Here is a 372991-nt window from a genome sequence, read left to right on the forward strand (position 1 = left end):
CGATCGATCAGGCGCGGGTTGAGGAGGGCCTGAGCGACTTCCGCACGGCCGCTGCCATACTTGATGCCGAGCTTTCTGAGCGAGAATGGCTGGTCGGCGCTTCGGTTTCCTATGCCGACTTTCGAATGGCGACGTTTCTGCCCTTCAACGATGTCGCCCGATTGCCGCTCGATGACTATCCCTCTGTCAGTCGCTGGTATCTTGAACTCGAAGAAATCGACGCCTGGCGCGATCCCTTCGAAGGGCTCAATGCGCCTGAATTGACACCGGTCCCGGGCCAGGCCAAGTCCGTGTAAATCTCGATCATTTGCACAAGCGGATCGAGTTCGACCCTAATCCAGCGTCCGGCGGAACCGCACCAGCGCAATACCGGCGAACAGCGCCACGAACACCACCAGCCAGCCGATTTCCGTTGCCACCGCCGGCAGCTCGGCGCCCTTCAGCATCACCGCGCGGATGATGCGCAGGAAATGCGTCAGCGGCAGCACCTCGCCGAAAATCTGCGCCCAGTCCGGCATGCCGCGATAGGGAAACATGAAGCCGGACAGCATGATCGACGGCAAGAAGAAGAAGAAAGTGAGCTGCAGGGCCTGCATTTGCGTGCGGGCGATCGTCGAGATCGTGTAGCCGAGCAGCACCAGCGCCAAGACGAAGATAAGGACCGCCGTCAACAGCAGCGACATCGACCCGGTGAAGGGGATGGCAAACAGAAGCTTCGAGGCTGCCAGCACCACCAGCACCTGCACGGCGCCGACCGCCAGATAGGGCAGCACCTTGCCCAGCATTATCTCGAGCGGGCTGGACGGCATCGCCAGAAGGTTCTCCATCGTGCCGCGCTCGGTCTCGCGCGTCAGCGCGATCGAGGTCATCATCACCATCGTCATCTGCAGGATGACGCCGAGCAGGCCGGGCACGATGTTGTATTGTGAGACGGCTTCCGGATTGTAGCGCCGGTGCACCACCACCTGGAGCTGGCCCCGGGCAGCTTCGGCCGCCGTCTCCTGCATACCGCGTGCCCTGAGCAGCGCCTGATTGGCGACGGTGCCGAGCGTCGAGATGGCGCCGCTGGCGACGGCCGGGTCGGTCGCATCCGCCTCGATCAGAATCTGCGGGCTGTCGCCGCGCTCGACCCGTCGGGCAAAATCGGCGGGAATGGTGACGACGAAGGCGACGTCGCCGCGCGCCATCAGGAATTCGGCTTCGGCGGCACTTTGCGCAACATGGTCGAAGCGGTAATAGCCGGTGGTCTGCAGCGCCGAAACCATGGCCCGCGTGTAAGGATCGCTGCTCATCGTCACCAGCGCTGCCGGCAGGCTCTTCGGATCGTTGTTGATGGCATAGCCGAACAGCACCAGCTGCATCAACGGCACGCCGAGCATCATGGCGAAGGTGATGCGGTCGCGCCGCATCTGGATGAACTCCTTGATCAGCAGCGCGCCTAGTCTGGCGAACGAAAAGATGCTGTTTATCCCATTTTTCATCCCATGTTGTCCTTCGAACCGGACATGAACTGGATGAACACATCCTCCAGGCTGGTCTCGCCGGGCGTCACCGTAACGCCCTCGTGCTCTTTCTCGACATCGGCGAGCGCTGCCTGAAGTGCCGTCCTGTCGGAGCCGACGACATGCAGCGTCGCGCCGAACGGCGCCACCTGGTCGACGCCGGGGCGGCCATGAAGTGCGGCAGCGACCTGATCGAGCCGCGGCCCTTGCAGGACGAAGGTGGTCAGCCCGGCATTCCTCACCACGTCCTCGACCGTGCCGGTGGCCAGCATCTTGCCGTAGGAGATGTAGCTGATGCGATGGCAGCGCTCGGCCTCATCCATGTAATGGGTGGAGACCAGCACGGTCAGGCCGCCGCTCGCCAGCCGGTGGATCTCGTCCCAGAATTCGCGTCGCGCTTTCGGGTCGACGCCTGCCGTCGGTTCATCGAGCAGCAGCAGTTTCGGCTTGTGCATGATGCAGGCGGCCAGCGCCAGCCGCTGCTTCCAGCCGCCGGACAGGGTACCGGCCAACTGGTTCCTGCGCGATGTCAGGCCGAGCTCCTCAAGCGTCTTAGCCACATGCTCGTCAAGCGGCTTCAGCCGGTAAAGCCGTGCCACGAATTCGAGATTCTCGCCGATCGTGAGGTCTTCGTAGAACGAGAATCTCTGTGTCATGTAGCCGACTTCGCGTTTGATCCGCAGGCTGTCGGTGCGGATGTCGAAGCCCAGAACGGTGCCTTCGCCCTCATCCGGCGTCAGCAAGCCGCACATGATGCGGATGGTCGTCGTCTTGCCCGAGCCGTTCGGCCCGAGGAAGCCGACGATCTCGCCCTCGGCCACAGCCATGGTCACATGATCGACGACGGTCTTGTCGCCGAAGCGCTTGACCAGGCCGTGCACGTCGATGACGTTCATTTTCCGATGTCCGCCAGATCGACGTCGACGATCTGGCCGGGCTGCAATGCGCTGGCGTCGCCCTCCGGCCGCGCTTCGACCAGATAGACCAGCTTTTGCCGGGTCTCGAGCGAGTAGATCACCGGCGGCGTGAATTCCGGATCCGGCGACACGTAGCTGACGCGAGCCTTCACGCCCGATCCGCAACCGTCGCAATGGACGTTGAGCAGCGTGCCGACATCGACCGAGGAGAACGCGCTTTCCGGCACATAGACGCTGAGCTTCACCGCGCCATCCGGCAGTATCGAGATGACCGGCGCGGTCGGCCCGGCCGTGTCGCCGGGATAGCGGATGACATCGTTGACCCGGCCGGGCGAGGGCGCCGTCAGCACGCGCTTCGACAGCCGCCATTGCGCTTGCTCCAGCGCCGACTGCGCCTGCCTGACCTGATTGTCGGCGGCCTTGATCGTCTCCGGCCGTGCCGGCAGGCCACCGACGGCGAGATTGGCCTCCGCCTGGCCGACCTGTGCGTTGGCCGTCTCCAGCGTCGCGGAAGCCGTGTCGTAGTCGGCCTGTGTGCCGGTGCCGCGTTTGAACAGATCGCTGGCGCGGATGTAACGGCGTTTGGCGTCGGCGGCTTGCGCCTTGGCCATGTCGAGCTGCGCCTTGAGCACCGCAATCTCTTCCGGCCGCTTGCCGACCTGCAGGTCGGCAAGTTGCGCCTGGGCCTGCGCAAGCGCCGCCTCGGCTTGTGCGATGGCGATCTTGGCGTCGGCGTTTTCCAGCGTCACCACCGGCGTGCCGGGCGCGACGCGGTCGCCGCGCTTGACCGCAATCGTCTCGACCTGCGCCACCTCGATCGGCGCCAGCAGGACATAATCGCCCTCGACGTAGCCGACGGCGAGCGGTGCTGCCGGCGCGCAGGCGCTGAAAAGCTGGGCGGCAAGCGGCAAAGAACAGAGCAGGCTCATGATCCACGATCCTTTCGGGCAGCCAAATCGCGCCGAGCCAAAATCGCGCTGAGATTATCCGTCACCACCGCCGCGATCTTTCCGGCCTCGTCATTGCCGATCTCGCGCCAGCCCATCCGGCGCATAACCGCCTCGCGGCCGATGCGGAAATAGACGACCTGGCCAATCAGCGTGAACACAGTGAGTTTTGTGCGCTCGCTCTCGGCCGGCTCGCCCGTCGCCTGTTCCCAGATCAGGCAGAGTCGGTGATGCGCCGGTTCGAACACGCCATCATAGATACGGTCGAGCGCGGCGGTTGGATGCGACAGCTCACGCAGGACGAACTGTACAATCTCGCCGGCTTCCGGCCTTGCCGCGATGAAGGCGACCATCCGCTCCAGTGCGACGGCCAAATGTGCCCGCGCGGCCTCGGTGTCCGCCAATGCCGCGGCCGGCGCTTGCAGATTGCCGATCGCCTGGCCGGCAACGGTCTGGATGGTGTCGACGATGTAGTCGGCCGCCGCGTTGCGGAGCCCTTCCTTGCCGCCAAAATGATAGGCGATCGAGCCGATATTGGCCTTGGCCTCAGCCGCGATCTGGCGCGTTGACGTGCCGTCGAAACCCTGGCGTCCGAACAGCTTCAGCGCCGCGCGCACGAGTGCCGTCCGCGTCATATCGGCGGCGGGCTTGGGCGCCTCATGAGGAAGGCCGCTGGCGCTGGGCGATTTGATCATGGCCAACAATTTAATCAATCGAATGATTAAAGTCAAGTGCGGTCAAGCGGCTTGCCAACTCTGGCCGTGCGCGCTTTAGTGCCTGGCCATGGGCAAGGAAATCGAGCGTAAATTCCTGGTCTCAGGTGAGGAATGGCGGGCAATGGTCGAGGCGGACATTCATATCCGTCAATTCTATCTTGTCGCCGAACCCAGCCGTACGGTTCGTGTTCGCATCAGCAACGATGCGGCCGCCAAGCTGACGCTCAAGTTCGGCAGCCAGGCACGCGAGCGCGATGAATTCGAATATCCGGTACCTTTGGCGGAGGCGCAGGAGATGCAGGCCTTTGCCATCGGACATGTCATCGAGAAGACACGCCACCATGTTAAACATCGCGGCTATCGCTACGAAGTCGATGTCTTCGGCGGGACGCTTGCGGGGTTGGTGATCGCCGAGCTCGAGACGCCGGATGATATACAGGACGAAATGCTGCCAGATTGGCTCGGCCGTGAAATCACCGGCGAGCCGAGATTTTACAACGCGTCGCTCGCCCTTGGGGGGATTCCGGAGATCGTCGCATGAGCTTTCGTATCGATCCGCGCATGTCGCTGACCGGAGAGGTCAGGCGCATCCTCGCCGAGGAGATCGGCAAGGTGATCGACCATCTGAACGCGGCGCGTGACAGGCCCGAACCGGGGCTGCACAAATGCCGCAAACGGCTGAAGAACGTCCGCGCCTTGCTGCGTCTTGTCCGTTCCGGAAACGAAACATTCTGCGTGACGGAGAATCAGTGCTACCGGCAGGTGGCGGCCCTGCTTGCCGGCCCGCGCGAGGCGACCGCGCTGGTGGAAACAATCGACCGGCTGGCGGCAAGCTTTCCCGAGCAAAGTGCCGGCGATGGCCTCGGTGCCGTGCGTGACAGGCTCGTCGCGCGCCAGCATGAACTGCATGGCGGAGCAGGCCTCGATGCTGCGATAGGCGCGGCGATTTCCGCTTGCGAGGAAGGTGTCGCCCGGATCGACAAGCTCGCTCTGCCCGACCAGCCGGAGCAGGCTGCCGACGTGCTCGCCGAAGGCGCGCGCACCACTTTGCGCCGCGCCAGGAAAGCGCTGGACAGGGCGGCTTCGCGCGGCGAAGCCGATGACTTTCACGACCTGCGCAAGGCGGCCAAGACGCATGGCATGCACCTGTCGCTGCTCGGCCGGCTGTGGCCGACGCCGATCAAAACGCGGCGCAAGGCCGTCGACGAATTGGGCGAGCGGCTCGGCGAGCTGCACGATGTGTTCGTCATGCGCGCGCTTCTCGATGCCGAGGACCAGCCACTCGGTCCTGCTGAAGAGACGCGGTTGCTTGCCAAGCTGCTGAAGCGTTCGGAAAAGAGCCTGAAAAAGACCTGCCTCGCCGAGGCGGCCGAGCTTTTCGGCGACAGCCCGAAGCGCTCGACGAGGAAGTTCGCCCGTAAGGCGCGCGAAGATCTCACAGTTGCGCACGAAGACGCCGGCACGCCTGGCGTGGGCTGATCATGGTCTAACTTGCCGCCCTGTGGTAATCGCCGTCTGGCATGACCGAGCCCGGCGACACGCTTCTGGACCGACTTGGCCGCTGGCTTGCCGGCCGGCTGCAGGAGGAATCGTCCGGCTACGAGCCTTACACGCCGTCGGACGCCGAAACGTTGCGCCGCACGCTCGAGCCCGGCGACATCCTGCTCATCGAAGGCAACCAGAAGATCTCGGCGGCGATCAAATACCTCACCCAGTCGACCTGGTCGCATGCCGCCTTCTATATCGGCGATGCATTACCGGAGCCGGAGGACGGATCGGAGCGGCGGCGCCTGATCGAGGTCACGCTCGGCGATGGCTGCATCGCCGTGCCGCTGTCGCGCTATCGCAGCTACAACACCCGCATCTGCCGGGCGAGTGGCCTGGCTCCGGACGATCGCGAAGCGGTCGTCGCGTTCATGATCGGCAGGCTCGGTCTCAGATACGATCTCAGGAACATATTCGACATGCTGCGCTACTTCTTGCCGACGCCGCCGGTGCCGGTGCGCTGGCGCCGCCGCATGCTGGCTTTCGGTTCCGGCGACCCGACGCGCGCCATCTGCTCGTCGCTGATCGCCGAGGCGTATGGCCTGATCCGCTACCCGATCCTGCCGGAGATTACCCGGGCGCCTGGCCGTGCCTCGGCCCAGTCGAGCTATTCGCGCAGGGAAATCCTGCACATCCGCCATCACTCGCTCTACACGCCGCGCGATTTCGACCTGTCGCCCTATTTCCGTATTGTCAAGCCGACGCTGGAATACGGCTTCGACTACCGGCAGATGGTCTGGGATGACAAGGTGGCGAACAAGACCGCCGAATAGCCGCTCGATCTTGTGTTTGAGCAGGGGACCCTCTGAGAACCGGTTTGCGGCCGATACTCAGGGGGTAAGAAGCTCAGTCAGACTGGCTGCCGCCAACAGCCCGGACTCGGTCGTTCTGCATTTTGACCTAGGCCGGCAGACGTCGTCCGTTTGCGGCAGCCGCAACTCGATCGTCGGTCCGTGCGCCTGCGTCGCGCGGATGCGGCCCGATCGGCATGATCACCGGGAACGGCGTTGCGCCGAACGCAAACGTCCATTTGTAGCCGACCAGTCTGTCTTCAGGCGTCGTGTGCTGGTCGTGATGAGCAAGCAATTTGGCGCGCTCCGCCAATTCCTCCGCCTCGCGCCTGACCATTTCCGCCGTTTCCGGCCGCATCCGCCTGGAGAAGCTGACGAACGTCGACTCGCGCTCAAGATGGGTGACGGCCCAGCCGATGAAATTCTTGTTGGTCGTCTCGAACAGCGGCCGCAATGGCCCCTCGAAATTCCACTGGATCGGCGCCTCGATCAGCAGCCTTGCCGACAGGCCGCGACCGAGCGCGACCAGGCCGAGTTCCTCGAGCTCGCGCAGATAGAGGAACATCGAAGCCTCGCTCAGCCCTTGTGAGCGCATGATGCCTTCGGGCGTGAATTTCTCGGAAAGCATGACAAAGACGAACAGCAGTGCCGGCCGTCCGGCGAGCTTGCGCTCGATCTCCGGCGCGATCTGGTTGGCGGGTCCTGGTCCTCTGTTCATAGAGCCGAGCACGTTCTCCAACTCTACGCCGGCGGCAGTGCAGATCTCCATCAGCCGGTCGAGCTTGCAGTTGCGCTCGTGGAAGATGCGCTTCACCGTCGGCTCGGAAACACCCATCCGCTCGGCAAGGACGCGATAGGTGATGCCCTTTGCCTTAAGCGTCCGCTTCAGCGCTTCGAAGATCAGGCCGTTCATGGGATGCACCTCTTTTGCACGATTTGGTATCAGCCTTCGGTACTAGTCCTTATAGCTCTTCCCGAAAAGTATCGAAAAGCCTAGCTCTCCGCCAGTCCATTACAGGAGACTAGCCATGAAGAGCCTCTTCACCTCGATACTTCTCGCCCTGGTCGGCATCGCCGCCGCGCCGGCAGTTCAGGCCGCTGAACTGTGGCGCACCGGCGGCCTCGAGCAGCCTGAATCGGCGCTGTTCGACGCCGCCGGCCAGCGCGTTATCGTCTCGAACATCGTCGGCAATCCCGGCGAAGCCGACGGCAACGGCTATCTGTCGATCCTGTCGATGGACGGCAAGCTCGTCACGCAACACTGGACCGACGGCATGGACGCGCCCAAGGGCATGGCGATTGTCGGCGGCAAACTCTACGTCGCCGACCTCACCCATGTGCGCGTCGTCGACCTCGCAAGCGGCAAGCTAACATCGACGATCGACGTGCCGAACGCGGTCTTTCTCAACGACATGACCGCTGATGCATCCGGCAATGTCTACGTCACGGATATGCTTGCCGATACGATCTATCGCATCGACCGCGACCGGCCCGAACTGTTCGTCAGGGATGCGGCGCTTGCTTCGCCGAATGGCATCTTCGCCGATGGCGGCCGGCTGATCGTCGCTTCCTGGGGCAAGGGCATCAAGCCCGACTTCAGCACCGCGGAGCCGGGCGGCCTGCTCTCGGTCGATCTTGCTACCAAGGCCGTTTCGCCACTGGCTGGCGCGGAAAAGTTTGCCAACCTCGATGGCGTCGTTGCCATCGGCGGCAGCATCTACGCCACCGCGTATATGACCGGCACGCTCTACCGCTACAAAGCCGGCGGCACGCCGCAAGCGGTTGCGACGTTCAAGCCGGGCAGCGCCGACATCGGCACCGACGGCAGGTCGACAATCTTCGTGCCGCTGATGAACGAGGGCGAGGTCTCAGCGTTAGGCCTCGACTAAGCCGGCGTTGCCAGCTCAGGCGACGGGCGCGGCTCTCCTCAGCTGCGCCCGCGCATCCGTGGTCGAGGCGCGTAAGTCACCAGCGGCCGCTTGACGCCGTGGTTGATCAGCATGCGGCGTATCCTGGGCTGAAGCGCCTGATATAATGAAGCGAACGCCGGCGCGGCTCGCTTGTGGGCCGCGCCCCCGATGACATTGGCTGCCGTCGAATCGAAGATCGGCACCGCCGAACAGTCGAGGATGAAGTTCCTGCGCTGGCGTGGTCGGCGACGTCTTCCTGTACCAAGGATTGATGGTCTGCCTCCAAACATGCAGCACTCTTTGCCAGCCGATGCGCTGTCATGCTACAAACCTCGGCATCGTTTGGCGGGACATCCACTGCGATCCCGATTGCACAGGCACGACTTCAAAAGGATGAGCGGGTGAAGATATTCAAAGCGTTGGCGACCTCGACAGCCTTGCTGTCGATGGTTTTCCTGCTGGCAGGCTGCGGTCATGGCCTGATCAACAGGCTGATTTGAGTCAGGTGCCGTCGGCCCGCCCAAGCCATCGCTGCAGGAACCGTGCCGCAAGCCAGCACAGCATCGCCCAGGCAAAGCCGGCGCACCAGCCGGCCAATACGTCGGACGGCCAGTGGACGCCGAGATAGATGCGGCTGATGCCGACCACCACCGTCGTCAGCACCGCCAGCCCGAGTACATAGATCTTCGTTGTGCGCCCGGGCAAAACCCGCGCCGCCATGCTGCCCAGCGTCAAATACGTCACCGCCGACAGCATGGCGTGGCCGCTCGGAAACGAAAGCGATGCCACATCGGCGAGATGCGAGACCAGATCGGGGCGCGGCCGGTCGATGTCGAATTTCAGCACGCTTGACAGGAGCTGGCCGCCCGCTACCGCGACGAACATGAGAAGCGCCGCGCCTGGCCTGCGGATAAGAAGCAGATAGACGATCATTGCTGCCGTGATCAGCAGCAGTACGCTGGCGCTGCCGAGGCTGGTGATGTCGCGCATCGCTCCTTCCAGCCACGCCGGTCCGATCGGATTGTCGGGCTGGCCGGCCTTGCGGAAGGCAAGCAGGATTTCGGTGTCGAAGGCATGCGGCGTGGTGGCCCGCGCCAGCTCCATCAGCTCCTCGAACCCCCACAGCCCGCCGGCAATGACCAGCCCGGCCAGCAGAACCGGGAACTCCAGCCAGTTGGGCAGTCTGCTTGCAATCTTCTTCATCGGCCCGATCGCAGTTACAGCCTTTGCAGATAGGGCCCGAGCGTGATCAGCGCCACAGCTGCGATGGCAAGCACGATGCCGGTTGCCTGCAAGGCATTGACGCGCTCGCCGAAGAAGACCAGCGCCACCACATTCACCGACACCAGCTGGATCACCGCCGACAGGCTGAACGACACCGACATGCCGAATTCACGGATCAGCCTCAGCATGATCAGATTGCCCAGCGAGTAGAGCGCCAACGTCAGCACGATCTTGCCGAGGCTCGGCGCCAGCCCCCACTGTTTTGCGGCCATCGCCGCCAGCAGGAAGATCACCGTCGAGACGCAGAGCTGCCCAAGTCCCCAGAAACTCACTTTTGTTCCTCCCGATGCGGTCCCTACCGCCTGCCGCAGCTCTTGTTTCCGAAGCGCCGGTCGCGGTCAAGCGGGGCCGATGTTGGATACGAAATCGCAGGTGGCAATTTAGCCGGCATGTCATCAAACTGTGACCTGCCGGTAATACCGGATTGGCCAGGCAACACGCTCCAGCAATCCATCCAGCCAGAGGCAGGCCCTATGACCGAACATCGCACCCCTGACGCCCATTTCCGCACCAGCCTGCTCGAGGAAAACGATGGGCCAGGAGCCAATCCCACCGGCAACCGCACCATGGGTGAGATCATCGCCGCGCGGTTCTCACGCCGCGGCTTCCTCAAGGGTTCGCTTGCCGTCTCGGCCATAGCCGCTACCGTCAGCCCGCTGGCGCTGATCACCTCCGACAACGCCCGCGCCGCCGAAGGCTCCGCCTTCGCTTTCGACGAGCTCGAGGCCGGCATCGACGACAAGCATCACGTCGCACCTGGCTATGACGCCGACGTGCTGCTGCGCTGGGGCGATCCGCTGTTCGCCGATTCGCCGGGATTCGATCCGACAAAACAGTCGGCGGAAGCCCAAGCCAGACAATTCGGCTACAACAACGACTATGTCGGTTATATCCCGATCGACGGCTCGGCCGAGCACGGCCTGCTGGTCGTCAATCACGAATACACCAATCCGCACCTGATGTTTCCGGGCCTCGTCACCATCGTCGATGGCAAAGCCAAGCAGGCGCCCCTCAGCAAGGAGCAAGTCGATGTCGAGATGGCCGCGCATGGCGGCACTATCGTCGAGATACGCAAGGTATCAGGCAAATGGCAGGTCGTTCGCGACGGCAAGCTCAACCGCCGCATCACCTCCAACACCGAGATCGCGCTCTCCGGCCCGGTCGCCGGCCACGACCGCGTCAAGACCAGCGCCGATCCGACCGGCACGAAGGTCATCGGCACCATCAACAATTGCGCCGGCGGCGTCACGCCGTGGGGCACCTATGTCATGGCCGAGGAGAACATCCACGGCTATTTCTCGGGCGAGCTGCCGCAGGGCCACAAGGAGGCGGCCAATTACAAGCGCCTCGGCATTCCCGGAGGTGCCTATGAATGGGCAGCGCATTACGACCGTTTCGACATCGGCAAGGAGCCTAACGAGCCGAACCGCTTCGGCTGGATCGTCGAGGTCGACGTCCAGGATCCGACTTCGGTGCCGAGGAAGCGCACCGCCATGGGCCGCTTCAAGCATGAGGGCGCCGAATCGATCGTCGCCCAGGATGGCCGTGTCGTCTTCTATCTCGGCGACGACGAGCGCTTCGACTATGTCTATAAGTTCGTCACCACAGGCAAGTTCGATCCGGACAACCGCGCCGCCAACATGGATTTGCTGGACGACGGCACCTTGCATGTCGCCAAGTTTGCCGACGACGGTTCGGTCGAATGGCTGCCGATCGTCTTCGGCCAAGGGCCGCTGACGGCGGAGAACGGCTTTGCCAGCCAGGCCGACGTGCTGATCGAGACGCGCCGCGCCGCCGACCTGCTCGGCGCCACCAAGATGGACCGCCCGGAAGACATCCAGCCCAATGCCGCCAACGGCAAGGTCTATGTCATGCTGACCAACAATTCGAAGCGCAAGGCCGACCAGGTCGACGCTGCCAACCCGCGTGCCGAAAATGCCTTTGGCCACATCATCGAGATCGTCGAGGACGGCGGTGATTTCACCGCGACAAAGGGCAGGTGGGAAATCCTGCTGAAATGCGGCGATCCCGCTGTGGCCGACGTCGGCGCCACCTTCTCGACCGCAACCACCGCCAATGGCTGGTTCGGCATGCCGGACAATTGCACGGTAGATTCGGCTGGCCGCCTCTGGGTCGCCACCGACGGCCAAGGCCCGAAAGCCACCGGCCGCACCGACGGTCTGTGGGCTGTCGATACGGAGGGGACGGCACGGGCGACATCAAAGCTGTTCTTCCGCGTGCCGATCGGCGCCGAAATGTGCGGTCCCCTGTTTGCGCCGGACGACCAGACCGCCTTCGTTGCCGTCCAGCATCCGGGCGACGGCGGCGAGGACTGGGAGGCTTTCGGCCGTCCGTCCTACTATGAGGATTTGTCGACGCGCTGGCCCGACTTCAAGCCGGACATGCCGGTGCGCCCGGCGGTCGTTGCCATCACCAGGCAAGGCGGCGGCAAGATCGCGGTCTGACACGCAGCAAGGTCTTGCAGTCTCAAGGAAGGATTTCGGCGGTACGAAATCCTTCCTTCCGATACCGGATGCATCCATGCTGCGCATCATGCGCCGACTAATCATTCGGTGCGCTGAACCACGGCCACATTCATTGTGCTTCGCAACCTGAAGCCGATGGACTCGTATAACGCTATGGCCGCGGCGTTGCTGGCATAGGCGTGGAGATAGGGAACTTCGCCGCGCGCAACTATCCGGTTTGCCACGAATAGGGACAGCAGCTTTCCTAGGCCACCGCCGCGAAATTCCGGATGTGAGCACACCCCGCTGAGTTCGGTATAGCCAGGTTGCTTCATGCGCTCGCCGGCCATTGCCGCGAGCCTGCCCTCGATTTTCACACCCCAAAAATCGCCCAGGCTCAAGGCTTCGAGCGTGAATGGGCCAGGCTTGGTGAGCAATGCCAGGGCGAGCATCTCAGCAGCATCGTCTCGGGTCAGACGATGCACGCGCGGGTCGGAGACGATCTGCAATGGCTGCTCGGCGATCATCTGAACCCCGGCTGCGGTCGAAGTCGCGGAAAGCCCCGTGGGCAGAGCAATCGCGTCCGCTTGAAGCAGGATCACACTCTCGCCCGGGGAGACAAGCTTTTCGAGCGCCCGCAGGCTTTCCGGGTCGTCCGCGCCAGTGGCGGCGAAAGGGACGATCGACGGCCGATATCGCATGGCGAGGTTGTCACCCTCCGCGAAGGCCCGATGTCGCGTCTGAAGCCCGCTCCAGATAGGGCGGTCGAGCAGATGTCTCATTGCGCGGCACCCTCAGGCTTATTTACACGACGGTCGAGAGGGGCAGCGGCGAGGCCGTCCTCGATGGCAGCCAGCTGCTCAAGAAGCGGCCCCGAAAAACCTGCGCACAAATCCGCGACCACGTTCTCGATGCAAGGCCAGACGTCGCGCTTTGCGACATCGACCAGCCGCCGGCCGTCCCGAGTAAGCGAGACGATCCTGCGCCGCTGGTCATCGGTCGACGGACTGACTTCGAGCAGTCCCAATTCGGCCAGAAGCGAGACGCTTCGCGTTACGCCTGGCTGCGCGATGCCAAGGGATTGCGCCAGTTCCCCGACCGACAGCGGACCCAGCCTGTCGAGCGCGGCCAGCAGCGGGTATTGGCTCGCCTGAACCGGGACATCCAGCCTGTCGAGCAGGCGCTGCGCCTCCGCTTGCAGTTGCTCGCCTATACGCTTCAGCCTGCTGCCCAGGCACAGAAAGCCAAGCGATCGTATGACGTCTTCCATAGGCCAATTCATCCCCATGAACATCGATAACATGATATATAACAATGCATGAAAAGCAAGATCGAGGCATTCAAGCGCGGGCTCCAGGCATCGGGCGCAGGCCTATCGCCTTCGGCAAGGAAAGGTCGATCGATCAGGCTGCTTCGCCTGGACGAGGCCCGTTCGATCAGTTGCGCAGCCGGTAGCCGGTCCTGAAGATCCAGGCGACGATCGTTATGCAGATGAGCAGGAAGACCACCGTCATGCCGAGGCTGACGCCGACCGAAACGTCGGACTTGCCGTAGAAGCTCCAGCGGAACCCACTGACCAGGTAGACCACCGGGTTGAACAGCGTCACCGTGCGCCAGATGCCGGGCAGCATGTTGATCGAATAGAAGCTGCCGCCGAGGAAGGTCAGCGGCGTGATGATCAGCAGCGGCACTAGCTGCAGCTGCTCGAAGCTCTTCGCCCAGATGCCGATGATAAAGCCGAACAGGCTGAAGGTCACCGCCGTCAGCACCAGGAAGGCGAGCATCCAGAACGGATGCTCGATCGTCAGCGGCACGAACAGCGAGGCCGTCGCCAGGATGATCAGGCCAAGCACGATCGACTTTGTCGCCGCGCCCCCGACATAGGCGATGACGATCTCCAGATAGGACACCGGCGCGGACAGCAATTCGTAGATCGAGCCGACGAATTTCGGAAAATAGATGGCGAAAGAGGCGTTGGAGATCGATTGCGTCAGCAGCGACAGCATGATCAGCCCCGGTACGATGAAGGCGCCGTAGCTGATGCCGTCGATCTCGGTGATGCGCGAGCCGATGGCCGAACCGAAGACGACGAAATAGAGCGACGTCGAAATCACCGGCGAAACGATGCTCTGCAGCACAGTGCGAAGGGCGCGCGCCATCTCCACCCGATAGATCGCCCATACCGCATGAAGATTCATGGCCGCGCGCGGGTTCATGCCGGTTTCCTCACCAGGTTGACGAAGATCTCCTCGAGCGAGCTGTTTTCCGTATCGATGTCGCGGAACTGGATGCCGGCCGCCTCGAGCTCGCGGATCAGCGAGGCGACGCCCGGCCGTTCGCTCTGGTTGTCATAAGTATAGGTCAGCTGTCCGCCATCCGGCGAAAGCTCCAGCGCGTAGTGCGAAAAAGCATCGGGAACGGTGGCCAGGGGACTGCGCAGTTCCAGCACAAGCCGTTTGCGGCCAAGCTTGCGCATCAGCTCGGCCTTGTCCTCCACCAGCACGATCTCGCCGCGGTTGATGACGCCGACGCGGTCGGCCATCGCCTCGGCTTCTTCGATGTAATGCGTGGTCAGGATGATGGTGACGCCGTCTTCGCGCAGCCGGCGCACCATCGCCCACATGTCCTGGCGCAGCTCGACGTCGACGCCTGCCGTCGGTTCGTCGAGGAACAGGATGCGCGGTTCGTGCGACAGCGCCTTGGCAATCATCAGCCGGCGCTTCATGCCGCCGGACAGCGTGATCGCCTTGGCGTCCTTCTTGTCCCAGAGCGACAGGTCGCGCAGCACCTTTTCGACGAACGCCTTGTCCGCCGGCTTGCCGAACAGGCCGCGGCTGTAGTTAACCGTCGCCCACACGCTCTCGAAGGCGTCGATGGTCAGTTCCTGCGGCACCAGCCCGATCAGACTGCGCGCGGCGCGGTAGTCGCGGTTGATGTCATGGCCGTCGACGGTGACGGAACCCGACGAGCGGTTGACGATGCCGCAGACGATCGAGATCAGCGTTGTCTTGCCGGCGCCATTCGGCCCGAGCAGCGCAAAGATCTCGCCGCGCACGATGTCGAGATTGATCTCCTTCAGCGCCTTGAAGCCGGTGGCGTAGGTCTTGGAGACCCCGGAAATCGAGATGATAGGCTGCATGGCTGAAAACGACTGCTTGAAACAGAGTTGTTGGTTTAATCCGCTGAATGTCGGTTCGCAAATCCGGATGTCAATGGCGCTTCTGACAGTTCTGGACATCGAGGTTCGCCGGAATAGGCAACACCTGCCCGGTCGTCCAGCCAAATTCCACGCAACAGCAGACTAACCGCACTGCGGCGTTCCGCCTCGCGGCGGGACGCCGCTTTGACCGTCCGGTGCATCAAGCCTATCCTTCAACAAACAAGCAGCAGCCGGAGCCGCCATGGACCCGCTCATCCTGTCGCGCATACAGTTCGGCGCGAACATCTCGTTCCACATCCTGTTCCCGGCGATCACCATCGCGCTCGGCTGGGTGCTGCTGTTCTTCAAGCTCCGCTACAACGCGACAAACGATTCCGCCTGGATGCGCGCTTATTTCACCTGGGTTAAGGTATTCGCGCTGTCCTTCGCCATGGGCGTAGTTTCCGGCGTCACCATGAGTTTTCAGTTCGGCACCAACTGGCCGGGCTATATGGAGACGGTCGGCAACATTGCCGGCCCGCTGCTGGCCTACGAAATCCTGACCGCCTTCTTCCTCGAGGCGGCGTTCCTCGGCATCATGCTGTTCGGCTTCCGCCGCGTCTCGAACCGTGTCCATACGCTGGCGACGGTGCTGGTGGCCGGCGGCACCACCTTGTCCGCCTTCTGGATCATCGCGCTCAATTCGTGGATGCAGACACCGGCCGGTTTCGAGATGCGCGATGGTGTTGCGCACGCCACCGACTGGTGGGCCGTTGTCTTCAATCCGTCCATGCCCTACCGGCTCGTCCATATGCTGCTTGCTTCGGGGCTGACCGTCTCATTCCTGATCGCCGGCCTGTCGGCGCTGCGCTATCTCTACGGCGATCGCTCGGAATCGATGTGGAAGGCCTTGCGCACCGGCGTCTTCACCGCCGCTATCCTGATTCCCATCCAGATCTTTGCCGGCGACCAGCACGGCCTCAACACGCTGGAACACCAGCCGCAGAAGATCGCCGCCATGGAAGCCAACTGGAACACCGGTCCCAACGTGCCGTTGGTGCTGTTTGCTCTTCCCGATGAAGCGGCCAAGGAGAACAGGTTCGAGCTCACCATTCCCGACGGCGCCAGCCTCATCCTCAGGCACAGCGCCAGCGGCATCGTGCCGGGTCTGAACGATTATGCCGGCAACCATCCGCCGGTATTTCCGGTGTTCTGGGGCTTTCGCATCATGGTCGGCACCGGCCTCCTGATGCTCGCCGTCTCCTGGTCGGCGGCCTTCTTCCTCAAGCGCCGCCACGGCCTGCCCAAGCCGCTGGCGCTCGTCATGGTGCCGATGGCGCTGTCCGGCTGGCTGGCGACGCTGGCCGGCTGGTACACCACCGAGATCGGCCGCCAGCCCTGGCTGGTCACCGGCGTGCTGCGTACCGCCGATGCTGTCGGGCCGGTCGCCGGCAGCCATGTCGCGCTGTCGCTCGCGGTCTATCTCATCCTCTACGTGCTGCTCTTGATCGCCTATCTCGGCGTGTTGGTGCATCTGGCATTGAAGGCGGCGAAGGATGGTGACACCTCGCCGCTGCCGGGCGTCATGAACAGGCCGCTGTCGCAGCCGGTTGCGCAACCAGGAGAAACATCATGAGCGTCGACTGGCCGACCCTGCTGCCTCTGATCTTCGCCGGGCTGATGGGCCTCGCTATCCTGATCTACGTCATCCTCGACGGCTTCGATCTCGGCATCGGCATCCTGTTCGCCGCAGCCGAAGACACCGAACAGGATACGATGATCGCCGCCATCGGCCCGTTCTGGGACGCTAACGAGACCTGGCTGGTGCTGGCGGTCGGCCTGCTGCTGGTCGCCTTTCCATTGGCGCATGGCACCATTCTGACGGCGCTCTACATTCCGGTCTTCGTGCTGCTGGTCGGCTTGATCCTGCGCGGCGTCGCCTTCGATTTCCGCGCCAAGGTGCCGGCCGGCAGGAAGCACCGCTGGAACCGCATCTTTTTCCTCGGCTCGGTCGTCGCGTCGCTGGCGCAAGGTTATATGCTCGGCGTCTATGTGCTCGGCCTCGACGTCGGCCCTGGCGGCGTCGCTTTCGGCGCGCTGGTGGCGCTCTGCCTTGCCGCGGCCTACGCGGCGATGGGAGCGGCCTGGGTCATCTATAAGACCGAAGGCGATCTGCAGAAGAAGGCGGTGCTGTGGCTGCGGACGGCGCTGGTGCTGACCGCGCTCGGCATGGTCGCGGTATCGCTGGCCACGCCCTTTGCCAGCGCGCGCATCTTCGACAAATGGTTCGTCTGGCCGGCCATGCTCTATTTGTCGCCGCTGCCGATCCTGTCGGCAGTGCTGTTCCTGTGGCTGTGGCGCCAGACCTTCCATCTGCCGAAACCCGGCGACCGCCACGCGCTGCTCCCGTTCCTGACATTGGCCGCGATCTTCACGCTCGGCTTTGCCGGCCTCGCCTGGTCGTTCTACCCCTTCGTGGTGCCCGACCGGCTGACCATCTGGCAGGCTGCTTCGGCACCCGAAAGCCTGGCCGTCATCCTGGTCGGGACGGTCGTCGTGCTGCCGATCATCATCTTCTATTCGTTCTTTGCCTACCGGGTGTTCGCCGGCAAGGCGACGGATCTGACCTATGACTGACCGGCATAGCAGTCGCAGCCTGAAACAGAATATTCATCTTCAAGCGGAATAACCTTCTCTGGCCGGACCAGCAGAATCGCCGGCAAGAAGAAGGGCAACAGAATGAACCCCTTTTTTGCGGCAGGACAGGATCGGCTGCTGCTTTTGCTGATCCGGACGGTCGCGCTGATCGGCGCACTCGCGCTTGCCGGCCTGCTGCCGGCCATGCCGCAGGCGCATGCCCAGGACGCGGCCAACTGGACGGGCGTGTGGGACACGAAGTGGCGCGGCGGCGGCGCCCAGATCAAGTTCGAGCAGACCGGCACTGACGTAAAGGGCGTGTACCCGCTTTATAACGGCCGTATCGAGGCCAAGGCCGAAGGCGACAAGCTTGTCGGCCACTGGTTCGAAGGCGACCGCCAAGGCGCCTTCACCTTCGTCCAATCGCCTGACGGCGGCAGCTTCATGGGCCGCTTCGATGCCGCCACCGCCGAATGGTGGACAGGTGTGCGCGTCAGCGCCGTCGAGGACGTCCGTGTCGACCAGTCGAGCCCGATGAGCACCATGCGCTCGTTCCTGCAGACGATGAACGAGAGCGGCGCCGACAATGTGCCGCGCGCCGCCGGCGGCGGCATGGGTCTTGCCGGTCTGGCAGCGGGTCTCGTCGACGTCACCGAGGCCGACCGCGGCGGCCTCAACATGCCCGATTACACCAAGCTTCTGTTCACCGTCATCGACAACGCGACGTTCCGCCTGTGGAGCCTGCCGCATGATGCGATTTCCGGAGACGAGGTGACGGCGACGCTGCCGCAATACGGCACCAGGGTCTCCTTCGCCGTCACTTTTCGCCGCAAGAATGGCGACTGGTTCATCGTCGGGCCGCCACTTGGCCAGCTCCAGGCAAAGCTGGCCGAATTCCAGGAAGCGCGTGGCGAAGCCGTCGACATGGTCGACGATCCGAGCAGGCTCGCCTCGCCGCGCGACACGTTCAAGGTACTGTTGAGCGGCCTCACCGAAGCCGGCGACCCGGCCCAGGCGGCGCTCGACCTGCGCAACTACAGTCAGGCGGTGCGTGGCGACGAGGCGTTCCTGCTCGAGCGCTATCTCAAAAAGGTCATCGACCGCATCGGCTACGTCTATTGGCAGGAGATCCCCGACGATCCGAAGAGCAACACCCCCTCGTCTATTTCGAGCATCCCGCCGGCAACATCGTCATCGGCCCGGTCGAGACTGAGAAGGGCAAGATCTGGCAGTTCACGCCCGAGACGCTCGCCCACATCCGCGCGCTCTACGCCGATGTCGAAGACATGCCGGTGGCGCCGGAATTCGCCGCCTTCGCCAGCACCGACCCGTTCTTCATCGCCCGTGGCCTCGCCCGCGAGATCAGCCCCGGCCTGCTCACCCGCGCCGGCCCGATGGAGCGCTGGCAATGGTCGATGCTCGGCCTTGCCGCACTGGCCGGCATCGTCTTCGGTTTCATCGCCAATGCGCTGATTTCCTTGTTTGTGCGAAGGACGGACAGCCCTGCCTTCTTCCGCATCGTCGAATGGGCGGTGCGCTCGATCGTGCTTGGCTTCTTCCTGCTGTTGACGCTGCGCCCGCTCGGTCTGCCGCAAGTGGTCGCCGCCCCGGTCAAGGCAATCGCCTGGAGCCTGGTCGTGATTGGCGCCGTGCCGGTGGTCTGGCACCTGATCGGCAAGGTCGCCGACCATTACCGTGGACTGTGGCAGGTGCCCGGCTATCACGACACGCTGATTTCGCTGTCCACCGGCGTGGCGCGCGTCGCCGTGCTGGTCGTCGCCTTCCTGCTGCTGGCCGAAGTGCTCGCCATCCCCTACGAAGGCGTCATTGCCGGTCTCGGCATCGGCGGTTTGGCGGTGGCGCTGGCCGCGCAGCCGACGCTGCAGAACTTCCTCTCCGGCCTGACGCTCTATGCCGATCGGCCGGTCAGCGTCGGCGACTTCTGCAAGTTTGGCGACCAGTCCGGGACGATCGAGCATATCGGCATGCGCTCCACCCGCATCCGGTCGCTCGACCGCACGATCATCTCGGTGCCGAACTCGGATTTCGCCGGCATGCAGATCGAGAACTACGCGCATCGCGACCGCACCAGGTTCGCAACGACGCTGCAGCTGCGCTACGAAACGACGCCCGATCAGCTACGTTACGTCCTGGCCGAGCTGCGCAAGCTGCTGATTGCCCATCCGCGCGTCATCGATGAGCCGTGCCGCGTGCGCTTTGCCGGCTTCGGCGCCTATTCGCTCGATATCGACGTGTTCACTTATGTCAAAACCGCCGACGTGGCCGATTTTCAAGCCATACGCGAGGACATCCTGTTGTCCATGATCAACATCATGGATGATGCCGGCGCGCAGTTCGCCTTCCCTTCGTCACTGGAATACAGAGCCACCGACCTTCCGGTCGACGACGAAAAACGCATCGCCGCGGAGAAAAGGGTCAGCGCTTGGCGCGAGGCGCAAAACCTGCCTTTCCCCGACTTCAGCCAGATCGACAAATTCGCCCTCAACAACACACTTGCCTACCCGCCTGAGGGCTCGGCGCATTATCGCGAGACAGAACCCGACCCGGACTCGGCCGAGGCAAAGGCGACGCTGGAGAAGGTGCGCTGGAGCCTGCCCTGGAAAAAGGGGGAGTAGTGCGAAGCGCGGGGCCTGCTGATCTCCCCTCTTGAGGGGGAGATGTCGCTGAAAGCGACAGAGGGGGTCGCCGCGCGTGGAGTGCCAACTTCGTCTTCCTCGATATGCCGGACCGCGTCGCGCCAACCGAACCGACCCCCTCTGGCCTGCCGGCCATCTCCCCCTCAAGAGGGGAGATCAGCAGGCCCCCCGCAAAAGCTCAGCTCTTGTTGGCGGCCAGCACCAGCACCGGCTTTTCGCTGTAGAGGTTGGGGAACAGCCGCTTCAGATTCTCGACCTTGGGCAGATCATTGTAGACGATATAGGGATAGGTCGGGTTGAGCGTCAGAAAGTCCTGGTGATAGTCCTCGGCCGGATAGAAGGTCTTGCCGGTCTCCAGCGTCGTCACGATCGGCTTGGGAAACACCTTGGCCTTGTCGAGCTGGGCGATGTAGCTTTCGGCGATCTTTTTCTGTGCGTCGTTTTCGGCAAAGATCGTCGAACGGTACTGGGTGCCGCTGTCCGGGCCCTGGTAGTTCAGTTGCGTCGGGTTGTGCGCGACCGAGAAATATACCTGCAGCAGCTGGCCGTAGGTCACCTTGGACGGCTCGTAGGTGATCTCGACGGATTCGGCATGGCCCGTCCGGCTGGTGCCGACCATTTCATAAACGGCCGTGTCCTGGTCGCCGCCGGCATAGCCGGAAACGGCGCTGGTGACGCCCTTGATGTGCTGGAACACGCCTTGCACACCCCAGAAGCAGCCGCCGGCGAAGACCGCCTTTTCGGTGCCGGCGGTGGCCTTCTCGTCCATTGCCGGCGGCGGGATCACCACCGCGTCTTCGGCCGAGACTGCCGGCGTCTGCCAGAATACGGCCGCGGCGGCCGTGAGGATGAGCGCGGCAAGTGCTGCTTTTGCGAAAATCGACGATCGTTTCACGGCTCCGGTCATGTCTGATCTCCCATGATGCTGGTTTGGATTATACGACGGATAGGTCCGCCGGGCTCTCACATTGCTGTGCGCATCGCCTATTTGGTCGGAGCCATGGCATCGCAGGCCTTGGTCGCTTCGGCTTTCTTCATGGCGTCCGTCTCGGCGGCGGCCTTGTTCATGCAGTCGGCCTTCATCGGATCGCCCGCCCTCATCGCGGTCGTGGCCATCGCGTCAGCGGCCATGGCGCCGGCCGGCTTCATGGCATCCGTTGCCGGCTTCATGGCGTTTGTCGCCATCGCCGGCTTCATCGCATCTTCGGCCCGCGCCGCGCCTCCTGCGAACAGCGCCGTCGAGCAAAGTGCGAAGGCGAGTGCCGCCAGGGTCGGGCGATTGGTCAAACGATTGGTCATGATGATCTCCTAGGGTTCTGGCAGGGTTGATCGCATGCGGCGGCGCCGCTGCGCGTTGTGAAAATTTCGGCAGGGTTTCTAGTTCGTAGCGGCAGCAAGGATCGGCCCGCCGCCCGGCACCTGCACCAGCACCGCTGTGCTGAGGCCGCCCGTCGCCGCCGGCAGCGGCAGTGCGGTGGCGTCGCCGGTCCAACTGCCCAGCCTGGTCAGCGAATGCACGACGTTGGCGTGCGGCAGCGTGCGGCCGGTGTTTTCGCCGCGCGCCACCGGCACGTCGACGATGCCCTTGCCGTAACGCACCAGCCAGACGTCGGCCTTGCCGCCGGGCACCGGACCGGCGCCGATGCTGACCTTTCCGCCGGCGAGCGACAGCGAAGGTCCGTCACCGTGGCCGCCGCTCGAAATCAGCTGCTCGATCTCGCCCGGCCTGGCGCCGACCGCATCGGCCCTGCCGTTGACCACCACTTGCGGCGTGAACGGGCCGGAACGGCCGAGCGACGGTTCATAGCGGACCTGGCGCTGCGTGAATTCTTCTTTGCCGAATGTGTCCTTCCAGCCGAGATAGTCCCAGTAGGTGACGTTGAAGGACAGCGCCAGCACGCCGGGCCGGTCCTTGACCTTGATCAGATTGGCGTTGGCCGGCGGACAGGACGAGCAGCCCTGGCTGGTGAACAGCTCTACGACCGTCAGCGTCTGTCCGGCGGCCGCGCTGGTTGCCGACAGCACAGTCGCGGAAAACAGTGCCGCGGCGAGCCCCATCAGGGCTGTGCGTCGTTTCGCTGTCGATCCGGGCATCGCATTTCTCCTGCGCAGACATCGTTTCATGTCAACACTTCGCCGCCGACGCACGCTTCGTTACAGCATCACCGCTTCGTGATTGAGGAGAAGTCCGAGTTCCTAGAGCATTAGCGAAAGCCGAGGCGATGTCCGATCTCCCCCCTTGAGGACCACAAGGGGGAGATCGGCACTCAAGTCGCCCCTATTGTGTGAGCACGGTTTCCGAAGGCCGCTTGTTGAACGCGCACTTGCCGGTCACAAAATAGGAAAAATCGGCATCATCTATGGTGTTGTTGGTAAGTGATCCGCCATCTTCCCACGCTTGACTGCTGGTGATGCCGCACGGCACGGCCTCAAAGATGTCGACAGTCGTATTGGCCAGCGTCTTGACCTTGTCGATGAACAATCGGTCGGACGTGGCCGGATCGTCCGATCGCAGGGTGTCTTTCGTGCCCGACGCCAGATAGCCGCCGCCAAGACCAGGATTGGGATTCGGAATCTTCATCTCCAGAGACAGGTTATCCATGTCCTTCACGTCGATCACCGCACCGGCGCCGGTCGCGGGATACATCGTGTTGACGCAGGTGGTTGCGTATTTCCTGGTGCCGCTGATCTGAGTGATTGTGCCGGTGGGCAAGCCATAGAAGCTGGTCACCGTGACGGTCGTGCATACTTGTTTCTGGACCAGCGTCTCCGTCGTTCCGTTGATCGTGTAAACAGAGGACGTCCCGTAGCCTTTGGGATCGCCAAACCTGTTGTACGCGTAGGAGATCCTCATCAGCTTGTTGGCCACCGTGTCCCCGAATTTGGTGCCGTAGAGCGTCACCGTCTTGTCCCACCAGCCAGAGATCTTGTCGACCTTGAACGTGGCCTCCACCAATGCCGGCCGCTTTGTCACTGCCGACGCAACGCCGACCTGCACCGTGTTGATCCTGGCGATCTGCATGAAATTCGTCGGCATGGCAAAGCCGGCCGAAGCCTTGATGCTGGCGGCGCCGTCGGTGGCGACGACGAAGCTGTCGAGCTTGGCCGTGCCTTGCCCGCCATTGGCCAGATATGAGTCCTGCAGGCTTACCTGGCGGTCCGCCAACGTCGTGGTCGTCGCAAGCGTCGTGATCGACAGCGACGCTGCATCGAGGGCGTTCTGCATCGATGCCCTGGTTGAAACCGCGGAGGTATAGTCGGTGGAAAAACCCAATGCGGCAACCATCGGGATAAGCAAGATGGCGAGCAATGGCGCGAACGAGCCGCTCACCGATCTGAGAAGTTTGCGTGCTGACAGCGGCATTCCGATCCCCCGAAACGGCGATAGACCGGTGGGTTATCACGCCGGGCGCAAACTATGCTCTAATCTCATGGATCAAAGTTTAACGACTTTGCCGCCCCGCCGCCGCACCCGCGTCCCGCCGCTTGCCGATGTAGCGTGCCCCTGCTAAAGCGCGCCGCATGACCACGCCGATCAAGAACATCCGCAACTTCTCCATCGTTGCCCATATCGACCATGGCAAATCCACGCTTGCCGACCGGCTGATCCAGTCGACCGGCGGGCTGGAGCTGCGCGACATGAAGGAGCAGGTGCTGGACTCGATGGACATCGAGCGCGAGCGCGGCATCACCATCAAGGCGCAGACGGTGCGGCTGAAATACCGCGCCAACAATGGACAGGATTATGTCCTCAACCTGATCGACACGCCCGGCCATGTCGACTTCGCCTATGAAGTGTCGCGCTCGCTCGCCGCCTGCGAAGGTTCGCTGCTCGTCGTCGACGCCTCGCAGGGAGTCGAGGCGCAGACGCTGGCCAATGTCTATCAGGCCATCGACAACAACCACGAGATCGTCGTGGTGCTGAACAAGGTCGACCTGCCCGCCGCCGAGCCCGAGCGCATCCGCGAACAGGTCGAGGAGGTGATCGGCATCGACGCCTCCAACGCCGTGCTGATCTCGGCCAAGACCGGGCTTGGCATCCCCGACGTGCTGGAAGCGATCGTCAACGATCTGCCGCCGCCGCGCGAGGGCGACATCGCGGCCCCGCTGAAGGCGATGCTGGTCGACAGCTGGTACGACGCCTATCTCGGCGTCATCGTGCTGGTCCGCATCATCGACGGCGTCTTGAAGAAGGGCCAGACCATCCGCATGATGGGTACCGGCGCCAGGTACCTGGTCGAGCGCACCGGCGTCTTTACGCCGGCCCGCATCAATGTCGACGAGCTCGGCCCCGGCGAGTTCGGTTTCTTCACCGGCTCGATCAAGGAGGTTGCCGACACCCGCGTCGGCGACACCATCACCGAGGACAAGCGGCCGACGGCACAGGCCCTGCCCGGCTTCAAGCCGGCACAGCCGGTGGTGTTCTGCGGCCTGTTCCCGGTCGACGCCGCCGATTTCGAGGATCTGCGCGCCGCTGTCGGCAAGCTGCGCCTCAATGACGCGTCCTTTTCGTTTGAAATGGAAACCAGCGCGGCACTCGGCTTCGGCTATCGCTGCGGCTTCCTCGGCCTGCTGCATCTCGAAATCATCCAGGAGCGGCTGGAGCGCGAGTTCAATCTCGACCTCATCGCCACCGCGCCTAGCGTCGTCTACCGCCTGCTTTTGAACGACGGCTCGGTCAAGGAACTGCACAACCCGGCCGACATGCCCGACGTCGTCAAGATTGCGGCCATCGAGGAGCCGTGGATCCGCGCCACCATCCTCACCCCCGACGACTATCTCGGCGGCATCCTGAAGCTCTGCCAGGACCGGCGCGGCATCCAGGCCGACCTGTCCTATGTCGGCAAGCGCGCCATGCTGATCTACGATCTGCCGCTCAACGAGGTGGTCTTCGACTTCTACGACCGGCTGAAGTCGATCTCCAAGGGCTACGCCTCCTTCGACTATCACCTCACCGACTACAAGGAAGGCGACCTGGTCAAGATGTCGATCCTGGTCAACGAAGAGCCGGTCGATGCGCTGTCGATGCTGGTCCACCGGACGGCGGCGGAAAAGCGCGGCCGCCAGATGTGCGAGAAGCTGAAGGAGCTGATCCCGCATCATCTGTTCAAGATCCCGATCCAGGCGGCGATCGGCGGCAAGGTCATCGCCCGCGAGACCATCTCGGCGCTGCGCAAGGACGTCACCGCCAAATGCTACGGCGGCGACGTCTCGCGCAAGCGCAAGCTGCTCGACAAGCAGAAAGAGGGCAAGAAGCGGATGCGGCAGTTTGGGAAAGTGGACATCCCGCAGGAGGCGTTTATCCAGGCGCTGAAGATGGGGGATTGAGAAGCCGGTTGGCGCGCACAGCGCGCCAAGCCATCGATCCAGTGAATCGATGGCAGGCTTCGAAAGCGGGGGAGCTGCCGGAGGCAGCGGGCCCCCGCCAGCGCAGCGCTGAAGCTGCATGGTGGAGATTATTCTCCGGGAGGCGGCGCTGGACGATCTTCGGGGGGAGGCGGAGGTTCCCCTAAAGCGGCAGCGATCTCTCGAAAAATCCCGTCTATATTTGCGAAAATCAGCCGGCCTAGATCTGCAACCTCCGGTGCGTCGCCAAGACGAATGAGGCGCATCGTTCTTACGCACAAGACACCGATGTCGTCAGGCCCATTGTCCGCTATTTGATAAGCAGGCCGGATTGAAGAGAGGATCGCTCGGACCAGTCTTGGTTCCAGTCGTGGCGCCGCAGTATTCCAAACATGAATGGCGACAGACTGGTCCCCAACCCGGAGGCCAAAGTTCGGCTTAAAGGTAACCGAAAATGTTCCTCCAGAGCTTCGCACCGTAATCGCTGGACACTCCAAAATTGCGCCTGGATTTAGAGTTCTCCAGGCATCCAGTCGCTGGAGGCCAAGTTGGGCAGATCGTCTCTCTGGCGCTTGTGCGATTGTTGAAGTCGCGGTCAACAAACTCTCTAACGACTCTCCAGCCATCAACCGGTGGCAGAGTCTGCGGAGGCTGCTATGAAAATCGTAGCCGCCTTCTCGCGGCCTAGATCTCCGGTGCAGTTCAGTTCGTTGCGGGTGGACGTTCATATGAACGATTCGCAAGAAAGCAGAAATTCCAAAGTTCGGCATGGAGCGCTCAACCTCGCGACTTCACGATCCACTACTTAGCTCATCTAGCATACAATTGTAACTACATACAAATTGGCATGATTATCAGATCCATAGCGCCTATCGAGCCATGGGGCTGTAAAAATAAACCATTTCTTTTATACCCTCCAGAATTTGACCGATTAGTCGAGCGGGTCAGCGGCATAGCTCCTGTGTACACGGCCCTATTACGCATTGACTTTTGCAGCGCAGAAAACTTCTATGTCAGCGGCTTGGGAGTGTTGCGTGGACGATTCTGGCGAAGAAGCACAGATTGCGGAGCGTTGGTGCAAAGCCAAGGGCCTCGGTTGGTCAGTTAGCGGCATCGCGGGCGTAGGTGGAACCGCATCCACGTTCTCCTTGATATCGCCAGAAGGCGCGCGCGCCTTGAAGATAATCAACAACGAATTTTCTACAGGGCGGCGAGAAAAGGAAACCGCAAATCGAATCTCAAAGCAGGTCTCGCTAGGTGAGCACGATTGTCCTTACTTGATCCAAACTTACGACGGCGGAAAATTCGAAAGCAGATATTTCCTGTTAATGAATCGGGCGCCTGGTCACGAGCTTTCCACGAAACTTGATTCGGTCCCAAGAAGTGAAATAAGGGGTATTGTATCTCAGGTAGCCACTGCCTGCGCATTTTTGAGATCGCGAAACGTTGCACACCGAGATATAAAGTCCGCGAATTTATTTATATCCGAGGATTATAAAACTACGACGTTATTGGACTTGTCGGTATTAAGAGATATATACGATCCGGTTGGGCTCGGAACAGATCACGATGGTCAGCTTCCGGTGGTTGCGACCTCTAGGTATTCTCCGCCTGAATATCTCTTTCGGTTGGAACCTCCGAGCGCCGAACTGTGGCATGCTTTAGATATCTACCAACTCGGTGGAGTTCTGCACGACCTAGTGATGTGCGAGCAGATGTTTCATCAAGAGTATTCGTCCTCAAGTGAGAACCGCTATCGCTTCGCTTGGCTCGTTGCGACTCGGGAGCCCGTCGTAAACGCCTTGGATGTTGACCCAGACTTGTTACTTCTGGCGCGGCGCGCATTAGACAAAGATTGGCGTCGGCGAGCTCAACTATCACTTGATGATTTTCAGATGGAGAATCGAACTCTTAGCTCGATCACTCTTCAGTTGTTGGGGTCGAAAGTCGGGACGCAAAAACCCGCAGAGACACCCAAATCTGCGCTAAGGACCCGTCTGTCGTCGATCGTTCTGGACTTGGAAGCACAGCTGGCCTTTCGGCTCTCGGCAATGGAAATTCAGGCGACGCACAGAGTGGAAGACGTTGCAGAGCTGCAGAAATCCATCGTTCTTCGATGGGAACGCCCTTCTGGCGACGGACTAGAGGCTGCATCATTTTCACTGAGGATTGATGTCGAGGTGTTGCACCCCCCTATCGCGATAAAAATCTCAGTTGTCTTTGAGATGGTGGAGGGTAGCGATGCCATAGCAAAGAACGTTTCGCTGCCCGACTATGCCGATGCGGATGGGATAGAGTCGAGAATAGAGCAGGATTTGGTGCAGTCATTTGTCGAAATGGCAAGCAGGCTTACGCGAGAGCAGTCAAAATGAGTTTGTGGTGGACTGGCAAAGATCAACTAGATGATACGCAACGAGCACTGATCGAGGATTTGCCGCTGCGAGAAAACCACATGATTCTTGGTCCTCCTGGCTGCGGTAAGACGAACGTTTTACTTAGAAGAGCTCAGTTTCTACGCAGTCAGAGTATGCCAGGAGTTATGGTTCTGAGTTTCACACGGCCTTTGGTAGAGTTTGTTAAGACTGGATGCTACGACGGCAGGCGCGAAATATTTCCGCCCTCGCTTATCATGACGGTCGAAGGTTGGATACGTAGCCTTTATCGGTCGCACAAAGTTGCCCTGCCTGTGAGGGGACCCAATGACAGCCTGGCGCTGTGGAAGCGAACGCTTGCTGGTGGCGCTTTGGGGTTTTCAACAAACTCGCTGGTCCCAAAATTTGACGCCATTCTTGTTGATGAGGGCCAGGACTTATATCTGGAGGAACTTCAGCTGGTAAAAGAATGGGCGGATGTTGTCTTCTTCGTGGGGGACAGTCGTCAGAAGATCTACCGAGATTCCGATGGTTTGGGCGCTGTCGAGGCGACGTTTCCTGGAATGACGGTAAAGACACTTAAGTTTCATTACCGTCTCGCCCCAGAGCTTTGTCGGGTCGCCGATAGGATTCTTAACTCGCAGTCCGGGGAAACGCTGTCTTCGACTTCATTGTACAAGGGTCCGAAGCCTGGGCATGCCGAGACACATGGGCCTCTAGGTAAAGGGTCGCAAATAGCTGCGGTCATCGATAAACTCAAAACGCAGACAAGAGTCTATTCGACTCTTATCGAGCAGGGGGACAAGTTGGGTGTGATTGTACCAAGAGGGCAGGATCGGCAGGCCGTTTTCGACGCCTTTGAGGCAGACGCCGAATTAAGTGGATTGTCTCAGATCATTCGCGCGCGTTCCATCGATTTATCCGATTCTAACTTCGACCCTTCGTTCGACCCAGATCGACCCATTTCAATCGTGACCGAGGCTGGTAGCAAGGGCTTAGAATTCAGAGCCGTGCATTGGCTTTTTTGTGACGATCTACGCCATATACGTCAAACCGAGACCTACTACACGGTGATTACAAGACCTAAAACTAGTATGGATGCATACTTTGATGGCACTCTCCCTCAGTCGCTCGCGGCATCATGCGCACCGAGCGACAAGGAACTGTGGTAATGGCCCGAGATTCGGATTTTACATACTTCCAAGCTACCGAAGACGAGGTGAATAAGCTCGTTGTAGGAGAAGGTGCTCGGGGTGGTTACGCTTGGCGTCCACAGCTCCCGAAACCAGCATACCGCCAAGGATCGATCGGGGTTTTGGTCGAAAATCCTCGGGATGAATACCTGCTTGGGCGTCCGGTCGCATTGGTCATAGACGAGGATGACAGCAGGCGACTATATGGGCGATTTGCAACCCTACGATCTGATTTTTCACCTCTTTCAGCCTGGTGCCATATCCTACCCAGAAGGCTATTCGACAGCCTAGACGACTCAGAGCGGGAAGCAGATTTAGGCGGTCTCGAGGCCGCTTGGATTGGGCTTATTGTTGCTGAAGCCTGTATCTTAGCGAACCGACCCGTTAGCCGAGTTTCAATTGCGTCATGTACGGCTACGCAGTCGTTCACGCTTGCCCGGTCAGGCGCTTTGTGGCCATTTGTTGCCATGCCCGATGTGATCGATCGGTATGATTCAGCACAGCGACTAATTCGTTCTTCGCCTCCGAAAGTTGACGAACTTCGCGAGAAGTTGCTCCCTGTTTGGCTAACCTTGTTCGGAATCTACGGCAAAGACAACGGTGCATCAAATCCCTATTTGGTCTTATCGGAACTTCTTCGTGAACTCATACAGCTCAGGCGAATGGGTAGGAAAGACGAGATCGTTTATATTGAACGGGCCGTCTCATCCGCGCTGCCTCCCGGATATAGATTATCTAACATTGAAGAATTGAAGCCTGAAGACCGCGTCAATTTATTTGATTTGATTATTAAAGCTATTGATGGCGGAAATAGTGATCAGAGAAGCGTTAGCATCCTGTGCTTTCTGGCTGGATATATAGTGACAATAGCAGCAGGGGGCACACCTAGCCTAGGCCTTGCGGAAAAAGTCTCTGGCAAGTGGCCGCAGATATTGGCATGGGCGTTCTTGATCGGCTCTCTGGGTGAGAGAGTGCTGTGGAACTCGGGGTTCGACGGCCTTGGGCGGCTAGTGACCAAGGAGCTACTGAAAAGCTTTCGCTTAACAGACTATCCGAGCTGCGATATCTTTTTGGACGAAGGCGAAGTTCTTGTTGACAAGAAGCTTTCTGACCCGCTGATTCATTTGAAGATTAAGCAGCAACGCATCATAAGTGTTGGGATACTTCCCGGTGTTGCATTAACGGTCCCGATCGACGAGCAGGTTGCCACCCCGCAACGTCCTCCGGTCGCATATGAGAAGGTAGTCGCGGGGGGGCAACGCGCCCTTTTTGGGCGAGATATCAACGATATCGTTGATCTCCTTTGGCCGAGATTCCGTGATAAAATCCGAGCCGAGTTCTCACCGGAAAGCGAGGTAACCGGTCGAGGTCGATCAAAGAAAAAGGAGCCATCGCAGGAGCGGCTTCCTTTCAAGAAGTAGCGAGCACCCGCTCAAATTCGGGCCATGATTTGGGTGGCCGCCGCGTGCGGGCCGGTTTTCCGGCTCTCGCCGTCGGTTTTCTTGGCTGGTCGACCTGGATACTTCTGAAGCTCGACCGATGAGACGATGGGGAGCCACAAGAGCGGCCGGAGGGAGTCTTCCTTAGCAGCGCTCGTCATGCCATGCTCTCCCGCGCGCCAGACAGGCCGTGTCGTTCCGGGGGGAAATCATCATGTCGTCCTACGCTTTCGTGCGCCGCGTCGCCGCGTCGCTGTTCATTGTCACGCTGTTTGCGCCCGTCGCGCATGCCGGCGATGTCACCTTCGAGATCAAGAACAGCCATCCGAACGCCATGCGCGTCGAGCTCTACAGCCAGGACCGCGATCATGTCTGGCCGGGCAACAATCAGGATTACTATCTCAACGATGGCGAGACCAAGTCGATCCCGCTGTCCTGCAGTGACGGCGAATCGATCTGCTACGGCGCCTGGGTCGACGGCGACGAGAATACCTATTGGGGCGTCGGCCCCGGCAATACGGAAAAGTGCGACGATTGCTGCTACACCTGCAGTGGCGGCGAGACCGAGGAAATCGATCTGGTTCCGTGACGTGGCAGATCTCCCCCCTTGAGGGGGAGATGTCGCCAAAGGCGACAGAGGGGGTCGCCGCGCATAGAGCGCCAACCTGTTCTGCAGCAGTAGGCCGAGTCCGGTCGTGCCGACCCCCTCTGGCCGCTGCGCGGCCATCTCCCCCTCGAGGGGGGAGAGGGCCGTCCCGCGAGTGCAGGCCGGCACCGGAATTCAAAGCTGAAACAAAAAACCCGCCTCGGCAGGCGGGTCGTTGGAGCCAATTGGCACCATATGTAAATTAGTAGCATAGCTGCCGGCACAAAGCAAGAACAAATGTGGTGCTGCGAGCAAAAAATGGGAATTCCCTTAGCGCCGCGCCCGAGGTCGGCCCTCACGAGGGGGAGAATGCTGCCTTGACGTCGTCCTGACTGTCGCCATAGCGTAGTCCGACAGGAGACCCACCCATGGCAGTGGTCGAAGGCGAGAAGATCGACATCGGCTTTTCGGGAAAACGCTGCATCCATTCGCGCAACTGCGTGCTTGGCGATCCGCATGTTTTCGTGCCCAACGCGCCCGGCCAGTGGATCCATCCGGATGCGGCCAGCGTCGAGAAGATCGTGGCGCTCGCCGAAGCCTGCCCGTCCGGCGCCATCACCTATGTCCGCAAGGATGGCGGGCCGCAGGAACAGCCGCCGGTGGTCAACATTGTGCGCATAAGGGAAAACGGTCCGCTTGCCGTCCATGCCGAGATTGTGTTGGGCGGCGAAACGTTTTACCGCGCCACGCTCTGCCGCTGCGGCGCCTCGGAAAACAAGCCGTTCTGCGACGGCAGCCACGCCAAGGCTGGCTTCACCGCCACCGGCGAGCCGGCGCTGAAGGACACGCCGGCGCTGGAGGTGCGGAATGGCCCGCTGACCGTCACGCCGACGACCAACGGCCCGCTCAAGCTCGAAGGCAATGTCGAAATCGTCACCGGCACCGGCCACACGGTCGACCGTACGCAACGCACCTTCCTCTGCCGCTGCGGCCACTCCGCCAACAAGCCGTTCTGCGATGGCTCGCACAAGCGCGTGGGGTTTGTGGGGTAGCCTAGCGATCTCCCCCCTTGAGGGGGAGATGTCGCCGAAGGCGACAGAGGGGGTCGGTACATCCTGACGCCAACGCCATCGCGGCCAGAGAATGCCGGCGCTCCACGCGAGACGCCCCCCTCTGGCCTGCCGGCCATCTCCCCCTCGAGGGTCCCTCGAGGGGGAGATTACGCTGCCTTGGCCCAGCGCTCGTGCCTTTATCGGCCCGTTCATATCCGCTAAGGGGCGGAGACGAATTCTCCGGACCCAAATATGACCGCCAAGCCCAAACCCTCACCCCTGTTCCTCGGCATCGACACCGGCGGCACCTATACCGACGCCGTGCTGTGGTCGGAGGCCGGCGGGCCAAGCGGCAAGGTGCTGGCCAAGGCCAAGGCGCTGACCACGCGGCATGATCTGGCGGTCGGCATCTCCGGCGCGGTCGATGCGGTGCTCGAAATGGCCGGCACCGACCCGGCAGCGATCAAACTGGTATCTATGTCGACGACGCTAGCCACCAACGCGCTGGTCGAGGGCCAGGGCGGCCGCGTGGCGCTGGTGATGATCGGCTTTGCCGAGGGCGACCTTGCCCGCGACGGGCTGAAGGCGGCGCTTGGCACCGACCCGGTGGTGTTCTGCCCCGGCGGCCACGATGTCCACGGCAATGCGGCAAAGCTCGATCTGTCCGGGCTGGAGGCAGCTTTGCCGGAACTGGAAAAGTCGGTGTCCGGCTTTGCCGTCTGCGCCTATTTCGCCACCCGCAACCCGGCGCATGAGCTAAGCGCGCGGAACCTGATCCGCGACAGGACCGGCCTGCCGGTCACTGCCAGCCACGAGCTCTCGGCCAAGCTCGGCGGCCCGCGCCGGGCGCTGACGACCCTGCTCAACGCCAGGCTGATCTCGATGATCGACCGGCTGGTCGCGGCGACCGAAGGCTTTCTCGCCGCCCGCGGCATTGCCGCCCCGCTGATGGTGGTGCGCGGCGACGGCGCTTTGGTCTCGGCCGCCTTCGCCCGCCAGCGGCCGATCGAGACTATCCTGTCCGGCCCGGCCGCCAGCCTGGTCGGCGCCCGCCACATGACCGGCCTCGACGATGCCGTGGTGTCCGACATCGGCGGCACCACCACCGACGTCGCCGTGCTCGACGGGGGCCGTCCCAGGCTCGATCCGGAAGGCGCCACCGTCGGTGGTTTCCGCACCATGGTCGAGGCCGTCGCCATGCGCACTTTTGGGCTCGGCGGCGATTCCGAAGTGGCGCTGGAGGACGGCGTGCTCAGCCCAAAAATCCTGCTCGGGCCGCGCCGCCTGGTGCCGCTGGCGCTGGCCGGCATGATGCATGGCGAGGCCGTCACGGCGGAGCTCGAACGCCAGCTGCGCGCACCCAATCCCGGCCGCATGGATGGCCGCCTGGCGGTCCGGACCGGCGTGCCGGAGCGGCTCGCCGCTGGGCTGACCGGCGCCGAAGCCAAGCTCTACGAGCTGATCGGTGCCGTGCCGCAGGCTCTCGACAGATTGCTGACCTCGAATGCCCAGAACGCCACCTTGAACCGGCTGGTGTCGCGCGGGCTGGTGCATATTGCCGGCTTCACGCCGTCGGATGCGGCGCATGTGCTGAGCAAGCAGGCCAATTGGGATGCGGCCGCGGCGCGTCTGGGTGCCGAGCTGTTCGCCCGCAAGCGCGACGGCCGCGGCCAGTTCATCGCCGCCTCGCCGGAGGCGATTTCCGAACGCGTGCTGACCGCGCTGACCCGTTTGTCGGCCGAAGTCATCCTCGAAACCGCCTTTGCCGAGGATGGGCTGGATGGCGCCGCGACCGTCGCCCACGCCTTGGTCCAGCGCGCCGTCGACGCGCATCCCGGCATCGCCCGCTTGAGCGTCGCGCTCGACCGTCCGGTGATCGGCCTCGGCGCCTCGGCGCCGCTGCATTATGCCGGTCTGGCCGAGCTGGTCGGCAATCGATGCGTGGTGCCGCAGGATACCGATGTCGCCAACGCGCTCGGCGCCGTCGTCGGCCAGGTCCGGGTATCGGCCGAGGCGCGGGTCAGCCAGCCCAAGGAAGGGCTGTTCCGCGTCGCCTCAGGCGAAAGCGTGCGCGATTTCAACGACGAAGCAGCGGCAATCGCCGCGGCGGAGAAAGATGTGCGGGCGATTGCCGCTGGACGGGCGAAGGACGCCGGCACCGACAGCGCCGAGATCGAAATCGCCAGCGAATACCGCGTCTCCACAGTAGAGGGCCAGCGCATGTTCATCGAGGCGCATGTCGTGGCGGTGGCGTCGGGACGGCCAAGGATTGCGGTGTGAGCGCGTAATCTCCCCCCTTGAGGGGGAGATGTCGCCGAAGGCGACCGAGGGGGTCGCCTCGCATGAAGCGCGACGCGATTTGGTGCAAAGAAGAGGTTGCACTTCCACGCGAGGCGACCCCCTCTGGCCTGCCGGCCATCTCCCCCACAAGGGGCCCTCAAGGGGGAGATCGGCAGCGAAAACGCCCTACCTTCACCCTGAGCTGAATTGACCCTGCCACCGTGACATGCCAAAGGCCCGGCCTAGCCTTTCGTCTGGAGAAGCCCTGATGACCGATCGCGTCGAGATCGCCGGATTGCGGATTGCCCGCGAGCTTCATGATTTCGTCGTGAACGAAGCGATGCCGGGCACCGGCATCGAGGCGGAGGCATTCTGGAACGGTTTTTCGGCGATCGTCCATGATCTCTCGCCAAAAAACCGGGCGCTGCTCGAAAAGCGCGATGCCATGCAGGACAAACTCGACCGCTGGTATCGCGACAATGGCGCGCCCGTCGACATGGAGGCCTACAAGACGTTCCTCCGCGAGATCGGCTATCTGCTGCCCGAGGGGCCGGCGTTCAGCGTGACCACCGAAAATGTCGACCCGGAAATCGCTTTGGTTGCCGGGCCGCAGCTGGTGGTGCCGGTGATGAACGCGCGTTATGCGCTGAATGCCGCCAATGCGCGCTGGGGCTCGCTGTACGATGCGCTCTACGGCACCGACGCTATCCCGGAGACGGCCGGCGCCGAGCGAGGCAACAAATTCAATCCGGCGCGCGGCGCCAAGGTCGTCGCCTGGGTGAAAAGCTTCTTCGACGAGGCGGTGCCGCTCACCACAGGCAAATGGGCCGGCGTCAACGGGCTTTCGGTCGCCAACGGCATATTGCGGCTCGGCGAGGGTGCCGGCGCCACCACGCTTGCCGACCTCAGACAGTTTGCCGGCTATCGCGGCGATGCCGCCGACCCCGAAGCCGTGCTGCTCACCAAGAACGGCCTGCACATCGAAATCGTCATCGACCGCAACAACCAGATCGGCCGCACCGATCCGGCCGGCATTGCCGATGTCGTGCTGGAATCGGCACTGACCACCATCCAGGACTGCGAGGATTCGATCGCCGCAGTGGATGCGCAGGACAAGGTGCTGGTCTACCGCAACTGGCTCGGCCTGATGAAGGGCGACTTGGCGGAGGAGATCACCAAGGCCGGCAAGAACTTTGTCCGCAGGCTCAACCCCGACCGCACCTATACCGCGCCCGATGGCGGCACGCTGACCTTGCCCGGCCGCTCGCTGATGCTGGTCAGGAATGTCGGCCACCTTATGACCAATCCGGCGATATCAGACCGCGACGGCAACGAGGTGCCGGAAGGCATTATGGATGCGGCGCTGACGGCGCTGATCGCGCTGCATGACGTTGGCGTGAACGGGCGCCGCGCCAATTCTCGCGCCGGCTCGATGTACATCGTAAAGCCCAAGATGCACGGGCCCGACGAAGTTGCCTTCGCCGTCGAGATTTTCGACCGCGTCGAAGCGCTGCTCGGCGTGCCCAAAAACACCATCAAGATGGGCATCATGGACGAGGAGCGGCGCACCACCGTCAACCTCAAGGAGGCGATCCGCGCCGCGAAAGAACGCGTCGTCTTCATCAACACCGGCTTCCTCGATCGCACCGGCGACGAGATACACACCTCGATGGAAGCCGGCCCGATGATCCGCAAGGGCGACATGAAGCAGGCCGCCTGGATTGCCGCCTACGAAGCCTGGAACGTCGACACCGGGCTGGAATGCGGGTTGGCCGGCCACGCCCAGATAGGCAAGGGCATGTGGGCGATGCCCGACCTGATGGCGGCGATGCTGGCCGAGAAAATCGTGCATCCCAAGGCCGGCGCCAACACCGCCTGGGTGCCATCGCCGACGGCGGCGACGCTGCACGCCACCCATTATCACAAGGTCGACGTCCATGCCGTGCAAGCGGCGCTGAAGAGCCGGCCCAAGGCAAAACTCGACGACATCCTGTCCGTGCCCGTCGCTGTGCGGCCGAACTGGTCTCAGGCGGACATCCAGAAGGAACTCGACAACAACGCGCAGGGAATTCTGGGCTATGTCGTGCGCTGGATCGACCAGGGCGTCGGCTGTTCGAAAGTGCCTGATATAAACGACATCGGTCTGATGGAGGACCGCGCCACGCTGCGCATCTCCTCGCAGCACATCGCCAACTGGCTCCATCACCGCGTCTGCACGCCCGAGCAGGTCATGGAGACGATGAAACGCATGGCGGCGATCGTCGACCGCCAGAACCAAGGCGATCCGCTCTACCGGTCGATGGCGCCGGATTTCGACAAGTCCATCGCCTTCCTCGCCGCCTGCGACCTGGTCTTCAAAGGCCGCATCCAGCCCAACGGCTACACCGAGCCGGTGCTGCACGCGCGGCGGCTGGAGCTGAAGGCGCGGGATAACGGCTGAACCGAAAGCACGATGCACGCCGGCCAAGGGTAGGCGCCGGCGTCCCCCTCCCCCTTGAGGGGAGGGTGGGCCGAAGGGCCGGGTGGGGTCGCCAATGCAGTGCGCCAACCCAATTCTGACGGTGCGCCTTAGGAGGAGCATCGCAACGCTCCGCACCTCGGTCGGTTTCGAAATGCGACAGGCCGAGCGTCTCACCGGCGACCCCACCCGGCCGCTTCGCGGCCACCCTCCCCTCAAGGGGGAGGGGAACGTCACGCCGCCTGCGCCATCCGTTCCGAGCTCATGCGGTAGGAAATCGCTTCGGCCAGATGGATGCGGCCGACCGTCTCGCTGGTCTCGAGATCGGCCAGGGTCCGCGCCACCTTCAAGACGCGGTGATAGGCTCGTGCGGAAAAGCCGAGCTTTTCGCTGGCATCCCTCAGCAGCGACAGGCCGGCGGCGTCGGGCATGGCGATCTCCTCGATGACTGACGGCGAGCAATGGGCGTTGGTGGTGGCGGTCGCGCCGAGCCGCTCGAAGCGCTCGCGCTGGATCGTACGGGCGCGGGCAACACGTAGTGCGACGGCGGCACTTTTCTCGGCCCGGTCCGGCCGGATCAGATCGCTGGCCGAGACCGCCGGCACCTCGATCCTGAGATCGATGCGATCGAGCAGCGGGCCGGAAATGCGCGCCTGGTAGTCGGTGCGGCAGCGATCGCCGCGCAGGCAGCGATAGCCCGGCTCGCCGGCCATGCCGCAACGGCACGGGTTCATCGCCGCGACCAGCTGGATACGCGCCGGATAGGTGACGCGATGATTGGCGCGCGCAATCATGCAGTCGCCGGTCTCGAGCGGCTGGCGCAGTGCATCGAGCGCCTGCGGCGAGAATTCGGGAAATTCGTCGAGGAACAGCACGCCGTGATGGGCAAGCGAAGCCTCGCCCGGCCGCACGCGCAACCCGCCGCCGACCATCGCCGCCATCGAGGCCGAATGATGCGGCGCGCGGAACGGCCGCCGGTCGGTGAGTTTTCCTTCGCCGAGTTCGCCGGCCACCGAGGCGATCATCGAGACTTCGAGCAATTCCCTGGGCGCCAGCGGCGGTAGGATCGACGGCAGCCGCTGCGCCAGCATCGACTTTCCCGACCCCGGCGGTCCGACCATCAAAAGATTGTGGCCGCCGGCGGCCGCCACCTCCAGCGCCCGCTTGGCGGTCTCCTGGCCCTTGATGTCGGCAAGGTCGGGCAGGTCGCGCGCCGCGGCATGGATGCCGGCTTCCGGCCGTGACAGAACCTGCGTGCCGCGAAAATGATTGGCGATGGCGATCAGGCTGCGCGGCGCCAATATGTCGAAGTCCTTGCCGGCCCAGGCCGCTTCCGGCCCGCAGGCGAACGGGCAGATCAAGCCCTTGCCTTCGGCATTGGCGCCGATCGCCGCCGGCAGCGCGCCCGCCACCGCGGCAATGGTGCCGTCGAGCGACAATTCGCCAAGCACGACATAGCCGGCCAGCATGTCGCCCGGAATGGCGCCGAGCGCCGCCATCAAACCGAGCGCGATCGGCAGATCGTAATGGCTGCCCTCCTTGGGCAGGTCGGCGGGCGCCAGATTGACGGTGACCTTCTTCGACGGCATCGACAGGCCGGATGCATGAAGTGCTGCCTGCACCCGCTCGCGGCTTTCGGCTACAGCCTTGTCGGCAAGGCCGACGATGTGCATGTTGACCTTGCCCGGCGCGATCATCACCTGCACGTCGACCGGCACGGCCTCGATGCCCTGGAAAGCAACCGTGCGAACCCGCGCCACCATGTCTTCACCCCGGATGCAGGCTTTGCCCCAAGCCTTTGCGATCATGCCGCGAACGGCGTCACCGGAGACAACCACAGATTTCCGGCGAAGGCAAGAACATTTGGGGAACAGCTGAGCGCAACGGCGGCAATGGTTTGCAACGCGGCCGCTCGCGAAGCGAGGCTAGTTGCGCTTCTCCTCCACGGCATCCCAGAACAGGCTGGCGATGTCGGCGCCGCCGAAGCGCTGCACTTCGCGTATGCCGGTCGGTGAGGTCACGTTGATCTCGGTCATGTAGTCGCCGATGACGTCGATGCCGACGAGGATGAAGCCGCGCTCTTTCAGCGCGGGGCCGATGCGGGCGCAGATCTCGCGTTCGCGTTCCGTCAATTCGGTCTTTTCGGCGCGGCCGCCGACATGCATGTTGGAGCGCGAATCATGCTCGGCCGGCACGCGGTTGATGGCGCCGACAGGCTCGCCGTCAATCAGGATGATGCGCTTGTCGCCACCCCGCACCTCCTTGAGGTAGCGCTGCACGATGTAGGGTTCGCGGAACAACTGGCCGAACATTTCGAGCAGCGAGGCGAGGTTGCGGTCGGCCTCGTGCAGGTGAAAGATGCCGGCGCCGCCATTGCCGTAGAGCGGCTTGACGATGATATCGCCGAACTCCTTGCGAAAGGCGGCGACCTCGAGCGGGTCCTTGGTGATCAGCGTGTCCGGCATCAGGTCGGGAAATTCGGTGACGAAGATCTTTTCCGGGCTGTTGCGCACCCAGGCCGGGTCGTTGACCACCAGCGTCTTCGGATGGATGCGCTCGAGGATATGCGTGGTGGTGATGTAGTTCATGTCGAAGGGCGGATCCTGCCGCAAAAGGATGACGTCCATCTCCGCAAGATCGGTGCGCACCTTCTCGCCCAGCGAATAATGGTTGCCCTTCTCGTCGCGGACCTGCATCGCCTCGATACGGGCAAACACCTTGCCTTCGCGCAGCGACAGCCGGTCGGGCGTGTAGTGGAACAGCTGGTGCCCGCGCCGCTGCGCTTCCAGCGACAGCGCAAACGACGTGTCGCCGGCAATCGACACGGTAGAGATGTGGTCCATCTGGACGGCGACTTTCAGGGGCATGGGTGCTCTCCGGCGCAGTTGCAACGAACGTGCGTCCACCCGGACGCACATACGCTCCAACACTTTGAATCCATGCATCGCGCTTTCCGAAAATCGATTCCGATTTTTCGGGCCGATGCATCGACGAGAGCGATATAAGGAAATCGGCGGCCTCTGCCAATCGGCCAAGGTCATGATGAGGCTGCGCTTCTGGCGCAGACCCCAATGCGATGTGCGTTCAGCGGTCGAAGACCAGCTTGGAATAGCCGAGGAAGGACAGCGCCATGGCAACCAGCGAGGCGACCGCAAGGGCGACGAGCGGCGGCACCATCGGCAGCGCGAACAGCATGGCGCAATAGACGAGATAATTGACGAGGCTGGTGGCGATGCCGACGCCGCCATAGCGTGCGCCCTCTTGCGCGACGCCGCGGCTGGAAGGCGAGAAGGTCAGATGGCGATTGATCAGCCAGGTGACGGACAAGGCAAAACCGATCGAGATGATTCGGGCTGCGAAGGGGCCAAGCGGCGCTATCGCCAACACCAGCCAAAGCGCCGCCGCGTCGGCGACGAAGCCGATACCGCCGGCGACAATGAAGCGGGCGAGGCGTCCCATTTAGGGCTCTAAGCCGCCCGCGGGGTCTTGCGCGGTCCGGTCTTCAAAGTCGCGAGCGCACTTGCGCGTTCGCGTTCGACGCGGCCGGAAGGCATCGACAGATAGAAGATGCGCTTCTGCTCGGCCCGGCCGCGCGACACCGAATCGAGGATTACCCCGGTCACCGCCGCCAGCATCGACAGCAGCAGCAGCCCGACCGACAGCACCCACGTCGGCATGCGCGGCACAAGCCCGGTTTCGGCGAACTCGATCAGCACCGGCGCCATCAGAAACAGGCTTGATGCCAGGAAGAACACCGAAAAAGCGCCGAAGAAACGCAGTGGCTGCGTCTCCTTCATCAGCATGGCGAACATCCACAGGATCTTCGCGCCGTCGCGAAAGGTCGACAGCTTCGACGAGGAGCCTTCCGGCCGGCGGCCATAGTCGAGGCCGATCTCGCTGACCGGCAATTTGAGCTGCGAGGCGTGCACCGACATTTCGGTCTCGATCTCGAAACCGCCGGAAACGGCGGGAAAACTCTTGACGAAGCGCCTGGTGAAGGCGCGGTAACCCGAGAAGATATCGGTAAAGTCCGAGCCAAATAAACGTTTGTAGAGGCTGTTGAAGATGCGGTTGCCGAAGGCGTGGCCTGTCCTGCCGGCGTCGTTGGCGACACCGCGCCTGGTGCCCACCACCATGTCGGAGCGCTCGGTCAGCAGCGTGTTGATCAGTTGCGGCGCGTCCTCCGGCGCATAGGTGCCGTCGCCGTCGGCCATCAGGTAGACGTCGGCCTCGATGTCGGCGAACATGCGGCGCACGACATTGCCTTTGCCTTGGCGCGGCTCGCGCACCACGATGGCGCCGGCGGCGCGGGCTCGGAGCGCCGTCAGGTCGCGCGAATTGTTGTCGTAGACATAGATCGCTGCGGCAGGCAGCGTTTCGCGAAAGCGCCGCACCACTTCTCCGATCGTCAGCTCCTCATTGTAGCAAGGCAGGAGCACGGCGATGCTTGGCTCATGGCGCACTTCTTGTGGCATTTTCGTCTCCGGATGCCCTGTGAGGCCCCTGACCGCTCAAACGCCGGCCTCGCTCGGGCGGCTTTACTATTTATTGAAGCTGTTAAGGCTAGGTTTAAACCGCCCCGTATTCCTTCCAAAGGTCCCGATATGAGCACAGCCGACGATGGCGCCTCCATTTGGAGGTCCGATATCGCGCTGGCGCTGCTCGCCACGGCGCTGGCGCTTGCCGTCAATGCCTTTGCCGGCTTCCCGGCACTGACCAATGCCGGCGGCGACAACGACAATCTGCTGCGCCTCGTCGAAGTTCGCGACATGCTGGCCGGCCAAAGGTGGTTCGATCTCCACCAGTACAGGATGGGCCTGGAAGGCGGTTTCGTCATGCATTGGTCGCGGCTGGTCGATGCGCCGATCGCCGCCATCATCATCGCCGTATCGGCCCTGACCGGCAGCGCGGCCTTTGCCGAGAATGTTGCGCAAGTGCTGTGGCCGGCGCTGCTCTTCTGCCTGACCGTATTTTTCACGGCTCGCGCCGCGCGCAGCTTTGCCGGTGACAGCGCCGTGCTGCCCGCTGTCGTGATCGGCGCTGCCGCACTGTATTTCCTCGGCATTTTTTCGCCTGGCGCGCTCGATCACCACAATGTCCAGCTGATGCTGAGCATGGCCAGCCTGAGCCTGTTGCTTGAAGCGCCAACGCGCAGGCCGGCGGCATTGCTCTCCGGCCTGTGCACCGGATTGATGCTGGCCGTCGGCATGGAGGTCGCGCCTTATGTGGCCACCATCGGCGCCTCTGTTGCCATGCTGTTCGCCCTCGGCGCCAATGGCGAGAGGCTGATCGCCAGGGATTTCGGCCTCGGCTTTGCCGGCGTCTCCGCTCTCGTCTTTGTCGCCACCATTGCGCCGTCGGCCTGGGGTCAGGCGCAATGCGACGCCTTCTCGACCGTGCAGTTCGTCGTCGGGTCGATTGCCGGAACCGGCCTTGCGGCGATAGCGTCGATCGAGCCGGCCGGCCGCACGCGCCGATGGCGGTTCGCCTCGCTTGGCCTGCTTGCCCTGGTATTGGCCGCTGTCATCGTCTTTTTGTTCCCACAATGCCTGGCAGCGCCCTATGCCAACCTCGATCCGCGCCTCAAGGAGCTATGGCTTGATCACATCGACGAGGCGCAATCGCTGTTCAAGCTGCTCGCTGAAGATCCGGCCGGGGTGGTGGCGCGCTATGCCACGCCGCTCATCGCGCTCGTGCTGATGGCGCTTCGCCTTGGCCGTGGCGGCTGGCGGCGGCAGGACAGCCTTGTCGGCGCGCTGCTTGTCGTGGCCTTCATCGTCAGTGCCTGGCAGGTGCGCGGTTCGACATTCTCGATCGCCTTCGCCGTCATCCCGCTTGCCGCCTGGATTGCCAAATGGCGTCAACGGGCAGAGGTCAGCCCGTCGCGCGGCGTGGCGCTGCGCATGGCCGCCGTCTGGCTGGTTTCAGTGAATGCCGTCTGGACTGGGGCTGCCGCGGCAACCTCGGTCGCCTTCGAGGACAGCAATACCGCCGCCGATAATGGCGACGGCGCCGATGTCGCTTGCCAGCGCATGGCCTCCTTTGCGGCACTCGGCCGCCTGCCCGGCACCACCGTGCTGGCAATTTCCAATCTCGGATCGCCTATCCTGGCCTATTCCGGACATCGCGTCTTCGCCGGGCCTTATCATCGCAATGTCGCCGGCAACCTGCTGGCGCTCGATGCCTTCCTTGGGTCCGATGCCGATGCCAGGACGGTCGTGGCGGATCATCACGTCGGCCTCGTCGCGCTGTGCCCCGGCAGCGCCGAAACCAAGCTCCTCGCCGCCAAGGCGCCGGCAGGCTTTCTTGCCGGGCTGATGCGCGGCAGCGTGCCGGAATGGCTTGAGCCGGTTGCCGGGACCAGCGGAGCCGCAGTCGAATTGTACCGCGTCCGGCTGGGCAGCTGATCGATCGGCGGCCCGTGCGGCCTTTTGTCGGACATAAGTCCTGACAATCCACTCTTTCGCCCTTGCCCGCCCGACACGGCTGGATAGGATGCGCGCCGGCCGACCGAGATCATTGGACCGGGAGAGAATTTCATGATGCCATCGGCACGCTTTGCCGACCTCGAAGGCGCTTCGGTGCTGATCACCGGCGGCGGCTCCGGCATTGGTGCTGCCTTGACCGAAGGTTTTGTCCGCCAGGGGGCAAACGTCGCCTTCATCGATATTGCCGACCGTGCGAGCCTGGCGCTGGCCGATCGGTTAGACAAGGAACTGGGCCGGCGGCCGCTCTATCTCAAGACCGACATACGCGACATCGAGGCGTTGCGTCTATCGGCGGGCAAAGCTGCAGAGGCGCATGGCGACGTGACCGTGCTGGTCAACAATGCCGCGCAGGATGACCGTCATGCCGTCGAAGACGTCACGGTGGAGTTCTGGGACAACAACCATGCCATCAACCTGCGCCCGCATTTCTTCAGCGCACAGGCGGTGGCGCCGGGCATGAAGCGGGCCGGCGGCGGCTCGATCATCAACTTCACCTCGACGTCGTTTCTCATCAACCATCCCGATATGCCGGCCTACACCGCCGCCAAGGCCGGCATCGTCGGTCTCACCAAGGGTCTTGCCGGCAAGCTCGGCGTCGACGGCATCCGTGTCAACGCGATCGCGCCCGGCTGGGTGGTCACCGAGCGGCAGAGAAAGCTCTGGGTCACCGAAGAAGCGCTCGCCGCTCATGTCGCCAAACAGTGCATCAAAGAGGTGATGCAGCCGGAAGACATTGTCGGCACTGTGCTGTTCCTGGCGTCGGATGCCTCACGCATGCTGACCGCGCAGATGCTGATCGTCGATGGGGGGTTCCTGTGATCTCATCGAGCAAGGCAGCTTCCGTCGCGGCCGTCGACTGGGGCACCACCCGCATGAGGGTCTGGCTGCTCGACGGCGCCGGCAAGGTTCTCGCCGAGCGGCGCGGCGATGACGGGCTGATCACCGCCCAGGCTAAAGGATTTTCGTCCATTCTCGAAGGGCATCTGGCTGCCTTGGGCGCAGCCGAGGCGCTGCCGGTCATCATTTGCGGCATGGCCGGTTCGCGCCAGGGCTGGCTGGAGGCACCCTATGTCAGCGTGCCGGCGCCGATCGGCGCTATTCTCGCCGGCGCTGCCCGCATTCCCGGCCAGCGCCGCGACATCCGCATCGTGCCCGGCCTTGCCCAGCGTCTGGCCGACGCCCCGGATGTCATGCGCGGCGAGGAGACGCAGCTTGCCGGCGCCGGTTTGCCGGCAAAGGGACGCCATCTCGTCTGCATGCCTGGCACCCATTCGAAATGGGTGCTGGTCGAGGACGGCTCTGTTGCCGGTTTCGGCACCTGGCCGACCGGCGAGCTGTTTTCGGTGCTGGCCGCGCACTCGATCCTGCGCCATTCGCTGGGCGAGCCGCCGAAGCCGGTTGCCGCCGAAAATCCATTTTTCCGGGAGTGGTGCCTGAAGGCGTTGGCCGAAGGCGGTGACATCGGTTCAAGACTGTTCTCGATCCGCGCCGCCAGCCTGCTGCAGGATCTGAAGCCCGAGGATGCCGCCGCCTGCCTGTCCGGCCTGCTGATCGGCGGCGAGATCGCTTCGGCAAATCGCCGTTATGGGGCGAGTGCCGTGCCCGTCGTGCTGATCGCGTCGGGCGCACTCGGCAAGCTCTATGCCGACGCCCTCGGTCTTGCCCGGCTCGCGGTCAGGGTGGTCGACGCCGACGAGGCGGTGCGTGCCGGTCTTGCCGAAGCCGCGCGCGAAAATGGCATGATCGCCGGAAATGGAGTTGCCGCATGACCGAGACCGCACCTTTTCCAAAGCTCGAGCGGGGTCTGGTCGCCATCCTGCGTGGCCTCAAGCCAAGCGAGGCGGTGGCGATCTGCCAGGCGATCTTCGGCGCCGGTGTCGAAGCGATCGAGGTGCCGCTCAACTCTCCCGATCCTTACGCCTCCATCGCCAGCATTGTCGGAGCGCTTCCTCCAACAGCCTTGGTCGGTGCCGGCACGGTGCTCAGCGCCGCCGATGTCGACGGCCTGCACAAGGCCGGCGGGCGGCTGCTGGTCAGCCCCAATATCGATGCCGAGGTCATGGGCCGGGCCATGCACTACGGCATGGTGACGATGCCCGGCGTGTTCACGCCGACCGAGGCATTTCAAGCAATCCGGCTCGGCGCCTCGGCATTGAAATTCTTCCCGGCGAGCGTGCTTGGCGCGGCAGGCATTTCGGCGATGCGCGCGGTGCTGCCGGCCAGTGTGCTGGTCGGCGCGGTCGGCGGCGTTTCAGATAAGGATTTTGCCGGCTACAAGGCAGCCGGCGTCAGCGTCTTCGGTCTTGGCTCCAGCCTCTTCAAGCCGGGCATGAGCGTCGACGAAGTGGCAGCGCGAGCGAAAGCCGCAGTTCAGGCCTGGGACGCGGCGTTTGGAGCGGCATGATGAGCGAGACCATTGTTTCGGTTTTTTCCGACCATGTCTGCCAACTCGGCGAGGGACCAAGCTATGACCCTGCCACCGACACGCTCTACTGGTTCGACATCGTCAACGGCCAGCTCCTCGAACAGCGCCTGTCGGGCGGTGCTGTCAAAATCCACGAGCTCGGTCAGATGGCCAGCGCCATCTGCATCATCGACGACCAACGCCAGCTGATCGCCACCGAGACCGGTCTGCATGTCCGCGACGTCGCGACCGGCAAGCTGACGCTGCACACGCCGATCGAGGCCGACAATACGGTCACCCGCTCGAACGATTCACGCGTTCACCCTTGCGGCGCGCTGTGGGTCGGCACCATGGGCAAGGGCGAGGAGAAGGGTGCCGGTTCGATCTACTGGTTCTTCAAGGGCGAGCTGCGCCGGCTCTATGCCGACGTCACGGTGCCCAATTCGATCTGCTTTTCCGAGGATGGGACGATCGCCTATTACACCGACACCAGCACCGGGCTGTTGATGCGCGTCGGCTGCGATCCGGTGACCGGACTGCCGGTTGGCGAACCGAAGGTCTTCGTCGACCACCGTTCGGCCAAGGGCTATATCGATGGTTCGGTGCTCGACCGTGACGGCATATTGTGGAACGCCTGCTGGGGCGGCAGCGTCGTCGAAGCCTATGGACCCGACGGCAAGCTCGTCCGTTCGGTGGCGATGCCGGCGACGCAGCCTTCCTGTCCGGCTTTCGTCGGCAGGAATGCCGACCGGCTGGCGGTCACCTCCGCCTGGTCGGGCAAAAGCGAGAAGCAGCGCCTGCTCGACCCGCAAGCCGGCATGACATTCATGCTCGACATTCCAGTCAATGGTCGCTTCGAGCCACGCGTGCTGATTGGCTAGACCATGATCCCGAAAAGTGGGAACCGGTTTTCGGAAAAGATCATGGTCAACCAGGAAGATGGCGCCGTTGCTGTCGTGCAGGCGTCCGGCTGACGTCGGTTCCGCGAAAGCCGAATGCATTCGCCGTGCGATGCTAGAACGGTTCATCGTTTCGCGGGAACGCTGAAACGCTCTATCTCTTTGTTTTGACGCAATTCCGGACGGAAAACCGTTTCACACTTTTCCTGGAATTGCTTTAGGCAATCGTGCTGCCGGGAAATCGTTTCGATCATGTCAAGCCGCGAGCCGAAGCTGATCCTTGTCTACGAGCCAGAAAAGGCTTGCTTCGATCGGCTGGTCGCCGATAACCACGTGCCGGAGCGTGCCGCCGAAATCGCCTCCTATCTGGCGCAATCGACCGACTTCGCTGCTGAATTCGACGCACTTGCCGCCGCTTGCCAGAAGCGCGGCTTGTCATTTGCCCCGCTGGCGCTCGACGACGCCGCAAGCCTTCTCGGCGGCGAGGACCCGAAGACCACGCTTGTCTGGACGCTGACCGACGGCGTCGCCTATTTCCGCGGCGGCGCGGCACCGGCTCTGGCACGGCTGAATGGCCTCAAGGCGATCGGCGCCGACGATGCGCTGTTCGCGCTCTGTCAGGACAAGTTCCGGTCCGGCGCCGTGCTCGGCGCGCTTGGCCTGCCGGTGCCGCAGGCGGGCCTTGCCCGTGACGGCGCCTGGCTGGTCGCGCCACCGGCCTCGCCCGCCGGCTGGTTCGTCAAGCCGAACCGGCTCGGCGCCAAAATCGGCATCTGGCCGGATTCGCGCTGCCACGATCTCGGCCATGCGCTGGAGCTTAGCCGGCGCGTCTTCGCCGCCTATCGCGACGATGTCGTCGTCCAGCCCTATGTCGCCGGCCGCAACGCGCGCGCCAGTTTTCTCGGATTGAGGCCGGATACCGGCGTCGAGGCGCTGGGCATCGCCTTTGTCGATTCGGACGGCGATTTCCAGACCATGCAGGACAGCCTGGCGCTTTACGGCGATACCGGCGCAGCGGCGAAAGCTGCGGGAAAATATACCGAGCCGGTGCTGCTGCCGGTCGCCGGCAGCCAGCCTGAAGCCGATGCAAGAATCCGTCGCATCGCCGAACGCCTGATGGTCGGGCTTGGCCTGCGGGATGTGTTTTCCATCGATTTCCGGGTCGAAGCCGACGACAGCGTCCACCTCATCGAGTTCGAGGTCTGCCCCGGCCTGCCCTGCTTCGATTTCCGCGATTACTGTCGCCAGCAATGGGGCTTGAGCCTCGCCGACGCGATGGCGGAGGCAGCGGCGAACCGGCTTCTCGCCTAAATCCCCTCGACCAGCACGATTTCACCATCGGCCACCTTCTGGCGGATCGCGACGGCGCGCTGGTATTCGGGCGAGTGGTAGCAGTCATGCGCCGCCGCAAGCGACGGAAACTCGATGATCACGTTGCGGTCGCGGCCCGGCCCCTCGGCCTTCTCATGTGCGCCGCCGCGCGCCAGGAACTTGGCGCCGAAGCGATCGAAGGCCGGTTTGGCGGCGGCGACATAGTCTTTGTAGCCTTCCGCATCGCGCACGTCGACGCGAGCGATCCAGTATCCCTTGGGCATGGTATTTCTCCTGGTTTTTGGCCGTGCGCGGACCGATGTTGAAAGTCGCTCCGGTGAGATAGCTGGGGGTGTTTTCGAGAACCGGAGCGGAGCGTACTTAAAGTACGTGAGCACCGGAAGCGGAGAAAACGCCGTCAGACGGCCGCCGGAGCAAGTTTCGGAATTGGTCCTCAGGCCGAGCGCATTTCATCGAGGATCGCTTCCGCCGCCGCCCGCCTGTCGGCCGCACCGACGATCGGCCGGCCGACGACGAGGTGGCTGGAGCCGTTGCGGATCGCCTGCGCCGGCGTCACCACGCGTTTCTGGTCGCCATGGTCGCTGCCCTTCGGCCGGATTCCCGGCGTCACGACCGCCAGGTCGGGGCCGACGATGCGGCGCACCGCCTCGGCTTCCTCGGCCGAGCAGACGATGCCGCCCATGCCGGCATGCAGCGCCTGCTCGGAGCGCCTCAGCACCAGTGTATGCGGATCATATTCATAGCCGGCGTCGATCACGTCCTGCTCGTCCATCGAGGTCAGCACGGTAACCCCGAGCAGGCAAAGGTCGCTGCCCCTCGCGGCCTCGACCGCCGCCTTCATCGTCTTCGGATAGGCGTGGATGGTCAGCATGCTCATGCCCATCCTGGCGATGTTTTCGACGCCCTTGGCCACCGTGTTGTCGATGTCGAGCAGCTTCATGTCGAGAAAGATCCTGGTGCCGCCGCTGGCCAGCTCGCGGGCGAAGTCGAGCCCGCCGGCAAAGGCGAGCTGGTAACCGATCTTGTAGAAGGAGACGATCCCGTCGAGCTCGCGCACCGCTTTCTCGGCTTCCTTCAGCGTCGGCAGGTCGAGGCCGACGATCAGCCGTTCCTGCATCGTGTCGGCATGCGCGGCGTCCGGGATCATGCCTCGATCCGCGTCGACAGCATGCGCGAGGTTTCGATCAGCGTTCGGCATAGGTGCTCCATCGATTGGCGTAGTCTCTCGTCCCTGAACTTGCCCTCGTCGTCGAAGGCGTTGCCGCCCTCCGGCACCGAGCATTCCGGTGTCACCACCTCCATCCGGCAGCGCACCAGAACGGCGCGCAAATGGTTGATGCAGCGTATCCCGCCGAAGGGTCCGTTGGAAGACGAGCAGAGGCCGGCGACCTTGCCGGCAAGCGGTCTGAACGCCCGGCCGCCATCCTTGCGCAGCTGGCTCACCCAGTCGATGCTGTTCTTGAGCAGCGGCGGAATGGAGCCGTTATATTCGGGCGTCGCGATCAGCAGCCCGTCATGGGCGGCGATCATCCGGCCGAGCTTGACGGCGTTTTCGGGAATGCCTTCGTCCTTTTCCAAATCCTGGTCGAGGATCGGCAGCGGATAGTCGGCGAGCGAGATGCGGGTCACCTCGGCGCCCTGCATGGCAAGTTCCTTCTGTGCCACGTCGGCGGTCCTGCCGCTATAGGCGCCGCTGCGCACCGAACCGGCGACGACGAGAATTTTCGGGATCACAGCCATGGGTCTGCCTTGTCACCCGATGGGTATAAGACAAGTGCTATTCAAACCCAACGTTTCAATTCATGCGGCCCCGCGTCGGTAGATCCAAAGCTGCGTCGGCGGAATGTTGCGGATGACGAAATGGAAATGCTCGACGGTATAGTCGCCGCGGCCCGGCGGGATCGGCGACAGCGGCCCGTAAGTCAGCTGCACGATCGGCCGGCCCGCCGGGATACGGTCGAGCAGGCTCTCGACATAGGCGATGCGCTGGGCGACAGGGAAATTGAGCAGCGGCACGCCCGATATCACAGAATCGAAGATCAGGTCGCGCTTGTCGCCGAGCGTCGCGTCGAGATTGAAGGCGTCGCCCTCGATGACGTTGACGCCTGGATAAAGCTGGCGCAGATGGCGCACGAAATCAGTGGAATATTCGACCGCGTAGAGATTCTCAGGCTTAATGCCCTGGGCGAGGATGGCGCGTGTGATGACGCCTGTACCGGGTCCGACCTCGAGCACCGGCAGGCCGGATGTCGGATCGACGATCGAGGCCATCTTGCCAGCGGTGATGGAACTGGTCGGGACGATCGAACCGACCGCCTTCGGCTTGTCGATCCAGCCCTTGAAGAACTTCAGCTCGTCGTCGAACTTTTCCGCCAGCGTCTTTCGCAGTCCGGGACTACGCGTCATTGAAAGTCCTCCTCAACGCTCCCTCGCATGCTACTTAGCAGTTACGAGGTGCAAGACAAGGCGAATCCCCGGATAAGGTGTTGATGACGCTCGGGAAGCGTTTTCCAGGGATCAGCTTCAGTGCTCGCCGAACGTTTCGAAAAAGTCTTTCATGCGGGCGAAAAATCCGCTCGACTGAGGCGAATTGTCCTTTGAGGAAAGCTGCTCGAATTCCTCCAGCAATTCGCGCTGACGGCGCGAAAGGTTCTGCGGCGTCTCAACCACGGTCTGGATGTAGAGGTCGCCGATATTGGGCTGGCGCAGCACAGGCATGCCCTTGCCCTTGAGGCGGAACTGGCGACCGTTCTGGGTGCCCTCCGGCACCTTCACCTTCGTCTGGGTACCGTCCAGTGTCGTCACCTCGAACGAGCCGCCAAGCGCTGCCGTCGTCATCGAGATCGGCACCTTGCAATAAAGATCGGCCCCGTCGCGCTGGAAGAATTCGTGCGGCTTGACCGCGAGGAAGATGTAGAGATCGCCCGACGGGCCGCCGCGCAGGCCGGCCTCGCCCTCATTGGCCAGCCGGATGCGGGTGCCATCCTCGATGCCGGCAGGGATGTTTACCGACAGCGAGCGCTCCTCGGTGACACGGCCCTGGCCGGCGCATTTCGGGCACGGATCCTTGATGGTCTGGCCGCGCCCCTGGCATTGCGGGCAGGTGCGCTCGATCGAGAAGAAGCCTTGCGTGGCGCGCACCTTGCCGTGGCCGTTGCACATCGAGCAGGTGACGGGCTGGGTGCCAGGCTTGGCGCCGCTGCCCGAGCATTCCGAGCAGGAAATCGAGGCTGGCACCCGAATCTGCGCGGTCTTGCCGGAAAATGCCTCTTCCAGCGTAATTTCCATATTGTAGCGCAGGTCGGCGCCGCGCTCGCGGCCGCCGGACGAGCGGCGCTGGCGCCCGCCCATCATGTCGCCGAAAATGTCTTCGAAAATGTCGGCGAAGCCGCCGGCGCCAAAGCCTTGCGCCCCGCCATTCATACCGCCGTGCTCGAAGGCGGCGTGGCCGAAGCGATCATAGGCGGCGCGCTTCTGCGGGTCCTTCAGTGTCTCGTAGGCTTCGTTGATTTCCTTGAACTTGTGCTCGCAGGCATGGTCGCCTGGGTTGCGGTCGGGATGGAACTGCATGGCGAGCTTGCGAAAAGCGCTCTTGAGCTCCTTCTCGTCGGCGCCCTTTTGCACGCCTAGCGTTTCGTAAAAATCAGCTTTCATGTTTTCCCGCAGTCCGGATAGTCAACGTCTTGAAGCATCGTTGCGTCGTTTGCCGGCACGCTGTTCCGATTTAGGTGTGATGGAGGCGCGATGCCAGTGTCTACGAGGCTTTGTCCGCATTTTTTCGGGCAGCGCAGCGTTTTTCCGGCAAAGGGTTGCAAAAAAGCCCGGCTGTGCGCCGGGCTTTTTCCCTTACCTGTACCGTCAGGCGGTTCAGGCCGACTTCTTCTTCTCGTCGTCTTCGTCGATTTCCTCGAAGTCGGCATCGACGACGTCACTGTCCTTGGCGGCATCAGCCTTGGCGTCGGCCTCGGCGGCTTCCTTCTGTGAAGCCTCGTACATGGCCTGGCCGAGCTTCATCGAGACTTCGGCGAGCGTCTGCGTCTTGGCCTCGATCTCGGTCACATCGTCGCCTTCGGCAGCGGTCTTCAGCGCCGCGATCGCATCGGCAATCGCCGTGCGGTCGGCCTCGGAAACCTTCTCGCCGTATTCCTTCAGAGACTTCTCCGAGGAATGCACCAGCGCCTCGGCCTGGTTGCGGGCCTCGACCAGCGCGCGCCGCCTCTTGTCGGCTTCGGCATTGGCCTCGGCGTCCTTGACCATCTTCTCGATGTCGGCGTCCGAAAGGCCGCCGGACGCCTGGATGCGGATCTGGTGCTCCTTGCCGGTGCCCTTGTCCTTGGCCGAGACGTTGACGATGCCGTTGGCGTCGATGTCGAAGGTGACCTCGATCTGCGGCACGCCGCGCGGCGCAGGCGGGATGCCGACCAGATCGAACTGGCCGAGCGCCTTGTTGTCGGCGGCCATTTCACGCTCGCCCTGGAAGACGCGGATGGTCACCGCCGACTGCGAATCCTCGGCCGTGGAGAACACCTGGCTCTTCTTTGTCGGAATCGTCGTGTTGCGTTCGATCAGCCGCGTGAATACGCCGCCCAGCGTCTCGATGCCGAGCGACAACGGCGTCACGTCGAGCAGCAGCACGTCCTTGACGTCGCCCTGCAGCACGCCGGCCTGGATAGCGGCGCCCAACGCGACGACCTCATCCGGGTTGACGCCCTTGTGCGGCTCCTTGCCGAAGAACTGCTTCACGATCTCCTGGATCTTGGGCATACGGGTCATGCCGCCGACCAGGACGACTTCGTCGATTTCGCCGGCCTTCAGGCCGGCATCCTTGAGCGCCGCCTTGCAAGGATCGATCGTGCGCTGGACGAGATCCTCGACCAGGCTCTCGAACTTCGCCCGCGTCAGCTTCAGCGTCAGGTGCTTGGGGCCGGTGGCATCGGCGGTGATGAAGGGCAGGTTGATCTCGGTCTGCGTGGTGGACGACAGCTCGATCTTGGCCTTTTCAGCCGCTTCCTTGAGGCGCTGAAGGGCGAGCTTGTCGTTCCGCAGGTCGATGCCCTGTTCCTTCTTGAACTCGGCCGCCAGATATTCGACCAGACGCATGTCGAAATCCTCGCCCCCGAGGAAGGTGTCGCCATTGGTCGACTTCACCTCGAACACGCCGTCGCCGATTTCGAGCACCGAAATATCGAACGTGCCGCCGCCAAGGTCATAGACGGCAATCGTCTTGCCTTCCTTCTTGTCCAGTCCATAGGCAAGTGCTGCCGCCGTCGGCTCGTTGATGATGCGCAGCACTTCGAGGCCGGCGATCTTGCCGGCATCCTTGGTCGCCTGGCGCTGGGCGTCGTTGAAATAGGCCGGAACGGTGATGACTGCCTTCTCGACCTTCTCGCCGAGATAGGCCTCCGCCGTTTCCTTCATCTTCTGCAGGATCATCGCCGAGATCTGGCTAGGCGACTGCTTCTTGCCGCCGGCCTCGACCCAGGCGTCGCCATTGTCGCCCTTGACGATCTTGTAGGGGACAAGCTTCTTGTCCTTCTCCGTCACCGGATCGTCGTAGCGGCGGCCGATCAGGCGCTTGACCGCGAAAATGGTGTTCTCAGGATTGGTAACCGCCTGGCGCTTGGCCGGCTGGCCGACGAGGCGCTCGCCGTCGCTGTTGATGGCGACGATGGAAGGGGTCGTGCGGGCGCCTTCCGCATTCTCGATCACCTTGGATTCCTTGCCGTCCATGATGGCGACACAGGAGTTGGTTGTTCCCAGATCGATACCGATTACTTTTGCCATTTCTCTAATCTCTCCGCTAAGCAGGCTCTCAGGACCCGTACAGGCGTTCCGACGAAAGCCCCTGTTCACAAGAAATTCCGCTCCGGCAACCGGCATTCGGCGCTGGACGGCTTGGCGCGTATATAAGAACAGGCTGCGTGGCGCGCAAGCATTCTGCGCAAGGCGTTCACCATTCATCGCGGTTGATCGGATTCGGGACCGGCAGGCCCGTATTTTCCGACGGTGATCCAGCCGGCCCGGCCCCGGCCCATGAACCTTTCCGCCTCGCCCCGCGACTGACGCTCAGGTGCCGCGTGGTGCGGCCCCGGAAAGGAAAGCCCCATGACCACAGATCCAGAGGCTCCATGGTCTCCGGGAACAGCAGGAGCTCAGCGCGACCATCGCCTTCGGGACCGGGTCGATGCGCTGGGCTTTTCGCCGGTTCCGTTGACCCTGCGCGGACCCAGGCGTATCGTGACGTTGAGGAAAGCAGACAATTCGATCAGGGATGAACGTGCCGGAACGCCGCGCCTTGCCCTGATTTGCGCGCCGGGACCGGATGTTTCTCCCATGACCTGTGGGGGGAGATCCATGTCTTGCGACCACGGCGCGTTCGTGCGCTCTCGTGCCGGCCGTTTGCGCCGCGCCATCGAGGCTGCCAGCGGATTGTCGATCCTGGCGCTCGCCGCTGGGCTCTGGCTCGGTGGCTCGGCACAGGCTCAGGAAACCCGGATCATCTATCCCGGCTCGATGGCAGTGACCGGATTCTCCGGCACCATCATTCCCAATTTCGAGGAAGGCCTGCCGCCGGGCGTCGATCCCGTCGACGAAACCTTCATCGACACGGCGCGCGCGACCTTGCGCATCTTCGACGTCTCAAGGCTGGGCGGGCCGGCGTCTGGCCAATTGGTCTTCACCCCGCCACCGTTCGAGGTCACAGCCGGGCAAATCGGCCAGGTGTTCGGCATCACCTACGACGACGGCGTGCGCGACGGCGTTCCATCGGCCATTCCAAACCTCTATGCCGGCGCCACGTCGCTGCACGGCATCCGCATAGTCACGCCAGACGGCGACGCCGACGGCCGGCCGGAGCGGCAGCGCCGCGGCACGGCTGACGCTGTCTTCATGGACGGCCAGTTCGGCACCGAAAACGGCGGCGGCCCCGGAACGATCTGGAAGATCGACGGCATCACCGGCGCCGTCTCGAAATTCGCCGATATCGACGCCAATAGCGGTCCCGGCATCGGCGACGTCACTTTCGACAATATCCACCGCCAGTTCTTCGCCAGCGATCTCGACACCGGCCTCATCCACCGCATCGACGCCAATGGCGCGCTGCTCGACACGTTCGACCACGGCATAGCCGGCCGCCCGGCGCACGGGCTTGCCGCCGTTGCCGACGACGGCTCGGTGATTGACATCCAGGGTGCTGCCTTCGACAGCGAGGACCCCGACAGCTGGGGCTACACGCAGGACGAGCGCCGCGTCTGGTCGGTCGCCTATCGTGGCGGCCGGCTCTATTATTCGGTCGGTGATAAGGCGGAGATCTGGTCGGTGGGCGTTGCCGGCGACGGCAGTTTCGCCGGCGACCTGCGCTGGGAACTGACGGTCAAGGCCGACAAGGATTACGCGGTCACCGACATCGCCTTCGACAACGAAGGCTTCATGTACCTGGCCCAGCGCGGCCCGGTGGAGAACCGCTACGACTACAGCCAGTTCGCCGATTCCGGCAAGGGTCAGGTCATCCGCTACTGGCGCGAAAATCCGGACGATCCGGCGACGGAATCGGCCTGGGTGGAAGTGCCGCAGGAATATGCGGTCGGCTTCCCGCAAGACAACCGACAGTCGGCCGGCGGCCTCGACCTGCAATATGGCTACGATGCCGAAGGCAATCTCGATACCGGCGTCTGCACCGACACGCTGGTCGATACCGGCGACAAGTTGCGCGACAACCCGGAGCTTGCCGAACAACTCGCAGCCGGCGGGCCACTCGCCGTGCACGGCGTGCAAATCACGCCGACGGCACTGGTCAAGCCGGCCAACATGCCGCCTTTCGGCTCGTGGTTCGTCGACTTCGACAATTATTTCGAAGACCCGGAAGTCGAAGGCCATGTCGGCGACGTCGAGGTCTGGCGCCCCTGCGAGGGCCGTGCCGGCTATTATGAGCAGGTGCCGGGCGGCTATCTGCCGCCGTTCTATCCGCCGGACTTTCCGCCCCCCGGCAATCTGCCTCCTTGCCTCGATGTCGAGGATGTCAGGTATTTCTGCACACCCTCCGGCCTCGAGGCCGATCTCTATCTCCATGACCATGCCGGCTTTGGCGGCGATTCGATCAAGGCTCTGTCCAGGACGCCTGGCGTTGGGGTGACTTCACCTCTGTCGCATGCGCCCGGCGCGCCATACACGATCGGCATCACCGGCCATTACCCTGGCGATACGGTCGACGTCGGGCTCTGCTTCTACAGGCAGTCCGATAGCGACAAGGGTGGCTACTACCCTTGCTGCAAGATGACCTTGCCGCTCAGAACCCCAGCCGTCAGCTGCGAACCGTGAGGAGGGGAAGATGAGCAATCTCGCATTTTTCCCGCCTGCGACGAGCAGCCAATCAACCGGCAAACAATCATTCGTCATCGAGACCATCATGAAACCCCTGTCACTCGCCAGGCGCGGTGTGCGCTGGCTGATGGCGGCCGGTATCGCGGTCGCCATGCTGAGTCCGCTGCAAGGCTTCGCTGAAGACCTTGCTCCGGCCAAGACCAAGCCTGCCGATGCGGGCATCTACACTGCCGTTACAGATCCCAGGCTCGATTTCGACAATCCTCGCATCGTCAATCCGGAGCCGGGCCGGATCGTGCCCTTGTTCACCAAGAAAGGCACCCAGAGAGGCTGCGACTATGTCGTATACTCGCTGAGCTTTGGCTTGCGCGGCAATCCGCAGGGTTTTGCCAGCCCGGACCTCGCCGCCATGCTGAAAAAGGTCAGGCTCGATTTCAGGGACCAACTCCCGCACGGCCTGCGTATCGTCGGCGTGCATGTGACCGGCGACGGCACCGATGCGTCCGACGGACCGCTGCCTGGTGCTGCGATCAGCAGTTCGGCTGGCCCGGACGATACCGCGACGGTGTCCGATTTCCGGATTTCCGCCAGCGATCTCGACGGCATCGGCGCTGCGAACGAGCGCGTCGTCACCTTCCAGATCACCGCCAAGATTGACCATGCGGCGTTTCCGTCGCCGACGACCGTTCACAACCAGAGCGTGCTTAAGGTGAGCCGCGAACGCGGCGCCGGCGTCGAAATCCCGTCGCAGGATCCGGGCAAGCCGGACGACGGCAATTATCTCACGGGTGCAAAGACGTCGATCAAGATCGACGTCACCAGGTGCAACCCGCCGCCTCCACCTCCCGGCAAGGAATGCTTCAAGGTGGAGCGCGGCACGGTCGATTGCGTGCCCGGCGGCGGCGCCTTCATCTACCACATGCCGGTCGGCCCAGAGATGGCTGGCAAATGGGTGCAGCTTTCGACGACGACACCCGGCATCACCATCATTCCCGACACGCAATTGGTGCCGGCCGGCGGCGGTGTGCTCAATTGGAAGATCGTCGGCGCTTCACCCGGCGACGTCATCCACATCATCGTCACCGGTGTCGAAACCTATGCCGGCCCGAGGGAGGGCTGGGGCCTGTGCTGTACGCAGACTGTCGATATCGTCATCCCGCGTGATCAGCGCTGCCCACCGAAGGACAAGGAACCGGATCTGAAAGTCGAAAAGCGCGCCGACGTGCAACGTTGCACGGTGGGTGGCGGCTGCGACTTCATCATCAGGGTCACCAATGTCGGCGATGCACCCTACCACGGCAAGATCGTGCTCAACGAAGTCACCCTGCCGGCCGGCTCCACCTTCCATTCAGGGCCGAACCCGCCTTGGGTCTGCGCGCCTGGAACCACCCCGATGATTTGCACTCATCCGGTGACCACGCTCAATCCGGGTGCCTCTGTCGACCTCAAGCTCGGCTTCAAGCCGGCCGCAGGCTGGCGAGGCAGCGCCTTGCGCAACTGCGCCACTTACAATTACGGCGCCAGCGGCAAGCCGCTTTTCGGCAGCCAGCAAAACGATCGCGGCTGTGCTTCGATCCCGGTCTGCCGGCGTGGCGATCGTGACCGCGACTGCCGGCCGCCGGTGGAGAAGAAGGTCGACCTGATCCTGAAGAAGCGCGCCCGCACCGAATTCTGTTCGGCCGATGGCGTCTGCACCTTCGTGGTCGACATAATCAACAATGGCAGCGTCCCCTATAATGGGCCGCTGACGGTCGTCGATACCTATCCGGGCGGCGTGCCGGCATCCTCGACCTTCGGCCCGACGCCGCCATGGACATGCGGACCGAACGGCCCCGGCCAGTTCCGCTGCGACAATGCCGGCATCGTGCTGTTGCCTGGCGCCTCGACGCCGATCTTCGTCAGGGCGGTGATGCCGGCCAACTACCGGCCCGACAGTGTCGAGAACTGCGCCGAGGTGAAAGCTATTCCCGGTGAGAACGACATCACCAACAACAGGGCCTGCGCCAAGGAACGCATCCGTCATCCGAATGCCGGCCAGCCGGCCCTGCGCATCACCAAGGTTTGCAATGGTTCGCTGGCCGGTGCTGCGGTCGTTTCCTGCCGCATTACCGTCATCAGTCTCGGCACCACTGCCCCGACCGGTCCGGTACGGGTCAACGATGCCGCGACGCTGATAGCCGGCGGAGCGCCGGTCCAGATCCAGACCGTCACCCCAGACGGCGCGGAATGGGCTTGCGGACCGGTTCCGGCCAATGCGCTGTCGTGCCAGATTCCCGGCGCCGTCATGACGCCTGGAACCAGCCGCCATTTCGACGTGACGGTTGCCGCGAACGGCGAATTCGAGAACTGCGCACGCGGCTCCTACGGCCCGGCTCCGGGAGACGACATCGTCTATCCGATCGGCCAGGCTTGCGCCAAGGGCAGCGGCGCCTCGACCATCCGCGTCGAGAAGACCGGTGATGCCGAGTGCAAGCCCGGCCAGCCCTGCTCGTTCGAGATCACCATCACGAACGATGGCGCGAGCGCCTTCTCCGGTCCGGTTCGCCTCGGCGATGCGATCGGCGTCGAAGGCCTCGGCCGGCTGGAAGGCGTTGCGATCACCTCGATCGATCCGCCCTTCGGCTGCTCGCCGGAGCCGGCAATCTTGCCTCTGTCCTGCATCGCCCAACTCACGCTCGGCGCCGGGGAAAGCCACGTGCACACGGTGACCGTGATCATTCCGGACGATGGCCGTCTGGCCAATCTGCAGGGCACTGTCAACGGCCAGAACTGTGTCGGCGTGCTGTCCCCGAACACGCCGGTGCAAGGCGGTGGCGACGTGCTGTCCCGCGGTGCGGCCGACGTGCAGGGTGATCGCGGCAAGGCCTATGCCTGCCATCCCTTCACCATCAGGAATGAGGTGAAGAAGGAATGCTCGCAAGGCTTCGTCATGAACGACGCCGGCAACTGCGTCTGCCCGCCCGGCACGACCTTCCGCAATGGCCAATGCTCGTCCGGGGGCGGCACAGTCATCGTGCCGAAGCCAAAACCTTGCGTTCTGCTCAAAGGCCAGATCCGTACCGAAGACGGACGCTGCGTCTGTCCGCGCGGAACCGAGCTGGAGAACGGCGCTTGCGTGGGCAGCAAGCCGCAGCCCGAGCAGTGCACCATCCGTGGCCAGATCCACGACGCTGCCGGCGATTGCGTCTGCCCGCGGGGCACCGAAGTCAAAGGCAATGCCTGCCGGCCAATCCAGCCGAAACCCGAGCAGTGCACCATTCGGGGCCAGATCCATAACGCCGCTGGCGATTGCGTCTGCCCGCGGGGTATGGAAGTCAGGGGCAATGCCTGCCGGCCAATCCAGCCGAAGCCGGAGCAGTGCACCATCCGCGGGCAGATCCACGACGCCGGAGGCGATTGCGTCTGCCCGAAAGGCACGGAAGTGCAAGGCAATGCCTGCAGGCGCAAGAAGCCTGTTGTGGTGGAGTGCTCGATACCTGGTCAGATCCACAACAAGCGTGGCGTCTGCGTCTGCCCGCGTGGGACAGAGCTGCGCGACGGCGCCTGCCGCAAACCGCGGCTGGAGTGCGCACCGGGCGCGCGGCCGATTAATGGCCAGTGCCAGCCGATCCGCAAACCGAGCCTGCTGCTGAATCCAGATGTTCTTCAGCAGCTGCCAAGGCGCAAGCCGCAGCTCGAGCAATAGGATCGCACGCGAACTTCAAAACGGTGATCATTCGATCAAGAAAACCCCGCCGGAGCGATCCGGCGGGTTTTTCTTTGGCTGGCAGATGAAAGAGCAGCGAAAACCTGAAGCCGTGGCATCAGCGGAAGGACAAACCGGCTTCCACTTTCCGGACTCGACTCATGGTCTAGGCAGGCGATACAGAGGGGCCGTAAACCGAGGCGTTCGGGGAGACCGCGTCATGAGCAAAAAAACCCTGATCGCGCCATCGGTGCTGGCTTCCGATTTCTCGAAGCTCGGCGACGAGGTCGAGGCGGTGGCGGCCGCCGGCGCCGACTGGATCCATCTCGACGTCATGGACGGGCATTTCGTCCCCAACATCACCTTCGGGCCGCCGGTGATCAAGGCGATCCGCAACCGCACCAAGGCTTTCTTCGACTGCCATCTGATGATCGCCCCCGCCGACCCCTATCTGGCCGCCTTCGCTGAGGCCGGGTGCGACGGCATCACGGTGCACGCCGAAGCCGGGCCACATCTCGACCGGTCGCTGCAAACGGTCAAAAACCTTGGCAAGAAGGCCGGCGTGTCACTCAACCCCGCGACACCGGAGACGATGATCGAATACGTGCTCGACCGGCTCGATCTTATCCTGATCATGACGGTCAATCCGGGCTTCGGCGGCCAGGCCTTCATTCCGGCGATCGTAGACAAGGTGAAGCGGGTGAAGGCGCTGATCGGTGACAGGCCGATCCGGATCGAGATCGACGGCGGCATTTCGCCGGAAACTGCGCCCCTGGTCACCGCCGCCGGCGCCAGCGTGCTGGTCGCCGGTGCGGCCATTTTCAAGGGCGGCAGCGTCGCAGCCTATCGGGCAAACATCGAGGCAATCAGGGCAGCGGCGGACAAGGCGGCCGGCTGACCGCCGCCGTTCGGCCGGAGACAGCCGCTCGGGGGGACTTATGAGCAACCATCTGTTCGATGCTTTCCGTGCCCGGATGCCCACGCCCGGACGCCTTTTGATGGAAGCAGAGGACGGGCGCTCGATCAGCTATGGCGAAATGCTGGCGCGCTCCGCTCAACTGGCACATGTGCTGTCGCAGCTGGGCGTCGAAGCCGGCGACCGCGTCGCCGTTCAGGTCGAGAAGAGCCCGGAGGCCATTTTCCTCTATCTCGCCTGTCTGCGTGCCGGCGCGATCTTCCTGCCGCTCAACACCGCCTATACGCTGACCGAGCTCGAGTATTTCTTCAGGGATGCCGAGCCGCGACTGGTCGTCTGCGACCCGGCGCGAGTGACCGAGATCGGCGCTTTGGCGCAGGCCTCGGGCGCTGCGGTCGCGATACTCGGCAGCAAGGGCGAGGGTTCGTTGACCGATCGGGCCTCTGAGGCGGCCATGGACTTCCACGACGTGGCGCGCGGACCGGACGACCTTGCTGCGATCCTCTACACATCCGGCACCACCGGCCGTTCGAAAGGCGCCATGCTCAGCCACGAAAACCTCGCCTCGAATGCGCGGGTGCTGGTCGACCTCTGGCGCTTCACTGCCGCAGACGTGCTGATTCACGCGCTGCCGGTTTTCCACACGCATGGCCTTTTCGTCGCCACCAATGTCGTCCTGATGGCCGGCGCCTCGATGCTGTTCGAAACCAAATTCGACCCGGCCCGCATCGTCTCGCTGCTGCCGCGCGCCACCGTGCTGATGGGCGTGCCGACATTCTACGTCCGCCTGCTGCAGCAGGACGGTTTGAACCGGCAAGCGGCGAAAAACATCCGCCTGTTCATTTCCGGCTCGGCGCCGCTTTTGGCCGAGACGCACAGAGCCTGGCGAGAGCGCACCGGCCACGCCATCCTCGAGCGCTACGGCATGACCGAGACCAACATGAACACGTCGAATCCTTATGATGGCGAGAGGCGTGCCGGCACGGTCGGGTTTCCCCTGACCGGCGTTTCCCTGCGCATCACCGACCCCGAGAGCGGCGAAACACTTGCCAAGGGCGATGTCGGCATGATCGAGGTGAGGGGTCCCAACGTCTTTCGCGGCTACTGGCGCATGCCGGAAAAGACCAAAGCGGAGTTCCGTGACGACGGTTTCTTCATCACCGGCGATCTCGGGCTGATCGATGCCGACGGCTATGTCCACATCGTCGGCCGCGGCAAGGACCTGATCATTTCCGGGGGCTACAATATCTATCCAAAGGAAGTCGAGAGCGAGATCGACGCGCTGCCTGGCGTCGCCGAAAGCGCTGTCATCGGCGTTGCCCATCCGGATTTCGGCGAAGGCGTCACCGCTGTCGTGGTGAGGGCGCCGGGCTCGACCATCAGCGCCGCAGGGATCGTCGAGGCCATCGCCGGGCACCTCGCCAGGTACAAGCATCCGAAACGGGTGATCTTCGTCGACGAACTGCCGCGCAACACGATGGGCAAGGTGCAGAAGAACCTGCTGCGCGAAGCCTACAAGGACCTCTATACGTCCAAAGCCGGCTAACCCTAACGAGCAGGGCTGCCTGCAAAAACCCTGGCACCATCGATCCAGACGCTTTTAATGTCCAGATCGTCCGACAGCGAAACGATGTTGGCCGCGGTACCGTTGGCGAAGCGCCCGAGCCGGTGCGACTGGCCGATCGCCTGCGCCGGATAGAGCGAGGCCATGCGCAAGGTTTCGTCGAGGTCGAGGCCGACGACGCGGTGCATGAAGCGCACTGCGGAAATCATGTCGAGGTCCGCGCCCGCCAGCGTGCCGTCGGCAAGTGTCAGCCTGCCATCCTTGCGGTGGATGGTGCGGCCGTTCAGCGTGAACGAGGTCATGTCGGTGCCGATCGTCGCCATGGCATCGGTAACGAGCAGGATCTTGCCCGGCCCCTGCTTGGCGCGCAAGGCGATGGCCATGGTGGCCGGATCGACATGGATACCGTCGGCGATGATGCCGGCATAGAATGTGCCTGTATCGATTGCGGCGCCCGCCAGCCCCGGCTCGCGATTGCCGATCTGGCTCATCGCATTGAACAGATGGGTGACCACCGTTGCGCCGGCCTCGGCTAAGGCGCGAGCCGTGGCATAGCCGGTATCGGAATGGCCGATGCTGACGACAATGCCGGCCTTGCTAAGCGCCGACACCTGGCTGGCCTCGACGGATTCGGGCGCCACCGTCGTCAGCAGCACGGGCAGGTCTTTCCGTGCGGCGATCAGCATCGTCTGGTCGGAGTCTAGCATCGGCCGGATCAAAGCCGGGTCATGTGCGCCCTTGCGGGCGATCGACAGATGCGGCCCTTCGAGGTGCAGGCCCAGGAACCCCGGCACCTTCCTCCGTGCCGCTTCGGCTCCGGCCGCAACCGCCGCGGCGGTGATCTCGGACGTGTCGGTGATCAGCGTCGGCAACAGCGCCGCCGTGCCGAAGGGTGCATGCGCCCGGCAGATGGTCTCGATCGAGGCGACGTCCGGATGGTCGTTGAGCATGACGCCGCCGCCGCCATTGACCTGCAGATCGACGAAGCCAGGCGCCAGCATGCCGCCGCCGGTCTCGATACGCGCAACATCGGATGGAATGGCACCGGCGGCAACAATGGCCTCGACGAGGCCGTCGCGCACGACAAGCGCCGCATTGTCGTGCCAGTCGTCGCCATCGAAAATCCGGGCGCCAGTCAGGGCAAAACGGTCGCTCATAGGGTTTCCGTTACCTTGCGCAGATTGGGCGGCGTGTCGGGGTCGAGGCCGCGATGGCGGGCAAAAGCCTCGACGAAACCATAGAACGACACGATCAGCGTCAGCGGGTCGGTCAGCGGATGACCGGTTGCGACATGCGGCAGGCGCTGAGCGCTCTTTGCCTTGTTCGACGTCACAAAGACGGCAGCGCCCTTGCCGGCCAGGCTGTCGGCGGCATCGGCCACCGATGGCTCGGACGCATCGCGAGCAGCCAGAGCCAGCACCGGGAAACCGGGACCGACCAGCGCCAGCGGGCCGTGCATGACCTCGGCGGCACTATAGGCTTCCGCATGCATGGCGCAGGTTTCCTTGAATTTCAGCGCCGCCTCGTTGGCGATCGCCGCCGACGGGCCACGGCCGAGAATGAACAGCGATTTCGGCGTCTCGAGTGCCCCAGCCAGCGCCATCCAGTCGCAGGCGATCGCCTTGCGAAAATGCTCCGGCAAGCGCGCGAGCGCCACCAGGAGTTTCTCGTCGCCGGTGCAATGCGCCATCAAGGCGAGTCCTGCGACGGCTGAATTGACGAAGGTCTTCGTCGCCGCGACGCTGCGCTCCGGTCCGGCCAGGATGTCGATCGCGTAGTCCGAAGCCCGCGCCAGCGGCGAATCGGCGGTGTTGGTGATGGCGACGGTCAGCGAACCGCCGGTCCTCGCCGCTTGCGCCATTGCAACGATGTCCGGGCTCTTGCCGGACTGCGAGATCGCCAGGCAGGCCGAGCCGCCCAGCTTCAGCTTGGCGCCATAAATCGAGGCGATCGACGGGCCGACCGATGCAACCGCCAACCCGGCGGTCAACTCCACGGCATATTTCATGAAGGTCGCGGCATGGTCGGACGAGCCGCGCGCCACGGTGACGACGAAATTCGGGTCGCGCTCGCGAATGCCGCGTCCAGCTTCCGTCAGCACTGCGGCCGAGCCATCGAGCAGACGGGCGGTGGCCTCCGGGATCTCCTCGATCTCGCGCCGCATATGGGTCGTTGTCGCGGTCATGGCCGGCCCTCTTCGCCCGGCCCGCTCAGCCGGAGTTCGGCGACAAAATCATAGGCGTCGCCCCTGTAGATGGAGCGGGTAAACTCGATCACCTTGCCGCTCGCCAGATAGGAGATACGCTCGATGTGCAGGCCGGCAATGCCCGGCGGTACTTCCAGCAGATGTGCGTCGCCATCGCCGAGGTTGGTGGCGGAAATGCGCTGCACCGCCCGCACCGGCCTGTTGCCGGTCTTTTCCAACGCGGCGTAGAGCGACGAACCAATCGCCGCCGGATCGGGCAGCACGCTTGTCGATAGCGAGGCGCGCTCGATCGCCAGCGGCGTGTCGTTGGCGATACGAAGGCGCGCCACGCGCGCCACCAATTCGTTCGACGCCAGGCCGAGCACCATCATCTCGTCGGGCGACGGCGGATAGAGGCCGCGGTCGAGCCAAGCCGAACGCACCGCCATGCCGCGCCGTGCCATGTCCTCGGTAAACGAGGTCAGCATCGACAGCGACTGCTCGACGCGCTCCATACGTGGCGCAACGAAGGTACCGGAACCATGGCGCTGGACGAGGATGCCGCCCTTGACCAGGTCCTGCACCGCCTTGCGCACGGTGACGCGCGAAATGTCGGCCTTGCTAGCGATGTCGCGCTCGGAAGGCAGCGCATCGCCAGGTCCGATCAGCCCGCGTTTGACCGCATCCTCGATACTCTTCCTGAGCTGCAGATAGAGCGGCGCGCCACTCTGCGACGATTGTTTCAGCGCCGCGAATATCTGGTCGGCGGCCTCACTCATCGAGCTGCCTCCGCCGTGTTTGCGAAAATCCGAGCCGCCATCTGAACCGCGCCGCCCAGCGCGTCGTCGAGCGGCGGTTTCAGCAGCGCCCGGTAGCGGGCCGACAGGCGCGGCGCGTAAAGCGGCGCCAACCCGCCGAGCAGGCAGAGCGGATCGCCGCCGCCCAGGTCGAGCACGCCAAGCGCTGCTTCGACATCGGCGACCGCCTTGTCGAGGATCCAGATAGCGACGACGTCGCCTTTTTCGGCATGTTCGAACACCTTGGGCGCGAAGCCGCCGAAATCGCCGGGCTTGGCGTTGGTGGTGAATTCGACCAGATCCTCGGGATTGTTACGGAAGATGGCGAGCATGGTCTCCGTCAGCGGCGATCCCTGGCGGATGCCGTCATAGGCGAGCAGCGTCTGCTCGAGCAGGTCGCGGCCGATACGGGCGCCGCTGCCCTGGTCGCCGACCTGGAACCCCCAGCCGCCGATGGCGCGCGACTTGCCTTGTTTGCGTGCCATATAGGCGGTGCCCGTGCCGAGTATGGCCATGGCGCCGTCGCCGGAGCCAACCGCGCCTTCCAGCGCGATCTCGGCGTCGGTCTCGACACGGCTGATGCGAAACGGCAGGATCGCTTCGAGCTGCTGCCGGTAGGTGCCGACATTGGCGCCTGCAAGACCGAGAACGGCCGGAGTTTGCGGGATCAGTGCGGGATCCTTGCCCGCGGCGACAAAGGCCTGCTGCGCTGCGTCGACGATGTTCGTCCTGGCGCCGGTGAGATCGGTTCGGATGTTGGCGGCACCGCTTTTGGCGCGGCCGAGGACGATGCCGTCGGCCGTTGCAAGGGCCGCCCTGCAGCTGGTGCCGCCGCCATCGATGCCGAGCACGAATTTCACGCGATTTCTCCTCCGGGCGGATAATACCAATAAAATACCAATAGCCAAGGATTAATTTCCGTTTCAAAAAAGTTAAGGCGTAGTTTGTTGGAAAATCAGCCAATTTCGTTCGCAAGCCTGCACTGCCGCAAGGATTTCATTAATGCGTGTGGACAAGTGGTATTTTTTTGGTATGGTTTTCTCGATTGGAGGAAAGCGGATGGCCGAAACGCGCACCGAAGCGCTTCACCAGAATGCCGAGGGACTGGATATCCAGGCCCCGGAAGCCGTCCTTTCCTCTTTGGCCAACGCACAGATCGAGGCCGCCAAGGCCGTGCACGGCGCCATTCCTGCCATTGCTGCGGCAGCCGAAATCATCGCAAGCAGACTGAAAAGCGGCGGCAAGCTCGCCTATGCGGCTGCCGGCAGTTCGGGCCTGATGGCACTGGCCGACGCGCTTGAGCTGCCGGGCACTTTCGGCATCCAACGCGACCGCATCGCCATCCTGATCGCCGGCGGCGACGAGGCCTTCAAGACACTGGCCGGCGGGCCGGAGGACGACACCGAGGAAGCTTCGGCAGCAGTTGCCGCCGCCCGCATCGGCAAGGGCGACTGCCTGATCGCCGTCTCGGCCAGCGGCTCGACACCTTATGCAGTCAGGGCGATCGAGGACGCCAGGCGCCGCGGTGCGGCGACCATTGCCATCGCCAACAACAGGGATGCGCCGCTGTTGCGGCTGGCCGACATCGCCATCCTGCTCGAAACGCCGCCGGAGCTGATTGCCGGCTCAACGCGCATGGGCGCAGGCACCGCCCAGAAGATCGCGCTCAACATGCTGTCGACGCTCGCCGCCATCCATCTCGGCCATGTCCATGACGGCTACATGGTCAACCTCATGGCCGACAACATCAAGCTGCGCGACCGCGCCGCACGCATCGTCGCCGCCGTCAGCGGGCGCGACAAGGACGAGGCGGCGCGCCTGCTCGAAAGGAGCGGCGGCGTCGTCAAGACCGCTATTCTGCTCGCCGCCGGCGCCGCCAGCGCCGATGCAGCCGAGAAGATATTGGAAGGGACTGGCCACAAGCTGCGGCCGGCCCTTTCCGCGATCGAGGGGAGCAAGGGGCGCAATGCCTCTGTTCTCATCAAAACCGAACCTGAAAAAGGTCAACAGGGAGACTGAGCATGACAACGAAGCTACTGACGGCACTTCTTCTCGGCACCAGCATTCTCGGCTCCGCCGGGGTGGCTTATGCCGACGACGTAACGCTCAACATCGAAAGCTGGCGCGGCGACGACCTTGCCATCTGGAAGGACAAGCTGATCCCGGCCTTCGAAGCCAAGAACCCGGGCATCAAGGTGGTGTTCGCGCCGTCGGCGCCGACCGAATATGACGCCGCCCTCGGCGCCAAGCTCGCCGCCGGCTCGGCCGGCGACCTGATCACCTGCCGCCCGTTCGACAAGTCGCTGGAACTCTTCAAGAAGGGCAACCTTGCCGACATCTCGACCCTGCCCGGCATGGAGAACTTCTCCGACGTCGCCAAGGCCGCCTGGCAGACCGACGACGGCAAGTCGAGTTTCTGCGTGCCGATGGCCTCCGTCATCCATGGCTTCATCTACAACAAGGACGCCTTCGACAAGCTCGGCATCAAGGTGCCGGAGACGCGCGACGAATTCTTCGCCGCGCTCGACAAGATCAAGGCCGACGGCACTTACATCCCGATGGCGATGGGCACCAAGGACCTCTGGGAAGCGGCGACCATGGGCTACCAGAACATCGGCCCCAACTACTGGAAGGGCGAGGAAGGCCGCCTGGCGCTGATCAAGGGCGAGCAGAAGCTGACCGATCCGCAGTGGGTCGAGCCCTTCAAGGAACTGGCCAAGTGGAAGGACTACCTCGGCGACGGCTTCGAGGCGCAGACCTATCCGGACAGCCAGAACCTGTTCACGCTCGGTCGCGCCGCCATCTACCCGGCCGGCTCGTGGGAGATCGGCCTGTTCAACACGCAGGCGCAGTTCAAGATGGGCGCCTTCCCGCCGCCGGTGCAGAAGGCCGGCGACACCTGCTACATCTCCGACCACACCGACATCGGCATGGGCCTCAATGCGGCCTCGAAGAACGCGGATGCGGCCAAGACCTTCCTGTCCTGGGTGGCCTCGCCGGATTTCGCCACCATCTACGCCAACGCGCTGCCGGGCTTCTTCAGCCTGAACAACACCCCGGTGAAGATGGAAGACCCGCTGGCCCAGGAATTCGTCTCCTGGCGCGGCAAGTGCAAGTCGACGATCCGCTCGACCTACCAGATCCTGTCGCGCGGCACGCCGAACCTCGAAAACGAGACGTGGGTTGAATCGGCCAACGTCATCAACGGCACCGACACGCCGGAAGCTGCCGCCAAGAAGCTGCAGGACGGCCTCGACAGCTGGTACAAGCCGGCGAAGTAAAGCGCGGCGAAGCGTTGTCTCCCCCCTCGAGGGGGAGATGTCGCCGAAGGCGACAGAGGGGGTCGGTCGAGGCAGACTGCGGCTTGATCGCTGCTGGAAAGCACGGTCGAACGACGATGGCGTGCTCCTCTGCCGACCCCACCCGCCTCGCTTTGCGAGGTACCCTCCCCTCGAGGGGGAGGGAGGCGCCGCGCCCTTTGGCGGCAATAGCAAGACCTGATCGGCGGGGACCGAACGCATGGCCGCAGCACCGAAAAGACCGTTCCGTTGGCATATCGGCGTTTTCCTGGCGCCGGCGCTGCTGGTCTATACGGCGATCATGATCCTGCCGCTGGCCGGCACGCTGCAGCTGTCGCTGTTCCGCAACATCAACCAGTCGCAGGTCTTCGTCGGACTGGAAAATTTCCGCATGCTGTTCGGTGATCCCAACTGGTCGGTCAATTTCTGGAACGCGCTCAGGAACAATGTCTGGTTCTTCATCATCCACATGCTGGTGCAGAACCCGATCGGCGTCCTTTTGGCCGCACTTCTGTCCAGCCCCAGGCTACGGTTTTCCGCCTTCTACCGCACGGCGATCTTCGTGCCGACGATCCTGTCTTTCGTCATCGTCGGCTTCGCCTGGAAGCTGATCCTGTCGCCGCTATGGGGCGTGGCGCCGCATATGATGGACCTTGTCGGCCTGAAAAGCCTGTTCACGCCCTGGCTCGGCAAGGCGCAATATGCGCTGACCGCGCTCAGCCTGATCTCGGTGTGGCAGTTCGTCGGCATCCCGATGATGCTGATCTATGCGGCACTGCTGTCCATTCCCGAAGAGGTGATCGAAGCGGCCGAATGCGACGGCATCACTGGGATGGCGCAGTTCTGGAAGATCAAGCTGCCGCTCATCCTGCCGTCGATCGGCATCATCTCGATCCTGACCTTCGTCGGCAACTTCAACGCTTTCGACCTGATCTACACCGCGCAAGGCGCGCTGGCCGGGCCGAACTATTCAACGGATATTCTCGGCACCTTCCTCTACCGCGCCTTCTTCGGTTTCCAGCTGCAGGTCGGCGATCCCAACATGGGCGCGGCGATCGCCACGATGATGTTCCTGATCATCCTCGGCGGCGTCTGCGTCTATCTGTTCCTCGTACAGACGCGCTTGCGTCGCTACCAGTTTTAGGGGAGCGCGACCATGAGCACCGCAACCCGCTCGCTGCCCCGCACCATCGGCGCGCATGCGATCCTTCTGACCTACACCGCAATCGCGCTGTTTCCGGTGATCCTCGTGATCATGAATTCGTTCAAATCGCGCGCAGGGATTTTCGGCGCGCCGCTGACGCCGCCGACGCCAGGGACCTTCGACCTGATCGGCTACACCACGGTGATCGGCCAGGGCGACTTCATCCACTATTTCCAGAACAGCCTTGTCGTCACCGTCGCCTCGCTGTTCTTCGTGCTTTTGTTCGGCGCCATGGCTGCCTTCGCGCTGTCGGAATACCGCTTCCGCGGCAATTCGCTGATGGGGCTCTATCTGGCGCTCGGCATCATGATCCCGATCCGCCTCGGCACCGTCGCCATCCTGCAGCTGATGGTGGCGAGCGGGCTGGTCAACACGCTGACGGCGCTGATCCTGGTCTACACGGCGCAGGGCCTGCCGCTTGCCGTCTTCATCCTGTCGGAATTCATGAAGCAGGTCTCCGACGACCTGAAGAACGCCGGCCGCATCGACGGACTATCGGAATACACCATCTTCTTCCGCCTGGTGTTGCCGCTGGTCAGGCCATCTATGGCGACGGTCGCCGTCTTCACCATGATCCCGATCTGGAACGATCTGTGGTTCCCGCTGATCCTGGCGCCGTCGGAGGAAACCAAGACGGTGACGCTCGGCGCGCAACTGTTCCTCGGCCAGTTCGTCACCAACTGGAATGCCATCCTGGCGGCACTGTCGCTGGCGATCATGCCGGTGCTGATCCTCTACGTCATCTTCTCGCGGCAGCTGATCCGCGGCATCACTTCGGGAGCGGTCAAGTGAATTCGCAAAAACCCCTTCGCGTTGTCATCGCCGGCCTCGGCAATATGGGGCGCAGCCATGCGTTGGCGTATCACACCAATCCGGGATTCCAGATCGCCGCGCTGGTCAACCGCTCCGATGTGCCGCTGCCGGAAGGGCTTTCGACCTACGCCATCCGGCGTTCCTTCGACGAGGCGCTACGCGACGAAAAGCCCGATGTCGCCTGCATCGCCACCTATTCCGACAGCCATGCTGACTATGCCGTCAAGGCGTTCGAGGCCGGCTGCCACGTCTTCCTCGAAAAGCCGCTGGCAACCACCGTCGCAGATGCAGAGCGCGTCGTCGCCGCCGCCAAGGCCAACGGCAAAAAACTGGTGATCGGCTATATCCTGCGCCACCATCCGTCCTGGATCAGGCTGATTGCCGAGGCGCGGAAGCTCGGCGGCCCTTACGTGTTCCGCATGAACCTCAACCAGCAATCCTCCGGCCATAGCTGGGAGACGCACAAGCAGCTGATGCAGACGACGTCGCCGATCGTCGACTGCGGCGTGCATTATCTCGACGTGATGCTGCAGATCACCGACGCCAGACCAGTCGAGGTGCGCGGCATGGGACTGAGGCTGAGCGACGAGATCGCGCCGTCGATGTACAATTACGGTCATCTGCAGGTGCTGTTCGACGACGGTTCGGTCGGCTGGTACGAGGCCGGCTGGGGGCCGATGATTTCGGAGACGGCTTTCTTCGTCAAGGACGTGATCTCGCCCAATGGCTGCGTGTCGATCGTCATGAAGGAGGGTGTCAGGTCCGACGACATCGACACCCACACCAAGACCTCGACCATCCGCCTGCACAGCGCGGCGACCGGCGCCGACGGCAAGTTCGCGAAACCGGACGAAATGCTGTCGATGCAAGGCGAGCCCGGCCATCAGGACCTCTGCGACCTGGAACAGGCGTTTGTGCTGAAGGCGATCCGCGAGGATCTGGACTTGACCCGCCACATGGACGACGCGGTGAAGTCGCTCGCCGTCTGCCTTGCCGCAGACGAGAGCGTGCGCAGCGGCCTCGCCGTGAAACTCTAGAACAGGGACGAAGCCGTGGGCTCGCTGAACATCGAGAACGTGAAAAAAGCCTTCGGGCCGGTCGAGGTGCTGAAGGGCATCAACCTCGAGGTGACGGATGGCGAGTTCGTCGTCTTCGTCGGTCCATCCGGTTGCGGGAAGTCGACGCTGCTCAGGGTCATTGCCGGGCTGGAGGACTCGACCTCGGGCCGCGTGGTGATCGACGGGGCGGACGTCTCCGCCACGCCGCCGGCCAAGCGCGGTATCGCCATGGTGTTCCAGACCTATGCGCTCTATCCGCATCTGACTGTGAAGAACAATATGGGCCTCGGCCTCAAGCAGGCGGGCACGCCGGCGGCCGAGATCGACCGCCGCATCGGCATCGCTTCCTCGATGCTGTCGCTGGAGCCCTACCTCTCGAGGCGGCCGGCCGAGTTGTCCGGCGGCCAGCGCCAGCGCGTCGCCATCGGCCGCGCCGTGGTGCGTGAGCCCAAGCTTTTTCTGTTCGACGAGCCGCTGTCGAACCTCGACGCCGCACTGCGCGTCAACACCAGGCTGGAGATCGCGCAATTGCATCGCCGGCTGAAGGCCACGATGATCTATGTCACCCACGACCAGGTCGAGGCGATGACACTGGCCGACAAGATCGTCGTGCTGAACGCGGGAAAGATCGAGCAGATCGGCGGACCGATGGAGCTTTACAATTCGCCGGCAAATGAATTCGTCGCCGGCTTCATCGGCTCACCGAAGATGAACTTCGTCGACGGGGCCAAGCTTGGCGAGACGGCCAAGACCATCGGTGTCCGCCCCGAGCACCTGACCGTCGATCCGAAATCCGGTGCCTGGAAAGGCACGGTTGTCCATGCCGAGCACCTTGGCGCCGACACCAATCTCTATCTCGACTGCGAGAAGGCCGGCTTGATCACAGTGCGCATTTTTGGCGTCTATAACGCCGAACCGGGTGCCACGCTCTACGCGACGCCGGATCCGGCAAAGACATACCGGTTTGGGGCCGATGGGAAGGTGCTGAAATAGCGCAGGTGCCGACTCCCCTTCTCCCCTTGTGGGAGAAGGTGGCCGAGCGAAGCTCGGTCGGATGAGGGGTGTTGGACGATCGCTACGCTGAAGGCGTAAGCGACGGAAATCTTTCGATGTTTTCTCGTCGCGTTTCTTCCAGCACCCCTCATCCGTCTCGGCGCTGCGCGCCGATCCACCTTCTCCCACAAGGGGAGAAGGAAGAGCGCCTACGCATCCGCCTTGAACGTCTGCTTCTGGATGCCCAGCCCCTCGATACCGAGCTCGACCACGTCGCCGGGCTTCAGGAAGACCGGCGGCTTCATGCCGAGGCCGACGCCGGGCGGCGTGCCGGTAGAGATGATGTCGCCCGGGTGCAGCGACATGAACTGGCTGAGATAGGAGACGAGATAAGCGACGCCGAAGACCATGGTCTTGGTCGAGCCGTTCTGCATGGTCTTGCCGTTGACCGTCAGCCACATCGGGATGTTCTGCGGGTCCTTGATCTCGTCCTTGGTCACCAGCCACGGGCCGATCGGCCCGAACGTGTCGCAGGACTTGCCCTTGGTCCACTGGCCCTGGCGCTCGGCCTGGAAGGCGCGCTCCGAGACGTCGTGCGCGACGCAATAGCCGGCGACATAATCCAGCGCCTCGGCCTCGGTGACATACTTCGCAGTCTTGCCGATCACCACGCCGAGCTCGACCTCCCAGTCGGTCTTCACCGAGCCGCGCGGGATCAGCACGTCGTCGTTCGGCCCGACAATAGCCGAGCTTGCCTTCATGAAGATGATCGGCTCCGGCGGCACGGTGGCGCCGGTTTCGGCAGCATGGTCGGAATAGTTGAGACCGATGCAGATGAATTTGCCGGTGCCGGCGACGCAGGCGCCGATGCGTGGCTTGCCGGAAACCGCCGGTAGCGTTTTCGGGTCGAGCTTCGACAATGTCTCGAGCGATGCCGGGTCAAGCGCCTTGCCGGCAATGTCGGTGACATGGGCGGAGAGGTCGCGGATCGTTCCATCGGCATCGAGCAGGCCGGGGCGTTCGCTCCCCGCCTCGCCATAGCGCAGCAGTTTCATGCAGTTTTCTCCCAGTTGCGACCAGAGGCCGTTTGCAAACTCGCTCCGCTGCGGCGAATGGCGTGGGTTTCGAGAACCGGAGCGGAGCGTACTTAAAGTACGTGAGCACCGGAAGCGCAGAAAGCCGCGTCAGGCGCCCGGCGGAGTAGGGTTTTCAAATGGCCTCTTAGATCGACCAGCCACCGTCGATATTATAAGCCTGCCCCGACGTATAGGTGGCGCCGGCCAGATAGACGGCGAGGTCGGCGATTTCCTCGGGCGTGCCGAGGCGGCCCATCGGCTGGCGCGCGATGAAGGCGGCGCGAGCTGCTTCGTAGTCGCCCTGCGCATGCATGCGGTCCTGCAGCGACGGGCTTTCGACCGTGCCCGGACAGATCGCATTGCAGCGTATGCCCTTGCCGACATAGTCGGCGGCGACCGACTTGGTCAGGCCGATGACGGCTGCCTTGGTTAGGCCATATACGAAGCGGTTCGGCACGCCCTTGGTCGAACTGGCCAGCGACGCCATGTTGATGATCGAGCCGTCGCCGCGCTCCAGCATGCCGGGCAGTACGGCACGGATGGTGCGGATCATCGAGCGGACATTGAGATCATAGGCAAAGTCGAGATCGCCGTCCTTCATCTCGAGGATCGAGCCGGAATGGACGAAGCCGGCGCAATTGAACAGCACGTCCACGGCGCCGATCTCGGCAAACGCGGCGTTCACCGCCTCGTCGTTCAGCACGTCGAGCTTGCGGGTCTTGATACCGGGCGTCTTGCCGAGGTCGGCGAGCACCACCTCGTTGATGTCGGTGGCATGGACGACGGCGCCGGCCTTGGCGAAAGCCAGCGCACTTGCCCGGCCGATGCCTTGCGCCGCCGCCGTGACGACAACGATCTTGCCTGTCAGATCCGCCATGCTTCTCTCCTCGCCCGTCTGTGATCGTTCGGCTTTTTACCGGCACAAGGCCGGGGCGCAATGTGCCAGCCGGGCACTACCATCCCGCCTGTTTCGATATTCGCCTGCCAGCCAAATGTTTTTTCTCGGTAAAGAACATCTTTTGGCCCGTCAAGCCCGGATGTCTCTCCGGGGCACTCAGTCGCCGTAGGGCACCCAGACGTTCTTGACCTCGATCGCACGGCGCAGCAAGGCATCGCCGGCTGCTTCGTTCGACGCCCAGTCGAGGCTGTGGCCGTTGCCGGTCCAGACGCGTTTGAGATTGCCGATGGACTCGGCCTCGGCCTTGGCGCAAGTCTCGGCATCGGCGAACACCCAGAGCCCGTCGACATCGTCATGCTTGGCCAATACGCCGGCAAGCTCGGCGCTACGGCCGGTGACGATATTGATGGCGCCTGCCGGAACGTCGGAATATTCGATGACCTGGTAGAGGTCGGTGGCAAGCAGCGGGTATTTTTCGGATGGCACTGCGACTACGGTGTTGCCCATGGCAAGCGCCGGCGCCACCAGCGAGATCAGGCCAAGCAGAGGCGCATTATCCGGCGCGATGATGCCGACGACGCCGACTGGCTCGTGCAGCGCCAATGTGACGGCGCGGGCCGGCGGCTGGTGGACGCGGGCCTCGAATTTGTCGGCCAAGCCGGCATAGAGGAAAAGGCGCTCGATCGACAGCTCGACCTCGTCACGCGCCGCCTTGGCGGTCGCGCCGGTGAGCTGGGTCAAACGGGCGGCAACCTCGTCTGCGCGGCCGGAAAGGTTTTCGGCCACGTAGTAGAGTACCTGGCTGCGGTTGTAGGCGGTCGCCTCCGGCCACGACTTGCAGGCGCGCGCGGCCGCGACGGCGTCACGGATATCCTTGCGGTTGCCGAGACCGATCTCGCCGGCAAGCTTGCCCTTGGCGCTGGCGATGGCGAAGGAATAATTGCCGTCCGGCCGGACCTGCTTGCCGCCGATGAACAGCTTTGCCGTGCGGTCGATGGCGCCACCTTCCGCCTGCTCGACAGGTTGGGCCGAAGACGTTGCCGGTTTGATGATCGGGCCGAGCGGCAGTTTTGCCGAGAGATATTCGAACATGCCCTCGCGCCCGCCTTCGCGGCCAAAACCGCTCTCGCGGTAGCCGCCGAAGCCGCAGGAGGCGTCGAACATATTGGTGCCGTTGACCCAGACGACGCCGGCCTTCAATTGCGGCGCGACGTGCAGGGCAAGATTGATGTTCTCGCTCCACACCGAAGCGGCCAGGCCATAGCGTGTGTTGTTGGCGAGCTCGATCGCTTCCTCGGTGTTGCGGAAGGTCATAGTGGCGAGCACCGGCCCGAACACCTCTTCCTGCGCCAAGATGTTAGCCGGCGAAACACCGGTCGCCAGCGTTGGCAGATGGTAATAGCCCGCGGCGGGCAGTGCCGAGTCCGGCTGCCAGCAGATCGCGCCCTGCTTGGCGCCTTCGGCGATCAGGCCCTTGACGCGATCGAGCTGAGTCAAATCGACCAGCGGGCCGATATCGGTGTTCTTGTCGAGCGGACTGCCGATGCGCAGCCGGCTCATCCGCGTCTTGACCTTGGCGATGAAGGCGTCGGCGATGCCTTCTTGCACCAGAAGGCGCGAGCCGGCACAGCACACCTGGCCCTGGTTGAACCAGATGCCGTCGACCAGACCCTCGACGGCGCTGTCGAGGTCGGCATCCTCGAAAACCACGAATGCCGACTTGCCGCCAAGCTCCAGCGACAGTTTTTTGCCCGAGCCGGCAGTGGCCTTGCGGATGATCTTGCCGACCTCGGACGAACCGGTGAAGGCAATCTTCTGGACGCCGGGATGGTTGACGATGGTCGCGCCCGCCTCCGGCCCGCCCTGGACGATGTTGACGACGCCCTTCGGCACGCCGGCGCGTCCGCAGATCTCGGCAAACAGGATCGCGGTGAGCGGCGTGAATTCCGCGGGTTTGAGCACCACGGTGCAGCCCGCAGCGAGCGCCGGCGCGATCTTCCAGGCGAGCATCAAGAGCGGGAAGTTCCACGGGATGATCTGGCCGACGACGCCGACGCCCTTGTGGCCGGGAAAATCCCTGTCCAGCGCCTGCGCCCAGCCGGCATGATGGATGAAATGGCGGATCGCCAGCGGCACGTCGATGTCGCGGCTTTCGCGGATAGGCTTGCCATTGTCGATCGATTCCAGCACCGCGAACAGCCGTTGGTGGCGCTGCATGGCGCGGCCGATGGCATAGAGCACTTTGGCTCGGCTGTAGCCGGTGCTGGCGCTCCATTTCGGCAGCGCTTTTGTGGCCGCCGCAACCGCCGCGTCGATATCGGCGGCACCGGCATCCGACACCTTGGCCAGCAGCTTTGCCGAGGACGGATCGCTGGTGTCGAAGGTTTTGCCTCCGCTGGCTGCCTTCCAGTCGCCGCCGATAAACAGCGCTTTGCCGAAATCCCGCGCGGCAAGCCACGCATCGGCCTCGTTGCGCGCCTCCGGCGCCGGGCCGTATTCCATGGCGTGATAGCGTTCGAGAATGTTCATGGCGTGCTCCGATTCACGCCATCGCGTGGCGATGATTGGCCGAGTAGTGGCCGGTCAGATGATGCTCGAGCTGGCGCTCGATATCGGTCAAAAGGCTCGATGCTCCGAAGCGGAACAGCTCCGGCTCCAGCCACGGCCGGCCCAGTTCTTCTTTCATCAGCACCAGCCAATCGAGCGAGGCTTTTGCCGTGGAAATGCCACCGGCCGGCTTGAAGCCGATGAGATAGCCGGTTTCCTCGAAATAGGCGCGGATTGCGCGCACCATGGCAAGGCCGACCGGCAGCGTCGCGTTGACGCTTTCCTTGCCGGTCGAGGTCTTGATGAAATCTGCACCCGCCATCATCGCCACCATCGAGGCGAGCATGACGTTGCGCAGCGTGGCGAGGTCGCCGGTACCGAGGATCACCTTCAGATGCGCCTCGCCGCAAGCGGCGCGCATCGAGACGATCTCGTTATAGAGCTCCTGCCATTTCGCCGCGAATACCAGGCCGCGCGGGATGACGACGTCGATCTCGTCGGCGCCGTCGCGGACCGATGCTTCGATCTCTTGCAGGCGCGTCGAAAGCGGTGCAAGGCCATGCGGGAAGGCGGTCGAAACGGCGGCGACATGGACGCCGCTGCCACGCAGCGCTTCTACGGCGGTGGCGACGAAGGGATGATAGACGCAGACCGCCGCCGGGCGGATCTTTTCACCAGTAATGCCCAGCCCCTCGACGATGTCGCGACGGAACGGGTTGACTGCCTTGGCACAGAGCCTGCGCACGCGCTCTTCCGTGTCGTTCGAGTTCAGCGTCGTCAGGTCCATGCAGGCGACCGCGCGCAGCAGCCAGGCCGCCTGGTTATCGGCCTTGATCGAGCGTCTTTTGGTCAGGCTGGCGACGCGGCGTTCCAGCGCCGAGCGGTTGACGCCGCGCATCGATTCCATGAAGCCGAGATCGAGCCTCATGCCGGGATTGCGAGCAATGCCATGGGCTTGCGGCATCGGCGCATTGGCGGCGGCGCGCGCCGGCAGCGGCGTGATCTTGGACGTGCCGAGATCGGTTTCGCGGATTGTGCTGCTCATCTCCTGCCCCTTGTTCAGCGACTTATGCCGAAGATAGAACGTGAAGCAGCGCTTCACGAGTCCTTCAAGCGGTCATAACGGAAAAAGACAGTCAAGGCAGCCGATTTTTGACCGCATGATCAAAATCAGGGTCTCGAACCAGTGGACGCTGAACTGCGCGTCTCAGCCGACGAAGGCGCGCTCGACGACGAAGCTTGCCGGATGGTGCAGCGAGCCTTCCTGGAAGCCGAGGCTTTCGGCCAGTTCCTTGACGTCCTTGAGCATATGCATCGAGCCGCAGATCATGATGCGGTCGGTCTCGGGATTGAGCCTGTCGATGCCGAGATCGGTGTAGAATTTGCCCGAGCCGATCAGCGCGGTGATGCGGCCCATGCGCACGGAGGTCTCGCGCGTCGTCGAATTATACAGCGTGACGCGGCCGCCGGTCAGTTCGCCGATCAGCGGATCGTTCTCCAGTGCGGCCACCAGCTCCTGGCCGTAGGTGAGCTCGGCATTGTCGCGGCAGGTATGGGTCAGGACCACCTGCTCGAACTTCTCATAGGTGTCGGGATCGCGCAGCAGGCTGGCGAATGGAGCAATGCCGGTGCCGGTCGAGATCATGAACAGGCGCTTGGCCGGCGTCAGCGCGTCGACCACCAGCGTGCCGGTCGACTTCTGCCGCATGATGACGGTATCGCCGATCTCGATTTTCTGCAGCTCCGAGGTAAGCGGGCCGTCCAGCACCTTGATCGAGAAGAATTCGAGTTCGTCGTCCCAAGACGGGCTGGCGATCGAATAGGCGCGGAACACTGGCTTCTCGGCATTGGGCAGGCCGATCATGACGAATTCGCCGGAGCGGAAGCGCAGCGACTGCGGCCGGGTGATGCGGAACGAAAACAGCCGGTCGGTATAATGCTTCACCGAGACCACGGTTTCGGCATAGACATTGGCCGGTATCGGGAACTGCAGCGGCCGGGCGCCGGCAGTGTTGAACGCGGATGTGGTGTTCATCAAACCTAACCTTCTGGGCCGGCTCAGCGCCGGCGCCAAATCTCCATCTGCGCGCCCGAACCGGTCAGGTTCCAGCGTGCCGTTTGCACACTCCGAAGCGGTAAGCTCTTGTGTCCGGAATTTATTAGTATACAAACGATATTTGCGTCAAGACGCCGCCGTAAAACAGCTTTCCAAACTAAGGCATGTAGGCAGTTCGGGCATTTCGGGTTTCGACAATGGGACAGAATTTTTCGGCGCGAGCGCTGGATTCGACTGGCGGCGTCGTCGCCGGCATCGATGTCGGCGGAACTTTTACCGACCTCCTTCTGATCGACGGCCGTGACGGTGGCCGGGTGCATATCGCCAAGACCCCGACGACAGTCGACAACCAGGCGTTCGGCGTCGTTTCGGCACTTGGCGCCACCGGCTTTCCGGTCGACGGCATCGACCTCATCGTGCACGGCACGACGACGACTACCAACGCGGTGCTGGAGCGCCGGCTGGCCAAGACCGGCATGATCACCACGCGCGGCTTTCGCGACGTCATCGAGCTTGGCCGGCGGACACGGCCGCAGGCCTATGGCATGACGGGCACCTTCGTCCCGATCATTCCGCGCAATCTGCGGCTCGAAGTGTCGGAGCGGGTCGAGGCCTCGGGCGCGGTGCGCATCCCGCTCGACGAGGCCGATATGCGGACAGCGATTTCACAACTGATCGCAGCCGGCTGCGAATCCCTGGTCATCCATTTCCTGCATTCCTACGCCAACCCGGCGCATGAGCGGCGCGCCGCCGAGATAGCGGCCGAGCTTTGGCCGAACGGCTACATCACGACAGGCCACGCCCTGCTTTCGGAAGCGCGCGAATTCGAGCGCGGGGTGACTGCTTCGGTCAACGCTTCGGTGCAACCGATCCTCGAACGCTATGTCGAGCGGCTGCGCAAGGAGCTGGCGTCAAAAGGCTACGCCCGCGACTTCCTGATCATGAACGGCAATGGCGGCATGATCTCGGCCCGCTTTGTCACACGTGAGTCGGCCAAGACCGTCATGTCCGGCCCCGCTTCCGGCGTCATCGCTGCCGCCTATACCGGAAAACGCGCCGGCTTCGAAAACCTGGTCACCTATGACATGGGCGGCACCTCGACCGACGTGGCGCTGATCCGCAACGCCGAGCCGGCGGTGTCGAACGAGATCGAGATCGAGTATGCGATGCCGATCCACGTGCCGATGGTGGCGGTGCATACGGTCGGCGCCGGCGGCGGCTCAATCGCCCACGTCGATGCGGCAGGCCTGATCCAGATCGGCCCGGAAAGTGCCGGCGCCAATCCCGGCCCGATATGCTACGGACGCGGCGGCTTGGAGCCGACCATCACCGACGCCAATCTGGTGCTCGGCAGGCTGGCGCCGAAGAAGCTGCTCGCGGTGGAAAACCCGGTCACCGTCGAACGGGTCACCGGCATATTCGAGGACAGGATCGGCCGCGCCACAGGCTTGTCCGGCGTCGAGGCGGCGGGTGCGGTGCTGCGGCTCGGCAACGTGAAGATGGCCGGCGCCATCCGCATGGTCTCGGTGTCGCGCGGCCACGACCCGCGCGATTTCGCGCTGTTCGCCTTCGGTGGCGCCGGGCCGCTGCATGCGACGGCATTGGCGCGCGAACTAGGCCTGCCGAAAGTGCTGGTGCCGGCGCGGCCAGGCATCACCAATGCTCTCGGCTGCGTCGTCGCCGATCTGCGCCATGATTTCGTCAACACGGTCAATCAGTCGGTGCCCAGTCTCGATGAAACCCAGCTCCATGAGACATTGGAACGGCACCGAAACGAAGGCGAGGAGCTGATCGGCAAGGAGGCGGTGAAGCCGGAAATGATCCGCGTCACGCATTCCGCCGACATGCAGTTCGTCGGCCAGACGCATATCATCAACGTGCCGCTGCCGTCGTCTGCGGTGACACGCGAGGGACTGCAGCACCTGTTCGAGAAGGCCTATTTCGCCCGCTTCAAGGTCCAGTTGCCGGAAATCCGCGCCAATCTGGTCAACCTCAACACCTCGGTCACCGGCGTGCGGCCGGCAATCGATCTGTCCCGGCTGATCGACCCGGCTGGGCGCGCCAAAACGCTCGAAGAGGCGCGGCGCGAGATCCGGCCTGTCTGGTATGGCGGGCGCTGGTACGACACGCCGGTCTACAGCAGAGAGAAGTTGCCGCTCGACGCAACAATCGAAGGTCCGGCGATCCTCGAACAGATGGACGCGACGACTGTGCTGGAGCCCGGCGACCGGGCGCGATCGGATGCCGACGGCAACATCATCATCGATATCGGCGAGGCCTGAGATGGAAAAACTCGACGCCATCACCCTTTCAGTCATCCAGGCGGCGCTACAGCAAGTCTGCGACGAAATGGACCTGACATTTTCGCGCGCCGCGTTCTCGCCTGTCATCGCCGAGGCCAATGACCGTTCGGATGGCATCTATTCGGCGCTCGATGGTTCGCTGATCGCGCAAGGCAGCCAGGGCCTGCCGGTGTTCGTCGGCGTCATGCAGTATTCGACCAAAACCGTGATCAAGATGATCGCCGACGGACGCTGCCTGCCGCCCGAGCCGGGCGATATCTACATCGTCAATGATCCCTATCTCGGCGGCACCCATCTCATGGATGTGCGCTTCGCCATGCCGGTCTACCGCGACGGCAGGATATTCTGCTGGCTTTCGAACACCGGCCATTGGCCCGACATTGGCGGTTCGGTGCCGGGCGGATTCTCCGCCTCGGCAACGGCGGTCGAGCAGGAAGGCTTGCGGTTGCCGCCGGTGAAACTGTTCAAGAAGGGCGTGCTCGACCCGGAGATCTACGCCATCATCTGCTCCAACATCCGTGTCGCCGACCAGCGCATTGGCGATATCCGCGCGCAGGCGGCGGCACTGCTGATCGGCCAGGACAGGCTTAACGGAATCCTGGATCGTTACGGAGATGAAACGGTTGTCGAAGCGATCGCCGAATTGCGGCGCCGCGCCGCTGAACAGATGCGCGTCAACATATCGGCCATTCCCGACGGAATCTATCGCTCGCAGGCCTTCGTCGATTCAGACGGCGTGGTAAACGAGCCGCTGACTATCGCGCTGGCGGCCGAAAAACAGGGCGACACGCTCAGCTTCGACTTCTCCGGTTCGTCAAAGCCCTGCGCTGGGCCGATGAACAGCGTGCTGGCGACGACCTTGTCCTCGGTCTATCTCGCCATGCGGCACATTTTCCCCGATGTGCCGATCAGCGCCGGCGCCTTCGAGCCGCTGATCGTCAAGCGGCCGGAAGGCACCTTCCTCGACGCCAAATATCCGCGGCCGGTATCGGGCTGCGCGGCTGAGGTTTCGCAGCGCATCGCCGAGGCGGTGTTCGCGGCGATGGTGCAGGCCCTGCCGGACAGGGTGACGGCGGCTCCGGCTGGCTCCAGCGGCAATTTCGCGCTCGGCGGCAACGATCCGGTCCGTGGCCGCGATTATGTCATGTACCAGATCTCCGGCGGCGGCTATGGCGGCAATGCCGGTCACGACGGCCTGACCAATGGCTGCTCGACCATCGGCATCTCCAAGTCGCCGCCGGTCGAGATCATGGAGCAGGCCTTCCCGGTGCTCTACCGGCATTACGCGCTGCGCGAAGGCTCGGGTGGCGCCGGCAAGCACCGCGGCGGGTTTGGGCTCGCCTATGAGGTAGAGATCCTGCGCGGCGACGCCCGCGCCTCTTTCGTCATGGATCACGGCCGGTTCGGCCCGCAAGGCGCGCTCGGCGGCAAGGACGGCGCGGTCAACACGGTGACTGTGTTCCGCAACGGCGAGGAACATGTGCCGCCGCACCTCTCAAAGGAACAGGACATCGCGCTGAAGGCAGGCGACCGCGTGCGCGTCGGCACACCGGGCGGCGGCGGCTACGGCGATCCGTTGCAGCGCGATCCGCAATTGGTCGCTCGGGATGTCAAGCTTGGCTACTATACCGCAGAGCAAGCCAGAGACCTGTTCGGAGTCGTAGCGGATGAGCAACCCAAATCCCCTGGAGGCTGATCTCTCGTCTGAACTGGCCTACGCAGTCGAACGCGTCTATGCCGCTTTCGCGTCTTATCCATCGCCCCGCCACCTGCATGGCTCGCCGTACAAGGATTTGGAATCGATCTTTCGGGGAGTATCCAGTGGTCCGCTTCGGGAGCTCAGTGGTGAAAACCTCGGCGCCTATGCCGGATCGGCCATATGGACAGTCGGCGACGTCGATGACTACCGGCACTTTCTGCCGAGAGTGCTTGAACTTGCCATCCAAGGCGAACCTTCGATGGGGTTCGACGCCAACGTGATTGCCGCAAAGCTCGAAAGGACCTCCTGGCGCGATTGGCCGTTGGAAGAACAGCAGGCTGTCGAGGAGCTGTTTCAGGCTGCCTGGCGAAAAGCGATGACCATGCATCCCGATGAAGGGAACGCGGTTCCTTGGCTGGAGGGCATAGTGCTTGCCGGAATGGATGTAGCAGCTGCATTAGCGGCATGGCATGATAGCCCTTACCCCGAGGCCATGTTGCACTGTGCGGACTTGATTACCGGCAACATCAAGACACTCGATAAGGGGCACGTGATCTTCAGCGAACAGGTCACCACATGGCTTCTATCCGACAGTCTCGCCTGGCACTTGTTCACCGTCGCGGTCGAGGCTCCCTTGCGCCCCGACGATCGCGAAAAGCTCGCTTGGGCCAGCGAGACCATCGAGAACAATCTGAACTTTCCCGGAAATTAAAGGCGTTGATTGGCCGCGGTTCGCCGGTCACGCTCTGTGGTCCAGCCTCGCGACCAGCCGGTCGCCGGCCCACTGGATGCCGCAGACCAGGACGATCAGGACGATGACCACGGCGATCATGACGGACGTCTCGAAGCGCTGGTAGCCGTAGCGGATGGCGAGGTCGCCGAGCCCGCCGGCGCCGATGGCGCCAGCCATGGCCGAGGCGCCGATAAGCGTCACCAGCGTCACGGTAAAGCCGGCGACGATGCCGGGCAACGCTTCCGGCACCAGCACCTCTCGAATAATCGTCCAGCGGTTGCCGCCCATGGCGCGTGCTGCCTCGATCAGCCCGTGGTCGACCTCGCGCAGCGACACTTCGGCGATCCGGGCATAGTAAGGCGTCGCCGCGATCGACAGCGGCACGATCGCTGCCCAGGTGCCGATCGAGGTGCCGACGATCAGCCGCGTCACCGGGATCAGCGCAACCAGCAGGATGATGAAAGGCACCGAGCGGAAGCCATTGATGACAGCGCCAAGCGCGCGGTTCACCCACAGGTTTTCGCCGATGCCGCCGCGGTCGGTGGCGACCAGCGCCAGGCCGAGCGGCAGCCCGAAAACCAGCGAGACGAGGCCGGAGGCGGCCGTCATCAGGATCGTTTCCCAGATTGAACGGACGAGAAGCTCAAACAGAACCGGCGACATGGCCAAGCACCTCCACCCGCGCTTGGCGGGCTTTCAAGAACGCGATCACCTCTGCCAGGTGAGCTTCATTGGTGCCGGCGACCGCCACGAACAGTGTCCCGACAGGCTGCTGCTGGACGTGATCGATGCCGCCATGCACGAGGCGGAACGAGCCGGGAACTGCCGAGGCAAGATCGGACAAAAGCGGGCTTCGGGCGGCCTCACCGGCCACGTCGATCCTGAGGATCGCCTCCACGCCGGCGTTCTGCGTTAGCCGGCTTGCGATCTCCGCCGGCAATTGCGGCCGGATGCCGCCGAGCAGGCTTTGTGTGATCGCCGATTTCGGGTCGGCAAAGACCGACCACACCGGCCCTTGCTCGACGATCCGCCCAGCGTCGATCACCGCGACCCGGTCGGCGATCGAGCGGATCACCTCCATCTCATGCGTGATCAGCAGGATGGTCAGGCCAAGCTGCCGGTTGATGTCCCTCAGCAAGGCAAGGATGGAGCGCGTCGTCTCCGGGTCGAGCGCCGAGGTCGCTTCGTCGGACAAAAGTAGCGCCGGGCGCGCCGCAAGCGCCCGGGCAATGCCGACACGCTGCTTCTGCCCGCCCGACAGCGACGCCGGATAGGCTTTCGCCTTCTCCGACAGCCCGACGAGCTCGAGCAGCTCGGCGGCGCGCGCCAGGCGTTCGGCCCTGGGCCGGCCTTCGATCTTGAGCGGCAGCGCTACATTGTCTTCGACGGTCTTGGCGGACAGCAGGTTGAAATGCTGGAAGATCATACCGATGCGCCGGCGCAGCGGCTGCAATTCGCGCTCGCCGAGCCGGCTGATGTCGCGGCCTTCGATGTAGACCTGTCCTGAATCCGGCCGCTCCAGGCCGTTCAGGCAGCGTATCAGCGTCGACTTGCCGGCGCCGCTGCGGCCGATGATGCCGAGGATCTCGCCCTGGCGCACGCTGAGCGACACGCCGTCCAGCGCCGCTGTCGCGCCGAAGCGGCGCTTCAGCTCGATGAGGCGCACGACATCGTTCGGTCCCGCGGAGCGGCCGCCGACGGGATGCATGACTTCGATGACCGAGGCGAAATGCTGGTTCATGAAAGTTCCTGTATTGGTGTCCCGCAAACGCGATCGCGGTCCGCGTTGAAGCGCGGACCGCTTTACCATGCCGGGCTTCGGCGCCCAGTCGAGCTCGGCATCAATAGGCGCTGATGCCGGTTCCCTTGTAGACCCGATCGAATTCGGCCTTCACCTTTTCGTTCTGGTAGGAGGCGACCAATGTCTTTACCCAGGGCTGGTTTTCATTGCCGGCCTTGACCGCGATGAAATTGCGGTAGGGATTGTCGGCCACCGCCTCCTGGGCGATGCGATTCTCCGGTGTGAGGCCGCTTTTAAGCGCCCAATCCGTGTTGACTACGGCCGCGTCGAGGTCTTCCACCGAGCGCCCGACGATGCCTGCGTCCAGCTCCTTGATGACCAAGTGCTTCGGGTTTTCGGCGATGTCGGTGGTCGTCGCCAGAATGCCGGTGCCTTCCCTGAGCTTGATCAGATGTTCGCTCTGCAGGACGCGCAGTGCGCGGCCCTCATTGGACGGGTCGTTCGGCACGCCAATGACCGCGCCTTCTGGCAGGTCGGCAATCTTCGCGTACTTCTTGGAATAAAGGCCGATCGGCCAGACCCCGGTATAGCCGACCGGGACGATGTGATAGCCCTGCGTCTTGATCTGGTTGTCGAGATAGGGCTTGTGCTGGAAGGCGTTGGCGTCGATTTCGCCACGCTCGAGCGCTTCATTCGGCTGGGTATAGTCGTTGAACACCACGGTCTCGATTGTCAGGCCCCTCTCCGCCGCCTGGGCGGTGACGACGCGCCAGACGTCCTCGTCCTCGCCGCTCATGATACCGACCTTGACCGCCGTCTTGTCCTCGGCGAGCGACGGCGCAGCAAGGCCGACAATCGCAACCGCCGACGCGAAAAGTACAGCCAGACCGGCGCGCCGGCTTATACTTGCGGAGAGAAATGAGAGCAAAGTGTTGGTGTTCCCAGACATGATCTATCCCGTCGGTTCTGAAGTCGTTGCGGCCAGGCGGAGTGCCAAGCCTTGCCGGCATCATCGGGAATGCTGACCGTCGGATCAAAGCACCGTATTTCCCGCGAAATGCGAAGCCAGGAATATTCTCTCAAAGTTTCGGGCCTGGCGAGCACAGGGCGTGCTGGGATCATGTGTTCTAAGCCAATGCTGGTTCAGAAATTGTCCGGACGTCGTCTCCGCTATGAGGCCCGCCGTGCTTCGAAACGGCGGGCCTTTCTGCGTCCGAATGCCCAACACGGGCAGCAGTGTGGGATGTCGACAATGCTAGACGCGCCGCATGTCCCTTCAAAGCGACGCGCTTGCTCACTGGATGACCTTCACGATCCTGCGTGTGCCTGGATCGACCAGGACGGTCTGGTTGTCGACGACGACGTAGCGGTATTTGATGTTGGGGACTTCATGAAGCTCGACGGTATCGGGCAGGGTCGAGCCGACATTGAGCTCCACGCCGGGGAGCTGGACGGACGCCAGAGGCTGCTTTTTCACATACTCGCGTACGATCGTCTCCTGCTGCGGTTCGATGACCACATCCTGGGCGGCAGCGGCGCCGACACCCGCAAGCAGCAAAAACCCACCCGCGGCTGCGGAAAGATGCATTCTCATGATTGTCTCCTTTCCTCGTGAGCCACCTCTGCGCTGCGCCGCGTCATGCCGTTCGCAGCGGGGTCGCTATAGGCCGGTAACGTCATCAGGTGGAGCTTGTTCCGCCACTCGGATCGCTTGCCGTTTCCTTCCATTAGTTTGGAACAAAGTTTTTTAAACGCAGTTTTGCGGGGTGAAGGGACGCATTTTCCAAGGAGATCTCTCATGAAAGGCGTTCTGATCACCAGCATGTTAGCAATCAGCGTCAGCTGCGGGGCCGCACTTGCCCAGACGCAGCAGTCGACCGACGATCAGTCCGGCGCCAATTGTGCAGCCGGCACTGCCAATTGCCAGAACGGCGCCAAGATGGGCGAGCAGGCTCAGGGCAAGGCCGGCGCCACCACTGATCAACAGGCGCAGGGCAAACCGAAGCTGAAGACCGGCGAGCAGGCTCAGGGCAAGGCTGGCGCTACGACTGAGCAGCAGGCCACGGGCAACACGAAGATGAAGACTGAAGAGCAGGCCCAAGGCAAGGCTGGCGCCACGACTGACCAGCAGGCCACGGGCAACACGAAGATGAAGACCGAGGAGCAAGCCCAGGGCAAGGCTGGAACCACCACCACCGAGCAGGCTCAGGGCAGCTCCAAGATGCAGACCGAACAGCAGGCTCAGGGTAAGGCTGGGACCACGACCACAAACCAGGCTCAGAGCAATACTTCTACCCAGCAGGACCAGAGTTCGACCGCTTCCATCAGCAATGTGACCGTTGAGCAGAAGACAGAGATCACTCAGGTCATCAAGGAGACGAACGTCCAACCCGTTTCCAACGTCGATTTCGACATCTCCGTCGGTGTCGAGGTCCCGCGAAAGAAGGTCCGGCTGCATCGTCTGCCGGCGCGCATCGTCAAGATCGTTCCGGCTTACGAAGGCTATGAGTATTTCGTGCTCGCCGACGGCCGGATCGTCATCGTCGACCCGAATACCTACAAGATCGTGATTATCCTGACCTAGTCGTGGCCAGACGGTCTACCGTGGGTTGATTCAACAAAAAAGCCCGCCGCGCAGCTCGGGCGGCGGGCTTTTCCGTACCCAGCTCCAGCGTCTGCAAATCGCAAATCAAGGTCCGTCTTCGGGGCGAGGAGTGAGCACGGTATGATCGATGGTGTCGGGCAGGCAGGGACTGGGCAGGCAGCTTGTTCGGACTGACGCGGTGGTCATGGCATCGATATCCGTAACCAGCACCATTCTCGCGTAGTGCCGCGGCCACAGCGGCTCTCCAAACAGGACGAAGACGCCGCCAATCATCAAGGCCAGCAACATGAGTGCCGTAACATTTGCAAATATCTCGCCGTAGCGCATGAAGGCAGCCTGTCCCGTTCGGAAAGCGATTTCAGCCTGTGACAGCGGCGACCAGGACGGCGCCGAAAGCCGGCGCTACTATCCTTGACGCCCCGCGAACGCCGCCTTCCATTGGATCCTCCCCGAACAAGCCGGGTAAATAACGGCACTCTCGGTGCTTTGTTCCCGGCCGTGTGGCCGCGTCACACAGGCCGTGTGTGGGGCGGCCTTTCGTTTGCAAAAGGCACTCTTCGCTCTCATTGATGTGCGGCAGCGAGGTCCTTGACGTGACGTTCGTGCATTTGCAGCACCGGCAGCGTCTTCTTGGCAAACTCCTTCATCGCCGGATCGTCGCCGGAATTCGCGTAAGCGGAAAACAGCGCCACCGCTTCTTTATGCGCCTGGGTCTGCATGTCGATATATTTCGATTGGAAACTGTCCCCGCTGGCCTCCTTGAGTTGGTCGAGCAGCGCTTGGTGCTTGGTGTCCAGCGACGGGCCGGCCGGCGCGGTGGCCGAAGTCGTCTGCCCCCTGCTGAGCGCCGCCTTGAAGTCCTCGCCGGCCTTGGTATGGTCCGTGACCATTTGCGCCGCGAAGGCCTTCACATCGTCAGCCGTCGCCTGCGTCTGCGCAAGTCGGCTCGATTCGATTTCAAATGTATTGGCGATGGGCACGGTCTTGACGAATGTCGCGGTGTCAACCTTGCTCATGGTGTCGGTCGTCAGCGGCGTCAGCGTCGCCGATTGGGCAAAAACAGCCAAAGGCGCGCCGGCCATCATCGCTGCCGCAGTGATGGATAGAAGCGTTTTCATGGGGGTTCTCCGAGGCTGATGTCATCCCTCCGATGGCTCAACGCGGAAGCTGCGACGAGGTTGCCTGGTCGCAGTGGCCACAGCCGCCGCGAGCCAAACAAATGATTTGGATAACACAAAAATACAAAAATAGAGGACGCCGGCTGGGTCCTGCAAAGTGCAACGCAACCCGTAGGACCGTACGGAATCGTACAAGCTCTTTCGCTTTGCCGCAGTCTTGCTATCGTCTGCCGGGACAGATGGGTGGAGGCTTCCGTGGGGCAGATCAAGTCGCCGCTTGGAATCTGTATTGATACCGACAAAGCCGTTCATATCGTCATGGCCGACTACAATTCGGGCGACATTCTCTCGACCACTGTCGTCATAGCCGATTTGCGCAAACGCTTTCCCTGGTTCCGGCAAACCGACGAGGAACTGGTTGGCTTCATCGTTCGGGCGCTGGACGGTCGGGATATCGCGGTCAGCTTCGACCACCGCTGCCGTTAGACGGCCGATTTTCAATACAGCTGCGGAGCGTACGCTCCGCAGCCTCATCACAGACTATGATAAACCGGGCGCTTACTTGCCGCAGTGGTTGTCGTTCACCGTCGGCGCCATCGTGCCCGGAGACTTGCCGGTCGCGTCGGGCAGAGCCCCCTGCGGGCCTGGTGGGCAATTCCGGTCGGCATTCGAATTCGTCGTTGAGAAATCGCGAATGCTGTTGGTGATGGTCGAATCCGTGCCGGTGTCAGGGCCGCCATTATCCGGGACTACTATCGTCCGCCCGCTGCCGTCGGCAGCAGCTCCGGAGGGATCGCCGACGTTCTGGGCCATCGCTGACGTGGCCAGACCGATCGTAAGCGCCGAAGCTGCGAGAATTTTCGTGAGCATGATGCTTCTCCTTTTTACGAGGGTCGTCGCGTTGCGACTACGAAAACAACCGTTCGGGCGGGCGAAGGTTCCGACAAATTCCCCATGAATTTCAGCATGTTCTTGGGTGTTCAAGGCGGCCGCCATGCCATTCTCCGCGGGCATGCATCTGTGGACTTTTCTGACGGCCCGGCCCGGTATTTTGCTCGCCGCATGAGCGTACGCCTTACCGTCCGCCGGAACAGGAATGCTCCTTGTGAGTTCATACCTTTGTACAATGCGACGCGCTGATGCGAATGGCGGCAGCGCAAACAAGGAGAGCAGACATCATGGGCCTTGGAACCATTCTCATCATCATCTTGGTCCTTGCCTTGCTTGGCGGCTTCAGCGGCTTGGGCGGCGGACCGTTCTATGGCACCGGCTATTACGGTGGTGGCGGCCTCGGCTTGGTGCTGCTTATCGTCATTGTCCTGGTCCTGCTTGGGCGCATTTGATGCATGTCGTGCAAAAGTGTGCAGCGGTTTTGTGATAACGACATGCATAAAACAGGAAGTAAGCAAACAGGAAGTAAGCGCGTCGCATGAGGCCGGCCAAACGCGACACGCGTTAGTGTTACGCTCGCGACAAAAACGCCTGCCGCTTGGTAATTAGCGCCGGGCGTTTTGTCGTGAAAAGACTAGATTTCCAAGATCCTTGGCAAACCGGGACCCTGGCTAGAAAGGGCGACTCGGTGCCGAACCTTTCGGCGCCGAGGACGCCACCATAGCAGCAGCTTATTGTTGGCGATCGGCGGCCAGCGCTTCTTTCAGATCGGCGTTGAGCACACCCTCGTTGAACAGCGACATGATACGGGCTGCCAACCGCTCGCGGACAGGACTGTCGTCCGCAACACCCAACTCGCGGCAGCAGTCGTCGAGCGCTTTTCTCAGCACGCTCAGTTCGGCTGGAGTTGCTGCACCTTGCATCGGCATGCCATCCTCCCTTGAAAAGGGCGAAAGCGCGAAACGTCTTTCAAGCGTCCACTCGCCGTGCCTGTGTGGACGACTCCAATTCAATTAGCGCCGCTCTCGTCCAAACTCAATGTACGGAAATTACCAAGCAGACAGTTTGGGAACGACTGCCTTGCACCTGCATTGTTGCTGCGATCCAACCTACCCCTCATTTGGATCACTGGGCGTAGCCCACGACGCCCGAATGGAGCCCGTTGCATCCCTCGCGACGGGCTCTTTTCGAGCCCGGCGATCTCAATTGTCGTTTTCGTACCAAACCGACTTTGGTACGTTTCCAACTCTAACTTTCAGTCGGATGTTTTCGTAGGCAAGCGGCAGGAGAAACTGCCGTGCATCGATTCATTTTTTTATTTAGTAGGCTCCATACCTTTCAGTGCTTATATAAGCGTTATCGTCCGCAGGTTATACCGGGCGCGGACGGCTGGGAGATAAAAAGGCTCTTGCCCTGTTTTGGGCCCAGCTATGTCTGATCCAGCAAATTCCAATAAAAATCCGTACAAAAACAAGCTGTTGCGCCGAATGAGCGCCGGCGATTTCGCATCTCTCGAGCCGCACATCGAGCGCTGTTCGCTGGAGTTACGGCAATCGCTCGAAGTGTCCGGATCGCCGATCGAGGCCATTTATTTCCTTGAGGACGGCATCGGTTCGGTGGTTGCGAAAATGCCGAACGGCAGCGATGCGGAAGTTGGCCTTGTCGGCTTGGAAGGTATGACCGGCTCGGCCCTGATAATGGGCGACGACCGTACGGTCCATGATTGCTATGTGCAGCTGGCGGGAGAAGCTGCCAGGATCGACGCCGAGCCGTTCAAGGCGGCGCTGACGCAAAGCCCGACGCTGCGGCTGTTCTTGCTGCGCTACGTGCAATATCTGCATGTCCAGACTGGCTATACCGCGCTGGTCAACGCGCGATCGAAACTTGAAGACCGGCTGGCGCGCTGGCTTCTCATGTGTGACGATCGGGTGGATGGCGGCCGGCTGACGATCACGCACGAATTCCTGTCGATCATGCTTGGCGTAAGGCGCCCGGGTGTAACGGTCGCGCTGCAGCTGCTCGAGGGGCGAGGGCTCATCCGGTCCCGCCGCGGCGAAATTATCATCCGCGATCGCGATGGTCTCGTCGCACTGGCGGATGGCGGCTACGGCTTGGCCGAGGCCGAATATACCCGCCTGGTCGAGCATATCGGCGAGCGCTGACGGCGCTTTTCTGGCCGATTGCTGCCGCAGGTCGAAGGCCCCTGCGACACCACACGGCGGGTCGGAAAAATTTTCAAAGCTGCCGGACCGTCAGGGAACTTGTTTCCTGTCGGAGGGTTATCGGACGCCTCCACTTTGCGAGGCGGCACCAACCATTCGGGAGAGGATCATGGCGACTACGAAAAAGGCCGCGAAGGCGGCAAGCAAGGGCCTTGAGGATCTGTTCCTCGACGGGCTCAAAGACCTCTACTACGCCGAGAAGAAGATATTGAAAGCACTGCCCAAAATGGCCAAGGGCGCGGAGTCGGAAGAAGTGACCGCCGCCTTCGAGAAACACCGCATGGAAACCGAAGGACATGTCGACCGCCTCGAGGAGGTGTTCGACAAATTCGGCAAGCCGGCCCGCGGCAAAACCTGTCCGGCCATTGACGGCATCATCGAAGAGGGCTCGGAAATGCTCGAGGAGTATAGTGGTGCTCCTGCACTCGACGCCGGACTTGTCGGCGCAGCGCAGTCTGTCGAACATTACGAGATCGCTCGCTACGGCACTTTGATCGCGTGGGCGGAAGAACTCGGCAAGAGCGACGTTGTCGAGCTGCTCAGGGCAACTCTCAAGGAAGAGGTCGCGACCGACGAAGCGCTTTCCAAGCTCGGCGAAAGCGGCGTCAACGAACGCGCCATGCAGGAAGCCGCCTGATTTCAAAACCGCAACCGAGCCTTGGTTGCCAAGGCTCGGTTGGCCGCGGCGAACCGGTGAAATGATGCATTGGTCCGTCATGAACGGTAGAGCGGGCAGCAAGCGCCTTGAAGCGGTGTCTCGGATCGGACTTACTCGATCTGCTCGAACGTGCATTGCCGCGGCTCCTTGTCCGGCCGCCAGCGCAACAGCTTGGTTCCGTGCCGGAACCGGTCGCCTGTCACATGGTCGAACCGAACCTCGACCACCAGTTCAGGCTTTATCGGTTCCCATTGTCCGCTCCGCTCCGTGCTCCAGCGGCTTGGTCCGCCCGGCGCCTTGCCGGTGAAACCTGGTTTGGCCCGCAGTTTTTCCAGCCGTCTGGTCAGCGCCGCCCTGTCGTCCTTGCCGATAGTCGAGGTGAACCCGACATGGTCCAGCCTGCCTTCGCTATTGTAGAGGCCAAGCAGCAGAGATCCGACTTCGTTGCTGCCGGCGAGATAGCGAAAGCCGCCGACCACGCAATCCGCAGTGCGCAGCCGCTTGACCTTGACCATGGCGCGCTCGCCGGGCCGGTATGGCCCGGCGATCAGTTTTGCAACAACACCGTCGGTCGAGCCGTGGCCGGCGCCCTGCAGCCAGCGCTCGGCGGTGGCGGCGTCGTGCGTATATTTGGACAGGTGCAGTTGGGGCCGTGCCGCCGACGCGACAAAGGCCCCAATCGCCTGCCTCCTGGTGGTGAGAGGCTCTTCGATGATGATCCTGCCGCCGGGCTCGGCCAGCATATCGAACAGGATCAGCATGGCGGGCGTCTCGAGGCTCAACTTGCGGATCCTGCTTTCGGCGGGATGAAGGCGCATTTGCAGGGCCTCGAACGAGGACGATCCGTCGACCTCGATGACAATCTCGCCGTCGGCAACAAACCGTCGCGAGCTCACATCGCGCAGCACCGCGACCAGTTCGGGAAAATAGCGGCCAAGCGGCTTGCCCGATTTTGCACGCAGATCGACGGCATCGTCGCCCTTGAACACGAGGCAGCGAAACCCGTCCCATTTCGGCTCGTATTGCCAAAGCCCGTCGCCGCCAGGGATTGCATCGGCGGCTTTGGCTTCCATCGGACGAAGGTCGAGCGGCAACGGAAATGCGGTCATGGCTGGTCCGCGCCGCCGCTACGGCATTCGCTACCGCCGTCGGCCATTCCTCTGTGCCCCGCTCTGCCGCCTCGGCGCCTTGCGGCCGGTTTGCTCGGGCGAAGGCGACAGCGGATCGACCTCGCCGGACCCACCGATCTCCTTGGTGATGCGATAGGCCAGATAAGCGACGGCTCCAGCAAGCAGCAAGCGGACCATGACTGCAAATCCTTCGTTGGCGTGAACCCACCAACCCGCAGGCCGAAGGTTTTGTTCCGCCGCTGCCAATCGCCGGAGTGAATCGTCGGCGGCGCAACCAAAATCCAGGCGCATCGTTTGTTGCTTATCGACGAAAAGAATTTGCGATGAAGACGCTCTTGCCCTTGTTCGCTTTGACCATGGCGCTATTCCTGGCCAGCAGCGCTTGGCCTGACGGGTGACCGCGATGCTCCTCGTTGTTCCGGTCTGGCAGGACATCGCGGCACGACTGCTTCTGACCGCGCTCGCCGGCCTGTTGATAGGCCTCAACCGCGAGGCGCGCGGGCACGCGGCGGGGCTACGCACCACCGTGCTGGTCGGATTGGCCGCCGCCATCACAATGATCCAGGCCAGTATTCTGCTCGAGACCGTTGGCAAGCACCCGGATTCGTTTGCATCGATGGACGTCTTGCGCTTTCCGCTGGGCGTGTTGACCGGCGTCGGCTTTATCGGCGGTGGCGCCATTCTTCGCCGCGGCAATCTTGTCAGCGGCGTCACCACGGCGGCCACGTTGTGGGTGATGACGGCGATCGGATTGGCTTTCGGTGGTGGCCAATACGGCTTGGGCGCGGCCGGCACGGCGCTGACGCTGGCCACCTTGCTGGTCCTGAAATGGGTGGACCTTCGAATGTCGCGCGAACACCATGCCCAGTTGGCACTGACCTGGAAGGCCGCAGCCCGACAGGAACTCGATACGATGATCGGGCCGCTTGGCTACCGGGCACGCCTCGTCGCGATAGAGAGGCGCCCGGATCTCAAAGACCCTGTTTTCTCGTTCGAGATCAGTTGGAGGCGGCCGGACACTGGGGCACCGCCAATGGATCTGCTGGAATCGGTGGGCGAGCATTGCGAGATCCAGAAGTTTGATCTCCTCAGCGAACCTGCCCGCTAGCTGGCGGCTTGCAACGATCGCGGCATGAATCAGGCCATAGCTTCTCCACACCCCTTTCGATACCTATCTGTCGAGGCAGGACTCAAGGAGCAAGCAAAAGACCGTGGCACAGCGATCGGGAAGTGCTGATCTCCCACTTCACGGCGGGCGCGTACCGAAATGGCTCGGCGACCGCATGACGCGGCTTGGCGCGGTCATGTGCGAGGCGATCATCCACCATTACGGCCGCGATGAATTGCTGCGCCGGCTGGCGCATCCGTTCTGGTTCCAGTCTTTTGGCGCCGTGATGGGGATGGACTGGCATTCCTCCGGCATCACCACCAGCGTCGTCGGAGCGTTGAAGCGCGGTCTGTCGCCGCTCTCCGGCGAACTCGGCATCCACGTTTGCGGCGGCCGCGGCGCGCATTCGCGCAAGACCCCGCACGAGCTTGCCCTGATCGGCGAGCGTGTCGGCCTCGACGGGCAAGGCCTCGCGACTGCGAGCCGGCTTGTCGCCAAGGTGGACAGCGCCGCGGTCCAGGACGGTTTCGATCTCTATCTGCACGGCTTTATCGTCACCGACGACGGCAACTGGGTGGTGGTGCAGCAGGGCATGAACGGCGACAGCAAGGTGGCGCGCCGCTATCACTGGCTGTCCGAAGGCCTGAAGAGCTTTGTCGACCAGCCGCATGCTGCCATCGAGGGCGCCAACCAGGGCGAAATCGTCAACCTGACCGACCGCCGCGCTGAAGCGTCGCGCCAGGGACAACTGGACCTTCTGCACGACCTTGGACCGGATCGCATCGTGAGGGAGCTTGCCGCTTTGGAGCGGGGTTCGGCGCCAGCGCCGGAGCCGGCACAAAAGCTGCTGCCGCATCTGGTGATGCCGGCGCACCACGATGTACGCGAAAGCGATGTCGTCATGCGCCGCCTGCACGGCAACATCGCCGCGGCGGCCGAGCGCGGCCCGACGGATTTCGCCGGGCTTCTCCTGGTGCCCAATGTCGGCGCGCGCACAGTGCGGGCGCTGGCGCTGGTCGCCGAAGTCGTGCATGGCGCGCCGTGCCGATTTTCCGATCCCGGCCGCTTCTCGCTGGCGCATGGCGGCAAGGACAGGCACCCGTTTCCGGTGCCGCTGAAGGTCTATGACGAGACGATCGGCGTGCTGAAGTCGGCTGTCCACAAGGCCAGGCTCGGCCGTGACGAAGAGATCGGCGCGTTGCGGCGGCTGGACGACCAGTCGCGGCAGGTCGAGCGCTATGCCACCGGGCCGAGCCTGAAGGAAATCGTCGCCGGAGAGTTCGAGCAATCGCATCTGCTCGGCGGCAGCAGCGTCTTCGGTTGGGAGGTTGTACCCGAAACGGCCGCAGTCAAATCAACGAAGTGATCGGCTCGGATCAAGCCTCCAAGTCGATCAGGGCGACGCCGAGTTCGGGACGGTGCCTGCGGCGCAGATGGCCAGGCGTCTCCACCAATGTGACCTCAAGCGTCGGCCGCACGATGCCGTCCAGCAGATGACCGCCCCTCGTGGTGCCGTCACTCAATCCAAGGACTGCGTGGACGTGCAGGCTGGGCCTGCCGTCGTCGCCGATGGCAACATCGCCGATCGCGCTCAGCACTTCGCACTGTTCCCGGACGGGGATTTTCCGGTAGGTCCTTTCTCCAGGGTCGAACCAGCCGACGGTTGCACTTTCGAAAGCGCCGAGCGCGGTCAGCGACGCGCCGCCGACGCCACGGTCGACCGCAAATGACGTCAGCTGCGCAAACGCCTCTTCGCCGGGATCAAGCACAACGACGAACGTTCTCTGTCCGGCGCTTTCGGCAACAAGCTGTGATTTCATGATTTCGCTCCAGCCGTCAGGAATTCAAATCCACCACACCAGCAATGCCAGCAAGACGAGACCCACTAGGCCGGCGATGAAAATGATCCGGCGCGCCCGCGTCCGCAGGATGATCTCGCCCTGCCGCGCCTGTTCCGCTGAAAAGACAGGACCATCCTTGTCCCGGTCGTTGCTCATCCATCGTCTCCTTTCGGGCAATTATTCAGCATTGAATAGATCTGGCGCCCGATAGAACACAATCTCGTTTGGCGGATGAGGTTCCACGATGGACCATCGACGGTTGGAACCGACTGGGACTCGGCCATCTGCCGAGGTGGGACGGAGATCGACCACGAGGTGAACCCAGCCGGCTTGGGACCGGCTGGGCGCCGTTTGCATCTATTCCTTCGGCGCGGTCGCGGGCGCGGTATAGCGGCGGCGCACCGCGTCCAGGACGTGGCTGCGGCTCTCCTGCGCCGAAAGTGTGCCGTCTTTCTCCGCTTCGGCGGTTTCGCGCGCCAGTTCCTTGTCCCTGATCTGGTGGCGAAACCATTCGGAATAGTCGCCGGCGCGCAAATGATGTTCCCAGGTCCTGTCGTCGATGCCCTCGGCGATCTGGGCGAAAATCATCAGATTATGGGCGCGGAGGTTCATCGCATTGTCGGGGCCGCGGAAATAGAAGCTGCCCTTCTCGTCCAGCTGGCCCTCGGCATATTTGCGGCTGTGGCGCTTGAGCGACTGTCGCGGTTCGATCGGCTCGACCATGGCAGGTTTCTTGCGCGCCTGCGGCCGCCAGAACAGCACGCGCTCGTCTTTTGGAGAGTTCAGGTTCTTGTCCTTTGGCGGTTCGGTGCCGGTCTCGTGACAGAACGTCTTGATGACCTTTTTCGCCTTGGGGCCGAGTGCGATGACGGCGGTGACCAGCCGCAATGCCTCGGTTGAGATCGCGTCCGGATGAACCGTGATCAGGATCGTGCCCGGCAATTCCATGGCCAGCACCATTGGCGTGTCGTCGCGCCGCTTCGGCAAGAGGTGATGCGCCTCGTCGATGATCAGCCAGTGTGGTCGTGCCGTGCGGAAGCGAACACCGCCAAGGCCCGGCAGCAGGTCGGCAAAGAAGTCCGGCCGCTCGTTAACGCGCAGCGCCAGGCCATTGACGACCAGATTGTTGTCCGGCTTCTCCAGGAGATCGAGCAGTTGCGTCTTCGTCGGCGCGTTCGAGCCGTCGCCCAGCCGGACGGCGCCTTCGAGGCCGTCATAGTCGCCTTCCGGATCGAAGATGCAGAACTGGAACTTTCTCTCGACGAAGCGCTCCGTCAGTGCGGTCGCCAGGGTCGATTTGCCGATGCCGGAGCTGCCGGCGATCAGCACCGTATCGGTTGGCGACAGATACACCTCCTTGCCATCCTCCGAGCCAAGCAGAATGCCGTCGCGGTTCGGCACAAGCTCGCGATCGCGCTCGACCACCTTGGCGATCAGTTCCTCGACGCCTTTTCCGCGCGCGCCGCGTGTCACGAGATCCGCCGTATCCTTGACTGCCGGCAGTGCGTTGTCGACGGCGACGCTGAAGCCGCAGGCGCGCAGGAAGGCGTGGTCGTTTTCGGCGTCGCCGACACCGACGACGTTGTGCGGCGACAATCTGAGGTCCTGAAGCGCAGCTGTCAGCCCGGTCGCCTTGTTGATGCCGCTGGGCAGGATCATCACCGCGCCCTTGTTGAAGATGATTTCCAGCTCCAGCCCCAATTTCTTGATGACCTCGAGCGCGGTAGCCTGATGCGGTTCCCAGGTTGCGATGATCGAGCGTCCGACCGAAAGCGGTTTGACACCGCGTTTCCTGAGTTTGGCGATGAACTCGGGGGCGGGCGGCGGAGATATCGTCCGCCCCTCCTCGCTGGCCGGCGTGTAGATCAGCGCGCCGTTTTCGGCGACCACCTTGTCGAAAATCGCGACTTCGGGAAAGACGCGCTTGAGGTCGGGCAGCTCGCGCCCGGTGACGAGAATGAGTTTGCGGCCGCTCTTCTTGAACCGTTCAAGCGCCGCAAGCGTCTTCTCGGCAACGATCCCTTCATGCGCCAGCGTGCCGTCATAGTCAGTGGCCAGGGCAATGAAATACATGCCGTCAATAGCCGCCCACGATCGGCAATATCTCGCCGGTGATGTAGCTCGAGCAGTGCGGCGAGGCGAGGAACACGTAGGCCGGCGCGATCTCCTCCGGCTGGGCCGGCCGTTTCATCGGCGTGTCAGCGCCAAATTTCGAAACATCGCCGGCTTCCTTGTCCGAGGGGTTGAGCGGCGTCCAAACCGGGCCTGGCGCCACGGCGTTGACCCTTATGCCCTTCTCGACAAGGTTGCCCGAGAGCGCGCGGGTGAAGGCATGAATGCCGCCCTTGGTCATGGAGTAATCGACCAGTTGCTTCGAGCCCTCGATGCCGGTCACTGAACCGGTATTGATGATCGCCGAACCGGGTTTCATGTGCGGCACGGCCTCCTGCGCCATGTGGAAATAGCCGTAGAGGTTGGTCTTCAGCGTCGTGTCGAAATGCTCCTCGGTCAGCTCGCTGAAATCGCTGGAGTGGATCTGGAAAGCGGCGTTGTTGACCAGCACGTCGATCCGCCCAAACTCCTGCACGATCTCAGCCACCGCGTTGTGGCAGTGGTTGCGTGCGCTGACGTCCGCCTTGATCAGGATGCAGCGCCGGCCTTCCGCTTCGACGGCCCTTTTGGTATCTTTGGCGTCCCTATCCTCCGAGAGATAGACGATCGCCACATCGGCGCCTTCACGCGCATAGAGCACGGCCACCGCACGGCCGATGCCTGAATCGCCGCCGGTAATGACGGCCACTTTGCCGTCGAGCTTTTTCGATCCGATATAGTACGGCGCATCGTAAAGCGGCGCCGGCTCGATCGCCCATTCATGCCCCGGCTTCGGCTGGTGCTGCTCGGGGAAGGGCGGCTCGGGATATTTGCGGGCACCGGCCTGCATGGCGCCTTTTTGCCTGCCATTGGATTTGGACTTGTCCTTCTCGTCGATCCGGCGCTGGATGTGCCGTTGCTTGGCGGCCTCGCCGGCGACTTCCGATTTCATCTGCATGGTCATCTCCCTGGCTTGAAACCCAACAACGCATGTCCGGCGAAAAGGTTTATGCGACCACGTCATTCCTTGAGCCCGGCGACACGCTCCAGCAGCGGCCGTTGCAGCAGCGGCAGATGGCCGACGACGCTGAAGGCCGCGTTTCTGACGCCTTGCATGATGCCGTTGTCCGATTGGGCCACCGACAGGATGCGCTCGCTGAGCGTGATCCACCGTTGCCCCACCGGGTGGCGTTCGCTTGTGTAGCCGGCAAGCGTGCCGTCGACGAAACGCCTGGCGAATGACGCGGCGTCCTCGATGCCGAGATTCATGCCGCGCGCCCCCAGCGGCGAATGCACATGCGCGGCATCGCCTCCCAGGAAGACGCATGCGGTTTGATAGCGCGGCGCCTGTCGTACCGGAATATGGAAGCGGTCGGCCCGCAACAACCGCGTGATCCGGTAATTGCCGGGGATGCGCGCCAACGCATCCTCGCTGTTTGAAACCGCGCGATAGCGCTTCTCGCCGATCGGGATGATAAAACCGACGTCGCCGTTCCTGTGAAGAAATGCGTGGGCGGCCATCGGCTCATAGGGCCAATCGTCGATGTCGGCGTCGGCAATGCTCCATCGCCGCCGATGCGTGTAGCCATCGAAGCCGATGCCGATGGCATCACGCACCGTGCTTTGCGCACCGTCGGCTCCGAAGACAAGGTCGAAACTTGCCTCGTCACGGCCGTCTGGCGCCTCGATCCGCACCTCGGCCCGGCCTTTGTGCTCGGCCATCCTGACAAATGTGCTTCGCCATTCGACGTCGACGCCGAATCCCTTGAGCGTGTCGGTCATCAGCGATTCGGTGTCGCGCTGCGGCAATGACAGCAGAAAATTATGGCGGTGCGGCAGGATCGAGAAATCGATCTCGCCGAGTGCTCGTCCTTCGAAGTAGAAACGGGCTCGACGAATTTTCAATCCCTCGGCGAGCAACCGGGCAGCGACTTTGGACGGTTCAAGGACGTCCAGGCTATGCGAACTGATGCCGACCGCCTTGGCGAGCGGCGTAGGGCCTTCCTTGCGGTCGATGACGCGAGGTGCAATGCCGCGCCTTGCCAGTTCGACTGCCGCCGTCAGCCCGGTCGGGCCGGCGCCGACGATCAGGATGGAAGCGTCCCGCGAAGCCGTCATCGTCGGGCGTCAGCTTTTTGGCAGTGCGTAGGCAATGATGGCGTCGCCGATCCTGGTCTCCATAAAATGGTGGCTGCCGGGTGCAAGGGTCGCCAGCCAGGTCAGGACGTAAGCCATACACCGGCGGCATTGCCGGCAAGCAGCAGGCTGCCGGCGGCCAGCAGGGCGATCCCGGCGGGCAGATAGTACCAGGATCCGCCCAGCGCGATCAGCCAGGCACCACCCCCTCCGATCAGCAGGCCGAGGATCGTCAGCAGCGCGCCGACGAACATCGTCCACCAGAAGGCAACGCCGGACCGGCGAATGGGATGGGGTGGGGGATGGTCATGATCATGATGCTTATCCGGGTGAAACAGAACGTGACCTCATCCGAACGTATGGAGGGTTCGATGGTTTCCGATCAGCCCGACCAGATGGGCCAGGGCGGGGTAACCATTCTGTGATCTCCGCTGCCCCAGCCGGAACTTACCCACGCAGCCGCAGTTAGGGGTTTTGGGGGGTGAATACGGTTTGCTGGATGCGAAATCGGCGAGGGAATGCCGCAGGTCTTTTCAAGGAGCGCCAACGGCATTTCACGCTTCGCTCTGTGGGGCGCGTGTTTCATGGCGATCTTTGCGGCTCTCGGCGGTACCGCCGTCCTGCGTTCGGACTTCCTCACCGGCGTTGGCCGGCCGTTGGCGCAACCAGTGCCGTTCAGCCACAGGCACCATGTCGGCGAGCTCGGCCTCGACTGCCGTTATTGCCATAGCGGCGTCGAGACTGCGTCATCGGCGGGTCTGCCGGCGACCGAGGTGTGCATGACCTGCCATTCGCAGCTGTTCACCAACGCGGACATGCTGGCGCCGATACGGGCAAGCCTTGCTTCCGGGCAGCCATTGCAGTGGCAGCGGGTGAACAGTGTCCCCGACTTCGTCTATTTCAATCATTCGATCCATATCGCTAAAGGCGTCGCCTGCGAGACGTGCCATGGCGAGGTCGACGACATGATCGGACAATAGGCCGAAGCGGCGCACCTCGTGATGCCTTGCCTGCGCTCGGACCGGCCTCATACGGCCCGCTTTTGCCCGGCCGCCAGCGTAGAAATCTTTTGGCCGTGGCCGTTGAGTTGCCGGGCCTCGTCCTCGGCTGCGTCTTCAAGCTTGGCGACGAGCAGGTCCTTGAGGTCGCCGACCTCTTCCTCGATGTCTTCGATGGGTACGCCGGCATCGGCAGCCTCTTCCTTGCATTCCCTGGCGAGGATTTCCGCCTCCCTTTCAAGCTTGATCGGAGGCGGCGGCACATGAACGTTTTCGTGGATCCAGTCCTGCAAGAATTCTATCGCACTATCACTCATGGCGCTCACCTATAGCGGCAACCTGTAGTGCACATTAACGTACGTGCTGCAAAATGGATGCTTGGCAACGCCGGATTTCGAATAGCGATACTTGACGATAGCGTGATCGCAGTAGGGGATAGAGCTTCTGCAGCCAAATGGATTATCGGCGTCGCGGAAATGCGGCTAGCCAGACAGTCGGAGCGGGATCATTCTGCCCTTAGGACGTATTGCGCCGCCGCGCCGGTGCTGCTCGATTAGGATCGCCTGACGGCCGAACAGCGTCATCCGCAGCAGCCGGTCGTGCCGGCCACTCGGCGGCGCGGTCGGCGCGCATTTTGCGTTTATGCGCCATCCAGAACGGCAAGAGCTCAGCAAGAAAACTGTATATCGTGGTCTTCATCGGCATGCTCCGGACACGGGTTACAACTCGTGATCCCCGAGTTCCGTTCCGACAAAGAGTTCCGTTCCGACAAATCCGTCGCTTCTACAATTGCGATTCGATCGGCAGGCACCCGACCAGCGCTGCAACGATGCGCCGATAGAGACTGGCCTCCGGTTCACGCGAATATTGCCGCATCTCGCCATCCGCCATGCCGAGCCACCGCAAGGCGCCTTTGTCCAGGACCAGCTGATAGCTCGTCTGCGGTGACTTTTCGTGCTCGAACAGCCGGCGCAACTCCATCACCAGATTGGTATCATGGAAAAGCACGCCCATTTCCGCATTCAACGACACCGAACGCGGATCGAAATTGAAGGAGCCGACAAACCCGAGCGTATCGTCGACCGTGAAGGCCTTGGTGTGGAGGCTGGCTCCCTTTGAACCGAAAACGGAAATGTTGGCCTGGCGGTCGAAGGGCTGCAATTCGAAAAGCTGGATACCTTTTTTAAGCAGCTTGCGGCGGCATTTGGCATAGGCGCCGTGCACGGCGGCGACGTCCGTCGCGGCGAGCGAGTTGGTCAGGATTGCAACCTTGACGCCACGATCCACCAGCTTCGACAGGATGGCCAACCCGGTGCGGCTGGGGATGAAATAGGGCGAGATAATTTCGAGGCGCTGCCTGGTCGCCGCGATAGCGGGAAGCAGCTCTTTGGTCAGCCAGTTCCTGCGCCGCTTGCCGCGCACCTTTTCCGGCGGATCGGAAATGACGCGAACGCCTTTCGTCCAGCAGACGTCGCTCTGCGCTGCAATGAACTCCGTGATCGTGCGCCAGGCACTGAGGCTGTTCAAAAGCTGGCCGTCTGCGGTCGCATCGAGATTGTCGAGGAAATCGGCGCGCGAGCCCACCGCAGCCGGGTTGAGCAGCTGGATCGGCTTTGCCGCCTCGCAATTCCAGAACGCCTCGAATATCTGCATCGTCTGCCCTACGGCAGGACCGAGAAGCAACAGGTCGAGATCGCGAAAATTCGTCTCCGCAGCGTCGAAATAGGCATCGCCGATATTTCTTCCGCCGACGATGGCCAAGCCCTCATCGGCGATCCAGGCCTTGTTGTGCATGCGGCGGGTCATCGCAAACAGCCGGGCGACCATCTCCAGCGAGCGAAAGATGCTGCCGTTCCTCATGCCGCTGGGGTTGAACAGCCTCAGCTCGATGTTCTTGTAGCTGTTGAGCGCCAGGTAAGCAGCGTCGCTGTTGCGCGGATTGATATCGTCCAGCAGCATGCGGACGCGGACACCGCGCTCCGCCGCCTTGACGACCTCCTGCATCAGCAGCCGGCCGCTATGGTCGTCGTGCCAGAGATAGTACATCAGGTCGAGGCTGCTTGTGGCACTGCGCGCAGCAAGGATTCGCGCGGCAAACGCGTCATAATTGTCGGCGATCAGCAGCAGCCCGCTATTGCCGGCAGCGATCTTGTCCCGGGCAAACCGCGAGATGGCTGTATCCATGAAGTGCACCGATAAACATCAGCGAAGCAAACCGTCTGAAATCTGACTAACAACCCTTCAGGTTCATTCTGGTTGCAGCCGCGGCTGCCGTATCGCGTCCAGGTTCAGCCGGGCCTTGATCGGCAGATGATCGGAAGCCCGCTGCGCCAGCGGCGTCTTGTGCACCTCGATGCTGGAAATCAGGTGCGGCGGCCTGGCCAGGATGCGGTCGAGCGCAAACAGCGGAAAGCGCGACGGAAAGCTCGGCAGAACCGCATCGATCGGACCGAAATGCGGCAGCAGGGCCAGCAGCGAAGACCTGTTGCGGACGCGCCATTCGTTGAGGTCGCCGAGCAGGATTGTTGGCCGCAGAACCGGGTGCGTGGCTTCGACAAGTGCGTTGACCTGCTGCGAGCGCGAGCGCCGCAGCAAGCCGAAATGCGCGGCTATGATCCTGAGCGAGACGCCCTTCAGCTCCAGGTCCGCGATGACCGCGCCGCGCGGCTCGAGGCCGGGCAGCCGGATCTGGTTCACGCTTTCGACCACGCCGCGCCGCGCCAGGATCAGATTTCCGTGCCAGCCATGGCTGCGGCGGTTTTCCGGGACATGGGTGGGGACGAGGTCGCTGTCCCGCTCGAGCGCCGCGAGATCCAGCAATCCCTGCCTGCTTCCGGTTCTTTCGTCGGCCTCCTGCAAAGCAATGATGTCGGCGTCGAGTTCCTTGACCACGGCCGCGACCCGCTCCGGATCGAACCTGCCATCGGTGCCGACGCATTTGTGCACGTTGTAGGATGCGACCGTGGTGCACGAAATTTCATTGCCGGGTGCCGTAAACCGCGGCACTTCCCTTCGCAGCGCAGCGCCAAGCGACCTTGGAAGGGTAGGCGATCGATCCAGCATGTTATCCATTTGCTGTTGAGTCGGTGAGTGGCGGCCATTGCGATTATGGCGCGTGCGGAGGTCTGAAACAACGACGACCTTGCAGAACCGTTCCACCATCCGGGCTCGGCGCGCCGGCGGTCTGGAACCCTGACGGGCAACAACACGTTTCGGAAAGGCAGCGCAGTCAACGGAGAAGTCGAATGCAGTCCTTAGCCGCAGATTCCGCCCCCCGCCCAGGCCCGCTCAGGATTGTCCCGTTCGATGGAACCGTGACCGTCCGGTTCTCCGATGCCATTATTGCGTCGAGCGAGCGGGCAAAGGTGCTCTATGAAGACGGCCATGATCCTGTTTTCTACATACCCTTCGAGGACATCTATTTCGACCTTCTGGAGAAGACGAACACGACGAGCCACAGCCCGCTGAAGGGCACGGCAAGCTATTGGCGGGTTCATGCGGTCGGTTCGTCGGCAGAAGACTTCATGTGGGCCTACGAGACGCCCGACACCCCGGCATTGGCGATCGCCCGCCACGGTGCGTTCGATCCCGGCAGGGCGCGGATCGAGGCCGATCCCGCGGAAGACAAGCGGCACACACCGCACGTCACCGAGTAGACCCACATCGGCGACAGCCGCCAGCGGTCCGTCAGCTCGCGAACTCTTCTCTGAGGATGCGCAGGCCGTCTTCGTATTTCGCCGTCGAGGCCCCGATCTGCCGTGCCTGCCATAGATTGTCGGCAAGATCGGCGCGCTTGACAGGCAACGCCAGCGGGTTGGCCGCAGCCCTGCGAACGAACGCGGCATCGTCCTCGTTCGGCAGCCGCGTCATGGCGTCGACGGCAGACACGATGGACGGCCCGAACCCGGCCGCCTCAAGCCGGTCGCGGTTCCAGCCGTCGCCTTTTTCGATGACGTCGTGAAGATAGGCGATAGCTTTCTGGTCGAGCGTTTCGACGGCATCGACGAGCCGGCGGCAATGTTCGATATATGGCCGCCCTGTCTTGTCCGCCTGCCCGGCATGAGCCTGTTCGGCGATTTTCGCTGCGCGATAAAGCACGCTCATTGGGTCGACCCCGTAACGAACAGAGCATGTCCTGGCGCACCAACGCGCCATCGTCGGTGCGAGTTCCTACGCGCCGCGGCACCCTGCTGCCTCACTTGCGAGCGGCGGGCGCGACGCGTCAGGACACGCGTTCAAAACTGTCGAGGCTGGTTCCAAAGGCGCGCCAGGCGGGCAGTTTCCTGGCTCGGGCCGGGGCACCTTCCTTTTCCGCCGACAAAGCGGCATCCGCAACGGTGTGCCACAGCATCTCCAGCTTCCCATCCCTGAGAATGCCGGTATAGCTCACCGCTGCGGCTCCGACCCGCCCTTCGGCCGCGCAAGTGAAGCCGATGACATCTCCATGGCAGGCTCCGAACAGCGGCACGGTCATGCCGAAAAAGGCGCTGTCCTCCAGCGCCGTCCTGAAGGTTCCGCTGATCCGTCCGCCCTCTTCGCTGGTCAGTTCGACCACCGACCCGTACTGGTTTTGCCAGATGCCCAGCCAACTCATCGCTGCTCCTCCTGATTGCCTCCATGGGGATTGTGCTGCCACACGGCCGCCAAGCCGCGGCCGGTGTAGCGGCCTTCAATCAGCCGCGATGCCAGCCATCGACATCTGAACGAAGCGCAGCGGCGCTTCCAGCGTCCAGGTGATGCCGTGCCTGGCGAATTCCAGGCGGCCGGTGCCACTGAGCGCCTGCGGCGTGACGCGTTTGAGCACAACCGTTCCGAACCCGCGTCGCGTGTTTTCATCCACCAATGGCCCGTCCAGTTCCCGCCAGACAAAGCGGAAGCCATCGCTGCCGTCGGCGGCTGGCGTCACGGTCCATTCGACCTCGACCCGTCCGTCATGGTGCGACAGCGCTCCGTGCTTTACCGAATTCGTGGCCAGCTCGTGAAAGGCAATGCCGAGATATTGCACCGCGTTCGGCTGCAGCATGATCATCGGCCCGCTCATCGACAGACGGGCCTGTGTCGCGAAGGCCTTGGTCTGGGCATGGATCAATTCGCCGATAGTCGCCCCACGCCATTCGGCATCGACCAGCAGATCGTGCGATTCCGATAGCGCCATGATGCGTTCCCGGACCTGTGAAAGGAAAGCCTCTGGCGTCCCCGCCAGCTTGCTGGTCTCGCGGATCATCGAGACGATCACCGAATATTGGTTTTTGACGCGGTGGTTCACTTCGCGCATGAGTGTGCGGATGCGCCGTTCGCTCTCCTTGTGCGGGCTGATGTCGCGCGCGATCTTGGAGGCGCCGATGATACGCCCGATGCCGTCGCGTATCGGCGAGATGGTGAGCGAAACCGGAACCAGGGTGCCGTCCTTGCGCTGCCGGATAGTCTCGTATGAAGGAATCCGTTCGCCGGCGCGAATGCGGCTGATGATCATGGCTTCCTCATCCAGGTGGTCGGGCGGGATGAGGATCGTCACCGGGCGCCCGATCGCCTCGGCGGGCGTATAGCCGAACAGGCGTTGTGCCGCGTCGTTCCAGCTGGTGATAATGCCGTTCAGGTCTTTGGACACGATGGCGTCCATCGAGGATTCGACGATGGCGGCGAGCCTTATGCCGGCGTCGTCGGCCAGCGTCTGCACGCGCAGGTCGAGCAGGGTGTTGATGGCGCCGACAACCTCGCCGGCTTCATTGCGAAGCAGGACCGGATGCGCACTGAACGGGATGAGTTGGCCGTCCGGCCGCTCGGCGATGGCTCGGCCCCCACGAACGTCCCGCTCCTCGAGCAAGGCAACGGCCATTGGACACTCGTCATGCGCCATCGGTCGCCCGTCGAGGTGGCGAAGTTTCCATGACCCGCACCAGCGATCCTGGCCGATAACCGGACGATATCCCCAGAGATCGGCAGCGGCTTCGTTGAAGAAGGTGATGTAGCCCTGTCTGTCGGTGGTGTAGACAGCCACAGGCAACGCCTGCATCAGATCGGCGGAAGAAACTTGCGGGATTCCGCCAGTCCTTAGTTCAACGACGTCCACCAGTCCCCCGCTCCGCTTGGATTGCCGACGGATTGCTACGTCATCTAAATGCGCGCGAGTGTTTTCGGTTCCGTTCGATCTGCTTTCGGACATTCAGGCCGATTTGCGTTTCGCCGCCGCCCTCGGACTTTTGTTCGGAGCCTTGCCGCCCTCCTGCGCCAGGCTCTTGCGCAGAACATCGGCGAGATTGACGACGTTCGTCCTCGGCTCGGGTGCCGGCTTGGGCGGTTTCTTGCCCTTGCGCTTGGCGTCGATCATCGCAACCAGCGCCTGTTCATAAGTGTCTTCGAACTTCGACGGGTCGAATTTGGCCGGCTTCTTGTCGATCAGCAGTTGCGCGATTTCCAGCATCTCGGGATCGACCTTGCGAGCCTTCAGCCCTTCGAACACCGCGTCCGCCGCGACCACTTCATTGTGGTTGCGTAGTTCCGTCATTACCATGCCCTTGCCAAGCGGCTGGATCAGCACCTCTCGGCCACGCTGGTACAGCACGACGCAGGAGCGGGCTGCCACTTTCTTCCTGGCCATGGCGTCCCGGATCACCGCGAAAGCCTCCGTGGAGGGCGCGTCGGCCGGAACCAGATAATAGGGTTTTTCGAGGTAGCGTGCGTCGATTTCGGCGGCGGGCACGAACTCGCCGATCTCGAGCGTATGCTGCGATACCATCTTCAGTTTCTTGATTTCGTCCGGCTCTATATGGATGAACTCGCCCTTTTCGACCTCATAGCCTTTTACCTGCTCCGCCGCCTCGACCGTGTCGCCGGTCTCCTCGTCGATATAAGCGCTCTTGACCGGGAGACCGTCCTTGCGGTTCAGGATCCTGAAATGCACTTTCTCGGCCTCGCTGACGGCGCCGATGATCTTGACGCCACAGGAAACCGATCCGACTTTCATAAAGCCCTTCCAGGCAGCTCGCGGCGTCGCCATGTCGATCACTCATTTGTCGAACGGACGGAACGGCTGCGAGCCGAAATCGTTCCGCCATGGCAGGCTGTTCCATATGCCGGCCCGGACGTTCGTTTCAGTTTCGTCAGGGGAATAGCGGGATGGCCCAACGCAGCGCAGGATTGCTCATCTTTCGCCGAAGGGAAGGACATCTCCAGGTCTTGCTGGTGCATCCGGGCGGACCATTCTGGGCGAAGAAGGACGACGGCGCATGGTCGATCCCGAAGGGCTTGGTCGACGAGAACGAGGACGACCTGGCGGCAGCAAAACGCGAGGCCGAAGAGGAGCTAGGCGTCGCCATCGATGGCGTTTTCGAACACCTTGGCAGCTACAGGCAGCCGGGCGGCAAGCTCGTCATCGCATGGTGCGTCGAGGCGGATTTCGACAGCGACGCCATCAACAGCAACACCTTCGTCATGGAATGGCCGCCAAGGTCCGGCTCGATGAAGGAATTTGCCGAAGTCGACAGAGCGGGCTGGTTCTCCCTGCCTGAAGCCAACCTCAAGATCCTGAAAGGCCAGCGCGCCATGCTGGCGGAGTTTGCCGGTCGGCATGGCGACGGATGAATTTGTTTCAGCCCAGTTCTTAAGGGCAGTGCTCGGGCTTGCTCCCGCTCTGCTTTAAGCGCGTTGCGGCCGCAGCGTGCGCAACGTGATCGAATAGCGGTGCTCGGCAACCGGCGGAATGCTGTGCTCCCATTCGTTGCGCGCAGCACCCGTCATCAGATAGGCCGATCTTGGATCGACGGTGACCGTCTTGCGGTCCCATCGCGTGCCGTTTTTCCGGCGCAGGCGGAAGCTGCAGGCGGCCAGCAGCGAAACGCCGGCGACCGCCTCGAAATGAGGCTTGTCGCGGTGCCAGCCGATACCGGCGCCCGGCCGGTACTCGTTGATCAGCACCTGCACGAAGGTTTCGGCGGGCAAGCGGGCAAAGGCTGCAACCTTTTCCCTGAGCGGCAGCAGAAAGCCGGGTATCGGCGGTGCCTCGACGACTTCGCCCCGGTCGTAATCATAACGCTGCCCAAAACCGACCACCCGCCGGTTTGCCAGATGGCCATAGAAGTCGAAGGGCTGAAAAGGCAGGGTTGCGAGCTGGCTCGCCAACGCTGCCTCCTCGTCCGGCGTGATCAGTTCGGGCTGGTAGCGGAATCCTTCCGGCAGGTCGTCGGCGGCGGCAAAGAGATCGCCCTGGCGGGCTGCAGCCGATGTCTTGAGCGGTGGCATCAACCGTATTTGGTGAAGCCGGCCCGTAGCGGCAAGGCTACTTCGGCAGGAAGGAACCTCGCTCTCCGTGCAGGGTTATTCACACGACGGCGTGGATTGGACCTGTTGAGAATGCCTTCAACTGCGATCAGAAGCATCGATTACCAGCCGGCGACGAGGGTACTCTCCGTATGGTTCGTCCCGAGCGGAAACCGCTATGATTACGAGGACGTGCCGCCGCAGGTCCACGCGGCATTCCGCAAAGCCTCGTCGAAGGGCCGGTTCTTCAACGCGCATATTCGCGACCGGTACAAATACCATCTGGTCGAGCAGAGCCATTCGAGCTGAGCCGAGGCCATCCGCCTCAGCCGGGCCCCTCCATCACCTTGCGCGTGTGGCGGGCGATCACACCTTCCTCGTCGGTCGCGACGATGCGGACTTCCACTTTGCTCTCCGCCTGGCTCATCAGCGCGGCATGAGAGCTGTTGGCGGCCTCGTCGATCGCCACGCCGAGCCAGTCAAGCCTGTCGCAAATCGCTTTACGGGCCGTGGCCGAGTGCTCGCCGATGCCGCCGGTGAACACCAGGCATTCCAGCCCGCCCAGCGTGTTGGCGAGGGCGGCAACTTCCCTGGCGGCGCGGAAGGCGAAAAGCTCCACCGCTTCGCGGGCCCGGCGGTCGTCGCTGGCCTCCAGCGTGCGCATGTCGCCGGAAATGCCGGACACGCCGAGCAGGCCGGATTCCTCGTAGAGCATGTCTTGCAGCGCCTCTCCGGAAACGCCTCTTTCCAGCAGCAGGTACAAAAGCACGCCCGGATCGATGGCGCCGCAGCGTGTGCCCATGACCAGGCCATCAAGCGCCGAAAAGCCCATCGTCGTATCGACGCTTCGCCCGTCGCGCATGGCGCACAGGCTCGCCCCGTTGCCGAGATGGGCGACGATGGTTCTTTTCGCCGCCAGATCGGGCGATATCTGCTTGAGCCGGCCGGCAACATATTCGTAGGAAAGCCCGTGAAAGCCGTAGCGGTGGATGCCGTCCGCCTCGTAGCGGCGCGGCAGCGCAAAACGGCTGACCAGAGGCTCGATGGTCCGATGGAAGGCCGTGTCGAAGCATCCGACCTGCGGCAGGTCGGGCCGCAGCGCGGCAAGCGCCCCGATTGGTGCGAGGCTGCGTGGCTGGTGCAATGGCGCAAGCGGGGTCAGCCTGTCGAGAGCCTCGATAACTGTCGGCGTCAGGCGGACAGGTTCGACGAACTCGCGTCCGCCATGGACGATGCGATGGCCGGCGGCGATCAACTTCCTTCCGCCAAGTTCGTTCTCGATCCACTGCAGCATCTGGCCGAGGCCCATGTCGCGTGATGCGTCCGCGGTAAGTGGCCGATCGCACTGCAGCTCCCCATCGGCGGCTTTCGCGGTCAGCCTTGGCGCATCGCCCAGATCCAGCGAACCGCGCGAGGCAAGATCCGGCTCGGCGGACGCTGCAAGGTCGTAAAGTCCGAACTTGATGCTGGACGAGCCGGCATTCAACGCAAGGATCGATCGTCGCATCAATCGCCGGCCCTCGTCGCGCCGTCCTGCGGCCAGGACCATTTCTGGATCTCGGGCATGTCCTCGCCATGTTCGCGGACATAGGCCGTATGCTCAGCCAATTTCCCATGCAGCGCCGCGGCAAGCTCCTTCGCCCGCTCGGCCAGCCCCGGCACGCGCGCGATCGCAGCGAGCGCCAGATGATAGCGGTCGAGCTGGTTGAGTACGACCATGTCGAACGGCGTCGTCGTCGTGCCTTCCTCGCGAAAGCCGTGCACATGCATGTTGTCGTGATTGGCGCGCCGGTAGGTCAGACGGTGAATGAGATAGGGGTAGCCGTGATAGGCGAAGATGACCGGCTTGGCCCTGGTGAACAGTGCGTCGAATCTGTCGTCGGCAAAGCCATGCGGATGCTCGGAATTCGACTGCAAGATCATCAGGTCGACGACATTGACGACGCGGATCTTCAGGTCCGGAATGCCCGAGCGCAGGATGTCGGCTGCGGCAAGCGCCTCCAGTGTCGGCACGTCGCCGGCGCAAGCCAGGACCACATCCGGTTCTTCGCCCTTGGCAACCGTCCCGGCCCATTCCCAGATGCCGGCGCCGGCCTGGCAGTGCGCTTCCGCGTCCTCGGCCGACAGCCATTGCGGCGCCGGCTGCTTGCCGGCGACGATGACGTTGATGCGGTTGTAGGTTTTCAGGCAATGGTCGGTGATCCACAGCAGCGTGTTGGCGTCGGGCGGGAAATAGAGCCTGACCGTGTCGGCCTTCTTGTTGGCGACGAAATCGGCAAAGCCCGGGTCCTGATGGCTGAAGCCGTTATGATCCTGCCGCCAGACATGCGAGGTCAGCAGGTAGTTGAGTGAGGCGATCGGCTTGCGCCAGGCAAGCTCGCCGGAGGTCTTCAGCCATTTGGCATGTTGGTTGACCATGGAATCGACGATGTGGACGAACGCCTCATAGCACGAGAACAGGCCATGGCGGCCGGTCAGCAGATAGCCCTCCAGCCAGCCTTGGCAAAGATGCTCGCTGAGCACTTCCATGACGCGACCGTCACGGGAAAGATGGACGTCGTAGGGCTCGATCCGCTCCATCCAGACCCGGTCCGTAACCTCGAACACGTCGTCGAGGCGGTTGGAGGACGTCTCGTCCGGTCCCATCAGCCGGAAATTCCTGGCATCGGCGTTCAAGCGGATCACGTCGCGAAGATAGCTTCCCACGGTCCGCGTCGCCTCTCCGACAGCGCCGCCGGGACGCTGTACGTCGAGCGCCAGGCCTCTCCACTCGGGCAGCACCAGGTCCTGTTTCAGCAGGCCGCCATTGGCGTAGGGGATTGCGCCCATTCGTCTTGGTCCTGTTGGCGCTAGCGCCGCGAGCTCCGCCAGGAGATGGCCGCCTTTGTCGAACAGTTTTTCCGGCTCGTAACTGCGCATCCAGTCTTCCAGGATCTGGCGGTGCGCCGCATCGCCGCGTGCATTCGACACCGGCACTTGGTGCGAACGCCAGAAATCCTCGACTCGTCTGCCGTCGACCTCTTTCGGCCCGGTCCAGCCCTTTGGGCTGCGCAGCACGATCATCGGCCACAGCGGCCGGTCTCCCTTCCAGCCCGCGGCTCGTGCCGGCTCCTGGATGGAGTGGACCCGGTCGAGCACCGTATCGAGCGTGCGGGCCATCTCGCGATGCATCGCGGCAGGTTCATGACCTTCGACAAAAAAGGTTTCGTAGCCATAGCCGAGGAACAGGCTGCGCAACGCCTCGTCTTCCATGCGGCCGAGGATCGTCGGGTTGGCGATCTTGTAGCCGTTGAGATGCAGGATCGGCAGGACGGCACCATCGGATGCCGGGTTCAGGAACTTGTTGGAATGCCAGGCCGCGGCGAGCGGGCCGGTCTCGGCTTCGCCGTCGCCGACGACGCAGGCAACGACAAGGTTTGGATTGTCGAAGGCGGCGCCGAAGGCATGGACCAGCGCATAGCCGAGTTCTCCGCCTTCGTGGATCGAGCCGGGCGTCTCCGGAGCGGCGTGGCTCGGCACTCCGCCGGGAAACGAGAACTGCCGGAACAGCTTTCGCAGGCCGTCTTCGTCCCCGCCGACCTCGGGATAGATTTCGCTGTAGGTGCCCTCGAGCCAGGTGTTCGCGACCATTGCCGGGCCGCCGTGACCCGGACCGCAGATGAACAGGACATCGAGACCACGTTCACGGATGATCCGGTTCAGATGCACATAGATGAAATTGAGGCCGGGCGTCGTGCCCCAATGGCCGAGCAGCCGCGGCTTGATGTGCTCGGGCCGCAAGGGCTCGCGCAAGAGCGGATTGTCGAGCAGATAGATCTGGCCAACCGAGATGTAGTTCGCGGCGCGCCAGTAGCGGTCCATCAGATCGATCTGGTCAAGGCCGGTTGTATGCGCAGCGGTGCGGGCCTCGTCGTTCATGGAAATGCCTCCGGAATACCCTCGTCCGTCGTTATCTGGAGTGGCGTCGCGTCGGAGAAAGGATTTGCCTCGAAATAAGTTTGGGCGGCGCGGCCGGCGCCCGCTTGTCGATCCTGCAACGCGCCTCGCCAGACAAAAGCGGGTCGGTCTTTTGGGAACCTCGGGGCTTGCCAACGGTTAGGAAGATGCACCGCATTGCTTGAATCCAAGGGGACCGCCGAGGCCCTGAGATATGAGCCGGCCGAAGTGCCGTTGAGCAGCTTGGGCGATTGCAGCGGAAGCCCTAGGAGGAGCAGAAAGATGCTCGATCTCTCCCATGTCCGCAACCAAATGGTCGATATCCACCTGAGCCGCCGTGGCATTCGCGACCGCAATGTCCTTCTAGCGATGCGCGAGGTCCCGCGCGAGGCTTTCGTCGAGCCTGGTTTCGAAGAATTCGCCTATGAGGACGGGCCGCTGCCGATCGCCGAAGGTCAGACGATATCGCAGCCCTATATCGTTGCGTTCATGATCGAAATGGCGGAGGTCGGAGCCGGTGACCACGTCCTCGAGGTCGGCACCGGATCAGGCTATGCGGCTGCCGTAATGAGCCGGATCGTCGAACGCGTCTACACGATCGAGCGCCACGCCGTGTTGGCTGAAACGGCAAGGCAGCGGTTCAAGAAGCTTGGCTACGACAATATCGAAGTCCGCACCGGCGACGGCACCAAGGGCTGGCCCGAGGCGGCACCCTTCGATGCGATCCTGGTTGCGGCCGCCGGACCCGGCGCGCCGCTCGCCCTGCAGGAACAGCTCGACGTCGCTGGCCGGCTTGTCATCCCGGTCGGCGATGAATTCGACTCGCAGCGCCTGCTCAAGGTCACCCGTACCGGCGCCGCAACCTACACCGAAGAGGATTTCGGCGGCGTGCGGTTTGTTCCGCTGATCGGCGAGCAAGGCTGGGGCGAGCCAGGCAGCGACAGCCAGATAGCGGCCGAGCTTCCGCACCGGCATCAGCGCAGGAGCAGCCTGCCGCAGATGATCGCGGCCGCCGCCGAGCCGCTTCCGGATTTCGACGATCCGGCCTTCGGTGCGCTGTTCGACCGGTTTGCCGACCGCCGCGTCGTCTTGCTCGGCGAAGCCAGCCACGGCACGTCGGAGTTCTACCGCGCGCGCGCCGCGATCACTCGCAGGCTGATCGAGAAGCATGGCTTCACCATCGTCGCGGTCGAGGCCGACTGGCCCGATGCCGCGGCGATCGACCGTTATGTCCGCCATCGGCCGCCGCGGCCGGGCGCCGCGCCGCCGTTCCAGCGCTTTCCCACCTGGATGTGGCGCAACACCGACGTCGCGGCGTTCGTCGACTGGATGCGAGTGCGTAATGAGCGGATCAGCAAATCCTCCCGGCGGGCCGGATTCTATGGCCTGGACATCTACAATATGGGCGGATCGATTGCGGCGGTCCTGCAATATCTCGACCGGGTCGATCCGCAGGCGGCGAGGATCGCGCGCGAACGCTATGGCTGCCTGACGCCGTGGCAGAACGACCCGGCCACCTATGGCCGTGTCGCACTCACTTCCGGTTACCAGAAATGCGAGAAGGCCGTGCTCGAGCAATGCCGGGAACTGCTTTCCAGAGAGCTCGACTATGCGCAGCAGGACGGTATCGATTTCCTCGACGCCACCCAGAACGCCCGCCTGGTCGCCTCCGCCGAGCGTTATTACCGCACCATGTATTATGGCGGCGCGCAGTCCTGGAACCTGCGCGACACCCACATGTTCGAAACGCTGGAGCACCTGCTGCAGGCCCGCGGCCCGAATGCCAAGGCGGTGGTATGGGCACATAATTCCCATATCGGCGATGCCCGCTATACCGAAATGGGGATCGTCAGGGACGAACTGAATATCGGCCAGCTCTGCCGCCAGCGTTTTGGCGACGAGGTTGCCTTGATCGGGCTCAGTACGCATTCCGGGACGGTGGCCGCCGCCACCGACTGGGACGGCGACATGGAAGTGAAACCGGTTCGGCCTTCCCACAACGACAGCTATGAGCGGCTTTGCCACGACAGCGGCGTCTCGCCTTTCCTGCTCGATTTCGAGCGCGACGACACGCTGCGCGAACGGCTTCTGGAGCGCCGGCTGGAACGCTTTATCGGCGTCATCTACCGGCCCGAAACCGAGCTCCACAGCCATTATGCGGACGCCTCGCTCGCCCGCCAGTTCGATGCTTTCGTCTGGTTCGATGAAACCTGTGCCGTGACGCCGCTTGGGCCGGAACATGCGGGGACAGGCCTTCCCGAGACCTATCCTTTCGGGCTGTAGCGAATTTGGACCCTGGGAAAGCGGAAAATCAAAAGAAGGAGGTCACCGATGGCCGGAAAAAAGACTCATGAGCAGCAATTGCGCATCATCGAAGAGCGCGAGAACACCAAAAACGCCGGCAAGGATTTCGACGCGGAAGCGGATTTGAAAAAGACCAGGCAAGAGCGCGAGGCGTTCCGGCGCGGTGCCGAGCTCAGATCGGACCCGAAGGATATTGCCGATCCCGACGATCGCAACATCATCCGCGGCGAGCACCGGGAAAGCGCCCACAACAAGCATCGCGCCGACCGCTGAACGGCCGGATCGCTTGACGTTAAGACAATACGGCGCCGGCTCCGTTCCCTGATCTGACGGATGCAGCGTTCGTGGCCGCAAAATTAGCGGACGAGGGCGCCGTCTTGATCCCTGGAGCTATTCGGCAAAAAATGTCGCGGCGACAGCAATTGAGACGAGGCTCAGCATCGCCAGGCCTGCCCTGGCGACATGCGAAGCCTCCCAGACGTTGCGCAAATCTCTCCAGTCGCCGGTCTGCTTTCGAGAGAACATTGAAAAGAACGTCGCGGCGGATTTCGGCAAGGCAGTGTCTTGCACCCAGAAATTATTGACGGGGTGCGTGACCAACCAATAGGTCGCGTGCTCCGCCAGCAGGAAGACAAGCGCCGCCAAGGTCCACCAGAATCGGGCGCTTGGATAGGGCGTCAGGTAAAGCAGGACGGCGAGTGCAATGATGCCGCCGATCTCGGCGAACCCGCCGATCGTGAAGCCGGGATAGTAGATCGCCTGCACTGATCTGTAGGTGGCCTCCTTGAGGCGCAACTTGCCGGGCAATTCCAGAGCGTGCGCGAGCGAGAGCGCCATCGAGACGGCGACCAGCAGAAGCGTGGCGATCGTCAATGCGCGCATGTTCCTGCTCCCGACCATGCCCTCGTGGTGCGCGCGTAGATAGGGTGGTTGGTGATCCGGTAAAGGCAACGACACCCGACTTCGCCGGCAAGTCCGGTTCGGTCATTCCCCGATCTGGCTGGTCGACCGTTCGTGGACTGTGGCGCCGGTCTGCGCGTCGACCGCGACCATGCTGACCTCGTAGCCCCAGAGCTTGCGGATATGCCGCAGTGTGGCGTCGCGGCTGCCGCCTTCCAGCACTATGCCGTCCTTGACCTTATGCTGCAGGCGCAGATGCCGGTCGCCGAGCAGGTCCACGTCCACCACCTGGATGTCCGGCCGGCTGGCGCCGATATCGTAGCTGTGGGCGAGTGCGGCGCGGATGCTCTCGTAGCCGCGCTCATTGTGTATCGAGGCGACTTCGTAGTGCGGATCGTTGGCCGCATCGGCAAGCACAAAGAACCGCCATTTCCGGATCAGGGTAGGGCTCAGATACTGGCGGATGAAGGACTCGTCGCGATGGTTGGCCCAGGCGTCCAGCAGCGTCTGGCGCCAGTCGCCATTGCCGGCGATATCGGGAAACCAGTCGCGGTCCTCGGCAGTCGGCGCGGTCGAGATGCGCTGGATGTCCTGCATCATGTCGAGGCCCAACGCGTAAGGGTTGATACCGGAAAAGCGCGGATCGTCGAAGCCCGGCTGGAAGATCACGTTCGAATGGTTGCGCAGGATCTCCAGCATGGCACCTTCGCCGATCAGGCCGCGGTCGAACAAAAGGTTCATCAGCGTGTAATGCACGAAGGTGGCGCAGCCCTCGTTCATCACCTGCGTTTGGCGCTGCGGATAGAAATACTGCGCGATGACGCGGACAATCCGGATGACCTCACGCTGCCAGGGTTCCAGGATCAGGCTGTTCTTCTCCAGGAAATAAAGCAGGTTTTCCTCGGGCAGCTTGAGCGATTTCTTGCGCTCCGCCATGATGTCCGTCTCGCGGGGCTTGGCGCCGTCCTTCGAAGGCGGCAGCGTGCGCCATAGGTCATTGTAGGAACGCTCCTCGTATTCCAGGCGCTCGCGAACTCCCTCGCGCTGCTTTTCCGACGACAGCTTCGGCGGCCGGTGATATCTGAACACGCCCTGTTCCATCAGCGCATGTGCGGCATCGAGGATCTCTTCCACCGCATCGACGCCATGCCGCTCCTCACAGCGGGCAATGTAGCCCTTGGCGAAGTCGAGATAGCTGAGGATGGCGCTGGCGTCCGTCCACTGCTGGAACAGATAATTGTTCTTGAAGAAATGGTTATGGCCGAGTGCCGCGTGCGCCGTCACCAGGGCCTGCAGGGCCATGGTGTTTTCTTCCATCAGATAGACGATGCAGGGATTGGAATTGATGACGAGTTCATAGGCGAGCCCCCGTCCGCCTTTGCGATAGAGCAATTCCTGGTAGAGGTAGTGCTTGCCGAACGACCAGTGCCGGTACATCAGCGGCATGCCGACCGAGGAATAGGCGTCGAGCATCTGTTCGGACGAGATTATCTCCATCTGTACCGGATAGACGTCGAGGTGGAGCTCTTCGGTGGCGATCGCCTCGATGGTCTCGTAGGCGCGCGACAGCGTCCTGAAATCCCAGTCGGAACCGGAAAACAACAATCCGGATTTGCTCGCCATCAGCCCCCTCTTTCACCGCTCTTTTGATAACCCGGCTGTCTGGCGAAGAGCTGGCGGAAAACCGGGTAGATGTCGGCCGCCGTGGCGATGCGGCTCATCTGGAAGTTCGACCACCTCAGCTTGACCGCACTGTAGGCACGCCACAGCGACGTGCCGTTGTCGGTGGCGCCGAAGATGTGGCTCTCGCGCTCGTCGAGGATCTCGACATAGGCAAAGTACTGGCAAAGCCGCATGATCTGTTCGTCGAGAAGGGTGATGCAGCGCTCCGAATCGGTGACGAAATTGTCGCCGTCCGAGGCCTGGGCGACATAGATGTTCCATTCGCGGCTGGGATAGCGCTGCTCGACGATGCGGTGCATCTCCTCGAGCGCCGTGGAAACCACCGTGCCGCCGCTCTGGGTGTTGTAGAAAAAGGTCTCCTCGTCCACCTCCTGCGCCTCGTGCGTGTGGCGGATGAAGACCACCTCGGTCCGGTCGTAGCGCCGTTTCAGGAACAGGTGCAGCAGCACGAAGAAGCGCTTGGCCAGATCCTTCTCGCGTTCGCCCATCGAGCCGGACACGTCCATCAGGCAGAACATCACCGCATTGGCATTCGGCACCGGCTGGGCGTCGAAGCGGTTGAAGCGGATGTCGACCGGGTCGACATAGGCGATTCGCTTGCGGCGGCGCTCCAGTCGCTCAAGCTCTTCCTGCAGCGCCACGATGCGCTGGCGCATCTCGGCGTTCTGCGGCTTCGCCTCCAGCGACGTGATCTCCTGCGCGATTGCGTCGAGTTCCTCCTGCTTGGGGCGCCGGAGTGCTATGCGGCGGCCATGGCTGTTGCGCATCGTGCGCCCGACATTGATGTTGGTCGGCGAGCCGGTCGCGGCGAAGCCGGCCCGGCGCGGCTTGAAAGCGAGGATCTCCTTGAGGTTGAGCTTGACCATGTCAGGCAGTTCGAGGTCTTCGAAAAAGAGGTCGAGAACCTCTTCGCGCGACAGCACGAAACGGAAATCGTCCTCCGATTCGGTTCTTCCCGGGGCTGATCCCATGCCGCCGCCCTGGCCGGGCTTGGGCAGCCGGTCGCCTGGGGTGAAATGCTTGTTGCCGGGCAGGACGTGCTGGCGGCTGCCGCTGTTCCTGGCATCGTTGAAGCTCGGCTCGCCGGTACCCCGCGCTGGCATCGAAACGGCATGCTCGGCGTCCACGTCGGCGATCTTGCCGGCGCGGATCTGATCGCGGATGGTGCGCTTCAACTCTTCGCGCGCCCGCCGCAGGAAACGCTGCCGATTGCCGAGGCTTTTGTCCTTCGGGTTCAGTCGGCGATCAATGAAGATCGGCATATGTTACCCCGGGCTGGCTTCAACCCGCCTTGTTCACCCGCATGTACCAGTCCACCAGCCGGCGGACCTGGCGCTCGGTGTAGCCGCGCTGGATCATCCGCTGCACGAATTCGGTATGCCGCTTCTCCGTCACGCTGTCCTGCTTGGAGCCGAAGCTGATCACTGGCAGCAGGTCCTCGACCTGCCCGAACATCCGCTTCTCGATGACTTCGCGCAGCTTCTCATAGCTTGTCCATGACGGGTTGCGGCCATGGTTTCTGGCCCGCGCGCGCAGCGTGAACTTCACCACTTCGTTGCGGAAGTCCTTGGGATTGGCGATGCCGGCCGGCTTTTCGACCTGCGACAATTCGTTGTCCAAGACCTCGCGATTGAGGATCTGGCCGGTATCGGTATCCTTGTAGTCCTGATCCTCGATCCAGGCATCGGCGTAGGCGATATAGCGGTCGAACAGGTTCTGGCCGTATTCGCTGTAGGATTCCAGATAGGCCTTCTGGATCTCGTGGCCGATGAACTCGGCATAACGGGTGGCCAGCTCCGACTTTATGAAATCGAGATAGTCCGCCTCGGTCTCCTTCGGGAACTGCTCGCGCTTGATCGCCTCTTCAAGGATGTACATCAGATGCACCGGATCGGCCGCCACCTCTTCGGTGTCGTAATTGAAGGTCTGCGACAGGATCTTGAAGGCGAAGCGGGTGCTGACGCCGGTCATGCCTTCGTCGACGCCGGCGGCGTTTCGGTATTCCTGGACCGACTTCGCCTTGGGATCGGTTTCCTTGAGGTTCTCGCCGTCATAGACGCGCATCTTGGTGTAGAGCGGCGAATTGTCGTGTTCGGCCAGGCGGGTCGAGACGGTGAACCGGCTGAGGATATCGAGCACTTCCGGAGCGCAGGGGCTGTTAGCCAATTCGCTTTCGCGCAACAGCTTCTCGTAGATCTGCCGCTCTTCGGTGACGCGCAGGCAATACGGCACCTTGACCACCAGGATGCGGTCGAGGAACGCCTCGTTGTTCTTGTTGTTCTTGAACTGCAGCCATTCCGATTCGTTGGAATGGGCAACGATGATGCCCTGATAGGGGAAAGCGCCGAAATTCTCGGTGCCGTTGTAGCTGCCTTCCTGGGTGGCGGTCAGCAGCGGATGCAGCACCTTGATTGGCGCCTTGAACATCTCGACGAATTCGAGCAGCCCTTGCGTCGTCCGGTTCAGCCCGCCGCTATAGGAGTAGGCGTCCGGATCGGACTGGCTGAAGTTTTCCAGCTGCCTGATGTCGACCTTGCCGACCAGGGCCGAAACGTCCTGGTTGTTCTCGTCGCCCGGCTCGGTCTTGGCAATGCCGATCTGGCGCAGCCTGGACGGCATCAGCTTGACGACGCTGAATTTGGAGATGTCGCCGGACAATTCGTCGAGGCGCTTGGCCGCCCAGGGCGAGATCAGGCCGTTCAGCCGCCGTCGGGCGATGCCGTATTTGTCCTCCAAAAGGTCGCCCATGCGGTCGGGGTCGAACAGCCCGAGCGGCGATTCGAAGACCGGGCTGACCTGGCCGCCGACCTTCAGCGTATAGATCGGACGCTGCTCCATCAGCCTTTTCAGCTGCTCCGCAAGCGAGGACTTGCCGCCGCCGACCGGGCCAAGCAGATAGAGGATCTGCTTGCGTTCCTCGAGCCCTTGCGAGGCATAGCGGAAATAACCGGCGATACGCTCGATCGTATCCTCCATGCCGTAAAAGTCGGCGAAGGTTGGATAGATCTTGATCGTCCGGTTCGAAAAAATACGGCCGAGCCGCTCGTCCTTGCTGGTATCGACAAAGGTCGGCTCGCCGATCGCCTCGACCATCCGCTCGGGTGCCGAGGCGTACATCGACTTGTCCTCGCGGCAGGCAAGCAGATATTGCTGGAGGCTTATCTCCTCCTGAGCCGCATTCTTGTAAACCTCGGAAAACAGATCGAAGACGTCGGATTGATTCTCACGCATGGTATTCCTAGCCCCGGAGCCGGTGTGGCTGCACGTTTGTCTCTTGAACAACCAAATGTCAGAAAGCCCTTGTGGTTCCCTTCACTTCGCAGAGAGTGCATGTGATCGAAGGATAAGAGTCTAGATAAGGACATCCTGAGTGCAGACAAGGCGTGCAACGTCCTGACCGAGGCATAAAATCCTGAATTGCACCGCGCCCCGCTGACGACTCCCAACAAGACGGAGGAACGGTTCGGGTCCTTCCCGGTTGTGAGGGAAAGGAGACGGTCGATGTCTGGGAATAGTTTGTGGTTGCTCGTTGTTGCAGGCGGTCCACTGCTGCTGGCAATCCTGATCGCCTACGCCCTGCTCACGCAGCGCCGTCGCGGCCCGGCGGAGCGCAGGGAAAGCGAGCGCGCCACCGAGCGCCTGTATCAGGAAAAGAAGGACTGACCGACAGGATCGCAGCTCAGCTGCCGGCGGCCGCCAGCCCGGTCGCTTTTTCGGCGCGCAGCAGCATGCCAAACAGGTCACGCGGCTCATCGGGATCGGCCAGAAGGTCTAGTTCCTCGTAAAGGCCGGTCCGCTGAAGCTGATCGCGAACGTAACGCAACGCGGAAAAATCCTCGATCGCAAAGCCGACGGAATCAAACAATGTGATCTGTCGGGCGTCCGTCCGGCCTGCTGCCTTTCCTGTCATCACCTGCCACAATTCGGTGACCGGATGATCCGCATCGAGCTGCTGGCTCTCGCCTTCGATGCGCGTCTGCGGCGGGTATTCGACGAAAATATCCGAGCGCAGCAGAATGTCGCGATGCAGCTCGGTCTTGCCCGGGCAATCGCCGCCTACCGCATTGATGTGCACGCCGGATCCCACCATGTTGTCGGTCAGGATTGTTGCCGACCGCTTGTCGGCGGTAACCGTGGTGATGATCTCTGCACCTTCAACGGCTTCCTGCGCCGACGCGCAGAGCTTGATGTCGAAACCCATGCCGGCAAGGTTCTTCATGCATTTCGTCGAGGCCGCCGGGTCGATATCGTAGAGACGCAGCCTGTCGACGCCAAGCAGCGCCTTGAAGGCAATGGCCTGGAATTCCGATTGCGCGCCATTGCCGATGATCGCCATGCACCTGGCGGCCTCTGGAGCGAGGTATTTCGCCGCGACCGCCGAGCTTGCGGCGGTTCTGAGCGCCGTCAGGATGGTCATTTCCGAAAGCAGCATCGGATAGCCGTTGCCGACATCGGCAAGCACGCCGAAAGCGGTCACGGTCTGGCGGCCGTCACGCGTGTTCTTCGGATGCCCGTTGACATATTTGAAGCCGTAAAGCTGCCCGTCGCTGGTCGGCATCAGCTCGATGACGCCGTCAATGCTGTGCGAGGCGACGCGCGGCGTCTTGTCGAACAGCTCCCAGCGCCTGAAATCCTCTTCGATATAGGCGGCAAGCTCGACCAGAAAGCGCTCGATGCCGATGGCAAGCACCAGCTTCATCATGCGGTCGACGCTGACGAACGGGACGATGTTCAAATTGGCGGTCATGGCTCAGAACCCCCTCGTCGGGCGGTCCATGATCCGCCGGCCCATCAGGCTTGCGGTCAGGTCAACCAAAAGCGTGGCGGTGCGGCCGCGCTCGTCAAGAAATGGGTTGAGCTCGACCAGGTCGAGACTGGTGACGAGGCCGCTGTCATGCAGCATTTCCATCGCCAGATGCGCCTCGCGGAAGGTGGCGCCGCCGGGAACGGTGGTGCCCACCGCCGGGGCGATCGACGGGTCGAGAAAATCGACGTCGAGGCTGACATGGAGCATGCCATTGGCGGCGCTCACCCGTTCGAGAAAGGCGCGAAGCAGTTGCGCTATGCCGTGCTCGTCGATCGAACGCATGTCGTGGACCGTCACGCCGGCTCTGCGCAATGCATCCCGTTCCGCCAGGTCCACGCTGCGGATCCCCAGCGCGCATATGCAAGCCGGCTCCACCTGTGCTGCAAGCCGGGGGAAATAGCCCTCGAAGCCGGGCTGCCCGCTGGCATAGGCCAGCGGCACGCCATGCAGATTGCCGCTGGTCGTCGTGTCGAGCGTATGAAAATCGGGGTGGGCGTCGAGCCACAGCACGAAGAGCGGCCGACCGGCATTCGCCGCGCGGCGGGCTATGCCGGCGAGCGTGCCGGCCGAAATGCTGTGGTCGCCGCCGAGAAAGATCGGCATCGCATCGGCGCTTGCGGCATAGGCAGTTTCGCTGATCGCTGCCGTCCAGGCGGCGATTTCCGGCAGCGCCTTCACCGCCGCGTTGCCGTGTACGACAGGGCGCATATCGGCAGGGACAATCGTTCCGAGGTCGGTCAGCGTATGGCCAAGCTCGGTCAGCGCGCCGGCCAGACCGGCCGTGCGAAGCGCGCTCGGCCCCATCTCGCAGCCCATGCGGCCTGAGCCGGCCTGGATCGGCGCCCCAACGATCGTGCAATGCATTTGTCATACCCACCGAATTACGATGGCTTTATTGAAGCGGGCATCGCTGGCAGAATGAACATGTCAAATTGGCAAATTTGTTGAAGTGCCCTACCATTGTGGCACGATCTACTTCCGTTGTGAGCAAACATGGACCGTCTCGATGAGCAGATCATCACCTCTTTGCGGCACGACGCCCGGCGCAGCATTTCCGACCTTGCCGTCAGCCTGGGTGTCTCCCGGGCAACGGTAAGGTCCCGGATCGAGCGACTTGAAAGAGACGGCGTCATCGTCGGCTACACCGTCATTCTACGCGCCGACGCGGTCGATCAGCGGGTGCGTGGCATCATGATGATCGAGATCGAGGGCCATGCCGCCGATCGCGTCATCCGGGCGCTGGGCGGCTTCTCCGAGGTCTCGACCATCCACACCACCAATGGCCGGTGGGACCTGGTGATAGAACTCGGAACCCAGACGCTGAGCGAGTTCGATGCGGTGCTGAGACGTATCCGGCTGATTCCCGGAATTACCGGCAGCGAAACAAGCCTGCTCCTGGCAACGCCGCGCACCACCAAGGCGCGGCTGTGATCTTCGCCCTTGACCTCCAGCGGCAATGAAATCCCAAGCCAGGGAACCTTCAATTGCCGCCGCGGTTAGAGCAATTCCAGGAAAAGTGTGAAACGGTTTTCCGTTCGGAATTGCGTTAGAGCAATTCCAGGAAAAGTGTGAAACGGTTTTCCGTTCGGAATTGCGTCAAAACAAGAGTGATCGGTTCAGCGTTTCCCCCGATGAACCGTTCTAGGCTCGGACAGCCCTTCTTCGAGGGAGAACAATCATGGCTCACGCCCAGCAGGAACTGGTCGAATTCGTTATCAGCAAAGCGTTCAATCCGGTCATGCGGGCCAAACCAGACGGAAAATCCGATGCCGAACGCAAGACGCTCGAGCACGTCCAGCAAGCCACGAAGACCGAGATCGAGCGCTATCGCCATTACGGCTCGGCCGAGGAGGTCGCGACCAATTTCAAGCGCGACCTGAGCTCAGATGCCGCCAAAAAGTTGCACGCCCAGCTGCGGCGCCTGCATCTGCCGACGATCGAGGATATTCGCGACGAATTTGAGGACAAAGCCCGCAAGCTTGGGGTCAAGGCCTCGTCGTAGATCCGCGACCGGTCCTCGGTGACGTCCGTCAGGCTGTCATCACAAACCGTCCTTGGTCGGAGGCCACCCTGACCGAACCGTCTCGGGGATGTTGTCCGACGTCAGATCGCCCCGATTGAGCTTTTCAATCGCTTCATCGGCTTCGCTTTCGTCGAGACCGGAAAGCGGCAACCCGCCGACCACGACGGCTTCGTCGCTCTCGCTGTCATAGACCTCCCAGAGGCCTTCCGGATCCTGTCGTTTGTCGAACGGCATGGCACTCCCCAACACCGCTATTGTACGCCTGCCACCCATTTCAGGGCCTGGGCTTTTTCGTCCTCCGGGAACACCCGCGCCTCGATTTGCGGAAACAGCGCGTCCGTCATTTCCGTGGCTGCCTTGATCCACTGCTTGTTGGAAATCACGGCGGCACGTTTGAAGCGGTGGACCTCGCCAAGTTTGCTCAGGCCATACTGCAGGTCGCGCCGCAAGGCGCCAGCCGTCATGTCCTCGAAATCGGCAAGATCGGTCAGGACGCCGATGTCCTTGTGGTCGCTCAGTTTCGCTTCGATTGCCGGGATGACTTTGTCGTAGTCGTCCGCCGTCACGGTGCCGGTGACACGAAAGGCGGCGACATTCTGGGGAGCGGCAATCATCTCGATCATTTTTTCCTCCGGTCTCTGACTTGCTGCCTGCCCGAAACAAACTCGGGCCATTGGCGGATGTTCCCTGCCGGAGGCGTGCTTGGCTTCAACCTGACATGGTTAGAACGACGATCGGCCGGCCTCCCCGACCGGCCCTCGGATCGCCTGGGTGACGACGGTATAACGCGTGATTTGACCCTCCTCGGGGTCCTCCCCGTGGAAATGGATCGCTGCGTTCAGCGGCAGGTGGGCAGTGCTGCCAAACTGCTTGACGGCGGAGACATGCACGATCTGCACGTCGGGGTCGCGCTTCATGGCGTCCATCGCCGCAAGCTCGGCGCTGCTGCTGCCGCCGATCCGCCAGCTGGCTTCCAGCACTCCCGATCGCCAGATGCCCGAGGAATCGACACCTTGGCCGATGTCGTAGTTGCGCCGTGAGGCAAAGAATCCGGGATAGCCATCCATCGCGGCGTCGTAGATCCTCGCCTGCGCCACAGCCAAACTTAGCGCCGGAGAAAGCTGCAGCCCGTCCAGCGCCTCCCATCCGCCGCGCACGACGACCAGATCGGATCCGCCGTAAACGGGCTGTCCGGCATTGTCGGCCGTCATTCGCTGCACGCCGTAATAGGCGACCGATGTTCCGTCGATCGCCGTTCTGCCAATGCTCAGCGTGACGATATCGCGAAGCTCCGTTTCGAGAACAAGGCCGTATTCCCTCAGGTCGGAGGATGGATATCGTTCCAGCAGCCTTTCGATGTCGGCAACGGTCGCGGCGGTGTGCTGGTCGCGGCCCCGCGAAGCGCGCGGTGGCTTGAACCGGACCAGCCCTAGCTGCAGCAGACGTTCCGCTGCGCGCAGCGCGTCATCGCGTGAAAATGCGGTATAGCCGGGCAGTACGGCCGCGCCGACGGCTCTGCCGAAGCCGGCTGGCCATTCTTTTGGCCGTGCCGCCGACCCGTCCACCAGCTCGTGGGTTATGGCCTTGGTGGTTGCGAGGCGCCAGGGCACCACACCGCCGAAGAGGTCGTCCGGCCCGTTTATGCCCAGTTGGAGCGCATCGACGGCAAGCAGGCTGTCGTCCGGCACGAAATACACTCGGCGACTGTCACCGCCGCCGTCACTCAGGCCCTCGCGGAAGGCAAAGCCCTTCAACGCCGCAATCGTGCGCGCAACGGCAGCGACGGTTTCCCGCTCGTGGGTATAGATCGTCTCGCCGCCTGGCACGGAGAATGCGACCACAACACCTTTCGCCCCGCTTGGTTGCTTACCGCTTAGCCCGGTCATGTCGCGCCCTTCGTCCATTGCCGAGCCCATTGCCGTTTCCGCGGCGATGCGTCCGAACCGAAAAACCCGCTTCCTCGGCGAATGTTCCGGCCAACGGCCGGCAATCCGGTTTGACCGAGGTTTGACCGGGGCGGCGACCGGAACATCGGCGGCTCGTAGCTGTTTATGAGGGAATCTCAGACAGGGAGATGGAGACCATGGCTTTCAGGCTCGAAAGCTCTGCCTTTGCCGATGGCGAAAAAAAATGCCGCCGCGCTATTCCCGCAACGGCGGCAACGTCTCGCCGCCATTGGAGTGGACGGACGCGCCGCAAGGAACCAAAAGCTTCGTCCTGGCCGTAGAGGACCCCGACGCCCCTTCAGGCATGTTCCGTCATTGGTCTACGACATCGACGCACAGCGCAACTTTCTTCCTGAAGGCACGACCGCCGGCGCCAAGACCGAGAGCCTCGGACACGGCGTCAATGATTTCGGCAATCCTCATTATGACGGCCCCCAGCCGCCGCCTGGGCATGGGCTCCACCATTACCATTTCCGGCTTCTTGCACTCGACGTCGAGACGCTTCATCTCGGCGAGAAGGCTGCCGTCGAAGACGTGCTGAAACAGGCCGAGCCGCACGTCGTGGGAGAGGCCGAGCTCGTCGGCACGTTCGAACGGGCTTGAGGACGCCACGCCACCCGTCGCCTGGTTCGGCACAAACGGAGAAGCATGATGGACAACAAATCAAACCCTGTCGACCAACCCATATCCGGCAAGAAAGCCAGCGGCAGCGACAAGGCCGAGGCATCGAAGGAAGCAGGCGATCAGGCACGGAAAGCCCAGGAGTGGGGCGGCGGCTCAAAGGCCTCGAAAGGCGCGATATCGCCGCAGGATCGCAAAAATCAAAACTCCAGCCAGCGCAGCTGATACCGGTCCGTCATCCGGCAATGCGTCTGAAGCGGCGGGCAAGGCCGGGCTGGAGGCACTGCGCTGCGCCTCACATCGCTAGCGGTTCATGTTCATGATCGCGTTCATCGGCATCAAATTGTGGTCGAGATTGGCCATGATCCAGATCGAGCCGCCGATCACCAGAACTACGATCAGCACGCCGAAGGCAAGCGCCAGGGCGTTGTTGGTGTTGTCCGGTCCCGTCGTGATGTGCAGGAAGAAGACGAGATGCACGCCCATCTGGGCGATCGCCAGCACGACCAGCGCCACCGGAATGCCGGGTGCCCATATCAGGTTGGTTCCGGGCAACCAGAACGAGGCGATGGTCAGCAGCGTTGCCAGCCCGAGGCCGATCACATAGCCGCGTAGCCCGGATCCAACCTCGGTGTCGCCGAGGTATTCGTCACCCGGCGCCGTATCGATGTCGTAGCGCTCCAGGCCATCGGTGTCGCGCCGTTGCGCGTGGCGATCGTCCGCATTGCTCATCGACTTGCTCCCAGGAGATAGACCACCGTGAACAGGGCGACCCAGATGATGTCGAGGGCGTGCCAGAACAGGCTGAAGCACATGAAACGCCGAAGAATATCGTCGCGGAATCCCTTGGCGAAGATCTGCGCCATCATCGTGAGCAGCCACAGCAGCCCCGCCGTGACGTGAAGGCCATGGCATCCCACCAGCGTGAAGAACGCCGATAGGAAAGCGCTGCGCGTCGGTCCGACACCGCTGGCAACCATATGCGCGAACTCGCGCAACTCGAGCAGGATGAAGCTGGCGCCGAGCACGAAGGTGACAGTCATCGCGACATAGAACCAGGAGCTTCGCCGCGCTGTCACGGCAAGGCTGGCGAGACCGCAGGTAAAGCTCGACAACAGCAAAGCGGCCGTCTCGATCGCGACGTTGCGCAGGTCGAACAGCTCGGCCCCGCTCGGCCCGCCCGCCGTCTTGCCCGCCAGCACGGCATAGGCCGCGAAGAAGGCCGAGAACATCACGATGTCGCTCAGAAGGAAGATCCAGAAGCCGTAGCCCACGACGATCCGGATCGGTGCCGGGCCGCCGTCGCCGTGGCCGGGTGCATGGCCGTGCCCGCCATGGAGGCGGTAGGGGTCACGCTCTCGAACGTCGATCGCGGTCATGGCCTTGGCCCCGTGTAAGTGGCCAGCGCCTCGCGGCGCGCACTTCGGTTGGCGCGGTCGATCCGGGCGACTTCGGCGGCAGGAATGACGTATTCGGGGATGTCGCGCCACGCGAATACGACGAAGGTGGCCAAAGCACCGAGCGCACCGAGCGCCACCATCCACCAGATGTGCCAGATGAGGGCAAAGCCCATCACGGTCGCAAAGAAGGCGCAGATGAACCCGGTGGGACTGTTGCGCGGCATCTCGATCGGCTCGTAGTCAGGCTCGTCGCGCAGGCGGTTTTGCTCGCGTGCCCGCTGCTTGATGCTCCAGTAGGGCTCTTCACCCTCGACATGCGGAAGCGCGGCGAAGTTGAAGACCGGCGGCGGCGAGGGCGTGGCCCATTCCAGCGAGCGGCCGTCCCAGGGATCTCCGGTGGCGTCGCGAAGCGCCGCGCGCTGCCGGATGCTGACGACGAGCTGTACGATCTGCGCGACCACGCCGGCGGTGGTGATCAACATGCCGACGCCGGCAACCAGCACCCACGGATGCCATGCCGGCACGTCGAAATGCTGCATGCGGCGGGTCATGCCGAGCAGGCCGACAGCGTAGAGCGGTACGAAGGTGGCGTAGAACCCGATCAGCGTCAGCCAGAAGGCCAGCTTGCCCCAGCCCTCGTGCAGCCGGAAGCCGAATGCCTTGGGAAACCAGTAGGTATATCCCGCGAAGGCGCCGAACAGCACGCCGCCGATGATGACGTTGTGGAAATGCGCCACCAGGAACAGGCTGTTGTGGAGCAGGAAATCGGCCGGTGGCACCGCCAGCAACACACCCGTCATGCCGCCGATGACGAATGTCACCATAAAGCCCAGCGACCACAGCATTGGCGTCGCGAAGCGGATGCGGCCGCCATACATGGTGAACATCCAGTTATAGATCTTCACGCCAGTACCGACAGCGATGATGCTGGTGGCGATGCCGAACGCGGCGTTGACGTCGGCGCCGGCGCCCATCGTGAAGAAGTGGTGCAGCCACACCATGAAGGAGACGATGCAGATGAAGAGCGTCGCGGCCACCATCGAGCGGTAGCCGAACAGCGGCTTGCTGGAGAAGGTGGAGATGACCTCCGAGAAGATGCCGAACGCCGGCAGGACGAGGATGTAGACCTCGGGATGGCCCCAGGCCCAGATCAGGTTCACGAACATCAGCATGTTGCCGCCAGCTTCATTGGTGAAGAAATGAAAGCCGAAATAGCGGTCGAGCGTCAGCATCGCGAGCGTGGCGGTGAGGATCGGGAAGGCGGCGACGATGAGCAGGCTGGCGGCAAGTGAGGTCCAGCAGAACATCGACATCCTGAGGTAACTCATGCCGGGCGACCGCATCTTCAGGATCGTGGTGACGAAATTGATCCCGGTGAGCAGCGTTCCGACGCCCGCTATCTGCACGGCCCACAGATAATAGTCGACGCCGACGCCCGGCGAATAGGCGGTCTCGCTGAGCGGCGGATAGGGCAGCCATCCGGTACGCGCGAATTCACCGATCACCAGCGAGATGTTGACCAGCAGCGCACCGGTGGCGGTGAGCCAGAAGCTCACCGAGTTGAGCGTCGGAAAGGCAACGTCTCGGACGCCGAGCTGCAGCGGCACGACCAGGTTCATCAGGCCGATGACGAACGGCATCGCCCCGAAAAAGATCATGATGGTGCCGTGGGCGGAAAAGACCTGGTTGAAGTGGTCGGGCGGCAGATAGCCGGGCGCCTGGAAGGCGAGGGCCTGCTGCGACCGCATCATGACGGCGTCGCTGAAGCCGCGCAGCAGCATCAGCAGCGCCAGCAGCGTGTACATGACGCCAATCCGCTTGTGATCGACGCTGGTGATCCATTCGCGCCAGAGATAGGGGAAATGGCCGGCCAGGAAGACCCAGGCCAGCACGCCGAGGATTGCCAGGGCGACGACCGCCGAGGCGATCATCGGCAGAGGCTGATCGAACGGAATGACGTCCCAGTTCAATTTTCCGAGCATTGTCAGCCTCCTGCCTTGGGCGATACGCTCGGCCCGGGGCGACCGGCCTGGGGGCCGGGCGCGGGTGGAACGCCCTGCGTCGCGATTTCGTGGAAAAGGTCCGGCTCGACCGAGCGATAGGTCGAAGGCGGCACGTCGATGCTCTGTCTGGCCAGTTCCTGGTAGCTGGCCTTGTCGAGTGCCTGTCCCTGGCTTCGCGCCGAATTGACGAACGCCTCGAAGGCATCGGCCGCGACGGCATGCAGCACGAATTGCATGCCTGGAAAACCGTCACCGCTGAAATGGGCCGACCGCCCATAGAATTCGCCCGGCTGATCCGCCTGCAGGTGAAGCTGCGTCGTCATGCCGTTCATCGTGTAGATCATGCCGCCGAGCTGAGGCACGAAGAACGCGTTCATGACGCTTGCCGAGGTAAGCGAGAAATGCACCGGCCTGCCCGCCGGCACCACGAGCTGGTTGATGCTCGCGACATTCTGCTCGGGGTAGATGAACAGCCATTTCCAGTCGAGCGAGACGACCTGCACCTCAAACGGCCTTTGCTGGGAATCCAACGGCTTCATTGGGTCGAGGTCATGCGATCCGATCCAGATGATGCCGCTCAGAAACAGGATGACGAGGATGGGGATCGACCAGACTACCAGTTCGATGCGTCCGGAATAGGCCCATTCCGGCAGGTACCGCGCTCTTGTGTTGGTTTCCCGGAACCACCAGGCAAAGCCGAGCGTCGCCACGATCGTCGGGATGACGATGGCCAGCATGATAGCGACCGAATTGAGCAGGATCGTCCGCTGCGCCGCCCCCACCGGCCCTTGCGGATCGAGCACGCCGCCCTGGCAGCCGGCAAGCAGCGCGGCAACAAGCATCGTCGCGCCGACGCGGCCAACACGGATGGCGGCACAATTTCGAACGATCGCCCTCAGCAACATGACATCTCGCCGTTTCCTGAAAACCGATGGAACGTTGCAGGCAGCGTGGCTGCCAACCCCCGAATGTGCGCGCCGGTGTGCTCCTGGCGACAGTTTCTTCACGCACGGGGCTCCGGCTGGCAGAACCACACGCGGCGGACGTCATCGTTAAGCGGTCAACCTGTCGAGAACCCTCCAAATCCTAAAAACCAGCGGCAAATCCCAAGCAACCAGAGCCAAATCCTAAGAAATCAGAAACAGTGCCCAGATCGAAGTTATCGCCAGAAACGTGGCGAATGCCAAGGCGGTAAACCGGTTCATGGCCCCGCCCAAGGTTGGTCCATTTAGTCCGCTCCCTGCGACGTGGCTGCTGATTCCAGTGCTGCTGCTCCAGATGGCTGCGCCAACCGAACGAATGTTCGTCGCGAAAGTTCCAAAAAGCCAGATCCGTCGCAGCCTTGGTTGCAGGCCGGCGGCGACGCGATGCGCACCAGGGATGGTTGGGCGGCTTTCTCGCCAAGCGGAAGCGAGGACTGGCTTTGCGTATGTAAAAACTACTTGTCTAGGTGAAAATAGTTGCTACTAATCGGCTGGGCCGGCGCATGGCCGCCTCTGGGAGGAATTTCGGCATGACAAGACTGCGCGGCCTTGCGTGGGATCACCGACGCTGCTGGGGTCCGCTCGACGCCAGCATCGGGCCGTATTGTGCCGCCAATCCCGGTCTTGAGATCGAATGGGACCGCCGCAGCCTCTATGAGTTCGGCGAGGGCGCGCTTGGTCCGGTGCTCGGCGCCTATGACCTTGTCGTGTTCGACCATCCGTTCATCGGCGATATTGCCGAAGGCGGGCTGATGGTGCCGTTCGATTTGTCGGCCGAGCAGCGCCACGGCTTCGAACGGGATTCGGTCGGCGCATCCTGGCAATCCTACGCAAGGGACGGGCTTCAATGGGCGTTGCCGATCGATGCTGCCTGTCAGGTTGCCTCGTATCGCCCCGATCTCCTGGAGCGCTACGGACCGCTGCCGCGCAGCCATGACGAGGTGCTGGAGCTCGGCCGGCGCGCCTTGAAGGACGGCAAATGGCTTGGGCTGCCGTTGGTGCCGACTGACGCCATGTGCCTGCTTTTGACGCTGGGTGAGCCCCGGGAAGACGGCGACGAGTTCATCGCCGGGAAAAAAATCGAGCGGGCCGTCGGGCAATTGCGCCAGCTTGCGGCGCTGTCGCATCCGAACTCGCCGAAATGGAACCCGATCCGTTGCTACGATCACATGATCGCGCATGACGACGTGGTCTACGTGCCGTTCGCCTTCGGCTATGTGAATTATGCCTCCAGGGCCGACAGGCCGTATCTGCGCTTCGCCGACGTGCCGACGCCGCGATCCGCCGGCGCCTTGCTCGGCGGCGCCGGCATCGGCGTCAGCGCCCAATCGCAACACAAGCAAGCCGCCATCGACTACGCGCTGTTTCTGTGCTCGCCCGGCTATCAGCGCGGCGACTATGTGAAATCCGGCGGACAGCCGGGGTCGCTGGCGGCGTGGCAGGATACCGAGGTCAACGCGCTCTCGGGCGGCTTCTTCGCCTCGACGCTGGCGACGATCGAAGCCTCTTATCTGCGCCCGACCCATCCGGGCTTCATCAGCTTCTTCCGCCAATGCGCCCCTCATGCCGCGGCGGCGATCGCCGGCGAATTGCAGGCGGCCGAGCTCGCGGATCGGCTGAACCGGCTCTATCGCGAGACCAGGCATAGCCAGCCGCAACGGAGCGTCGCGTAATGGCCGCCGATATTGCCCAGATCGTCGACGAAGGCGAAAGCGGCCGCAACGGCTATCGGGTGCCCGCTGTGGAGAAGGCGCTCGACATACTGGAATTCATGGCTGCCAGCGGCGAGCCGCTGACCCAGACCGAGATCGCCACCGGAATGGGGCGCTCCATTCACGAGATATACCGCATCCTGCTGCTGCTGGAGAAGCGCGGCTACATTTTCCGGACGCAATCGGACCGCTTCCGCCTGTCGCTGAAGCTGTTCGAACTGGCGCATATGCATCCCCCGGTGAACCGCCTGGTCGAATGCGCGCTGCCGTTGATGCGCGGCCTCGCCGCCAATGCCGACCAGAGCTGCCATCTGGTCGTGCGCGAAGGCGAGAGCGCACTGGTCGTGCTGCAGATCGATTCGCCTTTGCCGATGCGTTATTCGGTTGCCCTTGGCTCGCATTTCCCGATCCTCGAAACGAGCTCCGGCGCGGTGCTGCTGGCGCATTCGAGCCGCGCCGAGCGCGACCGCATCGTCGAACGGATCGTCGCTGCAGGCGAAGGCCAAGGCAGCCGGGCGGAAATCGAAGCGCGGCTGAACGAAGTCGCAAGGCTCGGCTATGAAATGCGCGCCTCGCTGGCTGTCGAGGGCTGCACCAACATTTCGATGCCGGTGCGCGACCATACCGGCGCCGTCATTGCCGCGCTCACCGTCCCCTTCCTGCCGCAAAAGGCCGCCCGCTTCGATCGCAGCACCGTCTTCGAACGGGCGAAGGCGGCGGCCGAGGCGATATCGGCGGCGCTGGGCGCGGGCGAAGCTGCCCCCTCTTCACGTGCCGACCCGGAACGGCGGGACTATCCGTTCAGCAACTGACAAGAAATACAGGGAGAAGAAACATGAACTGGTCCAAATCGATGCTGTTTGCCTCCGCGGCGGTGCTGGCTCTGAGCGCCGCCGCGGCACACGCCGAAAACATGCCGAAGCGCATCGGCTACGTCACCAACTACGCCACCCATGAGTGGTATCAGAACGTCATCAAGGGCATGCAGTCCCGCGCCAAGGAACTCGGTATCGAGCTCGAGGTGCAGGACGCCAATCTGGACGTTGCCAAGGAGGTCTCCGCCGCCGAAGATTTCATGGCCAAGGGCGTCGACGTCCTGATCATCACGCCCGTCAACGAGGAAGGCGTCGTGCCGCTGCTGCGCCAGGCGAAATCCAACAACGTTCCGGTTGTGCTCGAAGGCAATCCGGTCAAGGGCATGACCACAATGGTCGCGATCTGCGACTACGACACCGGCTACACCGCCGGCGTCGAAGCCGGCAAATACGCCAAGGAAAAGCTCGAAGCCAAAGCCAAGGTGATGAATGTCGGCCTGCCGCTGCTGTCCGCCACCGTGCTGCGGTCGCAGGGTTTCATGGATGGCCTCAAGACCATCATCCCCGACGCGGTCATGGTCCACGACCTCGACGGCGGCGGCAATCCCGATCGCGCACTCGAAGTCTCTTCGGCGGCTCTTGCCAAGAACGCCGACATCAACATCATCTACGGCATCAACGATTCCTCCTCGCTCGGCGGCCTTCAAGCCTGGAAAGCGGCCGGCAAGTCGCAGGACGGCCTCTTGACTGTCGGCACCGGCGGCGAAGGCCTCGCCTTCATCAATGCGATGCAGAACGAGCCGTCCTACCGCATCGAGGCCGCGATGTTCCCGGAAAAGGAAGGCTACACCGCCATCGATGCGGCGGTTAAGCTCTTCAATGGCGAAGAGGTGCCGGAACACATTGTCAGCCCGACCGCGCCGATGAACGGCGACGACTGGAAGAAGTTCTACGACTACGATGGCACCACACGCAAAATCAAATGGGATGCCGTCAATGCGCTTCAGCCACCGGAAAAATGCATGAAAACTTCCGCCGATCTGAAGAAGTAAGGATTCCGGGTAGCCCTTCCCGCACGGCGGGAAGGGCGGCGGATCGGATATGCCGAACGGCAAAACAGGGCAACCGTCCTGTTTTGGCCGGCAGTTTCCAGACGGCGACGGCACCGATACGGGCCCGGAAATAAAATGGACATGAGCGAGCTTACGCAATCCTCTGCGCCAAGGCGTTTCATCGGCGGCCAGCTGCTGGGCAGCAGCCAACTGGTGCTCGGCGTGATCCTGGCCGTGCTCTGCATCGCCATTTCGATTGCCGCGCCGCAATTCTATTCCGAGGCCAACATCATCGCCATCCTGCGCCAATGCGCGCTGGTGCTGATCGTTGCCTCCGGCATGACGATGCTGATCATCACTGCGGAAGTCGACCTGTCGGTCGGTGCATCGCTGGCTTTTGTCGGCTGCATCGGCATGGCCGTGCTCAATTCAACGCACAGTCTGACGCTCGGGTTGCTGGCGGCGCTCGTCTTTTCAGGCGCGGTCGGCCTTTTCAACGGCCTCGTCGTCACCAGCCTCAAGGTGAACTCGCTGATCGCCACCATCGGCACCATGATGATGCTGCAGGGCGGCGTTTACCTGTTCACCCGCGAGGCGGTGCAGAACCACCACCGGCTTGCCGGCTTCACCGATCTCGGCGCTGGCTATATCGGCGCGATCCCGCTGCCCGTGGTCGTTGCCGCGGTGATTTTCGCGCTGGCCGCGGCAACGCTGCGCTTCACCACGCTCGGCCGTTATCTCTACGCTGTCGGCGCCAACGAGCGCGCGGTTCGTCTCTCCGGCGTGCGCTCGCAACGGCTGAAACTGTTCGCCTTCGTCGTCACCGGCCTGTGCGTCGGCGTCGCCGGTATGATCCTGTCGTCGCTGATGAATGCCGGCCAGCCGACCGCTGGCCGCGGCTTCGAGCTGACGGTGATTGCCGCCGTCATCCTCGGCGGCACCAGCCTGCTTGGCGGCCGCGGCTCGCTGCTTGGCACGTTGCTGGGCGTGCTGGTGCTGAAGGTCATCGACAACGGCATCATCATCCTCGGCTGGAACCAGGACCTGCAGATGGTGGTGCCCGGCATCGTCATCATCCTGGCGACCTATCTCGACATCGTGCGGAACAGAGCCAATGTCGGTTGATTTCCTTCACCCCGGCGAAACCGTGGCTGTCGACAAAAGCGTGCCGGCGCTGGAGATGCGCGGCATCGGCAAGCGTTTTCCCGGCGTGATGGCGCTGGACAATGTCGATCTGACCTTGGAACCCGGCAAAATCCATGCCCTGATGGGCGAGAACGGCGCCGGCAAGTCGACGCTGATCAAGATCATGGCCGGGGTCTACGGCAAGGATGCCGGCACCATCCGCCTGCGCGGCCGCGAGGCCGACATCAAGTCGCCGCGCGATAGCCTGAAAGAGGGCATCAAGGTGGTGTTCCAGGAGATCGCGCTGATCGCCGAATTCAGCGTCGCCGAAAACATCTTCCTCGAAGGCTATCCGACCGGCAAAGGCGGCTCGATCGACTGGAAGAAGATCCGTGCCGATGCGGCCGCTCTGTTCAAGCGTATCGGCTTCAACGTCGACCCGGCGGCGCGCACGGGATCGCTGCCGGTCAGCCAGCAGCAGATGGTCGAGATCGCCCGCGCACTCGCCCATGAGGCCCGCGTCGTGGTGATGGACGAGCCGACCTCCTCGCTGACGCCTAACGAGGTCTCGCTGCTGTTCACCGTCATCCGCCGGCTGGCCGCGCTGGGCATCGCGGTGCTCTATGTCAGCCACAAGCTCGACGAGGTCTTCGAGATCGCCGACACCGTGACCGTGCTGCGCGACGGCCGCCACGTCTCGACCAGGCCGATCGGCCAACATACCAACGACACGCTGATCCAGGACATGATCGGCCGGCGCATCGAAAACCTGTTCCCGCGCAAGCGCGGCGCGCCGGGCAGCAAGGTCGCGCTTTCCGTTGAAGGGCTCAGCACCGCCAAGAAGCTGAAGGATGTGTCGTTCGAGGCGCATGCCGGCGAAGTCCTCGGCTTCTTCGGCCTGATGGGCGCCGGCCGGACCGAGCTCGCCAAGGCCATCGTCGGCTACGACCCGATCACTTCCGGCGCCATTTCGGTCGATGGCAGCCGGCTGCTGCCGCACGAAACGCACACCGGCGTCCGGCTCGGCATCGGCCTGCTCACCGAGGACCGCAAGAGCGAGGGGCTGATGGGCGAGTTGCCGGTCTACCAGAATGCCAGCCTCGCCTCACTCGGCGCCTTCGCCAGAATGGGCTTCATCGACAAGGTCAGGGAACGCAAGGCGGTGCAGGACTATGTCGACCGTTTCCGCATCCGGACGCCCAGCCTGTTCCAGCAGGTCAAGAATCTGTCCGGCGGCAATCAGCAGAAGGTGCTGATCTCGCGCTGGCTGATGCGCGGTCTCAAGGTGATCGTCGTCGACGAGCCGACCCGCGGCATCGACGTCGGCGCCAAGTCGGAGATTTTTGCGCTCGTCGACCGGCTCGCCGGCGAGGGCCTGGCGGTCGTCATGATGACGTCCGAAATGCCCGAGCTGCTGGGGCTTGCCGACCGCATCGCGGTGATGTGCGAAGGCCGCCTCACCGCGATCATGCCTCGCGACGAGGCCACGCAGGAGAACATCCTCAATGCGGCAATCGGCTAAGACGATGACGCTTCGCAAAGGGACCAAGCGATGAGCCTGGCAAGCACCGACACCATGAAAGCTGGGCCGTCCATGCTGGCGCGGCTCGTCGCGCGGCAGGAATTGGCATTGCTCCTCTGCCTCATCCTGGTGATCGCGTTCTTTTCCTTCACCGCCGAGAATTTCTTCTCCGTGCGCAACATCACCAATGTGCTCGGTCAGGCTTCGCTGGCGCTGACAGCCGGCATCGGCTGCGCCATCGTCTTCATATCAGGCGAGGTCGACATCTCGATCGGCTCGCTGCTGGCGACGATCGCGCTGCCGCTGATCATCATCATGAACGACACGAATTCTCTGCTGCTCGGCATCAGCGGCGCGCTGCTGTTCGGGCTGATCATCGGCGTCGTGAATGGCTATCTGACGGCCTATGCCCGCATCAACTCGCTGATCGTGACCCTGGGCACGATGTTCATCATGCGCGGCGGCGTTTATCTCTATACCGGCCAGCGTGCTATTCCAGACGATGCCGCGCTCGACAGCTTCATCGCGCTGTCGGACGGCCGTCTGTTCAACGTCGTTCCCTATTCGGCTGTCATCGCCATCGTCCTGCTCGCCGTCTTCGCCTACGTGATGCAGCACCGGCCGTTCGGGCGGCAGATCTATGCCGTCGGCGGCAATCCGGAAGTGGCACGGCTGGCGGGTTACGACGTGCGCCGCGTCAAGTTCAGCTGCTTCATCATCAGCGCGCTGCTGGCGACGGTAGCCGGCATCATCCTGGCAGCCCGCGTCGGTTCGGCGCAGCATACGGCCGGGCTGAATTTCGAGTTCCAGGTCGTTGCCGCCACCGTGCTCGGCGGGGTGAGCCTTGCCGGCGGCATAGGCAGCCTGACCGGCATGGCACTCGGCGTGCTGATCCTGCAGTTCCTGTCCAACGGGCTGCGCGGTCTCGGCCTGCCGACCGAGTGGCAACTGGTCATCACCGGCATGATCATCATTGCCGCCGTCGCCTTCGACGAAGCAAAGCGCCGGCGCGCCATTGGAGGCTGATATGGATCGTCTCAAAGGGAAAACCGCAATCGTCACCGGCGCCGCCGACGGCATCGGCCATGCGATCGCAGAGGCGATGGCAAGGGAGGGCGCGCATGTCTTCCTCGGCGACATCGCCGACGACAAGGGTGAAAAATTCGCAGCCGAGCTGCGCGCCGCCGGCCACCGCGCCGACTACATCCATTGCGACGTCGCGGAGGAGGCCGACATCGCCGCCCTGATCGACGCAGCCGTCGGCAAGACCGGCCATCTCGATATTCTCGTCAACAATGCCGCCATCGCCATCGGCGGCATGCCGGTTCACGAAATGAGCGACGAGCAGTGGCACCGGCTGATCGCGGTCAACCTCACCAGCGTGTTCCGCGGCTGCAAATATGCGCTGCCACATATGATCGCGCAGAAATCGGGCTCGATCATCAACATGGCCTCGGCGCAAGGGCATATCGGGCTCGACGGCTGGACCGCCTATGCCGGCGCCAAGGGTGCGGTGATGGCGATGACGCGTCAGATGGCGGTCGAGTTCGGCCCGCTCAACATCCGCGTCAACTCGATCTCGCCCGGCACCATCAACACGCCGATGAACGACAAATTGGTCAAGGAGATCGGCGGCAATCTCGCCAAGGCCTGGGTCAAGATGCATCCGCTCGGCCGCATCGGCAAACCGTCCGAGGTGGCCGAAGCCGCCGTCTATCTGGCCTCCGACGCCGCCGGCTTCACCACCGGTACCGACCTGCGCGTCGACGGCGGCCTCACCGCGGCACCCCGCTACGTACCCGACCTGCTTTGACAACCAACGAGACATGAAATGAACAAAGCCCTCGAAGGCGTCCGCATTCTCGATTTCAGCCATCTGCTGCAAGGGCCGTTCGCCACGCAGCTGCTCGGCGACATGGGCGCCGACATCATCAAGATCGAGCGTGCCGGCGCCGGCGACATGTTCCGCGGCATGACCTTCTTCGCCAAATGGGTCGGCGGCTCCGAAAGCCCGAATTTCCTCGCCTGGAACCGCAACAAGCGCTCCATCGCGCTCAACCTGAAAAGTCGCAAGGTGCATGCCATCATCATGGACATGGCTGAGAAGGCCGATGTGGTGGTGCAGAATTTCCGCCCCGGCGTGCTCGCCAGGCTCGGCTATGGCTACGAGGATTTCAGGGCGGTCAATCCCGCCATTATCTATTGCTCGGGCTCCGGCTATGGCGAGGAAGGCCCCTATGTCGAGCGCCCCGGCCAGGACATGCTGATCCAGGGATTGTCCGGGCTGATCTCCAACACCGGCCGCGGCGATCAGGCTCCTGTTCCGGCCGGTGCCGGCCTGGCCGACCAGATCGGCGCCATGAACATGGTCTACGGCATCCTGTCGGCGCTCTACTATCGCGAGAAGACCGGCAAGGGCCAGAAGATCGAGGTCAATCTGCTCGCCGGCATGCTGGCGCATCTCAATCAGGAATATGTCGCCGTGCTCAATCTCGGTGAGGATTTCGTGCGCCCGAATTCCGGCATCGGCCACCCCGGCATGCAGGCGCCGTTCGGTGTCTATGAAGCGAAGGACGGCGGCTATGTGTCGATCGCCATGAGCCCGTTCAAGACGCTGTACGAAGTGCTGGAGGCGCCGCAGCTTGCCGTCTACGACGATCTGAAGACCCTGTTCGACAGGCGCGACGAGGTGTTCGACAAGGTCAACGCCGAAACCAGGAAGTTTGCCACGCAGGACCTGCTGGCGCGGCTGCTCGCAGCCGACATCTGGTGCGCCGAGGTGAAGGACATAAGGCGCGCAGCCGAGGACCCGCAGGTTAAGCACCTGGGCATGATCACCAGCTACGATCATCCGCGCGGCGGCAAGGTCAGGGTGGTCGCGCCGGCTGTCAAGATGAGCGAGACGCCGCCTACGATAGAGCGGCCGGCGCCGCTGGTCGGCCAGCACGGCCGCGAGATACTGGCCGAGTTCGGCCTCTCCAGCGGCGAGATTGCAGCGCTTGAGGCGTCCGGCGATATGACCGTGGATGCTGCCTGACGATGAGCGTTTACCAGACACTCAGCTTGGAAATATCCGGGCGCGTCGCAGTCGTCACCTTCCGCCGCGCCGATCAGCTCAACGCCATGAACCGGCTGATGCAAAGCGAGATCACCGAGGTTTTCGAGGCGCTGTCGCAGGATGACGGCGTCGGCGCGATCGTAGTGACCGGCGAGGGGCGCGGCTTCATGGCCGGCGCCGACATCAAGGAATACGCTGCCCAGACAGCTATCGAGTTCGACGCCTTCCAGGCCGCCGGCACGCGCATGTATGCGGCAGTCGAGAACAACCGCAAGCCGGTCATCGCCGCGGTCAACGGCTTTGCGCTCGGCGGCGGCATGGAGCTGGTGCTGTGCTGCGACATCGTCATCGCCAACCAGTTCGCGAAGCTCGGCCTGCCCGAGATCAAGCTCGGGCTGGTCCCGGGCGGCGGCGGCACGCAGCGCAGCGTCCAGAAGCTCGGCCGCAACCGCTCCAACCTTTTGCTGATGACCGGCGCCATCGTGCCGGCTTCCGAGCTCGCCGCCGGGCTGGTCAACGAGGTCGTCGACGCCGAAAAGCTGATGCCGCGGGCGCTGGAACTCGCCGGCATGATAGCCGCCGAACCGGCTGCCGCGATCGAGGCATTGAAGGCGCTGACGGCGCACGCCGTGTCGGGCGACTTGGCGGAAGGCCTTGCCATGGAGCGCGACGTCCTGGGTGGCCTGTACCGCAGCGAGACCGGCCAGCAGCGGGTGAAGGCGTTCGCCGAAAAAAGCGCCGCGCGGGCGAAGGCTGCGAAATGACGTCCCTGGTCAAGCAAAACCGGCCGCGCTTCACCGATGTCGAGGGCCTGGCCGCGATGGTCGGCGGCGGCGACGTCTTCGGTGTCGGTGGCCATCATTTTGCCCGGCTGCCGATCGCCTTGTTGCGGGCCATCGCCCGCTTGGGCGTCAAGGATCTTCGCTATGTCTGCTGGGCCGGCGGCCTGCCGCTCGAACTGCTTCTCGAAGCGAATGCCGTGGCGGAGGTCGATATCTGCTTTTCCAGCCTCGATATTTTTGGCTTGCCGCCGCGCTTCCGCGCGGCTGCCGAGACCAATGCCGTGCCGGTCCGCGACTGGACGGCGCTGGCCATGATCCAGGCGCTGCGGGCGGGGCAGCAGAACCTGCCGTCGATGCCGTTTCAGCTTCCGGAGGGTTCCGACATGCTGGCGCGCGTGCCGGGTGCGATCGCCGCGCCCGATCCGATCGCGGGAATCACGACCGGGTTCATCCCGGCCTTGCGGCTCGATACGTTCGTCGTCCATGCCCAGCGTGCCGACGAGAGCGGCAATGTCCAGATCATCGGACCACGGGCGCTCGATTTCGCCATGGCCGGCGCGGCGCGCGAGGTGCTGGTGACGGTCGAGGAGATCGTCCCGGTCGGAGCGCTGCGGCATGATGGTCGGCAGAGCATTTTGACCCGCAACCAGGTGTCGGCGATCGCGCTGGCACCAGGCGGCGCCTATCCCGCCTCCTGCCTGCCATTCTATGTGACGGATTATCAAGCGTTGGCGGGGGCGTTCGCGGCCAAGGAAATACCTTTGCCGGACAGACTGAGCATGCCTTCGGAAGGCGTGCCGGAGCGGGTTCAAGACGCTGCAAAAGTCCGCGCTGAAACAGTCCTTGCAATGCCCAGGCTCGTGCACGGCAATAAGGAGGCGTCCATCGACGAGATCATCGCCGCCCGCATCGCCGCTGAGCTTGACAATGAGAGCTTTGCCAGTGCCGGCGCGGTGTCGCCGCTCGCCAATGTCGCCTACCGGCTGGCCAAAGCGACGCACGCGCCGGACATGATCATCGCCACCATGAGTTGCGGCCATCTCGACATAGCACCGAGCCCGATGATCCTGTCGCTGATCGAAAGCCTCGATTGCGAGACGGCGGTGGCGCATGCCGGCGGCGACGACACCTATTCGACCTATTACCAGGCCGGCGCGGTGACGCATGAGATCGTCGGTGCCGCGCAGGTCGACCGCCGTGGGCGCGTCAACACCATTGCGCTGCGCAAGCGTGACGGCAGCCTTATCCGACTGCCCGGGCAAGGCGGCATGGCCGACGTCGCCAACATGCATCGCGATTATCTGCTCTACGTCCCCCGCCATTCCGTGCAGTCGCTGGTCGAGACGGTCGAGATTGCCAGCTCGGCGCGCGGCCTGTTGACTGAGGCCGAACGCGAGCCGATGGGCTATCGGACCGGCGCGGCATTGGTGTTCACCGACCTTTGCGTGTTTCGGCTCGACGGGGAGAGCCGGCAATTGGCCGTCATCGAGACCATGCCGGGCGTGACGCGCCAGCAGCTCCAGGATGCCACCGGCTTTGCCCTGACATTCGATGCCGATTGCCGCGAACTTGCGCTACCCTCGAACGAGACGCTCGACATCCTGCGAAACCGCATCGACCCGCTCGGCCTGCGGCGCCTCGAATTCGTCAGCGCCAGGGAGCGCAGCGCCCTGATCGCCGAGATCCTGGCCACCGACCGGCGGATGGTCGAGCGCTGCATCGCCGCACAGCGGTCGCATACTGCACCGGATTGAAGGGGGTGCGCATGGCAAAGCCGTTGCTCGAAATGTCGGCCGCGAGGGTCTTCTTCGATGGCATCTTCACCAACCCGCGCGTCGCCCATCCGGAAGGCGTGGCCATCCATCGCGACGGCTCGATCTGGTGCGGCACCGAAACCGGCGACCTGCTGCGCTTGGCCGCCGATGCCGGCTCGGTCGAACGCATGGGCGGCACGGACGGCTTTCTGCTCGGCATCGCCTTCGATAGCGCGGGAAACTGTTTTGCATGCGATTTGAGACATTCGGCGATCTTTCGCTGGGATGCCGCGACGGCTGGTATGCAGCGCTTCGCCTCGGCCGGCATCCGCGTGCCGAACTATCCGATCGTCGACGAGACACGCGGCTGGCTCTACGTGTCGGACAGCGTAGGCGAAGACAACCGCTCCGGCATTTTTCGCTACGATTTGAAGACCGGCGAAGGCGGCCTGTGGTGCAGCGAGACCATGGCCTTCGCCAACGGCATGGCGATGGCGCCGGGTGGCGATGGGCTTTACGTCGTGGAAAGCCATGCGGCCTGCCTCAGCTATGTGCCGATCCGCGCCGACGGCACGGCAGGACCTCGCCAGCTCGTCGTGGACGGCGTGAACAACGTCCCCGATGGCGTCGCCTTCGCGCGGGACGGGTCGCTGTTCATCTCGTGCTACGAGCCGAGCCGCATCTATCGTTGGCGAAAACACAGCGGGCTCGAGGTGCTGATCGAGGATCCGGCGGCAACGACGCTCGCCCACCCCACTAACATCGCCTTCAAGGGCGACAAGCTCTACACCGCAAATCTCGGCCGCTGGCACATCACCGAAATCGACTTGACGGCGATTTCCTAGATCGGGCCGAACCGGGCGGCGCTGCCCTATCCCAGCCGCCCGTGACTCGATCGGATGCGCAACACCTGCACCCGCGACGGCAGCTCGATCAGGAACTCTTCGTCCCGCTCGAGATGGTGGATTTTTGTCGGATCGCCGCCGGTGAGCGCCGCCATCGCCTCGACGTTTTCCCAATAGGAGATCGTCACGAATTCCGAATGGGTCGTCGTGTCCTCGCGAAAGGTCTGAACGCCCAGGGCCTTCTCGATCAGCGGCTTGATGCCGGCCTCGTAATTGTAACTCTCATAGGCATCCGCCTTTTCAGGCACGGTTCTGCCGCGCCAGATACGAGCGATGGTCGGGGATTTCTCTGTAGCTTTCTCTGTCATGGCCAATGAATTCCTGCTGGTCTGATTGGTCCGCGGCGTTCGGCAAGGCCAGCCAAGGAACGCATCTCCCCGGCTGGCAGCCTGGTATCCAGTTGCCGGCGACTTTTTATCCTCCCCGGCCGACGAGCTCGCGCTGCCCCAGACAGGCCTCCTGCCGACCGGTAGGAGACTTACTCCTGATCCTCGGCGCCGCCTCCGTGGAAGAAGGACCGGATTTCCTGCATGTCGACGCTGCCGTCACCGTCCTCATCGACGGCGTTGAATATTCGCCCGACGAAATCCTGGACTTCGCTCTGAGAAAGCGCGCCATCGCCGTCCGCATCTACTATGGCGAACATCATTCGCATCTTCGCGCCATGCATCCCGCGTGGAATGCCGCCGCGCCCTCCCATCTCCCACCCTCGCTCAGGCGGGCCCATCCTGTAGTCGCGATGCCAGCGGTCGGGACCTCGCCGTTCTGTCCAGGGCGCGCGATCTTCCTGCATTCTCTCCTCCAGCATCTCAGTCATCATCTGGCGCATCATATCGCGCATGGCATCCTGGCTCTGCCCGATCACTCCGGGCGACGGTTCGGCGCCACGATCCGGTGCCGGCGCGGCGGGCGCAGGTGGGCTCGTCTGGCCGAATGCCGGCGCGGCCAACATGGCCAGCGCCGCGACAATTACAGTGGTTTTGCTTGCGAGCGTCATCGTATTCTCCATCGGTATGAATTGTGGCCGAATATGTCTGCATCCAAGCCAAACCGGCTGCTCGCCTCATGGTTCCTGGGCAGTCGGCACAACGGCGGAAAAGTCCGCCCGATCGCGGCAACGAAAGCTCGTTGTCCACGTTGCCATGGATGGATGCGACGCTCCACCAGGAGGAAAAAATGGCCGACGATAAGAGCAAGCGAGATTTCCGCGAGCGCGACCGCGTTTCTACGGAAGACGACCGTGAAGTCGAGTATTTTGCCCAACAGAACGGCATCACCGCCGATCAGGTCCGCCAGCTGATCAAGAGCTTCGGCAATGATCGCGGGCGCCTGACCGTAGCTGCGAAGGCATTGCGAGGGATTTCACCTGCCGGAGCCGACGAGGTGACCAGGGAAGCCCGCCAGCAGGCGACACCCATGCATCTCGGCAAACCCGACGAGTGATGCCAGGCAACTGCTCTGCCGCTGCCGCGGGCGTCAGAACTTGCGGCTCAAATAGTCCGAGCCGCGCAGGCCGAACCGCCACTCTGCATCGACAGCCTTGGAAATGCCGATCCGGCGGCCTGTCAGAACGGCGCTGGCGTCGCCCGGCTGCCTGAATTCGAATGGCGGCACGTCCAGCGGCAGCCCGTCATGGGATTTGTCGATTGCCAGCGCCTGGCAAAGGCGACCCGGTCCCGAACAAAGCAGCCGGGGATCGTCAACGCCGCGATTGGCCCGCATCACCTCCAGCCCGGATTGCGGTTCGATTGCGCGGACAAGCACGGCACTGCCGGGCAGGCACACGGCATTGAGGCACCAATGCAGGCCATAGGAGCGATAGACATACGCGCTGCCTGGGGCGCCGAACATTGCGCCGTTGCGCACCGTCCTGCCACCGAACGCATGCGAAGCCGGGTCATCCGGGCGATAGGCCTCGGTCTCGACGATGATGCCGCCAACGCCGTGCAAGAGCAGCGAGGCGCCAATCATGTCGCGCGCTACGGTGGTGGCGTCACGGGCAAAGAAACGATGGGTCGTGGTCATTGTGCGGCAGACTCGATCGCGCCTGGACCTGGCGCGTCAGCAAGTTCCCGGACCGGACACGAAATGTCCAGCCACAGCTCTCGGATGAAGGTATTCAGCGCAGCATGGCTGCGCCGATGAAAACCGCCGCGGCCAGCACGACGATGGCGGCAATCACCAGCACCGGCCAATATCTGCTCGGTTGGACGTCGGGCTCATCCGTCAGCGGGCGCATCGCATTGGCATAGCTCGCCTGGTTGGTAAACTTCGCCGTTTCATGGCGCGCGGCAGGGCTCTTCGGCGGAGCGTTGCCGGCTGATTCCGCGTCGGTCTCCATGGGAGCCGCAGCCGGATCGATGCCCGGGGTCTTGTCCCCTTCGCGCCCGGCGTCGATATCGCCCCGCGCTTGAGCCGGGCTTCGCCCAAGAGGTGCTGCGTCGGTCATCGTCGAGGTCCTTTCAGAGCATCGGCCTCAAGCATTCTAACCTGCGTCTCATTTCAAAGTTCCCCCGTTTCAAAGTGCCAACGAGCGGAAACCGCCTGGGCCTGCTTCCAGGAACAACCGGCGATCGAGCGGGTTGAGCAAGCATCGGGAGAGCAACATGGACTTGGTGCGCCACGCGCCCAGATCGGCAGTTCGAAACAGGCTCCAGCGCATGATCTACTTCACCGCCGACACGCATTTCAGCGACCCGCGCATTTTGCGCATCGACCGCCGCCCGTTCGGCTCGCTGGCGGAACATGACCGGTCGCTCGTTGCGTTCTGGAACGAGACTGTCGGGCCGGACGACGAGGTCTGGCATCTCGGCGATTTTGCCAGGGGATCGGCCGCGTTCGTGTCGTCGCTTCTGGCGTCTCTTCATGGCAGCAAGCATTTGATCATCGGCAACAACGATGCTGCGGCCACCATCGAGGCCACAGGTTGGGCGAGCACGCAACACTACAAGGAGCTGGCGCTCGACGGCAGTCTGCTGATCCTTTGTCACTACCCTTTTCGCACCTGGAACCAGATCGGCAGGAAATCGATCGACCTGCATGGCCATTCCCACGGCAGGCTGACCCCGGTCACGCGCCAGTATGACGTCGGCGTCGACAGCTGGGATTTTCGTCCGGTCACGCTGACCACCATCCTTGCCAGCCGCGGCCGAAGGGCGGCGCGGCAAAGCCGTCAAAAAGTCGAGTGATCGAAAGTGCCGGCCGTGCGTTGAGGAATTTCAACGCCAGGGAGCACGCCATGAACAGACGTGAACTGATCGATGCCGACGGCGGCAAGCGTGTCGCAAAGCCCATCCCGCGCGATGCCGCGTTCGACAGCACCTTGGCCCTGCTGCGCGAGGGCTATGACTTCATTTCGGCCCGCTGCCGGCGCATGAACACCGACATCTTTGCGACGCGCCTGATGCTGCGGCCGGCAATCTGTGTCCGTGGTGCCGAGGCTGCCGAGATGTTTTATGGCGGCGACCACTTCACCCGAATTGGTGCGATGCCGCAGACCACGCTGCGTCTGCTGCAGGACAAGGGCAGCGTCCAGGCGCTCGACGGCGCCGCTCACCGCCACCGCAAGGCGCTTTTCCTGTCGATCCTGTTGGATGGTGACCAGATCGAGCGGCTCCGCGCAACCTTCCGTCGCGCCTGGCTCGACCAGCTGGAAGACTGGCAGCGGCGTGACGAGATCGTCCTGTTCGACGCCGTAAACCTCGTCCTGACCCAGGCGGCAGCGGCTTGGGCCGGCATCCCCGCCGACAAGGATCGCGCCGAACTCTGCCGCGAGCTCAGCGGCATGGTCGAGAACGCCGGCGGCATTGGGCCGTCGACCGTGCTGGCGCTGTGGCGGCGACGCCGGACCGAACGCACTATCGGCGAGCTTGTACGGCGCGTTCGAAGCGGCGCGCTTGATTTGCCGGCAAACAGCCCGGTCCGCCTGGTCAGCGAACATGTCGATGCCGAGGGAATGCCGCTCGATCTTGCCAGTGCCGCGGTCGAAATCATCAACATTATCCGTCCAATCGTCGCCATCGGCCGCTTCATCATGTTTGCGGCGCTGGCGCTTCACCAGCACCGCCAATGGTATGACAAGTTCGCTGCCGGCGATGACGACGGGCTGGAAGCCTTCGCCGAGGAGATTCGCCGGCTCTACCCGTTCTTCCCGTTCATCGGCGGCCGCGCCCGCCACCCCTTCGAATGGAAGGGCTACCGTTTCCACCAAGGCGACTGGGTCCTGCTCGACCTGCACGGCACCAACCATGATCCGCGCCTGTTTGTGGAGCCGGACCGATTTATCCCGGAGCGCGGCTTGAGCTGGAAAACCCACGGCTTCGACTTCATCCCGCATGGCGGCGGAGATCCGGCGACTACCCATCGCTGCCCCGGAGAAGCCGTCACCGTCGCGCTGATCATGGAAGCGGTTCGCCTGCTGACGCGGTCGATGGCCTACCAGGTGCCTGATCAGGATATGACCGTCTCGCTTGCCCGCATGCCGGCGCGGCCGAAATCCGGGTTCAGGATAGATAATGTGCGGCAAACACCCCGCTGAAAGGCTGCCGGTCGAACCGGAACCTCTGCGGAGCTGAGGCGTTCGAAAATTGCAAGGCGTAAAGGCAAACGCAATGGCTCAGAAGATCACGACAGGCGCGAACGACCGGCCGCGCAATGAAACCATCGGCCAATCCGGCGAAGGCCTGCCGGACGATAGCAGCAGGCCGCTCGAGGTCGACGAAGGCTGGGTCGCCCGGCTGAGAAACAAGCTGCAGGGCAAGCCCCGGCAAGCCGGTCAGACCAACACGGACGAAGTCCCCGCAGGCACTCCAGGCGCTGGCGAGAATATTTGCCGCCGCTGTGCAGGGTCAGGCATGATCGACGGCCGCACCTGCCCCGAATGCGGCGGAACCGGCAAGGTGACGACGCCGATAGGCGGAGGCTGAGCAATTCCAGGAAAAGTGTGAAGCGGTTTTCCGTCCGGTATTTGCGTCAAACAATACGATAGACCGGTTCTGCGTTTCCGCGGAACGATGAACCGTCCAGCGGCGGTCAGATCGCCGGCACCCACTTCCAGAACACGCCTTCCTTGCGTTCGGGGTAGTGCTTGAACTCGCATTCGAAGCGCCAGCCGTAGTTCTTGGCGGCGGCAAGCGCCTCCTTGCTGACCGGGTTCATGCCGGTTCCCGGCGCAAACCAGTCCTCCAGCAAGTCGTCCGGGATATAGGCGCCGATCCTCAAAGGCAGCTTTTCGAGGACGACATCCATTTCAGGTGGTGCAGGCACGGGGGCGCTCCTTTGAAACCTACCCGCGAAGAAGCCGTTTAACGCCAAGCGGGTTCATTCTTCTGTTCATAGTCCTGGAACGCCTTCTGGAGACCGCCGATCACCTCGGCGGACGTCTCGAACATCGCCTTCAGCTGCGGCTCATCGACCTTCTCGATGTCCTCGCGAAGGTGCTGCTTCACCTCCTCCAACTTTTTCTGCATTTTCTGCGTGTGGTGGCGCGGATCGCGGTCGGCAGCGCTAGTCATGATCAATCTCCAATTTGTGGATCTCGGAGAACTCGCCCGGCTCTGAGGATCGACAGGCGGGTTTGCAGCGTAAACGGCTTGCCGATAGCTGTGGTTCCCGACTGCGGATGCGGTCTTCGCGCGCCCAACGCGCTGTTCCTGGGTTCAACCGCCCGGTAGCAAGTCCGAAGGGCGCTTGCCGCGAATTCAAGACGCAAGCAGTGGCAGACGAGCATTGATGAAACTGAGAACTGATGGCGTCTCTGGCCAAGGACGGCAATCCACGACCTATAGCCTACGCCTCGTCCGCGATCCATTCGAGCGAGGCGCCATGCGGGTCAGTCCAAGCTACAGGGGAGCCGTTCGCAGATAGGAGGAAGCGGCCAGGCGGCCAGCTTGTTCCGGCGCGTGTGGCGATGGACGGGAAGACGCGAGGGAACTCGTTCGATACCCAATAAGGCGAGAGACGCATCGCCTGCTCGGCGAAAGCTTCTCTGTCACCAAGGTCGGAGACATAGTCGAGGACGGCTGTGTGAAAGATGACGAGTGTAGCGTCGTTTGGCGCTTCGTTGCAGAGTTGCACGAGGTCGCTCCCGCGCAGGTCGCCCTTCACCACCCGAGGCTTGACTGTGGCAGCGATCTTTAGGGCCGCCCGCAGATTGGCAAGCCGTGCTGTCTGTTCCGGCCAGACCAGTGTCTCAAGCCATGCGACTTGCGAGTCGTCCGAAGCATCTATCGGGCTCAGGTCCAATCCAGCCCGCCAGACGACTTGCGGCAAGGCCGTCGGCAATGGCGTTGTTTCGCTAGCGAGGCATCGGAAGACAGGCGGCTCCAAGGCCATTGCAGGTGCGCGGATCACCTTGCGTCCGTAGTCATAGCCGTAGAGGTCGGGCATGAGGCAGAGCCCTGCGGAGGTCCCGACCTCGATGAGGGCCAGCGGCTGCGGCAAACGCGCCAGGACGGGGAGCAGGGTGGCGCATCTTCCCGGCTCGTTGGTTTGCGTTGAGCGCTCGAGCATGAGCGAGCGGATAGCGTCGGGATTAGCCTGAAGCGCCTGGCGAAGCTCGGTCCACCCTGTTGGCGTGCCGAACAAGTGACGCACCGCTGCAAGTAGAAGGTTCGGTTGCCGCTTTAGGTCCGGAAGAGTCGACAGGAAACCGAGCGCCTCCCGATCCCCAGCGACTGCCCGAGCCAACTCCTCGTAGAGCGGCGAGCGACCGCGAGCTTCCGTATCGGCGAAGCGAATATATCGGGCTGAGATCTCGGCCAAGCCCTCCTCGTCCATATCCGCTGATCCTCGGTCCCGACGTCCCATCACAATACACGATCCACGGATCTGATTGGACCAGGCCACGGCGTTTTTACACAGGCTTGACCCCAGCGGACTTGCCGCGGTCGCCTACTTAACCGTTGCGTTATGAGGTCGTACGCAATCCAAAATCTGGGGAACTGTCCCTAATTGGTGTCTCACCCAGGGATGCGGTCCACCATGTCTCCGGTATAAACCGCAACCCATGTCTCCGGGTTGGACAATTTTGAGATTTGGCGCACCCGACAGGATTCGAACCTGTGACCTCTGCCTTCGGAGGGCAGCGCTCTATCCAGCTGAGCTACGGGTGCTTTCAGGATCGGTGATCCCAAAAACGAACCAGCCGGTAAACCGGCCAGCCACGGCTTCTTAGCGGAAGCAGGCGCCGGCTTCAACGGGCAATCGCCAGCGGGCTCAAACTGCCGTAGCAGCCCGGGGGAGACAGACACCGTCCCGTCCGCCGCCACCGCCTGCTCATTCGGTCACGGTAAGCACCGCCTTGCCGCTGATGCTGCGCTGCCGCAGCGCGTCGAGGGCTTGACCGACGTCCCGCCACGGCACGGTGAGGACCACCCGCGTTTCGAGCCGGCCGGCTGCGATCGGCGCGAGCAGCGAGGCGATGTCGGCGCCTACCTCCGGACCAGAAGCGTAGTAGGCGAAGGTCTGCAGCCGCGCACCTTCGTGCCCCGGAACGAACTGGCGGAAGCCGATGGGCGTGAGTTCGCCGCGGCTCGAGCCGAACATGACGACGGTCCCGCCGGGCGCGATCCGTTCGATCGCGTGGGCGAGGCTATCGCCGCCCACCGATTCGGTAATCAGCGAGAACAGTCCTTCGGTCAGCTCGATCGTTTCGACGACCCGCTCGGCTCCGAGGCCGCGGAGATCGTCGGCATGCCGTTCAGCGGCGACCGCCACCACCGACGCGCCCTGCTGGCGGGCGATCTGGATCTGGAAACGGCCGACCGCGCCGCTTGCGCCGGTAATCAGGACCCGCTGGCCGGCCAGGTCGCCGCCGAGGCGCAGGGTCCGCAGCGCGGTCGTGCCCGCGACCGGAACAGTGGCGGCGGAGACGAAGCTGACGTCGTCCGGCAGGACGGCGAGGTGGTCGGTCGGAACGGCGACCCGTTCGGCCCACCCGGCCTCGTCGACCAGAGCCGCAACCCGGGCGCCGACGGCCGGCCCGGAGCCGTCGGCCGCGGCGCGCTCGACAATTCCGGCGACGTCCTGGCCAGGCACCCAGCCGTTCGGACGGATGTTGAGCAAGCGCAGTTCGCCGCGGTTCAGCGAGACTGCCCGGACCGAGACCAGCGCCTCATGCGGGGCGGGCTCGGGCTCACCAAGCTCGGCGAGCCGCAACCCGGTGGCGCTGTCGGAAGATGTGACCAAGGCGAGCATCGGTATCGTCCCTTCTTGCTGCGTGGCGGACGCCAGCCTGTTTTCGTGCGCCGGGCTTGTTGGTCCGACGTTCAGAACGCAAGCAGGGCATGACTGGAAGCCCGCCTGTCGGCTTCTGAGTAGCTCATCCCTAAACTATCGACTTTCCTGTGTGAGTAATTTAGATATCTTGGCAGTCGATCGCTAAAATCAGTCAATATGAGGCAGTCTCTCCGCTACCCCTGGCCTTTCGATCCGGATGATGTCCTCGCCCCGGCAATCGCCGTGCGCGTTGACGTTACCGAAACCAGGGCGGAGGTGCCGGACCACCACCACCGCAAAGGGCAACTCGTCTTCGCGCTGGGCGGTGGCGTCACATGTCGCGTCCCCAGCGGCCTGTGGATGGTGCCGCCGCATTGCGCGGTGTGGATTCCCGGCGACATGGAGCACAGCAATATCGCGACCGCCAATGCCCGGATTTTCTTCGTCTATATCGAACCGGGAGCTACCGACTTGCCGGACCGGTGCTGCACGCTTTCGATCACGCCGTTGCTGCGCGAGCTCATCATAGAGCTGACGGATCGCGTTGAGGACGATGACGCGAGGGGCGAGCTCCTGACCAGGGCTCTGCTCACCGAACTGCCGCGCATGCCTGTCCAGCAGCTGCATTTGCCGATCTCGTCCGAGCCGCGCTTGAGGCGCATCGCGGCGGCGTTGGCGCAAGATCCTGCCGATCGCAGCACCCTGACGGAATGGGCCAGTCGCGTCGCGCTCAGCGAGAGCAGTCTCGCACGTCTCGTGGTGAAAGAGACAGGGCTGACCTTCGGGCGCTGGCGCCAGCAACTGCACCTGATCGTCGCAATGCGCGAGCTGGCCTCCGGCGCCAGCGTGCAGCAGGTTTCGGCCGATCTCGGTTACGAATCGGTCACCGCCTTCATCACCATGTTCAAGAAAGCGCTTGGCAAGCCGCCGACAAAGTATCTCAGCAGTGTCGCGCAAAACGGCGGCTCTGCGTTTGTCGCCTGAACCCGTACGCGGTCAACACTCGGACGTCACCTCTCACTGCTCCTCGGCGTACAGCAGCCGCGTCTTTGCCTCGGAGGTCGGCAACAGGCTGCGCTGGATCAGCGCCTCGACGTGGTCGTTGCGCTGGCGCGCGCTGTCGGCGCCCATCACCACGATGATCAGCCTGTGCCCGTCTGCATTATAGGAGGTGACGATGTTGAAGCCCGAAGCCCTGATGTAGCCGGTCTTGATGCCGTCGACGCCGCGCACCCGGCCGAGCATGTCGTTGTGGCCGCGCACCAGCCTGCCGCGGAACATGAAGTCGCTTTCGGAGAAATAGTGGAAATGCTGCGGGAAGCGGGCGTGCAGCGCCATGCCGAGCACCGCCATGTCGCGCGCGCTGGTATGCTGGTCGCCGTCCGGCAGGCCCGAGGCGTTGCGGAACACGGTGCTGCTCATGCCGATCTGGCGCGCCTTGGCGGTCATCATGCCGGCGAACGCCTCTTCGCTGCCGCCGAGATATTCGGCAACGGCGACCGCCACGTCATTGGCCGATTTGACGACGATGGCGCGGATCGCCGAATCGACGTCGATGGTCTCGCCGCGCCTGAACCGCAGCTTGGTCGGCGGCTGCCGGGCGGCGTTGTCCGACACCGGAATTTGCGTCTCCTTGCTGATGCGGCCCTGGTCCAGCGCCTCGAACAGGAGGTAGAGCGTCATCATCTTGGTCAGTGACGCCGGATAACGCGGCGCCGTCGAATTGACCTCGAACAGCGTCTTGCCGGTGCCGGCATCGATGACCATGGTGGCATATTTCTGCGGCGGCGCCGGTACCGCCAGCACGCTGTCGGGCGGCGTGACAGTCGTGCAGCCGGCAGCAAACAGCAGCAGCGCCAGCACAGCGACGCATTTGTGGATGGACGAAAAGAACCGGAAGGCGGACAAGTCAGTTCCGAAGGCAGGCAGTTTCTGAGACGAGGCGAAGCTATCTTAACGCAAAGGCACAGTCCATTTGGTTAATATCGGTCTGGCCCTCGAACGGTGCCCTGTCCACAGGCCGACGTGGCGCCGCCTGAGGTGAATTGCCGGCCACCGCGCTTGCGCAACCGGCGGCGAGTGGGCTTTGCTGGCGCCGGCAGAATCGGGCCGGCAGAATCGGGCTGGCAGAATCGGTAGGTGCACATGGATACGGTCACGATCACGGCGACGGGCATTTCGGTATCGGTCGATCTTGCCGTCGGCCATCTCCCCGACATGACGGTCGATATCGATGGCCGCCGGCTGAAGCCGCTGCATCGCGCACCCTGGGTCGGCGAGCCGCGCGAGATGCTGCCGAAAGATCTGCCCGAAGGGACGGTCCACCTGTCCGGCGATTTCCTCTGCGCGCCGTTCTCGATCAGCGACGTCGAAGCGGCACCTTTGCATGGCTGGCCGGCAAATAGTCGCTGGGACGTCGTCGACAGCGCGGCAACGGCCGACGGCTGGCGCGCCGTCTTCCGCCTGCAGCACCCGGTCATGGGCGCAACCGTCGACAAGATCCTGACCTTGCGCGACGATCATCCCTTTCTCTATCAGGAACACGTCTTTTCCGGCGGGGCCGGCGCCATCCCCGTCGCCCACCACCCGATGACGGTGATGACGGCCGGCGGCAGGCTAGCGTTCTCGCCGAAGCGCCTTGCCGCAACGCCGAGTGAGGCGCCGGAGCCCGATCCGGCCCGCGGCCGCTCGTTGCTCGCCTACCCGGCGCGAACCGCCGACCTGACGCGCTTTCCCGCTGCCGACGGCGGCACGATTGACCTGACCACCTATCGCATGGACCAGCTGCGTGAGGACTTCGTCACGCTGGTCGAAGCCGACCATGGCGGACCGGGCTGGACGGCGCTGGCGCGCCAGGCGGAAGCCGACCTCGTGCTGGTGCTGAAGAACTCGGCCGAACTGCCGGTCACCATGCTGTGGGTCAGCAATGGCGGGCGCGACTATGCGCCGTGGAGCGGCCGCCACCGCGGCGTGCTCGGCATCGAGGACGGCCGCACGGCCGTCGGCCACGCCGCATCGCTCGGCGACAATTGGCTGAAGCGCGAAGGCGTGGCGACCGCCTTTGCCCTTTCCGAAGGGCGCCGCTTTTCGTTCCGCCATGTCATCGGCGCGCTGCCTTGGCCATCCGGCGAGCCGCCGCACGACGTCACGACCTCGCCGGGCCGCATGCGCATCCTGGCGGCTGACGGTGCCGTGCGCGACATCGGCTTCGACGGCGATTTCCTGCGGATCGGTCAATCCAGGCCCGATTGAAGGCTTGGCACAATCCGGCGTTTGAAATTTCCGAAAACTGCCGCCAAAATGCGCCAGAACCACCGTAAGGGGGCCAATGTCAGAAATCGCCCATATCGCTGCTGCCATTTTCAAGCGCGCCGGCAAGGCGCCGCGCTTCATCGTTGCCATTGCCGGTCCGCCCGGCGCCGGCAAGTCGACATTGTCGGCAGGCTTGCACGACCTGCTGCCGGAAGGCACGGCGGAAGTCGTGCCGATGGATGGCTTCCATTACGATGACGTCGTGCTCGATCGACGCGGCCTTCGCGCGCGAAAAGGTGCTCCGGAAACCTTTGATTTTGCCGGCTTCGAAGCGCTGCTGAAGCGCATCCGCGCCGGCGAGCCGGATATCGCCATCCCGGTCTTCGACCGCAGCATGGAGCTGTCGCGCGCCGCCGCTGCGATTGTCGCCGCCGACACCAAATTCATCCTGGTCGAAGGCAATTATCTGCTGCTCGACGAGGAACCCTGGACGCGGCTGGCGCCGCTGTTCGACTTCTCGATCTTCGTCGATGTGCCGCGCGCCGAGCTCGAGCGCCGACTGCTGGCGCGATGGCACGAGCACGGCCGCTCCGACGAGGACGCGCGCGCCTGGATCGCCTCTAACGATATGCCGAACATCGACCGCGTGCTTGCCCGTCGGCGGCCCGCCGACCTGGTGGTCGGCGACCTGGCCTGACTTGCAAGGAACCGCCCGGCCGGAACCTTGCCAGTTTCAGGCCGTTATCCCGGACACGGCAATTGTGCCCATGAGGGAACCGTTCGATGGAAACCATGGCAAGAAAGCCTGCGCCCGCCAAGGGCAGGGCAACACGATCAAAAGCCACTCGAGTGAAAACCAGCGCCGGCCCGGCAGCAGCGGCCCGCTCCAAGGATGCGGCAAAGCCCAGCTTTGGCAAGGCGGCGCCGAAAAAGGTGATGCCTGCCGCGGCCAAAGCCGCTGCACCCAAGCCCAAAAGATCGGCAAGCAGCAGAGGATCGATCGCAGGCAGCGCAATGCGCACTGTTAAAGCAACGGCCAATGTCGCCGCCGGTGCCGTGCTTGCCACCGCCAAAGGTGCGGCGTCGCTTGCTGCTTCCGTAGTCGGCAAGGGCGGCTCAAAGCCCCGGACCAAGGCAAAATAGCCGAGCGGAATCGACGTAAGATCAGTTTCTGGCCGGAATGGTGAGGCCCCTCTGCACCGCCGGTCGGGCGAGGCCACGCTCCAGCCATGCGCCCACGCTGGGGAAATCGTCGAAACCGACGAGTTCCCGCGCCTCGTAGAAGCCGATCAGATTGCGCACCCACCCAAGCATCGAAATATCGGCGATCGTGTAATCGTCGCCCATGATCCAGCTACGGCCCTTGAGCCTCGTTTCGAGGACGCCGATCAGCCGTCGCGACTCGTCGCGATAACGTTCCAGCGGGCGCTTGTCGGCGATTTCGCGCCCAGCGAATTTGTGGAAGAATCCGACTTGGCCGAACATCGGCCCGATCGAAGCCATCTGGAAGAACACCCACTGGATCGTCTCATAACGCAGCGTCGCGTCTGCCGGGACCAGCTGGCCGGTCTTGTCGCTGAGGTAAAGCAGGATGGCACCGGATTCGAACAAGCCGATCGGCTTGCCGCCCGGGCCGTCCGGATCGATCATCGCCGGTATCTTGCCGTTCGGGTTCAAAGACAGGAATTCCGGGGTCCAGCTCTCGTTCTTGCCGATATCGACGGCATGCGGCTCGTAAGGCAGGCCAAGTTCCTCCAGCGCGATCGATATCTTCACCCCGTTCGGCGTCGGAAACGAATAAAGCTGGATGCGGTCGGGGTGGCTCGCCGGCCAGCGCCTGGCAATCGGAAACGCGGACAGATCGGTCATCGAAACTCCTGGTAGGGGACCGCGCCGAGCGGCACGGTCATGGCGGGTCGCAGAGAGTTAGGCGCGACGCCTGGCGCGATCAATATGCGCATGGAAAGTTTCGCCGGCCCCGGTGAAGGACCCGCAAGGGGTGCGGTCACACGGCCTTGACCGCCAGCACCGCATTGGTGCCGCCGAAGGCGAAGCTGTTGCTGATCGCGGTGCGCACGGTGCGTTCGCGCGCCACGTTCGGCGTGATGTCGAGATCGCAGTCGGCGTCGGCTTCCCGATAATTGGCGGTCGGCGGCACGATGCCTTCGCGGATCGCCATCACGCAGGCGATCATTTCCAGCGCGCCGGAGGCGCCGAGGCAGTGGGCGTGCATCGATTTGGTCGAGGACACCGAAAGCTTGTAGGCATGGCCGCCGAACACGCGTTTGATCGCCGCCGTCTCGATCTGATCGTTGGCCTTGGTGCCGGTGCCATGCGCGTTGAGATAGTCGACGTCCTCGGGATTGAGCCCGGCATCGACGAGGCAGAAGCGCATCGCCGCCTCAGGCCCTTCGATGGTTGGCGCGACGATATCGGAGGCGTCGGCGGAAAGGCCGACGCCGGCGATTTCGGCAAGGATGGCGGCGCCGCGCGCCATGGCATGCTCATATGTTTCCAGCACCACCATGCCGGCGCCTTCGCCGAGCACGAGCCCCTGGCGGTCGCCCGAAAACGGCCGGCAGGTGTCCGGCGACAGTACCCGCAGGGCCTCCCAGCCCTTGAGGATGCCCCAGACCAGCGGCGCATCGGTGCCGCCGGCGACCATGACGTCGGCCCGGCCGAGCCTGATCTGATCGACCGCCGAGGCAATGGCGTGGTTGGATGACGAGCAGGCAGAGGTGATGCCGAACACCGGCCCGCGCAGACCAAGATTCATGCTGACATGGCCGGCTGCAGCGCCCGGCATTACTTTCGGGACGGTGAAGATGCCGGCGCGGTTCTTGCCTTCGAGCAGGATGGCGCGATAGTTCTCTTCGATTGCCTCCCAGCCGCAGACGCCGACGCCGACGATGGTGCCCATCCGGTAGGTGTTGGCCGCGTGCGGGTTCAATCCCGCCTGCTGTGCCGCCTCCCGCGCGGCGATCGTCGCCAGAAGGCTGAAGCGGTCCATCGACACGACCTGCTTGCGGTCGATGCCGTGCTCGGGAAGCGCCTTGATTTCGCAGCCGACCTTGACCTTCAGATCATGCAGCAGCGGATTGTCGATCGCGCCGATTGCCGAACGGCCGGCGCGCATTTCATTCCAGATTGCCGATGCATTGGTGCCGAGCCCGCATAATCCGCCGATGCCCGTGATGACGACGCGCTTGTGCATTCAGTCAGGCTTTTTTCGCGATCAGCGCGCGAACCGCCTCGACCATGTCGCCGACATTCTTCAGATTGCTCCAGGCATCGACAGTGTTCATCTCGATTTCGATGCCATACTCTTCCTCGAGATCGAAGATGATCTCCGTCAGTTCCAGCGAATGGATGCCAAGGGCGGTCAGTTCGGTACTGGTGGTGATTTCCTCGCCGCCCGGCTCGGCATGAGCCTTGATCTTGGCGATGATATCGTTTGCCAGCTGGTCAGCCATTCGGTTTCTTCCCCAACTCTGTCGTTTCCCGACGCCAACTGATCAGCGCCCCTTTTGTCCTCGATTACGTCGTCATCGTCGCCTTTTACCCCCGCCAGGCGCCGGTGACCGTACCAAGGTGGCTCCCTCTATAGAAACCGAAACGCTGTCAAGCAACAAGCTATATATCGACAAAGCCGCCGCAGTGCTTAACGTTGGTGTCGTGGATACGATCGCATATAGCTTGACTTCAGTGCCGCCGGCCCAGCGTGTTGCCGGCGTCGCGCGGCTTGGCTGCGACTGGAACGGAGGCCGCACGCGTCTTCGGCGTCTGTACCAGGACGGTTCAGCCAAGATCCGCATGCCGGCGGTCTCGGCCGATCCGCTCGAAGCCGTCCTGATCAACACCGCCGGTGGGCTGACCGGTGGCGACCGTCTCGCCTGGGAGGTCGATGTCGGTGCCGGCGCCTCCGCAACCATAACAACGCAGGCCTGCGAGAAAATCTATCGCGCCGCATCCGACCGCGCCGAAGTGCGGGTGCAGCTGACTGTCGGGGAAGACGGCCACATTGCCTGGCTGCCACAGGAAACCATCGTCTTCGACCGCTCGGCCTTTGCCCGCAGCCTTGACGTGGAGCTTGCCACCGGAGCCGAGGCGCTGATCCTGGAGGCCACCGTCTTCGGCCGCCTGGCCATGGGTGAACGGGCCACGCAAGGCCATTTCCACGACCGCTGGCGCGTCCGCCAGGACGGGGCGCTGGTCCATGCAGAGGAGTTCCGCATCGGGCCGGACATTGCGGCCGCCTTGAACCGTCCCGCAGCGGCCGGCGGTGCCGTCGCCGTGGCGACGCTGCTGATGGTGTCGCCACGGGCAGAGGCTTTGCTCGAGCCGGCCCGGGGCATAGTCGGCGGCCAGGGCGGCGTCAGTTTCTGGAGCGTGCGGAAATCTGGCAAGCTTCTTGCGAGGCTGTTCGCCGAGGACGGCTACCAGCTCCGCAAGCGGCTGGTGCCGCTTGTCGAATTGCTCAACGGACGGGCGGGCCTGCCCAAATTATGGTCACTCTGATTTCGATTGTGCCACCGCAGGAAAAAGCATGAATCTGACGCCGAGGGAGAAAGACAAGCTGCTGATCGCCATGGCGGCGATCGTGGCCCGCAAGCGGCTCGAACGCGGCGTCAAGCTCAATCATCCGGAAGCGATCGCGCTGATCACCGATTTCGTCGTCGAGGGTGCCCGCGACGGCCGCGCGGTCGCCGAGCTGATGGAGGCCGGCGCCCATGTCGTCACCCGGGCCCAGGTGATGGAAGGCATTGCAGAAATGATCCACGATGTGCAGGTCGAGGCGACGTTTCCAGACGGCACCAAGCTGGTGACCGTGCACGAGCCGATCAGATAACACCGCCAAGGAGAGGAAAATGCTTGAGCTGCGTCCCAACTGCGAGTGCTGCGACAAGGATCTGCCGCCCGATGCGACGGATGCGGTGATCTGCACCTTCGAATGCACCTTTTGCGCCGACTGCGCACAAAACGTGCTCGGCGGCGCCTGTCCGAATTGCGGCGGCAACTTCTCGGCCCGCCCGATCCGTCCGGCAGCGCTGCTGAAGAAATATCCGGCCTCCACCAGGCGCGTCCTCAAGGCAGAGGGCTGCGCTCCGGCCCGCAAGGCGGCGTGAGAGGTACTCGAAGATGGAAGCTACGCCGATGATCCCCGCTACGATGAAACGCTCAACGCTGTCGGCGGTCCTGTTGCTGGCGGCAGCAATGCCAGCCTATGCCCATGTCGGCGTCGGCACGGTTTGGTCCTTCACCGCCGGCTTCTCCCACCCGCTCTCCGGCCTCGATCACATGACGGCGATGATTGCCGTCGGGCTATGGGCCGCGCTCAAGGGCGACAAAGTGATCTGGGCATGGCCGCTGGCCTTCGTAAGCGTCATGCTGGCCGGCGGCGTGCTTGGCATGCTGCATGTGCCGATGCCTTTCGTCGAGCCGGCGATACTGGCGTCCGTCGTGGCACTCGGGCTGCTGGTTGCGCTCGCCGTCGATCTTCCTGTCTCGGCCGGCGTCGCCGTCATCGGCCTGTTCGCGCTGTTCCACGGCTATGCCCATGGCACCGAGGTGCCTGGGAATGTCGGCGGACTCGGCTATATGGCGGGCTTTGCCGTTGCCACGGCACTGCTCCACGCCGTCGGCATCGCGGCCGGTCTCGGCCTCGGCTGGCGCTTCCGCGGGCTTGCCCGCGCCGCTGGCGCCGCTTGTGCCGCGATTGGCGCCGGCCTCGCTTTTGGCGTCATGTGAGGCCGCAATGATCCCCGGCGAAATCATCACGGCAAGCGGCGAGATCGAACTGAACAAGGGTCTGGCGACGGTCACCTTGAAGGTAGCCAACAGCGGCGACCGGCCGATCCAGGTAGGCAGCCATTATCATTTCTTCGAGACCAATGAGGGACTGAGATTCGATCGCGACAAGGCCCGCGGCATGCGCCTCGACATCGCTGCCGGCACCGCCATGCGTTTCGAGCCCGGCCAAGAGCGCGACGTTACCCTGGTGCCGTTCGGCGGCAAGCGCGAGGTCTACGGATTTCAGCAGAAGATCATGGGCGCGCTGTGAGATCGAAGGCGTCGAGCAGTTTCGGCTCAGCCGGGCGGCTTGGCCGCCGCATAGATGACGACCTTTCCCGGATCGTCGAATTCCACCGCCAGAACGTCCTCGGTTTGCACTCGCCGCGAATCGATGGCGTTGAACAGCAATGCGTTCGCTTCGATCTCCTTGCGCAGCTCGGCGATGTCGTCCCGATGTTGCCTGACCTTGTTTTCGATCGCCGGCGGCGGGCCGCCTTCGGTGCGCGCGGCATCGGTAAGAAACACGATATCGACCTTGTCGAGCTTGGATGTCTTGCGCACGGCGGCGATGTTTTCACGCGTGCGGTCGATCGCCGAACTGACCTTGCCGGCTTCCGCATTTGTCTGGGCCTCTTCCTGGCCGACCTCCGAGCCGACGATCCGGTTGACGGTCTCGGCGCTGTCGAGGCTCTGCGCGTTCAGCGCGGCGTGCGGAATGCTGGCTGCCAGAAACGCGGTCGCGGCAATCCCATGCAGCCATCTGGTGTCGGAGAAGGTGGTGATCGCCATCGCTCGTTCTCAGGGTCCTTTTCGAGGCTCGTGTCAGGGCGACAGGACCGAAACGTAACGTCCCCCGTGAAGGTTCCCTTTGCGATGCGGCGGGCTGGCCGGGCGCCGGCCCGCCGCCTCGTCTCGTCAGCTCGCTTTCTTGGTGATCAGCGTCAGCGCGCCATTGGTGCTCATGCTGGCGGCGATCACCTGCGCCGAGGTGAGCCCCTTGGCTTCGAGCGCGGATTTGACCTGCGGTGTCGCGTCGATCGAGCCGCGCAGTTTCTGCAGGTCGGCATCGCTGCGCTTGGCGATCACCTCGTTGACCTTGGCTTGAGTGTCCGCGGGCAGATCCTTAATATCGACGACGTTGATCGCCTGGATGGTGGGCGCCTGCGGCTGCGCCCCGGGCGCGGCAGGAGCAGGCGCAGCCGGCGCCGGACTGGGCTGCTGCGCGGGCTGTTGCTGGGCGCTGGCGGCGGTTGCGAGCACCAGCGTGGCGGCGGCTGCCAGAAGGGTCGTTTTGCGCATGGATGTTCCTTTCCATCGATTGGCAAATTGTGGTTTTGGGGTGGCCCGGCCACCTCAAACGCTAAATGGGATCGGAAAGTGTCGCTCAGCGGGTCATTGCGTGACCATAGGATGGCGGCAATGTGGGGCCCGGCTTCGACAAGCGGTATTTTCGGGCTGTATTTCGGGAGCAATTGCTGATGGCTAAAATCACCCGCGCCGCCTATGCGCAGATGTACGGCCCGACCGTCGGCGACAAGGTCCGGCTCGCCGACACCGAGCTGTTCATCGAGGTCGAAAGGGATCTCACTCTTTACGGCGAGGAGGTGAAGTTCGGTGGCGGCAAGGTCATCCGCGACGGCATGGGCCAGAGCCAGGTGTCGCGCGCGCAAGGCGCGGTCGACACCGTCATCACCAATGCGCTGGTCGTCGATGCCACCGCCGGTATCGTCAAGGCAGATATCGGCCTCAGGGACGGCCGTATCGCCGCGATCGGCAAGGCCGGCAATCCGGATACCCAAGGCGGCGTCACCATCATCATCGGTCCCGGCACCGAGATTATCGCCGGCGAGGGCAAGATCCTGACCGCCGGCGGCTTCGACGCGCATATCCACTTCATCTGCCCGCAGCAGATCGAGGAAGCGCTGATGTCGGGCATCACCACCATGCTCGGCGGCGGCACCGGCCCGGCGCACGGCACGCTGGCCACCACCTGCACGCCTGGGCCGTGGCATCTGGCGCGCATGATCCAGTCTTTCGACGCCTTCCCGATGAATATCGGCCTGTCGGGCAAGGGCAACGCGTCGCTGCCCGCCGCGCTCGAGGAGATGGTGCTTGCCGGCGCCTGCTCGCTGAAGTTGCACGAGGACTGGGGCACGACGCCGGCTGCAATCGACTGCTGCCTGTCGGTTGCCGACGATTACGACGTGCAGGTAATGATCCACACCGACACGCTGAACGAGTCCGGCTTCGTCGAAAACACGGTCGCGGCGATCAAGGGCCGCACCATCCATGCCTTCCACACCGAAGGCGCCGGCGGCGGCCACGCGCCTGATATCATCAAGGTCTGCGGCCTGCCTAACGTCATTCCGTCCTCGACCAACCCGACACGCCCCTACACGATCAACACGCTGGCCGAACACCTCGACATGCTGATGGTCTGTCACCATCTGTCGCCGTCGATCCCCGAAGATATCGCCTTTGCCGAGAGCCGCATCCGCAAGGAAACCATCGCCGCCGAAGACATTCTGCACGACATCGGCGCCTTCTCGATCATCTCGTCGGACAGCCAGGCCATGGGCCGTGTCGGCGAAGTGGCGATCCGCTGCTGGCAGACCGCCGACAAGATGAAGCGGCAGCGCGGTTCGCTGCCGCAGGAGACCGGCGACAACGACAATTTCCGCGTCCGCCGCTACATCGCCAAATACACCATCAATCCGGCCATCGCGCATGGCCTGTCGAAGGACATCGGCTCGGTGGCGGTGGGAAAACGCGCCGACCTCGTGCTGTGGAATCCGGCCTTTTTCGGCGTCAAGCCGGACATGGTGCTGATCGGCGGCATGATCGCCGCCGCCCCGATGGGCGATCCCAACGCCTCGATCCCGACGCCGCAGCCGATGCATTACCGGCCGATGTTCGGGGCCTACGGCAAGGCGATGACCAATTCGTCGGTGACCTTCGTTTCGAAGGCCGCGCTCGACGCCGGCCTGCGCGGCAGGCTCGGCGTCGACAAGCAGATGGTCGCGGTCGAAAACACCCGCGGCGGCATCGGCAAGCATTCGATGGTGCTCAATGACGCCACGCCGCATGTCCAGGTCGACCCCGAAACCTATGAGGTCCGCGCCGACGGCGAACTCTTGACCTGCGAGCCAGCAACCGTGCTACCGATGGCGCAAAGGTACTTTTTGTTTTGAGGTGATGCGTGTTCTGGCGCACAAGCTCCCCGCTGGACGCCGACGACGAGGAGTGGCAGCTCGATTGCTGGGGTTGGCTGCTCAGGCATTTCGGCGGGGCAGCCGCGCTGCGCAAACGTTCGCTGATCTTGCCAACACGAGCATTTTTCACCCCCTCTGAAGAACAGGGGCACGCCGCTGCATCGCACTATTTCGGGCAGGTGGCGGCATATTTTGGCATCGATGCGGCCCGCTTCAATCTCGTGCCACAGGAAGATTCAATCGATCCGGTTTTGGGACCGCTTCAGGTCCTTCAGGACGCGCCGCGGGAGCCTGCCGGGACCTTCTCCGTGTCCCGGGGCGGTGCCATGACAATCACCTACAATCCGGCGATCGTTCCCAAGCCCATGAAGCTCATTGCGACGTTCGCGCATGAGATTTGTCATCCATTGCTGTTCTCGGTGCCTGAAGAACCGCCGGGCGGCACCGAGATGGAGGAGTTCGCAACCGATCTCGCGGTCACCTTCTTCGGCTTTGGTATCTTCAATTCCAACACTGCGGCGAGTTTCACTCAGTACCGCGACACCGCCACCGGCACGCAAGGCTGGTCCTTCGAGCGACAAGGCTATCTGTCGCCAGCGGAACGCGCCTTTGCGCTGGCGCTGTTCATCCAGGCGCGCGGTCAGGGAATACAGGACGCGCGCGAGTATCTGGATTCCGGGCCGTTGGCCTATTTTCGCAAGGCAACGAAGTATCTGGCGCAGACGCCATCCATTTCATCCGATCTGCTTGCGGCGCACCAATAGCCAAGGTCTCAACGGACTCAACATTCGAACGGCAGGTCAGCGCAGCAGAAACCGGTTTTCACTTTTCAGATCACAATCTAGAACGCCAAATGTAGAACATGCCGCGCCAGGCCTATGGACCAGCAACTCCCCTACGCCCACGACATTTTCCCGCATATCCGCATCGTCCTGGGCATGGTGATCGGCCTTGGCGTCACACGGCTGCTGTCGGGGCTCGCCCGCATCGTCCAGCATCCCGGCCAGTACCGGCTCTATCCCGTGCACCTCGCCTGGGTTGCGTCGGTGCTTTTGATGCTGGTGCATTTCTGGTGGTGGGAGTTCGGTCTGTTCCAGATCGAGAATTGGACCTTCGGCAAATACCTGTTCATCATCTTCTACGCCGTCACGCTGTTTTTGCTTTGCGCGCTGCTGTTTCCGGATTCGATGCTGGACTACACCAGCTACGAGGATTTCTTCTATTCGCGCCGGGCCTGGTTCTTCGGCCTGCTGGCGGCGACCTATCTGCTCGACGTGATCGACACGCTGCTGAAAGGGCCGGAGCATTTCGCCCATTTCGGCGTCGAATATCTGATCCGCACGCCGGTTTTCGTTGCGCTTTGCGTCATTGCGATCCTGATGCGCGACCGCCGTTTCCATATCGCCTTTGTCGCCGGCGCGCTCGTCTATCAGATATCGTTCATCCTGCGGCTCTTCGACACGATCGTCTGAGCGCCATTGGGGCGGCGGATGCGATAGGCTAGGCTTTTTGGGAGAGGCAGTTTTTACATGAAGCTCGATATTCGCACCGACTTCACCAAATTCCCGCGCGCCGTCTCCGCCCTGGCCGCAGGCGAAGCCGGAACCACGACGCCATACGACAGTGCGGTGCTTGCTCATGACGAGCGGCATCTGCGCCGTCGCGCCATCGAAACGGCCCGTAGCGACAAAGTGCTGGTCGACCTGCCCGAACCGGTGACCTTGAACCATGGTGACCGGCTGGTGCTGGAGGATGGCCGCCACATCGAGATCATCGCGGCCGAGGAGCCGCTCTACGATATCCGTGCCGGCGGCCCTGTCCATCTGGCCGAACTTGCCTGGCATATCGGCAACCGTCATCTCGCGGCAAGCATCGAGGCTGGCCGAATCCTCATTCTGCGCAACCATGTCATCAAGGCGATGCTGGAAGGGCTGGGCGCCACGGTGAGCGACGTCTCCGAGCCATTCAAGCCGGTGCGCGGCGCTTATTCCGGCCATGGCCATTCTCACGCCGAGGCGCATGCGCACAGCCATGCCGAAGCGCACTCCCATACCCATAGCGAATCGCATTCCCATAGCCATTCGCACGACCATGACCATGACTGACCAGCCTTCCGACGTTGCCCAGCCTTCCAATATTGCTTTGTTGCGGCTGATGGCGTGGCTGTCGCCTTCCTTCCCGGTCGGCGGCTTTTCCTACAGCCATGGTCTCGAGCAAGCCGTGCATGCCGGGCTGGTTGCCGACAGCAAAGAGCTCGCCGCGTGGCTGGAAACGCTGGTCGAGATGGGTTCGGGCTGGAATGATGCGGTGCTGTTTGCCGAAAGCTGGCGCAGGGCGCGCGAAACCGGCGATCTCGATGAAATCGTCGCCCTTGCAGAAGCTCTGGCAGGCTCGCGCGAGCGCCATGCCGAGACCATGCTGCAGGGCGCTGCTTTCCTGAAGGCGGCCATCGCCTGGCCGTGCCAGGTGCTGGATCGCCTGCCGGCCGAATGTGCCTATTGCGTTGCCGTCGGCGCCGTTGCCGGCGATCACGGCATTGCGCTGCGGGACGCCCTGGCGGCCTTTCTGCAGGCCTTCTTCTCCAATCTCGTCCAAGCTGCGATCCGGCTTGGCATCGTTGGCCAGAGTGCCGCGATGACGCTACTGGCCGCCTTCGAACCGCTTGCCCTGGCCACGGCCGACCGCGCTGCCGGCTCGACCCTCGATGATCTCGGCGGCTGCGCTTTCATCTCCGACGTCACGGCGATGAAGCACGAGGCCCAGTATTCGCGGCTGTTCCGCTCATGATCGTCCTCGCTTTCGCCCTCTCGCTCGTCCTGCTGTTGATCACAGCACTGCATGTCTATTGGGGCATTGGCGGCATCTGGCCGGGCAGGGACGCCGCCTCCTGCGCTCGCGCGGTCATCGGCTTTCGCGGCGTCGACGAGATGCCGGCACCCTTCGCCAGCTTCGCCGTTGCCGCATGCCTGGGCCTAGCGACACTGTGGCCCATGGCGCTCGAAGGTGTGTTTGCCACGCCCTTTCCCAAGGCAGGGCTTGCCGCCACAGCGCTGCTCATCGCACTGGTCTTCCTGGCGCGCGGCATTGCCGGCTTCACGCCGTGGTGGCGCCGGTTGACGCCCGAACAGCCTTTCGCGCGGCTCGATCTGCGTTATTATTCGCCGCTGTGCCTGCTGATCGGGCTTGGCTTTGCCATTCTTGCCCTCACGGAGTTCCCCGCATGATATCACCCAACGGTCCTCTTCGCGTCGGCATCGGCGGTCCGGTCGGCTCGGGCAAGACGACGCTCACCGAAAAGCTTTGCAAGGCGCTGCGTGACGAGTTCTCGATCGCGGTCGTCACCAACGACATCTACACCAAGGAAGACGCCATGATGCTGGCCCGGCTGCAGGCGCTCCCTGAGGATCGCATCATCGGCGTCGAGACCGGCGGCTGCCCGCACACCGCCATTCGCGAGGACGCCTCGATCAATCTGCAGGCGATCGCCGAGATGACCAAAAAATTCCCGGATCTCGACATCGTCTTCATCGAATCGGGCGGCGACAACCTCGCCGCCACCTTCTCGCCGGACCTTGCCGACCTGACGCTTTATGTCATCTCAGTTTGCCAGGGCGAGGAGATCCCGCGCAAGGGCGGGCCGGCAATCACGCGGTCGGATTTCCTGGTCATCAACAAGAGCGACCTTGCGCCCTATGTGAACGTCAATCTCGACGTGATGGAAAGCGACGCTGCCCGCATGCGCGGCAAACGGCCGTTCGGCTTCACCGACCTGTCGCGCGGCAAAGGGCTTCAGGAGGTGATAGATTTCATCGTCGAACATGGCGGGCTGAGGGTCGGCACGGCCACCAGCACGGCGGCATAACGGCGCTCGCCTGCACCAAACGAAACCGGTTGCGCGTGTTCCAGCCGCGCGGCATCCTTGCTTCTTTCACGGAGGTTTACGATGAGCATCACGCGCCTGCAGAAGGAAGTGCTGACCAACCTGCCGTTCTATGAGGAGCGCGTCGATCTGGCTTGCGCCTTCCGCTGGACGGCGCGGCTCAACATGCATGAGGCGGTGGCCAATCATTTTTCGCTGGTGGTCAACGACGATGGCTCGCAATTCCTGATGAACCCCAACCAGGTGCATTTCTCGCGCATCAAGGCGAGCGATCTGCTTCTGATCGACGCCAATGATCCCGACACGCTGGTCGGCCCGAATGCGCCCGACCCGACGGCGTGGGGCCTGCATGGTGCCATCCATCGCAACGTGCGTCATGCGCGCTGCGTCATGCATGTTCACTCGATCCACGCCACCGTGCTTGCCTCGCTCGCCGACTCGACGCTGCCGCCAGTCGACCAGAACTCGGCGATCTTCTTCAACCGCCATGTCGTCGACGCTCATTATGGCGGGCTGGCCTTCGAGGAAGAGGGCGAGCGCTGCTCCCAGCTTCTTGTCGACCCGAAGGTCAAGGTGATGGTGATGGGCAACCATGGCGTGCTGGTCATCGGCGACAGCGTCGCCGACACCTTCAACCGCATGTTCTATTTCGAGCGCGCCGCCGAAACCTATATCAAGGCGCTGTGGACCGGCCGGCCGCTGCGGGTACTGTCGGATGAGATCGCGGAGAAAGCGGCAAGGGAACAGGAAGACTATCCCGGCCAGGCCGAGCGCCACCTTTCCGAACTGAAGGCGATCCTCGACGAGCAGGAGCCTGCTTACCGGAGTTGAGCGGTCCCGCCGGGCCTGGCTTAAAGCCCGAGTTCGGCCCGCAATTCGCCGGCGCTGTTGATGACAATCGCCCCCGGCGGCCCCTCCATGGGCACCTCTGGCCAGAAGATCGTCTTCATTCCAGCTGCCAGCCCCGCCGTGGCGCCGGTCACGCTGTCGTCGACCGCCACGGCCTCGGTGGGATCGACGTCGGCCAACCAGGCGGCGCGCAAGAAAGGTTCGGCATGCGGCTTGCCTTCACGCACGTCGTTGCGGCTGACCGTCTTCATGCCGGGATATACGAGGCCTACGGCGCGCAGATTGGCGTCGACGATCAGCCGGTCCGAGTTGGACACCACCGCTTGCGGCACGCCAAGCGCGCGCAGCTCATTGAAAATCTCGATCGCGCCGGTGCGTGGCGTCAGCGTTTCGGCCATCGGCAGATAGTGATCGTATTTGCGCACGATCCAGTCGTCGAAAGGCAGGTCGAGGCCGAACTCGTCGCGCAGCATTTCGTAGACCGGCCATGCGGCGATGCCGAGCACGCGCTCATGCAGGTCGGCCGGCGGGGCGATGCCGACGCTGTGCAGAGCCGCAATCAGCGCCGCCTCGTGCAGCGGCTCGCTGTCGACCAGCGTGCCGTCCATATCCCAGAAAACCGCTTTCGGCGTCATGCAAGGCTCCATTCTCAAAAAATTCCTTAAAGCGTTTAGCGCGCGAGATAAACCGCCGCGTCCCCGCTAATGCATGTCGCGCAAAGTGTGCAGCGGTTTTGCAATGACGACATGCATAAAAAGCAACCTAAAACCCGTCGCATGAGGCCGATCGAACGCAACGCGCTTTAGAACCGGGATTGGTGCGACCTCGACAGCCTTGCTGTTGCAACGAGACTGGGTCGACCTGTCACTTCGCTCCAAACACCAAGTTTCATCACTAAGCAATTGCTCTTACAATAGGCAATTGCGCGCAAGTTCATTCCCTGCGAGACTACTGCGCTCCGCCTCTTATGCTCGGCGGGGTTGGGAGGTAGGAACTTGAATTCGCGGCAGGACAGCGGCGGCAACAGGCTGGACGACGCGGCGCGTGCCGGCTGGCTCTATTATGTCGCAGGCAACACCCAGGACCAGATCGCCGCCACGCTTGGCATCTCGCGGCAGACGGCGCAGCGGCTGGTGTCGCTCGCAGTCTCCGAAGGGCTGATCAAGGTGCGCGTCGACCACCCGATCGCCAATTGCCTCGACCTTGCGGCACGGCTGAAATCGCGCTTTGCGCTTGATCTGGTCGAGGTGGTGCCGAGCGACCCTTCTTCGTCCTCCACCGTCATCGGCGTCGCCGAGGCGGCGGCGGCCGAGATCGAACGGCGGCTGCGGTCGCCGGTGCCGATCGTCATGGCGATCGGCACCGGCCGCACACTGAAGGCCGCGATCGAGCAACTGCCGCCGATGGAATGCCCGCAGCACAAGGTGGTGTCACTGACCGGCAACATCTCGCCGGACGGCTCGGCGGCCTTCTACAACGTCATCTTCACCATGGCCGACAGGGTCAAGGCGCGTTCGTTTCCGATGCCTTTGCCGGTCATCGCTTCCTCGCCCGAGGAGCGCGAGATGCTGCTCAGCCAGCCGATGATCCAGCCGACGCTGGCGCTTGCGGCCGAGGCCGACGTCACCTTTGTCGGCATCGGCGATCTCGGCCCGAAGGCGCCGCTTTACGAGGACGGCTTCATTTCGGAGGGTGAATTAAAGGCGCTGCAGAAGGCCGGCGGCGTCGCCGAGATCGTCGGCTGGGTATTCGATCGTGACGGCCGCATGATCGAGGGCATCACCAATGATCGAGTGTCGTCGGCACCGCTGCCGTCGCGCGAAAAGTCGCTGGTGATCGCGCTTGCCATGGGCGACCGCAAGCTGCCGGGCATCTTCGCCGCCGTCAACCGGCGGCTGGTCAACGGCCTCATCACCGATGAGCGGACCGCCGCCGCCTTGCTGGCGGGCGCATGATCTCCGAGCCGCTGGCGGTCGGAAACGATCATGTGAAATCGAAACGCATCTGAATCCCCGATAAAACGAGCGTCACTACTGGTGCCGGCCGCAAGGATCGTTGCCGTCGAGAAAGCCCATGTCGCGCTGCAGATGCGGCGGCAGCTCCCGGACGTCGAGATAGGCCCGTTTCCGCGCCGCGTGCCTTGCCAATCCCCGCGCCAATTGTGAAAACCAGCCATGGGCTGGAGCAAGAAGCAGCTTTTCCTGTATTGTGGTCATGGTCGTCAGCCTTCGCTATCTCTAGGCGTAATTGATCTTCAATACGAAATATCGGTAGGACCGGCCGGTGCCGCCAATCAAACGTCGATCACTGCCCATAAGGAGGGCTTATGCCGGAGCTCAATTCACGACAGCTGGTTTCGCAGCTTCCTCCGCTTCAGGCGATCCGGGTGTTCGAGGCGGTGGCGCGGCATCTCTCGTTCACCAAGGCCGCCCAGGAGCTTGGCATGACGCAGGCGGCGGCAAGCTATCAGATCAAGCTTCTGGAGGAGCGCATCGGTGCGCCCCTGTTCTTGCGCCAGCCAAAACAGATCGTGCTGACCGAACCCGGCCAGCGCCTGGCGCCCGCGGTCAGCGAGGCGTTCGCGCTGTTGAGCGGCGCCTATGCCGCCGCGCGCACCGGCGCCGACGGCGTGCTTTGCGTTTCGACGCTGCTGACATTTGCCTCCAATTGGCTGGCGCAGCATCTCGGTTCGTTCCAGGTCGCGCATCCGTCGCTGGCGGTGCGCGTCGATACTTCGAACAGGGTTGTCGACTTTGCCAGAGAGGATATCGACATCGCCATCCGCTCCGGCGGCGGCAATTGGCCGGGCGTCGAGACCCATATGCTTTTCAGGGCCGATTTCACGCCGGTCCTTAGTCCAAAGCTCGCGGCAAGCATCGGCGGCGTCAAGGAGCCGGCCGACCTGCTGCGGCTGCCGATCCTCGACCCGGGTGACATCTGGTGGCGGGACTGGTTTGCCGCCGCCGGCCTGCCGGTCGAGGAACTGGCCAAGCGTCCCGGCACCAGCATGGGCGCGCAGGCCTACGAGGCCAATGCCGCGATTGCCGGCCACGGCGTGGCGATCGTTACCAAGGCGCTGTTCAAGACCGAACTTGCCGACGGCCGCCTGATCCAGCCCTTTGATCTGGTCGGTGACGACGGCCACGCCTATTGGCTGGTCTATCCGACGGCACGTCGCAACGTGCCGAAGATCCGCGCCTTCCGCGATTGGATCCTGAGCGAGATCGCTTGCCAGTAGGCTGAACCCCAGCAAGCCCGATAGCAAGCGCCGGGCCCAATCAGCCCGGCCGAATCCTTCGTCAGACATGCCGCAACCGTCCCAGGCTTGCCGCTGCACGAGACCCGGCGTGCTGCGCTGCAGCAACGAATCCGTCTTGACATAATTCATCGCAAGTGAGTAATTGCTCACAGCCAAGGCAAATGCTCATCTTGGTTTATGGGAGGAATTTTGATGAAACTTCGCACGTTCACCCTAGGCCTGTTCTCGGCCAGCGCCCTCGCTTTCGCCGCGCATGCCGAATCCATCACCATCGCCACGGTCAACAATGGCGATATGGTCCGCATGCAGAAGCTGACCGACGACTTCACTGCCAAAAATCCCGACATTCAGCTGCAGTGGGTTACGCTCGAAGAAAACGTTCTGCGCGAGCGCGTCACCACCGACATCGCCACCAAGGGTGGCCAGTACGACGTGATGACCATCGGCACCTATGAAGTGCCGATCTGGGCCAAGCAGAACTGGCTCTTGCCGCTCGACAAGCTCGGCGACGATTACGACGTCAAGGACATCATCCCGGCCATAGCCGGCGGCCTGTCGGTCGACGGCAAGCTCTACGCAGCCCCGTTCTACGGCGAAAGCTCCTTCGTCATGTACCGCAAGGACCTGATGGACAAGGCCGGGCTCAAGATGCCCGATGCACCGACCTGGGACTTCATCAAGCAGGCCGCCGACAAGATGACCGACCGCGCCAACGGCGTGAACGGCGTCTGCCTGCGCGGCAAGGCCGGCTGGGGCGAGAACATGGCCTTCCTGACCGCCATGTCGAACTCATTCGGCGCGCGCTGGTTCGACGAGAACTGGAAGCCGCAATTCGACCAGCCCGAATGGAAGAACACGCTGCAGTTCTATGTCGACCTGATGAAGGCCGACGGCCCCGAGGGCGCGTCGTCCAACGGCTTCAACGAAAACCTTGCGTTGTTCCAGCAGGGCAAATGCGGCATGTGGATCGACGCTACCGTCGCTGCCTCCTTCGTTTCCGACCCGAAGAATTCCACCGTCGCCGACAAGGTCGGCTATGCGCTGGCGCCGGATAATGGCCTCGGCAAGCGCGGCAATTGGCTGTGGGCATGGTCGCTAGCCATCCCCGCCGGCACGCAGAAGGCCGACGCCGCTCAAAAGTTCGTATCCTGGGCAACCAGCAAGCACTATGCCGAGCTCGTCGCCTCGAAGGAAGGCTGGGCCAACGTTCCGCCGGGAACGCGCTCGTCGCTCTATGCCAATCCCGAATACCAGAAGGCAGCACCTTTCGCCAAGATGACGCTGGACTCGATCAACTCCGCCGATCCGACGCACCCAACCGTCAAGCCGGTGCCTTATGTCGGCGTCCAGTTCGTCGCCATTCCTGAGTTCCAGGGTCTCGGCACCACCGTCGGCCAGCTCTTCTCGGCGGCACTTGCCGGCCAGTCGAGCGTCGACGATGCCTTGAAGCAGGCGCAGGACGCCGCCACCGCGACGATGACCGAGGGCGGTTACATCAAGTAAGCTCCTCCCGATGCCGGTTGCCAATGGCGACCGGCAACGGCCGCCCGAATCCCAGTTCGGGCGGCCAGCTTTCACACCGCTGAAAAAATTGGCCGACCTCGAAGGGTGACCGTCATGGCTACTCAGCAGACCCGTTCGCTTGCCCGTTTCATGATGGCGCCATCCGTGGTGCTGCTGCTGGTCTGGATGATTGTGCCGCTGGCATTCACGCTGTGGTTTTCCTTCCAGCAATACAACCCGCTCAATCCGATGCGCGACGGCTTCGTCGGGTTTTCGAACTACGCGCTGTTCTATTCCAACCCGGCATTCCTGCAGTCGATCCTCAACACGCTCACCATCGTCGTCAGCGTGCTTTTGATCACGGTGATTGGCGGTATTCTGCTCGCCCTTCTGCTCGATCAGCCGATGTGGGGACAGGGCATCGTCCGCATCCTTGTCATCTCGCCGTTCTTCGTCATGCCACCGGTGGCAGCACTGGTCTGGAAGAACATGATCATGCATCCGCAGTACGGGGTTTTCGCCGATATTGCGCGCTTCTTCGGCGGGCAGCCGATCGATTGGTTCGGGCAGCACCCGCTCCTGGCGATCATCATCATCGTTGCCTGGCAATGGCTGCCGTTTGCTACGCTGATCCTGTTGACCGCGCTTCAGTCGCTCGACGTCGAGCAGAAGGAAGCCGCCGAAATGGACGGCGCCGGCTTCATCAGCCGCTTCATCTATTTGACGCTGCCTCACATGTCGCGCGCCATAACCGTCGTCATCCTGATCCAGACGATCTTCCTGCTGTCGGTCTATGCCGAGATCCTCGTCACCACCAACGGCGGCCCGGGTTACGCCTCCACCAACCTGCCCTTCCTCGTCTATCAGAAGGCATTGCTGGAGTTCAAAATCGGCCAGGCGTCCGCCGGCGGTATCATTGCCGTCATTCTCGCCAACATCGTTGCTTTCTTCGCCATGCGCGCTGTCGGCAAGAACCTGGATAAATAAGGGAGGATAAGATGGCACGTGCAGTCACCACCCAGCACAAGACGATTGCTACCGCGGCCGCCTGGATCGTCGCGCTGCTGATCTTCTTCCCGATCCTCTATACGATCATCACCTCGTTCAAGTCGGAGCAGGAGGCTATCCAGGGCTTCAACCTGTTCCCGTCGGGAACCACGGAGAGCTATTCCGAGGTCCAGGCGCAGAACGGCTATTTCAAATTCTTCCTGAACTCGGTGTTCCTGTCGGTCGGCTCGACCATCCTGGCTCTGCTCGTCGCCATACCGGCGGCATGGTCGATGGCGTTTTCGCCGGGCAAACGCACCAAGGACATCCTGATGTGGATGCTTTCCACCAAGATGATGCCGGCCGTCGCCGTGCTGTTTCCGATCTATCTGATCTTCCGCGATACCGGTCTGCTCGACAGCCGCATCGGCCTGATGGTCATGCTGATGCTGATCAACCTGCCGATCGTGGTCTGGATGCTTTACACCTATTTTCGCGAGATCCCGGGCGAGATCCTGGAAGCGGCGCGCATGGACGGCGCATCGCTCTGGAACGAGATCATCTACGTGCTGACGCCGATGGCGGTCCCCGGCATCGCCTCGACCATGCTGCTCAACATCATTCTCGCCTGGAACGAGGCGTTCTGGACGATCCGGCTGACCACCACCGAGGCCGCGCCGCTCACCGCTTTCATCAGCTCCTTCTCCAGCCCGCAGGGGCTGTTCTGGGCCAAGCTTTCGGCCGCCTCGACGCTGGCGATCGCGCCGATCCTGATCATGGGCTGGTTCAGCCAGAAGCAGCTGGTCCGAGGCCTGACATTCGGTGCGGTAAAGTAGCGGGCATCGCCTGACGCAAAACGAAAAGATAGCCCTTCGGGGGAGGAAACCATGGGAAACATCACGCTCAAGAACGTCTCCAAATCCTTCGGGGCGACGTCCATCATCCCCGGCCTCGATCTGGTCATCGAGGACGGAGAGTTCGTCGTCTTCGTCGGCCCGTCGGGCTGCGGCAAATCCACCCTGTTGCGTCTGATCGCCGGTCTCGAGGATACCAGCGGCGGCACCATCATCATCGATGGTCGCGACGTCACCGGCGAGGCGCCGGCCAAGCGCAAGCTGGCTATGGTGTTCCAGTCCTATGCGCTCTACCCGCACATGACGGTGGCCAAGAACATCGCCTTCCCGCTGAAGATGGCGGGCGAGGACCAGGCGACCATCGACAAGAAGGTGAAGGACGCCGCGCGGATCCTGAACCTCACCAACTACCTCGACCGCCGCCCCGGCCAGCTCTCCGGCGGCCAGCGGCAGCGCGTCGCCATCGGCCGCGCCATCGTGCGCCAGCCGTCGGCCTTCCTGTTCGACGAGCCTTTGTCCAATCTCGACGCGGCGCTGCGCGGCACCATGCGGCTGGAGATCAGCGAGCTGCATCACCAGCTCAAGACAACCATGGTCTACGTCACCCACGACCAGATCGAGGCGATGACCATGGCCGACAAGATCGTCGTGCTCAATGCCGGCAATATCGAGCAGGTCGGCTCGCCGATGGAGCTCTATAAGACGCCGAAGAACCTGTTCGTCGCCGGCTTCATAGGTTCGCCGAAGATGAACCTGATCGAAGGCGCGCCGGCCGCCAAATATGGCGCCAAGACAGTTGGCATCCGCCCGGAGCATATGAACATTTCGAAGACGTCAGGCGACTGGAAGGCGACGGTCGGGGTTGCCGAGCATCTCGGCTCCGACACGTTTTTGCACGTCCAGGCGGATGGTGTCGGGCAGCTGACGGTGCGTGCCGACGGCGAGTTGGCCGCCCATCACGGCGACACAATCTACCTGACGCCGGAAAAGGCCAAGCTGCATCGTTTCGGCGCCGACGGGAAGGCGATGCTGCAATGAGGCTCCGGGGTAAATCGGCGCTGATTACCGGATCGGCGCGCGGCATCGGCAGGGCGTTTGCCGAAGCCTACATGCGCGAAGGGGCGACGGTCGCGATTGGCGACATCAACCTCGAAGCCGCCGAGAAGACGGCTTCGGAAATCGGCCGCAATGCCTACGCGGTAAAGCTCGACGTCACCGATCTCGCGTCTATCGATGAGGCCGTCAAGGCGGTCGAAGCCAGGGCCGGCGGCCTCGATATCTTGATCAACAACGCTGCTTTGTTCGACTTGGCGCCGATCGTCGAGATCACCAAGACAAGCTACGACAAATTATTTTCGGTCAACGTCGCCGGCACGCTGTTTACGTTGCAGGCCGCCGCCCGTTCTATGATTGCCCGCGGCAAGGGCGGCAAGATCATCAATATGGCAAGCCAGGCCGGGCGCCGCGGCGAGGCGGTGGTTGCCGTCTACTGCGCCACCAAGGCCGCGGCCATCTCGCTCACCCAGTCGGCAGGGCTCGACCTGATCAAACACCGCATCAATGTCAACGCGATAGCACCGGGCGTCGTCGACGGCGAGCATTGGGACGATGTCGATGCCTTGTTCGCCAAGTTCGAGAACCGGCCGAGGGGCGAGAAGAAGAGGCTGGTCGGCGAAGCCGTGCCTTATGGCCGCATGGGCACGGCGCAAGACCTCACCGGCATGGCGGTGTTCCTGGCCAGCGATGAGGCCGAGTACATCGTCGCCCAGACCTATAATGTCGATGGCGGCCAGTGGATGAGTTGAGGGGGCGAAGGCGCTCTTCCCCCCGTCTCCTCCACGGGGGGAAGAGCCGTCCCGCTAAAGGGTAAAGCAGATGACCGTGAAACTCTCTTCTTCCATCCTCGCCAAGCTGCCGCCCAAGGTCGCCGGCCCGAAATACGATCGCGCCGCGCTCAAGGCCGGCATCGTGCATTTCGGCGTCGGCAATTTCCATCGCTCGCACCAGGCCGTCTATCTCGACGACCTGTTCAATTCGGGTGTCGGCCACGACTGGGCCATTGTCGGCGCCGGCGTCTTCGAAGGCGAGAAGGTCGGCCGCGGCAAGTTGCAGGAGCAGGACTGGCTGACCACCGTGGTCGAGCAGGACAGCGGCCATATGAGCGCGCGCGTCACCGGCGTCATGATCGACTTCCTGGTGCCGGGCGATGCGGCCGCAATCGTCGAGCGGCTTGCCGATCCGGCGATCAAGATCGTCTCCCTGACCATAACCGAGGGCGGCTATTTCATCGATCCGGCATCCGGCGTCTTCAATCCGACACATCCCGACATCGTTGCCGACGCTGAGCCGGGGGCGACGCCGAAGACCGTCTTCGGCCTGGTCCTCGCCGGGCTGCTGCGCCGCCGCGCCGACGGTATCGTGCCCTTCACAATTATGTCCTGCGACAACATCCCCCATAACGGCCACGTCACCTCAGATGGCGTCATCGGCCTTGCGCGGCTGATCGACGAAGGTTTGGCAAACTGGGTGAGCGAGAACGTTGCGTTTCCCAATGGCATGGTCGACCGCATCACGCCGGCCACCACCGACCGCGAGCGCGGCATTCTCTCCAGTGGGTTCGGCCTCGACGACAATTGGCCGGTGTTTTGCGAACCGTTCAAGCAATGGGTGCTGGAGGACCGTTTCACCGACGGCCGCCCGCCGCTGGAAAAAGTCGGCGTGCAGTTCGTCAGCGACGTCGCGCCCTATGAGCTGATGAAGATCCGCATCCTCAATGGCGGCCATGCGACCATCGCCTATCCGGCCGGGCTGATGGACATCCATTTCGTCCATGAGGCGATGCAGGAGCCGCTGGTACGCGGCTTCCTCGACAAGCTCGAGCATGACGAAATCATCCCGACCGTGCCGCCGGTTCCGGACACCGACCTCGAAGATTACTACCAGCTCATCGAGCACCGCTTCTCCAATCCGAAGATCGGCGACACCATACGCCGGCTTTGCCTCGACGGCTCCAACCGCCAGCCGAAATTCATCATCCCGACCATCGCCGACCGGCTGAAGGCTGGCAAAAGTGTCACCGGCCTTGCGCTGGAATCGGCGCTCTGGTGTCGCTACTGCTTCGGCACGACGGATTCCGGTGCCGTCACCGAGCCCAACGACCCGAACTGGGGCCGGTTGCAGGCGACGGCCAAGGCGGCGAGGGACATGCCTGCCGCCTGGCTTGCCATGGAGGACATCTATGGCGATGTCGGCCGCTCGCCGCCGTTCGCTGAAGCCTTCGGCCAAGCGCTGAGACTGCTGTGGGCGGACGGCGCGCGCGCGACACTGACGCGCTATCTCGCCGGCGACCTCTGAAGCCGATCCAGCGCGATGACGCCTGAACTGGTCATTTTCGACTGTGACGGCGTGCTGGTGGACAGTGAGATGCTGTCCGTCTCGGCATTGCTGGAGATGATCGCGCTTGCCGGTGGCAACGTCAGCGAGGACATTGCCTACGAGCACTTCCTCGGCAAGAGCATGAAGAGCGTCCGCGAAATCCTCGCAAGCGACTTCGGGCTCGATCTCACCGAGCAGCATCTGACCGAGATGCGCTCCGAACTGATGCGCAGATTCCGCGATGAGCTGAAACCGATGCCAGGTATCGCACAGGTCCTGCCGAGGCTCGGCGTACCGTGCTGCGTCGCCTCCTCCGGCACCCTGGAACGCATCCGCTATGCGCTCGACGTCACCGGGTTGCTTGGGCTGCTGGAGCCGCATTTGTTCAGCGCCGCCATGGTGGCGCGGGGCAAACCGGCGCCCGATCTCTTTCTCCATGCAGCAGATAAAATGAGAGCGGCCCCGCGAAACTGCCTCGTCGTCGAGGACAGCCCGGCCGGCATCGAAGCGGCGCGGGCGGCCGGCATGCGCGTCCTTGCCTTCACCGGCGGCTCGCACACCGGCAACCCGGCATTGAAAGCGCGGCTTGCGTCGAGTGAGCCGGACTTTATATTCGCTGACATGCTGCAATTGCCCGATCTGATTGCAGGCCTGGGAGCGAGAGCAAGAACACCTTGACCAACAGTTTCGTTTGCGCGGTCGATGTCGGCACCGGAAGCGCTCGTGCCGGCATTCTCGACACGGGTGGCGCCTTGCTCGGCCGCGCCGAGCACCCGATCGCCATGCAACAGCCGAAGGCCGATCATGCCGAGCACGATTCGCAGGATATATGGTCGGCGGTGTGCATGGCCGTCCGCGCTGCCCGCGAAAAGGCGGGCGTGCGGGCCGAGGATATCGTCGGCATCTCCTTTGATGCCACCTGCTCGCTGGTGGTGCGAGACCGGCATGGCGGCCAGCTCAGCGTGTCCGTCACTGGTGAAAGGCGCTGGGACACCATTGTCTGGCTCGACCATCGCGCAATTGCCGAGGCCGACGAATGCACTGAAAGCGGCCACGCTGTGCTCGACTATATCGGCGGCGTCATGTCGCCGGAAATGGAGACGCCGAAGCTGATGTGGCTGAAGCGCAACCTGCCCGGAACATGGAACGAAGCCGGCTATCTATTCGACCTCGCCGACTTCCTCACCTGGAAGGCAAGCGGCTCGCTCTCCCGTTCACAATGCACGCTGACCGCCAAATGGACCTATCTAGCCCATGAAGCGACCGGCTGGCGGCGCGACTTCTTCGAAGCCGTCGGGCTCGGCGATATCTTTGAGCACGGCAACCTGCCGGAAAAGGCAAGCCCGGTCGGTGCCGATATCGGCCCGCTCGGCGCGCAAGCCGCGACGGAGCTTGGCCTCACCGAAAAATGCCGGGTCGGCGCCGGCGTCATCGATGCCTATGCCGGCGCGCTTGGCGTGCTCGGCGGTTTCGCCGGTGACGCAACGAACATCGGCCGCCATCTGGCCCTGATTGCCGGTACGTCGAGTTGCGTCATGGCGATGTCGCCCGATCCGCAGCCTTTCGCCGGTGTCTGGGGCCCATATTATGGCGCAGCCCTGCCCGGCCTGTGGCTGTCGGAAGGTGGCCAGTCGGCCACCGGCGCGCTGCTCGACCACATCATCCGCTGGCATGGCGCCGGCGGCGAGCCGGATGCCGCCATGCATGCCAGGATTGCCCACCGCGTCGCCGAGTTGCGCGCCGCCGAGGGCGACAACGTCGCCGCAAGGCTGCACGTACTGCCCGATTTTCACGGCAACCGCTCGCCGCTCGCCGACCCGCATGCCGTCGGCGTCATCAGCGGGCTGACGCTGGATGCCTCCTTCGACAGTCTGTGCAAGCTCTACTGGCGCACCGCCGTCAGCATCGCGCTTGGCGTCCGTCATGTGCTGGAAGCGCTGAACGAGAACGGCTATCTCATCGACACGCTGCACGTCACCGGCGGCCACACCAAGAACCCGCTGTTGATGGAGCTCTATGCCGATGCCACCGGCTGCACGGTGGTCGAGCCGCTGGCGGACGAGGCGGTGCTGCTCGGCACCGGCATGATTGCCGCCACCTCGGCCAGGCTTTTTCCCGATTTGAACGCTGCCTGCGTCGCCATGCAACAGGGCGGGAGGACGCGAGAGCCCAATCCGGCTGCCGCCGGCCGGTTCGATCGCGACTACCGCGTGTTTCTCGAAATGCACAGGCAAAGGCAGGCGCTGGACGCGATCCGATAAATCGGGATCGGTTGCTATCTCTGGTTCCAGCGCCGGATGACCGGCTCGTAAAGGTCGTGCTCATAACCGAGCACGCTTATGCTGGCGGTATCCAGCACGAAAAACGCGCCGGCTTGCGGCGGCAGGCCGAGCCAGCGTGCGGCCAGCACCCTAAGGAAATGCGAGCTTGAGAAGACCAGGACATTGCTGCCGACCTCGCGCAACTGGCTGACGATCCGGTCCGCCCTCGAGCCGACATCCGTGGCGGACTCGCCGCTCGGGCAGCCGTCGCGAAAGAGACGCCAGCCGGGGCGCTCGGCGAGGATTTGCTTGGTGGTCAATCCCTCATAGGCACCATAATCCCACTCCGCCAGATCGTCCTTCTTCACGCCTGACGAGCCGAAGCCGGCCAGCGCACAGGTGTTGAAGGCGCGCTGCGACGGGCTCGACCACAGCGCCGAGACGGACAGGCCCTTGAGCCGCTCAGCGATCCGCCTTGCCGCTTCCTCGCCGGCCGGCGTCAGCGGTATGTCGGTTCGGCCGGTATGTTTTCCGGACGCACTCCATTCCGTCTCGCCATGCCGAACCAGATAGATTTCGGGAAACGCGCTCATCAGGCTGCCTTTCAAATGGATCTGCCGCGACCATAGCGGCTTCCATAGCCTCTCCAATAGCCTGCGTTGAACCGACTGGCTTAACCCTTCCGCAAGTCAGCCTCTTGCCACCGGTGCCCATTTGATAGACAAACCCGTCTTAATGCGGAATCCGGCCGATCTTGGCCATTTTCCGCGCTGAGACGCGGCTTCCGGCTCTTGCCGACGTGCCGCAATCGGATAGGCGGAAAACTAGAATGTCTGCGATCGAAGCCGACGCTCGCGCGCCGGAAAACCTTTGGCGTCGGGAAATCAGGGCGATGCTGGCGCTCGCCTGGCCGATGGTGCTGACCAATCTCGGCCAGACCGCGATGACCGCTACCGACGTCATGATGATGGGGCGGCTGGGGCCGGACACGCTGGCCAGCGGTGCGCTTGGTGCCAACCTCTACTTCATGCCGCTCATCTTCGGGCTCGGCCTGATGCTGGCGACCTCGCCGATGATGGCGACCGAGCTCGGCCGTCGCCGGCACTCGGTGCGCGACCTGCGCCGCACCGTGCGCCAGGGTCTGTGGCTGGCGATCCTCATTTGCATTCCGATATGGGCCCTTCTCTGGCACGGCGAGAGCGTGTTGCTGGCCATGGGGCAGGAGCCGGCACTGGCGCACCAGGCCGGCATCTATCTGCGCTGGCTTGAATGGGCGGTGCTGCCCTTTTTCGGCTACATCGTCCTGCGCTCGTTCATTTCGGCGCTGGAGCGGCCGGGCTGGGCACTGATCATCGTCTTCGTTGCCGTCGCCTGCAACGCCTTCTTCAACTGGCTGTTCATGTTCGGTAATCTCGGCATCCAATCGATGGGCATCGCCGGCTCCGGCCTCGCCACCACGCTGTCCAGCACGTTGATGTTCGCCGGCATGGCGGCGGTGGTGATGCTTGAGAAGAAGTTCCGGCGCTATCGTCTGTTCGGACGCTTCTGGCGCGCCGACTGGCCGCGCTTCAAGGGCCTGCTGCGGCTCGGCCTGCCGATCGCCGGCCTGCTGGCGTTCGAGGTGACGATCTTCAACGCGGCCGCCTTTCTCATGGGTCTGATCGATGCGGCTTCGCTTGCCGCCCATGCGATCGCCATCCAGATCGCCTCGGTCACCTTTATGGTGCCACTCGGCCTCAACCAGGCGGTGACGGTGCGCGTCGGACTTGCCCACGGCGCCGGCAATCCGGAAGGTGTCAGCCGGGCTGGCTGGACCGCCTATGTCGTCGGTGTCTCCTTCATGGCGCTGATGGGGCTGGTGATGATCCTGTGGCCGCATCTCTTGATCGGCGCCTTCATCGATCTGGGCAATCCGGCTAATGCCGAGGTGGTGGCGCTTGCCGTCTCGTTCCTCGCCTTTGCTGCGCTGTTCCAGGTTTTTGACGGTGCGCAGGCGGTCGCCAGCGGCATGCTGCGCGGCCTGCACGACACCAAGGTGCCGATGATCTATGCCGCGATCGGCTATTGGGGCATCGGGCTGCCGCTCGGCGTGCTGCTGGCCTTTCGTTTCGGCTTCAACGGCGTCGGCATCTGGATCGGCCTGTCGTCGGGACTGGCGGTGGTTGCGGCACTCCTGCTGGTGCGCTGGCTGCGGCGTGACAGGATCGCGCCGCCGCTGGTATTCGGGCGTTGAATTGCTGGTCGCCCGCTCAGCGGGCCGCCGCCCGTTGCTCGAGCGAACGTGCGTATTGCGTCAGCGGAAAGCACATGACGAAGAAGATCAGCGCTACCAGCCCATAGACTTTGAACGGTTCGAAGGTCGCATTGTTGATCGCGTTGGATGTCCTCACCAGCTCCTCGAAACCGATGATCGAGGTCAGCGCGGTCGACTTGATCAGCTGCACCAGGAAGCCGACGGTCGGTGCGCGGGTGATCGAAAACGCCTGCGGCAGGATGATCAGCCGGAGTTCATGCAGATAGTGCAGGCCGAGGCTGGCGCCGGCGTCCCACTGGCCGCGCGGCAGCGCATCGACGCCGCCGCGCCAGATCTCGGCGAGATAGGCGCTGGCGAAGAAGGTCAGGCCAAGCACCGCCGCGGTCCACGGCTCGATGCGCAGGCCCAGCATCGGCAAGCCGAAGAACATCAGGAAGAGCTGCATCAGCAGCGGCGTGCCCTGGAAAAGCGCGATGTAGCCGGAGGCAAACCGGCGCGCCCATTTATTCTTGGCGATCCGGAAGAACAGCACGATCATGCCGACCACGGCCCCGCCGACAAACGCGGCCAGCGACAAGAGCACCGTCCAGCGCGCCGCCAGCAGCAGGTTGCGCAGAATGTCCCAGAAGGTGAATTCGATCATGACACGCCGGCTCCGAGAAGCCGGCGGCCGCCGCCGACCAGCAGCCGGCGCAGCCCAATCGACAGGGCGAGGTAGACCATCGTCACCACGAAATAGGTCTCGAAAGCCCGGAACGTGCGCGCCTGCAGCATGTCGGCTTCATAGGTCAGCTCGCGAACGGCGATCTGCGATACCACGGCGGATTCCAGCATCATGATGACGATCTGGCTGGTCAGCGCCGGATAGATCACCTTGAGCGCCTGCGGCAGCACGATCTTGATGAAGACCTGGCGCGGCCTGAGCCCAAGCGCCAGTGCCGCTTCCGTCTGCCCGGGCGGCACCGCGTCGAGCCCGGCGCCAACGATCTCGATCGTGTAGGCGGCCATGTTGAGCGTCATCGCCAACATGGCTGCCAGCACCGGATCGAGCCTGACCCCGATGCTGGGCAGCCCGAAGAAGATGAAGAACAGCTGCACCAGGAACGGCGTGTTGCGGATCATCTCGACATAGACGCCGATCGCCCGCTTGAGCAGCAGCGGACCGTTCCGCCGCCCTGCCGCGCCGAGGATGCTGAGCAACGTTCCCGCCAGCGTGGTCACGGCGATCAGCAGGATCGTCGTGGCCGCGCCGCGCGCGATCGCCCCTGTTGCCCCGGCAAGCCAGCCGAAGTCGAGGCTATAGGTCACTGGCCGTCAATCCTTGAGATTGGCGGGATCGAGCGGTGTCTTCAGCCAGGCCTTCGAGCTTTCGTCCAGTTTGCCGTCGGCCAGCATCTTGGCGACCGCATCGTTGACCGCTTGCTTGAGGCGGTCTTCCTTCTTGTTGAGGCCGATATGCGAGGGCGAGGTGAGAAGCTGGAATTTCTGCTCCGGCTTCAGTTCCTCCTGCCGGGCGAGCACCTGGGCGCCGACATCGTTGCCGACCACCATCAGTTGGGTCTGGCCCGAGATGAACGCCTGGATGACGGAATTATAGTTGTCGAAACGGCGGATGTCGGCCGAGGCGGGTGCCGCCTCGGTCAGCGAGGTGTCCTCCAGCGTGCCGCGATTGACGGCGATCGACTTGTCGGCAAGGTCTTCCTTGCCTTTGACCGAGAGTGCTGCCGGGCCGATGACGGCGATGTAGTAGGGTGCGTAGGCGGCGGCGAAATCGATTACCTGCTCTCGCTCCTTGGAGTAGCCGACGCTCATCAGCAGGTCGACGCGCTTGTCGGTCAGGTACGGAATGCGGTTCTGGCCGGTCACGCTGACCAGATTGAGCTTGACCTTGAGCTGGTCGGCGATGGATTGCGCCACGTCGATGTCGTAGCCCTTGATGCTCATGTCGGCGCTGGCCGAGGAGAAGGGCGGGAAGTCGGAAAAGATGCCGACATTGATGGCGCCGGCCTTGGCTATGTCATCGATCGCGTCGGCATTGGCGGCCTGGATGGTGAAAGCAAGACCCGTCGAGCCGAGCATCAGCACGGCGGCGATGGACGATTTGAGTTTCATGTGAAGTGTCATTGTCATTCCCCTGCTGGAAGCTTGTTTGTTTGAGTGCAACCGCCGGCTCCAGCGCGGCGGTCGCCTTTGGATTCTCTAGTGGACCATGATCTTCTCCGAAAACCAGTTCCCACTTTCGGGATCATGGTCGAGCGTGTCAGCCCGCCTTGCCGGTGATTGCCGGGCTGAAGACCATCAGGCTGAGGATCTCGAACAGCACCTGCGCGCCGGCGTGCGCCGTGTTGGTGGTCGCGTCGTACTGCGGTGCCACCTCGACCACGTCGCCGCCGACGATGTTGAGTCCCTTCAGGCCGCGCAGCAGCTCGAGCACTTCGCGCGTCGTCAGCCCGCCGACTTCCGGTGTGCCGGTGCCCGGCGCGAAGGCCGGATCGATGCTGTCGATGTCGAAGGAGACATAGGTCGGGCCGTCGCCGACTATCCTGCGCGCCTTCTCGATAATGGCGGGAATGCCGAGGCCGGTCACCTCTTCGGCATGCACGACGGTCATGCCGGACTCATAGGTGAACTCCCACAGATATTCGGCCGAGCCGCGAATGCCGATCTGGATGGTGCGGCTCGGGTCGAGCACGCCGTCCAGCACCGCGTTGCGGAACGGCCCGCCATGGTGGAACTTGGTCATGTCGAACAGGCCGCTGGTATCGCAATGGGCGTCGATATGGATCATGCCCACCGGCGCCCTCTTGCCGACAGCCTTCAGGATCGGGTGGCTGATCGAATGGTCGCCGCCGACAGACAAGGGCAGGACGCCGGCGTCGACGATCTGGTTGGTGCGGCGTTCGATGTCGTCATGGCTGGTCTCCAGCCGGTAGCGGCTCTGGAACGGCACGTCGCCGATGTCGGCGACCTTGAGCTCATGCGTCGGTGCGCATTCCAGCACATGATTGTAGGGGCCGATGCGCTCGATGGCGCGCAGTGCCCTTGGCCCGAAACGGGCGCCCGGCCGGTTGGTGACGCCCAGATCCATCGGCACACCGATCATCGCCACCTGCAGATCGCCGAAATCCGGATTGTCGGCGGCGATTTCACGATAGGGCGCCGCGAGGAAGGTCGGGATGCCGGAATAGGGCGCCAGTCGCGTGCCGGTCTTGGAGAAGATCTTGTCGGCGACACGCTGGAATTTCGGGTCGAACATTTCGCCGCCATGGCTCTCGCCGTATTTGCGGCGCAACGCTTCGAGCTTGCCGCGGTCGTAACCCATGTCGGTCCTCCATGGCTGGTGCGGCGCGCGGGCGGCGGCCTCGATAGCCGCAGCCGCCGGCTGCCTGCAGATTTCACGTCTTGATGCAATGCCTGGGCAAAGTGTCCCGTAGCTGCATTGAAAAATCAATTGATATTGTTAGTGTGTTATCTGTGAGAAAATCTCACAGAGCCTAGGGTCCAAATGGCCAAGCGTTTGCCACCGCTCAACCCGCTGCGCGCCTTCGAGGCAACGGCGCGCCACGCCTCGCTGAGCAAGGCGGCGGCTGAGCTCAACGTCACCCACGGCGCCATCAGCCATCAGATCAAGGCGCTCGAGCAATCGTTGGGTGTCAAGCTGTTCGAGCGTGCCGGTCAGCGGGTGAAGCTGACGCCGCACGGCGCCGAGTTGCTGCCGGCGGTGTCGACCGCCTTCGACGGCATTGCCGCCGCCACGCAGCGCATGACGAGACCGGCCAGCACCGGCGTTCTCTCTGTATCCTGCGTGCCGGCGCTACTGTTGCTGTGGATGATCCCGCGGCTGGGCAGCTTCACCTCGCAATATCCGGATATCAGGCTGACGCTGATCCCATCCAATGATGCCAAGGACGTCCGCGCACCGCATATCGATGTCTGCGTGCACTATGGTGACGGCAGCTGGACCGACTGCTGGATGCGCAAATGGTCGGGCCTCGAACTGTTCCCGGTGGTCAGCCCGACGCTGATCAACAACCGCCCGATCCGCACCGTCCGCGACCTCGCCGATCACGTCTTCCTGCATGGCGACGACGGCCGCGAATGGCATACCTGGCTGGCCGCCGCCGACGCGCTGGACCTCGAGCGCGGCCGTCGCCATCATCTCGGCGATGCGCGGATGGCGACCGAGGCCGCGGTTCACGGCCATGGCGTGGCGCTCGGCGATACGGTGACGGCAAGCGGACTGCTCGCCAGGGGCCTGCTTGTCGCCCCGTTCAGTCTTTCCGTGCCGGCCGTCGACGATTTCTACGTCGTCTGCCGCAACGAGATGCGGTCGGCGCCGATCGTGCAATTGTTCATCGACTGGCTGTTTGCCGAGAAAGAACAGGCCGACCGCCGCGCTGACGCACCGGTGGCAGGCCGCATCGGCATTCGCCGCAAGCGTCCGGCGCTCAAGGTGGTCGGCGCCAAGACCGCATCCTGAGGCCGAAACTGCCGTAGGCGCCGCTTGCAGCAGGGGCTTCTTTTTGTCGGGCCAGCCCGCAAAGCGGGAGGCGCGTTCAAAAATTCGATGCTAAGAGGCATTTGGAGCAATTCCAGGAAAAGTGCGCAGCGGTTTTCCGTCCGGAATTGCGCTAGACAAAAGCTAGAGCGAGCAACGAAGGCGCATTAAGCGATGGCAAAGACCGATATAGCGCGGCGCGTCTACAATCACACCTGGAAGCTCGACCCGATCGTCCGCAGCTTGCTCGACACCGATTTCTACAAGCTTCTGATGCTGCAGATGATCTGGGGCATGTATCCCAAGGTCGACGCCACCTTCTCGCTGATCAACCGCACCACCTCGGTCCGCCTTGCCGAGGAGATCGATGAGACGGAGCTGCGCGAGCAGCTCGACCATGCCCGCACCTTGCGCTTCTCTAAGAAAGAGATGATCTGGCTCGGCGGCAACACCTTCTACGGCCGCAAGCAGATATTCGAACCGGAATTCCTCGCCTGGCTGGAAAATTTCCGGCTGCCCGAATACGAGCTTTCCAAGCGCGACGGCCAATACGAACTCGCCTTCAGCGGTCCGTGGATGTACACGACGCTGTGGGAGATCCCGGCGCTGGCAATTATCAATGAACTTCGATCTCGCGCGGCCATGCGGGCGTTCGGGCCGTTCGCGCTCGACGTGCTCTATGCCCGCGCCAAGGCCAAGATGTGGGCCAAGACCGAGCGGCTGAAGGCGCTGCCCGGCATCCGCATCTCGGATTTCGGCACCCGCCGCCGTCATTCCTTCCTGTGGCAGCGCTGGTGCGTCGAAGCGTTGAAGGAGGGCATCGGCGAGGCCTTCACTGGCACCTCCAACGTGCTGCTCGCCATGGACAACGATCTCGAGGCGCTCGGCACCAACGCGCATGAGCTGCCGATGGTGTTCGCCGCGCTCACCAATTCGGAAAAGGAATTGAAACGGTCGCCCTACAACGTGCTGCAGGACTGGCAGCGCTACTACGGCGGCAACCTGCTGATCGTACTGCCGGACACCTTCGGCACCGCGGCGTTCCTGCGCGATGCACCGGACTGGGTCGCCGACTGGACCGGCTTCCGCCCCGACAGCGCGCCGCCGATCGAAGGCGGCGAGAAAATCATTTCCTGGTGGCGCGAAAAGGGCAAGGACCCCAAGCAGAAGCTGCTCATCTTCTCGGATGGGCTGGAGGTCGAGACCATCGAGGAAACCTATCGCCATTTCCGCGGCAAGGTGCGCATGTCCTTCGGCTGGGGCACCAACCTGACCAACGATTTCGAGGGCTGCGCGCCGACCGAGACCAACCGGCTAGACGCCATCTCGCTGGTCTGCAAGGTCACCGAAGCCAACGGCAGGCCGGCGGTCAAGCTTTCCGACAATCCGGCCAAGTCGACTGGCGACGAGAAAGAGATCGAGCGCTATTTGCGCATCTTCGGCCAGAAGGACCGCGTGGAGCAGTTGGTGAAGGTGTGAAGTAGGGGAACTCTTGCGTAGTATGAGTTCCTTCGCGCCCCCCTCTGTCCTGCCGGACATCTCCCCCGCGAGGGGGGAGATTGCGCCCTCATTGCTGCTTTCGCCAATTGCTGAAGTTGCAGAAGGAGAGCCGACGGCGGAACCGCCGATCTCCCCGCTTGAGATGTCCGGCAGGACAGAGGGGGGCGCTGTAGAGCGCTGCATTTCGGCAATCAGGCCCTTTCCCGGCCTCGTCGCTTCCTTGGCATTCCCATCCACGCCCGCCTTCGCCCACGCCTCCGACCGCGGCCATGTCCTGCTGCTTCCCACCGGCTACTACGTCGTCGGTGGCGCGCTCGCGGTTGCCGCCAGCTTCCTTGTCCTGGCTCTACTGCCGCCGGACTCCCTCGACCGCTTCTGGCGCAAACGCCTGCCGCTTTTTACCTTCGGCGACGGCGCGCGGACTGCCGTCAGCCTGGTATCCTTTGCCGGCTTTGCAATTCTGATTGCCGCCGGCCTGTTCGGCAGCCGCGATCCGCTTTCCAATCCGCTGCCGCTGACCGTGTGGACGCTGCTCTGGGTTGGCCTGGCTCTGTTGCAGGGGCTCGCCGGCGATCTCTGGTCGTGGCTCAACCCCTGGTACGGGCCATGCCGCGTCGCCTCGCGCCTGTCCGGCAGAACGCAGCCGAATCTGCTCCCCCAACGGCTCGGCTATTGGCCGGCTTTCCTGCTGTTCTTCGCCTTCGCCTGGTTCGAGCTGATCGACCCTGCGCCAGACGATCCGGCGCGGCTGGCCTGGGCCGCCGGCGCCTATTGGCTGCTGACCTTTGCCGCTATGCAGGTCGTCGGATACCGCGACTGGAGCCTGCGCGGTGAGTTCCTGACGGTGTTCTTTTCCATGGTAGCGCACTTCGCCATCGTCGAGCGCAACGAAGACGGCCGGCTCAAACTCTGCTGGCCGGGTGCCAAGCTGCTCGGTGGCTCGCCGCTACCGCTCAGCGGCATCGCTTTCCTGCTGCTTGCGCTGTCGTCGGTGTCCTTCGACGGCCTGTCGAAAACCTTCTTCTGGCTAGGCTGGTTCGGCATCAATCCGCTGGAATTTCCGGGACGCACCGCTTTGATCGGCATCGGCAGTTTCGGTCTTGTGCTGAGCTTTGCCGTGCTTGCGGCCGTGTTCGCGCTAGCCGTCTTTCTTGGCCAGCACCTTGCCGGCAGCAACCATTCGCTCGGTCACGCCGCCGGGCTTTTGGCCTGGTCGATCGTACCGATCGCGCTCGCCTACCGCTTCGCGCATTATCTGACGGCGCTGCTGGTCGACGACCAATATGCAATTGCCGCTCTCTCAGACCCGTTTGCGCTTGGCTGGAACCTGTTCGGTACCGCAGACATGTCAATTCAAGCCGGCGTTGTCGCCGGCGCCGGCTCGGCGTGGTGGCTGTGGAACCTCCAGGCCGGCGTCATCATTGGCGGCCACATGCTTGCTGTGCTTGTCGCCCATGGCTTGGCCTGGCGGCTGCACGCCATTCCGGCTCGCGCCGCGCTCAGCCAGTTCCCGCTCACCGTGCTGATGATCGCCTACACCGTCCTCGGCTTATGGCTGCTTGCGACGCCGAGCGCCGGATGAACGAGGTGTGCGATGGCCGTCAATCGAACCTTGGGGAAAGCTCGCTTGCCACGTCAGAGCTTTGGTGATTTAGTTTGTACACATGCAATTTTCGCCCCTCTTAACAAGAGTGGCCTGCCTGCTACAGCCATTGGTCAAAGCTCAAAAACAAGGGGAACTGCCGTGACTGACAAGAATGGGTTTTTCGATCTCTCCAGATCCGCTCTCACCCGCCGCACGGCGCTGAAGGGCCTTGCCGCCGGCGCCGGTCTTGCCGTCGCGCCGGGTTTCGTGCGTTACAGCCAGGCGCAGAGCTCGGCGCCGATCAAGATCGGCTTCCAGTCGCACCGCACCGGCATCGGCGCCGCCTATGGCCGCTGGTACGAGAAGACCACAGCGGCTGCCGTCAAGGCGATCAACGATGCCGGCGGCATCAACGGCCGACCCGTCGAGGTGATCATCGAGGATGACGGCACCGATCCCGGCCGGGGCGCCGAAGTCGTCGGCAAGTTCGCCTCTCAGCACAAGACCGATATCGTCTACGGCACGCTGTTTTCGCATGTCGTCATCGGCTCGGCGCCGGCCGCCGGCGAGGCCAAGATGCCCTATTTCGTTGTCAGCGAAGGCCACCATGTCGCCTCGACCAAGTTGAACCGCTACGTCTTCCAGCCCGGCATCACCGATGTGAAGAGCCAGATCCAGTCGATGGCGCCGTGGATTGCCGCCAATGCCGGCAAGAAGGTGACGCAGATCTTCCCCGATTTCGCTTTCGGCTACGACCATCGCGACTACCTGCCGCCGGCCCTGAAGGCGCAAGGCGCCGAGGTTATCGCCCAGATCGCCATCCCCCCGACGGAATCCTCCTTCACTAAATATTTCCCGCAGATCCCCGCGGAGACCGAGGTGATCTACCACGTCATGGTCGGCCCGGCGGTGCTCACCTTCGTCAAGGAGCTCGGCGAGTTCTACGGCTCCAATCGGCCGCAATTGTTCGGCTTCATCGATTCGCTCGAAGCCACCGACATCAACAGCCCCGGCCTCGAATTCCTCGACGGCAGCCATTTCTGGGAAGGCTCGCCGCGTTATGCGCAGCCCGATGACTCCCCTGCGCAGAAAGCCTACCGCGCCGCCGTCGGCATCGACGACAATGGTGCCGCCGTCGGCGACCCCAAGGACGTCTCCACCGCCGCGCACATGTTCGGCTGCTGGGAAACGCTCTACGTCGTCAAGAAGGCGATGGAGGATGCCGGCTACAAGGGCCCGGAAGACCGCGCCAAGCTGGTCGAGGCGACCGAGGCGTTGACCGAGTTCGCCGAGGGGCCGGAGCACCCGCAAGGGCCGAAAACCTTCAACGGCAAGATCCACCAGTGCTTTGGCATCCAGAACATCTCCAAGGTTGAAGGCGGCCGGCTGAATGTCGTCCACAAGACCAAGATCGAGGACGGCCTCTACGAGCCTGAGGGGGATTACACGACGCAGACGCTGTGAGCTTGGCTGCTGCAGCAAGCGTGAGCGCCAAGATACCCCCCTCTGGCCAGAGGGGGGTGCTTCGCGCATCCGCCGGTGCTTAGCCGATGCACTTCGGACCTCACCTGCTCCTCGCCGCTCTCGAAGGCCTCGTCACCTCCGCCGTGCTGGCGCTGACGGCGCTTGGGCTGTCGCTGGTGTTCGGCGTCATGCGCGTCGTCAATGTCGCGCATGGCGAGTTCTTCATGCTGGGCGCGGTGCTTGCCTGGGCGATCTCAACGGCGGTATCTGGCCATCCGGCGCTCGGCTTCCTGGCCGCCCTGGTGCTGGCGCCGCTGATCGTCGGCCTGATCGCGCTGCTCGCCGAACGGCTGGTGCTGCGCCGGCTCAACTACAATCCGGAAGCCACCATCGTCGCCACCATCGGCATGCTCTACATCATCCAGCAACTGGCGCTGACCTTCTACGGCCCGGAGGCGCGGCCGGTGGAGCCGCCGTTCAGCTACCGCATCCTCCTGCCGTGGTTCGGCTATTCCGGCTACAAGCTGTCGATCATCGCCGCGTCGGCGCTGCTGCTGGTCGCGACCTGGCTGGTGCTGACGCGCACGAAAATCGGCCTCGTCATGCGCGCCACGCAATATGACAGCGAGACGGCGCAGGCCTTCGGCATTCCGGTGACCAGAGTCTATGCCAGTGTTTTCGCGCTCGGCGCCATGCTGGCTGCTGTCGCCGCGGTGCTGATCGTGCCGATCAGCCAGGCCCACTATCTGATGGGACAGGACCCGCTGTTGCTGTCGTTCATCGTCGTCATCATCGGCGGCCTCGGCTCGCTGCGCGGCACGGTCGTCGCCGCGGTGCTGATCGGCCTTTCCGACGGCATCATCTCGGTGTTCTTCTCACCGACGCTGGCCAAGATCATAGCCACCTTGCTCGTCGCCATGGTGCTGGTGTTCCGGCCGCAGGGCCTGTTCGGGACGACATCGCGATGAAGGATGCTTCGCCGGCAAAGCCATATGCGCTGCACCTCGGCGTCATCGCCCTGCTTTTCGGGCTTAGCTTCGTCCTGCCGGAATACCATCACGGCCTGCTCGCCCGCATCATGGTGCTGGCGGTCTTCGCCATGGGCTACAATCTGCTGTTCGGCTATGTCGGGCTGCTCAGCCTCGGCCATGCCATGTTCTTTTCAGCCGGGCTCTATGGCGCCGGCCTTGCCGTCATCCATCTCGGCTGGAGCGTGCCGGCCGCCTTCGCAGCCGGGCTTGCCTGCGGCGCGCTTCTCGCGCTGGTGATCGGGCTGCTGGCGCTGCGCACCTCCGGCGTCGCCTTCATGATCGTCACTATGATGTTCGCGCAGGTATTCTATCTCGTCATCCTCTATTTCGCTGCCTGGACCGGTGGCGACCAGGGCATGGTCGTGCCGCAGCCGATGCGTGTCCTTGTCCTGGGCAGCACGTCGCTCGACCTCACCAACCCGACCGTGCGCTATATGAGCGCGTTGGCACTGTTCTCGATCGTGCTGCTCATAAGCCTGGCGATAGTCCGCTCCGGCTACGGTCGCGTGCTGGTCGCGATCCGCGAGAACGAAGAGCGGACCAAAATGCTTGGCTACGATACATTTTCCAACAAGCTCGCCGCCGTCGTCATCTCAGGCAGCATCTGCGCGGCTTCCGGCGCGGCCTATGCGCTGCTGTTCGGCTATGTCGGCTCGAGCTTCGCTTCAGTGCAATATTCCATCCTGCCGCTGCTCTGGGTGCTGCTGGGCGGTGCCGCCACCACGCTCGGTCCGCTGATCGGCACGCTGTTCATGTATTATGTCATCGACGTCGCCAGCGGCTACACCTCGGCCTATCTGCTGATCGTCGGCATAGCGCTCATCCTGCTGGTGCTGTTCTTCCCGAGAGGCATTCTCGGCAGCATCCGCCAGCGCTGGCTCGGGTGGTTGCCATGATGCCGCTGCTCACCACCAAAGGCCTGTCGCGCAGTTTCGGCGGCTTGCGTGCCGTCGACGGCGTCGACTTCGCGCTGATACCGGGCGAGATTCGCGCCATCATCGGCCCCAACGGCGCCGGCAAGACCACCTTCGTCAGCCTGGTCAGCGGCCGCATCCAGTCCTCGTCGGGCACGATCATCTTTGACGGCGCCGATATCACCAGCCTGCCTGCCTACGCCAGGGTTCGCCTTGGCATCGCCTATACTTTCCAGATCACCAGCGTCTTTGCCAATCTCAGCGCCTACGACAATGTCGCCCTGCCGGTCCAGCGCACGCTGACCGATGGCCGTTCGAAGGGCGCGGTTCACACCGGCGTCATGGCGGCGCTCGAGCGCACCGGCCTTGCCGACCGGGCGCAAATGCCTGCCGGGCAATTGTCCTACGGTCACCAGCGGTTGCTGGAAGTGGCAATGGGACTGGCACTGAAGCCGCGGCTGCTGATCCTCGACGAACCGACGCAAGGGCTTGCCGACAGCGAGATCGACAATTTCATCGAGCTGGTGCGCGAGATCGCCGATAGCGCCACCGTGCTTTTGATCGAGCACAACATGCCGGTGGTCATGCGGCTCGCCGACCGCATCACCGTCTTCAACGCCGGCAGGATCTTGGCTGAAGGCACGCCCGAGCAGATCCGCGCCAATGCCGCGGTGCAGGACGCCTATCTGGGGACGACCCATGGCTGAGGCCCAGTCCAAGGCACTGACGATCTCCGGGGTCGACTGCTTCTATGGCGAGGTCCAGGTGCTCTATGGTCTCGATCTTGTCTTGAACGAGGGCGAAGTGCTCTGCCTGTTCGGCCGCAACGGCGCCGGCAAGACGACGACGCTGAAGGCAATCATGGGCCTGGTGCCGGTAAGCTCCGGCTCGATTCGGCTCGAAGGGCGGGAATTGAGCGGCTTGCCGGCGCACGAGGTGCCCAAGGCCGGCGTCGCCTACGTGCCGCAGGGCCGGCGGCTGTTCGCCGAGATGACGGTGGCGGAAAACATCGAGATCGGCCTGATGGCCCGCAACAAGGGCAAGGCGACGCGCGAGAACGTGCTCGATCTCTTCCCGCTGTTGCGCCAGCGCCTCAGGCAGCGTTCGGGCACGCTGTCCGGCGGCGAGCAGCAGATGCTGGCCATGGCCCGCGCCCTGTGTCTGGAACCGCAGGTGCTCCTGCTCGACGAACCGACCGAAGGGCTGATGCCGTCGATGATCGCCAAGATCCGCGAAACCGTGTCGAAGCTGCGTGCGCTTGGCGTGTCGACAATTCTTGTCGAGCAGCGCGTCGATGCCGTGCTGTCGGTCGCAGACCGCGTTTGTTTCATCGAAAACGGCCGCAACCGCGAGACGGTCGATGTCGAGGAACTGCGTTCCGATCCCTCCGCGGTCCGTCGCTATGTCGGCGTCGCCTGATCAGGCAAAGAACAGCAAGCCGGCAAGCAGGAATGTCGGGATCAGCACCGCGCCCGACCATGCCATATAGCCAAAGAAGCTCGGCATCTTGATGCCGCGATGCCTGGCAATGGCATAGACCATGAAATTCGGCGCATTGCCGACATAGGTGTTGGCGCCCATGAACACCGCGCCTGCCGAGATCGCCGCCAGCGTCGAGGCGAGCTCGGTCATCAGATGCTGCGCATCGCCGCCAGCCAGCTCGAAGAACACCAGATAGGTCGGCGCATTGTCGAGGAAGGACGACAGCGCTCCGGTCAGCCAGAAATAGGCAAGGTTGTCCGGCGCGCCGGTCGGCGAACTGACCAGCAGCACCAACGGCGCCAGCGCGCCATCGAGCCCGGCCCGCAATATGGCGACGACCGGCACGATGCAGATGAAGATGCTGGCGAACAGCTTCGCCACCTCGGCAATCGGCCCCCAGTTGAAGGCGTTTGCGCCGCGAAACTCCTTCGGCGAGACGACAAGCGAAGTGAAGGCCAGTATCAGGATGGCGGCGTCCCGCACCAGATTCTGCAGCTCGAGGCTGACACCCTGAAATGAGAAACTCACTCCCGGCTTCCAGGCAGCGGAAATCAGGATCGCGGCGATTACGCCGGCCAGCAGCGGGATGTTGGCCAGGCCGCGAATGCGCACCTTGCTGTCGGGCGTCGGATCCTTGATCTTCGGCGCGCCTTCCTCCCGGCGATGCATGATGATGTCGATCGCCAGGAAAACAGCCAGCACCACGCCGGCGACGAACAGCGTCTCGGGCAGCAGGTGAACTGTCGTCCAGAAGAAATCGACGCCGCGCAGAAAGCCGACGAACAGCGGCGGATCGCCCAGCGGCGTTAGCGACCCGCCGATGTTGGACACCAGGAAGATGAAAAAGATGACGACATGGGCGTTGAAGCGCCGGTTGTCGTTGGCGCGGATGAGCGGCCGGATCAGGATCATCGAGGCGCCGGTTGTGCCAATGATCGAGGCAAGCAGCGCCCCTCCCAGCAACAGCCCGGCATTGACCAGCGGCGTGCCGTGTATGTTGCCGGCAACGAAGATACCGCCCGAAATGGTGAACAGCGCAAACAGCAGGATGATGAACGACATGTATTCGGTGAGCAGCGCATGCAGCACCGCCTGCGTGGCGGACGGGATGCCGAAGGCGATGGCCAGCGGCCCGATCACCAACGCTGCCCAGAAGGCAGCGATCTTGCCGTAATGGTGCTCCCAGGCATGATGGAACAGCAGCGGGCCGGTCGCGATGCAAAGCAATAGCCCGGCAAACGGCAGCACCCACCAAAGCGACATGGCGGCGCCCGGCAATTCGTGCGCTTCGGCCGCGAGAACCGCATTCGGAGAAAAGATTGCTGCAATAAGTGCAGCACTTGCCGTCAACGCCGCAAACCGCATGAAGCCCCTCAAAAGTCTGTCAGGTTCGGCTGGATGACGTTCAAATCAGTGTCACGCCGGCATCGCGCATCCGGCCCAGCATCCTCTCCACGGAGCCGTTGAGATCGATGCCGCGGCAGGCGTCGAGCCGCACGGACGTCTCAAAACCGAGCTTGACCGCGTCGAGCGCCGAAAAGGCGACGCAGAAATCCGTCGCCAGGCCGACCAGGGTCAGCGTCTCGATGTTCCGATCCCGGAGATAGCCGGCAAGGCCGGTCGGCGTCGTCCGGTCGTTCTCGAAGAATGCGGAATAGCTGTCGATCGCAGGACGGAACCCCTTGCGGATCACCAGCTCGGCCTTGCTCCAGGCGAGGCCCGAATGGAAATCCGATCCCAGGCTGCCCTGGATGCAGTGATCCGGCCACAGCGTCTGGTGGCCATAAGGCACGTCGATCGTTTCGAACGGGTGCTTGCCGGGGTGGCTGGAGGCAAAGCTCGAATGGCCGGCAGGGTGCCAGTCCTGCGTCAGCAGGACGTGCTCGGTCCGCCGGATTAGGTCATTGACCAACGGCACGATTTCGTCGCCACCGGCCACTTCAAGGGCGCCACCCGGGCAGAAATCGTTCTGCAGGTCGATAACGACAAGCGCTTCGTCGGCCATGGAGCCTCCTTATTTTCTTGGTCTTGAGCTTAGGCTCCAATAAAAACGCGACCGGACGCAGAAACTTGACCAGATGGCCGGCTGCGTCAACCTCTCATGGCATAACAAATGCATTCCGGATGCACCGGTGCCAACAGTCGTGCAAACTCTGGCTTTGACAATTCCTGCCGGCTTGATATCATTTGCATACGAATGAATTTCGTGCCTTGAATGCTCGGGAAAATCTTTCGGCAGGATCCCCTCTCGGGAAGCCCATTCTGGGAAGGCAAAGCGTGATCCGTTACGCAAAACCCACCACGGTCGACGACGCCCTCGCTTTGCTGGGCGAAGGGCAATGGCGCATCCTCGCCGGCGGCACCGACTTCTATCCGGCACAGGGCAGCAAGCCTTTCCGCGACAATGTCCTCGATATCAATGGGCTGGTGGCATTGCGCGGCATTGCCGAAGCCGAAAACCATTGGCTCGTCGGCGCGCGCACCACCTGGACCGATCTCGTCCGCCATCCTCTGCCGGCGGCTTTCGACGCGCTGAAGCAGGCGGCGCGGGAAGTCGGCTCGGTGCAGATCCAGAACGTTGCCTCGATTGCCGGCAATCTCTGCAACGCCTCGCCGGCCGCCGATGGCGTGCCGGCGCTGCTGGTGCTCGATGCCGAAGTCGAACTGCGTTCCGCTGTGGCGACCCGGCATCTGCCCCTTGCAGAATTCATCCTCGGCAACCGTCGCACCGCACTGCAGCCCGGCGAAATGGTCACGGCAATCCGCATTCCCAAACCCGCGACCGCCGGCAGCTCCGCCTTCGTGAAACTCGGCGCGCGGCGTTATCTCGTCATCTCCATCGCCATGGCCGCCGCACGCCTGGCCGTCGAAGATGGTATGGTCAGGAACGCGGCCGTCGCCGTCGGTTCCTGCTCGGTTGTCGCCAGGCGCCTGGCGGGTGTCGAGGCGGCGCTACGCGGCCGGCCCGTCGGCCACGCGCTGGCCACTGCGATCCAATCCGCACCGATGGACGAGCTGTCGCCGATCGGCGACGTGCGCGGCAGCGCCGAATATCGACTGGACGCTGCGCGCGAGATCGTCGCCCGCGCCGTGCTTGGTGCGATGGGCGCTGTTCCCGACGAAAGGGCGGCGGCCTGATGGGCATGGAGCGCGCCGACATCGCCTTCGAAGTCAACGGCGCCGCCGTCAGCGTTTGTGTGCCGCCGGTGCGGCGGCTGTCCGCGGTGCTGCGCGACGAGTTGCGGCTGACCGGCACCAAGATCGGCTGTGATGCCGGCGATTGCGGCGCCTGCACGGTGCTGGTCGACGGCAAGCCGGTCTGCGCCTGCCTGATGCCCGCGGCTTCCGCCTCCGGCACCGTGGTGACGACCGTCGAAGGCCTCGCCAATGGCCGGTTGTCGGCGCTGCAGGCTTCGTTCCTCAGCCATGGCGCAGCGCAATGCGGCGCCTGCACGCCCGGCCTGCTGGTCGCGGCAACGGCACTCCTGGACAGGACGCCTTGCCCGAGCGAGGCCGAAACGCAGGATGCACTGGGCGGCGTGCTCTGCCGCTGTACCGGCTACCGCAAGATCGTCGCCGCGGTGATGGATGCTTGGCGCCACGCCGACGGCCCCGATCAGCGCATGCCATCCTCTGGCCATGCCGTCGGCTCCTCGCCGATCCGCCTCGATGGCCTGCCGAAAGTCACTGGCGGCGAAAAATTCGGCGGCGATTCCTTCCCCGCCGATGCGCTGTCGGTGCTGGTGGTCCGCTCACCGCACTATCATGCCGCCTTCAGCTTCGGCGATCTCGGCAGCTGGGTGAAATCCCGTCCCGGCATTGCCGGCGTCTTCACCGCCGCCGACATTCCGGGAAAGAATTGTTTCGGCGTCATCGCGCCCTTCGCCGACCAGCCGGCGCTGGCCGAAGGGGTTTCGCGCTTTCGCGGTGAGGCGGTGGCGCTGGTTGCCGGCGAACGCGAGGCTATCCTCGATCTCGACCTTGCCGATTTTCCTGTCAGTTGGACAGAGTTGCCGCATTTTCTGGAAACTGGCGAAGCGCAGGCCGGCGGTGCGCAACTGGTCCATGAAAACCGGCCCTCGAACCTGCTCACCTCCGGCTTCGTCGAGCGTGGCGACCCGGAAGCCGCGCTTGCCGGTGCGGCTTTCGTCGTTTCCGGCGCCATCGACACCTCCTATGTCGAGCACGCCTATATCGAACCGGAAGCCGGCTATGCCTTCATGGACGGCGACACGCTGGTCGTCGTCGCCTGCACGCAGGCGCCCTATATGGACCGTGACGACACGGCAAAAGTGCTCGGCCTTGCCCCGGAAAAGGTGCGCATCGTGCCGACCGCCACCGGCGGCGGCTTCGGCTCCAAACTCGACGTCTCGCTGCAACCGCTCATCGGCCTCGTCGCCATGAAAACCGGCCGGCCGGCGGCGCTCGCCTACAGCCGCACCGAATCGATGATCTCGACCACCAAGCGCCATCCGGCTCTGATGAGAGCGAGCATCGGCGCCGATGCCGGCGGCCGCGTCACCGGCATGGTCTTCGCCGGCGATTTCAACACCGGCGCCTATGCCAGCTGGGGGCCGACGGTCGCCAACCGCGTGCCGGTGCACGCCTCCGGCCCCTATGCGACGCCGAACTATCGTGCCGAAGGCCGCGCCATCCACACCAACGGCCCGATTGCCGGCGCCTTTCGCGGTTTCGGCGTGCCGCAGGCGACGATCATGCAGGAGACCCTCTATGACGACCTGGCCGACAAGCTCGGCATGGATCGGCTCGACTTTCGCCTGAAGAACTGCCTTCGGAACGGATCCGAAACAGTCACCGGGCAGCGGCTCGAGTCGGGCGTCGGCATCGCCGACTGCCTCGAGGCCCTCCGTTCACATTGGCAGCGTGCCCTAACTGACGCCGACGCGTTCAACGCCCGTAGCAGCAGCGAAAGAAAACGCGGCGTCGGCGTCGCCTCTTGCTGGTACGGCTGCGGCAACACCTCGCTGCCCAATCCGTCGACCATCAAGGTCGGCATCTTGGCATCGGGCGAAGTCGTCCTGCATCAGGGTGCGGTCGATATCGGGCAAGGCTCGAACACTGTCATCGCGCAGATCTGCGCCGATGCGTTGGGTCTTCCGCTCGAAAAATTCATGCTGAAAGGCGCCGACACGGCGATCACTCCCGACGCCGGCAAGACCTCGGCCTCGCGCCAGACCTTCGTCACCGGCAAGGCCACCGAAAAGGCCGGCCGCGCCTTGCGCGAGGAGATCTTGCGTTTCGCCAATGTCTCGGAAAAGGCGGCGATTGCGCTGGACGGCACAAGCCTGAGCATCAGGGAAGGCGAAGCGACGCGCCGCGTCGATCTTTCCTCGCTGAAGGCAGACCCCGAAGGCTTTGTCTTTCGCGCCGAGGAAAGCTACGACCCGCCGACGCTGCCGCTCGATGCCAAGGGCCAGGGCAAGCCTTATGCCGTCTATGGCTATGGCGCGCAGATCGCCGAACTGGAGGTCGACCTCAGGCTCGGCACCGTGAAGCTTATAAAAATCACCGCCGCTCACGATGTCGGCAAGGCCATCAACCCTTTATTGGCAGAGGGCCAGATCGAGGGTGGCATCGCCCAGGGCATCGGCATGGCGCTGATGGAGGAATTCATCCCCGGCCGCACCGAAAACCTGCACGATTATCTGATCCCGACGATCGGCGACGTGCCACCGATCGAGACCATCCTGATAGAAGTTCCGGATCCGGAAGGACCCTTCGGCGCCAAGGGTTTGGGCGAGCATGTGCTGATCCCGACGGCGCCGGCGATCCTCAACGCCATCCGCCACGCCACCGGTGTGCTGGTCACCAAAATTCCGGCGACGCCGACCCGCATCCGCGCCGCCATCCTCGACAAGGAGGCGCGCCGATGAGCGAGCTTGCCGAACGCTTCGAGACCCACGATCCCGGCGAGAAGCTGGTGGCCGAGAAGATCCGCTGCGATGCCTGTCCAGTCATGTGCTACATCGCCGATGGCCGCACCGGCGCCTGCGACCGCTACGGCAATGTTGGCGGCAGGATCGTGCGGATGGATCCACTGACCATCCTCGACCACGCGGCCGAGACCGGCGCCGCAATCGTACCCTTTGCCGAAGAAGGCGAGGCATGGGACGGCGAACTGGTCAACACCGGCCGCCGCTTCGTCACCGCCATCGGCGCCGGCACCACCTATCCCGATTACAAGCCGGCGCCCTTCATCGTCAGCCAGGAGGTCGATGGCGTCGATCTGGTCACCGTCGTCACCGAGGGCATCTTCTCCTATTGCGGCGTCAAGGTGAAGATCGACACCGACCGTCATATCGGCCCCGAAACGGCTACGGTCCGTGCCCAAGGCGAGGCGATCGGCCATGTCACGACCGGCGAATACGGCTCGCAGATGCTGTCGCTGGGCGGCGTACATCATCTGACCGGCGGCTCGAAGGCTGAAGGGCGCACCACCTGCGACGCCATGCTCGCCCTGTGCAACCGCAAACCGGTTGAACTCGTCATCGACGGCGGCGCCACCGTCATCGTCGAAGCCGGCAAGCCGCCGGTCATCGACGGCAAGCTCGAGCAGCGCATGCGCGTCGGCTGCGGTTCGGCTACCATAGGCATGTTCGCGACCCAATGGCGTGGCCTTGTCGACGAGGTGGTGGTGGTCGATGACCACATCACCGGCGTCGTCTCCGAGCATCAGGCCGGCAAGGTGCTTGGCTGGCAGGATACCGGCATCAAGATCATCGGCCGCCGTTCGACGCCGGGCCGTTATTTCAAGGTGTCGGAGCCCGGCCTCGGCTGGGGCGGCACCAGCATTTCCGACCCGCTGTCGATCCTTGGTGAATGGAACGCCAAAAAGGGTGCGCGCCCCGGCATGTCGCTGCTGATGGTCTCGACCACCGGCGAGCAATTCGCCTATTACGAGCTCGACGACGAACTGAAGCCGGTCCAGAAACCGTTCCCGGAGCGGCTGCGGAAGTCGGTCGAACTGATCGAGGACAATTGCGAGCCGGCGCTCTGCACCGTGCTTTTCGTCGGCGGCGCCGGCGGCTCGCTGCGCGCCGGCGTCACCGAGAACCCGGTCAATCTGACCCGCTCGGTGCAGGGCTTGACGACCTATGTGACGGTCGGCGGCGCGCCGGTCTATGTCTGGCCGGGCGGCGGCATCACGCTGATGGTCGACGTCACCCGCGTGCCGGAAGGCGCCTTCGGCTATGTGCCGACCCCGGCGCTGGTGGCGCCGATCGAGTTCACCATGCGCCGCGACGATTATGTCAGGCTTGGCGGCTACGAAGGCGAAATCCGCAGCGTCGACGATATCCTGGCCAAGGGCGGCGAATATCTCAATCCGCGCCGCGGCACGGCCGCACCCCGTGACAATCCCTGGCCGCCGCTGGCGCAGTTGCGTCGCGCGACCGCAAACGGGGCCGGGCGATGAACGGCCCGCAGGCGCATTTGCTCGAGGACGGCCGGAGGCTTCATCTCAATCATGGGCCGATCGACCTGATCGTCGAGGCATTCGGCGAGGCGAGTGAATGCAGCGCCGCATATCGCCAGGCAGTGGCGCGCTTCCAGACAATCCTGCCCGAACTGGTCGAAGAGTTGCCCGAACTGCGGCGCTCGGCCGCCTCGCGGCCACGTGCTTTCGCTGGCCCGACGGCGCGCCGCATGGAAGCGGCGGTCGTTCCGCTAGCGAAACAATTCATCACACCGATGGCGGCCGTCGCCGGCTCGGTAGCCGACGAAGTGCTTGGCGCGCTGCTTGCCGGCCGCCGGCTCGAGCGCGCCTATGTCAACAATGGCGGCGACAGCGCGATCTATCTCGGCCACGCGCAGTCGATGACGCTTGCCATTGCCGGGACAGGTCATGGGTTGGCAGATCGTCTCACGATCCGCCCCGAAGACGGGATCCGCGGTGTCGCGACAAGCGGCTGCCGCGGCCGCTCCTTTTCGCTGGGCATCGCCGACGCGGTCACGGTGCTGGCGCGAACGGGTGCTGAAGCCGATGCCGCCGCGACCTTGATCGCCAACGCCGTCGACCTGCCCGGTCATCCGGCCGTTAGGCGCGTACGGGCGCGCGATCTCGCACCTGACAGCGACCTCGGCGACCGTTTGGTGACGCAGGGCGTGGGGCTGCTTTCCGCCGCTGAAATCGCTATTGCGCTGGAAGGCGGATTTGCCGTTGCCGAGGAGTTTCGGCGGCGCGGCCTGATTGCCGCCGCGGCACTTTTCCTCGGCGGTCAGGCGCGCATCGCAGGTCCGATGGCGCTCGCCAATAAAGTTTTAGAGAGGGAAATTGCTCATGCCTGAGTTTCCGATCCGCAAGATCGCCGTGCTGACCGAAGAGATTTTTCACGAAGGCGGGCCGGTGGCGAAGGTGCCGCGGCGCCGCGCGGCGGCCATGGCTGTGGTCAAGAACCCGTTCGCCGGCCATTACGTCGAGGAACTGCAGAGCGCCATGGAGGATTTGAAGCCGCTCGGGCTGCTGCTCTCCGACAGGCTTATTGCCGCATTGGGCGGCGACGTCAAACAGATCGACGGTTACGGCAAGGGCGCCATCGTCGGCATGGCGGGCGAGCTGGAGCATGGCGCGCTGTGGCATGTGCCGGGCGGCTATGCCATGCGCGAACGGCTCGGCGACGCCAAGGCGATCGTGCCCTCGGCGAAGAAGGTCGGCGGCTTCGGCGCGCGGCTCGATGTGCCGCTCGGCCACATCAACGCCGCCTATGTGCGCAGCCATTTCGATGCCATGGAAATCGGCATCAGCGATGGCCCCCGTCCCGACGAGATCCTGTTTTGCCTCGCCATGACCTGCGGCCCGCGCGTGCACGACCGCATGGGTGGGCTGGCGGCCAAGGACATTAAGGCATGGGATGGGCTGCGGTGAGCGCCGAGGACAATCTGCTCAAGCTGGTCGAGGCCGAGGAGCCTGACGAAAACGACTATCGCTTGCAGGAGCAGGTCGGCTTCATCCTGCGCAAGGCGCATCAGCGCCATGTCTCGATCTTCGCCGCACACATCGCCGATCTGACGCCGCCGCAATTTGCCGCTTTGGCCAAATTGCGCGACGTCGGCGAGACCTCGCAGAACCAGCTTGGCAGCCTGATCGCCATGGATGCGGCGACCGTGAAGGGCGTCATCGACCGGCTGAAAGCGCGTGGCTTTGTCGAACTTAGCAAACACGAAGTCGACAAACGGCGCCTGCAGGTCAATCTGACCGCCGAGGGGCGCGACGCGATCGAGCGGCTGATTCCGCTTGCCCGTGAGATTACGCAGGAAACGCTGGCGCCGCTTTCCGCCAAGGAAGCGGCCATTTTCATGAAGCTGCTGGCCAAGCTGGCTTAATCTGCTGCCTGCCGGCGTTTGGTTGTTGTTCCTGCCGGGCGCTGAACGCCCGGCAGGAAAGCCTCGTCTCAGAGGCCGTTGTCCTTCAGGATCTGGGCGGCATTTTCCTTGGTGATCTTCTGCGTCGGCAGGGTGATGGTCTTTTCCACCTTCTCCCCGTTCAGGAACTTGATCGCCTGCCGCAGCCCTTCGGCGCCCGGCGTCACATAAGTGAACGTCGCCGTCAGCTCGCCATTGGCGACCAGCTGCACGCCTTCATTGGGCAGGCCGTCGATGCCGATGAACTTGATGTCCTTCTCACGTCCGACGTCCTTGGCGGCAAGATAGGCGCCATAGGCCATCGGATCATTGTGGCCGTAGACAAGATCGATTTTCTCGTTGTTGCGCAACGCCGTCGCCATGATGTTGTAGGCCTGGTCCTGCTTCCAGTCGCCCGATTGCTGGTCGAGCAGGTATTTTATGCCTGGCTCCTTGTCGGTGAATTCATGGAAGCCGTCATGGCGGTCGTGTGCCGGCTGGGTGCCCATGCCGCCCCAGATCTCGACGACGTTGCCGGCGGCCTTGCCCTTGCCGCCAAGCAGCTCGACGGCATATTCACCGGCAGCCCGGCCGATCAGCTTGTTGTCGCCGCCGACGAACTGCGTGTAGTCGTTGGTTTCGACGTTGCGGTCGAGCACGAAGACCGGGATCTTGGCATCGATCGCCTGCTGCACGACACCGGTCAGGCCGGCGGATTCTTTCGGTGATACCAAGAGCGCATCGACCTCCTGACGGATCAGGTTCTCGACGTCGGCGACCTGCTTCTCGGTCTTATCCTCGCCGTCGGTGATGATCAGCTCGACTTCCGGATGCTTGGCCGCTTCGGCCAGGATGTCCTTGTTGAACTGGGCGCGCCAGGGTTCGATGGTCGTCACCTGCGAGAAGCCGATCTTCCACTTCTTGTCCTGCGCATGGGCGCCGCCGGCAAGCATGGCGGTCGTGGTCAGGAGTGCCGCTGTCAGCCCGGCGAGCTTCAACAATTCACGTCGTTTCATTTCTTGTTTCCTCCAATATTCAGAGACGCGGTCTCTTGCGACGGCCGCTTTGCCGCGGCCGTTTCCTTGTGCGCTTGCCCGCCGGGCAGTCGCAGATAGAAGAGAAGATCACCGGCACTGCGCTCCTGTACGAGCACGGTACCGATGATGATCATCCCCTTCAGCACCAGCTGAAGGTTCGAATTGATGTTGTGCAGCTGCAGGATGTTGGAGAGCAGCCCGAAGATCAGCACGCCGCAGAACGTCCCGGTGAGGCTGCCGCGTCCGCCCATCAGGCTGGTGCCGCCGATGACCACGGCGGCGATCGCGTCGAGCTCCAGGCCGGCGCCGGCATCAGGCTTGCCTTGCCGGTATTGCGCGACATAGAGCACCGCCGCGATGCCGGCCAGCAGCCCTGACACGGCATAGGTGGCGATCTTCACGCGGCCTGCGGCGATGCCCGACAGCCGCGCCGCCTCCTCATTGCCGCCGATCGCATAGACATAGCGGCCGAACGGGGTGAAGCGCAGCACGGCGCCGTAGATCAGGATGGCGCCGAGGAAGAACAGGCCCGGCATCGGGATCACGCCGAATACCAGCGAGCGCAGCATTTCGAAATCGGCGGTGGCATTCGAGCCGGTGTAGACCGGCAGCACCGCATTGTTCTGGCCGGCTGTCAGCCGGGCGATGCCGAGCGCAGTGACCATCATCGCCAGCGTCACGATGAAGGGCTGCAGCCGCCCGGCGACGATGATGAAGCCGTTGAGCGCGCCGAACAGCAGGCCGACGCAAGGCGCCACCAGCAGCACGCCGAGCACGCCGAATTTTGAGCCCACCTGCGGCAGCAGGAACCACAGCACCAGACTGCACAGGATCACCCCGACAATGCCGGGCGTCACCAGCCCGCGAACGCTGTCCAACCTGATGTCGTGCGTGGCCTGCGCGCCGGCGCGGGATTTTTCGATGTTCAGCAGGATGAAACGAGTGACGAGAATGCCGAGGCAAAGGGCTGCCAGGGCAACTGTCGGCACCCCCAGCACCACCGCCGGCGTCACGCCGGGGACCGTCAGCAGCATGGCGCAGACCACCGTGCAGATAGCCATCAGCGAGCCGACGGAAAGGTCGATACCGCCGGTGATGATCACCGCAGTCATGCCGGTGGCAATCAGCCCGGTGGTCGACACCTGGCGCAGCACATCGAGCAGGTTGCCGTAGGACAGGAAGATGTTGTTGCCCTTGGAGCTGATCGGCGAGCCGAGCACGCCGATCAGGAAGATGGCGATCAGGCCCCAATAGAGCTTCGTCCGGGACAGGATATGCAAAATGCTCATGCGGCAGGCCTCGTCATCGTCCGTCGCGGCGCCGCAAGCCGCATGATGGCCTCCTCGCTGGCTTGCGCGCGGGATAGGATTCCCGTCTGGCGGCCGTCGGCCATGACCAGGATACGGTCGGAAAGATGCAGCAGCTCCGGCAATTCCGAGCTGATGACGGCGATTGCCAGCCCGTCTCGCGCCAGCTTGAAGATGAGATCGTAGATTTCCCGCTTGGCACCGACATCGATGCCGCGTGTCGGCTCGTCAAGCAGCAGCACCCGCGGCCTCGTCGCTAGCCATTTGCCGATGACGACCTTCTGCTGGTTGCCGCCGGACAGCGTGCCGGCCGGCTGCTCGACGGTCTCGCAGCGAATGCCGAGCGCCTTGACGGCGTCCCGTGCCAGCCCTTGCTCACCGGCCAACGAGCGCACGCCGAACCGCGCCAGGGCGCCGACCAGCGGCAGCGCGACATTGTCGGTGATCGAGGCCTCGAGATGGAGGCCCTGCGTCTTGCGGTCTTCCGTGACCAGGGCGATGCCGAGCCGGCGCGCATCGCGCGGCGAACGGATTTCTACTGCCTCGCCATCGAGCCTGATCCCACCGCCGGCACGTCCGCCGCTGGACCCGAAGATGGTTTCCAGGATTTCGGTACGGCCCGAGCCCAGCAGCCCGCCGACACCGAGGATTTCTCCTGCGGCAAGATCGAAGCTGACGCCATCGAGCACGGTGCGCCAACCATTGCGATTGGGCTTCGACAGCGACAGCTCGCTTACGGACAGGACCGTGTTGCCACCGGGGATGCGGTGCTCCTGGGAGGAAGCAAGCAGGTTTCGCCCGACCATCGCCGAAATTATGGCGTCTTCGTCGAGCTTGTCCATCGCCCGCGTCAGGACGTGGCGTCCATCGCGAAACACGGTGACGCGGCTGGCCAGATGCATGACCTCGTCGATGCGGTGCGAAATGTAGACGATCGCCACGCCGCTGTCGGCGAGCTGGCGGATGATGCGGAACAGCCGCTGGCATTCGGCCGGCGAAAGGGCGGAGGTCGGCTCGTCCATGATCAGGATGCGCGCCGACATCGACAGCGCCTTGGCGATCTCGACCAGCTGCTGTTCGCCGACGCGCAAGGCACCGACGCGCGCATCCGGGTCGAGCTCGATGCCGAGCCTTTGCAAGAGCGCGCCGGCAGCGCGGCTGCTCGCCTTGCGGTCGACGATCAGCCCGGCGATCAGCTTCTCGCGGCCGAGAAAGATATTGTCGGCGACGCTAAGTTCGGGAACGAGGTTCAGCTCCTGGTGGATGATGGCGATGCCGGCGCGCTCGGCTTCGCGGACGCCGGCAAAGCGCACCGGATGGCCATCGATACTGACCGTTCCGTTATAGTCCGTATAGACGCCGGACAGGATCTTCATCAGCGTCGACTTGCCGGCGCCGTTCTCGCCCATCAGCGCATGGACCTCGCCGCGCCGCAGTTCGAAGCCGACATCGACAAGCGCGGCGATACCGCCGAAGGACTTGGAGATGTGCTCGGCGCTCAGCACGATCGCCGAGCCGTCCGCCACAACGCCTTGCGCAGGGATGGAATTGCCGTGCTGCATGATAAGGACGGCCTCCCTCCGTCGTCACCGAACACCTCAAACGCTAATCTAAACGTTTCGATCATGTCAAGGCAATATCTGGAGCCTGAGATTGATCCATTTCAATTCTTGCGCAAAATCATAAGATTCCGTACGTATTGCTACCGTGGAGTGGTGAAACGTTTCGAAAATGACAGCGTCAGGACGAAAAAAGCAGCGCAAATTCACTGCCCCGACTATGCTTCATGTGGCCGAGGCCGCGCGTGTTTCCGTGGCCACCGTATCGGCGCTGATCAATGGCACCGCGACCGTCAGCCCCGAGCTCAGCCAGCGGATCGAACAGGCGATCCGCGACATCGGTTATAAGCGCAACGCTATCGCCCGCAGCCTCAAGATGGGCACCACACGCACCATCGGGCTCACCGTCCCACACATCACCAATCCGTTCTTTACCGACGTGGTTTCGGTCATCCAGCAGGCTTTCGACAGGGCCGGCTACGCCGTCATGCTGTGCTGCACCGACGAGCACCTGAACACGCAGGACGACCAGATCAGGCTGCTGCTCGACCGCATGGTCGACGGACTGATCGTCGCGCGTGTCGGTGACGGCGCGATCCTCAAACGGATTGTCGACGACGCCAATGTGCCGGTCGTGCTGCTCGACCGTGTTTGCCAGGGTGTCGACACCGATGCCGTCGTTCTCGACAATCAGCGCGCGGTGTTCGACGCCATCACTTATCTGATCGATCTCGGCCATCGGCGCATCGGCTACATCTCCGGCTCGTTCGATATCTCGCCGATGCATGACCGCATGGCGGGATACCGCGAGGCCCTCCAGGCCGCCGGCCTGCCGGCCGAACCCGAGCTCGTCCGCTTCGGCAACTTCCACGAAGTCGATGGCTACAACGCCACCATGCAGCTGCTTTCGCTGCACGACCGGCCGAGCGCCATCTTTTCGGCCAACAACCCGATGGTGATCGGCACCATGAAGGCCATTCGCGATATCGGCCTGTCCTGTCCGGAGGATATTTCCGTCGCTTGCTTCGACGATTTTCCGTGGTCGGATGTGTTCCGGCCGCAATTGACCACGGTCGCACAGCCCGTGCAGGCGATCGGCGAACAGGCGGCCAATCTGCTGCTCGACCGGCTCGCCGGAAACAGGGATGCGCCGCCGCGCAAGCTGACGCTCAAGGGACGCTTGATGATCCGCAATTCATGCCGTCCGCTAGGTGCGACTGCGCAGAGCGTCAGCGCGTAGCGCGTGGGCTCTGTTCAGAAACTTTGCAATGCCGGACGGACAGCGCTCCCTCTGTCCTGCCGACCCCAGGTCTGCGCAGCCACTACGGGGGTTCGTCGTTCAAAAACCGAGCAAATTGAAGGACGCGGCGCCGATCGGGCCAAGTGGCCAACAATTAGCCAGCCGACAGTCAGGAAAATCTTGGCAATCGAAGCATGTCGGATTAGGAATATGACGAGATGCGACAGATCGTTCACACGGGCGCCGGCTTGAGTCATGCGCGTGAAATCGATCCTAATCGGGCTGGTACTTGCTGGGATGGCCGCATTCTCCGGCTGCACCACCGGCGGAGCGTTACAGACCTTTCCCCAGGCCTATGGCGGCCTCACCGACGCCGGTTTTCGCGTTCCGCCGGTTCCGATCTACAAGGTTGACCAAAAGTTCCATCGGCAGACAGTGCCTTATGCGACTGAAGAGGCGCCGGGCACCATCATTGTCGATACAGGAGCGAAGTTCCTCTACTACGTGTTGGGAGACGGTCAGGCGCTGCGCTACGGAATCGGCGTCGGCAAGGCGGGCTTCGAGTGGCATGGCACTGCTCACGTTGCGAGGAAGCGCGAATGGCCGGATTGGAGCGCGCCGTCTGCGATGATCGTGCGCGAGCAGAAGCGAGGCCGCATCATACCGGCCCATATGGAGGGCGGACTCATGAACCCGCTCGGGGCGCGGGCGCTCTATCTTTTTAACGAGAAAGGTGACACTGGATATCGCCTGCACGGTAGCCCTGAATGGTGGTCCATCGGCAAAGCTGTGTCGGCGGGCTGCATTCGCCTCATGAACCAGGACATCATCGATCTCTATGACCGCGCCACAATCGGCACCAAGGTGATCGTCATTTAGTGGACGCCGCGTTTCCTGCTAACGGACGAGCATGACGGATCGAAAACCTCCGCGTAAAACGCGCGAAATGTTCGCTATGTCTTCGCACACCTGTTCGCGATGTTCCCTGCCTAAGGCCGGCCTTGCCCGCAACAGTGGCAAGTGGCGAACCAACTCTCAGGCAGCTTCCGACAGCGATTTGTGAGCGTCGGCCAGGATCTCGAACGAGCGCACCCGCGCCGCATGGTCGAAAATCTGCGCCGTGACCATCAACTCGTCGGCCCCTGTGCGGCGCACAAACGCCTCGATGCCTTGCCTGACCGTTTCCGGGGAGCCGACGACGGCGCAGGAAAGCGCTTGGCCGAGCATGGTCTTGGCCATTGGATCGAGGTCGCGCTCATATCCTTCGACCGGCGGCGGCAATCGGCCGGGCCGGCCGGTGCGCAGATTGACGAAGGCCTGCTGCAGCGAGGTGAACAACAACCGCGCCTGGGCATCGGAAGGAGCGGCGAAGACGTTGAGGCCGAGCATCACATAAGGCTTGTCGAGCTGCTCCGAAGGCTGGAAACGCGAGCGGTAGATCTCCAGTGCATGGTCGAGCTCGGCCGGCGCAAAATGCGAAGCGAAGGCGTAGGGCAGGCCGAGCATGGCGGCAAGCTGCGCGCCGTAGAGGCTGGAACCGAGAATCCAGATCGGCACCTTTTCGCCTTCGCCGGGCACCGCGCGGATGCGTTGGCCGTCTTCGGCCGGCTGCAAGTAACCCATCAGCTCGACGACGTCCTGCGGGAAATTGTCGGCGCCAGCGTCGAGGTTACGGCGCAGCGCCCGTGCTGTGGCCATGTCGGTGCCGGGCGCCCGCCCGAGGCCGAGATCGATGCGGCCAGGATGCAGAGCGTTAAGCGTACCGAACTGTTCGGCGATGACCAGCGGCGAATGATTGGGCAGCATGATGCCGCCGGCGCCGACGCGTATCGTATTGGTACCGCCGGCCACATGGGCAATGACCACCGAGGTGGCGGCGCTGGCGATGCCCGGCATATTGTGGTGCTCTGCCAGCCAATAGCGCCGGTAACCCAGCCGCTCGGCATGACGGGCGAGATCGAGCGAATTGGCGAGTGACTGTGAAGCGTTGCTGCCTTCGACGATCGGCGACAGGTCGAGAACGGAAAGAACGGTCATCGGCGCGGGTTTCCTGTGGGCCGAAGGGATGTAGGAAGCCGTTGCCGAGGCGGCAAATTCAAAATGTTGATGGAGCGCTGAGGGCACAACGGACGTGCGACCGATGCAAGGTCGTGATCTGCACCATCGGGGGGACGCTTTTGACCCTTTAAGCCGCTACTTGTTCACCTCGGAAATCTCTTCGTCCTCGATCGCTGCCGTGTGTTGCGCCGCCAGGAAATTGCCGACATGGCTGAGACCGTCGAAATGATCGCAGAACACCTTGATGACGACCAGCAGCGGCACCGCCAGCAGCGCGCCGACAAAACCCCATAGCCACGACCAGAAGGCGATGGCGATGAGGATCGCCACTGCGTTGATTTCGAGACGGCGGCCGACCACCGTCGGCGTCACGAACTGGCCTTCGACGATGTAGCATAGAACGACGAAGGCCGGCGCCAGCAGCGCGTAGGAAATCGTGTCGAAGCTTATTAGCGCAATGATCGTGACCAGCGTGATGGTGATTAACGCTCCGATATAGGGCAGGAAATTGAGCAGAGCCGCTGCCGCGCCCCAGACCTGCGCGTTTGGCACGCCGAGTGCCCACAGGCCGAGCCCGATGACCACGCCGAGACATGTATTGATGATCGTGACGGTAAGCAGATAGTGCGAGATTTCACGTTCGACGTCGTAGACGACACGCAGTGCCCGCTTCTTTTCGCTGAGACTGGGGAAGGATTGGACGATCTTTTCATAGAACATCGTGCCGGAGGCGAGCAGGAACAGCGACAGGACGAAGACGATGGTGACGCTGGTGCCGGCCGACAGTACATTGCCGGCGGCCTGCGAGAGAATACCGGATGGCGCCATCGCCACCCTCTGAACGCCCGGCTCCTGGGATGTCTGCGTCAGTCCCTCTATCTGACGCGAAACCTCCACGATCCTTTCGAACGGACGGCGCAGTTGTGCCAGACGTTCGGTAAGCTGCTGGCCGATCGTCGAGGTGTTGTTGATGAGATCGATGACCGGGCCGCTGAGCAGATATCCCGCGACGGCGACGAGGCAGAACGAAAGCAGCACCAGCAGTGTCGCTGAAATGACATCGGGCATGCCATGCTTGCGCAGGAAGCGAACGATCGGCGTCAGCGTCAGCGCCAGCAGGAAAGCCAGAATGACCGGCATGAAGAAGGCGCGGGCGAAGTAAAGCGCGTAGATCGCCATGAGGATGAAGATGCCGACGAGCAGCGAACGCATCAGATGCGCATCCGCCCGCGCCTCGACGCGCGGATCCGGGCTTTCGGCAGCGCTTGCGCCCGAAGCGTCGGGTTCGGCTTTCATTCTGACCCTCGGCGGCACACCGCGATTGGTGCAGACCGTTGGCGAAAACGCCTCTGTCGCTTCAAGGTTCCGTTAGCCGGCGTCACCGGCAAGGCCGCCTCGCGGCCTTGCCAATGAATCAGGTGACTGGGAATCAGGCAACCGGCGCCGCCACGGCGGGAACGGCCTTCGCAGTTTCCCGGCGCACGATCGGCGCCACTTTGGTGCCGTAGAGTTCGATGGCCTTCATCACCTTGGCGTGCGGCATGGTGCCGATCGCCATTTGCAGCAGGAAGCGGTCGTTGCCGAATATCCTGTGCTGGGCAACGATCTTCTCGGCCACCTGTTCTGGATTGCCGACGAACAGCGCGCCGTTTGGGCCGCGCGATTGGTCGAAATGCGCCCGCGATGTCGGCCCCCAGCCGCGCTCGCGGCCGATGCGGTTCATCACCTCGGCCTGCGGCCCGTAAAAATCGTCGGCTGCCTGGTCCGTGCTGTCGGCAATGAAGCCGTGCACGTTGAGACTGGTGGCAAGGCTTGCCGGATCGTTGCCGGCGCGCCTGGCTGCATCCCTGTAGATGTCGAACAGCGGTGCGAACCGCGCCGGCTCGCCACCGATGATCGCCAGTGCCAGCGGCAACCCGAGCACGCCCGCGCGGGCGACGGATTGCGGTGTTCCACCGACGGCGATCCAGATCGGCAATTTGTCCTGCAAGGGCCGCGGGTAGACGCCGCGGTCGTTGATCGGCGCGCGCAGACTGCCCGACCAGGTCACCTTGACATGATCGCGGATGGCGAGCAGCAGGTCGAGCTTCTCGGCGAAGAGCTCGTCATAATCTTCGAGATTGTAGCCGAACAGCGGAAAGGACTCGATGAACGAGCCGCGCCCGGCCATGATCTCGGCACGGCCGCCGGACAGAAGATCGAGGGTGGCAAACTGCTGGAAGACGCGCACCGGATCGTCGGAGGACAGCACGGTGACAGCGCTGGTCAGCCTTATGCGCTTGGTCCGTTCGGCCGCCGCCGCCAGCGCCACCGCCGGAGCCGAGGCAGCATAGTCGGGACGGTGGTGCTCGCCGAGACCAAAGACGTCCAGCCCGACCTGGTCGGCGAGCTCGATCTCCTCGATCAAATTGCGCAACCGCTCATGCGCACCGATCGCACCGGGACCCGGTTCCGGGCTGACGTCGGCGAAGGTGTAGAGACCGAGTTCCATAGTGTGTCATCTCAGCGTTTTGTCTTGGCGCTACACGTAGCGATCAGTCCGCCGCCCCGCCAGATGCCTGGATGGTGAACAGTGCGGGTGCCTTTCAGCCGAATTCAATCGAAATGGCGTCTCCCGGCTGCAACAGATCAGAATTTCATGGCTGGCATACCGTTTTGGCGCTTGAACTCTCGGTTTTCGCGCGTATGTAAGCGTCGCAAATTGACTTCAGGGAAGTGGACTTGGCTATCTATAGGGAAAAAGACGTTTTCGAGCGGCGCAATGCCGCAAACGAGGCAAAGAAGGCGCTTCTGGAGCGCTTCAAGGCAAAGCCGGCGGCAGATGATCCAGCGGTGCTGGCACGACAGGCCGAGCGCAAGGCAATCCTCGAGGCCCGCGCTATACGTGAGGCCGAAAAGGCCAGGCTGAAGCAGGAAAAGCTGGCGCGCGAAGCGGCCGAAAAGGCCGAGCGCGAGGCAGCTGCCGAAGCGGCACGCATCGCCGCGGAAGAAGCCGCACAGGCCGAAGCGAAGATCCGGGAAGCTGAAGAGAACGAGCGCATCGCCCGTTTTCTTGCCGACGAGGCCGAACGCAAGGCCAAGCGTGACGCACGCTATGCCGCGCGCAAGCAGCGCACCGGCAGGACGCCGCCCGGCTTCTCCGCGCGATAGCGCCTTCCGGCACTGATCAGCCGAATTCAAGAATCAGGGCCGCCTTGCAGCGGCCCCGAACACGTTCGTCTGTCAGAATCGGCTAAGCCGCGAGCTTCAGTCCCATGATGCCGCAGACGATTAGCGCGATGCAGGCCAGCCTGATCGCCGTCGCTGGCTCGCCGAGCAGCCATATCCCCAACAGCGCCGTGCCGATGCCGGTCCACACCGCGTAAGCGGTGCCGACCGCCAACGCCTTCAGCGCCAGGCCGAGCAAGGTCAGGCTGACGATCATCGAGGCAACCGTCAGGACGGTTGGCAGCGGCTTCGAGAATCCGTCGGTGTATTTGAGGCCGATCGCCCAGCCGATCTCGAACAGGCCGGCGAGGAACAGGAAAACCGACGACATCGGAACGCTCCGTTTCGATGGCTTTCGGCCGATTTCTTGAAAAGCGCAAAAATTGCCTTCGCCGCATCCAAGGGGATGCGCGTGAGCTTAATGAACAATCATACCGGCCGCGTTTGCGGCCGGTCGAAATAAGCCGGTAGCTGCGGCTCTACTTGTCCTTCAGCTTCATCGCCTTCACCGGCGGTGCCTTCAGGGCCGGCGCCGGAGCCGGTTTCTTCGCGTCCTTCTTCGGCTTGCGGGCCTCCTTGCCTGCCTTCATCGCACCCTTAGCCATGATTCGTTCCTCCAGTTGATATCTGGCGAAGTGAAACAAGAGAAAACGTTCGACTGCAAGAGGCCGCTGCCGTGCAGTCGCCTGGCCGATGGGCTGTCAACCGGTTTCTAATTCCCTCGTAAACCGCAGCGGTCCGTGCCATGGTCTTCTTCGCACTGCAGCATCAGCCCTCGCGTTTCGCCAGCTGATGATCAGGCAGGCCGGTCAGGACGACAATGCGGATCCACATCGGTTGCCAGATGAGCTTCGACTTCCCGCAGGAAACACCGCTGATCGCGATGCTAAATGTCCATTATTCGCGCGCATCCGATCTTGAGCGGCCGGACTTCCTGACGTCGAACCCGCCGGTGCCGATCGAGAGCTACCGCGACAGTTTCGGCAATTGGTGCAACCGTTTCGTTGCGCCGGCCGGGCGCTTTGCGTTCGGCACGGACGCGGTGATCCGCGACCCCGGCTCCTTCGAGACGCGCGAGCTGACGGCGTGGCAGCACGAGGTGCGCGATCTGCCGTCGGAGACGCTGCTGTTCCTGCTGCCCAGCCGCTATTGCGAGAGCGACGTGCTGTCGAATGAAGCGTGGCGGCTGTTCGGCAGCACCCCGCTCGGCATTCCGCGCGTCCAGGCGGTCTGCGACTTCGTCCATAACCACATCGTCTTCAACTATTTCAATGCGCGGCCGACGCGCACCGCCGCCGAGGCCTATCGCGAGCAGAGTGGTGTATGCCGCGACTTTGCTCATCTCGCTGTCGCCTTCTGCCGCGCCCTGAACATTCCGACCCGCTACTGCACCGGCTATATCAGTGATATCGGCCTGCCAAAGCCGTGGTCGGACATGGATTTCGCCGCCTGGATGGAAGTCTATCTCGGCGGCCGCTGGCAAGCGTTCGACCCGCGCAACAACGCGCCGCGCATCGGCCGCATCCTGATTGCCTCCGGACGCGATGCCGCCGATGTGCCGCTGACCCACATTTTTGGGCCGGGCGCGCTGGCTGGCTTCAAGGTCTGGACGGACGAGGTCGTCGAATAGCCCCGCGCCGCCCTTTTGAACAACTGACCTTGTGAACAACTGGGCACTTCGGGCGTTGTGGGGGACTGTGGAGCGTGGGCGGGCGCTCCGCCAATCTCGGTGCATCAACCAAGGCAGCACACCATGGCGGCGCATGGCGGGTCAAAAAAAGTGATCTATGCGGCGCTCGCCGGAAATCTTGCGATCGCACTGACCAAATTTGCCGCTGCCTTGTTCACGGGCAGCTCGGCAATGCTCTCGGAATGCGTCCACTCGCTCGTCGATACCGGCAATGGCAGCCTGCTGCTTTACGGCATGCACCGTGCCGCCCGGCCGGCCGACCGCACGCATCCGCTCGGCCATGGCCGCGAGCTGTACTTCTGGAGCTTCATCGTCGCGCTCCTCGTCTTTGCACTGGGTGCCGGCATATCGTTCTACGAAGGCGTGACGCACATCATGGCGCCGGAGCCGATCGCCAACGCCAAGGTGAACTACGCTGTCCTTGGCCTTTCCTTCCTCTTCGAAGGCACCTCTTGGCTGGTGGCGCTGAAGGAATTCCGCCACCAAAAAGGCAGCCACGGCTGGCTTGAGGCGGTGCAGCTCAGCAAGGATCCGAGTGTCTACACCGTACTCTTCGAGGACAGCGCGGCACTTCTCGGCCTCGTTGTCGCCTTCGCCGGGATATTGGCGGCGGAATTGCTGGACATGCCGAAGCTCGACGGCGCCGCGTCGATCGGCATCGCGCTGATCCTGGGCGCGACCGCGATCTTCCTGGCGCGAGAAAGCAAGAGCCTGCTGCTCGGCGAGCCGGCCTCGCCCGAGGTGCAAACAGAGGTGCTGGCCATCATCCAGCAGGACCCGGCGGTGCAACGGGCAAATGGCGTGCTGACGCTGCATATGGGTCCGCAGGAGATCGTCGCCGCTTTGAGCATCGAGTTCGAGGATCATTTGTCGGCGCCGGAGATAGAGACCTGTGTCGAGCGCCTCGAGACGCGGCTGAAGGCGGAGATGCCGGAGGTGACGCGGCTGTTCGTCAAGCCGCAGACCACCGGCACCTGGGAACGCCGGAGCAAGGCCTTGGCGGGGGCATCCGGACAAGAACCGGCCTAAGGAAAATGGCTTGAGGAAATCGATGCGCATCGGGCAGTCCCGGCTATGATCGCAGGCAAAAGCTCCAGGAGGAACGAAGATGAAAATCGACGGCGCGTGTCATTGTGGCGCTATCACTTACGAGGCCGAAGTCGATCCGGAAAAGACCACCATTTGTCACTGCATCGATTGTCAGAAGCTAACCGGAACGGCTTTTCGCGTCACCGTGCCGGCGTCCGAGGACAATTACAGGATCACCAAGGGCACGCCGAAGATCTATATCAAGACCGGTTCGAGTGGCGCCAAGCGCGCCCAGGCATTTTGCGGTGAGTGCGGCTCGCATCTCTACGCCACGTCGGCGGGCGAGGGACCGAAGGTTTACGGTATCAGGGTCGGCACGGCACGGCAGCGCGAGCAACTGGTGCCGAGAAAGCAGATCTGGCACCGCTCGGCGCTGCATTGGCTGCCCGAATTCGAAGGCACAACCATCATCGAGGAGCAGTAGCGCCAGACCGGGGCGAAGCCTCCGGTTCCGGCGTAGCTCTCAATCGTCGCCTTCGACGACCCTTAGCCTCAACTGCCCGGTTTTCGAATCGGCGACGCGCGGGCTGCTTTCCGCTTTTGCTCCGCTGCCATTCGAACCGGGGGTGTCCTCCGCCGGCTGCACGCCAAACTCCAGCGCCTCGATCTTCTGTCCGCGCCTGGTCACCTTCGATGTCGAGACCAGGATGTCCTCGATGTCCTTGGCCGATTGGCCGAAATGCGTCTGCAATTTGCGCACCCGCTCGTCTAGCCGGGAGACGTCTTCCATTAGCCGGATAACCTCGCCCTGGATCAGGTGTGCCTGCTCGCGCATGCGCGCATCCTTGAGGATCGCCTGGATGACCTGGATCGACAGCATCAAAAGCGATGGCGAGACGATGACGATCCGTGAGCGATGCGCCTTCTGGACAACCGCCTCGAAATTCTCGTGGATTTCGGCGAACACCGATTCCGAAGGCACGAACATGAAGGCGGTGTCCTGCGTCTCGCCCTGGATCAGGTATTTTTCGGAAATATCGCGGACATGCACCTCGATGTCGCGGCGGAAAGCCTGTGCGGCGGTCTTCTGCAGTTCGGCGCCTTCGGCGGCCCGGATGGCATTCCAGGCCTCGAGCGGAAACTTTGCGTCGATGGCAAGCGACGGCGCGCCGTTCGGCATCTTTACCAGGCAGTCGGGCCGGCTGCCATTCGACAAGGTCGCCTGGAATTCATAAGCGCCGTGCGGCAATCCGTCGGCGACGATGGCTTCCATACGCGACTGGCCGAAGGCGCCGCGCGTCTGCTTGTTGGAAAGGATCGCCTGCAATTGCACGACCTGGCCGGCCAGCGACTGGATGTTGCCTTGCGCAATATCGATGACCGCCAGCCGTTCCTGCAGCTTGGCGAGGCTCTCATGCGTCGATCTCGTCTGCTCGGTCATGGTCTGGCCCAGGCGGCCGGTCATGGCATCGAGACGCTGGCCGATCGACTGTGTCAGTTCCGCCTGGCGCGCCCCGAACACTTCGGCGATGGCGCCCATGCGGCCCTGCATTTCCGCTTGGGATTGCAGAATGCCGGCCATCCGCACCTCGGCGTCGCGGGCGTGGTCGGCGGCTTCGGCGGCCGCCACTGCACGCGCCTTGGCCGATCGCCAGAGCGCAACGACGAGCGCCACGAACAGTCCAAGGAACAGCATTGCGCCGAAACCCAGGGCATGGCCGAGCGTGATCGTGGTGGCGCCTAGGCGGGCGACAGGTTCGGACAGGATGGTGGCCAGATCGTTCATGTCGACAGCATAGATGATTCGGTCTGCCAGCACAGATCAAAACGTGAACGACCCGAAGGCGCCCCGGTTGACGCTTTTCCTGCGAGGTCTTAGGTGAGACGCCATGTCGATCAAGCCGCTTATCATCCTTCCCGATCCCGTCCTGCGTCAGGTTTCAAAACCGGTCGAGCGTGTCGACGGGGATTTGCGCAAACTGGCCGGCGACATGCTGGACACCATGTATGACGCGCCCGGCATCGGCCTCGCAGCGATCCAGGTCGGCGAACCCTTGCGCATGCTGGTGATCGACCTGGCCAAAGAGGACGAGACGCCGGCACCGCACGTCTTCATCAATCCCGAAATCCTCGAAAGCTCCGACCAGCGTTCGGTCTACGAGGAAGGCTGCCTGTCGATCCCGGATTACTATGCCGAGGTCGAGCGTCCGGCGGCGGTGCGGGTGAAGTTTCTCGACCGCGACGGCAAGCTGCAGGAGATCGAGGCCGAGGGGCTGATGGCGACCTGCCTGCAGCATGAAATCGACCACCTCAACGGCGTGCTGTTCATCGATTACATCTCCAAGCTGAAGCGCGACATGGTGGTCAAGAAATTCAAGAAGCTCGCCAGGGACAAGGCGCCGGGCAAGATGGTGGGGTAGGCGTCGACGAATGCCCCTGCGTGTCATCTTCATGGGTACGCCCGAATTCTCCGTGCCGACGCTGCGGGCGATTGCCGGGGCCGGGCACGAGTTGGCAGCCGTCTACACGCAGCCGCCGCGCGCCGGCGGCCGGCGCGGGCTCGAACTGACGCCGTCGCCGGTGCAGCGCGAGGCGGAGCGGCTTGGCATCGAGGTGCGGTCGCCGGTGTCGCTGAAGGGCGAGGCGGAGCAGGAGGCGTTCCGCGCCTTAGGTGCCGACGTCGCCGTGGTCGTCGCCTATGGGCTGCTCCTCCCCAAACCCATTCTCGAGGCGCCGCGGCTCGGTTGCCTCAACGGCCACGCATCGCTGCTGCCGCGCTGGCGCGGCGCTGCCCCTATCCAGCGCGCCATCATGGCCGGCGATACCGAAACGGGCATGATGGTGATGCGGATGGAGGAAGGCCTCGACACCGGCCCGGTGGCAATGGTTGAAAAATGCGCCATTGGACCCGACATGACGGCCGGCGATCTGCACGATCGGCTGATGGTCTTGGGTGCTTCGCTGATAGTGCAAGCGCTCGAACGGCTGGAGCGGAATACGCTGACATTTACCACACAGGCGGAGGTGGGGGTGACCTACGCCAAGAAAATCGATAAATCGGAGACTCGCATAGACTGGCTGCGACCTGCCGGCGACGTGCACAACCAGATTCGCGGTCTGTCGCCCTTTCCCGGTGCATGGTGCGAGGCCGAAATCGGCGGCCGCGTGGAACGGCTGAAACTGCTTCGCTCGACGCTCTCGCAAGGCGCCGGCGAACCGGGAGGAATTCTCGATGACCGGCTGACAGTCGCCTGCGGGTCAGGCGCGATCAGGCCGGTCGAAGTTCAACGTGCGGGCGCAAGGCCCATTGCCGCGCAGGAGTTTCTGCGCGGCGCCAAGCTCGAAAAAGGAATGAAATTGTCATGAGCATGATGTCCATACGCGCGGCGACGCCGCGGGACCGCGAGGCGATCCGCCTTGTCGAAGAACACGCATTCGGCCAGCAGGCGGAGGCCGGACTGGTCGACGCGCTGGTCACAGGCGGTGATGCCGTCGTCGAACTGGTGGCGGACGAAGACGGGCAAGTGGTCGGCCATATCCTGTTTTCACGGCTTTTCGTGCAGAATGGCGGCAAGAGCTTCCCGGCGGTGGCTTTGGCTCCTTTGGCGGTCGAGCCGTCGTTCCACGGCACCGGCATCGGAGGTGCGCTGGTCCGCGAGGCGCATATCCGCCTGAAGGCTGCTGGCGAGACGCTCGCCGTGGTGCTCGGCGATCCGGCTTACTATGGCCGTTTCGGCTACAGCCGCGCCCGTGCAGCAAAATTCGAGAGCGAGTACCAAAGCGAGGCTTTGCAGGCGCTTGCCTGGGGCGAGGCGCCGGAGACCGGCATGCTGGTCTACGCCTCGGCCTTCGGCTCAGCCCTCGCCGCCTGATTTCGCCTCGATCCGGGAATGCCGCGTTTTCGCCTCGACATCGAATATGACGGCAGTCTCTTCGCCGGCTGGCAGCGCCAGGCCAACCAGCCTTCGGTGCAGCAGGCGATCGAGCGGGCGATCGAGAAGTTCTGTGGCGAGCAGGTTTCGCTGCGCGCCGCCGGCCGCACCGATGCTGGCGTCCATGCGACCGCTCAGGTGGCGCATGTCGATCTGATCAAGGCATGGCCCGGCGACAAGGTGCGCGACGCAGTCAACGCGCATCTGCAAGCGGCCAAGGTGCGCATCGCCATCCTGAAGGCCGCAGTCGTGCCGGATGGCTTCGATGCGCGTTTCTCGGCGATCGGCCGCCATTACCTCTACCGCATCGTCAATCGCCGCGCGCCGGCGGCGCTCGACAAGGGCAAGATCTGGTGGGTACCGAAGCAGCTCGATGCCGGTGCCATGCACGAGGCGGCAAAGGTGCTGGTTGGCCGGCATGATTTCACCACCTTCCGCTCGACCCAGTGCCAAGCCACCAGCCCCATCCGCACGCTCGACCGGCTGGATGTCAGCCGGGCGGGCGATTTCATTGAGGTCCGCGCTTCGGCGCGGTCATTCCTGCACAACCAGGTGCGCTCGATGGTCGGCTCGCTCAAACGTGTCGGCGAAGGCGGCTGGACTGTTGCCGACCTCAAGGCGGCGCTTGAGGCGCGCGACCGTGCGGCCTGCGGTCAGGTGGCGCCGCCCGACGGGCTGTTTCTCGTCGGCGTCGATTATCCGACGCCTGGCTGATCCGGAACGCTGATCCCGAGCAGCGCCTGCAGGCCGAACAGGACGATCAGCGACGCCACGAACATGCCGGCAAAAACGGCGCTGCCGGTGGCCGCACCCCTGCCGATCGCAACGTTGGTCATCCGCCAGGTCAAGACCATCGACAGCGCGAACAACAGCAGCGACACCAGTCCGGAGACTTCGTTGGCCGATGTCAGGAAAAGCCGGATCAACGCCGATGGCAGCATCATCCAGGCGATGATCGCCGAGGCCCAATTGCTGGCCACGACATAATGGACGAAACGGCCGCCGACGCCGACCCGCGGCGCCACCAGGGCGAGGCCTATGAGCGGCAGCACCCAGGCGCCGATATCGACGGTTGCCAGGCGGATCAACATGCTGAAACGGCCGACGAATGCGTTGGGATCGCCGATTTCGTTGGCAATACCGACCCAGCCGACGATCAGTGCCGGCGCCGCGACGACGATGGCAAAAAAGGAGTTCCAGAAACCGTCCGCCGAAAGGTCGAGCAGGCGAAATCCGTCGGCTTTGCCGAGCATCAGCCGCCAGGCACCGGCAAGCGAAGCGTAGGTTTCATCCGCTGAAAGCATCACTAGGATATGTCCTGCGCAAACCAGTCTTCAACGAAGCGCAGATAAATCTGCGTCAGCGTCTCGAGGTCGGCAATCGCCACGCGTTCGTCGACCATGTGCATGGTCTTGCCGACCAGTCCGAATTCGACCACCGGACAATAATCCTTGATGAAGCGGGCATCGGAGGTGCCGCCGGAGGTGGAGAGCGCCGGCTTCCTGCCGGTCACCGCCTTGATCGAGCCGCCAAGCGTCTCGATCAACCTGTCGTCGCGTGTCAGGAAAACGTGGCTCGGTCCGTCGCGCCAGACGATCTCGTAGTCGACCGGCGTCTTCTTGCCGGCGCGGTATTTCTTGCGTTTCGCCGCCCGGTCGAGGCGGTTGTGGATCTCGGCCTGGATCGTCTCGGCAGTCCAAGTGTCGTTGAAGCGAATATTAAAGGTAGCCGCCGCCTTCGCCGGGATGACGTTGGTGGCAGGATTGCCGACATCGATGGAGGTCACCTCAAGATTGGTCGGCTGGAAATCCCTTGTTCCGTTGTCGAAGACGGGGTGCAGCAAGGCGTCGACCAGCGTCACAAGGCCGCGCACCGGGTTGTCGGCTAGCTGCGGATAGGCGGCGTGGCCCTGGCGGCCGTTGACGACGACCGTGCCGGAGAGCGAGCCGCGCCGGCCGATCTTGATCATATCGCCGAGCGCATCGGGATTGGTCGGCTCGCCGACGATCGCAGCATGCCATTTCTCGCCCTTGGCAGCCGCCCATTCGAGCAGTTTCGTCGTGCCGTTGATCGCCGGCCCTTCCTCGTCGCCGGTGATCAGCAGCGAGACCGACCCCTTCGGGCCGCCCTTCTGCGCGATATGTCGCGCTACCGCCGCGACGAAACAAGCAATGCCGCCCTTCATGTCGACGGCGCCGCGGCCGAACATCTCGCCATTGGCGATCTCGGCGCCAAAGGGTGGGTGCGTCCAGGCTGTTTCATCGCCCACCGGCACCACATCGGTATGGCCGGCAAACATCAGATGCGGGCCGTTGCCGGAACGCCGCGCGTAAAGGTTCTCTATGTCAGGTGTGCCGGATTCGGAAAACACCGGGCGCTCGACGGCAAAGCCGAGCGGCTTCAACATTTCTTCCAGCGCGCTCAGCGCACCGCCTTCGGCGGGCGTCACGGAAGCGCAGCGGATGAGAGCAGCCAGATTTCTGGTCGGATCGGTAGGCAGCGTCATGGGCAAAAGCGATAGTCGAAAGCGCAAGGCCTGTCACGGCCAGACATAAGGGCCAGCCATGCCGCCGACATTATGGTTTTCATGCCGTATAAGTTGCGGCAAGGCCTCTCAACCAGGACAGGGCCATCGCATGATCACGCATGGCAGGACGATCGTAATCGCCGGTGCCGGCAGTATCGGGTGCTACGCCGGCGGCTGCCTGATACTTGCCGGGCGAAAGGTGGTTCTGCTGGCGCGGCCTCGCATCGAGAAGGCGCTGCAAAAAGGTGGATTGCGCATCACCGACCGTGATGGCCGCGACCGATCCGTCAAGCCGGAGGCATTGTCGGTCACCGCCGATCCGGCCGCGGCATTCCCCGGTGCCGATGTCATCCTGCTAACGGTCAAGAGCGGCGCGACGCAAGACATGGCCGGGCTTATTGCGGCCCATGCCCGACCGGATGCGGTGGTACTCAGTCTGCAGAACGGCGTCGACAATGCCGATAAGTTGCGAGCCCATCTCACCGCCCGGCGGGTGCTCGCGGGCATGGTGCCGTTCAACGTGGTCCAATCACCGGAGGGCGAATTGCCGCTTCGCCTGCACCGCGCCAGCGGCGGCAAGGTGATGATCGAACAGGGCGCGACAGGCCTTGACGAACTGCTCGACGTCGAGGGCTTTGCCGTCGCCACACATGGTGACATCGAAGCGGTGCTATGGGGCAAGCTGCTGCTCAACCTCAACAACGCGCTGGTGGCGCTTTCCGGCCTGCCGCTGGCGGCAGAGCTTGCCGATCGCCGCTGGCGGCTGATCCTGGCCGGCCAGATCGACGAAGCATTGGCGGCAATGATGGCGACAGGCATCGAACCCGCTCGCATCGCCGGCCTGCGTCCCGCGCTGCTGCCGAAAGTGCTTCGCCTGCCCGACTGGCTGTTCAAGTTCTTGGCGCGTCGGATGCTTGCCATCGATCCGGCCGCGCGTTCGTCGATGTGGGATGACCTTCAGCGCCGCCGGCCCTCGGAGATCGGCGAACTGCAAGGCGCGGCCTTGCGTTTGGCCGAAAAGGCCGGCACGCCGGCGCCGTTGCTGAAGCGCGTGACGGCATTGGTGCGCGCGGTCGAGCAGGAAAGAGGCGGATCGCCCTGCCTGTCGCCGGAAGCCGTTGTCGCGTCCGTCAGATCGTAGCCCGCACAGGCGCCCAGTAACGGCCCTTGCCGGTGCGCTTGGCTTCGTACAGCGCATGGTCGGAACAGGTGAGCAGGATTTCCGGATCGCCGCCGTCGGCGGGTGCGAAGGCGCTGCCGACGCTCAAGCCGACATGGATGGCGGAACCGACCCCGAGGTCGAAAGGCACCGAGACCTTTTCGATGGCCCGCTTTGCCAAGTAGGTGGCCTCGATCTCCGAGGTTGCGGGCAAAAGGATGACAAATTCATCGCCGCCAATGCGGAAGACCACGTCCCCCGGACGGAAGCCCCGCTTCAATCGTTCGGCCACCTTGCGCAGCAGCACGTCGCCGACGGCGTGGCCAAAACGGTCGTTGACGTGTTTGAAACCGTCGAGATCCATGCTGAGCACTGCAAACGGCTTGCCGCCATTAGCGGCCGGCGCCGCAAGGTCGCGGCACATGTCGCGCAATTTCTCCTGCAGGAAGATGCGGTTTGGCAGGCCGGTCAGCGCGTCCTTGATGGCCAGGTCGCGATTGTCCAGTTCGGCGCGGATCATGCGGGCATTGATTGCGTGGTTCTGAAGCAGCACGATGATGACGCCGACCACATAGAACGGCGTTTGAATTCCGACGATCGGCATTCCGGGCGCCGCAGAAAACAATGCACCGACCACGTAAGGCAGGCTTACGGCCAACATGACGAATATGGCGAAGCGCGGGGTCGCCGCATTGCGTGACGACACCACGCCGACGACGCCTGCGACATTCAAGGCGGCAAGTACGGAAAGCGCCATATTCCCGCTGGCAACACAGCCATAGCAGCCGAGGCCGAAAACGACCGACCAGACGCCGCTGGCTGCCATCAGGCCCGCCAGCGGCCCTTTCGAGCCGCGCCTGCGGGCCTGCTCGCATTCCCGCATCAGCAGAACGCGGACGGTGAAAAGCATCAGGTCGGCGGCAATCCAGGCGTAGGGCCACCAATCCCCGGTGGCAAGAGCGGCGCTGACTGCAACCAACAGAACGCTGATGGTGCCGAACAGGACTGCGAATTTGCGGTCGAAGGTGGTGTCGAGAAGCCGGGCGCGGACAGCTTCCGGTTCCAATTTCATCGGCGAAGAGAACCAGGCAAAGAGGCGAGCGGCGGCGCTCCACGTTTTGCGCGGCTCCTTGGTGATCAGGGATAGGTCGCTTGCCAGTCGAGCGCTCCGTGCCGGTCGACACAGTCTTCGCCGGCATGCTGGGCCAGGGTGATTAACATTCGCTTAGAGCATCCGGCGCAAACCGGGCTTTCGGAACTCCCCGCTCCGCCGCTCTGGAGCAATTCCAGGAAAAGTGTGAAGCGGTTTTCCGTCCGGAATTGCGTCAAAACAAAAAAGATAGAGCGGTTCGGCGTTTCTGCGAAACGATGAACCGCTCTAGCGGATCTGCCGCCGGGTTGCCGGTTTTAGCTTGCCGGCCCCGGTCGTCTGCGGACTGCAGGCCGGCGCGGCGGGCCCGGCTCGGGATCGGTCTTCGCCGCACGTGCCGGCTGCCCATGAGGGGTTTCGATCAGCGTGATCTTCTGCCAGATCTTTCGCGAGAGGTTCGAAGCCAGGTTCTCGATGTCATTGACGCCGTCGATGACCACGGCGTCATTCACCGATTGCGCGAACAGCGCGGCGATCTTGCCGGTGATCGACAGCATTTCGGAGCAGTAGTCGAGATAGCGGGCAAGGTCGGCGGCGTTGGTGATGCGGGCTGGCGAATGCGCAGTCGGCTTGAAACTGGCTGAAAGCGTTGCCGGATCCTTGGTCAGCTGGTGCATGTCGATGACGTGGATCAGCGACCGCAGCCCGTGGAGCTGGCGAAACACCCGCTTGCGCTTGATCCGCTCCTCGGAGCGAATCAGGGCCAGGAAGCCCAGCACCGCGAGGATGATCATGTTGAGGGAGGCTTCGATGCCTTGCACCGACTGGAAGGCATCGTGGTTTCCCGAGATGCGGCCGAGCGGCAGGATTGTGCCGACGAACAGGAACATCAGCGCTCCGACGACGAAGGCGGCGATGATGAGGCCGCGCAGCCACCAGATCGGCGCCTCCAGCGCCTTGGCTGCCTTTGCCAGATCGCGCGACAGCGACACGAGCTCGGCGGCGACGCCGCGCAAGCCTGCATCGGGAAAGCGCTCGGCGACGCGCCCTTCCAGCCGTTCGGCGGTTTCGAGGATCAGTTTCGGATCAAGCGAGCGGTAGCGCATGACGAAATGTCCGATCGGTGCTCAGGGTTCGGCCGGGGCGTTGGTGCGCTTGCCGTAGCGGTTGGGGCCGGGTTGCCCTGGAAACAGGCAAAGCACGAGGAAAGCGATGATCGAGACAACCGGCACGAACAGCACCAGCGCCGCAACGCCCGGCTTGTCGAGGTCGTGCAACCGCTTGACCGCCAGCACCACGTTCGACCAAAGCGAGGCAATGAAGGCGATGAAGAAAATGAACGACCACATGTTGCTCTCGGTGGTGCCCTCCGGCACCAGCGTGAAACGGTAGAGCGGGAAGGCCTGTATGATGGCCACCAGCAGTCCTCCAAGAAAATAGGCCGCGCGGCTGACGCGGCCCGAAGCTTTGAAGAAAAGCCAGATGAGGTCGGATCTTTCAGGCAAGCGAATTCCGTCCGTGTTCGTTGAGAAAGATCAATCGCGAAGCAATTCGTTGATCGAGGTCTTGGACCGGGTCCTGGCGTCGACCCGCTTGACGATGACGGCGCAGTAGAGGCTGGGGCCGGGCTCGTTGTTTGGAAAAGGCTTGCCCGGCAGCGAGCCGGCGACGACGACGGAATTAGGCGGCACCTCGCCGTAGAAGATCTCGCCGGTGGCACGGTCGACGATCTTGGTCGACTGGCCGATGAAGACGCCCATGCCGAGCACCGAGCCTTCGCGAACGATGCAGCCTTCGACCACTTCGGAACGGGCGCCGATGAAGCAATTGTCCTCGATGATGGTTGGGCCGGCCTGCATCGGCTCCAGCACACCGCCGATGCCGACGCCGCCTGACAGATGCACATTCTTGCCGATCTGGGCACAGGAGCCGACCGAAGCCCAGGTGTCGACCATGGTGCCGCTGTCGACATAGGCGCCGACATTGACGAAGGACGGCATCAGCACGGCGCCGGGCGCGACGTAGGCGGAGCGGCGCACGATCGACGACGGCACGGCGCGGAAGCCCGCCTTCTCGAAATCGACGGCGCTCCAGCCGTCGAATTTTGAGGGCACCTTGTCCCACCATACCGCCTGACCGGGACCGCCCTCTATGATCTCCATCGGGGTGAGCCGGAAGGACAGCAGCACCGCTTTTTTCAGCCACTGGTTGACGTGCCATTTGCCGTCGGCCTGCCGCTCGGCGACGCGTGCGACGCCCCGGTCGAGCAGGTCGAGCGCCGATTGGATGGCCTCGCGCGTCTCGCCGCGGGTTGCGGTCGAAATCGTGTCGCGTTCCTCGAAGGCGTTCTCGATAATCTCCTCGAGGCTCGCGAGATCGGGCTTCGACATGAATTCGCTCCATTACCAAGCTGTTAAGGGCCGGCGCCTTAACCTGTTTGAAAGTCGCGCGGACCCTATGTGAAGGCTTGGGGAGGGTCAATCGCGGCAGCGTCACGGGACGGCGCAGGTGAATGATTGGACGGGTAAAGCAAATATGACTCCCATGGAAAAGGCGGGATGGACGCCGCTGCCGCATTCGGACGAGGATCTGGAGCGGTCGAGAAGCGTGCCGGACACGCCGCAAACGCGCGCGGAGACATATCGGCTGGCCTGGAACGATCCCGATTTCATGACGCGGCGCGAGTTGCGTGCGGTCAGACTGCAGCTCGAACTGCTTAAACCGGAGATGATCCTGGCCGAGCGCGGCATCCAATCGACCGTCATCCTGTTCGGCGGCGCCCGCATTCCCGAGCCCGGCGGCGAAGCCTGGGCGGCCAAGAACGAGACGCAGAAGAAGAACCTCGAGCAAAACAGCAAATATTACGAGGAGGCGCGCAAATTCGCCCGCCTCTGCTCACAGCAGTCGGCCACCTCGTACTATCGCGAATTCGTCGTGGTGACCGGCGGCGGGCCGGGTGTCATGGAGGCCGGCAATCGTGGCGCCGACGATGTTGGCGCGCCGTCGATCGGTCTCAATATCGTGCTGCCACACGAGCAGGCGCCAAACGCCTACGTGACGCCGGAACTCTGCTTCAACTTCCACTATTTCGCGGTCCGCAAGATGCATTTCGTCATGCGTGCCAAGGCCGTTGCGGTGTTTCCAGGCGGCTTCGGCACGATGGACGAGTTCTTCGAGACGCTGACCCTGATCCAGACCGGCCGCATGGAACGCGTGCCGGTCATTCTGTTCGGCAAGGCTTTCTGGGCAAAGGCGATCGACCTCGATTTCCTCGCCGAGCAAGGCACGATCACACCCGGCGATCAGGATATCATTGATTTCGTCGACACCGCTGACGAGGCCTGGGGGATCGTCAGCCGCTTCTATAAACTTTGACATGCAAGCAAGGACTTGAAGCGCGCCGGCTGCCTCAAGCAGGGACTTCCACGATCGCCGTGAGAAAGCTGGCGAGGTCGTCGGTGACGAAGTCCACATCGTCCTCGTTGGCCGGGTCGCGTTCCCAGATTTCCGAGAAGGTCGGCTCGAAATTGCGCGGCACCACCAGCACCGTAGTCATGCCCAGCGATTTCGGCACCGACAGGTTGCGGGCAAGATCTTCGAACATCACCGCATTTTGTCCGGTAACGGCGTGGAGTTCGGCAAATTTCTCATAGGATTGCCGCGCCGGCTTCGGGTTCAGTCCGGCTGCGACGATATCGAAAATATCATCGAAATGCTCGAGAATGCCCAACTGCCGCGCGGTGCGTTCGGCATGCCGGCGATCCCCGTTGGTGAAGATGAATTTACGGCCGGGAAGCTGGCGAATGGCGGTGCCTAGGACGGGATCTGGAACCAGCCAGGAATAATCGATGTCGTGCACTTTCTCGAGAAAATCGTCGGGGTCGATGCCGTGGCGCGTCATCAATCCGTTCAGCGTCGTGCCATATTCGCGGTAGAGCTCCTTTTGCAGCTTGCGTGCTTCCTCGCGCGGCAGCGTCAGCAATTCTCCGACGTAGGCGGTCATCTTCACATCGATCTGCGAGAACAGATTCGAATGATGCGGATAAAGCGTGTTGTCGAGATCGAACACCCAGTCGGTGACATGGGCAAAGCGGGCGGGGTCGGGAAGTGTCGTCATACGTCCTTATGGCACGAAACGATCTTTCTAACAGGAGGTTTATCCACAACCTATGCGCGCCCTGGGTGGTAAAAATGGCGCCATGATTAAAATCTTAAGCATCGCCGAAAGGTGACATTCAGCGCTTTGCTGGAACCAAGACGGACCAGTGGGAGCAAGCGATGAATCGCATATTTCTAAAGTCTGCCGCCATCGCTTTCGCCTCCGTCGCGGTCTCGCTTTTGCTGACGCTGATCGTCGTGCCGGCAATGGGGTTTCCGATCAATCGCACCATCTGGCTGACATCCACCGTGTGCCCGCTCGCGCTGGCCTGGAGCGTCGGCGCCTATACGTTCTGGCAGGGCGAAAGGTTGCAGACCGCGCATCGCGAGCTCGCCCGCGCCCATGCCCAACTCGCCGCCGCGCACAGGCGCTTGGCGGAAAAGGCGAGCCGCGACGACATGACCGGCATGCTCAACCGCGAAAGTTTCTTTGCCGCTCTCGACGGCTCCCGGCGCAAATCCGATCGCGGGGCATTGCTGATCGTCGATGCCGACCATTTCAAGACCATCAACGACAGCTACGGCCATCTGATCGGCGACGATGCGCTGCTCCTGATTGCAAACGCGATAGAGCGTGGCGTGCGCAGCGGCGACGTGCTTGGCCGCATCGGCGGCGAGGAATTCTGCGCCCTTCTGATTGGTGCCACCGAACACGAGGCCAGGCGCATCGCCGAGCGCATCCGCCGTGAAGTCGAGCGTATCCGTTTCCGGCCCGTCGACGAACGAACGGTTCCGCTGACAGTCAGTATTGGCGGCATCACCTGCGGCAGAGACGCCGCAGTGTCGGAGCTAATGCGCGCCGCCGACCAGCGGCTCTACGAGGCCAAGCATCGCGGCCGTAATCTGTCGATCATCGACCGCGATATTTCCGAAGCCGCCTGAGCTCGGCCCTAAGCCTTCTGCTGCATTCAACCGCGCCGCTGCCAGACTGTCAAAATCCGAAGATGGCGATGCGGAACAGCAGGGCGGCCGCCGCCACCGCCACCAGAGCGATGCCAAGGCCAATGGGAGAGCCCCAGCCATACCACTCCATCGCCAGCTTGGCATATTTGAACTCCTCGGCCGGTGTGAGTGGGCCGCGCGTCGGGGTCTGATTCATGTTTCACTCCTTGCAGGCTGCGACAGGCCTTGCCTTGCGCCTGATGCAGCATATTACTATAATAGCCATAATGTTAGGCAGTTTGATAGTTAGATGATCGAAATAAATTCGTCAAGCATGAATCGGGCCGACATGAAGACCGCCATCAGCCTTGCCATTATGGGCTGGCAGGACGCGACGCAGGCTTATGACGAGGCAGTGGGCGATAGGCTTGGGCTGAGTATGGCGGAACGCCATTGCCTGGCGCTGCTCTATGGCGGCCCGCGATCGGCTGGCGAGGTCGCGGCCGCAACAGGGTTGACGCCGGCCGCGGTCACCGCGCTGATCGACCGGCTGGAGGCACGCGGCCTGCTGACACGAACGCGCAGCCTTGAGGACAGGCGCAAGGTGGTCATAGAGGCGACGGAACTCACGCGAGAACTATCGACGCGCTATTATGGCGCGATCGCGCAGGAGGGGGAAAAGGTGATCGCCACATTCAGCGACACTGAACTCGCCACGATCCTGCGCTTCGTCACGGCGTCGCTCGACCTTCAGCGCGACCAGCTGGCCCGGCTGAAGGCCGAGGCTTTGGAAACAGCCGACAGCCTATAGGCTCGCCGGGCCGAGCGCTGGCTCGCCTTTGCGGCGCGCCACGATCGCCGCAAGATCGGCGGTCTCGAAAGCATCACGCAGGGCGTCGAACGACGGCAGCACGAAATAGGCACGCTGGAACTTGTCGATCTCGTAGCCGGTGCGCATCACGGTTTCCAGGTCGAAGGGGACATGGTGCGCCTCGCCGCCTTCGACCGCGAACTGAAGCTCCGTGAAGGATGACATCAGCCCGGCGCCGAAAGCCTTCAGCGGCTGGCCCGGCTCGCGTATCAGCCCGTATTCGACGGTGTACCAGTAAAGCCTGGTGATCATCTCGTCGCCGCCGAGCGCAATCACGCTATCGGCCTTTTTGCCATACATCTGCATGAAGTCGGCAAAGACCGGCTGCGTCAGGATCGGCACGTGACCGAAGAAATCGTGGAACATGTCGGGCTCGACGATGTAGTCGAGCTCCTTTTGGGTTCGCAGCCAGTTGGTGACCGGGAAGCGGCGGTGGGCGAGGTGGTCGAAGAACGGCTGGGCGGGGATGAGCCCCGGCACGGCGACGATCTCCCAGCCGGTGAACTTGCGCAGCTTCTCGCTGACCGCACCGAAATCCGGGATCTTGTCGAGAAGGCCGAGCGCCGCAACGCCATCGAGATAGGAATGATGGGCGAGCTTCCTGGTCAGCTTCGTCTGGCGGTCGCACAGTGTGCGCCACACCGCCTGTTCTTCGTCGTTATAATTGTAGCCCTGCGCCACGGTGAAATCGGCACGGCAGACCGAATAATCGCCGCGAAGACCTCGCGCCGCGCATTCGCGGGCATAGTCGGCAACGTTCATTGTCATGGCTTGCTCTCCCTGGAAATCATGATCAGCGGATTGCCGGAAATTCTAGCCGGATCGCGCGAGGCAAATCAGCTTTGATGGTGGCTCAAACGCAGGGTTGGAGGTAAAAGGCTGCACGATCGAGCTTTGGGAGAGTGAAAATGCCTCAGTTTGACGAATTCGAGATCAAGATGCTCGACATCCTGCAGCGCGACGGGCGCAAGCCGGTCTCCGAATTGGCGCAGGAGATTGGGCTGTCGACGACACCTTGCGCGCGGCGCTTCGAGGCCCTTCAGCAGGCGGGCATCATAAAGGGCTTTGCTGCGGTGCTCAGCCGCCGCGCCGTCGGGCTGATGGTCGAAGTGTTCATCCAGGTGCGCCTCGTAACCCACAGCGACGGTTCGCCCGAAACCTTTATCGCCGCCGTGCAGCGCATGGACGAGGTGTCGTCGTGCTGGACGATGACTGGAGACTACGATTTCCTGCTGCATGTCATGGTGCCGTCGGTCGACGAGCTCAATGCCTTCGTCATGCACCGGCTGATGCGGCTCGAAGGCGTGCGCGACGTACACACGCAGCTTGTGCTGCAGAACATCAAGGGGCCTGGCCATGTCCCGCTTGCACATCTCAGACGATAGGCATTTCTGCGGAAAAGCTGCACACGAACTGCTGAATCGAGCCAATCTCCAGAGCTAGATCGCCGACTACGACATGCGGACCGCCATTGCATAAGGTCCGCCATGAAAATCGTCCTGATCAATCCGCCACATACAGCTATCGGCAGCCGCGTGCCGGACGACCATCTGCCGCCGCTCGGTTTGCTGGCACTGGGCGGTCCGCTGATCGACGCGGGACATCAAGTGCGGCTTGTGGACGCCGAATTCGGGCCGATGGCGCTTGCCACGCTGGTCCGGGACGCCTTGAGCGATCATCCCCACTGCATTCTGATCGGCCATTCCGGCTCGACCTCTGCGCATCCGACAGCCCTGCTGATCGCCGGCATGGTCAAGGACATCCAGCCAGCGACAATCCTGATCTATGGCGGCGTGTTTCCGACCTATCATTGGCGCGACATACTGGCTGAAACGAATGTCTTCGACTTCATCGTGCGCGGCGAGGGCGAGGCGACCATCGTCGCGCTGGTCGAAGCGCTTGAAAACCGCAAGCCGCTGTCGGATGTGGCGGGCGTCGCCTTTCCTGACGATTTGCGGCGGCCCTTCGCCACCAAGCCGGCAAGGACGATCGCCAACCTCGATGACTACCGCGTCGGCTGGGAACTGATCGATGTCAGCCGCTACAGCTATTGGGGAGGCAAGCGTGCGGTGGTCATGCAGTTCTCGCGAGGCTGTCCGCATCTGTGCAACTATTGCGGCCAGCGCGGCTTCTGGACGCGCTGGCGGCACCGCGACCCCGTGAAGTTCGCGCGGGAGATTGCCTGGCTATACCGCGAGCATGGCGTCGAACTGATCAACCTTGCCGACGAGAACCCGACGTCGTCCAAAAAAGCCTGGCGCGCCTTTCTCGATGCGATGATCGCCGAGAATGTGCCGGTGCTGATCGTCGGCTCCACCCGCGCCGACGACATCGTCCGCGACGCCGACAGTCTGCATCTTTATCGCCAGGCCGGCGTCATCCGCTGGCTGCTTGGCATGGAAAACACCGACGAGCAGACGCTTGCATTGATCCGCAAGGGCGGCAGCACCTCATCCGACCGCGAGGCGATACGGCTGCTGCGCCTCAACGGCATCTTGTCGATGGCGACCTGGGTGGCCGGTTTCGAGGACGAAGGCTTGCGCGACCTCTGGCGCGGCTTCCGCCAGCTGATCGCTTATGACCCCGACCAGATCCAGGCGCTCTATGTGACGCCGCATCGCTGGACGCCGTTCTTCAGGATTGCCAGGGACCGCAAGGTGATCCAGCTGGACGCCCGCCTGTGGGACTACAAGCATCAGGTCCTGCGGATGACCCGCCTCAAGCCGTGGATGCTGTTCTTCGCCGTCAAGCTGATCGAACTGGCGGTGCAGTCGCGGCCCAAGGCCTTGGCGCGCATCCTGTTCCACAAGGATCCGGAGCAAAGGCATTCGATGCGCTGGTACACCAGAATGGGCCGCCGCGTCTGGTTTCGCGAAGTCTGGGGCTTTCTGGTCCGCGACCGCCGCCTCAAAAATGGCCCGACGCTCGCCGAATTCTGGGGCGCGCCGCAAGACGAGGAAGAGGAATCGATGGTTGTCGAACGCCTGCCGCGTAAGTCCGTGACCGCTATTTCGCCAAACGCTTGAGCCCCTCAGACACCCGGCCTCACGGCACGATCAGCGTGCCGGCGCCGTGTTCGGTGAACAGCTCGAGCAGCACCGCATGCGGCGTCTTGCCGTTGAGGATGACGACGCCCGCGACGCCGCGCTCGATTGCCTCGATGCAGGTCTCGACTTTGGGGATCATGCCGCCCGAGACCGTGCCATCCTTGATCAGGGCCTTGGCCTCGGCCACGGTCAGCTCGTCGATCAGCTTCTTGTCCTTGTCGAGCACGCCGGGCACGTCGGTAAGGAACAGCAGGCGCGTCGCCTGGCAGGCGCCGGCGATGGCGCCGGCAAAAGTGTCGGCGTTGATGTTGTAGGTATGGCCGTCGCGGCCGGGCGCCACCGGCGCCAGCACCGGGATCATTTCGGACCGCGCCAGGAGGTCGAGCAATGTGCGGTCGACCTCGACAGGCTCACCAACGAAGCCCAGGTCGAGCACCCGTTCGATGTTGGAATCCGGATCGATCATGGTCTTTCGCGCCTTTTCGGCAAACACCATGTTGCCGTCCTTGCCGCACAGGCCGATCGCCCACTCGCCCTCGGCATTGATCAGCGCGACGATCTCCTTGTTGATCGACCCGGCCAGCACCATCTCGACAATCTCGACGGTCTTCTGGTCGGTGACGCGCAAGCCGCCCTCGAATTTGGATTCGATGCCCATCTTGCTGAGCATGGCGCCGATCTGCGGCCCGCCGCCATGCACGACGATCGGGTTGACGCCGGATTGTTTCAAAAGTGCGATGTCGCGGGCGAAAGCCTTGCCGAGCGCGATGTCGCCCATCGCGTGGCCGCCATATTTCACCACGACCGTCTTGTTCTCGTAGCGCTGCATGTAGGGCAGCGCCCTTGAAAGCAGCGCGGCCTGCATTTCGGCGGTGGCGGCGACATCCGTCATCGGCGTGGTTCCCAGCTTGGCATGAACGGCGGCGTCTTAGCGGGAATTAGACGACGGGGCAAACGGCTTTGCTGTCACGATCGATCAAATCACCGCCTATGCCGGCCGCTGCAGCGGCGCCCGTCGGCCCAGCCAGCCCGAGATCCTTTCCATCTGCGCGGCGAACGACAAAAGCGTTTCCTCGTCGCCGGGGCGGCCGGCGGCCTGGACGCCGAGCGGCAGGCCGGCATCGGTGACGTAAACCGGAAGCGTGATCGACGGTTGCCCGCTGACGTTCTGGATCGCCGGCCAGTGGGTGAACCACAGGCTCTTGTCCATCAGCTGGCCGAATAGCGGCTTGAACTTCAGCAGGCCGGCGAGGCGCAGTCTGTCCAGGACATTCTCGATGAATTCGTCGGCGCCTTTCGGGTCCATGGTGCCGCAGGCGAGCGGCGGGTGCGCGATGACAGGCATCAGCACTGCATCATAGTGCGCGGTTTCGGTGATAAGCCGGCGCGAGGTTGCGTGCAGCCGCTGCAGGCCGGCATAGATTTCGCCGGCCGAGAGGATTTCACCGAACCGGCTCATCACGCGCGTGGCGCGTTCGATGTCGCCTGAGATGGAGCGGCCGACGCGCAAGGCCTCGCCACGCATCGTGCCGGCCACCGCCGCGGCGACGGTTCTGGCGAAATCGGCGATGAAATCACGATCGATATAGGGCAGGTCGATCTCCTCGACGCCGTGCCCGCCTTCGCGCGCCAGCGCAATCGCCGCATCCAGAGCTTTCAACGTCTCTTCGGATATCGGCAAGCCGAGCGGCGATTTTCGATAGAAGGCGAGCTTGAGCTTGCCCGGATCGCGCCCGGCGGCCGCAGCGAAACTGCCGTTCGGCGACGGTGCCGCGTAGGGCGACAGCGGGTCGGGCCCGTGGGTCAGGTCGAGCAGCAGGGCCGTATCGCGCACCGAGCGGGCCAACGCATGGTCGACGACGAAGCCGTACCAGCTTTCGGTGACGAGCGGCGTCAAGGGTACGCGGCCGCGCGAGGTTTTCAGCCCGACCAGCCCGGTGCAAGCGGCAGGCACCCTGATCGAGCCGCCGCCATCCGAGGCATGCGCCACCGGCACGACGCCGGCCGCGACCAGCGCAGCCGCACCGCCCGAGGAACCGCCGGTCGTATGCGCGGTGTCCCATGGATTGCGGGTGACGCCGTAAGCCACCGACTCGGTCACCAGCCTCAGCCCGTGTTCGGGTGCGGTGCTGGTGGCGATCGGGATCAGGCCGGCGGCCAGATAGCGTTCCGTCATCACCGAACTGAAATCGGGGGTGAAAGCTGGGATGCGGCTGCCGCCATGCGTCGGCACGCCTTTCATGGCGATGCCGAGGTCCTTCAGCGCAAAGGGCACTCCGGCAAGCGGCAGCTTGTGGTCGACGGTTTTCGCTCGCGCCCGCGCCGCCTCAAAAAGCGGTTCGGCGATGGCGTTGATCTCCGGCAGGGTGGCCTCGGCCCGGGCGATCGCCGCATCGACGAGATCTTGCGGTGTGATCTCTCCCTTGTGCACGAGTGCGGCCTGGCCGGTTGCGTCATGCTCCCACAGAACCCGCTCGATCGACATGGTCGCCCTCCCGCTCATTGCAAGCTAGCGGGCGGCGATTTCATTGGCAATCGACGCTGGCGCTGCCGGTGCGCAAGACCATTTCAGTCGTTGCAAATACATTACAATCGCCTAATTTGGCGGCGAATGACGCCGCAGGACATCAGCAACCTGATTGTCCGGACTTCGATGAAGGACCGGGCTGCGTTCGATCTGCTCTACCGGCAGACCAGCGCGAAACTTTTCGGCGTCTGCCTTCGTGTATTGAAGGATCGGGGAGATGCTGAAGAAGCGCTTCAAGAGGTCTTCGTCAAGATATGGACGAAGGCGGACCGTTTCGCCGTTTCGGATCTGAGCCCGATCTCCTGGCTGGTGGCCATTGCGCGCAATCATGCGATCGATCGGATCAGGGCGCGGCGAGAGCCTGCCGCCTATATCGATGCCGCGCTCGACGTGGCCGATCCGGCGCCGGGGCCGGAGACCATGGCCGTGGCGGGCGGTGAGTCCGAACGCATCTACCATTGTCTCGAGGAATTGGAGAAGGACCGGGCGGCGGCCGTTCGGGGCGCCTATCTGGATGGCAAAAGCTATGCCGAACTGGCGGAGCGCTATGGCGTACCGCTGAACACGATGCGGACCTGGCTGCGGCGCAGCCTGTTGAAACTGAGAGAATGCCTGGAGAGATGACGCTGGCTGACGACAATGGACCGGAACGTGGGGGCGACGACCTGTTCGCCGCCGAATACGTTCTTGGCGTTCTGGCCGCCGATGAACGCGAGATCGCGTCGCGCCGCATTGATGCGGACGCCGCCTTCGCGCGCCTTGTCGATGCCTGGGAGGCGCATCTTTCGCCGATGGCCGCCGCCTATCCGGAGACAGAGCCTCCGATCAGGGTCAAGGAAGCATTGGACCGCCGGCTTTTCGCTGCAGAGCCGCGCGCCGGCCTGTGGTCGAGCCTTGGCTTCTGGCGCGGTCTTGCCGCCGCCGCCATTGCGGCGCTGGCGATCTACATCGCCGTGCCTTACTTCCGCCCGTCCACCGAGCCGCCGCAGGCGCGGCTTGTCGCCTCGCTGGCGGCCGAAGGCAGCGACGTCAAATATCTCGTCGTCTACGATGCCGCCCGTCACGAGGTCGGTCTTTCCCACGTTTCCGGCGAGCGGGCCGCCGGCAAGGACTTCGAGCTGTGGATGATCGAAGGCAAGAAGGCGCCGGTGTCGATGGGCGTCATCCCGGCCGGTGCGACCGCGCATTTGGCCATCCCGCCCGCCGTCCAGGAGAAATTGGCGCAAGGCGCCGTGCTTGCGGTCAGCGTTGAGCCGGCCGGCGGTTCACCGACCGGCCAGCCGACTGGACCGGTGGTCGCAGCGGGCGATCTGAAGAGCATCTGACCGCTTCTCATCGCGGGAAGCAGACCTGAAATCTATCTCCCGCGATGTAGACGCCTGCAAAGCTTGTTGGCGGCTGTCGATCCGAGCCCGGCAAATTGCAGCGACAAATATTTTTTTGCGGAGAGGGCGAAACTCCAGCATTTCTATCGCGTATCTCCTTGCGTTCCCAAATGAGGGGAACGATAACCCGAGGAGGTTGAAATCATGCGTAAATTCGCCACCCTTTTGCTTGCCGGCACGGTCGCCATTTCCGCGCTCGCCACCATTGCCTATGCTCAAAATCCGATGGTCGGCGGCGCCGCCATGTATGCCCAGAAAAACATCGTCGAAAATGCTATCAACTCGAAGGACCACACGACGCTGGTCGCTGCCGTCAAGGCAGGCGGCCTGGTCGATACACTGCAAAGCGCTGGCCCCTTCACTGTGTTCGCGCCGACCAACGAGGCCTTTGCGGCACTTCCAGCCGGCACGGTGGAGACGCTGCTCAGGCCTGAAAACAAGGACAAGCTTGTCAAGATCCTGACTTGCCATGTCATCGGCGCCAAAGCGATGGCCGCCGACGTCGCCAAGATGGTCAAGAACGACGGCGGCACCCACAAGGTCAAGACGGTCGGTGGTTGCGAACTGTCGCTCAAGGCCGACGGCGGCAAGGTCACCGTGACCGACGAGAACGGCAACGTCGCCAATGTGACGATCGCCGATGTCGAGCAGTCCAACGGCGTCATCCACGTCGTCGACAAGGTTCTCCTGCCGAAGATGTAACAAACGCACGCTGCCGGCGAAGATATCGCTAAGGGCCTCCCTGCGCACGCTCCGCGCCGTTCACGCAAGATGTGGATAGGCGCGGAGTCCCGCTTTGAGGACAGCGATCGTCACCGGCTTTTGATTTCCGTGTGGCGGTCGAATTTGGCACAAGCAATGACAGGAGGAATGGCCATGAACCGTCGCGAGCTTCTTTTGAGTGGTGCGGCAGCCATTGGCGTTGTCGCAGGCGCCACCGCGCTGCGCATGGGCGGAGCCCAGAATGCACGCGCGGCTGAGACTTTCGAGGTTACCAAGACCGAAGCCGAGTGGCGCGCCATCCTGTCCGACGCGGCCTTCAATGTGCTGCGCAAGGAGGGCACGGAATACCCGGGCACCAGTCCGCTGCTCAACGAGCACCGCAAAGGCATCTTCGCTTGCGCCGGCTGCGGCCTGCCGGTCTATTCGTCAGAGACCAAGTTCGATTCCGGCACAGGCTGGCCGAGCTTCTGGCAGGAAATCCCGAATTCCGTCGGCAAGACCGTGGACAGGTCTTTGGGCATGACCCGCACGGAGGTCCATTGTCGCCGCTGCGGCGGCCATCTCGGCCACGTATTCGACGACGGTCCGCCGCCGACCGGGTTGCGACACTGCATCAATGGCGTTGCCCTGACCTTCAAGCCGGCGACCGGGTGAGGACGGCTGCGACCCTGACTTTGTCGGAGCGCGAGAGGACTTCGTAATGGTTGATTTTGCGCATGACCCCGAAAATCGCTTTTCGGGGTCATGCGCGAGGGCGCCAGGCGGGGGATCCAGCGCGCCTCAATGGCCTCCGCCACCGCCGCCCTGAGCGGCTGGCTTGCGGATCACCAGGGTGAAGAGCCCAAGCGTCGCGAACAAAACCGTCAGCATGAAGAATACGTCCATGAACGACAGCAGCGACGCCTGCTGCTGGACCATGCCTGACAGTTTGGAGATGGCCGCCTTGGAGGCGTCTAGCCCGGCGGTCTGCTCGAAGTTGAGCGTCATGTTCTGCAGCTTCTGCTGCGCAGCGGCACTTCCCCATTGCACGTGCTCGGAAAGCCTGGCGTAGTGGAAGGCATTGCGGTCGATCAGCACGGTGTTGATGACTGCCAGGCCGACGGCGCCGCCGAGATTGCGGGTCAGGTTGAACAGGCCAGACGCATTCTTCAGCCGCTCCGGCGGCAAGGTTCCGAGCGCAATGTTGTTGATTGGCACCATACAAAGCATCATCGAGCAGCCGCGCAGGATCTGCGGGATCAGCAGTTCATAGAAATCCCAGTCGGCGGTGAGATGCGTCATCCACCAGGTCCCCGTGGCGAAGCCGAAGAAGCCGATCATCATCATGATGCGCGGGTCCATCTTGTTCGACAATATGCCGGAGATCGGCGCAGTGAAGAACATGGCTAGGCCGCTGACGAACAGCGCCTCGCCGATCATCATCGAATCGTAGCCGCGGATCCGCCCCAGGAACACCGGATAAAGATAGGTCAGACCGTAGAGGCCGATGCCGACGACGAAGGAGAACAACGAGCCGAAGGCAAAATTGATATTGCTGAAAGCCCTCAGATCGACAATCGGCTCCTCGGCGGTGAACACGCGCCAGAAGAACAGCACCGCGCCGAAGGTCATGATGACGGCGCAGATGAACACCGCCTGATCCTGCAGCCAGTCGTTGTTGGGACCCTCCTCCAGCACATATTCCATGCAGCCCAGGAAGGCGGCCATGCCGGCAAGCCCCCACCAGTCGAACTTGCTGAACAGCTTGAGATTGGGTTTGTCGAAGTCGATCAGCGACCAGGCGGCCGTCGTCACCAGAATGCCGGGCACGACGTTGACCAGGAACAGCCAGTGCCAGGACATGGCATGGCTGATATAGCCGCCGACGGTCGGGCCGATGGTTGGCGCCAGCGTCGCCACCAGGCCGATCATCGGCGAGACGATGGCGCGGCGCGACGGCGGGAAGATGGTGAAGGCGGCTGCAAAGACGCTCGGGATCATGCCGCCGCCGATGAAGCCCTGCACGGCGCGGTAGACGATCATCTGGTCGATATTGGTTGCGGTCGCCGCCAGCGCGCTGGCCGCCGTGAAACCTGCCGCCGAGATTGTGAACAGCACCCGCGTCGACAGCATCCGGCTGAGGAAGCCCGACAGCGGGATCATCACCACCTCGGCAATCAGATACGCCGTCTGCACCCACGGAATCTCGTCCGAACTGGCGCTCAGGCCCGCCTGGATCTCGGCCAGCGAGGCCGAGACGATCTGGATGTCCAGGATCGCCATGAACATGCCGAACACCATTGCCAGGAAGGCGATGACGCGGCGCGTCGAGATGTGGTCGACCGGCACCGGCATGGCTGGCGCCGGCGCCGATCCTGCAGTTAGGGTTGCGGTCGCCATGACCCTTGCTCCCGGTTCCGCTTTACTTCGATGCCGAAGGCGCGGTGCGGCTGTCGACGGCGACGACGACGCTCAGGCCGGCGCGCAGCTTGCCCGTCTTCAGCACATCCGCGGGCACGTCTATGCGAACCGGAACGCGCTGCACCACCTTGGTGAAATTGCCTGTGGCGTTTTCCGGCGGCAGCAGCGAGAACACTGCTCCCGAAGCCGGGGCCAGCGACGACACGGTACCCTCGATGTCCTGACCGTCGATCGCGTCGACCGACACTCTGACCTTTTCACCAGGCACCAGCCGGGCAAGCTGGGTCTCCTTGAAGTTGGCAACGATGTAGAGCTTGTCCATTGGCACGATGACGGCGAGCTTCTGTCCGGGGCTGATCAGGTCGCCCTGCTCGACCGAGCGGTTGCCGACCACGCCGTCATAGGGTGCGCGCAGCACGGTGAAGGACAGATCCCGCACCGCCTTGTCGTGGGCAAGCTGCAGCGAGCCCAGCGTGCTTGCCGATTCCGCCCGCTGCGCCTGGAGCACGCCGATATTCGCCTGAGCCGCCGCGATCTGCGCGTCGGCGCCGGCTAGTGCGGCATTGGCTTGCTCGACCGCCGTCTGGGCATCGTCCAACTGGGCCTGGGTACCGACGCGGGTCTTGAGCAACTGGGCGGCACGAACCTGAGCTCGCTTCGCATTATCGGCCGCGGCCTGGTCGGCGGTCTTCTGCGCCTGCGCCTGCTTGAGCGAGGCGCGCGCCGCCTCGGTCTGGGCATCGATGCGGTCGAGCGTCTTGCTCAACGTGGCGATCTGCGCCTCGGCCTGGGCAACGGCTATCTTGTAGTCACCGTCATCGACGATCAGCAGCGGGTCGCCGGCCTTCACCTGCTGGTTCTCGGTCACTTTGACCTGATCGACATAACCCGAGATTTTTGGCGAGATGAACGCGGTGTCGGCCTGGACATAGGCATCGTCAGTCGTGATCATGAAGCGCCCGTCGGTCCAGTAATCATAGCCATACCAGGCGCCGGCGCCCAGCAGGGCCAGGCCGATGATGGGCAACAACATCGAGCGCATCGAGCGCTTCTTCTTGGCGGGAGCCAGCGGGGTGACGTCGGCGGGCTTGAGAGGGGTTTCCGGCGCTTCGATCGCAGGCTGGACCTTGGCACTGGGGAAGGGGCGGACTTCGGCACTGGTGGGCGCGTTCGAGGACATGATATCTCTCTAAATTAACTGGCGCTGAATTTTGTCAGACTGAACCGTTCGGTTCGATCTCGACGTTGACTTAGCGCTTAAAGAGGACCATATCAAGAGCAATCGAACCGGATGGTTCGAATTATTTTACGAGGTGTGACATTATGGCCGAAGCCCCCAAGGCCGCTCCTTTGCCTGATTCAGGCCCATTGCCCAGCGCTGGCAAGGACCAGTGCGATCTGCTGGACAGCCTGCCGCGCGGCCGCCCGGCCGCGGGTCAAGACCCGGTCAAGCGCAGCCAGATCATCGACGGTGCGCGCCGTGTCTTCATCGAAAAGGGCTTCGAAGCCGCGTCGATGAACGACATTACGCGCGAGGCCGGCGTGTCCAAGGGCACCATCTATGTCTACTTTGCCAACAAGGAAGAGCTCTTCGAAGCGCTGATCGAGGAAGAGCGCGGCACGATTTTCAAGAACATGTATGAGGTGCTCGACCAGATCGGCGACCTTCGCCAGACGTTGGTGAAGTTCGGCATCGTGCTGTCCATGAAGATCACTTCGGCGCGGGTCATCCTGGCGCAGCGGACGGTGATCGGCGCGTCGGAACGCATCCCGGAGCTTGGTGCCCGGTTCTACGAACGCGGCCCGAAGCGTGGCCATGACAGGGTCGTCGTTTTCCTCAACATGGCTATCGAACGCGGCCTGCTGAAGATCGACGACGTCGAGCTTGCCGCCTATCAGTTCACCGAACTGTGTCTGGCCGGTCTTTTCCGCCAGTGCATTTTCGCCTATCGCACCAAGGCGCCAAGTGTGGCCGAGATCGAACACATCGTCAGGTCGGGCGTCGATGTGTTCCTGAAGGCCTACGGCACCGAACAGCTTGCAGAGCAGGAACGGGCCTCCAGCCCCGCCTGACAGGCTGCCAGGGTCGGTGGCCTATCCGCCATTGGCGGCGAGCACGATCGCCGCACGCAGTTCCTCGAGACCCTCGCTCTTTTCCGACGACGTGGCGAGCACGAAGGGAAATGCCGCCGGGCGTTTCTTGATCTTCTGGAGCGTTTCCTCGATCAGCCGCGGTACCCCCGCCGCTTTGATCTTGTCGGTCTTGGTCAGCACGATCTGATACGACACCGCCGCCTTGTCGAGCAGCGACAGCACCTCGTCGTCCTTGGCCTTGATGCCATGGCGGGCATCGATCAGCACGTAGACGCGCTTCAGCGTCACCCGGCCCTTGAGATAGTCGAACACGAGCTTCGTCCACTCGTCGACCTTTTCCTTCGGCGCCGTGGCGTAGCCATAGCCCGGCATGTCGACCAGCGCCATCGGCGGCAGGTCGGCGCCCTCTCCCGAAAATCCGCCCGGCACGAAATAGTTGAGCTCTTGCGTGCGGCCCGGTGTGTTGGAGGTGCGCGCCAGCCCCTTCTGGTTGACCAGCGCGTTGATCAGCGACGATTTGCCGACATTGGAGCGGCCGGCAAAGGCGATCTCGGGCGGTCCCTCCGGCGGCAGGAATTTCATCGCCGGCACGCCGCGGATGAAGATCCAGGCTCGCGTGAACAATTCGATGCCGATCGTGGTCTTGTTCAACGCGTTCAAACCGCCGCCTCCAGAAGAAAAATGTTGCTGCCACGAATAGCATCGAGATTGCGGCTGATCTTTTCCACTGGCCAGTGCCACCACGCCAGCGCCAGCAGCCGCCGGATGGTCCTGTCATCGAAGCGCATCTTCACCACTTTGGCCGGATTGCCGGCGACGATCGCATAGGCCGGCACATCGTGCGTCACCACCGACTTTGCCGCGACGATGGCGCCGTCGCCGATCTTCACGCCCGGCAGCATAACCGCTTCCATGCCGATCCAGACGTCGTTGCCGACGATTGTGTCGCCACGCACCTCCTTCGACCATGTCGCCGGGTCGAAGCCTTCCTCCCAGCCGTGACCAAAGATGTTGAACGGATAGGTCGAAAAGCCGGACATGGCGTGATTGGCGCCGTTCATGATGAAGCGCGCGCCTTCGGCAATGGCGCAGAACTTACCGATGATCAGCCTGTCGCCGATGAACGGATAATGATGCAGCACGCATTTTTCGGCGAATTTGTCGGGTCCGTCAGGGTCGTCATAATAGGTGAAGTCGCCGATCTCGATATTCGGCGCCGTCACCAGCGGCTTCAGAAAGCCGACGCGCGTGTGCAACGGGATCGGATGCTTGATCGATGGATTGGGTCCGGTCATATCGAGCTCCGTCGGGCAACTGCCAGCCAGGTCAAAATAGCGCGATCCGTCCGGCAGTACCAATCGCTTAATCCAGGCGGGCAGCCTGTGCAAAAAGCCCCGGACGAACCGGGGCTTTCTGGTTTCGCACTATCGGAGCGCCGGCTATTCCGCCGGCGACGGTTTCTTGCGGAACAGCGCGACCAGATTGTCCCACAATTCGATCTTGGCGCCCTGCCGCTTCATGATCACGCCCTGCTGCAGGATCGACAGCGTGTTGTTCCAGGCCCAGTAGATAACGAGGCCGGCCGGAAAACCCGCCATCATGAAGGTGAAGATCACGGGCATCCACGTGAAGATCGCCGCCTGCGTCGGGTCCGGCGGCGTCGGGTTCATGCGCATCTGCAGGAACATCGTCACGCCCATGATCAGCGGCCAGACGCCGATCATCAGCATGTGCGGCAAGGTAACGGGGATCAGCCCGAACAGGTTGAAAATCGATGTCGGGTCCGGCGCCGCCAGATCCTGGATCCAGCCGAAGAACGGCGCGTGCCGCATCTCGATGGTGATGTAGAGCACCTTGTAGAGCGAGAAGAACACCGGGATCTGCAATGCCACCGGCCAGCAGCCGGCGAGCGGATTGATCTTCTCGGTCTTGTAGAGCTCCATCATCGCCTGCTGCTGCTTCATCTTGTCGTCCGCGTATTTCTCGCGGATCTCGAGCATCTTGGGCTGCACCTTCTTCATGTTCGCCATCGACGCATAGGACTTGTTGGCGAGCGGGAAGAACAGCGCCTTGACGATGACGGTGGTGGCGAGGATCGCCAGACCGAAATTGCCGAAGAATTTGTAAAGCGTGTCGATCAGCCAGAACATCGGCTTGGTGATGAAATAGAACCAGCCCCAGTCGATCAGCAGATCGAACTGGCGGATATGACGGTCCTTTTCATAGGCGTTGATCGTCGAAACTTCCTTGGCGCCGGCGAATATCTCCGACTCCACGGTCGTCGATTGCCCGGGAGCGATTGTGACCGGATCGGACAGGAAATCGGACTGGTAGCTGTGCGGATGGGGCCCGCTTTTGAACTCGAAATAAGAGAATTTGGGCTGAAATTCGCGGCCGCTCGGCGGCACCAGGGTCACCGCCCAGTATTTATCGGTGATGCCGAGCCAGCCGTCGGTCGACTTGCCTGGCTTGAATTCTCTCTCCGATTCGACCTTGGAGTATTTGTACTCTTGCAGGCCTTCGCTGCCGGTAACACCGATCAGGCCTTCGTGCAGCACATAAGTGCTGGCGATAGCCGGCTTGTCGAAACGGGTGACGCGGCCATAGTTCGACAACGTCGCGGGTGCCGAGCCCCCATTCTGGACCGTGTCGGACACGGTGAACATATATTGGCTGTCGACAGAGAAGGTGCGCTTGAAGGTCAGGCCCTTGTCATTGGTGAAGGTCAGCGTGACCGGCGTCGCTGGCGTCAGAGTCGCATTGCCATCGGTCTGCCAGACCGTGTCAGGGCCGGGCAGCCTGCCCACATCCGGCGTGCCGGAAAAGCCGATCTCGGCGAAATAGCCGTTCGGCAGGGACGCCGGGTTGAGCAACGCGATCTCGGGCGAAGTCTTGTCGACCGTCTCCGTGTAGTGCTTGAGCCGGAGGTCGTCGAGGCGCGCACCGGTGAGGTTGATCGAGCCTTCGAGGCTCGGCGTGTCGATCTTGACGCGGCTGGTCGAGGCAATCGCCTGGTCGCGGCCGGCCGCGGTGACGGCTTCGCCGCCAGGCGCGTTCGGAATGGCGCCCGGCTGCACCGGTGTTTCGCTGGCGCCCGGGCTGGTGCCTTGGGCGGCCTTCTTCTGCTCCGCCACGCGCTGCTCTTCGATGCGGGCGGCTTCGCGCTGCATCTCGCTGCGCGGCATCACATAGAAATATTGCCAAAGCGCCAGGATCAGCACCGACAGTGCGATGGTGATGAAGAAGTTGCGGTTGTTTTCCATCGAAGCCCTTGGCCTATCGTGTTCCACGCAATCTGCGGGAGAGTTCGGCCTTCAACTGGCCGAACGGAGTGGTAAGCACGTCTTCGCGCCCGACAATGACATAATCATTGCCTGGCGCCATGTCATCGGCGGCATGTGTGCGCACGGCTTCTCTCAGCCGCCGCCGGATGCGGTTGCGAACGACGGCGTTGCCGACCTTCCTGGTGACGGTGTAGCCGACGCGCGGCGCCTCGCTGTCGCCGCGGCCCAGGACCTCGACGAGGAAAAGCCGCCCGCGGCGCTTTTCGCCGCGGCGGACAGCCAGGAATTCCGCGCGCTTCAGAAGCCGCTTGGGATGGGCACCCGTTGGCTTGCCGGTTGCGGGCAACGATCTTGTCTCTCGCTTGGTGCTCAGGCGCTGAGACGCTTGCGGCCGCGGTTGCGGCGGGCTGCGACGACGCCGCGGCCACCTTTGGTGGCCATGCGGGCGCGGAAACCGTGCCTGCGTTTGCGGACGAGTTTGGACGGCTGGTAAGTACGCTTCATTTGTTTAAATACCGCGGGGTGCGGCCCTTCTTGATTCTGTCACTTTGTAACAGGAGCTTTGCCGGGCCGGTTTTGGCGCGATCGAAACCGCGCCGGGACGAATGGCCCGAGCGTGAGCGGGCTTATAGAAAGAAGGGTTTTGGAAGTCAATCCAGCGTGTCGGGCCGGCATTGTCGGACCGGCATCGAAGTCTTGCGGCCCTTTGTCCGGCTTCGACCAAGGATGAATTTGGCAAAAAAGCCGCAATCGCCTAATCTCACCCGATCAAGCGATCGTGAAGACGAGCAGTCCCTAAGACAAGCAGCCGTGATGACAGGCAGCCGTGACGACGAGCATGAGTGAAGTCCCAGCAACCGACGAAAGCATCGCCCAGGCGAAGGCGGCCACCCGCAGGGTGCCGCTGGCGCGCGGCCTGTCGACCAAGTTGCTGCTGCTCACCATCGTCTTCGTGCTCTTGGCCGAAATCCTCATCTTCGTGCCCTGGATCGCCAGCTACAGGCTGAGTTGGCTGAAGGAGAGGCTGAGCACCGCCGCCGCGGTTTCCATCGTCCTGGTGCAGGGCGAACCTGCCTCGCTGTCGCGTGCCGCCCAGAACGACGTACTGATGGCGATCGGCGCCAAGGCGATCGCCGTGCGCGACGGCGGCGTCTCGCGGCTTCTGGTCGTGGCCGAAATGCCGCCGCAGGTCGACGAGCATATCGATATCGCCAATGTCGGCATGATCAAGGGTATGACCGGCGCGCTGGACACGCTGTTTTTCGGCGGCAAGCGGATGCTGCGCGTTTTCGGGCCGGTCGGCGACAGCGACAAGGAATTCGAGCTGATCATGCCCGACCACCGCCTGCGCAATGCCATGCTGATCTATTCGCGCAACGTCGCCTTCGTCTCGCTGCTGATCTCGCTGTTCACCGCCATGCTGGTCTACGCCGCGATAGACCTGATCATGATCGGCCCGATCAGGACGATGACACGCTCGATGCTGTCCTTTTCCGAGGCGCCCGACGATCCCGGTCGCATCATTCACCCCGCCGCCCGGGCCGACGAGATCGGCGTCGCCGAACGCGAGCTGTCGCAGATGCAGGAGCGGCTGCAGAAGATGCTGTCCGAGCAGAAGCACCTGGCCGATCTCGGCCTCGCGGTTTCGAAGATCAACCACGACATGCGCAACATCCTCGCCTCGGCGCAGCTCATGTCGGACCGCCTGCGCCAGGTCAAGGACCCGACCGTGCAGGCCTTCGCACCAAAACTGCTGCGCGCGCTCGACCGTGCGGTGTCCTACTCGGAGGGCGTGCTGGCCTATGGCCGCACCCAGGAGCCGCCGCCGTCGCGCCGCAGGCTGCGGCTGCGCCAGCTGGTCGAAGACGTCCAGGGCCTGCTCGACATCGAATGCGGCATCGAATTCGTCAACGCCGTCGATCCGGTGCTCGAGGTCGACGCCGATTCCGACCAGCTGTTCCGCGTGCTCACCAATCTTAGCCGCAACGCCGTGCAGGCGATGGCGGCCGACACCGAGAGCGCCGTGGTGCGCCGCTTGACCATATCGGCCGAGCGCATCGGCAGCGTCAGCCGCATCGTCGTCACCGACACCGGCCCCGGCCTGCCGCCAAAGGCGCGAGAAAACCTGTTCGCGGCATTTCGCGGCTCGGCCCGCAGCGGCGGCACCGGCCTTGGCCTGGCGATCGCCCATGAATTGATCCGCGCCCATGGCGGCACGGTGGAGCTGGTCGAATCGATCGGCGGCCGCACCACATTCGCGGTCACCATTCCCGACCAGCCGGTCCGGCTCGACCAAGCCCGCAACGGTCTGCGCCGCCCGGCGTAACGAACCGTTTCGTTACGGACCGTTTCAATTCGCAAATGGTTGGTCCGAGACTACGAGCCATCGGCTCGGCCGCCGTGCAACGGCGTGTTTCGTTACGGGCCGTTCCGATTGGCAAATGACTGATCCAAGACGACGACCTATCGGCTCGGCCGCCGTGTGACGCGATCTTGCCTTCGCCGGCCGGCGCATGACGGCAAAACTTTTGGCCAGGATCGGCTTGCTTTTCGCAAATTCAGTCGCTAGGGAACAGCTCACATTCGCGGCCGGTCGCCAGGATCGGATCGCGGGGCTATGCAAAGCATGGCCTGTTGCGCGCCCGTAGCTCAGCTGGATAGAGCACCAGACTACGAATCTGGGGGTCAGGAGTTCGAATCTCTTCGGGCGCGCCAATAAACTCATGCCTACCCCGGGGAACATAAGTAACAGAATCTACCACCGGTGGCCGGAAAGTCGCGAGGGCTGAGCGCCATCCATGCCAAAAAGGGGATCGTCAGCTAATGCTGCTCAGTCGGCCTGCTTAATCTCCGGGCCCGGTTCAGTCGGCGGGCCTGGCGTGCAATCCTGGCCGGTGCATTCCTGCACCGGATCCTTCGCCGGCGGCAGACAATTTTGGCCTTCACAATGAACGGGCGGCTGCGCTGTTGCGGCTTTATTGTTCTGCGGCACAGGCCGATCCTCAGCGCGAACGGCCGGTATTCCAAGGTCGATCACGGCCGTGCACAAGAGCGCAATCCGAAGCAAGTTCATTTTCGCCTCCGCAACTGACAGCGAGACGCAGATTATATCTTCGAACTGCGGCCAACATCCTGTCACCCGCGAACGGCGTTAACAGTGCGTTTCATTGCCGGTCGGAAGGGCGTACCGATTGAGATCGAGCGTCATCCTCTTCCTGGCGAAATAGCGCCAGAAACGGAGCTTTCGGCCAGAGGTGACTGAAGCCAACCTTCCGATTTTTCTGTACACCTGTTCGAAGGGTTCGAGGTGCGTTAGGGCCTCGCATATTCGAGGTTTTCAGTTCTTTCACGGGGGAACGTAGATGACGGCATTCAACAGCGTCCGTTTCCGGGTCCAAGCCGGGTAGTGAAGACGAATTCGTCGAACTGTTCAGCAGCGCTCCGCGCAATTTCGAGGGATTGCGAAAAATGGCTCTCATCAAATCGGGAGATGGCGCCTTCTTCTCGATTGGAGAGTGGGACACGTTTCAGCATATGGTCGATGCCAGGCCCAAAATGCTGGGCAATCTTGATCGGTTCCGGCATACGTTGCAGCAGCTTGAGGGCGGATATACGGATGCTGTTTCCGGCGAGGCTGTCTTCGAAACGGACGGCAGGAGCAGCGGCAGGTCGGTATAGTTTCGCACTTCGAAAAGCTTATGCCGTGCGCCACTTCCCGGCTCTATTACCTAAACCGCACATTCCCCCTGGAAAGCTCTGCCACTGACCTGCATCCCATCAGCCGCATGTCGCGTTCGATCTCGGTTCGCATCAGGCCGAGCGCCCGTTCGACGCCGGCCTGCCCGGCGGCTGCCAGCGGGAAGAGATAGTAGCGCCCGACGCCGACGGCCTTGGCGCCCAACGACAGGGCCTTCAGCACATGCGTGCCGCGCTGGACGCCGCTGTCGATGATCACGTCGATCTTGTCGCCCACCGCGTCGACAATCTCCGCCAGTTGGTCGAAGGGGCTGCGCGAGCCGTCCAGCTGTCTGCCGCCATGATTTGACAGAACGATGCCGGTGCAGCCGATGTCTACCGCCTTTCTGGCATCGGCGACGCTCATGATCCCCTTCAGGCAAAACTGGCCGTTCCAGAAGCGGACCATGTCTTCGACGTCCTTCCAATCCAGCGATGGATCGAGGATCTCGGTGAAATAGCGGCTGATGGAAAGCGCTCCGCCACCGAGATCGATATGGCCGTCCAACTGCGGCAGGCTGAATTTTTCGTGCGTCAAATAGTCGATAGCCCATCTCGGCTTGATCGCGAACTGCATCATGCCGCCGAGCGTAAGCCGAAAGGGGATGGAAAAGCCGGTCCGCAGGTCACGCTCGCGGTTTCCGCCGGTGACGCTGTCGACCGTCAGCATCATCACCTCGACGCCGGACGTCTTGGCGCGCTCCATCATGGCGCGGTTCAGGCCGCGATCCCTGTGAAAATAGAACTGATAGACCTGCGGCGTCCTGTGCTTGCGGACTTCCTCCAGGCTGATCGTGCCGAGCGACGAGACGCCGAACATCGTGCCGAACTTCTCCGTCGCCGCGGCGACGGCGCGCTCGCCGCTATGGTGAAACAGCCGCTGGAGAGCCGTCGGCGAACAATAGACCGGCATCGCCAGCTTCTGGCCCATGACGGTGACCGACATGTCGATCTGTCCAACGCCGGCAAGGACGTTGGGGACGAGATCGCAGTCCTCGAACGCCGCCGTGTTGCGCCGCAGCGTCGTCTCGTCGTCCGCGCCGCCATCGATATAATTGAAGATCGGACCTGGCAGGCGCTGTTTTGCCAGCCGGCGGAAGTCCTGAAAATTGTAGCAGCTTTGCAATCTCATGAAATCAATCGGGTATATGCCGGGCCCGATGTCAAGCCTGTGCCATTGTCGATCGCCGGCGCTCTCGCCTCAGCCCGCCAGAGCGCCAACCGACTCCCGCTCCACCAGCGGGCATTCGAGCTTGGTGATGGGATAGCGGCCACGACCGGGAGCAGCGGGGACTTCGAGCTGCTCGATCGCCCATTGTCCCATCGCCATATGCGGCAGGATCGACGTCGTCAGCGGCGGGAACAGATGCCGCGCGATCTCCTCGTCGTCATAACCGATCACCGAAATATCCCGGGGGATGTGCAGGCCGGCCTCCTTCAGCGCCTCGTAGCAGCCGATCGCGGTGCGGTCGTTCTGGCAGAAGATGGCGGTCGGCCGGTCCTTCAGCGCCAAGAGCTCGACGGTCGCGGCATAGCCGGCGCTCGCCGACCAATCGCCTTCGACGACCAGCGCCGGGTCGAACGGAATGTCGGCCGTCGCCAGCGCCCGGCGGTAGCCCTTCAGCCTGTCCTGCGCCGCTTGCATCCAGGGCTCGCCGGTGATGGTAGCGATGCGCCGGTGGCCATGGCCGATCAAGTGGCGGGTGGAGCTCTGGCCGCCGGCGATCTCGCTCGGCACCACGGCGGGGAAGGCATAGTCGGCGGTGTAGCAGTTGAGCAGGATGACCGGAATGTCGAGGCCGTAGAGATAGTCCGGCGCGACGATCTCGCGGGTGAAAATGGTCATGTAGATCAGCGCCGAAATGCCCCGCTTGGTCAGTGCCGCGATGGCCCGGGGCTCCATCACCTCGTCGCCCATGGTCTGCGCCACCAACACTACATTGCCGGCGTTCCACGAGGCTTGCCGCGCCCCTTCAATGGCGACGACCGCCTCCGGGCTGGTCGCCAACTGGTCGACGGCGAAGCCGATCACGCCATCCAGCCCGTCGAATGCGGCAACCGGGGCTCGCAAGGCAGAAAACACGGGCGGCGAATAGCCCAGCGTTCGCGCCGTCTCGATCACCCGCTCGCGGGTTTGCTGCGACAGCCTGATGCCCGGCGTGTTGTTGAGCACGAACGAAACCGTCGCCTGCGAACAGCCTGCCGCCCTGGCGATGTCGGTCATGGTGACGCGGCCCTTGGAGTTTTTCCCGGACAGCTTGCGCCGCCTGGTACCCTCAAGGACGGGATCACGCAGTGGTTCGTTCATGTCATTGGTCCCTCGAACCTCGGATTTATAGGGCGAAGCGATACTAATAGATATAATCGACCCTCTTAGGCGATTTAGTCCCCGATCCAAAACGGTTGCGACTGGGGAGGCCTCTCTCGTTTGTGGCGAGAAATCCCGATCAACTAATACTCTTTACTAATATCTGGCATCCCTATAACGTCAATCCATCATGCCCGGACGACGTCGGACCGCGCATGTTCGGAACGCAAGTCAGCCTGGTATCGGACGGTTCCCGTCAGTCGAAGCTTGCCTGCCGCTCCGGGAAATGTCAGACAAATCGGACTATTTACGAACGCCGAATGAGTCTCTAAAGTCGACGATAGCGGCTGGAATGGCGTCGTTCTTCGCTGCCGGAAACCCTTGAGGAGGAGGGCGTCCAAGCCGCGCCGGCACGTTCATCATCAGCGAAAATTACTGAGTCAAAATGGGAGGTTGAATATGAAATCTGTGATACGAAATGCGTCCGTCGCCGCTGCGGCCCTGCTGCTCGGCCTTTCCGCCAGCGCAATTGCGCGGGCCGACGACAAGCCGACTCTGGCCTTCGTCGTCAACGGCGCTTCCGATTTCTGGAAGGCGGCCGAAGCCGGCGTCAAGAAGGCTCAAGGCGAACTGCCCAATTACAATCTGGAGCTCAAATATCCGGAGCAGTCCTCGGTCGCCATCCAGCAGCGCCTGATGGACGACCTGGTGACGGCCGGTGTTAAGGCGATCATGGTCTCGGCCGTCGATCCCAAGACGTCGACCGACGGGCTGAACAAGATCGCCTCGGAAACGGCGTTGTTCACCACCGACAGCGACGCACCACAGACCAAGCGTGTCGCCTATATCGGCTCTTCCAATGTCGATGCCGGCAAGCAGGCGGCAGAGATCGCCAAGAAGGCAATGCCTGACGGCGGCAAGTGCCTCGGCTTCGTCGGCCTGCTCGGCGCCGACAATGCCAAGGAACGTATCCAGGGCATGAAGGAAGGTCTCGCGGGCACCAAGATCGAATTGGTCGACGTGCGTGGCGACGACATCGATCAGGCTCGCGCCAAGAAGAACGTCGAGGACGCGCTGGTCGCCAGCCCCGACGTCACCTGCATGGTCGGCTTCTATTCCTACAACACGCCGCGCATCTATGAAGCGCTGCGCGATGCCGGCAAGCTCGGCCAGATCACCGTCGTCGGCTTCGACGACGATCCGATCACGCTGGGCGGCGTCAAGGAAGGCACCGTCGCCGCCACCGTCGTGCAGCAGCCCTTCGAATGGGCATATCAGGGCATGAAGCTGATGGCTGCCTATCTCGAGGGCGATAAGTCGGGCATTCCCGCCGATGGCCTGATCATCATCCCGACCAAGATCATCGGCAAGGACGATGTCGACGCCTACGCCGCCAGCCTCAAGGCGATGTCTGGAAACTGAGCAAATTAGGTTGCGCCGGCTCAAGGTTCGCCTTGAGCCGGCGTTCTATTGACGGGCCTCGCGAGGCCCGTCAGTCTGAGACCAAACGGCTCACCGGCTGCTGTCAGGCGTGATGAATTATTCCGACCCATCCATCGTTGCATCCACGGCCGCTCCGTTCCTGAGCCTCGACGGTGTGCGCAAGACCTATCCCGGTGTCGTCGCGCTGGACGGATTCTCGATGGACGTAAGGCCCGGCGAGGTCATCGGCCTGGTCGGCGAAAACGGCGCCGGCAAATCGACGCTGATGAAGATCCTCGGCGGCGTGACCCGGCCGGACACCGGCACCATCACCGTCGATGGCGTCGCCCATGACGGGCTGACTGTCGAGGCCAGCATCGGCTCGGGCATCGCTTTCGTCCACCAGGAACTCAACCTGTTCGAAAACCTCGACGTCGCCGCCAATATCTTCTTTGGCCGCGAACCGCTGCGCGCCGGGCCGCTCAAGCTCGTCGACCGCGCCAGGCTGCGAGCGCAGGCGGCGCCGCTGCTCAAACGCGTCGGCGCCAATTTCTCGGCCGATACGCCGGTGTCGGCGCTGTCGCTGGCCCAGCAGCAAATGGTCGAGATCGCCAAGGCGCTGTCGATCAAGGCGCGGCTGGTCATCCTCGACGAACCGACATCGAGCCTGCCGATCGCCGAAACCGACAAGCTGCTCGGTGTCATCAAGGCGCTGAAGGCAGACGGCATCAGCGTCATTTTCATCTCGCACCGCCTGCACGAGGTCGAGCGCGTCGCCGACCGCGTCGTCGTGCTCAGGGACGGCATGCTCGCCGGAACCTTGCCGAAGAGCGCCATCAATCACGACCAGATGGTCAAGCTGATGATCGGCCGCATGCTGAAGGAGCGCGAGAAGGCCGCGGAATCGGCGCGCCCCCCGGGCTCTGTCGCGCTGTCGGTCAAGGCCATTCGCACCGCTGCCTATCCCGACCGGCCCGTCGACCTCGATGTCAGGCATGGCGAGATCCTCGGCCTCGCCGGACTCGTCGGCTCCGGCCGGACGGAGCTGGCGCGCGTCCTGTTCGGCATCGACAAGAGCTTTGGCGGCTCGTTCCAGCTTGACGGAAAAGATCTGGTTCTTGGTTCGGCCGCGGACGCAGTGGCCAACGGTATTTTCCTCGTCCCCGAGGATCGCAAGCTGACCGGCATCCTGCTCGACCTGTCGATCGCCCAGAACATCTCGCTGCCCAATCTGCCGGCGCATTCGCGGCGCTCGCTGGTCTCGGCCGGCGCCGAGGCCGCCACCGCCGAGAAGCAGAAGACCGATCTCGGCATCAGGGCGCCCTCCGTGCAGACGCGCACCGGCACGCTGTCCGGCGGCAACCAGCAAAAGGTCGTGCTGGCCAAATGGCTGGCGATGAAGCCGAAGGTGATGATTCTCGACGAACCGACCCGCGGTATCGACATCGGCGCCAAGGCCGAGATCTACGGGCTGATGCGGGCGCTGGCCGATGCCGGCGTCGCCGTGCTGATGATCTCCAGCGACATGGAGGAGGTGATCGGCGTTTCCGACCGCATTGCCGTCATGCATGAAGGCCAGATCTCGGGCATTCTCGACAAGGACCGGTTCAGCCAGGAAAACGTGCTGCTGCTGGCGGTCGGCAAGCAGCCGAAGTAGTTCGCAGGCACTGGGAGAAGACGATGAGCAAGAAAGATCTCGGCCTGCTGATCCTGATCCTGGTGGTCGGCGCGGTGGTGGCAATCATCAACCCACGCTTCCTGCTGCCGATCAATCTCGCCAACACCTCGAACCTGATCGGGTTGTTCGGCATCCTGTCGATTGGCCAAGCCTTCGTCATCATCACCGGTGGCATCGAATTGTCGGTCGGCTCGGTGGTTGCGCTGCTCGGCGTGCTGTTCATCGACTTCATCGCCACGCGCGGCATGGCCTGGCCGGTCGCCCTGCCGCTGATCCTGGTGCTCGGCGGCATCATCGGGCTGGCGCATGGCTGGCTGATCACCCGGCTCAAATTGCAGCCTTTCGTGGTGACTTTGTGCGGCCTGTTGATCTATCGCGGCGTGGCGCGCTTCTACACCGCTGACGGCACCGCCGGCTTTGCCTTCGGACAGAACTTCCCGGAACTCGAGTTCCTGACGGCGGGGCGGTCCTGGGGCGTGCCGAACAGCTTCATCGCGCTGATCGTCATCGCCGTCGTCATGTGGGTGGTGCTGCACCGGTCGGTGTTCGGGCGCTATCTCTATGCCATCGGCAAGAACGAGGAAGCGGCAAAATATTCCGGCATCCGCACCGGCCGCATCGTCATGGCCGCCTATGTCATCTGCGGCGTGCTGACGGCGCTGTCAGCTATCTATTTCGCCATGTACACACGCTCGATCTCGCCGGCGAGCCACGGCCAGTTCTACGAGCTCTATGCCATCGCGGCCGCGGTGCTCGGCGGCTTCTCGCTGCGAGGCGGCGAAGGCTCGCTGATCGGCGTCCTGCTCGGCACCGTGCTGCTGCAGGAGCTGCAGAACCTCGTCAACCTGCTCGGCATCCCGTCCTCGCTCAACTTCGCCGTCATGGGCGGGGTGATCCTCATCGGCGTGCTGGTCGACCAGCAATGGGGCGTGTTCAGGGCGCGGCGGCGGATGCTGGAAGCCACACGCAAGGGCGTGGCGGGTGCTGCCGCTGAGTGACGCAAAAATAGCTGCATGAAATACGCCGACTGCCATGGCAGGTGGCGTGAGAGAGTCAGCCGGAGCTTCGCGACAGCAGTTCAGGTCGGTCTCTATTTGGAACGAAACCCGTATCTGAGCGTTTATTTAAGCTTTGCTGCGCGGAGGCGTCCCATGCCCACGAATCCAGTTAGTACCGCCAAAGTAGGAACTCACCCCCTCCACCCGATGCTGATACCTTTTCCTGTCGCGTTTCTTGTCGGTGCGTTTGTCACCGACCTGGTTTTCTGGGGGACTGCCGATGCCTTCTGGGCACGGGCATCGATGTGGCTGATCGGGGCAGCCATCGTAATGGCCCTTCTCGCTGCGACAGCCGGTTTTATCGACTTCCTCAACGAGCCGCGCATTCGCGCCTTGTCCGACGCCTGGCACCACATGCTGGGCAACTTGACCGCGGTCGTTGTGGCACTGATCAATTTCTACCTTCGCTATGCGCAAGGCGCCGAAGCCGCGGTCCGCCCATGGGGTGCGCTCTTGTCGTTCATAGTGGTCTGCATACTGCTGTTCACCGGCTGGAAGGGCTGGGAGATGGTGTATCGGCACCACGTTGCAGTTCTGGATACACCAGCGGATGCGCCAGCGAAGCCTTCGACAACCACTGCCACGGATACTCGTCACGCTGGTCGGGACCGGCACGCCGCATGAGGCCATAATCCCGAAAACTGGATACCGATTTCCAAAAAGATATCGGTTAGACAAGTAGCGCCCATACCGAATGCATCGGATGGGCTCTACTTCAGATAAGGCCCGACATGTCGGAGAAGGCCATGGCCTTGCGCAGCACCTCGGCGAAGCGCTCGCCGGCGGCTTCACGAGGGCCGCTATTGTCGATCGAGGTGACACCCGGTCCGGACAGCGCCACATTGGCACTGCGCGCCAGCCGTGCCAGCACTTCGCCGCGCGATTCGCGACCCCGCAATGCCAGCCGCTCGGCCAGGATATCCGGTGTAGCCGTGATCTCGACGACCGCCAGATTGGCGTAGCGCTCCCGCAGCGCCGGGATGATCGCGCGCGAGACGTTGGCGATCGCGACACGGCCGTTTGAGACCGACCAGTCGACTTCGGCCGGGATGCCATAGCGCAGGCCATGCGCCTCCCAGGAAATCGCGAAGGCGCCATCCGCTTCGGCCTCGACGAAGGCAACGTCGGCGAGCGTGTCGTGATCCTCGGTGGCCGCATCGCTCGGCCGGGTGATCACCCGGCGCACGAACTCCAGCCGGCTCTCGTCGGCAAACACGGCGCGCGCATAGCCGATCACCGTGTCCTTGCCGGCACCGCTCGGCCCGATGACGGCGACGAAGACACCGTCGCGGATCGGAAATCTCGCGGCGGACAATTCACGCTCGACCGATGCCGACACCATCATGCGACCCGGCGCCCCTGCCGCCAGACCGTGCGGACGACCGGGACATGGTCGTCGACGCGCACCCGAACCAGATCGGCGCGCCGGCCGGGCTCGATGACACCGCGATCGGTGAGGCCGACCGCCTCGGCCGGGTTCTTCGAGACCATCGCCACCGCCTGTGGCAAGGAAATGCCCTCGACCACGTCGCCGAGGAAGAAGGCTGACTGGATCAGACTGAAGGGAATGTAGTCCGACGACAGGATATCGAGCAGGCCATCGCCGGCCAGCGTGCGGGCCGAGACATTGCCCGAATGCGACGCGCCGCGCATGACGTTCGGCGCGCCCATCAATACGCCGAGCCCTGCCTCTTTTGAAGCCCGTGCTGCCTCCTCGGTGGTCGGGAACTCGGCGACGCGCACACCTTGCTCGATCGCTTCGTCGACATGGCCGACGGTCGCGTCGTCATGGCTGGCGAGCACGATGCTGCGCTCATGACAAGCCGCGGCGATGAAGCTGCGGTTCGGGCTCGAATTCCTCGCCGATTCAGCCATCCGCTTTTCGCAGAATTTCTGGAAATCGCGATCGGTCAGCTTCAGCTTGCGCTGGTAGTAATAGGCGTAGGTTTCCAAATTGACGAACTGGCGCTGTCCGGGCGCATGGTCCATCAGCGACGCCAGCCTGACCCGCTCGTCGCCGTCGAAATTGGCGAAGGCCGTGAGGCAGTCCGGCGCCGAAACCTCGCAACGCAGATGGAGGAAATGGTCGGCCCTGAGCCGGTCCTGCTGCACGCTGTCCTCGATCGCGTCGGCCAGCTTGCGTATGTCGGCGGCCGTCAGGTCGGCATCCTCGTCCATGCCGACACGCAAGGCGTCGAGCACGGTGGTAATGCCGGCGGTCGCCACCTGGGCGTCATGCGCGAGCACGGCTGCGATCGGGTTCCAGCGCACTTTCGGCCGCGGCGCGTAATGGCCTTCGAGATGGTCGGTATGGAGCTCGACCAGGCCAGGGATGACGAAGTCGCCGCCCATGTCCTCGCCGCTGCGGCCAGCGCCGGGATCGATGGCGGCGATCACCCCGTCGCGCAGCACGATCGACCCTTCGACGATCTGGTCGGCCAGCACGATACGGGCATTGTCAAGAACGGTCTCGGCAGTCATTTCAGGCAGTCCTTGCAGCATTTTGCAGCCAATTGAAAATGAATTGGCGTCGCACTATCCGGTTAAAGCAAATAGCCATTTAGGCAGTTCTTCTGGCCGGGTGGCGCCCGAGCGCGTGATGCGACAGCACCATGAACGGCGCACCCGGTTCAGTTTCCACAAACAGCGTCAGCGCGTCCACCGCCACCGGCCGTTGCAGCACGTCCGTAAACAGGCTGTCGATTGCTAGGCGAAGACGAGGGCTTTCCTGTGACGACACCCGGCCGGACAGCGTCATATGGAAGCGAAACGTCTCGAAGACATAGGGATAGCCCCACTGGCACAGATTGCGGAACTCGTCGGGCTTCAGCGAATCGGGGCTGCGCCGTTCGATCTCGGCTTCCGTCAACGGCGCGCGGAAGTGGTCGAAGTCGCGCACAACGTCGTCGGCGAAGCGGTTGAGCGCCGGCAGCGGTGCTTCCGGCACCAGCGCGAAGAAGCCGTCGATCTGGCTGACGACGAGGCGCGGGATCGTAACCAGCGGCGTCGCCTCGGCAAAATCGTCGAGTGCTGCACGAAGCGACGTTTCCGTCTCGTTGGAGGCCAGTCTGAAGGGCGCCTTCAGTGTCGCATGAAAGCCATAGCGGCGCGCCGAGGCGGTATGGAAGGCAACTTCTGCCGCCGACAACTCGCCCGCAGCCTCGACCGGCTTTGTGGCGGCACCGAATGGGTCGCGGGCGAGCCAGTCGGCAGCGATCCGTGCCAGCGGTTCGTCCTGTCGGGGGGTGAAATAGATCGCGTAGCGCATCGAAAGTCCTCGTCAGCCCCGCTGCCATAGGTGATTTCCATGACGAATTGACGAAGCTTTGCGGCGTTTTCGGCAACAAAACCACACAGCCGGGTCGTTAGCCGACGATTTTTCGCTTGGACCAGCGGTTGGGGCGAAGGGGAAGTGGTTAGGCCTTCATCAGCCATTCGTGCTCGGGCGCGTTGTGGAATTTCCACGTCCGCTTCGGTCCGGCCATGACGTTGAGATAATAGAGATCATAGCCGTGGCAGGCGGCGCAGGGGTGATAACCCTTGGGGACCAGCACGACGTCGCCGTCCTCGATCGCCATCGCCTCGTCGAGCGAACGAGCACCGTTCTGGTCGGCATCGGTGTAGACGCGCTGGAAAGCAAAGCCCTGTGGCGGGTTGAGACGGTGGTAATAGGTCTCCTCGAGATAGGATTCGGCCGGCAGATTGTCCTGGTCGTGCTTGTGCGGCGGATAGCTCGATGTGTGGCCGCCGGGTGTGATGACTTCAACCACCAGCAAGGAATCGGCCGGCTTGCCCTCCGGCAGGATGTTGGTGACATAGCGCGTGTTGGTGCCTTTGCCGCGAACCTCCTGGCCGAGATCGTCGGGCCCGATGACACGGACCGGCAGACCGCCGCCCAGTCCTGGCGCCGAACAGACGGCAAGTTCGAGATCGGTATCGGCGCTCACCGACCACTCCGACCCCTGCGGCACATAGACCGACCAAGGCTTGCCTTCGAACGGCGACATGCGTTCGCCCAGCAAGCCGAGATCCTTGCCGCCGGCCTTGGCCTTGCCCTTGCCGGTGACGAACACCAGGCAGACCTCACGATCCGCGGTTTGCCCGGAAGCGCTCTCGCCGGGCCTGAGCCGATGCAGATCGAAGCCGACATAGGTCCAGCCGGCGTTTTGCGGCGTCACATGAGCGACGCGGCCGTGGCCCTTATTGGCTTTGACGAGCAGCTTCGACATGGTCATTCCTTCGGTTCGGCGTCCGCCGATGACTTGTCCTCGTCAGCCGGCTTGTAGAGATAGAAGAATTGCCAGACGGCATAGCCGGCGAAGCCGAGCGCGATCACGCCCCAGAACGGCGTGCCGGTGGCGAATTCGATCACCGACCAGACCAGGCAGACCGCGACAACGGCAACGCGCCGCCACAGCGGCCGGAAAAACGGGTGCTCGGAGTCTTTCATCGGATCACCCCCGGCATCGGATCAGCCCTTCCTCGCGAGCCTCAAGCATTGGGAAAGCCTTTTGTCTCCACCGTATAGCCGGCCGCTGTCATCACCCGCATCAATTCCTTGTAGCCGACCTGCGCCATCTTGAGCGGCGGGTTCTTCTTCGGATCCTGCTCGGCCTCGACCACGAACCAGCCCTCATAGCCATGGTCGGCGAGCCTCTGGACGATGGCGCCAAAGTCCAAGGAGCCATCTCCCGGCACGGTGAAGGCACCAAGCGCCACCGCATCGAGAAAGGATTGCCTGCTACGATCCAGCTTGTTGATCACCTCCATGCGTACGTCTTTCACATGCACGTGGTTGATGCGCCGGTGGTGGTTATCAATAGCGCGCAGCACATCGCCGCCGGCAAAGGCCAGGTGACCCGCGTCGAGCAGCAATGGAATGCCTTCTCCCGAATAGCGCATGAAGGCATCTAGCTCTGGCTCGGTCTCAACTACTGCCGCCATATGATGATGGTAGGAGAGCGGCATGCCTTGCCCGGCACACCATTCCCCGAACTCGGTTAGCCGCCTGGCGTAGACTTTCATCTCATCGTCCGAAAGCCTCGGCTTGGTGGCGAGCGGCTTCGAGCGGTCGCCCTGGGTGGAGCGGCCGACTTCACCATAGACGATGCATGGCGCGTTCACCGCCTTGAACAGGTCGATCATCGGCTGGATACGATCCTTGTTCTTCGCCATGTCTTCGTCGACCAGCGTCCCCGAGAACCAGCCGCCGCAAAGCGTCACGTCGGCCTCTTTCAGGATCGGCAGCATGATTTGCGGATCGTTGGGAAAGCGGCGGCCCATTTCCATTCCGGTAAAGCCAGCCGAGCGCGACTGGCGCAGGCACTCCTCCAGCGACACATCATCGCTGAGTTCGGCGAGATCGTCGTTCCACCATGCAATGGGGGACATGCCCAGTTTGGCTTTCAAGTCGTCACTCCAGTTTCAGACATTCGAGGCGCGTTCGCGGATGGCTAAAGAACCCGCCCGCTCAGCGCTTCCTCATATTTCTTGCGCGCCGCATTCACTTGCGGCCGTGCCGAGACTTCCGGCACTGCGACATCCCACCAGCTTCCACCGGCCTCGGTCGAAACCAGCGGGTCGGTGTCGATGACCAGCACCGTCGTTCGCGTGTTCTTCTTCGCTTGCACCAACGCCGTTTCCAGCCCGGCGATCGATGGCACTTTTTCGGCAATCGCACCCATGCTCGCAGCATGCGCGGCGAAGTCGATCTCGGGCAAGGCTTCGTGACGGGCGTCCTTCAGCAGATTGTTGAAGTTGGCGCCGCCGGTCGCCATCTGCAACCGGTTGATACAGCCATAGCCGCGGTTGTCGAGCAGCACGATGGTCAGCTTGAGGCCGAGCATCACCGAGGTCGCGATCTCGGAATTGAGCATCAGGTAAGAGCCGTCGCCGATCATGACCACGACCTCTTCGTCCGGCTTGGCCATCTTGACGCCAAGCCCGCCGGCGATTTCATAGCCCATTGTCGAGAAGCCGTATTCTGCGTGGTAGGAGCCGGGCGCGCCCGCCTGCCATAGCTTGTGCAATTCGCCGGGCAAGCCGCCGGCCGCATGAAGCAGTACCACGCCGGAGCCCATGGCGCGCTGTACTGCGCCGATCACTTGCGCGTCGGACGGATAGGCGGCATTGGTCGACGCCGTCACCTTGTCGGCATCCGCTTGCCAGTCCTTCTTGCCCGTGATCGCATTGTCGGTCCAGCCTGAAGGGGCCTTCCAGCCTTTCAGCGCCGCAGCGAGTTCGGCGAGCCCTTCCGCCGCATCGGCGACCAGCGGCAGCGCCTGGTGCTTTCCGGCGTCAAAAGGCTGCACGTTGAGCCCGATGATGGTCCTGCCGGCATGCTTGAACAATGCCCAGGAGCCGGTGGTGAAATCCTGCAGTCTGGTGCCGACGGCAAGCACGACGTCGGCCTCTTCGGCCAGCCTGTTGGCCGCCGAAGTGCCGGTAACGCCGACCGCGCCCATGTTCAACGGATGATCGTCCGGGAGCGAGGATTTGCCGCCTTGCGTCTCACAAACTGGAATGCCGGCGCCTTGCACCAGTTTTGCCAGCTCCTCGGACGCCTGCGAATAGAGTACGCCGCCGCCGGCGATGATCAGCGGCTTTTTCGCCGCTTTGAGTACCGCGACTGCGGCCGCCAGTTCGTTGCGGTCCGGGCGCTGCCGTCGCGGCGTCCAGAGTCGCTCGGCAAAGAAACTCTCGGGGTAGTCATAGGCCTCGGCCTGCACGTCCTGGCACAGCGCCAGCGTCACCGGGCCGCATTCGGCGGGATCGGTCAGCACCTGCATGGCGCGGTTGAGCGCCGGCATGATCTGCTCCGGCCGCGTGATGCGGTCGAAATAGCGCGACACCGGGCGGAGGCAGTCATTGACCGTCGCCGTGCCATCGGAAAAATCCTCGGCCTGCTGCAGGACGGGATCGGGAATGCGATTGGCGAAGACGTCGCCAGGCAGAAACAGGACAGGCAACCTGTTTACATGCGCAAGTGCCGCAGCGGTCACCATGTTGAGCGCGCCGGGGCCGATCGAACTGGTCGCGGCCATGAAGCGGCGGCGGAAATTGGCCTTGGCGTAGGCGATCGCCGCATGCGCCATTGCCTGCTCGTTATGGGCACGGAAGGTCGGCAGTTCGTCGCGAACCTGGTAGAGCGCCTCGCCGACGCCGGCGACATTGCCGTGGCCGAAGATCGCCCAGACGCCGCCGAAGATCGGCACTTTCTTGCCGTGCATCTCGGTCATCTGTCGGGCAAGAAAGCGGGTCAGCGCCTGCGCCATCGTCAGGCGGATTGTCTTGGTCATGTCGGTTCCTCCGCAGTGCTTATGTCGCGCCTTCTTATGCTGCTTTGCGACCGCGCGCCGCAAGCCATGCCTCGGTCAGTCTCTCGAAGCGAGATGCCATGTCGGCCACCGCCTCCTCGTCCGACATCTTGCCGGCAAGCCATTGTTCGGCCGCGTTAATGAAGATGGTGCGGCCGACAGCGAAGCCCTTGACGATAGGCGCCTTGGCGGTGGCGGCGAAGGCCGCTTCCAGCTCGTCCTGCGGCGCTTCCAGGCCAAGCAGCACAATCCCGCGGCACCACGGATCGTGCTTCAGGATCACCGCCTCGATCTTTGCCCATGCGCCGGCCGATGCCTGCGGTTCGAGCTTCCACCAATCGGGCTTGATGCCGAGTGCGTAGAGTTCCTCGAGCGCGCGCGGGATGGTCATGTCGTCGAGCCTGCCGTGCTTGCCGGCGATGATCTCGACCAGAAGTTCTCTGCCCATTTTCCGCGCGGCCTCGAACAAAGCGCGCAGTTTCTGCTGCTGTTCGCTCTTCAGCGCCGCGGGATCGTCGGGATGATAGAAGCACAGGCACTTGATGCAGTGGTCGACCGGCCATTCGGTCAGTTGCGAACCTATGTCTTGCGAGAACTCGAAGCGAAGCGGCCGCGAACCCGGCAACTCGACCGGCCGGCCGAGCCAGGCGAAGGAATGGTGGGCGAATTCGAACATCGCCTCGCGTCCGTATTTTTCGTCGAGCAGCATGCCGTAGCCGGCGCGGCCAGCCGCGACCTTGGCCGCAGCCTTGACCGTCAGCACCTTGAAAGCCGGGATTCGCGACGGATCGGCGCCGGCTTTTGCCGCGACATCCTCCAGCTGGACGCGGTGGTCGCAGGCGAACGCCATCAGCGAGGGGATGTCGCGCCGGCGCGTGGTCGCCCAATGGATGTGATTGATCGCCTCGTCCTTGCGCAGCGCCAGATGCTTGCTGCCGTTTTTCAGGAAGAACTGCAATTCCTCGAAAGTCGGGTATTCCGGTGCGCAGAGGAGCCGCGACACGGCAAAGGCGCCGCAGGCATTGGCCCAGGTCGCCGCCGTCGCCAGGCCTTCCTCGCCGAGCCAGCCGCGCAGGAAGCCCGACATGAAGGCGTCGCCGGCGCCGAGCACATTGTAGACCTCGATTGGAAATCCCTTGCCGACGATACCGTCCTCGAGGTCGTCGCTGATCGGCCCGTCATAGACGATGCAGCCCATGGCGCCGCGTTTCAGCACGATGGTTGCCGCCGACAGCGAGCGGATGGTTTTCAGCGCGCTCAGGCAATCGTCTGCGCCCGAGGCGATCATGATTTCCTCTTCGGTGCCGACGATGAGATCGCAATCGGGCAGCACCGTCTTCAACTGCGCCGAGACGCGGTCGGATTTCACATAGCGCTCGAAGCCTTCGGCGTGGCCGGCGAGACCCCAGAGGTTGGGGCGGTAGTCGATGTCGAACACCACCTTGCCGCCCTTGGCTTTCATGACACGGATCGCCTTGCGCTGGGCGGCGTCGCTGTTGGGCCGTGAAAAATGCGTGCCGGTGACGACGACCGCGCGTGCCGAAGCGATAAACGCCTCATCGATATCGTCTTTCGAAAGCGCCATGTCGGCGCAATCGCTGCGATAGAAGATCATCGGCGAGACGCCTTCATCCTCGACCGACAGCAGCACCAGGGCGGTCAGCCGCTCCGGATCGGTCTTGAGGCCTTGGACCGAAACGCCCTCGCGGGTCAGCTGCTCGCGGATGAAGCGGCCCATCTGCTCATTGCCGACGCGGGTGAGCAGCGCCGAGCGCAGGCCGAGCCTGGCAGTACCGACCGCGATATTGGCCGGACAGCCGCCGACCGACTTGGCAAAGGAAGTAATGTCCTCGAGGCGCGAGCCGATCTGCTGACCATAGAGATCGACGGAAGCGCGGCCGATGGTGATAATGTCGAGCGGCGCATGTCTCGCTTCCACGGCTTCGCCCATTCGAACCTCCCATCGGCTTTGTTGTTTTGGGTAACACGCGCGAGCGGCAGCGTGGCGCCGGCAATATGAAATAATAATTCCAATCCATAGTCAATATGGAACGAGCATTCCCAAGGCTGAAAAGTGCTGTGCAAGGCTCGCGCGTTCAGAAACTTTGAAGTCAGACGAACGTCAAGTGTCTACCACTGAAACCAGCTGATTTACCAAGGAAGCGGGCCATCATCGTTGAAGTACCCGGCGGTCGGGCCATCGGCGTCCAAGGTCGCCAGGTGAATGACGATCTCGGCCGCCTGCTGCACCGTGCGGTGACCTTTATACCCGTTGAGATCGGTGGCAGTGTAGCCGGGCGCCGCGGCGTTGACCTTGATGCCTTGCGGCGCGAGCTCCCTGGCGAATGCCACCGTGATGGCGTTCAAGGCTGTCTTGGAGCTGCCGTAGCCCATCATGTTAACGGCGTGGTTCGCAGTGGCGGGATCGAGCGCCCGGCCGATGGACCCGGTGGAGCTGCTCACCATCACGATCCGGGCAGCAGGTGCTGCTAGCAGCAGCGACAGGAATGCCTGGGTCACGCGGATCGGGCCGAAGACATTGACGTCGTAGGTGGCCTGGATGTCGGCGATCCGCTGCTGGCTCGGCGGCAGGTCGTAATTGATGGCGACGCCGGCGTTGTTCACCAGCACGTCGAGGCAGGGGCTGGCCTGCCTGAATGCCTCGGCTGCCGCCTTCACACTGTCATCCCGCGTGACGTCCAGCTCAAGCCACTCCACGTCGAGGCCTTCGGCGCGCAATGCCTGCGCCGCCGCCATGCCGCGTTCGGCGCTCCTGGCGCCGAGCCAGACCTTGAAGCCCTTGGTCGCCAGTTGCCGGGCGATTTCACGGCCTATACCCTTGTTGGCGCCGGTCACCAGCGCGCTTTTCGATGTCGTCATATCGGTGTCTCCATGTTTGCTGTGGAAGACCCACAAATGGCGCGAGACAGCGTGCGCCGCGCGCCGGAAATTCTCCGGTTCTTGCCTAATCCTCTCACGCTGTTGCGCAGCTGGTGCGAATGCGCGATGCTGGCGCAATGAGCGAAGCGCTGCAGGAGTTGATCGAGATCGCCGGCCGCCATGCGCGCGGGCGAAGAACAAGAACGGCGATTCCCCGCGTTTCGATCGGCCGCAGCGAAGTCGCCACGGCGCCAATACCAGGGGTGTGGGGGTCGGGGATCTTATTCGTACTGCAGGGCGCGAAGACGGTTCTGATCGGCGACCGGGCTCTTCGTTACAATCCGGCCAGCTATTTCATCTATACTGTCGAGACGCCCACCATCAGCCAGATAATCGAAGCGAGCGCGGCGCGTCCTTACCTGGCCATTGGCTTGACCCTTGACCTGCAGGCCGTCGCCGCGCTCCTCGTCGAGCACGCGCCGGCCCTCAGTGGCGACAGTTTCTCCACCTCTCCCGCTGATGACGACCTGCTCGACGCGTTGCGTCGAATGATGCGGCTGCTTGACCGGCCAGCGGAGATTCCCGTGCTCGCGACCATGATCGAGCGAGAGATGTTGTTTCGGCTCCTGCAAGGCTCCCAAGGCGGAAAGCTTCGTGAACTTGCGCGCGCCGATGGCCATCTGTCCCGGATTGGCCGGGCGATCGCCTGGATCCGTTCGCATCCCCATCAGCCGGTCCGGGTCGGCGATCTGGCCGAGATTGCCCGTATGAGCAGTGCTGCGTTTTATCGTCACTTCAAGGCGGCAACGGCCATGAGCCCAATCCAGTATCAAAAGCAAATCCGCTTGCTGGAAGCCCGCCATCTGCTGATTGCCCAGCCGGGCAACGTCGCACGTGTCGCCTTCGCCGTCGGCTATGTGAGTGCTTCCCAGTTCAGCCGGGAGTATGCCCGCCAGTTCGGGTCGCCGCCTGCACGCGACGCAGCGCGGCTTTCGGCAGAAGGCGAAACGGCAATAGAGGTGATCTAAGGCTTGCGCTTGCGGCCGCTATCGCGCCGCTTCTCGCCGACCGCGACGGTCAGCGCCATAGCCAAAGCCATCGTCGCCGACAGCGAGCGGAAGCCGGCGAAATCGGCCTCGGCGACCTCGAACCAGACCCTGGCGAATTGAGCGAGTGGCGAAAAGGAGCTGTCGGTAATCGCCACGATCGGCACGCCTTGCTCCGAAATGACGCGCGCCTCCTCGATGGTGGCCGGGGCATAGGGCGAAAAGCTGATGGCGATCACGGCGTCCCTTGGAGAGGCAAAGCCGATCATCTCTGCATTGAGGCCGGCGGCCGATTCGATCAGCTGGTTGCGGATCTTGAGCTTGCCCAATGCATAGGCGATATAGGAGGCGACCGGGTAGGAGCGCCGCTTGGCCAGCACGTAAATGGTTTCGGCCTTGGCCAGCACGGTGATCGCATCTTCGAAATGGTCTTCATTCAGCGTGCGCGAAATGTCATTGAGCGAGGTACTGGCTGCGGCAACAAAACCGTCGAAAATCGCGCGGTGGCCGGCGCCTTCCTCGGCCTTGGCGCGCAATGCCGCCAGCCTTTCATCATAGGATGAGTTGCGCTCGCGCAGGCGCTCGCGAAACACCAACTGCAGGCTGGTGAAACCATCAAAACCAAGCTGCTGGGCAAAGCGGATCAGGGTCGAAGGCTGGACACCGGCGGAAGCGGCGATGCTGGCAGCGGTGCCGAAGGCGATATCGTCTGGGTTGTCGAGCGCATAGGCGGCGATCTGGGCGATACGTTTCGGCAGGCTCTGACGCCGCTCCAGTATCGTCGCCCGCAGCGTCTCGAAATCGCGCGGCACCCGTTCGTCCATCGTCGCTCCGCCCAGGCTCATCGTCTGGTTCCCTCTGTGGCCCATCATAGCGGGCCTGTGCAAGAACACCATAAAAAATGAGACAAGCGTTCCATCTGCAGACAAAATGGACTAATTCATCCACACAAATTTTGCGCACAGGGAGGCAAGCGGATGGTCGGGGTAGGTCTTATCGGCACGGGTTTCATGGGCAAGTGCCACGCCATTGCCTGGAACGCGGTCGGCACCGTCTTTCCCGATGTGGCCAAGCCAAGGCTGGTCCATCTGGGCGAGGTCAACGAGGATCTTGCCAAACGCCGTGCCAGCGAATTCGGCTTCGCCAAGGCGTCCGGTGACTGGCGCGCTGTCGTCGACGACCCGGATGTCGATGTCATCTCGCTGACCACGCCGAACCAGTTCCACCCGGAAATGGCCATCGCCATCCTCGAAGCCGGCAAGCATCTGTGGTGTGAAAAACCGATGGCGCCGAATTTTGCGGAGGCGCAAGCAATGGCTGCGGCGGCCCAAAAGTCCGGCAAGGTCGCCGCGCTGGGCTATAACTACATCCAGAACCCAGCGATCCGCCATATCGGGGCGCTGCTCGACGAGAAGATCATCGGCGAGGTCAACCATCTGCGTATCGAGATGGACGAGGACTTCATGGCCGATCCGGAGGCGCTGTTCTTCTGGAAGCACGAGGCGGCGTCCGGCTACGGCGCGCTCGACGATTTCGCCGTGCACCCGCTGTCGCTCATCGCCATACTGTTCGGCCGCGTTGCCCGCGTCATGTGCGACATGGCCAAACCCTATGCCGACCGCCGCGTCGCCTCGGGCGGGCGCCGCGCGGTCGAGACCTACGACATCGCCAGCATCCTGATGCATCTCGAAAACGGCATCGCGGGCACGCTGCTGGTCAACCGTTCGGCCTGGGGCCGCAAAGGCCGGATCGCCACCCAGATTTTTGGCTCGAAGGGCTCGATACTGTATGACCAGGAGCGGATGAATGAGTTCCAACTCTATTTGACGGCCGACCGGCCGACCGAGCAAGGCTATCGCACCATCCTCGTGGCGCCGCATCATAAGCCTTATGATGCCTTCCTGCCGGCGCCCGGCCACGGCCTTGGCTTTAATGACCTCAAGATTATCGAATGCCGGGAACTGTTGACGCGACTTGCCGGCAAGCCGGCGCGGATCATCGATTTCGACGAAGGCCTGGAGATCGAGCGCACGGTGCACGCGATGGCGCGCTCGTTCGCGGAACAGCGCTGGATGGAGGTGCGGTAGTAAGCCCGCGCTGGTCTCCCCTTCTCCCCTTGTGGGAGAAGGTGGCCGAGCGAAGCTCGGTCGGATGAGGGGTGTTGGACGGATCGCTACAGCGAAGAAATAAACGCTTAAAATCCCTCAATATTTTTGCGCCGAGTTTCTTCCAGCACCCCTCATCCGGCTCGGCGCTGCGCGCCGATCCACCTTCTCCCACAAGGGGAGAAGGGCCAGGGCCGGCATTGGCTGCCTCAGGCGGCTCCTGGCCGGCCGGCGATTATGGCGCGGCGCACCGACCGGCGCTGCTCGACGGCGTCGGCAAGGCCGTGCAGCACGGTCTCGGTGGTCGCCCAGTCGATGCAGCCATCGGTGATGCTCTGGCCATAGAGGAGCGGCTTGCCGGGCACGACATCCTGCCGGCCGGCGACAAGGTTGCTCTCGATCATGACGCCGATGATGCGCTCGTCGCCTGCCGCGATCTGGCCCGCCACGTCAGCCGCCACCAGCGGCTGGTTTTCCGGCTTCTTGTTGCTGTTGGCATGACTGACGTCGATCATCAGCCGAGGTGCCACGCCGATCCGGCCGAGCTCAGCGGAGGCAGCAGCTATGCTTGCCGCGTCGTAGTTGGGCACAATGCCGCCGCGCAGGATGACGTGGCAGTCCTCGTTGCCGGTGGTCGTCGCGATGGCGCTGCGCCCGCCCTTCGTCACCGCCATGAAATGATGCGGCTGGGCGGCGGACTTCACCGCCTCGGCGGCAATCCGCAGATTGCCGTCGGTGCCGTTCTTGAAACCGACCGGGCAGGAGAGGCCCGATGCGAGTTCGCGATGGATCTGGCTCTCGGTCGTGCGCGCGCCGATCGCTCCCCAGGCGACGAGGTCGGCAATATATTGCGGGGTGGCCATGTCGAGGAATTCGGTGGCCGCCGGAAGGCCGAGATTGTTGACGGCGGAGAGCACGTTGCGTGCCATCCTCAGGCCCTTGTCAATGTTGAAGCTGCCGTCCAGGTCGGGATCGTTGATCAGGCCCTTCCACCCGACTGTCGTGCGCGGTTTCTCGAAATAAACGCGCATCACGATCTCCAGCCGGTCCGACAGGCTTTCACGCAGCGATGCCAAACGGCTGGCATAGTCTACGGCAGCGGCCGGGTCGTGGATCGAACAGGGGCCGACGACAACCACCAGCCGGTCGTCGGCGCGGGTCAGCACGGCGTGGATGGCATTGCGTGATGCGGCAACGGTGCGCGTCGCCGTCAGCGTGCGCGGTATTTCCCGCATCACCTCGTCGGGTGTGCTCAGTTCTCTGATTTCCTTGACCCGAAGATCGTCTGTGGTCGTCAACACGGCTTATGCTCCTGATTGGGGAGACCTGCCGGCTGAAACAAAAAAGCCGCCAGGTCTGGCGGCTGTTCGGATATTGTTGCTGCAATCTTCAGATCGAGCGCAATCCTCCCGCCGCCAGCGAGTAGCTAAAGTACCAAAACGAGGCGGTCAGGTGGATCATCCGGTTCATATAGTCGAAGCGTAGGCGCTTGTCACGTGTCTGGTGAGGAGGAGGTTTACTCCAGCCCATTCGCGATTGGCTGAAGCCCCCCGAACTTCGTCATCCTCGGGTCTGCGCCGCGTCGCTGCGCTCCTTGCTTCGCCCGTGGATGACGAAGTGATGGGCGGCGTTCCGCTAGACTTGCCGGCGTTATTCCGGTGACGCCCCGGCGATGCTCTGATCGTAGTCGACCAGCGACCCGGTCATGACGCCGGACTGCGGGCTGATTATATAGCTGATCAACCGGGCAAGCTGCGCCGGCTTCACCAATTGGCCCATCGGCTGCGCGGCTTCGGCTTTCTCCAACCAGTCCTCCGGCGCGTCGTGCCATTTCTTCTGCACGATCGCCTCGCCCTCGGTGTCCATCCAGCCGGGCAGCACCGCATTGCAGCGGATGCGATTGCCGCGATAGGCGTTGGCGACATTCTTGGTGAGTGTCGCCAGCGCTCCCTTGCTCGACGAATAGGGCGCCAGGAACGACTGGCCGCAATGCGCCGACATCGACAGCACGTTGACGATCGAGCCCTGTGCCTGGCGCGCCAGCAAATGCGCCACCACGCCCTGCATCAGGAAAAACGGGCCGCGCACATTGGTCTGGAATATCTGGTCGAACAGATCCTCGGAGGTCTCGACCAGCGAGCCGCGAGCCGAGGTGGCAGCGGCGTTGACCAGCGCGTTGACGGTACCAAAATGGCCAATCGCGGTTTCGACCGCACGCTTGCAGTCGGCCACTTTTGAGACGTCGGCGCTGATGAAGATGGCATCGACGCCTGCCCCCTCGAGGATGGCGACAGCCTTGTCGCCCTTCTCCTGCGAGCGGCCGATCAGCGCCAGCGCCCGGCAGCCCTCATCGGCCAGCGCTTCGGCGACGGCAAAGCCGATGCCTTGTGCGCCGCCGGTGACGATGGCGCGTGTTTCGGAATTGCGACCGGCTGAACCGTTCATCGCCTTGCTCCTGTGCTTGATAGTCAGATTGTTTTGTCGAGGCGGACGGTCTTGCCTTCCTTGGCCGATTTCAGCGCCGCATCCGCCAGCCTGAGCGCCACCAGCCCGTCCTTGCCGCTCGGCGTCGCCTTCTTGCCTGACGTCGCTGCCGCGATGAAGGCAGCGATCTCGTTGGCATAAGCGTCGAGATAACGGGTCATGAAGAAATCGTGCAGCGGCGGCCGCGTATAGCCCTTCTCATTGGCCAGTTCGATCGACACCGGCCGCTGGTTCTCGGCCGCAATCATGCCTTTCGAGCCATGCACCTCGATGCGCTGGTCGTAGCCGTAGGTGGCGCGGCGCGAGTTGGAAATGACGCATTGCTTGCCGGAGGCAGTTTCGAGGATGACGCTGACGCTGTCGAAGTCGCCGGCCTCGCCGATCTTCTTGTCGACCAGCACCGAAGCGTGAGCGCTGACCGCCACCGGCTCCTCGCCGAGCAGGAAGCGCGCCATGTCGAAATCATGAATGGTCATGTCGCGGAAGATGCCGCCCGAGCGGCCGATATAGTCGAGCGGCGGCGGGCCGGGATCGCGCGAGGTGATTGTCACCATCTCGACCGTGCCGATTGCGCCGTCGTCGATCGCCTTGCGCACGGCGGCAAAATGCGGATCGAAGCGGCGGTTGAAGCCGACCATCAGGGTGGCGCCGGCCTTGTCGACGACGGCCAGGCATTCTTCCACTCTGCCGGCGTCGAGATCGATCGGCTTTTCGCAGAAAATCGCCTTGCCCGCTTTGGCGAAGCGTTCGATCAGATCGGCATGGGTATCGGTCGGCGTGCAGATGACGACCGCATCGATATCGCCGGCCTTCTCGATGGCATCGATGCTGCGCACTTCGGCGCCGTAGGCAGAGGCCAGATCGGTCGCCGCCTTCTCGAAGGCGTCGGCAACTGCGACCAGCCTGGCCTCAGGATTGGAACCGACGGCGCGAGCATGGACCTTGCCGATACGGCCGGCACCGAGAAGAGCAAAGCGAAGAGGCATGAAGAGTTTTCCTTTGAGGATGGTTCGGAAGGGAGGGCGTGTCAGCGCCTGTGGCTCGGCGTTGGCCGTTACGCCGCAAGTTCCGCCTGCCCGGTCTTGGCGCCGGTGATGTAGGAGACGATATCGTTGCCGTCGGTGTCCTGCTTGCGCAAATTGGCGACGATGCGGCCGCGCCGGAAAACGACGATGCGGTCGACCAGGTCGAACACCTGGCGCATGTTGTGAGAGATCAGGATCAGCGGTTCGCCATTCTCCTTCAGCGTGCGGATGATGTTTTCGACCTGCATCGTCTCCTGCACGCCGAGTGCCGCCGTCGGCTCATCCATGATGATGAGCTTGGAAGCAAAGGTCGCGGTTCTGGCAATTGCTACGCACTGGCGCTGGCCGCCCGACATGTGGCGGATAGTATTGGAAAGATTGGGGATCTTGACCGCTGTGCGGACCAAGGCTGCCTCGGTCGCCTTGCGCATGAACTTGCGATCGAGGATCGAGAAGGGCCCGAGATTGAACAGCACCCGCTCGCGGCCGAGGAACAGGTTCGACGGCACGTCGAGGTCGTCGGCGAGCGCCAGGTTCTGGAACACCGTCTCGATGCCTGCCTCGCGGGCTTCGATGGGGCCGGCAAAATTCACTTCCTTGCCGTCGAACCACATCCTGCCACTGGTGCGCTGCTCGACGCCGGTGATCTGGCGTACGAAGGTCGATTTCCCCGCGCCGTTGTCGCCCATGATAGCGACATGCTCGCCCTTGCGCAGCTCGAAGTCGGCACCCTCCAGCGCATGGACGCCGCCATAATACTTGGTCAGGTTTTCGGTCTTCAGGACGATGTCCGACATGATCAAGCCCTCATTGCCCGCAGGCGTTGGCGCCACTGGTCGAGAACGACTGCGCCGACGATGATCACGCCTTTGACCATCTCCTGATAATAGGCGTCGAGGCGCAGAAAGGTGAAGCCGGAGATGATCACGCCGAAGATCAGCGAGCCGATCACCGTTCCGATGATCGAGCCGCGGCCGCCCGACAGCGAGACACCGCCGATAACCGCCATGGCGATCGCATCGAGCTCGTACATTACACCCATGCCGGCTTGGGCGGTGAGATTCTTGGAGCTCAGCACCACGGCGGCGAGCGCGGCGAGGACGCCGGCAATGACGTAGACGAGGATCTTGTGGTTGGCGATGTTGATGCCGGACATGCGCGCGGCGTCCTCATTGGAGCCGATCGCATAGCAGTGCTTGCCATATTTGGTGTAACTCAGGATCAGCTGGAACAGCACTGCGAGCGATATGAAAATGATGACCGGCATCAGCCCCTTGCCGATGGCGGCGAAACTCTCGGTCGGAAACGAGATCGGCTGCCCCTTTGACCACCATTTGGCGATGCCGCGCGCGGTGACCATCATGCCGAGCGTGGCGATGAACGGTGGGATGCGCGTGTAGGCGATCAAAGCGCCGTTGACCAGGCCGGCCAGCAGGCCGCAGCCGATCGCGACCAGCACGGGCACGATCACCGGCAGGTCGGTCCAGCCCTGGGCGATGAACATCGCCTTGGGGTTCGGGTTGCCGTTGACCGTCGCTACCTGGGCGAAGCTCATGGCTATCATCGCCGTGGCGCCGACGATCGAACCTGAGGACAGGTCGATGCCGCCGGTAATGATCACCTGCGTCACGCCGATGGCAATAATGCCGACGATCGACACCTGCAGGATGATGATCTGCAGGCGCGCTTCGTTGAAGATCGCATCGATATTGTCGCGGGTATTGAAAAGGAAGCTGTCGCCCAGGAAGACCCGGCCGATCAGCTCGAAAGCGCCGACCAGGATGACGAGCGCCAGGAAGACGTTGAATTCGGCCGGCCATGCGCGCCGCTTCGCATCATAGCTGAGCCCGCCGACGCCGTGAGATGTCTGTGCCAATCGTGCTTCCTCCGTCAGCCACGGTCTCCACTCGGCGCTGTTCAGGCCGAGAGGGAAAAAGCGGAGCGGCGCTGTCTTACTTTGGCGCGCCGCTCCGTATCGGACAGGTCCGCCTCAGTTCTTCTTCAGGAACTTGTCGATATTCGCCGGCGTGACCAGCTGGAACGGGATGTAGACCTTGTGCTCGACCTTCTCGCCCTTCGCCAGCTTGAGCGCTGCGTCAAGCGCGCCGGCACCCTGGCCGGCCGCGTCCTGGAACACCGTCGCATCGAGGTCGCCCGCCTGCATCGCGGCAAGCGCATCCTGGGTAGCGTCGACCCCGCCGACGACAACCGACTTCATGTCGATGTTGGCGGCCTTCATCGCCTGGATGGCGCCGATGGCGCTTTCGTCATTATTGGCGATGACGCCGTCGAACGGCTTGCCGGTCGACAGCCAGTTGGTCATCAGGTTCTGCGCTTCTTCGCGCTTCCAGTTCGACGTCTGCTTGTCGATGATCTTGATGAAGCTGCACTCCGGTGTGGCGATCACGTCATCAATGTCCTTGGTGCGCTGCACCGCTGCCTGGTTCGACAGCTCGCCCATGATCACATAGACATTGGCTTCAGTCTTGCCGGCCTCCTTGAAGAGGCGGCAGACCTCCTTGGTCTCGAGCGTGCCGGAATCGGCTTCGTTCGAGGCGACGAAGGCCTGGTTTTCGGGCAGCGTGTCGACGTTGACCGGCTCGCGATTGACATAGACCAGTGGAATCTTGGCAGCGGCGGCTGCGTCCGACATTGCCTGGGTCGCCGAGGTGTCGACCGGGTTGACGATGATGGCGTCGACGCCTGAGGCGGCGAAGTTCTTGATCTGGTCGAGTTGCTTGGCGACGTCGTTCTGCGCATCCTCCACCTGCAGCTCGACGCCGTCCATGCCCTTGGCCTGTTCAATCATGCCGTTGCGCAGCACGGTGAGAAAATTGTCGTCGAACAACGCCATCGACACGCCGATCTTGGCGGCAAAGGCGGACGAACTCATCAGCGCCGCGAACGCGACGCCCAAAAGCAGTTTTTTCATTTTATTTCTCCTCCACATTGGTGTCCGGCTGCACCGATCTACCCGGAATCCCCGATCTCGCAGGGAATTCTCTCCCGATTGCCATTTTTGGTTCCAGAGGCATTTGCCTGAAACAGATCTTCCGGAACGAAAGAACCAAAATGCTCAGATGGTGAAATATTTATTCCATTTCGCGTGGGCGTCAAGCGAGATTTCGCCATGAGGAATGGATTTTCGGCATTTCGAGCGCTTTTGGACGGACGCTCAGGCAAGCGAGGCCTGAAAGCATTCTGATAGATTACATCATGTCTGCCGCCGATGACTGCGACGTCAGATGTTTTCTGGCAGATAAATGTCGAAGGGCAGAAAGGTCTGGCCCGGCGCATTCGCAGCGCCGGTCTCGATGGCATGCGCCATCAGCCCGACAAGCTCGCGGCAAAGCGCCGCCAGTGGCGTCGAGATCACCATGGTCAGGAAATTATCCGCCAGCGCCGCGCGGGAGTCGGGCGTGATCTCGTTGCAGACGACCGCCGGCATCTCAGCCGGCTTTGCCTCCCTCAGCGCCGAGATCGCGCCTTCCATGCCGCCACCGGCGACATAGCAACCGGCGAGATCAGGGTGGCGGGCCAGAAGCTCGATCATTGCATCATGCGTGATCTGGTTCGCTTCCAGATTGACCAACGTCTCGAGGAGAGTGAATTCCGGCGCCTGCTCGCGAAAGAAGGAGCGAAAACCGATCTCGCGAAGCTCATGGCCATGGAAGCGATGGCTGCCGACGAAGAGGGCAACCTTGCCAGGTCTCTTCGCGGCCTTCGAGATCATCCAGGCAGCGGTGCGGCCGACCTTGCGATTGTCCAGGCCAACATAGCCCTCGCGAATACCGGATGCAAAGTCGGAAAGCAGGGAGAACACCGGTACGCCATTGGCTTTCAGAGCCTCGACGGCGACCGTCAGCGTCGGGTGATCAGGCCCGACCAGGGCGACGGCCCTGGATTTGGCGGCCAGCTTGCGCATCCGCTCGACGATCTCGTCCGGCGCCAGCGAAGCGGCGAAGTCGATGGTCGCCACGCCGCGAAAGCGCGGCGACTGCGATACCGCCAGTTCAAGCTCGCGGGCAAATTCGCTGTAGAAGACGTCCTCCCGCCTCAACAGCAGGAACCCGAGCCGGTATTCGGGCAATTCATGGCGCATCCGCTGCTTGATCAATCCGGCTGCGTGATAGCCGATGCTGGTCGCGGCCTCATAGACGCGGCGCGCGGTTTCCTCGCGCACCGGCAAGCGGTTGTTCAGCACTCGATCGACGGTGGCAACGCTGACCCCCGAAATGCGCGCCAGGTCGGTGATCGTCGGGCGTTTCGCCATCGCTGCCTCATTCCACTGTTTGGTCCTTTTACACCATTCTGATGGAAAATGATAGAAACTATCTTTGTGATATTGAGCCTATCAGGGCTCGGCGTTATTTTGAACGCTGACCGAATATGATCGAGGCCTCCGCTATGGTGGATATTGGACTCCGAACCGGGAATACGAGAGCCGCAGCAGCGTCCCGACGCGACTACAGCCTGATCGGCCGCGACGCGAAGCTTGCCGTCGAGAGCGGGCTGGCGGCGGCCGAGTGGTATCACACCGACGTGCCGCGCAAGCAGATGAAGGAGCTGATGCAGCGCTCCGACGGCCCGGCGATCCGCGACACCATCATCTGGCTCGGCACCATGATCCTCAGCGGCGCCGGCGCCGCCTGGTTCTGGGGCAGCTGGTGGTGCGTGCCGTTCTTCTTCGTCTACGGCGTCCTCTACGGTTCCTCCACCGACTCACGCTGGCACGAATGCGGCCACGGCACCGCTTTCAGGACGCAGTGGATGAACGACGTGGTCTATCAGGTCGCCTGCTTCATGATCATGCGCAACCCGGTGACCTGGCGCTGGAGCCACACGCGACATCATACCGATACCATCATAGTCGGCCGCGATCCGGAGATCTCGGTGATGCGTCCGCCCGATCTGCTGCGCGTGGTGCTCAACTTCGTCGGCATTCTCGACGCCTGGCATGCGATGAGCGGCATGCTGCGCAATGCAGCCGGTATCGTCAGTCCGGCCGAAAGAACCTTCATTCCCGACCAGGAGCAGCCGAAGGCAATTCGCATTGCCCGCATCTGGACGACAATCTATGCCGCGACCATTGCGCTGGCGCTCTATACCGGCTCGTTCCTGCCGCTGATGCTGGTCGGTCTGCCCAGGCTTTACGGTGCCTGGCACCATGTCATGGTCGGCCTGCTGCAGCATGGCGGCCTGGCTGAAAACGTCACCGATCACCGGCTCAACAGCCGCACCGTCTACATGAACCCGATAGGCCGCTTCATCTACTGGAACATGAACTACCACGTCGAGCATCACATGTTTCCCATGGTGCCCTATCACGCGCTGCCCAGGCTGCACGAACTGATCAAGCACGATCTGCCGGCGCCGACACCATCCATCCTGGCCGGCTACCGCGAGATGATACCGGCTTTCCTGCGCCAGCTGCGCAATGAGGATTATTTCATCAAGCGCGAACTGCCGCCGACGGCGAGGCCCTATCGCGAGGATTTCCACAGCGATAACGCTGCTGTTGCAGTGGCTGCTGAATGACAAGCCCATGCCAACGCACCAAACATCGAGGGACCCGTAAATGAGCGACTGGGTCGAGGCCTGTGACGCCGAGGACATCGACGAAGAGGACGTGATGCGCTTCGACCATGGCGGCCGCACCTTTGCCATCTATCGCAGCCCCGACGACGGGTATTTCGCCACCGACGGGCTTTGCACGCATGAGAAGGTGCATCTGGCCGACGGGCTGGTGATGGACGATATCATCGAATGCCCGAAGCATAACGGACGCTTCAACTACAAGACAGGGGCTGCCAGGGGCGCGCCGGTCTGCGTCGATCTAAGAACTTATCCGGTCAAAGTCGACGCCGGCAAAGTCCTTGTCCGGATCGGTTGATGATGACGAAGGGAATGGTCATCATCGGCGCCGGCGAATGCGGCGGGCGCGCCGCCCTTGCGCTGCGCGAGCTCGGCTATGATGGCCCGGTGACGCTGGTCGGCGACGAGCCGCATCTTCCCTATGAGCGCCCGCCGCTGTCGAAAGACGCGATGGTTGCCGACGCGCCCCTAATCAAGGCGATCGCCAGCGAGGCGGTTCTGGCCGAAAGATCGATCAGGCATATCCATTCGGTCCAGGCGGTGGCGATCGTCCGAGAGGCGCATGTCGTGCGCCTCTCGGACGGTTCCGCCCTGGCCTACGACAAGCTCCTGCTGGCGACCGGTTCGGTGCCGCGCAAGCTGCCTATGCCGGGCCTTGGCGGGCGCTGCGTCTACCTCCGGACCTTCAACGACGCGCTGGCCATTCGCGCCCATCTCAGCGCCGGAAATCGCATCGCCATAGTCGGCGGCGGCTTCATCGGGCTTGAGCTTGCCGCGGCGGCACGCAGACTGGGTGCCGCGGTCACCATCATCGAGGCGCAGCCGCGCATCTTGATGCGCGGCGTGCCAGCCGAGATCGCTGAGGTCATCCATCAGGCGCATGAAGCGGAAGGCGTGAAAATCCTGTGCGGCGAGGGCATCGCCGCCATTGCCGATGATGGCGCCGAAGTGCGCATCGCGCTCGCCGGTGGACGCGACATTGTCGCCGATCTGGCCGTGATCGGCATCGGCGCCGTGCCGGTGACCGGACTTGCCGCGGAGGCGGGGCTGACCGTCGACAATGGCATCGCCGTCGACGCCGAGCTTCGCACCAGCGACCCGGATGTCTTTGCCGCCGGCGATTGCTGTTCGTTTCCGCTCGCCATCTATGGCGGCCGGCGCGTGCGGCTCGAAGCCTGGCGCAACGCACAGGAGCAGGGCGCGCTCGCCGCAAGGAATATGCTTGGCGCCGGCGAGTCCCATGCGGCGGTGCCGTGGTTCTGGTCGGATCAGTACGGCCTGACCTTGCAGATCGCCGGCCTGTCGGACGAAGGCCGCAGCGTCGTGCGCCGCGACCTCGGCGACCGCGCCTTCATCCTGTTCCACCTCGCCGAAGACGGCAGGCTGGTTGCGGCAAGCGGCATCGGCGCCGGCAACGCGGTCGCCCGCGACATAAGGCTGGCCGAGATGCTGATTGCGAAGCAGGCAAGGCCGGCGCCGGAAGCGCTGGGCTCGCAGGCGATCAAGCTGAAGTCGCTGCTGGCGGCATGAACGCCGCGTGGATAATTGGCCGAGCGCGTTCGGCTAAAACAGCGCCTTCAGCTCCGGCAGCTTGTCGTTGACCAGCCAGCCATAGTAATTTTCCTCGGGCAGTTTTTCCGGCTCGCCCGCAGCGCGGCGCTTGTCGTTCTCGGCCTTCAGCGCATAGGCGCGCTGTTCGGGGTTGCCGACATTGTAGAGCGTCGACGTGATGCCGGGATTGCCTGAGATGTCAAAGCCGGCAATGCTTCTATAGGCGTCGATCGACTTCCTTATCGTCGCCGCGACATAAGGCAGTGTCAGGTCAGGATCCATGATGGTCTTGTAGACCGCGTTGGGATCGCCGACGTCGAGTTCCGGCAGGCCGGAAACCTTGTGCACGAGGTCGCTCATTTGCAGCGCCGTCAGCGGATTGAGTTGGCCAAGGCCAAAAGTCTGCCCGGCATAATAAGGCTGGAAGAAAGTGGCGCCTAAGCGGTCGTTGGGAAAGCTCTCGCCGTCGACGGTCTTGCCGCGGAACGACCGGTTCCACACCTGTTCGCGGCACTCCCACAGATCGTAGCTGTCGGACTTCCCTGCGCATTTCGCAAATTGCGGCCGCTGCACGAAATCGGAGATGTCCTCGCCATCATAGGCAAAGGAGAGCTTGCTCGACAGATACGAAATCGCCTTGACGTAGTAGGTCTGCAGCCGGTCGTAGGCATCGACATTGTAGGTGTGCTCGCCGACGATGGCGCCGACGATATGCATTGGGTCGATGCCATAGGCCGCGGCTGCCTGCTTGATCTTGCCGCGCAACTCGGCATCGTTCTGGAGCAGCGCAAAGACTTTGCGGTATTTCGCCTGGAAGGTGGTGTTGGTCGCCTGGGTGCGCCGGCTCGAAGCGCCCGGTATGTCGGGCTGCTCGGTGTTGCGGTTGCCCGGCGGCACCATCGTTGCCGCTTGCGCGGCGAACATGGCTGCCGCCAGCGTCAGCCCCAAAATGACGAGGATCAGTTTTTTCATGCGCCGCCGCCCAAATAGTCGCCGGCAAACTAGGTAATGCTCCACCGGGAGTCGAGAGACGCCTGCACCCGACGGGACGAAAGCTTGCCGGATGCTTCCATTTGGCCACACATCGGGAATGCTGGGCCAAATTGGGGAGGCCGGGAGCAATTCCCCGACCCGCTTCGAGAATGAAGCGTCTCCTACAGGATGAAACGCGACAAGTCCGTGTTTCTGGAGAGGTCGCCGACATGCTTCTCGACATAGGCGGCATCGATGGTCACCGAGGTGCCGTTGCGGTCCGGCGCGTCATAGGAGATATCGTCCAGCACCCGTTCCATCACCGTCTGCAGCCGCCTGGCGCCGATATTCTCGACGCTGGCGTTAAGGTCCACGGCGATGCCGGCCAACGAATCGATCGCATCATCGGTGAAGACCAGGTCGACGCCTTCGGTCTTCATCAGCGCGATATACTGCTTGATCAGGCTGGCTTCGGTCTCGGTGAGGATGCGGACGAAATCGTCCTTCTCCAGCGCCCGCAGCTCGACGCGGATCGGCAGGCGGCCCTGCAATTCCGGCAGCAGGTCGGAGGGCTTGGCGACGTGGAACGCACCCGAGGCGATGAACAGGATGTGGTCGGTCTTCACCGGTCCATATTTGGTCGCAACCGTGGTGCCTTCGACCAGCGGCAGCAGGTCGCGCTGCACACCTTCACGCGAAACACCGGCACCGATGCCGCCTTCGCGCGAGGCGATCTTGTCGATCTCGTCGAGGAAGACGATGCCGTCATTCTCGGTCGATTCGAGTGCTCTGCGCACCACTTCGTCCTGATCGAGCAGCTTGTCGGACTCGTCGCTGATCAACAGCCCGTAGGACTCCTTGACGGTCGTCTTGCGCAACTTGGTCTTCTTGCCGCCCATCGCCTTCGACAGCATGTCGTTGATGTTGAGCACGCCGATATTGGCGCCCGGCATGCCGGGGATCTCGAAGCCGGGCATGCCGCCATTGCCGGTATCGGCCACTTCGATCTCGATCTCCTTGTCGTCGAGCTCGCCGTCGCGCAGCTTCTTGCGGAAACTGTCGCGGGTGGCCGGGCTCGCCGTCTTGCCGACGAGCGCTTCGAGCACCCGTTCCTCGGCGTTGATGTGGGCACGCGCCTTGACGTCCTCGCGCATCTTCTCGCGCACCAGCCCGATGGCGATCTCGACCAGATCGCGGATGATCTGCTCGACATCGCGGCCGACATAACCGACCTCGGTGAACTTGGTGGCTTCGACCTTGACGAAAGGCGCACCGGCAAGGCGTGCCAGGCGGCGTGAAATCTCGGTCTTGCCGACACCGGTCGGGCCGATCATCAGGATGTTCTTCGGCATCACCTCTTCGCGCATCTGGCCCTCGAGCTGCTGGCGGCGCCAACGGTTGCGCAAGGCAATCGCCACGGCACGCTTGGCGTCTTTCTGGCCGATGATGAAGCGGTCGAGTTCCGAAACGATTTCGCGGGGAGAGAAGGTGCTCATGTCACTAAATTCCACTTTGCCACTGCCGAATGGACTCGAACGGATGCAGCAGCATGATCACGTTGAGTGTCAGATTGTCCCGGATGAGATAGCCGACACCGAATTCGAAGATGAGGGCGAGGGTCACGATCACCCATATAGGAAGCCTTCGCGCCATGACAAACCCCAGCACCATGGCCAGCGTGTCGGACACCGAATTGATGATGCTGTCGCCATAATAGTCGAGCGAGATTGTGCCGGCGCGGTAGCGGTCGATGATGAAAGGGCTGTTCTCGAGCAACTCCCAGCCGCCCTCTATAACCACCGCAAAGGCCAGCCTGAGCCCGATCGGCGAGCGCGGGAAAAGGAACCACGCCAGCGCATAGAACAGGAAACCGTGAATGATGTGCGAGAAGCTGTACCAGTCGGAAATATGCTGGGAATTTTCGGAGCTCTGCACAATGCCGTGCCACAGCTTGACATAGCCGCAGGTACAGATCGGCGTCCGCCCCATGCCGTAGAGGACCCCGGCCTGGAAGATGACCAGGCCGAGAACCAGCAGAAGCCCCATTCGCCAGCTGTCTTCGTAGGCCGAGACGGTTTTGTCGCTGGATACGCTCATGCTGCTATTGCCCCTCTTTTGCCTCACCCTGTCCGGCGTCGCCCTCTGGGGCATCAATCGCCATCAGCACGGCATCGCCATATTCCGACTTCCTGCGATCGATAGCCCTGAAACCGGCCTTTTCATAGGCACGGATAGCCCGTGCATTGGCGGGGTCCGGGTCGATGATGACGCGCGGCGTACCTTCCTCGAAAAGCTGCTCGACGAACTGCCGGACGATCGCCGAGCCGTGGCCGACCCCGACAAGCCCCGGCACGCCGATCGACAGATCGATGCCGAGCGTGCCGAACGGCTGGTCGCTATAGGGATGGCCGTCCTCCAGATGCGGATCGTAGCTCTGCAAATAGCCGATGGGCTTTCCGTCGAGCTCGATAATCAGCGGCTCGACCGAAATGCTGTCGATATGCTCGCGGATCTCCGCAATCTCGGTCTCTGGGTCGTTCCACCATTCGGCGACATGCGGCTCGGCAAGCCAGCCGGCGATCATCGGCAGGTCCCTCTGGATCACCGGCCGAAAACCATAGCGGAGGCTCCGCTCAGGCGGCATCGAGGGTTTCGACGACGAAGTTGTTGTTTGTGTAGACGCAAATGTCTGACGCGATCTGCATCGCCTTGCGGGCGATCTCCTCTGCGCCCTTGTCGCTGTCCATCAAAGCGCGTGCCGCTGCCAGCGCGTAATTGCCGCCGGAGCCGATGGCCATGACGCCAAATTCGGGCTCCAGCACGTCGCCGGTGCCGGTCAGCGCCAGCGACACCGACTTGTCGGCCACCAGCATCATTGCTTCCAGCCGCCGCAAATAACGGTCGGTGCGCCAGTCCTTGGCGAGCTCGACGCAGGCACGTGTTAGCTGGTCGGGATATTGTTCGAGCTTGGCTTCGAGCCGCTCCAGCAGCGTGAAGGCATCGGCGGTGGCCCCGGCGAAGCCGGCAATGACGTTGCCGCTTTTGCCGATGCGGCGCACCTTCTTGGCGTTGCCCTTCATGATGGTCTGGCCGAGGCTGACCTGGCCGTCGCCGGCGATCACCACCTTGCCGCCCTTGCGCACGGTCAGGATGGTCGTGGCATGCATGGTCAGTTCATTCGACATTTTCTGCTCCGATCAGCACCGATCCCATCGAGGCGATCGGCGCGTTACGAGTGACTTGATCGGCCATATGTATGCATAGGCCGGATGATTGCAAACCGGCCATCCGCCGGGCCGGACTGTGCTCCGCAGCGGTAACTGGCAATCGCCGGATCATGCTGCTAGAAGGCTTTCGTTTTCAGGCATGTGAACGCCTGAACGGTGCAAATCTGAGACAAGGATGAGGTCATGGCGCCCCGTTCCGCCGAGATAAGCCGCAAGACCAGGGAAACCGACATCGCCGTGTCGGTTCAGGTCGACGGCTCGGGCAAATCCGACATTTCGACGGGCGTCGGCTTCTTCGACCATATGCTGGACCAGTTGTCGCGCCATTCGCTGATCGACATGACCGTGAAGGCCAAGGGCGACCTGCACATAGACGACCACCACACGGTCGAGGATACGGGCATCGCGCTCGGCCAGGCGCTGGCCAAGGCGTTGGGCGAGCGGCGCGGCATCATGCGCTACGCCTCGATCGATCTCGCCATGGACGAGACACTGACGCGGGCGGCAATCGATGTCTCCGGCCGGCCTTTTCTGGTCTGGAATGTTTCGTTCTCGTCGCCGAAGATCGGTACGTTCGATATCGAGCTGGTGCGCGAATTCTTCCACGCGCTGGCGCAGAATGCCGGCATCACGCTTCATGTCACCAATCATTACGGCGCCAACAACCACCACATCGCCGAGACCTGCTTCAAGGCCGTGGCGCGTGTGTTGCGTTCGGCGCTTGAGCGCGACCCGCGCCAGCCGGACGCGGTTCCCTCCACCAAGGGATCCCTGAAAGGATAGCGTCATGGCCATCTATGTCGTGATGAAGCCGCCAGGCCGCAGCAAAAGCGTGGACACTACCTTTATCCGTGACGGCTTTGCCTGGCTCGGCTTCCTGGTGCCGCCGCTGTGGCTGGCCTGGCACCGGCTGTGGGTCGAGGCGGCATTGGCGTTTGTCGCCATGGGCCTGCTCTCGATGCTAGGCGAAAGGCTGGACCTGGAAACAACCGGCTCGCTTTTATCCCTGCTTGTCATGCTCTTTGTCGGACTGGAAGGGCAGGGCTTGCGGATCGCAGCCCTGCGCCGTCGCGGCTGGCATGAATGGGGCGTGGTCGAGGCCGACAGGCTCGACGACGCAGACCTCCGCTATGCATTGGAAGCCGATGCTCAGTCGGATGAACAACCGACGGTGCAACGCATCGTCCCAGACGCAGCACATGCCCGGTCGGCGCAGATGGGCCTGGCGCTGGGGCTGAACCATATTCCGGGAAAGCCCTGAGATGAGGGTAGCGATCATCGATTACGGGTCGGGCAATCTGCGCTCGGCCACCAAGGCCTTCGAGCGTGCCGCGCATGAAGCCGGTATTGCCGCCGCGATCGAACTCACCGCCGATGCCGAGCGGGTCAGGACCGCCGACCGCATCGTCCTGCCCGGCGTCGGTGCCTATGCCGATTGCGCCGCTGGACTGCGTGCGGTCGCCGGCATGTGGGAAGCGGTCGAGGAGGTGGCGATCGCCAAGGCTCGGCCGTTCCTCGGCATCTGCGTCGGCATGCAGCTGATGTCGGAGCGAGGCCTGGAAAAGACCGTCACAAAGGGCTTTGGCTGGGTCGCCGGCGACGTCAAGGAGATCACGCCGGCCGATCCGACACTGAAGATTCCGCAGATCGGCTGGAACACGATTGACCTGAAGCGCAAGCATCCGCTGTTTTCCGGCATTGCGACGGGTGGCAAGGGACTGCACGCCTATTTCGTCCACTCCTACCATCTCGATGCACGGAAGGAGGATGAGGTGCTGGCGGTTGCCGACTATGGCGGCCCGGTAACGGCCGCTGTCGCTCGCGACAACCTCGCCGGAACGCAATTCCACCCCGAGAAGAGCCAGGCGCTGGGCCTGGCGCTGATCACCAATTTCCTAGGCTGGAGGCCCTGAACCATGAGCAAGAAGGGCTATTGGATGGCAATGGTCGATGTCCGCGATCCCGAGATCTACAAGCGATATATCGAGGCCAATGCCGCGGCTTTCGCGAAATACGGCGCGAAGTTCCCGGTGCGCGCCGGGCGGTACACCAGCCCGGAAGGACCGGCAGGCAATCGCCACGTGCTGGTGGAATTCGAATCCTATGAAAAGGCGCTGGAATGCTACGGCTCGCCTGAATACCAGGAGGCGTTGAAGTACAGGCTCGCCGGCTCGACCGGCCACTTTGTCATCGTCGAAGGCGCCTGAAGGTGTTTCTGTTTCCGGCGATAGACCTCAAGGACGGCAAATGCGTGCGCCTCAGGCATGGCGACATGGCGACCGCCACCATCTACAATGACGATCCCGCCGCTCAGGCGCGCGTCTTCGAAGAGCAGGGCTTCGAATGGTTGCACGTCGTCGACCTCAACGGCGCCTTCAAGGGCCAGAGCGTCAACAGTGCCGCGGTCGGCGCCATCCTGAAGGCGACGAGCAATCCGGTGCAGCTCGGCGGCGGCATCCGCACGCTGGCGCAGATCGAGGACTGGCTCGACCGTGGGCTGGCCCGCGTCATTCTTGGCACCGTGGCGGTCCGCGATCCGGATCTGGTCAGGCAGGCCTGCAATGCATTCCCGGGCAAGATCGCTGTCGGCATCGACGCCAAGGGCGGTAAGGTCGCGGTCGAAGGCTGGGCTGAGGCCTCGAGCCTCGGCGTCATTGAACTGGCGAGGAAATTCGAAGGTGCCGGCGTCGCCGCCATCATCTACACCGATATCGACCGCGACGGTGTGCTGACCGGCATCAACTGGGACGCCACCATCGATCTCGCCGACGCGGTGTCGATCCCGGTTATCGCCTCGGGCGGGCTCGCCTCGATCGCCGACATCGTGCGCATGACCATGCCCGATGCCCGCAAGCTCGAAGGCGCGATCTCCGGCCGCGCCCTCTACGACGGCCGCATCGACCCGGCCGAGGCATTGGCGATCCTGCGTGGCAAACCGATGGCAGGGTGTGAAACGTGAAGGTCTCGATTATCGTTGCTCCCTACGACAGCGGGCACTATCACGAGGGGTGCGGCCAGGGGCCGGACGCCATCGTCGGCGGTGGGCTGGTCGAAGCCCTGACCGTGGCTGGCCATGATGTCGCCGTCGAAGATATCGGCAAGGTCGGAGACGAGCAGGGGCGCGAAATTGCAACCGGCTTCGCCGTCTGCAACGCCGTCGCGACCAAGGTTAACCTCGCCCGCGATGGAGGACGCTTCCCCATTATCCTTGCTGGAAATTGCCTGACCGCCGCCGGTGCGGTTGCCGGTGAAGCGGCGGATTCGATCATCTGGATCGACCAGCATGGCGATCTCAACACGCCGGAGACGTCGGCCTACGGCTTTCTCGACGGCATGGCGCTGGCGGCGACGCTCGGGCTCTGCTGGCATCCGATGGCGGCAGCAATTCCGGGGTTCCGGCCGATAGACCCGGCGCGCTGCATGCTGGTCGATGCCCGCGACCTCGATCCCGACGAAAAGCGACTGCTGGAAACTTTGCCGATCGTGCGCACCGAATGTGCCGGTGCACTCGATATGATCGGAAAGCTCACGGCGACAGGGACTGTGCGGGCGCATCTGCATCTCGACCTGGATGTCCTCGATCCGGATGTGCTGCAGGTGAACCGCTACGCGCACCCGGGCGGCCCGAGTACGGAACAGCTACGGCAGCTTGCCTGCGGACTGGCCAGGTCAATCCCAATCGTCGGCGTGACGCTCTCGGCCTATGACCCGGCCTTTGATTCCCAGTCCGAAGTTCCGGCCGTCGTCGGCCAGCTGCTTGTCGAGTTTCTTGCGGCGATCGAGAGGATCTGATGCTGAAAGCCCGCGTCATCCCCTGTCTCGACGTCAAGAACGGCCGTGTCGTCAAGGGCGTCAATTTCGTCGACCTGGTCGATGCCGGCGATCCCGTCGAAGCGGCAAAAGCCTATGACGCGGCCGGCGCCGACGAGCTCTGCTTTCTCGACATCACCGCCTCGTCGGAAAACCGCGAGACCATTTTCGATGTCATCGCCCGCACCGCCGAACAATGTTTCATGCCGCTGACCGTTGGCGGTGGCGTCCGTCAGGTCGCCGACATCAGGAAGCTGCTACTGGCCGGCGCCGACAAGGTGTCGATCAACACGGCGGCGGTGAAGACCCCAAATTTTGTCGCCGAGGCTGCCGACAAATTCGGCAACCAGTGCATCGTCGTCGCCATCGATGCCAAGAAAGTGTCCGCTGCGAGCGAGGCTGATCGCTGGGAGATATTCACCCATGGCGGCCGCGAGAAGACCGGCATCGACGCCGTCGAGTTCGCTCGGCGAGTGGTCGACCTCGGCGCCGGCGAGATCCTGCTGACATCGATGGACCGCGACGGAACCAAGGCCGGCTATGATATAGCCCTTACCCGCGCGGTCGCGGATGCCGTACGCGTGCCGGTCATCGCTTCCGGTGGCGTCGGCACGCTCGACCACCTTGTCGAAGGCATTCGCGACGGCCATGCCGGCGCGGTGCTGGCGGCGTCGATCTTCCATTTCGGCACCTACAGCATCGCCGAAGCCAAGCTGCACATGGCTCAGGCCGGACTGCCGATGCGGCTGGACTCGCCGGGTAATCGGTCCTAGAGCCTTTCCGGCTAAGAAGAGGCTGTAAACGCCGTCATGACCGAGTTCTCGCTCTCCGATCTGGAGAAGATTATTGGCGAACGCGCACGTTCCGGCGATCCGGATTCGTGGACGGCCAAGCTCTTTCAGCGTGGCATGAGCAAGGCAGCGCAGAAACTCGGCGAAGAGGCAGTCGAAACGGTGATCGCAGCCGTCAGCGCCGACCGGGACGCGCTTGTTTCGGAAAGCGCCGATCTCATCTATCATTGGCTTGTCGTTCTTGGCGTAGCGGGCATTCCGCTGAGCGATGTGCTCAACGAGCTTGAACGCCGCACCGGTCGTTCGGGCATCGCCGAAAAGGCGTCTCGGCTGGACCGGGGCTGATCGCTGCGGAGGAACTCGATGGACCAGCTCGCTCCTACCGAGAAGTATTCACCCTATCGTTTCTTCTCGGCCGAGCAATGGTCGCGGTTCCGCGCCGATACGCCGATGACGCTCACCGAGGACGAGGTCCGTCGTCTGCGGTCGCTGAACGATCCGGTCGATCTCCACGAGGTCGAGCGCATCTATCTTTCGATGTCGCGGCTGTTGTCGGCTCATGTCGAAGCCAGTCAACTCCTGTTCAGGCAGCGCCAGGCCTTCTTCAACGCGCTGGACGCGGCCAAGACACCGTTCATCATCGGCATTGCCGGTTCCGTCGCGGTCGGCAAATCGACCACGGCGCGCGTGCTGAAGGAGCTGCTGGCGCGCTGGCCGTCGAGTCCCAAGGTCGACCTGGTCACCACCGATGGTTTCCTGCTGCCGAACGAAGTCCTGCGCCGCAACAACCTGATGGAGCGCAAGGGCTTTCCCGACAGCTACGACGTCGGCGCCCTGCTGCGCTTCCTGTCCGGCATCAAATCGGCGCAGCGCAACGTCCGCGCGCCGGTCTATTCGCACCTGACCTATGACGTCATCCCGGGCGAGTTCCAGACCATCGACCGGCCGGACATCCTGATCTTCGAGGGCATCAACGTCCTGCAGCCGGGCAAGCTGCCGAAGGATGGCAAGATCGTGCCTTTCCTGTCGGATTTCTTCGACTTTGCCATCTACATCGATGCCGAGGAGGCGCTGATCCATCACTGGTATATCGCCCGCTTCATGCGGTTGCGCGAAACCGCCTTCCGCGACCCGGCCTCCTTCTTTCACCGCTATTCGCAACTTTCCGAAGATGCGGCCCGCGCCATCGCCGAGGGCCTGTGGACCAACATCAACCTGAAGAATCTGCGCGAGAATATATTGCCGACCCGCGCGCGAGCCGATCTCATCCTGCGCAAGGGCGCCAACCATCTGGTCGAGGAAGTGGCGCTCAGGAAACTGTGAAATCCCGGGACATTCCTTAAAGTCATCTTAACCCAGTCTTTCTATTGTCGGGCCTGATCTGCGGGCTCGGCAAACAAATGAATGCGCCATTCCTAAACATCGATCGGCCGGCAGCTGACCGCATCGCACGTCCGGGCAGCGACGGCGCAACGATTGCCTTGATCGTGCCTGTCCACAATGAGGAAGGCGCAATTGCTCCATTCCTGAAGGCGGTATGCGAAAGCACCGCGCTGCTGAAGGACAAAGGCGTTGCCCTCGAGTTCATCTTCGTCAACGACGGCAGCAGCGATACGACGCTCGAAAAGCTGATCGAAGCCCAACAAACCGATCCACGCATCCACGTAATCGACCTTTCACGCAATTTCGGCAAGGAAGCCGCGATGACCGCGGGGCTCGACAGCTGCGATGCCGATGCAGCGATCCCGATGGATGTCGATATGCAGGATCCGCCGCATGTCATTCCGCTGCTTGTGGAAAAGTGGCGCGAGGGTTTTGAGGTTGTTCTGGCCAAGCGAGCCAATCGGTCGAGCGACAGCTTTCTCAAGCAGCGCTCCGCCTCGATGTTCTACCGCGTTCACAACTGGATCGCGCAGCAGAAGATCCCGCACGATGTCGGCGACTTCCGTTTGATCGACCGCCAGGTCATCCAGGCGCTGCGGTCTTTGCCCGAACGCCGTCGTTTCATGAAGGGCCTGTTCGCCTGGGTCGGGTTCCGCACCGCAAGCGTCGAATATGTCCGCGATCAGCGCATCGCCGGCCAGTCGAAATTCTCCGGCTGGAAGCTGTGGAACTTCGCGCTCGAAGGCATCACCAGCTTCTCCACCGCTCCGCTTGAAATCTGGACCTATGTCGGCGCGACGATTTCCGCGCTGTCGTTCCTCTACGGCCTGCTGATCGTTGCCAAGACAATGATCTTTGGCGTTGATGTGCCCGGCTACGCCTCCCTGCTGGTCAGTGTTCTTTTCCTTGGCGGCATCCAGTTACTCGGCATCGGCATCATCGGACAATACCTCGGCAGGGTCTACGCCGAGATCAAGCAGCGTCCGATCTATATCGTGCGCCGCAAATATGAGGGAATGAGCTGATGGAGATCGACGCTTACCGACAGATGGCCGCCACCGAAGACGAGCATTGGTGGTTCTGCGGGCGTCGCGCAATCGCCGAGGCGGTCATTCGCAGCATCGGCCTGCCTGAAAACGCGCGCATCGTAGAGATCGGCGCCGGCACCGGCGGCAACATCCGGATGCTGGAGCAGTTCGGCGCAGTGACGGCAGTCGAGATGAGCGATCTCGCGCGCAGGATTGCCTGGGAAAAGACCGGCCGCGACTTCCTCGCCGGACATCTGCCGGACAACATTCCTGTCGCGCCGCAAAGCTGCGACCTCGTCTGCCTGTTCGACGTGCTGGAACATGTCGCCGAAGACGAGGCGTCGCTTGCCGCGATCCGCCAGATGCTGAAGCCGGGCGGCAGCGTCGTCCTCACGGTGCCAGCACACCAATGGTTGTGGAGCACGCATGATGTTGGGCTGCATCACATGCGGCGCTATTCACGCAATCTGCTGCGTGAACGAATTGAAAAGGCTGGTTTCGCGATCGACCGGCTGAGCTACACAAATGCCGCGCTCTTCCCGGTAGCGGCGCTGGCACGACTGGTGGACAGGTTGCGCAAGTCGGCGTTGCCAGCCGGCCATGCCACGCCGCCAAAACCACTGAATGCGGCGATGAAGGCAGTGTTTTCGGCGGAAGGCCGCATCATACCAAATGCAAGCTTGCCCTTCGGGGTTTCGCTGCTGGCGGTATTCCGCAAGGACAGCGCCGTCGAAACCGCTCGCCCCGACGAGAAATTGGCAGCTTGACCGCGTCATGGGCACCGGCTCGTATCGTCGACTATCGCGCTTTGCGCTGATTGGCATTGCGTCGACGCTGATCTACGCCGTTTGCGCTTTTCTGCTGTCGCGTGGACAGGCAACGGCGGCCCTGCCGGCGGCGCTCACATCGTTTGCGGCCTACGCCGTCGCCGCGCTGTTCTCCTACACCGGGCATAAATATTTCACGTTCACCTCGGGCGGCAGCCACGCTATGGAATTGCCCCGCTTCCTCCTGCTCACCGCTTCCGGCCTCGCCGTCGCGATCGCCCTGCCGGGGCTTTTGACCCAGATGCTCGGCGTCCCTGCCGCAATCCCGATCCTGCTCACCTGCATTGCCGTGCCGGTCATCAACTATGTCGTCCTCGGGCGCTGGGTGTTTCGTGGTCTCTAGCGCGCGATCCCTCAGTGAACTGCTGCCCGGCGCGAACCGCTTCTCGCCCTTTGTGGGCGTAGCGGGTGCTCCGTTGCTGCTGGCCAGTCTGATCGTCACATACGCCGTCTGGCTATCGACTGTTGCAATTCCGACCAATGTTGACGTGTCATGGCTTCTGGTCGTCTGCGACCGCCTGCTTGGCGGAGAGCGGCTCAACACCGACATCGTGGAGACCAACCCCCCTTTCTCGATCTGGCTCTACATGCCGTTCATGCTCCTGGAAAAGCTGACTGGCATGCGTGCGGAATTCTGGCTGACGCTTGGCGTCGTTTGCCTGAGCCTGGCCAGTCTTTTCGGTTCCGTCCGTATTCTCGCGCGCGATGAACCGGTCTACCGGCAGCCCCATGCGCTGTGGGCGGCAGCCGCGGCCCTGTTTTTGATCCTGTGTTTCATGCCGGATCAATTCGGCCAACGCGAGCACTTCGCATTGATTGCCATTCTGCCTTGGGTGGCGTTGCAATGCACACGTCAGCGGAACCTGGATTTCAGCGCGGGCTCGCGCCTGGAGCACATGGTCGCCGGGTTCTGCGCGGCGGTCGTGGTCATGGTCAAGCCGCCCTATTTTGTGCTGGCCTTCATGTTGCCGTCGCTCTGTCTTGCGCTTGAAAGGCGGTCGCTGAGACCGCTCTTCGTCGCAGAGAACCTGATGGGCGCTGCGATCGTGGCCGCCTATATCGCGTCCATCGCGCTCTTCGACCGCGCTTACGTCAGCGACGTCCTGCCCTTGGTCAGGGAGGTCTATCTTCCGTTGAGGGCCTCTGCCGCCGATATGCTGGCAAACTGGCCGAAAGTGGTGCTGCTTCTGGCCGCCGCCACCATGCTAGCGGCCGGCGGCCTGAGAAACACGAACTGGGACGTCAGGATTCCGCTCCTGACCGCCCTGGGGTTCATTCCGGCCTTCATCGTCATGGGCAAGGGTTGGCCCAATCACGCGCTGCCGATGGTCGTTGTTGCGACACTTGCATTTGGCATGCAGCTTGTGCGGTTCGGCACATTCGGCAGTGCAGGCATCGTTCGCAAGGCCGCCCTGATCTTCGGCTGCGTGCTGGTGCTGCAAATAGCGGTCAGGGCACAGTACGCGGCGCTGACGACGGATAACGGCCCGATCGCCCGGTCTGTCGCCGCGATCCGCGCAACGGTCGAAACCCCGGCCATCATGTCGATTGCCGACCAGATGCAGGTTGCCCATCCCCTCGCCAGGCTGGTCGGCGGCAGGTTCATATCACGCCATCCGAGCGCCTGGGCGGTCTCCAACGCGGACACGCTCGCCCGCGTCACCGGCGATCTCGAACGGAGACCGGAACTTGAAAGCATCCGCGATCGGGTGATCGGCGAAAACGCCGCCGAGATATCAGCGAAGAAGCCCGATATCGTGCTGTCAGGCTCGCCGGCGTGGACTGCCCTGATGCTGCAGGACAAGCGGATCCAGGTCGCCTTGGCCGACTATCGTCTGCTGCACGCCGAGCCGGAAATCACTGTCTATCTGCGTTACACGGCGCCTGCGCCGCTCCAAACCGATAGAGCAGGAGCCCCCGGAAACCCATGACACGGCTGGATCCAATCGCTCCACTGGACGACATATGGCTCGATCTCGAGAGCCTCGGTGCAACAGCATGAGCGTCTCGAACGACATTGGCGGCTTGAGCCGCTGGCGCGACCGGGATATTGCGGCGTCGCTGCTTCCTAGCCGCAATGTCCTGGCCATAGCCGCAGTCACCGTCTTCTCGATCTTCTGGCAGCGACGTTGGGGGACTGTTCCCGACACTAGCTGGCTGATCACGGTCTGCGAGCGTATGCTGTCCGGTGAGCGGCTTTACTCGCAAATCTACGAGACCAATCCCCCATTCAGCGTCTGGCTCTATCTGCCGCCAGTGGCTGCGGCCAGATTGCTGGGCACCGCCCCGGAAATCCTGGTTGAGGCCTGGACATACCTTGCCGTGCTTATCGGACTTTCGCTCTCGGGCGTGATCGTCAAGCGTGCGGGTTTCACCGAAACTGCATCATTGTTTGCACTGGGGCCAGCGTTTTGCGCAATGTTGGTGGTCTTCCCCGGAAATGCCTTCAGCGAGCGGGAGCATATCGGCATGGCACTTTTCATGCCGCTGCTTGCGCTTCATGCCTGGCGCGCGCGCAGAGATGCAGCTGCCCAACCAGACCCTGGGCTCGCTGCACTCGCCGGCCTGTCGGGCGGCATTCTGCTGCTGGTCAAGCCCTACTATGCGATCATGGTGTTGGCGCCGGCGCTGGTCGTTGCAGTGCGCCGGCGCAGTCTGAAATCGATCTTCGCCCTGGAACACTGGGTCATTGGCGGCATCTGCGTTGTCTATCTCAGCACGGTCACGCTGATCCATCCGGAATTCGTGCGCGACATCTATCCCCTCTTGGCGGACGTTTATGCAAAGATCGGCATCTTTTGGCCGATTGTGATCGGCTACGGTTTCTCGTGGTGTTTCCTTGTCTTCCTGATCTGGTGGCTGTGGCCGGCCAGGCGGTTTCCAGAGCTGGCGGCGGTAGCGTTGGCGGCATCGATCGCCGGCATGTTTCCCCTGTTCTACCAAGCCAAAGGCTGGTCTTATCATGCCTATCCCGCGATCTTTTGCGCTGTGGCAGCCATTTTCTGCCTGTTGGCACTGCCCAGGATCGTGCAGCGGCCGTCGAAGCTGTTGACGTTCGTGACGGCTCCTTCGCGAGCTTGGGCATTGGCGGCGGTGGCAATCGCTTTCTTGCCGTACTGGAGCACCCAGAAACCAGGGCCGGCGCTGGTTGCTGCAATTCGCGCCGCCACCGATCGGCCGACCGTAGCGTTGGTCAGTTCGGATATTTCCTCGGGACATCCGTTGAACCGTATGATCGATGGGCAGTTCGTTTCGACCCACGTCAGCGATTGGCTTGGAGCGTTCGCACTTTCCCTGTCCCGGCAGGCATCTCTCTCGGGTGACACCGCCGAAGCCATGCGTTACCAAGCCATCATGGCGCGCTACGTCGAAAGCAAACGCGAAGAGTTCGTGCGTCTGCGCCCGGATATCGTCGTCTTCAAGAAAAACAACACGATGTGGACAAGCCAATTGATGGAGCGTTTTGGCTTTGACGCCATCCTGGCGCACTACCGCATTCTTATCGAGGACGAGACCGAGCGCATCTATCTGCGCGACGATTATGTCCGCCCGGGCCACCGGCCACCCGAACAGCCTATTTCGGCATCGTCACCCGTCGCAGCGTCAGATTGATGCGGCCGCCACTCCTGAGCAATGCCGAGGTCGACGGGTAGATACGGTCGACGCCGTGAAAGCAGAGCCGCCCTTCGCCGCCAAGCACGACGACGTCGCCGCTCCTCAGCCTGAACGATTTGGTGGCGCCGTCGCGCGTCGTCTGGCCGACCCGGAACAGGCAATCGTCGCCGAGCGACACCGAGACGACAGGCGCGGAGAAATCGCTCTCGTCGCGGTCCTGGTGAAGACCCATCTTGGCATCCTGCGAATAGAAATTGACCAGGCAGGCTTCCGGCAGGTGCGCATAGGCAGATACATCCCGCCACAGTTCGAGCAGCATCTCCGGGATCGGCGGCCAAGGCCTTCCGGTCACCGGGTGGGTCGGCTGGTAGCGATAGCCGTGCTCCTGGTCGGTGACCCAGCCCAGCGGACCGCAATTGGTCATGCGCACGCTCATCTCCTTGCCGGTACGCGGCATCGCCGGCACGAACAGCGGCGCGTTCTGCACGATCTGCCGGATATCTTCAACCAGCACTTCCTGCATGGCGCGCGACAGGTAGTCGGGCATATGGCGGACGCCTTTGGGCAGTACGAGCATCGCGTCGCTTAATCCGTTGGTCTGGAGAAATCAGAATGCCACCGTCAAATGAAAACGGCGACCCGAAAGCCGCCTCCGACGGTGGCTGCGCGCTTTAACCGGCGATCTGAGATCGGAAGCCGCTTCGGCTGTCACTCATCCCCGACCCGGCCGCGCAGTTTCTTGATCGAGCCGCGCCCGGCCTTGCTCTTGAGCCGTCTTTCGACCGCGCCTTTGGACGGCCTGGTCTTCTTGCGCGGCGGTGGTGGTGGTTCGGCGGCCTTGGCGACCAGTGCCGTCAGCCGCGCCCGGGCGTCCGCCCGGTTCTGCTCCTGGGTGCGGAAGCGTCCGGCTTCAATGACGATGACGCCGTCCTTGGTGGCGCGCTGGCCGGCAAGCTTGATGGTCCGTTCGCGCACCCGCTCCGACAGGCCAGCCGCATTGGCGGCATCGAAGCGCAATTGCACTGCCGTCGCCACCTTGTTGACGTTCTGGCCGCCCGGGCCGGACGAACGGATGAAGTCCTCGTGCAGGTCGCCCGGATTAATCACCGCATCGTCGGTAATGATGATCTTGTCGTCGGCGTTCATGCCGCACTCATGGCGCGGCAGGCGAAAAAAGAAAAGGCCCGATCGAAGCCGGGCCTTGAAGCATCACCAGGGGCGACGGCTATTCAGCCGCTACCTGCATGCGTGGTGCGGCGCCGAGCACCGTGGCGTCGACATGGGCTTCGAATTTCTCGAAATTGTCGACGAACATGCCGACCAGCCTTGCCGCCTGCCGGTCGTAGGCGGGCTTGTCGATCCAAGTCGATCTAGGGTCGAGAATGGCGCGGTCGACGCCGGCAACCGTCACCGGTACGTCGAAACCGAAATTGGCGTCGGTGCGGAAGTCGGCCGCTTTCAGCGAGCCGTCGAGCGCCGCCGCAAGCAGCGCCCGCGTTGCTTTGATCGGCATTCGCTTGCCGGTGCCGTAGGCGCCGCCGGTCCAGCCGGTGTTGACCAGCCAGCAATCGACGCCGTGGCGGGCGATGAGCTCGCGCAGCAGATTGCCGTATTCCGACGGATGCCGCGGCATGAACGGTGCGCCGAAGCATGTCGAAAATGTCGCTTCGGGTTCCGTAACGCCCTTCTCGGTCCCCGCCACCTTGGCGGTATAGCCGGAGAGGAAATGGTACATGGCCTGCGCCGGGGTCAGCCGCGCGATCGGCGGCATCACACCGAATGCGTCGGCGGTCAGCATGATGATGTTCTTCGGGTGGCTGGCGCGCCCCGTCTTGCTGGCGTTGGGGATGAAGTGGAGCGGGTAGGCGCAGCGTGTGTTTTCGGTCAGCCCGCCATCGTCGAAATCCGGCACGCGGCCTGCGTCGAGCGCCACATTCTCCAGCACCGTGCCGAAGCGCTGGGTGGTGGCGAAGATCTCCGGCTCGGCTTCGGCCGAAAGCTTGATCGTCTTGGCATAGCAGCCGCCCTCGAAATTGAAGATGCCGTGCGGTCCCCAGCCATGCTCGTCGTCGCCGACCAGCGTGCGCGACGGGTCGGCCGACAACGTCGTCTTGCCGGTCCCGGAAAGGCCGAAGAAAACGGCCGCGTCGCCGACGGGCCCTTCATTGGCCGAGCAGTGCATCGGCATCACACCCTTTGCCGGGAGCAGATAGTTGAGCACGGTGAACACCGACTTCTTCATCTCACCGGCATACGAGGTACCGCCGATCAACACGATCATGTGCGAAAGATCGACGGCAATCACCGTTTCGCCGCGCGTGCCGTGGCGTGCGGGATCGGCGCGAAACGACGGCAGGTCGATGATCGTCAAATCGGGCATGAAATGCTCGAGTTCGGCGGCGGCCGGTCGGATGAGCAGATTGCGGATGAACAAGGAGTGCCAGGCAAGCTCCGTGATCACCCTGGTCGGCAGCTTCAGTTCCTCGTCGGCGCCGCCGACCAGGTCCTGCACATAAAGGTCCTTTCCGGCCGCGTGGGCGCGAAAATCGGCAAGCAGCGTATCGAACTGGATCGGCGAAATCGCTTTGTTGTTGTCCCACCATATATGCGGCGCGGTGCTTTCGTCGCGCACCACGAATTTGTCCCTGGGCGAGCGGCCGGTGTGCTGCCCGGTCTCGGCGGCAAGCGCGCCATGCGCGGTGAGTCGGGCCTCGCCACGGCGGATTGCCTCCTCGTAGAGCGCGGCCGCGCCGAAATTATAGCGCACCACGCCCGTGGTTCTCAGGTCGATGCGATCGATTGCACATGCAGGATTGCGTTTGCCGGCTTCCGACATGGGTGTCCCTTCTTCGATTTACCGCGTCTTTACCGGCGAATTCCGGAACCCCCATTGCAGGAGCTAAAAACGTCAAAACCAGAAAAGGCGAATGATATCAAATCATTAATCGATTTAAATATTTTGAAAGTTGTTTAAATCGTTTATATGTGCAAAAACACTGATGGTTGCCCAAAGGATTGGCGATGTTCATTCGTCCAATCCATATCGAGGTACAATTGTAGCCGTCGACATGCCGCGCGTGACAGCGGATACAGCCTGTGCCACATTTTGTACCTAATTTGTCCTGCAAAAGCCCCTTCTCGACGAAAGAAGGGACAGCTCATGAGGGAGCCGCTTGAAATGGCAACAATCGCGCTTGTCGACGACGATCGCAACATTCTGACTTCGGTTTCGATCGCCCTCGAATCCGAGGGTTATCGGGTCGAAACCTACACGGATGGGGCATCGGCGCTGGAGGGACTGGCGGCGCGCCCGCCGAACCTCGCCATCCTTGACATCAAGATGCCGCGCATGGACGGCATGGAGTTGCTGCGCCGGATGCGTCAGAAATCTGACCTGCCAGTAATCTTCCTGACCTCCAAGGACGATGAGATCGATGAACTGTTCGGCCTCAAGATGGGCGCCGACGACTTCATCCGCAAACCCTTCTCGCAGCGTCTTCTGGTGGAGCGCGTCCGCGCCGTGCTGCGCCGCGCCAGCACCCGCGAGGCGGCGGCCAAGGCGCCCAACCAGCAGGCCCGGTCGCTTGAGCGCGGCCAGCTTGTCATGGACCAGGAGCGCCACACCTGCACCTGGAAGGGCGAGCCGGTGACGCTTACCGTCACCGAGTTCCTCATCCTGCATTCGCTGGCACAGCGTCCGGGGGTCGTAAAAAGCCGTGATGCGCTGATGGATTCGGCTTATGATGAGCAGGTCTATGTCGATGACCGCACCATCGACAGTCACATCAAGCGGCTGCGCAAAAAGTTCAAGGCCGTTGATGATGACTTCGAAATGATCGAAACCCTTTACGGAGTCGGATATCGGTTCCGCGAAGCTTGAGTCGAGCGGGAGCTGCTATTCGATGGCAGTGCAAGTAGAGCGAGTGAGACGGTCGGGCGCCGCCAGGCGCCCGCCGCGGATTCTGCCCGCCTTCGTGTCGAAAATTACGGTGCCGATGCGCCGGTTTCTCGGCCATCACATCTTTTCCAGCCTGACGCGGCGTATCCTCTTTCTCAACCTTGCCGGCCTTGCCGTCCTGGTCACCGGCATTCTCTATCTCAATACCTTTCGCGACGGGCTGATCGACGCCCGTGTCGAGAGCCTGATGACTCAAGGCGAGATCATCGCCGGCGCGATCGCCGCCTCGGCGACGGTCGAGACCGATTCGATCAGCATCGATCCGGAGAAGCTGCTCGAGTTGCAGGCCGGCGAAAGCCTCGGCCCGGGCTCCGATCAGCTCGACAACCTCGATTTCCCGATCAATCCGGAACGCGTGGCGCCGGTGCTCAGGCGGTTGATCTCGCCGACGCGCACACGCGCCCGCATTTACGACCGCGACGCCAACCTGCTGCTCGATTCCCGCCATCTCTATTCGCGCGGCCAGATCCTTCGCTACGATTTGCCGCCGGTCGAAGAGGAACAGCCAGACCTTCTGGAGCGCATCCAGAAATTCGTCTTCGATTTCTTCCGCAACAAGCAGCTGCCTGTCTATCGCGAGCAGCCGGGTGGCAACGGCGCCGCGTTTCCGGAAGTGGTCAAGGCGCTTACCGGCAGCCCGTCGACGATCGTGCGGATCTCGGAGCAGGGCGAGCAGATCGTTTCAGTGGCGGTACCGATCCAGCGCTTCCGTGCCGTTCTCGGCGTGTTGATGCTGTCGACCGAAGGCGGCGACATCGACAAGATCGTCGCGGCCGAGCGCAAGGCGATCCTGCGCGTATTCGGCATTGCCGCCCTGGTTACCGCCATCCTGTCGATGCTGCTGGCCTCCACCATCGCCAACCCGCTGCGCCGGCTTTCCGCGGCGGCGGTCAGGGTTCGCCGCGGCGTCAAGAACCGCGAGGAAATCCCCGACTTCTCCGACCGCCAGGACGAGATCGGCAATCTGTCGATCGCCGTGCGCGACATGACCAATGCGCTCTACGCCCGCATCGAGGCGATCGAAAGTTTTGCCGCGGATGTCTCGCACGAGTTGAAGAACCCGCTTACCTCGCTGCGCAGCGCGGTGGAGACATTGCCGCTGGCCAGGAACGACAATTCGCGCAGCCGGCTGATGGATATCATCCAGCACGATGTGAGGCGGCTTGACCGTCTCATCACCGATATTTCCGATGCCTCCCGTCTCGATGCCGAGCTGGCGCGGGAAGATGCAGGAACCGTCGACCTCAAGAAGTTCATCACCGATCTGGTCGCCGTCTCGCGCGAGGCCACGCGCAACAAGAAGGCGGTCGAGATCGAATTCAAGGTCGCCAAACTGCCGCAGGGCGTGAAAGGCTACTTCGTCGTCGGTCATGATCTGAGGATCGGCCAGGTGATCACCAACCTGATCGAGAATGCCCGCTCGTTCGTTCCCGAGGAACGTGGCCACATCACCATATCGCTGGCGCGCGCCGGCAAGTTCAACATCGTCACCATCGACGACAATGGACCCGGTATCCGTGCCGATAACATCGACCGCATTTTCGAGCGGTTCTATACCGATCGGCCGGCCGGCGAGGCGTTCGGTCAGAACTCGGGCCTTGGCCTGTCGATATCCAGGCAGATCGTTGAAGCCCATGGCGGCACGCTGAGCGCCGAGAACATCCCGGGCACCAAGCCTGGCGAGATCAAGGGCGCGCGCTTCGTGGTGACGCTGCCGGCGGAAGGCTGACGGATGAATTCCAATCACGCCTGGTCCTATTGTGCAGCCTGAAAACATTCACGGCACCGCGATCCTGATAGGTGATCGCGGCATTCTCATCACCGGACCGTCCCGTTTGGGCAAGACGACGCTGGCGCTCGCCCTGATCGATCATTGCAGCCAGCGTGGGCTGTTTTCCCGGCTGATCGGCGATGACCAGCTCTATGCTGCAGATTGCGACGGGCGGCTGGTCTGCCGCGCACCAGCCAGCATAGCCGGCCTCGTCGAGGTGCCGGGATTCGGCCCCAAACCGATACGGTTCGAGCCAAGCTGCGTGATCGACCTCATTATCCGGCTGGTGCCAGCCGGCAAAATGGCCCGCTTCCAGGAAGACTGCAGCGAACTCGTTGTCGGCGTACCAGTGCCGCGCATCGATCTTGCCGGGCGCAATGTAGCGGCGGCCTTGCCGGCAGTGATGTCGCGCCTGTCGATTGCACCTTTCCTGTGATCCGATTTCGATTTTTTGCTGCAATGCGTCAAATTGGCTTGGGCCGGCGCAATTTTGGGCTTGTCAACGGGCCTTGCGTCGACAAGATAGCGCTCCCGCCACCTGGAACGGTCGGCGAGCATAAAATGCGCCTGTGAAGCGGCGATGACGGGAGCCACCAAAGAATGATCGGACTCGTGCTTGTAACGCACGGTCAACTGGCCGCCGAGTTCCGCAATGCCGTGGAACATGTCGTTGGGCCACAAGACAATTTCGAGACCGTGGCGATCGGTGCCGACGACGATATGGAACAGCGCCGCCGCGACATTATCGAGGCAGTCGGCCGCGTCGATACGGGATCAGGCGTCATCGTTTTGACCGACATGTTCGGCGGCACGCCCTCTAACCTCGCCATTTCCGTGATGGAATCCGGGCGTATCGAGGTCATTGCCGGCATGAACCTGCCGATGCTGATCAAGCTGTCCAGCGTTCGCAAGGGCGACAACATGACGGCCGCGCTGGATGAGGCGCAGGCTGCCGGCCGCAAATACATCAATGTCGCCAGTCAACTCCTGAGCAGCAAATGAGCGCGCTGTTGCCGGAAAAGGACAAGATCGTTCGCGACTTTCCAATCGTCAACCAGCGCGGCCTGCATGCGCGCGCCTCGGCCAAGTTCGTTCAAATCGCCAGCGGCTTCAACGCCACGGTCCAGGTCGAGAAGGACGGCGTCAAGGTCGGCGGCACCTCGATCATGGGCCTGATGATGCTGGCGGCGAGCCCCGGTTATTCGATACGCGTCACCGCCACCGGCCCGGAGGCCGAAGAGGTCATCGATGCGCTGGAGCAACTGGTTGCTTCCCGTTTCGGCGAGGAGTGCTGACGGCTTCGCCGACGGCACCTGCTACGGCATGTTCGGGCGCAACCTTGCGGCGGTGAAGGAAATCGCATTTTTGCGCGACCGTCGCGTATTTTGTTCTTGCTTTGTGCCGGCAGCTATGCTACTAATTTCGCTATGGTGCCAATTGGCCCCGAAGACCCGCCCGCCGAGGCGGGTTTTTGTTTCCGGCTTTGAAAGTGTTGCCGATTTGAGGTCTGAGGGACGGCCACCTTGGACAGCACCCCTTCTGCGCGCTCTCATGGCCGCCGCCGCTGAAGACATGCACGGATAAAGATTTCTTTATATCCCATTGTCGTCCCACTCCCGATCTGCTAGTCAGGCCGGCAACTCGCGCCCTCCGAAATGCCTTCGGGGCGGGCGCGTCCCGCAATCAATTCGCATCGGAGCACTGCCATGACGGGTAGCAAGGACTATGTGGTCGCTGACATCGCGCTTGCCGGCTGGGGCCGCAAGGAGATCGAGATCGCCGAAACCGAAATGCCCGGCCTGATGGCCTGCCGCGAGGAATTCGGCGACAAGAAGCCGCTCAAGGGCGCGCGCATCACCGGTTCGCTGCACATGACCATCCAGACGGCGGTGCTGATCGAAACGCTGAAAGCGCTCGGCGCCGACATCCGCTGGGCTTCCTGCAACATCTTCTCGACCCAGGACCACGCTGCCGCGGCCATTGCCGAGGCCGGAATTCCGGTGTTTGCCGTCAAGGGCGAGACGCTGGAGGATTATTGGGTCTACACCGACAAGATCTTCCAGTGGGCCGATGGCGGCACCTCCAACATGATCCTCGATGACGGTGGCGATGCCACCATGTACATCCTGATCGGCGCCCGCGCCGAGGCCGGCGAGGATGTGCTGTCCAATCCGGGCAGCGAAGAGGAAGAGATCCTGTTTGCCCAGATCAAGAAGCGCATGCAGGCATCGCCCGGCTTCTTCACCAAGCAGAAGGAAGCGATCCGCGGCGTCACCGAAGAGACGACGACCGGCGTCAACCGGCTCTATCAGTTGCAGAAAAAAGGCCTGCTGCCGTTCCCGGCGATCAACGTCAATGATTCCGTCACCAAGTCGAAATTCGACAACAAATATGGCTGCAAGGAATCGCTTGTCGACGGCATTCGCCGGGGCACCGACACGATGATGGCTGGCAAGGTCGCGGTTGTCTGCGGCTATGGCGACGTCGGCAAGGGCTCGTCGGCTTCGCTCAAGGGCGCCGGCGCCCGCGTCAAGGTCACCGAGGTCGATCCGATCTGCGCGCTGCAGGCGGCGATGGACGGTTTCGAGGTGGTCACGCTCGAAGACGCGGCGCCGACGGCCGACATCGTCATCACCACCACCGGCAACAAGGACGTCGTTACCCTCGACCACATGCGCCTGATGAAGGACATGGTGATCGTCGGCAACATCGGTCACTTCGACAACGAGATCCAGGTGGCCTCGCTGCGCAACCTGAAATGGACCAACATCAAGCCTCAGGTGGATATGATCACCTTCCCGGACGGCAAGCGGATGATCCTTTTGTCGGAAGGCCGCCTGCTCAACCTCGGCAACGCTACCGGCCACCCGAGCTTCGTCATGTCGGCGTCCTTCACCAATCAGGTGTTGGCCCAGATCGAGCTGTACACCAAGCCCGGCCAGTACGAGAACCAGGTCTATGTCCTGCCGAAGCATCTCGACGAAAAGGTCGCGCGCCTGCATCTCGACAAGCTCGGTGCCCGCCTGACCGAACTGTCCGGCGAACAGGCCGCCTATATCGGCGTCACTCCGCAGGGACCGTTCAAGCCGGAACACTACCGCTATTAACCACGGCGAAACTTGCCACTAGATATTGAAGCCGGGCGATTGACTTTTCGCCCGGCTTTATTTTTGCGCTGATTGATTCTTCACGCCGATTCGCGCAAGCGCTATGGTGCTGATTCGCGGTCCGGGGACGAGGCCCGGGCGCACGCATCAGGGCGGTCTTGCATTCAGGCGGCGAAGAGGACCAAGACATGCCGGGGGATAACCCGCCTTGCGCGGGACAGGCCGTTTCCGGCGGCCATAACGATTCGATCACGGGCTCCGCTGCCAGAGGCGGCAGCCTTCTATGGCGCGCCGGCAGCCGTGTCGGGGTGCTGCTTGCTTCTTCCGCGCTGGTTGGTCCGCTGCTTGGCTTTACTGCACATGCCCAAACCCGCGTGGCGCAAAAGGCCGGGCTGTCGGTCAGCACGGTCGAGGTCATGCAACTCGCCATGTTCGTCGGCGTCATGGGGGCGGCATTGCTGTCGGCCATCTTTCTGATCCGCGAACGGGCGCGCACCGCGGCGGAAAATGCCGAGCTCAGGACCCGTATCGCCGACGTCAATGCCGCGCTGCAGCGCTCGGAGGCGCTGCTCCATTCCCGCGATCAGCGCGTGGTGGTATGGGCGGCCGAGAACAAGAAGCCCGAGCTTGTCGGGACATTGCCGATCGAGAGCGGCGCGCCGGAGGACCGGGCGGCCTTCCTGGCTTTCGGCCGCTGGCTGATGCCGCGTTCGGCGGCTGCACTCGAACATGCCGTCGCGGCACTGCGGGACAAGGCAAAGCCGTTCGATCTGGTCATCGAATCGCAGGCCGGCCAGCCGCTCGAGGTTCACGGCCGCAAGAGTGCGGCGCATGTGCTGGTTCGCTTCGTCTCGCTTTCGGAGACACAGCGAAGCCAGGCCAGGCTGAAGATCGAGAACCAGCGCTTAGCTGCCGACCATGAGACGCTGATCGGTCTTCTGGATGCGCTCAAGATGCCGTCATGGCTGCGTACTGTCGACGGGCGGCTGAAATGGGTCAACCGCGCCTATGCCGAAGCGGTCGAGGCCGAGAATGCCGAAGCGGCGGTCCGCGATGGCAAGGAATTCCTCGGCGGCCAGGCGCGCGACACGATCGCTGCGCAGCACAGGTCGCGCGCGGTCTTTGAACAGACGCTCTCCACGGTTATCGAAGGCGACCGCCGTATGTTTGCCGTGACCGATTTTGCCGGGGCGGATGGTTCGGCTGGTCTTGCCTGCGACATCAGCGCTATCGAGGCCATTCGCGCCGAATATGAGCGGACCATGCAGAGCCACGCCGACACGCTCGATCAGCTCAACACCGCCGTGGCGATTTTCGACACCGACGAGAAATTGCGGTTTTTCAATCAGGCGTTCCAGAAACTATGGGGCCTCGACAGCGGCTTCCTGCACAGCGCGCCGGACAACGCCTTGCTGCTCGACCGCCTGCGCAGCGAAGGCAAGATCGCCGAGCAGCCCGAATGGCGGCGCTGGAAAGAGAGCCTGCTCGGCGCTTACCGCGCGGTTGAATCGCAGGAGCATTGGTGGCATCTGCCGGACGGCAAGACCATTCGCGTCGTCGCCAATCCGCAGCCCAAGGGCGGCGTCACCTGGGTGTTCGAGAACCTGACCGAGAAGATGGACCTTGAAAGCCGCTACCAGACCGCCGTCCGGGTCCAGGGCGAGACGCTCGACAACCTCGCCGAAGGCGTCGCTGTGTTCGGCCCCGACGGCAGGCTGAGACTGTCGAACCCGGCGTTCGCGGCATTGTGGGGGCTGGATGCCGATGCCTCAAAACCCAACGTCCATGTCTCGACGATCCGCGACCTTTGCGACCGCCGTGCCGTCGACAGTCCGTGGGGCGGGTTCGTTGCCGCCATCACCGGCTTCGACGACGAGCGCCGCGACCGCCACGGCCAAACCGAATTGAACAACGGCACCGTTTTGCGCTACGCCGTCATCCCTTTGCCCAACGGCCAGGTGATGATGACCTTCGTCGACGTTACCGACAGCGTCAATGTCGAGCGGGCGCTGAAGGACAAGAATGAGGCGCTGCAAAAGTCCGACCAGATCAAGAACGAATTCGTGCAGCACGTCTCCTATGAGCTGCGCTCGCCACTCACCAACATCATCGGCTTTACCGAGCTTCTTTCACTGCCGTCGACTGGTCCGCTGAACCAGAAGCAACGCGAATATATCGGGCATGTCGGCTCGTCCTCCTCGGTCCTGCTCACCATCGTCAACGACATCCTCGACCTGGCGACGGTGGATGCCGGCATCATGGAACTCGACATTTCCGAAGTTCACATCGATCGAACCATTACGGCTGCCGCCGAACTGGTCGCCGATCGGCTGGAGGAACATGCAATCAAGCTCAGGATCGACGCGGCGGCCGCGCCGAAAACCTTCCACGGCGACGAGATCCGCGTCCGCCAGATCCTCTTCAATCTGCTCAGCAATGCCGCCAATTACGCGCCGGAGGCGAGCACCATAACGCTCGCCTGCCGCCAACTTGCCGACGGCGTGGAATTTTCCGTTCACGATGACGGCCCCGGCATGCCGCCGGACCTGCTTGACTCAGTGTTCCGGCGCTTCGAGCCGCGCACCAATGGCGGCCGCCGCCGTGGCGCCGGGCTCGGCCTGTCGATCGTCAAGAGCTTTGTCGAACTGCATGGCGGCAGCGTCCGCATCGAGACCGGCAGGGATAAGGGCACCACGGTTGTTTGCGCCTTTCCCGACACGCCGTCCGGCATCCGCGCGGCGGCCGAGTAGCGCGTTCGATGGCGGTATTGGTGCTGGAGCGTTTTCTCGCCGACGAGGCTGCGACGGCAAGGTTCGGCGAGGATCTCGCCATGTCGTTGCGCATTGGCGACGTGCTCGCCCTCAAGGGCGATCTCGGCGCCGGCAAATCGACCTTGGCACGGGCGCTGATCAGGGCACTGGCCGACGATGCCGGGCTCGACGTGCCGAGCCCGACCTTCACGCTGGTCCAGAGCTACGACACGCATGTGCCGGTCCATCATTTCGATCTCTACCGCTTGGGCACGGCATCCGAGCTGGACGAACTGGGCTTCGACGAGGCGCTGACGCAAGGCGCCGCGCTGGTCGAATGGCCGGAGCGGGCAGAGGCATATCTGCCGAAAACCTCGGTGCTGGTCGAACTTCTCCAGCAGGGCGACGGCCGACTGGCGAGACTATCGGGAGAGGGCGCCGCCTTCGAGCGCGCGGCGCGATCGCTGGCAATGCGCGATTTTCTCGGGCAGGCCGGTTGGGGCGAAGCGCAGCGACGATATTTCATCGGTGATGCCTCGGCTCGCTCCTACGAGATCGTCACGCTCGCCGGATTTCCGCCGCGCGTGCTGATGAACTCGCCAAGGCTGGTGCTCGGACCGCCAGTCCGCGACGGCAAACCCTATGCCGAGATCGCTCACACCGCGCAATCCGTTTCGGCGTTCGTCGCCATCGACCGGGCCTTGCGGGCCGGCGGCGTCAGCGTCCCGGAAATTCATGCCCAGGATCTCGACCAGGGTTTTCTTCTGCTGGAGCATCTCGGTTCCCAAGGCTTCCTCGACAAGCACGGCCAGCCGGTGGCCGCGCGTTATGCGGCGGCGGCCGAACTGCTTGCCATGATGCACGGCAAAACATGGCCGGCCCGCATGCAGGCCGGCCCCGGCGTCTTCCACGAGGTGCCGCCTTTCGACCGCGACGCCATGATGATCGAGGCCGAATTGCTGGTCGACTGGTATGTCCCGGCGATATCAGGCGCTTCGCCAAGCGAGGCGTTGCGCGCCGGTTATCGCAGCGAATGGAGTGCGGTGCTCGATCGGCTCGAGGGGCGCGAATACACGCTGATGCTGCGCGACTTTCATTCGCCCAACCTGATCTGGCGCGCTGACCGTTTCGGTCACGACCGTCTCGGCGTCGTCGATGTCCAGGATGCGCTGATCGGTCCGTCAGCCTACGACGTCGCCTCGCTCGCCATGGACGCGCGCGTCACCATCTCACCTGAAATCGAAAAGCACACGCTCGCCGCCTACATCGCCGCGCGACGTGCTGCCGGTGCCTTCGATGAGAACGAATTCCGCGAAACCTATGCAATCATGGCCGCACAGCGCAATTCCAAGATCCTCGGCATCTTCGTGCGGCTCGAAAAACGCGACGGCAAGCCTTATTATCTGAAGCATCTGCCGCGCATCCGCGACTATCTTCGCCGGGCACTGGCGCATCCGGCGCTGGCCGGGCTGCAGGATTTCTACATCGCCCACGGCTTCCTGGAGGAACGCTCGATTTGACGGCTAAGGATTTGGGCCTGAAGGCGGCGGATGAGCAGCCGATGCCGACGACCGCCATGGTGCTCGCCGCCGGGCTCGGCAAGCGCATGCGGCCGATCACCGACACCATGCCGAAGCCGCTGGTCAAGGTCGCCGGCAAGACATTGCTCGACTGGGGGCTGGACTGCCTAGCCGGAGCCGGCGTCGCCAAGGCCGTCGTCAACGTCCATTACCTCCCGCAACAGATCGTGGACCATGTAGCCCGCCGCAGTGCGCCGAGAATCGTCATCTCGGATGAGAGTAGGGGCTTGCTTGACTCCGCCGGTGGTATCGTCAAGGCATTGCCCAGGTTAGGGGCGCCCTTCTATGTGCTCAACGCCGACACCTTCTGGATCGACAGCGGCGTTTCCAATCTCAGGCGACTTGCCCTTGCATGGGAGGGCGCGACAATGGACATTCTGCTGATGCTTGCGGATCTCCAGTCGGCAACCGGACATAGCGGCGGCACCGATTTCCTGATGGCGCCGGACGGCGCCTTGCGGCGTGCGAACAACGATCCGGCCGGCCTGATCTATGCCGGCGCCGCAATCGTCCATCCGCGCATCTTCAAGGATGCGCCAGCCGGCCCGCTGTCGCTCAACGCCTATTTCGATGCGGCAATCGCCGCCGGCCGCCTGTTCGGCATGAAAATGCAGGGTCACTGGATTACTGTCGGCACACCTGACGCGATCCCGCGGGCGGAAGCAGCGGTCGCCGCCGCGCTTGCCGGCACGCCCAATGCTGTCGGTGAGGCACCCGGCGCTCTTACCGAGTCGAAATGAGCGGCTCCCGCCGCATTTTCTCGATCCCGCCCGGAGCGCCGTTCCTGCCGACGCTGGCCGAGGCGCTGCTTGCGGGGCGCTTAGTTCCCGGCTTCGCCTATGACGGCGATCCGCTGGCGCTGGCCGATCTCACCATCTATGTGCCGACGCGCCGTGCGGCGCGGGCGCTTCGCGGCGTCTTCGTCGATGCTCTCTCGCGCTCGGGAAGCCGCTCGGCGATCCTGCCGGTCATCCGCCCGCTTGGTGAGTTCGATGAGGATGAAGCCGCCTTCGAGGCAGGAGGTTCGGCCGCCATCGACCTTGCGCCGCCGATCGCCGCGGTCGAGCGTCTTCTGCTGCTTGCGCCGCTGGTGCGGGCGTGGAAACGCCGCCTGCCGGCACATGTCGCGGCATTGTTCGACGAGGAGATCGTCATACCGGCCTCCGCCGCCGACGCCATCTGGCTGGCGCGCGACCTTGCACGCCTGATGGATGAGATCGACACCGAAGGCACTGATTGGGCAAGGCTCGCCGACCTTGTAACCGGCAATCTTGCAGGCTGGTGGCAGGTGACACTCGACTTCCTGACCATCGTGACGGAGAACTGGCCGAACCTGCTCAAGGAACGCCATCGTTCCAATCCGGCCGCGCATCGCAATGCCCTGATAAGGCTGGAGGCGGCGCGGCTGAAGCGCAATCCGCCGGCCGGACCGGTGATCGCCGCCGGTTCCACCGGCTCCATTCCCGCCACGGCCGAGCTGCTTGCCGTGATCGCCGGCCTGCCCAATGGCGCCGTTGTGCTGCCCGGGCTCGACCTGGCGTTGGATGAGCCGTCCTTTGCCGCGATCACCGCACCGGGCGCGCGCCCAGCCGTGCTTGGCCACCCGCAATACGGCCTGGCAAAGTTGATCGGCAAGATCGGCGTGCCGCGCGCCGATGTCGAGGAGCTTGCTGTTGCGCCGCGACCGCTTGCGCTGCGCGCCGCACTTGTCGGCGAAGCGCTGCGCCCGGCGGAGACCACCGAGCTCTGGGCCGAGACGCGCGCCCGCTTTAGGGCCGGCGATATTGCCGAGGCCTTCGCCGAGGTGACGCTTCTCGAAGCCGCCAGCGAACGCGACGAAGCCGTGGCGATCGCCGTCGCGCTCAAACAGGCTGTCGAACGGCCCGGCCAGCGCGCCGCACTCGTCACCGGCGACCGCGCTCTGGCGCGGCGCGTCTCAGTCGAGCTGCTGCGCTTCGGCGTTGCCGCCGACGATTCCGGCGGCACGCCGCTGATCAACACACCAGCCGCCAGCCTGCTCAGGCTGGCGCTTCAGGCAGCCTTCCGCCCGGGCGACCCCGTCGCCCTGCTGTCGCTGCTCAAGCATCCCCTGCTTGGCCTCGGCCTGGAGCGGGCAAGCGTGCGCCATGCGGCCGAAATCGTCGAACTTGTGGCGCTGCGCGGTGGCACAGGGCGTCCGGACGTGGCGTCGCTGCCGCAGCTCTTCGACACCCGGCTCCTCGAATTCGACGGCAGCGGCAATCGCCGCCCACCCTTCTGGTGGCCGCGGCTTTCGGTCAGGCGCATCGAACAGGCGCGCGACCTGCTGATCCGGCTAACGGCCGCGCTGGCGCCGCTGGTTGCTCTTCGCGGCGACGAGAATGCCGATCTTGCCACTCTTGTGCGCGCCAGCGTCGTTGCGCTCGAAAGCCTCGGCCGCGCCGCTGACGGCAGCCCGAGCGAACTCTATGCGGGCGATGCCGGCGAAAAGCTCGCCGAGCTCTTGCGCGGGCTGGTCGCGGCCTCGGTGTCGTTCTCCTTCGCCGCTGACGAATGGCCTGACGTGATGGAGGCGCTGATCGCGCCCGAGACGGTCAAGCCGGCGCAGGGCACCGACAGGAACATCGCCATCTGGGGTGTGCTGGAAGCGCGGCTTCAGGATGTCGACACGCTGGTCGTCGGCGGCCTCAACGAAGGCGTGTGGCCGCGCAAGCCGGAGAGCGACCGCTTCATGTCGCGGCTGATGAAGACCGGCATCGATCTTGAACCGCCCGAGCGGCGCATCGGCCTTGCCGCCCATGATTTCCAGATGGCCATGGGCGTCAAAAAAGTGGTGCTGGCTCGCTCCGGCCGCTCCGGCGATGCACCGTCGGTACCTTCGCGCTGGCTGCAGCGCATCCTTACATTCGTCGGCGAGGACCACGCTGCTGCACTTCGCCGACGCGGCGACGAACTGCTTGCCTGGGCGCGTGTGCTCGATGCCGGCGAAAAGCAGGACTTTGCGCCGCGGCCGCAGCCGAAACCGCCGCTCGCCGCGCGGCCGCACCACTTCTCGGTCACCGAGATCGAAACGCTGCGCCGCGATCCCTATGCGGTCTATGCCAGAAGGATACTCGGCCTGATGCCGCTCGATCCGGTCATTCGCGATCCGGGCGCTGCCGAGCGTGGCACGCTGTTTCACGCCATTCTGCACCTTTTCGCAACGACGGTGGCCGACCCGCGCGCGCCGGAGGCGCTGGACGGGCTCATCGCCGCAGGCCGCTCCTGCTTTGCCGAGGCGGCGCTGCCGGCCGATGTCGAGGCGGTGTGGTGGCCACGCTTCGAAAAGCTTGCCGCCGGCATCATCGAATGGGAGCGCGGCCGGGCAGCCGTGGCACGGCGGCACGCCGAGGAACGCGCCGAAAAGACCGGTGTGGGCCGATCCGGTGTGACCCTGTCCGGCTATGCCGATCGCATCGATCTGCTGGCCGGCGGCATGGCCGACATCCTCGATTACAAGACCGGCTCCTCGCCATCCAAAGCACAGGCGCACACGCTGCTCGCGCCGCAACTGGCACTCGAGGGCGCGCTGCTCAGGCGCGGCGCTTTCAAGGAGCTTGGCGCATGCGAGCCGTCGCAACTGGCCTTCGTGCGGCTGAGGCCGAATGGCGAAGTGTTCGAGGAATCCATCCTCGAATACAACCGCAAGCCGCGAACCGCCGCCGATCTCGCCGAAGAAGCGTGGGCGCGGCTGGAAAAACTGCTGATCCACTACGCCGACCCGGCGACCGGCTATCTGTCGCGGGCGCTGCCGTTCCGCGAGGGCGAGACCGACGGCGACTACGACCATCTCGCCCGCGTGCTCGAATGGTCCGCCGGCGGCGACGCCGATGACGAGGGAGGGGAGGCATGAAAAAGGCCTACCCCATTCCAAGCGACACTGCCGCGAGCCAGGCAAGCGCGTCCGACCCGCGCAATTCCGCCTGGGTGTCGGCCAATGCCGGATCCGGCAAGACCCATGTACTCGCCCAGCGCGTTATCCGGCTGTTGCTGCGCGGCACCGATCCGTCCAAGATCCTGTGCCTGACCTATACGCGTGCCGCCGCCGCCAACATGTCGAACCGGGTGTTTTCGACGCTGTCGCAATGGACGGCCCTGGGCGATGCCGAGCTCTCGACACGGATAGAGGCGCTGGACGGCCGCCAGCCCGACCGCGAAACCATGCGCCGGGCGCGGCGGTTGTTTGCCGGGGCGCTGGAAACACCGGGCGGGCTGAAGATCCAGACCATCCACGCCTTCTGCGAATCGGTGCTGCATCAGTTCCCGCTGGAAGCCAATATCCCTGCGCATTTCGAAATGCTCGATCCGCAAATGGAGGCTTCGCTGTTTGCCGCCGCCCGCCGCGACATGATTTCGGGCGGCGTTGCAGGCGATGCGGCATTGTCCGAGGCCTTCGCCACCGTGCTGGAGCGCGGCGGCGAGCATGGGCTCGACGCACTGCTGGCCGAGATCGTGCGCAAGCGCGATGGTTTGCGTGCGTTCATCGCCGCGGCCGGCGGCGATGGTTTTCAGGCGCTGTTCGACGAGTTCCATTTCCGCGCCGGCCAGACGGCCGAAGGTATAGCCGCCTCGGTCTGGCCGCTGCCCGGCTTCCTGCCGGATTATCTCGTCACCTTTTCACGGGCAGCCGAGGCCGCCGATGCGCGCATCGTGCTGAACAATCTGCTGCCATACGCCCGCCTTGCCTTTGCCGAGGAGGATCCGGTACGTCGCCTGAATTTGCTCTCCAAGGCTTTCCTGAGGGCCGACGGCGAGCCTTACGATCCGGCAAAGACGTTTAAAAGGGCATTGCTTCACCGGTTGCCCGATCTTGCCGAACGATATCTGGCGGCGGTCGACGCCATTCTTGAAATCTCCGACCGGCTGGCCTTGTTCAGGATGCTGGAAGGCACGCGTGCGGCGCTGACCATCGCCGACTGGCTGATCGCCCGCTACGAGCAATTGAAGCGCGCGCGCGGCTTCCTCGACTTCAACGACCTGATCACCCGCACGGTCCATCTACTGGCGCGGCCCGACGCCGGCCCATGGGTGCAGTACAAGCTCGACCAGGGCATCGACCACATCCTCCTCGACGAGGCGCAGGACACCAGTCCCGACCAGTGGGAGGTAGTCAAGCGGCTGGCGGAGGAGTTCTTTGCCGGGCTCGGCGCACGCGACGCCGTCCACCGCACCATCTTTGCGGTCGGCGACGAAAAGCAGTCGATCTATTCCTTCCAGGGAGCCGCCCCGGACTCCTTTGCCGACAGCCGGCTTTTGTTTGCCGGCAAAGTCAGATCCGCCGCCGCCGCCTTCGCCGATCTCAAGCTAACCTGGTCGTTTCGCTCGACCGACGACGTGCTTGCGGCGGTGGATCGTGTCTTTGCTGACCCGAACGTGCGGCGCGGCATCAGCCACGATCCCGATCCGCTCGACCACAAGGCGATCCGCAACGATGCGCCGGGTCATGTCGAGGTCTGGCCGTCGATCGGCGCCAACGTCGTCGACGAACCAGACGATTGGACGCAAGCGGTCGACCATGCCCACGCGCCGGCAGTCCGCGTCGCTGAAAACGTCGCCGCAACGATTGCCGGCTGGATCGGCAACGGTGAGGTCATCGAAGGCCGCGGCAAGAAACTCCGGCCCGGCGACGTGCTGGTGCTGGTGCGCAAGCGCGACCGCTTCGTCCATGCGCTGACACGGGCGTTGAAGCGCCGCCACATCCCGGTGGCCGGCGCCGACCGGCTCAGCCTGCCTGGCCATATCGCGGTGAAGGACCTGATCGCACTCGGTCACTTTCTCATCCAGCCCGAGGACGATCTGTCGCTGGCCGCCGTGCTGCGCAGCCCGATCTTCGATGTCTCGGAAGAGCAGCTTTTCGCGCTTGCTGCGGAGAGGCCATCGAGCGTCTCGCTGATCGCCTCGCTGCGCCGGCATGCCGGCGAAAGCGAGGCGTTGGCCGCCGTCGTCAGCCGGCTCGGCACATGGTCGAACGAGGCCGCATTCAAGCCGGTGTTCGAATTCTATGCTGCAGCTCTCGCCCGCGACGGCCTGCGCAAGAAGATGATCGCGCGGCTCGGGCCGGAGGCCGGCGACGTCCTCGACGAATTCCTGAATTTCTGCCTGGCCGAGGAGCGGACCGGCCTGCCGCGACTGGAATCCTTCCTGTCGACGTTGGAAAACGCCGGCCCCGAGATCAAGCGCGAAATGGACCAGACCCGCGACGAGGTTCGCGTCATGACCGTGCATGCCGCCAAAGGCCTGGAGGCGCCGGTGGTATTCCTTGTCGATGGCGGCTCCGCGCCGTTCAGTGACCAGCATCTGCCGAGATTGATGCCGTTCGAAGGCTCGGGCGACTGCTGGGAGGGCAAGGGCTATCTCTGGCGTTCGGCCAGCGATGTCGCAAATGGGTTTTCACGCGCCGCATCGGCCCGCGCCCGCGAGCTCGCCGACGACGAATACCGCCGGCTGCTCTATGTCGGCATGACCCGCGCCGAGGATCGGCTGATCGTCTGCGGCTACCACGGCAAGCGGGCGCCGAATATCGGTACCTGGCATTCGATCGTCAGCCGCGCACTGGTCGGTGCCGCAGAGAGCGAAGAACGCCGGCATCCCGCCACTGGCGAGACCGTGCATCGTTTCCAGGTGACGAAACTGCCGCCCATGCCACCGGCGTCAGTGGATGAGGCACGACAGGCGGAACGCTTTGCACCACTGCCTGAAACCCTGTTCCAGTCTCTGCCGCCCTTCGAGGAATTGCCGCGGCCGCTCTCGCCGTCCGGCGCCTCGGTGCTGATCGACGAGGCGCGGCAAGCGGTGGCCGACACGCGTTCGCCGGTACTGGATGCCGACGCCGAACCCGGCTTGGCCGTCGTGCGCGGGCTGGCGCTGCACAAATTGCTGCAGATGCTGCCCGGCATCGCCGAGGGAAAACGCCGGGATGCCGCCGAACGCTATCTGGCAAGAGCCGGCGCGGCATGGCCCGACGACGAGCACGACAAGGCCTTGGCTGGCGTTTTCAGAATTCTTGCCGACAGCCGCTTCGCGCCGCTGTTTGCGCCAAACTCGCGCGCCGAAGTCGCCATCATGGGCAGCCTGGAGGTAAGGGGCAAACTGCGCTCGATTTCCGGCAAGATCGACCGGTTGGCAGTAACGCCGGACAAGGTTTCGATCGTCGACTACAAGACCAATCGGCCAGCGCCAGCTACGCTCGCCGAAGTGCCGCCAGCCTATGTTCTGCAGCTCGCACTTTATCGCGCGCTGCTTCAGCCGCTCTATCCGGGACGCGAGGTCTCGGCGGCGCTGCTGTTCACCGAGGTGCCGCGGCTGATCGAGCTGCCGGCAGCGGCCATGGACGACGCGCTTGCTAGACTCACGGGAGCGTGACACAACACTTGCTTGAAGACGGACACGATCACCACCACATTTGGTGGGACGAATAAATCGAAAGGATCTCAGCATGGCCACCGTCAAGGTCGACAAGAGCAATTTCCAGGCCGACGTGCTCAACGCCAAGGAGCCGGTCGTGGTCGATTTCTGGGCGGAATGGTGCGGCCCGTGCAAGATGATCGCCCCGGCGCTCGAGGACATCGCCATCGAACTCGGCAGCAAGATAAAGATCGCCAAGCTCAACATAGACGAGAATCCTGAGCTGGCCGCGCAGTTCGGCGTGCGCTCGATCCCGACGCTGATGATCTTCAAGGGCGGCGAAGTCGCCGACATGAAGGTCGGTGCTGCGCCGAAAACGGCATTGTCGCACTGGATCAACGGCAGCCTCGCCTGATCCGATCAAAATTTTGCAGAAAAGCCCGGCCTCGCGCCGGGCTTTCTTGTGGCGTCACCGATCCGCAGATCTGGCACTCGCCACTTGCAGTCTCATGCTCTTGTCTGGCTTAAAGCAGGAGAAGCGATATGACCGGATCCGCCAAGGCCACCGTCTTCATCGACAATGAGCGCGTCATCGTCACCGAATACCGCTTCGCCCCGGGCGACAACACCGGCTGGCACCGCCATGGCCACGACTATGTGATCGTGCCGTTGACCGACGGCAAGGTGAAGCTCCTGACCAAGGATGGCGAATCCTTTGCCGAGATGAAGAAGGGCGCGCCGTATTTCCGCAACGAGGGCGTCGAACATGACGTCATCAGCGCAAACGATGGCGAATTCGCCTTCATCGAGGTCGAGCTGAAGTAGTCCACCAACCATCGGCTGCGCCGCTACAATTGTCGCGGCGAGGCGCGATCACCAATCCGCGATACGATCGCCGCCGACGAATTGTGCGCTTTTCTCAGTGTATTCGAACAGTTCTATCCTCACGCCGTTGGGGTCGCGGATCCAAGCCTGGTAGGTGTCATCGCACGCGCGTTTCTTGGAAGTGACATCAACCCCCTTTGACCTCAGATGGGCGATCGCGGCGTCGATGTTTTCCACTTCGAGGCAGAAGTGGTTGATCTGGTTCAAGTCGCCATAGCTGGCGCCGTCTTTCTGGAACACCTCGACATGGCTACGGCTGCCGCAATTGAGGTAGAAGCCGAAAATCTTCCCGTCGCGCAGGAAATTGAACTGGGTGTCCATGCCGAGGACGTCCCGATAGAAGCTTCGCGTCATCTCCAGGTCATTCGCGAAAATGCAAACGTGTGCGACCTGCTTTACCTTGATCATGATTGGCTCCTCGCGGTGGTCTGACAAGTTTGGCGTCACCGTGGCCCGGCTGAAGCACGCCTCAAACCGGCGGCGTGCCGTTTTCGGCCAACACCGCGCCGGCCAGGTAAAGTGACCCGCCGATCAGGATGCGCGGCGGCGGTCCGTCCCACGTGTCGCGCAGCAGCATCAGCGCATTGGCGACGGAACTGACCGGTTCGGCCGACAGGCCGGCCTCGATGGCGCGGGTCGCCAGCTCGTCGTTCGGCACGCCCGCGTCGCTCAGGCTCACCGGCACGGTGTAGACATGCCGGACCAGCCCTTTGAAGGCGCGGAAATAGCCGCTCTGGTCCTTGGTGTTGATCATACCCGAGATCAGGAACAGCGGACGCGGGTTCTTTTCCTCCTGCTCGGCCAGCGCCTCGGCGACGACCACGCCAGCGCCGGGATTGTGGCCGCCGTCGAGCCAGATGTCGGCGCCCTTCGGCGCCAGTTCGCTCAGCCGTCCTTGCGGCAGCTTTTGCATGCGGCCCGGCCAGGCAACATTCGCCATCGCCTTCTCGGCAGCGCGGTGGCTGATCTCGAAGCCCGCCGCCTTGACCGCCGCGATCGCCGCCGCCGCATTGGCGAATTGATGGCGCCCCGGCAGGCGCGGCGGCGGCAGGTCCATCAATCCGTCTTCGTCCTGATAGACCATGCGCCCGTTTTCCTCATAGGCAAGGAAATCCTGGCCATAGACGAAGGCGGGGCAGTCGAGCCGCTCGGCGGTTTCGATGAGCACCTGCTGGGCCGTCTCGCTTTCCTGCGCGCCGATGACGACCGGGCATCCGCGCTTGATGATGCCGGCCTTTTCGGCGGCGATCAGCTCGACGCGGTCGCCGAGATAGGCTTCGTGGTCGAGCGACACCGGCATGATCACCGACACGGCCGGCTCGGCGATGACATTGGTGGCGTCGAAGCGGCCGCCAAGGCCAACCTCGAGGATGACGGCATCGGCTGGATGTTCGGAAAACAGCAGGAAGGTGACGGCGGTGAGGATTTCGAAGACGGTGATCTTCTGGCCTTGATTGGCTTTGGCGACGCGGGCGATGGCTTCGGCGAAGACCTTGTCGTCCACCAGCCTGCCGCCGCCATCTGCGGCCAGCCGGTAGCGCTCGTGCCAGTTCACCAGATGTGGCGAGGTGTGGACGTGGACGCGGTAGCCGGCGGCTTCGAGCAGCGCCCGTGAAAAAGCAGCACAGGAGCCCTTGCCGTTGGTGCCGGCGATGTGGATGACCGGAGGCAGCTGGTCCTGCGGATTGCCGAGCCGCTCGAGCAGCCGCGAAATGCGGTCGAGCGAAAGGTCGAAGCCCTTCGGGTGAAGCGCCATCAGGCTTTCGATTTCGCGGTCGGCGGCAAGCGTGGTCATGAAGGAATCCTACGCGCGCGCACAACGGCACACAACAGCCGCTCGCGCCGCGTGATGTCGCGTCAGGCTTGCGGCCGGGCTTCGGCCGGTATCGCCACCGGCGGCAGAATTTCCGGCTCCCGCGGGTTTTGCTCTTCCGGCAGCTTGAGCAGCATTCTCAGCAGCCGCGCAACCGTCTGGCGCATCTCCAGCCGCGACACCACCATGTCGACCATGCCGTGTTCCATCAGATATTCGGCGCGCTGGAAGCCGTCGGGCAGCTTTTCGCGGATGGTCTGCTCGATGACGCGCGGTCCGGCAAAGCCGATCAGCGCCCCGGGCTCGGCAATGTGCACGTCGCCCAGCATGGCATACGAGGCGGTGACGCCGCCGGTCGTCGGGTTGGTCAGGACGACGATGTAGGGAAGGCCGGCCTCCTTCAGCCTGTCGACGCCAATCGTGGTCCGCGGCAGCTGCATGAGCGACAGGATGCCTTCCTGCATGCGGGCGCCGCCGGAGGCCGCAAACAGGATCAGCGGCCGCTTGCGCTGCAAGGCGACCTCGAAACCATGCACGATGGCGTCGCCGGCCGCCATGCCGAGCGAGCCGCCCATGAAGGCAAAATCCTGCACCGTCACCACCACCGGCAGGCCCTCGACCGTGCCCAGCGCATTGATGATGGCATCTTCCATGCCGGTCTTGGTCTTGGCATCCTTCAGCCGGTCAATGTAGCGCTTTTCGTCGCGGAACTTGAGTGGATCCTGAACGACCTTGGGGTTTTCCAGCGTCTCGTATTTGCCGTCGTCGAGGAAGAATTTCAGCCGTTCCTTTGCCGATATCTTCATGTGGTGGCCGGAGGACGGAATGACGAACTGGTTCTGCTCCAGATCCTTATGGAACACCATTTCACCGGTCTCGGGATCCTTGATCCACAGGTTTTCCGGCATGTCGGTGCGGCGGCCGAGCATCGAATTGATCTTCGGACGGACGTAATTGGTGATCCAGTTCATCGCTTCGGCTCCTGTCCCTTAAGAAGACGTAGGAAGATTATTCGGCGGCAGCAAGGCGAGCCGCGCGAACCCCTTGCGAAAGCCCGCTGACCAGCGTGGCGACGGCCTCGGCCGGATCGGCAGTCTTTTCGCCTTTCGGCCCCAGCACGTTGGCGACGGCATTGACAATCGCGGTGCCGACAACGACGCCGTCGGCCGACGCGCCGATGGTGCGCGCCTGCTCTGCGGTCTTGACGCCGAAGCCGACGCAGACCGGCAGGTCGGTATGGCTCTTGATGCGCTTGACCGCTGCCGCCACCCTGCCGGTGTCGGCCAGCGCCGAACCGGTAATGCCGGTCATCGAGACGTAGTAGACGAAACCCGACGTGTTCTGCAGCACCTTGGGCAGGCGCTTGTCGTCGGTGGTCGGCGTCGCCAGCCGGATGAAATTGATGCCGGCCCTGAGTGCCGGGATGCAAAGCTCCTCGTCCATCTCAGGCGGCAGGTCGACGACGATCAGCCCGTCTATACCGCTGGCCAGCGCATCGCTCAGGAAGCGCTCGACCCCGTAGATGTAGATCGGATTGTAATAGCCCATCAAGACGATCGGGGTTTCACTGTCGCCGGCGCGGAATTCCGAGGCCATCTTCAGCGTCTTGACCAGAGTCTGGCCGCCCTTCAGCGCCCGCAGGCCGGCCGCCTGGATCGCCGGGCCGTCGGCCATCGGATCGGAAAACGGCATGCCGAGCTCGATGATGTCGCTGCCGGCGCCCGGTAGTGCCTTCATGATCGACAGAGACGTGTCGTAGTCTGGGTCGCCGCCCATGAAATAGGTGACGAGTGCCGGTCGCCCCTCGGCCTTCAGCTTTGCCATGCGGCGGTCGATACGGGTGGCCATGATCAGATCTCCATGCCCAGCATATTGGCCACCGTATGCACGTCCTTGTCGCCGCGGCCGGACAGGTTGACGATGACGATCTGGTCCTTGTCCATATCAGGCACGATCTTCACCGCCTGCGCGATGGCATGGGCCGATTCCAGCGCCGGAATGATGCCCTCGACGCGTGTCGTCAGCTGGAACGCCTCCAGCGCCTCGTCGTCGAGGATCGGCACATAGTCGATGCGGCCGGAGTCGCGCAGCCATGAGTGCTCGGGACCGACGCCGGGATAGTCGAGCCCGGCCGAGATCGAGTGGCCGTCCATGATCTGGCCGTCGGCGTTCTGCAGGAGGTAGGTGCGGTTGCCATGCAGCACGCCGGGCGCGCCGGCATTCATCGAGGCGCAATGTTCGATGCCGTCGAGGCCGCGGCCGCCGGCTTCGACGCCGATGATGCGAACCTGCCTGTCATCGAGGAAGGGATGGAACAGGCCGATGGCGTTGGAACCGCCGCCGACACAAGCGATGATGGTGTCCGGCAGTCGGCCTTCCTGCTCGAGGATCTGAGCGCGCGCCTCCGTGCCGATAACCGACTGGAAGTCGCGCACCAACTCCGGATAGGGATGCGGGCCGGCGGCGGTGCCGATCAGGTAGTAGGTGTCCTCGACATTGGTCACCCAGTCGCGCAGGGCCTCGTTCATGGCGTCCTTCAGCGTGCCGTGGCCGGCGGTCACCGGCCGCACCTCGGCGCCCAGAAGCTTCATGCGAAAGACGTTGGGGCTTTGCCGGGCGACATCGGTCGCGCCCATATAGACGATACAAGGAAGCCCGAAGCGCGCCGCGACCGTAGCGGAAGCGACGCCATGCTGGCCGGCACCGGTCTCTGCGATGATCCTCGTCTTGCCCATGCGCTTGGCGAGCAGGATCTGGCCGAGGCAGTTGTTGATCTTGTGCGAGCCGGTGTGGTTCAGGTCCTCGCGCTTGAAATAGACCTTTGCGCCGCCCCCGAGGCCCTTCGCCGAGGACACCTCACGAAGATGCCTGGTCAGGCCTTCGGCGAAATAGAGCTTCGACGGCCGCCCGGCGTAATGCGTCGAGAGATCGGTCAGTTCGGCCTTGAAATCCGGGTCGTTCTTGACCTCGTTCCAGTGCCTCTCCAGCTCGAGGATCAGCGGCATCAGCGTTTCGGCAACGAAACGACCGCCAAAAATGCCGAACATGCCCTGCTCGTCGGGGCCGGTGCGGAAGGAATTCGGTATCGCCGGCTTGTCCATCGCCGATCTCCTGGTCTGTGGTTTGAAGCGTGGTCAGGCGGCGCGGTTGTCGCGTGCTGCCCCGACGGCGCGGAAAAATTGTTCGATCAGCGCCGGTTCCTTGACGCCCGGCGCGCTCTCCACGCCCGAGGAAACATCTATTCCGGGCGGGTTCGCCAGCCGAAAGGCGTCGCCGATATTGCCGGCATTGAGCCCTCCGGAAAGCATGTAATCGACGCCGGCGTCAAGGCCAGCCAGAATGCGCCAGTCGAAGGCAAGACCGTTGCCGCCCGGCAATTCCGAACCCTTAGGCGGCTTGGCATCGAACAGGAAGCGGTCGGCAATGCCGATGAAGGGCTTGACTCGCCCGAGATCGGCGGCCTCGCTGACCGGCAGCGCCTTCATCACCGGCAAGCCGTAGCGGGCCTTCACCTCGGCCACCCGCTCGGGAGACTCGGCGCCGTGAAGCTGCAGCATATCGGGCTGCATCTTTTCAACGATGTCATCCAGGAACGCATCGCTGGCGTCGACCGTCACGGCAACCGCCTTGGCCTTGCCGCGCGCCGCTTCGCGCAGGCGGCCGGCTTCCGCCGGCTCGACATAGCGCGGGCTTTTGGCAAAGAAAATGAAGCCGACATGGCTGGCGCCGCCGGCCAATGCCGCAGCCAGTGCCTTGTCGGTCTTCAACCCGCATATCTTGATGTCCAGCGCCATGGCGCGGGATTGGCATGAAACGGCCAAAGAGTCGAGAAAAAGCATCCTGTTTGCCGCCAGCGCGGAACGCGCTACCTTGCTAATGTAAGAGCGGAACGCGCTACCTTGCTAATATAAGCGCAACGCTACTTGCTCAGGCACAGAGGCGGGAGAACAAACATCATGCCGGAAAAGACCGTCGCGGAACTCAGGCAAAAGCTGGCGCAGGCCCATGAGGTCATCGCTCATTTGATGGACAAGGCAGCCTTCAACGGCGCCGAGGCGCACCGGGCGCTGGCTTATTTCAGCAACGAGACCTTCGAGAAGGATTTCCTGCCCTGGCCGCGCCATGTCGATGAGGGGTTGCGGCCGGAGGAGTTGAACGCGGCCAATGACGATTGATCGGCAGTGCAGAATCTATTGAGGCCGGCGCGAAGGATCGCTACAGTTTCCATTTCGTGCCCCTACAAGCATCCTACTCGAACGCGATCGCCTGCAGCGCGCCGCCATTGCGCTTGAGCCAGTCCTTGCAGCGCTCGGTATCCGGGCAAAGCTGCTCGCATAGTTTCCAGAATTTCGGGCCGTGGTTCATCTCCTTGAGATGCGCCACCTCATGCGCGACGAGGTAGTTTATCACCGGCCGCGGCGCCATCATGATGCGCCAGGAAAACGACAGATTGCCGTCCGACGTGCACGATCCCCAGCGGCTCGACGTGTCCTTGAACCGGATCGCCTTGGCTCGCTTGCCAATCGCCGCGCTGTGCTTCGTCACCAGCGCCTCGATCTCGCGCTTGGCTTCGCGCTTCAGGAAATCGGCGATGCGGCGCGGCAGATGCACACGCTCGCCATGCACGATCATCAGCGGTCCGCGCTCGTCGCGCGACAGCGTGACGGTTCCGCGTTTCGACGGTTCATGGACGATGCGATGCGGCACACCGCGCACCGGTACCTTGATGCCGGGCCGCACCTGCGGCCGGTTGGGTACCTTGGCCAGCCTTTGCTCCAGCCAGTCCTGATGGCGGTCGAGGAATTTTTCCACCTCGCCGCGGCGCAGCCCCGGCGGCACGGTGATGCGCAAACCGCGGCCGCCGGAATCGATGCGCAGCGTCAGGCGCCGCGCCCGGTCGTTCTCGACGATCTTGAGCGGCAGCGTGCGGCCGGCAACGCAATGCTCGCGCTCCACGACGGGCGTGGGCTTGGGTTTCGTCGGGGTGCGGAAGAAGCCGAAGGACATTCCGGGACGATACGTGATTCGAGGGAAACGACTAGAACAAAAAAGAAACGGCGCCGCTGACGCGACGCCGTTGGATTATCTATCTGGGCACGGGACCTTACTCGTCGAGCAGGCCTGGCGTGGAGTTGCCGCCGCGTTTGTTGTTCGTCGTCGAGCCAGTTGACCCACCCGTCGTGGGCGACGTCGACTTGTTGCGGTTGGCCATGAAGCGATCGAACTCTTCCTGGTCCTTGGCGCGGCGCAATTCACGGGCATATTCATCGAACTCGCTCAGCATCTCGTCGAGCTTGCGGCGTTCCTCGGCAAGCCGCTCGAGTTCCTTTTCGCGCCAGTCGTCGAAAGCGACGTTGCCGGTGCGTGCAGAGCCATGGCCCCAGCGCGCGGCCCTGTCGGAACCGCGGCGGCAACCGGCGAAGATGCCGTCGGTGGCGCGGTTGACGTCGCGCTTGAAGCCCTCGAGCCGATCGCCCCAGATGATGTAGGCGAGCATGGCTAAGCCGAGCGGCCAGAACACCATGAACCCGATCACCATCAACGCGATGGTCGCCGGCGTCCAGGCCGGACGGATCAATGCAGATGTGTTCATTTCTTCCAATCCTTCAGTTGGAGACAGCCAAATCCGGCTGCGTGGAATCGAAATGGGATGAAGAAAACGGCGATTCAAGACAGCAGCCGCCAAAACCGGACAAGCGGCTGAAATGATTATCGCTTTTTGAGCATTTCAAGGAAAAGCACGACCAATCCGGCGATCAGGCCCCAGAACGCCGCACCGACGCCGAACAGCGTCAGCCCCGATGCGGTGACGGCGAAGGTGACGGTGGCGGCCATCCGCTCGTCCTCGTCTTTCAAGGCGATCGACAGTGCATTGGCGAGCGGCGCCATCAGCGCCAGGCCGGCGACCAGCGCGATCAGGCTCTGCGGCAATACGGCGAAGATCGCCACCAGCGAGGCGCCGAACAGGGCAAAGACGAGATAGGCCAACGCATAGAACGGCCCGGTCTTCCAGCGCTCGGCCGGATCGGGATGCACGTCGGGCCCGGTGCAGATCGCCGCCGAGATTGCCGCCAGATTGGTGGTCGAGGCGCCGAGCGGCGCCGTCAGCAGCGAAAACAGGCCGGTGACGCCGATCAGCGGCCCTGGTTCGGGATGATAGCCGGCTGCCCTCAGCACGGCGAGGCCGGACAGGTTCTGCGAGGCCATGGTGACGAGATAGAGCGGCAAGGCGAGGCCGATGATCGCAGTGGCGGTGAACTGCGGCATCACCAGCGTCAAGCTCGAGAGTTCCGGTGCCGGCAGACCGCCGACCCGGCCGGTGAGGAAGGCGGCGAGACCGCCGCCGATCAGCACCAGCAGCACCGAGAGGGCCGGGTTGAACAGGCGGATGACGAAGAACGCCGCAACCAGCGGCAGGATCAGCCAGGGGTCGACGGGAACGGTTTTCACCGCATTGATGGCGAAGGTGACGACGATGCCGGCCAGCATTCCGGACGCGACGGACGCCGGTATTCTGGCGATCAGCTTGGTCAAGGGCCCGAACAGGCCGGTGGTGATCAGCAGGACCGCGGTGACGACGAAGGCACCAACCGCCTCACCCATCGAAAAGCCGGTCGACGCGGCGATCAGCGCCAAGCCTGGCGTCGACCAGGCGGTGATGACCGGCATTTTCGTACGCCAGGACAGCCACAGGCTCTCGATCGCCATCGCCAGGCAAAGCGCCGTCACCCAGCTTGCGGTCTCGACCTGCGTTGCGCCGACCGCCTTGGCGGCGGCAATGACGATGGCCAGCGTACCGCCGAAGCCGACGATCGCCGCCACGAAGGCGGACACCGGAATGGAAATGCGCATGTCTCTATCCCGCCTGCCGCACCATAGCGTCCACCGCCCGCACCAGCATGTCGAGATCCTGCGGCCGCGACAGGCGGTGGTCGCCGTCGGGGATGAGCGACAGCGTGACGTCGTCGGCCGGCAGCAGGCTGACCAGCTTCAGCGCATGGCTCGACGGCACGTCGGGATCGGCCAGGCCTTGCAGGATGTGGACCGGACAGTGCGTGTCGATCGGCCCGGTCATCACCCGGTTGTTGCGGCCGTCCTCGATCAGTGCGCGCGTGTAGATGTACGGTTCGGCGGAATAGTCCGACGGCTCTTCGAAAAAGCCCTTTTTCCTGAGGTTGCGCTTCTGCGCCCCGGTCAGCACCGGCTCCACCAGTTCGAATGTGAAATCGGGCGCCGGGGCCAGCAGCACAAGACCTGCGATGCTGTTTTCGCCCGCCTTGCGCAATTCCTGCACCATGCGCAGCGCGATCCAGGCGCCCATCGAGGAGCCGACCAGGATCTGCCTGCCCTGGGTGAAGCGGCGGAAAACCGCCAGGCTCTCGCCCAGCCATTTCGAGATGGTGCCGTCGGCAAAGGCGCCACCCGATTCGCCGTGGCCGGAATAATCGTGGCGCAGAAAGGCGCGACCTTCTTTGCGCGCCCATTCCGACAACGTTTCGGCCTTGGTGCCCAGCATGTCCGATTTGTAGCCGCCGAGCCAGACGATGCCGGGCTCGGCACCTGTCGCATGCCTGACGGCGATGCTCGTCCCGTCGACGTCCAGAAAGATCGGGGTGGTGGTCATGGTGTATTCCCTCACGCCGGTCTTTTGGCACAGCAAGGCATTCAACGAAAAGTGCTCCGCCACTTTCTTCGCTTGGTGCAGAGGAGCATTCCATCGAGCAGGTGATTTCCTCAGAATGCTGTGCTATTGACTCCGACCGCGCGCTCACCACATTGCGCGTTCGCAATTCTGAACCGAAGAACCCCTTAACGAAACGGCTCAAGGAGACCACGGCCATTCGCAGACCTTTCAAAGCAGCGGCGCCCACCAAGGAAGGCCCGCGCTCCAACCGTGATATCCGGGTTCCCCGGGTCCAGCTAATCGACGCCGAAGGCCAGAACCGCGGCGATGTCTCCATCAACGATGCATTGCTGCTCGCCGAAGAGGCTGGGCTCGATCTGGTCGAGATATCGCCCAATGCAGTGCCGCCCGTCGTAAAGATCCTCGATCTCGGCAAGCTGAAATACGCCAACCAGAAGAAGGCGGCCGAGGCGCGCAAGAACCAGAAGGTCATCGAGATCAAGGAGATCAAGATGCGCCCGAACATCGACAGCCACGACTACGAGACCAAGATGAAGGCCGTCCGGCGCTTTTTCGAGGAAGGCGACAAGGTCAAGCTGACATTGCGCTTCCGCGGTCGCGAGATGGCGCATATGGAACTCGGCATGCAGCTTCTGAACAAGGTTCGCGAGGAAGTGGCGCCCATCGCCAAGGTCGAAGCCGAACCGAAGCTCGAAGGCCGCCAGATGATGATGGTGCTGGCGCCCCGCTAAAGCGCGTTGCGCTTTAGTTCTGTTTGTGCATGTCGTTGTCGCAAAACCGCTGCGCACTTTTGCGCGACGTGCATTAAATCCGCCTGAATCATATTGCAAGGCGTCCCGGCGATCGGCGGGGCGCCTGTTTCTTGGCCAGACGCTGCGATCGCCGGCGAGAGCAAAGACGCTCTGGTTCCCTCGACGATCGGATTCCCGACATGGTCAATGACGTCAAGCATTCGGAAGCCAAATATGGGCTGGGCAGCTACCAGCACACGCGCAGGATGGTGCTTGCCGTCGTCGTCGTCGTCCTTTTCGCTATGCTTTTGTTCGGGCAGTCGGTTTTTCCGCCCGATACGCCTGTGCATGAAACGATCGAAATGGTCGGCGTCCTGCTGATCTTTCTCGGCGTTGTCGGACGCTTGTGGTCGACGCTCTATATTGGTGGACGCAAATCCTCCGAAGTGGTGACCGGCGGACCCTATTCGATCACCCGCAACCCGCTCTATGTCTTCTCTACTTTAGCTGCCGCCGGTGTCGGCGCACAGATCGGCTCCATCACCGCCACGATCGGCTTTGGAGCGCTCTGCGCGGGTGCCTTTTACATCGTTATCCTGCGCGAGGAGAAATTCCTCAAGCAGGTTCTTGGCGCGCCATACCAGGCCTACCTGTTGAAAGTGCCGCGCTTCTTCCCGAAACTGTCGCTGTATCAGGAAGGCGACACCGGCGGCTTCAAGCCGCGCCTGCTGCGAACCACGCTGCTCGACGGTCTGGTCTTCCTGGTTGCCTTGCCGGCTTTCGAACTGATCGACGGCGCCCAGCAGTCCGGCATATTGCCGGTGCTGTTCCGTTTCCCCTGAGTACGGTGTTGCTGAGTACAGTGTTGCTGGGCACGGGGTGTTGCGCGCGCCCCCGCTTTGACGTATAGGACCGCCGTTCCCAAAAAACCGCCCGGCAGGGCATGCCGTGGCGGTTTCATTTGCTTTTCGGGCTTTGGTCGGCCTGAAGCGAACAAAAAGCGCATTGGTGCGCATATAAACGGAGTAGCAAAATGCCCAAGATGAAGACCAAATCGGCCGCCAAGAAGCGGTTCAAGATCACAGGTACGGGTAAAGTTCTGTCGGCTGCGGCCGGCAAGCGTCACGGCATGATCAAGCGGTCCAACAAGTTCATTCGAAATGCCCGCGGCACGATGGTTCTGGCTGAACCGGATGGCAAGAAGGTCATCAAGAATTTTCTGCCGAACGGCCTCTGAGCATTCGGTCTGGACAGCGTTAAGGAGATCATGACATGGCACGCGTAAAGAGAGGCGTCACCTCGCACGCCAAGCACAAGAAGGTCCTGAAAGCCGCCAAGGGTTTTTACGGCCGTCGCAAGAACACCATCCGCATCGCCAAGCAGGCGGTGGAAAAGTCGCTGCAGTACGCCTATCGCGACCGCAAGAACCGCAAGCGCTCGTTCCGCGCGCTGTGGATCCAGCGCATCAATGCGGCGACGCATGAGCATGGCCTGACCTATGGCCGTTTCATCGACGGTCTCAACAAGGCCGGGATCGAGATCGATCGCAAGATCCTGTCGGACATGGCCATCCACGAGCCGCAGGCCTTCGCCGCACTCGTGGCCAAGGCCAAGGTCGCGCTCGAATACCTGAAGAATACCACGCCGAATGCTTTTGAAAGCGCTGTCGCTTAAGACCAGCGCTTCCCAAGCTATTCGACACTTGATTTGGGAAACCCGCGCTGGCAGGGCTGGCGCGGGTTTTTCTTTGCTTCCAATCGGATCTGGAACATGAGTGACATGGAAACTCTCGAAAATTCCCTGATGGCCGAGATCGCCTCGGCCGCCGACGAGCAGGCGATCGAGGCGGTGCGTATCTCGGCCCTCGGCAAGAAGGGCTCGGTTTCCGAGATGCTGAAGACGCTCGGCTCGATGAGCGCCGAGGAGCGCCAGGTCAAGGGCCCGGCAATCAACGGCCTCAAGAACCGCGTCACCGAGGCACTTTCGGCGCGCCGCGCCGAGCTGAAAGATGTGGCGATCACGGCACGGCTTGCCGCCGAGAAGGTCGACGTCAGCTTGCCGGTCAGGCAATCGCCGGCCGAGCGCGGCCGCATCCATCCGATCAGCCAGGTTATCGACGAGATCGCAGCGATTTTCGGCGATCTCGGCTTTGCCATCGCCGAAGGTCCCGACATCGAGACCGACTATTACAATTTCACCTCGCTGAACTTCCCGGAAGGCCACCCGGCGCGCGAGATGCACGACACGTTCTTCTTCCAGCCGGACGAGCAGGGCGAGCGCAAGCTTTTGCGCACCCACACCTCGCCGGTGCAGATCCGCACCATGGAGATGCAGAAGCCGCCGATCCGCATCGTCATCCCCGGCAAGACCTACCGGCAGGATTCGGATGCCACCCACTCGCCGATGTTCCATCAGGTCGAGGGGCTGGTGATCGACAAATCGGCCAACGTCGCCAACATGAAATGGGTGCTGGAGGAGTTCTGCAAAGCCTTCTTCGAGGTGCCGAGCGTCAAGATGCGCTTCCGGCCGTCTTTCTTCCCGTTTACCGAGCCCAGCCTCGAGGTCGACATCCAGTGCGACCGTTCGCGGCCCGGCGAGGTGCGCTTCGGCGAGGGCTCGGACTGGATGGAGATCCTCGGCTGCGGCATGGTCCACCCCAATGTGCTCCGTTACGGTGGCCTCGATCCTGACGAATACCAGGGCTTCGCCTGGGGCATGGGCATCGACCGCATCGCCATGCTGAAATACGGCATGCCGGATCTGCGCGCCTTCTTCGACGCCGATGTCCGCTGGCTTTCGCATTACGGTTTTAGGCCGCTCGACATGCCGACGCTGTTCGGGGGCTTGAGCGCGTGACGACCGGGCCGCAGCAAATCCGCGGGCAGCTCGCCTTCCTGCACATGTCCGACGCGCGGCCGCATAGCTTCAAGTGCAGCGTGCCCAGACCAGACGGAACACAGTCATGAAACTCACCCTCTCCTGGCTCAAGGATCATCTCGAGACAGACGCCTCGCTGGCGGAAATCGTCGAGCGTCTCACCTCGATCGGCCTCGAGGTCGAGCATGTCGACGACCGGGCGAGCCTGGCTCCCTTCGTCATCGCCAAGGTGCTGACGGCGGTCCAGCATCCCGACGCCGACCGGCTTCGCGTGCTGACCGTCGACACCGGCGACGGCAAGCCGCCGGTGCAGGTCGTGTGTGGAGCGCCGAACGCCCGCGCGGGCCTGATCGGCGCCTTTGCAGCACCGGGCACCTATATTCCCGGCATCGACGTGACGCTGACCGTCGGCAAGATCCGTGGCGTTGAAAGCCACGGCATGATGTGCTCCGAGCGCGAGCTCGAATTGTCCGAGGAGCATGACGGCATCATCGACCTTCCGGCCGATGCGCCGGTCGGTACCAGCTTCGCCGCCTATGCCCATCTCGACGACCCGCTGATCGAGATCAATCTGACGCCGAACCGGCCGGATGCGACCAGTGTCCATGGCATCGCCCGCGATCTGGCGGCGAGCGGGCTCGGCACGCTGAAGAGCTCGCCGATAGAGCCGATCCCCGGCAAGGGCGAGACGCCGGTCAAGGTGACGATCGAAGCGCCGGAGCTCTGTCCCGGCTTTGCGCTGCGCCTGGTGCGCGGCGTCAAGAACGGACCGTCGCCGAAATGGCTGCAGCAAAGGCTTCTCGCCATCGGCTTGAGGCCGATCAGCGCGCTCGTCGATATCACCAATTACGTCACCTTCGACCGCGGCCGGCCGCTGCATGTCTTCGACGCGGCGAAGGTCACCGGCAATCTCGCCGTGCGCCGGGCGCGTGATGGCGAAAAGGTGCTGTCGCTCGACGGCCGCGAATACACGCTGACGCCGGAGATGTGCGTCATCGCCGACCAGGACGGCATCGAATCGATTGCCGGCATCATGGGCGGCGAGCATTCCGGCTGCGACCAGAACACCACCGACGTGCTGATCGAGTCGGCGCTTTGGGACCCGATCACCACCGCCCGCACCGGCCGCACGCTCGGCATCATCACCGACGCACGCTACCGCTTCGAGCGTGGCGTCGACCCGGAAATGATGATTCCCGGTGTGGAGCTGGCGACGAAGCTGGTGCTCGATTTCTGCGGCGGTACGCCGGCGCAAACCGAAGTCGTCGGCTATGCCGGCCATCAGCCGAAGATCGTCTCGTTCCCATTGTCGGAAGTGAAGCGGCTGACCGGCATCGAAGTGCCGCGCTCGACAAGCCTCGACATTCTTGCCCGCCTCGGCTTCAGGCCGGAGGGCACGGGCGATGTCGTCAATGTGGCGGTCCCGTCCTGGCGGCCGGATGTCGATGGCAAGGCCGACCTGGTCGAGGAGGTCATGCGCATCCACGGCGTCGACAACATCGCGCCGCAGCCGCTCGGGTCGCACGATGCGGTCAACGCCAGGATCCTGACTGTGCTGCAGATCCGCACCCGCGCCGCCAAGCGGGCACTCGCCGTGCGCGGCATGATGGAGGCCGTCACCTGGTCGTTCATTCCGGCAAAACACGCCGAATTGTTCGGCGGCGGCCAGCAGGCGCTGAAGCTTGCCAACCCGATCGCCGCCGATATGTCGGACATGCGGCCGTCGCTGCTGCCGGGGCTGATCGCGGCAGCACAGCGCAATGCCGACAGGGGCATCGGCGATGTCGCGCTGTTCGAAGTGTCGGGCACCTATGAGGGCGACGGCGCCGACCAGCAGCGGCGTGTTGCCGCCGGCGTGCGGCGCGGCACCGCCAAGCTCGAGGGCTCCGGCCGCCATTGGGCCGGCAACGCCGGCGCCGTCGGCGTCTTCGATGCCAAGGCCGATGCGATCGCAGCACTCGAAGCCTGCGGCGCGCCGGTCGAGCGGCTGCAGATCGAGGCCGGCGGCCCGGCCTGGTATCATCCCGGCCGCTCCGGCACGATCAAGCTTGGGCCGAAGGTAATCCTTGGCACGTTTGGCGAGTTCCACCCGAAGACGCTGGAGGGGCTTGACGTCTCCGGCCCGCTTTGCGGCTTCGAAGTGTTCATCGATACCGTGCCCGAGCCGAAGGCCAAGCCGACGCGAACAAAGCCGAGGCTTGATCTGTCCGCCTTCCAGGCGGTCAAGCGCGATTTCGCCTTCGTCGTCGACAAGGCGGTCGAAGCCGGCACACTCGTTCGCGCCGCCCTTGCCGCCGATCGAAAGCTGATTTCCGGCGTCTCGGTGTTCGATGTTTTCGAGGGTGCAGCGCTCGGCGCGGCGAAGAAATCGATCGCCATCGAAGTGTCGATCCAGCCGGTCGAAAAGACGCTGACCGACGAGGATTTCGAGGCGCTGGCCAAGCGCATCGTCGATAATGTCGGCAAGCAGACCGGCGGCGTGCTGCGCGGGATAGCTGGATGAAATTGACCTCGCTCGAAATGTTTTTCGTTCGGGAGTTCTGTCGTTTCGCGGGCATTTCTTCTGACATAGCAAACGGGCTGAAAGTCAAAGACCGCAGCCGCGATCCTGTAGGGTTCATGACCACAATCGTTGCCTCATCGGTTCCCCCGGAATTGCGCTTTGAGAGTCGAGTGTTCAGTTCGCTTCGGGTAGCGTGCGTTGGACCTGATCAGCTTCTTTGCGGCATGGTGCTGTTCTTCGATGGGATTGAAGGAAAGCTAGATGCGATCGAAGGCTTTGTGTATGGCGAAGAATGGCCGTCAATCGAGGAGCCAGTCTTCTGGTCCGAGACCGACCGAACAATGAGCCTTGGACGGGAGGGAAACTAGCCTGCAGACATGGGCGTCACGACGCCCTTTCCGATAATTGCACAACGCATGGCGCGTTGACGATCTAGAGGGGTTGCCGGCAGGTGACGAATCGCCGTCCAAAGGGCGATGGACCATTTGCGCTATTGCGGGCTGTCTTTCGAGAAACAGCGTGCAGCCTTTCTCGATATCGTCTCGGCCGATCCGCTGATTGCCGAGACGCTGTCGCGGGTACGGGTGCTGGGCCTGCCGGACTGGCTGGTCGTGTCCGGCGCGCTTTACAACAGCGTCTGGAATCATCTGACAGGAAAGCCCTCGGGGTACGGCATCCGGGATGTCGACCTGTTCTATTTCGATGAGAGCGATCTGTCCTATGAAGCCGAGGACAGTGTGATCGCCCGCGCCGCGCCGGTCTTTGCCGATCTGCCCCTACCGGTCGAGATTCGCAACCAGGCGCGGGTGCATCTATGGTATCCGTCCAAGTTCGGACGGTCCTGTCCATGTTATTCCAGTTCCAGCGACTCGGTTCGCTTCTTCGCCTCGAAGACCCATGCGGTCGGTGTCCGCTTCGATACCGACGGGCGACTTGATCTCGTCGCGCCGTTTGGCCTGGATGACATCTTCTCGTTTCGCATCACGCCGAACCGGGTACTGGACAGTCGCCAGACGCACGAGGCAAAGGGCGCGCGTGCCAGGGAGAACTGGCCGGAGATCAGTGTCGTGCCTTGGTAGGAAATGTCGGGGCGAGGCACCCCCTCTGCCCTGCCGGGCATCTCCCCCTCGGGGGCCCTCGGGGGGCGATCGGATGTCGCCTCGGCTTTCGCCAATCACCGGCGCCGGAAGGGCGGGCAGGGCGCGGGAACTGCCAATCTCCCCGCTTGAGGGGAGATGTCCGGCAGGACAGAGGGGATGCCTCGCGCCGAGGTCTCACAACGCTTTGCATCGCACCGTACTAGTCAAAAAGGGGTGCCGAAACGCCCCGTTTCGATTACGCCGTCGATCGCCGTTCACCCGTTAACCAGGGCCAGCAGCTCCTCGGTATAGCGCTTGCCGACCACCTTTTCCGGCGACAGCGCGTCGCCGATGGATGCCACTTCGGCCTGGCTCAGCACGATATCGGCTGCCGCCGTATTCTGCTCCAGATGGCGCATTTTTCGCGCACCAGGGATCGGCACAATGAAGTCGCCCTGATGCAGCACCCAGGCGAGCGCCAGCTGCGCCGGCGTCACGCCCTTCCCGGCGGCCATCTTTTCCAGCACGGCGACGACCGCCGCATTGGCCGCCATGGCGTCGGCCTGGAAGCGCGGCAACCCGCGGCGCCAGTCGTCGGCGCCGAGAACATCGGGCTTGGCGATCGTGCCGGTGAGCAGGCCGCGGCCGAGCGGGCTATAGGGGACAAAGCCGATGCCGAGCTCACGGCAGACAGCAAACACCTCCTCCTCCGGATCGCGGCTCCACAGTGAATACTCGCTCTGCACGGCGGCGATCGGGTGCACGGCATGCGCCCGGCGGATGGTCGCCGCACTCGCCTCCGACAGGCCGAGCGCCCGCACCTTGCCCTCGCGCACCAGCTCGGCCATGGCGCCGACCGTATCCTCGATCGGCACGTTGGGGTCGACGCGGTGCTGGTAATAGAGATCGATCACCTCCGTATCCAACCGCTTCAATGACGCTTCGGCCACGGCCTTGACATGCTCCGGGCGGCTATCGACACCGGCCATGCGCTCCATGCCGCTGCCTTCTTCGAGGATTTTGAAGCCGAATTTGGTTGCGATCGTCACCTTGTCACGCACCGGCTTCAGCGCCTTGCCGACTAGGATCTCGTTCTCGTAAGGGCCATAGACCTCGGCCGTGTCGAAGAAATTGACCCCGATCTCGACGGCATGGCGCAGCGTGGCAATCGCCTCCGCCTCCGGCTGGCCACCATAGGCAAAGCTCATCCCCATGCAGCCGAGGCCGACCGGGTAGACGTCAAGTTCATTGCCAAGCTTTCGGGTTTGCATCACGTGTCTCCTTGTTGTGATGGTTGTGATGCCGCAGAGATAGCGTCTTGCGCCGAGTTCGATAATCGGCTCTCAATTGCACGGGCTGTTCCAAGAAATAGATCAATGAAGCGAACCCATCTTTCACAGCTCGCGGTACTGGCAATGGTCGCCCAATGCGGCAGTTTTCGCGGCGCCGCCAAGGAACTGGCAATCGCGCCGTCGGCGGTCAGCCACGCGGTGTCCAGCCTCGAAGCGCGCCTCGGCGTGCGCCTTCTGGCGCGCAGCACGCGCAGCGTCGCTCCGACCGAGGAGGGCGCGCAACTGCTCGAGCGCCTCAGGCCGGCGCTGTCGGAAATCGACCTTGCGCTTGAATCGGCAATCGAGGCGCGCCACCGGCCGGCGGGCAATCTCAGGCTGACCGTGCCGCGCACCGCCGCCCACCTGGCGCTGACGCCAAGGCTCGGCGCCTTTGCTGCTGCCTATCCCGACATCGTGCTGGAGATCGTCATCGAGGACCGCTTCACCGACGTCGTCGAGGGCGGCTTCGATGCCGGTGTGCGGCTGGGCGAGAGCCTGCAGCGCGACATGATCGCAGTGCGCATCGGACCAGACCTTCGCGGCGCGGTGGTCGGCACGCCATCCTACTTCGAGACCAGGTCGAAGCCGCAGCATCCGCGCGATCTCGCCGCTCACCGCTGCATCCGCTTCCGCTTCTCCAGCGGCATTCTCTACCGCTGGGAATTCGAGAAAAACGGCGAGGAGATCGAAATCCCGGTGCAAGGGCCGCTGATCCTCGACGAGGACCATCTGATTGCCAATGCCGCGGTCGACGGCGCCGGGCTCGCCTTCGTGTTCGAGGACTATGTCCGCGACCCGCTCGCCGGCGGCAAGCTCGTTCGCGTGCTGGAGGACTGGTGCCCGCGCTTCGATGGTTTCTTCGTCTATTACCCCAGCCGCCGCCAGATGCGGCCGGCGCTCAGGGCCTTTGTCGATTTTTTCAAGGTCGGCGAGTAAGCCAACCCTCCCCACAAGGGAGAGGTGGAAGAAAGCCGACCTGGCATTCGTTCACCGACCATGTCAGCACTGCCCAAAAACCAGACGGCCGGCTACGGCTGGACGGCGATCATCCTTCACTGGCTGATCGCGGCGCTCTTTATCGGCCAGTTCGTGCTCGGCTTCGTCATGGTGCGGCTGTCCAGCCAGCGCACCGCCTTCGAGCTGATCCAGCTGCATAAATCCTTCGGCTTCCTGCTGCTTGGACTGGTCATCCTGCGCATCGCCTGGCGCCTGGGCAGACCGGCCCCGCCGCTGCCGCGCTCGGTCGGCCCTTTCGAGCGCCGGATGGCGCCGCTGGTCCATCTCGCGCTTTATGCGTTTCAGCTCGCTCTGCCGCTGTCCGGCTGGGCGCTGGTCTCGGTCTCGGTGCTGGAGATCCCGAGCGTGCCGTTCAATCTGTTCGTCATGCCCAATCTGCCGCTCGGTGAATCGGACACGGCAGAAAGCTTCTGGGCAGCGACGCACTGGTATCTCGCCTATGCCGGCATCGGACTTGTCGCTTTGCATCTCGCCGCAGCGCTGCGCCATCATTTCTGGCTGAGGGATACCGTGCTGACGCGCATGATCACGGCTTCGTCACATCACGACAGGGAATAGAGCGGACGGCTCATTCGTTGATGGGGCGAGGACGCAAGAAAGCGTTGCCTGCCAAGAGGACCATTTCCATGTACGCGCGCATCTTCGGATTTGCGGCAGCCGCCGCTTGTTTTGCCATGCCTGTTTTCGCCGCCGTTGCCCTTGGCGAGGCGGCCGGCAGCTACACGATCAGCCCGGGGAGTTCCAGCATCCATTTCTCCATCGCCAAGCTCGGCGGCGGCGGGCTCGACGGTGCCTTCTCCCGCTTCAAGGGCAGTATCCTCATCGACAACAGTGATGTCGGCCGGTCCCGGGTCAATTTCACCATCTTCCCCGAAAGCGTCGGTACCGGCCAAAGCCGCATCGATGCCTTTCTCCGCTCGGACGCCGTTTTCGACGCGGCCAACAATCCGGAGATCCAGTTCCGTTCGACCAGCGTCAAACGCACCGGCGACACGTCGGCCCTTGTCACCGGCCGGCTGACGGCGCGCGGCAAGACCTTTCAGGAAAAATTCACGGCCGAGCTCGGCGGCCTCCGGGCGGGCACGATAAAATTCCACGTCACCGGCAAGGTGCTGCGGTCGCGCTACGGCATGGATGTCGGCACGCCGATTTATTCCAACGTCGTCGATTTCGACATGACGCTGACGGGTAGAAGGGGTTGAGCGGTTCTTCCTGCGATTTCACCATCGCTGCAGGACCTGGGTTCCTCGCCCCCGCGGTGCGGGGGAGAGGTGGCCCGGCGAAGCCGGGACGGAGAGGGGGACGACGGTCGCGAAGTCAGACTCCTAAAAGGGACTGAGCGCGAGACGGGCCATAATACGAAGCCTATCAGGCGCCGCCCTTAAACAGCGAATTCCAGCCCGTCACGAAGACCCCTCTCCGTCCCGGCTTCGCCGGGCCACCTCTCCCCACTTCGTGGGGCGAGGAACCATGCTCCCGCATTGGCTTTTCTCCTGAATTAGGGCAAACCTCCAGGCCTGCAATCGAGAGGAGAAATCTGATGTTCCGATGGGGTGTTTTGTCGACGGCCAAGATCGGCCGCGAGCAGCTTTTGCCGGCAATCGTCGAGGCGGAGAACGGCGTGCTGTCCGCGATTGCCAGCCGCGATCTGTCGAAAGCGCGGGCGCTGGGCGAACGCTTCGGTGCGCGCCACGCGTTCGGCTCCTATGAGGAGCTGCTCGCCTCCAGCGACATCGACGGCGTCTACATTCCGCTGCCGACCTCGCAGCATGTCGAATGGACGGCCAAGGCGATCGAGGCCGGCAAGCATGTTCTGGTCGAAAAACCGCTGGCGCTCGATGCCAGGGACATTCCGCCGCTGATCAAGCTGCGCGATGCCAGGAAGGTGCTGGTCTGCGAAGCCTTCATGGTCGTCTACCATCCGCAATGGATCAAGGTGCGCGACCTCATCGCCAACGGCGCCATCGGCCGGCTGCGCCATGTCCAGGGCGCGTTCTCCTATTACAATGTCGACCCCAACAACATGCGCAACAAGCTCGATCTCGGCGGCGGTGCGCTGCCCGACATCGGCGTCTATCCGACGGTATCGACGCGCTTTTCGACCGGCAAGGAGCCGCTGCGCGTCCAGGCGACGATCGAGCGCGACAAGACATTCGGCACCGACATCTATTCCTCGATCCGCGCCGATTTCGGCGACTTCGAGCTGTCGTTTTACCTGTCGACGCAGATGGCGGCACGCCAGGTGATGGTCTTCCACGGCGAGAAGGGCTTCATCGAGGTGTTCTCACCGTTCAACGCCGGGCTCTACGACCATCACCGCGTCGAGCTGCACAACCAGAACCACAGCGAGGCGCAGGTGTTCCGCTTTCCCGGCACGCAGCAATACCGGCTGGAAGTCGAGGCCTTCGCGTGGGCTGCGCAGGGCGGCAAGGACCGCGTCTTCACTCTGGAAGAATCGGTGCTCAACCAGAAGGTCATCGATGCCATCTTCCGCGCCGGCGAGAAGGAAGGCTGGGAAACAGTCTAGGCCGGCCATGTCCCAAAAAGGGGGGCCGGTTTTTGGACAAGATCATGGCCAAATAGATGTCCGACGATGCGGATGTGATCATTGTCGGCGCCGGCCTTACCGGCCTTGTCGCGGCGGCCGAACTGACTGCGGCCGGCAAGAAGACCATCATCGTCGAGCAGGAGCCGGAACAGTCGCTTGGCGGCCAGGCATTCTGGTCGCTCGGCGGCATCTTCCTTGTCGATTCGCCCGAACAACGGCGCATGCGCATCCGCGATTCGTATGAGCTGGCGCTCGAGGACTGGCTGGGCACCGCGGTCTTCGACCGCACGGAAGATCTCTGGCCGCGCCGCTGGGCCGAGGCCTATCTCGGCTTCGCCGCCGGCGAGAAGCGCTCCTGGCTCATGCAGCGCGGCCTGAAATTCTTTCCGGTGGCCGGCTGGGCCGAGCGCGGCGGCGGCAATGCCGTCGGCCACGGCAATTCGGTGCCGCGCTTCCACATCATCTGGGGCACCGGCCCTGGCGTGCTCGAACCGTTCGTGCAGCGCGTGCGCGAGGCCGAGAAACGCGGGCTGATCCGCTTCAAATTCCGTCACCGGGTAAACGAATTGACGCGGACGGGCGGCGTCGTCGACGGCGTGCGCGGCGACCTGTTGGCGGCGAGCGATGCCGAGCGCGGCCGCAAGAGCTCGCGCGAGATCACCGGCGATTTCGAGTTGAAGGCGCAGGCCGTCATCGTCGCCTCCGGCGGCATAGGCGCCAATCACCGGCTGGTCCGGGAGAATTGGCCGAAGCGGATGGGCGCGCCGCCGAAACGCATGATCACTGGCGTTCCCGATCATGTCGACGGCCGCATGCTGGCGATCGCCGAAGCCGCCGGCGGCCGGCTGATCAACCGCGACCGCATGTGGCACTATGTTGAGGGCGTCAGGAACTGGGCACCGATCTGGACCGATCATGCGATCCGCATCCTGCCCGGCCCGTCATCGCTGTGGCTCGACGCGCGCGGCAAGCGCCTGCCGGTGCCGCTCTATCCCGGCTTCGACACGTTGGCCACGCTCAGCCACATCATGAGCACCGGCTTCGATCATTCCTGGTTCATCCTGACCAAAAAGATCATCCAGAAGGAGTTCGCGCTGTCGGGCTCCGAGCAGAACCCCGATCTGACGGGGAAGAGCTGGCGCCAGGTGCTCGGCCGCGCCACCAGCGGCGTGCCCGCGCCGGTCAAGGCGTTCATGGAGAAGGGCGAGGATTTCATCGTCGAGCCTGATTTGCCGGCGCTGGTCGCCCGCATGAACGCAGTGGCCGGCGGCGAGCCGCTGCTCGAACTGGCGCAGGTTGAGCGCGAAATCCGCGCCCGCGACCGGCAGCTCGACAATCCGTTCTCCAAGGACATGCAGATTACCGCGTTGCGCGGCGCGCGAGCCTATCTCGGCGACCGGCTGATCCGCACCGCAAGACCGCACAAGCTGCTCGATCCCGCCAATGGCCCGCTGATTGCCGTCAGGCTCAGCATCCTGACCCGCAAGACGCTCGGTGGGCTGGAGACTGACCTCGACAGCCGCGTGCTGGGCGCCGGCGGCCAACCAGTCGAGGGGCTGTACGCGGCGGGCGAGGCCGCCGGTTTCGGCGGCGGCGGCATGCACGGCTATGCAGCGCTCGAAGGCACGTTTCTCGGCGGCTGCATCTTTTCCGGCCGCAGTGCCGGACGGGCGGCGGCACACGCGGTGGGGTGAAACAAGGCCCGCCGGCGGCCGTTGCGCCAAGGTGGCGGGTCGCACCGAATGGCCAACTTCCCTTAGAGCATTTTGCCGCCGAATGGAATCATTTGGCGTCCGCATAAATGCGGCAAAACAGATAGTTAGAGCGGGTTACCGGTTCCAGGAGAACCGGAACCGGCTCTAGGTGAAGGGCTGCAAATTGACGTCTTGAAGCTTGGAACCGGCAAGCAAAGCCTCGAGCACCTGCTTCTTGAGAGACAGGCACTGCGAACGGGCAAGTTTGACGATGGCGGAAATCTCGCCTGCCTCACAGGCAAGGACCAGCTCCTTTTGCTGGGCGATGATCAACTGGGTGAAGTCGCGGGACTTGAAGCCGAGGTGGAGAACCCGCGCCGACTGGTCGAGTATCTGGTCCAGCAGATGCGCCAGTCGTAAATTTCCCGAGAGCTCCGCAAGGGCCAGACGAAACGCACGGTCGGCCGCAAGGAAGGCGACGTGGCTGCGTAGCGTCTCCGGCTTCAGCACTTTTTGCGCTGCCAGCCTGACATCCTCGAGCCCGCGCTCAGTCATGTTCGATGCCGCCACCCTGAACACTTCCGGCTCGATCAAGCTGCGGACATCGAAGATCTCGTTGACGTCCCGCAGGCTAAGCGTCGCAACGACGTAGCCGCGGCGCGGTTCGCTCCTGACCAGCCCTTCCTGCATCAGTCGGGCCAGCGCCGCGCGGATGGTCGCCTTTTTGATCTGGTACCGGTCACCGATCTGCTTCTCCGTCAGCGCTTCACCGGGGCGCAGCACGCAGGCAATGATGTCGTTCCTCAGCTGCTCATATGCCTGTTCCCTGCGAAGGACGTCGGCGGCCGACAGTGCTGTCGCCTCGACCGTAGCCGGTCTTGCCGGTTCGGCGGTCAACTTCGTCGTTTTCATATTTTGTCCGTCTGGCTGTCCGATTGACGCTGGCCTCAGCATTCGCTAGCGTGATCATCTCAAATTGATAATCTGAGCATCTCAGGGAGGATAACTGATATGCCTTTAGCCGCCAACTCGCCCCTCTACGCTGTTGCTGATGATATCGTCAATGCCGCGAAGGGGCCAGATCCCCTCGAAGCGGTAAGGACGGTCCTGGGCGACTACACCAACCGCTTTCACGCATCGGGAACACTCGCTCACGAAGAAGACGACGACGAGGTGCTTCTGCATGCGAGTCCGAACCTGACGATCTATCACATCACTCTGTCGCCCGGCCTGCAGTACCCGCCTCACAACCACCTGATGGATGCCTTGATCGGCATCTACAAGGGCAGCGAGACGAACTTCATCTATCCCGTTGCCGGCAGCGAACTCGATGTTCCCGAAAGGCAGGACATCGCAGCGCCTGCCGTGGTGCACATGGCGTCAAATACCGTTCATGCGGTTGCGAATACGGGCGGTGCGCGATCGGGTGCGCTGCATGTCTACCTCGGCGATCTCACACGAACCCACCGGCAGCTGTGGAGTCCGGATAGCAACCAGGCCGAGCCGTTTGACAATGACCGCTATCTGGCCGGCGCTCGGCCCATTCAGCAGTCCGGGCACGAATGAGCGCAGGGGCGTCGCGGGCGGCGAAAATTGGCCGTGATCAGCGGACCCGTCGGAATCGCGTCACACTTGTCACTCTCGCCAACCCGCTATCGCCCCTATCCTATCTGACGACCCAGCACGTCGCGGCTGCGGCGACAAACCAGCAAGGGAGATGCACAATGACGGCACATCAGAATGGCACAGGCGAGCAGACGACGCGGCTCGCGATGAAGACACCACCGGTCGTTTCGCCTGACGCGTGGGAGGCCGCGCGCCAGCAGCTGCTCGTGAAAGAGAAGACCGTGACCCGGGCTCGCGACGCCTTGGCCGCCGAGCGTCGGCGGATGCCGTGGATGGCGGTGGAGAAGACCTATACGTTCGAGGGCCCCAACGGAAAGGTGAGCCTGCTCGACCTGTTCGAGGGCCGCCGTCAACTGATCGTCTACCGCGCCTTCTTCGAGCCCGGCGTATTCGGCTGGCCCGACCACGCTTGCCGCGGCTGTTCGTTGGGGGCGGACCAGGTCGGCAACCTCGCCCATCTGAACGCCCGCGACACCACGCTTGCCTACGCCTCGCGCGCACCGCAGGCCGACATTGCGCGGCTGAAGGCGCGGATGGACTGGAAGATGCCCTGGTACACCATCACCGACAGCTTCGATGCCGACTTCGGCGTTGACGAATGGCACGGCCATAACGTGTTCATCCGCGACGGCGACCGCGTCTTCCGCACCTACTTCATCAACAACCGCGGTGACGAGGCGATGGGGACCGTATGGAGCTATCTCGACCTGTCGCCGCTCGGCCGCCAGGAGGTCTGGGAGGATTCGCCCGAGGGCTATCCGCAGACGCCGACGTACAAGTGGTGGAACTGGCACGACAATTACGGCGCCGAAGCCGTCCCCGACAAAAAATGGGTCGAGATATCGGACGCCGGAGAGGCCGCGTTCCGGAATCGCACCGAATAGAACGTCTTTGGCGTCGCGGAAATGCGGCCAGGACAATTGGAGGAGCGGGATGCACGGTTGGACCGCCTCCCGCTCGCTATGCAGGACAACGGACATGAGCGAGATTCATGCAGGCGGATCCGGCGACGATGCGAGCCCGGCCGGCCATAGTGCAGCCGACTGGCTGTCCTTAGCGGCCGCGCCGACCTTCGCAACCATGGCGCTGCTGACGCTTCTCGGCGGCGCGCCGGACATGATGTGCTCGACCGGGCAAGAGGCGTCACCGCTGGGCGGCATGGTCCCGATGTACCTGCTGATGAGCGGCTTTCATTTAGGACCTTGGCTGAAGCAGGTTTCCGGCCGGCGACGCCGCCGCAAATAGAGCTGTACCGGCCGACAAAGGCCCGTTCTGGTCGGGAAGACATCCCTCACCAGATCCACTCGCCCCTTCCCAAAACCGCTATCGCATCGACAATCCGGGTAAAGCTCGAGCGGGCGCGGCCGGCCGTGTGCCTGGCGCGCAAATAGCCATGCACCAGCCCCGGCTCCTCGAGCCACCAGGCGCGCCCGCCCGCGGCAACGATGCGGTCGCGATAGGCTTCGCCGTCCGACGACAGCGGGTCGCATTCAGCGGTGATCACGACGGTGGGCGGCAGATTGGCGAACTCGGCGTCGGCGAGCGGCCACAGAGTGAGATCGCCGGTGCGATCCTCGCCACCGGTCCTGATGTCCCTGTAGAAAACGAGGTCGCGCGCGGTAAGCATCGGCGCTTCCGCGTGGGTGACGTAGGAACCGGCGGAGCTGTCGCCGCCAAGGCCGGGATAGACCAGAATCTGGCCGATCGGCTTGCGCGCATGGCCGCGCGTTGCGTGACTGACAGCGGCGGCGAGATTGCCGCCGGCACTGTCGCCGCAGAGCAGGACAGGACGCTCGTAAGTCGCCGCCGCCCATTCGAAGGCGCTGATGGCATCGTCGAAGGCGGCCGGATGAAGGTGTTCAGGTGCCAGCCGGTAGTCGACCGAAACCACTTCGTAGCCAGTGCGGCTGCAAAGCTCGGCGCAGAGGTCGTCATGGCTGTCGAGCCCGCCGAGGATAAAACCGCCGCCATGGAAATAAAGCACCATCGCCGCCGTTTCCGGCGCCGGAGCGCGGTAGATGCGGATCGGAATGTGCCAGGGTGTGGCAATGGCGGTGGTTTCCGCCGTGACGCCTTGGGGATAGCCGGCAAAGAACTCGCGGCACATCCGGCTGTAGATCTCGCGCTGCTCGGCGACGGTGTAGTCGATCGTATCGGGCGGATAATAAGAATTGGTCCGCTCGATGAAGGCCCAGGTCTCGGCGTCGATGAGGGTTTTGTAGTCGGTCATGGGCGCTGAAAGTGTTCTGACGGCAGCGCCTGAGCACCCCCCTCTGGCCTGCCGGCCATCTCCCCCTCAAGTGGGGAGATTGGCAGCTTCGGCCTTGCAGCCCATCTTGCAACGTTGGAGATTGGCGAAAACCGAAGCGACATCCGATCTCCCCCCTTGAGGGGGAGATGGCCGGCAGGCCAGAGGGGGGCGTGACGGAGTGCCGTCATTTCGGCAATACCTTCATTTCCCCTTCCACACCGGATCGCGCTTCTCGGCAAAGGCGCGAAAGCCCTCGAGATTGTCCTCCGAGCCGTAGAGTGCGTCAACCGTCGACAGTTGCCGGCGCGTCACCCGGTTCATCGCGTCCTGGAACGTCAGCGATTCTGCGACCCGGGCCGTTTCCTTGATCGCGGCGAAGACCAGCGGCGGGCCGCTGGCGAGCAGCCGCGCGATCTCCCAGACGCGGTCCTCCAGTCTTTCCTTGGGCAGCACCTCGTTGACCAGGCCCCATCGATGCGCCTCGGCGACATCCATCCAGCGGCCGGTGAGCAGAAGGTCCATGGCGACATGGTAGGGGATACGCTTCGGCAGCTTGATCGTCGCCGCATCGGCCAGCGTGCCGGCACGGATTTCGGGCAGCGCGAAGGAGGAGTGGTCCGACGCATAGATGAGGTCGCAGGATAGCGCCAGTTCGAAGCCGCCGCCGACCGCCATGCCGTTGACGCAGGCGATCACCGGCTTGTTGAGGTCGCGCAGTTCCTGCAGCCCGCCGAAGCCGCCGACGCCGTAGTCGCCGTCGACGGCGTCGCCGCCGGCCGCGGCCTTCAGGTCCCAGCCGGCGCAGAAAAACTTGTCACCGGCGGTCTTGACGATGGCGACGCGCAAGTCGGGATCGTCGCGAAACGCCTTGAAAGTCTCGCCCATCAGCCGCGACGTCTTCAGGTCGATGGCATTGGCCTTGGGCCGGTCGAGCGTGACTTCGAGGATAGTGCCCTCGCGGCGGGTGGTGATGACGTCAGACATTTTTGTTCTCTCCAAGCACCAGCAGCGCATCGGCGATCCAGGCGCCCTTGCCTTCGGTGCAGACGATCAGCGGATTGATGTCGAGTTCCTCGATCTCGCCGGCGTTTTGCTGCACGAAAGCGGCAATGCCCGATATCGCACCGATTGCCGCTGCAACATCGGCCTTCGGCCGACCGCGATAGCCGTCGAGCAGCGGGAACAGTTTCAGCCCGCGCAAAGCGGCCTCGATATCGTCGCGGGTCGCCGGCAGCATCAGCGTGACGCTGTCGCGCAACAGCTCGACCAGCACGCCGCCGGTGCCGAGCGTCATCACGGCGCCGAACATCGGGTCGCGGGTGAAGCCGACGAGCAGCTCGGCGACGCCGTCGCGCACCATGCGCTCGACATAAAGGCCCGTGCCGAGCGGGCCGAGATCGTGGGCGGCGGTGCTGACGGATTCGGCATCCCTCAAATTGAGCCGGACCGCGTCGAGCTCGGACTTGTGGATGACGCCAAGGGCCTTCAGCGCTACCGGGAAGCCGAGCGCCATCGAGGAGATGACAGCTTCGACCGCGTTGCCGGCGCGCTCGCCCTTCGGCACGGGGAGGCCGGCCTCGATGAGCCGCGCCTTCGCCTCGGCCTCGTCCGGCGTGACATGGTCGCCGGCCGGCGCGCCGGACGCCGAAGTGTCGATCGGCTGCGCCTGCAGCTCGCGCCAGGCCCAGCCGATGAAGGCCGCCGCCTGGGCGGCGTCCATGGCTTCGGAGATGCCGAACAGCGGCACCATGCCCCGCGCCATCAGGCCGGCAGTGTATTCCTCGGGCAGATTCTCCGGCAGCGAGGAGACGATCGCGCCTTGCGCGCTGTTGGTCTTCAGCGCCGATTCGAAGGCGCGCAGCGTCGCCCACCAGTCGGTGTCCGAGCAGCGGTCGGGGCGTGGGAAATCGAGCACCAGCATGTTGAGGTCGAAGCCGCCCGACACCATCGCGGTGAAGGTGGCGGTCATCGCTGGCTCGTTGTTCCAGATGAAGGTGTGGTAGTCGAGCGGGTTGGCCACCGCGACCAGCGGCCCGAGTGTCGATTTGACATGCGCGCGGTGCTCGGGGGTGAGTGGCGGAAACGTCACCCAGCGGCCTTCGGCGCTGTCGGCCATGACCGACGCCTCGCCGCCCGAACAGCTCATCGACGACAGCCGGTAGCCGGGCAGGGGGCCGGTGACGTGCAGCAGCTTCAGCGCCTCGATGAAGGCGGGAATTGAATCGATGCGGGCGATGCCGAGCCGCTTCAGGAAGGCGCCGGACGCCGCGTCCGAGCCGGCCAGCGACGCGGTATGGGAGACGGTCGCCTGCCGCGCCTGCTCGGAGCGGCCGACCTTCATGGCGATGACAGGCTTCTTCAGCTCACGTGCCCGTGCCGCCAGCCTTTCGAAGCCGGCTACCGAATCGAAGGCCTCGATATGCAGGCCGAGCGCGGTGACGCGGTCGTCCTCGATCAGGCCGAGCGCCATTTCGGAAAGCCCGGTCTGCGCCTGGTTGCCGGCGGTCATCAGAAAGGCGATCGGCAGGCCGCGCTTCTGCATCGTCATGTTGATGGCGATGTTCGACGACTGGGTGATGATGGCAACGCCGCGACCGCCTTCTGGCAGCCTGATGCCGCCATGCTGGTCGGGCCACAAAAGCGCGCCGTCGGCGTAGTTGATGAGCCCGTAGCAGTTCGGCCCGATGATTGGCATTTGGCCCGCCGCCGCGACCAGCTCGGCCTGCAGCCGCTCGCCGTCCTCGTCATAGGCCTCGGTTTCGAGGAAGCCGGCGGCGAAGCAGACCGCACCGCCGGCGCCGCGCTCGGCCAGTGCCTTGACCACTTCGATGGTCAAGTGCCGGTTGACGCCGACGAAAGCGGCATCCGGCGCGCCGGGCAATTCGGCCACCGAGCGATAGGCCTTGCGGCCGGCGACCTCGGCCTTGCTCGGATGCACCGGCCAGATCTGGCCGGCAAAGCCCATCTTGATCGATTGCGCGACGACGGCGGCAGCCTGCGCGCCACCGAAGACCGCGATCGTTCGTGGGCGCAAAAGACGTTCAAGTTTGTGCATCGTCATCTTTTCGTTGGAGCATGATCTTTTCCAAAAACCGGTTTCCACTTTTTGGGATCATGCTCTAGCCCCCGAACGGGCGCAGCAGCGCCCGCGAGATGATGTGGCGCTGGATTTCCGAAGTGCCTTCCCAGATGCGCTCGACGCGGGCGTCGCGCCAGATGCGCTCGAGCGGCAAATCGTCCATCAGCCCCATGCCGCCATGGATCTGGATCGCCTCGTCGGCGACGAAGGCAAGCATCTCGGTGGCCTTCAGCTTGGCCATGGCCATGTCCTGGTCGGTGACGGTACCCTGATCGTACTTCCAGCCGGCTTCGAACACCATCAGGTCGGCGGCCTTCAGCTCGGTCGCCATGTCGGCGAGCTTGAACGACACGCCCTGGAACTTGCCGATCGGCTGGCCGAATTGCTGGCGCTGCGCGGCGTATTCGATGGCATGGCGAAGCGCCCGCTCGGCACGGCCAAGGCAGGTGGCGCCGACTTGCAGGCGCGTTGCGCCGAGCCAGGAATTGGCGACCTCGAAGCCTTTGTGGACCTCGCCCAGAACCTGGCTCGCCGGCAACCGGCAATCGTCGAATTCGAGGATGGCGTTGGTGTAGCCGCGATGCGAGACGTTGCGGTAGCCGTCGCGCACGGTGAAGCCCTTGGTGCCCTTGTCGACGAAAAAGGCGGTGATCTTCTTGCGTTTTCCACGCGAAGACTCTTCCTCACCCGAGGCCATGAAGACGATGGCGAAATCGGCGAGATCCGCATGGCTGATGAAATGCTTGGTGCCGTTCAGCACCCAGTCGTCGCCGTCTTGCACGGCGGTTGCCTTCATGCCGCGCAGATCGGAGCCGGCGCCCGGCTCGGTCATTGCCAGGCAATCCCATTTCTCGCCGCGAATGCAGGGAAACAGATATTTTTCGCGCTGCTCCGGCGTGCCGGCAAGGAGGATGTTCGAAGGCCGCGCCACGCAGGTCCAATGCAGCGCGTAATTGGCGCGGCCGAGTTCCTTTTCATAGAGCAGCCAGGTCACCGTATCGAGCCCGGCGCCGCCGACGTCGGCCGGCATGTTGGCGGCATAGAGGCCGGCTCCGATCGCCTTGGCCTTGATCTCCTCGATCAGCTCGCGGCGCAGCACGCCGGTGCGTTCAACCTCGCGCTCATGCGGGTAAAGCTCGTTCTCGACGAAGGCCCGCGTCGTCTCGACGATGAGCTTCTGCTCCTCCGAAAGACCAAAATCCATGGTCTCAGCCTTTCTTCCTTTTCTTCGGCTTTTCAGCCTTTGCCTTTTCGGCCGCCTTGGAGGCGGTGGGCTTCTTGGCCGCGAGCTTGGCTAGCTGCCTGGTGTAGTCCTTATGCAGGGCGCCGGCACCCCAGCCTTTGCCTTTGTTCTGCTTCGACAGTGCCTCCATGATGGCGACCAGATTGTCGTCGCGGATCTTTTCGAGATCGCGGATCGACAGACCGTGCGCCTGATCGTCGGACTGGGTCGCGATCAGCTCGACCAGCTCATCGTTGAACTCCGGCACGTCCATCAGCTTGGTCCACGGCCATTTCAGGCACGGGCCGAACTGCGCCATGAAGTGGCGCATGCCGGCCTCGCCGCCGGCGACGCGATAGACCTGGAACATGCCCATCTGCGCCCAGCGCAGGCCGAAGCCGTAGCGCATGATATCGTCGAGCTCCTCGACCGTGCAGATGCCGTCCTTGACCAGCCACAGCGCCTCGCGCCAGGCCGCTTCGAGCAGCCGGTCGCCGACGAAGGCTTCGATCTCCTTGCGGATCACCACCGGCTTCATGCCGATCGAGGCATAGATCTCCTTGGCGACCTCGATCGCCTCGGGAAAGGTCTGTTCGCCGCCGACGATTTCGACCAGCGGCAGCAGATAGACGGGGTTGAACGGATGGCCGACGACCAGCCGCTCCGCATGCTTCTTCATCGCCACCTGCATGTCGGTCGGCTTGATGCCGGAAGTGGAGGAGCCGACAATTGTGTTGGCCGGCGCATAAAGGTCGATCTCGGCCAGCACACGGTGCTTCAGGTCGAGCCGTTCCGGCACGCTTTCCTGGATTAAATCGGCGTCGGCGACCGCCTCGGCGATGGTCTTGGCGAAGGTAAGCTTGCCCTCCTTCGGCAGGCCGCCGGGCAGCATCTGTTTGTAGGCGCGTCGTGCTCCCTTCATAACCTCGCCGACCTTGCGTGACGCCTCCGGGTCGGGATCGAAGATCGACACGTCGATGCCGTTGAGCAGCAGCCGCGCCACCCAGCCGGCGCCGATGACGCCGCCGCCGATGGCGGCCGCTTTGTTGATGATGCTCATGCGGAAGCTCCGGTTCTTGTGCAGGCCGTTGCGGGGTCGGTGAGGGCGACGCGTTCGCCGGCACGGATCACGGACGCGTCATAGGCCTTGCGCGCGAACACTTCGAGCACGAAGGGCCGGAAGAAATCGATCGGCAATGTCTCGTAGTCAGGATCGAAGCTCGACTGATCCCAGCGTTCGCAAAACTCATCGCAATCGTCGAAGTAGATGTGCCCGGCGAAACGGTCGCGGGCGTGTGGGTTGCCGCCGAGGTGGTGGGCGTAATAGAGGCGCTGGAAATCGCCGTGCTTCTCCACCACCCAGGTGCATTGCTCGCGCACAAAAGGCTTCAGGATCGACGCCGCATACTCGTCGTGGTTATAGGGCGCGTAGATGTCGCCGATATCGTGCAGCAAGGCGCAGGCAATCCAGTCGGTGTCGGCGCCGTCGCGCCAGGCCCGCGTTGCCGCTTGCAGCGAATGGCCGAGCCGGGTGATCTTGTAGCCCGAGAGGCCCGCATCGAGCTGGACGAGCGCGTCGAGCAGCCGCTCGCCGGTCTTTGCCGCGTAGTCGATCTCGTGCTCGGTGAGGAAGGCATAGTCCTCGCGGTCGCCGTCCTTCATGGCGGTGAATTTCACGGTCTTCATCGGCGGCTCCTCCCAACCGGCTACCGGCTTTTCAAAGCGGTGCGCGCTTCGTCAGGTTCAGCTTCTTGCGGACTTCGTCCGGGCCGATGACCCTGGCGCCCATATTCGACACGATGCTGACCGCCCGCTCGACCAGCTGCGCATTGGTCGCCAGCACGCCCTTGTCGAGCCAGAGATTATCCTCCAGTCCGACGCGGACATTGCCGCCGGCCAGCACCGCGGCCGCGACATAGGCCATCTGGTTGCGGCCAATGGCAAAAGCCGACCAGTTCCAGGTCGACGGTACATTGTTGACCATGGCCATGAAGGTGTTGAGGTCGTCCGGCGCGCCCCACGGCACGCCCATGCACAATTGCACCAGCGCGTCCGGCTTCAGCACTTTTTCCTCGACCAATTGCTTGGCGAACCACAGATGCCCGGTGTCGAAGGCCTCGATCTCCGGCTTGACGCCGAGCGCCGTCATCATGCCGCCCATGGCACGCAGCATGCCGGGCGTATTGGTCATGACATAGTCGGCCTCGGCGAAATTCATGGTGCCGCAATCGAGCGTGCAGATTTCCGGCAGGCACTGGCGCACATGTTCCATGCGGTTGCTCGCGCCGCCCATGTCCGTGCCTTTTTCGTTCAGCGGCAGCGGTTTCTCCGGCGGGCCGAATACCATGTCACCCCCCATGCCGGCGGTCAGGTTCAGCACCACGTCGACGTCCGCCGCGCGGATGCGCTCGGTTACTTCGCGATAGAGATGCACGTCGCGCCTAGGCTTGCCGGTCTCGGAATCGCGCACGTGGCAGTGCACGATCGCCGCACCCGCCTTTGCCGCCTCGATGGCCGAATCGGCGATCTCTCTGGGCGAGCGCGGCACATGCGGGCTGCGATCCTGCGAACTGCCGGACCCGGTCACGGCACAGGTAATGAAAACCTCACGGTCCATCGCTAACGGCATCGGATTCTCTCCCAATAGAACGTAGGGCAAGAATGCCTGACTTGCCGGAAACTGTTTTGCGTTTTACGAAGATCGTGTGACCAAAAACGAAAAACCGACGATCTTTCGGGCCGAGCGTTTGCCGCTCAAGGTAACGCTGCTGGTATTCTCCGGCTCGTCGATCATGTGCGTCGCCTCGGCCGTCGATCCGTTGCGCGCCGCCAACCGCATTGCCGGTGAGACGCTGTTCGATTTCAGGCTGGTCTCGGTGACAGGCGAGGCGCCGGTCACCACATGCGGCCTGCCGGTGGCGGTCAGCGGCCGCTTCGATGCGGCTGACACAACCGATATGCTGGTCGTCGTCGCCGGCTTCGGCTCGCAGAACCATGCCACATCGGCCTTGCTGTCCGGACTGCGCCGGGCGGCGCGCGCGGCACGCGCCTGGGGCGGCGTCGAGGCCGGCACCTGGCTGGTTGCCCGCGCCGGTCTGCTGGAGGGGCGCAGCGCCACCACCCACTGGGAGGACATGGAGGATTTCTCGTCGGCCTTTCCCGGCGTCGACGTGCGCCCCGACCGCTACGTCATCGATGGCCCGGTGTTCACCACCGGCGGCGCCTCGCCGACCTTCGACCTGATGCTGCATCTGATCCGCACGCGGCTCGGCATGGCCGTGGCGCTAGATGTCGCGAGCGTCTTCATCTACGACCAGGCGCGCGCCGCGACGGACGCGCAACCGCTGGTCTCGCTCGGCCGTCTTGACGGCTACGATCCCAGGCTGGCGCAAGCCATCCGGCTGATGGAAGCGCATGTCGACCAGCCGCTGACTATCGCCGCCGTGGCAAAGCGCGCCGGGGTGACGGCACGGACGCTGGAAAGCATCTTTCGCAAGTCGATCGGCGAAACGCCCGGCGCTTATTACCTCAGGCTGCGCCTCGGCGCCGCGCGCCGGCTGGTGGTCGACACGCGCATCGCCATGGCGGACATTGCCGGGCGAACGGGGTTTTCGTCCGCCGCGGCATTTTCCAGAGCGTTTTCAAGAGCGTTCGGCGAAGCGCCGGTCAGGCTGCGTCGGGGATAATGCATGTCGCCCAAAAGCCTGGCCACGGGCTTGACCCGAGCGTGCGTAGCGGTTTTGCGATAACGACATCCATAGGCAAAGGTAGATCAGGCAGCGTCCTGGCGGTCGCTGCTGCCGTCGATCTGCGAGCGCATCTGTCTCGCAAGATGGGTCTCGAAGCGGCTGGCGACCGCGCGATCCCATTCGTTTGCACTCAGCGCACCTTGTTTCGGGTGCGGCAGCGCCATCAGCCGGTCGATGATCGATCCAGCCTCGCCAGATGAGAGCAGGGCGTCGATTTCGCGTTCGTGCTGCATATCGTTTCGCCTCCTTCTTTCTGAATCCCGCCACGAACCACACTATAGGAGGTTCGTGACGGCTGTTTGAAGGCAAGAGCGAGGCGATTGATGGGCGATGCCGGGCAAAGTTTTGTCCGCCGCCGCCCATCTTGGGCACGATCGTTCCGGCAGGTCACGCAGTGCTTCAGCCAAGCCGCATCGACAGTTCAACATCCTCGCCGAACGGCGTGGACATGTAGCCACTCCCGGTCGAGCGCACCCGCTCGAGGTATTCGGGGCAAAGATCTGCGTTGTCGGCAACGACGAAGGCGCCCGGTCTGAGGCGGCTTTCAACCAGACTCAAGATCTCGGGATAGAGCGCTTTGGCGCCGTCGAGCAGAAGCAGGTCGACGCTTTCGGGAAGATCGACGCTTAATGTTTGCAGCGCGTCTCCTTCGCGGGTTTCCACCATGTCAATGAGACCGCCTGCTGTCAGATTACTCCTCGCGCGCGCGACCTTGGATGGCTCGAACTCGCTGGTGATCAGGCGGCCACCGCCATTGTCCCGCAAGGCTGCGGCAAGGTGCAGGGTCGAGATGCCGAACGAGGTTCCAAATTCGACGATCGTCCGTGCGCCGCTGCCTCGTGCCAGCATGTAGAGCAGCGTGCCGGTCTCTCGCGAAACGGGAAGCCAGAGATCCCTTAGCCGCCCATAGAAATCGAGGTATTCGGTCTTGCTTAGAACCAGCCGCATCCGCTCCTCGGCGGAGAGTTCCGCCACTGCAGGGCTTGTTGCCGCAGCGGCTTCCTCGAACAGGCGGTCCAGCAGGGGCGCGAGCGGCGTTGTCGTCAGTGTGGTCATATCGGTCTCCAGTCGGAATTGAATGCGTTCTTGTGCGACATTCAAAATACGACTAATCATTCGCATTCACTAATCGCATTGGCGCGGCTCTCAATGAGCGACAACCGAAGTCCGCGGATTTCCTCGCGAAAACAGCCGAAGCAGGCCCGCTCGGCGGAGCTCGTCGCTGCGATTTTGCAGGCTGCTGTTCAGGTTTTGGCGAGGGAAGGCGCGCAGCGCTTCACCACGGCGCGCGTGGCCGAGAAGGCCGGCGTCAGCGTCGGATCGCTGTATCAGTATTTTCCGAACAAGGCGGCGATCCTGTTCCGGCTCCAGAGCGACGAATGGCGGCAGACGACCAGTTTGCTGCGCGATATCCTCGAGGATATCAGGAAACCGCCGCTTGACCGGCTGCGCGACCTGGTCCACGCCTTCCTCCGCTCGGAGTGTGAGGAGGCTGCGGTGCGTGTGGCGCTCGACGACGCCGCCCCGCTTTACCGCGACGCGCCCGAGGCGCAGGCGGCGAGGGCCTCCGGAGACCGCACCATCCAGCTCTTCATGCAGGAGGCGTTGCCAAGCGCCGCGCAAGCGACTCGCGAATTGGCCGGCGACCTGGTCATGACGACGCTCAGCACGGTGGGGAAGCAGTTCTCGGAGACGCCTCGAACCCCCAAGGAGATTGAAGTCTACGCCAACGCCATGGCCGACATGTTTTGCGCCTACCTGAGAGGCCTCGATCACGGCTAAGGCGCGCCAGACCCGGTCAGCGAACAGGCCACGCGAGTTTCACACGGGGCAAAACCTTCGTCGGTTCAGCCCCGCAGAAAGCCGTCTTAGCCGGCGGCCGCTGAACAATGCGGCCGCGAACCGGGTACGCCTCAGACGTACCGGTTGACGATGTTTTCGAGCAATTCCTGGCGGCCGGATCTGGGCTGCGGCTCGATCTTCTCTTTGACGACGCGCTCGGCGATTTCCTCCAGCGTGCGCTTGCCGGCAAGCATCGCCTTGGCCTCGGCCGAATCCCAGCCGGCATAGCGCTCGGCGAGCGGGGCGGACAGCGCCTTGTCCTCGACCATGCGCGCTGCCGCCTTCAGGCCGCGAGCGCAGCAGTCCATGCCCCCGATATGGCCGATCAGCAGGTCCTGCGGATCGAGCGACTGGCGCCTGAGCTTGGCGTCGAAATTGGTGCCGCCGGTCTTGAAGCCGCCGGCCTGCAGCACCTGGTAGTAGGCCAGAGCCATCTCCGGCACATTGTTGGGGAACTGATCGGTGTCCCAGCCCGACTGGTAGTCGTTGCGGTTCATGTCGATCGAACCGAAAATGCCGAGCGTATTGGCCAGCGCCAGTTCATGCTCGAACGAATGGCCGGCCAGGATGGCGTGGCCCTGCTCGATGTTGAGCTTGACCTCGTTCTCCAGTCCGAAACGCTTGAGGAAGCCATAGACGGTGGCGACGTCGTAATCATACTGGTGCTTGGTCGGCTCCTGCGGCTTCGGCTCGATCAGGATGGTGCCTTCGAAGCCGATCCTGTGCTTGTAATCGACGACCAAATTGAGGAAACGGCCGGCCTGTTCCTGCTCGCGGGCGAGGTCGGTGTTGAGCAGCGTCTCATAGCCCTCGCGGCCGCCCCACAGCACGTAGTTCTCGCCGTTCAGCCGCTTGGTGACGTCGATGCAGTGTTTCACCGTCGCCGCCGAATAGGCAAAGACGTCCGGATCGGGATTGGTGGCGGCGCCCGACATGAAGCGGCGGTTGGAGAACAGGTTGGCCGTGCCCCACAGCAGCTTGACGCCGGTCTGCTTCATCTTTCCCGAGAAATAATCGGCGATCTCGTCGAGCCGCGCCGCACTTTCGGAAAAGTCCCGGCCCTCCGGCCGCACGTCGGCATCGTGGAAGCAGAAATAAGGCGCGCCCAGCAGCGAAAACATCTCGAAGGCGACGTCGGCCTTGAGTTTGGCCAGCTCCATCGTGTCGGTACCGCCGGCCTTGGGGAACCATGGCCGGTCGAACGTCTGACCGCCGAACGGATCGCCGCCCGGCCAGGCGAAGGAATGCCAATAGGCGACGGCAAAGCGCAGATGGTCTTCCAGCCGCTTGCCGGCGACGATCTCGTCGGGATTGTAGAACCGGTAGGCCAGCGGATTGGTCGAATCCGGTCCCTCGTATTTGATCTGTTGGATGTCGCCGAAAAAACCGCTGCTCATGTTCTTTTCCTCTCGCATGGTTCGGCCTGATTACCTCAGGCGTAATTGGTTTCGCGCTGGCGCTGGTCGAAAAGGCTCATGTCAAAGCCACCCAACGAAGGAGACAGACCATGACCGACCTCAACACCATTGCCGAAAACTACATCGCCGCCTGGAACGAGAGCGACGCCGCACGCAGGAAAGCCTTGCTCGAGGCAACCTTCACCGAGGACGTCGGCTATCGCGATCCGATCATGCAGGGCGACGGCCATGACGGCATCGCCGCGCTGATCGAAGGCGTTCAGCAGCGCTTTGCCGGCTTCAGGTTCTCGCTGAAAGGCAAGCCGGACGGCTTCGCCGATACCATCCGCTTCTCCTGGAACCTCGGGCCGGAAGGCGTCGGCTCCGTCATCGAAGGCACCGATATCGGCGTCATCGAAAATGGCCGGCTGAAAAGCGTCACCGGCTTTCTCGACAAGGTGCCGGCACAGTGAGGCCTTCTCGGCAGGCCACGGCGAGGGCGGGAAACCGCTCACGCCGTGGCGCCTCTGACCGCCGGATAAAGCTGGCGATAGCGCTGATAGGCTTGCGCATAGGCGTCACCGAGGGCGGCGACCGGCTCGACCGTGGCGTCGGTCGCCGGCGCCGCGCAGACGGCGCGCGGATCGGCGCCCGTCGCCGCAATCAGGCCAAGCCGGGCCGCTCCGAAGGCGGCGCCGAAATCGCCGTCGGCTGGGATATCGACTGGCAGGCCAAGCGCTGTGGCGATGGCCTTCAGCCAGTAGCGCGAACGCGAGCCGCCGCCGATCGCCGTCACCCGGGTCAGCGTCGTACCGGCTTTGGCCAGGGCTTCGAGGCTGTCGCGGAAAGCGAAGGCGACGCCTTCGAGCACGGCCTGGGCCAGCGCCGCGCGGCCGGACTCGTGGGCAAGCCCGGTAAAGGCGCCCCGAATGACGGAATCATTGTGAGGCGTCCGCTCGCCTGACAGGTACGGCAGGAAAGAGACACCGCTCGGCGCCTGCAGCGAATCGCCGAGTTCGGCGGTCAACTCGCCGGCACTTTTTCCAGCGATCCCCGACAGCCAGTTGAGCGAATCGGTTGCCGACAGGATGACGCCCATCTGGTGCCAGGTGCCGGGCAGTGCGTGGCAGAATGTGTGCACGGCGCTTTCCGGATTGGGCAGATACGACGCGTTGGCGGCAAAAAGCACGCCCGACGTGCCGAGCGAGACGAACGCCTGGCCGGCGCCGACCGTGCCCATGCCGCAGGCCGAAGCCGCGTTGTCGCCGGCACCGCCGGCGATCGGGATGCCCGCCTGCATGCCCCATTTGGCGGCCAGTTCGGCGCGCAAGGCACCGGCCTTGGCCGTGCCTTCGACCAATGACGGCATCTGCCTTTCGTCGAGCGACGTGACAGCGAGCAGTTCGGCGGACCAGGCGCGTTTGCCGACATCGAGCCACGACGTGCCAGCCGAATCCGACATTTCCGAAATATGCTCGCCGGCGAGCCAGAGCCGCAAAAAGTCCTTCGGCAGCAGAACCTTTGCCACCTTGGCAAAAACAGCCGGTTCGTTGTTCCTGACCCAGGCCAGCTTTGGCGCGGTGAAGCCGGGAAAGACGATGTTGCCGGTCAGCTTGCGAAAGCGCGGGTCGGCATCGAGCGCGGCCGCCTCGGCGTGGCTGCGTGTGTCGTTCCATAGAATGCAGGGGCGCAGCACCTGGTCGGCGGCATCGAGCAGAGTGGCGCCATGCATATGGCCGGAAAGGCCGATGCCGTTGACAGCCGCGAGTTCCTTCGCATGCATCGACCGCAGCTCGCCGACCGCCGCTTCGCAGGCGCGGATCCAGTCGGCCGGGTTCTGCTCGGACCAGCCGGGATGCGGGCGCGACACGTCGAGCGGCGCATGGCCGGAACCGACGATGCTCTGCCTTGCATCGATCAGCAGCGCCTTGACGCCCGACGTGCCGAGATCGAGGCCGAGATACATGTTTCCTCCCATGTCCGTCATGCCTGGCGGCGACGGTCTTTCTTGCTTCGCTGCCCAGTCCTGTGACACGGGCGGCGAAGATATCCCGGCAATCGTGCCGCCGGAAACGCACCCCGGTCAACACGCGAAGATTTTTTCGACGCTCGAAAAAATCAGGCCGGGGCAGTTTTTAAGGCAAGATGTGGCCGTGGTCAATTCGCCGCGGGAGCGTTTGCACGCCGTGAAAACAGTGCCGACAACGGGCTGTCCGGCCGTGCCAGCGCGCGTTCCGCCGCAAGCGCCCTCGCCAGCGCGCCATCACCGGAACGCAATGCCGCTTCGATCAGTGTCAGGTCGATGACGTCGCGTTGTGCGTGGCTGCCGCCGAAGCGATGGGCGATTGCCCGCATCGGCCGGATCAGGCGTATCGTCCCGGCATAATTGCCCTCGCCGAATGCCTTGATGGCGAGCGTCAGGGGATGGCCGACATCCCTGGTGAAACCGGCGTTGTCGTCCTTGCCGCGCATCGCCTCGCGCTGCGCCTCGAGCAAGTTGCGGGCCGGCGCTTCGAGGCCGGCACCGACAAACGCCATCATCGCGTGGGCGTCGTTGAAGGCATAGTGGCCGGCGCTGGCCATGGGCAACCAGTTGGCGGCGAGCGTCGCCCAGCGCTCGCCGACATCGACGCCACCGAGATGCAGCCGCCACAGGATCGCCGAGGCATCGACCATGTTGAGCGCCAGCATCGAGCGTTCGCCATAGATCGGCCCGTCATAGAGCGCCAGCACCTCGTCGACTTCGCCGAGATCATAATGGAACAGTGCCAGATGCCACCAATTGTGCACCTGCAGGAAGCTGTCCCGCGTCCACGCTTCGGGATTGGCGCGCATCCACAGAATGCCGTCCTTCTGCCGGCTCTGCATCTCCATGACATGGGCCACCGCATGCTGGGCCCAGCCGTCGCGCGGCTCGATATCGACCGCCGTGCGGCCAAGTTTTTCGGCGCGCGCGTAATCGCCCATTTCCTCCAGGCCAAAGGCCTGCATGCCGAGTATGGCGTGATAGCCCGGCATGTCGCTCTGCCAGGACGGCAGCGCGCGGCCGATGCGGTCGCGCAGCATGCGCGCATTGCCGGTGAAGAAGTCGATCTGGTGGCCGGTCTGCAGCGCCAGCGCATCGAGCGGAAACTCGATGGCGATATCCTCCAGCACGCGGGCGGCCTCGTGCCAGCGTCCCTCCGCAAGATGGCCAAGGGCGGCGACATGCGCCTGCTCGCGTGTTGTCGCGGCAAGCGGCAGCGCCGCCTCGTGACATGCCTTGGCCACCGCCGTCGCCTCACGCTCTGTGGCGAGGCCAAAGAGATAACCCTTGAACACCTGCGCCATGACGAAGCCGGGATCTTCGGCGATTGCCTGGTCAATGGAACCGACCGGATCGCCGATGAAGCACTGCAATTCGCGAACGGCCCGGCTGTAGGACGAGAGCCCGGCCTCCGTCGCGCCAGACAGTGTCAGGCCGAATGCGTCGCTCACCGCCATGGTCTGTCCTCAGTTGCCCGAGCGCATCGCCACTGTCGCGATCCCGGCGCCGACCAGCAGCGTGCCGCCGGTGCGGTTGAAGATGCGGATCGCCTTTGGGTTGCGCACCACGTTGCGCGCCCTTGCGGCGATCAGCGCATAACCGAAGGCATTGGCGAAGGCGAGCGCCAGGAAGGTCGTCTCGAAGATCAGCATCTGTGTCCAGAAATCCGCATGCCGGTCGAGGAACTGCGGCAGGAAGGCGACAAAAAAGGTGATGCTTTTCGGATTGAGCGCGGTAACCAGCCAGGCGTGCGCCGTCATTTTCGCCGATGACACCGCATCGGTGCGCGGTTCGGCCCGGAGCGCACCGCCGGCGCGAAACAGCTTGATGCCGAGATAGATCAGATAGCCGGCGCCGATCACCTTCAGCACGGTGAATACGGTGGCGGACGCCGCCAGCAGCGCGCCGATGCCCAGCATCGACAATGTCATCGCGGTGAAGTCGCCGAGCGCCACGCCGACTGCCATCGGCAGCGCGGTGCGCCAGCCCTGGCCGAGCGCATAGGACACCACCAGCAGGATGGTTGGACCTGGAATGACCAGAAGGACTGCCGAGGCAGCGGCAAAAGCGGCCCAGTTTTCGAAGGACATTTTCTTCTCCTTGAGCTCAAAGAAGAGGATAAATCCTTGGCCTCGCGCAGATGTAAAGAGGCAAAATCGAAAAAGCCCCCTCGTTAACGCCAGGCGGCCGGCCTTCACGCTTTTTCAACCATGATTGGTGAAAATGCCTGCTATCCGGCCGGAGCGTGTTTCCCGCCGATAGCGTAGGGTTTGGGTAAATGCGTGAGTTGCCGCACGGTCTGTCGCTGCCGCATAATGGCGACGCAATCGAAACCGAAATACAGATTTCCCGTCGCACGGTGCTGTCCGGCGCCGGTGCGCTGGCGCTGCTCGGCGTCGCCGGCTGCAGCCAGACGCTGGATCTGCCGTCGCTCCAGCTCGACGACGTCACCACCGGCTCGATCCGGCCCATCCGTCCGAGTATCAGCGTCGACAAGAACATTACCAGCCCCGACGTGATGTACGCTTCGCTCACCGACGGTGGCTTCAATGTGCCGGAAGTGCCCTATCTCAAGGTCAAGCCGGAGTTCCGCCGCCAGATCGTCGTCGATCCGACCGGCGAGCAACCCGGCACCATCGTCGTTCACTCGCAGGAACGGCTGCTCTATCTGGTGCAGCCCGGCGGCGAGGCGATCCGTTACGGCGTCGGCATCGGCAAGGACGGATTCCGCTGGTCCGGCCGCGCCAACATCCAGTACGGCAAGGAATGGCCGGTCTGGACCCCGCCGCCCGAGATGATCGCCCGCAGGCCGGAACTGGTGAAATGGCAAAGCGGACAGCCGGGCGGCCTCGACAATCCGCTCGGCGCGCGTGCCCTCTACATCTATCAGAACGGCAGCGACACCGGCTATCGCATCCACGGCTCGCCCGAATGGTGGAGCATCGGCCAGGCGATGTCGTCGGGCTGCGTGCGCCTGATCAACCAGGACATCATCGACCTCTACAGCCGCGTCTCCAAGAAAAACCCGGTCGTCGTCGTCTGAACGGCGGCTTCGCCTTCAGCGATCACTCTGCCGTTGCGCGATGCCGCAAGACAGGCGAATGTGCCTGCGATTTCATCGCCCGGGAGACGTGAACAATGGCCGGAACTTTTGTCATCGCGCAAGGCGGCGGCCCGACCGCCGTCATCAACCAGACCGTGGTGGGTGCTGCGCTCGAAATCCGCAAGCGGCATCCCGGCGCCAAGGTGCTGGGATCCATCCACGGCGTGCGCGGCATTCGTGACGGCAATTACGTCGATCTTTCCGCCATCCCCGAGGATCGCCTGCGGCTGATCGCGGCGACACCGAGCGCCGCGCTTGGTTCGACGCGCGACAAGCCGGATGCCGCCTATTGCGACCTCATCCTCAACGGCTTGAAGAAAGCCGGTGCCGACGCCTTCATCTATATCGGCGGCAACGACACCTCGGGCACGCAGCAGATCCTCACCGACGCCGCCGGCGGCAAGATCGCCTTCGTCCACGCGCCGAAAACCATCGACAACGATCTCGAGGAGAACGACCACACGCCCGGCTTCATGTCGGCGGCGGAGTTCGTCGCTGGAGCATTCCTTTCGGTCGATCTCGATTTCCGCGCTCTGCCGGGCATCTATGTCGGCATTGTCATGGGGCGGCATGCCGGTTTCCTGACGGCCGCGTCCGCGGCCTGGCAGCTCGATCAGGACAGCGGCCCGCATCTCGTCTACGTGCCGGAGCGGCCGTTCTCGGCGGCCGGTTTCATCGACGACGTTCGTGCAACGCTCGACCGCCACAAGCGCTGCATCGTTGCCGTCTCCGAAGGCGTCAGCACCGCCGACGGCAAGGCGCTGGTCGAAAGCCTGGTGCCGCCGGAAAGGCTGGAGCGCGACCAGCACGGCAACGTCAAGCTGTCGGGCAGTGACCTGCCGGCAGCCTTGGAGCGCGCGCTCGCCGAAGGATTGCCGGGCAAGCGGGCGCGCGTCGATGCGCTCGGCTATATGCCGCGCGGCTATGTCGGCGCCATCAGCGCGGTGGACGCGCAGGAGGCCTTCGATGCCGGTGCCTTCGCGGTCACGGTGGCCGACGAGGGCGGCGGTTCGGTGGCGCTGCAATATGACGGCAAGAAAACCGTGCTGAAGAAGGTGCCGCTGAAGAACGTCGCCGGCAAGACGCGCCATATGCCGGATGATTTCATGCTGCCCGACGTCAACCGGCTGTCCGACGCGGGGATGGCCTATCTGAAGCGGCTGGTCCCGCAAAAGTACAAGGTCGGCAAGCCGTTCGTCTGATGCGGCGTTGATCTGATGGACAGCTGGTTCAGCAAAACCATCGTCGACGCCAAGACGACGATGCTGACCGAGCCCTTCGTGCATGATTTCGTGCGTGCCAACATCTGGCATTTGCGCGGCCGCGATGTCGACCTGCTGGTCGACACCGGCATGGGTATCTGCCCGCTGGCGCCGCAGATCGACACGCCGTCCGGCAAGCCGCTGCTCGCCGTCGCCACGCATATCCATCTCGATCATGTCGGCTCGCTGCACGAGTTTCCGCTGCGGGCAGGGCCGCGCCACAGCGCCGCACAGTTCGACAGCATGGATGAAGCGGTGACCTACGCCTACATGTTCCATGATCTGGAAGGCGCCGTCTCCAGGCTGCCGGCAAAGGGCTGGAAGGCGGCCGATTACAGGATTCAGCCGGCGCCTCTGGCCCGGACCCTGGACGAGGGCGATAGGATCGACCTTGGCGACCGCCAATTCCGCGTCCTGCATCTGCCCGGCCACTCTCCGGATTCGATCGCGCTGTTCGACGAGGCTGACGGCCTGTTCTTCGCCGGCGACGCCATCTACGACGCCATGCTGATCGACGACCTGCCGGATTCGGATCGTGCCGCCTATCGCCGCACGATGCAGCGCCTGCTCGAGCTGCCGATCCGGATCGGCCATGGCGGCCATGGACCGAGCTTCGATGGCAGGCGGATGCGCGAGATCGCCACCACCTATCTCAGCCGGACCGACGGGACAGGCGAATAGGAGGCCTCGGCTGAGGCGGCGCAAATCTGAAGCGATTTGTCTTGCGCAGCTATTTTGTTCTTGCTTTGTGCCGGCAGCTATGCCAGTAATTTATGGTGCTGATTCGCCCCAACGACCCGCCTCCCGAGGCGGGTTTTGTATTTTCGGGTCTCGGCGCCAACGCCGCGAGGCGGTTGCCAGCTGGAAATTAAATCTTCGTAATATTATCTGGAAACCATCATCGGTGCCCTAGATGCGGGGCTGTCGATCCGGTCGGCTGCCGTGACAGGCGAGACAGGCAACGCCGACGACCGACGCGCCGACGAATTGTTCCGGTGACGGAACGTTGCGGCGCTCCGCCAATCTCTCGCCCGGACAACGGCCATGTCACCAATCCACACCCTTCGCAGACATCGCGTCGCCGCTTTGCTGGGCGCCGCGCTGATCGTCAGCCCCTTCGCCCTGTCTTTCGCTCCCAGGCTGAATGATGTCCTGGCGGCAACAGTGACCCCACCTGTCACCGGCATGACGGCGCCCCGCGGCTCGTTCGCTCCGGTCGTGGCGGCCGACAAACCGGCAGTGGTGACCATCACGACGGTCATGAAAGTACAACAGCCGGACACGATGAGCGACGCCTCTCCCTTCGGCGGAAACTCGCCTTTCGACGATTATTTCCGCCGCTTCTTCGGTGACCAGGGACTGCCCGCCCCCAAGACACCGCCGGAACAGGCGCCCCGCACCGAGGCTCTCGGCTCAGGCTTCATTGTCGGCGCCGACGGCATGATCGTCACCAACAATCACGTCGTCGACGGCGCCCAGTCGGTCAAGGTGATGCTCGACGACGGCACCGAGCTTCCCGCCAAATTGATCGGCCATGACACGAAGAACGACCTTGCCGTGCTCAAGGTCAACGCCGGCAAGCCCTTGCCGACCGTCAAATGGGGCGATTCGGACAAGCTCATGCCGGGCGACCAGGTGCTCGCCTTCGGCAATCCTTTCGGCCTTGGCACCACGGTCACCGCCGGCATTGTCTCGGCGCGCGGCCGCGATCTGCACAGCGGCCCGTTTGACGACTTCATCCAGATCGACGCACCGATCAACCGGGGCAATTCCGGCGGCCCGCTGACGGATGTGTACGGCGATGTCGTCGGCATCAACACCGCGATCTTTTCGCCGAATGGCGGCAGCGTCGGCGTCGGCTTCGCCATCCCCTCGGACCAGGCGCAAAAGGTCGTCGCCAAGCTGATGAAGGGCGGCTCCATCCAGTACGGCTATCTCGGCGTCCAGATTCAGCCGGTGACGCCTGATGTGGCGAGCGCCATCGGCCTCGATCACCCTACCGGCGTGCTGGTCGCGCAGGTCAGCGACGGATCGCCGGCCGCCAAGGCCGGCATCGAGACCGGCGACGTCATTACCAGCTTCGCCGGCCAGGACATAAAGGATCCGAGGGATCTGTCGCGCGCCGTCGCTGACGTTGCGCCTGGCACGAGGGAAGCCCTCAATGTCTGGCGCAATGGGAAAAGCCTGCAGATCTCCGTCGAGATCGGGCGCAACGAAGACGACACGGCGACGGGATCGGTGACCGGCGATTCAGGTCAGCCGTCGACGGGGCAGGGCCTTCGCGCACCGGCGCTCGGTCTCGGCCTGATGGACGTCACTCCTGATGTGCGCCAGGCAATGAACCTGCCAGAAAACCAGCACGGCGCACTGGTCGAGCGCGTCGACCCGAACAAGGCGGCGTCGGCTTCCGGCATCCAGCCCGGCGACATCATCGTCGGCGTCGACCAGACTCCGGTGAGGAGCGCCAGGCAGGCAAATCAGGCGATTGTGCAGGCTGCCAAATCCGGCAAGAAATCGGTGCTGCTGCTTGTCGAGCGCGGCGACGCCCAGATGTTCGTCGCCGTCCCCTTCGCCAGCGGCTGAAGCGGGCGCCGCGCTGCCAAGATCGATGTAGAGCATTGCCGCTGGGCCGGAGCCAAGATTTCGGTTGCCCGCGCTCGCGTCTTCGAGAAAACTGACAAAGGTCGATTGGACCTTGCGCAAACGGATATTCTCGATGGTTACCCGAGGTTTCTCTTCCGGACGAAAGCCGCCGAAGGATACGGATGCACGTATCCCGCCGGGGCAATATCTCGAGCAAGGTTTCCCGGTCCTGTCGGCCGGCCCGACGCCGCATGTCCGCACCGAGGATTGGTCGTTCACGCTTAAGCACGGGCCGCGGCCGATCAAGAAGTGGAACTGGGCCGAGTTCAACGCGCTGCCCTTGACCAAGATGACGCGCGACATCCATTGCGTCACTGCATGGACCAAGTTCGACACGGCGTGGCAGGGCGTGCTCGTCGACGACATCCTTGCCGACGCTGGCATCGAGCCGCCCACCGCCTTCACGCTGGCGCTGGGTTTCGACGGCTATTCCACCAACGTGCCGACGAAGGATATCACCGGCGGCAAGGCGATGGTGGCACTGCTTTACCAGGGCAAGCCGATCACTCCCGACCATGGCGGCCCGGCCCGGCTGCTCGTTCCGCATCTCTATTTCTGGAAATCGGCCAAATGGCTGAACGGGCTGCAGTTCACAGAGCGTGACGAGCCGGGTTTCTGGGAGTTGCGAGGCTATCATATCTATGGCGATCCGTGGCGCGAGCAGCGCTACACGAACGATCCATGAGCGACGGCCCGGCGGCGCAGTCGCCCTGGCAGACGGTCACCATCACCCGCATCCAAAAGCGCACGCCGCGCGTCACCAGCTTCTTCCTGCAGCCGTCGCGGCCCTTCGTCTATCGTGCCGGACAGCATGTCGATGTCAGGCTGACGGCGCCGGACGGCTATCAGGCGCGCCGCTCCTACTCCATCGCCTCGGCGCCGGAAGCCGGCGAGACCATCGAGCTGGCGATTGAAAAACTCGAGGACGGCGAGGTCTCGCCGTTCTTTCACGAGATCGCGGCGGTGGGCGACGAGGTCGAATTGCGCGGGCCGCTCGGCGGCCATTTCGTCTGGTCCGACGGCGATGGCGGCCCGCTCCTGCTCGTCGGCGGTGGGTCGGGCGTGGTGCCGCTGATGTCGATGCTCCGTCACCGGGCGATGCGGGGATCGCTGGTCGCCGCCGCCCTGGTGTTTTCGGCGCGGGTCTGGGACGAGGTGATCTTTCGCGACGAACTGATCGACCTCGCCGAGCGCCGGGATGGCTTCGACCTGGTGCTGACGCTGACGCGCGAGCCGGCCCGCCGTCCGGCGGATTATGCGCGGCGGGTCGACGCCGCGATGATGGTGCAAGCCATGACCAGGCTGCCGGCGCCGCCGAAGCTCGCCTTTGTCTGCGGCTCGAACGCATTCGTGACGGCCGCCGCCGAGGCACTGATCGATGCCGGGGTGCCTGCGGCACTCATCCGCACCGAACGTTACGGGGTCTGACCCGGTTCTGCTTGCCCGGTTGCTGCCTTCGTTGGGCGGCATAAGGCAGGCCAAAAGCAGCCGCAACGCCGACGCCGCATTCGGCCGAAATGGTTAACGATTCGACAAAGAACCTCGGCTGCGACTTTTATCGGTTTAAAAAATCGAACCGAACGGTTCGTTTCTGTTGACAATGCGTGCAGGATGCTGTGAACGCTGCCTCCCAAGTCACCTTGCAGCCAGACCGAGGCGATAGACTATCTGCTTGACATTAAACGATAAAAATGTGGCGAAGGGAATCTCTGGCACAATTTCAAGGTGTAGATTCTTGGTCCACACCAAAAAACTTCGTGATTGGAAACTGGCCATTGGCTTTCCCACATCGGGGCTGTCCGAACGACGCGAATTCCCCCCAAGGCACGCCGCTAGACGGACGGAAAACTAAGATACTGGAGTACTAAAAAATGAAAAAGATCGCTCTTGCCGCCGTCGCCGTTTTGGCCATCACCGGCAGCGCCTTCGCTGGCAGCGACAACTTTGGTTCCAAGGGTGCGAACCAGCCTGCCGCTGCGGTCGACAGCTCGTATACGGCTTCCATTCAGAAGCCGGCTCATGCTGACCAGCAGGCTGTCCAGGGCGCCAACCGTAACCTCTTCGGCAACAACTAACAGCCGATCCCAGCATCAGGGCGGCGGGCATATCCGCCGTCCGGGGATCTGAAAAATTCAGGAGTATTAAGATGAAAAAGATCGTTCTTGCTGCCGCCGCCGTTTTGGCCATCACCGGCAGCGCCTTCGCCGGCGGCGACAACTTTGGTTCCAACGGAGCCAACCCGCCTGCTGTCTCGGTCGACAGCTCCTACACGGCTTCCGTCAAGACGTCGAACCAGGCTGAAAAGCAGCCGGTTGTCCAGGGCGCCGACCGTAACCTCTTCGGCAACAACTAACAGCCGATCCCAGCATCAAGGCGGCGGCATGCCCGCCGCTTGATTTCGAAAATCCAGGAGACCCAAAATGAAAAAGATTGTTCTTACTGCCGCCGCGCTCTTGATTGCCGCCGGCAGCGCTTATGCCCGCAACGACAATGTTGGCGGGACCGACATCAACAAGCAGTCGACCGTCAACGTCGACAAGACGCAGACCTATTCGGTGCAGGACAGCAACTCGCCGATCTACAAGCTGCTGAATTCGTCTGGCGATGTGCCCAAGTCCGCGCCTCAGGGCGCCGACCGCAACCTCTTCGGCAACAACTAGAGCAATTCCAGGAAAGTGTGAAACGGTTTTCCTGGGAAAAGCGTGTAGCGCTTTCCCTTGGGAATTGCGTCAAAACAAGGAGATAGAGCGGTTCGGCGTTCCGTGAAACGATGAACCGCTCTAACGGCCGAACTGGAATTCCAGACAAGAGGGGGGGGGCCGGGCCCCCCCGGGTTGGGCTCTCGATGGGGGTGGACGCCGGGGTGAAGCCGCCCGGTGGGTGGGGTGAGGGGGCGCGCAAGGCGGCCCGGCGGCGGG

General features: G+C 63.2%; 374 protein-coding genes, 2 tRNA genes and 3 pseudogenes (1 of these 379 running past the window's edge). 202 read left to right on the forward strand and 177 right to left on the reverse strand.

Annotated features, from left to right (window positions below):
• On the forward strand, positions 1–296 hold the final stretch of the coding sequence (locus NKJ81_RS04800) for a glutathione S-transferase family protein (protein WP_352473598.1). It extends 358 nt beyond the left edge of the window; the window shows 296 of its 654 coding nt (coding positions 359–654); its start codon lies beyond the left edge, outside the window; it ends in the stop codon at positions 294–296.
• Positions 297–332: 36 nt separating this feature from the next.
• Here the strand turns inward: NKJ81_RS04800 and NKJ81_RS04805 are convergent, their stop codons facing one another.
• The 4 genes from NKJ81_RS04805 to NKJ81_RS04820 are packed head-to-tail and all read right to left on the reverse strand — an operon-like array spanning position 333 to position 4061.
• Positions 333–1469, reverse strand: coding sequence for an ABC transporter permease (locus NKJ81_RS04805; RefSeq protein WP_352540024.1), 1137 nt, complete (start codon positions 1467–1469; stop codon positions 333–335).
• A gap of 8 nt (positions 1470–1477) precedes the next feature.
• The gene (locus tag NKJ81_RS04810) at positions 1478–2398 is read right to left on the reverse strand and encodes an ABC transporter ATP-binding protein (protein ID WP_023679007.1); all 921 of its coding nucleotides are present in this window, start codon (positions 2396–2398) and stop codon (positions 1478–1480) included.
• Positions 2395–3348, reverse strand: a complete 954-nt coding sequence (locus tag NKJ81_RS04815) for an HlyD family secretion protein (protein WP_352539802.1) — start codon at positions 3346–3348, stop codon at positions 2395–2397. The genes NKJ81_RS04810 and NKJ81_RS04815 overlap by 4 nt, the downstream gene beginning before the upstream one ends.
• Entirely contained in the window at positions 3345–4061 is a 717-nt protein-coding gene (locus tag NKJ81_RS04820) for a CerR family C-terminal domain-containing protein (protein ID WP_352539803.1), read from the reverse strand. Before NKJ81_RS04820 ends, NKJ81_RS04815 begins: the two co-directional genes overlap by 4 nt.
• 88 nt (positions 4062–4149) lie before the next feature.
• Here NKJ81_RS04820 and NKJ81_RS04825 point away from each other — a divergent pair, with 88 nt between their 5' ends.
• From NKJ81_RS04825 to NKJ81_RS04835, 3 genes are read left to right on the forward strand one after another with little or no spacing between them, the layout of a single operon-like run.
• The gene (locus tag NKJ81_RS04825) at positions 4150–4623 is read left to right on the forward strand and encodes a CYTH domain-containing protein (protein WP_352539804.1); all 474 of its coding nucleotides are present in this window, start codon (positions 4150–4152) and stop codon (positions 4621–4623) included.
• The gene (locus tag NKJ81_RS04830; RefSeq protein WP_352539805.1) at positions 4620–5561 is read left to right on the forward strand and encodes a CHAD domain-containing protein; all 942 of its coding nucleotides are present in this window, start codon (positions 4620–4622) and stop codon (positions 5559–5561) included. Before NKJ81_RS04825 ends, NKJ81_RS04830 begins: the two co-directional genes overlap by 4 nt.
• Before the next feature lie 41 nt (positions 5562–5602).
• Complete coding sequence (locus NKJ81_RS04835; RefSeq protein ID WP_352539806.1) at positions 5603–6400, forward strand: C40 family peptidase; 798 nt, start codon at positions 5603–5605, stop codon at positions 6398–6400.
• Positions 6401–6527: 127 nt separating this feature from the next.
• Here NKJ81_RS04835 and NKJ81_RS04840 read toward each other — a convergent pair whose 3' ends face one another.
• Entirely contained in the window at positions 6528–7331 is an 804-nt protein-coding gene (locus tag NKJ81_RS04840) for a helix-turn-helix domain-containing protein (RefSeq protein ID WP_352539807.1), read from the reverse strand.
• Between the two features lie 115 nt (positions 7332–7446).
• On the opposite strand from NKJ81_RS04840, the gene NKJ81_RS04845 reads away from it, so the two are divergent.
• Complete coding sequence (locus NKJ81_RS04845; protein ID WP_352539808.1) at positions 7447–8307, forward strand: SMP-30/gluconolactonase/LRE family protein; 861 nt, start codon at positions 7447–7449, stop codon at positions 8305–8307.
• A 15-nt stretch (positions 8308–8322) separates the two neighbouring features.
• On the opposite strand, the pseudogene NKJ81_RS32620 reads toward NKJ81_RS04845, so the two are convergent.
• The 3 genes and pseudogenes from NKJ81_RS32620 to NKJ81_RS04855 all read right to left on the reverse strand — a co-directional run.
• Positions 8323–8570: pseudogene (locus tag NKJ81_RS32620) on the reverse strand (sodium-independent anion transporter); the annotation flags it as partial.
• A gap of 259 nt (positions 8571–8829) precedes the next feature.
• Positions 8830–9531: a phosphatase PAP2 family protein gene (locus NKJ81_RS04850; RefSeq protein ID WP_352451848.1), complete on the reverse strand. Its 702-nt coding sequence runs from the start codon at positions 9529–9531 to the stop codon at positions 8830–8832.
• A 14-nt stretch (positions 9532–9545) separates the two neighbouring features.
• Positions 9546–9884 carry a hypothetical protein gene (locus NKJ81_RS04855; protein WP_023679017.1) on the reverse strand — a complete coding sequence of 113 codons (339 nt, stop codon included), beginning with the start codon at positions 9882–9884 and terminating at the stop codon, positions 9546–9548.
• A 201-nt stretch (positions 9885–10085) separates the two neighbouring features.
• Between NKJ81_RS04855 and NKJ81_RS04860 the strand changes: the two genes are divergently transcribed.
• A complete protein-coding gene (locus tag NKJ81_RS04860; RefSeq protein WP_352539809.1) occupies positions 10086–12077 on the forward strand; it encodes a PhoX family protein in 1992 nt (663 codons plus the stop codon).
• A gap of 101 nt (positions 12078–12178) precedes the next feature.
• Here the strand turns inward: NKJ81_RS04860 and NKJ81_RS04865 are convergent, their stop codons facing one another.
• The 4 genes from NKJ81_RS04865 to NKJ81_RS04880 form a co-directional block, all read right to left on the reverse strand.
• Positions 12179–12859 (reverse strand): GNAT family N-acetyltransferase, encoded by a 681-nt coding sequence (locus NKJ81_RS04865; protein WP_352539810.1) that lies wholly within the window; start codon positions 12857–12859, stop codon positions 12179–12181.
• The gene (locus tag NKJ81_RS04870) at positions 12856–13347 is read right to left on the reverse strand and encodes a MarR family winged helix-turn-helix transcriptional regulator (protein ID WP_352539811.1); all 492 of its coding nucleotides are present in this window, start codon (positions 13345–13347) and stop codon (positions 12856–12858) included. Before NKJ81_RS04870 ends, NKJ81_RS04865 begins: the two co-directional genes overlap by 4 nt.
• A 166-nt stretch (positions 13348–13513) precedes the next feature.
• Entirely contained in the window at positions 13514–14275 is a 762-nt protein-coding gene (locus tag NKJ81_RS04875; protein ID WP_352472853.1) for an ABC transporter permease, read from the reverse strand.
• Between the two features lie 14 nt (positions 14276–14289).
• Positions 14290–15216 carry an ABC transporter ATP-binding protein gene (locus NKJ81_RS04880; RefSeq protein ID WP_352539812.1) on the reverse strand — a complete coding sequence of 309 codons (927 nt, stop codon included), beginning with the start codon at positions 15214–15216 and terminating at the stop codon, positions 14290–14292.
• A gap of 262 nt (positions 15217–15478) precedes the next feature.
• Here NKJ81_RS04880 and NKJ81_RS04885 point away from each other — a divergent pair, with 262 nt between their 5' ends.
• The 4 genes from NKJ81_RS04885 (at position 15479) to NKJ81_RS04900 (ending at position 20489) form a co-directional block, all read left to right on the forward strand.
• Positions 15479–16852, forward strand: coding sequence for a cytochrome ubiquinol oxidase subunit I (locus NKJ81_RS04885; RefSeq protein ID WP_352539813.1), 1374 nt, complete (start codon positions 15479–15481; stop codon positions 16850–16852).
• The gene (locus NKJ81_RS04890; RefSeq protein ID WP_352539814.1) at positions 16849–17853 is read left to right on the forward strand and encodes a cytochrome d ubiquinol oxidase subunit II; all 1005 of its coding nucleotides are present in this window, start codon (positions 16849–16851) and stop codon (positions 17851–17853) included. Before NKJ81_RS04885 ends, NKJ81_RS04890 begins: the two co-directional genes overlap by 4 nt.
• Positions 17854–17955: 102 nt before the next feature.
• Entirely contained in the window at positions 17956–19326 is a 1371-nt protein-coding gene (locus NKJ81_RS04895) for a hypothetical protein (RefSeq protein WP_352539815.1), read from the forward strand.
• On the forward strand, positions 19269–20489 hold the full coding sequence (locus NKJ81_RS04900; protein ID WP_352540025.1) for a mechanosensitive ion channel family protein: 1221 nt from the start codon (positions 19269–19271) through the stop codon (positions 20487–20489). The genes NKJ81_RS04895 and NKJ81_RS04900 overlap by 58 nt, the downstream gene beginning before the upstream one ends.
• Positions 20490–20688: 199 nt before the next feature.
• Here the strand turns inward: NKJ81_RS04900 and msrA are convergent, their stop codons facing one another.
• The 4 genes from msrA to NKJ81_RS04920 form a co-directional block, all read right to left on the reverse strand.
• Entirely contained in the window at positions 20689–21417 is a 729-nt protein-coding gene (gene msrA / locus NKJ81_RS04905; protein ID WP_352539816.1) for a peptide-methionine (S)-S-oxide reductase MsrA, read from the reverse strand.
• 77 nt (positions 21418–21494) lie between these two features.
• Entirely contained in the window at positions 21495–21809 is a 315-nt protein-coding gene (locus NKJ81_RS04910) for a hypothetical protein (protein ID WP_352472837.1), read from the reverse strand.
• Between the two features lie 78 nt (positions 21810–21887).
• Positions 21888–22604, reverse strand: coding sequence for a DUF1223 domain-containing protein (locus tag NKJ81_RS04915; protein ID WP_502904271.1), 717 nt, complete (start codon positions 22602–22604; stop codon positions 21888–21890).
• Between the two features lie 184 nt (positions 22605–22788).
• Complete coding sequence (locus tag NKJ81_RS04920) at positions 22789–23874, reverse strand: TadE/TadG family type IV pilus assembly protein (RefSeq protein ID WP_352539817.1); 1086 nt, start codon at positions 23872–23874, stop codon at positions 22789–22791.
• Positions 23875–24032: 158 nt separating this feature from the next.
• Here NKJ81_RS04920 and lepA point away from each other — a divergent pair, with 158 nt between their 5' ends.
• From lepA to NKJ81_RS04960, 8 genes are all read left to right on the forward strand, one after another.
• The gene (gene lepA, locus NKJ81_RS04925) at positions 24033–25838 is read left to right on the forward strand and encodes a translation elongation factor 4 (protein ID WP_352539818.1); all 1806 of its coding nucleotides are present in this window, start codon (positions 24033–24035) and stop codon (positions 25836–25838) included.
• Positions 25839–26890: 1052 nt separating this feature from the next.
• Positions 26891–28228 (forward strand): protein kinase domain-containing protein, encoded by a 1338-nt coding sequence (locus NKJ81_RS04930; RefSeq protein WP_352539819.1) that lies wholly within the window; start codon positions 26891–26893, stop codon positions 28226–28228.
• Positions 28225–29400, forward strand: coding sequence for an AAA family ATPase (locus NKJ81_RS04935; RefSeq protein WP_352539820.1), 1176 nt, complete (start codon positions 28225–28227; stop codon positions 29398–29400). Before NKJ81_RS04930 ends, NKJ81_RS04935 begins: the two co-directional genes overlap by 4 nt.
• A gap of 488 nt (positions 29401–29888) precedes the next feature.
• A complete protein-coding gene (locus NKJ81_RS04940; protein ID WP_352539821.1) occupies positions 29889–30842 on the forward strand; it encodes a hypothetical protein in 954 nt (317 codons plus the stop codon).
• Between the two features lie 232 nt (positions 30843–31074).
• Complete coding sequence (locus NKJ81_RS04945; protein ID WP_352539822.1) at positions 31075–31449, forward strand: hypothetical protein; 375 nt, start codon at positions 31075–31077, stop codon at positions 31447–31449.
• Between the two features lie 425 nt (positions 31450–31874).
• Positions 31875–32498 carry a CDGSH iron-sulfur domain-containing protein gene (locus NKJ81_RS04950; RefSeq protein WP_352539823.1) on the forward strand — a complete coding sequence of 208 codons (624 nt, stop codon included), beginning with the start codon at positions 31875–31877 and terminating at the stop codon, positions 32496–32498.
• A 252-nt stretch (positions 32499–32750) separates the two neighbouring features.
• Complete coding sequence (locus NKJ81_RS04955; protein WP_352539824.1) at positions 32751–34778, forward strand: hydantoinase/oxoprolinase N-terminal domain-containing protein; 2028 nt, start codon at positions 32751–32753, stop codon at positions 34776–34778.
• A 268-nt stretch (positions 34779–35046) separates the two neighbouring features.
• A complete protein-coding gene (locus NKJ81_RS04960) occupies positions 35047–37218 on the forward strand; it encodes a malate synthase G (RefSeq protein ID WP_352539825.1) in 2172 nt (723 codons plus the stop codon).
• Positions 37219–37469: 251 nt separating this feature from the next.
• Here the strand turns inward: NKJ81_RS04960 and NKJ81_RS04965 are convergent, their stop codons facing one another.
• The 4 genes from NKJ81_RS04965 to NKJ81_RS04980 form a co-directional block, all read right to left on the reverse strand.
• On the reverse strand, positions 37470–38999 hold the full coding sequence (locus tag NKJ81_RS04965; protein WP_352540027.1) for a YifB family Mg chelatase-like AAA ATPase: 1530 nt from the start codon (positions 38997–38999) through the stop codon (positions 37470–37472).
• Positions 39000–39161: 162 nt separating this feature from the next.
• On the reverse strand, positions 39162–40103 hold the full coding sequence (gshB, locus tag NKJ81_RS04970) for a glutathione synthase (protein ID WP_352491152.1): 942 nt from the start codon (positions 40101–40103) through the stop codon (positions 39162–39164).
• Between the two features lie 217 nt (positions 40104–40320).
• Positions 40321–40695 carry a GtrA family protein gene (locus tag NKJ81_RS04975; RefSeq protein ID WP_352472815.1) on the reverse strand — a complete coding sequence of 125 codons (375 nt, stop codon included), beginning with the start codon at positions 40693–40695 and terminating at the stop codon, positions 40321–40323.
• An 8-nt stretch (positions 40696–40703) separates the two neighbouring features.
• Positions 40704–41711: a glycosyltransferase gene (locus NKJ81_RS04980; protein ID WP_352539826.1), complete on the reverse strand. Its 1008-nt coding sequence runs from the start codon at positions 41709–41711 to the stop codon at positions 40704–40706.
• A gap of 129 nt (positions 41712–41840) precedes the next feature.
• On the opposite strand from NKJ81_RS04980, the gene NKJ81_RS04985 reads away from it, so the two are divergent.
• The 6 genes from NKJ81_RS04985 to NKJ81_RS05010 all read left to right on the forward strand — a co-directional run bounded on the left by NKJ81_RS04985 (position 41841) and on the right by NKJ81_RS05010 (position 48338).
• Positions 41841–43643, forward strand: a complete 1803-nt coding sequence (locus tag NKJ81_RS04985; protein ID WP_352539827.1) for a GtrA family protein — start codon at positions 41841–41843, stop codon at positions 43641–43643.
• Between the two features lie 132 nt (positions 43644–43775).
• Positions 43776–44543 carry an SDR family NAD(P)-dependent oxidoreductase gene (locus NKJ81_RS04990; protein WP_352539828.1) on the forward strand — a complete coding sequence of 256 codons (768 nt, stop codon included), beginning with the start codon at positions 43776–43778 and terminating at the stop codon, positions 44541–44543.
• Positions 44543–45493 carry a 2-dehydro-3-deoxygalactonokinase gene (locus NKJ81_RS04995; protein WP_502904273.1) on the forward strand — a complete coding sequence of 317 codons (951 nt, stop codon included), beginning with the start codon at positions 44543–44545 and terminating at the stop codon, positions 45491–45493. Before NKJ81_RS04990 ends, NKJ81_RS04995 begins: the two co-directional genes overlap by 1 nt.
• A complete protein-coding gene (locus NKJ81_RS05000) occupies positions 45490–46128 on the forward strand; it encodes a 2-dehydro-3-deoxy-6-phosphogalactonate aldolase (RefSeq protein ID WP_352539830.1) in 639 nt (212 codons plus the stop codon). Before NKJ81_RS04995 ends, NKJ81_RS05000 begins: the two co-directional genes overlap by 4 nt.
• Complete coding sequence (locus NKJ81_RS05005) at positions 46128–47009, forward strand: SMP-30/gluconolactonase/LRE family protein (RefSeq protein ID WP_352449619.1); 882 nt, start codon at positions 46128–46130, stop codon at positions 47007–47009. Before NKJ81_RS05000 ends, NKJ81_RS05005 begins: the two co-directional genes overlap by 1 nt.
• A 270-nt stretch (positions 47010–47279) precedes the next feature.
• Positions 47280–48338, forward strand: a complete 1059-nt coding sequence (locus NKJ81_RS05010) for a D-alanine--D-alanine ligase family protein (protein ID WP_352539831.1) — start codon at positions 47280–47282, stop codon at positions 48336–48338.
• Here the strand turns inward: NKJ81_RS05010 and NKJ81_RS05015 are convergent.
• From NKJ81_RS05015 to dnaK, 6 genes are all read right to left on the reverse strand, one after another.
• Complete coding sequence (locus tag NKJ81_RS05015; protein ID WP_352539832.1) at positions 48335–48622, reverse strand: DUF1330 domain-containing protein; 288 nt, start codon at positions 48620–48622, stop codon at positions 48335–48337. The genes NKJ81_RS05010 and NKJ81_RS05015 overlap by 4 nt on opposite strands.
• Positions 48623–48792: 170 nt before the next feature.
• Positions 48793–49506, reverse strand: coding sequence for an orotidine-5'-phosphate decarboxylase (pyrF, locus tag NKJ81_RS05020; protein WP_352457269.1), 714 nt, complete (start codon positions 49504–49506; stop codon positions 48793–48795).
• Positions 49503–50099: an NADPH-dependent FMN reductase gene (locus NKJ81_RS05025; RefSeq protein ID WP_352539833.1), complete on the reverse strand. Its 597-nt coding sequence runs from the start codon at positions 50097–50099 to the stop codon at positions 49503–49505. Before NKJ81_RS05025 ends, pyrF begins: the two co-directional genes overlap by 4 nt.
• A 60-nt stretch (positions 50100–50159) precedes the next feature.
• Entirely contained in the window at positions 50160–50765 is a 606-nt protein-coding gene (gene pmtA, locus NKJ81_RS05030; protein WP_023679853.1) for a phospholipid N-methyltransferase PmtA, read from the reverse strand.
• 117 nt (positions 50766–50882) lie between these two features.
• A complete protein-coding gene (gene dnaJ / locus NKJ81_RS05035; RefSeq protein WP_023679852.1) occupies positions 50883–52013 on the reverse strand; it encodes a molecular chaperone DnaJ in 1131 nt (376 codons plus the stop codon).
• Between the two features lie 213 nt (positions 52014–52226).
• A complete protein-coding gene (dnaK, locus tag NKJ81_RS05040) occupies positions 52227–54143 on the reverse strand; it encodes a molecular chaperone DnaK (protein WP_352539834.1) in 1917 nt (638 codons plus the stop codon).
• Between the two features lie 570 nt (positions 54144–54713).
• On the opposite strand from dnaK, the gene NKJ81_RS05045 reads away from it, so the two are divergent.
• The 4 genes from NKJ81_RS05045 to NKJ81_RS05060 all read left to right on the forward strand — a co-directional run bounded on the left by NKJ81_RS05045 (position 54714) and on the right by NKJ81_RS05060 (position 62825).
• Positions 54714–56675 (forward strand): hypothetical protein, encoded by a 1962-nt coding sequence (locus NKJ81_RS05045; protein WP_352539835.1) that lies wholly within the window; start codon positions 54714–54716, stop codon positions 56673–56675.
• 10 nt (positions 56676–56685) lie between these two features.
• On the forward strand, positions 56686–60363 hold the full coding sequence (locus NKJ81_RS05050) for a DUF7929 domain-containing protein (protein ID WP_352539836.1): 3678 nt from the start codon (positions 56686–56688) through the stop codon (positions 60361–60363).
• A gap of 220 nt (positions 60364–60583) precedes the next feature.
• Positions 60584–61261 (forward strand): ribulose-phosphate 3-epimerase, encoded by a 678-nt coding sequence (rpe, locus tag NKJ81_RS05055; protein ID WP_352472804.1) that lies wholly within the window; start codon positions 60584–60586, stop codon positions 61259–61261.
• A 40-nt stretch (positions 61262–61301) separates the two neighbouring features.
• On the forward strand, positions 61302–62825 hold the full coding sequence (locus NKJ81_RS05060; protein WP_352539837.1) for a malonate--CoA ligase: 1524 nt from the start codon (positions 61302–61304) through the stop codon (positions 62823–62825).
• 2 nt (positions 62826–62827) lie between these two features.
• Here the strand turns inward: NKJ81_RS05060 and nagA are convergent, their stop codons facing one another.
• From nagA to NKJ81_RS05080, 4 genes are read right to left on the reverse strand one after another with little or no spacing between them, the layout of a single operon-like run.
• Positions 62828–64000 (reverse strand): N-acetylglucosamine-6-phosphate deacetylase, encoded by a 1173-nt coding sequence (nagA, locus tag NKJ81_RS05065; RefSeq protein WP_352539838.1) that lies wholly within the window; start codon positions 63998–64000, stop codon positions 62828–62830.
• Entirely contained in the window at positions 63997–65028 is a 1032-nt protein-coding gene (locus NKJ81_RS05070) for an SIS domain-containing protein (protein ID WP_036239401.1), read from the reverse strand. The genes nagA and NKJ81_RS05070 overlap by 4 nt, the downstream gene beginning before the upstream one ends.
• The gene (locus NKJ81_RS05075) at positions 65025–65807 is read right to left on the reverse strand and encodes a GntR family transcriptional regulator (RefSeq protein WP_023679844.1); all 783 of its coding nucleotides are present in this window, start codon (positions 65805–65807) and stop codon (positions 65025–65027) included. Before NKJ81_RS05075 ends, NKJ81_RS05070 begins: the two co-directional genes overlap by 4 nt.
• A complete protein-coding gene (locus tag NKJ81_RS05080) occupies positions 65804–66685 on the reverse strand; it encodes a glucosamine kinase nucleotide-binding domain-containing protein (RefSeq protein WP_352472799.1) in 882 nt (293 codons plus the stop codon). Before NKJ81_RS05080 ends, NKJ81_RS05075 begins: the two co-directional genes overlap by 4 nt.
• A gap of 199 nt (positions 66686–66884) precedes the next feature.
• Here NKJ81_RS05080 and NKJ81_RS05085 point away from each other — a divergent pair, with 199 nt between their 5' ends.
• From NKJ81_RS05085 to NKJ81_RS05110, 6 genes are all read left to right on the forward strand, one after another.
• Positions 66885–67844, forward strand: a complete 960-nt coding sequence (locus NKJ81_RS05085) for an N-acetylmuramic acid 6-phosphate etherase (RefSeq protein WP_031212743.1) — start codon at positions 66885–66887, stop codon at positions 67842–67844.
• 2 nt (positions 67845–67846) lie between these two features.
• Positions 67847–69106, forward strand: coding sequence for an ABC transporter substrate-binding protein (locus NKJ81_RS05090; RefSeq protein ID WP_352449606.1), 1260 nt, complete (start codon positions 67847–67849; stop codon positions 69104–69106).
• A gap of 238 nt (positions 69107–69344) precedes the next feature.
• A complete protein-coding gene (locus NKJ81_RS05095) occupies positions 69345–70268 on the forward strand; it encodes a carbohydrate ABC transporter permease (protein WP_023718922.1) in 924 nt (307 codons plus the stop codon).
• Between the two features lie 12 nt (positions 70269–70280).
• On the forward strand, positions 70281–71120 hold the full coding sequence (locus tag NKJ81_RS05100) for a carbohydrate ABC transporter permease (protein WP_023718923.1): 840 nt from the start codon (positions 70281–70283) through the stop codon (positions 71118–71120).
• Positions 71117–72178 carry a Gfo/Idh/MocA family protein gene (locus tag NKJ81_RS05105; RefSeq protein ID WP_352539839.1) on the forward strand — a complete coding sequence of 354 codons (1062 nt, stop codon included), beginning with the start codon at positions 71117–71119 and terminating at the stop codon, positions 72176–72178. The genes NKJ81_RS05100 and NKJ81_RS05105 overlap by 4 nt, the downstream gene beginning before the upstream one ends.
• Before the next feature lie 15 nt (positions 72179–72193).
• Positions 72194–73192 (forward strand): ABC transporter ATP-binding protein, encoded by a 999-nt coding sequence (locus NKJ81_RS05110; RefSeq protein WP_352539840.1) that lies wholly within the window; start codon positions 72194–72196, stop codon positions 73190–73192.
• A gap of 209 nt (positions 73193–73401) precedes the next feature.
• Here NKJ81_RS05110 and NKJ81_RS05115 read toward each other — a convergent pair whose 3' ends face one another.
• From NKJ81_RS05115 to NKJ81_RS05135, 5 genes are all read right to left on the reverse strand, one after another.
• Positions 73402–74247, reverse strand: coding sequence for a fumarylacetoacetate hydrolase family protein (locus tag NKJ81_RS05115; protein WP_352539841.1), 846 nt, complete (start codon positions 74245–74247; stop codon positions 73402–73404).
• 166 nt (positions 74248–74413) lie between these two features.
• Positions 74414–75145, reverse strand: a complete 732-nt coding sequence (locus NKJ81_RS05120) for an SDR family oxidoreductase (protein WP_254815741.1) — start codon at positions 75143–75145, stop codon at positions 74414–74416.
• A 177-nt stretch (positions 75146–75322) separates the two neighbouring features.
• Entirely contained in the window at positions 75323–77695 is a 2373-nt protein-coding gene (locus NKJ81_RS05125; protein ID WP_352539842.1) for an aldehyde dehydrogenase family protein, read from the reverse strand.
• Between the two features lie 13 nt (positions 77696–77708).
• Positions 77709–78758, reverse strand: a complete 1050-nt coding sequence (deoC, locus tag NKJ81_RS05130) for a deoxyribose-phosphate aldolase (protein ID WP_352473098.1) — start codon at positions 78756–78758, stop codon at positions 77709–77711.
• 162 nt (positions 78759–78920) lie between these two features.
• Positions 78921–79748, reverse strand: a complete 828-nt coding sequence (locus NKJ81_RS05135) for a ferredoxin--NADP reductase (RefSeq protein ID WP_352539843.1) — start codon at positions 79746–79748, stop codon at positions 78921–78923.
• A gap of 218 nt (positions 79749–79966) precedes the next feature.
• On the opposite strand from NKJ81_RS05135, the gene NKJ81_RS05140 reads away from it, so the two are divergent.
• The 3 genes from NKJ81_RS05140 to NKJ81_RS05150 are packed head-to-tail and all read left to right on the forward strand — an operon-like array spanning position 79967 to position 84483.
• A complete protein-coding gene (locus NKJ81_RS05140) occupies positions 79967–82051 on the forward strand; it encodes a hydantoinase/oxoprolinase family protein (RefSeq protein ID WP_352539844.1) in 2085 nt (694 codons plus the stop codon).
• A 1-nt stretch (position 82052) separates the two neighbouring features.
• Positions 82053–83768 carry a hydantoinase B/oxoprolinase family protein gene (locus tag NKJ81_RS05145; RefSeq protein WP_352539845.1) on the forward strand — a complete coding sequence of 572 codons (1716 nt, stop codon included), beginning with the start codon at positions 82053–82055 and terminating at the stop codon, positions 83766–83768.
• Positions 83740–84483: a hypothetical protein gene (locus tag NKJ81_RS05150; RefSeq protein WP_352539846.1), complete on the forward strand. Its 744-nt coding sequence runs from the start codon at positions 83740–83742 to the stop codon at positions 84481–84483. The genes NKJ81_RS05145 and NKJ81_RS05150 overlap by 29 nt, the downstream gene beginning before the upstream one ends.
• A 27-nt stretch (positions 84484–84510) precedes the next feature.
• On the opposite strand, the gene NKJ81_RS05155 is transcribed toward NKJ81_RS05150, so the two are convergent.
• The 4 genes from NKJ81_RS05155 to NKJ81_RS05170 form a co-directional block, all read right to left on the reverse strand.
• On the reverse strand, positions 84511–85167 hold the full coding sequence (locus NKJ81_RS05155) for a methionine ABC transporter permease (RefSeq protein WP_352539847.1): 657 nt from the start codon (positions 85165–85167) through the stop codon (positions 84511–84513).
• On the reverse strand, positions 85148–86212 hold the full coding sequence (locus tag NKJ81_RS05160; RefSeq protein WP_352540028.1) for a methionine ABC transporter ATP-binding protein: 1065 nt from the start codon (positions 86210–86212) through the stop codon (positions 85148–85150). Before NKJ81_RS05160 ends, NKJ81_RS05155 begins: the two co-directional genes overlap by 20 nt.
• Before the next feature lie 133 nt (positions 86213–86345).
• Positions 86346–87194: a MetQ/NlpA family lipoprotein gene (locus NKJ81_RS05165; protein WP_352539848.1), complete on the reverse strand. Its 849-nt coding sequence runs from the start codon at positions 87192–87194 to the stop codon at positions 86346–86348.
• Between the two features lie 345 nt (positions 87195–87539).
• On the reverse strand, positions 87540–87839 hold the full coding sequence (locus NKJ81_RS05170) for a DUF1236 domain-containing protein (RefSeq protein ID WP_352539849.1): 300 nt from the start codon (positions 87837–87839) through the stop codon (positions 87540–87542).
• A gap of 204 nt (positions 87840–88043) precedes the next feature.
• On the opposite strand from NKJ81_RS05170, the gene NKJ81_RS05175 reads away from it, so the two are divergent.
• Positions 88044–88829, forward strand: coding sequence for a DUF1236 domain-containing protein (locus NKJ81_RS05175; protein WP_352539850.1), 786 nt, complete (start codon positions 88044–88046; stop codon positions 88827–88829).
• A gap of 105 nt (positions 88830–88934) precedes the next feature.
• Here the strand turns inward: NKJ81_RS05175 and NKJ81_RS05180 are convergent, their stop codons facing one another.
• Together NKJ81_RS05180 and NKJ81_RS05185 are read right to left on the reverse strand one after the other, a co-directional pair.
• Positions 88935–89177, reverse strand: a complete 243-nt coding sequence (locus tag NKJ81_RS05180; protein WP_352473088.1) for a polymerase — start codon at positions 89175–89177, stop codon at positions 88935–88937.
• Between the two features lie 236 nt (positions 89178–89413).
• Positions 89414–89935 (reverse strand): DUF4142 domain-containing protein, encoded by a 522-nt coding sequence (locus tag NKJ81_RS05185; protein WP_352539851.1) that lies wholly within the window; start codon positions 89933–89935, stop codon positions 89414–89416.
• A 288-nt stretch (positions 89936–90223) separates the two neighbouring features.
• On the opposite strand from NKJ81_RS05185, the gene NKJ81_RS05190 reads away from it, so the two are divergent.
• Positions 90224–90454 carry a hypothetical protein gene (locus NKJ81_RS05190; RefSeq protein ID WP_352539852.1) on the forward strand — a complete coding sequence of 77 codons (231 nt, stop codon included), beginning with the start codon at positions 90224–90226 and terminating at the stop codon, positions 90452–90454.
• A gap of 72 nt (positions 90455–90526) precedes the next feature.
• Here NKJ81_RS05190 and NKJ81_RS05195 read toward each other — a convergent pair whose 3' ends face one another.
• Positions 90527–90964: a hypothetical protein gene (locus NKJ81_RS05195; RefSeq protein WP_352539853.1), complete on the reverse strand. Its 438-nt coding sequence runs from the start codon at positions 90962–90964 to the stop codon at positions 90527–90529.
• A gap of 182 nt (positions 90965–91146) precedes the next feature.
• Between NKJ81_RS05195 and NKJ81_RS05200 the strand changes: the two genes are divergently transcribed.
• Positions 91147–91311 carry a DUF3309 family protein gene (locus NKJ81_RS05200; RefSeq protein ID WP_352539854.1) on the forward strand — a complete coding sequence of 55 codons (165 nt, stop codon included), beginning with the start codon at positions 91147–91149 and terminating at the stop codon, positions 91309–91311.
• Positions 91312–91590: 279 nt separating this feature from the next.
• Here NKJ81_RS05200 and NKJ81_RS05205 read toward each other — a convergent pair whose 3' ends face one another.
• The gene (locus tag NKJ81_RS05205) at positions 91591–91788 is read right to left on the reverse strand and encodes a hypothetical protein (protein WP_352449586.1); all 198 of its coding nucleotides are present in this window, start codon (positions 91786–91788) and stop codon (positions 91591–91593) included.
• Between the two features lie 501 nt (positions 91789–92289).
• Between NKJ81_RS05205 and NKJ81_RS05210 the strand changes: the two genes are divergently transcribed.
• Together NKJ81_RS05210 and NKJ81_RS05215 are read left to right on the forward strand one after the other, a co-directional pair.
• Positions 92290–93021, forward strand: coding sequence for a Crp/Fnr family transcriptional regulator (locus tag NKJ81_RS05210; RefSeq protein ID WP_352473082.1), 732 nt, complete (start codon positions 92290–92292; stop codon positions 93019–93021).
• Positions 93022–93190: 169 nt separating this feature from the next.
• A complete protein-coding gene (locus NKJ81_RS05215) occupies positions 93191–93718 on the forward strand; it encodes a YciE/YciF ferroxidase family protein (protein ID WP_352539855.1) in 528 nt (175 codons plus the stop codon).
• 131 nt (positions 93719–93849) lie between these two features.
• Here the strand turns inward: NKJ81_RS05215 and NKJ81_RS05220 are convergent, their stop codons facing one another.
• Both NKJ81_RS05220 and NKJ81_RS05225 read right to left on the reverse strand, forming a co-directional pair.
• Positions 93850–94848 carry an ATP-dependent DNA ligase gene (locus tag NKJ81_RS05220; RefSeq protein ID WP_352539856.1) on the reverse strand — a complete coding sequence of 333 codons (999 nt, stop codon included), beginning with the start codon at positions 94846–94848 and terminating at the stop codon, positions 93850–93852.
• 30 nt (positions 94849–94878) lie between these two features.
• Positions 94879–95046, reverse strand: coding sequence for a hypothetical protein (locus NKJ81_RS05225; RefSeq protein WP_352539857.1), 168 nt, complete (start codon positions 95044–95046; stop codon positions 94879–94881).
• A gap of 226 nt (positions 95047–95272) precedes the next feature.
• On the opposite strand from NKJ81_RS05225, the gene NKJ81_RS05230 reads away from it, so the two are divergent.
• Together NKJ81_RS05230 and NKJ81_RS05235 are read left to right on the forward strand one after the other, a co-directional pair.
• A complete protein-coding gene (locus tag NKJ81_RS05230; protein ID WP_352473102.1) occupies positions 95273–95977 on the forward strand; it encodes an MgtC/SapB family protein in 705 nt (234 codons plus the stop codon).
• A gap of 103 nt (positions 95978–96080) precedes the next feature.
• Entirely contained in the window at positions 96081–97343 is a 1263-nt protein-coding gene (locus tag NKJ81_RS05235) for a DUF763 domain-containing protein (RefSeq protein WP_352539858.1), read from the forward strand.
• A 10-nt stretch (positions 97344–97353) separates the two neighbouring features.
• On the opposite strand, the gene NKJ81_RS05240 is transcribed toward NKJ81_RS05235, so the two are convergent.
• The 6 genes from NKJ81_RS05240 to NKJ81_RS05265 all read right to left on the reverse strand — a co-directional run bounded on the left by NKJ81_RS05240 (position 97354) and on the right by NKJ81_RS05265 (position 102299).
• The gene (locus tag NKJ81_RS05240) at positions 97354–97797 is read right to left on the reverse strand and encodes a PPC domain-containing DNA-binding protein (protein WP_023677099.1); all 444 of its coding nucleotides are present in this window, start codon (positions 97795–97797) and stop codon (positions 97354–97356) included.
• 24 nt (positions 97798–97821) lie between these two features.
• A complete protein-coding gene (locus tag NKJ81_RS05245; RefSeq protein WP_352457805.1) occupies positions 97822–97974 on the reverse strand; it encodes a peptide ABC transporter permease in 153 nt (50 codons plus the stop codon).
• Positions 97975–98175: 201 nt separating this feature from the next.
• Positions 98176–99891 (reverse strand): HAD family hydrolase, encoded by a 1716-nt coding sequence (locus tag NKJ81_RS05250; protein WP_352539859.1) that lies wholly within the window; start codon positions 99889–99891, stop codon positions 98176–98178.
• A gap of 4 nt (positions 99892–99895) precedes the next feature.
• Positions 99896–100867, reverse strand: a complete 972-nt coding sequence (locus NKJ81_RS05255) for an SDR family oxidoreductase (protein ID WP_352539860.1) — start codon at positions 100865–100867, stop codon at positions 99896–99898.
• A 62-nt stretch (positions 100868–100929) separates the two neighbouring features.
• Complete coding sequence (locus NKJ81_RS05260; protein ID WP_352539861.1) at positions 100930–102027, reverse strand: FAD-dependent oxidoreductase; 1098 nt, start codon at positions 102025–102027, stop codon at positions 100930–100932.
• A gap of 101 nt (positions 102028–102128) precedes the next feature.
• Positions 102129–102299, reverse strand: coding sequence for a hypothetical protein (locus NKJ81_RS05265; protein ID WP_352539862.1), 171 nt, complete (start codon positions 102297–102299; stop codon positions 102129–102131).
• Positions 102300–102563: 264 nt separating this feature from the next.
• Between NKJ81_RS05265 and NKJ81_RS05270 the strand changes: the two are divergent.
• Positions 102564–103013 (forward strand): annotated as a pseudogene (locus NKJ81_RS05270) (cytochrome c3 family protein); the annotation flags it as partial.
• 59 nt (positions 103014–103072) lie between these two features.
• Here the strand turns inward: NKJ81_RS05270 and NKJ81_RS05275 are convergent.
• The 3 genes from NKJ81_RS05275 to NKJ81_RS05285 all read right to left on the reverse strand — a co-directional run bounded on the left by NKJ81_RS05275 (position 103073) and on the right by NKJ81_RS05285 (position 106106).
• Positions 103073–103360, reverse strand: coding sequence for a hypothetical protein (locus NKJ81_RS05275; protein ID WP_352449563.1), 288 nt, complete (start codon positions 103358–103360; stop codon positions 103073–103075).
• A gap of 466 nt (positions 103361–103826) precedes the next feature.
• Positions 103827–105227, reverse strand: coding sequence for a phospholipase D family protein (locus NKJ81_RS05280; RefSeq protein WP_352539864.1), 1401 nt, complete (start codon positions 105225–105227; stop codon positions 103827–103829).
• Positions 105228–105290: 63 nt separating this feature from the next.
• Positions 105291–106106, reverse strand: a complete 816-nt coding sequence (locus NKJ81_RS05285) for an endonuclease/exonuclease/phosphatase family protein (protein ID WP_502904272.1) — start codon at positions 106104–106106, stop codon at positions 105291–105293.
• Between the two features lie 182 nt (positions 106107–106288).
• On the opposite strand from NKJ81_RS05285, the gene NKJ81_RS05290 reads away from it, so the two are divergent.
• Positions 106289–106699, forward strand: coding sequence for a DUF427 domain-containing protein (locus NKJ81_RS05290; protein WP_352814075.1), 411 nt, complete (start codon positions 106289–106291; stop codon positions 106697–106699).
• 31 nt (positions 106700–106730) lie between these two features.
• Here the strand turns inward: NKJ81_RS05290 and NKJ81_RS05295 are convergent, their stop codons facing one another.
• The 4 genes from NKJ81_RS05295 to ku all read right to left on the reverse strand — a co-directional run bounded on the left by NKJ81_RS05295 (position 106731) and on the right by ku (position 110040).
• Positions 106731–107147 (reverse strand): HD domain-containing protein, encoded by a 417-nt coding sequence (locus tag NKJ81_RS05295; protein ID WP_352539867.1) that lies wholly within the window; start codon positions 107145–107147, stop codon positions 106731–106733.
• A 118-nt stretch (positions 107148–107265) separates the two neighbouring features.
• On the reverse strand, positions 107266–107637 hold the full coding sequence (locus NKJ81_RS05300) for an avidin/streptavidin family protein (protein WP_352539868.1): 372 nt from the start codon (positions 107635–107637) through the stop codon (positions 107266–107268).
• Between the two features lie 75 nt (positions 107638–107712).
• Positions 107713–109056 (reverse strand): PAS domain-containing HWE histidine kinase family protein, encoded by a 1344-nt coding sequence (locus NKJ81_RS05305; RefSeq protein ID WP_352540029.1) that lies wholly within the window; start codon positions 109054–109056, stop codon positions 107713–107715.
• Positions 109057–109206: 150 nt separating this feature from the next.
• Complete coding sequence (gene ku / locus NKJ81_RS05310) at positions 109207–110040, reverse strand: non-homologous end joining protein Ku (protein WP_352539869.1); 834 nt, start codon at positions 110038–110040, stop codon at positions 109207–109209.
• Positions 110041–110159: 119 nt separating this feature from the next.
• Between ku and NKJ81_RS05315 the strand changes: the two genes are divergently transcribed.
• Positions 110160–110624, forward strand: coding sequence for an NUDIX hydrolase (locus NKJ81_RS05315; protein WP_352501155.1), 465 nt, complete (start codon positions 110160–110162; stop codon positions 110622–110624).
• A gap of 54 nt (positions 110625–110678) precedes the next feature.
• On the opposite strand, the gene NKJ81_RS05320 is transcribed toward NKJ81_RS05315, so the two are convergent.
• The gene (locus NKJ81_RS05320) at positions 110679–111281 is read right to left on the reverse strand and encodes an alpha-ketoglutarate-dependent dioxygenase AlkB (protein ID WP_352473056.1); all 603 of its coding nucleotides are present in this window, start codon (positions 111279–111281) and stop codon (positions 110679–110681) included.
• 111 nt (positions 111282–111392) lie between these two features.
• Here NKJ81_RS05320 and NKJ81_RS05325 point away from each other — a divergent pair, with 111 nt between their 5' ends.
• Positions 111393–111608, forward strand: a complete 216-nt coding sequence (locus NKJ81_RS05325) for a KTSC domain-containing protein (RefSeq protein ID WP_352473055.1) — start codon at positions 111393–111395, stop codon at positions 111606–111608.
• 16 nt (positions 111609–111624) lie between these two features.
• On the opposite strand, the gene NKJ81_RS05330 is transcribed toward NKJ81_RS05325, so the two are convergent.
• Positions 111625–112806, reverse strand: a complete 1182-nt coding sequence (locus NKJ81_RS05330) for an acetate/propionate family kinase (RefSeq protein WP_352539870.1) — start codon at positions 112804–112806, stop codon at positions 111625–111627.
• Positions 112806–115217 carry a phosphoketolase family protein gene (locus tag NKJ81_RS05335; protein ID WP_352539871.1) on the reverse strand — a complete coding sequence of 804 codons (2412 nt, stop codon included), beginning with the start codon at positions 115215–115217 and terminating at the stop codon, positions 112806–112808. The genes NKJ81_RS05330 and NKJ81_RS05335 overlap by 1 nt, the downstream gene beginning before the upstream one ends.
• Positions 115218–115517: 300 nt before the next feature.
• Between NKJ81_RS05335 and NKJ81_RS05340 the strand changes: the two genes are divergently transcribed.
• Together NKJ81_RS05340 and NKJ81_RS05345 are read left to right on the forward strand one after the other, a co-directional pair.
• Entirely contained in the window at positions 115518–117518 is a 2001-nt protein-coding gene (locus NKJ81_RS05340) for a protein-L-isoaspartate(D-aspartate) O-methyltransferase (RefSeq protein ID WP_352539872.1), read from the forward strand.
• 48 nt (positions 117519–117566) lie between these two features.
• Complete coding sequence (locus tag NKJ81_RS05345) at positions 117567–117812, forward strand: hypothetical protein (protein ID WP_352539873.1); 246 nt, start codon at positions 117567–117569, stop codon at positions 117810–117812.
• 117 nt (positions 117813–117929) lie between these two features.
• Here NKJ81_RS05345 and NKJ81_RS05350 read toward each other — a convergent pair whose 3' ends face one another.
• The 4 genes from NKJ81_RS05350 to NKJ81_RS05365 all read right to left on the reverse strand — a co-directional run bounded on the left by NKJ81_RS05350 (position 117930) and on the right by NKJ81_RS05365 (position 123353).
• Positions 117930–118421 (reverse strand): DUF1772 domain-containing protein, encoded by a 492-nt coding sequence (locus NKJ81_RS05350; protein ID WP_352539874.1) that lies wholly within the window; start codon positions 118419–118421, stop codon positions 117930–117932.
• 102 nt (positions 118422–118523) lie between these two features.
• Positions 118524–120062 carry a SpoVR family protein gene (locus NKJ81_RS05355; RefSeq protein WP_352539875.1) on the reverse strand — a complete coding sequence of 513 codons (1539 nt, stop codon included), beginning with the start codon at positions 120060–120062 and terminating at the stop codon, positions 118524–118526.
• The gene (locus tag NKJ81_RS05360) at positions 120062–121384 is read right to left on the reverse strand and encodes a YeaH/YhbH family protein (RefSeq protein ID WP_352539876.1); all 1323 of its coding nucleotides are present in this window, start codon (positions 121382–121384) and stop codon (positions 120062–120064) included. Before NKJ81_RS05360 ends, NKJ81_RS05355 begins: the two co-directional genes overlap by 1 nt.
• 19 nt (positions 121385–121403) lie before the next feature.
• Positions 121404–123353, reverse strand: a complete 1950-nt coding sequence (locus tag NKJ81_RS05365; RefSeq protein ID WP_352449545.1) for a PrkA family serine protein kinase — start codon at positions 123351–123353, stop codon at positions 121404–121406.
• A gap of 270 nt (positions 123354–123623) precedes the next feature.
• Between NKJ81_RS05365 and NKJ81_RS05370 the strand changes: the two genes are divergently transcribed.
• Entirely contained in the window at positions 123624–123785 is a 162-nt protein-coding gene (locus NKJ81_RS05370) for a hypothetical protein (RefSeq protein ID WP_292655465.1), read from the forward strand.
• 16 nt (positions 123786–123801) lie between these two features.
• Here NKJ81_RS05370 and ocd read toward each other — a convergent pair whose 3' ends face one another.
• Positions 123802–124869 (reverse strand): ornithine cyclodeaminase, encoded by a 1068-nt coding sequence (gene ocd / locus NKJ81_RS05375; protein WP_352539877.1) that lies wholly within the window; start codon positions 124867–124869, stop codon positions 123802–123804.
• A 3-nt stretch (positions 124870–124872) separates the two neighbouring features.
• Positions 124873–125793: an arginase gene (gene rocF, locus NKJ81_RS05380; protein WP_352473047.1), complete on the reverse strand. Its 921-nt coding sequence runs from the start codon at positions 125791–125793 to the stop codon at positions 124873–124875.
• A 129-nt stretch (positions 125794–125922) separates the two neighbouring features.
• Between rocF and NKJ81_RS05385 the strand changes: the two genes are divergently transcribed.
• Entirely contained in the window at positions 125923–126360 is a 438-nt protein-coding gene (locus NKJ81_RS05385; RefSeq protein ID WP_352449541.1) for an Lrp/AsnC family transcriptional regulator, read from the forward strand.
• Between the two features lie 247 nt (positions 126361–126607).
• Positions 126608–126931, forward strand: coding sequence for a hypothetical protein (locus NKJ81_RS05390; protein ID WP_352539878.1), 324 nt, complete (start codon positions 126608–126610; stop codon positions 126929–126931).
• 39 nt (positions 126932–126970) lie between these two features.
• Here NKJ81_RS05390 and NKJ81_RS05395 read toward each other — a convergent pair whose 3' ends face one another.
• The 3 genes from NKJ81_RS05395 to NKJ81_RS05405 form a co-directional block, all read right to left on the reverse strand.
• Positions 126971–127186: a hypothetical protein gene (locus NKJ81_RS05395; RefSeq protein ID WP_352473044.1), complete on the reverse strand. Its 216-nt coding sequence runs from the start codon at positions 127184–127186 to the stop codon at positions 126971–126973.
• Positions 127187–127203: 17 nt separating this feature from the next.
• Positions 127204–127575 (reverse strand): SpoIIAA family protein, encoded by a 372-nt coding sequence (locus NKJ81_RS05400; RefSeq protein ID WP_352539879.1) that lies wholly within the window; start codon positions 127573–127575, stop codon positions 127204–127206.
• Between the two features lie 99 nt (positions 127576–127674).
• Complete coding sequence (locus NKJ81_RS05405) at positions 127675–128856, reverse strand: DUF3182 family protein (RefSeq protein WP_352539880.1); 1182 nt, start codon at positions 128854–128856, stop codon at positions 127675–127677.
• Positions 128857–129082: 226 nt separating this feature from the next.
• Between NKJ81_RS05405 and NKJ81_RS05415 the strand changes: the two are divergent.
• Positions 129083–129501 (forward strand): annotated as a pseudogene (locus NKJ81_RS05415) (YbhB/YbcL family Raf kinase inhibitor-like protein).
• A gap of 45 nt (positions 129502–129546) precedes the next feature.
• Positions 129547–129744, forward strand: coding sequence for a hypothetical protein (locus NKJ81_RS05420; RefSeq protein ID WP_352501151.1), 198 nt, complete (start codon positions 129547–129549; stop codon positions 129742–129744).
• A 78-nt stretch (positions 129745–129822) separates the two neighbouring features.
• Here NKJ81_RS05420 and cyoD read toward each other — a convergent pair whose 3' ends face one another.
• From cyoD to cyoA, 4 genes are read right to left on the reverse strand one after another with little or no spacing between them, the layout of a single operon-like run.
• Positions 129823–130251, reverse strand: a complete 429-nt coding sequence (gene cyoD, locus NKJ81_RS05425; RefSeq protein WP_352473039.1) for a cytochrome o ubiquinol oxidase subunit IV — start codon at positions 130249–130251, stop codon at positions 129823–129825.
• Positions 130248–130898 (reverse strand): cytochrome o ubiquinol oxidase subunit III, encoded by a 651-nt coding sequence (gene cyoC / locus NKJ81_RS05430; protein ID WP_352539882.1) that lies wholly within the window; start codon positions 130896–130898, stop codon positions 130248–130250. The genes cyoD and cyoC overlap by 4 nt, the downstream gene beginning before the upstream one ends.
• Positions 130895–132901 (reverse strand): cytochrome o ubiquinol oxidase subunit I, encoded by a 2007-nt coding sequence (gene cyoB / locus NKJ81_RS05435; protein ID WP_352539883.1) that lies wholly within the window; start codon positions 132899–132901, stop codon positions 130895–130897. The genes cyoC and cyoB overlap by 4 nt, the downstream gene beginning before the upstream one ends.
• Positions 132902–132903: 2 nt before the next feature.
• Entirely contained in the window at positions 132904–133827 is a 924-nt protein-coding gene (gene cyoA / locus NKJ81_RS05440) for a ubiquinol oxidase subunit II (protein WP_352539884.1), read from the reverse strand.
• 608 nt (positions 133828–134435) lie between these two features.
• Between cyoA and NKJ81_RS05445 the strand changes: the two genes are divergently transcribed.
• The 11 genes from NKJ81_RS05445 (at position 134436) to NKJ81_RS05495 (ending at position 146570) form a co-directional block, all read left to right on the forward strand.
• Positions 134436–135578: an extracellular solute-binding protein gene (locus NKJ81_RS05445; protein ID WP_352473036.1), complete on the forward strand. Its 1143-nt coding sequence runs from the start codon at positions 134436–134438 to the stop codon at positions 135576–135578.
• The gene (locus tag NKJ81_RS05450; protein ID WP_352539885.1) at positions 135578–136429 is read left to right on the forward strand and encodes an IclR family transcriptional regulator; all 852 of its coding nucleotides are present in this window, start codon (positions 135578–135580) and stop codon (positions 136427–136429) included. Before NKJ81_RS05445 ends, NKJ81_RS05450 begins: the two co-directional genes overlap by 1 nt.
• A gap of 23 nt (positions 136430–136452) precedes the next feature.
• Positions 136453–137484: a sugar ABC transporter substrate-binding protein gene (locus NKJ81_RS05455; RefSeq protein ID WP_352473034.1), complete on the forward strand. Its 1032-nt coding sequence runs from the start codon at positions 136453–136455 to the stop codon at positions 137482–137484.
• Positions 137485–137625: 141 nt separating this feature from the next.
• Positions 137626–138609 (forward strand): ABC transporter permease, encoded by a 984-nt coding sequence (locus NKJ81_RS05460; RefSeq protein ID WP_352539886.1) that lies wholly within the window; start codon positions 137626–137628, stop codon positions 138607–138609.
• Positions 138599–140131 carry a sugar ABC transporter ATP-binding protein gene (locus NKJ81_RS05465; RefSeq protein WP_352539887.1) on the forward strand — a complete coding sequence of 511 codons (1533 nt, stop codon included), beginning with the start codon at positions 138599–138601 and terminating at the stop codon, positions 140129–140131. The genes NKJ81_RS05460 and NKJ81_RS05465 overlap by 11 nt, the downstream gene beginning before the upstream one ends.
• A gap of 30 nt (positions 140132–140161) precedes the next feature.
• Complete coding sequence (locus NKJ81_RS05470; protein ID WP_352539888.1) at positions 140162–141157, forward strand: ABC transporter permease; 996 nt, start codon at positions 140162–140164, stop codon at positions 141155–141157.
• A gap of 1 nt (position 141158) precedes the next feature.
• Positions 141159–141944 (forward strand): SDR family NAD(P)-dependent oxidoreductase, encoded by a 786-nt coding sequence (locus NKJ81_RS05475; RefSeq protein WP_352539889.1) that lies wholly within the window; start codon positions 141159–141161, stop codon positions 141942–141944.
• Between the two features lie 18 nt (positions 141945–141962).
• A complete protein-coding gene (locus tag NKJ81_RS05480; RefSeq protein WP_352539890.1) occupies positions 141963–143168 on the forward strand; it encodes a CaiB/BaiF CoA transferase family protein in 1206 nt (401 codons plus the stop codon).
• Positions 143169–143170: 2 nt separating this feature from the next.
• Positions 143171–143953 carry an enoyl-CoA hydratase/isomerase family protein gene (locus NKJ81_RS05485; protein WP_352539891.1) on the forward strand — a complete coding sequence of 261 codons (783 nt, stop codon included), beginning with the start codon at positions 143171–143173 and terminating at the stop codon, positions 143951–143953.
• Positions 143950–145725 (forward strand): CoA-transferase, encoded by a 1776-nt coding sequence (locus NKJ81_RS05490; RefSeq protein WP_352539892.1) that lies wholly within the window; start codon positions 143950–143952, stop codon positions 145723–145725. The genes NKJ81_RS05485 and NKJ81_RS05490 overlap by 4 nt, the downstream gene beginning before the upstream one ends.
• 11 nt (positions 145726–145736) lie before the next feature.
• The gene (locus NKJ81_RS05495) at positions 145737–146570 is read left to right on the forward strand and encodes an SMP-30/gluconolactonase/LRE family protein (protein WP_352539893.1); all 834 of its coding nucleotides are present in this window, start codon (positions 145737–145739) and stop codon (positions 146568–146570) included.
• Between the two features lie 26 nt (positions 146571–146596).
• Here the strand turns inward: NKJ81_RS05495 and NKJ81_RS05500 are convergent, their stop codons facing one another.
• Together NKJ81_RS05500 and NKJ81_RS05505 are read right to left on the reverse strand one after the other, a co-directional pair.
• Positions 146597–146938 carry an antibiotic biosynthesis monooxygenase family protein gene (locus tag NKJ81_RS05500; RefSeq protein ID WP_352539894.1) on the reverse strand — a complete coding sequence of 114 codons (342 nt, stop codon included), beginning with the start codon at positions 146936–146938 and terminating at the stop codon, positions 146597–146599.
• Between the two features lie 170 nt (positions 146939–147108).
• Positions 147109–147627 carry an EF-hand domain-containing protein gene (locus NKJ81_RS05505; RefSeq protein WP_352539895.1) on the reverse strand — a complete coding sequence of 173 codons (519 nt, stop codon included), beginning with the start codon at positions 147625–147627 and terminating at the stop codon, positions 147109–147111.
• 23 nt (positions 147628–147650) lie between these two features.
• Between NKJ81_RS05505 and NKJ81_RS05510 the strand changes: the two genes are divergently transcribed.
• Positions 147651–148073, forward strand: a complete 423-nt coding sequence (locus NKJ81_RS05510; RefSeq protein ID WP_352539896.1) for a DUF3606 domain-containing protein — start codon at positions 147651–147653, stop codon at positions 148071–148073.
• Between the two features lie 33 nt (positions 148074–148106).
• Here NKJ81_RS05510 and NKJ81_RS05515 read toward each other — a convergent pair whose 3' ends face one another.
• Both NKJ81_RS05515 and NKJ81_RS05520 read right to left on the reverse strand, forming a co-directional pair.
• Positions 148107–148655, reverse strand: a complete 549-nt coding sequence (locus NKJ81_RS05515; protein WP_352539897.1) for a DNA-3-methyladenine glycosylase — start codon at positions 148653–148655, stop codon at positions 148107–148109.
• A gap of 94 nt (positions 148656–148749) precedes the next feature.
• Positions 148750–149079, reverse strand: a complete 330-nt coding sequence (locus NKJ81_RS05520; RefSeq protein WP_352539898.1) for a hypothetical protein — start codon at positions 149077–149079, stop codon at positions 148750–148752.
• Positions 149080–149290: 211 nt separating this feature from the next.
• Between NKJ81_RS05520 and NKJ81_RS05525 the strand changes: the two genes are divergently transcribed.
• The 3 genes from NKJ81_RS05525 (at position 149291) to NKJ81_RS05535 (ending at position 151555) form a co-directional block, all read left to right on the forward strand.
• Positions 149291–149818, forward strand: coding sequence for a metallophosphoesterase (locus NKJ81_RS05525; RefSeq protein ID WP_352539899.1), 528 nt, complete (start codon positions 149291–149293; stop codon positions 149816–149818).
• A 50-nt stretch (positions 149819–149868) separates the two neighbouring features.
• On the forward strand, positions 149869–151167 hold the full coding sequence (locus NKJ81_RS05530) for a cytochrome P450 (RefSeq protein ID WP_352539900.1): 1299 nt from the start codon (positions 149869–149871) through the stop codon (positions 151165–151167).
• Positions 151168–151240: 73 nt separating this feature from the next.
• Positions 151241–151555, forward strand: a complete 315-nt coding sequence (locus tag NKJ81_RS05535) for a hypothetical protein (RefSeq protein ID WP_352540042.1) — start codon at positions 151241–151243, stop codon at positions 151553–151555.
• 106 nt (positions 151556–151661) lie between these two features.
• On the opposite strand, the gene NKJ81_RS05540 is transcribed toward NKJ81_RS05535, so the two are convergent.
• The 5 genes from NKJ81_RS05540 to NKJ81_RS05560 form a co-directional block, all read right to left on the reverse strand.
• On the reverse strand, positions 151662–151895 hold the full coding sequence (locus NKJ81_RS05540) for a hypothetical protein (protein WP_352539901.1): 234 nt from the start codon (positions 151893–151895) through the stop codon (positions 151662–151664).
• Positions 151896–151933: 38 nt separating this feature from the next.
• Positions 151934–152143: a hypothetical protein gene (locus tag NKJ81_RS05545; protein WP_352474763.1), complete on the reverse strand. Its 210-nt coding sequence runs from the start codon at positions 152141–152143 to the stop codon at positions 151934–151936.
• 274 nt (positions 152144–152417) lie between these two features.
• Entirely contained in the window at positions 152418–153407 is a 990-nt protein-coding gene (locus NKJ81_RS05550; protein ID WP_352539902.1) for a DUF2332 domain-containing protein, read from the reverse strand.
• Positions 153408–153665: 258 nt separating this feature from the next.
• A tRNA-Arg gene (locus tag NKJ81_RS05555) sits at positions 153666–153742 on the reverse strand.
• Between the two features lie 163 nt (positions 153743–153905).
• Positions 153906–154826, reverse strand: coding sequence for a zinc-binding dehydrogenase (locus NKJ81_RS05560; RefSeq protein WP_352501145.1), 921 nt, complete (start codon positions 154824–154826; stop codon positions 153906–153908).
• A 198-nt stretch (positions 154827–155024) separates the two neighbouring features.
• Here NKJ81_RS05560 and NKJ81_RS05565 point away from each other — a divergent pair, with 198 nt between their 5' ends.
• Complete coding sequence (locus tag NKJ81_RS05565) at positions 155025–155831, forward strand: AraC family transcriptional regulator (RefSeq protein WP_352539903.1); 807 nt, start codon at positions 155025–155027, stop codon at positions 155829–155831.
• Between the two features lie 33 nt (positions 155832–155864).
• Here the strand turns inward: NKJ81_RS05565 and NKJ81_RS05570 are convergent, their stop codons facing one another.
• Positions 155865–156755, reverse strand: coding sequence for a D-alanyl-D-alanine carboxypeptidase family protein (locus tag NKJ81_RS05570; protein WP_352539904.1), 891 nt, complete (start codon positions 156753–156755; stop codon positions 155865–155867).
• 237 nt (positions 156756–156992) lie between these two features.
• On the opposite strand from NKJ81_RS05570, the gene NKJ81_RS05575 reads away from it, so the two are divergent.
• From NKJ81_RS05575 to NKJ81_RS05590, 4 genes are all read left to right on the forward strand, one after another.
• The gene (locus tag NKJ81_RS05575; protein WP_352539905.1) at positions 156993–158099 is read left to right on the forward strand and encodes a hypothetical protein; all 1107 of its coding nucleotides are present in this window, start codon (positions 156993–156995) and stop codon (positions 158097–158099) included.
• 76 nt (positions 158100–158175) lie between these two features.
• Positions 158176–158796, forward strand: a complete 621-nt coding sequence (locus tag NKJ81_RS05580; RefSeq protein ID WP_352539906.1) for a nucleoside triphosphate hydrolase — start codon at positions 158176–158178, stop codon at positions 158794–158796.
• 70 nt (positions 158797–158866) lie between these two features.
• Positions 158867–159127: a hypothetical protein gene (locus NKJ81_RS05585; protein WP_352539907.1), complete on the forward strand. Its 261-nt coding sequence runs from the start codon at positions 158867–158869 to the stop codon at positions 159125–159127.
• On the forward strand, positions 159114–159242 hold the full coding sequence (locus NKJ81_RS05590; RefSeq protein ID WP_302893450.1) for a hypothetical protein: 129 nt from the start codon (positions 159114–159116) through the stop codon (positions 159240–159242). Before NKJ81_RS05585 ends, NKJ81_RS05590 begins: the two co-directional genes overlap by 14 nt.
• A 21-nt stretch (positions 159243–159263) precedes the next feature.
• On the opposite strand, the gene NKJ81_RS05595 is transcribed toward NKJ81_RS05590, so the two are convergent.
• The 3 genes from NKJ81_RS05595 to NKJ81_RS05605 all read right to left on the reverse strand — a co-directional run bounded on the left by NKJ81_RS05595 (position 159264) and on the right by NKJ81_RS05605 (position 161572).
• On the reverse strand, positions 159264–159968 hold the full coding sequence (locus tag NKJ81_RS05595) for a glutathione S-transferase family protein (RefSeq protein WP_352539908.1): 705 nt from the start codon (positions 159966–159968) through the stop codon (positions 159264–159266).
• A gap of 136 nt (positions 159969–160104) precedes the next feature.
• Positions 160105–161313: a beta-ketoacyl-[acyl-carrier-protein] synthase family protein gene (locus NKJ81_RS05600; protein WP_352474750.1), complete on the reverse strand. Its 1209-nt coding sequence runs from the start codon at positions 161311–161313 to the stop codon at positions 160105–160107.
• 4 nt (positions 161314–161317) lie between these two features.
• A complete protein-coding gene (locus NKJ81_RS05605) occupies positions 161318–161572 on the reverse strand; it encodes an acyl carrier protein (protein ID WP_023677013.1) in 255 nt (84 codons plus the stop codon).
• A 202-nt stretch (positions 161573–161774) separates the two neighbouring features.
• Between NKJ81_RS05605 and NKJ81_RS05610 the strand changes: the two genes are divergently transcribed.
• The 5 genes from NKJ81_RS05610 to NKJ81_RS05630 are packed head-to-tail and all read left to right on the forward strand — an operon-like array spanning position 161775 to position 164160.
• Complete coding sequence (locus tag NKJ81_RS05610; protein ID WP_352539909.1) at positions 161775–162617, forward strand: urease accessory protein UreD; 843 nt, start codon at positions 161775–161777, stop codon at positions 162615–162617.
• A 28-nt stretch (positions 162618–162645) separates the two neighbouring features.
• Positions 162646–162948, forward strand: a complete 303-nt coding sequence (locus NKJ81_RS05615) for an urease subunit gamma (protein WP_023677011.1) — start codon at positions 162646–162648, stop codon at positions 162946–162948.
• A 19-nt stretch (positions 162949–162967) separates the two neighbouring features.
• Entirely contained in the window at positions 162968–163225 is a 258-nt protein-coding gene (locus tag NKJ81_RS05620) for a DUF1272 domain-containing protein (RefSeq protein WP_352539910.1), read from the forward strand.
• Between the two features lie 28 nt (positions 163226–163253).
• Complete coding sequence (locus tag NKJ81_RS05625) at positions 163254–163847, forward strand: HupE/UreJ family protein (protein ID WP_352540030.1); 594 nt, start codon at positions 163254–163256, stop codon at positions 163845–163847.
• 7 nt (positions 163848–163854) lie between these two features.
• Positions 163855–164160 (forward strand): urease subunit beta, encoded by a 306-nt coding sequence (locus NKJ81_RS05630; protein ID WP_023677008.1) that lies wholly within the window; start codon positions 163855–163857, stop codon positions 164158–164160.
• Between the two features lie 26 nt (positions 164161–164186).
• Here the strand turns inward: NKJ81_RS05630 and NKJ81_RS05635 are convergent, their stop codons facing one another.
• Positions 164187–164681, reverse strand: a complete 495-nt coding sequence (locus NKJ81_RS05635; protein WP_352449488.1) for a hypothetical protein — start codon at positions 164679–164681, stop codon at positions 164187–164189.
• A gap of 126 nt (positions 164682–164807) precedes the next feature.
• Positions 164808–165191 carry a hypothetical protein gene (locus NKJ81_RS05640; protein ID WP_023677006.1) on the reverse strand — a complete coding sequence of 128 codons (384 nt, stop codon included), beginning with the start codon at positions 165189–165191 and terminating at the stop codon, positions 164808–164810.
• 179 nt (positions 165192–165370) lie between these two features.
• Here NKJ81_RS05640 and ureC point away from each other — a divergent pair, with 179 nt between their 5' ends.
• The 8 genes from ureC (at position 165371) to NKJ81_RS05680 (ending at position 171815) form a co-directional block, all read left to right on the forward strand.
• Positions 165371–167083 (forward strand): urease subunit alpha, encoded by a 1713-nt coding sequence (ureC, locus tag NKJ81_RS05645; RefSeq protein ID WP_502895709.1) that lies wholly within the window; start codon positions 165371–165373, stop codon positions 167081–167083.
• Between the two features lie 8 nt (positions 167084–167091).
• Positions 167092–167868, forward strand: a complete 777-nt coding sequence (locus NKJ81_RS05650) for a hypothetical protein (protein WP_352539911.1) — start codon at positions 167092–167094, stop codon at positions 167866–167868.
• A 114-nt stretch (positions 167869–167982) separates the two neighbouring features.
• The gene (locus NKJ81_RS05655) at positions 167983–168576 is read left to right on the forward strand and encodes a hypothetical protein (protein WP_352539912.1); all 594 of its coding nucleotides are present in this window, start codon (positions 167983–167985) and stop codon (positions 168574–168576) included.
• 57 nt (positions 168577–168633) lie between these two features.
• Positions 168634–169209: an urease accessory protein UreE gene (locus NKJ81_RS05660; protein ID WP_352539913.1), complete on the forward strand. Its 576-nt coding sequence runs from the start codon at positions 168634–168636 to the stop codon at positions 169207–169209.
• Positions 169202–169891 carry an urease accessory protein UreF gene (locus NKJ81_RS05665; RefSeq protein ID WP_352539914.1) on the forward strand — a complete coding sequence of 230 codons (690 nt, stop codon included), beginning with the start codon at positions 169202–169204 and terminating at the stop codon, positions 169889–169891. The genes NKJ81_RS05660 and NKJ81_RS05665 overlap by 8 nt, the downstream gene beginning before the upstream one ends.
• Positions 169888–170328, forward strand: a complete 441-nt coding sequence (locus NKJ81_RS05670; RefSeq protein ID WP_352539915.1) for a DUF3995 domain-containing protein — start codon at positions 169888–169890, stop codon at positions 170326–170328. Before NKJ81_RS05665 ends, NKJ81_RS05670 begins: the two co-directional genes overlap by 4 nt.
• Complete coding sequence (ureG, locus tag NKJ81_RS05675) at positions 170325–170966, forward strand: urease accessory protein UreG (RefSeq protein WP_352539916.1); 642 nt, start codon at positions 170325–170327, stop codon at positions 170964–170966. The genes NKJ81_RS05670 and ureG overlap by 4 nt, the downstream gene beginning before the upstream one ends.
• A gap of 81 nt (positions 170967–171047) precedes the next feature.
• The gene (locus tag NKJ81_RS05680) at positions 171048–171815 is read left to right on the forward strand and encodes a class II aldolase and adducin N-terminal domain-containing protein (RefSeq protein WP_352539917.1); all 768 of its coding nucleotides are present in this window, start codon (positions 171048–171050) and stop codon (positions 171813–171815) included.
• Between the two features lie 20 nt (positions 171816–171835).
• On the opposite strand, the gene NKJ81_RS05685 is transcribed toward NKJ81_RS05680, so the two are convergent.
• The gene (locus NKJ81_RS05685; protein ID WP_352539918.1) at positions 171836–172468 is read right to left on the reverse strand and encodes an HAD family hydrolase; all 633 of its coding nucleotides are present in this window, start codon (positions 172466–172468) and stop codon (positions 171836–171838) included.
• A 360-nt stretch (positions 172469–172828) separates the two neighbouring features.
• On the opposite strand from NKJ81_RS05685, the gene NKJ81_RS05690 reads away from it, so the two are divergent.
• On the forward strand, positions 172829–173788 hold the full coding sequence (locus NKJ81_RS05690) for a sugar-binding transcriptional regulator (RefSeq protein ID WP_023676997.1): 960 nt from the start codon (positions 172829–172831) through the stop codon (positions 173786–173788).
• 75 nt (positions 173789–173863) lie between these two features.
• Here NKJ81_RS05690 and NKJ81_RS05695 read toward each other — a convergent pair whose 3' ends face one another.
• Positions 173864–174049, reverse strand: coding sequence for a hypothetical protein (locus NKJ81_RS05695; RefSeq protein WP_023676996.1), 186 nt, complete (start codon positions 174047–174049; stop codon positions 173864–173866).
• Positions 174050–174159: 110 nt separating this feature from the next.
• Here NKJ81_RS05695 and gcvA (NKJ81_RS05700) point away from each other — a divergent pair, with 110 nt between their 5' ends.
• The 9 genes from gcvA (NKJ81_RS05700) to NKJ81_RS05740 all read left to right on the forward strand — a co-directional run bounded on the left by gcvA (NKJ81_RS05700) (position 174160) and on the right by NKJ81_RS05740 (position 184072).
• Positions 174160–175071 (forward strand): transcriptional regulator GcvA, encoded by a 912-nt coding sequence (gene gcvA / locus NKJ81_RS05700; RefSeq protein WP_292662413.1) that lies wholly within the window; start codon positions 174160–174162, stop codon positions 175069–175071.
• Between the two features lie 213 nt (positions 175072–175284).
• Positions 175285–176595 carry an ABC transporter substrate-binding protein gene (locus NKJ81_RS05705; RefSeq protein WP_352449478.1) on the forward strand — a complete coding sequence of 437 codons (1311 nt, stop codon included), beginning with the start codon at positions 175285–175287 and terminating at the stop codon, positions 176593–176595.
• Between the two features lie 114 nt (positions 176596–176709).
• Complete coding sequence (locus tag NKJ81_RS05710; RefSeq protein ID WP_023676993.1) at positions 176710–177582, forward strand: carbohydrate ABC transporter permease; 873 nt, start codon at positions 176710–176712, stop codon at positions 177580–177582.
• A gap of 11 nt (positions 177583–177593) precedes the next feature.
• Positions 177594–178418 carry a carbohydrate ABC transporter permease gene (locus NKJ81_RS05715; protein WP_023676992.1) on the forward strand — a complete coding sequence of 275 codons (825 nt, stop codon included), beginning with the start codon at positions 177594–177596 and terminating at the stop codon, positions 178416–178418.
• Between the two features lie 51 nt (positions 178419–178469).
• Positions 178470–179474 (forward strand): ABC transporter ATP-binding protein, encoded by a 1005-nt coding sequence (locus NKJ81_RS05720; protein ID WP_023676991.1) that lies wholly within the window; start codon positions 178470–178472, stop codon positions 179472–179474.
• Positions 179471–180241, forward strand: coding sequence for an L-iditol 2-dehydrogenase (locus tag NKJ81_RS05725; RefSeq protein ID WP_352539919.1), 771 nt, complete (start codon positions 179471–179473; stop codon positions 180239–180241). The genes NKJ81_RS05720 and NKJ81_RS05725 overlap by 4 nt, the downstream gene beginning before the upstream one ends.
• Positions 180242–180311: 70 nt before the next feature.
• Positions 180312–181790 carry a mannitol dehydrogenase family protein gene (locus NKJ81_RS05730; RefSeq protein ID WP_352539920.1) on the forward strand — a complete coding sequence of 493 codons (1479 nt, stop codon included), beginning with the start codon at positions 180312–180314 and terminating at the stop codon, positions 181788–181790.
• A 15-nt stretch (positions 181791–181805) separates the two neighbouring features.
• Entirely contained in the window at positions 181806–182489 is a 684-nt protein-coding gene (locus tag NKJ81_RS05735; RefSeq protein ID WP_352539921.1) for an HAD family hydrolase, read from the forward strand.
• The gene (locus NKJ81_RS05740; protein WP_352539922.1) at positions 182486–184072 is read left to right on the forward strand and encodes an FGGY-family carbohydrate kinase; all 1587 of its coding nucleotides are present in this window, start codon (positions 182486–182488) and stop codon (positions 184070–184072) included. The genes NKJ81_RS05735 and NKJ81_RS05740 overlap by 4 nt, the downstream gene beginning before the upstream one ends.
• 14 nt (positions 184073–184086) lie before the next feature.
• Here the strand turns inward: NKJ81_RS05740 and NKJ81_RS05745 are convergent, their stop codons facing one another.
• Positions 184087–184668 (reverse strand): histidine phosphatase family protein, encoded by a 582-nt coding sequence (locus tag NKJ81_RS05745; RefSeq protein ID WP_352540032.1) that lies wholly within the window; start codon positions 184666–184668, stop codon positions 184087–184089.
• Between the two features lie 233 nt (positions 184669–184901).
• Here NKJ81_RS05745 and NKJ81_RS05750 point away from each other — a divergent pair, with 233 nt between their 5' ends.
• A complete protein-coding gene (locus NKJ81_RS05750; RefSeq protein ID WP_352539923.1) occupies positions 184902–186305 on the forward strand; it encodes an MATE family efflux transporter in 1404 nt (467 codons plus the stop codon).
• 16 nt (positions 186306–186321) lie between these two features.
• Here the strand turns inward: NKJ81_RS05750 and NKJ81_RS05755 are convergent, their stop codons facing one another.
• The 4 genes from NKJ81_RS05755 to speB all read right to left on the reverse strand — a co-directional run bounded on the left by NKJ81_RS05755 (position 186322) and on the right by speB (position 189648).
• Positions 186322–186969: an amino acid ABC transporter permease gene (locus tag NKJ81_RS05755; protein ID WP_352539924.1), complete on the reverse strand. Its 648-nt coding sequence runs from the start codon at positions 186967–186969 to the stop codon at positions 186322–186324.
• On the reverse strand, positions 186966–187634 hold the full coding sequence (locus NKJ81_RS05760; protein WP_352539925.1) for an amino acid ABC transporter permease: 669 nt from the start codon (positions 187632–187634) through the stop codon (positions 186966–186968). The genes NKJ81_RS05755 and NKJ81_RS05760 overlap by 4 nt, the downstream gene beginning before the upstream one ends.
• A gap of 6 nt (positions 187635–187640) precedes the next feature.
• Positions 187641–188450 carry a transporter substrate-binding domain-containing protein gene (locus tag NKJ81_RS05765; RefSeq protein ID WP_352539926.1) on the reverse strand — a complete coding sequence of 270 codons (810 nt, stop codon included), beginning with the start codon at positions 188448–188450 and terminating at the stop codon, positions 187641–187643.
• A 136-nt stretch (positions 188451–188586) separates the two neighbouring features.
• Positions 188587–189648, reverse strand: coding sequence for an agmatinase (gene speB, locus NKJ81_RS05770; RefSeq protein WP_023676981.1), 1062 nt, complete (start codon positions 189646–189648; stop codon positions 188587–188589).
• Positions 189649–189831: 183 nt separating this feature from the next.
• On the opposite strand from speB, the gene gcvA (NKJ81_RS05775) reads away from it, so the two are divergent.
• From gcvA (NKJ81_RS05775) to NKJ81_RS05810, 8 genes are all read left to right on the forward strand, one after another.
• Positions 189832–190806, forward strand: a complete 975-nt coding sequence (gene gcvA, locus NKJ81_RS05775; protein WP_023676980.1) for a transcriptional regulator GcvA — start codon at positions 189832–189834, stop codon at positions 190804–190806.
• Between the two features lie 192 nt (positions 190807–190998).
• A complete protein-coding gene (pncB, locus tag NKJ81_RS05780; RefSeq protein ID WP_352472380.1) occupies positions 190999–192303 on the forward strand; it encodes a nicotinate phosphoribosyltransferase in 1305 nt (434 codons plus the stop codon).
• Between the two features lie 163 nt (positions 192304–192466).
• Complete coding sequence (locus NKJ81_RS05785; RefSeq protein WP_352539927.1) at positions 192467–193906, forward strand: hypothetical protein; 1440 nt, start codon at positions 192467–192469, stop codon at positions 193904–193906.
• Between the two features lie 162 nt (positions 193907–194068).
• Positions 194069–195373 carry an ABC transporter substrate-binding protein gene (locus NKJ81_RS05790; RefSeq protein WP_352539928.1) on the forward strand — a complete coding sequence of 435 codons (1305 nt, stop codon included), beginning with the start codon at positions 194069–194071 and terminating at the stop codon, positions 195371–195373.
• An 86-nt stretch (positions 195374–195459) separates the two neighbouring features.
• Positions 195460–196341, forward strand: a complete 882-nt coding sequence (locus tag NKJ81_RS05795) for a branched-chain amino acid ABC transporter permease (protein WP_352539929.1) — start codon at positions 195460–195462, stop codon at positions 196339–196341.
• Positions 196338–197300 carry a branched-chain amino acid ABC transporter permease gene (locus NKJ81_RS05800; protein ID WP_023676975.1) on the forward strand — a complete coding sequence of 321 codons (963 nt, stop codon included), beginning with the start codon at positions 196338–196340 and terminating at the stop codon, positions 197298–197300. The genes NKJ81_RS05795 and NKJ81_RS05800 overlap by 4 nt, the downstream gene beginning before the upstream one ends.
• Positions 197297–198025, forward strand: coding sequence for an ABC transporter ATP-binding protein (locus NKJ81_RS05805; RefSeq protein WP_352472377.1), 729 nt, complete (start codon positions 197297–197299; stop codon positions 198023–198025). The genes NKJ81_RS05800 and NKJ81_RS05805 overlap by 4 nt, the downstream gene beginning before the upstream one ends.
• On the forward strand, positions 198018–198737 hold the full coding sequence (locus tag NKJ81_RS05810; protein WP_352539930.1) for an ABC transporter ATP-binding protein: 720 nt from the start codon (positions 198018–198020) through the stop codon (positions 198735–198737). The genes NKJ81_RS05805 and NKJ81_RS05810 overlap by 8 nt, the downstream gene beginning before the upstream one ends.
• Here the strand turns inward: NKJ81_RS05810 and NKJ81_RS05815 are convergent, their stop codons facing one another.
• A complete protein-coding gene (locus tag NKJ81_RS05815) occupies positions 198738–200165 on the reverse strand; it encodes a sodium:proton antiporter (protein WP_352539931.1) in 1428 nt (475 codons plus the stop codon).
• Positions 200166–200205: 40 nt separating this feature from the next.
• On the reverse strand, positions 200206–200805 hold the full coding sequence (pncA, locus tag NKJ81_RS05820; protein WP_023676971.1) for a bifunctional nicotinamidase/pyrazinamidase: 600 nt from the start codon (positions 200803–200805) through the stop codon (positions 200206–200208).
• A 272-nt stretch (positions 200806–201077) separates the two neighbouring features.
• Here pncA and NKJ81_RS05825 point away from each other — a divergent pair, with 272 nt between their 5' ends.
• Genes NKJ81_RS05825 through NKJ81_RS05850 form a run of 6 tightly spaced genes read left to right on the forward strand, consistent with a single transcriptional unit; the run spans position 201078 to position 208142 of the window.
• Entirely contained in the window at positions 201078–201938 is an 861-nt protein-coding gene (locus tag NKJ81_RS05825) for an FAD binding domain-containing protein (protein ID WP_352539932.1), read from the forward strand.
• Positions 201938–204694 carry a molybdopterin-dependent oxidoreductase gene (locus NKJ81_RS05830; RefSeq protein WP_352539933.1) on the forward strand — a complete coding sequence of 919 codons (2757 nt, stop codon included), beginning with the start codon at positions 201938–201940 and terminating at the stop codon, positions 204692–204694. The genes NKJ81_RS05825 and NKJ81_RS05830 overlap by 1 nt, the downstream gene beginning before the upstream one ends.
• The gene (locus NKJ81_RS05835) at positions 204691–206235 is read left to right on the forward strand and encodes a 6-hydroxynicotinate reductase (RefSeq protein ID WP_352539934.1); all 1545 of its coding nucleotides are present in this window, start codon (positions 204691–204693) and stop codon (positions 206233–206235) included. The genes NKJ81_RS05830 and NKJ81_RS05835 overlap by 4 nt, the downstream gene beginning before the upstream one ends.
• Positions 206232–207107 (forward strand): UPF0280 family protein, encoded by an 876-nt coding sequence (locus NKJ81_RS05840; RefSeq protein WP_352539935.1) that lies wholly within the window; start codon positions 206232–206234, stop codon positions 207105–207107. Before NKJ81_RS05835 ends, NKJ81_RS05840 begins: the two co-directional genes overlap by 4 nt.
• Positions 207100–207684 carry an amino acid synthesis family protein gene (locus NKJ81_RS05845; protein WP_352539936.1) on the forward strand — a complete coding sequence of 195 codons (585 nt, stop codon included), beginning with the start codon at positions 207100–207102 and terminating at the stop codon, positions 207682–207684. Before NKJ81_RS05840 ends, NKJ81_RS05845 begins: the two co-directional genes overlap by 8 nt.
• On the forward strand, positions 207681–208142 hold the full coding sequence (locus NKJ81_RS05850; protein WP_352540033.1) for a MarR family winged helix-turn-helix transcriptional regulator: 462 nt from the start codon (positions 207681–207683) through the stop codon (positions 208140–208142). The genes NKJ81_RS05845 and NKJ81_RS05850 overlap by 4 nt, the downstream gene beginning before the upstream one ends.
• 68 nt (positions 208143–208210) lie before the next feature.
• Here NKJ81_RS05850 and NKJ81_RS05855 read toward each other — a convergent pair whose 3' ends face one another.
• Genes NKJ81_RS05855 through NKJ81_RS05865 form a run of 3 tightly spaced genes read right to left on the reverse strand, consistent with a single transcriptional unit; the run spans position 208211 to position 212066 of the window.
• The gene (locus NKJ81_RS05855) at positions 208211–209176 is read right to left on the reverse strand and encodes a substrate-binding domain-containing protein (RefSeq protein ID WP_254815861.1); all 966 of its coding nucleotides are present in this window, start codon (positions 209174–209176) and stop codon (positions 208211–208213) included.
• A complete protein-coding gene (locus NKJ81_RS05860) occupies positions 209173–210486 on the reverse strand; it encodes an ABC transporter permease (protein WP_023676963.1) in 1314 nt (437 codons plus the stop codon). Before NKJ81_RS05860 ends, NKJ81_RS05855 begins: the two co-directional genes overlap by 4 nt.
• Positions 210483–212066: a sugar ABC transporter ATP-binding protein gene (locus NKJ81_RS05865; protein ID WP_352539937.1), complete on the reverse strand. Its 1584-nt coding sequence runs from the start codon at positions 212064–212066 to the stop codon at positions 210483–210485. The genes NKJ81_RS05860 and NKJ81_RS05865 overlap by 4 nt, the downstream gene beginning before the upstream one ends.
• A gap of 217 nt (positions 212067–212283) precedes the next feature.
• Between NKJ81_RS05865 and NKJ81_RS05870 the strand changes: the two genes are divergently transcribed.
• Together NKJ81_RS05870 and NKJ81_RS05875 are read left to right on the forward strand one after the other, a co-directional pair.
• Complete coding sequence (locus tag NKJ81_RS05870) at positions 212284–213303, forward strand: LacI family DNA-binding transcriptional regulator (protein ID WP_254815864.1); 1020 nt, start codon at positions 212284–212286, stop codon at positions 213301–213303.
• Positions 213304–213558: 255 nt separating this feature from the next.
• Entirely contained in the window at positions 213559–214182 is a 624-nt protein-coding gene (locus NKJ81_RS05875) for a L,D-transpeptidase (protein WP_352539938.1), read from the forward strand.
• Positions 214183–214338: 156 nt separating this feature from the next.
• Here NKJ81_RS05875 and NKJ81_RS05880 read toward each other — a convergent pair whose 3' ends face one another.
• The 3 genes from NKJ81_RS05880 to NKJ81_RS05890 form a co-directional block, all read right to left on the reverse strand.
• On the reverse strand, positions 214339–215340 hold the full coding sequence (locus tag NKJ81_RS05880; protein ID WP_352539939.1) for an LLM class flavin-dependent oxidoreductase: 1002 nt from the start codon (positions 215338–215340) through the stop codon (positions 214339–214341).
• A gap of 156 nt (positions 215341–215496) precedes the next feature.
• Entirely contained in the window at positions 215497–216657 is a 1161-nt protein-coding gene (locus NKJ81_RS05885; protein ID WP_352472364.1) for an AI-2E family transporter, read from the reverse strand.
• Positions 216658–216790: 133 nt separating this feature from the next.
• Positions 216791–217852: an LLM class flavin-dependent oxidoreductase gene (locus NKJ81_RS05890; RefSeq protein ID WP_352539940.1), complete on the reverse strand. Its 1062-nt coding sequence runs from the start codon at positions 217850–217852 to the stop codon at positions 216791–216793.
• A gap of 230 nt (positions 217853–218082) precedes the next feature.
• On the opposite strand from NKJ81_RS05890, the gene NKJ81_RS05895 reads away from it, so the two are divergent.
• Positions 218083–218511, forward strand: a complete 429-nt coding sequence (locus NKJ81_RS05895) for a DUF6481 family protein (protein ID WP_023718183.1) — start codon at positions 218083–218085, stop codon at positions 218509–218511.
• A gap of 82 nt (positions 218512–218593) precedes the next feature.
• On the opposite strand, the gene NKJ81_RS05900 is transcribed toward NKJ81_RS05895, so the two are convergent.
• A complete protein-coding gene (locus NKJ81_RS05900; RefSeq protein ID WP_352539941.1) occupies positions 218594–218899 on the reverse strand; it encodes a DMT family transporter in 306 nt (101 codons plus the stop codon).
• 148 nt (positions 218900–219047) lie between these two features.
• Entirely contained in the window at positions 219048–219173 is a 126-nt protein-coding gene (locus NKJ81_RS05905; RefSeq protein WP_013528464.1) for a hypothetical protein, read from the reverse strand.
• A gap of 215 nt (positions 219174–219388) precedes the next feature.
• Between NKJ81_RS05905 and NKJ81_RS05910 the strand changes: the two genes are divergently transcribed.
• The 3 genes from NKJ81_RS05910 to NKJ81_RS05920 all read left to right on the forward strand — a co-directional run bounded on the left by NKJ81_RS05910 (position 219389) and on the right by NKJ81_RS05920 (position 221771).
• The gene (locus tag NKJ81_RS05910; RefSeq protein ID WP_352539942.1) at positions 219389–220198 is read left to right on the forward strand and encodes a transglutaminase-like domain-containing protein; all 810 of its coding nucleotides are present in this window, start codon (positions 219389–219391) and stop codon (positions 220196–220198) included.
• 123 nt (positions 220199–220321) lie between these two features.
• Entirely contained in the window at positions 220322–221287 is a 966-nt protein-coding gene (locus NKJ81_RS05915) for a cation diffusion facilitator family transporter (protein WP_352539943.1), read from the forward strand.
• A gap of 79 nt (positions 221288–221366) precedes the next feature.
• Complete coding sequence (locus NKJ81_RS05920) at positions 221367–221771, forward strand: GFA family protein (RefSeq protein WP_023676952.1); 405 nt, start codon at positions 221367–221369, stop codon at positions 221769–221771.
• 39 nt (positions 221772–221810) lie between these two features.
• On the opposite strand, the gene NKJ81_RS05925 is transcribed toward NKJ81_RS05920, so the two are convergent.
• Entirely contained in the window at positions 221811–223073 is a 1263-nt protein-coding gene (locus NKJ81_RS05925) for a DNA recombination protein RmuC (protein ID WP_352539944.1), read from the reverse strand.
• A 103-nt stretch (positions 223074–223176) separates the two neighbouring features.
• Between NKJ81_RS05925 and def the strand changes: the two genes are divergently transcribed.
• From def to truA, 4 genes are read left to right on the forward strand one after another with little or no spacing between them, the layout of a single operon-like run.
• A complete protein-coding gene (gene def / locus NKJ81_RS05930) occupies positions 223177–223707 on the forward strand; it encodes a peptide deformylase (RefSeq protein ID WP_352539945.1) in 531 nt (176 codons plus the stop codon).
• Between the two features lie 16 nt (positions 223708–223723).
• A complete protein-coding gene (gene fmt, locus NKJ81_RS05935; RefSeq protein WP_352540034.1) occupies positions 223724–224653 on the forward strand; it encodes a methionyl-tRNA formyltransferase in 930 nt (309 codons plus the stop codon).
• Positions 224650–225159 carry a GNAT family N-acetyltransferase gene (locus NKJ81_RS05940; protein ID WP_352539946.1) on the forward strand — a complete coding sequence of 170 codons (510 nt, stop codon included), beginning with the start codon at positions 224650–224652 and terminating at the stop codon, positions 225157–225159. Before fmt ends, NKJ81_RS05940 begins: the two co-directional genes overlap by 4 nt.
• 18 nt (positions 225160–225177) lie before the next feature.
• Positions 225178–225933 carry a tRNA pseudouridine(38-40) synthase TruA gene (gene truA / locus NKJ81_RS05945; RefSeq protein ID WP_352539947.1) on the forward strand — a complete coding sequence of 252 codons (756 nt, stop codon included), beginning with the start codon at positions 225178–225180 and terminating at the stop codon, positions 225931–225933.
• Here the strand turns inward: truA and NKJ81_RS05950 are convergent.
• Both NKJ81_RS05950 and dapE read right to left on the reverse strand, forming a co-directional pair.
• Positions 225915–226523, reverse strand: coding sequence for a transporter (locus NKJ81_RS05950; protein ID WP_352455970.1), 609 nt, complete (start codon positions 226521–226523; stop codon positions 225915–225917). The two genes, truA and NKJ81_RS05950, sit on opposite strands and share 19 nt — an antisense overlap.
• 2 nt (positions 226524–226525) lie before the next feature.
• Positions 226526–227725, reverse strand: coding sequence for a succinyl-diaminopimelate desuccinylase (gene dapE / locus NKJ81_RS05955; RefSeq protein ID WP_352472355.1), 1200 nt, complete (start codon positions 227723–227725; stop codon positions 226526–226528).
• A 130-nt stretch (positions 227726–227855) separates the two neighbouring features.
• Between dapE and NKJ81_RS05960 the strand changes: the two genes are divergently transcribed.
• Positions 227856–228887, forward strand: a complete 1032-nt coding sequence (locus tag NKJ81_RS05960; protein ID WP_352539948.1) for a 2-dehydropantoate 2-reductase — start codon at positions 227856–227858, stop codon at positions 228885–228887.
• Here the strand turns inward: NKJ81_RS05960 and NKJ81_RS05965 are convergent.
• From NKJ81_RS05965 to dapD, 4 genes are all read right to left on the reverse strand, one after another.
• Entirely contained in the window at positions 228877–229977 is a 1101-nt protein-coding gene (locus NKJ81_RS05965; RefSeq protein WP_352539949.1) for a diguanylate cyclase domain-containing protein, read from the reverse strand. The two genes, NKJ81_RS05960 and NKJ81_RS05965, sit on opposite strands and share 11 nt — an antisense overlap.
• Positions 229978–230312: 335 nt before the next feature.
• Complete coding sequence (locus tag NKJ81_RS05970; protein WP_352455973.1) at positions 230313–231101, reverse strand: hypothetical protein; 789 nt, start codon at positions 231099–231101, stop codon at positions 230313–230315.
• 21 nt (positions 231102–231122) lie between these two features.
• Positions 231123–231500, reverse strand: coding sequence for a DUF805 domain-containing protein (locus NKJ81_RS05975; RefSeq protein ID WP_352539950.1), 378 nt, complete (start codon positions 231498–231500; stop codon positions 231123–231125).
• A 30-nt stretch (positions 231501–231530) separates the two neighbouring features.
• Entirely contained in the window at positions 231531–232385 is an 855-nt protein-coding gene (gene dapD / locus NKJ81_RS05980; protein WP_352455975.1) for a 2,3,4,5-tetrahydropyridine-2,6-dicarboxylate N-succinyltransferase, read from the reverse strand.
• Between the two features lie 145 nt (positions 232386–232530).
• Here dapD and NKJ81_RS05985 point away from each other — a divergent pair, with 145 nt between their 5' ends.
• Positions 232531–233370, forward strand: coding sequence for an LOG family protein (locus NKJ81_RS05985; RefSeq protein ID WP_352455976.1), 840 nt, complete (start codon positions 232531–232533; stop codon positions 233368–233370).
• Between the two features lie 34 nt (positions 233371–233404).
• Here the strand turns inward: NKJ81_RS05985 and NKJ81_RS05990 are convergent, their stop codons facing one another.
• Entirely contained in the window at positions 233405–234112 is a 708-nt protein-coding gene (locus NKJ81_RS05990) for a pyrimidine 5'-nucleotidase (protein WP_352455977.1), read from the reverse strand.
• A 161-nt stretch (positions 234113–234273) separates the two neighbouring features.
• On the opposite strand from NKJ81_RS05990, the gene NKJ81_RS05995 reads away from it, so the two are divergent.
• Positions 234274–235035: a GGDEF domain-containing protein gene (locus NKJ81_RS05995; protein ID WP_023677477.1), complete on the forward strand. Its 762-nt coding sequence runs from the start codon at positions 234274–234276 to the stop codon at positions 235033–235035.
• Between the two features lie 49 nt (positions 235036–235084).
• Here NKJ81_RS05995 and NKJ81_RS06000 read toward each other — a convergent pair whose 3' ends face one another.
• Positions 235085–235252, reverse strand: coding sequence for a hypothetical protein (locus tag NKJ81_RS06000; protein WP_352455979.1), 168 nt, complete (start codon positions 235250–235252; stop codon positions 235085–235087).
• Positions 235253–235345: 93 nt separating this feature from the next.
• Here NKJ81_RS06000 and NKJ81_RS06005 point away from each other — a divergent pair, with 93 nt between their 5' ends.
• Entirely contained in the window at positions 235346–235846 is a 501-nt protein-coding gene (locus NKJ81_RS06005) for a MarR family winged helix-turn-helix transcriptional regulator (protein WP_352539951.1), read from the forward strand.
• Here the strand turns inward: NKJ81_RS06005 and phhA are convergent.
• Positions 235841–236674: a phenylalanine 4-monooxygenase gene (gene phhA, locus NKJ81_RS06010; RefSeq protein WP_352539952.1), complete on the reverse strand. Its 834-nt coding sequence runs from the start codon at positions 236672–236674 to the stop codon at positions 235841–235843. The two genes, NKJ81_RS06005 and phhA, sit on opposite strands and share 6 nt — an antisense overlap.
• 140 nt (positions 236675–236814) lie before the next feature.
• Between phhA and NKJ81_RS06015 the strand changes: the two genes are divergently transcribed.
• Together NKJ81_RS06015 and bchE are read left to right on the forward strand one after the other, a co-directional pair.
• Positions 236815–237291 (forward strand): Lrp/AsnC family transcriptional regulator, encoded by a 477-nt coding sequence (locus NKJ81_RS06015; RefSeq protein WP_023677481.1) that lies wholly within the window; start codon positions 236815–236817, stop codon positions 237289–237291.
• A gap of 102 nt (positions 237292–237393) precedes the next feature.
• Entirely contained in the window at positions 237394–238932 is a 1539-nt protein-coding gene (gene bchE / locus NKJ81_RS06020; RefSeq protein ID WP_352539953.1) for a magnesium-protoporphyrin IX monomethyl ester anaerobic oxidative cyclase, read from the forward strand.
• A 19-nt stretch (positions 238933–238951) separates the two neighbouring features.
• Here bchE and argB read toward each other — a convergent pair whose 3' ends face one another.
• Entirely contained in the window at positions 238952–239845 is an 894-nt protein-coding gene (gene argB / locus NKJ81_RS06025; protein WP_023677482.1) for an acetylglutamate kinase, read from the reverse strand.
• 96 nt (positions 239846–239941) lie between these two features.
• A complete protein-coding gene (locus NKJ81_RS06030; RefSeq protein WP_352539954.1) occupies positions 239942–241438 on the reverse strand; it encodes an amidase in 1497 nt (498 codons plus the stop codon).
• A 126-nt stretch (positions 241439–241564) separates the two neighbouring features.
• On the opposite strand from NKJ81_RS06030, the gene NKJ81_RS06035 reads away from it, so the two are divergent.
• From NKJ81_RS06035 to msrB, 4 genes are all read left to right on the forward strand, one after another.
• Positions 241565–242104, forward strand: a complete 540-nt coding sequence (locus NKJ81_RS06035; protein WP_352540035.1) for a sigma-70 family RNA polymerase sigma factor — start codon at positions 241565–241567, stop codon at positions 242102–242104.
• Positions 242101–242805: an anti-sigma factor gene (locus NKJ81_RS06040; protein ID WP_352472348.1), complete on the forward strand. Its 705-nt coding sequence runs from the start codon at positions 242101–242103 to the stop codon at positions 242803–242805. The genes NKJ81_RS06035 and NKJ81_RS06040 overlap by 4 nt, the downstream gene beginning before the upstream one ends.
• Before the next feature lie 204 nt (positions 242806–243009).
• Positions 243010–243567, forward strand: coding sequence for a fasciclin domain-containing protein (locus NKJ81_RS06045; RefSeq protein WP_352539955.1), 558 nt, complete (start codon positions 243010–243012; stop codon positions 243565–243567).
• 174 nt (positions 243568–243741) lie between these two features.
• Positions 243742–244242 carry a peptide-methionine (R)-S-oxide reductase MsrB gene (msrB, locus tag NKJ81_RS06050; protein ID WP_352539956.1) on the forward strand — a complete coding sequence of 167 codons (501 nt, stop codon included), beginning with the start codon at positions 243742–243744 and terminating at the stop codon, positions 244240–244242.
• Positions 244243–244368: 126 nt separating this feature from the next.
• On the opposite strand, the gene NKJ81_RS06055 is transcribed toward msrB, so the two are convergent.
• Entirely contained in the window at positions 244369–245922 is a 1554-nt protein-coding gene (locus NKJ81_RS06055; protein ID WP_245274730.1) for a DHA2 family efflux MFS transporter permease subunit, read from the reverse strand.
• Between the two features lie 67 nt (positions 245923–245989).
• A complete protein-coding gene (locus NKJ81_RS06060) occupies positions 245990–247168 on the reverse strand; it encodes an HlyD family secretion protein (RefSeq protein ID WP_352539957.1) in 1179 nt (392 codons plus the stop codon).
• A gap of 143 nt (positions 247169–247311) precedes the next feature.
• Between NKJ81_RS06060 and NKJ81_RS06065 the strand changes: the two genes are divergently transcribed.
• Complete coding sequence (locus NKJ81_RS06065; RefSeq protein ID WP_352539958.1) at positions 247312–248061, forward strand: TetR/AcrR family transcriptional regulator; 750 nt, start codon at positions 247312–247314, stop codon at positions 248059–248061.
• Between the two features lie 21 nt (positions 248062–248082).
• Here the strand turns inward: NKJ81_RS06065 and yihA are convergent, their stop codons facing one another.
• From yihA to rpmH, 5 genes are all read right to left on the reverse strand, one after another.
• Complete coding sequence (gene yihA, locus NKJ81_RS06070; RefSeq protein ID WP_031193748.1) at positions 248083–248742, reverse strand: ribosome biogenesis GTP-binding protein YihA/YsxC; 660 nt, start codon at positions 248740–248742, stop codon at positions 248083–248085.
• Positions 248739–249377 (reverse strand): CatB-related O-acetyltransferase, encoded by a 639-nt coding sequence (locus NKJ81_RS06075; RefSeq protein WP_023677492.1) that lies wholly within the window; start codon positions 249375–249377, stop codon positions 248739–248741. The genes yihA and NKJ81_RS06075 overlap by 4 nt, the downstream gene beginning before the upstream one ends.
• Positions 249378–249521: 144 nt before the next feature.
• Positions 249522–251345 carry a membrane protein insertase YidC gene (gene yidC / locus NKJ81_RS06080; RefSeq protein WP_352539959.1) on the reverse strand — a complete coding sequence of 608 codons (1824 nt, stop codon included), beginning with the start codon at positions 251343–251345 and terminating at the stop codon, positions 249522–249524.
• Between the two features lie 13 nt (positions 251346–251358).
• A complete protein-coding gene (rnpA, locus tag NKJ81_RS06085; RefSeq protein WP_352539960.1) occupies positions 251359–251712 on the reverse strand; it encodes a ribonuclease P protein component in 354 nt (117 codons plus the stop codon).
• Positions 251713–251735: 23 nt separating this feature from the next.
• Entirely contained in the window at positions 251736–251870 is a 135-nt protein-coding gene (gene rpmH, locus NKJ81_RS06090; protein ID WP_008833937.1) for a 50S ribosomal protein L34, read from the reverse strand.
• Between the two features lie 334 nt (positions 251871–252204).
• Here rpmH and NKJ81_RS06095 point away from each other — a divergent pair, with 334 nt between their 5' ends.
• The 3 genes from NKJ81_RS06095 to NKJ81_RS06105 all read left to right on the forward strand — a co-directional run bounded on the left by NKJ81_RS06095 (position 252205) and on the right by NKJ81_RS06105 (position 255044).
• A complete protein-coding gene (locus NKJ81_RS06095) occupies positions 252205–253692 on the forward strand; it encodes an ATP-binding protein (RefSeq protein ID WP_352539961.1) in 1488 nt (495 codons plus the stop codon).
• Between the two features lie 312 nt (positions 253693–254004).
• Positions 254005–254081: transfer RNA gene (locus NKJ81_RS06100), tRNA-Arg, on the forward strand.
• 753 nt (positions 254082–254834) lie between these two features.
• A complete protein-coding gene (locus NKJ81_RS06105; protein WP_352539962.1) occupies positions 254835–255044 on the forward strand; it encodes a hypothetical protein in 210 nt (69 codons plus the stop codon).
• A 46-nt stretch (positions 255045–255090) separates the two neighbouring features.
• On the opposite strand, the gene NKJ81_RS06110 is transcribed toward NKJ81_RS06105, so the two are convergent.
• Positions 255091–256233: an alpha-hydroxy acid oxidase gene (locus NKJ81_RS06110; RefSeq protein WP_352539963.1), complete on the reverse strand. Its 1143-nt coding sequence runs from the start codon at positions 256231–256233 to the stop codon at positions 255091–255093.
• A gap of 69 nt (positions 256234–256302) precedes the next feature.
• Complete coding sequence (locus NKJ81_RS06115; protein ID WP_352540036.1) at positions 256303–257325, reverse strand: LacI family DNA-binding transcriptional regulator; 1023 nt, start codon at positions 257323–257325, stop codon at positions 256303–256305.
• 543 nt (positions 257326–257868) lie between these two features.
• Here NKJ81_RS06115 and NKJ81_RS06120 point away from each other — a divergent pair.
• The 4 genes from NKJ81_RS06120 (at position 257869) to NKJ81_RS06135 (ending at position 262191) form a co-directional block, all read left to right on the forward strand.
• Positions 257869–258831, forward strand: a complete 963-nt coding sequence (locus NKJ81_RS06120) for a sugar-binding protein (protein WP_352539964.1) — start codon at positions 257869–257871, stop codon at positions 258829–258831.
• A gap of 112 nt (positions 258832–258943) precedes the next feature.
• Positions 258944–260488, forward strand: coding sequence for a sugar ABC transporter ATP-binding protein (locus NKJ81_RS06125; protein ID WP_352539965.1), 1545 nt, complete (start codon positions 258944–258946; stop codon positions 260486–260488).
• A gap of 23 nt (positions 260489–260511) precedes the next feature.
• Complete coding sequence (locus NKJ81_RS06130; protein WP_023677502.1) at positions 260512–261507, forward strand: ABC transporter permease; 996 nt, start codon at positions 260512–260514, stop codon at positions 261505–261507.
• 153 nt (positions 261508–261660) lie between these two features.
• Entirely contained in the window at positions 261661–262191 is a 531-nt protein-coding gene (locus NKJ81_RS06135) for a DUF2231 domain-containing protein (protein WP_352539966.1), read from the forward strand.
• A gap of 91 nt (positions 262192–262282) precedes the next feature.
• Here the strand turns inward: NKJ81_RS06135 and phnN are convergent, their stop codons facing one another.
• From phnN to NKJ81_RS06180, 9 genes are all read right to left on the reverse strand, one after another.
• A complete protein-coding gene (phnN, locus tag NKJ81_RS06140) occupies positions 262283–262912 on the reverse strand; it encodes a phosphonate metabolism protein/1,5-bisphosphokinase (PRPP-forming) PhnN (RefSeq protein WP_352539967.1) in 630 nt (209 codons plus the stop codon).
• Entirely contained in the window at positions 262909–264048 is a 1140-nt protein-coding gene (locus NKJ81_RS06145) for an alpha-D-ribose 1-methylphosphonate 5-triphosphate diphosphatase (protein ID WP_352539968.1), read from the reverse strand. Before NKJ81_RS06145 ends, phnN begins: the two co-directional genes overlap by 4 nt.
• Before the next feature lie 79 nt (positions 264049–264127).
• The gene (locus NKJ81_RS06150) at positions 264128–264835 is read right to left on the reverse strand and encodes a DUF1045 domain-containing protein (protein WP_352539969.1); all 708 of its coding nucleotides are present in this window, start codon (positions 264833–264835) and stop codon (positions 264128–264130) included.
• A 148-nt stretch (positions 264836–264983) separates the two neighbouring features.
• Positions 264984–265796, reverse strand: coding sequence for a 5-deoxy-glucuronate isomerase (gene iolB / locus NKJ81_RS06155; protein WP_352539970.1), 813 nt, complete (start codon positions 265794–265796; stop codon positions 264984–264986).
• Between the two features lie 2 nt (positions 265797–265798).
• Positions 265799–266017, reverse strand: coding sequence for a DUF3329 domain-containing protein (locus tag NKJ81_RS06160; RefSeq protein ID WP_352453009.1), 219 nt, complete (start codon positions 266015–266017; stop codon positions 265799–265801).
• A gap of 41 nt (positions 266018–266058) precedes the next feature.
• Positions 266059–266976, reverse strand: coding sequence for a myo-inosose-2 dehydratase (gene iolE / locus NKJ81_RS06165; RefSeq protein ID WP_352539971.1), 918 nt, complete (start codon positions 266974–266976; stop codon positions 266059–266061).
• 44 nt (positions 266977–267020) lie between these two features.
• The gene (iolD, locus tag NKJ81_RS06170; RefSeq protein ID WP_352539972.1) at positions 267021–268865 is read right to left on the reverse strand and encodes a 3D-(3,5/4)-trihydroxycyclohexane-1,2-dione acylhydrolase (decyclizing); all 1845 of its coding nucleotides are present in this window, start codon (positions 268863–268865) and stop codon (positions 267021–267023) included.
• Between the two features lie 34 nt (positions 268866–268899).
• Positions 268900–270834, reverse strand: coding sequence for a bifunctional 5-dehydro-2-deoxygluconokinase/5-dehydro-2-deoxyphosphogluconate aldolase (locus tag NKJ81_RS06175; protein ID WP_352539973.1), 1935 nt, complete (start codon positions 270832–270834; stop codon positions 268900–268902).
• A gap of 200 nt (positions 270835–271034) precedes the next feature.
• Positions 271035–271763 carry an SDR family oxidoreductase gene (locus NKJ81_RS06180; RefSeq protein WP_352472328.1) on the reverse strand — a complete coding sequence of 243 codons (729 nt, stop codon included), beginning with the start codon at positions 271761–271763 and terminating at the stop codon, positions 271035–271037.
• A 137-nt stretch (positions 271764–271900) separates the two neighbouring features.
• On the opposite strand from NKJ81_RS06180, the gene NKJ81_RS06185 reads away from it, so the two are divergent.
• Positions 271901–272791: an AraC family transcriptional regulator gene (locus tag NKJ81_RS06185; protein WP_352539974.1), complete on the forward strand. Its 891-nt coding sequence runs from the start codon at positions 271901–271903 to the stop codon at positions 272789–272791.
• On the opposite strand, the gene NKJ81_RS06190 is transcribed toward NKJ81_RS06185, so the two are convergent.
• Positions 272788–273633 carry a MurR/RpiR family transcriptional regulator gene (locus NKJ81_RS06190; protein WP_352540037.1) on the reverse strand — a complete coding sequence of 282 codons (846 nt, stop codon included), beginning with the start codon at positions 273631–273633 and terminating at the stop codon, positions 272788–272790. The genes NKJ81_RS06185 and NKJ81_RS06190 overlap by 4 nt on opposite strands.
• A 153-nt stretch (positions 273634–273786) precedes the next feature.
• On the opposite strand from NKJ81_RS06190, the gene NKJ81_RS06195 reads away from it, so the two are divergent.
• Complete coding sequence (locus NKJ81_RS06195; RefSeq protein WP_352539975.1) at positions 273787–274896, forward strand: Gfo/Idh/MocA family protein; 1110 nt, start codon at positions 273787–273789, stop codon at positions 274894–274896.
• Between the two features lie 227 nt (positions 274897–275123).
• Here the strand turns inward: NKJ81_RS06195 and NKJ81_RS06200 are convergent, their stop codons facing one another.
• From NKJ81_RS06200 to NKJ81_RS06230, 7 genes are all read right to left on the reverse strand, one after another.
• A complete protein-coding gene (locus NKJ81_RS06200) occupies positions 275124–276215 on the reverse strand; it encodes a 3-deoxy-7-phosphoheptulonate synthase (protein ID WP_352539976.1) in 1092 nt (363 codons plus the stop codon).
• 349 nt (positions 276216–276564) lie between these two features.
• A complete protein-coding gene (locus tag NKJ81_RS06205; protein ID WP_352539977.1) occupies positions 276565–277359 on the reverse strand; it encodes an SDR family oxidoreductase in 795 nt (264 codons plus the stop codon).
• Positions 277360–277382: 23 nt separating this feature from the next.
• Complete coding sequence (gene iolG / locus NKJ81_RS06210) at positions 277383–278384, reverse strand: inositol 2-dehydrogenase (protein ID WP_352472323.1); 1002 nt, start codon at positions 278382–278384, stop codon at positions 277383–277385.
• Positions 278385–278452: 68 nt separating this feature from the next.
• Positions 278453–279220 carry an ATP-binding cassette domain-containing protein gene (locus tag NKJ81_RS06215; protein ID WP_023677519.1) on the reverse strand — a complete coding sequence of 256 codons (768 nt, stop codon included), beginning with the start codon at positions 279218–279220 and terminating at the stop codon, positions 278453–278455.
• Positions 279221–279222: 2 nt separating this feature from the next.
• Entirely contained in the window at positions 279223–280299 is a 1077-nt protein-coding gene (locus NKJ81_RS06220; protein WP_292655972.1) for an ABC transporter permease, read from the reverse strand.
• 114 nt (positions 280300–280413) lie between these two features.
• Complete coding sequence (locus tag NKJ81_RS06225) at positions 280414–281355, reverse strand: sugar ABC transporter substrate-binding protein (RefSeq protein ID WP_352451673.1); 942 nt, start codon at positions 281353–281355, stop codon at positions 280414–280416.
• A gap of 309 nt (positions 281356–281664) precedes the next feature.
• Complete coding sequence (locus tag NKJ81_RS06230) at positions 281665–282696, reverse strand: LacI family DNA-binding transcriptional regulator (RefSeq protein ID WP_023677522.1); 1032 nt, start codon at positions 282694–282696, stop codon at positions 281665–281667.
• Between the two features lie 134 nt (positions 282697–282830).
• Between NKJ81_RS06230 and NKJ81_RS06235 the strand changes: the two genes are divergently transcribed.
• Genes NKJ81_RS06235 through NKJ81_RS06245 form a run of 3 tightly spaced genes read left to right on the forward strand, consistent with a single transcriptional unit; the run spans position 282831 to position 285548 of the window.
• Entirely contained in the window at positions 282831–283961 is a 1131-nt protein-coding gene (locus tag NKJ81_RS06235) for a fatty acid desaturase family protein (protein WP_352539978.1), read from the forward strand.
• Positions 283962–284001: 40 nt separating this feature from the next.
• Positions 284002–284316, forward strand: a complete 315-nt coding sequence (locus NKJ81_RS06240) for a MocE family 2Fe-2S type ferredoxin (protein ID WP_352454826.1) — start codon at positions 284002–284004, stop codon at positions 284314–284316.
• 2 nt (positions 284317–284318) lie between these two features.
• The gene (locus tag NKJ81_RS06245) at positions 284319–285548 is read left to right on the forward strand and encodes an NAD(P)/FAD-dependent oxidoreductase (RefSeq protein WP_352540038.1); all 1230 of its coding nucleotides are present in this window, start codon (positions 284319–284321) and stop codon (positions 285546–285548) included.
• Between the two features lie 33 nt (positions 285549–285581).
• Here NKJ81_RS06245 and NKJ81_RS06250 read toward each other — a convergent pair whose 3' ends face one another.
• From NKJ81_RS06250 to hslV, 5 genes are all read right to left on the reverse strand, one after another.
• Positions 285582–286541 (reverse strand): DUF1402 family protein, encoded by a 960-nt coding sequence (locus NKJ81_RS06250; RefSeq protein WP_023677526.1) that lies wholly within the window; start codon positions 286539–286541, stop codon positions 285582–285584.
• A 182-nt stretch (positions 286542–286723) separates the two neighbouring features.
• Positions 286724–288037 (reverse strand): ATP-dependent protease ATPase subunit HslU, encoded by a 1314-nt coding sequence (gene hslU, locus NKJ81_RS06255; protein ID WP_254815924.1) that lies wholly within the window; start codon positions 288035–288037, stop codon positions 286724–286726.
• 4 nt (positions 288038–288041) lie between these two features.
• Positions 288042–288638, reverse strand: coding sequence for a DUF2585 domain-containing protein (locus tag NKJ81_RS06260; RefSeq protein WP_254815925.1), 597 nt, complete (start codon positions 288636–288638; stop codon positions 288042–288044).
• A gap of 4 nt (positions 288639–288642) precedes the next feature.
• A complete protein-coding gene (locus NKJ81_RS06265; protein ID WP_352472585.1) occupies positions 288643–289185 on the reverse strand; it encodes a GNAT family N-acetyltransferase in 543 nt (180 codons plus the stop codon).
• Entirely contained in the window at positions 289175–289726 is a 552-nt protein-coding gene (gene hslV / locus NKJ81_RS06270) for an ATP-dependent protease subunit HslV (protein WP_352472584.1), read from the reverse strand. Before hslV ends, NKJ81_RS06265 begins: the two co-directional genes overlap by 11 nt.
• Before the next feature lie 225 nt (positions 289727–289951).
• Here hslV and hisB point away from each other — a divergent pair, with 225 nt between their 5' ends.
• The 14 genes from hisB (at position 289952) to NKJ81_RS06340 (ending at position 301219) form a co-directional block, all read left to right on the forward strand.
• Positions 289952–290551, forward strand: coding sequence for an imidazoleglycerol-phosphate dehydratase HisB (gene hisB, locus NKJ81_RS06275; protein ID WP_352539979.1), 600 nt, complete (start codon positions 289952–289954; stop codon positions 290549–290551).
• 4 nt (positions 290552–290555) lie between these two features.
• Positions 290556–291029 (forward strand): DUF2628 domain-containing protein, encoded by a 474-nt coding sequence (locus NKJ81_RS06280; protein WP_352539980.1) that lies wholly within the window; start codon positions 290556–290558, stop codon positions 291027–291029.
• A gap of 1 nt (position 291030) precedes the next feature.
• Entirely contained in the window at positions 291031–291681 is a 651-nt protein-coding gene (hisH, locus tag NKJ81_RS06285; RefSeq protein WP_023677533.1) for an imidazole glycerol phosphate synthase subunit HisH, read from the forward strand.
• Between the two features lie 3 nt (positions 291682–291684).
• A complete protein-coding gene (locus NKJ81_RS06290) occupies positions 291685–291975 on the forward strand; it encodes a DUF1330 domain-containing protein (protein ID WP_352472581.1) in 291 nt (96 codons plus the stop codon).
• Positions 291976–291977: 2 nt separating this feature from the next.
• A complete protein-coding gene (gene hisA, locus NKJ81_RS06295; RefSeq protein ID WP_352539981.1) occupies positions 291978–292727 on the forward strand; it encodes a 1-(5-phosphoribosyl)-5-[(5-phosphoribosylamino)methylideneamino]imidazole-4-carboxamide isomerase in 750 nt (249 codons plus the stop codon).
• A complete protein-coding gene (locus NKJ81_RS06300; RefSeq protein ID WP_352539982.1) occupies positions 292724–293560 on the forward strand; it encodes an arginase family protein in 837 nt (278 codons plus the stop codon). Before hisA ends, NKJ81_RS06300 begins: the two co-directional genes overlap by 4 nt.
• Positions 293557–294351 carry an imidazole glycerol phosphate synthase subunit HisF gene (gene hisF / locus NKJ81_RS06305; protein WP_023677537.1) on the forward strand — a complete coding sequence of 265 codons (795 nt, stop codon included), beginning with the start codon at positions 293557–293559 and terminating at the stop codon, positions 294349–294351. Before NKJ81_RS06300 ends, hisF begins: the two co-directional genes overlap by 4 nt.
• A 36-nt stretch (positions 294352–294387) precedes the next feature.
• Positions 294388–294714 (forward strand): phosphoribosyl-ATP diphosphatase, encoded by a 327-nt coding sequence (locus tag NKJ81_RS06310; protein ID WP_352451663.1) that lies wholly within the window; start codon positions 294388–294390, stop codon positions 294712–294714.
• A gap of 18 nt (positions 294715–294732) precedes the next feature.
• The gene (gene coaA, locus NKJ81_RS06315) at positions 294733–295692 is read left to right on the forward strand and encodes a type I pantothenate kinase (protein ID WP_352451662.1); all 960 of its coding nucleotides are present in this window, start codon (positions 294733–294735) and stop codon (positions 295690–295692) included.
• 77 nt (positions 295693–295769) lie between these two features.
• Complete coding sequence (locus tag NKJ81_RS06320) at positions 295770–296777, forward strand: glycosyltransferase family 2 protein (RefSeq protein ID WP_352539983.1); 1008 nt, start codon at positions 295770–295772, stop codon at positions 296775–296777.
• Complete coding sequence (locus NKJ81_RS06325) at positions 296777–297547, forward strand: class I SAM-dependent methyltransferase (protein WP_352539984.1); 771 nt, start codon at positions 296777–296779, stop codon at positions 297545–297547. Before NKJ81_RS06320 ends, NKJ81_RS06325 begins: the two co-directional genes overlap by 1 nt.
• A gap of 7 nt (positions 297548–297554) precedes the next feature.
• The gene (locus tag NKJ81_RS06330; protein WP_023677541.1) at positions 297555–297950 is read left to right on the forward strand and encodes a GtrA family protein; all 396 of its coding nucleotides are present in this window, start codon (positions 297555–297557) and stop codon (positions 297948–297950) included.
• A 73-nt stretch (positions 297951–298023) separates the two neighbouring features.
• A complete protein-coding gene (locus NKJ81_RS06335; protein WP_352539985.1) occupies positions 298024–299538 on the forward strand; it encodes a hypothetical protein in 1515 nt (504 codons plus the stop codon).
• 67 nt (positions 299539–299605) lie between these two features.
• Positions 299606–301219, forward strand: a complete 1614-nt coding sequence (locus NKJ81_RS06340; RefSeq protein WP_352539986.1) for a hypothetical protein — start codon at positions 299606–299608, stop codon at positions 301217–301219.
• Here NKJ81_RS06340 and NKJ81_RS06345 read toward each other — a convergent pair.
• The 3 genes from NKJ81_RS06345 to NKJ81_RS06355 all read right to left on the reverse strand — a co-directional run bounded on the left by NKJ81_RS06345 (position 301182) and on the right by NKJ81_RS06355 (position 304058).
• Positions 301182–301799 carry an alpha-ketoglutarate-dependent dioxygenase AlkB family protein gene (locus NKJ81_RS06345; protein WP_352539987.1) on the reverse strand — a complete coding sequence of 206 codons (618 nt, stop codon included), beginning with the start codon at positions 301797–301799 and terminating at the stop codon, positions 301182–301184. The genes NKJ81_RS06340 and NKJ81_RS06345 overlap by 38 nt on opposite strands.
• A 131-nt stretch (positions 301800–301930) precedes the next feature.
• Positions 301931–302368 (reverse strand): alternative ribosome rescue aminoacyl-tRNA hydrolase ArfB, encoded by a 438-nt coding sequence (arfB, locus tag NKJ81_RS06350; RefSeq protein WP_023677545.1) that lies wholly within the window; start codon positions 302366–302368, stop codon positions 301931–301933.
• A gap of 79 nt (positions 302369–302447) precedes the next feature.
• A complete protein-coding gene (locus NKJ81_RS06355) occupies positions 302448–304058 on the reverse strand; it encodes a phosphoenolpyruvate carboxykinase (protein WP_352539988.1) in 1611 nt (536 codons plus the stop codon).
• Between the two features lie 342 nt (positions 304059–304400).
• Between NKJ81_RS06355 and NKJ81_RS06360 the strand changes: the two genes are divergently transcribed.
• The 13 genes from NKJ81_RS06360 to NKJ81_RS06420 all read left to right on the forward strand — a co-directional run bounded on the left by NKJ81_RS06360 (position 304401) and on the right by NKJ81_RS06420 (position 322575).
• A complete protein-coding gene (locus tag NKJ81_RS06360; protein WP_023677547.1) occupies positions 304401–305102 on the forward strand; it encodes a response regulator transcription factor in 702 nt (233 codons plus the stop codon).
• 22 nt (positions 305103–305124) lie between these two features.
• On the forward strand, positions 305125–306909 hold the full coding sequence (locus NKJ81_RS06365; protein ID WP_023677548.1) for a sensor histidine kinase: 1785 nt from the start codon (positions 305125–305127) through the stop codon (positions 306907–306909).
• A gap of 31 nt (positions 306910–306940) precedes the next feature.
• Complete coding sequence (locus NKJ81_RS06370) at positions 306941–307387, forward strand: HPr kinase/phosphorylase (protein ID WP_352539989.1); 447 nt, start codon at positions 306941–306943, stop codon at positions 307385–307387.
• A 164-nt stretch (positions 307388–307551) separates the two neighbouring features.
• A complete protein-coding gene (locus NKJ81_RS06375) occupies positions 307552–307953 on the forward strand; it encodes a PTS sugar transporter subunit IIA (RefSeq protein ID WP_023677550.1) in 402 nt (133 codons plus the stop codon).
• Entirely contained in the window at positions 307950–308246 is a 297-nt protein-coding gene (locus NKJ81_RS06380; RefSeq protein WP_023677551.1) for an HPr family phosphocarrier protein, read from the forward strand. Before NKJ81_RS06375 ends, NKJ81_RS06380 begins: the two co-directional genes overlap by 4 nt.
• A gap of 411 nt (positions 308247–308657) precedes the next feature.
• On the forward strand, positions 308658–310058 hold the full coding sequence (ahcY, locus tag NKJ81_RS06385; RefSeq protein ID WP_023677552.1) for an adenosylhomocysteinase: 1401 nt from the start codon (positions 308658–308660) through the stop codon (positions 310056–310058).
• Positions 310059–310246: 188 nt separating this feature from the next.
• The gene (locus NKJ81_RS06390; protein WP_352539990.1) at positions 310247–312808 is read left to right on the forward strand and encodes a sensor histidine kinase; all 2562 of its coding nucleotides are present in this window, start codon (positions 310247–310249) and stop codon (positions 312806–312808) included.
• 8 nt (positions 312809–312816) lie between these two features.
• Complete coding sequence (tsaE, locus tag NKJ81_RS06395) at positions 312817–314328, forward strand: tRNA (adenosine(37)-N6)-threonylcarbamoyltransferase complex ATPase subunit type 1 TsaE (RefSeq protein WP_352539991.1); 1512 nt, start codon at positions 312817–312819, stop codon at positions 314326–314328.
• A gap of 56 nt (positions 314329–314384) precedes the next feature.
• Positions 314385–315128 (forward strand): nucleotidyltransferase family protein, encoded by a 744-nt coding sequence (locus tag NKJ81_RS06400; RefSeq protein WP_352540039.1) that lies wholly within the window; start codon positions 314385–314387, stop codon positions 315126–315128.
• Entirely contained in the window at positions 315125–318259 is a 3135-nt protein-coding gene (gene addB / locus NKJ81_RS06405; protein ID WP_352539992.1) for a double-strand break repair protein AddB, read from the forward strand. The genes NKJ81_RS06400 and addB overlap by 4 nt, the downstream gene beginning before the upstream one ends.
• Positions 318256–321768, forward strand: a complete 3513-nt coding sequence (addA, locus tag NKJ81_RS06410; protein ID WP_352539993.1) for a double-strand break repair helicase AddA — start codon at positions 318256–318258, stop codon at positions 321766–321768. The genes addB and addA overlap by 4 nt, the downstream gene beginning before the upstream one ends.
• A gap of 73 nt (positions 321769–321841) precedes the next feature.
• Positions 321842–322165 carry a thioredoxin gene (gene trxA, locus NKJ81_RS06415; RefSeq protein ID WP_023677558.1) on the forward strand — a complete coding sequence of 108 codons (324 nt, stop codon included), beginning with the start codon at positions 321842–321844 and terminating at the stop codon, positions 322163–322165.
• A gap of 128 nt (positions 322166–322293) precedes the next feature.
• Positions 322294–322575, forward strand: a complete 282-nt coding sequence (locus tag NKJ81_RS06420) for a cupin domain-containing protein (protein WP_023718287.1) — start codon at positions 322294–322296, stop codon at positions 322573–322575.
• 48 nt (positions 322576–322623) lie between these two features.
• Here NKJ81_RS06420 and NKJ81_RS06425 read toward each other — a convergent pair whose 3' ends face one another.
• The 6 genes from NKJ81_RS06425 to NKJ81_RS06450 form a co-directional block, all read right to left on the reverse strand.
• Positions 322624–323043 (reverse strand): VOC family protein, encoded by a 420-nt coding sequence (locus tag NKJ81_RS06425; RefSeq protein WP_352539994.1) that lies wholly within the window; start codon positions 323041–323043, stop codon positions 322624–322626.
• A 61-nt stretch (positions 323044–323104) separates the two neighbouring features.
• A complete protein-coding gene (locus tag NKJ81_RS06430; protein WP_352472565.1) occupies positions 323105–324430 on the reverse strand; it encodes a bifunctional folylpolyglutamate synthase/dihydrofolate synthase in 1326 nt (441 codons plus the stop codon).
• Positions 324431–324492: 62 nt separating this feature from the next.
• Positions 324493–325419, reverse strand: coding sequence for an acetyl-CoA carboxylase, carboxyltransferase subunit beta (gene accD / locus NKJ81_RS06435; RefSeq protein WP_352539995.1), 927 nt, complete (start codon positions 325417–325419; stop codon positions 324493–324495).
• A 37-nt stretch (positions 325420–325456) separates the two neighbouring features.
• Positions 325457–326296, reverse strand: coding sequence for a tryptophan synthase subunit alpha (trpA, locus tag NKJ81_RS06440; RefSeq protein ID WP_352539996.1), 840 nt, complete (start codon positions 326294–326296; stop codon positions 325457–325459).
• 2 nt (positions 326297–326298) lie between these two features.
• Positions 326299–327549: a tryptophan synthase subunit beta gene (gene trpB / locus NKJ81_RS06445; protein ID WP_352539997.1), complete on the reverse strand. Its 1251-nt coding sequence runs from the start codon at positions 327547–327549 to the stop codon at positions 326299–326301.
• A gap of 33 nt (positions 327550–327582) precedes the next feature.
• Positions 327583–328242, reverse strand: a complete 660-nt coding sequence (locus NKJ81_RS06450; protein ID WP_352540040.1) for a phosphoribosylanthranilate isomerase — start codon at positions 328240–328242, stop codon at positions 327583–327585.
• A gap of 162 nt (positions 328243–328404) precedes the next feature.
• On the opposite strand from NKJ81_RS06450, the gene NKJ81_RS06455 reads away from it, so the two are divergent.
• Positions 328405–328623 (forward strand): hypothetical protein, encoded by a 219-nt coding sequence (locus NKJ81_RS06455; RefSeq protein ID WP_254815955.1) that lies wholly within the window; start codon positions 328405–328407, stop codon positions 328621–328623.
• A 73-nt stretch (positions 328624–328696) separates the two neighbouring features.
• On the opposite strand, the gene NKJ81_RS06460 is transcribed toward NKJ81_RS06455, so the two are convergent.
• The 4 genes from NKJ81_RS06460 to NKJ81_RS06475 form a co-directional block, all read right to left on the reverse strand.
• Positions 328697–329455 carry a M48 family metallopeptidase gene (locus NKJ81_RS06460; protein ID WP_352472563.1) on the reverse strand — a complete coding sequence of 253 codons (759 nt, stop codon included), beginning with the start codon at positions 329453–329455 and terminating at the stop codon, positions 328697–328699.
• A gap of 97 nt (positions 329456–329552) precedes the next feature.
• Complete coding sequence (locus NKJ81_RS06465; RefSeq protein ID WP_352451639.1) at positions 329553–330041, reverse strand: DUF2852 domain-containing protein; 489 nt, start codon at positions 330039–330041, stop codon at positions 329553–329555.
• Positions 330042–330157: 116 nt separating this feature from the next.
• Positions 330158–331300, reverse strand: a complete 1143-nt coding sequence (locus NKJ81_RS06470; protein ID WP_352472562.1) for a benzoate/H(+) symporter BenE family transporter — start codon at positions 331298–331300, stop codon at positions 330158–330160.
• Positions 331301–331304: 4 nt separating this feature from the next.
• Entirely contained in the window at positions 331305–332072 is a 768-nt protein-coding gene (locus NKJ81_RS06475) for an alpha/beta hydrolase (protein ID WP_352472561.1), read from the reverse strand.
• A gap of 215 nt (positions 332073–332287) precedes the next feature.
• Here NKJ81_RS06475 and infC point away from each other — a divergent pair, with 215 nt between their 5' ends.
• From infC to NKJ81_RS06515, 8 genes are all read left to right on the forward strand, one after another.
• Positions 332288–332824, forward strand: a complete 537-nt coding sequence (gene infC, locus NKJ81_RS06480; RefSeq protein WP_023677573.1) for a translation initiation factor IF-3 — start codon at positions 332288–332290, stop codon at positions 332822–332824.
• 200 nt (positions 332825–333024) lie between these two features.
• Positions 333025–333666 (forward strand): methyltransferase family protein, encoded by a 642-nt coding sequence (locus NKJ81_RS06485; RefSeq protein ID WP_352472560.1) that lies wholly within the window; start codon positions 333025–333027, stop codon positions 333664–333666.
• 191 nt (positions 333667–333857) lie between these two features.
• The gene (gene rpmI / locus NKJ81_RS06490) at positions 333858–334061 is read left to right on the forward strand and encodes a 50S ribosomal protein L35 (protein WP_006201248.1); all 204 of its coding nucleotides are present in this window, start codon (positions 333858–333860) and stop codon (positions 334059–334061) included.
• Positions 334062–334096: 35 nt separating this feature from the next.
• Positions 334097–334498 carry a 50S ribosomal protein L20 gene (gene rplT, locus NKJ81_RS06495; protein ID WP_006201247.1) on the forward strand — a complete coding sequence of 134 codons (402 nt, stop codon included), beginning with the start codon at positions 334097–334099 and terminating at the stop codon, positions 334496–334498.
• Between the two features lie 96 nt (positions 334499–334594).
• Entirely contained in the window at positions 334595–335680 is a 1086-nt protein-coding gene (gene pheS / locus NKJ81_RS06500; protein WP_352539998.1) for a phenylalanine--tRNA ligase subunit alpha, read from the forward strand.
• A 106-nt stretch (positions 335681–335786) separates the two neighbouring features.
• Positions 335787–338204 (forward strand): phenylalanine--tRNA ligase subunit beta, encoded by a 2418-nt coding sequence (gene pheT, locus NKJ81_RS06505; RefSeq protein WP_352539999.1) that lies wholly within the window; start codon positions 335787–335789, stop codon positions 338202–338204.
• Complete coding sequence (locus tag NKJ81_RS06510; protein ID WP_352540000.1) at positions 338201–338572, forward strand: hypothetical protein; 372 nt, start codon at positions 338201–338203, stop codon at positions 338570–338572. The genes pheT and NKJ81_RS06510 overlap by 4 nt, the downstream gene beginning before the upstream one ends.
• A gap of 108 nt (positions 338573–338680) precedes the next feature.
• Positions 338681–339283: a nucleotidyltransferase family protein gene (locus tag NKJ81_RS06515; protein ID WP_352501131.1), complete on the forward strand. Its 603-nt coding sequence runs from the start codon at positions 338681–338683 to the stop codon at positions 339281–339283.
• A 275-nt stretch (positions 339284–339558) separates the two neighbouring features.
• Here the strand turns inward: NKJ81_RS06515 and NKJ81_RS06520 are convergent, their stop codons facing one another.
• Positions 339559–340554, reverse strand: a complete 996-nt coding sequence (locus NKJ81_RS06520) for an aldo/keto reductase (protein WP_352540001.1) — start codon at positions 340552–340554, stop codon at positions 339559–339561.
• 105 nt (positions 340555–340659) lie between these two features.
• Between NKJ81_RS06520 and NKJ81_RS06525 the strand changes: the two genes are divergently transcribed.
• The 5 genes from NKJ81_RS06525 to NKJ81_RS06545 all read left to right on the forward strand — a co-directional run bounded on the left by NKJ81_RS06525 (position 340660) and on the right by NKJ81_RS06545 (position 345873).
• The gene (locus NKJ81_RS06525; RefSeq protein WP_352540002.1) at positions 340660–341550 is read left to right on the forward strand and encodes a LysR family transcriptional regulator; all 891 of its coding nucleotides are present in this window, start codon (positions 340660–340662) and stop codon (positions 341548–341550) included.
• A gap of 60 nt (positions 341551–341610) precedes the next feature.
• The gene (locus NKJ81_RS06530) at positions 341611–342189 is read left to right on the forward strand and encodes a cytochrome b (RefSeq protein WP_352472552.1); all 579 of its coding nucleotides are present in this window, start codon (positions 341611–341613) and stop codon (positions 342187–342189) included.
• A gap of 68 nt (positions 342190–342257) precedes the next feature.
• Entirely contained in the window at positions 342258–342833 is a 576-nt protein-coding gene (locus NKJ81_RS06535; RefSeq protein WP_352472551.1) for a YceI family protein, read from the forward strand.
• Positions 342834–343171: 338 nt separating this feature from the next.
• Entirely contained in the window at positions 343172–344158 is a 987-nt protein-coding gene (locus tag NKJ81_RS06540) for a Gfo/Idh/MocA family protein (RefSeq protein WP_352472550.1), read from the forward strand.
• A gap of 56 nt (positions 344159–344214) precedes the next feature.
• On the forward strand, positions 344215–345873 hold the full coding sequence (locus NKJ81_RS06545; protein WP_352540003.1) for an FAD-binding dehydrogenase: 1659 nt from the start codon (positions 344215–344217) through the stop codon (positions 345871–345873).
• A 165-nt stretch (positions 345874–346038) separates the two neighbouring features.
• On the opposite strand, the gene NKJ81_RS06550 is transcribed toward NKJ81_RS06545, so the two are convergent.
• A complete protein-coding gene (locus NKJ81_RS06550; RefSeq protein WP_352540004.1) occupies positions 346039–346785 on the reverse strand; it encodes a GntR family transcriptional regulator in 747 nt (248 codons plus the stop codon).
• 99 nt (positions 346786–346884) lie between these two features.
• On the opposite strand from NKJ81_RS06550, the gene NKJ81_RS06555 reads away from it, so the two are divergent.
• The 3 genes from NKJ81_RS06555 to NKJ81_RS06565 all read left to right on the forward strand — a co-directional run bounded on the left by NKJ81_RS06555 (position 346885) and on the right by NKJ81_RS06565 (position 348744).
• Positions 346885–347439: an autotransporter gene (locus tag NKJ81_RS06555; protein WP_352540005.1), complete on the forward strand. Its 555-nt coding sequence runs from the start codon at positions 346885–346887 to the stop codon at positions 347437–347439.
• A gap of 158 nt (positions 347440–347597) precedes the next feature.
• Positions 347598–348383: a DUF899 domain-containing protein gene (locus NKJ81_RS06560; protein ID WP_352454784.1), complete on the forward strand. Its 786-nt coding sequence runs from the start codon at positions 347598–347600 to the stop codon at positions 348381–348383.
• A 94-nt stretch (positions 348384–348477) separates the two neighbouring features.
• A complete protein-coding gene (locus NKJ81_RS06565; protein ID WP_352454783.1) occupies positions 348478–348744 on the forward strand; it encodes a hypothetical protein in 267 nt (88 codons plus the stop codon).
• Positions 348745–348790: 46 nt separating this feature from the next.
• Here NKJ81_RS06565 and NKJ81_RS06570 read toward each other — a convergent pair whose 3' ends face one another.
• The 7 genes from NKJ81_RS06570 to bcoG all read right to left on the reverse strand — a co-directional run bounded on the left by NKJ81_RS06570 (position 348791) and on the right by bcoG (position 356680).
• Positions 348791–349729: an alpha/beta hydrolase gene (locus NKJ81_RS06570; RefSeq protein WP_352540006.1), complete on the reverse strand. Its 939-nt coding sequence runs from the start codon at positions 349727–349729 to the stop codon at positions 348791–348793.
• Between the two features lie 222 nt (positions 349730–349951).
• Positions 349952–350734, reverse strand: a complete 783-nt coding sequence (locus tag NKJ81_RS06575) for a carnitinyl-CoA dehydratase (protein ID WP_352472543.1) — start codon at positions 350732–350734, stop codon at positions 349952–349954.
• Positions 350727–352805 carry an acetate--CoA ligase family protein gene (locus tag NKJ81_RS06580; RefSeq protein ID WP_352540007.1) on the reverse strand — a complete coding sequence of 693 codons (2079 nt, stop codon included), beginning with the start codon at positions 352803–352805 and terminating at the stop codon, positions 350727–350729. Before NKJ81_RS06580 ends, NKJ81_RS06575 begins: the two co-directional genes overlap by 8 nt.
• Before the next feature lie 64 nt (positions 352806–352869).
• A complete protein-coding gene (locus NKJ81_RS06585) occupies positions 352870–354033 on the reverse strand; it encodes an acyl-CoA dehydrogenase family protein (protein ID WP_352540008.1) in 1164 nt (387 codons plus the stop codon).
• Positions 354034–354037: 4 nt separating this feature from the next.
• Positions 354038–355111, reverse strand: coding sequence for a 3-hydroxyacyl-CoA dehydrogenase NAD-binding domain-containing protein (locus NKJ81_RS06590; RefSeq protein WP_352540009.1), 1074 nt, complete (start codon positions 355109–355111; stop codon positions 354038–354040).
• The gene (locus NKJ81_RS06595) at positions 355108–355737 is read right to left on the reverse strand and encodes an HD domain-containing protein (protein WP_352540010.1); all 630 of its coding nucleotides are present in this window, start codon (positions 355735–355737) and stop codon (positions 355108–355110) included. The genes NKJ81_RS06590 and NKJ81_RS06595 overlap by 4 nt, the downstream gene beginning before the upstream one ends.
• Before the next feature lie 31 nt (positions 355738–355768).
• Positions 355769–356680 (reverse strand): 3-dehydrocarnitine:acetyl-CoA trimethylamine transferase BcoG, encoded by a 912-nt coding sequence (bcoG, locus tag NKJ81_RS06600; RefSeq protein ID WP_352540011.1) that lies wholly within the window; start codon positions 356678–356680, stop codon positions 355769–355771.
• A gap of 76 nt (positions 356681–356756) precedes the next feature.
• On the opposite strand from bcoG, the gene NKJ81_RS06605 reads away from it, so the two are divergent.
• Positions 356757–357737: a GlxA family transcriptional regulator gene (locus NKJ81_RS06605; protein ID WP_352472537.1), complete on the forward strand. Its 981-nt coding sequence runs from the start codon at positions 356757–356759 to the stop codon at positions 357735–357737.
• 86 nt (positions 357738–357823) lie between these two features.
• Here the strand turns inward: NKJ81_RS06605 and NKJ81_RS06610 are convergent, their stop codons facing one another.
• On the reverse strand, positions 357824–358033 hold the full coding sequence (locus NKJ81_RS06610; RefSeq protein WP_023680243.1) for a hypothetical protein: 210 nt from the start codon (positions 358031–358033) through the stop codon (positions 357824–357826).
• A 166-nt stretch (positions 358034–358199) separates the two neighbouring features.
• Positions 358200–358856 carry an O-methyltransferase gene (locus NKJ81_RS06615; RefSeq protein WP_352472536.1) on the reverse strand — a complete coding sequence of 219 codons (657 nt, stop codon included), beginning with the start codon at positions 358854–358856 and terminating at the stop codon, positions 358200–358202.
• Between the two features lie 93 nt (positions 358857–358949).
• Here NKJ81_RS06615 and NKJ81_RS06620 point away from each other — a divergent pair, with 93 nt between their 5' ends.
• Positions 358950–359582 carry a TetR/AcrR family transcriptional regulator gene (locus tag NKJ81_RS06620; RefSeq protein WP_352454840.1) on the forward strand — a complete coding sequence of 211 codons (633 nt, stop codon included), beginning with the start codon at positions 358950–358952 and terminating at the stop codon, positions 359580–359582.
• A 131-nt stretch (positions 359583–359713) separates the two neighbouring features.
• Here NKJ81_RS06620 and xylA read toward each other — a convergent pair whose 3' ends face one another.
• Positions 359714–361039 carry a xylose isomerase gene (gene xylA, locus NKJ81_RS06625; RefSeq protein WP_352540012.1) on the reverse strand — a complete coding sequence of 442 codons (1326 nt, stop codon included), beginning with the start codon at positions 361037–361039 and terminating at the stop codon, positions 359714–359716.
• Between the two features lie 110 nt (positions 361040–361149).
• On the opposite strand from xylA, the gene NKJ81_RS06630 reads away from it, so the two are divergent.
• Entirely contained in the window at positions 361150–361512 is a 363-nt protein-coding gene (locus NKJ81_RS06630; protein ID WP_352540013.1) for a nuclear transport factor 2 family protein, read from the forward strand.
• Between the two features lie 38 nt (positions 361513–361550).
• Here the strand turns inward: NKJ81_RS06630 and xylB are convergent, their stop codons facing one another.
• From xylB to NKJ81_RS06645, 3 genes are all read right to left on the reverse strand, one after another.
• Positions 361551–363005, reverse strand: a complete 1455-nt coding sequence (gene xylB, locus NKJ81_RS06635) for a xylulokinase (protein ID WP_352540041.1) — start codon at positions 363003–363005, stop codon at positions 361551–361553.
• 191 nt (positions 363006–363196) lie between these two features.
• Positions 363197–364522, reverse strand: a complete 1326-nt coding sequence (locus NKJ81_RS06640) for a tetratricopeptide repeat protein (protein ID WP_352540014.1) — start codon at positions 364520–364522, stop codon at positions 363197–363199.
• Between the two features lie 9 nt (positions 364523–364531).
• On the reverse strand, positions 364532–365155 hold the full coding sequence (locus NKJ81_RS06645) for a LysE family translocator (RefSeq protein ID WP_023718327.1): 624 nt from the start codon (positions 365153–365155) through the stop codon (positions 364532–364534).
• A gap of 188 nt (positions 365156–365343) precedes the next feature.
• Between NKJ81_RS06645 and NKJ81_RS06650 the strand changes: the two genes are divergently transcribed.
• The 9 genes from NKJ81_RS06650 to NKJ81_RS06690 all read left to right on the forward strand — a co-directional run bounded on the left by NKJ81_RS06650 (position 365344) and on the right by NKJ81_RS06690 (position 372733).
• The gene (locus NKJ81_RS06650) at positions 365344–366108 is read left to right on the forward strand and encodes a L,D-transpeptidase (protein WP_352540015.1); all 765 of its coding nucleotides are present in this window, start codon (positions 365344–365346) and stop codon (positions 366106–366108) included.
• Positions 366109–366203: 95 nt separating this feature from the next.
• Positions 366204–367370, forward strand: a complete 1167-nt coding sequence (locus tag NKJ81_RS06655) for a diphosphate--fructose-6-phosphate 1-phosphotransferase (RefSeq protein WP_352451606.1) — start codon at positions 366204–366206, stop codon at positions 367368–367370.
• A gap of 15 nt (positions 367371–367385) precedes the next feature.
• The gene (locus NKJ81_RS06660; protein WP_352540016.1) at positions 367386–368111 is read left to right on the forward strand and encodes an MBL fold metallo-hydrolase; all 726 of its coding nucleotides are present in this window, start codon (positions 367386–367388) and stop codon (positions 368109–368111) included.
• Positions 368112–368474: 363 nt separating this feature from the next.
• Positions 368475–370013, forward strand: coding sequence for a DegQ family serine endoprotease (locus tag NKJ81_RS06665; protein WP_352540017.1), 1539 nt, complete (start codon positions 368475–368477; stop codon positions 370011–370013).
• A 133-nt stretch (positions 370014–370146) separates the two neighbouring features.
• Positions 370147–370758: a molybdopterin-dependent oxidoreductase gene (locus tag NKJ81_RS06670; protein ID WP_352540018.1), complete on the forward strand. Its 612-nt coding sequence runs from the start codon at positions 370147–370149 to the stop codon at positions 370756–370758.
• On the forward strand, positions 370755–371501 hold the full coding sequence (locus NKJ81_RS06675; RefSeq protein WP_352540019.1) for an FAD-binding oxidoreductase: 747 nt from the start codon (positions 370755–370757) through the stop codon (positions 371499–371501). Before NKJ81_RS06670 ends, NKJ81_RS06675 begins: the two co-directional genes overlap by 4 nt.
• A 443-nt stretch (positions 371502–371944) precedes the next feature.
• Positions 371945–372148: a DUF680 domain-containing protein gene (locus NKJ81_RS06680; RefSeq protein WP_352540020.1), complete on the forward strand. Its 204-nt coding sequence runs from the start codon at positions 371945–371947 to the stop codon at positions 372146–372148.
• Positions 372149–372219: 71 nt separating this feature from the next.
• Positions 372220–372426, forward strand: a complete 207-nt coding sequence (locus tag NKJ81_RS06685) for a DUF680 domain-containing protein (protein ID WP_352540021.1) — start codon at positions 372220–372222, stop codon at positions 372424–372426.
• Positions 372427–372493: 67 nt separating this feature from the next.
• On the forward strand, positions 372494–372733 hold the full coding sequence (locus tag NKJ81_RS06690; RefSeq protein ID WP_352540022.1) for a DUF680 domain-containing protein: 240 nt from the start codon (positions 372494–372496) through the stop codon (positions 372731–372733).
• Positions 372734–372991: the final 258 nt, after the last annotated feature.

The organism is Mesorhizobium sp. M0018 (assembly GCF_040323955.1).
Lineage (GTDB): Bacteria > Pseudomonadota > Alphaproteobacteria > Rhizobiales > Rhizobiaceae > Mesorhizobium.

Coding starts and splice junctions, on each gene's coding strand:
- NKJ81_RS04940 (WP_352539821.1), top strand. CDS start 29,889: ATGCCCGATGTGATCGATCGGTATGATTCAGCACAGCGACTAATTCGT.
- NKJ81_RS05915 (WP_352539943.1), top strand. CDS start 220,322: ATGGCGGCGCATGGCGGGTCAAAAAAAGTGATCTATGCGGCGCTCGCC.
- NKJ81_RS05320 (WP_352473056.1), bottom strand. CDS start 111,281: ATGCCACCGCTCAAGACATCGGCTGCAGCCCGCCAGGGCGATCTCTTT.
- NKJ81_RS05580 (WP_352539906.1), top strand. CDS start 158,176: ATGTCAGAAATCGCCCATATCGCTGCTGCCATTTTCAAGCGCGCCGGC.
- NKJ81_RS04975 (WP_352472815.1), bottom strand. CDS start 40,695: ATGGGACGCCTCGCCCGCTTCATTGTCGCCGGCGGTATCGGCTTCGTC.
- NKJ81_RS04880 (WP_352539812.1), bottom strand. CDS start 15,216: ATGCAGCCTATCATCTCGATTTCCGGGGTCTCCAAGACCTACGCCACC.
- NKJ81_RS05100 (WP_023718923.1), top strand. CDS start 70,281: ATGAGCACCGCAACCCGCTCGCTGCCCCGCACCATCGGCGCGCATGCG.
- NKJ81_RS05565 (WP_352539903.1), top strand. CDS start 155,025: ATGAGGCAGTCTCTCCGCTACCCCTGGCCTTTCGATCCGGATGATGTC.
- NKJ81_RS06055 (WP_245274730.1), bottom strand. CDS start 245,922: ATGCCGGTGCCGGTCGACCACATCTCGACGCGCCGCGTCATCGCCTTC.
- NKJ81_RS06110 (WP_352539963.1), bottom strand. CDS start 256,233: ATGAGATTGCAAAGCTGCTACAATTTTCAGGACTTCCGCCGGCTGGCA.
- NKJ81_RS06225 (WP_352451673.1), bottom strand. CDS start 281,355: ATGAAAAAACTGCTTTTGGGCGTCGCGTTCGCGGCGCTGATGAGTTCG.
- NKJ81_RS05550 (WP_352539902.1), bottom strand. CDS start 153,407: ATGGACGAGGAGGGCTTGGCCGAGATCTCAGCCCGATATATTCGCTTC.
- lepA (WP_352539818.1), top strand. CDS start 24,033: ATGACCACGCCGATCAAGAACATCCGCAACTTCTCCATCGTTGCCCAT.
- nagA (WP_352539838.1), bottom strand. CDS start 64,000: ATGAGCGACCGTTTTGCCCTGACTGGCGCCCGGATTTTCGATGGCGAC.
- NKJ81_RS05765 (WP_352539926.1), bottom strand. CDS start 188,450: ATGACACTTCACATGAAACTCAAATCGTCCATCGCCGCCGTGCTGATG.
- NKJ81_RS05290 (WP_352814075.1), top strand. CDS start 106,289: ATGCAGTCCTTAGCCGCAGATTCCGCCCCCCGCCCAGGCCCGCTCAGG.
- NKJ81_RS06345 (WP_352539987.1), bottom strand. CDS start 301,799: ATGCTCGTACTGCCCAAAGGCGTCCGCCATATGCCCGACTACCTGTCG.
- NKJ81_RS05445 (WP_352473036.1), top strand. CDS start 134,436: ATGACAAGACTGCGCGGCCTTGCGTGGGATCACCGACGCTGCTGGGGT.
- gcvA (WP_292662413.1), top strand. CDS start 174,160: ATGCCGGAGCTCAATTCACGACAGCTGGTTTCGCAGCTTCCTCCGCTT.
- bchE (WP_352539953.1), top strand. CDS start 237,394: ATGAAAATCGTCCTGATCAATCCGCCACATACAGCTATCGGCAGCCGC.
- NKJ81_RS05090 (WP_352449606.1), top strand. CDS start 67,847: ATGACAACGAAGCTACTGACGGCACTTCTTCTCGGCACCAGCATTCTC.
- NKJ81_RS06230 (WP_023677522.1), bottom strand. CDS start 282,696: ATGGCGAAACGCCCGACGATCACCGACCTGGCGCGCATTTCGGGGGTC.
- hslV (WP_352472584.1), bottom strand. CDS start 289,726: ATGTCGAATGAACTGACCATGCATGCCACGACCATCCTGACCGTGCGC.
- NKJ81_RS06045 (WP_352539955.1), top strand. CDS start 243,010: ATGCGTAAATTCGCCACCCTTTTGCTTGCCGGCACGGTCGCCATTTCC.
- NKJ81_RS05225 (WP_352539857.1), bottom strand. CDS start 95,046: ATGGTCCGCTTGCTGCTTGCTGGAGCCGTCGCTTATCTGGCCTATCGC.
- NKJ81_RS05605 (WP_023677013.1), bottom strand. CDS start 161,572: ATGGCTGACCAGCTGGCAAACGATATCATCGCCAAGATCAAGGCTCAT.
- NKJ81_RS06670 (WP_352540018.1), top strand. CDS start 370,147: ATGGTTACCCGAGGTTTCTCTTCCGGACGAAAGCCGCCGAAGGATACG.
- NKJ81_RS06650 (WP_352540015.1), top strand. CDS start 365,344: ATGCGTGAGTTGCCGCACGGTCTGTCGCTGCCGCATAATGGCGACGCA.
- NKJ81_RS05165 (WP_352539848.1), bottom strand. CDS start 87,194: ATGTCTGGGAACACCAACACTTTGCTCTCATTTCTCTCCGCAAGTATA.
- cyoC (WP_352539882.1), bottom strand. CDS start 130,898: ATGACCGCGATCGACGTTCGAGAGCGTGACCCCTACCGCCTCCATGGC.
- rpe (WP_352472804.1), top strand. CDS start 60,584: ATGAGCAAAAAAACCCTGATCGCGCCATCGGTGCTGGCTTCCGATTTC.
- dnaK (WP_352539834.1), bottom strand. CDS start 54,143: ATGGCAAAAGTAATCGGTATCGATCTGGGAACAACCAACTCCTGTGTC.
- NKJ81_RS06120 (WP_352539964.1), top strand. CDS start 257,869: ATGAAATCTGTGATACGAAATGCGTCCGTCGCCGCTGCGGCCCTGCTG.
- NKJ81_RS06475 (WP_352472561.1), bottom strand. CDS start 332,072: ATGACCACCACCCCGATCTTTCTGGACGTCGACGGGACGAGCATCGCC.
- NKJ81_RS05505 (WP_352539895.1), bottom strand. CDS start 147,627: ATGACGCTCGCAAGCAAAACCACTGTAATTGTCGCGGCGCTGGCCATG.
- NKJ81_RS05880 (WP_352539939.1), bottom strand. CDS start 215,340: ATGACCGTTCTTTCCGTTCTCGACCTGTCGCCGATCGTCGAAGGCAGC.
- NKJ81_RS05360 (WP_352539876.1), bottom strand. CDS start 121,384: ATGCCGATCTTCATTGATCGCCGACTGAACCCGAAGGACAAAAGCCTC.
- cyoA (WP_352539884.1), bottom strand. CDS start 133,827: ATGTTGCTGAGGGCGATCGTTCGAAATTGTGCCGCCATCCGTGTTGGC.
- phnN (WP_352539967.1), bottom strand. CDS start 262,912: ATGATGGTGTCGGCATCGGTCGAGCGTGAATTGTCCGCCGCGAGATTT.
- NKJ81_RS06460 (WP_352472563.1), bottom strand. CDS start 329,455: ATGTCCTTCGGCTTCTTCCGCACCCCGACGAAACCCAAGCCCACGCCC.
- NKJ81_RS04870 (WP_352539811.1), bottom strand. CDS start 13,347: ATGGAAGACGTCATACGATCGCTTGGCTTTCTGTGCCTGGGCAGCAGG.
- addA (WP_352539993.1), top strand. CDS start 318,256: ATGAAAAAGGCCTACCCCATTCCAAGCGACACTGCCGCGAGCCAGGCA.
- NKJ81_RS06150 (WP_352539969.1), bottom strand. CDS start 264,835: ATGCGCTACGCGATCTATTTCACCCCCCGACAGGACGAACCGCTGGCA.
- accD (WP_352539995.1), bottom strand. CDS start 325,419: ATGAACTGGATCACCAATTACGTCCGTCCGAAGATCAATTCGATGCTC.
- speB (WP_023676981.1), bottom strand. CDS start 189,648: ATGGGTTACGACCGCGGCAAGCTCGAAGCGTTGCGCCGCAAATACGGC.
- NKJ81_RS05815 (WP_352539931.1), bottom strand. CDS start 200,165: ATGCGGTTTGCGGCGTTGACGGCAAGTGCTGCACTTATTGCAGCAATC.
- ahcY (WP_023677552.1), top strand. CDS start 308,658: ATGACGGGTAGCAAGGACTATGTGGTCGCTGACATCGCGCTTGCCGGC.
- NKJ81_RS05115 (WP_352539841.1), bottom strand. CDS start 74,247: ATGAAACTGCTGCGCTATGGCGAGGCGGGGAGCGAACGCCCCGGCCTG.
- NKJ81_RS05315 (WP_352501155.1), top strand. CDS start 110,160: ATGGCCCAACGCAGCGCAGGATTGCTCATCTTTCGCCGAAGGGAAGGA.
- NKJ81_RS05085 (WP_031212743.1), top strand. CDS start 66,885: ATGGCCGAAACGCGCACCGAAGCGCTTCACCAGAATGCCGAGGGACTG.
- NKJ81_RS05685 (WP_352539918.1), bottom strand. CDS start 172,468: ATGACGCCGAAAGCGGTTTTCTGGGATATGGACGGCACGCTGGTCGAC.
- pncA (WP_023676971.1), bottom strand. CDS start 200,805: ATGGCCGACGAAGCGCTTGTCGTTATCGACCTGCAGAACGATTTCTGC.
- addB (WP_352539992.1), top strand. CDS start 315,125: ATGAGCGGCTCCCGCCGCATTTTCTCGATCCCGCCCGGAGCGCCGTTC.
- ureG (WP_352539916.1), top strand. CDS start 170,325: ATGATATCACCCAACGGTCCTCTTCGCGTCGGCATCGGCGGTCCGGTC.
- dapD (WP_352455975.1), bottom strand. CDS start 232,385: ATGTCGAAGCCCGATCTCGCGAGCCTCGAGGAGATTATCGAGAACGCC.
- hisB (WP_352539979.1), top strand. CDS start 289,952: ATGGCGCCCCGTTCCGCCGAGATAAGCCGCAAGACCAGGGAAACCGAC.
- NKJ81_RS05950 (WP_352455970.1), bottom strand. CDS start 226,523: ATGCTTTCAGCGGATGAAACCTACGCTTCGCTTGCCGGTGCCTGGCGG.
- NKJ81_RS05010 (WP_352539831.1), top strand. CDS start 47,280: ATGTCAAGCCGCGAGCCGAAGCTGATCCTTGTCTACGAGCCAGAAAAG.
- NKJ81_RS05265 (WP_352539862.1), bottom strand. CDS start 102,299: ATGTTCGTCGGCGCGCTGCTGACGATCCTCGGCCTGCTGATCGGAGGG.
- NKJ81_RS05695 (WP_023676996.1), bottom strand. CDS start 174,049: ATGACCACAATACAGGAAAAGCTGCTTCTTGCTCCAGCCCATGGCTGG.
- NKJ81_RS04935 (WP_352539820.1), top strand. CDS start 28,225: ATGAGTTTGTGGTGGACTGGCAAAGATCAACTAGATGATACGCAACGA.
- NKJ81_RS04885 (WP_352539813.1), top strand. CDS start 15,479: ATGGACCCGCTCATCCTGTCGCGCATACAGTTCGGCGCGAACATCTCG.
- NKJ81_RS05990 (WP_352455977.1), bottom strand. CDS start 234,112: ATGACGACACTTCCCGACCCCGCCCGCTTTGCCCATGTCACCGACTGG.
- NKJ81_RS05925 (WP_352539944.1), bottom strand. CDS start 223,073: ATGAACGATCTGGCCACCATCCTGTCCGAACCTGTCGCCCGCCTAGGC.
- msrA (WP_352539816.1), bottom strand. CDS start 21,417: ATGACCGGAGCCGTGAAACGATCGTCGATTTTCGCAAAAGCAGCACTT.
- NKJ81_RS06015 (WP_023677481.1), top strand. CDS start 236,815: ATGCCTCAGTTTGACGAATTCGAGATCAAGATGCTCGACATCCTGCAG.
- NKJ81_RS05390 (WP_352539878.1), top strand. CDS start 126,608: ATGGCTCACGCCCAGCAGGAACTGGTCGAATTCGTTATCAGCAAAGCG.
- NKJ81_RS06425 (WP_352539994.1), bottom strand. CDS start 323,043: ATGATCAAGGTAAAGCAGGTCGCACACGTTTGCATTTTCGCGAATGAC.
- NKJ81_RS06005 (WP_352539951.1), top strand. CDS start 235,346: ATGATCGAAATAAATTCGTCAAGCATGAATCGGGCCGACATGAAGACC.
- iolG (WP_352472323.1), bottom strand. CDS start 278,384: ATGCCTCTTCGCTTTGCTCTTCTCGGTGCCGGCCGTATCGGCAAGGTC.
- NKJ81_RS05155 (WP_352539847.1), bottom strand. CDS start 85,167: ATGTCGCCGGTTCTGTTTGAGCTTCTCGTCCGTTCAATCTGGGAAACG.
- yidC (WP_352539959.1), bottom strand. CDS start 251,345: ATGGAAAACAACCGCAACTTCTTCATCACCATCGCACTGTCGGTGCTG.
- NKJ81_RS05525 (WP_352539899.1), top strand. CDS start 149,291: ATGATCTACTTCACCGCCGACACGCATTTCAGCGACCCGCGCATTTTG.
- NKJ81_RS05810 (WP_352539930.1), top strand. CDS start 198,018: ATGGCTGAGGCCCAGTCCAAGGCACTGACGATCTCCGGGGTCGACTGC.
- NKJ81_RS06065 (WP_352539958.1), top strand. CDS start 247,312: ATGGCCGAAGCCCCCAAGGCCGCTCCTTTGCCTGATTCAGGCCCATTG.
- NKJ81_RS05480 (WP_352539890.1), top strand. CDS start 141,963: ATGAACAAAGCCCTCGAAGGCGTCCGCATTCTCGATTTCAGCCATCTG.
- NKJ81_RS05470 (WP_352539888.1), top strand. CDS start 140,162: ATGAGCCTGGCAAGCACCGACACCATGAAAGCTGGGCCGTCCATGCTG.
- NKJ81_RS04825 (WP_352539804.1), top strand. CDS start 4,150: ATGGGCAAGGAAATCGAGCGTAAATTCCTGGTCTCAGGTGAGGAATGG.
- NKJ81_RS06640 (WP_352540014.1), bottom strand. CDS start 364,522: ATGGCGGTGAGCGACGCATTCGGCCTGACACTGTCTGGCGCGACGGAG.
- NKJ81_RS05255 (WP_352539860.1), bottom strand. CDS start 100,867: ATGCAGATGAAATCGGAAGTCGCCGGCGAGGCCGCCAAGCAACGGCAC.
- gshB (WP_352491152.1), bottom strand. CDS start 40,103: ATGCCCCTGAAAGTCGCCGTCCAGATGGACCACATCTCTACCGTGTCG.
- NKJ81_RS05900 (WP_352539941.1), bottom strand. CDS start 218,899: ATGTCGTCGGTTTTCCTGTTCCTCGCCGGCCTGTTCGAGATCGGCTGG.
- coaA (WP_352451662.1), top strand. CDS start 294,733: ATGGACCAGCTCGCTCCTACCGAGAAGTATTCACCCTATCGTTTCTTC.
- NKJ81_RS04850 (WP_352451848.1), bottom strand. CDS start 9,531: ATGAAGAAGATTGCAAGCAGACTGCCCAACTGGCTGGAGTTCCCGGTT.
- NKJ81_RS06060 (WP_352539957.1), bottom strand. CDS start 247,168: ATGTCCTCGAACGCGCCCACCAGTGCCGAAGTCCGCCCCTTCCCCAGT.
- NKJ81_RS06595 (WP_352540010.1), bottom strand. CDS start 355,737: ATGAAGACCGTGAAATTCACCGCCATGAAGGACGGCGACCGCGAGGAC.
- NKJ81_RS06245 (WP_352540038.1), top strand. CDS start 284,319: ATGACGAAGGGAATGGTCATCATCGGCGCCGGCGAATGCGGCGGGCGC.
- NKJ81_RS05200 (WP_352539854.1), top strand. CDS start 91,147: ATGGGCCTTGGAACCATTCTCATCATCATCTTGGTCCTTGCCTTGCTT.
- NKJ81_RS05240 (WP_023677099.1), bottom strand. CDS start 97,797: ATGAAATCACAGCTTGTTGCCGAAAGCGCCGGACAGAGAACGTTCGTC.
- NKJ81_RS05835 (WP_352539934.1), top strand. CDS start 204,691: ATGAGCGAGCTTGCCGAACGCTTCGAGACCCACGATCCCGGCGAGAAG.
- NKJ81_RS06680 (WP_352540020.1), top strand. CDS start 371,945: ATGAAAAAGATCGCTCTTGCCGCCGTCGCCGTTTTGGCCATCACCGGC.
- NKJ81_RS05095 (WP_023718922.1), top strand. CDS start 69,345: ATGGCCGCAGCACCGAAAAGACCGTTCCGTTGGCATATCGGCGTTTTC.
- NKJ81_RS05805 (WP_352472377.1), top strand. CDS start 197,297: ATGATGCCGCTGCTCACCACCAAAGGCCTGTCGCGCAGTTTCGGCGGC.
- NKJ81_RS06520 (WP_352540001.1), bottom strand. CDS start 340,554: ATGCAAACCCGAAAGCTTGGCAATGAACTTGACGTCTACCCGGTCGGC.
- NKJ81_RS05670 (WP_352539915.1), top strand. CDS start 169,888: ATGATCGTCCTCGCTTTCGCCCTCTCGCTCGTCCTGCTGTTGATCACA.
- NKJ81_RS06615 (WP_352472536.1), bottom strand. CDS start 358,856: ATGACCACACTGACGACAACGCCGCTCGCGCCCCTGCTGGACCGCCTG.
- NKJ81_RS06565 (WP_352454783.1), top strand. CDS start 348,478: ATGAGCGAGATTCATGCAGGCGGATCCGGCGACGATGCGAGCCCGGCC.
- NKJ81_RS06540 (WP_352472550.1), top strand. CDS start 343,172: ATGTTCCGATGGGGTGTTTTGTCGACGGCCAAGATCGGCCGCGAGCAG.
- NKJ81_RS05585 (WP_352539907.1), top strand. CDS start 158,867: ATGAGGGAACCGTTCGATGGAAACCATGGCAAGAAAGCCTGCGCCCGC.
- NKJ81_RS05330 (WP_352539870.1), bottom strand. CDS start 112,806: ATGCGACGATCGATCCTTGCGTTGAATGCCGGCTCGTCCAGCATCAAG.
- NKJ81_RS05305 (WP_352540029.1), bottom strand. CDS start 109,056: ATGCAGGCGTTGCCTGTGGCTGTCTACACCACCGACAGACAGGGCTAC.
- NKJ81_RS06075 (WP_023677492.1), bottom strand. CDS start 249,377: ATGACCGGACCCAATCCATCGATCAAGCATCCGATCCCGTTGCACACG.
- NKJ81_RS06115 (WP_352540036.1), bottom strand. CDS start 257,325: ATGACCGACATCGCCAGGGCGGCAGGCTGTTCGCAGGCGACGGTTTCG.
- NKJ81_RS05735 (WP_352539921.1), top strand. CDS start 181,806: ATGACGCCTGAACTGGTCATTTTCGACTGTGACGGCGTGCTGGTGGAC.
- NKJ81_RS04965 (WP_352540027.1), bottom strand. CDS start 38,999: ATGGTGGCGCGGGTTCGCACGGTTGCTTTCCAGGGCATCGAGGCCGTG.
- bcoG (WP_352540011.1), bottom strand. CDS start 356,680: ATGCCGTTAGCGATGGACCGTGAGGTTTTCATTACCTGTGCCGTGACC.
- NKJ81_RS05400 (WP_352539879.1), bottom strand. CDS start 127,575: ATGATCGAGATGATTGCCGCTCCCCAGAATGTCGCCGCCTTTCGTGTC.
- NKJ81_RS06375 (WP_023677550.1), top strand. CDS start 307,552: ATGATCGGACTCGTGCTTGTAACGCACGGTCAACTGGCCGCCGAGTTC.
- NKJ81_RS06000 (WP_352455979.1), bottom strand. CDS start 235,252: ATGAATCAGACCCCGACGCGCGGCCCACTCACACCGGCCGAGGAGTTC.
- NKJ81_RS05680 (WP_352539917.1), top strand. CDS start 171,048: ATGAGCATCACGCGCCTGCAGAAGGAAGTGCTGACCAACCTGCCGTTC.
- NKJ81_RS06190 (WP_352540037.1), bottom strand. CDS start 273,633: ATGGACGAACGGGTGCCGCGCGATTTCGAGACGCTGCGGGCGACGATA.
- NKJ81_RS04890 (WP_352539814.1), top strand. CDS start 16,849: ATGAGCGTCGACTGGCCGACCCTGCTGCCTCTGATCTTCGCCGGGCTG.
- NKJ81_RS05405 (WP_352539880.1), bottom strand. CDS start 128,856: ATGGACGAAGGGCGCGACATGACCGGGCTAAGCGGTAAGCAACCAAGC.
- NKJ81_RS06280 (WP_352539980.1), top strand. CDS start 290,556: ATGGCCATCTATGTCGTGATGAAGCCGCCAGGCCGCAGCAAAAGCGTG.
- NKJ81_RS05490 (WP_352539892.1), top strand. CDS start 143,950: ATGACGTCCCTGGTCAAGCAAAACCGGCCGCGCTTCACCGATGTCGAG.
- NKJ81_RS05590 (WP_302893450.1), top strand. CDS start 159,114: ATGCGCACTGTTAAAGCAACGGCCAATGTCGCCGCCGGTGCCGTGCTT.
- NKJ81_RS05385 (WP_352449541.1), top strand. CDS start 125,923: ATGGACCGTCTCGATGAGCAGATCATCACCTCTTTGCGGCACGACGCC.
- NKJ81_RS05015 (WP_352539832.1), bottom strand. CDS start 48,622: ATGCCCAAGGGATACTGGATCGCTCGCGTCGACGTGCGCGATGCGGAA.
- NKJ81_RS06690 (WP_352540022.1), top strand. CDS start 372,494: ATGAAAAAGATTGTTCTTACTGCCGCCGCGCTCTTGATTGCCGCCGGC.
- NKJ81_RS06160 (WP_352453009.1), bottom strand. CDS start 266,017: ATGAAAGACTCCGAGCACCCGTTTTTCCGGCCGCTGTGGCGGCGCGTT.
- NKJ81_RS05205 (WP_352449586.1), bottom strand. CDS start 91,788: ATGCCGATGCAAGGTGCAGCAACTCCAGCCGAACTGAGCGTGCTGAGA.
- NKJ81_RS06450 (WP_352540040.1), bottom strand. CDS start 328,242: ATGGCGCTGGACATCAAGATATGCGGGTTGAAGACCGACAAGGCACTG.
- NKJ81_RS05280 (WP_352539864.1), bottom strand. CDS start 105,227: ATGGATACAGCCATCTCGCGGTTTGCCCGGGACAAGATCGCTGCCGGC.
- NKJ81_RS04955 (WP_352539824.1), top strand. CDS start 32,751: ATGACCGCCAAGCCCAAACCCTCACCCCTGTTCCTCGGCATCGACACC.
- NKJ81_RS06185 (WP_352539974.1), top strand. CDS start 271,901: ATGAGCGAAGCGCTGCAGGAGTTGATCGAGATCGCCGGCCGCCATGCG.
- NKJ81_RS05285 (WP_502904272.1), bottom strand. CDS start 106,106: ATGCTGGATCGATCGCCTACCCTTCCAAGGTCGCTTGGCGCTGCGCTG.
- NKJ81_RS05520 (WP_352539898.1), bottom strand. CDS start 149,079: ATGACCGACGCAGCACCTCTTGGGCGAAGCCCGGCTCAAGCGCGGGGC.
- NKJ81_RS06240 (WP_352454826.1), top strand. CDS start 284,002: ATGAGCGACTGGGTCGAGGCCTGTGACGCCGAGGACATCGACGAAGAG.
- NKJ81_RS05175 (WP_352539850.1), top strand. CDS start 88,044: ATGAAAGGCGTTCTGATCACCAGCATGTTAGCAATCAGCGTCAGCTGC.
- NKJ81_RS06145 (WP_352539968.1), bottom strand. CDS start 264,048: ATGACTGCCGAGACCGTTCTTGACAATGCCCGTATCGTGCTGGCCGAC.
- NKJ81_RS05715 (WP_023676992.1), top strand. CDS start 177,594: ATGGCACGTGCAGTCACCACCCAGCACAAGACGATTGCTACCGCGGCC.
- NKJ81_RS05300 (WP_352539868.1), bottom strand. CDS start 107,637: ATGAGTTGGCTGGGCATCTGGCAAAACCAGTACGGGTCGGTGGTCGAA.
- NKJ81_RS06655 (WP_352451606.1), top strand. CDS start 366,204: ATGGCCGGAACTTTTGTCATCGCGCAAGGCGGCGGCCCGACCGCCGTC.
- NKJ81_RS05485 (WP_352539891.1), top strand. CDS start 143,171: ATGAGCGTTTACCAGACACTCAGCTTGGAAATATCCGGGCGCGTCGCA.
- NKJ81_RS06340 (WP_352539986.1), top strand. CDS start 299,606: ATGAGCGTCTCGAACGACATTGGCGGCTTGAGCCGCTGGCGCGACCGG.
- NKJ81_RS06575 (WP_352472543.1), bottom strand. CDS start 350,734: ATGTCTGACGTCATCACCACCCGCCGCGAGGGCACTATCCTCGAAGTC.
- trpA (WP_352539996.1), bottom strand. CDS start 326,296: ATGGCCACCCGTATCGACCGCCGCATGGCAAAGCTGAAGGCCGAGGGG.
- NKJ81_RS06420 (WP_023718287.1), top strand. CDS start 322,294: ATGACCGGATCCGCCAAGGCCACCGTCTTCATCGACAATGAGCGCGTC.
- NKJ81_RS04915 (WP_502904271.1), bottom strand. CDS start 22,604: ATGCCCGGATCGACAGCGAAACGACGCACAGCCCTGATGGGGCTCGCC.
- NKJ81_RS05535 (WP_352540042.1), top strand. CDS start 151,241: ATGGCTCAGAAGATCACGACAGGCGCGAACGACCGGCCGCGCAATGAA.
- NKJ81_RS04895 (WP_352539815.1), top strand. CDS start 17,956: ATGAACCCCTTTTTTGCGGCAGGACAGGATCGGCTGCTGCTTTTGCTG.
- NKJ81_RS05560 (WP_352501145.1), bottom strand. CDS start 154,826: ATGCTCGCCTTGGTCACATCTTCCGACAGCGCCACCGGGTTGCGGCTC.
- NKJ81_RS06125 (WP_352539965.1), top strand. CDS start 258,944: ATGAATTATTCCGACCCATCCATCGTTGCATCCACGGCCGCTCCGTTC.
- NKJ81_RS05050 (WP_352539836.1), top strand. CDS start 56,686: ATGAGCAATCTCGCATTTTTCCCGCCTGCGACGAGCAGCCAATCAACC.
- NKJ81_RS05515 (WP_352539897.1), bottom strand. CDS start 148,655: ATGACCACGACCCATCGTTTCTTTGCCCGTGACGCCACCACCGTAGCG.
- NKJ81_RS05340 (WP_352539872.1), top strand. CDS start 115,518: ATGCTCGATCTCTCCCATGTCCGCAACCAAATGGTCGATATCCACCTG.
- NKJ81_RS06675 (WP_352540019.1), top strand. CDS start 370,755: ATGAGCGACGGCCCGGCGGCGCAGTCGCCCTGGCAGACGGTCACCATC.
- NKJ81_RS05465 (WP_352539887.1), top strand. CDS start 138,599: ATGTCGGTTGATTTCCTTCACCCCGGCGAAACCGTGGCTGTCGACAAA.
- NKJ81_RS06040 (WP_352472348.1), top strand. CDS start 242,101: ATGACGCTGGCTGACGACAATGGACCGGAACGTGGGGGCGACGACCTG.
- NKJ81_RS05345 (WP_352539873.1), top strand. CDS start 117,567: ATGGCCGGAAAAAAGACTCATGAGCAGCAATTGCGCATCATCGAAGAG.
- NKJ81_RS04980 (WP_352539826.1), bottom strand. CDS start 41,711: ATGCCACAAGAAGTGCGCCATGAGCCAAGCATCGCCGTGCTCCTGCCT.
- NKJ81_RS05655 (WP_352539912.1), top strand. CDS start 167,983: ATGGACCAGCAACTCCCCTACGCCCACGACATTTTCCCGCATATCCGC.
- NKJ81_RS05890 (WP_352539940.1), bottom strand. CDS start 217,852: ATGGAACTCGGTCTCTACACCTTCGCCGACGTCAGCCCGGAACCGGGT.
- trxA (WP_023677558.1), top strand. CDS start 321,842: ATGGCCACCGTCAAGGTCGACAAGAGCAATTTCCAGGCCGACGTGCTC.
- NKJ81_RS05885 (WP_352472364.1), bottom strand. CDS start 216,657: ATGAAAGCCGAACCCGACGCTTCGGGCGCAAGCGCTGCCGAAAGCCCG.
- rocF (WP_352473047.1), bottom strand. CDS start 125,793: ATGCATTGCACGATCGTTGGGGCGCCGATCCAGGCCGGCTCAGGCCGC.
- NKJ81_RS05720 (WP_023676991.1), top strand. CDS start 178,470: ATGGGAAACATCACGCTCAAGAACGTCTCCAAATCCTTCGGGGCGACG.
- NKJ81_RS04910 (WP_352472837.1), bottom strand. CDS start 21,809: ATGACCAATCGTTTGACCAATCGCCCGACCCTGGCGGCACTCGCCTTC.
- NKJ81_RS04985 (WP_352539827.1), top strand. CDS start 41,841: ATGAGCACAGCCGACGATGGCGCCTCCATTTGGAGGTCCGATATCGCG.
- NKJ81_RS06175 (WP_352539973.1), bottom strand. CDS start 270,834: ATGGGCGAAGCCGTGGAAGCGAGACATGCGCCGCTCGACATTATCACC.
- NKJ81_RS05755 (WP_352539924.1), bottom strand. CDS start 186,969: ATGATCGAATTCACCTTCTGGGACATTCTGCGCAACCTGCTGCTGGCG.
- pncB (WP_352472380.1), top strand. CDS start 190,999: ATGGCAAAGACCGATATAGCGCGGCGCGTCTACAATCACACCTGGAAG.
- NKJ81_RS04900 (WP_352540025.1), top strand. CDS start 19,269: ATGCTCGGCCTTGCCGCACTGGCCGGCATCGTCTTCGGTTTCATCGCC.
- cyoB (WP_352539883.1), bottom strand. CDS start 132,901: ATGCTCGGAAAATTGAACTGGGACGTCATTCCGTTCGATCAGCCTCTG.
- NKJ81_RS04820 (WP_352539803.1), bottom strand. CDS start 4,061: ATGATCAAATCGCCCAGCGCCAGCGGCCTTCCTCATGAGGCGCCCAAG.
- NKJ81_RS06610 (WP_023680243.1), bottom strand. CDS start 358,033: ATGCAGCACGAACGCGAAATCGACGCCCTGCTCTCATCTGGCGAGGCT.
- NKJ81_RS06380 (WP_023677551.1), top strand. CDS start 307,950: ATGAGCGCGCTGTTGCCGGAAAAGGACAAGATCGTTCGCGACTTTCCA.
- NKJ81_RS05120 (WP_254815741.1), bottom strand. CDS start 75,145: ATGGCGGATCTGACAGGCAAGATCGTTGTCGTCACGGCGGCGGCGCAA.
- NKJ81_RS05395 (WP_352473044.1), bottom strand. CDS start 127,186: ATGCCGTTCGACAAACGACAGGATCCGGAAGGCCTCTGGGAGGTCTAT.
- ocd (WP_352539877.1), bottom strand. CDS start 124,869: ATGACCGCCAATTTGAACATCGTCCCGTTCGTCAGCGTCGACCGCATG.
- NKJ81_RS04875 (WP_352472853.1), bottom strand. CDS start 14,275: ATGAATCTTCATGCGGTATGGGCGATCTATCGGGTGGAGATGGCGCGC.
- NKJ81_RS06355 (WP_352539988.1), bottom strand. CDS start 304,058: ATGTCGGAAGCCGGCAAACGCAATCCTGCATGTGCAATCGATCGCATC.
- hslU (WP_254815924.1), bottom strand. CDS start 288,037: ATGAGCACCTTCTCTCCCCGCGAAATCGTTTCGGAACTCGACCGCTTC.
- pmtA (WP_023679853.1), bottom strand. CDS start 50,765: ATGACGCGTAGTCCCGGACTGCGAAAGACGCTGGCGGAAAAGTTCGAC.
- NKJ81_RS04950 (WP_352539823.1), top strand. CDS start 31,875: ATGGCAGTGGTCGAAGGCGAGAAGATCGACATCGGCTTTTCGGGAAAA.
- NKJ81_RS05830 (WP_352539933.1), top strand. CDS start 201,938: ATGGGCATGGAGCGCGCCGACATCGCCTTCGAAGTCAACGGCGCCGCC.
- NKJ81_RS05075 (WP_023679844.1), bottom strand. CDS start 65,807: ATGAGTGAGGCCGCCGACCAGATATTCGCGGCGCTGAAACAATCGTCG.
- NKJ81_RS05005 (WP_352449619.1), top strand. CDS start 46,128: ATGAGCGAGACCATTGTTTCGGTTTTTTCCGACCATGTCTGCCAACTC.
- NKJ81_RS04835 (WP_352539806.1), top strand. CDS start 5,603: ATGACCGAGCCCGGCGACACGCTTCTGGACCGACTTGGCCGCTGGCTT.
- ku (WP_352539869.1), bottom strand. CDS start 110,040: ATGGCGACGCCGCGAGCTGCCTGGAAGGGCTTTATGAAAGTCGGATCG.
- NKJ81_RS06485 (WP_352472560.1), top strand. CDS start 333,025: ATGGTCAATGACGTCAAGCATTCGGAAGCCAAATATGGGCTGGGCAGC.
- NKJ81_RS05600 (WP_352474750.1), bottom strand. CDS start 161,313: ATGCACAAGCGCGTCGTCATCACGGGCATCGGCGGATTATGCGGGCTC.
- NKJ81_RS06030 (WP_352539954.1), bottom strand. CDS start 241,438: ATGTCGATCGAGCGGGTTCTGTGGGAGCATGACGCAACCGGCCAGGCC.
- NKJ81_RS05150 (WP_352539846.1), top strand. CDS start 83,740: ATGAGCAACCCAAATCCCCTGGAGGCTGATCTCTCGTCTGAACTGGCC.
- NKJ81_RS05230 (WP_352473102.1), top strand. CDS start 95,273: ATGCTCCTCGTTGTTCCGGTCTGGCAGGACATCGCGGCACGACTGCTT.
- NKJ81_RS06525 (WP_352540002.1), top strand. CDS start 340,660: ATGAAGCGAACCCATCTTTCACAGCTCGCGGTACTGGCAATGGTCGCC.
- NKJ81_RS05575 (WP_352539905.1), top strand. CDS start 156,993: ATGGATACGGTCACGATCACGGCGACGGGCATTTCGGTATCGGTCGAT.
- NKJ81_RS06685 (WP_352540021.1), top strand. CDS start 372,220: ATGAAAAAGATCGTTCTTGCTGCCGCCGCCGTTTTGGCCATCACCGGC.
- xylA (WP_352540012.1), bottom strand. CDS start 361,039: ATGAGCAGCGGTTTTTTCGGCGACATCCAACAGATCAAATACGAGGGA.
- NKJ81_RS05170 (WP_352539849.1), bottom strand. CDS start 87,839: ATGAGAATGCATCTTTCCGCAGCCGCGGGTGGGTTTTTGCTGCTTGCG.
- NKJ81_RS06470 (WP_352472562.1), bottom strand. CDS start 331,300: ATGCGCATTTCCATTCCGGTGTCCGCCTTCGTGGCGGCGATCGTCGGC.
- NKJ81_RS06510 (WP_352540000.1), top strand. CDS start 338,201: ATGAAATTGACCTCGCTCGAAATGTTTTTCGTTCGGGAGTTCTGTCGT.
- NKJ81_RS06580 (WP_352540007.1), bottom strand. CDS start 352,805: ATGCACAAACTTGAACGTCTTTTGCGCCCACGAACGATCGCGGTCTTC.
- NKJ81_RS05185 (WP_352539851.1), bottom strand. CDS start 89,935: ATGATGGCCGGCGCGCCTTTGGCTGTTTTTGCCCAATCGGCGACGCTG.
- NKJ81_RS05615 (WP_023677011.1), top strand. CDS start 162,646: ATGAATCTGACGCCGAGGGAGAAAGACAAGCTGCTGATCGCCATGGCG.
- NKJ81_RS06430 (WP_352472565.1), bottom strand. CDS start 324,430: ATGACCACGCTTGCCGCCGACCGCGAAATCGAAAGCCTGATGGCGCTT.
- xylB (WP_352540041.1), bottom strand. CDS start 363,005: ATGTATCTCGGCCTCGATCTCGGCACGTCGGGCGTCAAGGCGCTGCTG.
- NKJ81_RS06530 (WP_352472552.1), top strand. CDS start 341,611: ATGTCAGCACTGCCCAAAAACCAGACGGCCGGCTACGGCTGGACGGCG.
- NKJ81_RS06180 (WP_352472328.1), bottom strand. CDS start 271,763: ATGACGACATCGAAAAGCGCGCTGGTGACCGGCGCCAACAAGGGTATA.
- NKJ81_RS05455 (WP_352473034.1), top strand. CDS start 136,453: ATGAACTGGTCCAAATCGATGCTGTTTGCCTCCGCGGCGGTGCTGGCT.
- NKJ81_RS05730 (WP_352539920.1), top strand. CDS start 180,312: ATGACCGTGAAACTCTCTTCTTCCATCCTCGCCAAGCTGCCGCCCAAG.
- NKJ81_RS05855 (WP_254815861.1), bottom strand. CDS start 209,176: ATGAAACGACGTGAATTGTTGAAGCTCGCCGGGCTGACAGCGGCACTC.
- NKJ81_RS05500 (WP_352539894.1), bottom strand. CDS start 146,938: ATGACAGAGAAAGCTACAGAGAAATCCCCGACCATCGCTCGTATCTGG.
- NKJ81_RS06250 (WP_023677526.1), bottom strand. CDS start 286,541: ATGAAAAAACTGATCCTCGTCATTTTGGGGCTGACGCTGGCGGCAGCC.
- NKJ81_RS05595 (WP_352539908.1), bottom strand. CDS start 159,968: ATGACCGATCTGTCCGCGTTTCCGATTGCCAGGCGCTGGCCGGCGAGC.
- NKJ81_RS05220 (WP_352539856.1), bottom strand. CDS start 94,848: ATGACCGCATTTCCGTTGCCGCTCGACCTTCGTCCGATGGAAGCCAAA.
- NKJ81_RS04810 (WP_023679007.1), bottom strand. CDS start 2,398: ATGAACGTCATCGACGTGCACGGCCTGGTCAAGCGCTTCGGCGACAAG.
- NKJ81_RS06570 (WP_352540006.1), bottom strand. CDS start 349,729: ATGACCGACTACAAAACCCTCATCGACGCCGAGACCTGGGCCTTCATC.
- NKJ81_RS06360 (WP_023677547.1), top strand. CDS start 304,401: ATGGCAACAATCGCGCTTGTCGACGACGATCGCAACATTCTGACTTCG.
- NKJ81_RS05940 (WP_352539946.1), top strand. CDS start 224,650: ATGAGCATGATGTCCATACGCGCGGCGACGCCGCGGGACCGCGAGGCG.
- NKJ81_RS06265 (WP_352472585.1), bottom strand. CDS start 289,185: ATGCCGCCTGAGCGGAGCCTCCGCTATGGTTTTCGGCCGGTGATCCAG.
- ureC (WP_502895709.1), top strand. CDS start 165,371: ATGGCTAAAATCACCCGCGCCGCCTATGCGCAGATGTACGGCCCGACC.
- NKJ81_RS05970 (WP_352455973.1), bottom strand. CDS start 231,101: ATGCGCTACCGCTCGCTTGATCCGAAACTGATCCTCGAAACCGCCGAA.
- NKJ81_RS04945 (WP_352539822.1), top strand. CDS start 31,075: ATGTCGTCCTACGCTTTCGTGCGCCGCGTCGCCGCGTCGCTGTTCATT.
- NKJ81_RS05140 (WP_352539844.1), top strand. CDS start 79,967: ATGGGACAGAATTTTTCGGCGCGAGCGCTGGATTCGACTGGCGGCGTC.
- rpmH (WP_008833937.1), bottom strand. CDS start 251,870: ATGAAGCGTACTTACCAGCCGTCCAAACTCGTCCGCAAACGCAGGCAC.
- NKJ81_RS05660 (WP_352539913.1), top strand. CDS start 168,634: ATGAAGCTCGATATTCGCACCGACTTCACCAAATTCCCGCGCGCCGTC.
- NKJ81_RS05070 (WP_036239401.1), bottom strand. CDS start 65,028: ATGACCGCGACAACGACCCATATGCGGCGCGAGATCGAGGAGATCCCG.
- NKJ81_RS06235 (WP_352539978.1), top strand. CDS start 282,831: ATGGTGGATATTGGACTCCGAACCGGGAATACGAGAGCCGCAGCAGCG.
- NKJ81_RS05785 (WP_352539927.1), top strand. CDS start 192,467: ATGTCCGGCAGGACAGAGGGGGGCGCTGTAGAGCGCTGCATTTCGGCA.
- NKJ81_RS06365 (WP_023677548.1), top strand. CDS start 305,125: ATGGCAGTGCAAGTAGAGCGAGTGAGACGGTCGGGCGCCGCCAGGCGC.
- NKJ81_RS06550 (WP_352540004.1), bottom strand. CDS start 346,785: ATGAAAACGACGAAGTTGACCGCCGAACCGGCAAGACCGGCTACGGTC.
- NKJ81_RS05710 (WP_023676993.1), top strand. CDS start 176,710: ATGGCTACTCAGCAGACCCGTTCGCTTGCCCGTTTCATGATGGCGCCA.
- NKJ81_RS05965 (WP_352539949.1), bottom strand. CDS start 229,977: ATGAAATTGGAACCGGAAGCTGTCCGCGCCCGGCTTCTCGACACCACC.
- NKJ81_RS06130 (WP_023677502.1), top strand. CDS start 260,512: ATGAGCAAGAAAGATCTCGGCCTGCTGATCCTGATCCTGGTGGTCGGC.
- argB (WP_023677482.1), bottom strand. CDS start 239,845: ATGACGGATGTCGCCGCCACCGCCGAAATGCAGGCCGCGCTGCTTTCA.
- NKJ81_RS05460 (WP_352539886.1), top strand. CDS start 137,626: ATGAGCGAGCTTACGCAATCCTCTGCGCCAAGGCGTTTCATCGGCGGC.
- NKJ81_RS05145 (WP_352539845.1), top strand. CDS start 82,053: ATGGAAAAACTCGACGCCATCACCCTTTCAGTCATCCAGGCGGCGCTA.
- NKJ81_RS06585 (WP_352540008.1), bottom strand. CDS start 354,033: ATGGATTTTGGTCTTTCGGAGGAGCAGAAGCTCATCGTCGAGACGACG.
- NKJ81_RS05475 (WP_352539889.1), top strand. CDS start 141,159: ATGGATCGTCTCAAAGGGAAAACCGCAATCGTCACCGGCGCCGCCGAC.
- NKJ81_RS06560 (WP_352454784.1), top strand. CDS start 347,598: ATGACGGCACATCAGAATGGCACAGGCGAGCAGACGACGCGGCTCGCG.
- NKJ81_RS04960 (WP_352539825.1), top strand. CDS start 35,047: ATGACCGATCGCGTCGAGATCGCCGGATTGCGGATTGCCCGCGAGCTT.
- gcvA (WP_023676980.1), top strand. CDS start 189,832: ATGGCCAAGCGTTTGCCACCGCTCAACCCGCTGCGCGCCTTCGAGGCA.
- NKJ81_RS04990 (WP_352539828.1), top strand. CDS start 43,776: ATGATGCCATCGGCACGCTTTGCCGACCTCGAAGGCGCTTCGGTGCTG.
- tsaE (WP_352539991.1), top strand. CDS start 312,817: ATGGCGGTATTGGTGCTGGAGCGTTTTCTCGCCGACGAGGCTGCGACG.
- NKJ81_RS06290 (WP_352472581.1), top strand. CDS start 291,685: ATGAGCAAGAAGGGCTATTGGATGGCAATGGTCGATGTCCGCGATCCC.
- NKJ81_RS06660 (WP_352540016.1), top strand. CDS start 367,386: ATGGACAGCTGGTTCAGCAAAACCATCGTCGACGCCAAGACGACGATG.
- NKJ81_RS05840 (WP_352539935.1), top strand. CDS start 206,232: ATGAACGGCCCGCAGGCGCATTTGCTCGAGGACGGCCGGAGGCTTCAT.
- NKJ81_RS05545 (WP_352474763.1), bottom strand. CDS start 152,143: ATGACTAGCGCTGCCGACCGCGATCCGCGCCACCACACGCAGAAAATG.
- NKJ81_RS05450 (WP_352539885.1), top strand. CDS start 135,578: ATGGCCGCCGATATTGCCCAGATCGTCGACGAAGGCGAAAGCGGCCGC.
- NKJ81_RS06545 (WP_352540003.1), top strand. CDS start 344,215: ATGTCCGACGATGCGGATGTGATCATTGTCGGCGCCGGCCTTACCGGC.
- NKJ81_RS05125 (WP_352539842.1), bottom strand. CDS start 77,695: ATGAACATTCTCGAACGCTATCACGCCATGGAATACGGCCCGGCGCCG.
- NKJ81_RS05530 (WP_352539900.1), top strand. CDS start 149,869: ATGAACAGACGTGAACTGATCGATGCCGACGGCGGCAAGCGTGTCGCA.
- NKJ81_RS05245 (WP_352457805.1), bottom strand. CDS start 97,974: ATGAGCAACGACCGGGACAAGGATGGTCCTGTCTTTTCAGCGGAACAG.
- NKJ81_RS06645 (WP_023718327.1), bottom strand. CDS start 365,155: ATGTCCTTCGAAAACTGGGCCGCTTTTGCCGCTGCCTCGGCAGTCCTT.
- deoC (WP_352473098.1), bottom strand. CDS start 78,758: ATGAGCAGCACAATCCGCGAAACCGATCTCGGCACGTCCAAGATCACG.
- arfB (WP_023677545.1), bottom strand. CDS start 302,368: ATGAACGCCGACGACAAGATCATCATTACCGACGATGCGGTGATTAAT.
- NKJ81_RS04865 (WP_352539810.1), bottom strand. CDS start 12,859: ATGAGACATCTGCTCGACCGCCCTATCTGGAGCGGGCTTCAGACGCGA.
- NKJ81_RS04830 (WP_352539805.1), top strand. CDS start 4,620: ATGAGCTTTCGTATCGATCCGCGCATGTCGCTGACCGGAGAGGTCAGG.
- NKJ81_RS06590 (WP_352540009.1), bottom strand. CDS start 355,111: ATGAGCATCATCAACAAAGCGGCCGCCATCGGCGGCGGCGTCATCGGC.
- NKJ81_RS05295 (WP_352539867.1), bottom strand. CDS start 107,147: ATGAGCGTGCTTTATCGCGCAGCGAAAATCGCCGAACAGGCTCATGCC.
- NKJ81_RS05495 (WP_352539893.1), top strand. CDS start 145,737: ATGGCAAAGCCGTTGCTCGAAATGTCGGCCGCGAGGGTCTTCTTCGAT.
- NKJ81_RS05365 (WP_352449545.1), bottom strand. CDS start 123,353: ATGCGTGAGAATCAATCCGACGTCTTCGATCTGTTTTCCGAGGTTTAC.
- NKJ81_RS05250 (WP_352539859.1), bottom strand. CDS start 99,891: ATGTATTTCATTGCCCTGGCCACTGACTATGACGGCACGCTGGCGCAT.
- NKJ81_RS05350 (WP_352539874.1), bottom strand. CDS start 118,421: ATGCGCGCATTGACGATCGCCACGCTTCTGCTGGTCGCCGTCTCGATG.
- NKJ81_RS05325 (WP_352473055.1), top strand. CDS start 111,393: ATGCCTTCAACTGCGATCAGAAGCATCGATTACCAGCCGGCGACGAGG.
- NKJ81_RS06665 (WP_352540017.1), top strand. CDS start 368,475: ATGTCACCAATCCACACCCTTCGCAGACATCGCGTCGCCGCTTTGCTG.
- NKJ81_RS05800 (WP_023676975.1), top strand. CDS start 196,338: ATGAAGGATGCTTCGCCGGCAAAGCCATATGCGCTGCACCTCGGCGTC.
- NKJ81_RS05870 (WP_254815864.1), top strand. CDS start 212,284: ATGCTTCATGTGGCCGAGGCCGCGCGTGTTTCCGTGGCCACCGTATCG.
- NKJ81_RS06515 (WP_352501131.1), top strand. CDS start 338,681: ATGGACCATTTGCGCTATTGCGGGCTGTCTTTCGAGAAACAGCGTGCA.
- NKJ81_RS05260 (WP_352539861.1), bottom strand. CDS start 102,027: ATGACGGCTTCGCGGGACGCTTCCATCCTGATCGTCGGCGCCGGCCCG.
- NKJ81_RS05060 (WP_352539837.1), top strand. CDS start 61,302: ATGAGCAACCATCTGTTCGATGCTTTCCGTGCCCGGATGCCCACGCCC.
- NKJ81_RS04860 (WP_352539809.1), top strand. CDS start 10,086: ATGACCGAACATCGCACCCCTGACGCCCATTTCCGCACCAGCCTGCTC.
- NKJ81_RS06325 (WP_352539984.1), top strand. CDS start 296,777: ATGGAGATCGACGCTTACCGACAGATGGCCGCCACCGAAGACGAGCAT.
- dapE (WP_352472355.1), bottom strand. CDS start 227,725: ATGACGCTGCCTACCGATCCGACCAGAAATCTGGCTGCTCTCATCCGC.
- truA (WP_352539947.1), top strand. CDS start 225,178: ATGCCGCGTTTTCGCCTCGACATCGAATATGACGGCAGTCTCTTCGCC.
- dnaJ (WP_023679852.1), bottom strand. CDS start 52,013: ATGAAAGCTGATTTTTACGAAACGCTAGGCGTGCAAAAGGGCGCCGAC.
- NKJ81_RS05635 (WP_352449488.1), bottom strand. CDS start 164,681: ATGGCGATCACCACCTTCTCCGACACCAGATGGCTGCATGGGATTGCC.
- NKJ81_RS05665 (WP_352539914.1), top strand. CDS start 169,202: ATGACTGACCAGCCTTCCGACGTTGCCCAGCCTTCCAATATTGCTTTG.
- NKJ81_RS05000 (WP_352539830.1), top strand. CDS start 45,490: ATGACCGAGACCGCACCTTTTCCAAAGCTCGAGCGGGGTCTGGTCGCC.
- NKJ81_RS05910 (WP_352539942.1), top strand. CDS start 219,389: ATGCGGATCCACATCGGTTGCCAGATGAGCTTCGACTTCCCGCAGGAA.
- NKJ81_RS05920 (WP_023676952.1), top strand. CDS start 221,367: ATGAAAATCGACGGCGCGTGTCATTGTGGCGCTATCACTTACGAGGCC.
- NKJ81_RS06330 (WP_023677541.1), top strand. CDS start 297,555: ATGGGCACCGGCTCGTATCGTCGACTATCGCGCTTTGCGCTGATTGGC.
- NKJ81_RS06215 (WP_023677519.1), bottom strand. CDS start 279,220: ATGTCGGACATCGTCCTGAAGACCGAAAACCTGACCAAGTATTATGGC.
- NKJ81_RS05180 (WP_352473088.1), bottom strand. CDS start 89,177: ATGCGCTACGGCGAGATATTTGCAAATGTTACGGCACTCATGTTGCTG.
- NKJ81_RS05795 (WP_352539929.1), top strand. CDS start 195,460: ATGCACTTCGGACCTCACCTGCTCCTCGCCGCTCTCGAAGGCCTCGTC.
- NKJ81_RS05135 (WP_352539843.1), bottom strand. CDS start 79,748: ATGAACACCACATCCGCGTTCAACACTGCCGGCGCCCGGCCGCTGCAG.
- NKJ81_RS06455 (WP_254815955.1), top strand. CDS start 328,405: ATGCCGGAAAAGACCGTCGCGGAACTCAGGCAAAAGCTGGCGCAGGCC.
- NKJ81_RS06105 (WP_352539962.1), top strand. CDS start 254,835: ATGGCTCTCATCAAATCGGGAGATGGCGCCTTCTTCTCGATTGGAGAG.
- NKJ81_RS06535 (WP_352472551.1), top strand. CDS start 342,258: ATGTACGCGCGCATCTTCGGATTTGCGGCAGCCGCCGCTTGTTTTGCC.
- NKJ81_RS04815 (WP_352539802.1), bottom strand. CDS start 3,348: ATGAGCCTGCTCTGTTCTTTGCCGCTTGCCGCCCAGCTTTTCAGCGCC.
- NKJ81_RS05905 (WP_013528464.1), bottom strand. CDS start 219,173: ATGGCTAAGGGTGCGATGAAGGCAGGCAAGGAGGCCCGCAAGCCGAAG.
- NKJ81_RS05995 (WP_023677477.1), top strand. CDS start 234,274: ATGAATCGCATATTTCTAAAGTCTGCCGCCATCGCTTTCGCCTCCGTC.
- NKJ81_RS06630 (WP_352540013.1), top strand. CDS start 361,150: ATGACCGACCTCAACACCATTGCCGAAAACTACATCGCCGCCTGGAAC.
- NKJ81_RS05750 (WP_352539923.1), top strand. CDS start 184,902: ATGTCTGCGATCGAAGCCGACGCTCGCGCGCCGGAAAACCTTTGGCGT.
- def (WP_352539945.1), top strand. CDS start 223,177: ATGTCGATCAAGCCGCTTATCATCCTTCCCGATCCCGTCCTGCGTCAG.
- NKJ81_RS06555 (WP_352540005.1), top strand. CDS start 346,885: ATGCCTTTAGCCGCCAACTCGCCCCTCTACGCTGTTGCTGATGATATC.
- iolB (WP_352539970.1), bottom strand. CDS start 265,796: ATGTCGAAGCTGCTCGTCAAAGCCAATAAGGGCCACGGCCGCGTCGCT.
- NKJ81_RS05335 (WP_352539871.1), bottom strand. CDS start 115,217: ATGAACGACGAGGCCCGCACCGCTGCGCATACAACCGGCCTTGACCAG.
- iolD (WP_352539972.1), bottom strand. CDS start 268,865: ATGACCAAGACAATCCGCCTGACGATGGCGCAGGCGCTGACCCGCTTT.
- NKJ81_RS04845 (WP_352539808.1), top strand. CDS start 7,447: ATGAAGAGCCTCTTCACCTCGATACTTCTCGCCCTGGTCGGCATCGCC.
- NKJ81_RS05370 (WP_292655465.1), top strand. CDS start 123,624: ATGTCTGGGAATAGTTTGTGGTTGCTCGTTGTTGCAGGCGGTCCACTG.
- NKJ81_RS05960 (WP_352539948.1), top strand. CDS start 227,856: ATGATCACGCATGGCAGGACGATCGTAATCGCCGGTGCCGGCAGTATC.
- NKJ81_RS05875 (WP_352539938.1), top strand. CDS start 213,559: ATGCGCGTGAAATCGATCCTAATCGGGCTGGTACTTGCTGGGATGGCC.
- NKJ81_RS05865 (WP_352539937.1), bottom strand. CDS start 212,066: ATGCAGCACGGCAATTCCATCCCTGCGCAAGGCGTTGTGGCGGACGGC.
- trpB (WP_352539997.1), bottom strand. CDS start 327,549: ATGGACAAGCCGGCGATACCGAATTCCTTCCGCACCGGCCCCGACGAG.
- NKJ81_RS06465 (WP_352451639.1), bottom strand. CDS start 330,041: ATGAACACATCTGCATTGATCCGTCCGGCCTGGACGCCGGCGACCATC.
- rpmI (WP_006201248.1), top strand. CDS start 333,858: ATGCCCAAGATGAAGACCAAATCGGCCGCCAAGAAGCGGTTCAAGATC.
- NKJ81_RS05420 (WP_352501151.1), top strand. CDS start 129,547: ATGATGGACAACAAATCAAACCCTGTCGACCAACCCATATCCGGCAAG.
- NKJ81_RS06205 (WP_352539977.1), bottom strand. CDS start 277,359: ATGAACGGTTCAGCCGGTCGCAATTCCGAAACACGCGCCATCGTCACC.
- NKJ81_RS05210 (WP_352473082.1), top strand. CDS start 92,290: ATGTCTGATCCAGCAAATTCCAATAAAAATCCGTACAAAAACAAGCTG.
- phhA (WP_352539952.1), bottom strand. CDS start 236,674: ATGACAATGAACGTTGCCGACTATGCCCGCGAATGCGCGGCGCGAGGT.
- NKJ81_RS05215 (WP_352539855.1), top strand. CDS start 93,191: ATGGCGACTACGAAAAAGGCCGCGAAGGCGGCAAGCAAGGGCCTTGAG.
- pheT (WP_352539999.1), top strand. CDS start 335,787: ATGAAACTCACCCTCTCCTGGCTCAAGGATCATCTCGAGACAGACGCC.
- NKJ81_RS05705 (WP_352449478.1), top strand. CDS start 175,285: ATGAAACTTCGCACGTTCACCCTAGGCCTGTTCTCGGCCAGCGCCCTC.
- rplT (WP_006201247.1), top strand. CDS start 334,097: ATGGCACGCGTAAAGAGAGGCGTCACCTCGCACGCCAAGCACAAGAAG.
- NKJ81_RS05275 (WP_352449563.1), bottom strand. CDS start 103,360: ATGAGTGATAGTGCGATAGAATTCTTGCAGGACTGGATCCACGAAAAC.
- NKJ81_RS05860 (WP_023676963.1), bottom strand. CDS start 210,486: ATGAGCATTTTGCATATCCTGTCCCGGACGAAGCTCTATTGGGGCCTG.
- NKJ81_RS04920 (WP_352539817.1), bottom strand. CDS start 23,874: ATGCCGCTGTCAGCACGCAAACTTCTCAGATCGGTGAGCGGCTCGTTC.
- NKJ81_RS06390 (WP_352539990.1), top strand. CDS start 310,247: ATGCCGGGGGATAACCCGCCTTGCGCGGGACAGGCCGTTTCCGGCGGC.
- NKJ81_RS05640 (WP_023677006.1), bottom strand. CDS start 165,191: ATGCGCAAAACGACCCTTCTGGCAGCCGCCGCCACGCTGGTGCTCGCA.
- msrB (WP_352539956.1), top strand. CDS start 243,742: ATGAACCGTCGCGAGCTTCTTTTGAGTGGTGCGGCAGCCATTGGCGTT.
- NKJ81_RS05620 (WP_352539910.1), top strand. CDS start 162,968: ATGCTTGAGCTGCGTCCCAACTGCGAGTGCTGCGACAAGGATCTGCCG.
- NKJ81_RS05845 (WP_352539936.1), top strand. CDS start 207,100: ATGCCTGAGTTTCCGATCCGCAAGATCGCCGTGCTGACCGAAGAGATT.
- NKJ81_RS05985 (WP_352455976.1), top strand. CDS start 232,531: ATGACTCCCATGGAAAAGGCGGGATGGACGCCGCTGCCGCATTCGGAC.
- pyrF (WP_352457269.1), bottom strand. CDS start 49,506: ATGATCCCGGACGCCGCGCATGCCGACACGATGCAGGAACGGCTGATC.
- NKJ81_RS05195 (WP_352539853.1), bottom strand. CDS start 90,964: ATGGCGGCCGCCTTGAACACCCAAGAACATGCTGAAATTCATGGGGAA.
- NKJ81_RS05160 (WP_352540028.1), bottom strand. CDS start 86,212: ATGCATCCCGTCGGCGGCCGCTCCGCGGGACCGAACGATGTCGTGCGC.
- NKJ81_RS05045 (WP_352539835.1), top strand. CDS start 54,714: ATGTCTTGCGACCACGGCGCGTTCGTGCGCTCTCGTGCCGGCCGTTTG.
- NKJ81_RS06135 (WP_352539966.1), top strand. CDS start 261,661: ATGCCCACGAATCCAGTTAGTACCGCCAAAGTAGGAACTCACCCCCTC.
- NKJ81_RS06195 (WP_352539975.1), top strand. CDS start 273,787: ATGGTCGGGGTAGGTCTTATCGGCACGGGTTTCATGGGCAAGTGCCAC.
- NKJ81_RS06095 (WP_352539961.1), top strand. CDS start 252,205: ATGAGTGAAGTCCCAGCAACCGACGAAAGCATCGCCCAGGCGAAGGCG.
- NKJ81_RS06260 (WP_254815925.1), bottom strand. CDS start 288,638: ATGAGCGTATCCAGCGACAAAACCGTCTCGGCCTACGAAGACAGCTGG.
- NKJ81_RS06400 (WP_352540039.1), top strand. CDS start 314,385: ATGGTGCTCGCCGCCGGGCTCGGCAAGCGCATGCGGCCGATCACCGAC.
- NKJ81_RS06310 (WP_352451663.1), top strand. CDS start 294,388: ATGACCGAGTTCTCGCTCTCCGATCTGGAGAAGATTATTGGCGAACGC.
- pheS (WP_352539998.1), top strand. CDS start 334,595: ATGAGTGACATGGAAACTCTCGAAAATTCCCTGATGGCCGAGATCGCC.
- NKJ81_RS05355 (WP_352539875.1), bottom strand. CDS start 120,062: ATGGCGAGCAAATCCGGATTGTTGTTTTCCGGTTCCGACTGGGATTTC.
- cyoD (WP_352473039.1), bottom strand. CDS start 130,251: ATGAGCAATGCGGACGATCGCCACGCGCAACGGCGCGACACCGATGGC.
- NKJ81_RS05025 (WP_352539833.1), bottom strand. CDS start 50,099: ATGGCTGTGATCCCGAAAATTCTCGTCGTCGCCGGTTCGGTGCGCAGC.
- NKJ81_RS06620 (WP_352454840.1), top strand. CDS start 358,950: ATGAGCGACAACCGAAGTCCGCGGATTTCCTCGCGAAAACAGCCGAAG.
- NKJ81_RS05625 (WP_352540030.1), top strand. CDS start 163,254: ATGATCCCCGCTACGATGAAACGCTCAACGCTGTCGGCGGTCCTGTTG.
- NKJ81_RS05630 (WP_023677008.1), top strand. CDS start 163,855: ATGATCCCCGGCGAAATCATCACGGCAAGCGGCGAGATCGAACTGAAC.
- NKJ81_RS06035 (WP_352540035.1), top strand. CDS start 241,565: ATGACGCCGCAGGACATCAGCAACCTGATTGTCCGGACTTCGATGAAG.
- NKJ81_RS05725 (WP_352539919.1), top strand. CDS start 179,471: ATGAGGCTCCGGGGTAAATCGGCGCTGATTACCGGATCGGCGCGCGGC.
- NKJ81_RS06320 (WP_352539983.1), top strand. CDS start 295,770: ATGAATGCGCCATTCCTAAACATCGATCGGCCGGCAGCTGACCGCATC.
- hisH (WP_023677533.1), top strand. CDS start 291,031: ATGAGGGTAGCGATCATCGATTACGGGTCGGGCAATCTGCGCTCGGCC.
- NKJ81_RS04840 (WP_352539807.1), bottom strand. CDS start 7,331: ATGAACGGCCTGATCTTCGAAGCGCTGAAGCGGACGCTTAAGGCAAAG.